At 72.2% G+C, this 461,373-nt stretch carries 385 protein-coding genes, 6 tRNA genes, 13 pseudogenes and 1 riboswitch (2 of these 405 only partly in view); of the genes and pseudogenes, 240 read left to right on the top strand and 164 right to left on the bottom strand.

Going from position 1 to position 461,373, the window contains the following annotated elements:
* Positions 1 to 122, bottom strand: the start of a protein-coding gene (gene nagB / locus KME66_RS09335) for a glucosamine-6-phosphate deaminase (RefSeq protein ID WP_216320938.1). It extends 664 nt beyond the left edge of the window; the window shows 122 of its 786 coding nt (coding positions 1-122); it begins with the start codon at positions 120 to 122; its stop codon lies off the left edge, out of view.
* A 213-nt stretch (positions 123 to 335) separates the two neighbouring features.
* Here nagB and KME66_RS09330 point away from each other — a divergent pair, with 213 nt between their 5' ends.
* The gene (locus KME66_RS09330; RefSeq protein WP_216320936.1) at positions 336 to 1,418 is read left to right on the top strand and encodes an SIS domain-containing protein; all 1,083 of its coding nucleotides are present in this window, start codon (positions 336 to 338) and stop codon (positions 1,416 to 1,418) included.
* A gap of 358 nt (positions 1,419 to 1,776) precedes the next feature.
* Positions 1,777 to 3,243 (top strand): sensor histidine kinase, encoded by a 1,467-nt coding sequence (locus KME66_RS09325; RefSeq protein WP_073215571.1) that lies wholly within the window; start codon positions 1,777 to 1,779, stop codon positions 3,241 to 3,243.
* A gap of 238 nt (positions 3,244 to 3,481) precedes the next feature.
* On the opposite strand, the gene KME66_RS09320 is transcribed toward KME66_RS09325, so the two are convergent.
* Both KME66_RS09320 and KME66_RS09315 read right to left on the bottom strand, forming a co-directional pair.
* A complete protein-coding gene (locus KME66_RS09320) occupies positions 3,482 to 3,739 on the bottom strand; it encodes a WhiB family transcriptional regulator (protein ID WP_003953983.1) in 258 nt (85 codons plus the stop codon).
* Between the two features lie 320 nt (positions 3,740 to 4,059).
* A complete protein-coding gene (locus KME66_RS09315) occupies positions 4,060 to 5,028 on the bottom strand; it encodes a diacylglycerol kinase family protein (protein WP_006127486.1) in 969 nt (322 codons plus the stop codon).
* 177 nt (positions 5,029 to 5,205) lie between these two features.
* Here KME66_RS09315 and KME66_RS09310 point away from each other — a divergent pair, with 177 nt between their 5' ends.
* Entirely contained in the window at positions 5,206 to 5,655 is a 450-nt protein-coding gene (locus KME66_RS09310; protein ID WP_216320934.1) for a hypothetical protein, read from the top strand.
* A gap of 22 nt (positions 5,656 to 5,677) precedes the next feature.
* On the opposite strand, the gene KME66_RS09305 is transcribed toward KME66_RS09310, so the two are convergent.
* From KME66_RS09305 to KME66_RS09295, 3 genes are all read right to left on the bottom strand, one after another.
* Positions 5,678 to 6,607, bottom strand: a complete 930-nt coding sequence (locus tag KME66_RS09305) for an RNA polymerase sigma factor SigF (RefSeq protein ID WP_073214709.1) — start codon at positions 6,605 to 6,607, stop codon at positions 5,678 to 5,680.
* 23 nt (positions 6,608 to 6,630) lie between these two features.
* Positions 6,631 to 7,044, bottom strand: coding sequence for an anti-sigma regulatory factor (locus tag KME66_RS09300; protein ID WP_030915678.1), 414 nt, complete (start codon positions 7,042 to 7,044; stop codon positions 6,631 to 6,633).
* A 233-nt stretch (positions 7,045 to 7,277) separates the two neighbouring features.
* Positions 7,278 to 7,538 (bottom strand): UBP-type zinc finger domain-containing protein, encoded by a 261-nt coding sequence (locus KME66_RS09295; protein WP_216320932.1) that lies wholly within the window; start codon positions 7,536 to 7,538, stop codon positions 7,278 to 7,280.
* Between the two features lie 34 nt (positions 7,539 to 7,572).
* Between KME66_RS09295 and KME66_RS09290 the strand changes: the two genes are divergently transcribed.
* Positions 7,573 to 9,174 (top strand): Na+/H+ antiporter, encoded by a 1,602-nt coding sequence (locus KME66_RS09290; protein WP_216329175.1) that lies wholly within the window; start codon positions 7,573 to 7,575, stop codon positions 9,172 to 9,174.
* Here the strand turns inward: KME66_RS09290 and KME66_RS09285 are convergent.
* From KME66_RS09285 to KME66_RS09275, 3 genes are all read right to left on the bottom strand, one after another.
* The gene (locus tag KME66_RS09285) at positions 9,150 to 10,088 is read right to left on the bottom strand and encodes a 1-aminocyclopropane-1-carboxylate deaminase/D-cysteine desulfhydrase (RefSeq protein WP_216320929.1); all 939 of its coding nucleotides are present in this window, start codon (positions 10,086 to 10,088) and stop codon (positions 9,150 to 9,152) included. The two genes, KME66_RS09290 and KME66_RS09285, sit on opposite strands and share 25 nt — an antisense overlap.
* A gap of 34 nt (positions 10,089 to 10,122) precedes the next feature.
* Entirely contained in the window at positions 10,123 to 11,319 is a 1,197-nt protein-coding gene (locus KME66_RS09280; RefSeq protein WP_216320926.1) for a globin domain-containing protein, read from the bottom strand.
* 98 nt (positions 11,320 to 11,417) lie between these two features.
* Positions 11,418 to 11,864: an Rrf2 family transcriptional regulator gene (locus tag KME66_RS09275; RefSeq protein ID WP_216320922.1), complete on the bottom strand. Its 447-nt coding sequence runs from the start codon at positions 11,862 to 11,864 to the stop codon at positions 11,418 to 11,420.
* Between the two features lie 176 nt (positions 11,865 to 12,040).
* Between KME66_RS09275 and KME66_RS09270 the strand changes: the two genes are divergently transcribed.
* From KME66_RS09270 to KME66_RS09245, 6 genes and pseudogenes are all read left to right on the top strand, one after another.
* Positions 12,041 to 13,447 carry a family 2B encapsulin nanocompartment shell protein gene (locus KME66_RS09270; protein ID WP_073214680.1) on the top strand — a complete coding sequence of 469 codons (1,407 nt, stop codon included), beginning with the start codon at positions 12,041 to 12,043 and terminating at the stop codon, positions 13,445 to 13,447.
* A gap of 88 nt (positions 13,448 to 13,535) precedes the next feature.
* Positions 13,536 to 14,579, top strand: coding sequence for a family 2 encapsulin nanocompartment cargo protein polyprenyl transferase (locus KME66_RS09265; protein ID WP_073215562.1), 1,044 nt, complete (start codon positions 13,536 to 13,538; stop codon positions 14,577 to 14,579).
* A gap of 87 nt (positions 14,580 to 14,666) precedes the next feature.
* On the top strand, positions 14,667 to 15,263 hold the full coding sequence (locus KME66_RS09260; protein ID WP_216320919.1) for a GNAT family N-acetyltransferase: 597 nt from the start codon (positions 14,667 to 14,669) through the stop codon (positions 15,261 to 15,263).
* A gap of 78 nt (positions 15,264 to 15,341) precedes the next feature.
* Positions 15,342 to 15,761, top strand: a pseudogene (locus tag KME66_RS09255) (DUF6304 family protein); the annotation flags it as partial.
* A gap of 307 nt (positions 15,762 to 16,068) precedes the next feature.
* The gene (locus KME66_RS09250) at positions 16,069 to 17,037 is read left to right on the top strand and encodes a DUF1648 domain-containing protein (protein ID WP_216320916.1); all 969 of its coding nucleotides are present in this window, start codon (positions 16,069 to 16,071) and stop codon (positions 17,035 to 17,037) included.
* A 2-nt stretch (positions 17,038 to 17,039) separates the two neighbouring features.
* Positions 17,040 to 17,396, top strand: a complete 357-nt coding sequence (locus KME66_RS09245; protein WP_216320913.1) for a GntR family transcriptional regulator — start codon at positions 17,040 to 17,042, stop codon at positions 17,394 to 17,396.
* A 178-nt stretch (positions 17,397 to 17,574) separates the two neighbouring features.
* Here the strand turns inward: KME66_RS09245 and snpA are convergent, their stop codons facing one another.
* Entirely contained in the window at positions 17,575 to 18,243 is a 669-nt protein-coding gene (gene snpA / locus KME66_RS09240) for a snapalysin (RefSeq protein WP_216320910.1), read from the bottom strand.
* A gap of 260 nt (positions 18,244 to 18,503) precedes the next feature.
* On the opposite strand from snpA, the gene KME66_RS09235 reads away from it, so the two are divergent.
* The 4 genes from KME66_RS09235 to KME66_RS09220 all read left to right on the top strand — a co-directional run bounded on the left by KME66_RS09235 (position 18,504) and on the right by KME66_RS09220 (position 22,476).
* Positions 18,504 to 19,457: a LysR family transcriptional regulator gene (locus KME66_RS09235; RefSeq protein ID WP_216320907.1), complete on the top strand. Its 954-nt coding sequence runs from the start codon at positions 18,504 to 18,506 to the stop codon at positions 19,455 to 19,457.
* 143 nt (positions 19,458 to 19,600) lie between these two features.
* Positions 19,601 to 21,187, top strand: a complete 1,587-nt coding sequence (locus KME66_RS09230; RefSeq protein ID WP_253208271.1) for a choice-of-anchor A family protein — start codon at positions 19,601 to 19,603, stop codon at positions 21,185 to 21,187.
* A 33-nt stretch (positions 21,188 to 21,220) separates the two neighbouring features.
* Complete coding sequence (locus KME66_RS09225; RefSeq protein WP_216320906.1) at positions 21,221 to 21,598, top strand: DUF952 domain-containing protein; 378 nt, start codon at positions 21,221 to 21,223, stop codon at positions 21,596 to 21,598.
* Entirely contained in the window at positions 21,595 to 22,476 is an 882-nt protein-coding gene (locus KME66_RS09220) for an SDR family oxidoreductase (RefSeq protein WP_216320903.1), read from the top strand. Before KME66_RS09225 ends, KME66_RS09220 begins: the two co-directional genes overlap by 4 nt.
* Positions 22,477 to 22,585: 109 nt before the next feature.
* On the opposite strand, the gene KME66_RS09215 is transcribed toward KME66_RS09220, so the two are convergent.
* The 8 genes and pseudogenes from KME66_RS09215 to KME66_RS09180 form a co-directional block, all read right to left on the bottom strand.
* The gene (locus KME66_RS09215; RefSeq protein ID WP_253208270.1) at positions 22,586 to 23,824 is read right to left on the bottom strand and encodes a DUF1266 domain-containing protein; all 1,239 of its coding nucleotides are present in this window, start codon (positions 23,822 to 23,824) and stop codon (positions 22,586 to 22,588) included.
* Complete coding sequence (locus tag KME66_RS09210; RefSeq protein WP_216320899.1) at positions 23,821 to 24,999, bottom strand: DUF1266 domain-containing protein; 1,179 nt, start codon at positions 24,997 to 24,999, stop codon at positions 23,821 to 23,823. The genes KME66_RS09215 and KME66_RS09210 overlap by 4 nt, the downstream gene beginning before the upstream one ends.
* A gap of 43 nt (positions 25,000 to 25,042) precedes the next feature.
* A complete protein-coding gene (locus tag KME66_RS09205; protein WP_216320896.1) occupies positions 25,043 to 25,717 on the bottom strand; it encodes a response regulator transcription factor in 675 nt (224 codons plus the stop codon).
* Entirely contained in the window at positions 25,714 to 27,084 is a 1,371-nt protein-coding gene (locus KME66_RS09200) for a sensor histidine kinase (protein WP_216329172.1), read from the bottom strand. The genes KME66_RS09205 and KME66_RS09200 overlap by 4 nt, the downstream gene beginning before the upstream one ends.
* 28 nt (positions 27,085 to 27,112) lie before the next feature.
* Positions 27,113 to 28,285 (bottom strand): acyltransferase, encoded by a 1,173-nt coding sequence (locus KME66_RS09195; protein WP_216320892.1) that lies wholly within the window; start codon positions 28,283 to 28,285, stop codon positions 27,113 to 27,115.
* On the bottom strand, positions 28,282 to 29,247 hold the full coding sequence (locus KME66_RS09190) for an alpha/beta hydrolase (protein WP_216320889.1): 966 nt from the start codon (positions 29,245 to 29,247) through the stop codon (positions 28,282 to 28,284). The genes KME66_RS09195 and KME66_RS09190 overlap by 4 nt, the downstream gene beginning before the upstream one ends.
* Before the next feature lie 259 nt (positions 29,248 to 29,506).
* Positions 29,507 to 29,958: pseudogene (locus KME66_RS09185) on the bottom strand (alpha/beta fold hydrolase); the annotation flags it as partial.
* Positions 29,959 to 30,094: 136 nt separating this feature from the next.
* Positions 30,095 to 31,030, bottom strand: coding sequence for a helix-turn-helix domain-containing protein (locus tag KME66_RS09180; protein WP_216320886.1), 936 nt, complete (start codon positions 31,028 to 31,030; stop codon positions 30,095 to 30,097).
* 136 nt (positions 31,031 to 31,166) lie between these two features.
* Here KME66_RS09180 and KME66_RS09175 point away from each other — a divergent pair, with 136 nt between their 5' ends.
* On the top strand, positions 31,167 to 32,210 hold the full coding sequence (locus KME66_RS09175) for a trans-acting enoyl reductase family protein (protein WP_216320884.1): 1,044 nt from the start codon (positions 31,167 to 31,169) through the stop codon (positions 32,208 to 32,210).
* Between the two features lie 239 nt (positions 32,211 to 32,449).
* Here the strand turns inward: KME66_RS09175 and sodN are convergent, their stop codons facing one another.
* Entirely contained in the window at positions 32,450 to 32,845 is a 396-nt protein-coding gene (gene sodN / locus KME66_RS09170) for a superoxide dismutase, Ni (RefSeq protein WP_003966342.1), read from the bottom strand.
* Positions 32,846 to 33,036: 191 nt separating this feature from the next.
* Here sodN and sodX point away from each other — a divergent pair, with 191 nt between their 5' ends.
* Positions 33,037 to 33,465 carry a nickel-type superoxide dismutase maturation protease gene (sodX, locus tag KME66_RS09165; RefSeq protein WP_073215557.1) on the top strand — a complete coding sequence of 143 codons (429 nt, stop codon included), beginning with the start codon at positions 33,037 to 33,039 and terminating at the stop codon, positions 33,463 to 33,465.
* On the opposite strand, the gene KME66_RS09160 is transcribed toward sodX, so the two are convergent.
* The gene (locus KME66_RS09160) at positions 33,378 to 33,998 is read right to left on the bottom strand and encodes an ABATE domain-containing protein (RefSeq protein WP_216320882.1); all 621 of its coding nucleotides are present in this window, start codon (positions 33,996 to 33,998) and stop codon (positions 33,378 to 33,380) included. The genes sodX and KME66_RS09160 overlap by 88 nt on opposite strands.
* 101 nt (positions 33,999 to 34,099) lie before the next feature.
* On the opposite strand from KME66_RS09160, the gene KME66_RS09155 reads away from it, so the two are divergent.
* Positions 34,100 to 34,861 (top strand): trans-aconitate 2-methyltransferase, encoded by a 762-nt coding sequence (locus tag KME66_RS09155; RefSeq protein WP_178378893.1) that lies wholly within the window; start codon positions 34,100 to 34,102, stop codon positions 34,859 to 34,861.
* A 65-nt stretch (positions 34,862 to 34,926) separates the two neighbouring features.
* Here the strand turns inward: KME66_RS09155 and KME66_RS09150 are convergent, their stop codons facing one another.
* From KME66_RS09150 to KME66_RS09140, 3 genes are read right to left on the bottom strand one after another with little or no spacing between them, the layout of a single operon-like run.
* Positions 34,927 to 35,691 (bottom strand): amino acid ABC transporter ATP-binding protein, encoded by a 765-nt coding sequence (locus KME66_RS09150; protein ID WP_073214641.1) that lies wholly within the window; start codon positions 35,689 to 35,691, stop codon positions 34,927 to 34,929.
* Complete coding sequence (locus KME66_RS09145) at positions 35,688 to 36,656, bottom strand: amino acid ABC transporter permease (RefSeq protein ID WP_216320879.1); 969 nt, start codon at positions 36,654 to 36,656, stop codon at positions 35,688 to 35,690. The genes KME66_RS09150 and KME66_RS09145 overlap by 4 nt, the downstream gene beginning before the upstream one ends.
* Positions 36,657 to 36,684: 28 nt before the next feature.
* Positions 36,685 to 37,647 (bottom strand): ABC transporter substrate-binding protein, encoded by a 963-nt coding sequence (locus KME66_RS09140; protein WP_216320876.1) that lies wholly within the window; start codon positions 37,645 to 37,647, stop codon positions 36,685 to 36,687.
* 523 nt (positions 37,648 to 38,170) lie between these two features.
* On the opposite strand from KME66_RS09140, the gene KME66_RS09135 reads away from it, so the two are divergent.
* The 4 genes from KME66_RS09135 to KME66_RS09120 all read left to right on the top strand — a co-directional run bounded on the left by KME66_RS09135 (position 38,171) and on the right by KME66_RS09120 (position 42,770).
* Positions 38,171 to 39,424 (top strand): NADP-dependent malic enzyme, encoded by a 1,254-nt coding sequence (locus KME66_RS09135; protein ID WP_216320873.1) that lies wholly within the window; start codon positions 38,171 to 38,173, stop codon positions 39,422 to 39,424.
* A 311-nt stretch (positions 39,425 to 39,735) separates the two neighbouring features.
* Positions 39,736 to 40,704 (top strand): zinc-binding dehydrogenase, encoded by a 969-nt coding sequence (locus tag KME66_RS09130; protein ID WP_216320870.1) that lies wholly within the window; start codon positions 39,736 to 39,738, stop codon positions 40,702 to 40,704.
* Positions 40,705 to 40,819: 115 nt separating this feature from the next.
* Complete coding sequence (locus tag KME66_RS09125) at positions 40,820 to 42,253, top strand: cellulase family glycosylhydrolase (protein WP_216320868.1); 1,434 nt, start codon at positions 40,820 to 40,822, stop codon at positions 42,251 to 42,253.
* Positions 42,231 to 42,770, top strand: coding sequence for a GNAT family N-acetyltransferase (locus KME66_RS09120; RefSeq protein ID WP_073214626.1), 540 nt, complete (start codon positions 42,231 to 42,233; stop codon positions 42,768 to 42,770). The genes KME66_RS09125 and KME66_RS09120 overlap by 23 nt, the downstream gene beginning before the upstream one ends.
* Before the next feature lie 194 nt (positions 42,771 to 42,964).
* Here KME66_RS09120 and KME66_RS09115 read toward each other — a convergent pair whose 3' ends face one another.
* The gene (locus KME66_RS09115; protein ID WP_216320865.1) at positions 42,965 to 44,011 is read right to left on the bottom strand and encodes a PadR family transcriptional regulator; all 1,047 of its coding nucleotides are present in this window, start codon (positions 44,009 to 44,011) and stop codon (positions 42,965 to 42,967) included.
* Position 44,012: 1 nt separating this feature from the next.
* Entirely contained in the window at positions 44,013 to 44,870 is an 858-nt protein-coding gene (locus KME66_RS09110) for a DUF4097 family beta strand repeat-containing protein (protein WP_216320862.1), read from the bottom strand.
* A gap of 163 nt (positions 44,871 to 45,033) precedes the next feature.
* Here KME66_RS09110 and KME66_RS09105 point away from each other — a divergent pair, with 163 nt between their 5' ends.
* Positions 45,034 to 45,861: a hypothetical protein gene (locus KME66_RS09105; RefSeq protein WP_216320860.1), complete on the top strand. Its 828-nt coding sequence runs from the start codon at positions 45,034 to 45,036 to the stop codon at positions 45,859 to 45,861.
* Between the two features lie 15 nt (positions 45,862 to 45,876).
* Here KME66_RS09105 and KME66_RS09100 read toward each other — a convergent pair whose 3' ends face one another.
* The 5 genes and pseudogenes from KME66_RS09100 to KME66_RS09080 all read right to left on the bottom strand — a co-directional run bounded on the left by KME66_RS09100 (position 45,877) and on the right by KME66_RS09080 (position 52,964).
* Positions 45,877 to 46,062 carry a DUF6104 family protein gene (locus tag KME66_RS09100; protein ID WP_003966321.1) on the bottom strand — a complete coding sequence of 62 codons (186 nt, stop codon included), beginning with the start codon at positions 46,060 to 46,062 and terminating at the stop codon, positions 45,877 to 45,879.
* A gap of 89 nt (positions 46,063 to 46,151) precedes the next feature.
* Positions 46,152 to 49,963 (bottom strand): annotated as a pseudogene (locus KME66_RS09095) (multifunctional oxoglutarate decarboxylase/oxoglutarate dehydrogenase thiamine pyrophosphate-binding subunit/dihydrolipoyllysine-residue succinyltransferase subunit).
* A gap of 281 nt (positions 49,964 to 50,244) precedes the next feature.
* The gene (locus KME66_RS09090) at positions 50,245 to 51,321 is read right to left on the bottom strand and encodes a HAMP domain-containing sensor histidine kinase (protein ID WP_073214611.1); all 1,077 of its coding nucleotides are present in this window, start codon (positions 51,319 to 51,321) and stop codon (positions 50,245 to 50,247) included.
* A complete protein-coding gene (locus tag KME66_RS09085) occupies positions 51,318 to 52,055 on the bottom strand; it encodes a response regulator transcription factor (RefSeq protein ID WP_030079431.1) in 738 nt (245 codons plus the stop codon). The genes KME66_RS09090 and KME66_RS09085 overlap by 4 nt, the downstream gene beginning before the upstream one ends.
* Positions 52,056 to 52,289: 234 nt before the next feature.
* Positions 52,290 to 52,964 (bottom strand): spermidine synthase, encoded by a 675-nt coding sequence (locus KME66_RS09080; RefSeq protein ID WP_253208572.1) that lies wholly within the window; start codon positions 52,962 to 52,964, stop codon positions 52,290 to 52,292.
* Positions 52,965 to 53,289: 325 nt separating this feature from the next.
* Between KME66_RS09080 and KME66_RS09075 the strand changes: the two genes are divergently transcribed.
* Complete coding sequence (locus tag KME66_RS09075) at positions 53,290 to 55,230, top strand: LamG-like jellyroll fold domain-containing protein (protein WP_216320855.1); 1,941 nt, start codon at positions 53,290 to 53,292, stop codon at positions 55,228 to 55,230.
* 75 nt (positions 55,231 to 55,305) lie between these two features.
* On the opposite strand, the gene KME66_RS09070 is transcribed toward KME66_RS09075, so the two are convergent.
* Genes KME66_RS09070 through KME66_RS09050 form a run of 5 tightly spaced genes read right to left on the bottom strand, consistent with a single transcriptional unit; the run spans position 55,306 to position 59,753 of the window.
* The gene (locus KME66_RS09070) at positions 55,306 to 55,932 is read right to left on the bottom strand and encodes a hypothetical protein (protein ID WP_253208269.1); all 627 of its coding nucleotides are present in this window, start codon (positions 55,930 to 55,932) and stop codon (positions 55,306 to 55,308) included.
* The gene (locus KME66_RS09065; protein WP_253208268.1) at positions 55,929 to 57,263 is read right to left on the bottom strand and encodes a hypothetical protein; all 1,335 of its coding nucleotides are present in this window, start codon (positions 57,261 to 57,263) and stop codon (positions 55,929 to 55,931) included. Before KME66_RS09065 ends, KME66_RS09070 begins: the two co-directional genes overlap by 4 nt.
* The gene (locus tag KME66_RS09060) at positions 57,260 to 58,027 is read right to left on the bottom strand and encodes an ABC transporter ATP-binding protein (protein WP_216320852.1); all 768 of its coding nucleotides are present in this window, start codon (positions 58,025 to 58,027) and stop codon (positions 57,260 to 57,262) included. The genes KME66_RS09065 and KME66_RS09060 overlap by 4 nt, the downstream gene beginning before the upstream one ends.
* Positions 58,024 to 59,145: a zf-HC2 domain-containing protein gene (locus KME66_RS09055; protein ID WP_367303623.1), complete on the bottom strand. Its 1,122-nt coding sequence runs from the start codon at positions 59,143 to 59,145 to the stop codon at positions 58,024 to 58,026. The genes KME66_RS09060 and KME66_RS09055 overlap by 4 nt, the downstream gene beginning before the upstream one ends.
* The gene (locus KME66_RS09050) at positions 59,142 to 59,753 is read right to left on the bottom strand and encodes an RNA polymerase sigma factor (protein ID WP_216320849.1); all 612 of its coding nucleotides are present in this window, start codon (positions 59,751 to 59,753) and stop codon (positions 59,142 to 59,144) included. Before KME66_RS09050 ends, KME66_RS09055 begins: the two co-directional genes overlap by 4 nt.
* 235 nt (positions 59,754 to 59,988) lie before the next feature.
* Between KME66_RS09050 and lon the strand changes: the two genes are divergently transcribed.
* Positions 59,989 to 62,409: an endopeptidase La gene (gene lon / locus KME66_RS09045; protein ID WP_216320846.1), complete on the top strand. Its 2,421-nt coding sequence runs from the start codon at positions 59,989 to 59,991 to the stop codon at positions 62,407 to 62,409.
* 163 nt (positions 62,410 to 62,572) lie between these two features.
* Here lon and KME66_RS09040 read toward each other — a convergent pair whose 3' ends face one another.
* On the bottom strand, positions 62,573 to 63,337 hold the full coding sequence (locus KME66_RS09040; RefSeq protein WP_073214607.1) for a polysaccharide deacetylase family protein: 765 nt from the start codon (positions 63,335 to 63,337) through the stop codon (positions 62,573 to 62,575).
* Positions 63,338 to 63,691: 354 nt separating this feature from the next.
* Here KME66_RS09040 and KME66_RS09035 point away from each other — a divergent pair, with 354 nt between their 5' ends.
* Positions 63,692 to 64,177 carry a MarR family winged helix-turn-helix transcriptional regulator gene (locus tag KME66_RS09035; RefSeq protein ID WP_073214604.1) on the top strand — a complete coding sequence of 162 codons (486 nt, stop codon included), beginning with the start codon at positions 63,692 to 63,694 and terminating at the stop codon, positions 64,175 to 64,177.
* A 202-nt stretch (positions 64,178 to 64,379) separates the two neighbouring features.
* Here the strand turns inward: KME66_RS09035 and KME66_RS09030 are convergent, their stop codons facing one another.
* Entirely contained in the window at positions 64,380 to 65,174 is a 795-nt protein-coding gene (locus KME66_RS09030) for a protein phosphatase 2C domain-containing protein (RefSeq protein WP_216320844.1), read from the bottom strand.
* A 366-nt stretch (positions 65,175 to 65,540) separates the two neighbouring features.
* Between KME66_RS09030 and KME66_RS09025 the strand changes: the two genes are divergently transcribed.
* Genes KME66_RS09025 through KME66_RS09005 form a run of 5 tightly spaced genes read left to right on the top strand, consistent with a single transcriptional unit; the run spans position 65,541 to position 71,713 of the window.
* Positions 65,541 to 68,894: a nitrate- and nitrite sensing domain-containing protein gene (locus tag KME66_RS09025; protein ID WP_216329163.1), complete on the top strand. Its 3,354-nt coding sequence runs from the start codon at positions 65,541 to 65,543 to the stop codon at positions 68,892 to 68,894.
* Positions 68,891 to 69,370, top strand: a complete 480-nt coding sequence (locus KME66_RS09020) for a roadblock/LC7 domain-containing protein (RefSeq protein ID WP_073214594.1) — start codon at positions 68,891 to 68,893, stop codon at positions 69,368 to 69,370. The genes KME66_RS09025 and KME66_RS09020 overlap by 4 nt, the downstream gene beginning before the upstream one ends.
* Complete coding sequence (locus KME66_RS09015) at positions 69,367 to 69,783, top strand: DUF742 domain-containing protein (RefSeq protein ID WP_030810873.1); 417 nt, start codon at positions 69,367 to 69,369, stop codon at positions 69,781 to 69,783. Before KME66_RS09020 ends, KME66_RS09015 begins: the two co-directional genes overlap by 4 nt.
* Entirely contained in the window at positions 69,764 to 70,438 is a 675-nt protein-coding gene (locus KME66_RS09010; protein ID WP_216320841.1) for an ATP/GTP-binding protein, read from the top strand. Before KME66_RS09015 ends, KME66_RS09010 begins: the two co-directional genes overlap by 20 nt.
* A gap of 39 nt (positions 70,439 to 70,477) precedes the next feature.
* On the top strand, positions 70,478 to 71,713 hold the full coding sequence (locus tag KME66_RS09005) for a styrene monooxygenase/indole monooxygenase family protein (RefSeq protein ID WP_216320838.1): 1,236 nt from the start codon (positions 70,478 to 70,480) through the stop codon (positions 71,711 to 71,713).
* Positions 71,714 to 71,804: 91 nt separating this feature from the next.
* Here the strand turns inward: KME66_RS09005 and KME66_RS09000 are convergent, their stop codons facing one another.
* The 6 genes from KME66_RS09000 to KME66_RS08980 all read right to left on the bottom strand — a co-directional run bounded on the left by KME66_RS09000 (position 71,805) and on the right by KME66_RS08980 (position 78,408).
* Entirely contained in the window at positions 71,805 to 73,067 is a 1,263-nt protein-coding gene (locus KME66_RS09000; protein WP_216320835.1) for a C40 family peptidase, read from the bottom strand.
* A 163-nt stretch (positions 73,068 to 73,230) separates the two neighbouring features.
* The gene (locus tag KME66_RS33865) at positions 73,231 to 74,490 is read right to left on the bottom strand and encodes a PQQ-binding-like beta-propeller repeat protein (protein WP_253208267.1); all 1,260 of its coding nucleotides are present in this window, start codon (positions 74,488 to 74,490) and stop codon (positions 73,231 to 73,233) included.
* A gap of 32 nt (positions 74,491 to 74,522) precedes the next feature.
* Positions 74,523 to 76,220 (bottom strand): protein kinase, encoded by a 1,698-nt coding sequence (locus KME66_RS33860; RefSeq protein WP_253208266.1) that lies wholly within the window; start codon positions 76,218 to 76,220, stop codon positions 74,523 to 74,525.
* Between the two features lie 104 nt (positions 76,221 to 76,324).
* Positions 76,325 to 76,600, bottom strand: coding sequence for a hypothetical protein (locus tag KME66_RS08990; RefSeq protein ID WP_216320832.1), 276 nt, complete (start codon positions 76,598 to 76,600; stop codon positions 76,325 to 76,327).
* Positions 76,601 to 76,604: 4 nt separating this feature from the next.
* Positions 76,605 to 77,381 carry a TetR/AcrR family transcriptional regulator gene (locus KME66_RS08985; protein WP_216320829.1) on the bottom strand — a complete coding sequence of 259 codons (777 nt, stop codon included), beginning with the start codon at positions 77,379 to 77,381 and terminating at the stop codon, positions 76,605 to 76,607.
* Between the two features lie 91 nt (positions 77,382 to 77,472).
* A complete protein-coding gene (locus tag KME66_RS08980) occupies positions 77,473 to 78,408 on the bottom strand; it encodes a diiron oxygenase (RefSeq protein ID WP_216320826.1) in 936 nt (311 codons plus the stop codon).
* Positions 78,409 to 78,644: 236 nt separating this feature from the next.
* Here KME66_RS08980 and KME66_RS08975 point away from each other — a divergent pair, with 236 nt between their 5' ends.
* Positions 78,645 to 79,742 carry a ferritin-like domain-containing protein gene (locus tag KME66_RS08975; RefSeq protein WP_216320823.1) on the top strand — a complete coding sequence of 366 codons (1,098 nt, stop codon included), beginning with the start codon at positions 78,645 to 78,647 and terminating at the stop codon, positions 79,740 to 79,742.
* Between the two features lie 205 nt (positions 79,743 to 79,947).
* Here KME66_RS08975 and KME66_RS08970 read toward each other — a convergent pair.
* The 10 genes and pseudogenes from KME66_RS08970 to ligD all read right to left on the bottom strand — a co-directional run bounded on the left by KME66_RS08970 (position 79,948) and on the right by ligD (position 91,185).
* Positions 79,948 to 80,436, bottom strand: a pseudogene (locus KME66_RS08970) (DUF3291 domain-containing protein).
* On the bottom strand, positions 80,379 to 81,515 hold the full coding sequence (locus KME66_RS08965) for an amidase family protein (RefSeq protein WP_216320819.1): 1,137 nt from the start codon (positions 81,513 to 81,515) through the stop codon (positions 80,379 to 80,381). Before KME66_RS08965 ends, KME66_RS08970 begins: the two are co-directional and overlap by 58 nt.
* 35 nt (positions 81,516 to 81,550) lie before the next feature.
* Complete coding sequence (locus tag KME66_RS08960; protein WP_216320816.1) at positions 81,551 to 83,014, bottom strand: penicillin-binding transpeptidase domain-containing protein; 1,464 nt, start codon at positions 83,012 to 83,014, stop codon at positions 81,551 to 81,553.
* Positions 83,011 to 84,393, bottom strand: coding sequence for an FtsW/RodA/SpoVE family cell cycle protein (locus KME66_RS08955; RefSeq protein ID WP_216320813.1), 1,383 nt, complete (start codon positions 84,391 to 84,393; stop codon positions 83,011 to 83,013). Before KME66_RS08955 ends, KME66_RS08960 begins: the two co-directional genes overlap by 4 nt.
* Positions 84,394 to 84,550: 157 nt before the next feature.
* A complete protein-coding gene (locus tag KME66_RS08950; protein WP_073214560.1) occupies positions 84,551 to 85,048 on the bottom strand; it encodes an SH3 domain-containing protein in 498 nt (165 codons plus the stop codon).
* 94 nt (positions 85,049 to 85,142) lie between these two features.
* Positions 85,143 to 86,543: a HAMP domain-containing sensor histidine kinase gene (locus KME66_RS08945; protein ID WP_216320810.1), complete on the bottom strand. Its 1,401-nt coding sequence runs from the start codon at positions 86,541 to 86,543 to the stop codon at positions 85,143 to 85,145.
* The gene (locus tag KME66_RS08940; RefSeq protein ID WP_216320807.1) at positions 86,540 to 87,361 is read right to left on the bottom strand and encodes a hypothetical protein; all 822 of its coding nucleotides are present in this window, start codon (positions 87,359 to 87,361) and stop codon (positions 86,540 to 86,542) included. The genes KME66_RS08945 and KME66_RS08940 overlap by 4 nt, the downstream gene beginning before the upstream one ends.
* A 133-nt stretch (positions 87,362 to 87,494) precedes the next feature.
* Positions 87,495 to 87,812: a zinc-ribbon domain-containing protein gene (locus KME66_RS08935; protein WP_073214552.1), complete on the bottom strand. Its 318-nt coding sequence runs from the start codon at positions 87,810 to 87,812 to the stop codon at positions 87,495 to 87,497.
* Positions 87,809 to 90,038, bottom strand: a pseudogene (locus KME66_RS08930) (PBS lyase). The gene KME66_RS08935 and the pseudogene KME66_RS08930 overlap by 4 nt, the downstream one beginning before the upstream one ends.
* Before the next feature lie 256 nt (positions 90,039 to 90,294).
* Positions 90,295 to 91,185 carry a non-homologous end-joining DNA ligase gene (ligD, locus tag KME66_RS08925; protein WP_216320804.1) on the bottom strand — a complete coding sequence of 297 codons (891 nt, stop codon included), beginning with the start codon at positions 91,183 to 91,185 and terminating at the stop codon, positions 90,295 to 90,297.
* 78 nt (positions 91,186 to 91,263) lie between these two features.
* Between ligD and KME66_RS08920 the strand changes: the two genes are divergently transcribed.
* From KME66_RS08920 to KME66_RS08895, 6 genes are all read left to right on the top strand, one after another.
* Positions 91,264 to 92,316, top strand: a complete 1,053-nt coding sequence (locus KME66_RS08920) for a Ku protein (protein ID WP_216320801.1) — start codon at positions 91,264 to 91,266, stop codon at positions 92,314 to 92,316.
* 54 nt (positions 92,317 to 92,370) lie between these two features.
* Positions 92,371 to 94,353, top strand: coding sequence for a serine/threonine-protein kinase (locus KME66_RS08915; protein WP_216320799.1), 1,983 nt, complete (start codon positions 92,371 to 92,373; stop codon positions 94,351 to 94,353).
* A gap of 316 nt (positions 94,354 to 94,669) precedes the next feature.
* Positions 94,670 to 95,974, top strand: a complete 1,305-nt coding sequence (gene glyA, locus KME66_RS08910; protein ID WP_216320797.1) for a serine hydroxymethyltransferase — start codon at positions 94,670 to 94,672, stop codon at positions 95,972 to 95,974.
* Positions 95,975 to 96,087: 113 nt separating this feature from the next.
* Positions 96,088 to 96,411, top strand: a complete 324-nt coding sequence (locus KME66_RS08905; protein ID WP_216320794.1) for a hypothetical protein — start codon at positions 96,088 to 96,090, stop codon at positions 96,409 to 96,411.
* Positions 96,412 to 96,660: 249 nt separating this feature from the next.
* A complete protein-coding gene (locus tag KME66_RS08900) occupies positions 96,661 to 97,254 on the top strand; it encodes a hypothetical protein (protein WP_216320791.1) in 594 nt (197 codons plus the stop codon).
* Positions 97,255 to 97,403: 149 nt separating this feature from the next.
* Positions 97,404 to 97,940 carry a hypothetical protein gene (locus KME66_RS08895; RefSeq protein WP_216320789.1) on the top strand — a complete coding sequence of 179 codons (537 nt, stop codon included), beginning with the start codon at positions 97,404 to 97,406 and terminating at the stop codon, positions 97,938 to 97,940.
* Positions 97,941 to 98,170: 230 nt separating this feature from the next.
* Here KME66_RS08895 and KME66_RS08890 read toward each other — a convergent pair.
* A tRNA-Arg gene (locus KME66_RS08890) sits at positions 98,171 to 98,242 on the bottom strand.
* Positions 98,243 to 98,466: 224 nt separating this feature from the next.
* Here KME66_RS08890 and KME66_RS08885 point away from each other — a divergent pair.
* The 27 genes from KME66_RS08885 to KME66_RS08755 all read left to right on the top strand — a co-directional run bounded on the left by KME66_RS08885 (position 98,467) and on the right by KME66_RS08755 (position 126,815).
* The gene (locus tag KME66_RS08885; protein ID WP_253208265.1) at positions 98,467 to 98,880 is read left to right on the top strand and encodes a response regulator; all 414 of its coding nucleotides are present in this window, start codon (positions 98,467 to 98,469) and stop codon (positions 98,878 to 98,880) included.
* Positions 98,881 to 98,990: 110 nt separating this feature from the next.
* Positions 98,991 to 100,328, top strand: a complete 1,338-nt coding sequence (gene nrtL, locus KME66_RS08880) for an ArgS-related anticodon-binding protein NrtL (RefSeq protein WP_216320783.1) — start codon at positions 98,991 to 98,993, stop codon at positions 100,326 to 100,328.
* A 30-nt stretch (positions 100,329 to 100,358) separates the two neighbouring features.
* The gene (lysA, locus tag KME66_RS08875) at positions 100,359 to 101,750 is read left to right on the top strand and encodes a diaminopimelate decarboxylase (protein WP_216320780.1); all 1,392 of its coding nucleotides are present in this window, start codon (positions 100,359 to 100,361) and stop codon (positions 101,748 to 101,750) included.
* Positions 101,751 to 101,905: 155 nt separating this feature from the next.
* On the top strand, positions 101,906 to 103,204 hold the full coding sequence (locus KME66_RS08870) for a homoserine dehydrogenase (protein WP_073215550.1): 1,299 nt from the start codon (positions 101,906 to 101,908) through the stop codon (positions 103,202 to 103,204).
* Between the two features lie 6 nt (positions 103,205 to 103,210).
* Positions 103,211 to 104,281, top strand: a complete 1,071-nt coding sequence (gene thrC, locus KME66_RS08865) for a threonine synthase (protein ID WP_073214499.1) — start codon at positions 103,211 to 103,213, stop codon at positions 104,279 to 104,281.
* A gap of 405 nt (positions 104,282 to 104,686) precedes the next feature.
* Positions 104,687 to 105,604: a homoserine kinase gene (gene thrB / locus KME66_RS08860; protein ID WP_073214496.1), complete on the top strand. Its 918-nt coding sequence runs from the start codon at positions 104,687 to 104,689 to the stop codon at positions 105,602 to 105,604.
* A 389-nt stretch (positions 105,605 to 105,993) separates the two neighbouring features.
* Complete coding sequence (rho, locus tag KME66_RS08855; protein WP_073214493.1) at positions 105,994 to 107,997, top strand: transcription termination factor Rho; 2,004 nt, start codon at positions 105,994 to 105,996, stop codon at positions 107,995 to 107,997.
* A gap of 74 nt (positions 107,998 to 108,071) precedes the next feature.
* On the top strand, positions 108,072 to 109,157 hold the full coding sequence (locus KME66_RS08850; protein WP_253208264.1) for a trypsin-like serine protease: 1,086 nt from the start codon (positions 108,072 to 108,074) through the stop codon (positions 109,155 to 109,157).
* Between the two features lie 176 nt (positions 109,158 to 109,333).
* Positions 109,334 to 110,437, top strand: a complete 1,104-nt coding sequence (locus KME66_RS08845) for an LCP family protein (protein WP_073214491.1) — start codon at positions 109,334 to 109,336, stop codon at positions 110,435 to 110,437.
* Between the two features lie 164 nt (positions 110,438 to 110,601).
* On the top strand, positions 110,602 to 110,826 hold the full coding sequence (gene rpmE, locus KME66_RS08840) for a 50S ribosomal protein L31 (protein ID WP_073214489.1): 225 nt from the start codon (positions 110,602 to 110,604) through the stop codon (positions 110,824 to 110,826).
* Between the two features lie 156 nt (positions 110,827 to 110,982).
* Positions 110,983 to 112,059 carry a peptide chain release factor 1 gene (prfA, locus tag KME66_RS08835; protein WP_073214488.1) on the top strand — a complete coding sequence of 359 codons (1,077 nt, stop codon included), beginning with the start codon at positions 110,983 to 110,985 and terminating at the stop codon, positions 112,057 to 112,059.
* A 41-nt stretch (positions 112,060 to 112,100) separates the two neighbouring features.
* Positions 112,101 to 112,946: a peptide chain release factor N(5)-glutamine methyltransferase gene (gene prmC / locus KME66_RS08830; protein ID WP_073214484.1), complete on the top strand. Its 846-nt coding sequence runs from the start codon at positions 112,101 to 112,103 to the stop codon at positions 112,944 to 112,946.
* Positions 112,947 to 112,998: 52 nt separating this feature from the next.
* Positions 112,999 to 113,646 (top strand): L-threonylcarbamoyladenylate synthase, encoded by a 648-nt coding sequence (locus KME66_RS08825; protein WP_073214481.1) that lies wholly within the window; start codon positions 112,999 to 113,001, stop codon positions 113,644 to 113,646.
* Complete coding sequence (locus tag KME66_RS08820) at positions 113,643 to 114,284, top strand: protein-tyrosine-phosphatase (protein ID WP_073214480.1); 642 nt, start codon at positions 113,643 to 113,645, stop codon at positions 114,282 to 114,284. Before KME66_RS08825 ends, KME66_RS08820 begins: the two co-directional genes overlap by 4 nt.
* A gap of 269 nt (positions 114,285 to 114,553) precedes the next feature.
* On the top strand, positions 114,554 to 115,843 hold the full coding sequence (gene glyA, locus KME66_RS08815; RefSeq protein ID WP_073214477.1) for a serine hydroxymethyltransferase: 1,290 nt from the start codon (positions 114,554 to 114,556) through the stop codon (positions 115,841 to 115,843).
* Between the two features lie 83 nt (positions 115,844 to 115,926).
* A complete protein-coding gene (locus KME66_RS08810; RefSeq protein ID WP_216320776.1) occupies positions 115,927 to 117,324 on the top strand; it encodes an MraY family glycosyltransferase in 1,398 nt (465 codons plus the stop codon).
* Between the two features lie 410 nt (positions 117,325 to 117,734).
* On the top strand, positions 117,735 to 118,109 hold the full coding sequence (locus tag KME66_RS08805) for a hypothetical protein (RefSeq protein ID WP_216320773.1): 375 nt from the start codon (positions 117,735 to 117,737) through the stop codon (positions 118,107 to 118,109).
* 392 nt (positions 118,110 to 118,501) lie between these two features.
* Complete coding sequence (locus KME66_RS08800; protein WP_032778978.1) at positions 118,502 to 118,942, top strand: hypothetical protein; 441 nt, start codon at positions 118,502 to 118,504, stop codon at positions 118,940 to 118,942.
* A gap of 200 nt (positions 118,943 to 119,142) precedes the next feature.
* Positions 119,143 to 119,970, top strand: coding sequence for a F0F1 ATP synthase subunit A (gene atpB / locus KME66_RS08795; protein WP_216320770.1), 828 nt, complete (start codon positions 119,143 to 119,145; stop codon positions 119,968 to 119,970).
* Between the two features lie 95 nt (positions 119,971 to 120,065).
* On the top strand, positions 120,066 to 120,302 hold the full coding sequence (gene atpE / locus KME66_RS08790) for an ATP synthase F0 subunit C (protein ID WP_003966254.1): 237 nt from the start codon (positions 120,066 to 120,068) through the stop codon (positions 120,300 to 120,302).
* Between the two features lie 37 nt (positions 120,303 to 120,339).
* Positions 120,340 to 120,876: a F0F1 ATP synthase subunit B gene (locus KME66_RS08785; protein ID WP_216320767.1), complete on the top strand. Its 537-nt coding sequence runs from the start codon at positions 120,340 to 120,342 to the stop codon at positions 120,874 to 120,876.
* Entirely contained in the window at positions 120,873 to 121,688 is an 816-nt protein-coding gene (locus KME66_RS08780) for a F0F1 ATP synthase subunit delta (protein ID WP_216320764.1), read from the top strand. The genes KME66_RS08785 and KME66_RS08780 overlap by 4 nt, the downstream gene beginning before the upstream one ends.
* 128 nt (positions 121,689 to 121,816) lie before the next feature.
* On the top strand, positions 121,817 to 123,388 hold the full coding sequence (gene atpA / locus KME66_RS08775; RefSeq protein WP_073214461.1) for a F0F1 ATP synthase subunit alpha: 1,572 nt from the start codon (positions 121,817 to 121,819) through the stop codon (positions 123,386 to 123,388).
* Between the two features lie 3 nt (positions 123,389 to 123,391).
* Entirely contained in the window at positions 123,392 to 124,309 is a 918-nt protein-coding gene (locus tag KME66_RS08770; protein ID WP_073214459.1) for a F0F1 ATP synthase subunit gamma, read from the top strand.
* Positions 124,309 to 125,751 carry a F0F1 ATP synthase subunit beta gene (gene atpD, locus KME66_RS08765; RefSeq protein ID WP_073214456.1) on the top strand — a complete coding sequence of 481 codons (1,443 nt, stop codon included), beginning with the start codon at positions 124,309 to 124,311 and terminating at the stop codon, positions 125,749 to 125,751. Before KME66_RS08770 ends, atpD begins: the two co-directional genes overlap by 1 nt.
* Positions 125,752 to 125,860: 109 nt before the next feature.
* Positions 125,861 to 126,235, top strand: coding sequence for a F0F1 ATP synthase subunit epsilon (locus tag KME66_RS08760; protein ID WP_065488242.1), 375 nt, complete (start codon positions 125,861 to 125,863; stop codon positions 126,233 to 126,235).
* Positions 126,236 to 126,368: 133 nt separating this feature from the next.
* A complete protein-coding gene (locus KME66_RS08755) occupies positions 126,369 to 126,815 on the top strand; it encodes a DUF2550 domain-containing protein (protein WP_006127595.1) in 447 nt (148 codons plus the stop codon).
* Between the two features lie 358 nt (positions 126,816 to 127,173).
* Here the strand turns inward: KME66_RS08755 and KME66_RS08750 are convergent, their stop codons facing one another.
* The 3 genes from KME66_RS08750 to KME66_RS08740 all read right to left on the bottom strand — a co-directional run bounded on the left by KME66_RS08750 (position 127,174) and on the right by KME66_RS08740 (position 131,088).
* A complete protein-coding gene (locus tag KME66_RS08750) occupies positions 127,174 to 129,003 on the bottom strand; it encodes a glycoside hydrolase family 18 chitinase (RefSeq protein WP_236726202.1) in 1,830 nt (609 codons plus the stop codon).
* Between the two features lie 205 nt (positions 129,004 to 129,208).
* A complete protein-coding gene (locus tag KME66_RS08745) occupies positions 129,209 to 129,892 on the bottom strand; it encodes a response regulator transcription factor (protein WP_073214450.1) in 684 nt (227 codons plus the stop codon).
* On the bottom strand, positions 129,889 to 131,088 hold the full coding sequence (locus KME66_RS08740; protein ID WP_216320760.1) for a sensor histidine kinase: 1,200 nt from the start codon (positions 131,086 to 131,088) through the stop codon (positions 129,889 to 129,891). Before KME66_RS08740 ends, KME66_RS08745 begins: the two co-directional genes overlap by 4 nt.
* A gap of 151 nt (positions 131,089 to 131,239) precedes the next feature.
* On the opposite strand from KME66_RS08740, the gene KME66_RS08735 reads away from it, so the two are divergent.
* Positions 131,240 to 131,812, top strand: coding sequence for a hypothetical protein (locus tag KME66_RS08735; RefSeq protein WP_216320757.1), 573 nt, complete (start codon positions 131,240 to 131,242; stop codon positions 131,810 to 131,812).
* Positions 131,813 to 131,820: 8 nt separating this feature from the next.
* Here KME66_RS08735 and KME66_RS08730 read toward each other — a convergent pair whose 3' ends face one another.
* The 3 genes from KME66_RS08730 to KME66_RS08720 are packed head-to-tail and all read right to left on the bottom strand — an operon-like array spanning position 131,821 to position 133,946.
* The gene (locus KME66_RS08730; protein WP_073214439.1) at positions 131,821 to 132,393 is read right to left on the bottom strand and encodes a cob(I)yrinic acid a,c-diamide adenosyltransferase; all 573 of its coding nucleotides are present in this window, start codon (positions 132,391 to 132,393) and stop codon (positions 131,821 to 131,823) included.
* A gap of 13 nt (positions 132,394 to 132,406) precedes the next feature.
* Complete coding sequence (locus KME66_RS08725; RefSeq protein WP_216320753.1) at positions 132,407 to 133,156, bottom strand: ABC transporter permease; 750 nt, start codon at positions 133,154 to 133,156, stop codon at positions 132,407 to 132,409.
* 7 nt (positions 133,157 to 133,163) lie between these two features.
* Positions 133,164 to 133,946 carry an ABC transporter ATP-binding protein gene (locus tag KME66_RS08720; RefSeq protein ID WP_216320750.1) on the bottom strand — a complete coding sequence of 261 codons (783 nt, stop codon included), beginning with the start codon at positions 133,944 to 133,946 and terminating at the stop codon, positions 133,164 to 133,166.
* A 90-nt stretch (positions 133,947 to 134,036) separates the two neighbouring features.
* Here KME66_RS08720 and KME66_RS08715 point away from each other — a divergent pair, with 90 nt between their 5' ends.
* From KME66_RS08715 to KME66_RS08700, 4 genes are all read left to right on the top strand, one after another.
* A complete protein-coding gene (locus tag KME66_RS08715; RefSeq protein WP_216320748.1) occupies positions 134,037 to 134,678 on the top strand; it encodes a TetR/AcrR family transcriptional regulator in 642 nt (213 codons plus the stop codon).
* 149 nt (positions 134,679 to 134,827) lie between these two features.
* Complete coding sequence (locus tag KME66_RS08710) at positions 134,828 to 135,676, top strand: 3-hydroxyacyl-CoA dehydrogenase family protein (protein WP_216320745.1); 849 nt, start codon at positions 134,828 to 134,830, stop codon at positions 135,674 to 135,676.
* A gap of 283 nt (positions 135,677 to 135,959) precedes the next feature.
* Complete coding sequence (locus tag KME66_RS08705) at positions 135,960 to 136,283, top strand: STAS domain-containing protein (RefSeq protein WP_028438726.1); 324 nt, start codon at positions 135,960 to 135,962, stop codon at positions 136,281 to 136,283.
* A 240-nt stretch (positions 136,284 to 136,523) separates the two neighbouring features.
* The gene (locus KME66_RS08700; RefSeq protein ID WP_216320742.1) at positions 136,524 to 139,025 is read left to right on the top strand and encodes an ATP-binding protein; all 2,502 of its coding nucleotides are present in this window, start codon (positions 136,524 to 136,526) and stop codon (positions 139,023 to 139,025) included.
* Between the two features lie 87 nt (positions 139,026 to 139,112).
* On the opposite strand, the gene nucS is transcribed toward KME66_RS08700, so the two are convergent.
* A complete protein-coding gene (nucS, locus tag KME66_RS08695) occupies positions 139,113 to 139,784 on the bottom strand; it encodes an endonuclease NucS (protein ID WP_073214426.1) in 672 nt (223 codons plus the stop codon).
* Between the two features lie 273 nt (positions 139,785 to 140,057).
* On the opposite strand from nucS, the gene KME66_RS08690 reads away from it, so the two are divergent.
* Positions 140,058 to 140,450 (top strand): SCO5389 family protein, encoded by a 393-nt coding sequence (locus tag KME66_RS08690; RefSeq protein WP_006127608.1) that lies wholly within the window; start codon positions 140,058 to 140,060, stop codon positions 140,448 to 140,450.
* A 144-nt stretch (positions 140,451 to 140,594) separates the two neighbouring features.
* On the opposite strand, the gene KME66_RS08685 is transcribed toward KME66_RS08690, so the two are convergent.
* Entirely contained in the window at positions 140,595 to 141,650 is a 1,056-nt protein-coding gene (locus tag KME66_RS08685; RefSeq protein WP_216320740.1) for an LLM class flavin-dependent oxidoreductase, read from the bottom strand.
* Between the two features lie 213 nt (positions 141,651 to 141,863).
* Here KME66_RS08685 and KME66_RS08680 point away from each other — a divergent pair, with 213 nt between their 5' ends.
* Positions 141,864 to 142,193, top strand: coding sequence for an ATP/GTP-binding protein (locus KME66_RS08680; RefSeq protein WP_073214419.1), 330 nt, complete (start codon positions 141,864 to 141,866; stop codon positions 142,191 to 142,193).
* Between the two features lie 15 nt (positions 142,194 to 142,208).
* Here the strand turns inward: KME66_RS08680 and KME66_RS08675 are convergent, their stop codons facing one another.
* The 7 genes from KME66_RS08675 to mce all read right to left on the bottom strand — a co-directional run bounded on the left by KME66_RS08675 (position 142,209) and on the right by mce (position 151,917).
* Positions 142,209 to 143,060, bottom strand: a complete 852-nt coding sequence (locus KME66_RS08675; protein WP_216320737.1) for an ABC transporter permease subunit — start codon at positions 143,058 to 143,060, stop codon at positions 142,209 to 142,211.
* A complete protein-coding gene (locus KME66_RS08670; RefSeq protein WP_216320734.1) occupies positions 143,057 to 144,229 on the bottom strand; it encodes an ABC transporter ATP-binding protein in 1,173 nt (390 codons plus the stop codon). Before KME66_RS08670 ends, KME66_RS08675 begins: the two co-directional genes overlap by 4 nt.
* 175 nt (positions 144,230 to 144,404) lie before the next feature.
* Complete coding sequence (locus KME66_RS08665; protein ID WP_216320732.1) at positions 144,405 to 145,184, bottom strand: ABC transporter permease; 780 nt, start codon at positions 145,182 to 145,184, stop codon at positions 144,405 to 144,407.
* Positions 145,185 to 145,189: 5 nt separating this feature from the next.
* Positions 145,190 to 146,185, bottom strand: a complete 996-nt coding sequence (locus KME66_RS08660; protein ID WP_216320729.1) for an ABC transporter ATP-binding protein — start codon at positions 146,183 to 146,185, stop codon at positions 145,190 to 145,192.
* A gap of 85 nt (positions 146,186 to 146,270) precedes the next feature.
* Complete coding sequence (locus KME66_RS08655) at positions 146,271 to 147,209, bottom strand: cellulose-binding protein (RefSeq protein ID WP_073214408.1); 939 nt, start codon at positions 147,207 to 147,209, stop codon at positions 146,271 to 146,273.
* A 184-nt stretch (positions 147,210 to 147,393) separates the two neighbouring features.
* Positions 147,394 to 151,287 (bottom strand): polarized growth protein Scy, encoded by a 3,894-nt coding sequence (gene scy / locus KME66_RS08650; protein ID WP_216320726.1) that lies wholly within the window; start codon positions 151,285 to 151,287, stop codon positions 147,394 to 147,396.
* Positions 151,288 to 151,488: 201 nt separating this feature from the next.
* Positions 151,489 to 151,917 (bottom strand): methylmalonyl-CoA epimerase, encoded by a 429-nt coding sequence (gene mce, locus KME66_RS08645; protein WP_216320723.1) that lies wholly within the window; start codon positions 151,915 to 151,917, stop codon positions 151,489 to 151,491.
* Positions 151,918 to 152,062: 145 nt separating this feature from the next.
* Here mce and KME66_RS08640 point away from each other — a divergent pair, with 145 nt between their 5' ends.
* Both KME66_RS08640 and meaB read left to right on the top strand, forming a co-directional pair.
* Complete coding sequence (locus tag KME66_RS08640) at positions 152,063 to 153,268, top strand: acetyl-CoA C-acetyltransferase (protein ID WP_216320720.1); 1,206 nt, start codon at positions 152,063 to 152,065, stop codon at positions 153,266 to 153,268.
* A 36-nt stretch (positions 153,269 to 153,304) separates the two neighbouring features.
* Entirely contained in the window at positions 153,305 to 154,273 is a 969-nt protein-coding gene (meaB, locus tag KME66_RS08635) for a methylmalonyl Co-A mutase-associated GTPase MeaB (RefSeq protein ID WP_178378890.1), read from the top strand.
* Positions 154,274 to 154,360: 87 nt separating this feature from the next.
* On the opposite strand, the gene KME66_RS08630 is transcribed toward meaB, so the two are convergent.
* Entirely contained in the window at positions 154,361 to 155,026 is a 666-nt protein-coding gene (locus tag KME66_RS08630; protein WP_216320717.1) for a PepSY domain-containing protein, read from the bottom strand.
* Between the two features lie 119 nt (positions 155,027 to 155,145).
* Between KME66_RS08630 and KME66_RS08625 the strand changes: the two genes are divergently transcribed.
* On the top strand, positions 155,146 to 155,808 hold the full coding sequence (locus KME66_RS08625) for a response regulator transcription factor (protein ID WP_073214396.1): 663 nt from the start codon (positions 155,146 to 155,148) through the stop codon (positions 155,806 to 155,808).
* Positions 155,805 to 157,265, top strand: coding sequence for a sensor histidine kinase (locus tag KME66_RS08620; RefSeq protein WP_216320701.1), 1,461 nt, complete (start codon positions 155,805 to 155,807; stop codon positions 157,263 to 157,265). The genes KME66_RS08625 and KME66_RS08620 overlap by 4 nt, the downstream gene beginning before the upstream one ends.
* 57 nt (positions 157,266 to 157,322) lie before the next feature.
* Here KME66_RS08620 and KME66_RS08615 read toward each other — a convergent pair whose 3' ends face one another.
* The 4 genes from KME66_RS08615 to KME66_RS08600 all read right to left on the bottom strand — a co-directional run bounded on the left by KME66_RS08615 (position 157,323) and on the right by KME66_RS08600 (position 160,033).
* Positions 157,323 to 157,799, bottom strand: coding sequence for a MarR family transcriptional regulator (locus KME66_RS08615; protein ID WP_073214391.1), 477 nt, complete (start codon positions 157,797 to 157,799; stop codon positions 157,323 to 157,325).
* Between the two features lie 114 nt (positions 157,800 to 157,913).
* Positions 157,914 to 158,678 carry an AIM24 family protein gene (locus tag KME66_RS08610; RefSeq protein WP_073214389.1) on the bottom strand — a complete coding sequence of 255 codons (765 nt, stop codon included), beginning with the start codon at positions 158,676 to 158,678 and terminating at the stop codon, positions 157,914 to 157,916.
* A 72-nt stretch (positions 158,679 to 158,750) separates the two neighbouring features.
* Entirely contained in the window at positions 158,751 to 159,401 is a 651-nt protein-coding gene (locus KME66_RS08605) for an AIM24 family protein (protein WP_073214385.1), read from the bottom strand.
* The gene (locus tag KME66_RS08600; protein ID WP_073215539.1) at positions 159,401 to 160,033 is read right to left on the bottom strand and encodes an AIM24 family protein; all 633 of its coding nucleotides are present in this window, start codon (positions 160,031 to 160,033) and stop codon (positions 159,401 to 159,403) included. The genes KME66_RS08605 and KME66_RS08600 overlap by 1 nt, the downstream gene beginning before the upstream one ends.
* 254 nt (positions 160,034 to 160,287) lie before the next feature.
* On the opposite strand from KME66_RS08600, the gene KME66_RS08595 reads away from it, so the two are divergent.
* From KME66_RS08595 to KME66_RS08580, 4 genes are all read left to right on the top strand, one after another.
* A complete protein-coding gene (locus tag KME66_RS08595) occupies positions 160,288 to 160,638 on the top strand; it encodes a DUF3817 domain-containing protein (protein WP_216320698.1) in 351 nt (116 codons plus the stop codon).
* Positions 160,635 to 160,931, top strand: a complete 297-nt coding sequence (locus KME66_RS08590) for an MTH1187 family thiamine-binding protein (RefSeq protein ID WP_216320695.1) — start codon at positions 160,635 to 160,637, stop codon at positions 160,929 to 160,931. Before KME66_RS08595 ends, KME66_RS08590 begins: the two co-directional genes overlap by 4 nt.
* A 180-nt stretch (positions 160,932 to 161,111) precedes the next feature.
* Positions 161,112 to 162,920: a glycosyltransferase family 2 protein gene (locus tag KME66_RS08585; RefSeq protein ID WP_216329161.1), complete on the top strand. Its 1,809-nt coding sequence runs from the start codon at positions 161,112 to 161,114 to the stop codon at positions 162,918 to 162,920.
* A gap of 3 nt (positions 162,921 to 162,923) precedes the next feature.
* Complete coding sequence (locus tag KME66_RS08580) at positions 162,924 to 164,879, top strand: galactose oxidase-like domain-containing protein (RefSeq protein WP_073214376.1); 1,956 nt, start codon at positions 162,924 to 162,926, stop codon at positions 164,877 to 164,879.
* A gap of 24 nt (positions 164,880 to 164,903) precedes the next feature.
* Here KME66_RS08580 and KME66_RS08575 read toward each other — a convergent pair whose 3' ends face one another.
* The gene (locus tag KME66_RS08575) at positions 164,904 to 165,953 is read right to left on the bottom strand and encodes a glycoside hydrolase family 6 protein (protein WP_073214373.1); all 1,050 of its coding nucleotides are present in this window, start codon (positions 165,951 to 165,953) and stop codon (positions 164,904 to 164,906) included.
* Between the two features lie 150 nt (positions 165,954 to 166,103).
* Complete coding sequence (locus KME66_RS08570) at positions 166,104 to 167,084, bottom strand: DUF5937 family protein (protein ID WP_216320692.1); 981 nt, start codon at positions 167,082 to 167,084, stop codon at positions 166,104 to 166,106.
* Positions 167,085 to 167,165: 81 nt separating this feature from the next.
* Here KME66_RS08570 and KME66_RS08565 point away from each other — a divergent pair, with 81 nt between their 5' ends.
* The 4 genes from KME66_RS08565 to KME66_RS08550 all read left to right on the top strand — a co-directional run bounded on the left by KME66_RS08565 (position 167,166) and on the right by KME66_RS08550 (position 171,456).
* Positions 167,166 to 168,728 (top strand): MFS transporter, encoded by a 1,563-nt coding sequence (locus KME66_RS08565; protein ID WP_216320689.1) that lies wholly within the window; start codon positions 167,166 to 167,168, stop codon positions 168,726 to 168,728.
* A gap of 10 nt (positions 168,729 to 168,738) precedes the next feature.
* Positions 168,739 to 169,248, top strand: a complete 510-nt coding sequence (locus tag KME66_RS08560) for a MarR family winged helix-turn-helix transcriptional regulator (protein ID WP_069736989.1) — start codon at positions 168,739 to 168,741, stop codon at positions 169,246 to 169,248.
* Positions 169,249 to 169,333: 85 nt separating this feature from the next.
* Positions 169,334 to 169,660, top strand: a complete 327-nt coding sequence (locus KME66_RS08555; protein WP_029182238.1) for a DUF3817 domain-containing protein — start codon at positions 169,334 to 169,336, stop codon at positions 169,658 to 169,660.
* Positions 169,661 to 169,755: 95 nt separating this feature from the next.
* Positions 169,756 to 171,456: a methylmalonyl-CoA mutase gene (locus tag KME66_RS08550; RefSeq protein ID WP_073214366.1), complete on the top strand. Its 1,701-nt coding sequence runs from the start codon at positions 169,756 to 169,758 to the stop codon at positions 171,454 to 171,456.
* 53 nt (positions 171,457 to 171,509) lie between these two features.
* On the opposite strand, the gene KME66_RS08545 is transcribed toward KME66_RS08550, so the two are convergent.
* Positions 171,510 to 173,411 carry a cellulase family glycosylhydrolase gene (locus KME66_RS08545; RefSeq protein ID WP_216320687.1) on the bottom strand — a complete coding sequence of 634 codons (1,902 nt, stop codon included), beginning with the start codon at positions 173,409 to 173,411 and terminating at the stop codon, positions 171,510 to 171,512.
* A gap of 80 nt (positions 173,412 to 173,491) precedes the next feature.
* A complete protein-coding gene (locus tag KME66_RS08540) occupies positions 173,492 to 174,118 on the bottom strand; it encodes a TetR/AcrR family transcriptional regulator (RefSeq protein WP_073214359.1) in 627 nt (208 codons plus the stop codon).
* Positions 174,119 to 174,495: 377 nt separating this feature from the next.
* Between KME66_RS08540 and KME66_RS08535 the strand changes: the two genes are divergently transcribed.
* From KME66_RS08535 to KME66_RS08520, 4 genes are all read left to right on the top strand, one after another.
* Positions 174,496 to 175,467: a tetratricopeptide repeat protein gene (locus tag KME66_RS08535; RefSeq protein ID WP_073214356.1), complete on the top strand. Its 972-nt coding sequence runs from the start codon at positions 174,496 to 174,498 to the stop codon at positions 175,465 to 175,467.
* Positions 175,468 to 176,141: 674 nt separating this feature from the next.
* Positions 176,142 to 176,795, top strand: coding sequence for a DUF6230 family protein (locus tag KME66_RS08530; protein ID WP_073214353.1), 654 nt, complete (start codon positions 176,142 to 176,144; stop codon positions 176,793 to 176,795).
* Positions 176,796 to 176,889: 94 nt separating this feature from the next.
* The gene (locus tag KME66_RS08525) at positions 176,890 to 177,456 is read left to right on the top strand and encodes a DUF6114 domain-containing protein (protein WP_216320685.1); all 567 of its coding nucleotides are present in this window, start codon (positions 176,890 to 176,892) and stop codon (positions 177,454 to 177,456) included.
* The gene (locus KME66_RS08520; RefSeq protein ID WP_216320683.1) at positions 177,446 to 178,792 is read left to right on the top strand and encodes a hypothetical protein; all 1,347 of its coding nucleotides are present in this window, start codon (positions 177,446 to 177,448) and stop codon (positions 178,790 to 178,792) included. Before KME66_RS08525 ends, KME66_RS08520 begins: the two co-directional genes overlap by 11 nt.
* Positions 178,793 to 178,914: 122 nt before the next feature.
* On the opposite strand, the gene pyk is transcribed toward KME66_RS08520, so the two are convergent.
* The 3 genes from pyk to pta form a co-directional block, all read right to left on the bottom strand.
* Positions 178,915 to 180,345, bottom strand: coding sequence for a pyruvate kinase (gene pyk / locus KME66_RS08515; protein ID WP_073214346.1), 1,431 nt, complete (start codon positions 180,343 to 180,345; stop codon positions 178,915 to 178,917).
* A gap of 74 nt (positions 180,346 to 180,419) precedes the next feature.
* A complete protein-coding gene (locus KME66_RS08510) occupies positions 180,420 to 181,664 on the bottom strand; it encodes an acetate kinase (protein WP_073214343.1) in 1,245 nt (414 codons plus the stop codon).
* Between the two features lie 59 nt (positions 181,665 to 181,723).
* Positions 181,724 to 183,805 carry a phosphate acetyltransferase gene (gene pta, locus KME66_RS08505; protein WP_073214340.1) on the bottom strand — a complete coding sequence of 694 codons (2,082 nt, stop codon included), beginning with the start codon at positions 183,803 to 183,805 and terminating at the stop codon, positions 181,724 to 181,726.
* A gap of 339 nt (positions 183,806 to 184,144) precedes the next feature.
* On the opposite strand from pta, the gene KME66_RS08500 reads away from it, so the two are divergent.
* Positions 184,145 to 185,170 (top strand): ATP-dependent 6-phosphofructokinase, encoded by a 1,026-nt coding sequence (locus KME66_RS08500; RefSeq protein WP_216320681.1) that lies wholly within the window; start codon positions 184,145 to 184,147, stop codon positions 185,168 to 185,170.
* Positions 185,171 to 185,246: 76 nt separating this feature from the next.
* Here the strand turns inward: KME66_RS08500 and KME66_RS08495 are convergent, their stop codons facing one another.
* The 3 genes from KME66_RS08495 to KME66_RS08485 form a co-directional block, all read right to left on the bottom strand.
* Complete coding sequence (locus tag KME66_RS08495) at positions 185,247 to 185,870, bottom strand: helix-turn-helix transcriptional regulator (protein ID WP_073215527.1); 624 nt, start codon at positions 185,868 to 185,870, stop codon at positions 185,247 to 185,249.
* Between the two features lie 264 nt (positions 185,871 to 186,134).
* Entirely contained in the window at positions 186,135 to 186,809 is a 675-nt protein-coding gene (locus tag KME66_RS08490) for a response regulator (RefSeq protein WP_216320679.1), read from the bottom strand.
* A complete protein-coding gene (locus KME66_RS08485; RefSeq protein WP_216320677.1) occupies positions 186,806 to 188,506 on the bottom strand; it encodes a sensor histidine kinase in 1,701 nt (566 codons plus the stop codon). Before KME66_RS08485 ends, KME66_RS08490 begins: the two co-directional genes overlap by 4 nt.
* 171 nt (positions 188,507 to 188,677) lie before the next feature.
* On the opposite strand from KME66_RS08485, the gene KME66_RS08480 reads away from it, so the two are divergent.
* Entirely contained in the window at positions 188,678 to 190,048 is a 1,371-nt protein-coding gene (locus KME66_RS08480) for a cation:dicarboxylase symporter family transporter (protein WP_073214327.1), read from the top strand.
* Positions 190,049 to 190,226: 178 nt separating this feature from the next.
* Here the strand turns inward: KME66_RS08480 and glgB are convergent, their stop codons facing one another.
* Entirely contained in the window at positions 190,227 to 192,329 is a 2,103-nt protein-coding gene (glgB, locus tag KME66_RS08475; RefSeq protein WP_253208263.1) for a 1,4-alpha-glucan branching enzyme, read from the bottom strand.
* Between glgB and KME66_RS33855 the strand changes: the two genes are divergently transcribed.
* Positions 192,315 to 192,665, top strand: coding sequence for a hypothetical protein (locus tag KME66_RS33855; RefSeq protein WP_253208262.1), 351 nt, complete (start codon positions 192,315 to 192,317; stop codon positions 192,663 to 192,665). The two genes, glgB and KME66_RS33855, sit on opposite strands and share 15 nt — an antisense overlap.
* 114 nt (positions 192,666 to 192,779) lie before the next feature.
* Here the strand turns inward: KME66_RS33855 and KME66_RS08470 are convergent, their stop codons facing one another.
* From KME66_RS08470 to KME66_RS08460, 3 genes are all read right to left on the bottom strand, one after another.
* Positions 192,780 to 194,201: a phosphotransferase gene (locus KME66_RS08470; RefSeq protein WP_216320674.1), complete on the bottom strand. Its 1,422-nt coding sequence runs from the start codon at positions 194,199 to 194,201 to the stop codon at positions 192,780 to 192,782.
* Positions 194,202 to 194,428: 227 nt separating this feature from the next.
* The gene (gene treS / locus KME66_RS08465; protein WP_065478016.1) at positions 194,429 to 196,135 is read right to left on the bottom strand and encodes a maltose alpha-D-glucosyltransferase; all 1,707 of its coding nucleotides are present in this window, start codon (positions 196,133 to 196,135) and stop codon (positions 194,429 to 194,431) included.
* Positions 196,132 to 198,150 carry an alpha-1,4-glucan--maltose-1-phosphate maltosyltransferase gene (locus KME66_RS08460; RefSeq protein WP_216320671.1) on the bottom strand — a complete coding sequence of 673 codons (2,019 nt, stop codon included), beginning with the start codon at positions 198,148 to 198,150 and terminating at the stop codon, positions 196,132 to 196,134. The genes treS and KME66_RS08460 overlap by 4 nt, the downstream gene beginning before the upstream one ends.
* A gap of 685 nt (positions 198,151 to 198,835) precedes the next feature.
* Between KME66_RS08460 and glgP the strand changes: the two genes are divergently transcribed.
* The gene (gene glgP / locus KME66_RS08455) at positions 198,836 to 201,505 is read left to right on the top strand and encodes an alpha-glucan family phosphorylase (RefSeq protein WP_216320669.1); all 2,670 of its coding nucleotides are present in this window, start codon (positions 198,836 to 198,838) and stop codon (positions 201,503 to 201,505) included.
* Positions 201,506 to 201,777: 272 nt separating this feature from the next.
* Here glgP and KME66_RS08450 read toward each other — a convergent pair whose 3' ends face one another.
* Together KME66_RS08450 and KME66_RS08445 are read right to left on the bottom strand one after the other, a co-directional pair.
* Positions 201,778 to 203,817, bottom strand: a complete 2,040-nt coding sequence (locus tag KME66_RS08450) for a M4 family metallopeptidase (RefSeq protein WP_073214309.1) — start codon at positions 203,815 to 203,817, stop codon at positions 201,778 to 201,780.
* 541 nt (positions 203,818 to 204,358) lie between these two features.
* Positions 204,359 to 204,949 (bottom strand): TetR/AcrR family transcriptional regulator, encoded by a 591-nt coding sequence (locus KME66_RS08445; protein WP_216320667.1) that lies wholly within the window; start codon positions 204,947 to 204,949, stop codon positions 204,359 to 204,361.
* Between the two features lie 107 nt (positions 204,950 to 205,056).
* Here KME66_RS08445 and KME66_RS08440 point away from each other — a divergent pair, with 107 nt between their 5' ends.
* Positions 205,057 to 206,127 carry an NAD(P)/FAD-dependent oxidoreductase gene (locus KME66_RS08440; protein ID WP_216320665.1) on the top strand — a complete coding sequence of 357 codons (1,071 nt, stop codon included), beginning with the start codon at positions 205,057 to 205,059 and terminating at the stop codon, positions 206,125 to 206,127.
* An 82-nt stretch (positions 206,128 to 206,209) separates the two neighbouring features.
* On the opposite strand, the gene KME66_RS08435 is transcribed toward KME66_RS08440, so the two are convergent.
* A complete protein-coding gene (locus tag KME66_RS08435; RefSeq protein ID WP_216320663.1) occupies positions 206,210 to 208,144 on the bottom strand; it encodes an SMI1/KNR4 family protein in 1,935 nt (644 codons plus the stop codon).
* A 179-nt stretch (positions 208,145 to 208,323) separates the two neighbouring features.
* Here KME66_RS08435 and KME66_RS08430 point away from each other — a divergent pair, with 179 nt between their 5' ends.
* On the top strand, positions 208,324 to 209,037 hold the full coding sequence (locus KME66_RS08430; protein ID WP_216320648.1) for a nucleotidyltransferase domain-containing protein: 714 nt from the start codon (positions 208,324 to 208,326) through the stop codon (positions 209,035 to 209,037).
* 149 nt (positions 209,038 to 209,186) lie between these two features.
* Here KME66_RS08430 and KME66_RS08425 read toward each other — a convergent pair whose 3' ends face one another.
* From KME66_RS08425 to glgX, 3 genes are all read right to left on the bottom strand, one after another.
* Positions 209,187 to 211,070 carry an ABC transporter ATP-binding protein gene (locus KME66_RS08425; protein WP_216320645.1) on the bottom strand — a complete coding sequence of 628 codons (1,884 nt, stop codon included), beginning with the start codon at positions 211,068 to 211,070 and terminating at the stop codon, positions 209,187 to 209,189.
* Positions 211,067 to 212,917 (bottom strand): ABC transporter ATP-binding protein, encoded by a 1,851-nt coding sequence (locus tag KME66_RS08420; RefSeq protein WP_253208261.1) that lies wholly within the window; start codon positions 212,915 to 212,917, stop codon positions 211,067 to 211,069. The genes KME66_RS08425 and KME66_RS08420 overlap by 4 nt, the downstream gene beginning before the upstream one ends.
* A gap of 151 nt (positions 212,918 to 213,068) precedes the next feature.
* Positions 213,069 to 215,384: a glycogen debranching protein GlgX gene (glgX, locus tag KME66_RS08415; protein ID WP_216320643.1), complete on the bottom strand. Its 2,316-nt coding sequence runs from the start codon at positions 215,382 to 215,384 to the stop codon at positions 213,069 to 213,071.
* 153 nt (positions 215,385 to 215,537) lie between these two features.
* On the opposite strand from glgX, the gene KME66_RS08410 reads away from it, so the two are divergent.
* The 7 genes and pseudogenes from KME66_RS08410 to KME66_RS08380 all read left to right on the top strand — a co-directional run bounded on the left by KME66_RS08410 (position 215,538) and on the right by KME66_RS08380 (position 222,957).
* A complete protein-coding gene (locus tag KME66_RS08410; protein ID WP_073214287.1) occupies positions 215,538 to 216,779 on the top strand; it encodes an Ig-like domain-containing protein in 1,242 nt (413 codons plus the stop codon).
* A 431-nt stretch (positions 216,780 to 217,210) separates the two neighbouring features.
* On the top strand, positions 217,211 to 218,461 hold the full coding sequence (locus KME66_RS08405) for an Ig-like domain-containing protein (RefSeq protein ID WP_073214284.1): 1,251 nt from the start codon (positions 217,211 to 217,213) through the stop codon (positions 218,459 to 218,461).
* A 90-nt stretch (positions 218,462 to 218,551) separates the two neighbouring features.
* On the top strand, positions 218,552 to 219,319 hold the full coding sequence (locus KME66_RS08400) for an enoyl-CoA hydratase-related protein (RefSeq protein ID WP_073214281.1): 768 nt from the start codon (positions 218,552 to 218,554) through the stop codon (positions 219,317 to 219,319).
* A gap of 365 nt (positions 219,320 to 219,684) precedes the next feature.
* Complete coding sequence (locus KME66_RS08395) at positions 219,685 to 220,200, top strand: ATP-binding protein (RefSeq protein WP_073215521.1); 516 nt, start codon at positions 219,685 to 219,687, stop codon at positions 220,198 to 220,200.
* Between the two features lie 393 nt (positions 220,201 to 220,593).
* A pseudogene (locus tag KME66_RS08390) lies at positions 220,594 to 221,489 on the top strand (polysaccharide deacetylase family protein).
* A 40-nt stretch (positions 221,490 to 221,529) separates the two neighbouring features.
* Complete coding sequence (locus tag KME66_RS08385; RefSeq protein ID WP_073214275.1) at positions 221,530 to 221,745, top strand: EF-hand domain-containing protein; 216 nt, start codon at positions 221,530 to 221,532, stop codon at positions 221,743 to 221,745.
* A gap of 159 nt (positions 221,746 to 221,904) precedes the next feature.
* Positions 221,905 to 222,957: a CopD family protein gene (locus KME66_RS08380; RefSeq protein WP_216320640.1), complete on the top strand. Its 1,053-nt coding sequence runs from the start codon at positions 221,905 to 221,907 to the stop codon at positions 222,955 to 222,957.
* Here KME66_RS08380 and KME66_RS08375 read toward each other — a convergent pair.
* From KME66_RS08375 to KME66_RS08300, 16 genes are all read right to left on the bottom strand, one after another.
* Complete coding sequence (locus KME66_RS08375) at positions 222,954 to 224,447, bottom strand: carboxylesterase family protein (RefSeq protein WP_216320637.1); 1,494 nt, start codon at positions 224,445 to 224,447, stop codon at positions 222,954 to 222,956. The two genes, KME66_RS08380 and KME66_RS08375, sit on opposite strands and share 4 nt — an antisense overlap.
* Positions 224,448 to 224,690: 243 nt before the next feature.
* Positions 224,691 to 225,668: a terpene synthase family protein gene (locus tag KME66_RS08370; protein ID WP_073214266.1), complete on the bottom strand. Its 978-nt coding sequence runs from the start codon at positions 225,666 to 225,668 to the stop codon at positions 224,691 to 224,693.
* A gap of 381 nt (positions 225,669 to 226,049) precedes the next feature.
* Positions 226,050 to 226,814 (bottom strand): zinc ribbon domain-containing protein, encoded by a 765-nt coding sequence (locus tag KME66_RS08365; RefSeq protein WP_253208260.1) that lies wholly within the window; start codon positions 226,812 to 226,814, stop codon positions 226,050 to 226,052.
* 685 nt (positions 226,815 to 227,499) lie between these two features.
* A complete protein-coding gene (locus KME66_RS08360) occupies positions 227,500 to 228,093 on the bottom strand; it encodes a phage tail protein (protein ID WP_073214260.1) in 594 nt (197 codons plus the stop codon).
* Positions 228,090 to 230,051 (bottom strand): putative baseplate assembly protein, encoded by a 1,962-nt coding sequence (locus tag KME66_RS08355; RefSeq protein WP_216320634.1) that lies wholly within the window; start codon positions 230,049 to 230,051, stop codon positions 228,090 to 228,092. Before KME66_RS08355 ends, KME66_RS08360 begins: the two co-directional genes overlap by 4 nt.
* Complete coding sequence (locus KME66_RS08350) at positions 230,051 to 230,512, bottom strand: GPW/gp25 family protein (protein ID WP_216320632.1); 462 nt, start codon at positions 230,510 to 230,512, stop codon at positions 230,051 to 230,053. Before KME66_RS08350 ends, KME66_RS08355 begins: the two co-directional genes overlap by 1 nt.
* Positions 230,509 to 230,826 carry a PAAR domain-containing protein gene (locus tag KME66_RS08345; protein ID WP_216320631.1) on the bottom strand — a complete coding sequence of 106 codons (318 nt, stop codon included), beginning with the start codon at positions 230,824 to 230,826 and terminating at the stop codon, positions 230,509 to 230,511. The genes KME66_RS08350 and KME66_RS08345 overlap by 4 nt, the downstream gene beginning before the upstream one ends.
* A 61-nt stretch (positions 230,827 to 230,887) precedes the next feature.
* On the bottom strand, positions 230,888 to 232,672 hold the full coding sequence (locus tag KME66_RS08340; RefSeq protein ID WP_216320628.1) for a VgrG-related protein: 1,785 nt from the start codon (positions 232,670 to 232,672) through the stop codon (positions 230,888 to 230,890).
* The gene (locus KME66_RS08335) at positions 232,669 to 233,391 is read right to left on the bottom strand and encodes a LysM peptidoglycan-binding domain-containing protein (RefSeq protein WP_073214245.1); all 723 of its coding nucleotides are present in this window, start codon (positions 233,389 to 233,391) and stop codon (positions 232,669 to 232,671) included. The genes KME66_RS08340 and KME66_RS08335 overlap by 4 nt, the downstream gene beginning before the upstream one ends.
* A 66-nt stretch (positions 233,392 to 233,457) precedes the next feature.
* Complete coding sequence (locus KME66_RS08330; protein WP_073214242.1) at positions 233,458 to 233,883, bottom strand: phage tail protein; 426 nt, start codon at positions 233,881 to 233,883, stop codon at positions 233,458 to 233,460.
* 49 nt (positions 233,884 to 233,932) lie between these two features.
* Positions 233,933 to 234,247, bottom strand: coding sequence for a hypothetical protein (locus KME66_RS08325; protein ID WP_216320602.1), 315 nt, complete (start codon positions 234,245 to 234,247; stop codon positions 233,933 to 233,935).
* A 3,112-nt stretch (positions 234,248 to 237,359) separates the two neighbouring features.
* Positions 237,360 to 237,518 carry a DUF6760 family protein gene (locus KME66_RS08320; RefSeq protein WP_003966147.1) on the bottom strand — a complete coding sequence of 53 codons (159 nt, stop codon included), beginning with the start codon at positions 237,516 to 237,518 and terminating at the stop codon, positions 237,360 to 237,362.
* Positions 237,515 to 238,018 carry a hypothetical protein gene (locus tag KME66_RS08315; RefSeq protein WP_073214237.1) on the bottom strand — a complete coding sequence of 168 codons (504 nt, stop codon included), beginning with the start codon at positions 238,016 to 238,018 and terminating at the stop codon, positions 237,515 to 237,517. Before KME66_RS08315 ends, KME66_RS08320 begins: the two co-directional genes overlap by 4 nt.
* Positions 238,015 to 238,455, bottom strand: a complete 441-nt coding sequence (locus KME66_RS08310) for a phage tail protein (RefSeq protein ID WP_010060032.1) — start codon at positions 238,453 to 238,455, stop codon at positions 238,015 to 238,017. The genes KME66_RS08315 and KME66_RS08310 overlap by 4 nt, the downstream gene beginning before the upstream one ends.
* Before the next feature lie 62 nt (positions 238,456 to 238,517).
* Positions 238,518 to 240,059, bottom strand: coding sequence for a phage tail sheath family protein (locus KME66_RS08305; protein WP_216320599.1), 1,542 nt, complete (start codon positions 240,057 to 240,059; stop codon positions 238,518 to 238,520).
* Between the two features lie 774 nt (positions 240,060 to 240,833).
* Positions 240,834 to 242,168: a hydrolytic protein gene (locus KME66_RS08300; protein WP_216329155.1), complete on the bottom strand. Its 1,335-nt coding sequence runs from the start codon at positions 242,166 to 242,168 to the stop codon at positions 240,834 to 240,836.
* A gap of 238 nt (positions 242,169 to 242,406) precedes the next feature.
* Between KME66_RS08300 and KME66_RS08295 the strand changes: the two genes are divergently transcribed.
* The 4 genes and pseudogenes from KME66_RS08295 to KME66_RS08280 all read left to right on the top strand — a co-directional run bounded on the left by KME66_RS08295 (position 242,407) and on the right by KME66_RS08280 (position 249,601).
* Complete coding sequence (locus tag KME66_RS08295) at positions 242,407 to 243,129, top strand: LuxR C-terminal-related transcriptional regulator (RefSeq protein WP_073214229.1); 723 nt, start codon at positions 242,407 to 242,409, stop codon at positions 243,127 to 243,129.
* Positions 243,130 to 243,553: 424 nt separating this feature from the next.
* A pseudogene (locus KME66_RS08290) lies at positions 243,554 to 246,780 on the top strand (hypothetical protein).
* Positions 246,777 to 247,481 carry a DUF4255 domain-containing protein gene (locus tag KME66_RS08285; protein ID WP_216320596.1) on the top strand — a complete coding sequence of 235 codons (705 nt, stop codon included), beginning with the start codon at positions 246,777 to 246,779 and terminating at the stop codon, positions 247,479 to 247,481. Before KME66_RS08290 ends, KME66_RS08285 begins: the two are co-directional and overlap by 4 nt.
* Complete coding sequence (locus KME66_RS08280; protein WP_216320593.1) at positions 247,478 to 249,601, top strand: ATP-binding protein; 2,124 nt, start codon at positions 247,478 to 247,480, stop codon at positions 249,599 to 249,601. The genes KME66_RS08285 and KME66_RS08280 overlap by 4 nt, the downstream gene beginning before the upstream one ends.
* A gap of 52 nt (positions 249,602 to 249,653) precedes the next feature.
* Here the strand turns inward: KME66_RS08280 and KME66_RS08275 are convergent, their stop codons facing one another.
* The 4 genes from KME66_RS08275 to KME66_RS08260 form a co-directional block, all read right to left on the bottom strand.
* Positions 249,654 to 250,910 carry an arginine deiminase gene (locus tag KME66_RS08275; RefSeq protein WP_073214219.1) on the bottom strand — a complete coding sequence of 419 codons (1,257 nt, stop codon included), beginning with the start codon at positions 250,908 to 250,910 and terminating at the stop codon, positions 249,654 to 249,656.
* A gap of 54 nt (positions 250,911 to 250,964) precedes the next feature.
* On the bottom strand, positions 250,965 to 252,404 hold the full coding sequence (locus KME66_RS08270; protein WP_178378888.1) for a basic amino acid/polyamine antiporter: 1,440 nt from the start codon (positions 252,402 to 252,404) through the stop codon (positions 250,965 to 250,967).
* Between the two features lie 176 nt (positions 252,405 to 252,580).
* Positions 252,581 to 253,780, bottom strand: coding sequence for a S1 family peptidase (locus KME66_RS08265; RefSeq protein WP_216320591.1), 1,200 nt, complete (start codon positions 253,778 to 253,780; stop codon positions 252,581 to 252,583).
* 188 nt (positions 253,781 to 253,968) lie between these two features.
* Entirely contained in the window at positions 253,969 to 255,528 is a 1,560-nt protein-coding gene (locus KME66_RS08260; protein WP_253208259.1) for an ABC transporter substrate-binding protein, read from the bottom strand.
* 396 nt (positions 255,529 to 255,924) lie between these two features.
* Here KME66_RS08260 and KME66_RS08255 point away from each other — a divergent pair, with 396 nt between their 5' ends.
* Positions 255,925 to 256,248, top strand: a complete 324-nt coding sequence (locus KME66_RS08255) for a hypothetical protein (protein ID WP_216320585.1) — start codon at positions 255,925 to 255,927, stop codon at positions 256,246 to 256,248.
* A gap of 209 nt (positions 256,249 to 256,457) precedes the next feature.
* On the opposite strand, the gene KME66_RS33850 is transcribed toward KME66_RS08255, so the two are convergent.
* The 9 genes from KME66_RS33850 to gcvT all read right to left on the bottom strand — a co-directional run bounded on the left by KME66_RS33850 (position 256,458) and on the right by gcvT (position 267,911).
* Positions 256,458 to 256,580, bottom strand: a complete 123-nt coding sequence (locus KME66_RS33850) for a helix-turn-helix transcriptional regulator (protein WP_253208570.1) — start codon at positions 256,578 to 256,580, stop codon at positions 256,458 to 256,460.
* Complete coding sequence (locus KME66_RS08245; protein ID WP_253208258.1) at positions 256,577 to 259,654, bottom strand: helix-turn-helix transcriptional regulator; 3,078 nt, start codon at positions 259,652 to 259,654, stop codon at positions 256,577 to 256,579. The genes KME66_RS33850 and KME66_RS08245 overlap by 4 nt, the downstream gene beginning before the upstream one ends.
* Positions 259,655 to 260,247: 593 nt before the next feature.
* A protein-coding gene (locus KME66_RS08240) for an IS3 family transposase (protein ID WP_216320582.1) occupies positions 260,248 to 261,491 on the bottom strand; the annotation gives its coding sequence in 2 pieces (ribosomal slippage) (positions 260,248 to 261,209 and positions 261,209 to 261,491; 1,245 coding nt in all).
* A gap of 130 nt (positions 261,492 to 261,621) precedes the next feature.
* Positions 261,622 to 262,557, bottom strand: coding sequence for a nucleotidyl transferase AbiEii/AbiGii toxin family protein (locus tag KME66_RS08235; RefSeq protein WP_216320579.1), 936 nt, complete (start codon positions 262,555 to 262,557; stop codon positions 261,622 to 261,624).
* Entirely contained in the window at positions 262,557 to 263,171 is a 615-nt protein-coding gene (locus KME66_RS08230) for a hypothetical protein (RefSeq protein ID WP_216320576.1), read from the bottom strand. The genes KME66_RS08235 and KME66_RS08230 overlap by 1 nt, the downstream gene beginning before the upstream one ends.
* Positions 263,172 to 263,424: 253 nt before the next feature.
* Complete coding sequence (locus tag KME66_RS08225) at positions 263,425 to 264,810, bottom strand: L-serine ammonia-lyase (RefSeq protein WP_073214209.1); 1,386 nt, start codon at positions 264,808 to 264,810, stop codon at positions 263,425 to 263,427.
* A gap of 173 nt (positions 264,811 to 264,983) precedes the next feature.
* Complete coding sequence (gene glyA / locus KME66_RS08220; protein ID WP_073214207.1) at positions 264,984 to 266,243, bottom strand: serine hydroxymethyltransferase; 1,260 nt, start codon at positions 266,241 to 266,243, stop codon at positions 264,984 to 264,986.
* A gap of 19 nt (positions 266,244 to 266,262) precedes the next feature.
* Complete coding sequence (gene gcvH / locus KME66_RS08215; RefSeq protein ID WP_010060008.1) at positions 266,263 to 266,640, bottom strand: glycine cleavage system protein GcvH; 378 nt, start codon at positions 266,638 to 266,640, stop codon at positions 266,263 to 266,265.
* Between the two features lie 155 nt (positions 266,641 to 266,795).
* Positions 266,796 to 267,911: a glycine cleavage system aminomethyltransferase GcvT gene (gene gcvT / locus KME66_RS08210; RefSeq protein ID WP_073214203.1), complete on the bottom strand. Its 1,116-nt coding sequence runs from the start codon at positions 267,909 to 267,911 to the stop codon at positions 266,796 to 266,798.
* Between the two features lie 178 nt (positions 267,912 to 268,089).
* Positions 268,090 to 268,187: riboswitch (glycine riboswitch) on the bottom strand.
* 202 nt (positions 268,188 to 268,389) lie between these two features.
* Here gcvT and KME66_RS08205 point away from each other — a divergent pair.
* The 10 genes from KME66_RS08205 to KME66_RS08160 all read left to right on the top strand — a co-directional run bounded on the left by KME66_RS08205 (position 268,390) and on the right by KME66_RS08160 (position 279,130).
* A complete protein-coding gene (locus tag KME66_RS08205; RefSeq protein ID WP_073214200.1) occupies positions 268,390 to 269,064 on the top strand; it encodes an AAA family ATPase in 675 nt (224 codons plus the stop codon).
* A gap of 90 nt (positions 269,065 to 269,154) precedes the next feature.
* A complete protein-coding gene (locus KME66_RS08200) occupies positions 269,155 to 269,925 on the top strand; it encodes an enhanced serine sensitivity protein SseB (RefSeq protein WP_216320573.1) in 771 nt (256 codons plus the stop codon).
* Positions 269,926 to 270,294: 369 nt separating this feature from the next.
* The gene (locus KME66_RS08195; RefSeq protein ID WP_073214193.1) at positions 270,295 to 271,083 is read left to right on the top strand and encodes an enhanced serine sensitivity protein SseB C-terminal domain-containing protein; all 789 of its coding nucleotides are present in this window, start codon (positions 270,295 to 270,297) and stop codon (positions 271,081 to 271,083) included.
* Positions 271,084 to 271,356: 273 nt separating this feature from the next.
* The gene (locus KME66_RS08190) at positions 271,357 to 273,027 is read left to right on the top strand and encodes an ABC transporter substrate-binding protein (RefSeq protein ID WP_073214190.1); all 1,671 of its coding nucleotides are present in this window, start codon (positions 271,357 to 271,359) and stop codon (positions 273,025 to 273,027) included.
* Positions 273,028 to 273,112: 85 nt separating this feature from the next.
* Positions 273,113 to 274,117 (top strand): ABC transporter permease, encoded by a 1,005-nt coding sequence (locus KME66_RS08185; RefSeq protein WP_073214186.1) that lies wholly within the window; start codon positions 273,113 to 273,115, stop codon positions 274,115 to 274,117.
* A 1-nt stretch (position 274,118) separates the two neighbouring features.
* Positions 274,119 to 275,081 (top strand): ABC transporter permease, encoded by a 963-nt coding sequence (locus KME66_RS08180; protein ID WP_073214183.1) that lies wholly within the window; start codon positions 274,119 to 274,121, stop codon positions 275,079 to 275,081.
* 6 nt (positions 275,082 to 275,087) lie between these two features.
* Positions 275,088 to 276,080 (top strand): ABC transporter ATP-binding protein, encoded by a 993-nt coding sequence (locus KME66_RS08175; protein WP_073214180.1) that lies wholly within the window; start codon positions 275,088 to 275,090, stop codon positions 276,078 to 276,080.
* Positions 276,077 to 277,420: an ABC transporter ATP-binding protein gene (locus KME66_RS08170; protein ID WP_216320570.1), complete on the top strand. Its 1,344-nt coding sequence runs from the start codon at positions 276,077 to 276,079 to the stop codon at positions 277,418 to 277,420. Before KME66_RS08175 ends, KME66_RS08170 begins: the two co-directional genes overlap by 4 nt.
* Positions 277,421 to 277,449: 29 nt before the next feature.
* Positions 277,450 to 278,121, top strand: a complete 672-nt coding sequence (locus KME66_RS08165) for a trimeric intracellular cation channel family protein (RefSeq protein WP_073214173.1) — start codon at positions 277,450 to 277,452, stop codon at positions 278,119 to 278,121.
* A gap of 127 nt (positions 278,122 to 278,248) precedes the next feature.
* Positions 278,249 to 279,130, top strand: a complete 882-nt coding sequence (locus KME66_RS08160) for a thioesterase family protein (protein ID WP_178378887.1) — start codon at positions 278,249 to 278,251, stop codon at positions 279,128 to 279,130.
* A 195-nt stretch (positions 279,131 to 279,325) separates the two neighbouring features.
* On the opposite strand, the gene KME66_RS08155 is transcribed toward KME66_RS08160, so the two are convergent.
* The gene (locus KME66_RS08155; RefSeq protein WP_216320567.1) at positions 279,326 to 279,952 is read right to left on the bottom strand and encodes a TetR family transcriptional regulator; all 627 of its coding nucleotides are present in this window, start codon (positions 279,950 to 279,952) and stop codon (positions 279,326 to 279,328) included.
* Between the two features lie 117 nt (positions 279,953 to 280,069).
* On the opposite strand from KME66_RS08155, the gene KME66_RS08150 reads away from it, so the two are divergent.
* From KME66_RS08150 to KME66_RS08140, 3 genes are all read left to right on the top strand, one after another.
* A complete protein-coding gene (locus KME66_RS08150; RefSeq protein WP_010059989.1) occupies positions 280,070 to 280,225 on the top strand; it encodes a hypothetical protein in 156 nt (51 codons plus the stop codon).
* Between the two features lie 118 nt (positions 280,226 to 280,343).
* Positions 280,344 to 280,697, top strand: a complete 354-nt coding sequence (locus KME66_RS08145; protein WP_216320564.1) for a DUF4190 domain-containing protein — start codon at positions 280,344 to 280,346, stop codon at positions 280,695 to 280,697.
* 176 nt (positions 280,698 to 280,873) lie between these two features.
* Complete coding sequence (locus KME66_RS08140) at positions 280,874 to 282,043, top strand: cysteine desulfurase family protein (RefSeq protein WP_216320562.1); 1,170 nt, start codon at positions 280,874 to 280,876, stop codon at positions 282,041 to 282,043.
* 209 nt (positions 282,044 to 282,252) lie between these two features.
* On the opposite strand, the gene KME66_RS08135 is transcribed toward KME66_RS08140, so the two are convergent.
* Positions 282,253 to 283,008 (bottom strand): N-acetylmuramoyl-L-alanine amidase, encoded by a 756-nt coding sequence (locus KME66_RS08135; RefSeq protein ID WP_216320559.1) that lies wholly within the window; start codon positions 283,006 to 283,008, stop codon positions 282,253 to 282,255.
* A 61-nt stretch (positions 283,009 to 283,069) separates the two neighbouring features.
* Between KME66_RS08135 and mnmA the strand changes: the two genes are divergently transcribed.
* Positions 283,070 to 284,206, top strand: a complete 1,137-nt coding sequence (gene mnmA / locus KME66_RS08130) for a tRNA 2-thiouridine(34) synthase MnmA (RefSeq protein WP_216320556.1) — start codon at positions 283,070 to 283,072, stop codon at positions 284,204 to 284,206.
* 258 nt (positions 284,207 to 284,464) lie between these two features.
* Here the strand turns inward: mnmA and KME66_RS08125 are convergent, their stop codons facing one another.
* Positions 284,465 to 285,268: an alpha/beta hydrolase gene (locus tag KME66_RS08125; protein WP_216320555.1), complete on the bottom strand. Its 804-nt coding sequence runs from the start codon at positions 285,266 to 285,268 to the stop codon at positions 284,465 to 284,467.
* Positions 285,269 to 285,344: 76 nt separating this feature from the next.
* The gene (locus tag KME66_RS08120; protein ID WP_216320552.1) at positions 285,345 to 285,680 is read right to left on the bottom strand and encodes a DUF427 domain-containing protein; all 336 of its coding nucleotides are present in this window, start codon (positions 285,678 to 285,680) and stop codon (positions 285,345 to 285,347) included.
* A gap of 95 nt (positions 285,681 to 285,775) precedes the next feature.
* Between KME66_RS08120 and KME66_RS08115 the strand changes: the two genes are divergently transcribed.
* From KME66_RS08115 to KME66_RS08045, 15 genes are all read left to right on the top strand, one after another.
* Positions 285,776 to 286,315, top strand: coding sequence for a TIGR00730 family Rossman fold protein (locus KME66_RS08115; protein WP_216320550.1), 540 nt, complete (start codon positions 285,776 to 285,778; stop codon positions 286,313 to 286,315).
* Between the two features lie 83 nt (positions 286,316 to 286,398).
* A complete protein-coding gene (locus KME66_RS08110) occupies positions 286,399 to 287,088 on the top strand; it encodes an SDR family oxidoreductase (RefSeq protein WP_073214147.1) in 690 nt (229 codons plus the stop codon).
* A gap of 167 nt (positions 287,089 to 287,255) precedes the next feature.
* On the top strand, positions 287,256 to 288,284 hold the full coding sequence (locus KME66_RS08105; protein ID WP_216320547.1) for a methionine synthase: 1,029 nt from the start codon (positions 287,256 to 287,258) through the stop codon (positions 288,282 to 288,284).
* 32 nt (positions 288,285 to 288,316) lie between these two features.
* Positions 288,317 to 290,548: an NAD-dependent DNA ligase LigA gene (gene ligA / locus KME66_RS08100; RefSeq protein ID WP_216320545.1), complete on the top strand. Its 2,232-nt coding sequence runs from the start codon at positions 288,317 to 288,319 to the stop codon at positions 290,546 to 290,548.
* 360 nt (positions 290,549 to 290,908) lie between these two features.
* The gene (locus KME66_RS08095) at positions 290,909 to 293,077 is read left to right on the top strand and encodes a bifunctional diguanylate cyclase/phosphodiesterase (protein WP_216320542.1); all 2,169 of its coding nucleotides are present in this window, start codon (positions 290,909 to 290,911) and stop codon (positions 293,075 to 293,077) included.
* Between the two features lie 291 nt (positions 293,078 to 293,368).
* The gene (gene gatC / locus KME66_RS08090) at positions 293,369 to 293,665 is read left to right on the top strand and encodes an Asp-tRNA(Asn)/Glu-tRNA(Gln) amidotransferase subunit GatC (protein ID WP_003966094.1); all 297 of its coding nucleotides are present in this window, start codon (positions 293,369 to 293,371) and stop codon (positions 293,663 to 293,665) included.
* A 5-nt stretch (positions 293,666 to 293,670) separates the two neighbouring features.
* Positions 293,671 to 295,164 carry an Asp-tRNA(Asn)/Glu-tRNA(Gln) amidotransferase subunit GatA gene (gatA, locus tag KME66_RS08085; RefSeq protein ID WP_073214136.1) on the top strand — a complete coding sequence of 498 codons (1,494 nt, stop codon included), beginning with the start codon at positions 293,671 to 293,673 and terminating at the stop codon, positions 295,162 to 295,164.
* Between the two features lie 5 nt (positions 295,165 to 295,169).
* The gene (locus KME66_RS08080; protein ID WP_069738393.1) at positions 295,170 to 295,403 is read left to right on the top strand and encodes a hypothetical protein; all 234 of its coding nucleotides are present in this window, start codon (positions 295,170 to 295,172) and stop codon (positions 295,401 to 295,403) included.
* A gap of 16 nt (positions 295,404 to 295,419) precedes the next feature.
* Positions 295,420 to 296,928 carry an Asp-tRNA(Asn)/Glu-tRNA(Gln) amidotransferase subunit GatB gene (gatB, locus tag KME66_RS08075; RefSeq protein WP_216320540.1) on the top strand — a complete coding sequence of 503 codons (1,509 nt, stop codon included), beginning with the start codon at positions 295,420 to 295,422 and terminating at the stop codon, positions 296,926 to 296,928.
* A 114-nt stretch (positions 296,929 to 297,042) separates the two neighbouring features.
* Positions 297,043 to 298,308, top strand: coding sequence for an SLC13 family permease (locus tag KME66_RS08070; protein ID WP_216329153.1), 1,266 nt, complete (start codon positions 297,043 to 297,045; stop codon positions 298,306 to 298,308).
* Between the two features lie 133 nt (positions 298,309 to 298,441).
* Positions 298,442 to 300,544: a phosphocholine-specific phospholipase C gene (locus KME66_RS08065; protein WP_216320538.1), complete on the top strand. Its 2,103-nt coding sequence runs from the start codon at positions 298,442 to 298,444 to the stop codon at positions 300,542 to 300,544.
* Positions 300,545 to 300,739: 195 nt separating this feature from the next.
* Positions 300,740 to 302,980 (top strand): efflux RND transporter permease subunit, encoded by a 2,241-nt coding sequence (locus KME66_RS08060; protein ID WP_216320536.1) that lies wholly within the window; start codon positions 300,740 to 300,742, stop codon positions 302,978 to 302,980.
* The gene (locus tag KME66_RS08055) at positions 302,958 to 303,515 is read left to right on the top strand and encodes a GNAT family protein (protein ID WP_073214125.1); all 558 of its coding nucleotides are present in this window, start codon (positions 302,958 to 302,960) and stop codon (positions 303,513 to 303,515) included. The genes KME66_RS08060 and KME66_RS08055 overlap by 23 nt, the downstream gene beginning before the upstream one ends.
* Positions 303,516 to 303,839: 324 nt before the next feature.
* Positions 303,840 to 304,016: a hypothetical protein gene (locus tag KME66_RS08050; protein WP_178378886.1), complete on the top strand. Its 177-nt coding sequence runs from the start codon at positions 303,840 to 303,842 to the stop codon at positions 304,014 to 304,016.
* 116 nt (positions 304,017 to 304,132) lie between these two features.
* Complete coding sequence (locus KME66_RS08045; RefSeq protein WP_253208257.1) at positions 304,133 to 307,282, top strand: helix-turn-helix transcriptional regulator; 3,150 nt, start codon at positions 304,133 to 304,135, stop codon at positions 307,280 to 307,282.
* Between the two features lie 18 nt (positions 307,283 to 307,300).
* Here KME66_RS08045 and KME66_RS08040 read toward each other — a convergent pair whose 3' ends face one another.
* The 3 genes from KME66_RS08040 to KME66_RS08030 form a co-directional block, all read right to left on the bottom strand.
* Positions 307,301 to 307,651, bottom strand: coding sequence for a DUF6191 domain-containing protein (locus KME66_RS08040; RefSeq protein ID WP_216320532.1), 351 nt, complete (start codon positions 307,649 to 307,651; stop codon positions 307,301 to 307,303).
* 38 nt (positions 307,652 to 307,689) lie between these two features.
* Positions 307,690 to 308,898 (bottom strand): sorbosone dehydrogenase family protein, encoded by a 1,209-nt coding sequence (locus KME66_RS08035; RefSeq protein ID WP_216320530.1) that lies wholly within the window; start codon positions 308,896 to 308,898, stop codon positions 307,690 to 307,692.
* Between the two features lie 121 nt (positions 308,899 to 309,019).
* Positions 309,020 to 309,976: an aldo/keto reductase gene (locus tag KME66_RS08030; protein WP_216329151.1), complete on the bottom strand. Its 957-nt coding sequence runs from the start codon at positions 309,974 to 309,976 to the stop codon at positions 309,020 to 309,022.
* A 164-nt stretch (positions 309,977 to 310,140) separates the two neighbouring features.
* On the opposite strand from KME66_RS08030, the gene KME66_RS08025 reads away from it, so the two are divergent.
* From KME66_RS08025 to KME66_RS07985, 9 genes are all read left to right on the top strand, one after another.
* Positions 310,141 to 311,088, top strand: a complete 948-nt coding sequence (locus KME66_RS08025; protein ID WP_216320528.1) for a 2-hydroxyacid dehydrogenase — start codon at positions 310,141 to 310,143, stop codon at positions 311,086 to 311,088.
* A gap of 409 nt (positions 311,089 to 311,497) precedes the next feature.
* Positions 311,498 to 314,320, top strand: a complete 2,823-nt coding sequence (locus tag KME66_RS08020) for a bifunctional diguanylate cyclase/phosphodiesterase (RefSeq protein ID WP_216329149.1) — start codon at positions 311,498 to 311,500, stop codon at positions 314,318 to 314,320.
* Positions 314,321 to 314,538: 218 nt separating this feature from the next.
* Entirely contained in the window at positions 314,539 to 316,395 is a 1,857-nt protein-coding gene (locus KME66_RS08015) for an acetolactate synthase large subunit (RefSeq protein ID WP_073214107.1), read from the top strand.
* 23 nt (positions 316,396 to 316,418) lie between these two features.
* On the top strand, positions 316,419 to 316,946 hold the full coding sequence (gene ilvN / locus KME66_RS08010; protein WP_019761169.1) for an acetolactate synthase small subunit: 528 nt from the start codon (positions 316,419 to 316,421) through the stop codon (positions 316,944 to 316,946).
* Positions 316,947 to 317,047: 101 nt separating this feature from the next.
* Positions 317,048 to 318,049: a ketol-acid reductoisomerase gene (gene ilvC / locus KME66_RS08005; RefSeq protein ID WP_073214104.1), complete on the top strand. Its 1,002-nt coding sequence runs from the start codon at positions 317,048 to 317,050 to the stop codon at positions 318,047 to 318,049.
* A gap of 265 nt (positions 318,050 to 318,314) precedes the next feature.
* Positions 318,315 to 319,907 (top strand): phosphoglycerate dehydrogenase, encoded by a 1,593-nt coding sequence (serA, locus tag KME66_RS08000; RefSeq protein WP_073214101.1) that lies wholly within the window; start codon positions 318,315 to 318,317, stop codon positions 319,905 to 319,907.
* Between the two features lie 199 nt (positions 319,908 to 320,106).
* Positions 320,107 to 322,728 (top strand): Tox-REase-5 domain-containing protein, encoded by a 2,622-nt coding sequence (locus tag KME66_RS07995; protein WP_216320527.1) that lies wholly within the window; start codon positions 320,107 to 320,109, stop codon positions 322,726 to 322,728.
* Positions 322,729 to 322,844: 116 nt separating this feature from the next.
* Entirely contained in the window at positions 322,845 to 323,543 is a 699-nt protein-coding gene (locus KME66_RS07990; protein ID WP_216320524.1) for a hypothetical protein, read from the top strand.
* Positions 323,540 to 324,070 carry a hypothetical protein gene (locus tag KME66_RS07985; RefSeq protein ID WP_073214092.1) on the top strand — a complete coding sequence of 177 codons (531 nt, stop codon included), beginning with the start codon at positions 323,540 to 323,542 and terminating at the stop codon, positions 324,068 to 324,070. Before KME66_RS07990 ends, KME66_RS07985 begins: the two co-directional genes overlap by 4 nt.
* Before the next feature lie 260 nt (positions 324,071 to 324,330).
* Here KME66_RS07985 and KME66_RS07980 read toward each other — a convergent pair.
* Positions 324,331 to 325,478, bottom strand: a pseudogene (locus KME66_RS07980) (PucR family transcriptional regulator).
* A gap of 191 nt (positions 325,479 to 325,669) precedes the next feature.
* Here KME66_RS07980 and KME66_RS07975 point away from each other — a divergent pair.
* Positions 325,670 to 326,596, top strand: a complete 927-nt coding sequence (locus KME66_RS07975; RefSeq protein WP_073214088.1) for a proline dehydrogenase family protein — start codon at positions 325,670 to 325,672, stop codon at positions 326,594 to 326,596.
* A 53-nt stretch (positions 326,597 to 326,649) separates the two neighbouring features.
* Positions 326,650 to 328,281, top strand: a complete 1,632-nt coding sequence (gene pruA, locus KME66_RS07970; protein ID WP_073214086.1) for an L-glutamate gamma-semialdehyde dehydrogenase — start codon at positions 326,650 to 326,652, stop codon at positions 328,279 to 328,281.
* Positions 328,282 to 328,420: 139 nt separating this feature from the next.
* On the opposite strand, the gene KME66_RS07965 is transcribed toward pruA, so the two are convergent.
* Positions 328,421 to 329,167, bottom strand: a complete 747-nt coding sequence (locus KME66_RS07965; RefSeq protein WP_216320522.1) for a nitroreductase family protein — start codon at positions 329,165 to 329,167, stop codon at positions 328,421 to 328,423.
* Between the two features lie 204 nt (positions 329,168 to 329,371).
* Here KME66_RS07965 and KME66_RS07960 point away from each other — a divergent pair, with 204 nt between their 5' ends.
* The 17 genes from KME66_RS07960 to KME66_RS07880 all read left to right on the top strand — a co-directional run bounded on the left by KME66_RS07960 (position 329,372) and on the right by KME66_RS07880 (position 351,437).
* Complete coding sequence (locus KME66_RS07960) at positions 329,372 to 330,439, top strand: S1 family peptidase (RefSeq protein ID WP_216320521.1); 1,068 nt, start codon at positions 329,372 to 329,374, stop codon at positions 330,437 to 330,439.
* 200 nt (positions 330,440 to 330,639) lie between these two features.
* Complete coding sequence (locus tag KME66_RS07955; protein ID WP_216320519.1) at positions 330,640 to 331,191, top strand: GNAT family N-acetyltransferase; 552 nt, start codon at positions 330,640 to 330,642, stop codon at positions 331,189 to 331,191.
* A gap of 304 nt (positions 331,192 to 331,495) precedes the next feature.
* Positions 331,496 to 331,624 (top strand): hypothetical protein, encoded by a 129-nt coding sequence (locus KME66_RS34390; RefSeq protein WP_255311746.1) that lies wholly within the window; start codon positions 331,496 to 331,498, stop codon positions 331,622 to 331,624.
* Between the two features lie 125 nt (positions 331,625 to 331,749).
* Entirely contained in the window at positions 331,750 to 332,808 is a 1,059-nt protein-coding gene (locus KME66_RS07950; protein ID WP_216320518.1) for a 3-isopropylmalate dehydrogenase, read from the top strand.
* 254 nt (positions 332,809 to 333,062) lie between these two features.
* Positions 333,063 to 334,166 (top strand): branched-chain amino acid aminotransferase, encoded by a 1,104-nt coding sequence (locus tag KME66_RS07945; protein ID WP_216320517.1) that lies wholly within the window; start codon positions 333,063 to 333,065, stop codon positions 334,164 to 334,166.
* 197 nt (positions 334,167 to 334,363) lie between these two features.
* Positions 334,364 to 335,395: an agmatine/peptidylarginine deiminase gene (locus KME66_RS07940; protein WP_216320516.1), complete on the top strand. Its 1,032-nt coding sequence runs from the start codon at positions 334,364 to 334,366 to the stop codon at positions 335,393 to 335,395.
* Positions 335,396 to 335,442: 47 nt separating this feature from the next.
* A complete protein-coding gene (locus KME66_RS07935) occupies positions 335,443 to 336,087 on the top strand; it encodes a TetR/AcrR family transcriptional regulator (protein WP_216320515.1) in 645 nt (214 codons plus the stop codon).
* Between the two features lie 330 nt (positions 336,088 to 336,417).
* Positions 336,418 to 338,025, top strand: coding sequence for a citramalate synthase (cimA, locus tag KME66_RS07930; RefSeq protein ID WP_073214067.1), 1,608 nt, complete (start codon positions 336,418 to 336,420; stop codon positions 338,023 to 338,025).
* A gap of 284 nt (positions 338,026 to 338,309) precedes the next feature.
* Positions 338,310 to 339,284, top strand: a complete 975-nt coding sequence (locus KME66_RS07925) for a LacI family DNA-binding transcriptional regulator (protein WP_073214064.1) — start codon at positions 338,310 to 338,312, stop codon at positions 339,282 to 339,284.
* A gap of 93 nt (positions 339,285 to 339,377) precedes the next feature.
* A complete protein-coding gene (locus KME66_RS07920; RefSeq protein ID WP_216320513.1) occupies positions 339,378 to 341,054 on the top strand; it encodes an ABC transporter substrate-binding protein in 1,677 nt (558 codons plus the stop codon).
* 231 nt (positions 341,055 to 341,285) lie between these two features.
* A complete protein-coding gene (locus KME66_RS07910; RefSeq protein WP_216329147.1) occupies positions 341,286 to 342,362 on the top strand; it encodes an ABC transporter ATP-binding protein in 1,077 nt (358 codons plus the stop codon).
* Complete coding sequence (locus tag KME66_RS07905; protein WP_073214059.1) at positions 342,359 to 343,339, top strand: ABC transporter permease; 981 nt, start codon at positions 342,359 to 342,361, stop codon at positions 343,337 to 343,339. The genes KME66_RS07910 and KME66_RS07905 overlap by 4 nt, the downstream gene beginning before the upstream one ends.
* 61 nt (positions 343,340 to 343,400) lie before the next feature.
* Positions 343,401 to 344,405 (top strand): ABC transporter permease, encoded by a 1,005-nt coding sequence (locus tag KME66_RS07900; RefSeq protein WP_216329145.1) that lies wholly within the window; start codon positions 343,401 to 343,403, stop codon positions 344,403 to 344,405.
* A complete protein-coding gene (locus KME66_RS07895; RefSeq protein ID WP_216320511.1) occupies positions 344,402 to 345,388 on the top strand; it encodes an ABC transporter ATP-binding protein in 987 nt (328 codons plus the stop codon). The genes KME66_RS07900 and KME66_RS07895 overlap by 4 nt, the downstream gene beginning before the upstream one ends.
* Before the next feature lie 32 nt (positions 345,389 to 345,420).
* Entirely contained in the window at positions 345,421 to 346,833 is a 1,413-nt protein-coding gene (locus tag KME66_RS07890; RefSeq protein ID WP_216320509.1) for a GH1 family beta-glucosidase, read from the top strand.
* A 67-nt stretch (positions 346,834 to 346,900) separates the two neighbouring features.
* Positions 346,901 to 350,002 carry a glycoside hydrolase family 3 N-terminal domain-containing protein gene (locus KME66_RS07885; protein WP_216320500.1) on the top strand — a complete coding sequence of 1,034 codons (3,102 nt, stop codon included), beginning with the start codon at positions 346,901 to 346,903 and terminating at the stop codon, positions 350,000 to 350,002.
* Between the two features lie 58 nt (positions 350,003 to 350,060).
* Positions 350,061 to 351,437 carry a hypothetical protein gene (locus KME66_RS07880; RefSeq protein ID WP_216320485.1) on the top strand — a complete coding sequence of 459 codons (1,377 nt, stop codon included), beginning with the start codon at positions 350,061 to 350,063 and terminating at the stop codon, positions 351,435 to 351,437.
* A 424-nt stretch (positions 351,438 to 351,861) separates the two neighbouring features.
* Here the strand turns inward: KME66_RS07880 and KME66_RS07875 are convergent, their stop codons facing one another.
* Both KME66_RS07875 and KME66_RS07870 read right to left on the bottom strand, forming a co-directional pair.
* Entirely contained in the window at positions 351,862 to 354,153 is a 2,292-nt protein-coding gene (locus KME66_RS07875) for a FlgD immunoglobulin-like domain containing protein (protein WP_216320483.1), read from the bottom strand.
* A gap of 118 nt (positions 354,154 to 354,271) precedes the next feature.
* The gene (locus KME66_RS07870; RefSeq protein ID WP_216320481.1) at positions 354,272 to 355,282 is read right to left on the bottom strand and encodes a YdcF family protein; all 1,011 of its coding nucleotides are present in this window, start codon (positions 355,280 to 355,282) and stop codon (positions 354,272 to 354,274) included.
* A gap of 96 nt (positions 355,283 to 355,378) precedes the next feature.
* Between KME66_RS07870 and KME66_RS07865 the strand changes: the two genes are divergently transcribed.
* From KME66_RS07865 to KME66_RS07855, 3 genes are all read left to right on the top strand, one after another.
* Positions 355,379 to 355,924, top strand: a complete 546-nt coding sequence (locus tag KME66_RS07865) for a hypothetical protein (RefSeq protein WP_216320479.1) — start codon at positions 355,379 to 355,381, stop codon at positions 355,922 to 355,924.
* A 108-nt stretch (positions 355,925 to 356,032) separates the two neighbouring features.
* Positions 356,033 to 356,266 carry a hypothetical protein gene (locus KME66_RS07860; protein ID WP_073214041.1) on the top strand — a complete coding sequence of 78 codons (234 nt, stop codon included), beginning with the start codon at positions 356,033 to 356,035 and terminating at the stop codon, positions 356,264 to 356,266.
* 185 nt (positions 356,267 to 356,451) lie between these two features.
* A complete protein-coding gene (locus KME66_RS07855; RefSeq protein WP_216320477.1) occupies positions 356,452 to 357,324 on the top strand; it encodes an AraC family transcriptional regulator in 873 nt (290 codons plus the stop codon).
* A gap of 64 nt (positions 357,325 to 357,388) precedes the next feature.
* On the opposite strand, the gene KME66_RS33845 is transcribed toward KME66_RS07855, so the two are convergent.
* Positions 357,389 to 357,658: a DUF397 domain-containing protein gene (locus tag KME66_RS33845; RefSeq protein ID WP_253208256.1), complete on the bottom strand. Its 270-nt coding sequence runs from the start codon at positions 357,656 to 357,658 to the stop codon at positions 357,389 to 357,391.
* Positions 357,659 to 357,699: 41 nt separating this feature from the next.
* Positions 357,700 to 358,494 (bottom strand): annotated as a pseudogene (locus KME66_RS07850) (Scr1 family TA system antitoxin-like transcriptional regulator); the annotation flags it as partial.
* Between the two features lie 113 nt (positions 358,495 to 358,607).
* Here KME66_RS07850 and KME66_RS07845 point away from each other — a divergent pair.
* The 5 genes from KME66_RS07845 to KME66_RS07825 all read left to right on the top strand — a co-directional run bounded on the left by KME66_RS07845 (position 358,608) and on the right by KME66_RS07825 (position 363,089).
* Positions 358,608 to 359,021: an ATP-binding protein gene (locus KME66_RS07845; protein ID WP_073214029.1), complete on the top strand. Its 414-nt coding sequence runs from the start codon at positions 358,608 to 358,610 to the stop codon at positions 359,019 to 359,021.
* A 95-nt stretch (positions 359,022 to 359,116) separates the two neighbouring features.
* Complete coding sequence (locus KME66_RS07840; protein WP_216320462.1) at positions 359,117 to 360,088, top strand: NAD(P)/FAD-dependent oxidoreductase; 972 nt, start codon at positions 359,117 to 359,119, stop codon at positions 360,086 to 360,088.
* 138 nt (positions 360,089 to 360,226) lie between these two features.
* Positions 360,227 to 360,832 carry a dihydrofolate reductase family protein gene (locus tag KME66_RS07835; protein WP_216320459.1) on the top strand — a complete coding sequence of 202 codons (606 nt, stop codon included), beginning with the start codon at positions 360,227 to 360,229 and terminating at the stop codon, positions 360,830 to 360,832.
* Between the two features lie 314 nt (positions 360,833 to 361,146).
* Entirely contained in the window at positions 361,147 to 361,413 is a 267-nt protein-coding gene (locus tag KME66_RS07830; protein WP_073214019.1) for a GlsB/YeaQ/YmgE family stress response membrane protein, read from the top strand.
* A 152-nt stretch (positions 361,414 to 361,565) separates the two neighbouring features.
* A complete protein-coding gene (locus KME66_RS07825) occupies positions 361,566 to 363,089 on the top strand; it encodes a catalase (RefSeq protein ID WP_216320442.1) in 1,524 nt (507 codons plus the stop codon).
* 391 nt (positions 363,090 to 363,480) lie between these two features.
* On the opposite strand, the pseudogene KME66_RS07820 reads toward KME66_RS07825, so the two are convergent.
* Positions 363,481 to 363,954 (bottom strand): annotated as a pseudogene (locus KME66_RS07820) (NUDIX hydrolase).
* Between the two features lie 148 nt (positions 363,955 to 364,102).
* Between KME66_RS07820 and KME66_RS07815 the strand changes: the two are divergent.
* From KME66_RS07815 to KME66_RS07800, 4 genes and pseudogenes are all read left to right on the top strand, one after another.
* Positions 364,103 to 364,711 carry a GNAT family N-acetyltransferase gene (locus KME66_RS07815; protein WP_216320440.1) on the top strand — a complete coding sequence of 203 codons (609 nt, stop codon included), beginning with the start codon at positions 364,103 to 364,105 and terminating at the stop codon, positions 364,709 to 364,711.
* A 91-nt stretch (positions 364,712 to 364,802) separates the two neighbouring features.
* Positions 364,803 to 365,229: pseudogene (locus KME66_RS33840) on the top strand (RHS repeat-associated core domain-containing protein); the annotation flags it as partial.
* Between the two features lie 487 nt (positions 365,230 to 365,716).
* Positions 365,717 to 366,367 carry a hypothetical protein gene (locus KME66_RS07805; RefSeq protein ID WP_216320437.1) on the top strand — a complete coding sequence of 217 codons (651 nt, stop codon included), beginning with the start codon at positions 365,717 to 365,719 and terminating at the stop codon, positions 366,365 to 366,367.
* Positions 366,368 to 366,513: 146 nt separating this feature from the next.
* Entirely contained in the window at positions 366,514 to 366,951 is a 438-nt protein-coding gene (locus tag KME66_RS07800; protein ID WP_216320434.1) for a hypothetical protein, read from the top strand.
* An 18-nt stretch (positions 366,952 to 366,969) separates the two neighbouring features.
* On the opposite strand, the gene KME66_RS07795 is transcribed toward KME66_RS07800, so the two are convergent.
* The gene (locus KME66_RS07795) at positions 366,970 to 367,545 is read right to left on the bottom strand and encodes an MSMEG_1061 family FMN-dependent PPOX-type flavoprotein (protein ID WP_216320431.1); all 576 of its coding nucleotides are present in this window, start codon (positions 367,543 to 367,545) and stop codon (positions 366,970 to 366,972) included.
* A 286-nt stretch (positions 367,546 to 367,831) separates the two neighbouring features.
* Between KME66_RS07795 and KME66_RS07790 the strand changes: the two genes are divergently transcribed.
* The 4 genes from KME66_RS07790 (at position 367,832) to KME66_RS07775 (ending at position 372,030) form a co-directional block, all read left to right on the top strand.
* Positions 367,832 to 368,899 carry an iron ABC transporter permease gene (locus KME66_RS07790; protein WP_216320428.1) on the top strand — a complete coding sequence of 356 codons (1,068 nt, stop codon included), beginning with the start codon at positions 367,832 to 367,834 and terminating at the stop codon, positions 368,897 to 368,899.
* Positions 368,896 to 369,981, top strand: a complete 1,086-nt coding sequence (locus tag KME66_RS07785; RefSeq protein ID WP_216320424.1) for an iron chelate uptake ABC transporter family permease subunit — start codon at positions 368,896 to 368,898, stop codon at positions 369,979 to 369,981. Before KME66_RS07790 ends, KME66_RS07785 begins: the two co-directional genes overlap by 4 nt.
* Before the next feature lie 91 nt (positions 369,982 to 370,072).
* Positions 370,073 to 370,882 (top strand): ABC transporter ATP-binding protein, encoded by an 810-nt coding sequence (locus KME66_RS07780; RefSeq protein WP_253208255.1) that lies wholly within the window; start codon positions 370,073 to 370,075, stop codon positions 370,880 to 370,882.
* A gap of 125 nt (positions 370,883 to 371,007) precedes the next feature.
* On the top strand, positions 371,008 to 372,030 hold the full coding sequence (locus KME66_RS07775; RefSeq protein WP_073214001.1) for an iron-siderophore ABC transporter substrate-binding protein: 1,023 nt from the start codon (positions 371,008 to 371,010) through the stop codon (positions 372,028 to 372,030).
* A gap of 85 nt (positions 372,031 to 372,115) precedes the next feature.
* Here the strand turns inward: KME66_RS07775 and KME66_RS07770 are convergent, their stop codons facing one another.
* From KME66_RS07770 to KME66_RS07760, 3 genes are all read right to left on the bottom strand, one after another.
* Positions 372,116 to 372,739 carry a YceI family protein gene (locus KME66_RS07770; RefSeq protein ID WP_073213998.1) on the bottom strand — a complete coding sequence of 208 codons (624 nt, stop codon included), beginning with the start codon at positions 372,737 to 372,739 and terminating at the stop codon, positions 372,116 to 372,118.
* Positions 372,740 to 372,924: 185 nt separating this feature from the next.
* Positions 372,925 to 373,638: a peptidoglycan-binding domain-containing protein gene (locus tag KME66_RS07765; protein ID WP_216320418.1), complete on the bottom strand. Its 714-nt coding sequence runs from the start codon at positions 373,636 to 373,638 to the stop codon at positions 372,925 to 372,927.
* A gap of 158 nt (positions 373,639 to 373,796) precedes the next feature.
* Complete coding sequence (locus KME66_RS07760) at positions 373,797 to 375,008, bottom strand: glycoside hydrolase family 64 protein (protein ID WP_216329143.1); 1,212 nt, start codon at positions 375,006 to 375,008, stop codon at positions 373,797 to 373,799.
* Between the two features lie 387 nt (positions 375,009 to 375,395).
* Here KME66_RS07760 and KME66_RS07755 point away from each other — a divergent pair, with 387 nt between their 5' ends.
* The 3 genes from KME66_RS07755 (at position 375,396) to KME66_RS07745 (ending at position 381,384) form a co-directional block, all read left to right on the top strand.
* On the top strand, positions 375,396 to 379,268 hold the full coding sequence (locus tag KME66_RS07755) for an endo-alpha-N-acetylgalactosaminidase family protein (protein WP_216320416.1): 3,873 nt from the start codon (positions 375,396 to 375,398) through the stop codon (positions 379,266 to 379,268).
* A gap of 263 nt (positions 379,269 to 379,531) precedes the next feature.
* On the top strand, positions 379,532 to 381,115 hold the full coding sequence (locus tag KME66_RS07750) for an acyl-CoA carboxylase subunit beta (protein ID WP_216320414.1): 1,584 nt from the start codon (positions 379,532 to 379,534) through the stop codon (positions 381,113 to 381,115).
* 65 nt (positions 381,116 to 381,180) lie between these two features.
* Entirely contained in the window at positions 381,181 to 381,384 is a 204-nt protein-coding gene (locus KME66_RS07745) for an acyl-CoA carboxylase subunit epsilon (protein ID WP_073213985.1), read from the top strand.
* Between the two features lie 136 nt (positions 381,385 to 381,520).
* Here the strand turns inward: KME66_RS07745 and KME66_RS07740 are convergent, their stop codons facing one another.
* The 8 genes and pseudogenes from KME66_RS07740 to KME66_RS07705 all read right to left on the bottom strand — a co-directional run bounded on the left by KME66_RS07740 (position 381,521) and on the right by KME66_RS07705 (position 392,114).
* Positions 381,521 to 382,102: an ATP/GTP-binding protein gene (locus tag KME66_RS07740; RefSeq protein WP_014048542.1), complete on the bottom strand. Its 582-nt coding sequence runs from the start codon at positions 382,100 to 382,102 to the stop codon at positions 381,521 to 381,523.
* Positions 382,083 to 382,727 carry a DUF742 domain-containing protein gene (locus tag KME66_RS07735; protein ID WP_073213982.1) on the bottom strand — a complete coding sequence of 215 codons (645 nt, stop codon included), beginning with the start codon at positions 382,725 to 382,727 and terminating at the stop codon, positions 382,083 to 382,085. The genes KME66_RS07740 and KME66_RS07735 overlap by 20 nt, the downstream gene beginning before the upstream one ends.
* Before the next feature lie 90 nt (positions 382,728 to 382,817).
* Positions 382,818 to 383,231, bottom strand: coding sequence for a roadblock/LC7 domain-containing protein (locus tag KME66_RS07730; protein WP_006127847.1), 414 nt, complete (start codon positions 383,229 to 383,231; stop codon positions 382,818 to 382,820).
* Between the two features lie 10 nt (positions 383,232 to 383,241).
* A complete protein-coding gene (locus tag KME66_RS07725) occupies positions 383,242 to 386,466 on the bottom strand; it encodes a nitrate- and nitrite sensing domain-containing protein (RefSeq protein ID WP_216320411.1) in 3,225 nt (1,074 codons plus the stop codon).
* Between the two features lie 362 nt (positions 386,467 to 386,828).
* Positions 386,829 to 387,410, bottom strand: coding sequence for an ATP/GTP-binding protein (locus KME66_RS07720; RefSeq protein ID WP_073213974.1), 582 nt, complete (start codon positions 387,408 to 387,410; stop codon positions 386,829 to 386,831).
* Positions 387,391 to 387,798: a DUF742 domain-containing protein gene (locus KME66_RS07715; protein ID WP_003966010.1), complete on the bottom strand. Its 408-nt coding sequence runs from the start codon at positions 387,796 to 387,798 to the stop codon at positions 387,391 to 387,393. The genes KME66_RS07720 and KME66_RS07715 overlap by 20 nt, the downstream gene beginning before the upstream one ends.
* A 135-nt stretch (positions 387,799 to 387,933) precedes the next feature.
* Entirely contained in the window at positions 387,934 to 388,356 is a 423-nt protein-coding gene (locus KME66_RS07710; protein WP_003966009.1) for a roadblock/LC7 domain-containing protein, read from the bottom strand.
* Positions 388,357 to 392,114 (bottom strand): annotated as a pseudogene (locus tag KME66_RS07705) (nitrate- and nitrite sensing domain-containing protein). It abuts the gene before it with no gap.
* 582 nt (positions 392,115 to 392,696) lie between these two features.
* Between KME66_RS07705 and KME66_RS07700 the strand changes: the two are divergent.
* The 9 genes from KME66_RS07700 (at position 392,697) to KME66_RS07660 (ending at position 396,817) form a co-directional block, all read left to right on the top strand.
* Positions 392,697 to 392,876, top strand: coding sequence for a hypothetical protein (locus KME66_RS07700; RefSeq protein ID WP_073213968.1), 180 nt, complete (start codon positions 392,697 to 392,699; stop codon positions 392,874 to 392,876).
* A gap of 258 nt (positions 392,877 to 393,134) precedes the next feature.
* Positions 393,135 to 393,920, top strand: coding sequence for a fumarylacetoacetate hydrolase family protein (locus tag KME66_RS07695; RefSeq protein WP_073213965.1), 786 nt, complete (start codon positions 393,135 to 393,137; stop codon positions 393,918 to 393,920).
* On the top strand, positions 393,913 to 395,427 hold the full coding sequence (gene gltX, locus KME66_RS07690; RefSeq protein ID WP_216320408.1) for a glutamate--tRNA ligase: 1,515 nt from the start codon (positions 393,913 to 393,915) through the stop codon (positions 395,425 to 395,427). Before KME66_RS07695 ends, gltX begins: the two co-directional genes overlap by 8 nt.
* A gap of 97 nt (positions 395,428 to 395,524) precedes the next feature.
* The gene (locus tag KME66_RS07685; protein ID WP_216320405.1) at positions 395,525 to 396,244 is read left to right on the top strand and encodes an HAD family hydrolase; all 720 of its coding nucleotides are present in this window, start codon (positions 395,525 to 395,527) and stop codon (positions 396,242 to 396,244) included.
* A gap of 88 nt (positions 396,245 to 396,332) precedes the next feature.
* Positions 396,333 to 396,404: transfer RNA gene (locus KME66_RS07680), tRNA-Gln, on the top strand.
* A gap of 28 nt (positions 396,405 to 396,432) precedes the next feature.
* A tRNA-Glu gene (locus tag KME66_RS07675) sits at positions 396,433 to 396,505 on the top strand.
* A gap of 62 nt (positions 396,506 to 396,567) precedes the next feature.
* A tRNA-Glu gene (locus tag KME66_RS07670) sits at positions 396,568 to 396,640 on the top strand.
* A 12-nt stretch (positions 396,641 to 396,652) separates the two neighbouring features.
* Positions 396,653 to 396,724 (top strand) — tRNA-Gln (locus tag KME66_RS07665).
* Between the two features lie 20 nt (positions 396,725 to 396,744).
* Positions 396,745 to 396,817, top strand: a tRNA-Glu gene (locus tag KME66_RS07660).
* Between the two features lie 186 nt (positions 396,818 to 397,003).
* On the opposite strand, the gene ndgR is transcribed toward KME66_RS07660, so the two are convergent.
* Complete coding sequence (ndgR, locus tag KME66_RS07655; protein WP_073213958.1) at positions 397,004 to 397,720, bottom strand: IclR family transcriptional regulator NdgR; 717 nt, start codon at positions 397,718 to 397,720, stop codon at positions 397,004 to 397,006.
* Between the two features lie 173 nt (positions 397,721 to 397,893).
* Here ndgR and leuC point away from each other — a divergent pair, with 173 nt between their 5' ends.
* The 4 genes from leuC (at position 397,894) to KME66_RS07635 (ending at position 401,054) form a co-directional block, all read left to right on the top strand.
* Positions 397,894 to 399,321, top strand: coding sequence for a 3-isopropylmalate dehydratase large subunit (leuC, locus tag KME66_RS07650; protein WP_216320402.1), 1,428 nt, complete (start codon positions 397,894 to 397,896; stop codon positions 399,319 to 399,321).
* Positions 399,322 to 399,323: 2 nt separating this feature from the next.
* Entirely contained in the window at positions 399,324 to 399,917 is a 594-nt protein-coding gene (gene leuD / locus KME66_RS07645) for a 3-isopropylmalate dehydratase small subunit (RefSeq protein WP_073213952.1), read from the top strand.
* A gap of 104 nt (positions 399,918 to 400,021) precedes the next feature.
* A complete protein-coding gene (locus KME66_RS07640; RefSeq protein ID WP_006127861.1) occupies positions 400,022 to 400,249 on the top strand; it encodes a hypothetical protein in 228 nt (75 codons plus the stop codon).
* Positions 400,250 to 400,391: 142 nt separating this feature from the next.
* Positions 400,392 to 401,054, top strand: coding sequence for an HU family DNA-binding protein (locus KME66_RS07635; protein ID WP_216320399.1), 663 nt, complete (start codon positions 400,392 to 400,394; stop codon positions 401,052 to 401,054).
* Between the two features lie 186 nt (positions 401,055 to 401,240).
* Here the strand turns inward: KME66_RS07635 and KME66_RS07630 are convergent, their stop codons facing one another.
* Together KME66_RS07630 and cofC are read right to left on the bottom strand one after the other, a co-directional pair.
* A complete protein-coding gene (locus KME66_RS07630; RefSeq protein ID WP_010062008.1) occupies positions 401,241 to 401,444 on the bottom strand; it encodes a hypothetical protein in 204 nt (67 codons plus the stop codon).
* 10 nt (positions 401,445 to 401,454) lie between these two features.
* A complete protein-coding gene (cofC, locus tag KME66_RS07625) occupies positions 401,455 to 402,141 on the bottom strand; it encodes a 2-phospho-L-lactate guanylyltransferase (RefSeq protein ID WP_216329142.1) in 687 nt (228 codons plus the stop codon).
* Positions 402,142 to 402,288: 147 nt separating this feature from the next.
* On the opposite strand from cofC, the gene KME66_RS07620 reads away from it, so the two are divergent.
* Genes KME66_RS07620 through KME66_RS07610 form a run of 3 tightly spaced genes read left to right on the top strand, consistent with a single transcriptional unit; the run spans position 402,289 to position 405,258 of the window.
* Positions 402,289 to 403,041 (top strand): 1-acyl-sn-glycerol-3-phosphate acyltransferase, encoded by a 753-nt coding sequence (locus KME66_RS07620; RefSeq protein WP_216320396.1) that lies wholly within the window; start codon positions 402,289 to 402,291, stop codon positions 403,039 to 403,041.
* A complete protein-coding gene (locus KME66_RS07615) occupies positions 403,038 to 404,048 on the top strand; it encodes an NAD(P)H-dependent glycerol-3-phosphate dehydrogenase (RefSeq protein ID WP_216320393.1) in 1,011 nt (336 codons plus the stop codon). Before KME66_RS07620 ends, KME66_RS07615 begins: the two co-directional genes overlap by 4 nt.
* 34 nt (positions 404,049 to 404,082) lie before the next feature.
* On the top strand, positions 404,083 to 405,258 hold the full coding sequence (locus tag KME66_RS07610; protein WP_216320390.1) for a D-alanine--D-alanine ligase family protein: 1,176 nt from the start codon (positions 404,083 to 404,085) through the stop codon (positions 405,256 to 405,258).
* 18 nt (positions 405,259 to 405,276) lie between these two features.
* On the opposite strand, the gene KME66_RS07605 is transcribed toward KME66_RS07610, so the two are convergent.
* Both KME66_RS07605 and KME66_RS07600 read right to left on the bottom strand, forming a co-directional pair.
* Positions 405,277 to 405,765, bottom strand: a complete 489-nt coding sequence (locus tag KME66_RS07605; protein ID WP_216320387.1) for a DUF3515 domain-containing protein — start codon at positions 405,763 to 405,765, stop codon at positions 405,277 to 405,279.
* A 20-nt stretch (positions 405,766 to 405,785) separates the two neighbouring features.
* Positions 405,786 to 406,019, bottom strand: coding sequence for an Lrp/AsnC ligand binding domain-containing protein (locus tag KME66_RS07600; RefSeq protein WP_216320384.1), 234 nt, complete (start codon positions 406,017 to 406,019; stop codon positions 405,786 to 405,788).
* Positions 406,020 to 406,238: 219 nt separating this feature from the next.
* On the opposite strand from KME66_RS07600, the gene KME66_RS07595 reads away from it, so the two are divergent.
* Together KME66_RS07595 and thiD are read left to right on the top strand one after the other, a co-directional pair.
* Complete coding sequence (locus KME66_RS07595) at positions 406,239 to 407,219, top strand: thiamine-phosphate kinase (RefSeq protein ID WP_073213931.1); 981 nt, start codon at positions 406,239 to 406,241, stop codon at positions 407,217 to 407,219.
* An 18-nt stretch (positions 407,220 to 407,237) separates the two neighbouring features.
* Positions 407,238 to 408,047 carry a bifunctional hydroxymethylpyrimidine kinase/phosphomethylpyrimidine kinase gene (gene thiD / locus KME66_RS07590; protein ID WP_073213929.1) on the top strand — a complete coding sequence of 270 codons (810 nt, stop codon included), beginning with the start codon at positions 407,238 to 407,240 and terminating at the stop codon, positions 408,045 to 408,047.
* A gap of 114 nt (positions 408,048 to 408,161) precedes the next feature.
* Here the strand turns inward: thiD and rpmB are convergent, their stop codons facing one another.
* Positions 408,162 to 408,347, bottom strand: a complete 186-nt coding sequence (rpmB, locus tag KME66_RS07585) for a 50S ribosomal protein L28 (RefSeq protein WP_073213927.1) — start codon at positions 408,345 to 408,347, stop codon at positions 408,162 to 408,164.
* A gap of 257 nt (positions 408,348 to 408,604) precedes the next feature.
* On the opposite strand from rpmB, the gene KME66_RS07580 reads away from it, so the two are divergent.
* From KME66_RS07580 to mutM, 9 genes are all read left to right on the top strand, one after another.
* The gene (locus tag KME66_RS07580; RefSeq protein WP_216320381.1) at positions 408,605 to 410,335 is read left to right on the top strand and encodes a DAK2 domain-containing protein; all 1,731 of its coding nucleotides are present in this window, start codon (positions 408,605 to 408,607) and stop codon (positions 410,333 to 410,335) included.
* Positions 410,336 to 410,384: 49 nt separating this feature from the next.
* Positions 410,385 to 412,592, top strand: coding sequence for an ATP-dependent DNA helicase RecG (gene recG / locus KME66_RS07575; RefSeq protein ID WP_178378883.1), 2,208 nt, complete (start codon positions 410,385 to 410,387; stop codon positions 412,590 to 412,592).
* Positions 412,593 to 412,737: 145 nt separating this feature from the next.
* A complete protein-coding gene (gene rsmD / locus KME66_RS07570) occupies positions 412,738 to 413,322 on the top strand; it encodes a 16S rRNA (guanine(966)-N(2))-methyltransferase RsmD (protein ID WP_073213916.1) in 585 nt (194 codons plus the stop codon).
* Between the two features lie 26 nt (positions 413,323 to 413,348).
* Entirely contained in the window at positions 413,349 to 413,828 is a 480-nt protein-coding gene (gene coaD / locus KME66_RS07565; RefSeq protein WP_007448181.1) for a pantetheine-phosphate adenylyltransferase, read from the top strand.
* A gap of 116 nt (positions 413,829 to 413,944) precedes the next feature.
* The gene (locus KME66_RS07560; protein ID WP_216320378.1) at positions 413,945 to 415,039 is read left to right on the top strand and encodes an ATP synthase F0 subunit B; all 1,095 of its coding nucleotides are present in this window, start codon (positions 413,945 to 413,947) and stop codon (positions 415,037 to 415,039) included.
* A gap of 257 nt (positions 415,040 to 415,296) precedes the next feature.
* Positions 415,297 to 415,872, top strand: a complete 576-nt coding sequence (locus tag KME66_RS07555; RefSeq protein ID WP_236726230.1) for a DUF177 domain-containing protein — start codon at positions 415,297 to 415,299, stop codon at positions 415,870 to 415,872.
* 2 nt (positions 415,873 to 415,874) lie between these two features.
* Positions 415,875 to 416,048, top strand: a complete 174-nt coding sequence (rpmF, locus tag KME66_RS07550; protein ID WP_003965982.1) for a 50S ribosomal protein L32 — start codon at positions 415,875 to 415,877, stop codon at positions 416,046 to 416,048.
* Positions 416,049 to 416,067: 19 nt separating this feature from the next.
* Complete coding sequence (gene rnc, locus KME66_RS07545; RefSeq protein WP_003965979.1) at positions 416,068 to 416,892, top strand: ribonuclease III; 825 nt, start codon at positions 416,068 to 416,070, stop codon at positions 416,890 to 416,892.
* A gap of 169 nt (positions 416,893 to 417,061) precedes the next feature.
* On the top strand, positions 417,062 to 417,922 hold the full coding sequence (gene mutM / locus KME66_RS07540; protein WP_216320376.1) for a bifunctional DNA-formamidopyrimidine glycosylase/DNA-(apurinic or apyrimidinic site) lyase: 861 nt from the start codon (positions 417,062 to 417,064) through the stop codon (positions 417,920 to 417,922).
* Here the strand turns inward: mutM and KME66_RS07535 are convergent.
* Both KME66_RS07535 and KME66_RS07530 read right to left on the bottom strand, forming a co-directional pair.
* Positions 417,895 to 418,296, bottom strand: a complete 402-nt coding sequence (locus KME66_RS07535) for a helix-turn-helix domain-containing protein (protein WP_216320373.1) — start codon at positions 418,294 to 418,296, stop codon at positions 417,895 to 417,897. The genes mutM and KME66_RS07535 overlap by 28 nt on opposite strands.
* Before the next feature lie 74 nt (positions 418,297 to 418,370).
* Positions 418,371 to 419,327, bottom strand: coding sequence for a CAP domain-containing protein (locus tag KME66_RS07530; RefSeq protein ID WP_216320371.1), 957 nt, complete (start codon positions 419,325 to 419,327; stop codon positions 418,371 to 418,373).
* A 236-nt stretch (positions 419,328 to 419,563) separates the two neighbouring features.
* Between KME66_RS07530 and KME66_RS07525 the strand changes: the two genes are divergently transcribed.
* From KME66_RS07525 to KME66_RS07510, 4 genes and pseudogenes are all read left to right on the top strand, one after another.
* Positions 419,564 to 419,845, top strand: coding sequence for an acylphosphatase (locus KME66_RS07525; RefSeq protein WP_065478485.1), 282 nt, complete (start codon positions 419,564 to 419,566; stop codon positions 419,843 to 419,845).
* Positions 419,846 to 420,281: 436 nt separating this feature from the next.
* Entirely contained in the window at positions 420,282 to 420,494 is a 213-nt protein-coding gene (locus KME66_RS07520; RefSeq protein WP_073213902.1) for a hypothetical protein, read from the top strand.
* A 339-nt stretch (positions 420,495 to 420,833) separates the two neighbouring features.
* A pseudogene (locus KME66_RS07515) lies at positions 420,834 to 424,906 on the top strand (AAA family ATPase).
* Between the two features lie 206 nt (positions 424,907 to 425,112).
* A complete protein-coding gene (locus KME66_RS07510; protein WP_216320368.1) occupies positions 425,113 to 426,534 on the top strand; it encodes a sugar porter family MFS transporter in 1,422 nt (473 codons plus the stop codon).
* Between the two features lie 41 nt (positions 426,535 to 426,575).
* On the opposite strand, the gene KME66_RS07505 is transcribed toward KME66_RS07510, so the two are convergent.
* The gene (locus KME66_RS07505; RefSeq protein ID WP_216320365.1) at positions 426,576 to 427,562 is read right to left on the bottom strand and encodes an LLM class flavin-dependent oxidoreductase; all 987 of its coding nucleotides are present in this window, start codon (positions 427,560 to 427,562) and stop codon (positions 426,576 to 426,578) included.
* A gap of 198 nt (positions 427,563 to 427,760) precedes the next feature.
* On the opposite strand from KME66_RS07505, the gene ftsY reads away from it, so the two are divergent.
* A complete protein-coding gene (gene ftsY, locus KME66_RS07500) occupies positions 427,761 to 428,978 on the top strand; it encodes a signal recognition particle-docking protein FtsY (protein WP_073213891.1) in 1,218 nt (405 codons plus the stop codon).
* Between the two features lie 87 nt (positions 428,979 to 429,065).
* On the opposite strand, the gene KME66_RS07495 is transcribed toward ftsY, so the two are convergent.
* Positions 429,066 to 429,713 carry a bifunctional DNA primase/polymerase gene (locus KME66_RS07495; RefSeq protein WP_073213878.1) on the bottom strand — a complete coding sequence of 216 codons (648 nt, stop codon included), beginning with the start codon at positions 429,711 to 429,713 and terminating at the stop codon, positions 429,066 to 429,068.
* Between the two features lie 428 nt (positions 429,714 to 430,141).
* On the opposite strand from KME66_RS07495, the gene KME66_RS07490 reads away from it, so the two are divergent.
* The 5 genes from KME66_RS07490 to ffh all read left to right on the top strand — a co-directional run bounded on the left by KME66_RS07490 (position 430,142) and on the right by ffh (position 437,828).
* Positions 430,142 to 431,617, top strand: coding sequence for a hypothetical protein (locus KME66_RS07490; protein ID WP_073213875.1), 1,476 nt, complete (start codon positions 430,142 to 430,144; stop codon positions 431,615 to 431,617).
* Between the two features lie 370 nt (positions 431,618 to 431,987).
* Complete coding sequence (locus tag KME66_RS07485) at positions 431,988 to 433,334, top strand: ammonium transporter (RefSeq protein ID WP_216320362.1); 1,347 nt, start codon at positions 431,988 to 431,990, stop codon at positions 433,332 to 433,334.
* Positions 433,331 to 433,669, top strand: coding sequence for a P-II family nitrogen regulator (locus tag KME66_RS07480; RefSeq protein WP_073213870.1), 339 nt, complete (start codon positions 433,331 to 433,333; stop codon positions 433,667 to 433,669). The genes KME66_RS07485 and KME66_RS07480 overlap by 4 nt, the downstream gene beginning before the upstream one ends.
* A 29-nt stretch (positions 433,670 to 433,698) precedes the next feature.
* Positions 433,699 to 436,149 (top strand): [protein-PII] uridylyltransferase, encoded by a 2,451-nt coding sequence (locus tag KME66_RS07475; protein ID WP_216320360.1) that lies wholly within the window; start codon positions 433,699 to 433,701, stop codon positions 436,147 to 436,149.
* A gap of 131 nt (positions 436,150 to 436,280) precedes the next feature.
* A complete protein-coding gene (gene ffh, locus KME66_RS07470) occupies positions 436,281 to 437,828 on the top strand; it encodes a signal recognition particle protein (protein ID WP_216320358.1) in 1,548 nt (515 codons plus the stop codon).
* An 84-nt stretch (positions 437,829 to 437,912) separates the two neighbouring features.
* On the opposite strand, the gene KME66_RS07465 is transcribed toward ffh, so the two are convergent.
* Positions 437,913 to 438,797 (bottom strand): methyltransferase domain-containing protein, encoded by an 885-nt coding sequence (locus KME66_RS07465; RefSeq protein WP_216320355.1) that lies wholly within the window; start codon positions 438,795 to 438,797, stop codon positions 437,913 to 437,915.
* A 453-nt stretch (positions 438,798 to 439,250) separates the two neighbouring features.
* On the opposite strand from KME66_RS07465, the gene KME66_RS07460 reads away from it, so the two are divergent.
* The 17 genes from KME66_RS07460 to KME66_RS07380 all read left to right on the top strand — a co-directional run bounded on the left by KME66_RS07460 (position 439,251) and on the right by KME66_RS07380 (position 452,551).
* Positions 439,251 to 439,844 carry a hypothetical protein gene (locus tag KME66_RS07460; protein WP_047179038.1) on the top strand — a complete coding sequence of 198 codons (594 nt, stop codon included), beginning with the start codon at positions 439,251 to 439,253 and terminating at the stop codon, positions 439,842 to 439,844.
* 157 nt (positions 439,845 to 440,001) lie between these two features.
* Positions 440,002 to 440,442, top strand: a complete 441-nt coding sequence (rpsP, locus tag KME66_RS07455; protein WP_006127898.1) for a 30S ribosomal protein S16 — start codon at positions 440,002 to 440,004, stop codon at positions 440,440 to 440,442.
* Between the two features lie 2 nt (positions 440,443 to 440,444).
* Positions 440,445 to 440,684 (top strand): RNA-binding protein, encoded by a 240-nt coding sequence (locus KME66_RS07450; protein ID WP_003965959.1) that lies wholly within the window; start codon positions 440,445 to 440,447, stop codon positions 440,682 to 440,684.
* 117 nt (positions 440,685 to 440,801) lie between these two features.
* Positions 440,802 to 441,425 carry a ribosome maturation factor RimM gene (rimM, locus tag KME66_RS07445; RefSeq protein WP_253208254.1) on the top strand — a complete coding sequence of 208 codons (624 nt, stop codon included), beginning with the start codon at positions 440,802 to 440,804 and terminating at the stop codon, positions 441,423 to 441,425.
* Positions 441,425 to 442,246 carry a tRNA (guanosine(37)-N1)-methyltransferase TrmD gene (gene trmD / locus KME66_RS07440; RefSeq protein ID WP_073213857.1) on the top strand — a complete coding sequence of 274 codons (822 nt, stop codon included), beginning with the start codon at positions 441,425 to 441,427 and terminating at the stop codon, positions 442,244 to 442,246. The genes rimM and trmD overlap by 1 nt, the downstream gene beginning before the upstream one ends.
* 131 nt (positions 442,247 to 442,377) lie before the next feature.
* Positions 442,378 to 442,728: a 50S ribosomal protein L19 gene (rplS, locus tag KME66_RS07435; protein ID WP_073213854.1), complete on the top strand. Its 351-nt coding sequence runs from the start codon at positions 442,378 to 442,380 to the stop codon at positions 442,726 to 442,728.
* A gap of 66 nt (positions 442,729 to 442,794) precedes the next feature.
* Positions 442,795 to 443,565, top strand: coding sequence for a signal peptidase I (lepB, locus tag KME66_RS07430; RefSeq protein ID WP_216320352.1), 771 nt, complete (start codon positions 442,795 to 442,797; stop codon positions 443,563 to 443,565).
* On the top strand, positions 443,558 to 444,634 hold the full coding sequence (gene lepB / locus KME66_RS07425) for a signal peptidase I (RefSeq protein ID WP_073215492.1): 1,077 nt from the start codon (positions 443,558 to 443,560) through the stop codon (positions 444,632 to 444,634). Before lepB (KME66_RS07430) ends, lepB (KME66_RS07425) begins: the two co-directional genes overlap by 8 nt.
* Positions 444,537 to 445,433 (top strand): signal peptidase I, encoded by an 897-nt coding sequence (gene lepB, locus KME66_RS07420; protein WP_073213849.1) that lies wholly within the window; start codon positions 444,537 to 444,539, stop codon positions 445,431 to 445,433. Before lepB (KME66_RS07425) ends, lepB (KME66_RS07420) begins: the two co-directional genes overlap by 98 nt.
* A 50-nt stretch (positions 445,434 to 445,483) precedes the next feature.
* Positions 445,484 to 446,239, top strand: a complete 756-nt coding sequence (lepB, locus tag KME66_RS07415; RefSeq protein WP_216320338.1) for a signal peptidase I — start codon at positions 445,484 to 445,486, stop codon at positions 446,237 to 446,239.
* Positions 446,236 to 446,724, top strand: a complete 489-nt coding sequence (locus KME66_RS07410) for an NUDIX hydrolase (protein ID WP_073213842.1) — start codon at positions 446,236 to 446,238, stop codon at positions 446,722 to 446,724. Before lepB (KME66_RS07415) ends, KME66_RS07410 begins: the two co-directional genes overlap by 4 nt.
* A 64-nt stretch (positions 446,725 to 446,788) precedes the next feature.
* The gene (locus tag KME66_RS07405) at positions 446,789 to 447,097 is read left to right on the top strand and encodes a DUF2469 domain-containing protein (protein ID WP_003965949.1); all 309 of its coding nucleotides are present in this window, start codon (positions 446,789 to 446,791) and stop codon (positions 447,095 to 447,097) included.
* Positions 447,098 to 447,260: 163 nt separating this feature from the next.
* Complete coding sequence (locus tag KME66_RS07400; protein ID WP_073213839.1) at positions 447,261 to 447,620, top strand: YraN family protein; 360 nt, start codon at positions 447,261 to 447,263, stop codon at positions 447,618 to 447,620.
* Positions 447,620 to 449,242 carry a YifB family Mg chelatase-like AAA ATPase gene (locus KME66_RS07395; protein ID WP_216320334.1) on the top strand — a complete coding sequence of 541 codons (1,623 nt, stop codon included), beginning with the start codon at positions 447,620 to 447,622 and terminating at the stop codon, positions 449,240 to 449,242. Before KME66_RS07400 ends, KME66_RS07395 begins: the two co-directional genes overlap by 1 nt.
* A gap of 305 nt (positions 449,243 to 449,547) precedes the next feature.
* Positions 449,548 to 450,684 (top strand): DNA-processing protein DprA, encoded by a 1,137-nt coding sequence (gene dprA, locus KME66_RS07390; protein ID WP_253208568.1) that lies wholly within the window; start codon positions 449,548 to 449,550, stop codon positions 450,682 to 450,684.
* Between the two features lie 254 nt (positions 450,685 to 450,938).
* Entirely contained in the window at positions 450,939 to 451,775 is an 837-nt protein-coding gene (gene whiG, locus KME66_RS07385) for an RNA polymerase sigma factor WhiG (RefSeq protein WP_006127910.1), read from the top strand.
* Between the two features lie 218 nt (positions 451,776 to 451,993).
* Positions 451,994 to 452,551, top strand: coding sequence for a TetR/AcrR family transcriptional regulator (locus tag KME66_RS07380; protein WP_073213830.1), 558 nt, complete (start codon positions 451,994 to 451,996; stop codon positions 452,549 to 452,551).
* Here KME66_RS07380 and KME66_RS07375 read toward each other — a convergent pair.
* Positions 452,502 to 453,353, bottom strand: a complete 852-nt coding sequence (locus KME66_RS07375; protein ID WP_216320331.1) for a peptidoglycan DD-metalloendopeptidase family protein — start codon at positions 453,351 to 453,353, stop codon at positions 452,502 to 452,504. The two genes, KME66_RS07380 and KME66_RS07375, sit on opposite strands and share 50 nt — an antisense overlap.
* A gap of 565 nt (positions 453,354 to 453,918) precedes the next feature.
* On the opposite strand from KME66_RS07375, the gene rpsB reads away from it, so the two are divergent.
* From rpsB to KME66_RS07350, 5 genes are all read left to right on the top strand, one after another.
* Entirely contained in the window at positions 453,919 to 454,827 is a 909-nt protein-coding gene (gene rpsB / locus KME66_RS07370; RefSeq protein WP_019766411.1) for a 30S ribosomal protein S2, read from the top strand.
* 99 nt (positions 454,828 to 454,926) lie between these two features.
* Positions 454,927 to 455,763, top strand: a complete 837-nt coding sequence (gene tsf / locus KME66_RS07365; RefSeq protein ID WP_073213821.1) for a translation elongation factor Ts — start codon at positions 454,927 to 454,929, stop codon at positions 455,761 to 455,763.
* 161 nt (positions 455,764 to 455,924) lie between these two features.
* Entirely contained in the window at positions 455,925 to 456,698 is a 774-nt protein-coding gene (pyrH, locus tag KME66_RS07360; protein ID WP_073213818.1) for a UMP kinase, read from the top strand.
* A 121-nt stretch (positions 456,699 to 456,819) separates the two neighbouring features.
* A complete protein-coding gene (gene frr, locus KME66_RS07355) occupies positions 456,820 to 457,377 on the top strand; it encodes a ribosome recycling factor (RefSeq protein WP_030715651.1) in 558 nt (185 codons plus the stop codon).
* On the top strand, positions 457,377 to 458,474 hold the full coding sequence (locus tag KME66_RS07350; protein ID WP_216320328.1) for a phosphatidate cytidylyltransferase: 1,098 nt from the start codon (positions 457,377 to 457,379) through the stop codon (positions 458,472 to 458,474). The genes frr and KME66_RS07350 overlap by 1 nt, the downstream gene beginning before the upstream one ends.
* 196 nt (positions 458,475 to 458,670) lie before the next feature.
* Here KME66_RS07350 and KME66_RS07345 read toward each other — a convergent pair whose 3' ends face one another.
* The 3 genes from KME66_RS07345 to KME66_RS07335 form a co-directional block, all read right to left on the bottom strand.
* The gene (locus KME66_RS07345) at positions 458,671 to 459,930 is read right to left on the bottom strand and encodes a site-specific integrase (protein ID WP_216320325.1); all 1,260 of its coding nucleotides are present in this window, start codon (positions 459,928 to 459,930) and stop codon (positions 458,671 to 458,673) included.
* A 76-nt stretch (positions 459,931 to 460,006) separates the two neighbouring features.
* The gene (locus tag KME66_RS07340; protein ID WP_216320323.1) at positions 460,007 to 460,240 is read right to left on the bottom strand and encodes a helix-turn-helix domain-containing protein; all 234 of its coding nucleotides are present in this window, start codon (positions 460,238 to 460,240) and stop codon (positions 460,007 to 460,009) included.
* 88 nt (positions 460,241 to 460,328) lie between these two features.
* Positions 460,329 to 461,373 carry the 3' portion of a phage/plasmid primase, P4 family gene (locus tag KME66_RS07335; RefSeq protein WP_253208253.1) on the bottom strand. Its footprint extends 359 nt past the window's final position, so the window shows 1,045 of its 1,404 coding nt (coding positions 360-1,404); its start codon lies beyond the right edge, outside the window; its stop codon occupies positions 460,329 to 460,331.

Raw genomic sequence — 461,373 nt, 5'->3', positions numbered from 1 at the left:
AGCGGGGTCGAGCCGGTGGCAACGCCGAGCAGGGCGTCGGGCTTGCGGCGGAGCAGCGCGGCGATGGCCTCCGCGATCAGTTCGCCGCCTGCCGTGGCGTCCGGGACGATGACAACTTCCACGCTGTGCCTGCCGATCTGACTAGAGGAGGTGGTATAGACCAATCAAACTCCAATTTAGCAGAATCGGGCAGCCGTACGGAGAGGAGTCCACGCACCGGCGGCCCCCTGTCCGCCCGTCTCCCCGCATGCTCCGGTCCGCTGGCGGCGCGCGGAATTGCCTGGTCGACTTGTCCGGTACGGCGACACCGCAGCCGACAGTGCAGGGAGGCCCCCATGTCCGCCACCTTTCCGGCCGACCCGGGCAACCAGGGCGACCGGCCGGGCCGCATCATGTCCGGCGAGATGGCCGAGCAGCCCGCGATGCTGCGCCGCATCCTCGACCGGGGCGCGCCCCGCATCCGCGAGGTCGCGGCCGAGATCGCCGCCCGGAAGCCCCGCTTCGTCCTGCTCACCGCCCGGGGCACGTCGGACAACGCGGCCCTGTACGCCAAGTACCTGCTGGAGGTCCGCCGCGGCCTGCCCTGCGGTCTCGCCTCGATGTCCACGACGACGGCCTACGGCGCCCGGCCGGACCTGCGGGACGTCCTGGTGATCACCGTCAGCCAGTCGGGCGGCTCACCGGACCTGGTGGCCTCCACGCGGGCCGCCCGGGAGGCCGGGGCGGTCACCCTCGCGGTCACGAACAACCCCGACTCCGCCCTCGCCGCGGTGTCCGAGTACCACATCGACATCCTGGCCGGCCCGGAGAAGGCGCTCCCGGCCACCAAGACCTACACCGCCTCCCTGCTCTGCCTGTACCTCTTCGTGGAGGGCCTGGGCGGCCGGGACGGCACCGAAGCCGCCGCGGGCCTGCCCGACCTCGCCGGCGCGATCCTGGGCCGCCGGGCCGAGGTCAAGGCGCTGGCCTCCCGCTACCGCTTCGCCGAACGCATGGTGATCACCTCGCGCGGCTACGGCTATCCGACGGCCAAGGAGGCGGCGCTGAAGCTCATGGAGACCAGCTACATCCCCGCTCTCTCCTACTCCGGGGCGGACCTGCTGCACGGTCCGCTGGCGATGGTCGACAACATCTCCCCGGTGATCGCCGTGGTCACCGACGGCCGGGGCGGCGAGGCCCTCCAGCCGGTGCTGGACCGGCTGCGCGGCCGCGGCGCGGATCTCTTCGTGGTCGGCCCCAAGGCCCAGGTGGAGGCGGCGTCGGCCGGCTTCTCGCTGCCCACGGCGGGCGTCCCGGAGGAGCTGCAGCCGATCCTGGAGATCCTGCCGCTGCAGATGCTCGCGTACGAGGTGACGATCGCCCGGGGGCAGGACCCGGACGCGCCCCGAGCCCTGGCGAAGGTGACCGAGACCCGCTGACGGCAGCCGGTCGCCCCCAGAAACACCCGCGGGCCGCGGCGCCGGGGCGGGACCCTCAGCCCGCCCGGCACCGCAGCCCGGAGCTACCTGGCCGGCGGTGTGCGGTGCCCCCGGCCACTGGAGGCACCGGCGCGGTCAGGGCAGAGAGCGCCGGGTGCCTCGGTCCACTCTCCTGTGCGGGGAGAGCGGAGGTCTTGATGAACATTGTGGACTAGACCAATACCCGTGTCCATCCGTGTGCACGACATTCTCGGGCCGCCCGCCGCGCCTGTCCATCGTCCTGCCTTCCGCACGGCTCACCGGCCCCGGTGGTTCGAACGCCTCCGGCAACCCCGGGTACGCTCCCCAGGTGCCCTCCATGAACGACCTCGTCCGCCAGCACACCGCTCTGAGCGACACCGACCTCGAGTGGCTCCATCTGCTGGTCTCGGAGTGGCAGCTGCTCTCCGACCTGTCCTTCGCCGACCTCGTGCTGTGGGTGCCCACCCGCGACGGCACGCGCTACGTCTCCGTCGCCCAGATGCGCCCCAACACCGGGCCCACCTCCTACCAGGACGACATGGTCGGCCACCTGGTGCCGCGGGGCCGCCGCCCGCTGCTCGACGCGGCCCTGGACGAGGGCCGGATCGTGCGCGAGGGCGACCCGGAGTGGCGTGAGGAGGTGCCCGTACGGGTCGAGTCCATCCCCGTACGCCGTGACGGGCGGGTGCTCGGCGTCATCGCCCGCAACACCAACCTGCTCACCGTGCGCACCCCTTCCCGGCTGGAGCTCACCTACCTCCAGTCCGCATCCGACCTGGCCCAGATGATCGCGGCCGGGTCCTTCCCCTTCCCCGGCCAGCAGGTCGAGATGGATGCATCCCCGCGCGTGGGTGACGGCCTGATCCGGCTCGACGCCGACGGGATCGTCCAGTACGCCAGCCCCAACGGCCTCTCCGCCTACCACCGTCTCGGTCTCGCCTCCGACCTGGTCGGCCACCACCTCGGCACCGTCACCGCCGAACTGGCCCCGTCGCGGGGGCCGGTGGACGAGGCGCTGGTCAAGGTGGCCAGCGGTTACGCGCCCCGCGAGTTCGAGGTGGAGGGAGCGGGCGGGGTGATCCAGCTGCGGGCCATCCCGCTCAAGCCCAAGGGCGTCCGGATCGGCTCCCTCGTCCTGCTCCGGGACGTCACCGAACTGCGCCGCCGTGAGCGCGAGTTGATCACCAAGGACGCGACCATCCGGGAGATCCACCACCGGGTGAAGAACAACCTCCAGACGGTGGCCGCCCTGTTGCGCCTCCAGTCCCGCCGGATGGACTCCGAACAGGGCCGCGAGGCCCTCAACGAGGCGGTCCGGCGCGTCGGTTCGATCGCCATCGTCCATGAGACGCTGTCCCAGAACCTGGACGAGCGGGTCGAGTTCGACGAGATCGCCGACCGGGTCATCGCGATGGTGGCGGAGATCTCCCCGGGCAAGGTGACCTGCCGGCGCACCGGACGTTTCGGCATCCTCGACGCCGAGGTCGCCACCCCGCTCTCCATGGTCCTGACCGAGGTGCTGCAGAACGCCCTGGAGCACGCCTTCGCCCTGGCCGACCACGGCACGGTCGAGGTCTCCGCGGTGCGGGGCGGATCGTCCGCCGAGGGGCGGTTGCTGATCACCGTCACCGATGACGGGCGCGGTCTGCCCGAGGGGTTCGACCCGAAGCAGGCCGGCAACCTCGGGCTCCAGATCGTACGGACGCTGGTGGAGGGGGAGTTGGGCGGCACGTTCGGCATGGTCCCGGCCCCCGGGCGCGGCACCCAGGTGGTGCTGGACCTTCCGGTGCAGGGCGTGAAGTAGCCGGGTGCCGCGACGCCGAGCGCCGTGACGCCGAGCGCACACGGCCGGGCGCCGGGCGCACGCGGCGGACTTCCGGGCGCACACGCCGGAGCGGGCCCGGACCGTGGTGACGGTCCGGGCCCGCTCGGTGATGCTCACGTTGCGATGCGCTTCGGGGTACTGCGCGCTGCGACTCGAAGGCGGGGCTGTGCGTACGCTCTGTACGCGCCGCCGGGCTGAGGCTTGGTGCGGGGGTCGCTCAGGCGCTGGCGTTACGCGCCCGGTTGCGAGCGGCGCGGCGCTTCATCGCGCGGCGCTCGTCCTCGCTGAGGCCACCCCAGACGCCGGAGTCCTGGCCGGACTCGAGCGCCCACTGCAGGCACTGCTCCATGACGGGGCAGCGGCGGCAGACAGCCTTGGCTTCCTCGATCTGCAGCAGCGCAGGACCGGTGTTGCCGATGGGGAAGAACAGCTCGGGGTCTTCCTCACGACAAACGGCGTTGTGACGCCAGTCCATGGCTGCTACCTCTCCTTGGTATTACACGCTTGTTGCTTGTGAATGTGAACGCTTTCACGAATCCCCCCGCAGATGACGGGCCGACCCCCAGGTGAACTGGGTGTGGTCTGTGATGGTGAGGAGGGGTTCTGGCTCTCAGTGGAGGCCGGTGTTGCGGGCCGTCCCGATCGCCATGAAGAGATTCCCAAACCTCAGCGACGGATACAACCCCTTCTGGAAAGTTTTTTTTGATTCCTCGGTGTCGACTAGGTCACAGGCGCACTTCTTGGGGGTGGGACCCAGTCCAAACGTTCGAGTTAAAGGACTTTCGGCCCTTCCACTCACACAATCACACGCAGTGCACGGCGTACGCCTGTGAACGTCACGCTCGTACGCAGTCCCAGGTGGTCACCGTCCATCTGGAAGGGCAGTGGGACCTTTGAATGCAAGGTGAAGTCCGTGAGGTCATGCCGTGAAACGGCGTGCTTCCCGCGCGGCCCCTTCTCGGGGCTCGAAGTGAGCAGCTGGGTGCCGTAGAGAGCCACCGCCGGGGTGGACAGACGCTTCAGTCCGAGCACGTCCAGCGCGGTGTCGAAGGAGGCCTTCGGCGAGGCGTAGACCGGGCGATTGCCCAGGTAGGTCCAGGGGGCGGTGTTGCAGATTATGGAGAGCGCGAGGTCGGTCACCGGGTCCTGGCCGGGCACGTCGAGCGTGATCGTCCCGTGCCGGCGGTGGGCCTCGTTCAGGAACTGCCGCACCACCTGGCGTACGTACAGGGCGTGCGTCGAACGCTTGCCGCCCTCGCGTTTCTGTTCGACCCGGCCCACGACTCCGGCGTCGAACCCCAGTCCGGCACAGAAAGTGAACCAGCGTTCGGGCACGGACTCGTCCTCGGTGCCCGGGGTGCCGGCGGCCAGGCCCAGCCCGACCGTGCGTTCGGTCCGGTTCTCCAGGGCGTCCAGGATCGCGCCGGTCGCCTCCACCGCGTCGTTCGGCAGCCCCAGGGCACGCGCGAAGACGTTGGTGGAGCCACCGGGGACCACGGCCAGCTTCGGGAGGTTGTCCACGTCCGGACCCCGGTGCAGCAGCCCGTTCACGACCTCGTTCACCGTGCCGTCACCGCCGAGGGCGACCACCAGGTCGATGTCGTCGCTGTCCGCGGCCCGCCGCCCCAGGTCCCGCGCGTGCCCCCGGTACTCCGTGGTCACCGCCTCCAGCTTCATCTCGCTGGCCAGTGCGTGGATGAGCACGTCACGGGTGCGGGCACTGGTGGTGGTAGCAGCTGGATTGACCACGAGGAGTGCGCGCATGACGGCCAGCCTACCCACCGGGCGGTCCGAGACCTGTAGGGCCTCCCTGGCCCCGGTTCGCTGCGCTCGGAGGTGGTCACGGAGCGTGATGTCCGGGCCCGGTGCGCCGCCGAACGGGTGCGGCTCCCGCACACCCCGGCTTCACTTCCGGGCGCCGGGGATGCCAACCTGAAAGGCGTGAGCACTCAGCAGACACCGTCCACGCCGCCGTCCGCCACCGTGGAGCGCCCGACCAGGATCACCGTCCTCGCCGGGGTCAACGCCCTCGAAGGCGTGGCTCTCGCCGTCGGCGGGGTCTGCCTGCTGGTCATGGGCCTGCTCGGGAAGCTGGAAAGCACGCAGCAGGCGGAGACGGTCGGGATCACGCTGGTCGCGCTCGGCGCCATCCCGCTGATCGCCGCCCGCGGACTGCTGCTGCTGCGCAGCTGGAGCCGGGGCCCCGCGCTCATCACCCAGATCATGGCGCTGCCGGTGGCCTGGACGCTGCTGCGCTCGCAGGGCGCGCTGATCCCCACCGGGATCGTTCTCGCGGTGGTCGCCGTCACCGGACTCGTGCTCGTCCTGAACCCGGCGACCACGAAGGACCTGGGCATCCGACGCGGGCCGGGGACGACCCCCGGCGCCTGAGCCCGGCCGCCCCGCGCCGGGCTCACTCCTCGACGAGCAACCGCTCACGGAGCTGCGCCAGGGTGCGGGCCAGCAGCCGCGAGACGTGCATCTGGGAGATGCCGACCTCCTGGGCGATCTGCGACTGGGTCATGTTCCCGAAGAAGCGCAGCAGCAGGATCCGCTTCTCGCGCGGCGGCAGGTCCTCCAGGAGCGGCTTGAGCGACTCCCGGTACTCCACCCCCTCCAGCGCCTCGTCCTCGGACCCCAGCGTGTCCGCCACGGCCGGCGACTCGTCGTCCGTGTCCGGCACGTCCAGTGAGAGCGTGCTGTACGCGTTGGCCGACTCCAGGCCCTCCAGCACCTCCTCCTCGGAGATGCCGAGCCGCTCCGCCAGTTCGTGCACGGTCGGCGAACGGCCGTGCTGCTGGGAGAGCTCCGCGGTGGCCGTGGTCAGCGACAGACGCAGCTCCTGGAGGCGGCGCGGCACCCGCACCGCCCAGCCCTTGTCCCGGAAGTGGCGCTTGATCTCGCCGACCACCGTGGGGGTGGCGTACGTGGAGAACTCCACCCCCCGGTCCGGGTCGAACCGGTCCACGGACTTGATCAGCCCGATCGTGGCGACCTGCGTGAGGTCGTCCAGGGGCTCCCCGCGATTGCGGAAGCGGCGGGCCAGATGCTCCACCAGCGGCAGATGCATGCGCACCAGCCGGTTGCGCAGCTCGGCCTTCTCCGGGGAACCGTCGGGCAGCCCCCGCAGCTCGAAGAACAGGGCCCGGGCCCCGCTGCGGTCGTGTGGATCGTGGTGCCCGTGCTCGCTCATCTGGCCCGCCCGCTCTGCCTGCGACTGCTGCTCCACCGCGACGTCGAAGCCCTCGGGCCCGTCCGCTCCGTCCTCCGGATGCGGCCGGGCCTGCTGCTCCGGGATGCCTGCTGGGCGCACCACCCCGGATCGGATCGTCTCGTCCCGCACAGGACCGTCCCCGTTTCCGTCGCTCACGCCGGCCCGGGGCCGGCGCCGCGCTGTTTGTAGAGGCTGATGCTGACCGTACGGTCGTCCGCGACCGTGGAGTCGACCTTGCCGGCCAGTGCGGAGAGCACCGTCCAGGCGAAGGTGTCGCGCTCGGGCGCCCGGCCGTCGGTGGTGGGCGCCGCCACCGTCACTTCGAGGGAGTCGTCGACGAGACGGAAGACGCAGCTGAGGACGGATCCCGGCACGGCCTGCTGGAGCAGGATCGCGCAGGCCTCGTCGACCGCGATGCGAAGGTCCTCGATCTCGTCGAGAGTGAAGTCCAAACGCGCTGCGAGACCGGCCGTGGCCGTTCGCAGCACCGACAGGTAGGCACCCGCAGCGGGCAGCCGGACTTCCACGAAGTCCTGATTCCCGGGCTCGCCTGCGATCTGGGACACCCTCACCTCCAAGGTGGCACAAACTCTTTCGAGGTTCCGGGAAGGGTGGCCCGGAGCCATGCTGGTCCGTCGACGGTTCTTCGGCTCGGCGACGCTATCGGATCCATGATGCCGTGTCGTACGGACCCCACGCCCCGTCCGTCACTCATGGTAGGCCCATGCGTACGGACAGTGGCTAGGGGTCTGCGGCGTCCAATTGCGAAGAACCGGCGCCGCATTGACGTACCCAGGCGTCAGACGATCGAACCGTCCTCGAAGCACCAGCGCCAGCCCTCACCCGGCTCGAAGCTCCGCATCACCGGGTGACCGGTCGCCCGGAAGTGTCCGGTGGCGTGCCGCAGCGGCGACGAATCGCAGCAGCCGACGTGCCCGCAGGTCAGACAGAGCCGCAGCTGTACGGGGTGGGTGCCCGCCTCCAGGCATTCGGGACACGTCGCGCCGAGCGGCACGGGCTCGGGGCGTGGCAGATCCGCTACATGCGCACACTCGCTCATGATGGGCAGGTTACGACGGATCGAGGACGGTGGGATGGACGCGCTGCCGCTGATCGCCCTGGTCGCCGGGAGTGCGGCGGTGGCCGGCGCGGCCCGCCGCACCCCGGTGCCCGCCCCGCTCGTGCTCGTCGCTGTGGGGCTGGTGGCCGGCTTCTCTCCGGGCATCCCGACGTACCACCTGGACGCCGATGTCGTCCTCCCGCTGCTGCTCCCGCCGTTGCTCCACACGGCGGCCCTGGACAGCTCGTACCTGGATCTGCGGGCCAACATCCGGCCGGTCGCCCTGCTCTCCGTCGGCTACACCCTCTTCGCCACCGTCGCGGTGGGCTGGCTGGCGCACCGGATCATCCCGGACCTGCCGCTGACCGCCGCGCTGGTCCTGGGGGCCGTCGTCGCCCCGCCGGACGCCGTGACGGCCGCCGCGATCGCCCGCCGGGTCGGGCTGCCCGCCCGGGTGACCACGATCCTCCAGGGCGAGTCCCTGGTGAACGACGCGACGGCGATCACCGCCTTCAGGGTGGCGCTGGCCGCGGCGGTGGGGGAGGGGATGAGCTGGGGCGCCGGAATCGGCGAGTTCCTGCTCGCCGCGATCGGCGGGGTCGGGGTCGGCCTGCTGCTCATGGTGCCGCTGCACTGGCTGCGCACCCACCTGAAGGAAGCGCTCCTCCAGAACACGCTGTCCCTCCTGATCCCCTTCGTCGCGTACGCGGCGGCCGAACGGGTGCACGCCTCCGGTGTCCTCGCCGTGGTCGTCGTCGCCCTCTACCTGGGCCACCGCTCCTGGCAGGTCGACTTCGCCACCCGCCTCCAGGAAGCCGCCGTCTGGAAGATGGTGGCGTTCATCCTGGAGTCCGCGGTGTTCGCGCTGATCGGCCTCCAGCTGCCGTTCGTCCTGAAGGAACTCGGCCCGTTCGGCGTCCGGGAAGCCGTCGGGTACGCCGCCGCGGTCTTCCTGGCCGTCGTCGTGGTCCGCTTCGTCTGGGTCTACCCGGCCACCTACCTGCCCCGGTGGCTCTCGCGGCGGGTGAGGGAACGCGAGCCCGGGACCGACTGGACCGCGCCGCTCATCGTCGGCTGGGCGGGGATGCGCGGGGTCGTCTCGCTCGCCGTCGCGTTCTCCATCCCCCTGGCCGCCCAGGACGGCTCCCCCTTCCCGGCCCGCAACCTGGTGCTGTTCCTGACCTTCACCACCGTCATCGGGACACTGGTGATCCAGGGCCTGACCCTGCCCCTCCTCGTCCGCGTGCTGAAGCTGCCGCACCCCGACCCGCAGACCGTCACGCTCATCGAGGCACAGGCCCAGAACGAGGCGTCCGAGGCGGCCGAGGCCCGGCTGCGGGAGCTGCTGGAGGACCCGCACAACAGCCTCCCGCCGCCGCTGGCCGACCGCCTGCGCAGCGTGCTGGAGCGCCGCCGCAACGCCGTCTGGGAGCGGCTGGGGGCCGCCGACCCGGTCACCGGGGAGTCGGCGGACGACACCTACCGGCGGCTCTCGCGGGAGATGATCGAGGCCGAACGCGCGGTCTTCGTCCGGCTCCGGGACGAGCGGCGGATCGACGACGAGATGATGCGCACGCTGCTGCGCCGGCTGGACCTGGAGGAGGCGGCCGCCTACCGGGAGACGGACGGCTCCTGAGGCGGCCCGTCCGGGGCGCCGGTGATCACGGCGGCCACGCGGGTGCCCGGCGCGAACGCCCCCTCCCCGGCCAGCGCGGTCAGCGCGAACAGCAGCTTGGCGACGTAGACCCGCTCGACGGGCAGCCCGTGCCGCTCCTCGAAGCCGTCGGCGAAGGCGTCCAGTTCCGGGGTCGTACGGGCGTAGCCGCCGAAGACGAAGCGCTCCTCCAGTGCCCAGTCACCGGCCGGGCCGCCGAACGCCTCACGCTGGAGCCGCGCCACCTCCCCGGCCAGGAAGCCGCCGCCGACCACCGGCACGCCGAGCGCCCGCTGCCCCGGACCCAGCCCGGCGGCGAGCCCGGCCAGGGTGCCGCCGGTCCCGCAGGCCACGGCCGCCACGTCCACCTCTCCGGCCAGCTCGCGCCCCAGCGCCGTACAGCCCCGTGCGGCCGGCGCGTTGCTGCCGCCCTCCGGGATGACCTCCACGTCCCCGAACCGGCTCAGCAGCCCGCCCAGGACCTCGGGCGAGGTCTTCGCCCGGTACGTCGCACGGTCCACGAAGTGCAGCCGCATCCCGTCGGCCGCGCATTGGGCCAGCGAGGGGTTGAGCGGCCGGTGCGCCAGCTCGTCGCCGCGGACGACACCGACGGTCCCGAAGCCCAGCAGCCGCCCGGCCGCCGCGGTGGCCCGGAGATGGTTGGAGTACGCACCGCCGAACGTGAGCACGGTGCGCCCGGCGGCGGCCTCCAGGTTGAGGGCGAGTTTGCGCCACTTGTTGCCCGGCAGATCGGGGTGGATCAGGTCGTCCCGCTTGAGGAGGAGCCGCACCCCGCGGCGGGCGAAGCGCTCGTCCTGGACCTCCCGCAAGGGGGAGGGGAGCCGGGGTCGCAGAAGGGCGCCGGGGCCGTGCGGGCCGGGGTGCGGGGTGGTCACCCGCTCATTGTCGCCTGCCCGTCCCGGCGGCGGTTCAGGAGGAGGCCAGCCAGAGGTCCGGGCCGAACACTTCGTAGTGGATGTCGGCCGGCCGTACCCCCGCCTCCAGCAGTCGGCCCCGGACGGACCGCATGAAGGGGAGCGGGCCGCACAGGTAGGCGTGCGTTCCCGGCCGTACGGTGATGCCGTCCAGGTCGACGAGGCCGGTGCGGTTCGCCGGGTGGCCGGGCTCCGGGGCCTCGTACCAGAAGTGCGCCTCGGCGTCCGCGAGCTTCTCCGTCAGCCGCATGTGGTCGGTGCGCAGCGCGTGGGCGGCCGGTGCGCGGTCGCCGTGCACGACGGTGACCGGGCCCCGGTGCCCCTCCTGGACGAGGTGCTCCAGCATCGACAGCACGGGCGTGCAGCCGATGCCCGCCGAGGCCAGCAGCAGGGGCGCGTCCAGGTGGTCCAGCACCAGGTCCCCGTAGGGCGCGGAGATGCGCAGCAGGTCGCCCGTGCGGACGTGCTCGTGCAGGTGCCGGGAGACCTCGCCGTCCGGCGAGCCCTGGCCGCGCAGGCGCTTCACGGTGATCGACCGCAGCCGGGAGCCGGGTGCGCGGGAGAGGCTGTACTGGCGTATCTGGCGGGCCCCGTCCGGGAGTTCGACCTGGACGGAGACGTACTGGCCGGGCCGGAAGGCAGGCGGGGGCGTGTCCTGGGCGGGGTGCAGCAGGAACGTGGTGACGTCCTCGGTCTCCTCGACCCGGGCGGCCACCTCCCAGGTGTTCCAGACATCACCGGCCAGGACGCCCTGCTGGGCGTAAAGGCGCTTCTCGACGGCGATCAGGGAGCCCGCCATCAGCCAGTAGACCTCGTCCCAGGCGGCGGCGACCTGAGGGGTGACCGCGTCGCCCAGGGCGTCGGCGATGGCCGCGAACAGATGGGTGTGCACCACCTCGTACTGCTCCGGGGCCACTCCGAGCGAGGCGTGCTTGTGGGCGATCCGCTCCAGCAGCACGTCGGGCCGGGTGCCGGGCCGCTCGACCAGTGCGGTCGCGAACGCGGCGATGGATCCGGCCAGAGCCCTGCGCTGGTCGCCCGACGCCTGGTTGCCCCGGTTGAACAGGTCCCGCAGCAGCTCGGGGTGGGCGGTGAACAGCTTCTCGTAGAAGAGGTCCGCGATGTCCCCGATGGCCGCCCCGACGACGGGGAGGGTGGCGCGGACGGTGTCGGTGGACCGGTCGGAGAGCATGCGGACTCCTTTTATTGGAATGCTGGATGCGTATTTAAGGGCGGGTGGAGGTGCGCCCGGTGCGCGGGTGTGTTCGAGGGGTGGGTCCCGGGTGAGGGTCAGTCGGGCGGCGGGCCGCTGCCGATGCCGAGCAGCAGCGGGCCGGTGGGGGAGGTGACGAGATCGGCCACGGCGATCGGGTCCAGTGCCGCGTAGAAGGCCTCCTGGGCTCCGCGCAGCGCCCCGCGCAGCCGGCAGGCGGAGCGGAGCGGGCAGGGGGTGTCGCCCTCGCACTCGACGACCTCCTCCGGCCCCTCCAGCTCCCGCACCAGCGAGCCGATCGGCGCGGAGTGGCCGGCCGGGGTCAGGGTGAGCCCGCCGCCCCGGCCGCGCCGGGCGTCGAGGAGGCCGAGGTGCTGGAGCCGGGCGACGACCTTCGCGGCGTGGGTGTACGGGACCCGCATGGCGGACGCCACCTCGCGGGTGGTCGGCGCTTCCCCGTCCTCGGTGACGGCGAGCCGCATGAGGACGCGGAGTGCCACGTCGGTGAATCTCGTCAGCCGCATGGGCTCACCGTAGATAAGTTGCACCAGGGATGCAAATTATGGGTGTGGTGAGACGAAGGGGCTCAACATGCCCCGCCTGAAGGTGGATTAGTCACACTCTTTTGTGTAATGGCGGCCGCCCCCTTCCTGCTGAAAGTCTTTCCTCGCAGGTCAGCCCATGATCGAGAGGACGTCAGATGTCCGTTGGTGAAGAGGTTCGCGACACGCAGGCGCCGCCGCAGCAGAGTCTGGGGACGGCGGCTGCGAGGAACCTCGCGACGACCACCAAGTCCGCGCCGCAGATGCAGGAGATCACCTCGCGGTGGCTGCTGAAGATGCTGCCGTGGGTGCAGGTACAGGGCGGTACGTACCGGGTGAACCGTCGGCTCAGCTATTCGGTCGGTGACGGCCGGGTGACCTTCGTCCAGACCGGGGACCGGGTGGCCGTGATCCCCGCCGAACTGGGGGAGCTCCCCGCTCTGCGCAACTTCGCCGACGAGGAGGTCCTCGCCGAGCTCGCCCGCAGGTGCGAGCAGCGGGACGTGGCCGCGGGGGAGGTGCTCGCCGCCTCGGGGGACGCGGCGGACCGGGTCTATCTGCTGGCGCACGGCAAGGTCGAGAAGATCGGATCCGGCCCCTACGGGGACGAGACGGAGCTGGGCGTCCTCGCCGACGGTGCGTACTTCGGCGACCAGAGCCTGGTCGACGGCGACGCCGTCTGGGAGTACACGGCCCGCGCGGTCACCCCGTGCACACTCCTCACCCTGAGCCGGGCCGACGTGTACAACCTCGCGGAGCGCGCCGATTCGCTGCGCGGCCACCTCGCCGGACTCCTCTCCATCCCGCATCAGCGGACCAACCCCTACGGCGAGGCGGCGATCGACCTCTCCGCCGGCCACGTGGGCGAGGCGGTCGTCCCGCACACCTTCGTCGACTACGAGGCCGCGCCGCGCGAGTACGAGCTGAGCGTCGCCCAGACCGTGCTGAAGGTCCACAGCAGGGTGGCCGACCTCTACAACCAGCCGATGAACCAGACCGAGCAGCAGTTGCGGCTCACGGTCGAGGCGCTCCGCGAGCGCCAGGAGCACGAGCTGATCAACAACAGGGAGTTCGGCCTCCTCCACAACTGCGACTACGGGCAGCGGCTCCAGCCGCACGACGGGGTGCCCAGCCCGGACGACATGGACGAACTGCTCTCGCGCCGCCGCGGCTCGAAGCTCTTCCTCGCCCACCCGAGGGCCATCGCCGCCTTCGGCCGCGAGTGCAACCGGCGCGGACTCGTCCCCGAGAGCGTCGACATCGGCGGTCACCACGTGCCCGCCTGGCGCGGGGTGCCGATCTTCCCGTCCAACAAGATCCCCGTCACCGACGCCCGCACCACGTCCATCATCTGCATGAGGACCGGCGAGTCGGAGCAGGGCGTCATCGGCCTCCAGCAGACCGGCATCCCCGACGAGATCGAGCCGAGCCTCTCGGTCCGCTTCATGGGCATCGACGAGCAGGCGATCATCTCCTACCTCGTGACGGCGTACTACTCCGCCGCCATCCTGGTACCGGACGCCCTCGGAGTGCTGGAGAACGTCGAGGTCAGCCGCTGGCGCTGACCCCGCGTCACCCCGGGGGTCCGGACGGCCGCCGCCCGGACGCCCGGGTCCGCACCCACCGCCTCGCCCCAGGGAGTTGACCGTGACCATGACCAGTACGGACGCAGCGACGGAAGGGCACGAGGCCGCGGCGCTCCTGGAGCGCACCCGCGCCGTCGTCGACCCGCACCTGCGAGCCGCCGTGGAGTCGCTGCCCGGCGGCATACGCCGGATCGCGATGTACCACTTCGGCTGGCAGAACGCCGACGGAACCCCGGCCGCCGGCCAGGCCGGAAAGGCCATCCGGCCGGCCCTCGTGCTGGCCGCCGCCCGCGCGCTGGGCGGCGATCCGGAGCGGGCTGTCCGGGCCGCCGTCGCCGTCGAACTCGCCCACAACTTCACCCTGCTCCACGACGACGTCATCGACGAGGACACCACCCGCAGGCACCGGCCCACCGCCTGGGCGGTCTTCGGCATCCCGGACGCCATCATTACCGGCGACGCCATGCTCGCCCTCGCCCAGCGGCTGCTGGCCGAGGACGCGCACCCGGCCGCCGCGTCCGCCGTCGCCCGGCTCTCCACCTGTGTCGTCGAGCTGTGCGCGGGCCAGCAGGCGGACTGCGCCTTCGAGGAGCGCGGCCCCGACGAGGTGACCCTCGACGAGTGCCTCACCATGGCGACCGCCAAGACGGGGGCCCTGCTCGGCTGCGCGTGCGCGCTCGGCGCCCTCTACGCCGGGGCGGAGGACCGGGCGGTCCGCGCGATGGACGGCTTCGGGCGGGAGGCGGGGCTCTCGTTCCAGCTCATCGACGACCTGATCGGCATCTGGGGCGACCCCGACCGCACCGGCAAGCCCGTCGGGGCCGACCTGGCCGCCCACAAGAAGTCCCTGCCCGTCGTCGCCGCCCTGACCTCGGGCACCCCGGCCGCCGGGGAGCTGGCCGCGCTCTACCAGGGGCCCATGAACACCGCCGCCGAGGTGAGCAGGGCGGCCGACGCGGTGGACCGGGCCGGGGGGCGGGACTGGGCGCAGGCCAGTGCGGCCGACCGGATGGCCCGAGCGGTCCACCACCTGTCCCGGGCGGTCCCCGATCCGAGCGCCGCCGGCGACCTGCTGGCCCTGGCCGAATTCGTCACCCGACGGACCAGCTGACCCACCTCGGGTCACCGTCAACGCCCCGTCAACTCTAGTATTCCGGAGGTCGGTTGAAGGAAGGCAGCGGAGAGGTGGCGGCCCGGCATGGGGATACGGATCCGGCAGGCGGAGCAGGATGACCGGGAGCTCGTCGTCGCGGTCATGGAGGAGGCCTTCCACGACGACCCGGTCAGCGGCTGGGTGTTCCCCGACGAGGAGCACCGGCGCGCGGTGCACGGGAGGTTCCTCGGCGTCTTCGTCGACGCCGCCCTCGCCGAGGGCCGTATCGACATCGCCGAGGACGCGGCGGCGGTCGCCCTGTGGCTGCCGGTGCCCGCCGGGGCCCCGGAGGGGGAGGACCCCATGCCCGCCCTGATGCGGCAGACCGCCGATCCGGACAACGAGCGCTGCGAACTGGTGGGCAGGCTCACCGGGGTGGTGCACCCGCACGACCGTGCGCACGCCTACCTGCTGATGATCGGCGTCCGTCCCGGCCGTCAGGGGGAGGGCATCGGGGCGGAGCTCGTGGGGGCGGAGCTGGAGCGCTGCGACCGGGAGGGGCTGCCGGCCTATCTGGAGGCGAGCAGCGCCCGGAGCCGGGCCCTGTACGAACGGCTCGGATTCCGCCTCCTCGGACGCGCGCTCGAACTGCCGGACGGGCCGCCGATGTACCCCATGTGGCGTGAGCCCCGCATGGGTTGACGCCCGGCGGAAGACGGCGCGAAGGCGAGGTGAGGGCGGTGCGGAAGCCGCCCGGAACAGGGGCTACAGTCCCTCCCCATGACACATGAGTCGTGGACCGGCTGGTACCGGGACACCAAGGGTTCCGACGCCGCCGTCCTCACCGCGGACGGACAGCGGATCCGGATCCGGATCAGAGGGGCCGACTTCGAGGGCGAGAGCTTCGACGGCCTGCGGCCCGTCGCGGGCGTACCGCCGCAGGACGGGACGTTCGGTCTCCGGGACGGCGCGCTCACCGACTGCGTGCTGGAGTGGGACCGGCCGCTGCCCGTCCTCGTCGCGGGAGCACCCCGCCACGCGACCCTCACGTGCCTGCTCTCCCTGCGCCGGGCCGACCCGGATCTCCACCTCGCTCTCCATCTGGACGGAGCGGTGTACGAATCGGCCCGCGCCGAGCGCGACTTCGCCGCGGCCCTGGCCGCCGTCCAGCGGATCCTGCCGGACGACGTCAGCCTCCAGGCCCCTGTCGCCTGGCCCGGAGCGGCCTGACCCGGAAGAGTCCCGTCGCCGGTACTCCGCCTCCGTCGCCGCTTCCGCTGCCACCGCAGCCGTCGTGTGCGCCGTTGCCGTCGCCGGTGCCCTGCCGTCGCCCGTGTCCTGCCGCTACCGGCGAACCGCCCGCCTCCGCCCCGTACCGCGTCCCGGTACGGGGCGGCCGTGCGTCCCCCCGTCGTCCCTCGCCGCCCGCTGGAGTCCGCCGCCTCTCCCGTTCTTCCGTTGTCTCCGCCCCATTGTTCTACTAGCATGCGAACAACGGAGGTTTTCCATGGCAAGCAAGAACCTTGGCCGCGTCACTCTCGCCGCCCTGCCCTTTGTCCTCGCGCTCCTCGTCGACCTCACGCTCTACGCCGCCGTCGCGGACCGGCTGCCCGACCGGCCGGCCGTCCACTTCGACGCCGGCGGGTCCCCCGACGGACACCTCGGCTCCACCGCCTACCTGCTCTGCGCGCTGTCCTCGTTGCTGGTGCTCGGCGGGCTGTGGGCCTTCATCGCGGTCAAGGGCAGGCTCCACGGCCGCGCCCACCGGTGGCTGATCGGGGGAGGCTTCGCCGTGGCCGCATTCCTCGGCTATCTGCTGATCGCCGTCCTGCTCGTCAACGTGGACGTCCCCGACGGCGGTTCGCCCGAGGGGTTCCCGCTCCGGCACATCGCGGCGGCCCTCGGCGCGGCCGCACTTGCCGGAGCCCTCGGTCTGCTGCTGTCGCGGCTGGCGCCCGTGCCCGAGGACCCGCGCGGCCCGGACCCGGCGGCCCGGAAGAGGATCGTGCTGGCCGACGGCGAGGTGGCCACCTGGGGGCGCGGCATCGGCGCCTGGTGGGCCCCCGTCGCCGCCGTGGCGCTGCTGGCGGCCGGTGCCGCCGTCGGGCGGGAGCAGAGCTGGTTGATCGGGGCGCCGCTGATGCTGCTCGCCCTGGTGACCGGAACCTTCTGCCGCCCCCACGTCACCGTCGACCGGCGCGGACTCACCGTCTCCGGCCTGCTGCCCCGGCCCCGGGTGCGGGTGCCGCTGGAGCGGATGGAGGCCGCGGACAGCCGACCGGTCAACGCCCTCGCGGAGTACGGCGGCTGGGGCTACCGCATCCGCCCCGAACGCAGTGGCGTCATCACCCGTTCGGGCGAGGCCATCGTCGTCAGCCTGACGAGCGGCCGCGAGTTCGCCGTCACCGTCGGGGACTCGGTCACCGGCGCGGCCCTGCTCAACACGCTGCTCGACCGGCAGCGGGCGGGGCGCTGACCATGCTCTTCCGGGTCGATCCCACCTCCACCGTGCCGCTCGGGGACCAGATCGCCGCCTCGGTCCGGCGTGCGGTCGCCGACGGTGCGGTGGCCCCGGGCGAACGGCTGCCCGCCGCCCGTGCGCTCGCCGAATCCCTCGGCGTGAACGTCCACACCGTGCTGCGCGGATACCAGCGGCTGCGGGAGGAAGGACTCATCGAGCTGCGCCGCGGGCGGGGCGCGGCGATCACCGCGGGCGCCTCGCCGCAGCGCGCCCGGCTCCTGGAGAGAGTGCGCGAAGCGGTCGCGGACGCCCGGGACCTGGGCATGACCGAGGACGAGCTGCTGACCCTCGTCCGTAGCGAACTCAACGCCTGAACCCGCCGCCCGAACCAGCCGCGGGACAGCGCGGAGGGCCGCTCCGCGGGACGGAGCGGCCCTCTGTGTAACGCGGCGGGGGGCGGGCCGGCCCCGGGACACGGGACCGGCCTCCTGCTCCCTCGTGGGGAGCCGCACGGTGGTGCGGAACGGGGTGCGGAGCGGTGCCGCGTACGGGTCAGGAGGTCGCGGCGGCGAACCCGTAGCGCCACAGCTGGTCGACCCGGGCGCGCTCGTTGTAGTCCGGCTGCGCGTTGGTGCAGGACGGGCCGGGGCCGCCGCCCGACATCAGCTGGCTGCACGGGCCGGAGTACGTGTCGGGGAGGCCGAGGACGTGCCCGGTCTCGTGGGTGGTGACGCGGGTCGAGTTGTACTGCTGGTTCTGCCGGTAGTCCAGGAAGATGTAGCCGCGGCCGTGCCCGTCGGTGCTCGCGTAGGAGCCTCGGGAGTCGTTGCCCTCGTAGTACCGGAAGTCCGCGTTGGAGCCCTCCTGGAGGCGGACGTTGGAGACCGAGCTGTTCCAGATCTGGGTGCTGCGGGCTATCTGCGTGCGGAAGCTCGGAGCGCTGGACGCGTTGTAGGTGACGGTGACCGCCAGCGCTTCCGGGTTGGCCGCCCGCTTCTTCGCGACCGACTTCATGACCGCGTCGTAGAACGCCTTGTTGGCCGCGGCGTTCTCGCTCGACCCGGTGTAGGCGGCGATGGTCGTGGCGGTGGACGTCGTGGCGGTGGACGTCGTGGGCGTGGCGGGGGCCGGAGCGGCGGTCACGGCGGGTGCGGCGCCCAGCGTCGCCACGAGGCCGAGACCGGCGACTGCGGAGGCGAGAACGGTCCTGAGGTGTCTCATGGGGGGTCTCCTACGGATCCGATGAACCCACGCCGTGGGGGTGCCCTGGGTGCGGGCCCGGCGTGGGGGGCGGTACGGGGAGAGTGTGGTGGAGCGGACGGCCGTCGCGGATGATGTCAAACGGGGATAGGCCCGCCCTATCCCCGGTGACCGAATCCGTGCGGGAGCCCGTCCTGTTGGCCAACACCCGGTGAAATAAGGCCGTTTGTTGGGGTTGCGGCGTCTGGCGTGCGACCGGCGGCGGTCATAGTCTCCGCTGCATGGAGCTGGAGGTGAGACACCTCAGGGCGCTGTGCGCCATCGCCGACGCGGGCAGTCTGCACCAGGCGGCCCGTCGCCTCGGGGTGAGCCAGCCCTCCCTGACCACCCAGCTGCGGCGGATCGAGAACGTGCTCGGCGCCGAACTGTTCCTCCGCGAGCGGACCGGCTGCCGGCCGACCTCCCTGGGCCGGGTCGTCCTGAGCCGGGCCCGCCCCCTCGTCGACGGCATGAACGGACTGGTCGCCGAGGCGCTGGCGGAGGCGGAGGCCGCCCGGCCGCGCGGCTCCCGGCTGCGCATCGGCTCGACCGCGAGCCGCGTCATCGGCGGCTGGCTGCGCCGGCTGCGGGGCGCCCTGCCCGGTACGGACATCTCCCTGCGGGTCGACGTCTCCGCCCACGCGCTGCTGCGCTCGGTTGCGGCGGGCCGCCTGGACGTCGCCTTCGTGCACGAGGTGGAGGGCTCTCCGCTGACGCTGCCGGAGGGCCTGGAGCAGCGCGTGCTCGTGGACCGGGAACCGCAGTTCATCTCCCTCTCCCGCGACCACCCGGCCGCCCACCGCCGGGTGGTGGAGCTCGGGGACCTCGCGGGCGACCCGTGGATGGTCGATCCCACGGTGGACGGCGAGTGGGACGGGGTGCGCCGGGTGCTCGGCGCCGCCGGACTGAACCCGCCGGTCCTGCACGGCGACTACCTCACCGCCGCGTCCCTCGTCGTGCTCGGCGAGGCCGTCGCCCCCTGCCAGCCGACGTCGGGCCCGCGCGACGACATGGTGATCCGCCCCCTGCTGGGGGACCCGCTGGCGGTACGCCTCCTGCTGGTCTCGCGGCCCGGCACGGACATCGAGGTGGTGTACGCGCAGTTGGAGGACGCCTACCGGGACGCGGCGCGACGGGCGAGCGGCTACCACGAGTGGCTGCTGCGCCACCGCTCCCCGCTGGCCCGCACCCCCTGATCCCGCACTCCCTCATCCCGCGCGGCTCCGGTGCCGCTCCGGTGTGCGTGTCGCCCGTTTAAACCGCCCATATGTGCACGGAACGGAGCAAGGGCGGCGTGTCATACAAAACGACAATGCGATGACCATGCATATTGCGCGGCATGGAACAGAAGGCGCGCAGGCGCGGCAACGCAATCCGGGCAGCAGTGACAGTGGCCACGGCCGCGGCGATGGTGGGCGTGCTGGCCCCGGCCGCGGGTGCCGATCCGCTGCCGGGCGGACTGGGACCCTGCCTCGGCAGCTCCTGCCCGCCCAGCTGGAACGACCCCAACAACGGTCCGGTCGTCGGCTTCGACAGCAACATCAACGTCTTCGTCGGCGGGGACTTCCTGGTCCGCGAGGCGGCGGCGGAGGCGGAGGGCAAGGTCGTCACCCTCGGTGAGTTCGACATGAACAAGCGGGAGGGGGTCTCGCAGATCTACAACGTCGGCATCGCGGGCGTCGGTTCGCGGGTGCCGCCGCCGGACGGCTCCGACTATCTGACGACGGGCGGGGACGTCACCATCGCCGACGGCCAGCGCCTCCTCGCCGAGGAGGCCGAGCACTCCGGCCGCGTCGCGTACGCGGGGGACCTCACGGGCACGGTGAACCCCACCACCGCCCCGCGCTTCGACGAGGACGCGGCCGCCCCGTACACCGAGCTGCGCCCGCAGCTCACCGAGGCCAGCCGGTGCTACGCCTACGACGGCGACGAGCACCGGGCGGCTACGGGTACGTGGCAGCAGGTCGGCGACGTCATGACGTTCACCGGCGACGGCACGTCCGCGATCCAGATCTTCGACGTGGACGCGGACCTGGAGTCGGAGACGGGCGGCAACACGGGGTTCGTCTTCAACGGGATCCCCGAGGGGGCGACCGTCCTGGTCAACGTGTACGGCAGCACCCGCAGCGTCGCCACGTTCATGGGCTCGTTCCCCAACGAGGGGCTCCGCGAGAACCTGCTGTGGAACTTCCCGGACGCGACCGCTCTGTCGTTGAGCGGTCCGGCCCAGTTCGAGGGCAGCATCCTGGTCGGCCAGCCGACCAGCTCCACCGTGCTGAGCATGAGCGGCACCAACGGCCGCTTCTACACGGCCGGCTCGCTCACTCACACCTCGCAGGGCCAGTCGGGCGGCCAGGAGATCCACGCGTACCCCTTCGACGGGGACCTGCCGTCGTGCACCCCCGACCCGACGCCGACCCCGACGGACCCCACGCCCACGCCGACGAACCCCACACCGACCCCGACGGATCCGACGCCTACGCCGACGGATCCGACGCCTACGCCGACGGATCCGACGCCTACGCCGACGGATCCGACGCCTACGCCGACGGATCCGACGCCTACGCCGACGGATCCGACGCCTACGCCGACGGATCCGACGCCTACGCCGACGGATCCGACGCCGACCCCGACGGACCCGACGCCGACCCCGACGGACCCCACGCCCACCCCGACCGACCCCACGCCCACCCCCACCGACCCCACCCCGTCCCCCACGGAACCGACCGCGACCCCCACCGAGCCGACGCCGACTCCCAGCCACCACTCGCCGCGCCCCACGCACTCGCCGAGCCACCCGGGTGAGCTGCCCGACACCGGCTCCCGGGGCGGCGAATGGATCATCGGGTCCATCGCGGCAGCGCTGGTGGCCGCAGGCGGTACGGTCCTGGTGGCCACGCGCAGGGCTCGTCGCCGCACCTACTGACCGGCACCGGGCGGCGCCCGATAGCGTGGTTCGATGACCGAACCGCTGCTGCACCTCGCCGAAGCACCTCTGTGGGAGGCGGCCCGGGGGACAGGGACGTACGAGATGTCCACCCGCGGCCGCACCCTTCAGGAGGAGGGCTTCATCCACCTCTCCCTGCCCCGCCAACTCCCCGGTGTGGCCCGGACGCTGTACGGGGACGGGAACGGTGACGGGGTCGCCGGCCAGGGACTCGTGGTCCTGGTCGTCGACCCCGCGCGCCTCCCCGGTCCCGTCCGGTTCGAGGCGATGAAGCCCGGCGGCGAGGAGTTCCCGCACCTGTACGGACCGCTCCCCGTGAGCGCGGTCGTCGAGGTGCGCCCCTTCGACGACTGGTACGACGACCGACGAGAGGAAGACGAACCCCAGTGATCGGCCCCCTCACCGCGGTGACCGGAGCGAGCGGAGCGGTCGGCGGCCGGGTGGCCCGACGGCTGGCCCGCACCGGCGTCCCCGTACGGCTCCTCGGCCGCGACCCCGCCCGGCTGCCCGACGTGCCCGGCGCCGACCACGCGCCCGCCGCACCCTACGGTGACGGGGAGGCGATGCGCCGGGCCCTCGACGGAGCCCACACCCTCTTCCTGGTCTCCGCGCACGAAAGCCCCCACCGGGTCCGCGAGCACACCACCGCGATCGACGCCGCCGTGGCGGTGGGGGTGGAGCGGATCGTGTACGTCTCCTTCCAGGGGGCCGCGCCCGACGCCACGTTCACCTTCGCCCGCGACCACTGGGACACCGAGGCCCACATCCGCACGGCTGGGATCCGCCACACCTTCCTGCGGGACAACTGGTACCTCGCGGGGCTGCCCGCGATGACCGGCACCGACGGCGTCCTGCGCGGCCCCGGCGGCGACGGACGGGTGGCGGCCGTCTCGCACGAGGACATCGCCGACGCGGCGGCGGCCGTACTGCTGGACGAGGGGACCGACCACGACGACCGGGTCCACGACCTCACCGGGCCCGAGGCGTTCACCCTCGCCGAGGCGGCCGACGAGCTGAGCCGGGTCACCGGGCGGCCCGTCGTCTACGTCCCCGAGACCCGGGAGGAGGCCTACGCCTCCCGGGCCGGCTACGGGGCCGAGGACTGGGAGGTGGCCGGCTGGGTCACCTCCTACGAGGCCATCGCCAACGGGGAGCTGGCAGCCGTCTCCGACGCGGTGCCCACCCTCACCGGACGTCCGGCGCAGACCTTCGCCCAGTTCCTGGTGGGGAACCCGGACAGCTACCGCCACCTGCTTCCCGGCGGCTGACCGGCGGGCCCGGCCTGCCTCACCGTCACGGCACTGCTGACCGGCGGGCTCCACCCGGGCTCATCGCCATCCCCACCGCCATCGTCCGGCCGGCGGTCCCTGCCCCGGCTCACCGCCACGGGATGTGCTTCCACGGACTTCCCTCGCTCTCCGTCAGCAGACGGTGGGCGAGGAGGTTCTGGTCGTAGAACGGCCCGTACTCCTCCTCGTCGAACCGCAGCACCCGCCCCAGCGCGTACCCCGCGGAGAACTCCTCCCAGGAGCGGTACGCCGACTTGCTCAGCGCCCCGGCGTACACGACGGCCGCCTCCGCGTCGGCCGGGCCGCAGAACCGCGCCGACAGCCCCCAGCGCGCCAGGTTCACCGCCCGCCCGTAGTCGTACGCCACCGTCGTGCGCACCCGGCCGTCCGCCGGCAGCAGCCCGTCCGCGCGGAACCGGGCCTCGTAACGCACGATCCGGCGCACCAGGTCCTCGATGCCCTTGACCCTGCCCGCGCCGGCCCCGAGGTCCTGGGCGTGCCCGGCGGCGGTCTCCCGCCACAGATCGGCGGAGGGCAGCTCGTCCATCGCCGCCGCCAACTGCTCGCGGACGCGCAGCGCGAAGTCCGGTTCCGGCGGGCTGTTGGTCGCGTCCAGGAGGAAGTCCAGCTGCCGGCGCCACTCCTCGTGGCCGGTGATGCCCCAGGAGTCGCGGAGCTGCTCGCGCTCGTCGACGTACTCGCGGCAGACGGTGCCGATCTCGTTCCACGGCAGGGCGTTCCTGATCGCCAGATGCGCCCCGCACGCCAGCCCGTACGCCAGTGGGCCGTGCAGCGCACCGTGCCGCAGCGCCACGAGGCGGTTGGCGGACCCCCGGTCGTTCTCCGCGTACGCGCGCTGCCACAGGGCCAGGTCGGGCGGGGCGGCGGGCAGCAGCAGCTGACCGGGCGTTCCCACGTTCACGCCCAGCCACACCTGCGGATCGGTCCAGCCGAACTCGGCGACCCACCGCAGCGTGACCCCGCGGAAGACCCAGTCCGGATGCCATGCGGGCAGCATGCCCCGGGTGAGGAGAGGCCGGCAGACGAAACCGGCCGGGTCGACGTGCCGCCGCCAGATCACGGTGTCCGGGTCGGCGTCCACCTCGGCGCGCGGGGCCGGGATGTACAGCTCGGTCCCGGCGAGCGCGGCCAGTTGACCCCGTACGTCGCCGCGCAGGGCGGCCTCGTGGAGGAACTGCTCGGTCTCCGACGGCGGGACCCAGGGGGCGGGGGCCCAGGGCGCGGAGGCGGGGCCGCCGGGGGCCGGGGGAGCGGCGTGCGGGTGAGGGTGCGGGGTCGGAGTCGGAGTCGGGTTCATGGGGTTCATGACCAGGGGAGGTTCGGGTAGGGGCTTGCGGGGGCCTGGGTCAGGGTGCGGTGCTCGGCGAGCGACTGCCGGTACGTGGACTCCGCGGCCTCCGGGCCGTCGTCCTCCGCGCGGTGGACCAGCCGGGCCATGAGGTAGCCGAGGGAGAAGTCCGGCCAGGATCGGTAGGCGCTCCGGGCGAGTTCGCCGAGGCGCAGGACGTCCTGCTCGGCCTCGTACGGATCGGTGTAGCGGGCGCCGAGCGCGAGCCGTACGACGTTGACCGCGCGGCCCAGGTCGAAGGCGGCCAGGGTGTCGACGCGGCCGTCCGGTGCGAGCGCGCCGTCGGCCCGGAGCCTGTCCTCGTACAGGGTGATCCAGTGCGAGGACCGTCCCGCCAGCGCCCGGTCTTCGGCGTCCCGCCCGGTGAACGCCCGGTCCACCGCCTCGGCCCACTCCTGGTGCGTCGGTGTCCGCCCTGTGCGGGCGGCCAGGGTGTGCCGGGTGCGCAGGACGGTTTCCTGGACGCGCCCGACCAGCTGGTTCCTCATCAGCGACGCGAGGCGGTCGCGGTACTCGGCGCGGTGCTGGATGCCCCAGGGGCTGCGCAGCCGGGCCCGGTCGGTCGCATAGTCCTGATAGGCGGCGCCGAGCCGGTTCCAGATGAGGCCGTTGGTGACGGCCAGGTGGGCGCCGAGCGCCAGCCCGTGGGCGAGCGGGCCGTGCAGGGGCCCGCCGCTGTCGGTGAGCAGCGTCCCCCGCTCGGGCCCGCCGGAGCGTTCGGCGGCCTTCAGCCAGGCCTTGAGGCGTCCGGGCCGGGCGTCGACCATCGCCGCGTACGGGGTGCCGTGGTTCACCGCGAGGCGGCGCACGTCGTACGGCCAGGCCCGGGCCAGCTCGCCGAGGCCCACCTCGCGGAAAACCCACTCGGGGTGCCAGTGCGGCAGCATTCCCTGGGTCAGGACCGGCACACAGGTCCGCCGGGTGGCCTCGTCGCGGACGGTGGGCAGCGGGGCCGTCCAGCCGGGGATGTCCGCGTGCAGCCGGGCGACGAGCACGTACAGCCGGGTCCGCGCGAGCAGGTCCACCACGGCCTCGGCGCTCCCGGCCCCGGCGGCGGCAGACAGCGCGTGCTCGATCTCCGTGGGCGCCACCGCGCCACCGCTCACCGTCGCCGCCCCGTTCCCCGTTGTCACGGAGCCGATCCTACGAAACGGGCCCCGCGCCCGGCCCGGGTGGTCAGAGGCCCGCCGGGCGCACCAGCCCCGACTCGTACGCGAACACCGCCGCCTGGGTCCGGTCCCGGAGGCCCAGCTTGACCAGAATGCGGCCCACATGGGTCTTCACCGTCTGCTCGGCCACGATCAGCTGCCGGGCGATCTCGGCGTTCGACAGACCGCCCGCGATCAGCGTCAGCACCTCCGTCTCACGCTCGGTCAGGTCTCCGACCCGCTCCTTGAGCGGCGCGCGCGGCGCCCCGGCCGTCCGGGAGAACTCCACGATCAGCCGCTTGGTGATGTTCGGGGAGAGCAGCGCGTCGCCCGCCGCCACCACCCGGACGGCGCGGGCGAGTTCATCGGCGGAGGCGTCCTTGAGCAGAAATCCGGAGGCGCCCGCGCGCAACGCCTCGTAGACGTACTCGTCGAGATCGAACGTGGTCAGGACGAGCACCTTCACCGTCGAGCCTCCGCGGGAGGTGATCCGCCGGGTCGCCTCGATGCCGCCCAGCTCGGGCATCCGGATGTCCATCAGGACTACGTCCGGGGCGAGTTCGGCGACCTTGTCGATCGCGTCGAGCCCGTGCACGGCCTGGCCGACGACCTCGATGTCCGGCTCGGCGTTGAGCAGCACCGTGAAGCCCTGGCGGACCATCATCTGGTCGTCGGCGATCACGGCGCGGATGGGTGGAGTCATCGGGCTTCCTCGGTCGTCCGGGTGGTCCGTGTGCTGATGGGGAGGATCGCGGTGACTTCCCAGCCGCCGCCGGGAGTCGGTCCGGTCGCCAGCTCACCACCGAGCATCGCCGCGCGCTCGCGCATCCCGAGCAGCCCGTGGCGTACGCCGGGCACGGGAGTGGGGGCGACCGGTCGGTCCGGCGGGGAGTTGACGACCTGGACGGTCAGCCCGGTGGACCGGTGGCCGATCACGACCTCGGCGCTCGCCCCGGGCGCGTGGCGCATCACGTTGCTCAGGGACTCCTGCACGATGCGGTACGCGGACAGCTCGACGCCCGGCGGGAGGGGGCGGCGTTCGCCGGTGGTCCGGAGGGCGACTGCCAGACCGGTCGAGCGCACGGTGGCCACCAGCCCGTCGAGCGCGTCGATGCCGGGCTGCGGCGCGTGCCGGGTGTCGTCGCCCCGTGCGGGGGCGTCCTCCGAACGCAGGACGCCCAGCACCCGGCGCAGCTCGGCGAGGGCTTCGAGAGCGTTCTCGCGGATGCCGGCCAGATTCTGCCGCAGCTCGTCCGTGGGGTGCTCCACCAGGTGTGGGGCGACCTGGGCCTGGATGGAGATCACCGACATGTGGTGGGCGACGACGTCGTGCAGTTCGCGCGCTATCCGGTTGCGCTCCTCCAGCAGAGTGCGCCGGGCCCGCTCCTCGGTGGTCAACTCGGCCTGGACCACAAGGTCCTTACGGGCGAGGCGGAGGCTGCGCAGGGCACTGCCGAGCACGATAGCGGTGGCGAACACGAGCACCGAAGCGGCGACGCCCACATGAGGCAGCGACGGCGTAGGCCGGTCCAGGAACAGCGTCAGCGCCATCGAGAGCACCAGCGCGGCCACCGCCCGGCGCGGCCGCACGCGCAGCGCCAGCAGGAACAGGGCACCGCCCTGCAACACCGCCCCCGCGACGGGCACCGGGTACAGGACCTGGGGGCTCAGGGGGACGATGCTGACCAGCGGGTAGGGGAGTTCCGACGGGGCGCCTGCCACGATGACCAGCATCGCCACCACCGTCAGCGCGGTCGTCGCCCACCACGCCCCCACCGGCCGGATCATCCCGGCCACCAGCGCCGCGGCCTGGGCGACGGACACCAGCACCGCCAGGCCGCTGACCGCGGCCCCGTACGGGGTGAGTTCGAGCGTACGGATCACCGCGGCGCCGATCGCGGCGAACACCAGCGCCACCAGGAACACCGGCCGCCACACCGGCGCGCCCGGCTCACCGATGCCCGGCACCCGGTCGGCGGGCGCCGCCCACAGGTCCTCGTACAGCGCACGCGGGGCACGGCGCACCGCCGCCCGCAGGCGTACCGCTCTCGATGACGTCACGGCCCCCACCGCCCCCTCGGCTCGACCAGCCCACAGCCTAGGCACGACGCGCACACCCTCTCCGCTCCGGGGCGGCCTCCCGCACGACGAGGGAGCCCCCGACCGTACGCCGTCCACCCTGCTCGTAACCCCGCACCGCCGCCCAGCACCCCAGCAGCGCCAGGGCGAACACCGGCAGCCAGAGCAGCCGGGCCACCACCCAGCTGGCGCTGTCGGGCACGGTGTGCAGCCCCGGCAGCGGGCCGTCCGTGAGCAGCAGCGCGCTCGTCGTCACCACGATCATCGCGGTCTGATGCCAGAGGAACACCGTCATCGCCGCCAGATTCACCACCGCCACCGCCGCCCACGCGGCAGCCCTGCACAGCACCCGGCGCAGCGGCCCGAGCAGCAGCAGCGCCGCCCCGCACTGCGCCAGGCCGAAGGCGACGGCTGCCAGGCCCGGCGGGTCCAGATTGGACATCCGGCCGCCCGGAACGCCCACCATCGAGGCCGGATAGCCACCCCACAGCACGAGGGCGACGGCCGCAGTCGCCCCGCCGAGCAGCAACGCCCAGCGGCTCCTCCTGCCGCGCAGCCCGCCCCGGGCCACCAGCGCCCCCAGGCAGTAGGGCACCAGCCACCCCGCGACCACGTTGACCCACCCCAGCTCGCGCGGACCGCCAAGACCCAGGCGGACGAGGTCGACGTGCAGCACCACCACGAGCGGCCACAGCGGATGCAGCCCTGCCACCAGCGGAGTCAGCGCGGTCAGGACGGCGAAGACCAGCAGGAACCACAGCGGGGACCAGACCAGCTTGCCCAGCGCCCGCACGGTCGACGCGCCCACTCCGGCCGCCAGCATCGCCGCCGCAGCGAGTGTCCACACCACCAGCACCGCCGCCACCGGCCGGAACAGCCGCGCCAGCCGGCCGCCCACCCATCGCCCGTACGGCACACCCCGCTGCCGCGCCGAGGCCCAACTTCCCTCCGCCACCAGCCCGCCCACCAGGAAGAACACCGCGAGCGTCTGGAAGACCCAGGAAACGGGGGCGAGGTGCGGCATGGCGGTCAGCGGGCTCGCCCCGCGCACGGTACCGCTGTCGGCCACGAGCGCGGTGACCAGCCAGTGTCCGCCCACCACGCCCAGGATCGCCAGGGCCCGCAGGGCGTCGACGGCCCGGTCGCGGTCAGGTGGGGTGGCGGCCTCGATCCGCGCGACGAGCCCGGTCATCGGGAGCCCCCCAGCGGTTCCGCACCGGCCACGATCCGGGCGAGGTTCGTCAGCGAACGCGAACCGGGCAGCAGATAGTCGCTGTGACCGGCGTCGCCCGCGTCGAACACCTCGGCCCCGAACTCCTCCGCCACCGGGTCGGTCCCGAACCCCACCGTGGCGACGAACGGCACCCGCACCCGGACATGGGGCACCCGGGCGACCCAGTCGTCACCGCCCCGGCCCGCCCACACCCGCGCACCGGTGCGCAGTCCGGCCACGCTCCTCGCTCCGACTCCGGGGCTGCCGTACAGGACGAGGGCGTCGGCCGCCGTGCCGGGGGCGGACCGGGCGCAGATCACGGACCCGTACGAATGGCAGAGCAGACCGATCCGGGCGGCGGGGCGCACCGCGCGCACCTCGTCCACCAGAGAGCGCAGCCCCGGAGCGGCCTCGTCGGCGCGCCCGGTCGTCAGGGCGGCCGGGCTGACGGCCGAGGGCGAGCGGTAGCCCAGCCAGACGACGACGGCACCGCCCTCGCCCAACTCCTCGCGCAGGGCGGCCGCGTCACGCCTGAGCCGCCCGTACGCGTCCAGGCCGACACCGGCTCCCGGCACCAGGACCGCGATCCGCCGGGCCGAGGACAGGTCGCCCACGACCTCCGCACTCCGGCCGCCGTCCCGCCCGTCGAAGGACAGGAACCGACGCCCCGGCCCGGCCATCGCCCGCAGCGAGTCCGCCCGCTTCAGGTCCCCGTGCGCCTCCGCCGCCCGTCCGGCCGCCCGGATGTCGCTCCGGCTGACCGCGTACCGCTCCTCCAGCGAGGCCGGGCTCGCGTCGCGCAGCGGCCCGAGCACGGCCGGCGCGGGGGCGGGCACGGTCTCGGGCCGGGCCGCTCCGGACACCGGCACGGCCACCGCGCAGGTGATCAGGGCGGCGAGCAGGGTGCGGCGCAGGCGGGGTCTGCGCGGGCGGTCCGCCATGGGGTCAGATCCTTCCGTACCAGGGGCGATGCGTGCTTCCGGTACAGAAGTTATGGGCGGTGGACGGTAGCCGGCGTCCCGCTGAGGAGTGCACCTGCGGGGTGGCTCTCAGGTATGACGAGGGCGGTGCGGCACGGCGTCTCCGCGGGGCTCCCTGGCGCGGCGGACGCGCCACGGCGTCCGCACCGAGCTCCTTGGCCCGGCGGAGCCGGCACGGCGTCAACTCCCCTTCGCAGAAACGGGGGGAGCGGTGCGCCGTCAGCTCCGGGGAGACGCCGGGCAGCTCCTGGGGTGAGAGGCGGCGGCCGTCCGGCGCGACCTACGGCGTGGAGCTGAGCGCGTTCGTCCCGATGACGGTGGCGCTGAGCAGCCGGCCGGGATGGTCGGCGATGAGCAACTGCGTGAGCATTCCGCCCATCGACATCCCCACCACATGCGTGCGCTCCACACCGAACGCGTCCAGCACGGCGACGGCGTCCTCGGCCAACGCGGCGAGCGGATAGAGATGTTCGTCGAAGGAGGCGGTGGAGCGGCCGGTGTCCTGATGGTCGTAGCGGATCACCTGGTGCCCTGCGGCCAGCAGCTCGACCAGCTCGTCGGGCCGGCCGAGCCCGGACGCGTCCATGACCAGGAGCTGGGCGGGCGCGTCCGGAGCGCCGCGCTTCTCGGCCCAGAGGCGCACGTGGGGCCGGCATCGACGAAGCGTTCCATGGTGGACCTCACCGTTCCGGTGACGATTAGGCGAGACGTATCGTCTCGCTTGCGGCGTAGTCCCTCGTCGGCCCCCGGGCCGCAGGCAGGGTGAGGGCGAGTGGAACGGGCGGACCTGGCGGATCCGGTGGGTGCCTCAGGGGCGGAAGGTGCGGCGGTAGGTGTCCGGCGGGACGCCGACGCTGCGCTGGAAGTGGCGGCGCAGGGTGGTGGCCGTGCCCATGCCGGCGGCCGCGGCGACGGTGTCCACTCCGGCGTCGGTGGTCTCCAGCAACTCCTGGGCGTGACGGATGCGTTGGGCGTGCAGCCACTGCAGGGGAGTGGTGCCGGTCAGGTGCTTGAAATGGCGGGTGAGGTGGCGCGAGCTCATCCCGGCCCGGCGGGCCAGATCCTCCACGGTGAGCGGCTGGTCCAGCCGCTCCAGCACCCACGGGCAGAGCTCGCTCAGCGGATGGCCGCCCGGCGCGGGGACGGGAGTGGTGATGAACTGGGCCTGACCGCCGTCGCGGTGCGGCGGGACGACCAACCGCCGGGCGATCCTGTTGGCGATCGCCGAGCCGTAGTCGAGTCGGACCAGGTGCAGGCAGAGATCCATGGCGGCGGCCTTGCCCGCGGACGTGAGCACGTCGCCGTTGTCCACGTACAGGACGTCCGGGTCGACGGTGGCTGCCGGGTGGCGCCGGGCCAGCTCCCGGGTGTGGCCCCAGTGGGTGGTGGCGCGCCTCCCGTCCAGCAGTCCCGCCGCCCCCAGGACGAAGGCGCCCGTACACAGGGACGCCACCCGCGCCCCCGCCGTGTGGGCCGCACGCACAGCGTCGACCAGCTCGGCGGTCGGTTCGCGGTCGGTGTCGGCCCAGCCGGGGACGATCACCGTGTCGGCGCGCGCGAGGTGGTCGAGCCCGTGGTCGGGTTCCAGGCGGAAGCGGTCGACCCGCACCGGGCCGCTCCCGCAGAGGGTGAAGTCGTACCAGGGGTCCACGATGTGGGCCAGGTCTGCCCCGAACACCTCAAGGGCCACGGACAGTTCGTAGTGCAGGACGCCGTCGGCGACGGCCAGGGCGACGGAGGGCATGTCGGAAACTGTACGGGGTCTGTCGTTTCCGACGCTCGCGTGCGAGGTGCACCGCGATCAGGATGAGTGGTGTCAGGCCGCGGCGGCCCACCACCGCGGTGGATATCGGAGCAGGTCGACAGCGAGGGGGAGTCCCATGGGGTCGGGTCAGTCGGTAGCGGTGTTCGGAGCGTACGGTCACACGGGCCGGTTCGTGGTGGCGGAGCTGGCCGCACGCGGCTACGTGCCGGTGCCGTCCGGGCGCGACGCGCAGGCCCTGGAGAAGCTGGCCCGCGAACACGGCTGGACGGCCCGGGTGGCGTCGGTCGATGATCCGGCCTCGCTGGACCGGGCCCTGGCGGGCGTGGTGGCGGTCATCAACTGCGCCGGCCCCTTCGCCTCGACCACCGGCCCCGTGATCGAGGCTGCGCTCCGGGCGAGGATCCCCTACCTGGATGTGGCCGCCGAGCTGGAGGCCAACCTCGACACCTTCGGCCAGTACCGCGAGCGGGCCCTGGAGGAGGGCGCGCTGATCGTCCCCGCCATGGCCTTCTTCGGCGGCCTCGGCGATCTGCTGGTCACGGCGGCGATGGGCGACTGGGCCGAGGCCGACGAGGCCCACATCGCCTACGCACTCAGCAGTTGGCACCCCACCGCCGGAACCCGGCTCTCGGGCGCGGTCTCCCGCGAGCGGCGCGGAGACCACCGCCTCCGTTACCGGGGCGGAAGGTGGGAGCGTCGCACCGACGCAGCCCCTTCCCTGGAATGGACGTTCCCGGAACCGTTGGGTCGTCGTCCGGTGATCGGGGAGTTCACGATGGCGGACGTCGTCACAGTCCCCCAGCACCTCGTGATCCCCGATGTGACCACGTACATGAGCGCCGAGGCCGCCCGCGACGTCGTCTCACCCGACACGCCGGCCCCCGCCGCCGCAGACGACAGCGGCCGCTCGGAGCAGACCTTCCTCGTCGACGCCGTCGTCCGTTCCGGCGGCACCGAGCGCCGGGCCACCGCGAGCGGCCAGGACATCTACGCCGTCACCGCGCCCCTGGTCGCCGAGGCCCTGGACCGCGTCCTCACCGGTCGGACCAGGGCGCTCGGCGTCGTCCCCGCCGGCGAGATCTTCGACGCTCCTGACTTCCTGCGCGCACTGGAGCCGCACATCGCTCTCGGCCTGCACCTGGGCAAGGCTGAAGTCTGACCTTCGTCCCCGGGCCGGGAGTCGCACCGGCCGTGCAAAGCCCGTGGCTGCGCACGATCATCGAGGACCTCGGCCACGACACCTCGCCCGACCCCGTGCAGGCGGTTGGCCCGTGAACAGGGCCAGGAAGCACCGCACCCGGCCCGCCATGGACGCCGTTCTCGGCGGCCTGCGGACCGGGTGCGGACCGGTAGGCGACATGACCAGCGAAACCGCAGGTCAGAAGGCCTAACCAGAGATCAAGCCTTCTTGGTCTCCCAGAAGATCCGGTCGACCTCGGCGATCAGGTCCAGCGCCTTCTGGCCCGTCTTCGGGTCGTTCGAGCCCTTGGCCGCGGAGAGCGCCTTCAGGGTGTCGTTGATCAGCTGGTGCAGCTCCGGGTACTTCTCGAAGTGCGGGGGCTTGAAGTAGTCGCTCCAGAGCACCGAGACGTGGTGCTTCGCGAGCTCGGCGCGCTGCTCCTTGATCAGGACCGCGCGGGTGCGGAAGTCCGCGTCCTCGTTGGCCTGGTACTTCTCCTGGACGGCCTTGACCGACTCGGCCTCGATGCGGGCCTGGGCCGGGTCGTACACGCCGCAGGGCAGGTCGCAGTGGGCGCTGACCTTCACCTTGGGGGCAAACAGGCGGGAAAGCATGGAGCTGTCCTCCTCGTGATCGTCTTCTCAGGTGGGACATTACTCCGTGGAGCGCCGCTTTCCGTGGCTGCCCCTGGGGCTTAGGTCAAAAGTCCGGTGTGAGAATCGGGCCGTCGGCCGAATGTACGGAGCGGGCCGCGAGGCGGTGTCCTGTGGGACGGTGTACGGAGGAGGAGCGGGCGGTGGCGCAGATGCCGGAGCGGCGACAGGTGTCCGGGGGTGGGCGGGTGACACGGCGTCCGTTGCGGGTGGTGGAGGTGACGGGCCCTTCGATGGTGCCCACGCTCTACCACGGCGATCTGCTGCTGGTGCAGTACGGCGTGCCCGTGCGCCCCGGTGACGTGGTCATTCTGCGGCACCCCTTCCAGCAGGACCTGCTGGTGGTGAAGCGGGCCGTCGAGCGGCGGCCCGGCGGCTGGTGGGTCCGGGGCGACAACACCTTCGCGGGTGGGGACAGCACGGACTACGGGGTCGTGCCCGGGGAACTCGTGCTCGCCCGGGTGCGGGCCCGTTACCGTCCCCTGGCGAAGGGTCAGCGGTCGGTGACGGCGGTGCTGGGCTGGGCGGTCTCCGCGCTGCGGCCGGTGCGTTCGGCCTCCTCGCGCTTGCGGGCCCGGTAGGCGGCCACGTTCGCGCGTGTCGCGCACCGGTCCGAGCAGTAGCGCCGGGACCGGTTGGTCGAGGTGTCCAGGTACGCGTTGCGGCAGGGGGCCGCTTCGCACAGGCCGAGGCGGTCCACGCCGTGCCCCGTGAGGTGGAAGGCCAGGCCCATCGCCGCGATGGCCGCGTAGCCCGCGGTCGCGTTCGACGGGTGGTCGGCCAGGTGCAGGTGCCAGTCGGGTCTGCTGTCCTCGTCCCGGACGTCGTGCCCCGAGATCTGCGGGCTCACCGGGAACTCCAGCAGCAGCGAGTTCAGCAGGTCGACCGCGAGCGTCTCGTCGCCGGCGTCGGCCGCTTCGAACACCGCGCGCAGCCGGGCCCGTACGGACCGGAACCGGGTCACGTCCGCCTCCGTCGCCCGTCGCGCCGCCTGCCGGCTGACGCCGAACAGCTCCCGGACCGCCTCGACGGAAGTGAGCGTGTCCGTGTTGCGGGCCGGCTCCTCGGTGTTGACCAGGCGCACGGCGTAGTCCGAGTAAGAGGCCAGTTCCACTTGTAGTCCTTACGGCGTCGGTCTAGAGTCTGTGGTGTCGACCAGTGTAATGGTCGGGTATGCATAATGAGCATTACAGCGGGCTTGATGGGGAGGTTGGCGTGACGGAGACGGCTACGGGCACCGACTGGCAGTCCTGGCAGCAGAGCTGGGACCGGCAGCAGGAGTGGTACATGCCCGACCGCGAGGAGCGGTTCCGGGTGATGCTGGACATGGTCGAGGCGGTCGTCGGGCCGGAACCGAGGGTCCTCGACCTCGCGTGCGGTACGGGAAGTATTACGGACCGGCTCCTCAAGCGGTTCCCGAACGCCACGAGTACCGGCGTCGACCTCGACCCCGCGCTCCTGACCATCGCCCGCGGCACCTTCGACGACGACGACCGGGTCACCTTCGTCACCGCCGACCTCAAGGACCCGGACTGGACCACCCGGCTGCCCCACACCTCGTACGACGCGGTCCTCACCGCCACCGCCCTGCACTGGCTGCACAGCGAACCCCTGGCCGTCCTGTACGGGCAGCTGGGCGGGCTCGTCCGGGACGGCGGGGTCTTCATGAACGCCGACCGCACCATCGACCCGGCCACCCCGCGGATCAACGCCGCCGAGCGCGCCCACCGGCACGCCGCCATGGACCGGGCGAAGGCCGCCGGGGCGCTCGACTGGGCCGAGTGGTGGGCCGTCGCGGCCAAGGATCCGGTCCTCGCCGGGCCCACCGCCGAGCGGTTCGCGATCTACGGCGAGCACGCAGACGGCGACATGCCCTCCGCCGACTGGCACGCCCGTACGCTGCTGGCCGCCGGCTTCGGTGAGGCCCGCGCGGTCTGGGCGTCGCCCTCGGACAGCCTCGTCCTCGCGGTCAAGTAGGCCCGGAAAGGGAGAGGGCGGTACGGACCCGTGTCCGTACCGCCCTCTCCCACCTCGGCGCGCCGCTACAGCACCTTCGACAGGAACGACTTCGTCCGGTCGTGCTGCGGGTTGGTCAGCACCTCGCGCGGATGGCCCGACTCGACCACGACACCGTCGTCCATGAAGACCAGCGCGTCGCCCACCTCGCGGGCGAAGCCCATCTCGTGGGTGACGACGATCATCGTCATGCCGTCCTCGGCGAGGCCCCGCATGACGTCCAGGACGTCGCCGACCAGCTCCGGGTCGAGCGCGGACGTCGGCTCGTCGAAGAGCATCAGCTTCGGCTCCATCGCCAGCGCGCGGGCGATGGCCACCCGCTGCTGCTGGCCGCCGGAGAGCTGCGAGGGGTAGTTCTTCGCCTTGTCGCCGAGGCCCACCCGGTCCAGCAGCTTCTCGGCACGGGCCCGGGCCACGGCCTTGGCCTCGCTCTTGACCTGGATCGGCGCCTCCATGACGTTCTCCAGCGCCGTCATGTGCGGGAACAGGTTGAAGCGCTGGAAGACCATGCCGATGTCCCGGCGCTGGAGGGCGACCTCGCTGTCCTTCAGCTCGTAGAGCTTGTCGCCCTTCTGCCGGTAGCCGACCAGCTCGCCGTCGACCGAGAGCCGGCCGGCGTTGATCTTCTCCAGGTGGTTGATGCACCGAAGGAAGGTCGACTTGCCGGAGCCGGACGGGCCGATCAGGCAGAACACCTCACGCGGGGCGACCTCCAGGTCGATGCCCTTGAGGATGTGGGCTGCGCCGAAGGACTTGTGGACGCCCTCGGCCTTCACCATGGGAGTGGTCATGAGGAGACGCCTCCGGAGGGCCGGTTGCTGAACGCGGCGAGGTTGACCTTGACGCGCTGCCACGGGGTGAGCGGCAGCGAGCGCAGCGAGCCGCGGGCGTAGCGGCGCTCCAGGTAGTACTGGCCGACGCTGAACACGCTGGTCATCACGATGTACCAGATGGACGCGACGAACAGCATCTCCATCACGGCGTACGACGTGGAGCCGATCTGCGAGGTGGAGCGGAGCAGTTCGTTGTACGTGACCGCGTAGACGAGCGACGAGGTCTTCAGCATGTTGATGAACTCGTTGCCGGTCGGCGGGATGATCACCCGCAGCGCCTGGGGGAGGACCACGCGGCGCATCGTCTTCGCCTGGGTCATGCCCAGCGCGTGCGACGCCTCGGTCTGGCCCTCGTCGACGGACTGGATGCCCGCGCGGCAGATCTCCGCCATGTAGGCGGCCTCGTTCAGGGCGAGCCCCAGCAGGGCGCACATGAACGGGGTCATGACGTCCGTCATCTCGTCCTTGTAGATGAACGGGATGTTCAGGACCGGGAAGATCAGCGCCAGGTTGAACCAGAGCAGCAGCTGTACGTAGACCGGGGTACCGCGGAAGAACCAGATGTACAGCCAGGCCACCCCGCTGGTGACCGGGTTCTTCGACAGCCGCATCACGGCGAGCAGCACACCGAGGGCCACGCCGAGCGCCATGGACAGGACGCTGATCAGCAGGGTGCGGCCCGCGCCGGCGACGACGTTGCTGTCGAACAGCTTGTCGCCGACGGCCTGCCACTGGATGTTGCCCTGCGAGAAGGCGTACACCAGGGCGGCCAGGAGGCCGACGACCACGACGCCGCTGATCCAGCGGCCGACATGGCGGACGGGAATGGCCTTGATGTTCTCCGGGGCCGTGGTGGCGGCGCCGGAGACGGACACCTGGCCGGCCGGTGGGGCGGCGGGTGTCTTGTCGAGCTTGTCAGTCATGGTGACTGCCCTTCAGTGGAGCGTTCCGTCACTTGCCGCTGTTGATGGCGGCCTTGTCGATCGCTCCCGTGCCGGCGCCCCACTTGTCGAGCACCTTCTGGTACGAACCGTCGGCGATGATCGCGTCGACGGCCTCCTTCAGGGCGTCGCGCAGACCGGTGTTGGTCTTCTTGACGGCGATGCCGAACGGCCCCGCGTCGACCTGCTCGCCCACGACCTCGAACGCGTTGCCGCCGTCGGCCTTGCGGGCCAGGTCGACCGCGACCGGGTAGTCGTTGACGCCCGCGACCGCACCGCCGGACTTCACCCGGGTCTGGGCCTCGGTGTCGTTCTCGAACGACTCGATCTTGACGGCCTTCTCGCCGCCGTCGGTGCAGGCCTTCGACTGCTTCTTGAGGGCTTCCTCGTACGTCGTGCCGCGCTGCACCGCCGCGGTCTTCCCGCACAGGTCCTCGATGGACTTGATGTTCTGCGGGTTGCCCTTCTTCGTGTACACGGCCGTGCCGGCGAGGAAGTAGTCGACGAAGTCGACGCCCTCGCCCAGCTTCTTGCCGGAGTCGTCCAGGCCCTCCTGGCGCTGCTTGTTGTCCGTGATCGACGACATCGCGATGTCGTGGCGGCCGGAGTTCAGGGCGGTGATGAGGCCGTCGAAGGAACCCGAGGTGAACTCGAACTTCACGCCCAGCTGCTTGCCCAGCGCGGCGGCCAGATCGGGGTCGACACCCACGATCTTCCCGTCCTCCACGGACTCCATCGGGGCGTACTCGGCATTCGTGCCGACCTTGATCACACCGGACTTCTGGTACTTCTCCGGCAGCATGGAGAAGAGCGGAGCGCCGCTCTTGGTCTCCTTGCCGCTGCCGCTCTCCTGGGACGCGCTGTCGGTCTGGTCGCCACAGGCGGTGAGCAGCAGGGAGCCGGCGACCGCGATGGCGCCGACCGCCGCGATCCGGGCCCTGGCGGTCGTACGACGCGTGGTGCTTGCGGTCATGTCGGGATCCTCCGGCAGGTGAGGGTGAGGTGCTGGTGGGGCGGCTTGGCACGCACCTTCGAGTGTCGCCACCTCGTGTGAACGGCATCCTGCCATTGGGACTGGCCCATTCAGGGGTCCCGCCATGTCAAAATCGGATAACGGGCGACCCCCGAACATCAACGGCCGGTACCTCGGGACCGGACCTTCTGTGGGGATTGATTCCCCTCGCCGGAGAATCTTCGGCACGTCTCGACTAGTGGACGGCATTTATACCGGTTTGCCGACTTGTCCAGATATTCGACTATGAGTCACGTCACCGCGTCGATATGGACTCGTCCGTAACACCGTTCGTCCGGTAAGAAAGACGTTTACACCCCTCATCCGGGGCTCAGGGCGCGTGTGCGGCGCGCCCGCGCGTACGTACCTCTCCCCGCCCGAGCGGGCCAACCGCCCGGCGCGGGGCACGTACGCGGTGCCCGCCCACCCCTCCTCAACCAGGAGTGGCCACCCTCAAACGATGAAGACTTAAGGGGTCAACACCATGGCAGCGGAGATCGTCAATCCTCGCAGCGACAGCACCATCGACAACGCCACCGACCGTGGCATCGAGCGCACGAGCGCGGCGGACACCGGGGCCGACGAGCCCTTCGATCCGGCCTTCGCCCTCCACCGGGGCGGGAAGATGGCCGTGCAGGCCACCGTCCCGATCCGGGACAAGGACGACCTTTCCCTGGCGTACACGCCGGGTGTGGCCAAAGTGTGCAGCGCCATCGCGGACCAGCCCGAGCTCGTCCACGACTACACCTGGAAGTCCCAGGTCGTGGCCGTCGTGACGGACGGCACCGCCGTGCTCGGCCTCGGCGACATCGGGCCCGAGGCGTCCCTCCCCGTGATGGAGGGCAAGGCCATCCTCTTCAAGCAGTTCGGCGGCGTCGACGCGGTGCCGATCGCGCTCGCGACCACCGACGCCGACGAGATCGTCGACACCGTCGTCAGGCTCGCCCCCTCCTTCGGCGGGGTCAATCTGGAGGACATCTCGGCACCCCGCTGCTTCGAGATCGAGCGCAAGCTCCAGGAGCGGCTGGACATCCCGATCTTCCACGACGACCAGCACGGCACCGCGGTCGTCACCCTCGCCGCCCTGCGCAACGCCGCGAAGCTCTCCGGGCGGACGCTCGGCGATCTGCGCGGCGTCATCTCCGGCGCGGGCGCGGCGGGCGTGGCCATCGCCAAGTTCCTGCTGGAGGCGGGGATCGGCGACATCGCGGTGGCCGACCGCAAGGGCATCGTCAGCCGTGACCGCGACGACCTCACCGAGGTCAAGCGCGAGTTGGCGGAGCTGACGAACCGGGCGGGCCTGTCCGGTTCGCTGGAGCAGGCGCTCGCGGGCGCGGACGTCTTCATCGGCGTCTCCGGCGGTACGGTCCCGGAGGCGGCGGTGGCCTCGATGGCGCCCGGCGCGTACGTCTTCGCGATGGCCAACCCGAACCCGGAGGTCCACCCGGAGATCGCGCACAAGTACGCGGCCGTGGTGGCGACCGGGCGGTCCGACTTCCCGAACCAGATCAACAACGTCCTCGCCTTCCCGGGCATCTTCGCGGGCGCGCTGCAGGTCCGGGCCTCCCGGATCACCGAGGGCATGAAGATCGCCGCGGCGAACGCGCTGGCCGACGTCGTGGGCGACGAGCTGGCCGCCGACTACGTGATCCCGTCCCCCTTCGACGAGCGGGTCGCCCCGGCGGTCACGGCGGCCGTGGCCGCGGCGGCGCGGGCGGAGGGTGTGGCCCGGCGCTGAAGCCGGCGCCGAGCGGTGCGTGAGGGGCGGGGTCCGTAGCGGTACGGGCCCCGCCCGTGCGTATCCGGCCCCTCCGCCTCGTACAGGGTGAGGGTGAGGTGCGTACGGGCCCCGCCCGCGCGCATCGGCCCCCGCGGCTCGGTGGTGCGGCTCCAGCGCCGCAGGGGCCGCGGTCGGCCGCCGCGGGGGCTGTATCGTGCGGGCCCCCGACGCTCGGGAGACGGAGGCGTGACGGGGCGGGCTCACCCGGTTGGCGCGCGTCACACACGGAGGCGGTTACGTGCGCGCCCCGCCCCGCCTATCGTCGACCCATGTTCGCCGCCTACGCAGCCCGCATCGACCCCGACCAGCCCCTCGACGGCCTGGAGCTGGGCGATCGCCCGGCCCCCGAGGCACGTCCCGGGTGGAGCACCGTCACCGTCCGGGCCGCCTCCCTCAACCACCACGACCTCTGGTCCCTGCGCGGCGTCGGCCTGTCGCAGGACCGGCTGCCGATGATCCTCGGCTGCGACGCGGCCGGCGTCGACCAGGACGGCAACGAGGTCGTCCTGCACTCCGTCATCGGTCAGTCCGGGCACGGCGTCGGGCCCGACGAGCCGCGCTCCATCCTCACCGAGCGCTACCAGGGCACCTTCGCCGAGCAGGTCACCGTCCCCACCTGGAACGTCCTGCCCAAGCCGAAGGAGCTCAGCTTCGCCGAGGCCGCCTGCCTGCCGACCGCCTGGCTCACCGCGTACCGGATGCTGTTCACCAACGCCGGGGTGCGGCCCGGGGATTCCGTGCTCGTGCAGGGGGCCGGCGGCGGGGTCGCCACCGCCGCGATCGTGCTGGGCAAAGCCGCCGGACTGCGGGTCTTCGCCACCAGCCGGGACAAGGCCAAGCGGGAGCGGGCCGTCGAACTCGGCGCGCTGGAGGCGTACGAGCCCGGGGCGCGGCTTCCGCAGCGCGTGGACGCCGTCATCGAGACCGTGGGGGCCGCCACCTGGTCCCACTCCGTGAAGTCCCTGCGCCCCGGCGGCACGCTCGTCATCTCCGGGGCCACCAGCGGCGACCGGCCCGCGCACGCCGAGCTGACCCGGATCTTCTTCCTGGAGCTGAAGGTCGTCGGCTCCACCATGGGGTCCAAGGACGAGCTGGAGGACCTCCTCGCCTTCTGCGCCGCCACCGGGGTGCGCCCGGTCATCGACGAGGTGCTGCCGCTCGACCGGGCCCGCGAGGGGTTCCGGCGGCTGGAGTCCGGCGACCTGTTCGGGAAGATCGTGCTCACGCCGACCTCCTAGAAGCGGCAAGAGCGTGCGACCTCCTGGAGGCGGCGGGAACTTCTCCGTTCCGGATACTTGAACAAGTCTCAGCTCTGCTGATGGGATGCCGCCCATGCGAATGGGCAGAGCACTCATGGCACTTGTCGTCGCGTCCGTGCTCGCGGCGGGGGCCCTCGCCCCCGCCGCCTCGGCGCGCCCCGCACCGGGCTCCCCGTCTTCGTCCCCGCCCCCGTCCTTGTACGAACGCGCCATCCCGCCCCTCACCGACGACCGCGGGCGCACCCTCACCCTGCGCGGCTGGAACGTCGAGGACAAGGCGAACCGCGGCGAGGACGCGCTCAGCGCCATCACCGAGCGGCACTTCCGCGACCTGCGGGCGAACGGCTTCAACTTCGCCCGGCTGCTGGTCTTCTGGGACGACCTGGAGCCCCGGCGCGGCCAGTACAGCGCGCGCTACCTCCGAAAGATCGAGCGCATCCTCGACTGGGCCCACCAGCACCGCGTCCACGTCCTCATCGACGCCCACCAGGACGTCTTCGGGCCCGCGTTCGGCCACCGGGGTATCCCGGAATGGGCCACCAGGACCGACGGGCTGCCGTTCACCCCGAACCCCGACGACTGGTTCTCCGAGTATTTCCAGCCGGCCGTGCAGCGGGCCTTCACCCACCTCTACGAGGACCCCGACCTCCGGCGCGCCCAGGCAGCCATGTGGCAGGTCCTCGCGGAGCGCTTCCGCGACCACCCGGCCGTCATCGGCTACGACCTGATCAACGAACCCATGGGGGAACTGCGTCCGGGCGAGGACCTGCCGACCGCCGCCCGCCGGATCGAGGCCGAGCACCTCACGCCGATGTACAACCGGCTCGCCCGCGCCGTGCGCGCCGAGGACCGCGACACCTGGCTCTTCGTCGAGCCGACCCCCATCGTCGGCGAGGGCGTGCCCACCGGGCTCGGCCGGATCAAGGACAGCCGTACCGTCTACGCCCCGCACTTCTACAACACCGCCATGGAGGCGGGCGCCGACTACGACCCGGACGCGGGCTGGATCGAGGCGTACGAGGCCGCCGTCACCGCCTACCCGGCCCGCCACCGGATGCCCGTGGTCGTGGGGGAGTGGGGGCCGCTGAACAACTCCCTCCCCAACATGGGCCGCTTCTACCGGGAGGCCGTCGCCTCCCTGAACCGCTACAGCTCCGGCTGGGCGGGGTACGTCTGGTGCTACGGCGGCGGCTACTGCGCCGTCGACGAACACGGCCGCTTCCGTACGAACAAGGAGCAGACCGCCACCCCGTACGCCCCGGCCGTCGCGGGAACCGTCCGCTCCGACACGTACGACGCGGGTATGCGCACCTACCGCCTCGCCTACCGGGCCGCCGACCGGCCCGGGGTGACGGAGCTGTCCCTGCCGCCCACGCCCCGAGGCTGGCGTGTCACCGTCACCGGACGTGCCCGTGTCCTCGGCGCCCCGTCGCGCGGGGGGTGGCCGGTCGTCCTGGCGTGGCCCGGGAGTGACGTGGTGGTGACCGCGCGGGAAGCTGGCCCGTATGGACGAACTGACCACTCCTGAGGGGTTTCTGCTGCGCCCCTGGCTGCCCGACGACGCCGCGGCGGTGCTCCGCGCCTTCGCCCCGGCCGAGATGGACCGCCAGACGGACCGGCCCGTGGACGACCGGTCCGGGGCGCTGGCCTGGATCGCGGAACGCGCGCGTGAACGCGGGGCGCGGACCGGTTACTCCTGGGCCGTCGTGGGGGAGGAGGGCGAGGCGCTCGGCTGTGTGGCGCTCAACGTCGTCAACCGGACGCACGACAGCGGCTGGGTCTCCTACTGGACCACCGAGTCGGCCCGCGGCCGGGGTGTCGCCCCGGCCGGGGTGCGGGCGCTCGCCCGCTGGGCCTTCGACGAGCTCGGGCTGTACCGGCTGGAGCTGGGACACCGCACCGACAACGTCGCCTCCTGCCGGGTCGCGACCCGCTCCGGATTCGCGGTGGAGGGCGTCGAGCGGGCCAAGCTGCGGTACGGCAGGGTCCGGTACGACGTCGAGCGGCACGCGCGCCTCGCCGACGACGTTGTCACCTTTGACTGACGCTCTGACGCTCTGACGCTCTGACGCTCTGACGCTCTGACGCCCTGACGCCCCGATGCGCTGACCGTCGGCCGGGGCGGTCGCCGCTGCCGGCCGGGGCGCCGCGCCGCCTCGACGGGGCGTGGGGGCGGGAGGGTTCCCCGTCTCGCCGCCCACTCCGTCCCGTTCAGGCCGCCCCGCCCACTCCGCCCCGTTCAGGCCGTCCCGTCGCTCCTGCCGTCCTCCGCCGTCAGCAGCTTCTCGATCCGCGCCGCTGCCTCGCCCAGATGGCGGCGGGCGTCCGCGAGCCCGGTCTCCGTCACCCCGCGGTCGCGGGCCGTGTCCCGGATGCCGTCGCGGAACCGGTCCAGCAGCCGGTCCAGGTCGCGCGCCGGGTCGCCGGTCGTCGGCACGTCCCGCCCCCAGTCCGCCCCGGGAGCCGGGTCCTGGACGGGCGGGGCGGTTTCCGCCCCGGGCCTGCCGAACGGAGGCCAGGCGCCGGACCGGGCGAAGCCGCCGAGCTGGCCGGTGATCTCCGCGAGGCCTTCCCGTACGCCGGTGGGCCAGTCGCCCCGGGCGAAGTGCTCCTGCACCTGGCGGGCGGCGTTCTGGATCTGCTCCCGTGCTTTGTCCTGGGCCTCCTTGGCCTGGCGGCGGGCCTGCTGGGCGTCCTCGCGGGCGCGCCGGGACTCGTCCTTCGCCCGGCGGGCCTGCTCCTTCCACTCCCGCTTCGACCGGCGCAGCTCCTCCTTCGCCGTCCGCCACGCCTCGCTGTCGCCGAGGTCGCCCAGACCGCCGAAGTCCCCGAAGTCCCCGAAGGGGGAGGCGGAGCCGCTCTTCTCCTTCGCCGGTCCGGACTCCGCACCGGCGCCCTGCCGGGACTCCGACGCCGCCGCCCGCACATCGCTGCGGAGCCGGCCCGCCGCGCCCCGTACGTCGTCGCGTATCTCGGCGGCCAGTTCGGAGAGCGAGTCGCGGATCTCCAGCTCCAGGTCGGCCAGCTCGCCGCTGCGGCCCGCCAGCTCCTCGCGTCCGCCGTCGGTGATCGAGTAGACCTTGCGGCCGCCCTCCGTGGCGTGGGTGACCAGCCCCTCCGCCTCCAGCTTGGCCAGCCGCGGGTAGACCGTGCCGGCGGACGGGGCGTACAGGCCCTGGAAGCGCTCCTCCAGCAGCCGGATGATCTCGTAGCCGTGGCGCGGGGCCTCGTCGAGGAGCTTGAGGAGATACAGGCGCAGTCGGCCGTGGGCGAATACGGGGGGCATGTCAGAGAACCTTTCCGGTCGGCTCGGCGGCGTACGCGTCGTCCTCGGCGGGCGGCCTGCGCAGGAGGGCGATCGCACCGGACACGGTCGTCGCCCGCAGGGTCCCCGTCCCGGCGCCCAGCGTGCCGGTGATCTTCTTCGTGCCCCACCGCCCGCCGACCCGCAGGTCCTCGAAGGCGTTGGAGACGGCTCCGCTCGCGGTGTTCGCCTCGACCCGGGCGTCCGCCTGGTGCGGCAGCCGGATCGCGATCTCGCCGGACACCGTGGTCAGCTGGATGTCCGCGGGCTTCCCGGACGGGTCGACGTCGAGCACCATGTCCCCGCTGACCGTCTCGGCCCGGACCGAGGCCCCCGCCCCGTCGATCACGGTCAGGTCACCGGCCACGGACTGGAAGCGCAGGCGTCCCGTGAGGCTCTGGGCCTCCAGGCTGCCCGACACCGACTCCCCGCGCACGGCGCCCGTCAGCCCGACGAGTGTGGAGTCCCCCGTGATGCCGCGGACCTCGGTGCGGCCTCTGATGCCGGAGAGGACGGCCTCCGCGCCGATCACGCCGACCTCGACCGAGGCCGCGGCGGGCACGACGAGCGAGACGACGGCGCTGCGGCGGCGGCCCTGGGGATCGAGCCAGCGCAGCAGGTCCTGCCAGGGCAGATCCTCGTACGCCACGGTGAGCCGGCCGTCCTCCTGGGTCACGATCAGCGGTGGCCCGTCGATCGCGGAGACCTCCAGCCGGGCACCGGGCTCGTCGGTCCCGACCACGTTGACCGTGCCGTCGACGACGCGCACCTGGAGCGCCGTCACCGGATCGTCGAAGGAGAGCTTCCGCGGCTCATCGATGGTCCATGTCGACACAGGCATGGATGTGACCTCCCGGGAAGCGTACCAACGCAACATATCGCGTCTCGTGCAGAACACGATATATCGCGGATGGGGGAAGTCAAGGGGCGTCGTGTCGCGGCGGCGGTCGGCGCCCGGTTCGTAACACGGTCAAACCTGCGCATTTTGCCCTAGCGTATGAGCCATGAACGCGACATCCACCGGGGCTCTCCTGCTGTGCCGGGCCGACCCCGAGACCGTACGGCCGCTCGCCCACCTGCTGCGCGAGCAGATGCTGCTGGTCCGCGCGGGTGAGGAGTGGAGTGTGCTCGTCCCGGAGGGGAAGCCCTGGCGGGCCGGGGAGGCGGAGCGCGAGACCGAGCCGGTCGACCGCGTACTCGGCGGCTGGGCCACGGCGCTCGCCGTCGGCGCCACCTGGCCGGTGCTCGCCCTGTGGTGGGACGCCGACCGGGCCGGATACACCCTCGCCGCGGGATTCCGCCGGCCCGTGGCCTACGTCTGGCTGACCGACGGCACTCCGGTGGGCGAGGACGAGGCCATGCGGACCTTCGCCGCCCGGCTCGGTCTCGACCCGGTGCTGGACGTACAGGCGCTGGAGGAGCTGACGCGCCCCGACCCCGAGACGGACGCGGAGGCCCGGCTGCGGGGACTGCTCGCGGTCCTCACCGGCACCGGACTGACCCTGCCCGCCGGACTCTCCCCGGGCGAGAGCGCCGACCGGTTGCGCAGCGTCGCGGCGGCGCAGCGCCGGGTGGACCGGGTCGAGTGGGCCGGCTGGCGCGACGCCGTACGGGTCGAACTGGACGCGGTCGAGAGCAGCCGGGTCGGCCCCTGGGTCCGGGGCCCCCGCGCCCGCGCCGTCGCCGCCGTCCAGCTCGCGGCCGGTCTGCCGCTCCTGCTCTGGGGCGCGCGACGCCGCAGCGGGGGCTGGGCGGCGGCGGGCGCGGTGCTGCTGGCGCAGGGTGCGCTGGGACTCGCGTACGAGCGGGCCAGGGCCAGCGCCGAGAACTAGGGCCTGGCCCGGACCTTACGCGTCCTCGTCGTCCTCGTCGTCCAGCCGGGCCAGCCAGGTCGCGAGGCGCTCGACGGGCACCTCGAAGTCGGGGTTGAGGTCGACGAACGTCCTCAGCTGCTCGGCGAGCCACTCGAAGGTGACCTCCTCCTCGCCGCGCCGCTTCTCCAGTTCCTCGATGCCACGGTCCGTGAAGTACATGGGAGAAGGATATCCAGCGGAGAAACGCCGGGGACCCGGCCCCGCGCCAGGCGCGGAACCGGGTCCCCGGCGTTTCGGCGTTCAGGTCCTCAGGCCTCGAAGACCTCGTTGACCAGCTGTGTCTGCTCCGCCTGGTGGCGCTTGGCCGAGCCGACCGCCGGGGACGAGCCGTGCGGCCGCGAGATGCGGCGCAGGCGCTCGCCGTGCGGCACGTCCGAGCCGACCGCGAGGTCCAGGTGGTCGATCAGGTTGAGCGCGATGAACGGCCACGCACCCTGGTTCGCCGGCTCCTCCTGCGCCCACAGGTACTTCTCGGCGTTCGGGTACTTCGCGATCTCGGCCTGGATCTCCGCACCCGGCAGCGGGTACAGCCGCTCCAGCCGGATGAGCGCGGTCTCCGTGTCGCCGCGCTTCTCCCGCTCGGCGTCGAGGTCGTAGAAGAGCTTGCCCGAGACGAAGACGACCTTGCGGACGTCCTCCGCCTTGACGGTGTCGTCGCCGATCACCGGGCGGAAGCCGCCGGAGGTGAATTCCTCGATCGACGAGGCCGCCGCCTTCAGACGCAGCATCGACTTCGGGGTGAAGACGATGAGCGGCTTGTGGTGCGGGTTGTGCACCTGCCAGCGCAGCAGGTGGAAGTAGTTCGACGGCAGGGTCGGCATCGCGACCGTCATGTTGTCCTGCGCGCACATCTGGAGGAAGCGCTCGGGGCGGGCGGAGCTGTGGTCCGGGCCCTGGCCCTCGTAGCCGTGCGGCAGGAGCAGCGTGACGCCGGAGGTCTGGCCCCACTTCTGCTCGGCCGAGGAGATGAACTCGTCCACGACGGTCTGCGCGCCGTTGACGAAGTCACCGAACTGGGCCTCCCAGATGACCAGCGACTCCGGACGGGCCAGCGAGTAGCCGTACTCGAAGCCCATCGCCGCGTACTCGCTGAGCAGCGAGTCGTAGACGTTGTACCGGGCCTGGTCGTCCGCCAGGTAGAGCAGCGGGGTGTAGTCCTCGCCGGTGACCTGGTCGACCAGGACCGCGTGGCGCTGGCCGAAGGTGCCGCGACGGCTGTCCTGGCCGGCGAGCCGGACCGGTGTGCCCTCCATCAGCAGCGAACCGATGGCCAGGGTCTCGCCCATGCCCCAGTCGATCGTGGCGTTCTCCACCGAGGCGGCGCGGCGCTGCATCTGCGGCAGCAGACGCGGGTGCACGGTGATCGACTCGGGGATGTTGACCTGGGACTCGGCGATTCGCTTGACGACCTCGGCGGAGACGGCCGTCTCGACGGCCACCGGGAACGCGGCCTGCGCCTCCGGGACGTGCGGGGAGGACGGCTGCGAGGTGGCCTCGCGGACCTCCGCGAACACCTTCTCCAGCTGGCCCTGGAAGTCCTGGAGCGCCTGCTCCGCCTCTTCCAGCGTGATGTCGCCGCGACCGATGAGGGACTCGGTGTAGAGCTTGCGCACCGAGCGCTTCTTGTCGATCAGGGTGTACATCTGCGGGTTGGTGAACTCCGGGTTGTCGCCCTCGTTGTGACCGCGGCGGCGGTAGCAGATGAGGTCGATCACGACGTCCTTGTTGAACGCCTGCCGGAACTCGAAGGCGAGCCGCGCGACGCGGACCACGGCCTCCGGGTCGTCGCCGTTGACGTGGATGATCGGCGCCTCGATCATGCGCGCCACGTCGGTGGCGTACATCGAGGAGCGCGAGGACTCCGGGGCGGCGGTGAAGCCGACCTGGTTGTTGATCACCACGTGCACGGTGCCGCCGGTGCGGTAGCCGCGCAGCTGCGACATGTTGAGCGTCTCGGCGACCACGCCCTGGCCCGCGAAGGCCGCGTCGCCGTGGAGCGCGACCGGCAGGACGGTGAAGTCCGTGCCGCCCTTGTTGATGATGTCCTGCTTGGCGCGGGCGATGCCCTCCAGGACCGGGTCGACCGCCTCCAGGTGCGAGGGGTTGGCGGCCAGCGAGACCTTGATCTGCTCGCCGTCCAGGCCGGTGAAGGTGCCCTCGGCGCCCAGGTGGTACTTGACGTCGCCGGAGCCGTGCATCGAGCGCGGGTCGAGGTTGCCCTCGAACTCGCGGAAGATCTGGGCGTACGACTTGCCGACGATGTTCGCCAGCACGTTCAGGCGGCCGCGGTGGGCCATGCCGATGACGACCTCGTCGAGGCGGGACTCGGCGGCGGAGTCGAGAACGGCGTCGAGCAGCGGGATGACGGACTCGCCGCCCTCCAGCGAGAACCGCTTCTGGCCGACGTACTTCGTCTGCAGGAACGTCTCGAACGCCTCGGCGGCGTTCAGCCGGCGCAGGATGCGCAGCTGCTCCTCGCGCTCGGGCTTCGGGCGCGGGCGCTCCACCCGGTCCTGGAGCCACTTGCGCTGCTTCGGGTCCTGGATGTGCATGAACTCGATGCCGGTGGTGCGGCAGTACGACTCACGGAGCACGCCGAGGATGTCGCGGAGCTTCATCATCGTCTTGCCGGCGAACCCGCCGACCGCGAACTCGCGCTCCAGGTCCCACAGGGTGAGGCCGTGCTCGGTGATGTCCAGGTCGGGGTGCTTGCGCTGGTGGTACTCCAGCGGGTCGGTGTCGGCCATGACGTGGCCGCGGACCCGGTAGGAGTGGATCAGCTCGAAGACCCGCGCGGCCTTGGTGACGTCGTCGTCGTGCGAGGCGTCGATGTCCTTGAGCCAGCGGACCGGCTCGTAGGGGATGCGCAGCGCCTTGAAGATCTCGTCGTAGAACTCGTTCTCGCCGAGCAGCAGCTGGGACAGGACGCGCAGGAACTCGCCGGAGGCGGCGCCCTGGATGACCCGGTGGTCGTAGGTCGACGTGAGCGTCATGACCTTCGAGATGCCGAGCTTGTTGAGGGTGTCCTGCGAGGTGCCCTGGAACTCCGCCGGGTAGTCCATCGCGCCGACGCCCATGATGAGGCCCTGACCGGGCATCAGGCGGGGCACCGAGTGGACGGTGCCGATGCCGCCGGGGTTGGTCAGCGAGGCGGTGACTCCGGTGAAGTCGTCCATGCCGAGCTTGCCGATGCGGGCGCGCCGGACGATGTCCTCGTACGCCTGCCAGAACTCGAAGAAGTTGAGCGTCTCGGCCTTCTTGATGGCCGCCACGACCAGCTGCCGGTCGCCGTTGGGCTTCACCAGGTCGATGGCGAGACCCAGGTTGACGTGCTCCGGCTTGACCAGGGTCGGCTTGCCGTCCTTCTCCGCGTAGGAGTGGTTCATCGACGGCATGGCCTTGAGGGCCTGCACCATCGCGTACCCGATGAGGTGCGTGAAGGAGATCTTCCCGCCGCGGGCGCGCTTGAGGTGGTTGTTGATGACGATGCGGTTGTCGAAGAGCAGCTTCACCGGGACCGCGCGCACGGACGTGGCCGTCGGCAGCTCCAGCGAGGCGTTCATGTTCTTCGCGACGGCGGCCGAGGGGCCGCGCAGCGTCACGTACTCCGGACCGGCCGGGGCCTCGGTGGCCTCGTCCGCCTTCGGCTTCGCCTTGGCGGGCGCGGCGGCGGGCTTGGCGGCCGCGGGCTTCGCCGGGGCGGGCGCGCTCTTCGCGGGAGCCGGGTCGGCCTTGGCCGGGGCCGGCTGCGCGGGGCGGCCGGGGCGGCGGCGGGCGCGGCCTTCGCCGGAGCCGGAGCGGCTGCCGGGGCGGGCGCGGCCTCGGTCACCGGGGCCCCCGAGGACCCGGGAGCGGGCTTGTCCGCCGTGCCGGCGGCACCCGGCTTGTAGTCGGCGAAGAAGTCCCACCAGGCGCGATCGACCGAACTGGGGTCCTGGAGGTACTGCTGGTAGATCTCGTCGACGAGCCATTCATTGGCGCCGAAAGCCGCGGCCGGGTTGGTGCCCGGGCTGGCTTGGTCGGTCGAGACGCTTGAGTTACTGGGGGACTGAGACGACACGGCGGCAACCGCCCTCTTCCGCTTCACAAGGTGATGGACAGCGGAAATCAAGGCTACGCCCCCCGAACCGTTCCTTGCAGGCCGGGCCGGTGCTTCGTCGTGCACATCACATCGAAGGCCGGGTTTCGGCGGAGGAAATGGCGGGAAACAAGCGAGGTTCCGCTGTGCTTCGGTACGCAGGACCGTGGATACGGTCCTGCGACCGTATCGCCTAGCGGCCCCCTGCTGGCATGACACGGATGAACGTGCCCTTCCGGATCGACCCTATGCCAACGAGATCGTCAACCGCGCTGCTCGGGGATCCCCGGGAGGGTGACCTGGATGCGGCAGCCCCGTTCGGATTCGGCCACACCGATCCGGCCGCCGTGCAGATCGACCGCCCACCGGGCGATGGCGAGACCGAGCCCCGTGCCGCCGTCGCTTCCCGGACCGTGCGGAGAGGGCGCCTGGCCCCGGTTGAAGCGCTCGAACACCCGGTGGCGCTCCGCCTCCGGGATGCCGGGCCCCTCGTCGACGACTTCCAGCTCCAGCGACTCGGGGTGGCCCCCGCGCCGCGCCAGCACCGTCACCCGGCCGTGCGGCGGGCTGTGCTTGACCGCGTTGTCGATGAGGTTGGCGACCACCTGGTGCAGCCGCTCGGCGTCCGCGTGTGCGGTGAGCTCCGGCGGCGAGACGTCCAGGTGCAGATGGACGTCCGTACGGGTGTGGTTGCCCGAACCCGACGACAGGCGTCGGTGGGAGGCGGCGAGATTCGCCTCCTTCAGTACGCCCGACAGATACGGCCAGACCTCGAAACGGCGTGCCTTGAGGGCGACGACCCCGTTGTCCAGCCGCGACAGGTCCAGCAGCGTCTCGACCAGCCGGCCGAGCCGCTCCGTCTGCTTCAGCGCGGTGCGCATCGTCTCCGGATCGGCGGAGGACACCCCGTCCACCACGTTCTCCAGTACGGCTCTGAGCGCGGCGATGGGTGTGCGCAGCTCATGGCTGACGTTGGCGACCAGCTCCTTGCGGTGCCGGTCCTCCGCCTCCAGATCGTCCGCCATGCGGTTGATCGTCTGCGCCAGGTCGCCCAGCTCGTCCCGCCGCCCGGCCCCGCTCACCCGGCGTGTGTAGTCGCCGTGGGAGATCGACCGGGCCACCGCCCTCATCTCGTCCAGCGGCGCGGTCAGGCCGTGGGCCACGAACTGGGTGATCAGCAGCGTGGCGATCACCGAGAAGACGGTGATGAACTGGAACTCGGTCCGGGTCCGCAGGGCGACGATCAGCAGTCCGGTCGTGATGAACACCGAGACCACGACGAGCGTGCCCAGCTTGGCCTTGATGGAGAAGGGCCGCACTCCGGGCCCTGGCCAGGTCATGGCGCCGGAGTCTCCAGGGCGTAACCCACGCCGTGCACCGTACGGATCCGCTCCGCGCCGATCTTCCGGCGCAGCGCCTTGATGTGGCTGTCGACCGTGCGGGTGCCCGAGGCGTCCGCCCAGTCCCACACCTCGGCCAGCAGCTGCTCCCGGGAGAGCACCGCGCGCGGGGTGTTGGCGAGGCAGACCAGCAGGTCGAACTCGGTCGGCGTGAGATGGACGTCCTCGGCGCGCACCCGGACCCGGCGCTGCGCGTGGTCGATCTCCAGTTCGCCCAGGCGCAGTATCCCGCTGCGCGGGGTCACGGCGGCCAGCGCCGCCCGCTCCACCCGGCGCAGCAGCACGTGCACCCGGGCGGCCAGCTCCCGCATGGAGAACGGCTTCGTCATGTAGTCGTCGGCGCCGACCCCGAGCCCGACCAGCATGTCGGTCTCGTCGTCGCGCGCGGTGAGCATCAGCACCGGCACGGGGCGCTGCGCCTGCACCCGGCGGCAGACCTCCAGGCCGTCGAAGCCCGGAAGCATGATGTCGAGCACCATCAGGTCGGGCTGCCAGGCCTCGGCCGCGTCCACGGCCGCGGGGCCGTCCAGCGCGGTCTGCACCAGGAAGCCCTCCGCCCGCAGCCGCGCGGAGATGGCGTCGACGATCGTGGCGTCGTCCTCGACCACCAGCACCCGGCGCTGAGCCCCCGGGGTGGCCGCGACGCCGTTGTGGGTGGTGTGTGTCTGTTCCATCGCCCCGCCCCTGCCCGTTCTCGCGGGGGGCATTCCCCCGGAGGCACGGTCTTCGCTCGTGGTTTTCGTGGGTGATCCCGTGTACCGGTCAGCAGCGTAAAGGCAGCGGAGGCCTCCCGGCTACGCAGGGTGTTACCCCGGGGGCGTGAGTTCGGGCCGGGCGGGCGGCCGGATCGTCTGCCTTGTGGCGGTTGGCCCGTGCCGTCGCCGGGGCGCGCGTACCGGGAAGGGGGTTCAGCCGGCCCGGAGTGCGAGATGGACCACGTCGGGCACACCTCGGGCAACGGCCACTTCTTCCGTCCGAACCCCGCTGAACCCGGCATTCCGCAAGGCCTGCTCGAAGGCGGGCGACGGCTGCGCCGACCAGACGGCGAGCACCCCGCCCGGGGTCAGCCGGTCGTGGCAGTGCGCCAGACCGGCGGGGGAGTAGAGGCTGTCGTTGCTCTCCGTGACCGTCCAGTCGGGTCCGTTGTCGATGTCCAGGCAGAGCGCGTCGTAACGCTCCGTGGTGGTACGGAGGTGGGCGACGAGGTCCGTGTGCAGGATCCCGGTCCTGGGGTCGGCCAGCGCCGCCGCGGAGATCCGGTCCAGCGGCCCCTCCCGGTGCCAGTCCACGATCGCCTGCTCCCGCTCCACGACCACGATCCGCCCCCAGCGCTCCTCCTCGGCGGCCCGCACCAGGGAGAACCCGACGCCGAGCCCGCCGATGAGCACGGAGGGGGCGGTCCGGCCGGCGGGCAGCGCGGTCAGCGCGACGTCGATCAGCAGCCGCTCGGAGCGCCCGTCGGAGGTGTCCATCAGGAAGCAGCCGTTGGCGATGATCTCGAAGTGCTCCCCGCGCTGCCGCAGGACCACCTCGCCGAAGGGTCCTTCGCGACGGTCCAGGGTGACGTGGGCGGGCGGGATCATGGCGCAGGTGAAGGTGTCGGTGGTGTCGGTAGGGGGCTCCATGGGCCCGATTCTAGGAGCGCGACAACTGCCGCCCCAGCTGCTTTGATCTTCACCACGTCATCTCATACGAGTCCGTCTCCTGTGAGAAGCCCTACGAGAAGTCCCACGAGAGGGATGCGCCTTGAGACCGTACGCACACCGACCGTACGCGCGACGACATACAAGAACGCTCGTCGTCCTCCTGGCAGCCGTCCTGCTCGGGACCGCCGTGTTCCCGGGCCGAGCCCTCGCCGTGACCGGGCCGCCGGCCACCGACGCCCACACCCGCCCCTCCGTCCGGGCCATGACCTGGAACATCTGCGGTGAGGCGGGCGGCGGGACCCCGGGTACCGGGGCGTACTGCCCGGACCGCAACGATCCCAGGGCGAAGGCGGCGGCCGTGGCGGAGGTCGTGCGGGCGCGCGACCTGAACGCGGTCATGCTCCAGGAGGTCTGCTCGGGCCCGTTCGTCCCCGGCCTGAACAGCGGCTCCGGCGCCCTCAGTCAGCTGGACGAGATCGCCGCCGAGCTGGGCCCGGAGTGGTCCTTCCGCTGGGCCGAGGTGTGGCGCCCCGCCACCACGGCGTTCCCGCAGGGCTCGTCCTACTGCCGCGGCGGCCTGACCGGCACCCTCAGCGTGGCCGTCGGCGTCAAGGGCCGGATCGACTGGCAGCGCATCCGTACGATGCCGGTCCCGGTGGACGCCGGGCAGAGCCGCACGCAGGCGCTCTGCGTGGGCGCCGCCGGCTGGGAGTCGCACCTGTGCACGGCCCATGTGGCCAACTTCGACGCGGCAGCCCGGCAGGGCCGGATGACCCAGGCCGAGGCGGACGGCCTCTACGCCGACCAGATCGGCGTCATCAGGGAGACGGCGGCGGGGCTGCCCTCGGTGGTGGTCGGCGGTGACTTCAACACGCGTCTGCGGACCAAGCTCCAGCCTCTCTACGACACCCTGTACGAGTGCGACGAGCGCTCCTACTTCCCCGGTGACGCGGCCGCCGAGCCGACGCATTTCTCCCCGGCCACCGCGAGCACGGACCCGGTGACCGGGGCGATCACCGACAGCCGGTACGGCACGGCCCGGCTCGACTACCTCTTCTCCACGGAGGCCTTCAGCGGCTGCGACTCCTGGACGGAGAAGGCCGACCAGGCCGACTACACCCCCGCCGCCCAGCCCGCCTGCGACAACGTCACCACGCCCCGCGTCTGCGTCCCGACCGGCACCTCGGACCACGCCCCGGTGTACGGCTCCACCCAGGGCGGCCCGGCCCTCGACTGGCGCATGGACGGCACCGCGTCCGGCGGCTCCCGGGGCCTGACCGGCACTCCGTCGGGCGGCTTCTCCTGGAGCACCGAACCGGGCGGGGCGCTCGAACTCGACGGCGTGTCCGGCGCGGTCACCACCCCCGGACCCGTCCTGGACACCCGCCGCAGCTTCACCGTCTCGGCCTGGGCGAAGGCCGACCCGGGAACCGGTACCGCCGCGGTCCTGGCCCAGGACGGCGAGGTCATCAGCGGCGCCATGCTCTGGTACAACGCCCCGGACCGCACCTGGCGCTTCGGGATGCCCCGCGCCGACGGCCCCGAGTGGAACGTCGACCAGGCCATCTCCCGTACGCAGGCGGCCACCGGGGTATGGACCCGTCTCACGGGGGTCCACGACGCCGAGGCCGAGACCCTCACGCTGTACGTCGACGGCGCCCCGGCGGGCACCGCCCCGCACACCACCACCTGGGCGGCGAAAGGCCCGTTCGTCGTCGGCCGGGACCTCGTCAAGGGCCGGCAGAACGCCTTCTGGGACGGCCGGGTCCGAAGCGTGGAGACGTACGACCACCCGATGACGGCCGCCCAGGCCCTCACCCACGCCCGCACCCTGACCGCCCCTACCGCCAGGGCCGCACAGCCCTCCGCGACCGGCCCCGCCGGCTGCCAGGCGCTGGGCGGCTACGGGACCGTCTCCAGCCGTACGCCCACCCTCACCGTGCACGTCGCGCACCCCGACCCGTCGAAGCAGGTCTGGGCGGAGTTCGGCCTCTGGGACAACACCGACCCCACCCGTCCCCAGCCCGTTGCCCTGGGCACGCCCGGCTCGGCGAGCGGCAAGGCCGTGGGCCGGGGAACCGTCACGCTGACCGTCCCGCCGCTCGTCGACGGGCACGCGTACGGGTGGCGGGCCAGGACCACGGACGGCACGACGGCCTCCGCGATCAGCACCAACTGCCACTTCCGGGTGGCGGCGGGGTAGAGGACGGGGAGCCGGCGGTCCGGGTCGTTCCGGGTGGGGCCGGCTCCCTGGGCGGGAGGGGCCTGCCCCGGCCCCTCAGCGCTCCGGGCGGGGCCCGCGCAGGACCAGGAGCGCCGCCCCCACCACGTACGCGGTTCCCGCCACCGCCCAGGCCGCCGCCTGCGGTCCCGGCTGCATCGGCCAGGCCCAGTACGCGGCGGCCCCGCCGGGTGTCCGGGGCGCCGCCAGGTAGACCGCGCCGCTGTAGACCGTCATCGGCAGCCAGCTCGCCCGCGCCCCCAGGACCGCGGCCGCCGCGGCCGTCACGCCGGTCGCGCCCAGCACGTTGCGGACCATCGCCGGGGCGCCGAACTGCTCCGGGTGGCCCGGGACGGCAAGGGCGAGGGCCGTGCCGGCGAGTGCGGTGAGGGCCACGAGATGGGCCAGGCGCCGGGGCCACCAGGGGCGTACGGCGGTGCGGTCCAGCTCCTCGGTGGGGGAGAAGAACCCGGTGCCGATCGCGGCGGCGGCGAGCAGCGGGGCGATCACCTGCACCGGGACGCGGGCGGTGTGGTCGAACTGCGGCCGGCCCTGCAGCCAGTCGGCGGCCCACGCGGCGAGCAGGGCGGTGCCCGCCAGGGCGGCCAGGGTCGCCGGGAGGGCGCGGGAGCGGAGATAGAGGACGGGCAGCCCGTCCGGCACCGTCCGTACGGTGGTCGTCACAGCGTCGGCACCGCCTCCGGGTCGCAGCTGGTACGGGTGGCCAGGTAGCGGCCGAGCCAGGCGCGGCGCTCGGCCCCGCCCATGGCCGTGAGCCGGGTCAGGTAGCGGCCGCCCAGGTCGGGGTCGAGCCACGCGCCGTCCAGCGGGGCCAGCCACTGCGCCACGGCACTGTCGGTCTCCCCCATGCGTACGGTCGCGGGGTCCTCCGCCAGGAGCACGGCCGGCGGACAGCCGCGGTCGGTGAGGCGCAGAGCCGTCTGGCGGGCGTAGTCGGCGGGGTCGGTGAGCCTGTCGCGTACCACCGTCCAGCCCCGGGTGTGGTGGGGGAGCGGGGAGGCTCCGGCCGGGGCCTCCCCGCCCTCCGGGGCGTAGACGTACCGCCGCGGAGCCCCCGCCACCCCGTCCAGGCGGGAGCGCAGTCCGGCCAGGGCGTCGGACGCCTGCGAGAGCAGCGGGCCGTCCAGCCCGCTCACACAGACCTGTGGCACCGCCTCCGTACAGATCAGCCGTTCCGCCACCGGGTCCTGCCGGAACAGGCCGTCGCCGCTGTTCACGATCAGGGGAGCGACGAGGGCGGCGGCCGCCAGCGGTAGGAGGGCGAGCAGCCGGCGCCGGGCCGCGTACGCAATGACCACGGCGAGCACCGGAGCGCCCGCCCAGACCACCATCACGGGCACGAACCACGCCACCGGCACCCGGCCGGCCAGGTAGTACTGCTCGGCCGGGTTCAGGAAGCGGAGGCCGGAGGAGCTGTATGTCGGGACGCCCAGGGCGAGATAGGTGACGGCCGCGAGCACCGGCGCGGCCAGCCGCCACCGCCACAGGCGCCCCACCACGAACCCGGTGAACGCGGCACACACGAGGAACCACGCGTCCACGGCGATCATCCCCACCGAGGGCCCGCCGGCCCCGGTGTACGGCCAGGTCGCCGCCAGCACCCCCACCACGGCCAGCAGATGGCCGACGACGGCCCACACCGCCACCGGGAGGGCGGCCATCACCAGCCGGGCCGGGCGGCCGCGAGGCACCGAGAGCCACAGGGCGGCGGTCCCGCGCCGGTGCTCCCTGCCCCCCTGCCAGCAACCGGCGGCCGCTACCAGCGGCCCGGCGAGCAGCGTGGCGCACGAGTGCAGCAGGTCCTGGGTGTCGCCCCAACCGCCCTGCCACTGCTGGGCCTTGCTGATCATCGGAACGGCGATGGTGAGGGCCGTGGCCGGGGCGGTCCAGGGGGCGATCCCCCGCCGCAGCTCGGCCCCGAAGGCGGCCCTGGCGGGGTGCCGGACGGGGGCAGGGGTGGCGGCCGGTGGCGCCTGGTCCGGGGTGCCCGTCATACCCCCGCCCCCGTACGGTGTGCGCGCAGGGCGGCGGTGTAGCCGCGCTCGATCGGGTTGCCGCCGAGCCCGTCCGCCGCGTCGCCCAGCTCGATCAGGTCGGCTGTCGTGCCCCGGTAGGCGATCCGGCCCGCCTCGATCAGGGTCACGTCCGCGCAGGCGGCGGCCACGTCCTCGACCAGATGAGTGGAGACGATCACGGTGGAGGTGCGGCCCAGCTCCCGCAGCAGGGCCCGGAACTCGACGCGCTGCTCCGGGTCGAGACCGGCGGTCGGCTCGTCCAGCAGCAGGAGTCCGGGCTCGTTGACGATCGCCTGGGCGATACCGACACGCCGCACCATGCCGCCGGAGAGGGTCTTCACCTTGGCGTCGATCCTGTCGCCGAGCCCGACCCGGTCGACCGCGCGTTCCACGGCGGCGGCGACCCCCCTCCCGTCCATCTCCTTGAGCCAGGCCACGTAGCCGACGAACTCGCGGACCGTGAAGCCCGGGTAGTGGCCGAACTCCTGCGGCAGATAGCCGAGAAGACGGCGTACGGCGGCCCGCTCACGGTGGTCGGCCCCCGGGCCGACGTCCCGGCCGAGCAGCTCCACGCGCCCCGAGTCCGGGGCCGAGACCGTGGCCAGCACCCGGATGAGCGAGGTCTTGCCCGCCCCGTTGGGCCCGAGCAGCCCGTGCACGCCGCGGGGGAGGTCGAGGTCCACGCCGTCCAGGGCGGTCTTCCTGCGGTGCCGGACGGTCAGCCCGGCGACCTTGGCGGTCACGGTGTCTCCAGGTGGTCGAAGGATCGGCGGCGGGCGGCGAGCAGCAGCCCGCACACCAGGGCCCCGGCGGCCCAGCCGCTCTGGACGGCGGGCCCGGAGAAGTACGGGGCGGCCCCCGCCATCAGCGCCGCCCCGGCGGGCCCGTCGGCGGCGGCGGGGGCGACGACGAACAGGGCCCAGGCCCCTCCGGCGGCAGCCGCCCCCCGGCGGCTGCCGACGAAGCTGCCCAGCACGAGCGCGGCGAGCGTCAGCGCCAGTCCCGGCAGCAGCCAGGCGGCCGCCCCCGGGCCGCCCGCCGCCGGAGGCAGCACCGCCCCGGCGAGGGTCAGAGAGGGAACGCTCACCCCGAGGACGGCTGCGGCCCGGACCAGCAGCAGCCGCAGCCCGCCGGACGGGGTCGCGGTGACCACCTCGTACAGCGGATCGGCGTGCCGCCCGTACGACAGGGCCACCCCGGCGAGCGGCAGCACCGGCGCCGTCACCAGCAACAACAGCCGTACGGAGGCCCCGAGCCCGGCCCCGTACGACAGCGCGACGGCCCCGAGGGCGACGACGGCGAGCGCCACCGCCCAGGCCCCCCGCAGGGCGGGCCCGGCCGCCCAGAGAATCCGGGCGACCGGGGACAGCCGCGGCGACACCCCCGTGGTCCCCGCTGCTGTGCTGTGGGTTGCTCCGGCGGCGACGCCCACGGCAGCTTCCGATCCGGCTCCGGAACTCGGGGAGGCGGCCGTACCTGGACTCGCGGTGGTGTTCAGGTGGGCGGTCGGGCTCACGGCGGCGCCTGCGGCGGCAGCCGCGTCGGCGTACGCGGGCCCCTCCGGCCCCCCGGCGTACGCGGGGGAGCCCCCCGCCCCCCGCCCCTCCGCCGCCGCCCGCTCCGGCAGCCCTTCCGCCGCCACCCGTTCCAGCACCGCCGCCCGGACACCCGCCAGCAGCGGGCCCGTCTCCGGGGCCGTCCGGACCGCCGAAGAGACCAGGGCCGCGCAGGTGCCGCACACCTCGACGTGCTTCTCCAGGGACCAGGCGTCGCTCTCGGCCGCCGTACCGGCCGCGAAGCGCGCCGCCAGCCCGGCGTCCACGTGCCAGCCGGAGCCCCGGCCCGCTCGCTCCCGGCTCATGCCGTACCTCCCAGGACTTCGCCCTCCGGCGCCAGCCGCTCCAGTGCGGCCCGCAGCTCACGCCGGGCCCGCATCGCGCGGGTCTTGACCGTGCCCTCGGGGACACCGAGCAGCACGGCGGCCTCCCTCGTCGACAGCCCGTCCACCACCGTGGCGCGCAGGACCTCGCGCAGCTCCGGCGAGATCCCGGCCAGCGCGGTGCCCATGTCCCCGTACTCCAGGCCTGCCAGCACCCGGTCCTCGGCGGAGGGCGCGAGGGCCTCCGGGGCCGGGCGGACGGGGCTCGGAGGCCGGTCCGCGCGGGCGTCCGCCCGCAGGGCGTCCACGAGCCGGCGCGAGGCGATCACCCACAGCCACCCGCCGACCTGCGCGCCCCGGTGCGAGGCGGCGGAGCGCCACACGGTCACGAAGGTGTCCTGGAGCACTTCGCGTACGGTCTCCGCGTCCGCGCACCGCCGCGCGAGCCGGGCGTGCAGCCACCCGGCGTGCCGGTCGTAGAGCGCGCCGAGCGCGTCCGTGTCGCCGCGTGCCACGGCACGTACGAGCGCCGCGTCATCCTTCTCCGTACCGTCATCCCGGTCCTCCCCCGCAGGGCGCAACAGCCTCACACCCTCCCTATCGCCCGGCGGACCGTATCCGGTTCACGCGGCTTTACCGGGCTTCACGGGCCAGGGAGAAGCGGGCCGGGAGGAGCCAGGGGAATAGCCGCTCCCCGGTGCGCGCTCCCGAGGACAAGGGCCCGGCGATCGGCCGATCGCTCAGAGCGAACATCGCGTGGGGAACATTCGGCGACTCACAAGCATTGAGTGCACATAGCTCAACTTGCCTGCCGAAGGGGAGATCATGACTAACGAGTCCCAGGCGTTCACACCGATCGACCTGCCCGTGCTGCCGCTCGACGACGAGGTCGTCCTGCCCGGCATGGTGGTGCCGCTGGACCTGTCCGACACCGAGGTGCGCGCCGCCGTCGAGACCGCGCAGGCTGCCGCCCGCCCCGGCGGCGCCAAGCCCCAGGTGCTGCTGGTTCCGCGCATCGACGGCACGTACACGGGGACGGGTGTCCTCGGCACCGTCGAGCAGGTCGGACGCCTGTCGGACGGCGACCCGGGCGCCCTCATCCGGGCCCGTGACCGGGTCCGGATCGGAGCCGGGACCAGCGGTCCCGGCCGGGCGCTCTGGGTCGAGGGGACCGTGCTGGAGACCCCCGCCCCCGACCCGCTGCCCGGGTCCGCCGCCGAGCTGGTCAAGGAGTACAAGGCACTCGCCACCACCTGGCTGAAGAAGCGGGGCGCCTGGCAGGTCGTGGACCGGGTACAGCAGATCGACGACGTCTCCGCGCTCGCCGACAACTCCGGATACTCGCCGTTCCTCTCCACCGCCCAGAAGGTCCAGCTCCTGGAGACCGTGGACCCCGTCGCCCGGCTGAAGCTCGCCATCCAGTGGCTGAGCGAGCACCTCGCCGAACAGGACGTGGCCGAGTCCATCGCCAAGGACGTCCAGGACGGCGTGGACAAGCAGCAGCGGGAGTTCCTGCTGCGCCGCCAGCTCGATGCCGTACGCAAGGAGCTCGCCGAGCTCAACGGCGACCCGGAGGACGAGTCCGACGACTACCGGGCCCGTGTCGAGGCCGCCGACCTGCCCGAGCACGTCCGCGCGGCCGCGCTCAAGGAGGTCGAGAAGCTGGAGCGGTCCAGCGACCAGTCGCCCGAGGGTTCCTGGATCCGCACCTGGCTGGACACCGTCCTCGAACTGCCCTGGACCGAGCGGACCGAGGACGCCTACGACATCCGCGGCGCCCAGGAGGTCCTGGACGCCGAGCACGCCGGTCTGGCCGATGTGAAGGAACGCATCACCGAGTACCTCGCGGTGCGCAAGCGCCGTGCCGACCGGGGCCTGGGCGTGGTGGGCGGCCGCCGCGGCGGTGCCGTCCTCGCCCTCGTCGGGCCGCCCGGCGTCGGCAAGACCTCGCTCGGCGAGTCCGTCGCGCACGCCATGGGCCGTAAGTTCGTCCGCGTCGCGCTCGGCGGTGTCCGGGACGAGGCGGAGATCCGGGGCCACCGGCGTACCTACGTCGGCGCGCTCCCCGGCCGGATCGTGCGGGCGATCAAGGAGGCCGGTTCGATGAACCCGGTCGTCCTGCTCGACGAGATCGACAAGGTCGGCTCCGACTTCCGGGGCGACCCGGCAGCGGCCCTCCTCGAAGTGCTCGACCCGGCCCAGAACCACACCTTCCGCGACCACTACCTGGAGGTCGAGCTCGACCTCAGCGACGTCGTCTTCCTGGCCACCGCCAACGTCCTGGAAGCCATCCCGGAGGCCCTGCTCGACCGTATGGAGCTGGTCCGCCTCGACGGCTACACCGAGGACGAGAAGGTCGTCATCGCCCGGGACCACCTGCTCCCGCGCCAGCTGGAGCGGGCCGGTCTGGAGAAGGACGAGGTCGCCCTGGAGGAGTCGGCGCTGCGCAAGCTGGCCGGCGAGTACACCCGTGAGGCGGGCGTACGGAATCTGGAGCGGGCGGTCGCCCGGCTGCTCCGCAAGGTCGCCGCGCAGCACGAGCTGGGCGACCGGGAGCTGCCGTTCACGGTGGGGGACGCGGATCTGCGCGGTCTGATCGGGCGCCCGCACCATGTGCCCGAGTCCGCGCAGGACCCGGCCGAGCGCCGCACCGCGGTGCCGGGCGTGGCCACCGGGCTCGCGGTGACCGGGGCGGGCGGTGACGTCCTCTTCGTCGAGGCGTCGCTCGCCGACCCGGAGACCGGGGCGTCCGGACTGACCCTGACCGGTCAGCTCGGGGACGTGATGAAGGAGTCGGCGCAGATCGCGCTGAGCTTCCTGCGGTCGCACGGCGCGGAGCTGGAGCTGCCGGTCGCGGACCTCAAGGACCGGGGCGTGCACGTCCACTTCCCGGCGGGCGCGGTCCCCAAGGACGGGCCGAGCGCCGGCATCACCCTGACGACCGCACTGGCCTCGCTGCTCTCCGGACGCCTCGTCCGTACGGATGTGGCGATGACCGGCGAGGTGTCGCTGACCGGGCGGGTGCTGCCGATCGGCGGCGTCAAGCAGAAGCTGCTGGCCGCGCACCGGGCGGGCATCACGACCGTGGTGATCCCGCAGCGCAACGAGGCCGACCTGGACGACGTTCCGGCGGAAGTGCTGGAGAAGCTGGAGGTCCACCCGGTCACCGACGTCCGCCAGGTGCTGGAGATCGCGCTCGCCCCGGCCACGGCCAGGACCGGGGAGAGGATTCCGGCCGCGGCCTGACCGCCGTACGCCCCCGGCCGGACGGATCGAACGGCCCGCTTCCCGCTGCGGCGGGGGCGGGCCGTTCCGCATGTCCGGGGTGTGGCTCCGCGGCGTCGCCCGGGGCGCGGCTCGGGACGTGCCGCCGGCGAGCGGCTCGGGGGCGTGGCCGCCGGTGAACGGCTCAGGGGCGGTAGATCGTGCCCGGCTGCGGCTCGGCGGGGGCCATCAGCTCGGGGACGGTCACGAAGGTGTAGCCGTCCTTCTGGAGCGCGTCGATGATGCCGGGCACGGCGGGGACGGTCCCCGGGTAGATGTCGTGCAGCAGGATGACGCCGTCCTTGCCCGCCTGGTCCAGGATCCGCTTCGTTATCAGCGCGGAGTCGTTCGTCGAGTAGTCCTTGGCGGTGGCGCTCCACAGCACCTGGGAGAGCCCGAGCTCCTTGCTGATGCCGGAGACCGTGTCGTCGGTGCGGCCCTGCGGCGGCCGCATGAGCCGGGGCTTCTTGCCGGTGATCTTCTCGATGGCCACCTGGGTCTTCTCCAGCTCGGCCCGTATCTCGTCCGGCTTCTGGTCGGTCAGCACCTGGTGCGTCCAGGTGTGGTTGGCGACCTCGTGGCCCTCGTCCTCGATGCGCTGCACCACGTCGGGGTGCTTGACGACATGGTGCTTGCCCAGCAGGAAGAAGGTGGCGTGCACCTTCTTCTCCTTCAGGATGTCCAGCAGCCTCGGCGTGTCCTCACCCGGGCCCGCGTCGAAGGTCAGGGCGATGCACTTGGCCTTGCGGCAGTCGACCGGCCCGAAAGCCCCCTTGGCGTCGGACGCCGCCTCCGCACGCGCCGAACCGGGCGCGGTCGTCTCCATCGAGCAGCCGCTCAGGGCCAGTGTGAGCGTCGTCACCAGCGCCGCGGTCAACCCCATCGTGGGCAGCGGCATCTTTCCTGGCACGGCGCATCACTCCTCTGTACGGGAAATACCGCACAGGTGTGCGGTACGGCGATAACTATACATGCCGTGTATACATCGGGTTCATAGTGGGGGTGGCGGGCGGCGGCGGGACCCGGATCGGGGCCGGGGCCGCTGTGCCGGGTCCCCTCCTGCGAAATACTGGCCGAGCTGCGGCGATCACCGGTCGCGGAGCAGCTTTCATCGGCAGGGAACCGTACGAGGGGTACTGACGTGCGCGGAGACGACAGCGTGCCGGAGCCGGACGCGTCCGGCCCACCAGGCGTGAGGGGCGTGCCCGGTGCGGGTGGCGCACCAGGCATGAGTGGCGCGCCCGACGTCGGCGGCTCACGAGGCATGAGTGGCGTGCCCGGTGCGGGCGGAGGGCCCGGCGCTTCCGGCGCTTCCGGCGTGGATCACGCGTTCCTGGCGCTGGAGCGTGAGCTGGCCGTGTTCCTGCGCCGGGCGCGGGCCAGTTCGGGCGAGATGGCCCGGGAGGTCCACCCCGAACTGGAGGCCGCCGCCTACGGCCTGCTCGTCCGTCTGGAGGCGGCGGGCCGGCAGCGGGCCACCGAACTGGCCGCCTACTTCGGCGTCGGCAAGGCCACCATGAGCCGCCAGCTCCACTCCCTGGAGAACCTCGGCCTGGTGGCCCGCGAACCCGATCCGGCCGACGGACGCGCCTGGCTCGTCCACCTCACCGACGACGGCCTGGCCCGCTTCCGCAGCGTCAGGGACGCCCGCCGCGGGCGCTACGTGCGCAAGCTGGCCGACTGGGACCGGGGTGAAGTCGCCGAGCTGGCCCGGCTCCTGCACCAGCTGAACACCCGCGCGGAAAGCTGACCCGCCGCGCGCCGGGGGCTGGGTGCGGCCGCCTCGCCTCCTGTGCTGGCTGCGTGCGCCGACCCGCACCCCCGTACCGACTGCGGGCGGCTGCCCCGTACCCCCGTACCGACTGCGGCCGATCCGCCTTCCCGCGCTGGTTGCGGACGGCCGTCGCCCCCGAACCGTCCGCGGCCGGCCGGCCTGCTTCCCGCGCCGACCGTCAGGCCGGCTCGACCAGGAGCGCGGTCGCGTCGTCGTGCGTCTTGCCGCGTCCCAGCCGTACGCGCCCGGCCGCCGCGTCGGCCTCCTCCAGCTCCCGCACCCGGTCGATCAGCCCCTGCGGCCCGGCCTTCCGCAGCAGCCCCAGCGTGTCCGTCCAGTCGCCCTCGCCGAACATCTCCGTCCAGCGGGCCGCCCCGTCCGTGAGCGCGGCCAGCGCCCGGACGTCGGCCGCCGGGGCGCTGCCCGTCACCGCGCGCGAGGCCACCGCCGGATCGGCGGCCGCCGTGAAGAAGCCGCCCTCCTTGTTGCGCACCGTGGCGTCGGCGATCTCCTCCGAGGCCAGCGAACCCGGCGGCAGCCGGGTCAGCCGGTCGTCCAGGACCGCCCGGACCGCGCCGTCGCGGGACTCCAGCAACAGGACCGAGTCGGACAGCACCAGGTACTCGACCGCGCGTTCGTTCCAGCGCGCCAGGGTCACGGTCGCCTGAGGCGTACGCACGTGAGAAAGGTCACAGGTCGCTCGATGGGCTTCCGCAGTACGGGAGATGGCCGCGGCCAGGATTCCGGCCAGAGGCAGATCAGGGCGGGAACCGGACAGTTCCACCAGCGCACCGCCCAGCCGCGCGGTGAACCACGGGACCGAGTGCACACAACCGGCGTCCCCCCGCGGCGGGGTGACGCCGTCGAGCAGCACCAGCACACCACCCTGGCCGGACGCGGGAAGAGTCCCGGAGACCCAGTCCTCGTTGGGGCGTTCGGGACTGCCGGGGGCGGTGGCGAGTTCGATGCGCATACCGCCAGTCTGCACGAACCCTTCACCATCCCCGCACGCGGGCGAAGATGGCCTGTACCAGCAGGTCAACGCGGGCCCCCACGGCGGAAGGAGGGGATCCGGGGAGCATGCGGGCGGGCATCCTGCCAAAGGCGGAGCGGAAGTTCCACCCCGTGGTCCACGCATGGTCAGGGGTCCGCCGGGGGAGACTTGTTCGCCAACTCCAGAGTGATGTTCACTCCTTCGAGTGGCGGAGCGGTTGATGCGCGCCCCCCTCTCCCATAAGCGCTGGAATGGTCGGAAGCCGTACCAGGAGCGGGGCGCCCTTCCATGTGACCGTGCGTCACCTCTGCTTCAAGGGTGGACGAGTCAAGATTGCGAGCACCGGTGCAGAAGAAGCGGCCGCGGAGCAAGGGCACGACGCGCGACGGTTCCGGGGCGACGCCTCCGGCACCCGGTGCGGGCAGGCGCACCGTGCGGGTGCGCAGCCGACTGGTCGCCGGGGTCGCGGTCGTCGGCGTCATCGTCGTGGCGGCGGGCACCCCCGCCGTGCTCGGAGCCTCCGCCGATCTCACCGAGTCCCAGCGGCTGGTCACCCTCGCCGAGCTGAACCAGCAGGCGGTCGCCCTCGGCCACTCCCTCGCCGACGAGCGCGACGCCGTCACCGCGTACATCGCCGCCGGCCGGGCCGAGGAAGGCGAGGACGGCGACGGCGCGAAGAACCGCACCGCCCGCACCACCCGCGTCGACCAGCAGATCGACGAGATCCACGAAGCGGCCTCTGCGGCCCTGCGCCGCGACCTCTCGACGGTCCCCTCCCTGCGCCGCTCCGCGCTGACCGGCAAGGGCTCGGCCCTGGAGGCGCACCAGGCGTACTCCGACCTCATCGCCAAGCTGCACGGCATCGCCGCCGAACTCGCGGAGAAGACCCCGCCGCGCGCCGCCGACGCCACCCGGGCCCCGCTCACCCTCGGCGGCGCCTCCGAACAGGCCTCCGCCACCCGCGGGCTCCTCCTCGCGGCGCTCGCCGTGCCGAGCCCCGAGCCGACGGCCCCGCAGACCGACCCCTTCACCGGGCTGCCCGTGCAGCCCCAGGACCAGGGCGCCACCCGGGCCGACCGGGCACGCGACGAGCTCAGCGCCGCCGCCCAGCAGGCCCGGGTGCGGGAGCTGGCCGCGCTCGCCGACTTCGACCAGGCGGCGGACCCGGAGGCCCGCGACAAGCTCTCCGCCACCGTCACCGGCTCCGAGGTCAACAACGCGGAGAAGTACCTCACCCGCCTCACCGACCGCCCCGAACTGTCGGAGGCGGACCGCGAGGTCAGCCCCCGGAAGCTGGAGGCGGCACTCTCCGCCCGCGTCGACCGGATGCGCAGCGTCGAGTCCGCCCTGACCACCGGCCAGGTCCAGGACCTGGGGGGTCTGCGCGACGACGACGTCACCGCCCTCGAACTGGCCGTCGCCCTGCTCGGCGGCTGTTTCCTGCTCGCCGTCGGCGTCTCCACCGCCGTCGCCCGCACGCTCACCCAGCCGCTCGCCGTCCTGCGCATCGGGGCCGCGCGCCTGGCCGAGGACCCCGAGAACGCCGAACCGGTCCGCTACACCGGCCGCAACGACGAGTTCGCCCAGGTCGTCCGGTCGATGAACACCCTCCACGGCAAGCTCACCGACCTCCACCAGGACCTCGGCGGACGCGTCGAGAGCCTCACCGCCGAACGCTCCGGCCTGATCAAGAGCCGGGAGTCCCTGGCGCAGCAGCGGACCGAACTGCAGGAGCGGGCCGCCGAGCTGACCACCCAGCTGGGACAGCTCAGGAACACGGTCCACCACACCTTCGTCAACCTCTCCCTGCGCACGCTCGGCCTCGTCGAGCGGCAGCTCGGCGTCATCGAGAGCCTGGAGGAGCGCGAGCAGGACCCGGAGCGCCTGGCGACCCTCTTCAAGCTCGACCACATGGCCACGGTCATGCGCCGCCACAGCGAGAACATGCTCGTCCTCGCGGGCGCCGAGCACGGCCACGGCCACGCCGGGCCGATCCCGCTGGTCGACGTCGCGCGCGCCGCCGTCAGCGAGATCGAGCGGTACGAGCGCGTCACCATCCAGTCCCTGCCGCCGCACGCCCAGATCGCCGGGTTCGCCGCCGACGACCTCAGTCATCTGCTGGCCGAACTCCTGGAGAACGCCACCTCCTTCTCCCCGCCGGACTCCCATGTCGAGCTGTCCGGCTGGCTGCTGGAGAGCGGCGAGGTGATGCTCTCCGTGTCGGACGAGGGCATCGGCATGTCGAGCGTCCGGATGGACGAGCTGAATGCCAGGCTGGCCGACCCGGCCTCGTTCGAGGCCGGTGAGCAGAATGCCGACGGCGCCGGACTCGGTCTCCAGGTGACGTCACTGCTGGCCGCCCGGCACGGGGTACGGGTCCAGCTGCGCGAGCAGAAGGGGAGTGGAGTGACGGCCGTCGTCGTCCTGCCGCAGGCCCTGCTGCCCAAGACCCTGCCCGCCGCCACCCCGCCCGCCGTGCAACTGCCCGGCGACGCTCCCGCGCTCAACCTCCCGGGTTCGGTGGCGGAGGCCAACTCCAACGCTCTGCCCAGCCGTTCACCGCAGTCGGGCGGACCGTCCGATCCGGCCGTCGACGGGGAGAAGGCCGCCGGGACAGCTGCCGAGCCCGAGGCGGCGACGGAGCCCGAGCCGGCCACGGAACCCGAGGCGGTCGCGGCCCCGGCGGCCGGGCCGGTCGCCGGCACCGTACCGGGCCCCGACGCCGAGAACGCCCCCGGGCCCGGCCCGGCCGACACCGACCCGATGATCGCCGCCGCCGAGCGGACACTCCGGGAGAACGCCGAGGCCTCCGGGAGCGGCGACGCCGGGACCGCCTCTGCCGACAGCGCCGACGCGAGCCCGGACGCCACCGCCGTACCGCCGCAGGACCAGGTGCTCGACGGTCAGCCGCCGGTCACGGAAGCCGGGGCCGGGGCCGAGTCCGGGGCCGACGGGGACGCCGGGCCGGAGCCCGGGCCCGAGTCCGAGGTCACGCTGCAGGTCCGGCTCCCGAGGCCGCCCGCGGACCCGGCCGGACAGACCGCCCCGCCCGCCTCCGCCGACCCGTACGCCATCGGCCCCGACCGCCACGAGCGCCCGGCCGAGACCGGTCCCGGCGACGAGGGTCCGGACGGGCCCGCGTTCCACCCCGCGCCCCGCGCAGAGGCAGCCGGAGCCCCTGAGGCTGCGGGAGCGCCCGACGCTGCGGGAGCGCCCGCAGCCCCGCACACGCCCGACGCAACCGGACTTCCTCAAGCGCCCGGAGTGCTCCACGCGCCCGACGCCACCGGAGCCCCTGACGCGCCCGGAGCGCCTCACGCGCCCGGAGCGGCCGACGCCCCCGCCGAGACCGTCCCCGGCCAACGCCGCCCCGAGGCCGGGCGCGTCACCGACAAGGGGCTGCCGAAGCGCACCCCCAAGGTGGTCCGGCCCGACGCGACCCCCGCCCCCGGCCGCACCGGCAGCCTCGACCGGGACGCGCTGCGCCGGCGGCTCGGCAGCTTCCACCAGGCGGCCAAGGAGGGCCGGCGCGACGTCGAGGCGGAGATCGCCGAGAGCGGCGGCACCGCCGTCGCCGGGCCCGGGGGCGTGGCCGCGAGGCGCACGGGGCACGAGAGCACCACCACGCACAGCACAGGCGTCGCACAGCACACACGGAACGAAGAGACGGGGGACACAGTCGAGGAGGCACGCAGTTGACTGCGCCCAGCACATTCGGGCTGAGTACCGAGGCCCGGAATCTTCACTGGTTGCTGAGCAATCTCGTGGAGGAGGTGCCAGGGGTCCACTCGGTCACCGTCGTCTCGTCCGACGGCCTGATGCTGCTCTCCTCCGACCCCGGCCATCACCGGGCGAAGGCCGCCGGGCCGCCGGACGGCCCCAAGGGGTCCAGTGCCGACCTGGCCACGATCGTCTCCGGCATCGGTTCGCTGACCGTCGGCGCCGCGAAGCTGATGGACGGCGGCGGGGTCAAACAGACCATGGTCGCCATGGACGAGGGCAGCGTCTTCGTCATGTCGATCAGCGACGGCTCCCTCCTCGGCGTCCACGCCACGCCGGACTGCGACATGAGCGTCGTCGCGTACCACATGGCCCTCTTCGTCGGCCGGGCCGGACACGTCCTCACCCCCGAACTCCGCAGTGAGCTGCGTACATCGATGGAGAGCGCCCTGTGACCACCGCCGCAGCGGAACCCGCCCCCCGGCTCCCCGTCCGCGGGGCCGACAAGCGCCCCGCCCGGGTCCGCCCGTACTCCCTCACCGGCGGCCGCACCCGGTTCGGGCACGTCCTGCTGGTCGAGACGTTCGTCGCCGCCCTCGAAGCACCCGAGGAGCGCCGCGAGCTCACCAACGGCAATCTCGCCTCGCGGATCATGCCGGAGCTCCAGGCCATCGTCGAACTCTGCCGCCGCATGCGTACGGTCGCGGAGATCTCGGCCCTGCTGAAGATGCCGCTCGGAGTCGTCCGGGTGCTGCTCAGCGACCTGGCCGACCAAGGAAAGATCCGCGTGTACGGGACCGGTCACGGCACCGGCCAGCCGGACCGCGCACTGCTCGAAAGGGTGCTCAATGGACTCCGCCGTCTCTGAGGCGCCGCTCTTCGCCCCGCGCCAGCCGGGCTCCCGGGACGACCGGCCGTCGCGGCTGCAGGAACAGGCCGAGGAGTCCCTCCAGGCCTGGCAGCTCGACCACACCCGCGCCCCCACCGCCACCAAGATCGTGGTGGCGGGCGGATTCGGCGTCGGCAAGACGACCTTCGTCGGCTCGGTCTCCGAGATCACACCGCTCCAGACCGAAGCGCTGATGACCCAGGCCAGCGAGGAGACCGACGACCTCTCCGCGACGCCCGACAAGACCACCACCACCGTGGCGATGGACTTCGGCCGCCTCACGCTGGAGGACGACCTCGTCCTGTACGTCTTCGGCACGCCGGGCCAGCAGCGCTTCTGGTTCATGTGGGACGACCTGGTGCGCGGGGCCATCGGCGCGGTCGTCCTCGCCGACACCCGGCGCCTGGAGGACTGCTTCCCTGCGCTCGACTACTTCGAGAGCTGCGGTCTGCCCTACATCGTGGCGGTCAACCACTTCGAGGGGACGCCCGGTTACGCGGCGGAGGACGTCAGGGAGGCCCTGACCGTACCGCCGCAGGTGCCGATAGTGATCATGGACGCGCGTAACAGGATCACCGTCGTCGAGTCCCTCCTGGCCCTCGTGGGCCATGCTCTCGACGTCACCCCCGCCTGACGCCCCGAATTCAGAAACGACGGAGCACGGAGAGCCGCGATGCGGAGAATACTCATAGTCGGAGCCGGCCAGTCCGGGCTCCAGCTGGCCCTGGGGCTGCAGTCCCGAGGCTACGAAGTCACCCTGATGTCCAACCGCACCGCCGACGAGATCCGCTCCGGCCGGGTCATGTCGACGCAGTGCATGTTCCACACCGCGCTCCAGCACGAGCGGGACTACCAGCTGAACTTCTGGGAGTCCCAGGCCCCGAAGATCGAGGGACTCGGCGTCTCCGTCGCCGCCCCCGACTCCTCCCGTGCCATCGACTGGGTCGGCAAGCTGGACGGGTACGCCCAGTCCGTCGACCAGCGGGTGAAGATGGCCGGCTGGATGGAGACCTTCGCCCAGCGCGGCGGACAGCTCGTCATCCACGGTGCGGCCGTCTCCGACCTGGACTACTTCTCCCGCACCTACGACCTGGTGATGGTCTCGGCCGGCAAGGGCGAGCTGGTCTCCATGTTCGGCCGGGACGCGGCCCGTTCCCCGTTCGACGCCCCGCAGCGCGCGCTGGCCGTCGCCTACGTCCACGGCATGGGCCCGCGCCCGGAGCACCCGGAGTTCGACGCGGTCCGCTGCAACCTGGTGCCGGGCGTCGGCGAGCTGTTCGTCATGCCGACGCTCACCACCTCCGGCCGCGCCGACATCCTCTTCTGGGAGGGCATCCCGGGCGGACCGCTCGACGCCTTCCAGGGCGTCAAGGACCCCTCCGAGCACCTGGCGAAGACGCTGGAGCTGATGGAGCGGTTCACGCCGTGGGAGTACGCACGCGCCACCAAGGTCGAGCTGACCGACGCCAACGGCACCCTCGCCGGCCGCTACGCCCCGACGGTCCGCAAGCCGATCGGGCGGCTGCCCGGCGGCGGCCTGGTCCTCGGTGTCGCCGACGTCGTCGTGGCCAACGACCCGATCACCGGCCAGGGCTCCAACTCGGCGTCCAAGTGCGCCAACTCCTACCTGGACTCGATCGTCGAGCACGGCGAGAAGGAGTTCGACGCGGCGTGGATGCAGTCCACGTTCGACCGCTACTGGGAGACCGCGCAGCACGTGACCAAGTGGACCAACGCGATGCTGGGCGTCCCGCCGGAGCACGTGCTGAACCTGATCGGCGCCGCCGGTCAGCTCCAGCCGGTCGCGGACCGCTTCGCCAACGGGTTCAACAACCCGGCGGACTTCGAGAACTTCTTCTACGAGCCCGAGAAGACGAACGCGTACCTGGCCTCGGTCGCCGGGTCCTAGCGACTGTCGGACCCCAGCGCCCCGACCAACCCCCGCGGCGGCCGGACCCGCACCGCCGGTCCGGCCGCCGCGGCGGTGATCGGGGCCGGTGCTACGAGGCGTCCGGCGCCGCTTCCCCGCCGTACCCCGTGTCCGCGCCGTCGCGCGCGCCCTCGGGCAGCTCCGGGCGGGTGTACGTCGACAGCGGTGCGCCGCCGGGGTCGGGGCGTACGGCCCCCAGCAGCGGGTTCGACGCCAGGGGTGACACCTTGACCCGCGCGCCGGGGCGGGGCGCCTGCACCACCAGGCCGTCGCCGATGTACAGCGCCACATGGGTCGCCTTCGGGAAGTAGACCACCAGGTCGCCGGGGCGCAGCCCGGAGACCGGCACCCTCGGGAGCTGCTTCCACTGCTCCTGCGAGGTGCGCGGGATCGTCCGCCCCGCCGCCGACCAGGCCCGGGACGTGAGCCCGGAGCAGTCGAAGGAGTCGGGGCCCTCGGCCCCCCACACGTACGGCTTGCCGATCTGCCGGACCGCGTACGCGACCGCGTCGCCGCCCTGCCGGGTGGGCGGCCGGGTGGAACTGAGCGCCCCGGACGCCACGAGCTCCCGCTGAGCCTTGTCCACGCCCTGCTGTTCGAGACCGGCGAGCTGAGCGATCTGTTCCTCGGAAAGGGTGGCCAGCAGCCCTTCGACCTCCCGGAGTCTGCCGTTCACGGCGTCGCGCTGCTTCTTCTGCCGCGCGGCGAGCTTCTTCTGCTGGTCCAGCGCCTTGCGGGAGGCGGCGGCCAGCCGGTCGGCGCGCCGGGCGGAGTCGGTGAGCCGGTCCACCGTCGCCGCGCGGTTCGCCGCCAGCCGCCCCACGACATGGCTCTGGTCCAGGGCCCGCTGGGGATCGTGCGCCAGCAGCAGCCTCAGGTACGCGGAGAACTCCGTACGCCCCTGGTACTGCTCCCGGGCCAGCCGCCCGGCGTCCCCTCGGCTCGCCTCCAGGGCGGCCCGCGCCTTCGCCAGGTCCGTGTTCACCTTCCTCAGCTGGGAGGTGCGCTGTTTCAGCTTCTCGGCGGTGGCGTTGTAGGTCTCGCTCGCCTCCTCCGCCGCCTGATATCGGGTCTGGAGCTCGCGCAGCAGGGCGACGACGCTCCTGGGCGCCTCCGGTGCGGCGAGGGCGGTCCCGGCATCGACCTCCGCTCGGTCCGCGTCCTGCGCGTCTGCTTCCGGCACGTCCGATTCTGTCGCGTCCGCTTCGCCCGCCGTGCCCGTCTCCTCGGACGGTACGGGGCCGGGCTCGGCCGCGACGACGGTCGCCGGCGAGACCGTGAGCGCCGTGGCCAGCGCGGTCGTACAGACCGCGCGCAGGAGCCTGCCTGACACGACATCACCTCCGTGACGGAGACGGGGCCCGGCAGCGGACCCGTCCATAAGTGAGCGAATCCTATTAATCGGGTCACTCGGCGTCGGGTGATGCAAGCACCGTGCGGCGCGCCGTCCGGCGTATCCCCCGGACGGCGGCGGTGATGACGGGAAGCGTTCTGTCTCAGGCCACCGGGAAGGCGTAGAAGGACCGGTCCCGCTGGACGACGACGGTCTTGCCGAAGGCCAGCACCCGGTACGACGCGGTGACCGTCCCCCCCTGCGGGTCGGCCGACCCGATGTCCTGGAACTTCCACAGCCGCTCGCCGTCGGCCGCCGAGAACGCCGTGACCTGGATGGCGTCGGCGGCGATCAGGGTCTTCTCGCTGCTGCTCAGCGTGAGCGAGGGGGCGGGGCCGGTGCCCGGGACCTCGGTGGAGCGCCGCCAGACGAGCCGACCGCTCTCCCGCTCCACCGCACCGACCAGCCGGCTGCGTTCGGTGGTGTGGATCAGCGGCCCGGCGATCAGCGGCGTGCCGAACCACGACCCCTTGCTGCCCTCGACGCGCCACAGCGGCTTCGTCGTGTCCGCCTCGAAGGCCTGGAGGTCCCGGCCGACCGGCGCGTACAGCGTCCCGTCCTCGTCGCCCGTGGTGGCGGCCTCCAGGGAGGCCGCGCCGTACTGCTTGGTCCACAGCAGCTTGCCGGTCTGCTGGTCGAACGAGCGGATCGACCCCTTCCCCTTGGCCTTCTTGACCTCGGCGGCCGTCAGCGTGGCCGCGTCCTGCCGTACGAGGACGTCGGCGGAACGCTCGGCGACCACCCGGTAGGCGGGGGTGCCGGGGGCGCGGCCGGCGGGCACGGGGGTGCGCCACAACTCCTTGCGCTGGACGATGTCGTAGGCGAAGAAGTGGGCTTCGACGACTTCCTTGTCCTTGCCCTTCTTCTCGCCCTTCTTCGGCTTCGGGGCCTTCACGGTGACCGTGTGCGACCCGGTGAACCAGATGACCGGCCCGGAACTTCCGGCCAGCCGTCCGACGGTGAGGCCCGGCAGGTCGTCGAAGGCCTCCGAGTAGCGCATGCGGTGGACGACCTTGCCGTCCTTCGGCGACAGCCACAGGAACTCCGTCGGGCTCGCCACGAAGACCAGATCGGCGCCCGCCGCCAGCGCGGCCTGTCCCTTCGCCCCGTCCGCGCGCTGCCACAGCCGCTTGCCGGTGCGCAGGTCCACGGCACTGGCCTGGCTCTCGCTGGTCAGCACGAGCAGCCGGTCCTGCCAGACGGCGGTGGTGAGCGGGGACGCCTCCGACGCCGGGTGCGTGTAGATCCAGCGCGGCTCGGGGGCCTGCCCGGGGAGCGTTCGGCGGGGCTCGGGCACGGGCTTCTCGTCCGTCGCCTCGGCGGTGCCCCCCGACCCGAGCGCGGCGACCGAACCGCCGCCCACGACCAGTCCGCCGACGGCCGCCGCCGCGATGGTCAGCAGGGTCCGGCGGCTCGCGGCGGGTCGGGCGCCGGTGCCGGCGCGGGGGCAGCGGCAGCGACACCATCGGCCCTCCGCCGGGACCGCCCGGACCCGCGGGCCCGGCCGGGAGCGCCGCCGCGGGGTACGGGGCGGGGCCGCCGTGCGGGGGCCCGGCTGCTGCGGGGCGCCGCCGGGGCGGCGGGCAGGGCGGGCGGTGCTGCGGGGCGCGACGCCGGGAGGGCACCGGGCGACTGGGGCGCGGTGCGTTCGTGGGGGAGCGCGAGCTGGGTGGTCGGACGGTCGTTCCGCGCTGGGCGCGGCCCGGTGTTGAGGAACCGGGTGGTGCCCCGGTCCTCGTCGGCGGTCCCGTCCCCCGCGGGCGCGGGGGTGTCGGCGGAATTCCGGAGCGCGGGCGCCGGGGCCGACCCCGGGGCAACCGGCCGGGCGTCATCCGGCCGGGCGTCTTCCGGGCGAGTGTCCTCCGGGCGGGCGTCCTCCGGTTCGGGGGAGGCGGGGCTCCCGACGGCCTCGGGAGCCCCGGAGGCCGTCACCGTGTGCGCGTCCGCGGGCCGGGCATCCTCCGGTTCCGGAGCGGAGCGCGTGCCCTCCGGCTCCGGGAGCGTCCGGGATGCCTGGGGCCGGGCGTCCTCAGGGGGCGCAGGGGTACCGGGAGCGGCAGGGGTACCGGGAGCCGCAGGGGTGCCCGGAGCCGCAGGGGCACCGGGAGCCGCAGGGGCACCGGCCCGGCCCGCCGCCTGCGGCTCCCCGGACTCCGCCGAGAGGTCTCCCGTCTCCGGCGTCTCCAGGGCCAGGACCGGCGCCTCCTGGTCCGCGACCGCCGCCGCGAGCGGTTCGGGCAGCCAGCCGCCCCGGGCGAGGCCCGCCGCGCCTTCCAGGGCCAGTTCGGCGGCGACCGTGCCGGCGGTGGGCCGCTGATCCGGGTCCTTCGCCAGGCAGTTCGCGATCAGTGCGCGCAACGCCTCTGGTACGGCGTCGAGTTCGGGTTCGTCCTCGGCGATCCGGCGGGTCGCCTCCTCGGCCGGGCCCTCGGCGAACGGGGTCGTGCCCGTCGCCGCGTACGCCAGGAGCAGCCCCAGGACGAACAGGTCGGAGGCGGCGGAGACCTCCCTGCCCGCGATCTGCTCGGGCGTCAGATATCCGAGCCGTACCGACAGCTGGCCGCCCGGACCGGCCTCGGCGGACGCGGCGGCCCCCAGCGGTCCGAAGGCGGTGAGGCGCGGGCCGTCGGCGGCCAGCAGCACCGTGCCGGGGGCCAGCCCCTGGAGCACGGACCCGGTGGCGTGCACGCGGGAGAGGATCTCGGCGATGCCCGCGCCCAGTATCCGCAGCGCCCGCTCGGGCAGCGGACCGGCGATCCCGATCGCCTCGGCCAGGGGCAGCGCGGGCACGTAACCCGCCGCCGTCCAGAGGGTTTCCGCCTCGTCCGCCGGTGTCTTCGCCGGGGCGCCGGCGTCCAGGGGCGGCGCCACCCAGCCGCCCGCGAGGCGTTCGGCGGTGCGGGCCTCGGCCTGGAAACGGCGGCTGAAGACGGGGACGGCGGCCAGCTCGGGGCGCGCGGCGGTGATGAGGGCGCGCTCGCCGGACGCGAGGTCCCGCGCCACGTACCGTACGGCGCTCGCGCTCTCGTCGAAGCGGGCCAGCGCGGTGAAGCGGCCGAAGCGGCGTGGATCGTCCTGACGCAGCGCCTCCATGGCGCACCCCCTTGTGACCGTCGTGCGGCGACCGGACGGCCCGTCCCCGGCGCCTGACCGTCGATCTTAGGGCCTGCGCAGGGGGCGGGGCCGCCCGCCGCCGTTCAGTCGCTGCGCGGCGGCTTGGACCAGGGCCACGTGAGCGTGCGGTGCTCACGGCCGCCCGGGGCGTACTCGTACACCCAGCCGCGCTGGAGGCCGAGCCGCTTCGTGTAGCCGGCCGGGACCCGCTGGTAGGCGTACACCGTGGCGGGGCCGCCGTCGGGGGAGGGCACGGGGACCTCGTACCACTTCGGCGGATGGCCGGTCGGGCCCAGCAGGATCGGCAGGACCCGGCCGTCCAGGGGGCCGCCGCGGAAGGGGGTGTTCTCGCTCTTCACGCGGTCAGTCTGACGCAGGGGGCGCGGGCAGCAGGTGCGCCGCCTCCGCGAGGACCGGAATCACCCGTTCTGCCAGTTGTCCGGCCGGTCCCGCGGAGGTCTCCAGGGCCAGCAGGTCCTTCACCACCTCCGCGGTCTCCGGGTCCGTGGCGGCGGTCGCGGCGAGCAGGGCGATGAGGTGGTCGACCAGCCAGCCGCGCAGCTCGGCCGCGGCCGGCTGCTTCCCGTCGTCCAGCCACATCAGCGAGGCGGCCTCGACGGCCGCGATCCAGCTGCGCACCGTCATCCGCAGCCTCGGTCCGGCGGGCCGCTCGCCGGGTCCGCCCATCCGCCCGAGGTGGCGCAGGATCTCGTCGGCCGCCGCCCGCCGGACCCCGTCCACGATCGTCGTCGTGCGGGAGGTCTCCACCACGCTGCCACCGCGCAGCAGGGCGCTGAACCCGGTGTCGTGCTCGTCGACGAAGCGGAGATAACGGTCCAGGACCCGGGCGACCCGTTCGGTCGGCGGGCCCACCGGCGGTTCGGTGAAGCACAGCGTCAGCTCCTCGGCCGCCGAGCCGAGCGCGGCCTCGTACAACTGCTGCCGGCCGCCGGGGAAGTAGCGGTAGACGAGCGGCCGGGACACCCCGGCCGCCACCGCCACCTCGTCCAGCGACACCTCGTCGGGCGCCCGGTGCGCGAAGAGGCCGAGCGCGGCGAGCAGCAGCTGGGCGCGGCGTTCCTCGACGCTGAGCCTCCGGTACGTCGCCCGGGGCGGCGGGACTGCGGCGGTGGACGTCATGCCGTCGAGCTTAGGGCCTGGCCGCCGATGTGCCGCCTGCCGGTCGGCGGCGGCGCGACGGCCCCGCCCCGGTGCTGCCCGTCGGCACATCTCAGGCCAGCAGGCCGGAGCTTCGCCACAGCCGGCGGCCCACGCCGTTGAGCAGCCCGATGTCGTCGAAGAAGTCGGTGAGCCGTTTCGCACCGGACTGCATGACCTCGGCGCGGTGCCCGCTCGCCTTCACCTGGGCGACGGCCTCGCGACGGTCCAGGCCGACGTTCTCGTACACCCGCGGGTTCACGAAGCAGACGGAGAACACCCGGGCCGCCTCGCCGCAGCTGGCCTTGGTCAGTTCCCGCTCCCAGCGCGGGGCGGTCACCATCTGGCGGCGCAGTTCCTCCCGGGCGTACCGGACGTGCCGGGCCTCCTCGATCACATGGATGCGGGTCACCCCACGCACCAGCGTCTGCACCCTCTCGTCGGGGAAGGTCAGGCGCTGCATCCAGTCGAGGATCTCCTCCCCGAGCAGGGTCGCGGCGAACGAACCGGGCGTGGTGGAGACGGTCTTCAGGACCCGGGCCAGGTTGTGGTAGACGCGCGGCACCTCGTACGTCGGCGCGCCGCCCCAGTCGATCATGCGGCCGAACATGATCGAGTGACGGCACTCGTCGGCTATCTCCGTGAGCGCGTAGCGGACGTGGTTGCTGGTGACGGGCTTGTCGTAGACGTGCCGGACCAGCAGCTGCATCAGGATGATCTCGAACCAGATGCCGAGCGAGGCCAGGGCGGCCCCCTCGTGCCGGGAGAGGTCCAGGCGCTGCTCCTCGGACATCCGCTCCCACATCGGGGTCCCGTACAGCGAGACCAGCTCCGGCGGCCAGAACCACTTGCCGTCCTCGACGGCGGCGTCCCAGTCGAGTTCGGTGTCGGGGTCGAAGGAGTGCTTGGCCGAGGACGCGAGCAGCCGCAGGGCGATCTCCTCGCGGTCGCGGAGCGGCCCGAGCGCGTCGCGGAGCACGGTCACATCACGAGCGGTGACGGTCGTCATGGCGGGAGCACCTCACACAGGGGGTACCGGCAACAGGAGTTACCGGCGGTCACTCCTTATGAGACTGCCTGTCAGCAAGGCCGTCAATCCCCTGCGCACGGTTCCGTCCGACTTGTTGACCCGCTGTCTACCAACGTGTGAACCTGCCGGGGAGACGGCCGGGATGCGCACTCAACCGCCGTCGGCGTCACGGAACTTGTCGATCACGTCCGCCGCCCGAGGCGAAGGAGCCGTCCGTGTCCACTCATGAGCTCTACACCACTCCGCCCGCGGAGCCGGTCTGGCAGGTTCCGGCCACCGGAGCCGCCCGGTTCAGCTGGGACTACGACGACGGCCGCGAACGCCTGCTCGCCCTCTACCAGAAGGGCAAGGACAAGCAGTGGGACGGCAACAAGCGCATCGACTGGTCCCAGGAGGTCGACCCCACCGACCCGCTCGGCACCCCCGACGAGGCGCTCACCCTGTACGGCACCCCGCACTGGGCGAAGATGACGGAGAAGGACCGGGGCGAGCTGCGCAAGCACTACACCTCCTGGCAGTTCAGCCAGTTCCTCCACGGCGAGCAGGGCGCGATGGTGTGCGCGGCGCGCATCGTGGAGTCCGTCCCCGACCTGGACGCCAAGTTCTACTCCGCGACCCAGACCATGGACGAGGCCCGGCACGCCGAGATCTACGGCCGCTTCCTGCACGAGAAGATCGGCATGCTCTACCCGGTCAACGACAACCTCCAGGGGCTGTTGGGTGACACCCTGCGCGACTCCCGCTGGGACATGCCCTACCTCGGGATGCAGGTCCTGATCGAGGGCCTGGCGCTGGCCGCCTTCGGGATGATCCGCGACACCACGACCAGGCCGCTGCCCAAGCAGATCCTCGCGTACGTCATGCAGGACGAGGCCCGGCACGTCGCCTTCGGGCGGATGGCGCTGCGCGACTACTACCGGCAGCTGAGCGACGCCGAACTGCGCGAGCGCGAGGAGTTCGTCATCGAGGGCTGCTACCTGATGCGGGACCGGCTCAGCGGGGTCGAGGTCCTGGAGAACTTCGGCATCGGCAAGCAGGAGGCGAAGGACCTCTCGGAGCACTCGGAGTACCTCCAGCTCTTCCGGAAGCTGCTCTTCAGCCGCATCGTCCCGTGCGTCAAGGACATCGGCCTGTGGGGCCCGCGTCTCCAGAAGGCGTACGTCGACATGGGCGTCCTCGAACTCGGCGATTCCAACCTCGACCTCCTGATGTCGCAGGACGAGGAGATAGCCGAGCAGCTGGACCGGGAGCGTTTCGCCGCCGAGGAGGAGGCCCGGGTGGCGGAGGTCGCGGAGGCGATCGAGGCCGCCTGAGCGGAGTCACGGTCCCGGGCCGGCGAGGGCTGCCGGGGGCGTGGTGGTCTCGGGGCTCGCGCCGGTGTCCGCCGCGGGGCGCGCATCCCCCGGGCTCCGGCGCCGCCGCGCCCCACGGCCCCGTCCCGGACCCCTTCGGCGGGGCGGCCCGACGGACGGGCAGCGCGTCCGGGCGAGCGCCGCCGTGCCCGTCCGCTCCCGCTGCTCAGTGCGCCTGCGCCGGTGCCGGGAAGCGGGTGCGGAGGGTGAACGCCTTCTCGGTCGGCCCCTGTTCGCGCAGGTGGAGCAGGCGTTCCTCGGCGTCCGCGACCGTCGGACGTTCCCCGGCGGGAACCCACCACAGGGCGGTCATCGCCTCGTGCGCGTGCTCGAACCACTCGCGGCGGCGCTTCAGCAACTCCCGGTGCCGCCCGGCGTACATGAAGGCGGTCAGCGCCTCGGCGTCCCGCCACACCGACATGTTGACGATCAGTCAGTCGTCGCCGAAGACCTGCACGTCGGTGGCGTTCCCGGAGTCCGAGCGCAGCCGCCAGACGAACCCCTCCGCCGCGTCGGCGACCGCGTTCACCGGGTCCAGCCCCTCCACGAAGTCCTTCAACTGAGGTGAGTCCAGAGGAAAGCGGAGGCGCGCGATGTTCACCTGCGCCAGCTCGGCCGGCGCGCCGGTGGTCGGTGTTCCGTGGGTGGTGGCCATGGCCGCACGGTAGGCAGGGCGGACTCCACCGCGCGCGCCATTCCGAGGAGCGAGACGTCCGCGCCGCGCGCCGCCACCAGCTGGATCCCCACGGGGCAGCCGTCCCCGGTGAAGCCGGCGGGCAGGCTCGCCGCCGGATGCCCGCTCAGGTTGAACGCCCAGGTGAGCGCCGTGGAGTAGACATCCCCCGGGCCTTCGTGGCCGTGCGGCCGGTTCGGGGTCGTCGGGGTCAGCAGCAGGGGTGCGGCGGCCAGGAGTGCGTGGAGGCGGTCGTCGTTGGCCCGCCGCACACGTACCGCCTCCGGGGCCCGGGGCGACCCGCCCCGTACCGCCGCCCAGGCTCCCGCCGGGTCCAGCAGCGCGGCGTCGCGCTCCAGCAGGCGTACGGTTCCCGCCGCGACGAGCCGGTCCACCGCCGCCCGGACGACGGCCGCCACCTCCGGGTCCACCTCCGCGAACCCCAGGTCCTCGCTGTACACGGCGGGCAGGGGCAGGGACGGCGCGGCGGGCGCGCCGTACCCGGGCAGCACATGGCGTGCGTAGCGCTCCAGGGCCGCCGCCGACCGGGCCAGCACCCCCGCCGAAGCGAGCCCGGTCCGGTCCGGGGACGGGAGGAGCCCGTTCGTCGTCTTCAGCCCGAACACCCCGCACCAGGCGGCCGGGACGCGGACCGACCCGGCCCCGTCGCTGCCCGTCGCCGCCTCCGCCATCCCGGCCGCCACCGCGACCGCCGCCCCGGCCGAGGAGCCGCCCGGGGTACGGTCCGCCCGCCACGGGTTGACCGTACGGCCGTGCGCCCCCTGCCCCCAGGTCTGCCAGCCGGTGCCGGGGCCGGGCACCGAGGTCGCGCCGACCGGGACCCCGCCCGCCGCGACGAGCCGGCGGGCCGCGTACGAGCGGATGCCGGAGGGGCCCTTCACCGCGAACGGCAGCCCGCCCAGGGGAAGTCGCCGGGCCACCGCCTCCCGCTCCCGGGCGAGCGCCGTCTCCGGCCAGACCTCGATGAACGCGTGCAGCGCCGGGTCGAGCCGCTCGATCCGTTCCAGGGCCCGCGCCACCGCGGACGTCGTCGGTGCCATGCGGCCAGTCTGCCGGTACGGGCCGCGGGCCGGGACTACTCCCGCTCCTCCAGCGCCGCCTCCATCACGGCCCGCGCGATCGGGGCCGCGCTGCCGCCGCCACTGATGTCGGCCCGGTCGGCGGCGGCGTCCTCCACCACCACCGCCACCGCGACGGCCGGGCGGCCGGAGTCCGCGGACTGGGCCCAGGAGATGAACCAGGCGTACGGCAGGCCGGAGTTGTCGACGCCGTGCTGGGCGGTGCCGGTCTTGCCGCCGACCCGGACCCCGTCGATCGCCGCCTTCGACCCGGTGCCGTTCTCCACCACCTCCACCATCATCCGCTGGAGCTGCACCGCCGTCGCCGGGTTCATCGGCCGCTCGTACGAAGGAGACCCCACCTGCCGGACCGTGTCCCCGGTGTTCGTGGTCACCCGGTCCACCAGATGCGGGCGCCGCAGATCCCCGCCGTTGGCCACCGCCGCGGCGACCATCGCCATCTGGAGCGGGGTCGCCGTCGTGTTGAACTGCCCGATCGAGGACAGGGCCAGCTGGTCCTCGCTCATGTCCGTGTCGAAGTTGCTCCGCGCCACCCCGGACGGAATGCGCAGCCCGGTGTCGTTGAAGCCGAACTTCTCCGCCGTCTCCACCATCTGGTCGAGGCCGGTCTCCACCCCCAGATGAGCCATCACCGTGTTGCAGGAGACCCGGATCGCGTCCGCCAGCGAGGCGTTCTCGCAGCCCCTCGCCTCGTTCGGCAGGGTCGTCCGCGTCCCCGGCAGGACATAGGGCGACGGGGTGTCGGTGGCCGCGTCGGGGTCCGTCACCGCGCGGGCGTCCAGGGCCGCCGCCGCCGTCACGATCTTGAAGGTGGAGCCCGGCGGATAGGTCTGCCGGATGGCCCGGTTGAGCATCGGCATGCTCGTGGAGGCGTTCAGCCGGGACCACGCGTCGGCCACCGCCGCACCGGTCCCGGACAGCCGCTCGGGGTCGTACGACGGGGTCGAGACCAGAGCCAGGATCGCGCCCGTCGACGGGTCCAGGGCCGCCACCGCGCCCCGCCGCCCGCGCAGCCCGTCGTACGCGGCCTGCTGCATCGAGGCCCTGATCGTGGTGACGACATCGCCGCCCGGCTGCCGCCCCCGGGTGAACTCGTTCCAGAAGGGCAGCGGCGCCAGCAGCGAGTCCGTCCCCGACAGCACGGCGTCCTCGGCGTTCTCGATCAGCGTGGTGCCGTACGTCTGCGAGGCGTATCCGGTCACCGGCGCGTACAGCGGACCGTGCAGGTAGGTGCGCTCGAAGCTGAGCTGCTCACCGGTCTCCTTGTTGCCTGTCACGGGCCGGTCGCCGACCAGGATGTTCCCGCGCGGCTGGTCGTAACGGACGATGGCGGCGCGGCGGTTGGCCGGGTTGCCGTCCAGCTCGTCGGCCTCGAAGAGCTGGACGCGGGCCGCGTTGACGAGCAGCGCCACGAGCAGCAGCAGGCAGAAGGCGGCGGCCCGCCGGATGTAGCGGATCACCGGTTCTCCCCTTCCACGGTCACCGCGACGACCCCGGTCTCCGCCTGCTCCGGGTGGGGCCTGCGGGCGACATCGCTGAGCCGGATCAGCAGCGCCACGATGATCCAGTTGGTGACGACGGACGAACCGCCCTGCGCCAGGAACGGCATCGCCATCCCGGTCAGCGGGATCAGCCCCATCACCCCGCCCGTGATCACGAACACCTGGAGCGCCAGGATCGAGGCCAGGCCGATGGCGAGCAGCCGCCCGAACGGATCGCGCAGCGCGAGCCCGGCCCGGAAGCCGCGCGCCACGAGCAGCGCGTAGAGCAGGAGGATCGCGGTCAGCCCGCACAGGCCCAGCTCCTCACCCGCGGTCGCGAGGATGAAGTCGGACTTGGCGGCGAACCCGATCAGGATGGAGTTCCCGGCGCCGAGCCCCGTCCCGAGCATCCCGCCCGCCGCGAACGCGAACAGCGACTGGGCGAGCTGCCCCGGTCCCCGCCCCGCGTCGATCGAGGCGAACGGGTCCAGCCAGTCCTGCACCCGGCTGTGGACGTGCGGTTCGAAGGAGCCGACGACGAACGCCCCCACGGACGCCAGGAGCAGCCCGACCGCGATCCAGCCGGTCCGGCCCGTCGCCACGTACAGCATGATGACGAACAGCCCGAAGAACAGCAGCGAGGTGCCGAGGTCGCGCTCCAGCACCAGAACACCGACGCTCAGCAGCCAGATCGCCACGATCGGCCCGAGCACCCGGCCCGCGGGCAGTTGCAGCTTCCACACCCTGCGGCCGGTGTACGCGAGCGCGTTGCGGTTGGCGGCCAGATAGGCGGCGAAGAACACCGCCAGCAGGATCTTCGCGAACTCCCCGGGCTGGAAGGACAGTCCGCCGACCCGGATCCAGATCTTCGCCCCGTTCACCGCCGGGAAGAAGATCGGCACGATCAGCAGCACCAGCGCCGCGGCCACCGAGAGGTACGCGTACCGCTGGAGCACCCGGTGGTCGCGCAGCAGCACCACCGCGGCGGTGAACAGCGCGACGCCGAGCGTGGACCAGACGAGCTGGGTGGGCGCGGCCTGGTCCCTCGGCGTCTCCAGATCGAGCCGGTAGATGAGCACCAGGCCGAGTCCGTTGAGCAGGACGGCGATCGGCAGCAGCAGCGGATCGGCGTACGGGGCGCGGAAGCGGACCGCGACATGGGCGAGGAGCGCGAGCGCCCCGAGCCCGGCACCGTATCCGGCGACGTCCGGGGGCACGGCGCCGTCGTGGCTGAGACCCACCACCGCGTAGCCGAAGACGGAGATCAGGACACCCCCGACGAGGAGGGAGAGCTCCACCCCGCGCCGCTTGGGCAGGCGGAGCTCGGGCGGGGGAGCGTCCGCCGTCGTTGCGGTCATGCTCCGCAACGTAGCAAGAGGTGGGCGGTATTTCCCTTATGTCACACCTTTGCCGATTTCGGAGCCCCTGCACGCCTGCGCCCGCCCGTGGAGCGCGCGGCGACAGGGGCCGGGCTCCACGGGCGGGCGCAGGTGCGGGGGTGCGGGTGACGCGAGGTCAGCACCACTTCGGCGCGGCGCCGATGTTCTCGATGTAACGGGCCGAGCCCCAGGCCCAGGTGCCGTCGGTCAGCAGGTACCAGCGGTTGTTGCCGTCGACGTTGTCGCCCTGCGTCTTGCAGAAGATGTGGACGACCGAGCCGTACTCCACCGAGCCGACGATACGGCTGCTGCGGGTCGGCTTGTCACGGAGCAGCAGGTACGGCTTGGCGATGACCCGTCCCTTGTAGGTCCGCTTGGGCGCCTGCGGCCGGGTCTGGCCCTGCTGCTGCGCCTCCTGCCGGGCCTCCTGCTGCTGCGCCTCGTGCTCGCGCTGCAGCGCCGAGGCGGAGAGCTCGTCGGACGTCGGGTCCACGGCGGCCTCCGCGCGCTGACCGACGGGCTGGGGGTCGGCCGCCAGGGCGGCGGGGGCGGCGGCCGTGAGCGCCGCGAGCGTGCCGGTGGCGACGCAGAGGCCGAGCCGGCGGAGCCGCGAGGGGCGGGACAGGGGGGACATGCTGCCTCCATGCGATGAGGAATGCGGGACGTGGGGGACACGAGCTGGGCTCGTGATCGTCACGCTAAAATCGCCACTCACGGTCTGCAACGCGTCACGATGCGTGAGGACCGTTTCCCGTTGAGCCGTCCGGGTCGTCCGGGCCCCGCCGAGCCCTGTCCCCACCGGGGTTCCCGGCGGACTCACCGTCGTCGAGCGCCACGTACTCCGGCAGGGTCAACCGGGCGAGTGCCCCGCCGCCCGGCGCCCGGCCGAAGTCCAGCCGGGCGCCGATGACCTGGGCCTGGCCGAGCGCGATGGTCAGCCCGAGGCCGTGCCCCTTGCCCGCGCCGTCCGTACGGAACCGCTGCGGCCCCCCGTCCAGCAGATAGGCCGGGAAGCCGGGCCCGTGATCCGTCACGGAGACCACCGCGCCGTCCACGCTCACCACCACCGGAGGGGCCCCGTGCCGGTGGGCGTTGGCCACCAGATTGCCGATCACCCGCTCCAGCCGCCGCCGGTCGGTCTCCACCCGGGCCGCGCCGTTCACCCATACCTCGGTGCGGGTGCCGGTGCCGGTGCCGGTGCCCGACGCCCGGACGACCCGCTCCACGATCGGCGCGAGATCGTGCACGGCGAGGTCGACCCGCTCGGTACGGGCGTCCAGGCGGGAGATCTCCAGCAGGTCCTCCGTCAGCGCCCGCATCGCCCGCACCCGGTCGCGCACCAGCTCCGCCGGACGGCCCGGCGGCAGCAGTTCGGCGGCGGCCGACAGACCGGTCAGCGGGGTGCGCAGCTCGTGCGCCACATCGGCGGTGAACCGCTGTTCGGACTGGAGCTTGCGCTGGAGCGTCGAGGCCATCGTGTCCAGCGCGCCCGCCACGATCGCCACCTCGTCCTGGGCGCGTACCGGGCGCGACGTACGCGGATCGTCCACCCGGGCGTCGAGGTCGCCCGCGCTGATCCGGCGGGCCACCCGGGCACTCTGGTGGAGCCGGCGGGTCACCCGGCCGACGGCGAACAGCCCGACGAGCAGCGTGGCCGCGATGGCCAGCAGCGAGGAGCCGATGATCGCCCGGTCGAGGCCGGCGATGGTGCGCGCGCCGTGGCTGTAGTCCGTCCAGGTCGCCAGCGCCTGTCCGTCCGCCGGTCCCGCCGCCCACATGGCGGGGCCGCGCCGGCCGTCCGGGTCGCCCGGCCGGTGCGGCCCGTCCGCGACGACCGTGCCCCGCTCGCCCCCGGCGGCGAGAGCGCGCAGCGGGGCGGGCAGGCCGGGCGGGTCGATGCCGGACCCCCGGGGCAGCGGCTCCCCGGCCTCGTACGCGTCGGTGACCACCTCCAGCCGGGCCAGCGCCTTCTCCCGGGCGTGCTCGACGGTCTGCCGGGTGACCGCGGTGTGCACCAGGATGCCGAGGAGGGCGGCCAGGGTGCAGCACATGGCGGTCAGGAAGACCGCCGACTTCCAGGTAAGGCTCGCGGTCCAGGAGGGGGAGCGGAAGCGGCGCCGACGTCTCATCGCGTTCCCGTGGCGGAGCCGGACGGCGTGCGGGAGGAGGCGGCTGCGGAGGGCGTCGGCGCGTCCGGGCCCGTGGAGGCGTCGGGCGACGGGGCCGGCGTGCCCGTCGCCGGGTCCGCCGGCCCGCGCTTCGGCCGCGGCGCCTTCCGGTGCTCGGGCGTCCGCAGGATCTCGTCCCGGGTCGGCAGCATCGCGCGCTGCCGGTCGTCCCAGGACCACGCGGTGCGGTACTCGTACCCCGGGATCACCGAGGGGGCCCGCATGATCAGGTCCCGGCCCGCCAGCTCCACGCTGATCACGGCGTCGTAGGTGGACATGATCCGGGTCAGCCCGCCCCCGTCCGGCATGTAGACGCGGAGGGCGAGCTGCCGGTCGGGCATACGGATGCCGAGCACCAGTTCGTCCCTGCCGTCGCCGGTCAGGTCGCGGTAGTACGGCGGGAGGACCGGGCAGGCGTCCGGGGCGGTCCGGCACGCCCGGATCTGCCGCACCGTGCCGTCCGGCAGCTCGTCCAGGCCGCTGTCCCGGTCCGTCTTCGCCTTCAGGTCGGCCTGGGCCACGGTCACCGGATCCAGCCGTCGTACGTCACCGCCGGTGACCCCGATCCCCGGGATCCGCGCGGTCTCGCCCTCCCCGTAGTCGTACGGGGCGGAGGAGGCGGGCGGCAGCGCCGGCCACAGCGCCTCGGGCTCGACGGCCGACGGCGCGTCCCCCGCGCTCTTCAGCTCGCCCGCCGCGCCGCAGCCGGACAGCAGGGCGAGCAGGGCGACGGCGGACACGGCGGTGCGGGCCGCCGCCGGGGCGCGGTGCGGACCCACGGCTCGCCTCCTCCTCGACGACAGAGGCTTCACACCCTAATCGGACGGGCGTGTGCAATGCCCGGTTCGTACCCCTGCGAGACGGTGCAGGACCCTGCCGTCGCCGTGGAGCCGGCACCGGGCCGGTATCGGGTCAGCGCTGGTACGGGTTCTGGCCGGGCGGAGTGACGCCCGGCTGCCGCGGGGCCTGCCCGTAGGCGTTGCCGTCCTGCCCGGCCGCGGCCTGGGCGAGCAGCCGGTCGGCCTCCTCCCCGGGTATCTGCCGCTCCCCGCCGCAGAACGTGCACTGCGTGGCGTACTTCGTCGAGAACGGGAACAGCGGCACGAAGAACAGCGTGAACTTCGTGACCCGCTTGCGCAGGGTGTGCGCCGCCGGATTGCCGCACCAGCCGCACACCATCGTCAGGACGGCCAGCTGGTGGAGATACCCCTTGGTGCCAAAAATGATCATGACGTGCTTCCTTTCCCCGTCCCCCGCAGTGCCTGCCGGCACAGTGCCAGGAGCTTCTCGTCCTCGTGGATGTCATGACTGCCGTACCCGCCGTCCATCGCGTTGTGACGGCGTACGGAGAGGAGTTCGCTCCGCAGGGCGTGCGCCGGGGCCGAGCCCTCCGGGACCGGTCCCATCCGTGCCAGGCATTCTGCCACCCTGACCCGGACATGGCGGTTCTGCTCCCAGGCGGTGAGCAGCGCCGCGACGGTCTCCCGGGTCCGGCCGGACACCTCCCACAGCGCGATCGCCGCGTCCACCCGCAGCCACGGCTCCTCGTGCGCCAGCAGCCCGCGCAGCCGGGGCGCGACCACCGCGGCGCGCGGTCCGAGGGCCCCCAGCGCCACCGCGGCCGCCCGCCGGTCGTGCACCTGGTCCGACTGGAGGCCCTCGATCAGCGCCGGGAGCACCGCGTCGGCGTCCCCGGAGACCGCCCACAGGGCCTCGGCCGCCTCCGTCGCGGCCGCCGTCCCCGGGCGGCGGATCAGCGCCCGCAGCTCGGGGACGGCCCCGCGCCGCGGGCCCGAACGCGCCGAGCGCCCGCAGCGCCGCCGTACGCAGCCACTCGCCCCGGTACTCCGGTGCCCCGCGCAGCACCCGCAGCACCTCGGGGGCCGCCTCGCCGACCCGCAGCGCGGTCAGACCGGCCAGCAGCGGGCCGGCCCGGTCGTAGGCGCCCTCGTCCAGCTCCACCTCCGCGAGCCTGCGCCGCAGCGTTCCGGCGAGCGGCCGGGCCGCCGCCCCCAGGTGCCCCACCGCGAACCCCACGTCGTGCGCCACCTGCGGCAGCTCCAGGGCCGCGGCGAGCGCGGGCAGCGCACGGGCGTCACCGAGCCGGGCCAGGGCCTTCACGGGGGAGGAGAGCCCGGGCGGACCACTGGCCCACTCCTTCACCCAGCCCCCGGGGTCGCCGGCCACCCGGGCGGCCAGGGCCTCCGCGGCCGGTGCGGCGAGCTCGAACAGCTCCTCCAGCACATGGGACGCGGCCTCGGCCAGCCGGGGCTCGGGGTCGGACAACTGCTCGCCGACGAGCGCCACCACCTCCTCGTAGGAGCCGCGCCAGGCCCGTATGAGCCCGCCCGTCATCCGTACGGCGTCGATGCGCTGACGGCGGTCGGGGCTGCGCAACTGGTCGGCGAGCAGCGCGGTGCGATCGCCCACCCGGTCGTCCAGGCCGACGTGCAGGGTGCGCAGCAGGTCCGTGGCCCACGGGGCGCCCTGCCCCGCGTTCTCCTGCGCCGACAGCGAGCGCAACCGCCCCACGAGCGTCGGTGCCGCGACCTGCTCGCCCCGCCCGTTCTCCGCCGAGGCCACCGGCTCGGGGTCCACGGGCTCCGCGTCCGGTGCCGGATCCGGGCCGGACTCCGGCTCGTCCGCCTCCCGCGCGGCGGTCCCGCCGGGAGGGCCGCCCGCCGCCGGGTCGGGGCCCGCTCCCGGAGCGGCGTGCTCCGTCGTGCTCCCCGGCTCCTGAGGCGCCGACCGCATCTCGCGCAGCAGCCCCGAGACCACCGGCACCACATCACCGGGCAGCCCGTCGGGCGAACAGCGCGCCAGCTGGGCCAGCGCCGCGAGCCGCAGCCCCGGGGAATCGGCCCGGGACGCCAGCATGCCCAGCCACTTCCCGGCGCGCTCCGCCAGCGGCCGGTGCCGCAGGGCGACCCGCCCGGCCGCCTCCACGAGGGCGAGCCGCACCTCCTCGTCGGGCTCCACGGGCAACCGCTCCCGCAGCAGCGCGAGCACCCGCACGGGTTGCCGGTGCAACGTGGCGAGCGCCAGCGGGGCCGCCAGCCGCACCCCGGGATCCTCGTCGGCGATCAGCTCGAAGAACACCCCGGCGCCCGCGGTGACGGCGGCGGCCGCCATCGCGTAGTTCGCGACGTCCTCGATCTCGTCCTCGTCGTCCTCGTCCAGGTCGAAGCCGCCGATGCTGGTGAGCAGTTCGACGACGCCGCCCCGGTCCTGCACTCCCGGGTCGGCGACCAGCTCGAACAGGAACGGGATGCACGCGAGCGTGCACGCGTACACATCGCCCTGGTGGTGCACCGCCCCGTACATGCCGTCGAGCGCGGTCTCCCGCTCCGCCGGATCGGCGGAGGCGAGCCCCCGCAGGAGCTGCGGTACGTCGTCGGCCGGCCCGTAGGCATGCTCCATCGAAGCCCAGTCGACCTCGTCGATCCCCGAGAACACGCCATCCCCTCCCCACGATCACGACAGCGCCCGGACCGGCGCACCCCTCCCGGCGCGCCCGGCCCGTCACACCCCTCCCGGCGCGCCCCGCAGGAAGCGCCTGCGCAGAGTGTGCACCACGGTTCCGACAATCCACCCGCCACTTGTGGCCTTTCCTCGCGCCCGTAACCAGGTCATGACCTGGTCAAGACGATCCCGCTGTGAGGACGCTGTGAGAAACCCCGGTGACCGGAGGGTTCCGGCGGGCCCCCGAGGGTCACCCGGGCAGCGGACGCGCCTGTTCCGGGTCGTTCAGCGGGGCGAGCAGATCGCCGTGCAGCTCCAGCCGGGCGGCCATGTCCCCGGCGCGGAACACCAGGGCCCCGGCCTCCCGGCACCCCGCGATCTCCTCCCAGGTCACAGGGGCCGAGACGGTGGGTTCGGGCCGGGCGCGCAGGGTGTAGGGCGTGGCGGTCGTCTTCGACGCGGAGTTCTGGCTGAAGTCGACGAACACCTTGCCCGGCCGCAGGGCGCGCTTCATCCGGTGCAGGGCCAGAGCCGGCAGCGCCTCCGCCGCCTCCACGGCGAGCCGTTTCGCGTACGCGGACACCTCTCCGGACGGCGTGGGCTCCAGCGGAACCAGCAGATGCAGCCCCTTGGACCCGGACGTCTTCCCGTACGCCGCGAGCCCGTCGTCCGCGAGCCGCTGCCGCAGCCAGAGAGCCACCGCGCAGCACTCCACGACGGTCGCGGGGGAGCCGGGGTCCAGGTCGAGGACCATCCGGTCGGCGACCCCCGGCGAGCCCGTCCGCCACTGCGGGGTGTGGAACTCGACCACCAGGTTCGCCGCCCACATCAACGAGGCCAGATCGCGCACGACCACCTGCCGGGCGCCCCGGTCCTCGCTCCGGGGGACGGGGGTGGTCTCCACCCAGGCGGGTGTACCGGGGGGCGGATTCCTGGTGAAGAAGAGCTGGCCGCCCGGCCCGTCCGGATACCGCAGGAAGGACACGGGACGGTCGGCCAGGTGGGGCAGCATCACGGTGCCGACGGTGGCCGCGTAGTAGTGCAGCACCTCGCCCTTGGTCGTCCCCGCGGCCGGATAGAGGACCTTGTCGAGATTGCTGAGCGAGACCCGTCGCCCCTCCACCTCGGTGATCGGCGTCATACGATAAGAATCACACGAAAAAGCGACAAAGCGTCCTGGGTCGCCAACGCGTCCCTCACGGCCGGCAAGGGGTGAACGGTGAGGTCCATCTGGAACGGCGCGATCTCCTTCGGGCTGGTCAGCATCCCGATCAAGCTGGTCAACGCCACCGAGAACCACTCGGTCCACTTCCGGCAGATCCACCTCGCCGACGGTGGCCGGATCCGGTACCGCAAAGTCTGCGAACTGGACGAGGAGGAGATCCCGGGCGGTGAGATCGGCAAGGCGTACGAGGACGCCGACGGCACGATGATCCCGATCACCGACGAGGATCTCGCCCAGCTTCCGCTGCCCACCGCGAAGACCATCGAGATCGTCGCCTTCGTGCCCGCGGACCAGATCGACCCGCTCCAGATGGACGCCGCGTACTACCTCTCCGCCAACGGTGTACCCGCCGCCAAGCCGTACACCCTGCTCCGCGAGGCCCTCAAGCGCAGCAACAAGGTCGCCGTCGCCAAGTACGCCCTGCGCGGCCGCGAACGGCTCGGCATGCTCCGCGTGGTGGATGATGTGATCGCCATGCACGGCCTGCTCTGGCCCGACGAGATCCGCGCCCCCGAGGGCGTCGCCCCGGACGGCGACATCAGGGTCCGGGACGCCGAACTCGACCTGGCGGACGCCCTGATGGACACCCTGGGCGAGGTCGACATGGACAGCCTCCACGACGACTACCGGGAGGCGGTCGAGGAACTCATCGCCGCGAAGGCCTCCGGCGAGACCGTGCGTCCGGCCGCGTCCGGGGAGGCCGGCGGCGGCAAGGTCATCGACCTGATCGCCGCCCTGGAGAACAGCGTGCAGGCGGCGAAGAAGTCACGGGGCGAGGAGGCGTCCGGCGCGCGGGACAAGGGCGGCGGCGAGATGGCCGACGTGCACCCCATCAAGAAGACGTCGGGGAAGTCTTCCCCGCGGCCCACGAAGAAGAGCACCGCGGCGGGGAAGAAGGCCACGCCCAAGTCCACCGGAGCGAAGAAGTCCACGTCGACGACGAAGAAGTCCGCCGCGAAGAAGACGGCGACGAAGAAGCAGACGTCGTCGAGCGCCGGCAGCGGGACGAAGAAGACGGCATCGTCCCGCAAACGCACCTCGGCCTGACAGGGCTGCCGCCCCCGCTACGCGCTTCCCTCCGCCCCCCGTACGCTACGGCCCATGAGCGAAGAGGTCCCCTCGGGACGGGTCGTCGACGGTCGTTTCACGCTGGTCGAGCGGCTCGGCAGCGGCGGCATGGGCATGGTCTGGCGGGCCCGCGACGAGGCGCTCCACCGCGATGTCGCGCTCAAGGAGGTGCGGCCCCCGGACCCGGCGCTCGCGGAGTACGACCCCGAGGGCGCCCGCACCCTGCGCGCCCGGGTGCTCCGTGAGGCCCGCGCCCTGGCCCGGCTCGACCACCCCAACGTGGTCACCGTCCACCACATCGTCGACCCCGGCGAGGACGGCTACCCGTGGATCGTGATGGAGCTGGTGGCCGGCTCCTCCCTGCACGACCGGCTCGCCGCCGGCCCCATGGAGCCCGCCGACGCCGCCGGACTGGGACGCGGCATCCTCTCCGCCCTCCGCGCCGCCCACGCGGCCGGCATCCAGCACCGCGACGTCAAGCCCGCCAACGTCCTGCTGCGCGCCGACGGCCGCCCCGTCCTCACGGACTTCGGCATCGCCGCCATCCGCGAGTCGACCAGCCTCACCATGACGGGCGCCCTCATCGGCTCGCCCGACTACATAGCCCCCGAGCGCATCCGGGGCACGGAGGGCGATCCGTCCTCCGACCTCTGGTCGCTCGGCATGATGCTGTACGTCGCCGTCGAGGGCAGCCACCCGCTGCGCCGGGCCACCACCCTCGCCACCCTGGCCGCCGTGCTCGACGAGGAGATCCCGCCGCCATCCCGGGCCGGGGCCCTCGCCCCGGTGCTGAGCGCACTCCTCACCCGTGACATCCCGGCCCGGCCGGACGCGGAGACCCTCGACCGGCTGCTGGCCGATGCCGAGCGGGGCGGCAGCACGCCTCCGACGCCCACGGAGCCGGTAGGGGAACGCCCCGGAGGCGCGCATGAAGGGTCCGTGGACCCCGGGGTCGCGCAGGGTGGGGCCGGACACCCCGAGGGTGCGCAGGGTGGGGCCGGGTTCTCCGGGGTCGCGCACGGTGGGGCCGGGTTCTCCGGGGGCGCGCACCCCGCGTCAGCGCATCCCGCGCCCCGGCACTCCGTGCCCCCGCACCCCGCGACCCCTTACCCCGGCCCCGTGCACGCCGCGCCCACCCAGTCGGCGGCCCCGCCGCAGCGACCGGGCCCCACGCCCGCGGCCCCGTACGCGTACGGGGCGGGGACACCGGTTTCAGGTCCACAGCCCCCGACGCCCGCCCCCTCCTCCGGGGCCGAAGCACCGGAGGACCGTGTTCCGACGGGCTACGGCAGCCCGCCCCCGGCTTCCGCGGCCGCCGCGCCGGAGCGTGGCCGCCGGGCCGGCCGCCGGGTGCGGCGGATCACCGCCGCCTCCTCCGTCGTCTCGGCCGCGGTGCTGACGGGCGCCATCCTCTGGACGGCCGGGGCCTTCTCCTCCGGGGGCGCCGACAGCGACGACCGCCCCCGCGACCGGGCGAGCGCACCGCAAGGCTCGGCCCCGGCACCGACCCCGATCGCCGACGGACCCGACGAGCAGGACGCACCCGAGGCTGAGGCGGAGACGGCGAACCTCCTGACCCCGGACGGGGCGCGGACCGCGATCGAGGCGCTGAAACCGCTCATGGGCGGAACGAAGGTCACCGACTTCACTCTCTACCGCGAACACGCCTCCGCCGAGGCGCCGCTGAAGTTCAACGCCGCGCTGTACGACCGCTTCAGCTACCGCGACGGCCGGGCGGAGAACGACGGCATGGGCGGCACCCTCATGTCCGGGTCGACGACGGTCGACCTGGACTCCGTCGACTGGGACGCGCTGCCCGCCCTGCTGAAGACGGCGGAGAGGACGCTCAACATCGACGAACCGGAGAGCAGTTACGTGATCGTGGACCCCTCGTCGCCCTTCCACGACGACCGCCCGGTGCTGCGCGTGTACGTCACCGACTCGCACGGCGGCGCTTTCCTCACCGCCGAACTGGACGGCCGCGTCATCGAGAAGAACCCGCGCCCCCAGGGCTGAGCAGCGGCCGGACCGGGTCCGGGATCAGCGGCAGGTCCCGGCCGGACGGGCTCCGCCCGACGACGTACGTGCGTCGCGGCAGCCGCTTCGCGCGCCGAACCGGCCTCTTCCCACCTTCTCCGCCACGGCCACGCCCGACCCTCTAGAATGCCCAACGCCGCGACTGGCGCGCGCTCCTGGCAGGGGTGCTCCGTGGAACCGACCACGAGGAAGCGGCACACCCCGGGCGTGCCCGGGGCGTCCTCTCCGGAGAGCCGTCCGCCTGGGCATCCGGGTCCACGCCGCGTACAGCGGCCGACCCGGAAGGACCTCTTCCATGACCACCCGCCCCACCACCGCCGCCACCACTGCCACCACCGCACCCCGCCATCCGGCCCTCGCCGCGTCCGATCCGGAAGTGGCCGCCCTGATCGGTGCCGAGGAGCAGCTCCAGGCCGACACCCTGCGCCTGATCCCCAGCGAGAACTACGTCTCCACCGCCGTGCTCGAAGCGTCCGGCACCGTGCTCCAGAACAAGTACTCCGAGGGCTACCCCGGCAAGCGGTACTACGAAGGCCAGCAGGTCATCGACCGGGTCGAGACGCTGGCGATCCGCCGCGCCCAGGCACTCTTCGGGATGGACCACGCCAACGTCCAGCCGTACTCCGGCTCCCCGGCCAACCTCGCCGCCTACCTGGCCTTCCTCCAGCCCGGCGACACCGTCCTCGGGATGTCCCTCCCGATGGGCGGCCACCTCACGCACGGCTGGGACGTCTCGGCCACCGGCCGCTGGTTCCGCGCCGTCCGGTACGGGGTCCGCCGCGACACCGGCCGGATCGACCTGGACGAGGTCCGCGACCTGGCCCTCGCCGAGCGGCCCCGGCTCATCTTCTGCGGCGGCACGGCCGTTCCCCGCACGATCGACTTCGCGGGCTTCGCGGAGATCGCCCGCGAGACGGGCGCCGTCCTGGTCGCGGACATCGCGCACATCGCCGGCCTGATCGCGGGCGGCGCGCACCCCTCACCCGCCGGGCACGCGGACGTCGTCTCCACCACCACGCACAAGACCCTGCGCGGCCCGCGCGGTGCGATGCTGCTCTCCACCGCCGAACACGCCCGTGCCATCGACCGGGCGGTCTTCCCGGGCCTCCAGGGCGGCCCGCACAACCAGACCACGGCCGCCATCGCGGTCGCCCTCGGCGAAGCCGCCACCGCGGGCTTCTGCTCCTACGCCCACCAGGTCGTGGCCAACGCCCGAGCCCTGGGGGAGGAGTTGGCGGCCCGAGGCTTCGACCTGGTCTCCGGCGGCACCGACAACCACCTGCTGCTGATCGACCTCACGAACAGGGACGTCCCCGGCAGGACCGCGGCGCGGGCCCTCGACCGCGCGGGCATCGTCGTCAACCACAACACCGTGCCCTACGACCCCCGTAAGCCCTTCGACCCCTCCGGCATCCGGATCGGCACCCCGGCACTCACCTCCCGGGGCGTCCCGGCCTCCGCGATGGGCACGGTCGCCGCCTGGATCACCACGGCGGTCGAGGCGGCCCGCACGGGCGACGAGACGGCGATCAGGACGGTACGCGCAGAGGTGAAGGACCTCATGGACGCCCATCCCGCCCCCGGGCTGCCGGTCGGCTGACGCGGCACTCCGCGCGCCTTCTTCACCTGTTCCCCGTCCGCCCAACCCCCCTCTGTGGCACCGTGGACCGACTGGTGACCCGGGCGTCCGGGCATCCGCGTAGGGGGACTTCCATGCGACTTCGTACCGTCGCGGCCTCGGCCGCCCTCGTCCTGTGTGCCACGGCGGGCCTGGCGGCCTGTTCGTCCCCGCCGGACACCGTGGACGCCGAGCGGCCCGCCGCCCCCACGGCGCCGGGTCCCGAGGCGGGACCGGCGGAGAACGCGGAGACGGGCCGGGGGCAGGCGGCTCCGCCCGAGCTGAGCGGGCTGAGCGTCGCCGAGTCCGAGAAGTGCGCCCGCGCCGCCGCCGACATCGCCGCGGAGTGCGCCCTCGACCCCTCGTTCGCCGCGGTCACCGAGGGGGAGCGGGCCGCCGAGCCGCCCCCTCTGCCGTGAGCGTTCCGCCGGTGAGCGGATGGGAGAGCCGGAACGGGAGGGCGGGCACACCTCGGTGTGCCCGCCCTCCCGTTCCGCGTACCGCACCACCTTCGGCACCCCGGCGACTCCCGGAATCATGGGTACCGTCCGCCCCTTGCGTCACAGGGGCCCCTTCCTTCCGTCACGGCGATCTCTTAGTCTCACACCCTGTTCACAATTGATAAGTGATGATCTCGCCACAGAGGTCAGGCGCGGGGGTAGTGAAGCATGCGTGAAAACTGGCGCTCGAAGTCGAGCGTTCTCGCCGGGGCGGCGGCACTCGCCCTCTCGGCCGTCACCGTGACGCCGGCGCTCGCCCATCCCGCCGTCACCGCGACGCTCGCCTTCGCCGACGACGTCCCGCAGACCTCCGTGGAAGTCCCGCTGCCCGCCGACGTGAAGATCGTCGAGGGCCTCGCCACGGAAGCCGGTACCGAGGCACCCCTCCCGGGGGACGAGGGCGGGACGACGGAACCCGTGGGCGTGATGGCCGCCAAGGCCGCCCCGCCGTCGAACGCCTGCCTGGGCGCGACCGCCGCCTACGGCGCCAGCGGGTGCTTCCAGCACAACGGCGACATCATCTGGGCCGGCGACACCGAGAAGGACGGCATGTCCGCGGCCGTCGGGATCTACACCGACTACGGGCGGGCCGAGGAGGTCTGCATCAACAAGCTCGGCGTGAACACCTGGGCCACCTGCAACAAGAACTACCGCGAGAGCGGCAACGTACGCCTGCGCGTCCTGCGCTACGACGGCGACACCGGCAAGTTCTACCAGCCCGAGGCGACCTCGGGCTGGCTCCCCGTCGACGGGAAGTTCTGACCGGACCCCGGACCCCGGAGCCCGGACCACGGACCCGAACAACGGACCCCGGACCCGCGCGTGGTGGACGGGCGTTCGTCCGGGGCATGCTCGTGGACGCGGCCGAGACGGGCTTACCCTCTGGCGAGGCCGCGCGGAGAGGGGTACGGATGGAGTGGGTCGACCGCCTGGTCTCGGCGACCGAGTGGACTGCCGAGCCCGGAGCATGCGACTGGTCCGACACCGAACGGTCTCTGGGCACCTGTCTGCCGACCGATTTCAAGCAGATGCGCCGACGCTTCGCGCCGTGGGGCGCGTTCAGCGACCACGTTCTCCTGCTGGAGGCACAGGGTGACACGGAGTCCGTGCTCGCCCGTCACGCGTCCCTGACCAGATCGATGCGCGGAAACCCGGACAACCGGCGGCTGTTCGAACCGTTCGGGATTCTCGGGATGGACGACGGGCACCGGGAGAAGGGACTCGTTCCCTGGGGCTACTCCTTCATCGAGGAGGAGTTCTTCTGGCTCGCCGACACGTCCCAGGAGCCGGGGACATGGCCCGTGCTGGCACGGGCGGATCCCCTGGAGCCCTTCCAGCGCTTCGACATGGCCGCATCGGAGTTCGTCTGCCGCGTGCTCACCGAGCGCGGCTTCTCCGACTTCGGCGTCGCGGCGACGATCGGCACGCCCTTCTACCGCGCCTTCTGAGCGGCCGGTCCCCGGCCGCCGACCGGCGCTTCGTTCGTTCACGTCGTCCAGGGGATCGCGGTCACCGAGACAGCGCACTCACCCTGTGCTGTACCCGTCTGCGCGGCTTCACCCCGAGGGTTTTCGGTCGGCCACGACCATCATCTCTCCACCCGGAGAGTTCGGCGCGCCCGGCCGAAACGAGAAGAGCCTGACCGGCATAAATGCAGGTCAGGCTCTCAATCCGGAAGTGCCCCCGGCAGGATTCGAACCTGCGCACCCGGCTCCGGAGGCCGATGCTCTATCCCCTGAGCTACGGGGGCGAATCGCGGTGTTGCTCTGCGACGGGTGAAACACTACCAGCTCTCACGGGGTGTCCGTGAACAGGTATTCCGCCGTGCCTCGGCGCCTCCTCCGCCCGGTCCGGCGGCGCGGGCGAGCGGGGGAGGAGGGCGGCGGCCACCCGTCCGGGGCGGAAGTGGACAAAACCCGGACGCCGCCTGCCGGGCCGACCTACTCTCGAAGGGTGTCAGGGGCGTACGGCCGCGTGCTTGTTGTCGACGACAACAAGGTCATCCGGCAGCTGATCAGGGTCAACCTCGAACTGGAGGGCTTCGAGGTCGTGACCGCGGCCGACGGTGCCGAGTGCCTGGAGCTGATCGACAGCGTCCGCCCCGACGCCGTCACCCTCGACGTCGTGATGCCCCGGCTGGACGGGCTGGAGACCGCCACCCGGCTGCGCTCCGATCCCCGCACCCGCCGTCTTCCCATCGCCGTCATCAGCGCCTGTACGCCCTACGAGGTCGACGCGGGCGTGGCGGCCGGGGTCGACGCGTTCCTGGCGAAGCCGTTCGAGCCGAGCGAACTGGTGCGGATCATGCGCCGGCTCGTGACCGGGGAGGAAGAACCCTCGGTGGACGGGCGACGCGGCGCCGGGCGGGCGGGAAGCACCGCCGGCTGACCGGTTCGCCGGGCCGCGACCGGCTTCCCCGCGCCGTGGAACCGACCCCGGTTGACCGGATGGCGAAACCGGTTCGCGAAGTGCCCCCCTCTCTCACCTACGCTTGACCCGTGACCCCCGCCGATCTCTCCCGGACCGTGCTGCACGCCGTGCACCGCGCGGTCGACGAGGACGTGTTGCGCGCGCCCGTGCCCGCGCGCGTGCGGGTGGAGCGGACCCGGCCCGGCGGCAGCGGCGACTACGCCTGCGCCGTCGCCCTCCAACTCGCCGGCCCCGCCGCGCTGCCCGCCCTGGAGGTCGCCCGCATCCTGCGCGAACGCGTCGCCGCCGAGCCCGGCGTCGGGCGGGTCGAGATCACCGGGCCCGGGTTCCTGAGCTTCACCCTCGACACCCGGGCCGAGAGCGACCGGGCCCTGCTCGCCGCCGTACGGGAACAGGGCCTGGCGTACGGGCACGGGGACGCGCTCCTCGGCGAGGTCCACCAGCTCCACCACGCGCGGGAGGTCCGCGCCGCCGTCACCGCCCAGGCCGTGCGCCGGCTCCTCGCCGCCCAGGGCGCCCGGGTCCGCACCACCTGCGCCGCGTCGCCCGACCCGGACTGGGCCCGCCTCGGCCTCACCGTCGACGGGTACGGGACGCCCCCCGTGCCGCTCACCGGCATCCGGCCCGTCCCCGCCGGGGCTCCCGCGGGGGAGCTGCTGGACCGGCTCGGGCCCGACGCGCTCCGCTGGGGACTGCTGCGGGCCGCCGGACACGACCGTGCCGCTCTCGGCCCGGACCTGCTCGTCCAGGGCGAGGCCAACGCGCTCTTCCTGGTCCGCTACGCCCGCGCCAGGGCCCTCGCCCTCACCCGCGGGGCCGCCCTCCTGGGCTTCACCGCTGATCCCGCCGCGTACGACGACAGCCCCGCCTGGCCAGCCACGTACGGTGGCCGCCCGGCGGATCCCGCCGCGCACGACAACAGCCCCGCTGATTCCGCCGCCTACGACGACAACCCCGCCGGGCCCGCCGCGCACGACAACAGCCCCGCCGATCTCGCCGCGCACGACAACAGCCCCGCCGGGCCCGCCGCGTACGGTGGCCGCCCGGCGGATCCCGCCGCGCGCGGCGACCGCCGCCCCTCGTCCACCGGCCCCGCCGTGGCTTCCGGGTCCACCGGCTCCGCCCCGTACGACCCGGCCGCCCGCCCCCTCCTCGACCTCATCGCCGACCACCCCGACGTCCTGCTCGCCGGGGCCCGTCACCGCGCGCCCGACCGGGTCGCCCGGCAGCTGGAAGCCGTCGCGCACGCGTTCTTCGACTTCCACGACTCCTGCCCGCCCCTGCCCACCGGTGACGAGAAACCCTCGGCCGCCCACCGCGCCCGGCTGGCCGTCGCCGAAGCCGCCGGGACGGTGCTGGCAGGCGGCCTGTCCCTGCTCGGCATCCGCGCGCCCGAACATCTCTGACGAGACCAGAAGACCCGAGAGAGCATCACGATGAGCCGCTCCGCACACCCCGCCGGCCCCCGTCACGCCGACGTCCTCCCCGAGGGCCACTACTCCGCGCCCGCCGCCGACCTCAACGTCCTCGACGAGAAGGTCTGGTCGCGCACCGTCACCCGTGACGCCGACGGGGCCCTCACCGTCGGCGGGATCGCCGTCGCCCGGCTCGCCGAGGAGTTCGGCACCCCCGCCTACTTCCTCGACGAGAGCGACTTCCGGGCCCGCTGCCGCGCCTGGGCCGACGCCTTCGGGGCCGACGCCGACGTCTTCTACGCCGGGAAGGCCTTCCTCTCGCGTGCCGTCGTGCGCTGGCTCAAGGAGGAAGGACTCAACCTCGACGTCTGCTCGGGCGGAGAGCTGACCACCGCCCTCGACGCCGGTATGCCGGCCGAGCGCATCGCCTTCCACGGCAACAACAAGACCGTCGCCGAGATCGAGCGCGCCGTCGAGGCCGGCGTCGGGCGGATCGTGCTCGACTCCTTCCAGGAGATCGTCCGCGTCGCCCACGTCGCCCGGCGCCACGGCGTCCGCCAGCGCGTGCAGATCCGCGTCACCGTCGGTGTCGAGGCCCACACCCACGAGTTCATCGCCACCGCGCACGAGGACCAGAAGTTCGGCATCGCGCTCGCCGACGGACAGGCCGCCGAGGCCGTACGCCGCGCGCTCGCGCTCGACGCCCTGGAGCTCGTCGGCGTCCACTCCCACATCGGCTCGCAGATCTTCGACATGGCCGGCTTCGAGGTCTCCGCCCGGCGCGTGGTGCAACTGCTCGCGGAGATCCGCGACGAGCACGGCGTCGAACTGCCCGAGATCGACCTCGGCGGCGGCCTCGGCATCGCCTACACCTCCGAAGACGACCCCCGCGAGCCGCACGAGATCGCCAAGGCGCTCACCGACATCGTCAGCCGCGAGTGCGAGGCCGCGAAGCTGCGCACCCCCCGGATCTCCGTCGAGCCGGGCCGCGCCATCGTCGGACCCACCGCGTTCACGCTGTACGAGGTCGGCACGATCAAGCCCCTGGAGGGGCTGCGGACCTACGTCAGCGTCGACGGCGGCATGTCGGACAACATCCGCACCGCGCTGTACGACGCCGAGTACACCGTCGCGCTCGTCTCGCGCACCTCGGACGCCGAACCGATGCTCGTCCGGGTCGTCGGCAAGCACTGCGAGAGCGGCGACATCGTGGTCAAGGACGCCTTCCTCCCCGCCGACCTGGCCCCCGGCGACCTGATCGCCGTCCCCGCCACCGGCGCCTACTGCCGTTCCATGGCGAGCAACTACAACCACGCGCTGCGTCCGCCGGTCGTCGCAGTGCGCGACGGTGAGGCACGCGTGATCGTCCGGCGCGAGACGGAGGAAGATCTCCTGCGTCTCGATGTCGGCTGATGAAATAGTCATCTCAGGATCCGGACGTGGGTCAGAAACTCCCGTCCGGTGAGTGAGACTGGTCCCTGATGAGCACGACCCTCCGGCGAGGGGAGGGTGGGCGACGCAGCCCCCCGATCTCCGGAGGGTCCAGGTATGAGAAACGAGGTCGGATGATGCGTACGCGTCCGCTGAAGGTGGCGCTGCTGGGCTGTGGTGTGGTCGGCTCAGAGGTGGCGCGCATCATGACGACGCACGCCGACGACCTCGCGGCACGCATCGGCGCGCCCGTCGAGCTCGCCGGTGTGGCCGTCCGCCGCCCCTCGAAGGTGCGTGAGGGCATCGACCCCGCACTCATCACCACCGACGCGACCGCGCTCGTGCGGCGCGGCGACATCGACGTCGTCGTCGAGGTCATCGGGGGCATCGAGCCGGCCCGTACGCTCATCACCACCGCCTTCGAGAACGGCGCGAGCGTCGTCTCCGCGAACAAGGCGCTGCTCGCCGAGGACGGCGCCGCCCTGCACGCCGCCGCCGAGAAGTACGGCCGCGACCTGTACTACGAGGCCGCCGTCGCCGGGGCCATCCCGCTGGTGCGGCCGCTGCGCGAGTCGCTCGCGGGCGACAAGGTCAACCGGGTGCTCGGCATCGTCAACGGCACCACCAACTTCATCCTCGACAAGATGGACACCAGCGGCGCCGGCTACTCCGAGGCGCTCGACGAGGCCACCGCCCTGGGGTACGCCGAGGCCGACCCGACCGCCGACGTCGAGGGCTTCGACGCCGCCGCGAAGGCCGCGATCCTCGCCGGGATCGCCTTCCACACCCGCGTGAAGATCGGCGACGTGCACCGCGAGGGCATCACCGAGGTCACCGCCGCCGACATCGCCTCCGCCCGCCGCATGGGCTGCACGGTGAAGCTGCTGGCCATCTGCGAGCGCGCCGCCGACGGGGCCTCCGTCACCGCCCGCGTCCACCCCGCGATGATCCCGCTCAGCCACCCCCTGGCCTCCGTCCGTGAGGCGTACAACGCGGTGTTCGTCGAGGCCGACGCCGCCGGGCAGCTCATGTTCTACGGGCCCGGCGCCGGTGGTTCCCCGACCGCATCGGCCGTCCTCGGCGACCTCGTCGCGGTCTGCCGCAACAAACTGGGCGAGGCCACCGGACCCGGTGAGTCCGCCTATACGCGCCTGCCGGTCAGCCCCATGGGCGAGGTCGTCACGCGCTACCACATCAGCCTCGACGTGGCCGACAAGCCGGGCGTCCTCGCCCAGGTCGCGACGGTCTTCGCCGAGCAGGGCGTATCGATCGACACGGTCCGCCAGCAGGGCAGGCCGGACTCGGACGGCGAGGCATCGCTCGTCGTCGTCACCCACCGCGCGCTCGACGCCGCCCTCTCCGGGACCGTCGAAGCGCTGCGCAAGCTCGACACCGTGCGCGGTGTCGCCAGCATCATGCGTGTTGAAGGGGAGTAAGGACCCATGACCAGCAAGGGCACCCACCAGTGGCGCGGCATCATCGAGGAGTACCGGGACCGGCTTCCGGTCACGGCGACGACGCCGGTCGTCACACTTCGTGAGGGCGGCACGCCGCTCGTACCGGCGCAGGTCCTCTCCGAGCGCACGGGCTGCGAGGTGCACCTCAAGGTCGAGGGCGCCAACCCCACCGGTTCCTTCAAGGACCGCGGCATGACCATGGCCATCACCCGGGCCAAGGAGGAGGGCGCGCAGGCCGTCATCTGCGCCTCCACCGGCAACACCTCCGCGTCCGCCGCGGCGTACGCGGTGCGCGCGGGCATGGTCTGCGCCGTCCTCGTACCGCAGGGCAAGATCGCGCTCGGCAAGATGGGCCAGGCCCTCGTCCACGGCGCGAAGATCCTCCAGGTCGACGGCAACTTCGACGACTGCCTGACCCTGGCCCGCGGGCTCTCGGACAACTACCCGGTGGCGCTGGTCAATTCGGTCAACCCGGTCCGGATCGAGGGCCAGAAGACCGCCGCGTTCGAGATCGTCGACGCGCTCGGCGACGCCCCCGACCTCCACGTCCTGCCGGTCGGCAACGCGGGCAACATCACCGCGTACTGGAAGGGGTACACCGAGTACGCCGGTGACGGCGTGTCCAGCCGCTCCCCGCGCATGTGGGGCTTCCAGGCGTCCGGTTCCGCGCCCATCGTGCGCGGCGAGGTCGTCAAGGACCCGTCCACCATCGCCACCGCGATCCGCATCGGGAACCCGGCCTCCTGGAACTACGCGCTCGCCGCGCGGGACGAGTCGGGAGGCTTCATCGACGAGGTGACGGACCGGCAGATCCTCTCCGCGTACCGGCTGTTGGCCTCCCAGGAGGGGGTCTTCGTGGAGCCCGCGTCGGCCGCGTCCGTCGCCGGTCTGCTCAAGGCCGCCGAGGAGGGCAAGGTCGACCCCGGCCAGAAGATCGTCTGCACGGTCACCGGCAACGGCCTCAAGGACCCCGACTGGGCCGTCGCGGGCGCACCGCAGCCGGTCACGGTCCCGGTCGACGCGGCCACCGCGGCCGAGCGGCTCGGACTCGTCTGAGCCGGTGCCGGACGGGCCGCGGCGGCCGTCGCGGCCCGGGTCCGCCGGCCGCAAAACGGCCGCCCGCCGCCCGGCCGACGCCGGCCGGGTCAACCAGGACAACCCAGCTCAACCGCCCTCTTTCCGGGGCTGAGAGCGCATAGGCGGCGGGCGACACGCATCGTGCGCCTCCTGTGCGCCCTATGTCGCGACAGAACCTTCCTTCGATAAGCTGTACCCCATCCGCCCGACACCCGCCCGACGGTCCGCTGCGGTACGGCAGCCGTCGTGGACGAACGCGGGACGGGCCACCGGATCCCCTGTACACCCCGGTGCGCACCGTGTAGCGCCCCCGTCCCCGCAGCCCCCGCCGCCGCAGATCCACCGCACTGCATCCCCGCCGCCTTACAAGGAGTGGTCCGACCGATGGCCGGTCCCGCGTTCCGAGCCGCCGCCGTCCGGGTGCGCGTCCCCGCCACCAGCGCCAACCTGGGGCCGGGTTTCGACGCCCTCGGCCTCTCGCTGGGGCTGTACGACGACGTCGTCGTCCGGGTCGCCGACTCCGGGCTGCACATCGACATCGCGGGCGAGGGCGGCGAAACCCTGCCCCGCGACGAGAGCCACCTGCTCGTGCGCTCGATGCGCACCGCGTTCGACCTGCTCGGCGGCCAGCCCCGCGGGCTGGAGATCGTCTGCGCCAACCGCATCCCGCACGGCCGCGGCCTCGGCTCCTCCTCCGCCGCCATCTGCGCCGGAATCGTCGCCGCCCGCGCCGTGACGACCGGCGGCGACGCCCGCCTCGACGACGCGGCCCTGCTGGAGCTGGCGACCGAGATCGAGGGGCACCCCGACAACGTCGCGGCCTGTCTGCTCGGCGGATTCACCCTCGCGTGGACGGACGCCGGCGCGGCGCGGGCGATCCGGATGGACCCCGCCGGCTCCGTCGTGCCCGTCGTCTTCGTGCCCGGGCGGCCGGTGCTCACCGAGACGGCGCGCGGCCTGCTCCCGCGCACCGTCCCGCACGTCGACGCGGCCCTCAACGCCGGCCGGGCGGCCCTGCTCGTCGAGGCCCTGACCCGCCGCCCCGAGCTGCTGCTCGCCGCCACCGAGGACCGGATCCACCAGGAGTACCGGGGCCCGGCCATGCCGGAGAGCGTCGAGCTGGTGAACCGCCTGCGCGCCGACGGAGTGCCCGCGGTCATCTCCGGCGCCGGACCCACGGTCCTGGCCCTGACGGAGGAGGGTTCGGCCGACAAGGTCGCCCGACTGGCGGGGGAGGGGTGGGCGGCGAACCGGCTGGCCCTCGACGCCGCGGGCGCGAGTGTGCTGCCGCTGGCCGCGTAACCGCATGTGATTACCGGTGAGCGAGAGGGGGAATGTTTGTTGGAGCCGGTAGTGTTAACCTCAAGTCTGCAATCGACGTCGTTGAGGCGCGTTGCTTCGTGTCCCCCTCCGGGACCACCATTCTTCCGGGAGCCTCCCCAACTGCCTGAGCAGCCTGCCTGAGCAGTTTCGAGCACGCTCCGGAACCGGCACGACACCCCTCGCTCGTCCAGGAGTGGGCCGAGCAGGGGGATCTCGCGCCGGACCCCGCACGTTCATCTCTCCGCCGTACCCGGCGGACCACCGCCCCGGCAAGGTCCGCGATCCAGCAAGATCAACAGACCGTAGTCGGACAGCACAACCGGTCGCCGAGCCAGAAGGCCGACGTCCGCTCCAGGGAAGGACCCTTCGTGAGCGACACCACCGATCTGATGGGCGTGACTGCCGACAAGAACGTCGACAGCGCCGCGCCCGCCGAAGGTGCTGCCACTGGCACCACCGCACGGCGCCGCCGCTCCGGCACCGGCCTCGAGGGCATGGTCCTGGCCGAGCTGCAGCAGGTCGCGTCGGGCCTCGGCATCAGGGGCACCGCGCGGATGCGCAAGAGCCAGCTGATCGAGGTCATCAAGGAGGCGCAGGCGGGCGGCGGATCCGCCGCCCCCAAGGCCTCCCCCAAGGCCGCAGAGGCCCCCGCCGAGGCGGAGAGCAAGCCCAAGCGCCGCGCGACCTCGAAGGCGCGCACCGGGGACGAGGGCGCCGCTGCCGCCGCCGAGAAGGACACGGCCGCCCAGCAGCAGATCGACATCCCCGGCCAGCCGGCCAGCGACGACCAGCCTGCGGGCGAGCGTCGTCGCCGCCGTGCCACCGCGCAGGCGGGCAGCCCCGACACCAAGGCCGAGGCGAAGACCGAGGCCAAGGCCAAGGCGGAGCCCCAAGGCGAGCAGAAGACCGAGGAGCGGCCCGAGCCCAAGGGCGACGCCCGCGCCGAGAACGCCGCCGACACGTCCGAGGGCCGCCGCGGCGACCGCCAGGGCCGCGGTGACCGCGAGGGCCGCCGTGAGCGCCAGCGCGACCGCCGCAACAAGGGCGACGACCAGGGCCAGCAGGGCGGCGGGCAGCGCCAGCAGCGCCAGGGCGGCCAGGGCAACGGCCCGCAGGACGACTTCGACGACGAGTCGGGCGGCCGTCGCGGCCGTCGCGGCCGCTACCGCGACCGCCGCGGCCGTCGCGGACGCGACGACTTCGCCGGGGACGTGCAGGTCGCCGAGGACGACGTCCTGATCCCCGTCGCGGGTATCCTGGACATCCTCGACAACTACGCGTTCATCCGGACCTCCGGCTACCTGCCGGGTCCGAACGACGTGTACGTGTCGCTCGCCCAGGTCCGCAAGAACGGCCTGCGCAAGGGTGACCACGTCACCGGTGCGGTGCGCCAGCCCAAGGACGGCGAGCGGCGCGAGAAGTTCAACGCGCTGGTCCGTCTGGACTCGGTCAACGGCATGGCGCCGGAGTCCGGCCGGGGCCGCCCCGAGTTCCAGAAGCTGACCCCGCTCTACCCGCAGGACCGGCTCCGCCTGGAGACCGACTCCAACATCCTGACGACGCGGATCATCGACCTGGTGGCCCCGATCGGCAAGGGCCAGCGCGGGCTGATCGTGGCCCCGCCGAAGACCGGCAAGACCATGATCCTGCAGTCGATCGCCAACGCGATCACGGTCAACAGCCCCGAGTGCCACCTGATGGTCGTCCTGGTCGACGAGCGTCCGGAAGAGGTCACCGACATGCAGCGGTCGGTGAAGGGCGAGGTCATCTCCTCGACCTTCGACCGCCCCGCCGAGGACCACACCACCGTCGCCGAGCTGGCCATCGAGCGCGCCAAGCGCCTCGTCGAGCTGGGTCACGACGTGGTCGTCCTGCTCGACTCGATCACCCGACTGGGCCGCGCGTACAACCTCGCGGCACCGGCCTCCGGCCGCATCCTCTCCGGTGGTGTCGACTCGACCGCGCTCTACCCCCCGAAGCGCTTCTTCGGCGCCGCGCGCAACATCGAGGACGGCGGCTCGCTGACCATCCTGGCCACCGCGCTCGTCGAGACCGGCTCGCGCATGGACGAGGTGATCTTCGAGGAGTTCAAGGGCACCGGCAACATGGAGCTCAAGCTCGACCGGAAGCTCTCGGACAAGCGCATCTTCCCGGCGGTGGACGTCGACGCGTCCTCCACCCGCAAGGAGGAGATCCTGCTCGGCACCGACGAGCTGGCGGTCGTCTGGAAGCTGCGCCGGGTGCTGCACGCGCTCGACCAGCAGCAGGCGATCGAACTCCTCCTGGACCGGATGAAGAAGACCCAGTCCAACGCGGAGTTCCTGCTCCAGATCCAGAAGACGACGCCGGGCTCCGGCAACGGCAACGACTGACCGGTCGCACGCCGGGCCCGCCGGCTCTCCGGGCTCCGCCCCCGCGCTTCGGCGCGGGGGCGGAGCCCTTTTCCGTGCGCGTGGTTCCCTTCTCTTCCTGCTTTTCCTCCCCGCACCTTCCCCTTCCGTTCTCCCTGACGTACTTTTTCTGCGGCGGCGTCGTCATCGCGCCCACGAAGATCGCCACCGCCGCACACTGCGTCAAGGGCTACGACTGGAACACCAACGGCGCGGTCGTCACCGGCAGCACCTCCACCGAGCCGAACAGCAGCGGTACCGTCTCCTGGCCCTACCGGCAGTGGAACAGCCCGCTCTACAAGGACGTGCAGGGCGCGGCCGACAACGACGTCGCCGGCTTCACCCTCTTCGAGCCGGTCACGGCCAAGTCCCTTCCGGTCGCGGCCAAGACGGACACCGGCCTCTACGCCGCGGGCACCCAGGCCAAGGTCTACGGCTGGGGCCGCACCAGCTCCACCGACGACGCCATCTCCATCACCCTGCGCTCCGCGACCCTCCCGATCGTCCCGGACACGGACTGCCGTAACTCGTACGGCAGTTACTTCGTCGCGGGTCACATGGTCTGCGCGGGCAGGACCGGCGCGAGCGACGCGGAGACCCTCGGGGCGTGCAACGGCGACTCGGGTGGCCCGCTGGTCATCGGTGGCAGGCTCGTCGGCATCGTCTCCTGGGGCATCGAGGACTGCGTCGGCGAGGGCGCGTACAGCGTCTTCGTGAAGGTGACCACGTACGTGCCGGACATCAACGCGCGCGCCTACGACACCAACATGACCTGGGACCACCGCGCCGACCTGATGGCCCGCAGGGCGTCCAACAACACGATGTACCAGTTCGAGTCGACCGGCACCGCCATGTCGAAGTCCACGTACAGCCCCGACTGGGGCGGCATCGACGTGCTGCTCCAGACGGACCTGAACCGCGACGACAACCAGGACCTGCTGGTGCGCGGCAAGGACGGCAACCTGTACTGGCACCGGCAGGTCCGACAGCGGCATCTTCAGCTCCCGCAAGCTGCTGGGCACCGGAGCGAACAACTACAACCTCTTCGGCTGACCCGCGCCGGGCCCGAGACCTTGGCCACACCGGTCCCGTCTCCGGCCCCGTCCGCGACCCGGCTGTACCGGGCACGAAACCCCAGGTGAACGCCGCCTCACGGCTCGTACGCCCGTCAGACCTGTGGCCCCCGTCATCCGACGGGGGCCACAGGCGCGTATGCAACTCTTTCTGGTGCTTCGGCCGTCCCAGCACATGAGGCCGACCGCGCGTGGAACACCACGGCAGGGGGCACACGGGCGCACAGGAGTGACGAGGGAGACGCGTGAGCGAGCAGAGCAGGGGCGCGGGCCGCATACGCGGCACCGGCAGCCGACGGAGGAAGCCGGATCGCCGGCACCGCGCGAAGGTCGTCGCGGCCTGGACGGTGGCGGGGGTCGTGGTCGTCGGCGGGGCCGGGCTCGGCTACGCCTACCTGGCGCTCGACGGGAACCTCTCCAGCATCGACATCGACGCCAAACTCGGCACCGACCGCCCCGACGACGTCGACGACGGCTCGCAGGACATCCTGGTGCTGGGCTCCGACTCGCGCTCCGGCGACAACGGCGCGTACGGCCGGGACGAGGGCGCGGCCCGCTCCGACACGGCGATGGTCGTCCACGTCGACAAGGGCCACCACTCGGCGAGCGTCGTCTCGATACCGCGCGACACCCTGATCGACCGCCCCGCCTGCGAGAGCGACACCACCGGCGACCGGGTCCCCGCCGAGCACCGGGCCATGTTCAACACCGCCTACGAGGTCGGCGGGCCCGCCTGCGCGGTCAAGACCGTCGAGTCGATGTCCGGCATCCGCATGGACCACTACCTGGAAGTCGACTTCACGGGCTTCAAGAAGCTCATCGACGAGCTCGGCGGCGTCGAGATCACCACGAAGACCGCGATCGACGACTCCAAGAGCCACCTCGATCTGGAGCCCGGCACCCACACCCTGAACGGCGAGGAGTCCCTGGGCCTCGTCCGCACCCGCAAGAGCGTGGGCGACGGCAGCGACCTGGGACGCATCCAGCTCCAGCAGGCGTTCATCAAGGCGCTCATCGAGCAGACCAGGAGCGTCGGGGTGTTCTCCAACCCCAAGAAGCTCTACGGTCTCGCGGACGCCGCCACCAAGGCCGTCACCACCGACTCCGGACTCGGCTCCGTCAAGAAGCTCACCGGCTTCGCCGGCGGACTCAAGGGGCTCGGCGCCGACGACGTCCACATGGTGACCCTGCCCGTGGAGTACGACCCGGCCGACCCGAACCGGGTCCTCCCGCAGGAGGAGGCGGGCCGGCAGGTCTGGGCCGCGCTCAGGAACGACCGGCCGGTCCCCGCCTCCGCCACCGAGAAGTCGGCCGGTGACAAGGGCGACGCCGGCACGCTCGTCGAGTAGCCCTCCGGTCACCCCAGGTACACGGCCGGGCCGTGGGAATACCCGCGCCCCGCCCCCGGTTTTGGGAGATACGGCCGGTCCTGGCAGACTGGTACGTCGGCCCCGGTTCACGGCCGCGCAATCCGCGCGGACGACCCGGCGCCCTCCCGAAACTAGGAGACACCTTGAAGCGCGACATCCACCCCGAGTACGTCGAGACGCAGGTCAGCTGCACCTGCGGTGCCTCGTTCACCACCCGGAGCACCATCGACGGCGGCAGCATCCGTGCCGACGTCTGCTCCGAGTGCCACCCGTTCTACACGGGCAAGCAGAAGATCCTCGACACCGGCGGCCGCGTGGCCCGCTTCGAGGCCCGCTTCGGCAAGGCTGCCGGCTCCGCCAGCAAGTAGCGAGCCACTGCGCCGGTTCCTGGCGCCCTCTTCCCGGGGGCGTCGGAACCGGCGTTTTTTCCGGTCGGGTGTCCGGGAGGAGGACCGCCGGACACCCCACCGGGCCGTACGCCCTCCAGCAGGCCCGCAGATCTCAGAGCAACCAGGAGCCCCCGCATGTTCGAGGCGGTCGAGGAACTGATCGGTGAGCACACCGATCTCGAGAAGAAGCTCGCCGACCCGTCGGTCCACGCCGACCAGGCGAACGCGCGCAAGCTGAACAAGCGCTACGCGGAGCTGACCCCGATCGTCTCCACGTACCGGACCTGGAAGCAGACCGGCGACGACATCGAGACCGCCCGCGAGTTCGCCGCGGACGACCCCGACTTCGCCGCCGAGGTCAAGGAGCTGGAGAAGCAGCGCGAGGAGATCACCGAGAGGCTCCGCCTCCTCCTCGTCCCGCGCGACCCCAGCGACGACAAGGACGTGCTCCTGGAGATCAAGGCGGGCGCCGGCGGCGACGAGTCCGCCCTGTTCGCGGGCGACCTGCTGCGCATGTACCTGCGCTACGCCGAGCGCGTCGGCTGGAAGACCGAGATCATCGACTCCACCGAGTCCGAACTCGGCGGCTACAAGGACGTCCAGGTCGCCGTCAAGACCAAGGGCGGCAACGGCGCCACCGAGCCCGGCCAGGGCGTCTGGGCCCGGATGAAGTACGAGGGCGGTGTGCACCGGGTGCAGCGCGTGCCCTCCACCGAGTCCCAGGGCCGCATCCACACCTCGGCCGCGGGCGTGCTCGTCACCCCCGAGGCCGAGGAGGTCGACGTCGAGATCCACGCCAACGACCTGCGCATCGACGTCTACCGCTCCTCCGGACCCGGCGGCCAGTCCGTCAACACGACCGACTCCGCCGTCCGCATCACGCACCTGCCGACCGGCGTCGTCGCCTCCTGCCAGAACGAGAAGAGCCAGCTCCAGAACAAGGAGCAGGCCATGCGCATCCTGCGGTCCCGGCTGCTCGCCGCCGCCCAGGAGGCCGCCGAGCAGGAAGCCTCCGACGTCCGCCGCAGCCAGGTCCGCACCGTCGACCGCTCCGAGAAGATCCGGACGTACAACTTCCCGGAAAACCGCATCTCGGACCACCGCGTCGGCTTCAAGGCGTACAACTTGGACCAGGTGCTCGACGGTGACCTGGACGCGGTGATCCAGGCGTGCGTCGACGCCGACTCCGCCGCCAAGCTCGCCAACGCGTAAAGCGATCCGCCCGCCCCGCACACCCCGTACGGAGAACCGCGATGAACCTGCTGCTCGCCGAGGTGGCCCAGGCCACCCAGCGGCTGGCCGACGCCGGTGTCCCCTCACCGCGATTCGACGCCGAGGAACTCGCGGCCTTCGTCCACGGGGTGAAGCGGGGCGCGCTCCACACCGTCCCCGACGGCGACTTCGACGCCCGCTACTGGGAGGCCGTCGCCCGCCGTGAGGCCCGCGAGCCCCTCCAGCACATCACCGGCCGCGCCTTCTTCCGCTACCTGGAGCTCCAGGTCGGGCCCGGCGTCTTCGTGCCCCGCCCGGAGACCGAGTCGGTCGTCGGCTGGGCCATAGACGCCGTCCGCGCGATGGACGTCGTCGAGCCCGTGGTCGTCGACCTGTGCACCGGGTCGGGCGCCATCGCGCTCGCCATGGCCCAGGAGGTCCCCCGCTCCCGCGTCCACGCCGTGGAGCTCTCCGAGGACGCCCTGAGGTGGACCCGGAAGAACGCCGAGGGATCCAGGGTCACCGTCCACAAGGGAGACGCCCTGAGCGCCCTTCCCGAGCTCGACGGCCAGGTCGACCTGGTGATCTCCAACCCGCCGTACATCCCGCTCACCGAATGGGAGTACGTCGCCCCCGAGGCCCGCGACCACGACCCGGAGATGGCCCTGTTCTCCGGCGAGGACGGTCTCGACACCATCCGCGGCATCGAACGCACCGCCCACCGCCTGCTGCGCCCCGGTGGCCTCGTCGTCATCGAGCACGCCGACACCCAGGGCGGCCAGGTCCCCTGGATCTTCACCGAGGAGCGGGGCTGGGCCGACGCGGCCGACCACCCCGACCTCAACAAGCGCCCCCGGTTCGCCACCGCCCGCAAGGCCATGCCGTGACCGGCCCCCGGCACCACCACCCCTACCCGCACCTGTCCGAGGAGGCCGGCTGATGGCTCGGCGATACGACTGCAACGACGCCACCGACCGGACCACGGGCCTGCGCGAGGCCGCATCGGCCGTCCGCCGGGGCGAACTGGTCGTGCTGCCCACCGACACCGTGTACGGGATCGGTGCGGACGCCTTCACCGCGGAGGCCGTCGCGGACCTGCTGGACGCCAAGGGCCGCGGCCGCAACATGCCCACCCCCGTCCTCATCGGCTCCCCGAACACCCTCCACGGCCTGGTCACCGACTTCTCCGAGGAGGCCTGGGAGCTCGTCGACGCGTTCTGGCCCGGCGCCCTCACCCTCGTCGCCCGGCACCAGCCCTCGCTCCAGTGGGACCTCGGCGACACCCGGGGCACCGTCGCCATCCGGATGCCGCTGCACCCGGTCGCCATCGAGCTGCTGACCGAGGTCGGCCCGATGGCCGTGTCCAGCGCCAACCTCACCGGACACCCCTCGCCCGAGGACTGCGACGCCGCCCAGGGCATGCTGGGCGACTCCGTCTCCGTCTACCTCGACGGCGGCCCGACGCCCGGCATCGTGCCGTCGTCCATCGTCGACGTCACCGGCCCCACCCCGGTCCTGCTGCGCGCCGGCGCCCTCTCCGCGGAGGAACTGCGCACGGTGGTCCCCGACCTCGAGGTGGCCAATTGACCGCCCCCGAGGGGCGTGGCATAGCGGGGCGGACCGACACCTTCCGCATCCTCCACGTCAGCACCGGCAACGTCTGCCGCTCGCCCATCACCGAGCGGCTGACCCGCCATGCCCTGGTGGACCGCCTCGGCGACCCGCTCAGCGGCGGCCTGATCGTGGAGAGCGCGGGCACCTGGGGCCATGAGGGCGCCCCGATGGAGGCCAACGCCGAGGTGGTCCTCGCCGACTTCGGGGCGGACGCCAGCGGCTTCGTCGGCCGCGAACTGCTCGACGAGCACGTCATCCGCGCCGACCTGGTCCTCACCGCCACCCGCGACCACCGCGCCCAGGTCATCTCCATGGGCCACTCCGCGGGCCTGCGCACCTTCACGCTCAAGGAGTTCACCCGGCTGGTCCGGGCGATAGACCCGGCCACCCTGCCCGACCCGCGCGACGAGGGCGTCGTCGAACGCGCCCGCGCCCTGGTGCGCGCCGCCGCGGCCCTGCGCGGCTGGCTGCTGGCCCCGACCGCCGATGCGGACGAGGTCCACGACCCCTACGGCGCCCCCATCACCTTCTTCCGCTCCATCGGCGACGAGATCAACCAGGCCCTCGACCCGGTCGTCACCGCGCTCACCGGCGTCCGCGCCCCGCACTGACGGACCCGGCCGCGCACCGGCGTACGCCCACGCGCCGGCCACCGTACGCACACCGCCCCGGACGACCCGCGCGTTCCGCGCCGTACGCCGGCGGGACCACGGCCGTACGCGGCCCCGTCGGACGACCGCACGGCCCGCCGTGACCGCCGGTGCGCCGACCGGCGTACGGCCCCCTCCGACAGCGGGCACGCCGCCCCGCCCCGGCGTACGTTGGAGCTGGCACCGGCACCCCTCGCCGGCGCACCCACCTCCAGGTCCGGAGCCGTCCCATGCCGGTCACCTCTGCCGCCGCACCCACGGCCGCGCCGCCCGCGCCCGAGCGCCCCGCCGCCCTGCCCCAGGACTTCGGCGCGCTGCTGAGCCAGGACCCGGAGATCGCCGGGATCCTGCTCGCGGAGCGCGACCGGCAGGCGGGCGCCCTCCAGCTGATCGCCGCCGAGAACTTCACCTCGCCCGCGGTCCTGGCCGCCCTCGGCTCCCCGCTCGCCAACAAGTACGCCGAGGGCTACCCGGGCGCCCGCCACCACGGCGGCTGCGAGCAGGCGGACGCGGCCGAACGCATCGCCGTACGCCGGGCCACCGCCCTCTTCGGCGCCGAGCACGCCAACGTCCAGCCGCACTCCGGCTCCGCCGCCGTCCTCGCCGCCTACGCCGCCCTGCTGCGCCCCGGCGACACCGTCCTCGCGATGGGACTCCCGTTCGGGGGGCACCTCACGCACGGGGCGCCGGGCAACTTCTCCGGCCGCTGGTTCGACTTCGCCGGCTACGGGGTCGACCCGGACACCGGGCTCATCGACCACACCCGCCTGCGCGCCCTGGCCCGCGCCCGCCGCCCCAAGGCCATCGTCTGCGGCTCCATCTCCTACCCCCGCCACCCCGACTACGCGGTGTTCCGGGAGATCGCCGACGAGGTCGGGGCGTACCTGATCGTGGACGCCGCCCACCCGATGGGGCTGATCGCCGGGGGAGCGGCGCCGAACCCCCTCCCGTACGCCGACGTGGTCTGCGCCACCACGCACAAGGTCCTGCGGGGGCCGCGCGGCGGCATGATCCTGTGCGGCGCCGAGCTGGCCGAGCGGATCGACCGGGCGGTGTTCCCGTTCACCCAGGGCGGGGCGCAGATGCACACGGTGGCGGCGAAGGCGGTCGCGTTCGGGGAGGCGGCCACCCCCGCGTACACCCTCTACGCCCACCAGGTCGTCGCCCACGCCCGGGTGCTCGCCGCCGGCCTGGAGGCGGAGGGCTTCGAGGTGACGACGGGCGGTACGGACACCCATATCGTCGTCGCGGACCCGGCCCCGCTCGGTGTCGACGGACGCACCGCCCGGGAGCGCCTGGCGGCGGCCGGCATGGTCCTGGACACCTGCGCCCTGCCGTACGGGGACGCCCGGGGCATCCGGCTCGGCACCGCCGCCGTCACCACGCAGGGCATGGACGACGGGGACATGGCCCGGATCGCGGCCCTGTTCGGAGCGGCCGTACGGGCGCGGGGCGAGGCCGGCCCGATCGCGGCGGAGGTCCGGGCACTGGCGGAGCGGAACCCTCCCTATCCGGGGTAGGCGAGGCGCGTGGAACCGTCACCCGTACCGTTGAGTCCTTGTACAGAGACTAGGGTGTGGGGCTGAGATGGCCGGCGAAACCTGTGGGGCAGCCCGTGCGTGATTACCTGCTGACGCTCTGTGTCACGGCAGCGGTGACCTATCTGCTGACCGGACCGGTGCGCAAGTTCGCCATCGCGATCGGGGCGATGCCCGCGATCCGTGCGCGTGACGTCCACCGCGAGCCGACACCCCGGCTCGGTGGGATCGCCATGTTCGGCGGGCTGTGTGCGGGGCTGATCGTCGCCGACCACCTGTTCAATCTCCAGGGGGTCTTCGAACTCTCCAACGAGCCACGGGCGTTGCTTTCGGGCGCCGCCCTGATCTGGCTGATCGGCGTGCTCGACGACAAGTTCGAGATCGACGCCCTGATCAAGCTCGGCGGCCAGATGATCGCCGCCGCCGTGATGGTCATCCAGGGGCTCACGATCCTGTGGCTGCCGATCCCCGGCGTCGGCACGGTCGCCCTCACCCAGTGGCAGGGCACGCTGCTCACGGTGGCGCTGGTCGTCATCACGATCAACGCGGTGAACTTCGTCGACGGTCTGGACGGCCTCGCGGCGGGCATGGTGTGCATCGCCTCGGCGGCGTTCTTCCTGTACGCCTACCGGCTCTGGATGGGCTACGGCATCGAGGCGGCGGCCCCCGCGACGCTCTTCTCGGCGATCCTGATGGGCATGTGCCTCGGCTTCCTGCCGCACAACATGCACCCGGCGCGGATCTTCATGGGCGACTCGGGCTCGATGCTGATCGGCCTGGTGCTGGCGGCGGGCGCGATCTCGATCACGGGCCAGGTCGACCCGGACAGCATGCGGATCTTCTTCGAGGGCAGCGAGCGCGGGGCCACCCACGCGATGTTCCCGGTCTTCATCCCGCTGCTGCTGCCGCTGACGATCATCGCGATCCCGGCCGCCGACCTGATCCTGGCCATCGTCCGGCGCACCTGGAACGGGCAGTCGCCGTTCGCCGCCGACCGCGGCCACCTGCACCACCGGCTGCTGGAGATCGGGCACTCGCACAGCCGGGCGGTGCTGATCATGTACTTCTGGTCCGCCCTCATCGCCTTCGGCACGGTCGGCTACTCCGTGCACTCGGCCTCCATGTGGATCGTCTTCCTCATCGTCGGCGCGAGCGCGATCGGGCTGATCCTGCTGCTGATGCCGCGCTTCACCCCGCGTGCTCCGCACTGGGCCAACCGCTTCGTCCCGCCCCGCTACCGTCACGGCGCCGCCGGGCAGGCCCCCGCTCCCTCGCCCTCCAGCGCCGAGCGGCCGGTGCCCGTGGCCTCCGGGGCCCAACAGGGCGCGGGGGGCGCTCAGATGGGCGAGGAGGCGGCCGACCGGGCCCCCGTGGCGATCGGAGTGTCCGGCGTCAACGGCGCTACCGCGATCGGCGCTCGTTCGCGTTTCTCCGATCGCCGTTCCGTCGACTCCTCGCGTTGACGATTCGGAAGTTTCGGCGCCACGGCGGTGGGTGAGCGTCAGCGCTTCCTCTTGGGCCAGAAGGTCGACAGCAGCCGCTGGACGATGTGCCACGCGGCAGCCAGAGCGACATTGGCCGGTATGTGATCCCTGTGGTATCGCGCTCGGTGATGTGTTCTGTGAGCACGTCTGCCATCAGCGCTCTTTGGTTCCGTGTTTCCTATTCCTAGAACGGACAGGCAGGGAAAAGCCAGGAATAAGACATTCCCCTTCCTGGGGTCTTGGGTATGCGCGGAGAAACTCATTGCAATGGATGTTGCATCCGCATAGCTTTTGGCGTGCCGAGCCCGTGACCGGGGTGCGGCAGTCCAAGATGATTCAGAGGGGGAACTGTGCGTAAATTCGCCTGCATAGTCGCATCGGCGGCGATCATGAGTGGCCTGCTCGGGGCTGGAGTCGCTCAGGCCTCGACGTCGTCTGCGCAGCAGCCGATCCAGGCCAAGGCGACCAAGAAGTTCCACGTGGCGCTCTACCCGAACCGAAAGTCGGAGTCTGACCAGAAGTTCAAGAAGGGGAAGACCGGCAAGGTGAAGTACACCGTGACGAAGAAGGGGTGGGACCACGCCGTCGGATTCCGGCTCGTCACGTGCAAGGGGCACAAGGGCCTGACCGAGTGGATCGACTTCAAGAAGAAGAAGGGCGACTATTACACCTTCAAGAAGTCGGTCAAGAAGGGGACCTGCTTCAAGGTGCAGGCCGGCCGCTCGTGGGCTCAGGGCGTTGACGGGAAGGTGCAGTACAGCTGACGCTGCAGCCGGGGACGGTCTAGGCGCTCATGGGCCGGTGGTCACGATCGTGACCACCGGCCCTTCTGCTTGGCAGGGGCGTTGCGCTGCATGGAACTTCGCTCGTGCGGGTGGCCGGCGACGGGGATGGGGTGAGCAAAACGCTGCATTACCAGACATCCCGCCCGGCTTCACGCTCAGGCGCGCGGGTTAGTCCTCACGTGTGACGGTTGGCACACTTTCTAGGTAAAGACCTCATCAAATAGTTTGTGATACCGTTCACGAGACCCGGTGATGGAGCCGAAGGACCCTAGTGAGACGGTCCTCGGACCCGGAAATCCGCCTAGCGGACCGGGCCTACGCTCGTCCATGACGACGCCCCATTCCTCCCCAAGACCAGTGGAGCTGCCGCCATGCAGTCCGACATGCGCGAAGTGCTGCGCATCGCCACCCCCACCGCCGCGGTGGGAGCCATCGCCACGCTCGTCGGCGGGCTGCTCGCCGGCGGCGAGGGGGCGATCGGTGCCGCAGTCGGCTGCGTGGTCGTGATCGTCTTCATGGCGCTCGGACTCCTGGCGCTCAACTGGGTCGGCAAGACCATGCCCCACCTGTTCCAGGGCATGGGGCTGATGATCTACTCGGCCCAGCTCGTGCTCCTGCTCATCTTCATCCTGAGCATCCGGAACACCTCTCTCTTCGATCTTCAGGTCTTTGCTCTCTCGCTGGTCGCAGCCGTGATCACGTGGATCACCACGCAGGCCGTGCTGCACGCGCGAAGCAAGACCCTCTACGTCGACCCCGACGCGGACACCCGGAAGCGACCGGGCGGAGCTGGGGGAGATCGTGACGAGTAGGGCCGGGATAAAGCCGCGTTCGACGTGCTGCTATCGTCCGGTCTCGGTTGCGGTAGTGCGAGCGCGGGCAACAGGGCGGTCGCTTGATTCATCGCGAGGCTTCGGGCCCGGCCGCCGCCTCCTCACCGTAAGAACCAGTCCGGTGCCGACCTGCGGCCACCCGCCGCTCCGACACAACGAGGTAGCCGCATCCATGCGCCATGCAGAAGGAGCTCTTGGTGACTGACGCCCAGACGCTCGCCTTCGAGACGAACTGCCACCTTTTCAAGGACTGCGGGTTCCACGCCCCCAGCGTGTGGTCGTTCATGTTCGAGCCGCTCTTCACCATTGGGCCTGTCGAGTTCAACAAGCCCATGCTGCTTGCGATCATCGGCACGTTCGCGATCCTGGCCTTCTTCTGGGCCGGTTTCTCGAAGCCCAAGGTCGTTCCGGGCAAGCTGCAGATGGTCGCCGAGGCGCTGTACGACTTCGTCCACCGCGGCATCGCCCGTGAGGTCATCGGCAAGAAGGGCGAGCCCTTCGTTCCTCTGCTGGTCTCGCTGTTCTTCTTCGTCTGGATGCTGAACCTCTGGGCCATCATTCCGATCGCCCAGTTCCCGGTCAGCTCCGTCATCGCCTACCCCGTCGGCCTGGCCCTGGTGGTCTGGGTGACGTACATGACGGTGACGTTCCGGTCGAACGGATTCGTCGGCGGTGTACGCAACCTCTGCGTCCCGAGCGGTCTGCCCAAGCCGATCTACGTGCTGCTGACGCCGCTGGAGTTCATCTCCAACGTGTTCGTCCGGCCGTTCACGCTGGCGGTGCGACTCTTCGCGAACATGTTCGCGGGCCACATCCTGATCCTGATCTTCACGATCGCCACCTGGTACATGCTCGGCACCGTCCTCGGCACGTTCTACGCGGGCGCGTCGTTCATCATGACGCTGATCCTCACCGTGTTCGAGTTGTTCATCCAGGCCCTTCAGGCCTACGTGTTCACGGTGCTGACCGCCACGTACCTGTCCCAGGCGCTCGAAGAAGCCCACTGAGGACCCGACAGCCCCCCGGCTTCACCCCTCAGCTCCCCAGACGCCCGGTGCGAAGACCATTTCCACCGGACCCACCAAGAGAAGGAACCACAGACATGTCTGCTGCTTTCGAGACCCTCGCGGCCGTGAACGGCAACGTCGGCACCATCGGCTACGGCCTCGCCGCGATCGGCCCCGGTATCGGCATCGGCATCATCTTCGGTAACGGTGTGCAGGCCATCGCCCGCCAGCCCGAGGCTGCCGGCCTCATCCGCCAGAACATGCTGCTCGGCTTCGCCGTCGTCGAGGCCCTGGCCCTGATCGGCTTCGTCGTTCCGTTCATCGTCAAGTGACGTTGTGCCTGTAGCTCCATTCGACGAAAGGTCCACCATGATGTACGTGGCAGCCGAGACGGCGCAGGACCCTCTGCTCCCGGTGTGGCCCGAGATCGTCATCGGCTTGATCTGCTTCGGCATCGTCTTCTTCGTCTTCGCGAAGAAGCTCCTCCCGGCCATCAACAAGGCCCTGGACGAGCGTCGTGAGGCGATCGAAGGTGGCATCGAGAAGGCCGAAGCGGCTCAGACCGAGGCGCAGAGCGTTCTTGAGCAGTACAAGGCCCAGCTCGCCGAGGCCCGCCACGAGGCCGCGCGTCTGCGCCAGGAGGCGCAGGAGCAGGGTGCCGTCATCATCCAGGAGATGAAGGCGGAGGGTCAGCGCCAGCGCGAGGAGATCATCGCCGCCGGCCACACCCAGATCGAGGCCGACCGCAAGGCCGCGGCCTCGGCGCTGCGCCAGGACGTGGGCAAGCTCGCCACCGACCTGGCCGGCAAGCTCGTCGGCGAGTCCCTCCAGGACCACGCCCGGCAGAGCGGCACCGTCGACCGGTTCCTCGACGAGCTCGAGGCGAAGGCCGAGGCGGCCCGATGAACGGCGCGAGCCGCGAAGCGCTGGCCGCCGGACGCGAGCGTCTCGACGCGCTGACCGACAACACGTCGGTCGACGCGGCGAAGCTCGCCGAGGAGCTGGCGTCGGTCACCGCGCTGCTCGACCGCGAAGTATCCCTGCGCCGGGTTCTCACCGACCCGGCCCAGAGCGGCGAGAGCAAGGCCGAGCTGGCCACGCGTCTGCTCGGCGGGCAGGTCGGCGGCGAGACCGTCGACCTGGTCTCCGGACTCGTCCGGTCCCGCTGGTCGCACTCCCGTGACCTGGTGGACTCGGTCGAGGAGCTGGCGAACACCGCCGACCTCATCGCGGCCCAGCGCGGCGGCGTCCTCGACGACGTCGAGGACGAGCTGTTCCGGTTCGCCCGGATCGTCGGCTCCGACACGGAGCTGCGTTCCGCGCTGACCAGCCGCACGGCCACGGCGTCCGCCAAGGGCGAGCTGCTGCGCAGCCTGCTCGGCGGCAAGGCGCAGCGGGTCACGGAGCGGATCATCGTCCGCCTCGTCACCCACCCGCGTGGACGTAGCCTGGAAGCAGGGCTGGACTCGCTGTCCAAGCTCGCCGCGGAGCGCCGGAACCGCATGGTCGCCGTCGTCACCTCGGCGGTGCCGCTCAGCGACCGGCAGAAGCAGCGCCTCGGCGCAGCTCTGGCGAAGCTCTACGGCCGTGAGATGCACCTGAACCTGGACGTGGACCCCTCGGTCCTCGGCGGGGTCTCGGTGCGCGTCGGTGACGAGATCATCAACGGCACCGTCGCGGAGCGCCTCGACGAGGCGACCCGCCGCATGGCCGGCTGAGACAGAGCAAGAACAAGCAAGACCAGCGGCCCGGTTGGGCCGTGCAGAAATTGCAGAAGATTCCTGGGGGTCGGCCCCCAGACCCCCTTAAGAAACTTCGGGCCCAACAAGGAGAGCAGGGAACCCAGATGGCGGAGCTCACGATCCGGCCGGAGGAGATCCGGGACGCACTGGATAACTTTGTCCAGTCGTACCAGCCGGACGCGGCCTCGCGCGAGGAGGTCGGTACGGTCAGCGTTGCCGGCGACGGCATCGCGAAGGTGGAGGGTCTGCCCTCCGCCATGGCGAACGAGCTGCTGAAGTTCGAGGACGGCACCCTCGGTCTCGCCCTCAACCTCGAGGAGCGCGAGATCGGTGCGATCGTCCTCGGCGAGTTCAGCGGAATCGAGGAGGGCCAGTCGGTGCAGCGCACCGGCGAGGTGCTCTCCGTCGGCGTCGGCGAGGGCTACCTCGGCCGCGTCGTCGACCCGCTCGGCAACCCGATCGACGGTCTCGGCGAGATCGAGACCGACAGCCGTCGCGCCCTCGAGCTGCAGGCCCCTGGCGTCATGGTCCGCAAGTCGGTGCACGAGCCGATGCAGACCGGCTACAAGGCCGTCGACGCCATGGTGCCGATCGGCCGCGGCCAGCGTCAGCTGATCATCGGCGACCGCCAGACGGGCAAGACCGCCCTGGCCGTCGACACGATCATCAACCAGCGCGACAACTGGCGCTCGGGCGACGTGAACAAGCAGGTCCGCTGCATCTACGTCGCCGTCGGTCAGAAGGGTTCCACCATCGCCTCCGTGCGTGGTGCGCTCGAAGAGGCCGGTGCGCTGGAGTACACGACCATCGTCGCCGCCCCGGCGTCCGACCCGGCCGGCTTCAAGTACCTGGCGCCGTACACCGGTTCGGCCATCGGCCAGCACTGGATGTACCAGGGCAAGCACGTCCTGATCATCTTCGACGACCTCTCGAAGCAGGCCGACGCCTACCGCGCCGTGTCCCTGCTGCTGCGCCGCCCGCCGGGCCGCGAGGCCTACCCGGGTGACGTCTTCTACCTGCACTCCCGTCTGCTGGAGCGCTGCGCCAAGCTCTCCGACGACATGGGCGCCGGTTCGATGACGGGCCTCCCGATCGTCGAGACCAAGGCCAACGACGTGTCGGCCTTCATCCCGACCAACGTCATCTCCATCACCGACGGCCAGTGCTTCCTGGAGTCCGACCTGTTCAACGCGGGTCAGCGTCCGGCGCTCAACGTCGGTATCTCGGTCTCCCGCGTCGGTGGCTCCGCCCAGCACAAGGCCATGAAGCAGGTCTCCGGCCGGCTTCGCGTGGACCTCGCCCAGTACCGCGAGCTGGAGGCGTTCGCCGCCTTCGGTTCCGACCTGGACGCGGCCTCGAAGGCCTCGCTGGAGCGCGGTAAGCGCATGGTCGAGCTGCTGAAGCAGCCGCAGTACGCCCCGTTCCCGGTGGAGGAGCAGGTCGTCTCGGTCTGGGCCGGCACCACGGGCAAGATGGACGACGTCCCGGTCGAGGACATCCGTCGCTTCGAGGCCGAGCTGCTGGAGTTCCTGCGCCGTGAGCGCAAGGATCTCCTGACCAGCATCGCCGAGGGCGGCAAGATGTCCGACGACACGCTGCAGTCGATCGCCGACGCGATCGCCGCCTTCAAGCAGCAGTTCGAGACCTCGGACGGCAAGCTCCTGGGCGAGGGCTGATCGATGGGCGCTCAGCTTCGCGTTTACAAGCGCCGCATCCAAGCCGTCACCGCGACCAAGAAGATCACCAAGGCGATGGAGATGATCGCCGCCTCGCGCATCGTCAAGGCGCAGCGCAAGGTGGCGGCATCGCAGCCGTACGCGACCGAGCTCACCCGCGCGGTGACCGCGGTGGCGACCGGCTCCGACGCCAACCACCCGCTCACCACCGAGGTCGAGGCCCCGACCCGGGCCGCGGTCCTGCTCATCACGAGCGACCGTGGTCTGGCCGGCGGTTACTCCTCCAACGCCATCAAGGCCGCGGAGCGACTGCGGGAGCGCCTTGCCTCCGAGGGCAAGGAGGTCGACACGTACATCGTCGGCCGCAAGGGTGTCGCGTACTACGGCTTCCGCGAGCGCAAGGTCGTCGACTCCTGGACCGGCTTCACCGACAACCCGGCGTACAGCGATGCCAAGCGCGTCGCCGCCCCGTTGATCGAGGCCATCCGGAACGAAACGGCCGAGGGCGGCGTCGACGAGCTGCACATCGTCTTCACGGAATTCGTGTCGATGATGACGCAGAACGCCATCGACGCACGGATGCTGCCGCTTTCGCTCGACGACGTCGCCGCGGAGAGCACCCGCAAGGGTGAGATCCTCCCGCTCTTCGAGTTCGAGCCGTCGGCCGAGGACGTCCTGGACGCCCTTCTGCCGCGCTACGTCGAGAGCCGTATCTACAACGCCCTGCTGCAGGCGGCCGCTTCCGAGCACGCCGCCCGCCGCCGTGCGATGAAGTCGGCCACCGACAACGCCGGGGACCTCATCAAGAGCCTGTCCCGGCTTGCCAACGCGGCCCGCCAGGCCGAAATCACCCAGGAAATCAGCGAGATCGTCGGCGGTGCCAGTGCCCTGGCCGACGCGACCGCGGGGAGTGACAAGTAATGACGACGACAGTTGAGACGGCCGCTGCCACGGGCCGCGTCGCCCGGGTCATCGGCCCGGTCGTCGACGTGGAGTTCCCCGTCGACGCGATGCCCGACATCTACAACGCCCTCCACGTCGAGGTGGCCGACCCGGCCGAGGACGGCGCCCGCAAGACGCTGACCCTCGAAGTCGCCCAGCACCTGGGTGACGGCGTGGTCCGCGCGATCTCGATGCAGCCCACCGACGGCCTGGTCCGCCAGGCCCCGGTGACCGACACGGGCACGGGCATCACCGTTCCCGTCGGTGACGTGACCAAGGGCAAGGTCTTCAACACCCTCGGTCAGATCCTGAACGAGCCCGAGGCCGAGTCGCAGATCACCGAGCGCTGGCCGATCCACCGCAAGGCTCCGGACTTCGACCAGCTCGAGTCGAAGACCGAGATGTTCGAGACCGGCCTGAAGGTCGTCGACCTCCTCACCCCGTACGTCAAGGGTGGGAAGATCGGTCTCTTCGGTGGTGCGGGCGTCGGCAAGACGGTCCTCATCCAGGAAATGATCATGCGTGTGGCGAAGCTGCACGACGGTGTGTCGGTGTTCGCCGGTGTCGGTGAGCGCACCCGTGAGGGCAACGACCTCATCGACGAGATGACCGAGTCGGGCGTGCTGGACAAGACCGCGCTCGTCTTCGGCCAGATGGACGAGCCGCCGGGGACGCGTCTGCGCGTGGCCCTGTCCGCCCTGACCATGGCGGAGTACTTCCGCGATGTGCAGAAGCAGGACGTGCTGCTCTTCATCGACAACATCTTCCGCTTCACGCAGGCCGGCTCCGAGGTCTCCACGCTGCTCGGCCGCATGCCGTCCGCGGTGGGTTACCAGCCGACCCTGGCCGACGAGATGGGTGTGCTCCAGGAGCGCATCACCTCGACGCGTGGTCACTCGATCACCTCGATGCAGGCGATCTACGTCCCCGCGGACGACCTGACCGACCCGGCCCCGGCCACCACGTTCGCCCACCTCGACGCGACGACGGTGCTCTCCCGTCCGATCTCGGAGAAGGGCATCTACCCGGCCGTGGACCCGCTGGACTCCACGTCCCGCATCCTGGACCCGCGCTACATCTCGCAGGACCACTACAACGCGGCCAGCCGCGTCAAGGGGATCCTGCAGAAGTACAAGGACCTCCAGGACATCATCGCGATCCTCGGTATCGACGAGCTGGGCGAGGAGGACAAGCTCGTCGTCCACCGTGCCCGTCGCGTCGAGCGCTTCCTGTCGCAGAACACCCACGCCGCCAAGCAGTTCACCGGCCTGGACGGTTCGGACGTTCCGCTCGACGAGTCGATCGCCGCGTTCAACGCGATCTGCGACGGGGACTACGACCACTTCCCCGAGCAGGCGTTCTTCATGTGCGGTGGCCTGGACGACCTCAAGGCCAAGGCCAAGGAGCTCGGCGTCTCCTGAGCCTCCGGCTCACCGAGGGGGGTGGGTGTGTCCCGCCCCCCTCACCACGCCCCGTAGAATTGACCCAACACCCGGCCGGGCGGCCGGGTGGTGACCCGAGGAGCCACCCTTGGCTGCTGAGCTGCATGTCGAGCTGGTCGCCGCGGACCGAAGTGTCTGGTCCGGCGAGGCCACCCTGGTCGTCGCGCGTACCACGTCCGGCGACATCGGCGTCATGCCCGGTCACCAGCCGCTTCTCGGTGTGCTGGAATCGGGCCCGGTGACGATCCGCACGAGCGAGGGCGGCACCGTCGTCGCCGCCGTGCACGGTGGATTCATCTCGTTCGCGGACGACAAGCTGTCGCTGCTGGCCGAGATCGCCGAGCTGGCCGACGAGATCGATGTCGAGCGCGCCGAGCGTGCGCTGGAGCTCGCGAAGTCGGATGCCGACGCTGCCGCCGAGCGGCGCGCCGAGATCCGTCTGCGCGCGGTGGCGGTGCTCTAGCACCCCCACTGACAGATGTTTTTACTCAGCCGCGGCCCGAGCTGGAGCGATCCAGCCGTGTCGCGGCTGAGGCGATGCAGGTGCAATACGGTTGCGGTGTTCGTTACTCGACGATGCGAGGAGGTCGGTGGAGATGGTCCTCGCATTGTGGGTGGGCTTGTCCGTCGTCGTCATGGTCCTGCTGGGACTGTTCGTCTTCGGCCTGCGCCGGCGGCTGATCCAGCGCTCCGGAGGGACCTTCGACTGCAGTCTGCGCTGGGACGTGTCCGAGGAACCGGACTCCCTCGGCAAAGGCTGGGTGTACGGGGTCGCCCGCTACAGCGGTGACCGCGTCGACTGGTTCCGTGTCTTCTCCTACGCTCCTCGCCCCCGCCGGGGCCTGGAGCGTTCTGCGATCGAGGTGATCGCCCGCCGGATGCCGGAGGGCGAGGAGGAGCTCGCCCTGCTGTCCGACTCCGTCGTGCTCGGCTGTCTCCACCGGGGGACGCGCCTGGAGCTGGCGATGAGCGAGGACGCCCTCACCGGCTTCCTGGCCTGGCTGGAGGCGGCACCGCCCGGCCAGCGGGTCAATGTGGCCTGATCGGTAGCCCCGCTGAAGGGGGTCCCTCCGGACGAAGCCGGGGGCAATGCGGCCTGATCGGCAGCCCCGCTGGAGGGCGGTCTCTCCGGAGGAAGCCTGGGGGAGGGTCGGCGTGGCTTGATCAGCAGCCCCGCTGGACGGGCGTTCCCCGGACGCAGTCCGGAGGAGGGGCGACGCGCCCCGGTCGGCCGCCCCGCTGGATGGGGGTTCCCGCCCGGGACGGAGTCGCGGGGCAGGACGACCGTGGCGCGGCGGAGCGCGTACCGAGCCGCACACAGCGAAAAACCGGGGAGACGGGGGGCGGACCCGTCTCCCCGGTGTCTTTCCGGGGTGGTGCTTCGCGTTACGGCGGGGGGATCTACTGCAGACCGCTGTCCATCGCGCTCACCAGTTCGCCGTTGGCGGTGTCACCGGAGAACTCCCAGAAGAACGCGCCTCCCAGGTTCTGGTTCTTGGCCCAGGCCATCTTGGTGCCGATGGTGGCCGGGGTGTCGTAGCTCCACCAGTTGGTGCCGCAGTGGGCGTACGCGGTGCCGGCGATGGTGCCGGTCGCCGGGCAGGAGCTCTTGAGGACCTTGTAGTCCTCGATGCCCGCCTCGTACGTGCCCGAGGCCGCTCCGGTCGCCGTGCCGCCGGGGGCGGACTGGGTGACGCCGGTCCAGCCGCGGCCGTAGAAGCCGATGCCGAGGAGCAGCTTCTTGGCCGGGACGCCCTTCGCCTTCAGCTTGGCGATCGCGTCGGCGGAGTTGAAGCCCGCCTGGGGGATGCCGGCGTACGAGGTCAGCGGGGAGTGCGGGGCCGTCGGGCCCTGCTTCGCCCAGGCGCCGAAGAAGTCGTACGTCATCACGTTGTACCAGTCGAAGGACTTGGCAGCTCCCGCGTAGTCGGCGGCGTCGATCTTGCCGCCGTCGGAGGCATCCGCGGTGATGGCGGCGGTGACCAGGTTGTTCGGGCCGAACTTGGCGCGCATCGCGTCGGCCATGGTCTTGATCGCGGCCGGTCCGCTGGTGTCACAGCTCAGACCACAGGCGTTGGGGTACTCCCAGTCCAGGTCGATGCCGTCGAAGACATCGGCCCAGCGGGGGTCCTCGACCAGGTCGTAGCAGGACTGGGCGAAGGCGGCGGGGTTCTGGACGGCCTGGCCGAAGCCGCCGGACCAGGTCCAGCCGCCGAACGACCAGAGGACCTTGATGTGCGGGTACTTGGCCTTCAGCTTGCGCAGCTGGTTGAAGTTGCCGCGCAGCGGCTGGTCCCAGGTGTCGGCGACGCCGTCGACGGACTGGGCGGCGGTGTAGGCCTTGTCGTAGTCGGCGTACGCGTCACCGATGGTGCACTTGCCGTTCTGCACGTTGCCGAAGGCGTAGTTGATGTGCGTGATCTTGGCGGCCGAGCCGGACGTCACCAGGTTCTTGACGTGGTAGTTGCGTCCGTAGACGCCCCAGTTGGTGAAGTAGCCCAGGTTGACCTTGTCGCCGCCGGGCTGCTGGCCGCCGCCACCGGTGGTGCGCACGGAGACGGAGCCGGAGACCGGGCCGGTCTGGTCCCCGGTGTCCCGGGCCTGCACGGCGTAGGAGTAGTCGGTGCCCGCGGTCAGACCGGTGTTGGTGTACGTGGTGCCGGTGACCGTGGCGACCTTCGCGCCGTCCCGCAGGACGTCGTAGTTCTTGACGCCCTTGTCGTCGGTGGCCGCGCTCCAGCTGAGCTTCACCGAGGTGTCGGTGACGTCGCTGGTGGTCGGGGTGCCGGGGGCGGAGGGCGGGTTGTCCCCGGGAACGGAGCCGCCGTCACAGGAGGCGCCGTTCAGCTTGCAGCCGGTGGGGGAGCCGGAGCCGCTGCCGTTGAAGCCGAAGCTGACGCTGGCGCCGGGCGCGACGGTCCCGTTCCACGAGAGGTTCTTGGCGGTCCAGTGGGTGCCGCTGCTGGTGACGGAGGCGTCCCAGGCCGAGCCGACGGAGGTGCCCGAGGGGAAGTCCCACTCGATGGTCCAGGAGGAGAGCGCGGTGGTGCCGGTGTTCTTCACCGTCCACTGGCCCTCGAAGCCGCTGCCCCAGTCCGACTTCTTGGTGTACGTGGCCGTGGCCGACGCGGCTGCCGAGGCGGGGGTGGCGAGCCCCACCATCGCGGCCAGCGGCACGACCAGCGCGGTCAGGCCCGCGACGACCTTGGATCTGCCGCTGACACCGGGCATCCATCGGAATCTGGAACGGCGTTGGGGGGATTCTGTGCTCAAGGGTGCTCCTCGGGTGAGGTCCAACAAACGGGGGTGATTCGTGGACTGCAACCCTGCGCCGCCCTGAGTACGGGTGCTCTCGTACTCACCGCAGTGTGTCCGGTGACACTAGAAAGGTCTGGACCAACCGTCAAGAGGTCTGGACCAAAGATCGGGTCCCAGATCAGATCCCCAACTCCTGTGCCAGCACCGCCGCCTGAACCCTGCTGCGCAGCTTCAGCTTGCCCAGCAGCCTGCTGACGTGCGTCTTCACCGTGGCCTCGGCCATCGACAGCCGCAGCGCGATCTCCGCGTTGGACAGCCCCTCGCCCAGACACCCCAGCACTTCACGCTCGCGCCGGGTGAGAGCCTCCAGCGCCTCCAGCACCGCCGGATCGACCGTGCTCCGCTCCCGTACGCCTCCGCCGGCCGCGCCCGTTCCCGTTCCTGCTCCGGCGAACTCGGCGATCAGCCGACGGGTCACCGCCGGGGCGATCAGTCCCTCGCCGCGCGCCACCGTCCGCACCGCCTCCAGCAGTTCGCGGGCGTCGGTGTTCTTCAGCAGGAAACCGGCGGCGCCCGCGCGCAGCGCCCCGAAGACGTACTCGTCCAGATCGAAGGTGGTCAGCACGAGGACGTCCGCCAGCTCCCGGGCCACCACCTGCCGGGTCGCCGACACGCCGTCCAGCCGGGGCATCTGCACGTCCATCAGGACGAGATCCGGCCGGAGTTCAGCGGCCAGGCGCACCGCCTCCTCGCCGTCCCCCGCCTCTCCGGCGACCTCGATGTCCGGTGCGCTGGAGAGGATCAGCACGAGCCCCGCGCGCACGGCCGCCTGGTCCTCCGCCACCAGTACCCGGATCGTCATGCCCGCACCTCCCTCTCCCGTACGGGCAGTTCGGCCCGCACCCGCCAGATCATCGTGCCGTCGCGGCCCGGTTCGGCCCCCGCCCCGAAGGTCCCGCCGAGCAGGGCCACCCGCTCCCGCATGCCGACCAGACCCGCTCCCGAGCCGGGTGCGGTGGGCCCGGCCCGGCTGCCGAACGCGCTGGTCACCTCGACGGTCAGCAGCTCTCCGGCCCGGCCGAGCCGCACCACGACCGGGCCCGGCGCCGCGTGCTTGAGGGCGTTGGTCAGGGACTCCTGCACGATCCGGTACGCGGCCAGCTCGACCGGCGTCGGCAGCGCCTCCGCCCCCGGCTCGCGGGCGTCCTCCAGGGTGCAGACGAGCCCGCCGGACGCCCCGTTGACGTTCGTCTGCCCGACCAGCGAGTCCAGGGCGGCCAGCGTCGGGGCCGCCGCCGGAGTCTCGTCCTCGCCGCCCTCCCGGAGCAGCCCGATCAGCCGGCGCATCTCCGCGAGCCCTTCGACGCTGTTCTCCCGGATCACCTTCAGCGCGCCGCGCGAGGTCTCCCGGTCGTCGATGGACAGCGCCGCCGTGGAGTGGATCGCCACGGCGGAGAGGTGGTTGGCCACCATGTCGTGCAGTTCCCGCGCCATGCGCGCCCGTTCGGCGGTCACCGCCTGCCTCCGGTCCATCTCGGCGAGCCGCGCGGTCTGGGCTGCGGCCAGCCGGGCGCTGTCGGCGGCCGTGCGATGGCTGCGGACGCTGACCCCGGTGAGTGCGGGGACGAACGAGACCAGCCCGATGACCAGGCCGATCAGCAGGGCCTCGGGCCGGCGGAACCACGCCAGGAAGCCGATCGTGGAGGCGACCGTGATCAGCAGCGTGGCCACCGGCAGGCGGCGCGCGGCGGCCGGGGTCCCGTACAGCACGGCCGCGTACATGACGTCCGTGAACATCAGGGCGGTGGCGAGACTGCCTCGGGTGAACTGGTCGGCGACCAGCGCCAGCGCGCCGACGGTCAGTGCCGTGCGCGGTGCGTTGCGGCGCAGCAGCTCCGCCGCGGCCATGACGGTCAGCGGTACGAGGGTGATCCAGGGCGCGGAGAAGGGGTGGCCGCCCTGGGTGTGGAGGCCCAGCCGCCACAGGAGCAGCCCCCCGAGCAGCCCGGAGGCGGCGAGGGCCACCGCGTCGCGGTCGGGGCGCAGGAAGGTGGACACCCCTCCATCCAACACGCACCGCGGCCCCGGTACGTCCGGTCACGGGCCGATCCGCGACTACACCGAAGGATGCAGTCCCGTTTCGTCACTGACGACGACGTGCTCCCCTCCGGCGGGCGGGAGGCTGGAGGGGAACGGGAGGAGAGACGTCGTGATCGCCCTACTGGTCGTGGCCTGCGAGGTCGCGTTCTGGGTTCTGCTGGCCGCCGGACTCGCCCTGCGGTACGTCGCGAGGAAGCCGGGGCTCGGTGCGGCCGTGCTGCTGTGCGAGCCGCTGCTGGAGGTCGTGCTGCTCGTGGTGACGGCCGTCGACCTGAAGAACGGGGCCGAGCCGGACTGGAAGCACGGCCTGGCCGCCGTCTACATCGGGTTCACCGTGGGCCTGGGCCACCACACCGTTAAGAAGGTGGACGCCTGGGTCGCCCACCGCTGGTTCGGCGGCCCGCCCCCGGTGAAGCCGCCGAAGTACGGCCGGGCCCGTGCGATCCACGAGTGGCGCACGGCCGCCCGCTGGATCCTGGCCGCGGTGGTGGCGCTGGTGCTGCTCCAGGCGGCGGCCTGGTACGTCGGCGCGGACGGACAGGTCGGCTCGCTCCGGAACTGGCAGCAGAAGATGATCCTGGTGATCGGCATCAACCTGCTCATCGCCGGCGGTTACACGGTCTTCCCGAAACGGGCCCCCGGGGGCGCGGCGCCGGACCGCGAGCCCGCCGACCGGCTCTGAACCGCGTTCTACCGCTCGCCGCCCGGCACCCACAGCACGTCCCCGACCTCCTTGTTCGCGCTCCGCGCCAGGATGAACAGGAGGTCGGAGAGGCGGTTGAGGTAGGTGGCGGTCAGGGCGTTCATCGACGCGCCGTGCACCTCCAGGGCCGCCCAGGTGGACCGCTCGGCCCGCCGGACCACCGTGCACGCCTGGTGCAGCAGTGCCGCCCCCGGTGTGCCGCCCGGCAGGATGAAGCTGCGGAGCTTCTCCAGCTCCTCCAGGAAGCGGTCGCAGTCCGCCTCCAGCTTGTCCACGTAGGACTGCTCGACCCGCAGCGGCGGATACTGCGGGTTCTCGACCACCGGGGTGGAGAGGTCCGCGCCCACGTCGAACAGGTCGTTCTGGACGCGGACGAGGACCTTCACCACGTCCTCGGGCAGCTGCCCGAGCGCGATGGCGGTCCCGATCACCGCGTTGGCCTCGTTGGCGTCCGCGTACGCCGAGATCCGCAGATCGGTCTTGGCGGTGCGGCTCATGTCGCCGAGGGCCGTCGTGCCCTGGTCGCCGGTCCGGGTGTAGATGCGCGTCAGATTGACCATGGGGTCAGCGTAGTTATGCTCCGGCCCGTCGGAAGACCCGTGTGCCCACCGTCACGGCCGCTGCGGCGAAGCCGAGGGCGACCAGGACCCCGTGGAGCATGTGAGCGGTGGCGTACGAGCCGGTGTAGGCGTCCCGCACCGCGTCCACCAGATAGCGGAACGGGGTGAGGTGCGAGACGAGGTCGAGCCAGCCGGGGCCGAGCGTGACCGGCAGCATCAGCCCGGAGAGGAGCATGGCCGGCATCGTGACCGCGTTGATCACCGGCCCGAACTCCTGCGGGGTGCTGACGCGCATCGCCAGGGCGTACGAGAGCGAGGCGAGCGAGAGGGCGAGCACACCGGTGAACGCGAAGCCGATGAGGATGCCCGCCAGCGGGGCGCGCAGCCCCATGAGCAGCGCGGCGAGCACCAGCAGGACGGCCTGGAAGGTGAAGAGCAGCGCGTCCCGCAGCACCCGGCCCAGCAGCAGGGCCGCCCGGCTGACGGGGGTCACCCGCATCCGCTCCACCACCCCCGTGGACTTCTCGACGATGATGGCGAAGCCGGTGAAGGACGCGCCGAACAGGCTGAGTTGGAGCAGCAGTCCGGGTACGAGGATCTGCCAGGAGTCGGCGGGGGAGCCGAGCGGGAGGTCCCGGAGCAGGGGGCCGAAGAAGAACAGGTAGAGCAGCGGCATCAGCAGGCCGAAGAGGACCTGGAAGCGGGAGCGCAGGGTCTGGCGGGCATAGCGCCCGAAGACGATCGCGGTGTCGTGGAAGAGCACGGGGGTCCTATACGGCTACGGGGGTGGCGTCGGCCGGGGTGCCGGTCCGTCCGGTGGCGGCCAGGAACGCGTCCTGGAGGGAGGCGGCGGGGGAGCCGGCGTAACGGGTCTTCAGCTGGGCGGGGGTCCCTTCGGCGACGACCGTGCCGCCGTCGATCAGGACCAGCCGGTCCGCCAGCGCGTCGGCCTCGTCGAGGTAGTGCGTGGTCAGTACGACGGTGGTGCCGGTCTCCTCGCGCAGGCCCCGCACCAGGTCCCACAGGTCGGCCCGGCTGCCGGGGTCCAGGCCCGTGGTGGGCTCGTCCAGGAAGAGCACGGCCGGGCGGTGGGTGAGGCCCATGGCGATGTCGAGCCGCCGCCGCTGCCCTCCGGAGAGGCTCACCGCCTTCCGGTCGAGCAGCCCGTCGAGGCCGAGCGCGGCGGCCAGTTCGCCGGCGCGCGCGGCCGCTTCCGCCCGGCCCAGCCGGTAGAGCCGCCCCTGGGTGACCAACTCCTCCCGGACGGTCAGATACGGGTCGACGCCGCCGGACTGGGCGACGTAGCCGCAGACCGCGCGGACGGCGGCGGGGTCGGCCAGCAGGTCGTGGCCGGCCACGGTGGCCGCGCCGCCGGTGGGGGTGAGCAGGGTGGTGAGCATGCGCAGGGTGGTCGTCTTGCCCGCGCCGTTGGGGCCGAGGAGCCCGACGATCTCTCCCGCGCGGATGGTCAGGTCGATGGAGCGGACGGCTTCCACCGGGCCGCTCCGGGTCGTGAAGGTCCGGGCGAGCCCGGCGGTGCTGATGACGGTCATGCGGCCAGAAAAACAGAGCGACACCAAAAGTGCAATGACTTAAAAATTGCATCGAATGCATGATCTCTGGAAGCGCCCTACGATGGCCGCATGGGCGAGGGACTCAGGGAACGCAAGAAACGCCAGGCCAGACAGCGCATCTCGGACCTGGCGACCGGGCTGTTCCTCCAGCACGGCTTCGCCGCGGTGACCGTCGCCGAGATCGCCGAACTGGCCGATGTCTCCGTGAACACCGTCTACAACTACTTCCCGGCCAAGGAGGACCTCTTCCTCGACCGGATGAAGGGCGTCACCCAGCGCGTCGCCCGCTACGTCCGCGCCCGCGACCGGGGCGAGTCGGCCGCCGAGGCCGTCCTGCGCGAGGTGCGCGCCGCCGTCGTGGCCGTCTCCCCGGAGTTCGGCCTGATGGACGGGTTCGCCGACTTCATGCGGGTCATCGAGGACGCCCCCACCCTCAAGGCCCGTCTCTGGTACCTCCAGCAGGAGGTCCTCCAGGCCGTCGTCGCCACCCTGCGCGAGGACACGGGCGCGGGTGAGGACGATCCGCTGCCGCTCCTCGTCGGGGGCCAGATCGCCTGGATCGAGCACGCTCTCGTGGGCTATGTCAGCCAGGAGATGATGAAGGGCCGCAAGGCCGTCGACGTCTCCCGGGACGCCCTCGGCGTCCTCGACGACATCGAGGGGCTGCTCGGCGACCAGGTCCTCAACTACGCACGCCGCGGAGCCGAATGACGCGTCCCGGTGTGATGTCCGTCATCTGAGACGTGACGCGCATCTCTTCACCGCCCCAGCGCGCCCGACGGGTACTAACCTCCGCCGGAGAGTATGTGAACCCCCGTGAACTCAAGCGCACGGGCGAACAGAAACCAAGGGGTGCGAACGTGGCCAGGAAGCTCGCCGTCATCGGAGCCGGACTCATGGGATCCGGGATCGCGCAGGTCTCCGCCCAGGCGGGCTGGGACGTCGTGCTGCGGGACGTCACCGACGCCGCGCTGACCCGGGGCCGGGACGGCATCAAGGCCTCGTACGACAAGTTCGTCGCCAAGGGCAAGCTGGAGGCGGCCGACGCCGAGGCCGCGCTCGCCCGCATCACCACGACCACCGACCTCGACGCCGTGGCCGACGCGGACGTCGTCGTGGAGGCCGTCTTCGAGAAGCTCGAAGTCAAGCACGAGATCTTCCGCGCCCTCGACAAGGTCGTCGGCGAGCACACCGTCCTCGCCTCCAACACCTCCGCGATCCCGATCACCAAGATCGCGGCCGTGACCGGGCGCCCGGAGCGCGTCGTCGGCGTGCACTTCTTCTCGCCGGTCCCGATGATGCAGCTCTGCGAGCTGGTGCGCGGCTACAAGACCAGCGACGAAACCCTCGCCACCGCGCGGGAGTTCGCCGAGTCGGTCGGCAAGACCTGCATCGTCGTCAACCGCGACGTGGCGGGCTTCGTCACCACCCGGCTGATCTCGGCGCTCGTCGTCGAGGCCGCCAAGCTGTACGAGTCGGGCGTGGCGACCGCCGAGGACATCGACACCGCCTGCAAGCTGGGCTTCGGCCACGCCATGGGCCCGCTCGCCACCGCGGACCTCACCGGCGTCGACATCCTGCTGCACGCCACGGGCAACATCTACACCGAATCGCAGGACGAGAAGTTCGCCGCCCCCGAGCTGATGCGCCGGATGGTCGACGCAGGTGACATCGGGCGCAAGAGCGGGCAGGGCTTCTACACGTACTGATCCACGCGTACGGGCCGGATCCGCGGAGCCTGGTCGGATCCGCCCTCCCGGGCCGGCCGGTCCACCGCCGGCCGGGCCGGAGAGCCGGGGATTTTACCCGGAGGAGACCGGAAGCCGACGAACCGGAGTCACTCCACCGAGTGAATTCGGTATCGGTTCGCATACAGACGGCAACTTCCCTGTCGCCGCGGCAGTCAGTGGTGGCAGGGGAACGGCCGGCGGTGACGGCGGATCAGACGGACAGACCGACGGACTTACTACGGAGCAGGACCGGGGAGCGCATATGCACATCAGGGGCGACCACGCCGAGCTGGTCGTCGGGGGCCGCCTCGACGTCCGAAGCGCGGCGGACGCCCGTACGGTCCTGCACTCCGCCGTCGACGACGGAGCCGGCGACCTCGTGCTGGACCTGACCGAGCTGGATTCCTGGGACGCCACCGGGCTCGGCGTCATCATGGGGGCCCACCGCCGGGCCGGACGGGCCGGCCGCCGCCTCGTGCTGCGCGGTGTGCCGCCGCAGATGCAGCGCCTCCTGGTGGCCACCCGGCTGCACCGCATCCTGGCCATCGAGGGCGGCATCGCCGCGGAGTCCCTGCCGCGCGTCTGAGGGGAGACCGGCGGACCGCCCCGGGCATCAGGCACGGAAGTCACGCAATCCTCACCGGAACGTGACGTCCTGGACGGCCCGGTACCCCGGCGCTTCATGGATACTGGGCCAAGGTCTAGGGTTCGGCCGTCCGCCCGAATGACAACGAACCCATGGCGGACACCGGACCGGAAGCGACAGCGAGGCGCGTGTGGAGGCCGGGAGGGGCGACCGCGCACGACGCGTCTGGGGGACTTTGCGATGGACCCGACACACCGGGCAGCCGATGAGTACGGGCAGGGCCACGACCGCTCCGACGGCGAGCCCGGCCACCGCCGGCCGTCCCGCGACTCCGGCGGCGCCGACTTCGGCCCGCAGACACCGCCGCAGGTCCGCGTCGTCCAGCTGACCGCCGGCGACCTCCTGCTCACGGTCAACCCCGTCGACGGCAGCGAGGTCGAGGCGATTCCGCCCGGCTCCGGCCCCGACGCCCCGGTCCGCCGCACCGCCGCCGAACGCGCCGAGCACGAACGCGCCGGCGCGCCCCCCGTGCCCGCGGGCCCGCCCACCCCGCAGCTGCCGCTCCTGGAACGGCAGGAGGAGCGCGAGCGCCTGGTCCGCCTGCTGGCGCGCGGCCGCAGCGTCCGCCTCACCGGCCAGCCCGGCTCCGGCCGCACCGCCCTGCTCGATGCCGTCGCCGCCGACTGCGCCGACCTGGCCCCCGACGGCGTCGTCCGCCTCAACGGCCGCGGCCGTACCGGGGCCGACCTGCTCCACGCCCTCTTCGACGCCGTCTACCAGGCCCCGTCCCACCGCCCCGACCGCGACGAACTCCTCACGCTCGTCCGCTCCATCGGCGCCGTCGTCACCATCGACGACCTGGAGATCGGCGGAGCGGCCCTCGACGAACTGCTCGACGCCACCCCCGAATGCGCCTTCCTGCTCGCCGCCGCCACCGACACCGCCCCCGGCGTCGACGCCCACCTGGAGGAGGTCCTCCTCGCCGGCCTCGGCCGCGGCGCCTCGCTGGACCTCCTGGAGAAGGTCGTCGAGCGCCCCCTCACCGAGGAGGAGCGGAACTGGGCGGGCGACCTCTGGTTCGAGTCCGAGGGACTGCCGCTCCGCTTCGTCCAGGCCGGCTCCCTGCTCGTCCAGCGCGACCGGCTGCGCGCCGAGCCCGAGGACGCGTTCGACGAGTACGACTACTTCGAGCCACGCGCGGACGACGCGCCGCCGCCCCCGCCGGCACCCACCGCCGAGGGCCTCGACGTTCCGCTGCCGAGCCTCGGCGAGGGCGCGGCCCCCGCCGAACTGCTCGCCTCCCGGCTCAGCGAGACCGCCCGCGCCACGCTGCGCTTCGCCGTGGCGCTCGGCGGAGAGGTGCCCCACCAGGCCCACCTGCCGGCCCTCGTGGGCGACACCCACGCCGACGCCGCGCTCGGCGAGCTCGCGGGCTGCCACCTGCTCTCCCCGGCCGGCTCGCGCTACCGCCTCGCCGCCGGAGTCCTCGCCCAGCTCGTGGCGGCCGGCTACGAGGACGACGCCGCCACCCACGCCCGTACCGCCGCCCAGCACTACGCCTGGTGGACCTCCCACCCCTCGGTCACCCCCCAGCGGGCCGTCGCCGAGGCCGACGCGATCGTCGCCGCCCTCGCCCGGCTGGTCCCGGGCGACGAGGCGGGCGCGGCCAGCGCGGCCGTCCTGCTCGCCCGCAGCGCCTCCCCGGCCTTCGCCGCGGGTCTGGGCTGGGGAGCCTGGGAGCGGGCGCTCAGGATCGGCCAGGAGGCAGCCCGGATCGCCGGTGAGGTCGCCGAAGAGGCCTACTTCCACCATGAGCTGGGCGTTCTCGCCCTCTGCACCGGCAACCCCGACCGGGCCCGGACCGAGCTGGAGACCTCGATCGGGATGCGCGGCGTGCTCGCCGACAAGTCCGGGGCCGTGGCCGGACGCCGCGCCCTCGCCCTGGTCGCGGACCGCTCCGGCGACTTCGCCCCGCTCGGCGGGGCGCTCGCGGCCGACGAGGTGACCGCCGTACGCCCGGACCTTCCGGGTACGCCGCCGGGCGGGATACCCGGGGCGCCGTTGTTCCTCCGCGACACCGCCGAGGAGGAGCCCACGGTCATCTCCTCGCTGCCGCCCGCCCCCGCGGCGCGCGGGATGTCCGGCCGTGCCGTCCTGGGCGGCGCCCGGCGCAACCTGGCCGCCGCAGGCGCGGGCGCCCTGCTGATCGCGGTGCTCGGCACCGTCGTCACCCTCGGTGTCACCGCCGACGGCGACGAGCCGGACAGCCGGAACGTCACCACCGAGCAGACCGCCACCGAGGACCCGGCCGACGACGACCTGCCCGTCGACGAGACGGACGACGTCCCGCCCCCGGCCGGGTCGGCCACCGACGAGACGTCCGCGACCCCGAGCGCCTCTGACCCGGCGAGCCCCAGCGCCTCCGGCTCGCCCTCCCCGAGCGCGTCCTCGTCGAGCGGTGCGTCACCGACGGACGAGCCGACGGACGGGGAGAGCGGCACGCCGGGCGAGCCGACGCCGACGAAGACGTCGCCGACGCCCTCGGAGAGCGAGAGCGAGACGACGAGTCCCTCGCCCTCCGAGTCGGACAGCGGGTCGCCGGACCCGACGCCCACCGACGAGACCCCGGAGCCGCCTCCGGGCGGTTCCTCCTCGGCGAGCGGCCCGGGAGAGTCCACGGGTGTCGCCGTCGAGTCCACGGGCGACCCCGAGAGCGAGCCGACGGCCGACCCGGTGGCCTGAGCACGCCCCGCACGGAACGGCGGAGAGCCGGGTGGTTCACGTGGAAGCGTGAACCACCCGGCTCTCGTGCGCGGATGTGCCGGACGGTCAGAACAGGCGCAGCTTGTCGTCCTCGATGCCGCGCATCGCGTCGTAGTCCAGGACCACGCAGCCGATGCCGCGGTCGGTCGCCAGCACCCGGGCCTGCGGCTTGATCTCCTGCGCGGCGAACACACCCCGCACCGGCGCCAGGTGCGGGTCGCGGTTCAGCAGCTCCAGATAGCGGGTCAGCTGCTCCACGCCGTCGATGTCGCCACGCCGCTTCAGCTCCACGGCCACCGTCTGCCCGCTCGCGTCCCGGCACAGGATGTCCACCGGGCCGATCGCGGTGGGGTACTCACGGCGGATCAGGGTGTGGCCCTCGCCGAGGATCTCGATGCGGTCCGCCAGCAGCTCCTGAAGGTGCGCTTCCACGCCGTCCTTGATGAGCCCCGGGTCGACACCCAGCTCGTACGACGAGTCGTGGAGGACCTCCTCCATCGTGATGATCAGTTTTTCGCCCGCCTTGTTCACCACGGTCCAGACGCCTTCCTCACCGTCGGCGCCCTCCTTCAGGGTGCACGGCGGGGACATCCAGTTGAGCGGTTTGTACGCCCGGTCGTCGGCGTGGATGGAGACGCTTCCGTCCGCCTTCACCAGGATCAGTCGGGGGGCGGAAGGCAGGTGGGCTGTGAGCCGGCCCGCGTAGTCCACGGAGCAACGGGCGATGACGAGACGCATGGTGGGCAACGCTACTCGACGACAGGGGCCCGACGCGATTTCCCCACCCGTCGCCTCCCGTCACTCGGTGCACGGTGCACCGGGGTGGCGCGGGCTTGCCCCTCTTTGCGCCCCTTCGTTATTGGCCGGTTGTGGTCCCAATCTCCTGGTGCGGCCCCGACTGCGCGCTTACCGTGGAAGCAGGAGGTCGCCGCCCGTGCACGCTGCGTCGTCGCCCCCCTTCCCTGCCCGTAAGGCCCCGGCCACTCTCCGGGGTCGCGAGAGGAGAAACCCATGTCGCTCGACGTCTCACCGGCGCTGTTGGAACAGGCCGAGCGAGGCGAGGTCGACGAAGCCGACTTCGTCGACTGCGTCCGGACCTCCCTGCCCTTCGCATGGGAGATGATCAGCTCGCTGGTGGCTCAGCTGAAGGTCGACGGTGGAGAGTTCGCCGACAACCAGACGCCGCCGCCGGACGAGCAGGCTCGTGGTCAGCTGCTGCGCGCGCTCGCGAGTGATGCGATACGCGGCGCGCTGCAGCGGCACTTCGGAGTGCGCCTCGCTTTCCAGAACTGCCACCGCGTCGCGGTGTTCCCGCTGGACGCCTCGGTCGACGACCGACTGGCCAAGTTCACCTCGGTGAGGGGCCAGTTGCTCAACCAGTCGCCCGAACTACGGGACTGCTGAACGCTTCTGCTGCCGTCCCGGGCCGCGGGAGGTGCAACTGGCTTTGGGGCGGCAGCTCCCGTACCACCGCACCACAGGTCCCACGCGAGGTCCTCGTCCATGCACAAGCACCGGCACCGGCACAGGCACCGGCACAGACCCGGGTCAGGTGAGCAGCGGCAGCACGTCGGCGCCCAGCCGCCGCACGTTCTCCTCGGTCGCCGCGAGATCGCCCGACCCCTCCACCAGCAGGGCGAACCGCGTGATCCCGGTCCGCTCGGCGGTGGCCGCGAGCCGGTCCGCGGCCAGCCGCGGCGTGCCCACCGGGTGCAGCCCGCTGAGCAGTTCCGTGTACGCGACCGGGTCCCGCATCACGCGATGTCTGCCGTCGACCGTGACATGCGCGTCGAGCCCCTCGCGCAGCCAGCCCGGCATCGTCTTCACCAGCAGCTCCGCTGCGTCCCCGGTGCTGTCGGCGATCTGGGCCACCCCGGCGGACACATGTGCGGCGCCCTCCACCACCTCGGGCGGATGCCCGGCTTCCCGCGCGGCCGTACGCCACAGGGCGACCATCTCCGCCTTCTCCTCGTCCCCGCAGTGCATGCCCAGCAGCATCGGCAGCGCCCGCGCCGCCGCGAGCCGGACGCTCGTGGGCGAGGTGCACGCCACGATCACCTCCGGGCCTCCCGAGGGGCCTTCCTGCGACGCGTCCTGCGGACCCGCCAGCAGCTCGTCCGCGCGCGGCACCACCGCCACCTCGCGGAAGCCGAACCGCTCGCCGCGCCCCGCGACGCGCGCCTCCCGCAGCCAGGCGAGCACCAGCTCCAGCGCCTCGGGGAAGCCGTTCTCGTACGCGTCGAGACCGCCGCCGAACACCTCCAGGTCCACCCACGGGCCGCCCCGGCCCACCCCGAGCGAGAAGCGCCCGCCGCTGGTCAGATGCAGCAGCGCGGCCTGCTCGGCGAGCGCGACCGGGTGGTGGTTGGGCAGCACGCTGACCGCCGTACCGACCCGGATCCTGCGGGTGCGGCCCAGCAGCAGCGCGGCCAGCGTCGTCGCCGACGGGCAGACCCCGTACGGCACGAAGTGGTGCTCGGCCAGCCAGACCGAGTCGAGCCCGCTCTCCTCCGCGGCCTCGGTCGACCGGACGGCCCGGTGCAGGGCCTCGCCCGGCCCCTGGCCCGGGAACTGGGCTGCCAGAACGAACGTTCCGATGCGCATCGTTACTTGCCTCCTTGCGGCCCGACGCGTTTCTCCCCCACCGGCAACAACGTCTGACACGTGCCAAAGGCACGGTCCGGACGGAAGTTGTTGCGATTTTCCGCTAACTCACCCCACTGCCGGACCGGACCGGCGGGCTGACCGACGGCTGCCCCGGACGACACCGCCTAGGCTTGGTCGGACCGATTCCGATCCGCTTCCGTGAGGTGTCCCGTGTCCCCGCGCCGCAACCGCCCCCGTGGCGGCGAGAGTCCTGACGAACGCCCCGGCACGGCACCCGGCAGATACGGCGGGGGAGGCGTCACCGAGAGCTGGCAGGGCGAGGAGTGGTCGGTGCGCCCGGTCAGCGGCGCGAGCGCCCAGGGCAAGCGCTACCGCTGCCCCGGCTGCGACCAGGAGATCCCCTCCGGTGTCCCGCACCTGGTGACCTGGCCGGAGTACGGCGGCATCGACGACCGCAGGCACTGGCACAAGGCCTGCTGGAACGCGAAGGACCGCCGCACCACGAGGGTGCAGCGGTCCCGGAACGCCCCGCGCTACTGAGGGCGCGGCCCTGCCTCAGACGTCGCGCCGGTTCAGCAGCGCGACCGCCCCGCCCAGCACCACGGCGACCAGGCCCAGCATCACCACGAGCGCTTCCCAGGCGGCCGGGCCGGAATCCGTCATCGTCGTGCCGTAGAGCGCGCTGAGCTGGTTGGGGATCGAGTACTCGATCAGGAAGCGCTGAGCGCCCCGAAGGGCATCGGCGAACATGAACAGCGCCAGGACCAGGGGCAGCAGCACCACACCGATCATGATGGTGATCGCACCCGCCGAGTGCCGCACGATCGCACCGACCCCGAGCGACAGCAGGCCCAGGCCCGCGGTGAAGAGCCCGACGCCCACCGTCGCGAGCGCCCACTGGCCGCCCGAAGCGGCGACCGTACCGTTCAGGATCAGGGTCTGGAGCACCGCGACCACCGCGGTGGTCGCCGTCGTGATGACGAAGGTCAGCGCGAAGAAGACGATCGCCTTCGCCGCGAGCACCCGGCCGCGGCTCGGGCACGCCGTCAGCGTCGTCCGGATCATGCCGGTGCTGTACTCGGACCCGATGGTCAGCACCCCGAGCGTGATCACGCAGATCGAGCCCAGCAGTACCCCGAAGAAGCCGAGGGCCAGGGCCGGCTCGTTCGCCAGGTCCGCGTCGTTCGCCGCGAGCAGCAGCGCGATGGCCGGCCCCAGCGTCAGCATCAGCACCACCATCACACCGAGCGTCCAGAGCGTGGCGCGCACGGAACGGAGCTTCGTCCACTCCGAGGCGATCGCGTCGGGGAGGGTGGCGGGCCGGATCGGGATCGGCGACTCGTAGAAGCTCAGCAGGCCCGCCTCCGGAGCCTGCCGGAGGTTCTGCGGGGTGGCCGGGGACGTCATCTCTGGTCCTTGCTGGTCTGCTCTCCCGCCGTGGTGGCGGAAGAGGGCTCGACGGCCGGGGGCGGCGGTGTGACGGGGGAGGGGACGGGCGCGGGCTCCGGGGCCGGGCGTGTGCCGGGCGGCGGCGGGGCGTACCAGCCGTCCTGCGGCACCTCCACCGGCGGGCCGGGAGCATCGCCGTGGGCGTGGCCGCCGACCGGGAGACCGTACGCGTCCAGGGGCGGCGGCTCCACGAGGCCCGCCTTGGCGTCGTCGGTCGAGCGGTAGTCCACCAGGCCCTGCGTGAGGCGCATGTACGCCTCCTCCAGCGACGCCTGGTGCGGGGACAGCTCCCAGAGCCGTACGTCACAGCCGTGGGCCAGGTCGCTGATCCTCGGCAGGGGCAGCCCGGTGACCCGCAGGGCCCCGCTCGGCTCCGGCATGACCCGGCCGCCCGCCTCGATGAGCGTGGCCGTGAGCTTCTGCCGGTCCTCGGGGCCGTTCTCGGGCACCCGGACCCGGGCGAAGTCGGCGGAGTTGGCGGAGATGAAGTCCGTGACGCTCATGTCGGAGAGCAGCCGGCCGCGCCCGATCACGATCAGATGGTCGGCGGTGAGGGCCATCTCGCTCATCAGGTGGGACGAGACGAAGACCGTGCGCCCCTCGGCGGCGAGCGACCTCATCAGGTTGCGGACCCAGTGGATGCCCTCCGGGTCGAGACCGTTGACCGGCTCGTCGAAGAGCAGCACCTGCGGATCACCCAGCAGCGCCGCGGCGATCCCGAGCCGCTGCCCCATCCCGAGCGAGAAGCCGCTGGAGCGCCGCTTGGCGACGTCGCTGAGGCCGACCACGCCGAGGACCTCGTCGACCCGGGCCGCCGGGATACCGGCCAGCTGGGCCAGGGACAGCAGGTGGTTGCGGGCGGAGCGGCCGCCGTGCACGCCCTTGGCGTCCAGCAGCGCGCCGACCTGGCGCGGCGCGTTCGGCAGACTGCGGTAGGGGTGGCCGCCGATGGTGACGTGGCCCGCGGTGGGGCGGTCCAGGCCGAGGATCATGCGCATCGTCGTGGACTTGCCCGAACCGTTGGGACCGAGGAAGCCGGTGACGGCCCCCGGCCGCACCTGGAAGGAAAGGTCGTCCACGGCCGTCTTCGCGCCGTAGCGCTTGGTCAGGCCGACTGCCTCGATCATGCTCCAGCCCCATCGACTCACTCTGTGTCCGGGGCACGGACCACCCGGCCGCACACCCCCGTAAGAGTTAGGAGGATAACCAGGCGCTCACGGTTCCGGCCACGTCGCGCACAGCGTGCGAGCGGGCCGTCACGCGTCCCGCTTCGCCACGCCGGCGCGTCCGGCCGCGTCGGGGCTACGCGTCCCGCTTCTTCAGGACCAGGAAGCCGCCGAGCACCGCCGCCAGCACCCAGAGCACCATGATCCCGAGCCCTCCCCAGGGGCCGTACGGGGCGGGATCGGTGTTCATCGCGTCCGGGACGACCTGCATGATCTTCGAACCGGCCTGGTCGGGGAAGTACCGGGCGACCTCCTTGGCCCCCGGCACCGCCGCGAGGATCTGGGAGACCAGGAAGAAGAACGGCATCAGGATGCCGAGCGACAGCATGGAACTGCGCAGCATCGCCGCCACGCCCATGGAGAAGATCGCGATCAGCCCCATGTAGAGCCCGCCGCCGACGACCGCGCGCAGCACGTTGTCCGCGCCGATGCCGGTGCCCCGGTCCCCGAGCATGGCCTGGCTCAGGAAGAACGAGACGAAGCTGGTGAGCAGCCCCACGGCGAGGGCCAGCACTCCGGCCACCGCGATCTTGCTGAAGAGGAACGTCGCACGCTGCGGCACCGCCGCCAGCGAGGTGCGGATCATGCCGGAGCTGTACTCCGTGCCGACCACGAGCACTCCGAACACCACCATCGCGAGCTGACCGAGTACGGTCCCGGAGAAGCTGACGAAGGTCGGGTCGAACGTGGCCTGCTCGGCCTCGGAGAGGTCGTCGAACGTGGCGTTCAGCAGCGCGCTCAGGGCCGCGCCCATCACGACCGTGACCGCGAACGCGGCGATGAGGGTCCAGGTCGTCGAGGAGACCGACCGGATCTTGGTCCATTCCGAAGTGAGAACCGCGGGTACCGATGCCATGGTCGTCACGCCCCCTTGCCGTCGGTGCCGCCGGGCTTGTTCCAGTCCTCGCCCCAGCCGGCCCCCACCACGGGGGGTTCGGCCACCGGATCCCGGTCCGCGTGGGCGTGGTATTCCACCGAGCCGGCGGTCATCTGCATGAACGCCTCCTCCAGCGAGGCCCGCTGGGAACTCAGTTCGTGCAGCACCACCTGGTGCCGGGCCGCCAGCTCGCCCAGCTCCTCCGTCGTGGCGCCGTCGACCTCCAGGACGCCGCCCGCCGTCTCGACGGCGGTGAAGCCCTCCTGGTGCAGCACGTCGCGCAGCCGTTCGTACTGCGGTGAGCGCAGCCGCGTGTAGCTGCGGGAGTTCTCCTGGATGAAGTCCGACATCGAGGTGTCGGCGAGCAGCTTGCCCTGGCCGATCACGATCAAGTGGTCAGCGGTCAGCGCCATTTCACTCATCAGGTGCGAGGAGACGAAGATCGTCCGGCCTTCCGCCGCGAGCGTCTTCATCAGATTGCGGATCCAGTGGATGCCCTCCGGGTCCAGTCCGTTGACCGGCTCGTCGAACATCAGGATCTCGGGGTCGCCCAGCAGGGCCGAAGCGATGCCGAGCCGCTGGCCCATGCCGAGGGAGAACCCCTTGGACTTCTTCTTCGCGACCGCGCTCAGACCGACCGTGTCGAGCACCTCGTCGACCCGGCTGCGCGGGATGCGGTTGCTCTGCGCCAGGCAGAGCAGGTTGTTGTACGCGCTGCGGCCGCCGTGCATCGCCTTGGCGTCGAGGAGCGCCCCGATGTACTTCAGCGGTTCCTGGAGGTCGCGGTAGTGCTTGCCGTCGATGCGCACCGAACCGCTGGTGGGATTGTCGAGATCGAGCATCATCCGCATGGTCGTCGACTTGCCCGCGCCGTTGGGGCCGAGAAAGCCCGTGACGATCCCCGGCCGGACCTGGAACGACAGATGATCGACGGCAACCTTGCTGCCGAAACGTTTGGTGAGTTGCTCGAGCTCGATCATGCGCACACGCTAGAACGTCCGAGCGCCCGGCGCCACCACAAGGGCGGAGCCGGGCGCACACGGGGGTACGGCGGTACTGCGGGGTTCAGCGGCTCTGCTGGGCCGGGACGCCGCGGGTGGCGGACTCGTCCTCCACCGGGGCGCCGGCGGCGGCCACGGCGGCGCCGGTCAGCGTCGCCAGCATCTCGCGGACGTTGGTCAGCTGCGCGTTGATGGAGTCGCGGCGGTTGGTGAGCGCCGCCAGCTCGCGCTCCGATTCGCTGCGGATCCGGTCGGCCTTGGCGTTGGCGTCGGCGACGATGTCCTCGGCCTGGCGCTGAGCGGTCTCCACCGTCTGGCGGGCCCGGCGTTCGGCGTCCGTGCGGAGCTTCTCGGCCTCCAGCCGGAGCTGCTCGGCGCGGTGCTCGATCTCCGCGAGACGCTTCTCGGCCTTGGCCTGGCGGGAGGCGAGGTCGCGCTCCGACTGCTCGCGGCGCTTGGCGAGGTTGGTCTCGAAGTCGGCTGCGGCCTGGGCGGCCTTGGCGCGGGTCTCCTCGAAGAGGGCGTCGGCCTCCTCGCGCTTCTGCTGGGCGTCCTTCTGCGCGTCGGCGCGGAGCGTGTTCGCCTCGCCCTGGGCCTTCTCGACGATGCGGACGCCCTCGTCCTCGGCCTTCGCCTTGCGCTCGGCGGCGAACGTCTCGGCGTCGTTGCGCACCTGCTGGGCCGCCGACTCGGCGAGCTCACGGTGCTGCTCGGCGGCCCGGCGGGCCTCCTCGCGCAGGTCCTTGGCCTCCTCCTCGGCGAGGCGGAGAATCTTCTCGACACGGGCGCCGAGACCGGCGTACGACGGCTCGGCGTCGTTTACCTGGGCCTGGGCATTCTGCGTTTCGAGGTGCAGCTCCTCGATGCGCTTTTCCAGAGAGGTGATTCGGGCCAGGGCACTGTCACGGTCCGCGATGAGCTTGGCGATGCGGTCGTCCACCTGACCGCGGTCGTAGCCACGGCGCACGTGCTCGAAGCCGAAGGGGGAGGAAGGGTCACTCATGGGGTTCCTGTCGAATGAGACCGGTGAGGTGATAGAGGGAATCCTAGGGGCCATTGCGGCGTGTCAGCGTGAAGATGCCGGTTTGATCTGGAGAATGACACCCCTTTTGAGTGGCTGACCTCCGGAGTGCTTGCCACTCGAAGGATTGAATGTCCATGACGAAGCGCGGCGCACCGCGGTCCGGTCACCGTTCGGACGACTTGCCCCCCGACCGTGTGCCGGCCCCTGCCGGAGCCTTGGCGCCTCCCGCGGAGCCGCCGGCCGGCTTCCCGCCTCCGCCCGGGGTCTCGAAAGACTCCAACGCTTCCAGCACGTCCTGGACACGGGAGATCTCCGCATTGATGTCCTCGCGCCTGCGCACCAGGACGTCCAGCTCGCGCTTGCCCTCGTCGACCGTCGCCTCGGCCTCGGCCTTGGCGTCGGCCCGCAGCTTCTCCGCCTCGCGGATCAGCCCGGCCTTCTTGGTCTCGGCCTCCTTCAGCAGCGACTCGGCCCGTTTCACCGCGGCGATACGGACCTTGCTCGCCTCCGCATTGGCCTCCGCCAGCAGTTCCTTGGCCTTCGCCTCGGCCTCGTCGCGCTGTTCGGTCGCCGCCTTCATCAGGTTGTCGACGCGCTCCCCCGCGGTCTTCATCTGCTCGGACGTCTCCCGGCGGGCCCGCTCGTGCAGCTCCTCGATCTCGCTCTCCAGCCGGGCCCGCAGCTCCTCGGCCCGCTCCCGGATCTGCGTCGCGTCCCGCCGGGCGCCGACCAGCAGTTCGTCCGCGTCGGTCCGGGCGCGCTCCACCAGGGTGTTGCCCTCGACGGTGGCCTCCGAGGTGATCCGCTGGGCCTCCTTGCGGGCCGCGCCCACCATCGTGTCGGACTGCGTCTCCGCCTCGGTGGCCGTACGCAGCGCCTCTTCCCGCGCCTTGTTGATGAGCTGGTCCGCCTGCTCGGCCGCGTCCGCCCGGCGCTTGGCCGCCGCCTCGCGCGCCTCGTCCAGCACCCGGTCCGCCTCCTGGCGGGCCGAGGCGCGCACCTCCTCCGCCGCCGACTCCGCCTCGTCGCGCAGCCGTTCGGCCTCCTCGTGGGTGCGGGCCGCGTGCTCCTGCGCGGAGCCGAGCCGCTCGGCCGCCTCCGTGCGCAGCCGCTCGGACTCGGCGGTCGCCTCGGCCAGCATCCGGTCCGCCTTCTCGGTGGACTCGCTGCGGCGCCGGTTGGCCTCCGTGGTGGCCTCGACGACCAGCTGCTCGGAGGACTGGGCGGCCTCCTCGCGGACGCGTTCGCTCTCGGTGGTCGCCTCGCCGATCAGCCGGTCCGCCTGGGCCGCCGCCTCGGAACGGATCCGGTTGGCGTCCTGCCGGGCCTCGGCGCGGGCGCGTGAGGCGTCCTGCTCCGCCGACGCCAGGGCGTCCGACGCCTCGGTGCGCATCCGCTGGCTGTACTCGGAGGCGTCCGTGCGCAGCCGCTCCGACTCGGTGATCGCCTCCGAGACCGTCCGCTCGGCGAGGGCCTTCGCCGCCTCGGTCTCCTCGTCCGCCTCCTGCCGGAGCCGGTCCGACTCCTCCTTCGCCTCCCGGCGCAGCCGGACCGCGTCCTCCGAGGCCCGGTCCCGCTCCGCGTGCGCGTCGGAGCGGACCCGGTCCGCCTCCTCCTGCGCCTCGGTGCGGGTGCGCTCCGCGGCGTGCTCCGCGGCGAGACGCAGGCCGGTGATCTCCTCCTCGGCCTGCTCGTGGAGACCCGAGACGGAGTCCCGTACCTGCTGGGCGGTCTGCTCGGCCGCCGAGACCAGCTCGGTCGCCCGGGCGTCCCCCTCCTCGACCAGCCGGCGCGCCTCGGCCTCCGCCTCCTCGACCCGCTTGCGGGCGGAGGCGAGCAGCTCCTCGCTCTGCTCGCGGGCCCGCTCCCGCTCCTGCTCCGCCTCGGTCCGGGCGGCGTCGAGGGTCTCCTCGGCCTCCCGGCGGCGGCGCGTCGCCTCCTCCTGCGCGGCGGCCAGCGCCTCGGCCGCCTCGGCCCCGACCCGCTCGGCGGCGGACGCGGCCTCCGCGCGCACCCGGTCGGCGCTCTCCTGCGCCTCGGACCTGAGCCGCTCGGCCTCCGCCGCCGCCTCGCTCCGCATCCGCACGGCGACGTTCTCGCCCTCGGCCCGGGACTGGGCGGCCTCCGCCGCGGCCTCGTCCCGAAGCCGCTCGGCCTCGGTCTCGGCCTGCTCGGTCAGCGTCCGCAGCCGCTCCGCCGCTTCCGCGCGCAGCCGCTCCGACTCCTCGTTCGTCTCGCGGCGGATCCGCTCGGCCTCGGCACGGGCCTCGCCCAGCGCCTCCTCGGCGGCCGCGAGCTTGGACTCGGCCTCCGCGTGCAGCCGGGCCAGCTCGTCGGCGGCCTCGGTCTGCCGGGCGGCGAGGGCCCGCTCGGTCTCCTCGCGCAGCTCGGCCGCGGCCGCCTCCGCCGCGGCCGTGACGGCCGCCGCCTGCTCCTCGGCCTCGGCCCGCAGCGCGTCGGCCTCGGTGCGGGTGCGCTCCAGCGTCTCCTCGGCCTGCTTGCGCAGGGCCGCGGCCCGCTCGGAGGCCTCGCCCCGGATGCGTTCGCTCTCGCCGTTCGCCTTGGTGCGGACCTCGTCGGCGTCGGAGCGCGCCTTGGTCAGCAGCTCCTCCGCGGTGCGGGCGCCCTCCTCCAGCTGCTGGACCGCCTCGCGGCGGGCCTCGCCCCGGATGCGCTCGCCCTCGGCGACGGCCTCGGAGCGCAGCTGCTCGGCCTCGCCGCGCAGCCGGCGGGCCTCCTCCTGGAGCTCGACCGTCCTGGCCCGGTACTCCTTGGTGTCGTCCTTCGCCGCGCCCTTCAGCTCGTCGGCCTGCTCGGCCGCCTCGCCGCGCAGCCGGTCCGCCTCGGCCTCCGCCTCACGGCGGATGCGCTCGGCCTCCTCGCGCGCCGCCTTCGTCGTCGACTGCGCGTCCTCGGAGGCCTTGGTGAGCACCTCCTCGGCGCTCCGGGCCGCCTTCGCCAGCTGGGCGGCGGCATCCTCGGCGGCTGCCGTACTGGCCTTCTCCGCCGCTTCGGCGACCAGCCGCTCCGCCTCGGCGCGGGCATCGGTGAGAGCCTGCTCGGCCTCCTCCTTGAGGGTGTCGGCGCTCTTGGTCGCCTCACCCACGAGCCGCGCGATCTCCGACTTGGCCGTACGGGTGCGCTGTTCGTTCTGTGACTCGGCGGCCGCCAGCTGCTTGGCGGCGGCCTCCTTCGCCTCGGCGAGGACCTTCTCCGCCTCCAGGCGGGACTCGCGCAGCCGGGTCTCCGCCTCCGCGAGACGCTGCTCGGCGGTGCGGTTCAGCTCGGCGGTCTGCTGACGGGCCTGTTCGGTCTCGGCGGTGGTGCTGGAGCGCAGTTGCTCCGCGTGGCTGGTCGCCTCCTGCGCCTGGGCGGAGGCGGCCCCGAGCATCCGTTCGGCGTCCTTGCGGGCGCGCAGCAGGATCGCTTCCGCTTCGGCGCGGGCGGTCTCGGCCTCCGAGCCGGTCCGCCGCCGGGTCTCCTCCGCCAGCCGGGCGGCCTCGTCACGGGCGGCGGCCAGTGCCTGCTCGGCCTCGGCGCGGGACTCCTCCAGCAGCCGGCGGGCCTGCGACTCGGTGCGGGCCCGCAGCTGTTCGGCCCAGGCGACGTTCTCGTTGACGTGCGACTCGACGGTCTGGCGGCGCTCCGCCAGCTCCTGGTCGAGCCGCTGCCTGCGCTGGACGGCCTCGGTGTGCAACTCGGCCTGGAGACGCGCCTGGTGCTCGGCGTGCTCCTGCAGGATCCGCTGCGTCTGGGCGCGGGCCTCGCGCAGCTCCCGCTCGGCGTCGCCGCGCATCTGCTCGGCCTGGGCCTGGGCGTTCCGCAGCATCTGCTCGGCCTGGTAGCCGATGTCCGCGCTGTCGTAGGCGGGACGGGTGGCGAGATTGCGCCGGGCCTCGTGCAGCTTGGCACGCAAGACCTCGACCTGGTAGCCGAGGTCCTCGGCGTGCTGGACGGCCTTCTCCCGGTCGGTCTTCAGCCGGTCCATCTCGGCTTCGAACCGCGAGAGATGGTCGTCTTCAGCTCGGTGGCTCTCCTGGCGTTCGTAGCCCCGCACTGCGCGGTCCCATCCTTCCCCGAGCTCTCAACTTCTCCGAGCAGGGGAGACCCCAACCCTGGTCGCGACTCTGCACACGGGGGGCTCGCCGACGAGCGGTCCCCCGGGGAATGGTGACAGAACAAACGACGAGGACGCGGTACGGCCCCGACCCGGCCCCGGCCCGGAACCGCCCACTCTACCGGGCCCGGTATGCGGGGGTCAGTGGTCCGCCCGGCTCGTGACCAGTTCGGTGAGGACGCCGTGGCAGTCCTTGGGGTGCAGGAACGTGATCCGGGAGCCCATCGACCCCGTCCTGGGCTCGTCGTACAGCACCCGGACGCCCTTCTCGCGGATGTCCGCGGCGTCCCCGTCCACATCCGCCGTACCGAAGGCGATGTGGTGCACGCCCTCCCCGTTCTTCGCCAGCCACTTGCCCACGGCGGAGTCCTCCCGGGTGGGCTCCAGCAGCTGGAGGTACGAGGCCCCGCCGTCCGAGGTCTCGTTGATCTTGAGCATGGCCTCGCGGACCCCCTGCTCCTCGTTGACCTCCGAGTGGAACACCTCGAAGCCGTACGTGGCACGGTAGAACTCGACCGTCCTGTCCAGGTCGAAACAGGCGATCCCGATGTGATCGATTCGCGTCAGCATGGATTCAGCATGGATCGGCCGTGGCGCTCCCGCCATGGTTACGCAACGTGCGCGCCGTCACACCGGCAGCCGGATGACGGGCGCGGGAGCGCTCAGTACATTCAGGTAAACCCTCGTTCACATTCGATCCCAAGGGGCCGTGCCCATGCCAGCAACGACCGGTACCACCACCTCAGTGATCGTCGCGGGCGCCCGGACGCCCATGGGCCGTCTCCTCGGCTCCCTGAAGAGCTTCTCCGCGGCCGACCTCGGCGGCGTCGCCATCAAGGCCGCCCTGGACCGGGCCGGCATCGGCGGCGACCAGGTCCAGTACGTGATCATGGGCCAGGTGCTCCAGGCGGGCGCGGGCCAGATCCCCGCCCGGCAGGCCGCGGTCAAGGCCGGCATCCCGATGAACGTCCCCGCGCTCACCGTCAACAAGGTGTGCCTCTCCGGGCTCGACGCCATCGCGCTGGCCGACCAGCTCATCCGCGCCGGGGAGTTCGACGTGGTCGTCGCGGGCGGCCAGGAGTCCATGACCAACGCCCCGCACCTGCTCCCGAAGTCCCGCGAGGGCTACAAGTACGGCGCGATCGAGATGCTGGACTCGATGGCGTACGACGGTCTCACCGACGCCTACGAGAACATCCCCATGGGTGAGTCCACCGAGAAGCACAACGGCCGCCTCGGCCTGGACCGCGCCGCCCAGGACGAGATCGGCGCGCTGTCCCACCAGCGGGCCGCCGCCGCCCGGAAGAACGGCCTGTTCGAGGCGGAGATCACCCCGGTCGAGATCCCGCAGCGCAAGGGCGATGCGGTCCTCTTCTCCCAGGACGAGGGCATCCGCCCGGAGACCACGGCCGAGTCCCTGGGCAAGCTGCGCCCCGCCTTCACCAAGGACGGCACGATCACCGCGGGCACCTCCTCGCAGATCTCCGACGGCGCCGCCGCGGTCGTCGTGATGAGCAAGGCCAGGGCCGAGGAGCTGGGCCTCGACTGGATTGCCGAGATCGGCGCCCACGGAAACGTCGCGGGCCCGGACAACTCCCTCCAGTCGCAGCCCTCCAACGCGATCCGGCACGCCCTGAAGAAGGACGGCCTGACCGTCGAGGACCTCGACCTGATCGAGATCAACGAGGCGTTCGCCGCGGTCGCCGTCCAGTCCATGAAGGACCTGGGCGTCACCTCGGACAAGGTCAACGTCAACGGCGGCGCGATCGCCCTCGGCCACCCCATCGGGATGTCCGGCGCCCGGCTCGTCCTGCACCTGGCCCTGGAGCTGAAGCGGCGCGGCGGCGGCACGGGCGCGGCGGCGCTGTGCGGCGGCGGCGGTCAGGGCGACGCGTTGATCATCCGCGTCCCGGGCAAGTAACACCGTAACGACACGAGGCGAGGCGAGAACGGAGCGGTGAACGTGGACGTGGACGTCCCCACACTGGTCGAGCAGGCGCGAGCAGGCAGGCCGCGTGCGGTGGCCCGGCTGATCTCGTTGGTGGAGGGGGCGTCCCCGCAGCTCCGTGAGGTGATGGCGGCGCTGGCCCCGCTGGCGGGCCGTGCGTACGTCGTCGGCCTGACGGGCTCGCCGGGCGTCGGCAAGTCCACCTCCACCTCGGCCCTGGTCTCGGCCTACCGCCGGGCGGGCAAGCGGGTCGGCGTGCTCGCCGTCGACCCGTCCTCGCCGTTCTCCGGCGGGGCGCTGCTGGGCGACCGGGTCCGGATGTCGGACCACGCCTCGGACCCGGGCGTCTACATCCGCTCCATGGCGACCCGGGGCCACCTCGGCGGCCTGGCCTGGGCCGCGCCGCAGGCCATCCGCGTCCTCGACGCGGCGGGCTGCGACGTGGTCCTCGTCGAGACGGTCGGCGTCGGCCAGTCCGAGGTGGAGATCGCCTCCCAGGCGGACACCTCCGTCGTGCTGCTCGCCCCGGGCATGGGCGACGGCATCCAGGCGGCGAAGGCCGGGATCCTGGAGATCGGCGACGTGTACGTGGTCAACAAGGCCGACCGCGACGGCGCCGACGCCACCGCCCGCGAGCTCAACCACATGCTGGGCCTGGGGGAGTCCCGGGGCCCCGGCGACTGGCGCCCCCCGATCGTGAAGACCGTCGCGGCCCGGGGCCAGGGCACGGACGAGGTCGTCGAGGCCCTGGAGAAGCACCGGGCGTGGATGGAGGAGCACGGCGTCCTGGCCGAGCGCCGGACGGCCCGCGCCGCCCACGAGGTCGAGTCGATCGCGGTCACCGCGCTCCGCGAGCGGATCGCCGACCTCCGCGGCGACCGCCGCCTGCACGCCCTGGCCGAACGCATCGTGGCGGGGAGCCTGGACCCGTACGCGGCGGCGGACGAACTGGTCGCGGGGCTGACCGAGGGCTCCTGAGCGCCTGAGCCCACGCAGGAGGCCCCCGGAGCGGCGTGTGCCGCCACGGGGGCCTTCCGCGCGTGCGGGGCCGTCCAGGGGCTCCCGTCAGCCGTCGTCGCCGTCGCGCTCGTCGTCCCGGTCGTCCGCTCCGTCGTCGTCGCGGTCCACGGTGACCTTGCCGGTCCGGGCGTCCACGTGCAGTTCGTGCTGCTTGCCGTCCTTGCCCGTGACATCGACGTCCCAGTGCGGGACCCCGCTCCGGCGGCCGTCGTCGTCATCGTCGTCGTCCAGGTCGATCGAGGTGACGGTGCCCGGCACGGTCTTCAGGGCCGCTGCCGCCGCCCGGTCCAGGGTGACGGCGAAGGAGCGGGGTGCGTGGCGGTCGCGGTCGTCGTTGTCGTCGTCGCGGGTCTTCAGGACCTTGCCGTCGGCGGCGTCCACCGTGACGTCGTGCCACTTCCCGCCGGAGGCGCGGACGTCCAGCTCCCAGACGGTCCGGCCGCCGTGATCGTCGTCGTCATCGTCCAGCTCGGCCTCGGTGACCGTGCCCGGGACGCTCTTCAGCGCTGCGGCGACGGCCTGGCCGAGGGAGATCCGGGCACGCTGCGCTGCGGCCGGGGCCCGGTCGTCGGCGAGGCTCACCGTGCTCGCCGGACCGGCGGGCCCGGCGCCGCGGTCCCCGTCGCTGTCCGCGAAGGCGACGGTGGCGGCGGTGGTGCCGGCGATCAGAACGGCCGCGGTGATCGCTGCGACGGTGGCGTTGCGCTTCATGAGGTTCCTCCCCGGGGACTGCTGTGCTGGTTGACGGGGGCCACACTGCCGACCCGATGCTGAACGCAGCCTGAAGCCACCTGAAGCCTTCTTCAGGTGGTGTTTGCGAGGCTGTGCGCATGCGCCTGTTGATCGTGGAGGACGAGAAGCGTCTCGCGGCGTCCCTGGCCGGGGGACTCACCGCCGAGGGCTTCGCCGTGGATGTCGTGCACGACGGCCCGGAGGGGCTGCACCGGGCGAGCGGGGGCGGCTACGACCTGGTGATCCTCGACATCATGCTGCCCGGCATGAACGGCTACCGCGTCTGCTCGAACCTGCGCGCCGCCGGACACGAGGTGCCCATCCTCATGCTCACCGCCAAGGACGGCGAGTACGACGAGGCCGAGGGACTGGACACCGGCGCCGACGACTACCTGACCAAGCCCTTCAGCTACGTCGTCCTCGTCGCCCGCGTCCGGGCCCTGCTGCGCCGGCGCGGCGCCGGGAGCGCCGCGCCCGTCCTGACGGTCGGCCCCCTGCGCATCGACACCGCCGCCCGCCGGGTCATCCGCGGTGAGGACGACATCGCCCTCACCGCGAAGGAGTTCGCCGTGCTGGAGCAACTCGCCCTGCGCGCCGGGCAGGTGGTCAGCAAGGCGGAGATCCTGGAGCACGTCTGGGACTTCGCCTACGACGGTGACCCGAACATCGTCGAGGTCTACATCTCCACCCTGCGCCGGAAGCTGGGCGCCGCCGCGATCCGTACCGTACGCGGCGCCGGCTACCGCCTGGAGGCGGCGTGAGGTCCGTCCGGGCCAGGGCCGCCCTCGGGGCCACCCTGGTCGTCGCCGTGGCGCTGACCGGGGCCGGGCTCGCCGTGCTCCTGGTCCTGCGGGCGAACCTGATCGACCAGGCCGACCTCCAGGCCGAGGTGGCGGCCCGCGAGGTGGCCGGAGCGCTGGCCACCGGCACCCCGTACGGGGAGGTGGAGCTGGACGACGAGGAGGACCACCCGGTCCAGGTGACCGACGAGGAGGGCCGGGTCGTCCTGGTCTCGCAGGATCTGCGCGCCGTCACCGGAACCGGCGCGACGGGCGTCACCCCGGTTCCCCCGGCCTCGGCGGGGGCCACCCCGCCTCCCGGCGACGAGGACGACGACGGGGACGACCGGGACGACGACCGGGACGAGGACAGCGGCCGGCCGGGCCGCGGCGAGGTCTCCTCCGACGACCCGGACTTCTCCGACGGCACCGCCACCGTCGACCGCACCACCGCCGACTACCGGTTCGCCGCCGTCGAGGCCACCACCCCCGGCGGCGTCACCCTCACCGTGCACGCGGGCGCCCCCCTCGCCGCCGAGCAGGAGGCCGTCGGCACGGTGCGCGGGGCCATGCTGACCGGGCTGCCGGTGCTGCTGGTGGTCGTCGCCGGGGTGACCTGGCTGGTGACCCGCCGGGCGTTGCGCCCGGTCGAGGGCATCCGCCGCGAGATGGCCGCCATCACCGCGTCCGAGGACCTGGCCCGCCGGGTGCCGGAGCCCGGTTCGCGGGACGAGATCGCGGCGCTGGCCCGGACGACGAACGAGACGCTCGCCGTCCTGGAGGCGTCCGTGGAGCGGCAGCGGCGGTTCGTCGCGGACGCCTCGCACGAGCTGCGCTCCCCGATCGCCTCGCTGCGCACCCAGCTGGAGGTGGCCGCGGCCCACCCGGATCTGCTGGACCTCCCGGGCGCGGTCGCCGACACCGTACGGCTCCAGGTGCTGGCGGCCGATCTGCTGCTGCTGGCCCGGCTGGACGCGGGGGAGAAGCCCGGCGGCGGGACGGTGGAGCTGGGCGCACTGGTCCGCGAGGAGGTGTCGCAGCGGACCGGGGACCGGATCGCGGTGGCGGTGGAGGTCCCGGAGGACGCCGCATTCGAGGTGGACGGGTCGCGCGGGCAGCTGGCCCGGGTGGTCGGCAATCTGCTGGACAACGCCCAGCGGCACGCCGCCGCGAGCGTCGCGGTGTCCGTGGTGGCCGAGGGGCGCGGGGTGCGGGTCGAGGTGCGGGACGACGGGGCGGGCGTCCCCGGGGCCGAGCGGGAGCGGATCTTCGAACGGTTCGTCCGGCTCGACGCCGCCCGCAGCCGGGACGACGGCGGCGCCGGCCTGGGCCTCGCGATCGCCCGGGACGTCGCCGCCCGCCACGGCGGAACGCTGACGGTGCACCGGGCGCACGAGGGCGGCGCGGCCTTCCGGCTGTGGCTGCCGCGCCCGGCCTGAGACGGCGACGCCCGAACGGGAGCCCGGACGGCCCCGGACCGGGGCGGCCCCGGGCCGCTACAGCTTGCCGCGCTTGCCGCGCAGATGGTCCGCGATGGGGGTCAGCGCCGCGTGCAGATCGGTCAGCGCCTCGGGGGACAGCAGGTCGATGAAGTGCTGCCGGACCGAGTCGACGTGGTGCGGGGCCACCTTCCGCATGGTCTCCGCGCCGTGCTCGGTGAGGACCGCGAACAGTCCGCGCCGGTCGGACTCGCAGTGCGTACGCTGCACGAGACCGGCGGTCTCCATACGGGTGATCTGGTGCGACAGCCGGCTCTTGGACTGCAGGGTGGCGGCGGCGAGGTCGCTCATCCGCATCCGCTGGTCGTCGGACTCGGAGAGGTTGACCAGGATCTCGTAGTCGTTCATGGTCAGGCCGAACGGCTGGAGGTCCTTCTCCAGCTGGTGCGTCAGCAGCCTGCTGACGTCCAGGTGGGTGCGCCAGGCGCACTGCTCCGCGTCGCTCAGCCAGTGGGTGGCCGTCTCGGTCTCCATATGTGGATTCTACCTAAGAAGTTGAAAGCCGGACGAAATTGGGGAGATCTGGGGTGATCTGTGGAGTGTGACGACCGGCGCAGACGTTCGACGTCACACTCCGCAGACTACCGCTCACAAGCCGAAGCGACGCTGGAGGTCCCCCAGCTGGCCGGGCATGCGCGGGGTGGATCCGTGGGGACCTCCGCCGCCCGGGACGCCCGGCTCGTTCGGCACGAACCCCGTCGCCTGCTCCGCCATCAGGGCCTCGGACGACTGGAGCAGCACCGTACCCGCCCCGACGAACTCGAACTGGTGCTCCTCGCCGGATGTTCCGCCGATCCCCGTCAATGACCGGATTCCGCCCATCACGCCCGTCATGTACCCGTGGTCGTAGTGGTGGCAGGGGGAGGGGCAGTCGGCCCACCCCACCAGTGCCTGGGGGTCCACCCGCAGCGGCGGCTCCATGAAGACCACCGGGCCGTTGGACGCGGCCACGAACTTCCCCGTGCCGATCAGCGTCACGAACCCCGGCACGATCGACTGCTTCAGGGCGAGCGACGGCTCGTACGCCAGCAGGTTCCCGGACCGGATCGTCAGGTTCCCGTCGTCCAGGTCGAAGGAGTTCACGTCGAAGGCCCGGTCGGCCAGCAGCATCTTCCCGCTGCCCTCGGCCACCACCCAGTCGCTCGCGTGCAGCGGCGAGTGGAAACTGGAGCGCACCAGGCGCTCGAACCGGCCGTGCCCGATCCCGTCGAAGCTGATCTGCCCGTAGTAGGCGATCATCTTGCCCTTCTGCAGGAACCACCGGCTCCCCTTGAGCTCCACGCAGAAGGTGTAGGAGTTGACGTTGTCGTCCGACGGCAGCGTCATCGGATCGAAGATCACAGGGGTGCTCACGACGTCTCCTCGATCACGGGCGTGCTCTCGATCACGGGCGTGCTCACGACTTCTCCTCGGCCGCGGGGGTCCTCACAGCTTCTCCTCCGACGCCTGGACGTACACCGCGCCGCTCCCGCTTAGCTCCAGCTGGAACGCCTCGCCGGAGCCCCGCCCCACCATGTCCCGCCAGCCGACCGCCGTGGACAGCTTGTTGCGGACCTCCCCGTGGTGGGCCACGTAGGCCTGCGGGTCCACATGGACCTCCCGCCCCGGGGTGATCGGCAGCTCGATCACCCCGCCGTGCGCCATCACCGCGACCGCGCCGTGCCCCTGGAGCGTCGTGGTGAACAGGCCCTGGCCGGTCACCTGGCCGCGCACCATGCCCATCACCCCGCCCTGCGAACCCATGAACATCGTGCCCTGCCGGAGCGTCCCGTCGAAGGCGAGGAGCCGGTCGGCCTCCACGTACAGGGTGTCGCCGGACAGGTTGATCACCTGGATGTGGTGGCCGCCGTGGCCGAACATCACCGTGCCCGACCCCTCGACCGTCATCAGCGGCGTCGCCTCGCCCGCCACCCGGCGGCCGATCATCGACGCGACGCCGCCCTGCCCGCCCTGGATGTTCGGCGTGAAGGACACCTCGCCCCGGTACGCCAGCATCGCGCCGCGCTGGCTGAACAGCGTCTGGCCCGGGGTGAGCGTGGCTTCGACCATCTTGGAGTTGATCTCGCGGAACGGCATCAGACATCGCCCCCGACGGTGTTGCGCTCGCTGGGCTGGACGTAGACCAGGCCGTCACCCTCGAAACGGATCTGGAACGCCTCGCCGGACCCCTCGCCCATCAGCGTCCGGAAGTTCACGCCCGACTGGAAGCTCTGCTGGAGCCGGCCCTGGTGGGCGATGTACGCGCCGGGGTCGACCGTCAGCGGATACTGCGGCGACACCCTCAGCAGCACCGCAGACCCGTCCGACATGATCGCCGCCTGCCCGGTGCCCTCCACCGTCGTGGTGAACAGGCCGTTGCCGCTCGCCCCGCCGCGCAGCCCGGTGAACGTGGTGCCCGTGCGCAGCCCGGCGTCGGTGGCCAGCAGGTTGCTCGCCTCCACGTACAGGGTGTCGCCGTGCAGCGAGACCAGGTTGATCTCGCTCGCCCGGTCGGCGAAGTAGCAGGTGCCCTGGCCGGACACCTCCATCACGGTCATCTGCTCGCCGGTCAGCCGGCGGGTCACCATGCCGCGCAGCCCCTCACCGCCGCCGGTCATCTTCTTGAAGCTCATCCGGCCGTCGTACGCGACCATCGAGCCGTTCTTCGCCTTGACGGCGTCGCCGGTCAGATCGACGGCGAGCGTCTTGCTGCCTTGGAGTCGGAACATCGCCACGCCCCGAAGGTAGCCCGCCCACCCGCGCCCGTACCAGGCCCCGGGGAACCGTTACGCCCCTGATGCTCCCCTGATGCACACCCGGACCGACCCTGATATGCGGTGATACGCGCAGGGGCGCCCGGCGGCGGCCCCCGGCTCCGGGAGCCCGCCCGCGCGATGCCACAATGGGGGCGGCTTGTGCTCGCGTTCACAAGCCCGTGCGGCCCTTCCCGCCCACACGACCCCCTCCCACCGAAGGTGCCCCTGTGGACATCAAGACCGCTTCCGCCCTGCACCGGCTGCGCCTCATCTCGATTCCCGAGGCGCTGTCCTTCCCCGCTCTGATCCTCTTCGGCTCGGTCCTCAGCCGGGTCTCGGACATCGACTTCCTGATGATGCCCCTCGGCATGATCCACGGCGCCCTCTTCGTGATCTACGCCGTGTTCCTGCTGGACGTCTGGGCGAAGGCGAAGTGGCCGCTGGGGCGCGTCGCCCTCTTCTTCCTGCTGTCCCTGATCCCCTTCGGCGGGCTCTACGGCGACAAGCGGCTCAAGAGCTACGAGGCCGACGGCGTCATCGCCGCCCGCGCCCGCCGCGAGGGCACGGTCAGCGCATGATCGTCGCGTTCTCGGTCTCACCGCTCGGAGTCGGCGAGGACGTCGGGGAGTACGTCGCCGACGCCGTACGGGTCGTGCGGGAATCCGGGCTCCCCAACCGCACCGACGCGATGTTCACCTCCGTCGAGGGGGAATGGGACGAGGTCATGGACGTCGTCAAGCGCGCCGTGGCCGCCGTCGAGGCCCGCGCCGGCCGTGTCTCCCTGGTCCTGAAGGCCGACATCCGGCCCGGCGTCACCGACGGACTGACCTCGAAGGTCGAGACCGTGGAGCGGTATCTCGAAGGTTCCTGACCCCCTGACGCACCGTCCGCGCGGCCCGTTCCGCGTTCACTCGAAAAGCCCCCGGCGCCACACTGCCGGGGGCTTCTCCGGTCCCGGACCGAAATCCGCTCACTCGGACCTGCCAAGTCGACACACCGTGAGACGTCCCCTTCTGTGGGGATATCAACCCGTTTGACAGTGGGAGGCACGGTGCGGTCGGAGGGCTACGACTACGACACCTACAGCCGGCTCGCGGGTCCGCTCACGGACCCGGAACCGACGGGGTACCGGGTGCGGTACAAGAGCCTGCTCTCCACGGAGAAGCACCGAATAAGAGCCGTCCTGCTGATGACGCTCGCCCCGCTGCTCACCGCGGTCCTCCTGCTGTACCTGGTCTGGCCCACCCACTGGACCGACCGGGAGAACGGGGAGCGCTGGCTGGTCGTCGCCGACACCGTGATGCTGGTGTCGATCGCCCTGATCGAGCTGTTCATGCTGGTCAACGTGGTCTCCATCGCGCACGCCACCCTCGTCGCGCGCGACCCCGTCCCGGTGACGCCCGAGCCCGGCACCCGGGTCGCCTTCCTGACCACGTACGTCCCCGGCAAGGAACCGCTCTCCATGGTCCGTGCCACCCTCAAGGGCGCCGTGGACATCGAGCACCCCGGTCCGCTCGACGTCTGGCTGCTCGACGAGGGCGACGACCCCGGGGCCCGGATGCTCTGCGCCGAGCTCGGCGTCCACCACTTCACCCGGAGCGGCGTCCCCGAGTGGAACCGCGACCGGGGGGCCCACAGGGCGAAGACCAAGCACGGCAACTACAACGCCTGGGTCGCCCTGCACGGGGGCGACTACGACTTCTTCGCCTCCGTCGACACCGACCACGTGCCCATGCCCAACTTCCTGGAACGGATGATGGGCTACTTCCGCGACCCGGACGTCGCCTTCGTCGTCGGACCGCAGGTCTACGGCAACTACGCGTCGGCCGTCACCAAGGCCGCCGAGTCGCAGCAGTTCCTCTTCCACGCCCTGATCCAGCGCGCGGGCAACCGCTACGGCGCCCCGATGTTCGTCGGCACCAACAACGTCGTGCGCATCGCCGCGCTGCGCCAGGTCGGCGGCCTGTACGACTCCATCACCGAGGACATGGCCACCGGCTTCGAGATCCACCGCCGCCGCAACCCGCGCACCGGCCGCTACTGGCGTTCCGTCTACACGCCCGACGTGCTCGCCGTGGGGGAGGGCCCCGCCTCCTGGACGGACTTCTTCACCCAGCAGCTGCGCTGGTCGAGGGGGACGTACGAGACGCTGTTCAAGCAGTACGGCAAGGCGCTCTTCCGGGTGCCGCCCGGCCGTCTCCTTAGCTACACGCTGATGCTCGTCTACTACCCGATGACCGCCGTGAACTGGCTGCTCGGCATCCTGAGCTGTGTGCTGTTCCTCTGGTTCGGCGCGTCCGGCACCCAGGTCGCCGCCTCGATCTGGCTGATGCTCTACAGCGACGCGGCCGCCCTCCAGATCGGGCTCTACCTCTGGAACCGCCGCCACAACGTCTCGCCCCACGAGCCCGAGGGATCCGGCGGCCTCGCGGGCATGGCCATGTCCGCGCTCTCCGCACCCGTCTACCTGAAGTCGCTGGGCTCGGCCGTGCTGCGCACCGACGGCCGGTTCGTCGTCACGCCCAAGGGCGGCCAGGCCTCCCCGGACCGGCTGCTCACCTTCCGCATCCACCTCTTCTGGGCCGCGGTCCTGCTGTCCTCGCTCGCCGCGTCCGTGTACCTCGACCACACCCACGCCGCGATGCGCACGTGGGCGGCGCTGGGCCTCGCGATCTCCCTCGCCCCGGTTCTCGTGTGGGCCTGGACCGTCCGGCAGGACAGGCGCGCCGAGGCCGCCCGCGCCGTCCCCGTCCTGGCGCCCGCGCCGCCCGAACCGGCGTACGTCACCACGACGACGGCCCCCACCCCGTCGGCGACCACCACGGCGAGCACCGCCACCACCACCGCAGGAGGGAACTGAGCCATGGCCTACCGGCCCTCGAAGAGGATGAAGAAGACGCTCCTGGGCGGCGGCGCGGTGGTGCTGCTCGCCGGGCTGAACGCTCCGGCGGCGCTGTCCTTCGCGCAGGACCGCTACCACGCGTACAAGATCGACCAGCCGGCGTACAAGGCCGAGTACGGCTCCTGGCAGCAGGTGGACATCCCGAAGGACTACCGCACCAACGCGATCCACGCGGCACTCCTGCACACCGGCAAGGTGCTGATCGTCGCGGGCTCCGGCAACGACCAGAAGCACTTCGACGAGGGCACCTTCGACACCGTGCTGTGGGACCCGGCCGAGAACACCTTCCAGAAGATCCCCACCCCGGAGGACTTCTTCTGCGGCGGACACGCCCAGCTTCCCGACGGCCGCCTCCTGGTCGCGGGCGGCACCGCCCGCTACGAGGTGCTCGACGACAAGGTGAAGCGGGCCGGCGGCGGGATGCGGGTCAAGAACGAGAACCCGGACAAGCCGCTGAAGCTCAAGAAGGGCACGGTCTTCCGCTCGCCGTCGGGCGTCGAGTACCGGGCCGCGTTCGACGTCACCGTCCCCAAGGCCAAGCGCGAGTTCGAGGTCGACTACTTCGAGAGCGGCCAGATGAAGCCCTGGAAGACCAAGGTGACCGCCACCGAGCAGCGGGTCTTCGTCGAGGCGGTGGACGAGGGGCCGGACGCGGTGACGACGGACGCCGCCCAGTACGAGATCGTCGGGCTGAAGGGCAAGGACGCCGACAACGCGTACGGCCTCGCCGAGAAGATCACCATGGACAAGCAGGACTTCCAGGGGATCAGGGCCGCCTACGAGTTCGACCCGACGGCGGAGAAGTACATCCGGGTCGACCCCATGAAGGAGGCCCGCTGGTATCCCACGCTCGTCGGCCTGGAGGACGGCAGGGTGCTCGCCGTCTCGGGTCTCGACGACGTCGGCGAGATCCTGCCGGGCGACAACGAGATCTACGACCCGAAGACCAAGAAGTGGTCCGAGGGCCCCTTCCAGTACTTCCCGACCTACCCGGCGCTCTTCCTCACCAAGGGCGGCAAGCTCTTCTACCCGGGCGCCAACGCCGGATACGGCCCGGCCGACAAGGGGCGCGAGCCCGGGATCTGGGATCTGAAGAAGAAGACCTTCACCAAGGTCCCCGGCCTCACCGACACCGACCAGCTGGAGACGGCGGCCTCGCTGCTGCTCCCGCCGGCACAGGACCAGAAGGTGATGGTGCTGGGCGGCGGCGGGGTCGGCGAGTCCGGGAAATCCACGGCCCGCACGGCGGTCATCGACCTCAAGCAGGACAACCCGGTCTTCGAGGCGGGCCCCGACCTGCCGCAGGGCACGCGCTACCTGAACAGCGTGATCATGCCCGACGACACCGTCTTCACCAGCGGCGGTTCGAAGGACTACCGGGGCCGCAGCGCCAGCAACATCCTCAAGGCGCAGTCCTACGACCCGAAGTCCAACACCTTCAAGGAGGCGGCCGCGCCCACGGTGGGGCGCAACTACCACTCCGAGGCGCTGCTGCTGCCCGACGGACGGGTCGTCACCTTCGGCTCCGACTCGCTCTACGACGACAAGGACAACACCAAGCTCGGCACGTTCGAGCAGCGCATGGAGGTCTACACCCCGCCCGCCCTGCACCGCGGCAAGGACAACCGCCCGGTGATCGGGAACGGCCCCGAGGACGCCGAGCTCGGCACGACCGTCACCTACGAGAGCGCCGACGCGGACCGCATCGCCACCGCGCGGCTGATGCGCCCGAGCGCCGTCACCCACACCACCGACGTGGAGCAGCGCTCCGTCGAGCTGGGGCTGGAGAAGGCCGACGGCAAGCTGAGCGTGACCCTGCCGGACGACCCCACCCTCGTGCCGCCCGGCTGGTACATGCTCTTCGTCACGGACACCGACGGCGTCCCCTCCGAGGCGAAATGGGTCAAGGTCGGCTGAGCTAAGGAGGGCCCGCCGGACGGCTCAGGAGGCGGCGCGCCTCGCCAGGCCGAGCGCGTACTCCGGCCACCAGTCGCCGGCCGGCGGGCCGCCCCGGCAGGTGCCGTCGGAGTCGCCGGGCCGCTTGATCCACAGGTAGGCGTCGAGCCGGTCGTCGCCGGTCTTCGTGGTGGGGGGCGTGCCGAGCCCCCGGCCCGGCGGATTGCACCAGGCCTCCTCGCGGCCCCCGGACAGGGGGCCCTTGCCGTTGCGGCTGGTGTCGATCACGAAGTGCGCGCCGCCCGTCGCGTCGGAGAGCTGTCGGGCGTACGTCCGCACGCCGGCGTTCGACTGGAAGTTGGAGACGTTCAGCGAGAACCCGGCGGCCCGGTCGACGCCCGCCTGCCGCAGCGGCTGCGCCATCCTGTCCGGTTCGTCGATCCAGTCCGGGTTGCCCGCGTCCAGGTAGACCCTGGTGTTCGGGAGGGCCGTGAGGGTGTCCACCGCCTCGGAGAGGAGCTGGTAGCGCTCGGCGTGGTGCTCGGGCGGGGTGCAGCCGTCCGTGATGTGGGGGAGGGCGTCGGGCTCCAGCACCACGGTCGCGGGGGCGTCCCCGACCGCGGCGGCGAACTCCCCGATCCAGGCACGGTAGGCGTCCGCGTCCTTCGCGCCGCCCGCGGAGTAGAGCCCGCAGTCGCGGTGCGGGATGTTGTACGCCACGAGGACGACGGTCTTCTTCGTCCGGGCGGCGGACCGCACGGCGGCGCGGATTCCCGGGGCCGGGTCGTCCCAGGCGGGCCAGTCCGCGACCGGCCGCTCCGAGATCCGCCGCAGGAGCTTCGCGTCCGCCTCGCGCCCCTCCTTCTCCCAGGCGCGCACCTGGCGGGCCGCGTCGCTGTTCGGGTCGACCCAGAACGGGGAGGCCGCGCTCGGGGCCGGTTCCCCGCGGGCGGGTTCGGCGCCCGCCTCGGCGGCCCCGGTGACCCGCGGCTGCGGCGTCGAGCACCCCGCGGTGACGGCGGCCGCCAGGGCGAGGGCGGCCAGGACGCGGACGGTACGGGGGAGAGCGCGCGGAACGATGCTGCGGCCGGACATCCAGACCCCTCGGGCGGCGGTGGCTCACGGACACGGGGAACACGGCCATCGTGACACGACCGTTACGGGGAGTGGTGGTGCGACACCGTCCGTGACGCCCGTGCGCAGGTGCCGTCAGGCGCCGTCCCGGAAGGGCCCGCGGGCCCTCGGTCACTCCGGGGCGGCCAGCGCGATCCCCAGCGGCGTGCGTTCGTACAGCACCTGGTGTCCGTACCGCCGTGAGGTCAGCAGCCCCGCCCCGCGCAGCACGGACAGATGGGCCGACACGGACGAGGCGGCCAGGCCCAGCCGGTGCGCCAGCGCGCTCGTTCCGGCCGGTTCGTCCAGCGCGCACAGCACGTCCGCCCGGACCCTGCCCAGCAGCCGGGCGAGGGACTGCGGCGTCCGTTCGGCCCCGCTCCACAGCCCGCCGATCCCGCGCGCCGGATAGATCAGTCCGGGCTGCCAGGGTTCCCGGTGACCGCCCACCACCTCGGGCCAGACGAAGACGCTCGGCATCAGCACCAGACCCTGGCCGCCCAGCACCTGTTCGTGATCGCCCCGCGTCCCCTCGACGGTGAGCGTCGAGCCGTTCCAGCTCAGCTGGCTGCTCACCTCGCTCAGCAGCCCCTCCAGGCCGCTGTCCCCCAGTCGGCGGGAGTGGTGGGCGATGTCCGCCTCCAGCAGGGCCCGCAGCCGGGGCCAGTACGGCTCGATCAGCACCTGCCAGGCCCGCTCCAGCAGATCGGCCAGCTCGCGCACGGCCCGCGCCGGATCGGCCAGCAGACGCCGACCCGTCGCGGAATCCCGGGCGCCGGGCCGCTCCGCCAGCGCCGACGCCATGTCCTCCCGCGCCACCTGGGGGTCGACCGCCCGGACCCCGGCGATCTCCTCGTCGAACGTGGCGAGCGGGCCGATCGGCGGCGGGCAGATGAAGTCCGGGTTGTGGCCGGCGTCCGGCATCAGCAGCCACAGCGGCTCCAGGTCGAGGGCCGCGGCCGCCTCCCGGATCCGGCGGAGCCACGGGAGGTGGTAGCCGTGGCGGTACGGGCGGGAGAGGGTGCGCACCGCCTCCTGCGTCTCGAACAGAGGCGACAGGGCGAACCGGCAGCGCAGCAGATCGCTCTCGCCGAAGTGCAGCTGGAACGGCACGCCTCTCCCTCCGCCGGGCTCAACATTCGTGCTGAGCCGAAAGTCTACGGTGGCGGGGCGCCCCGGCCCGAGGCTCGTCCCATGCCGACCGACAGCCCCGCCCCGGCGGATTCACCCCGTACCCCGTCCGCCCCGGCGGCGCAGGCCCCGGCTCCGTTCCCGGAGCGTGCCCCCCTCCCCGACCCGGGCCCCGGGCCCACGCTCCGGGACCCCGGCGCCCCGGCCGCCGTCGCACGGCCACCGGTGCCGCCACAGCCGCAGCCACACGCGCCGGCACTGCTACCGGCACCGGCACCGGCACCGGCACCGGCTGCGGCACCCGGCCCCGGCACCCCGGCTCCCGGCCCCGGCACCCCGGCTCCCGGCCCCGGCACCCCGGCTCCCCTCACCCGGCGCGGCTACCGCGCGGTCTTCGCCGTGGCCGAGTTCCGGGCCGTCTTCGCCGCGCATCTGCTCTCGCTGCTCGGTGTCGTCGTCAGCGAGCTCGCGCTCACCGTCCTCGTCTACGACCTCACCGGCTCCCCGCTGCTCAGCGCGCTGACGTTCGCGCTGGGGCTGCTCCCGTACATCGTCGGCGGCACCCTCCTCGCCGGGGTCGCCGACCGCTACCCGGCCCGCCGCGTCCTGGTCGTCTGCGACCTGCTCTGCGCGGTCTGCGTCGCCGTGATGCTCGTGCCCGCCACCCCGGTCGCCGGGCTCCTCGCGCTGCGCTGTCTGGTCGCCGCGATCGCGCCCGTCTTCACCGGGACCCGGATGGCGGCGCTCACCGACATCCTGGGCGAGGGCGACCTCTACGTCCTGGGCCGCTCCCTCCTGCGGATCGTCTCGCAGAGCGCGATGCTGATCGGCTTCGGCGCCGGGGGGCTGCTGCTCACCGTGCTGTCCCCGCGCGGGGCGATCACCGTCACCGTCGCCACCTTCCTCTGCTCGGCCGCGCTCCTGCGCTTCGGCACCCGCGACCGCCCCGCCCGCGCCACCCGGGGGGACGGCGGCGGGACCCTCCTCGCGGAGTCGCTCTCGGGCGCCCGCCTGATCCTGGGCGACCGCCGTGTCCGCGCCCTGATGCTGCTGTTCTGGGTGCCGCCGACGTTCGTCGTGGCCCCGGAGGCGCTCGCCGCCCCCTACGCCGACGCGATCGGGGCCCCGCCCGCCGCGCTCGGCCTGCTGCTCTGCGCCATGGCCGTCGGGCACATCGGGGCCGAACTGTTCGTGGGGTCCGCGCTCAGCCCCCGTGACCGCTCCCGGATCGTCCTGCCGGTCGCCGCAGCCGGCCTGCTGCCCCTGCTCGTGTACGCGGTCCGGCCGGGGCTGCCGCTCGCCCTGGCCGCCCTCGCGCTGGCCGGGGCGGGAGCGGCGTACGTCATCGGGCTCGACCAGTGGTTCGTCGACGCCGTGCCCCGGGAACTGCGCGGCCGGGCCATGACCCTGCTCACCGCCGGGCTGATGACCGTCCAGGGGCTCGGGATGGCGCTGGCGGGGCTCGCGGCCGAGTTCTTCCCGGTGCACCAGGTGGTCGCCGGATCCGGAATCGTCGGTACCGTCTGCACGCTGCTGCTCGTCGCCGAAGCCCGCCGGACGGACCCCCGGCGGAGGTCGTGTACCGAAGGACGAGACGGGGCTGACCGGCATGTGACCAGTCGGTAAGGTCGATGCCGTGCCGAAGCCGCTCAGCCTTCCCTTCGATCCCATCGCCCGCGCCGACGAGCTCTGGCAGCAGCGCTGGGGACCCGTGCCCTCGATGGGGGCGATCACCTCGATCATGCGGGCCCAGCAGATCCTGCTCGCCGAGGTCGACGCCGTCGTCAAGCCGTACGGGCTGACCTTCGCCCGGTACGAGGCGCTGGTGCTGCTCACCTTCTCCAAGGCCGGGGAGCTGCCGATGTCCAAGATCGGCGAGCGGCTGATGGTGCACCCCACCTCGGTCACCAACACCGTGGACCGGCTGGTGAGGTCCGGTCTGGTCGACAAGCGGCCCAACCCCAACGACGGCCGCGGCACCCTCGCCTCCATCACGGACAAGGGCCGCGACGTCGTCGAGGCGGCCACCCGGGACCTGGTCGCGGTCGACTTCGGGCTCGGGGTCTACGACTCCGAGGAGTGCGCCGAGATCTTCGCCATGCTGCGCCCGCTGCGGGTGGCCGCCAAGGACTTCGAGGAGAAGTAGCGCGGGTTTCACCGCGCGGGGGAGGCGTTTCCGGCCGGAGGGGGTGCGCGAAGATCGCCCCGGACGCCCGGTTACGCTCGATGCCATGAAACAGAACGTGCTCACCCGCTACCGGGTGATGGCCTACGTCACCGCCATCTGGCTGCTCGTCTTCACCGTGGCGATCATCGCGAAGTACGGCTTCGAGACCGGCGACACCATGCTGATCTCCCAGATCCACGGCGTGCTGTTCATCGTCTACGTCGTCTTCGCGTTCGATCTCGGATCCAAGGCGAAGTGGCCGTTCGGCAAGCTCCTGTGGGTGCTGGCCGCCGGCTGCATCCCCTTCGCCTCCTTCTTCGTCGAACCGAAGGTCAGCCGCGAGGCCCGCGCCCTGGTCACCGACCCGGCCCCGGCCCCCGCGAAGGTCTGACCCGGCGCCTGCGGCGTCACCCGGACCGCCCCGCGCGCAAAGCGCCGGGCGGTTTGCCATCGACATTTACTAGGACGTCCTAGTAAATTCGAGGTATGGACGCTGACGCGATCGAGGAAGGCCGCCTCCGCTGGCAGGCCCGTTACGACAAGGCCCGCAAGCGTGACGCGGACTTCACCACGCTCTCCGGGGACCCGGTCGAGCCCGCGTACGGGCCCCGCCCCGGTGACACGTACGAGGGATTCGAGCGGATCGGCTGGCCCGGGGAGTACCCCTTCACCCGCGGACTCCACCCCACCGGCTACCGGGGCCGTACGTGGACGATCCGCCAGTTCGCCGGCTTCGGCAACGCCCGGCAGACCAACGAGCGCTACAAGATGATCCTCGCGGCGGGCGGCGGCGGCCTCAGCGTCGCCTTCGACATGCCGACGCTGATGGGCCGCGACTCCGACGACCCGCGCTCGCTCGGCGAGGTCGGCCACTGCGGGGTCGCCATCGACTCCGCCGCCGACATGGAGATCCTCTTCGGTGACATCCCCCTCGGCGACGTCACCACCTCCATGACGATCAGCGGCCCGGCCGTCCCCGTCTTCTGCATGTACCTGGTCGCCGCCGAGCGCCAGGGCGTCGATCCGGCCGTGCTCAACGGCACGCTCCAGACCGACATCTTCAAGGAGTACATCGCGCAGAAGGAGTGGCTCTTCCAGCCCGAGCCCCACCTGCGCCTCATCGGCGACCTGATGGAGCACTGCGCCTCCTCCATCCCCGCCTACAAGCCGCTCTCCGTCTCCGGCTACCACATCCGCGAGGCCGGGGCCACGGCCGCGCAGGAGCTGGCGTACACCCTGGCCGACGGCTTCGGCTACGTGGAGCTGGGCCTCTCGCGCGGCCTCGACGTCGACACCTTCGCCCCCGGCCTCTCCTTCTTCTTCGACGCCCACCTCGACTTCTTCGAGGAGATCGCCAAGTTCCGCGCCGCCCGCCGCATCTGGGCCCGCTGGATGAAGGAGACCTACGGCGCGAAGACCGACAAGGCCCAGTGGCTGCGCTTCCACACCCAGACCGCCGGGGTCTCCCTCACCGCGCAGCAGCCGTACAACAACGTCGTCCGCACCGCCGTGGAGGCGCTCTCCGCCGTCCTCGGCGGCACGAACTCGCTCCACACCAACGCCCTGGACGAGACCCTGGCGCTCCCCTCCGAGCAGGCCGCCGAGATCGCCCTGCGCACCCAGCAGGTCCTGATGGAGGAGACCGGCGTCGCCAACGTGGCCGACCCGCTGGGCGGCTCCTGGTACGTCGAGCAGCTCACCGACCGGATCGAGGCCGACGCCGAGAAGATCTTCGACCAGATCAAGGAGCGCGGCACCCGGGCCCACCCCGACGGGCAGCACCCCATCGGGCCGATGACCTCCGGCATCCTGCGCGGCATCGAGGACGGCTGGTTCACCGGCGAGATCGCCGAGTCCGCGTTCCAGTACCAGCGGGCCCTGGAGAAGGGCGACAAGCGCGTCGTCGGGGTCAACGTCCACCACGGCTCGGTCACCGGCGACCTGGAGATCCTCCGCGTCAGCCACGAGGTCGAGCGCGACCAGGTCAGCCAGCTCGGCGACCGCAAGGCCGCCCGCGACGACGCCAGGGTCACCGCCGCCCTGGACGCGATGCTCACCGCCGCCCGTGACGGCTCCAACATGATCGCGCCCATGCTCGACGCCGTACGGGCCGAGGCCACGCTCGGCGAGATCTGCGGGGCGCTGCGCGAGGAGTGGGGCGTCTACACCGAGCCGCCGGGCTTCTGACGCACCGCCGTGGCCGGGGCGGACGCGCCCGCCCCGGCCACGGCGCCGCCCGCTCAGCCGGGCAGACGGCGGCAGTACAGCGCGTCCGGGGTGCCGGCGCGGCCGATCGCCGTGGAGAAGGCGATGCCCGCCGCGTACTCGTCGGCGCGGCATTGCGCCTTGTAGTGCCCCTTCGCGTAGTCCCCGCCCTCCCCGGAGGCGGGGCGGCTGTCGCCCCGGTCGTCCCACAGGGTGCGGCCCTCGCCCGCGAGCGCCACCCGGGCCGGGGAGCACAGCACCGCCGACACCCGGTCGCCGCGCACGCTGTAGCCGGTCATGAACCGCCCCGTCGCGCACTGGTACTTGGTGAAGCCGCGGGCCCAGTCCGTGGTGACGCCGGCCTCCGAGGTCACCGTGCTCAGCGCTCCCGGAGCGCCCAGACCGGGGGCCTCGGCGTCGGTGCACAGCCCGCCCTGGCCGCGCCGGCTGATGCCGATGAGGCGCTGATCGTCCGGGCAGCTCAGCTTCCGGGCCCCGCTGTCCCAGTCGGCCGCCGCCCGCAGCGAGCGGTTGGCGTCCGCGTGGGTGGCCTTCAGCATCGACCAGGTCCGCACCGGCTCCACCACGCCCTGCCGCCCCGGCGCCGAGACCAGCGCCCGCCACGCGGTGGAACGCCAGTCGTCGGGGTCCAGGACGCTGCGCCGCCCGCCGTTCCCGTCGTAGCGGATCAGACCCCACCGGTTGCCCCGGTCGGCGTCGTGGAAGCCGACGGCGGGCCAGTAGGCGAAATCGAGATCGTGCTCGACGAAGAAGTCCACGGTGTTGGCGAACCACGCGCGGTCCCCGGCGTCCGCGTCCTTCGCCACGCCGAACTCACTGATCCACACGGGCGCGGTGAAGTGCCGGTCGGGGGTGTCGGCCACATAGGCGGAACCGCGGTGCATCTCGGCGAACAGCTCCGCGCGGCTCAGATCGCGGTAGCGCGGATCACTGGTCTCCCCGATGCCGGTCGCGCCGCTGTGCCGGGGGCCGGTGTAGCCGTAGTAGTGGGCGGCGTAGACGAGTTTGTGCGAGCGCACCAGCGTGTGCGACAGCTCCGCCACCGGCTTGAGGTGCGGGCGGTCGCGCCAGAAGCCGTCCACCGGGATGCCCGCCCAGTTGATGCCCTCGATCATGATGAGCAGGTCCGGGTTGGCGTCCTTGAGGATGCGGTCGCCCGCGCGCTGGGCGGCGGCGGCCCAGTCGTGCGCGTCGCCGCGCCCCCAGTTGGGGTCGTCCCACACGTCGCGGCGGACCTCGTTGCGCAGGTCGGCCCCGACGACACGGGGGTTGGAGCGGTAGCGCTCCGCCAGCAGCACCCAGTCCCCGATCCACTCCTCGGTGCTCTGGCCGCTGTTCCAGCGCTCGCTGCCGTCCACTCCGCAGCACCAGCGCGTCCGCGTGCTGTGGTTGTTGAGGATCACCGCGAACCCGGCGTCGGTCAGCGCGCGGACCGCCCGGTCGAAGACCTCCAGCGGGAGCAGGCCGTTCAGCTCCGGGTTGGCGGTCAGCCCGGAGACCGGCCGGGTGTCGTCGATCATCTGGTTGGAGAAAGGCAGCCGGACGCTGTTGAGCCCCAACTCCCGGAAGTCGGCGATGATCTCGCCCATCGGCATCCGGTCGAGCCCGAGCGGGGCCCGGTGGCCGACCTCACCCGCGTGGTTCTCGGCCGGGTCCTCCTCCTCCCCCCGGCCCGTCCAGGTGCCGCTGGAGCCGTGCCAGTTGCCGGACCTGAGCTTGAAGCGGCGGCCCTCGGCGTCCACGACGTACCGGCCGCGGGTGCTCAGGGGCGGCGTCCAGTCGGGCGGCGCGGCCGGTACCGGGGCGGCGACGGGGGCCGTCGGGCCGGGCCGCCCGGTGCGGGCGGAGGCGGGAGCGGGGGAGAGCAGCGCTCCGGTCAACAGGAGGACGAGCGGGGCCAGTAAGCGCGTACGCACGAGACGACTCCTCTGGTCGGAAGGATCGCCCCGAGACTAGGCGGCGCCCCTCCACACCTGAAGTGCCCCTGACATCCTTGTCACCCCGCCTGGGCCCCCGCCAGACCCAGCAGCAGCAGCGCGGTGAAGCCGCTCGCCCACTCGGCGTCGACCGGCTCCGCGCTCACCAGGGTCCGGTGCACGACCGCTCCGGCGATCACGTCGAAGATCAGGTCCGCGTTGCGGGCCGCGGCCGACGCGTCGTCCTCGTACCGCAGCTCGCCGCGGGCCTGGGCGCGCTCCCGGCCCAGCAGCACCAGCCGCTTCTGCCGGTCCACGATCGCCGAGCGGATCCGCCGGCGCAGCGAGTCGTCACGGGTGGACTCGGCGACCACCGCCATCAGCGCCGTGCGGGCCTCCGGCCGCTCCAGCAGCGCGGCGAACTGGAGCACGACGCCCTGCACATCGGCGGCGAGGCTGCCCCGGTCGGGCATCTCCAGCTCGTCGAAGAGGACCGCGACCGCGTCCACGACCAGCTCGTTCTTGCCCGCCCAGCGCCGGTAGAGAGTCGTCTTGGCCACCCCGGCCCGGGTCGCCACATCGCCCATCGTCAGCTTCGACCAGCCGAGGTCGACCAGGGAAGCCCGCGTCGCCTCAAGGATCGCGGCATCGGCCGCGGTGCTGCGCGGACGTCCCGTTCGGGTGGCTTTGGGGTCGGTGTCGCTCATGATGCGGCGACCATACCCGTCGGTAGTGAGAACGGTTGCGCTTCGGTCACCGTGAGACAGATCACCGGGATGGCCTTTTCCGGCAGGCCGATCGGCAGTTACGCTACGGGTCGTAGCGAAAGGAAGGCGGCTCGGGCCGCCCCGGACGCCACGCACGAGCGACAGCCACCGGGGCCTTCAGTGGGCCCCAGGCGCCGGGTGGGGACCCGGAGCCGCACGGACCGGCCCGGATGGGGATCCGGCAGGTCCACCAGGGTCTTTCAGGGGCCCACGGCCGCTCCGGTCCGTCCGTCCTCGCACGCCGGCGAGGACCTCGGGCCGGGCCGGTTCTCGCGCTCGCTTTTCGCGGCGGCGCGCTCTCGGGGGAGGATGTACGTATGCAGCCTAGGAACATGTCCATGAGCGGCGTTGTCGACCTCGCCGCGGTCAAGGCGGCCGGAGAGGCCAAGGCCAAGGCGGAGCAGGCCCGCGCGGAGGCCGCCCGCACCGGGGGCGGCGGCGCCGTGTCGCCCGCCGCCCTGGTGATCGACGTCGATGAAGCCGGTTTCGAGCGCGATGTCCTCCAGCGCTCCGCCGAGGTCCCCGTCGTCATCGACTTCTGGGCCGAGTGGTGCGAGCCGTGCAAGCAGCTGGGGCCCCTGCTGGAGCGCCTGGCCGCCGAGTACAACGGCCGCTTCCTGCTGGCCAAGGTCGATGTCGACGCCAACCAGATGCTGATGCAGCAGTTCGGCATCCAGGGCATTCCGGCCGTTTTCGCCGTCGTCGCCGGTCAGGCCCTCCCGCTCTTCCAGGGCGCCGCCCCCGAGGCCCAGATCCGCGAGACCCTGGACCAGCTGATCCAGGTCGGCGAGGAGCGCTTCGGCCTCACCGGGATCGCCGTGGACCCGGACGCCGGGGCGCCGGGCGCGGCTCCGGCCGAGGTGCCGGCGGGTCCGTACGACGCGCTGCTGGAGGCCGCCGCGTCCGCGCTCGACGCCAATGACTTCGGCGGCGCGGTCCAGGCGTACAAGAACGTGCTCGCCGACGACCCGGGCAACCCGGAGGCCAAGCTCGGCCTCGCCCAGGCGGAACTGCTCGGCCGCGTCCAGAGCATGGACCCGCAGGCGGTCCGCAAGGAGGCGGCGGACAACCCGGGCGATGTCGACGCCCAGATCGCCGCCGCCGATCTCGACCTCGTCGGAGGCCATGTCGAGGACGCCTTCGGCCGGCTGGTCGAGGCGGTCCGCCGCACGGCCGGCGACGACCGGAACGCCGCCCGGCTGCGCCTGCTGGAGCTGTTCGAGGTGATCGGTCCCGAGGACCCGAGGGTCACCGCCGCACGCACCGCGCTGGCGCGCGTGCTGTTCTGACCCGCTCGCGTTCCCGGACCCGGCGTGGCCCGCCGTCCGCCGGGGGCGCGCCCGATTGTGCCGATGTGACAAAGCGGCCGCACTGCCCACCGGGCGGCGCGGCCGTTTTGTCGTTCCGGCGCCGCAGATGGGCGCGACAAGCCTTCGCTTTACCAAATCTTGACAAAGGCGCAAGCTGTTACTCGTAGTAAGTCGGCCGGGCTGTTCTGTCCCGTTTCCGGGAAGTTTCCCGCCATTCCGATGTCCCTTTCGTGCCACCCTGCGTCGCCGTTCGGTGCCGCCCTGTCGTCCTGTGGTTATCGGGCCGTTACTAGCGAGTAACGATCCCCCTTGTGCGAGGGCCGTGAATGGACCACGATCGGCCACGCTCGGTCCCATACCTTCCGCCCGGTCTCCAGCCGGTGTCCGAGGGGCTGTTGGGTCCCCACCGAGTGGGTCGGCGGCAGAGGCGCCGACCGCGGACAGGGGGGTTCCCGCTCACCAGTGGGGCCTGTCCGACCGGCCGTGCGGAACGTACGGCCAGTGGTTGTCGCTCGGGGGTGAACGCCGGTGGATCGGATGCGGGACACGTCTCCGATACGGGCGCTCTCCTTCCCGAGGACGTAGCACTTCTCCCATCCCAGGACGGGCACGACGCCCGGCCGGAGATGTACGTCCGAGAAGAAGGAGCAAGTATGAGTTCCCAGGTTCGCGGTGGGACGAGATGGAAGCGGTTCGCTCTGGTCATGGTGCCGAGCGTCGCCGCGACGGCCGCGGTGGGCATAGGCCTGGCCCAGGGTGCGCTGGCGGCGTCGTTCAGCGTTTCCGGCCAGAGCTTCAAGGTCAGCACCGACCGTCTTGAGGGCGAGAACTTCGTCCAGTACGGCAGCGTCGCGGTCGGCAAGGACATCGAGGGCGAGAAGGACCAGGCGCACGCCGTCGCGGTGTCGGGCTTCAGCGACGCCACGATCACCAACATGTGCCAGTCGGTCGTCACGCCGAAGGTGCCCTTCCTCGGCAACGTCAGCCTCATGCTGAACGCCGGCACGAACCCGAAGAAGCCGGTCGTCGCGACCAACCTCTACCTGGACGTCGCGGAGCTCGACGCCGACGCCGAGTTCGAGAACATCGACATCGGTGTCGCGGCCGGAGCGCTGAAGAAGAAGGACAAGCCGGGCAGCATCGGCATCCAGCCGGGCACCCAGGCGAAGCAGGGTGGTTTCGCGCAGCGCGCCGACAAGGCCGTGCTGACCGACGTGAAGCAGACGGCGTGGGCGACCACGGCCGGCACCTTCAAGCTCAGCGACCTGAAGCTGAGACTGCACACGGGCGTCAAGGAGTGCTTCTAGGCACTCGCCCGGGTGGCCGGAAAACCCCGGCGGGTCTTCCGGCCACCCACCCCTTCTCCTTCACGGCAGTACCGGTTCCAGGGAGCTGTTTTCCATGAGCCCCGAATCCACAGGGCAGAACGAGCACTACCTCCGCGTCGCCCGGCGACGCTTCCGCGCCTGGCGGGGCGACCGGCCGTTCTGGGCGGGTCTGTTCACCATCCTCGGCGGTGCGCCCATCGCCTACTTCCCCTACGCCGACCTGCACCTCGGCAACATGACGCTGACGATGTCCACCACCGCCGGCGCCGGTTCCCTGATCATCGGGGTTCTGCTGATCACGCTGGGTCTGACGATGTGGTTCCACCACATCGTCCGGGTCTTCGCCGGTATCGCGACGATCCTGCTCGCGCTGATCTCCATACCCGTGGCCAACATCGGCGGCTTCCTCATCGGGTTCCTCTTCGCGCTCATCGGCGGAGCCCTGTCCATTTCCTGGGCGCCGGGCCGCCCGGAGGACCAGGAGGCGTCGGCCGAGGAGCGGACCGTACCCTCGCCCGAGCAGCCGTACGAGGAGCGCCCCGGGGCCGAGCTCCAGGGGGCGGCTGCCGTGCCGCAGCAGCAGAACGCCGAGTTCGACCCGGCGTCCGATGCCGACGGCGGGAGGCATCGTGCGGGGTGACGACGGGCAGCAGACGAACACCTACGCGGACGACGGCTTCCGCGAGCGCAAGGGTCCTCGCCACGCGGCGCCCCGCAAGTCGCTGCTGACCAAGCTCCACCTGCCCAGCGGCAAGAAGGCGCTGGCGCTCGCGGCGATGCCGACGGCGGTCTTCGTGGGGATGGGCCTGACGCCCAAGCTCGCCCTGGCCGACGAGAGCGGCGACATCCCCTTCGCGCCGGGACCGTGCGTCACCCGGTCCGACGAGCCGAGCGAGAGCGCGTCGCCGACGCCGGCCCCGTCCGCCACCGGGAAGGGCGGCGCGTCCGGCGAGGACGGCACCGCGACCCCGAAACCCTCGGCCAGCGGTTCCGCGGCCGACCCGGCGAAGGACGCGGCGGGCGACACGACGCCGGACGCGGACCGCTCGGCGCGTTCCGCCGAGGACGAGCCCGTCCAGGAGAAGTCCGTCGAGGAGAAGTCCGCCGAGGAACCCTCCGCGACCCCGACGCCCACCAGGTCGAAGAACCCCCTCGACCCGCTCGGCCTCGGTGACGCCCTCAAGGACCTCTTCGACGGCCCGGACGACGACGAAGCCGAGCCCGAGGAGCCGGCCGCCCCGTCCCCGAGCCCCACCACCGAGGCCCCCGAGCCGTCCGTGAAGCCGCAGGACACGGCGAAGGAGCAGCCGAAGGACCCGGCCGAGGGCGCGGCCGACAAGGCGCAGGAGACGTCCGACAGGACGGCCGACGCCATCCGCGAGGCGGCCGAGAAGGCCGGCCAGGACGTCGAGGAGCTCGACGAGGACGCCAAGGGACTCGACCCCAAGAAGGACGAGGACATCCCCGACGGCGCCAAGCCCCGCTTCCCGTGCCCCGAGGCCGACCCGGAGGCCCTCGCCGCGGCCGAACTGGAGCAGGGCATCCCGCTGCTGCCCAACGAACCGTGGATCCTGGAGTCGACGCTGCTCACCCTCGTCGGCCTCGACTACCACGGCATCGTCGAGGTGAAGAAGGCGGACGGCAGCATCAAGAAGGTGCTGAAGTTCACGGCCGACTCCATCGACATCAAGGACCTGCACCAGCTGACCGTCGGCCCCGCGGGCACGACCGGCCACGTGAAGTCGCGCCCCGGCTCCACGTCGACGATCCGCGACGGCCAGGTGACGATGTACACGGAGGAGCTGAAGGGCAACCTCTTCGGCCTCATCCCGATCACGTTCAGCCCGCAGAGCCCGCCGCCGCTGAACGTCCCCTTCGCCTTCTTCTCCAAGGTGAGGGTGGTTCAGGCAGGCCAGTTCGGCGGCACGCTCACCGTGCCCGGACTGAAGAACTACCTGGAGGCCGGCCAGGGCTAGAGGGTGTCCTCACCGCCCAGCCCCGCCTCCCCCCTGAGCCCGTCCGGGAGCCGCACGACGCCGTGGGCCGCACTCCTGACCAGGAGTGCGGCCCACGGCGTCGTGCGCGGGGCGGATGCGGGTCAGTCCCGCTCGCCGCCGCCCAGGTGGTGCACCCGGACCATGTTGGTGGTGCCGGGGATGCCGGGGGGCGAGCCGGCGGTGATGATCATCGTGTCGCCGTCGCTGTAGCGGTTCAGCTTGAGCAGCTCCGCGTCGACCAGGTCGACCATCGCGTCGGTGTTGTCCACGTGCGGGACGATGTACGACTCGACGCCCCAGCTCAGCGCGAGCTGGTTGCGGGTGTTCTCGTCCGTGGTGAAGGCCAGGATCGGCTGGGCCGTGCGGTAGCGGGAGAGGCGGCGGGCGGTGTCGCCGGACTGGGTGAAGGCGACCAGTGCCTTGCCGTTGAGGAAGTCCGCGATCTCGCAGGCCGCACGGGCCACCGAACCGCCCTGCGTACGGGGCTTCTTGCCCTGGACCAGCGGCTGGAGGCCCTTGGAGAGCAGCTCCTCCTCGGCGGCGCAGACGATCTTCGACATCGTCTTGACCGTCTCGATCGGGTACGCGCCGACCGAGGACTCGGCGGACAGCATGACCGCGTCCGCGCCGTCCAGGATCGCGTTGGCGACGTCGGACGCCTCGGCGCGGGTCGGCCGCGAGTTGGTGATCATCGACTCCATCATCTGGGTCGCCACGATCACCGGCTTGGCGTTGCGGCGGCACAGCTCGATGAGGCGCTTCTGCACCATCGGGACCTTCTCCAGCGGGTACTCCACCGCCAGGTCGCCCCGGGCCACCATCACACCGTCGAACGCCATGACGACGCCCTCCATGTGCTCGACCGCCTGCGGCTTCTCCACCTTGGCGATGACGGGGACCCGGCGGCCCTCCTCGTCCATCACCTTGTGCACGTCCTTGACGTCGTTCGCGTCCCGGACGAAGGAGAGGGCGACCAGGTCGCAGCCCATCCGCAGGGCGAAGCGCAGGTCCTCGACGTCCTTCTCGGACAGGGCCGGGACGTTGACCGCCGCACCGGGCAGGTTGATGCCCTTGTGGTCGGAGATGACACCGCCCTCGATGACGATGGTCTTCACCCGGGGGCCCTCGACCGCGACGACCTTCAGCTCGACGTTGCCGTCGTTGATCAGGATCGGGTCGCCCTTGACGACATCGCCGGGCAGCCCCTTGTAGGTGGTGCCGCAGATCGACTTGTCGCCGGGGACGTCCTCGGAGGTGATGGTGAACTCGTCCCCGCGGACCAGTTCGACCGGACCCTCGGCGAACTTCGCCAGCCGGATCTTCGGGCCCTGGAGGTCGGCGAGCACGCCCACCGCGCGGCCGGTCTCGGCGGCCGCCTGGCGGACGCGGTCGTAACGGCCCTGGTGTTCCTCGTGGGAGCCGTGGCTGAAGTTGAAACGGGCCACGCTCATGCCGGCCTCGATCAGAGCGACGAGCTGCTCGTGCGAGTCGACGGCGGGACCGAGGGTGCAGACGATTTTGGAACGGCGCATGAGGCGGATCCTATCGGTTTGTTTCGCTGCGGAATATTCCGTCTGGTGGAAGATACAAAGGGGCGCGGGGGTGCTCAGTTGTCGACCTGTCCGGCGTCCTGCCCGGCCTCCCCCGGGGCGACGAGCGCGAAGGTCTGTCCGGCGATCTCCAGCTCCTCGTCCGTCGGCACCACGGCGACCGCCACCCGGGCGTACTCCGGCGAGATCAACCGCGGCTCACCGGACCGCACGGAGTTGAGCGAGGCGTCCACCGCCATGCCCAGCTCCTCCAGGCCCGTGATGGCAGCTTCCCGCACCGGCGCCGCGTTCTCCCCGACCCCCGCCGTGAACGCCACCGCGTCCACCCGCCCGAGCACCGCCGTGTAGGCGCCGATGTACTTCTTCAGCCGGTGGATGTAGACGTCGAAGGCCAGCGCCGCCCGCTCGTCGCCCTCGTCGATCCGGCGGCGGATCACCCGCATGTCGTTGTCGCCGCACAGGCCGACGAGCCCGCTCCGCTTGTTCAGCAGGACGTCGATCTCGTCGGCCGACATGCCCGCCACCCGCTTCAGGTGGAAGGTGACCGCCGGATCGATGTCCCCGGAGCGCGTACCCATCACGAGCCCCTCCAAGGGTGTCAGCCCCATCGAGGTCTCCACGCACCGCCCGCCCGCGACCGCCGAGGCCGACGCCCCGTTGCCCAGGTGCAGCACGATGACGTTCACCTCCTCGGGGGTCTTCCCCAGCAGCTCGGCCGTCTTCCGCGAGACGTACGCGTGCGATGTGCCGTGGAAGCCGTAGCGGCGGATCCGGTGCGCGTCGGCGGTCTCCACGTCGATCGCGTAGCGTGCGGCCGCCTCCGGCATCGTCGTGTGGAACGCGGTGTCGAACACCGCGACCTGCGGGAGGTCCGGCCGCAGCGCCCGCGCCGTCCGGATGCCGGTGATGTTCGCCGGGTTATGCAGCGGGGCGACCGGGACGAGCCGCTCGATCTCCTCCAGCACCTCGTCCGTGATCACCGTCGGCGCGCTGAAGCGCAGCCCGCCGTGCACCACCCGGTGGCCGACCGCGGCGAGTTCGGGGGAGTCCAGGCCGAGCCCGTCCGCCGCCAGCTCCTCGGCCGCCGCCTTCAGCGCCGCGTCGTGGTCCGCGATCCGGCCGGTACGCTCCCGGGGCTCGGCGCCGCCGCCGGTCAGCGGCGTGTGCACCAGACGCGAGGACTCCTCCCCGATCCGCTCGACCAGACCCGAGGCGAGCCGCGAGCGGTCGCGCATGTCGAGCAGCTGGTACTTCACCGATGAGGAGCCGGAGTTGAGGACGAGGACGCGATGCGGTTCCACAGGGGCTGCCGTGCTTTCGTGATCGGGGGAGGGGCCGGACGCGGGGGCGGGCGGCGGGGTCATGCGGGGCGCTCCTGGCTCTGCGCCTGGATCGCCGTGATCGCCACCGTGTTGACGATGTCCTGGACGAGCGCGCCGCGCGAGAGGTCGTTGACGGGTTTGCGCAGGCCCTGGAGGACCGGCCCGACCGCCACCGCACCCGCCGAGCGCTGCACGGCCTTGTAGGTGTTGTTGCCGGTGTTGAGGTCCGGGAAGATCAGCACGGTCGCCTGCCCGGCCACCTCCGAATCCGGCAGCTTCGTCGCCGCGACGGACGGCTCGACCGCCGCGTCGTACTGGATCGGCCCCTCCACCCGCAGCTCCGGCCGTGAGGCCCGCACCCGCTCGGTCGCCTCGCGCACCTTGTCCACGTCCGCGCCGGAGCCCGAGGTCCCGGTGGAGTACGACAGCATCGCCACGCGCGGCTCCACGCCGAAGCGGGCCGCCGTGACCGCCGACTGCACCGCGATGTCCGCGAGCTGCTCGGCGTCCGGGTCCGGGTTGACCGCGCAGTCGCCGTACACGAGGACCTTGTCGGCCAGGCACATGAAGAAGACCGAGGAGACGATCGACGCGTCCGGCTTCGTCTTGATGATCTCGAACGCCGGGCGGATCGTGGCGGCCGTGGAGTGCACCGACCCCGACACCATCCCGTCGGCCAGCCCCTCCTGGACCATCAGCGTGCCGAAGTAGTTCACGTCCGCCACCACGTCGTACGCCAGCTCCACCGTCACCCCCCGGTGCGCGCGCAGCTGCGCGTACCGTTCGGCGAAGGTCTGCCGCAGCTCCGAGGTGTGCGGGTCGATCAGCTGGGTCTCGGTCAGGTCGATGCCGAGGTCGGCCGCCTTCTTGCGGATCACGTCCACGTCGCCGAGGAGTGTGAGGTCGCAGACGTCCCGGCGCAGCAGCACGTCGGCGGCGCGCAGCACCCGCTCCTCGGTGCCCTCCGGCAGTACCACCCGCTTGCGGTCGGAGCGGGCCTGCTCCAGCAGCTCGTGCTCGAACATCATCGGCGTGACCCGGCCGCTGCGGGCGACCGAGAGCCGCTCCAGCAGGGCGCCGGTGTCCACGTGCCGCTCGAAGAGGCCGAGCGCGGTCTCCGCCTTGCGGGGCGTGGCCGCGTTCAACTTCCCTTCCAGGGTGAAGAGTTCCGCGGCCGTGGGGAACGATCCGCCGGCCACCGACACGACCGGGGTCCCCGGTGCGAGCCGGGCGGCCAGCGTGAGTATCTCCTCGCCGGGACGCTCGTCCAGGGTCAGCACGATGCCCGCGATGGGCGGGGTCCCCGCGCTGTGCGCGGCCAGCGCCCCCACCACCAGGTCCGAGCGGTCCCCGGGTGTCACCAGCATGCAGCCGGGCGTCAGCGCGCTCAGCAGGTTCGGCAGCATCGCCCCGCCGAAGACGAAGTCCAGGGCGTCGCGCGCCAGCCCCGAGTCGTCGCCGAGCAGCACCGTGCCGTTCAGCGCGGCGGTGACCTGGGCGACCGTCGGGGCGGAGAGCGCGGGGTCGTCCGGCAGCACGGAGACGGGTACCGGCAGCCGGGCCGCCAGCCGCTCGGCTATCACCGCCCGGTCCTTCGGGGCGACCCGGTTCACCACCATCGCCAGCACGTCGCAGCCCAGGCCCGCGTAGGCGCGGTAGGCGTTGCGGGTCTCGGCGCGCACGGACTCCGCCGGCTGCCCCCGGCCCGCGACGACCGGGATCACCGACGCGCCGAACTCGTTGGCCAGACGCGCGTTGAGCGCGAGCTCGTCCGGGAGCTGGGTGCCGACGAAGTCGCTGCCGAGGACGAGGACCACCTCGTACTCCCGGGCCACCCGGTGGAACCGGTCGACGAGGAGCGAGACCAGCTCGTCCGTGCCCTTCTCGGCCTGCACGGCGGACGCCTCGTGGTAGTCGAGGCCGTAGACCGACGCGGGACTCTGGGAGAGCCGGTAGCGGGCCCGCAGCAGCTCGTAGAGCCGGTCGGGGCCGTCGTGGACCAGCGGGCGGAAGACCCCGACCCGGTCCACCTGACGCGTCAGAAGCTCCATGACTCCCAGCTCGACGACCTGGCGGCCGTCCCCCCGCTCGATCCCGGTCACATACACGCTCCGCGCCACGCGTGCTCTCCCGTCCCTGTTCGACGCCGCGACCCGCGGGGCGTGGGGACCTGCGGTGCTGCCCCCGTGCCCGCCCGTCCTTCCGACGGGTCCGGCATTGGCCTGCATTGCCTCTTGACGATACCTGCGAGGGCCGCTAGGCCGCCCGCCGGAGGTTCCGGCGCCCAGCGGCCGAAGGCCCCGTCCTCAGGGTTCCCCGTACCCGCGAAAGGCCCGCCCGGCCCGGCCGAAAGCGCGGGGCCCGTGCCCGGCATGGGACAATCGTCGCGGTTCAGGGCAGGGGGGTCGTCACCGTCGGCCTCCCGGAAAGCGCGACTAGCGAGCAGGAGACACACCTCGATGCGCATCGGAATTCTCACCGCGGGCGGCGACTGCCCCGGCCTGAACGCAGTGATCCGGTCGGTCGTCCACCGGGCCGTCGTCGGCCACGGCGACGAGGTCATCGGCTTCGAGGACGGCTTCAAGGGGCTGCTCGACGGCCACTTCCGCCCCCTCGACCTCAACGCGGTCAGCGGCATCCTGGCCCGCGGCGGCACGATCCTCGGCTCGGCCCGCCTGGAGCGCGACCGGCTGCGCGAGGCCGCCGAGAACTGCGAGGAGCTGACCCGCCGTTACGGCATCGACGCGCTCATCCCGATCGGCGGCGAGGGCACGCTCACGGCGGCCCGGATGCTCTCCGACGCGGGGATGCCGGTCGTCGGCGTCCCGAAGACCATCGACAACGACATCTCCTCCACCGACCGCACGTTCGGGTTCGACACGGCGGTGGGTGTCGCGACCGAGGCCATAGACCGTCTGAAGACCACCGCCGAGTCCCACCAGCGCGTGATGGTCGTCGAGGTCATGGGCCGGCACGCCGGCTGGATCGCGCTGGAGTCCGGGATGGCCGGCGGCGCCCACGGCATCTGCCTGCCCGAGCGGCCCTTCGAGGTCGACGACCTGGTCAAGATGGTCGAGGAGCGGTTCTCGCGCGGCAAGAAGTTCGCCGTGATCTGCGTCGCCGAGGGCGCGCACCCGGCCGAGGGCTCCATGCCGTACGCCAAGGGCGAGATCGACCAGTACGGACACGAGCGCTTCCAGGGCATCGGCAACCGCCTCGCGATCGAGCTGGAGACCCGGCTCGGCAAGGAGGCCCGGCCGGTCATTCTCGGCCATGTCCAGCGCGGCGGCACGCCGACCGCGTACGACCGGGTGCTCGCCACCCGCTTCGGCTGGCACGCCGTCGAGGCCGTGCACCGCGGCGAGTTCGGCCGGATGACCGCCCTGCGCGGCACCGACATCGCGATGGTCCCGCTCGCCGAGGCCGTCACCCAGCTGAAGCGGGTCCCCACCGAGCGGATGTACGAGGCCGAGTCGGTCTTCTAGGGCCTGTCGGGACCCGGCCGCGCGGGCCCTTCGCCGCGCCGGAACCGTACGGGCCGCACGGGCGGCCCGTACGGAGTCAGGCTCCGGCGGTCCGCCAGAAGTGCTCCACCACCCGGGCCAGGAACGCCCGGCCCGCGTCGCCCGTGGCGGCGGAGCGCTCCTGGCCGGTGCTGCTCCAGCTGAGCGTCGAGACCATCAGGGCCTGGTAGTCGGCGTGCAGGTGCTCCAGCGTGTCCTGGATCAGCGCCCGGTCCAGCGGGACGACCTTCGACACCGGCCGGACGTACGCCTGCCAGCGCGTGGTGACCGCGCTGCTCAGCAACTCCGCCAGCTCCTGGTCGCGGCCCGTCGCGGTCAGGAACTGCGCCGCCGTCAGCCCCAGCGCCCGGCACAGCGCCGCCGACTGCCGCTCGTTGCCACGCCAGCGCCCCGACTCCTCCATCCGCAGGTACGAGGCGCCGGTCATGCCCAGCTGCCGGGCCAGCTCGTCCACGGTCAGGTCCCGGGTCATCCGGTGCTCGCGCAGGGTGGCCGCGGCGGCCAGCAGCTCTCCGGGCGCGCACCACAGGACGCCGGCGAGGGCGGTCAGCTCGCGTTCCCCGGGGGTCGCGATGCCGCGTTCCCAGGCGACGACGGTCTCTGCGCTGATCCGGAGTCCGTACTGGGCGGCGAGCCCGTAGGCGACATGGCCGGGAGCCATCCCCAGAGCCTCACGGAGACGGCGCGCGGCGGGGGCGTTGAAGGGCGGGGTGGGGTGCACGCGGCCCACCGTAGGAGCCCGTGTCCGCCCTGGCTACGGTACGTTCCCCACAGAACACGCTTCGTAGGAACCTCCAGCCGCGAACCGCGCGGGCGGTACGGGAAACCGGCCCCACCAGCGCTTTCTTCCTCACGCCGGAGAAGGCCCCTTCAGGGGCGCGGGGTCGGATGGAAAGCCCTTGCGGTACCGGCGTCCGCCGGCCGGTCAGCGCCCCGAGGCGAGCCAGGTGTAGTGCAGCTCCGGTCGGCCGACCTGTCCGTAATGTGGACGCCGCGCGGCGCTGCCGACGGTCACCAGGTGCTCCAGATACCGCCGGGCCGTGATCCGGGAGATCCCGAGACGCTCCCCGGCGGCGGCCGCCGTCACCCCGTCCGGGGACTCCTTCAGCACCCGGGTGACCGCCTCCAGCGTCGGCCCGCTGAGCCCCTTGGGCAGTGCGGCCGGATGCGCGACCCGCAGCGCGCCCAGCGCCCGGTCCACCTCCTCCTGGCCGCTCGCCTCCCCGGCCGCGCCCCGGAACTCCGCGTACCGCACCAGCCGGTCGCGCAGCGTCGGGTACGTGAACGGCTTCAGCACGTACTGCACGACACCGAGCGACACCCCCTCCCGCACCACCGTGAGATCCCGCGCCGAGGTCACCGCGATCACATCGGCCCCGTGGCCGGAGGCGCGCAGCGAACGCAGCAGCCCGAGCCCGTGCCCGTCCGGGAGGTAGAGGTCGAGCAGCAGCAGGTCCACCGGGGTTCGCTCCAGCGCGCGCACCGCCGCCGCCCGGGAGTGCGCCACCGCGGTCACGGTGAAGCCCTCCACCCGCTCCACGTACATCTGATGGGCGTCGGCGGCCACCGGATCGTCCTCCACCACCAGCACTCTGATCACGCCGTGACCTCCTTCCCCCGGGGACCCGCCGCCGATGCCGCCCTGCTGTCCCCGAGCGGCAGCCGAACGGTGAACCGCGCGCCGCCGTCCGGACCCGCGTCCAGCTCCACCGTGCCCCCGTTGCGGTGCGCCGCCTGCCGCACCAGCGCCAGGCCGAGCCCGCGCCCCGCCCCGTGCGTCGACCAGCCCCGCCGGAACACCGCGTCCGCCGCCTCGGGGCCGATGCCCGCCCCCGTGTCCGCGACCCGCAGCAGCAGCTCCCGCCCGTCCGCGAGCGCGGTCACCGTCACCCGGGCCCGCCCCGCGGGACCCCCGGCCGCCCGGGGCGCGGGCACCCCGGCCCCGGACTCCTCCGCGCCGCCGGGGCCCTCCGACGCGGCGTCCACGGCGTTGTCGATCAGATTGCCCAGGATCGTCACCACGTCCCGCCGGCCCAGGGACGGCGGCAGCGCCCCGTCGTCGATCAGGCTGTCCTCCGCGAGCACCAGCTCCACACCCCGCTCGTTCGCCTGGGCCGCCTTGCCGAGCAGCAACGCGGCCAGTACCGGTTCCTCCACCGCCCCCACCACCCGGTCCGTCAGCACCTGGGCCAGCTCCAGCTCCGCCGTCGCGAAGTCCACGGCCTCCTCCACCCGGCCCAGCTCGATCAGCGACACCACGGTGTGCAGGCGGTTCGCCGCCTCGTGGGCCTGGGAACGCAGCGCCTGCGTGAAACCGCGCTCGGAGTCCAGCTCCCCGGCCAGCGCCTGGAGCTCGGTGTGGTCCCGCAGGGTCACCACCGTGCCCCGCTGCTCGCCGCCCACCACCGGGCGGGTGTTGACCACGATCACCCGGTCCGCCGTCAGGTGCACCTCGTCCACCCGTGGCTCCGACGCCAGCAGCGCCCCGGTCAGCGGTGCGGGCAGGGCCAGCTCGTCGACCGTGCGGCCGACCGCCGCCGCATCCGGCTCCAGGCCCAGCAGCTCCCGCCCGGCGTCGTTGACCAGGGCGATCCGCCGCCGCCCGTCCAGCATCAGCAGTCCCTCGCGCACCGCGTGCAGGGTGGCCTGGTGGTAGTCGTGCAGCCGGCTCAGCTCGGCCGCGTTCATGCCGTGGGTGTGGCGCCGCAGCCGGGCGTTGATCACGTACGTGCCGATACCGCCGAGCGCCAGCGCCCCGCCCGCCGCCAGCGCGAGGGCGCCGAGCTGCTCCCGTACCTGCGAGGAGACCCGGTCCACGGTGATGCCCGCGCTCACCAGGCCGACGATGCTCCCGCCGTCGCGGATCGGGGTCACCACGCGTATCGAGGGGCCCAGCGTGCCGGTGTAGGTCTCGGTGAAGGTCTGCCCGCGCAGGGCCTTGGCGGTGTTCCCGAGGAAGGTGTCCCCGATCCGGCTGGTGTCCGGATGCGTCCAGCGCACCCGCTCGGTGTCCATGATCGTGACGAAGGTGATCCCGGTGTCCTCGCGCACCCGTTCCGCGTACGGCTGGAGTACGGCGGACGGGTCCGGGGTGCGGATGGCCTCCCGTACGGAGGGGGAATCGGCCACGGCCAGAGCCGCCACCCGCACCTGCCGGGCGGCCGTCTCCTCGGCCTGCGCGCTGCCGGAGACGTACGCGAACACGGCGCACCCGGCCACCACGGCGGCGATGAGCACGACCTGCATGGCGAAGAGCTGGCCCGCCAGGCTGCGGGGGCGGGCACGGGGGAGGCGCATGCCTCACAGTCTGCCTGGCCCGGCCGGGCGCTCCCAGAGGCATCCCGGCTGGCCGGAAAGCGCCTGTGAACGATATGAACGCAAGGGTGACCGGGGTCACAGGCCGGTGGATAGTCACCGAAGCCCCCAGGGACGGGGGCGCACGTTCTGACCGAGCCGAGGAGCCCCACCATGGCTGTGGCAGCCAAACAACGGGACCGCACCCACTACCTGTACATCGCCGTGATCGCCGCCGTGGCGCTCGGCATCCTGGTGGGCTTCGCGGCCCCCGGGGTGGCCGTCGAACTGAAGCCCATCGGCGCCGGCTTCGTGAACCTGATCAAGATGATGATCTCGCCGATCATCTTCTGCACGATCGTCCTGGGCGTCGGCTCGGTCCGCAAGGCCGCCAAGGTCGGCGCGGTCGGCGGTCTGGCGCTCGGCTACTTCCTGGTCATGTCGACCGTGGCCCTCGCCATCGGCCTGCTCGTCGGCAACATCCTGGAGCCCGGCTCCACCCTCCACATCACCGAAGCCGCCCGCGAGGCGGGCGCGGAACAGGCCGGGGGCGCCGGCGAGTCCACCGCGGACTTCCTGCTCGGCATCATCCCGACCACCATCGTCTCCGCCTTCACCGAGGGCGAGGTCCTCCAGACCCTCCTCGTCGCGCTCCTCGCGGGCTTCGCGCTCCAGGCGATGGGCAAGGCCGGTGAGCCGGTCATCCGCGGCATCACCCACATCCAGCGCCTCGTCTTCCGTATCCTCGCCATGATCATGTGGGCCGCCCCGGTCGGCGCGTTCGGCGCGATCGCCGCGGTGGTCGGCGAGACCGGCCTCGACGCCCTGAAGTCCCTGGCGATCATCATGATCGGCTTCTATGTCACCTGCGCGCTGTTCGTCTTCGTGGTGCTCGGCGCGCTGCTGCGCCTGATCGCCGGGGTGAACCTGTTCTCGCTGCTGAAGTACCTGGGCCGCGAGTTCCTGCTGATCCTCTCCACCTCCTCCTCCGAGTCGGCGCTGCCGCGGCTGATCGCGAAGATGGAGCACCTGGGCGTCAGCAAGCCCGTCGTCGGCATCACCGTGCCGACCGGCTACTCCTTCAACCTCGACGGAACCGCGATCTACCTCACGATGTCCTCGCTCTTCATCGCCAACGCGATGGGCGACCCGCTGAGCGCCGGCGAGCAGATCTCGCTGCTGGTCTTCATGGTCATCGCCTCGAAGGGCGCGGCCGGTGTGACCGGCGCGGGCCTGGCGACCCTGGCCGGCGGCCTCCAGTCGCACCGCCCCGAACTCGTCGACGGCGTCGGCCTGATCGTCGGCATCGACCGCTTCATGAGCGAGGCCCGCGCCCTGACCAACTTCGCGGGCAACGCGGTCGCCACGGTGCTGGTCGGCCACTGGACCAAGGAGATCGACCGGGGCCGGGTGGGCGAGGTGCTGGCCGGACGGCTCCCGTTCGACGAGAGGACCCTCGTCGACGACGGCCACGGCCCTGCCCCCGCCGACGAGGTCCCCGAGCAGCGGGACAGCGCGCCCGCCGAGCAGCCCGCCAAGGTCTGACCCGCGCCACCCGCCAGGGCCGCGGCGGTACCCCCCGCCGCTGCGGTCCCCCCCCTCCCGAGGGGCACCCGTACCCCCGGTACGGGTGCCCCTCGGGGCGTCCTGGGCGGCCGCCCGTCCGGAACCGGGCCCGGAGCGTGTTCCGGTACCGGCTCCGGACGGTCACGGCCCCCACGGGCTACGCCGGACGGAACCAGACCGTCGCCAGCGGCGGCAGCGTCAGCGAGATGCTGCACGGCCGGCCGTGCGCGGGCACCGCCTCCGCCTTCAGCGGCTCCTCGTTGCGCACATCGCCCCCGCCGTACCGGGCCGCGTCGGTGTTCAGGACCTCCACCCAGCCCTCGGCGCCGGTCTCCGGCACCCCCAGGCGGTAGTCGGTGCGGACCGCCGGGGAGAAGTGCGAGACCGCCAGCAGCGGCGAGCCGTCGGCGTCGTACCGCAGGAACGCGAGCACGTTGTCCTCGGCCGCCCCGCCGTCCACCCAGCTGAACCCCTCCGGAGAGGTGTCCCGCTGCCACAGCGCGGGCACCGCCCCGTACACCGCGTTCAGGTCGCCCACCAGGGTCCGCACCCCCTGGTGGTCGCCGGCCGCCCCGTAGGACGGGTCCAGCAGCCACCAGTCCGGGCCGTGACCTTCCGACCACTCCGCACCCTGGGCGAACTCCTGTCCCATGAAGAGGAGTTGCTTACCGGGGTGGGCCCACATGAAGCCCAGGTAGGCGCGGTGGTCGGCCCGCTGCTGCCACCAGTCGCCGGGCATCTTCGACACCAGCGCCCGCTTGCCGTGCACCACCTCGTCGTGCGAGATCGGCAGCACGTAGTTCTCGCTGTAGGCGTACACCATCGAGAACGTCATCTCGTTGTGGTGGTACTTGCGGTGGACCGGCTCCTTCGCCATGTACTGGAGCGAGTCGTGCATCCAGCCCATGTTCCACTTCAGCCCGAAGCCCAGGCCCCCGCTGTCGGTGGGGCGGGTGACACCGTCCCAGGCGGTGGACTCCTCGGCGATGGTGACGACGCCCGGGTTGCGCCGGTAGACGGTCGCGTTCATCTCCTGGAGGAAGGCGACCGCGTCCAGGTTCTCCCGGCCGCCGAACTCGTTGGGCGACCACTGGCCGTCCTCGCGGGAGTAGTCCAGGTAGAGCATCGAGGCCACCGCGTCGACCCGCAGCCCGTCGATGTGGAACTCCTCGCACCAGTACGTGGCGTTGGCGACCAGGAAGTTGCGGACCTCGGTGCGGCCGTAGTCGAACTCCAGCGTCCCCCAGTCCGGGTGGGCCGCGCGCTGCGGGTCGGCGTGCTCGTACAGCGGACGCCCGTCGAACTCGGCCAACGCCCAGTCGTCGCGCGGGAAATGGGCCGGAACCCAGTCCATGATGACGCCGATGCCCGCCCGGTGCAGGGCGTCGACGAGGAAGCGGAAGTCGTCCGGGGTGCCCAGCCGCGAGGTCGGCGCGTAGAACCCGGTGACCTGGTAGCCCCAGGACCCGCCGAAGGGGTGCTCGGAGACCGGCATCAGCTCCACGTGCGTGAACCCGAGGTCCTTGACGTACGCGGGCAGCTGCTCCGCGAGCTGCCGGTACGTCAGTCCCGGCCGCCAGGACGCGAGATGCACCTCGTACACCGAGAACGGCGCCTCGTGGACCGGGCGGTCGCCCCGGTGCGCCATCCAGTCCGCGTCCTGCCACGTGTGGTGCCGGGCGGTGACGATCGACGCCGTCGCGGGCGGGACCTCGGTACGCCGGGCCATCGGGTCGGCGCGCACCGTGTGCGAACCGTCCGGGCGGCAGATGTCGAACTTGTACAGCGCGCCCTCGCCGACCCCCGGCAGGAACAGCTCCCACACCCCGGTCGAGCCGAGCGACCGCATCGGGAAGCCCGTGCCGTCCCAGTAGGTGAAGTCACCGGTGATCCGCACACCGCGCGCGTTCGGCGCCCACAGGGTGAACCGGGTGCCGGCCACCCCCTGGTGCTCCATCGGCTCGGCGCCGAGCGCCCGCCACAGCTCCTCGTGGCGGCCCTCGCCGATCAGGTGCAGATCGAGCTCGCCGATCGCGGGCCAGAAGCGGTACGGGTCCTCCACCTCGATGGTGTTGTCGTCGTAGACCACTTCCAGCCGGTACGCGGGCACCTGCGGTACCGGCAGCACACCGGAGAAGAAGCCGTCCCCGTCGTCGTGCAGCTCGGCCCGCAGCCCCGTCGCCAGCACGGTGACGGTCCGGGCGAACGGCCGCAGCGCCCGGACGAGCACCCCGCCGGGGATCGGGTGGGCGCCGAGCACGTCGTGCGGCGCGTGGTGGTCGCCGGCCAGCAGCCGGCCGCGGTCGGCGCCGTCCAGGGCCGGTGCGGGACGGGCGCCCTGGCCGTCACCGGCCTGCCGGGGCGCGGCGGGGCCGCGTCGGCCCGCTTCGGCCGGGCGCGCCTGGCGGGCGCGGGCTTGGTCGCGGTGGCGGCGGGCGCCGGCGCGGGTGCGGCCGCCGCGTCGGCGGAGGCCTCGGTGGCGGCGGTCTCGGCGGTGGGTTCCGCGACGGTCTCGACGACGACCTCGGCGGACTTGCGGGATGCCTTGCGGGACGGCTTGCGGGCGGTCACGGGGACTGCCTCCTCGGGGGAGTGAAGGGGGAGAAGCGCGGGCGGAGGGGAGCACGTGGAGCGAGGCGGGTCACGCGGGGTGGGGCGGGAGAGGCGCAGGAGGGGCGAAGAGTCCGGGAGGCGGAGGCGCGGACCGGGCTCAGGCCGCCGCGGACCGGGCCAGCCGCTGGATGGCCGCCATCGGGACCGGCAGCCAGTCGGGGCGGTGCCGGGCCTCGTACACCACCTCGTACACCGCCTTGTCGGTCTCATGGGCGCGCAGCAGCTCCGGCTCGCCGCGCGGATCGCTGCCCGAGGCCTGTGCGTACCCCTCGCAGTAGGCGGCACGGCAGCGGGCCGCCCACTCCGGGTTCCACGGGCGGTGCGAGCGGGCCGCGTAGTCGAAGGACCGCAGCATGCCCGCGACATCGCGCACCGGGGGAGCGGGCATCCGGCGTTCGGGCAGCGGGCGGGCCGGTTCGCCCTCGAAGTCGATCAGCGACCAGAAGCCGTCGGCGGAGCGCAGCGTCTGGCCGAGATGGAGGTCGCCGTGCACCCGCTGCTGGGCCCAGCCGCTGCCCCGGACCCCGAGGTCCGTCACCGCGTCGAACGCGGCGCGCAGCCCGGGTACGTACGGCACGAGCGCCGGAACCGCCTGGGCGGCGGCCTCCAGCCGCTGGGTCATCCGGGCGACGAGCTGCCGCGTCTGGGTGCCGCGCAGCGCCGGGGTCGGCAGTGCGGCGGCGAGCGCGGTGTGCACCTCCGCGGTGGCCCGGCCCAGCGCCCGCGCCTCGGGCAGGAAGTCGCGGCCGGCGGCGAGCGCGCCCAGCGCGAGCTGCCAGCCGTCCCGCGCCCCCTGGAGGAAGGGCTGGAGGATGCCGAGGGTCAGCGGCTCGGGGCCGGGGGCCTCGAACCAGGCCACCGGGGCGGGCACCCGTTCGCACCCCTCGCCGGTCAGGGCGAGAGGCAGCTCCAGGTCCGGGTTGGTGCCGGGGAAGACCCGTCGGAAGATCTTGAGGATGAACGCGTCCCCGTAGACCAGCGAGGAGTTGGACTGCTCGGCGTCCAGCACCCGGGGCGCCAGGGAGGCCGGGATGTCGGCGGTCCGCTCGAAGCGCAGCGAGCCGAGGCTTCCGGGGCGGCGGAACCGTTCCAGCAGCACATCCGCCAGCCGGGGATCGTGCAGCGCGTCGTACACGGTCCGTCCGGCGAGCGGCCCCCGCTCCACCCGGCCGACCAGCGCCCCCGAGAGCAGGGGCGGCAGTGACGTCCGTACACCCAGGAGCAGTTGGTAGCAGTCGTCGGCCGCCCGGTCCGACCGGGAGGGCTGCTCGACCCGCAGCAGCAGGTGCAGGAGCCCGGGGCCCGCCGTGCCGTCCAGCGGCACCATCTCGGTGGCGGAGACCAGCCGGAAGCCGGTGACCGGCCGGCCCTTGCCGGCGAACCACCGCTGCCGGGGCAGCCATGCGTGGAGCAGCGGAGCCAGGGACGGGAGCAGGGTCCCGTCCGTCGTACTTCCGGTGGTGGCGCTGTTCCTCGTGCTCTTCGCCAGGGCGACGTGAGTGGATGCAGCCTCCGACATGGCATCGCGTCCTTTCCCCGGGCACACAGGATGCGAAGAGTGTCCCGGATTGCGGCAATGGCTGTCCGGCTGTGCGGGACGTGTCGGGAGAGGAAGGTGCTGACGGACTCGAACGGCGGAACCGTGAAGGCCCGGGACAGGAGACCGAAGAGGCCCAGGGCCTTCGTTTCGCTCAGAGTGCCCCGTGCGGGGCGGTGGAAACCGCCCCGCACGCAACAGTCGCCCTCTCAGGCCGGCGGCGCGTCCTTGCGCAGCCGGAACCAGTAGAAGCCGTGTCCCGCGAGGGTCAGCAGATAGGGCCACTGACCGATGGCCGGGAAGCGTACCCCGCCGATCAGTTCCACCGGATGACGTCCGTTGAACGACCGGAGGTCCAGTTCCGTCGGCTGCGCGAACCGCGAGAAGTTGTGCACGCACAGGACGAGGTCGTCCCCGTACTCGCGGGTGAACGCCAGCACCGCCGGGTTGGAGGAGGGGAGTTCGGTGTACTCGCCGAGACCGAAGGCCGGATTCTGCTTCCGGATCTCGATCATCCGGCGGGTCCAGTGCAGCAGCGAGGACGGCGAGGCCATCGACGCCTCGACGTTGGTGACCTGGTAACCGTAGACCGGGTCCATGATCGTGGGGAGGTAGAGCCGCCCCGGATCGCTGGAGGAGAATCCGGCGTTGCGGTCGGGCGTCCACTGCATCGGGGTGCGCACCGCGTCCCGGTCGCCCAGCCAGATGTTGTCGCCCATCCCGATCTCGTCCCCGTAGTAGAGGATCGGGGAGCCGGGCAGCGACAGCAGCAGCGCGGTGAACAGCTCGATCTGGTTGCGGTCGTTGTCCAGCAGCGGGGCGAGCCGCCGGCGGATGCCGATGTTGGCGCGCATCCGCGGGTCCTTGGCGTACTCCGCGTACATGTAGTCGCGCTCTTCGTCCGTGACCATCTCGAGCGTGAGCTCGTCGTGGTTGCGCAGGAAGATGCCCCACTGGCAGTTCTTCGGGATCTCCGGGGTCTTCGCCAGGATCTCGGAGACCGGGTAGCGGCTCTCGCGGCGTACCGCCATGAAGATCCGCGGCATCACCGGGAAGTGGAACGCCATGTGGCACTCGTCGCCGCCCGCCTCGTAGTCGCCGAAGTAGTCGACGACGTCCTCCGGCCACTGGTTGGCCTCGGCGAGGAGCACGGTGTCCGGGTAGTTGGCGTCGATCTCCTTGCGGACCCGCTTGAGGAAGTGGTGGGTCTCGGGGAGGTTCTCGCAGTTGGTGCCCTCGCGCTGGTAGAGGTAGGGCACCGCGTCGACCCGGAAGCCGTCGATGCCCAGGTCCAGCCAGAAGCGGAGCGCCGCCAGGATCTCCTCCTGGACCGCCGGGTTCTCGTAGTTGAGGTCCGGCTGGTGCGAGAAGAAGCGGTGCCAGTAGTACTGCTTGCGCACCGGGTCGAAGGTCCAGTTGGACGTCTCGGTGTCGACGAAGATGATCCGGGCGTCCTGGAACTGCTTGTCGTCGTCGGCCCAGACGTAGTAGTCGCCGTACGGCCCGTCGGGGTCGGTGCGGGACTGCTGGAACCACTCGTGCTGATCGCTCGTGTGGTTCATGACGAAGTCGATGATGACGCGCATGCCGCGCTGGTGCGCGGCGTCCACGAACTCCACGAAGTCGGCGAGATCGCCGAACTCCGGCAGCACGGCGGTGTAGTCGGAGACGTCGTAGCCCCCGTCGCGCAGCGGCGACTTGAAGAACGGCGGCAGCCAGAGGCAGTCGACACCGAGCCACTGGAGATAGTCCAGCTTGGCGGTGATGCCCTTGAGGTCGCCGATTCCGTCGCCGTTGGAGTCCTGGAAGGACCGGACGAGCACCTCGTAGAAGACGGCTCGCTTGAACCAGTCGGGATCGCGGTCCTTGGCGGGGGTGTCCTCGAACGTGTCGGGGACAGGCTCATTGACGATCATGGTGTGGGTGACCCTCCGGTCGGCGGGGACGGTCGCAGGACCGCGATGTGCGCGGGCGTGACGCCCGGCTCTAGGCGCACATAGAAGGCCCTGCCCCAGTGGTAGGTATCGCCGGTGAGCTCGTCGCGCACCGGTACGCGCTCGTGCCAGGAAAGGCCGAGCCGCTCCATGTCCAACGAGACCGTGGCCTCCTGGGTGTGGTGCGGGTCGAGGTTCACGACCACCAGAACGGTGTTCGGTCCGGAGCGCTTGCTGTAGGCGATCAGCGCTTCGTTGTCGGTGTGGTGGAATTGGACGTCGCGCAGCTGCCGCAGAGCGGGGTTACGCCGGCGGATCCGGTTCAGCGAGGTGATCAGGGGGGTGAGCGTGCGGCCCTCGCGTTCCGCCGACTCCCAGTCCCTCGGGCGCAGTTCGTACTTCTCCGAGTGCAGGTACTCCTCGCTCCCCGGCTTGACCGGGGTGTTCTCGCACAGCTCGAATCCCGCGTACACGCCCCAGGAAGGGGCCAGCGTCGCGGCCAGCACCGCCCGCGCCTCGAAGGCCGGGCGGCCGCCTTCCTGGAGGTAGCCGGGAAGGATGTCGGGGGTGTTCACGAAGAAGTTGGGCCGCATGTACGAGGCGGCGTCCCCGGCCAGCTCCGTGACGTACTCCGTCAGTTCGTGCTTGGTGTTGCGCCAGGTGAAGTACGTGTACGACTGCTGGAAGCCGATCGCACCCAGCGTGTGCATCATCGCCGGGCGGGTGAACGCCTCCGCCAGGAAGATGACATCGGGGTCGGTTCCGTTGATCTCCTCGATGACCTTCTCCCAGAACACCACCGGCTTGGTGTGCGGGTTGTCGACCCGGAAGATACGCACCCCGTGGTCCATCCAGAAGCGCAGGATCCTCGACGTCTCCGCCACCAGACCGCGCATGTCCTTGTCGAAGGCGATCGGATAGATGTCCTGGTACTTCTTCGGCGGGTTCTCGGCGTACGCGATCGACCCGTCGGCCCGGTGGTGGAACCAGTCCGGGTGCTCCTTGACCCACGGGTGGTCCGGCGAGCACTGGAGCGCGAAGTCCAGCGCGATCTCCATCCGCAGGTTGCGGGCCGTCGCCACGAAGTGGTCGAAGTCCTCCAGCGTGCCCAGCTCCGGGTGGACCGCGTCGTGCCCGCCGTCCGGCGAACCGATCGCCCACGGCACGCCCGGGTCGTGCTCCCCGGGCGTCAGCGTGTTGTCCGGGCCCTTGCGGTGGGTCGTCCCGATCGGGTGGACCGGCGGCAGGTACACCACGTCGAACCCCATCGCCGCGACCGCGGGCAGCCGCTCGGCGGCCGTCCGGAAGGTGCCGCTGACCAGCCGGGTCGGCGCGTCCGGCGAGGTGTCCGCCGGGTCCACCGGCACCCGCTTCGCCCCCTCGGAGCGCGGGAACAGCTCGTACCAGGACCCGAACAGCGCCCGCTCGCGCTCCACCCGGACCGCCAGCGGCTTGGCGCGGGTGACCAGTTCGCGCAGCGGATAGCGGGCCAGCACCGCCTCGGCGGCCGGGGTCAGCGCGGCGGCCAGCCGGGCCTCGGCCGGGTGGGCGGTGTCGCGCAGCGCGTCCACCGCGGCCAGCACCGCCTCCCGGCCGTGCTTCTTCGGCACCCCCGAGGCGGCCCGCTCCAGCAGCGCCGCGCCCTCGGCCAGAACGAGGTCCGTGTCGATGCCCGCCGGGATCTTGATCGCGGCGTGGTGCCGCCAGGTGGTGACCGGATCGCTCCAGGCCTCCACCGTGTACGTCCAGCGGCCCTCGGAGTCCGGGGTGATGTCCGCACCCCACCGGTCCGTGCCCTGCGCCAGCTCGCGCATCGGGGTCCACGGCCCGACCCGTCCGCTCGGATCGCGCAGCACGACGTTGGCGGCCACCGCGTCATGGCCTTCGCGGAAGACGGTGGCGGTGACCTGGAAGGTCTCACCGACGACGGCCTTCGCCGCCCGTCTGCCGCAGTCGACGAGAGGACGGACGTCCAGGACGGGAATTCGACCGATCATGGAATCACCTGGGGGGCTGGAGGAGCTCGGCGTGCACGGAGGACGGCACGGCGCGGAGGACCGACCGCGTGTGCCGCGAAGACGGGGATCTGTCCTTTGTAACTGCTCAGCTGTCTGCTGACGGGCTGTGGGCATGGCCGCTCCTGTCCGCGTTCACTCGAATGGCACTCGAATGGGTGGGTCGCGGGGGTTTCGTGCATGTTTCGGGATGCACGGGAGAACGTGTGCGGGCCGGATCGTGCCGTGTACCGGGGAAGCTTTCCCCGCGTCGGACGGTGGGAAATCCGGCGCCGTGTTAACTACTCGGTCGTAACGGGCCGCCCGGGCTCCGCCGCACGCGGCGCGCACGCCCCGCCGGCGCGGGAGACCCGAAGCGCCCCCACGAGTTCCGGATACCCGCTCTGCGGCGCCACACGGCAGCCTTCCCTGTGGCAGTGAGGTCCACAAGGCTGCGTGCGGGAGGGAAATCGGCCAAACCCCCAGGTGGGAGAAGTGACGAGGGAGGGAGGAGGGGGTGTGTGGGGCGTCTGGTGGGAGGCGCGCGGCGTGCGGTGCCCGGACCGGGCGCGCCGTCCGCGCGCCGTGGCAGCCCGCCACGGCCGGCCGCTACCGTCAGGGGTGACGGAAGGGACGCACACCGTGGTGCGTCCGCTCGGATGCGCAAGTCCCCTGTAAAGGTGGAGCAGTGAAGGCCATTCGTCGATTCACCGTGCGTCCTGTCCTCCCCGAACCCCTTCGACCCCTCCACGACCTCGCGCGCAACCTGCGCTGGTCGTGGCACACCGAGACCCGCGAGCTCTTCCGGGCCGCCGACCCCGAGGGCTGGCGGCCCGCGGACGCCGACCCCGTACGCCTGCTCGGCGCGCTGTCCGCCGGGCGGCTGACCGAACTGGCCGGGGACGCGGAGTACCTCGGCCGCCTCACCGCGGCCTCCGCCGACCTGGCGGAGTATCTGGACGGCCCGCGCTGGTACCAGGAGCAGCGGTCCGCCGGAGCCGAACTCCCCTCCGCCATCGCCTACTTCTCGCCCGAATTCGGGGTCACCGCCGCCCTGCCGCAGTACAGCGGCGGCCTCGGCATCCTGGCCGGCGACCACCTCAAGGCCGCCAGCGACCTTGGCGTCCCGCTCATCGGCGTCGGGCTGCTCTACCGGCACGGCTACTTCCGCCAGACCCTCTCGCGCGAGGGCTGGCAGCAGGAGCACTATCCCGTCCTCGACCCCAACGAACTCCCGCTCGACCTGGTCCGCGAGGCCGACGGAACCCCCGCCCGGGTCGTCCTCGCGCTGCCCGGCGGCCGGTCGCTGCACGCGTGCATCTGGCTGGCCCGGGTCGGCCGCGTACCGCTGCTCCTCCTCGACTCCGACGTCGAGGAGAACGCCCCCGGCGAACGCGACGTCACCGACCGGCTCTACGGTGGCGGCAGCGACCACCGCCTGCTCCAGGAGATGCTGCTCGGCATCGGCGGCGTGCGCGCCGTGCGCACCTGGTGCCGGCTGACCGGCACCCCGGAGCCGGAGGTGTTCCACACCAACGAGGGCCACGCCGGCTTCCTCGGCCTGGAGCGCATCCGCGAACTGGGCACCGCCGGAATGGACTTCGAGGCGGCCCTCGAAGTGGTCCGGGCCGGGACCGTCTTCACCACCCACACCCCGGTGCCCGCCGGCATAGACCGTTTCGACCGGGGGCTCGTCGCCCGCCACTTCGGCGACGAGGGCGAACTGTCCGGCGTACCCGTCGAGAAGATCCTGGCGCTGGGCACCGAGACCTACCCCGGCGGCGCACCCGAGCTGTTCAACATGGCGGTGATGGGCCTGCGGCTCGCCCAGCGCGCCAACGGCGTCTCCACGCTGCACGGGGCGGTCAGCCGGGAGATGTTCTCCGGACTCTGGCCGGGCTTCGACCCCGCCGAGGTGCCCATCACCTCCGTCACCAACGGGGTCCACGCGCCGACCTGGGTCGCCCCCGAGGTGTTCCGGCTCGGCGCGGGCCGGGTCGGCGAGGACCGCGCCCACCAGGTGCTGGCCGGCGGCCCGGTGGCCGACGAGGTCTCCGCGCAGACCGGCACGCCCCGCCGCTGGGACGCGGTGACCGGCATCGGCGACCAGGAGATCTGGGACCTGCGCCGGGACCTGCGCGGCCGGCTCGTCACCGAGGTCCGCCGCCGCCTCTACGCCTCCTGGCGCAGGCGTGGCGCGGGCACCGCCGAACTGGGCTGGATCGACGACGTCCTCGACCCGGACATCCTGACCATCGGCTTCGCCCGCCGCGTCCCGTCGTACAAGCGGCTCACGCTGATGCTCCGCGACCGCGACCGGCTGCGGGGGCTGCTGCTGCACCCGACGCACCCGATCCAGATCGTCGTCGCGGGCAAGGCCCACCCCGCCGACGACGGCGGCAAGCGGCTGGTGCAGGAGCTGGTGCGGTTCGCGGACGACCCGCGCGTGCGCCACCGCATCGTGTTCCTCCCGGACTACGGCATGGGCATGGCGCAGCAGCTCTACCCGGGCTGCGACGTCTGGCTGAACAACCCGCTGCGGCCGCTGGAGGCCTGCGGCACCAGCGGGATGAAGGCGGCGCTGAACGGCTGCCTCAACCTGTCGGTGCGCGACGGCTGGTGGGACGAGTGGTTCGACCCGGACTTCGGCTGGGAGATCCCCACCGCGGACGGCTCCGCGGTCGACGAGGACCGCCGGGACGAACTGGAGTCGAACGCGCTGTACGCCCTGATCGAGGACCGGGTCGCCCCGCGCTTCTACGACCGGGGCGCCGGGGGCCTGCCCGACCGCTGGATCGAGATGGTCCGCTCCACCCTCGTCAGCCTCGGCCCGAAGGTGCTCGCGGGACGGATGGTGCGCGAGTACGTGGAGCGCCTGTACGCCCCCGCCGCCCAGGCCCGCCGGGCGCTGGAGCCCGCGGCGGCGCGGGATCTCGCCGCGTGGAAGGCCAGGGTCCGGGCGGCCTGGCGCGGGGTCTCCGTCGACCACGTGGAGACGGTCACCGGGGACGCCGAGGGCGGCTCGGCGGAGCTGGGGGCCACCCTGGCGCTGCGGGTGCGGATCGCGCTCGGCGGCCTGGAGCCGGACGACGTGGAGGTCCAGGTGGTCGCGGGCCGGGTCGACGCCGGCGACGCCATCGCGGACGCGCAGACCTTCCCGCTGAAGCCGGCGGGCGGTCAGGACCTGGAGGACCGCTGGCTGTACGAGGGCCCGCTCACCCCGGACCGGACGGGACCGTACGGCTACACCGTGCGCGTCCTGCCCGCTCACCGGCTGCTGGCCACCAGCGCCGAACTGGGCCTGGTCGCCCTCCCGACCGAGGCGACGGGGGAGGGCGCCGGCGTCCTGATGCGCTGAGCGCACGCTCCGGTCGGACGTGCGGCGCCGCGCCGCCCGGAGCGCCCCGGCCCGCACGGGAGTCCTGGCCCGCACGGGTGGGCGGGCCGGGTCCCGCCGGACGGCCCACGGCGAACGGCACGGGTCCGCCGGATGTGCCGTGGCGGGCGTCCCGGGCCCCGGTTCCGCCGGACGTCGTCACGGCGAACGGCCCGGTTCTGCCAGGTGCGCCACGGCGAACGGCCCGGGAGGGGGCGAACCCCTCCCGGGCCGTTCGACTGCCGTGAGCCGGATCAGAAGGTGAGCTTGAAGCTGTTGATCCGCCCGGTGTCGTACCGTGCGACGTCCTGGACCCGCAGCTTCCAGACCCCGTTGGCCACCTCGGACGAGGCGTTGACCGTGTAGGTCGCCACCACGTTGTCCGCGGAGTCGCCGGAGGAGGAGTTCTTCAGCCGGTAGGCCGACCCGTCCGGGGCCACCAGGTCGATGACCAGGTCGCCGCGCCAGGTGTGCGTGATGTCCACGCCCACCTTGAGGGTGCTCGGCGCGTTGCCCGCGACACCGGAGACGGTGACCGAGCTGGTGACGGCCGCACCGGCGTCCGGGATGTTCACCGGGGTGGTGTTCTCGAACACCTTGCCGCCCGGGTCGGGGTCGCCGCCGCCGGGGCGGGAGCCGACGTTGACGCCGGCCCAGGCGTGGGCCACGGCCGCGTACTCGGGGCTGGTGGCCCCGTACAGCTCACTGGCGACCGCGAGCGTGCCCGTGCGGGCGGCGGCGTAGTTGGTCGTCGAGGTGAACTTGGTGGTCAGCGCCTTGAACCAGATCTGCAGCGCCTTGTCCCGGCCGATACCGGTCACCGGCAGGCCGTCGGAGGTCGGCGAGTCGTAGTTGACGCCGTTGACGGTCTTGGCACCGCTGCCCTCGGAGAGCAGGTAGAACCAGTGGTTCGCGACGCCCGAGGAGTAGTGGACGTCGACGTTGCCGATGCCCGAGTACCAGTAGTCCTTGGAGGAGCCGTCCTTGGAGGGCTTGTCCATGTAGCGCAGCGGGGTGCCGTTGCCGCGGATGTCGATCTTCTCGCCGACGAGGTAGTCGCCCGGGTCCTCGGCGGTGTCGGAGTAGAACTCCACACCCGCGGCGAAGATGTCGGAGGTGGCCTCGTTGAGGCCGCCGGACTCGCCGCTGTAGACCAGCCGGGCCGTGACCGAGGTCAGGCCGTGCGTCATCTCGTGGGCGGCCACGTCCAGGGAGGTCAGCGGCTTGACGTTGCCGCTGCCGTCGCCGTACGTCATGCAGAAGCAGCTGTCCTGCCAGAACGCGTTGACGTAGTTGTTGCCGTAGTGGACGCGGGAGTACGCGCCGACGCCGTCACCGCGGATGCCGGAGCGGCCGTGCACGTTCTTGTAGTAGTCCCACGTCTCGGCCGCGCCGTAGTGGGCGTCCGCGCCGGCGGTCTCGGCGTTCTGCGGCGTACCGTCGCCCCAGATGTCGTCCGGGCCGGAGAACAGCGTGCCGGTGCCGGAGGTGCCGCGGTTGAGGTTGTACGTCTTGTGGTTGCCGCGCGTGGTGTCGGTCAGGGTGTACGAGGGCGCGGTGCCCAGGGTCACCTGGCCGTTGTACTGCGTGTTGCCCGTGCCGTTGTGGACGGCCTGCCACTCGTAGAGCTTCTCGCCCGAGCCGGCGTCGGTGAGCACGTGCAGCTCGTTCGGGGTGCCGTCGTGCTGGAGGCCGCCGACGACGGTCTCGTAGGCGAGCTGCGGCGAGCCGCCGCCCAGCCAGACCACCTTGCGCGGGGCCTTGTCGGCCTTCTTCGCGTTCGACCCCTCGGCCTTCGCCGCGCCGAGCGCCTGCTTCTCGGCCGCGGCCGGAGCCACGTCGGCGGTCAGGCCGACCGCCTTCAGCTGCGCGGTGGTCGCCCTCGACGCCTTGCTGACGCCCTGGGTCCGGCCGGTGGCGGACTCCTTGACCACGAGGTCGCCGCCGAGGACGGGGAGCCCGTCGAGGGTGCGCTCGTAGCGGGTGTGCGTGGTGCCGTCGCGGTCCTGGACCACGTCACGGACCACGAGCTTCTCGGTGGAACCGAGACCGAGCTCCTTGGCGGTGGCCGCCTTCGTGGCGTTGGCCTCGCTCAGCAGCTCCGCGCGCTGGGCGGGGGAGAGCTTGGCGGGCAGGGCGCCGGGGTCGGCCTTCGTGCCGGCGGTGATGCCGCCGAGCGGGGCCGCGGCGGGGGTGGCGGTCGCGGCGCCGGACGGGACGGCGACGGCGATGAGGGCCGCTGCGGCTATGAGAGCGCCGGTCGCGGTGGCGCGACGGCTGGGCGTGGATCTCACGCGGACTCCTTCTGCGAGGGGGGTACCGGGCGGCCTGGACGGGCCGACCGGACGGTGCAGGCGGTGCGCAGAACGGGGTGAAGAGTGTCAGCCGACGGCCCCTCCTGTCAGGGTCGCGTCAACAACTTGGCCGGAATTCGTTCGTTGCCGGAAAGGTCATGTTCGTTAAGCGGACGTTTCGCCGATCATTGCCGCAGTGTTACCGGGCGTTCTGGAGCCCGGCATTCACAGGGTGGTCACAGGTTTCGTGCCCGGCGGCCACCGGGTCCGCGCGGGCGGGAAACGGTGTGATGACCGCCAGGTGAGACGGTGTCGGATTCTGGCCAGATCCGCGCGCCGGAATGCGCCGGTCCGTCACAGCGCGGTCCCGGCGGGTGCGGAGTGCTCGGGCGCGCGCCGCCCTGCGGGGCGCGGCTCCCGCGCGGTCGCGCCGGCGGGGTGCGGGGTCGCCGGGGCGGGGCCGCCTCCGGGGCGGGTTCGGGGCGCCGGGGCGGGTGTGGTTCGCGGGTGGGTGTGGGGGGCGTCGGGTCGGGCTCGACGCTCAGGTCGTGGCGTCCGGCGGGTACACCGTGTCGAGCAGATCGCGCACGAAGCGGTCCGGGTCGTCGAGCCCCGCTGCCGCGAGGGTGTCCGGCCCGTCCGTCAGGAGATGCGGGACCGCCGCGTGCAGGGCGAGCGTGACGACGGCGGCCCGCGGCGGGGTCACGGGCAGTCCGGCGGTGCGCTGGGCCAGCTCGAACCCCGCGAAGTCGCCGCTCGCCATCGGGTCGAGGATGCCGGAGAGCCAGGGGCGCCGGGTCGCCTCCGCCTGGAGCTCCAGAACCGCGAGGAGGCGGGCGCGCCCCGGCCCCGCGACGTTCTCCAGGAGTGAGCGGAAGAGGGCGACCAACCCCTCGCGGTCCGAGGGGCCCGCGCAGGCGGCCAGGTGTGCGGTGAGCGCGAGGTACTGCTCCAGACAGCGTTCGGCCACCGCGCGCAGGACGGCGTCCCGGGTCGGGAAGTAGTTCTTGGTGGTCCCGGGTGGCACCTCGGCCGTCCGGTCCACGGCCCGGTGCGTCAGCCCGCGCCCGCCGTCCCGGGCCAATACCTCGATCGCCGCGTCCCGCAGCCGGTCCCGCCGGTCCGGATTCACCCGCGCTCCCTCGTCTCCGCCGCTCGTCCTTGCCGATATTACCCCACCCGTGGTACCACAGGTGGGGTGGTTCTTCGGATGAGTCGTACGAGCTTCGGGAGCGCGACATGGCAGGTACGGCGACCGTGGTCGGTGCGGGCATCGGCGGACTGGCGACCGCGAACGGGCTCCGCCGCGCGGGCTGGAGCGTGACGGTGCTGGAGCGCCGCACGGCGCTGGAGCGGTACGGAGCGGCCTTCGGTATCCATCCCACCGCCCAGTCCGCGCTCGAACGCCTCGGCATCGGCGACGCCCTGCGCGAGCACGCCGTGCCGTACCGCGACGCAGGCATCCGCACCCCCGACGGGAAGCCGATCGCCCGGCTCCCGCTGGAACGCATCGAACGCACGGCGGGCCGCCCCGAACTCCTCATCTCCCGGCCGTACTTGCTCGATGCACTGCTGGCCGGCCTGGACACCTTCGGTGACGTACCGGTGAGACTCGGCGAGCGGGTCACCGACGTGGCCGCCCTCGCCGCCGGGCAGGACCTGGTGATCGGTGCCGACGGTATCCGCAGCACGGTCCGCTCCGCGCGCTTCGGCGACCGCAGTGGCCCGCGCCCGGTCGGCACCGTCGCCTGGATCGGCATCGCGGACATGGAGAGCCCCGTGCACGGCGAGACCTGGGGGAGTGGTCGCTTCTTCGGGCTGACCCCGGTCGAGCCGGGCCGCACCAACTGGTACGCCGCCGTCCCCGAGGCCACCACGGCCGACGAGCTGCGCGGCCTCTTCGCCGACTGGCACGACCCGATTCCGCGCGTCCTGGACGCGACCGACCCGGGGACCTGGATCCGCTACGAGATGCGCCACCTGCACCCGGCGCTGCCGTCCTTCGTCTCCACCGGCCCCGGGCCCGTCGCCACGGCTCCCGTCGCCCTGGTCGGGGACGCGGCCCACGCCATGACGCCCAACCTGGGCCAGGGCGCCTGCACGGCGATCCTGGACGCGGACGCGCTGACCCGCGCGCTCGCCGCCGCGCCGCCGGGTCCGGCGGGCGTCGCCGGCGCTCTGCGCGCCTACGATCGCGAACGCCGCCGCAGAGCCCAGCGGACCGCCTTCGCCTCGCGGGCCCTGCACCGCTTCATGAGCACGGAGCACACCCGCCTGCGGGACGCGGCCCTACGGCTGCTGCCGGGGTGACCGGGACCGGGACGGCCCGCCGCCCGGGTGGGGGGTGAGGGGGTGGGGCGCGGCCGCCGAGGGGCCGCGCGCCCCGTGTCCGTCAGTTCGGGCGCCACTCCAACCTGGCCGCGGTGCGCGCTTCCCCGTCCCCCGGCGGCCGGCTCCAGGGGCGGGTGGTGAATGTGTGCAGACGCCCCCGGGTGATCGCGTGTCGCGGAAGCCGGACGCCGAACTCGTCCGCTATCGCCTCCAGCAGCGCCCGTTCCGTCCTGATGGCCGCCTCCGCCCCCTCCCGCTTCTTTCCGGCACCGAAGAAGCGGTCCGGGGCCAGGCCCGGTGGGATCGGGCCGGCCCGCCGCACCTCCCCGTCCGCGCACGTGAAGGTGTACAGCTCCGCACCGCCCCGCGCCACGGAGAGGTGGAAGAACGGGGCCCCGTTCCGGTCCCGCGGTCCGGCCCACACGACCACCGTCCGGGCGTCCGCGCAGGCGGCGACCGGGGACCCGAACTGCTGCGGCGCGAAAAGCGGACCGTCGCAGTCGAAGGCGAAGCTCCAGCGAGCGGCTGCCCGGCCGACCGCGACGAGGGCCCTGTCGTCGAAGACCGAGACCTCCCGCCGCTCCTGGCGCCACCGGCTGCGTGCCTCGAAGGAGGTCATCGGCTCGTCCAGTCCGGTCCCCTTCCCGTCTGCGAGGAGTCCGGGCAGCTCCTGTGGCTCCACTCCTTCGACCAGGACGAACCGGTAGGACGTGTGGGCGCCGGGGGTGGCCTGATCCGCGAGCCAGGCCAGCCCCTCCGGATCGGAGCGGGCCGCATCGCTTTCTCGCCGTGGCTCACCCGGCTGTCCGCCCCTGGGCGCGGACAGCAGCTCGCGGCCCCGCTCCGGGGTCAGCAGAGGTCCGAGCAGAGGATCGGCGAGCCAGCCCAGCGGCGCCAGGTGGTCGGGCCCCAGCGGCTGCCACAGCGGCAGGGCTTCCCGTATCGTCCGCCATGCCTCGTCGGTGTCGCCCCACCGGGCCGACTCCCGGGCCCGGTCGACGGCTTCTCCGAACGGCCCGGCCGCCGTGTACCGGTACGTGCCCGAGCGCACCTGCTCCAGCAGTGTGTGCGCCAGCGCCACCACGTCGTCGCCGGCGCCCCGCAGTCTGTACGTCAGCACGGTGTCGTCCCGGTGCCGGTGCGCCGCGTGCTCGGCGACCAACGGCGGGAGCAGTTCGGGTGCATACCGGGGGTCGGTCACCAACTCCTCGGCGTGCGACAGGTTCGTCCGTCCGAGCAGGCGGTCCATCTGGTCGCGCAGCCCGGCGGCCGCCGGCCGGCCGTACTCCGCCGCCTCCTCCAGCGCCCGCCCGGCCCGTTCCCACTCGCCGCCCAGCGCCTGGATCCGGGCCTGCTCCACCTGGGCGTCGAGCCGCCGCGTCGTGGTGCATGCGAGCTCCGGCTCCCCGTCCGCCGCACGGGCCCGCAAGCGGTGGAACTCCCCGTGCATGGCCCGCATGAACGCGGCGAAGTCAGGGAAGCGCCGGGGTGGTGCGGCCAGCCAGCTCGCCCAGGTGTACACAGCCCACTCGCCGTCCTCGTCCACGTCCCCGGGATCCAGCACCACGCGGGTCGCGTCGGACTGGACGTCGAGCTGGAGCCCGCGGCGCCAGACCGCCACGTCCCGCAGTTCCTCGGGGGAGGGGTCGTCGTCCAGGAACCCCTCGAACATCTCCGCCAGCCCGGACGCGTCACGATGCCAGCAGGCATCCGCGGTTCCCGCGAGCAGGGTGATGAACCCGCCCGCGTGCCGCCACCCGTCGCTGACGGCGAGGAACTCCCGGTACGACGGCGGCAGCCGCCGGCCGAGGCGCTCCTCCAGTGCCGCGATCCGCTCCTCGGACGCCGCCGGAAACCCCAGCCAACGCTCCCGCCGGGCAACCTCGTCCGCCTCGACGGGCGTCACCGTCGCGTCGTCGGCCGGGGTATCCGCCCATTCCCCGCTCCAGTCGCGCAGGAAGGAACTCCAGGAGAACCACGTCGGATGCGTCGTCATGGGCCCGATGCTGCCACCCGCCACTGACAGCGCCCCGCGCCAGCGACAGCGCCACCCGCCACCGACGCCGCCCCGCGTGACTGGCAACGCCCCACGGATGCCCGCGGCCCAGGGCGGCCCGTGGTCCGCGCACGGGGCCGCGCCGCACCATCCGCAGGGCATACGGGCAGAGTGGGCGCATGGATGTACGCGAAGTCGCCCGTGCCCTGGTCCTGGAACGCCACCCCGATGCCCGCGCCGCTTTCCTCGGCGGCAGTGTCCTGACGAGCCGGCGCACCGCCCGGTCCGACCTGGACATCGTCGTCCTGCTCGGCGGCCCGCCCGCCCCGTACCGCGAGAGTCTGCGGTACCGGGACTGGCCGGTGGAGCTGTTCGTGCACACCGAGGATTCCTGGCACGGCTTCGTGACCCCGGAGATCGCCCGGCGGAACTCGGCCCTGCTGTGGATGTGCGCCGACGGGGTGCTGCTGCTCGACACCGACGGGACCGGGGCGCGGCTCGCGGAGACGGCCGGGCGCCTGGCGGCCGCCGGTCCGCCGCCGGTCACCGACACGGAACGCGAGGACGCCCGGTACGCCCTGACGGACCTGCTCGACGACTTCGCCGTCGTCACGGACGCGGGCGAGCGGCTGTTCGTCGTGACCGAACTCGTCCGGCGGACCGGCGAACTGGCCCTGCTGACCCACGGAACGTGGCTCGGCGGCGGCAAGTGGCTGGCCCGCCGCCTCGAAGACGTCGCCCCGGGGCTGCCCGCGCGCCTGGGCGAGGCGGCGCAGGCCGCGCTGGGCGAGGCACCGGAGGGTCTGACCTCGCTGGTCACGGAGGTCCTCGACGCCGCGGGCGGCCCCGTCTGGGAGGGGTACCGCCGCAGCGGACCGCGCCGGACGGCCTGAGCCCTGTGCGGCCGCCGGGCTGTCCGTCCCCTTCGCGGGCCGCCCGGCTGTCTGGCCCCTTCGCGGTCCGCCGGTCCGCCGGTCCGCCGGTCCGCCGGTCCGCCGGTCCGCCGACTCGTCGGCCCCTCGGACCCCCGGCCCGTCTGCCCTCAGCTCAGGCTGTCCCGCCACGTCCGGTGCAGCCCCGCGAACCGCCCTGTCCCACCGATCAGTTCGGCCGGTGCGCCGTCCTCCACGATCCGGCCGTGCTCCATCACCAGCACCCGGTCCGCGATCTCCACGGTCGAGAGCCGGTGGGCGATCACCACCGCCGTGCGGCCGTGCAGCACCGTGTCCATGGCCCGTTGGACCGCGCGCTCGCCGGGGATGTCGAGGGAGCTGGTCGCCTCGTCCAGGATCAGCACCGACGGGTTCGCCAGCAGGGCGCGGGCGAAGGCCACCAACTGCCGCTGGCCCGCCGAGATCCGGCCGCCCCGTTTGCGTACGTCGGTGTCGTAGCCGTCCGGCAGGGCCGCGATGAAGTCGTGCGCGCCGATCGCCTTCGCGGCGTCCTCGATCTCCTCGCGGGTGGCGTCCGGGCGGCCGATCGCGATGTTCTCCGCGACCGTCCCGGAGAACAGGAACGCCTCCTGCGTCACCATCACCACGCCCCGCCGCAGCTCGGCGGTCGACAGGTCGCGCAGATCCGTGCCGTCCAGCAGGACGCGGCCGTCGGTCGGGTCGTAGAAGCGGGCCAGCAGCTTGGCCAGCGTCGACTTGCCCGCCCCCGTGGAGCCGACGACCGCCACCGTCCGGCCCGCCGGGATGCGCAGGTCGAACGCGGGCAGCACCTCGCCGCCCGTACGGTAGGCGAACCGCACCCCGTCGAACACGACCTCCCGGCCCGGGAGATCGCCCGAACGCGGCGGCAGCCCGGCGGGGTGGTCGGTCTCGGGGACGTTCGGCGTCTGGGCCAGCAGGCCGGCGATCTTCGTCAGGGAGGCCGCAGCGGACTCGTAGGAGTTGAGGAACATCCCCAGCCGGTCGATCGGGTCGTACAGCCGGCGCAGATACAGCACCGCCGCCGCCAGCACCCCGAGCGCCAGCGTCCCGTCCGCCACCCGGTAGGCGCCCCACAGCACCATCCCGGCCACCGCCGTGTTGGCGATCAGCCGGGAGCCGACGACGTAGCGGGCCATCTCCAGGATCGCGTCGCCGTTCGACCGCTCGTGGCGGGTGTTCAGCTCCGTGAAGGCGGCGTCGTTGCTCCGCTCCCGGCGGAACGCCTGGACGGGGCGGATGCCGTTCATCGTCTCCGCGAACTTCACGATCACCGCCGCGATCGCCGTCGACCGGGCCGTGAACGCCACGGACGCCCGCCGCCGGTACATCCGCACCATCAGATACAGCGGTACGAAGGAGAGCGTGGCGATCGCGCCGATCCCCAGGTCCAGCCAGAGCAGCACCGCGGCGATCGTCACGAACGAGAGGACCACGCCGATCAGTTCCTGGAGCCCCTCGCTCAGCAGCTCCCGCAGGGACTCGACATCCGTCGTCGAGCGCGAGATCAGCCGGCCCGAGGTGTAGCGCTCGTGGAAGTCGATGCTGAGCGCCTGAGCGTGCCGGAAGATCCGGCCGCGCAGCTCCAGCAGCACGTCCTGGTTGATCCGCGCGGTTGCCCTGATGAAGCCGTACTGGAGCACGCCCGCGCCGGCCGAGCAGAGCGCGTAGCCGAGGGCCACCGCGACCAGCGGCCCGTAGTCGTGATCCCGGAACGCCGGTACACCGGTGTCGATCGCGTACGCCACGAGCAGCGGCCCCGCCTGCATCGCCACCTGCTGCACCACCAGCAGCAGGGCCGCCACCGCGACCCGGCCGCGCATCGGGGCCAGCAGCGAGAACAGCAGCGCCAGGGTCGCCCCGGGCGGCGCGGGCAGGTCGTCCCGGTCGAACGGGTCGCCGGAAGAGGGTGGTTCGGGAGTGGCCGGGTCCTTCTTCCGCAGGCTGTCGTCCCCGGCCGCGGGCAGCGAGGCGTCGTCGGTGGTCGCGGTCATCGGGCACTGCCCTCCTCGGCGGGAACCTGCTCGGCGGGGGCGCCCGTCGGCACCCCGGGGGACGTCCGTCCCGGTACGGGACCGGACTCCGCGCCCGACATCAGCCACGCGTACTCCGCGTTGTCGCGCAGCAGCTCCTGATGCGTGCCGACCGCGGCGATCCGGCCCCCGGACAGCAGCGCCACCCGGTCGGCCAGCATCACGGTCGACGGGCGGTGCGCCACGACCACCGCCGTCGTCCGCGCCAGGACCTCCCGCAGCGCGGCCTCCACCAGCGTCTCCGTGTGTACGTCCAGCGCGGAGAGCGGGTCGTCCAGCACCAGGAAGCGGGGCTCGCCGACCACCGCGCGGGCCAGGGCCAGGCGCTGGCGCTGGCCGCCGGAGAGGCTCAGGCCTTGCTCGCCGACCTCGGTGTCCAACCCCTGCGGCAGGTCGTGCACGAAGTCCGCCTGGGCCACCGACAGCGCCCGGCGCACCTGCGCCTCGTCCGCGTCCGCCGCGCCCATCGTCACGTTCTCGCCGACCGTCGCGGAGAACAGTGTCGGCTCCTCGAACGCCACCGACACCAGCTCCCGCAGCCGCGAGCGCTCCATCGTGGCGATGTCCTCGCCGTCCAGCGTGATCCGCCCGCCGGTCACCTCGTGCAGCCGGGGCACCAGCGCCGTCAGCGTCGTCTTGCCCGACCCCGTGCCCCCGACGAGGGCCAGCGTCTCGCCCGGCCGGATGTGCAGATCGATCCCGGACAGGACGGGCGGGGAGTCCGGGTCCGCGTCCGGGTAGCGGAACGCGACACCCTCGAACACCATCCCCGGCGCGGTGGCCGGCGCGCCCTCGCGTACGGCGACGGCGCCCCGCTCCTCCGCCACGTCCATCACCTCGAAGTACCGGTCGGTGGCCGTCGCCGCCTCCTGGCTCATCGCCAGCAGGAAGCCGATCGACTCCACCGGCCAGCGCAGCGTGAGCGCCGTGGACAGGAACGCCACCAGCGTGCCCGCCGACAGCGTCCCGTCCGCCACCTGGATCGTGCCGAGCACCAGGGCCGCGCCGATCGCCAGCTCGGGGATGGTGGTGATCAGCGCCCAGATCCCGGCGAGCAGCCGGGCCTTGCCCAGTTCCGTGGAACGCAACCGGTGCGACAGCGCCTGGAACGCCCGTGCCTGGCTGCGGTGCCGGCCGAAGCCCTTGACGATGCGGATGCCCAGGACGCTCTCCTCGACGACCGTGGTGAGGTCGCCGACCTGGTCCTGGGCCCGGCGCGCGACCACCGAGTACTTCGTCTCGAACAGCGAGCACAGGACGATCAGCGGCACCGCTGGCGCCAGCAGCACGAGCCCGAGCGTCCAGTCCTGGGCGAACAGAAGGACGAACCCGACGAGGATCGTCGCCGTGTTGACGACCAGGAAGGTCAGGGGGAACGCCAGGAACATCCGCAGCAGCATCAGGTCCGTCGTCCCGCGCGACAGCAGCTGCCCCGAGGCCCAGCGGTCGTGGAACGCGACCGGCAGCCGTTGCAGATGGCGGAAGAGATCCGCCCGCATCGACGCCTCGACCCCGGCCAGCGGCCGCGCCACCAGCCACCGCCGGAACCCGAACAGCAGCGCCTCCGTGATGCCGAGCAGCAGCAGGTACAGCGCCCCCAGCCACACCCCGCCCGGATCGCGGTCGGCGACCGGGCCGTCCACCATCCACTTCAGGACCAGCGGGATCACCAGGCCCAGACAGGACGCCAGGATCGCCACGAAGGCGGCCGTGAACAGGCGCACCCGCACGGGTCGGACATACGGCCACAGGCGCAGGAGGGAGCGCACGGCGGACCGGTCCGTGCGTTCTGCGGGGGTTTCGGGCATCAGGGCCGACCTTACGGTTCACCACTGACAAGCGGCCTCCCTATTTCCGGCCGCCCGCCTGCCCGCCCATGTCTTCGCCGAACCGGGTGCCAAGGACCGTGCCGCGGCCGTCGCCGCCGCCCACGACCGGGGCATCCTCGGCTGAGGACCCCTACTCCACCACCCGCAGCAGCAGCACCGAACGGGCCGGCACCGTCATCTCCGTACCGCCGTCCAGCAGCGTGCCCGGGGCCTCGGCCTGCTCCTCCCGCGAGGTGTCCAGGACCAGTTCGTACGCGGCTCCCCACGGCGCTCCGGGCAGGGCGAAGGACGTCGGCTCCGCGCCCGCGTGCAGGACGGCCAGGAAGCTGTCGTCGCTCACCGGCTCGCCCCGGGCGTCCCGCCCCGGGATGTCCCGGCCCGAAAGGTAGAGGCCGAGCGTGGCGGCGGGGGCGTACCAGTCGCCCTCCGTCATCTCCCGGCCGTCCCGGGCGAACCACGCCAGGTCCCGCAGCCCGTCCGGGGCCTGTGCCCGGCCGGAGAAGAACGCGCGGCGCCGCAGCACCGGATGGGTCCGGCGCAGCGTCAGCACCCGGGCCGTCAGCGCGGTCAGCTCGCGCCACCGCGGCTGGTCGAGCAGCGACCAGTCGACCCAGCCGGTCTCGTTGTCCTGGCAGTAGGCGTTGTTGTTGCCGCCCTGCGTCCGGCCCATCTCGTCGCCCGCCACCAGCATCGGCACGCCGGTGGACAGCAGCAGCGTGGTGAGCAGATTGCGGAGCTGGCGACGGCGCAGCGCGTTGATCCGGGGGTCGTCGGTCTCGCCCTCCGTACCGCAGTTCCACGCCCGGTTGTCGTTCGTCCCGTCCCGGTTGCCCTCCCCGTTCGCCTCGTTGTGCTTGTGCTCGTAACTCACCAGGTCGCGCAGGGTGAAGCCGTCGTGCGCGGTGACGAAGTTGACCGAGGCGTACGGGCGGCGCCCGCCCCAGGCGTACAGGTCGCTGGAGCCGGTCAGCCGGTAGCCGAGATCCCGTACGTCCGGGAGCGCGCCGCGCCAGAAGTCCCGTACGGCGTCGCGGTAGCGGTCGTTCCACTCGGTCCACAGGGGCGGGAAGGCCCCCACCTGGTAGCCGCCGTTGCCGACGTCCCAGGGCTCGGCGATCAGCTTGACCCGGCGCAGCACCGGGTCCTGGGCGATCACCGCGAGGAACGGGGAGAGCATGTCGACGTCGTGCATCGAGCGGGCCAGCGCCGCCGCCAGGTCGAAGCGGAAGCCGTCGACCCCCATCTCGGTGACCCAGTAGCGCAGCGAGTCGGTGATGAGCCGCAGCACCTGCGGCTGCACCACGTGCAGGGTGTTGCCGCAGCCGGTGTAGTCGGCGTAGCGGCGCGGGTCGCCCTCCAGGCGGTAGTAGCCCCGGTTGTCGATGCCGCGCAGCGACAGCATCGGCCCCAGCTCGCCCGCTTCCGCGGTGTGGTTGTAGACGACGTCGAGGATCACCTCGATCCCGGCGTCGTGCAGCGCGCGCACCATCCGCTTGAACTCGCCGACCTGCTGGCCGGCCGTGCCGGAGGCGGAGTAGCCGGCGTGCGGGGCGAAGTAGCCGATGGAGTTGTAGCCCCAGTGGTTGTGCAGCCCGCGCCGCAGCAGATGGTCCTCATGGGCGAACTGGTGCACCGGCAGCAGTTCGACGGCGGTCACCCCGAGCCGGGTGAGGTGTTCGATCGCCGCCGGGTGCGCGAGACCGGCGTACGTGCCGCGCAGCTCGGGCGGGACGTCCGGGTGCAGCTTGGTGAAGCCGCGCACGTGCAGCTCGTAGATGACGGAGTCGGCCCACGGGGTCTTCGGGCGGCGGTCCTCCACCCAGTCGTCGTCATCGTGGACGACCACGCCCTTGGGAACGTACGGAGCCGAGTCGCGGTCGTCGCGCACGGTGTCGGCCACATGCTGGTCCGGCCAGTCCCGTACGTGCCCGTACACCTCCGGCGGCAGGGTGAAGGTCCCGTCGACGGCACGCGCGTACGGGTCGAGGAGCAGCTTCGCCGCGTTCCACCGGGCCCCCGTCCACGGGTCCCAGCGGCCGTGCACCCGGTAGCCGTAGCGCTGCCCCGGCCGTACGCCGGGGAGGAAGCCGTGCCAGATCTCGTGCGTCAGCTCGGACAGCGGACAGCGTGTCTCGACGCCCCGCTCGTCGAACAGGCACAGCTCGACCGCCTCGGCCCCGCCCGCCCACAGTGCGAAGTTCGTCCCCGCCACCCCGTCCGGGCCGACCCGGAAGCGGGCCCCCAGCGGCATCGGGGCCCCGGGCCACACGACCGGCGCCGGGGCCGCGGCCCGTACGGCATCGGCGTGCTCGGTGCGCTGCACCTCCACGATCTCCGCGCGGACGACGGCCACCGTCCCCGGATCGTGCGCCGCCTCCCGCCCGGGATCCTGCGCCGCCTCCCGGTCGGGGTCCTGTACTGCCTCCTGCTCGGCTGCGCTCGACACCGTGTAGCCTCCCGCGGCTCGTAGGACGGGCACCCGCGAGGGGGCGCGCGGCGTCCCGGCCGCGGCCCCCTTCAGGTAGTCCTCCCCCCTGTTCTGCCCACCGGGCGGCCCGCACTCACGTTTCCCCCGACCGGCCCTGGTCGTTGGGGGAGCGTGAACCACACAGCGAAGAGCGCACGCGCCTCCTCGGCCGCCGTGCTGACCTGGGCGGGACTGCTGACCGTGCTGGCCCTGCTGACCGGCTGCACCGACACCCGGGAGGCCCTGCTCAACGGCAAGGCGCGGTCCCCGGGCGAGGTGATCAGCGTCTTCCCCGAGAACGGGGCCAAGGACGTCGACGAGGAGACCCGGATCGCGGTGAAGGTCCCCGACGGGCGGCTGGAGAGCGTGAAGGTCATGCGGATCGAGGACGCGCAACAGCAGACGGTGGCGGGGCGCATCGCGCGGGACGGGCGCTCCTGGACCCCGGAGCCCCGGGTGGCCCGGCTCGCCCTCGCCGCCAAGTACAGCATCGACGCGGTGGCCGTGGACGCCCGGGGCCGCCGCTCCGCCCGGCACGCCACGTTCACCACGCTCGTGCCCGAGCACCGCTTCATCGGCTACTTCAAACCGGAGAACCGGTCCACCGTGGGCACCGGCATGATCGTCTCCTTCGCCTTCAACCGGCCGGTCGCCGACCGGGCCGCGGTGGAGAAGGCCATCCGGGTGACGTCCGATCCGGTGGTGGAGGTCGTCGGCCACTGGTTCGGCAAGGACCGACTCGACTTCCGCCCGAAGACGTACTGGAAACCCGGCACCGAGGTCACCGTCGACATCGGGCTGCGGGACGTCGAGGGCGCGCCGGGCGTCTACGGCAGCCAGGACAAGACCGTCGTCTTCACCATCGGCCGCCACCAGATCTCCCGGGTCGACGCGGAGGCCAAGACCATGGAGGTACGCCGGGACGGCGAGCTCGTCAGTACCGTCCCGATCACCGCGGGGGCCCCGAAGACGACCACGTACAACGGGAAGATGGTGGTCACCGAGATGCACGAGGTGACCCGGATGAACGGGGCGACCGTCGGCTTCACGGACGAGGAGGGCAAGGGCGAGTACGACATCGAGGACGTCCCGCACGCGATCCGGCTCACCACCTCCGGCACCTTCCTGCACGGCAACTACTGGGCCGACGAGTCCGTCTTCGGCGAGGAGAACGTCAGCCACGGCTGCATCGGACTGCGCGACGCCAAGGGGGGCGGCGGTGCCACGCCCGGCGGCTGGTTCTTCGACCGGACCCTCATCGGGGACGTGGTCGAGGTGGTCAACTCCAAGGACAAGAAGGTCGCCCCGGACAACGGGCTCAGCGGCTGGAACATGAGCTGGAAGAAGTGGACGGCGGGCTCGGCCCTGCGCTGAGCCCCGGTGCGCAGCCGTCCTCCTGCGCCACCGCGAGCGGGCCCCGGCCGCTGCGCCGCTCCCCGGCCGCCCCCAGTCGCCCCCGCCGGCCACCGCGCCCTTGTCCCGTCGCCCCGTCCAGCCCGTCCCGCCCGGTCCGCCCCGGCCGCCGCGCTCTTGCCCGGTCGCACGGTCCCGGCCGGTTGGCTCTCGCACGGTCGCTCCCGGCTCCCGCCACCGCGCCCTGGCCCGGTCCGGCCGGTCCGCCCGGCACCCCGCGCCACCTGCACAGCTCTCCCCGAGCTCTTCCGGCCAGTTGGGACGGAACGGTGACATTCCGGGGGGAGTCCACCGCGCCTGCGATGTGATTATCTGGCGGCGGGCGTGCAGGTGTAGCGCGCGGGGGTGCAGGCCATGGCGGGAGCCGGGCCGTGCGAGGGGAGACGGTCACAGTGAACGGGCAGCCGATATCGGGGGCATCGGCCGGGGCGAGCGGGAAGCGGCACGGCGGGACGGGGCTCCGGGCCCTGGCGCTGGGGGCACTGCTGGTGCTGGTGACGGCGTGCGGAGGCGGCGGCGGCGCCGACGCGGGGGACGGGAAGGGACCGGCGGGCAGCACGAAGAAGGAGGACACCACCGCCTCGAAGGCGGTCGTGACCATCGCACCCGAGGACGGGGCGGATTCCGTGGCGACCAGCGGCGCGCTGAAGATCGGCGCCGAGCAGGGCAAGCTGACGACGGTGAAGGTCGCCGACCCCAAGGGCAACGAGGTCGAGGGCGAGATCTCCGCCGACGGGGCGAGCTGGACGCCGGAACGCCACCTCGCCGCTTCCACCAAGTACACGGTGCACGCGGTCGCCAAGGACTCCGAGGGCCGTGAGTCGGCGAAGGACATCGCCTTCACCACGCTCGTCCCGGCGAACACCTTCATCGGTCACTACACGCCCGAGGACGGCTCCACCGTCGGCGTCGGCATGCCGGTCTCCATCAACTTCACCCGGGGCATCACCGCCCCGGACGCGGTGGAGAAGGGCATCAAGGTGACGGCCGAGCCGGCCGTCGAGATCGAGGGCCACTGGTTCGGCAACGACCGCCTCGACTTCCGCCCCGAGACGTACTGGAAGCCGGGCACCAAGGTGACCGTCGAGCTCAACCTCGACGGTGTGGAGGGCCGGCCGGGCGTCTACGGCAAGCAGGCCAAGACGGTGTCGTTCACCATCGGCCGCAGCCAGGTCTCCACCGTCGACGCGAGCAGCAAGCGGATGAAGGTGGTCCGCGACGGAAAGCAGATCAAGGACATCCCGATCTCCGCGGGCGCCCCGGCGACGACCACGTACAACGGTCAGATGGTCATCAGCGAGAAGCTCAAGGTGACCCGGATGAACGGTGACACCGTCGGCTTCGGCGGCGAGTACGACATCAAGGACGTCCCGCACGCCATGCGGCTGTCGACCTCGGGCACGTTCCTGCACGGCAACTACTGGGGCGCGTCCTCGATCTTCGGCAACACCAACACCAGCCACGGCTGTGTCGGTCTGCGGGACGTGCGAGGCGGCTACGACAACCAGACGCCGGCGGCGTGGTTCTACAACAAGTCGATGATCGGCGACGTGGTCATCGTGAAGAACTCCAAGGACAAGCAGATCCAGCCGGACAACGGCCTCAACGGCTGGAACATGGACTGGGAGGAGTGGAAGAAGTAACCCTCTCCCGCTCTCGTACGATCCGGTGGGCCCGGTGCTGTGACCAACGGCACCGGGCCCACCGTCGTTAGCGGTGGTTAACCTCTAGCCATGACTGTGACTCTCGAAGTACGCGACGGCGTCGGCACCATCCAGCTCGACCGGCCGCCCATGAACGCCCTGGACGTGGCGATCCAGGACCGGCTGCGGGAGCTGGCCGAGGAGGCGACCCGGCGCGAGGACGTGCGCGCCGTGATCCTCTACGGCGGGGAGAAGGTGTTCGCGGCGGGCGCGGACATCAAGGAGATGCAGGCGATGGACCACACCGCGATGGTCCTCCGTTCCCGGGGGCTCCAGGACGCCTTCACGGCCGTCGCCCGCATCCCGAAGCCGGTCGTCGCCGCCGTCACCGGCTACGCCCTCGGCGGCGGCTGCGAACTGGCGCTCTGCGCCGACATCCGGATCGCCGCCGACAACGCCAAGCTCGGCCAGCCGGAGATCCTCCTCGGCCTGATCCCCGGCGCGGGCGGCACCCAGCGCCTCGCCCGCCTGATCGGCCCCTCCCGCGCCAAGGACCTCATCTTCACCGGCCGTATGGTCAAGGCGGAGGAGGCCCTGACCCTGGGCCTGGTCGACCGCGTGGTCCCCGCCGCCGAGGTCTACGAGCAGGCCCACGCCTGGGCCGCCCGGCTCGCCAAGGGCCCCGCGCTGGCACTGCGCGCGGCCAAGGAGTCGATCGACGCCGGGCTGGAGACGGACATCGACACGGGGCTCACCATCGAGCGGAACTGGTTCTCCGGCCTGTTCGCCACGGAGGACCGCGAGCGGGGGATGCGCAGCTTCGTCGAGGAGGGGCCGGGGAAGGCCACGTTCCTCTGAGCCCGGGGCGGACGGCCGTCGGCCCGTGGCCGTACGACCCTCGCCATACCGTGATCGGACGACCGTCGGTCCGTAGCCGGACGGTTGCTGATCCGTAGTCAGGTCGGGCCCGCCGATAGTCGGTTCGGGTGGGCCCCGTGCCGTGGTTCATCCGTCAGGGCGGATTATCCGGGCCTTAAGACAACCTTAAGGCCCGGTGCCGTCGTCATCGTGGGCGTGCGCGTCGGGTGGAGCGTCGTCGCAGCTCAGGCGGGCCGTTTCCGGGGCTGGATTGCCGCAGGCATATGCCGCAAGCCTTCCGCGCACCCCGGACGACCGGGGTGCGGATTCCTGCGGAACGGCCCCGGACGGTGATGCGTGCGGCCATGATGGTGGGCATGGCGGGCCTGGAGGGTGTGGATCGGCCGCGACCGCGCAGTGGTGCGGCGGCGGCGCGCAGTACGTCGATCGTGGATGACGAACAGGCGTTCAAGGCGCTGGAGTTGTTCGGGAATCCGACCGAGGGGGAAGTCCGGCTGCCGTCCCGTCCGGAGTCGGCGGCGACGGCCCGTCGGCTCACCTCCTGTGTCGTGCTCCGCCAGTGGGCCCTCTCGCCGCAGACCGCCGAGTACGCGGTGCTCCTGGTCTCCGAGCTCGTCGGCAACGCGGTGCGCCACACCGGGGCCCGGGTCTTCGGGTTACGCATGGTGCGTCGCCGGGGGTGGATCCGCGTCGAGGTGCGTGACCCCTCGCGCGGGCTGCCGTGTCTGATGCCGGTGCGGGAGATGGACGTCAGCGGCCGCGGGCTCTTCCTCGTCGACAAGCTCTCCGACCGCTGGGGCGTGGACCTGCTGCCGCGCGGCAAGACCACCTGGTTCGAGATGCGGATCTCCGACCGCTGAGGCGGGGTCCCTCGGGCCGGAACGCAGAAGCCCCCGGTCGGCCGTGGTGCGGCGCTGCGGGGGCTGCTGGCGGAGGCCGTGACGTGGGGGTGTGTTCACGGCCGCTCAGGACGACCTGGGCCCGGGTCGATGGGGGTCGTGGGTCCGACTATGGCAGACGGGTGACCCCGGTGCCAAAGCGACTTGTCCGAATATTTAAGGAACAAACGGGCAACGCCCGGTGGAATCGTAGGTGTGCTCGGTCACTCGCCTGGCTTTCTGTGCATCGTTATGGTGGCTGCTGAATGATTCATTGATCATCTGCTGAACTGTGTAATCATCCCTTTTCGGTCATTCCGCCCCTACTGTTTCCCCGGGAATCGGTCGTACCCGTGGAACGTGAGGTGGTCGGGCATGGGCGGGCACACGGTGTCGGGCACGGACGGGCACCGGATTCCGGTGGGCCGCCGCGACCTGCTCGGCGCGGGGGCCGGGGCGCTGGCCGCCGCCCTCGCCGCGGGCTGCGCACGGGGCGAGGGACCGCCACCACCCGGCCCCGCCCCAGCGCCCGGGAGCCACCGGCCCCAGCGCCCGGGAGCCACCGGCCCCAGCGCCCCGGGAGCCACCGGCTCCGCCGCCCCGGCCGCCGCCCCGCCGCGCCGCGCGGCTTCCCCGGGCTGCCCTTCCGGATCGCCCACGGCCCCCGCGACCGGCCCCGCGTCGCCCTCACCTTCGACGGGCGGGGTGACCCGGACCTCGCCCGCACCGCACTCGCCCGCTGCGAACGGGCCGGGGCCCGCGTCACGGTCCTGGCGGTCGGCACCTGGCTCGCCGAACACCCCGGCCTGGCCCGCCGCATCCTCGACGGGGGCCACGAGATCGGCAACCACACCGAGCACCACCTCGACCTCGCGGCCCTGGACGAGCGCGCCGCGTACGAGGAGATCGCCGCCTGCGCCCGGCGGCTGCGCCGGCTCACCGGGTCCATCGGCGCCTGGTTCCGGCCCTCGCCGACCCCGTACGCCTCCCCGCGCGTCCAGCGCCTCGCACGGCGGGCCGGCTACCCCCATGCCCTCGGCTGCGACGTGGAGTCGCGCGACCACGCGGCCACCCGCGTCGCCACCGTCACCCGGAAGGTCGCCGGGGAACTGCGCAACGGATCGGTGGTGGAGTTGAGCCTCGGCCGCCCCGTCACCGTCGAGGCGCTGCCGCTGCTCCTCGCCGAGATCGGGCGCCGCGGGCTGCACGCGGTGACGGCCACCGAGCTGCTGGACCGACCGGCCGCCGACGCCACCCGGACGGCCCGATAATCTGACCCCTGACATATCGGCAGCACGAAGGGGCGGAACAGTGGCGGACATCGAGTCGGCGCGCACGGTATTCGAGAAGTTCGACGCGAACGGCGACGGCCTCATCACGGCCAACGAGTACAAGAGCGCGATGGCCCAGCTCGGCGATCCCTTCGTCACCGAGACGGTGGCGCAGGCGGTCATCAACGCACACGACGCCAACGGCGACGGCATGCTCACCTTCGAGGAGTTCTGGGCCGCGCAGAACAAGGCCTGAACCGGCAGCGGCCCGGTCCGCCGCGGCGGCCGGCCCCGTGCCGTCGGGGCCGGCCGCCGCCGGGGACGCCCTCAGGGCCGCTCCCGGACACCGTGCGCCTCTTCTGCCCGCTGTGCGCGGCTTGCTGCGGTTCTGTCCACCGACGAGGATCGAGCCGTGATGTTCCCCGGACCCCCGGCCGACCCGGCCACGCCGACGGCGGGCAGCATGCCGAGCGCCGCCCCGCCGGCCGCCGAGGCGGCACGGACACCCGGGGGAGCGACCGGGGCGGCGTCGGCCCGCCGCGCCTGGACGGCCCCTCTCCTGCTCGGCTGCGCGGGCGTCCTCGCCCTCTGCATCGCACTGTTCGGCCCCGGCCTCATGGCCCGCGGCACCGGTGAACTCCGGATACCCGGCGCGGGGCTCACCACCGTGCTCCGCACCGTCCTGTTCGCCGCGCTCGCCCTCCACCTGGGCGAACTCCTCGCCCCGCAGCTCATCCGGCCCGTCCGCGGCCGCCCCCGTACCGCCGTACGGAGCTGGGCGGTGTTCGCCTCGCTCGCCGGGGCCGCCGCCGCGGCCGGGCAGATCGTGCGGCTCGCCGCCGTCAGCGATCTCGGGATCACCGAGACCTACGGCACCCGCGAGGGCGGCCTGCTCCTCCTCATGGCCAACGGCCTGGTCGTCGCCGCCCTCTGCGCCGCGAGCAGACGCCCCGCCCTCGCCCTCGCCCCGCTCGCCGTCGTGATCGGCGCGGAGGCCCTGCGCGCCCACCCGGAGGCGTACAGCCCGGAGTTCGGCGCCGCCCTGACCGTCGTCCATCTGACGGCCGCGTCACTGTGGACCGGCGGCCTGCTGTACGTCCTGCGCACCCTGTGGCTCTGGCGCGGCTCACCCGCCTCGGCCCGCGCCCTGCTCGGCCGGTACGCACGCCTGGCGATCTGGCTGTACGCCGCCCTCGCCGCCACCGGGACCGCCTCGGCCCTGCGCCGGCTGCCGCTGGACGTGGTGCCGACCTCCGCCTACGGGCGGACCCTGCTGCTCAAGCTGGCGCTGATGGCCGTCGTCAGCGTGCTGGCCGTGGCGGCGCGGCGGCGGATGCTCCGGGACACCGACCCGTCGGCGGCGTGCCGACTGGCCCGCCGCGAACAGGTCGTGCTGGGTCTGGTCGTGGTGGTCTCGGCCGTTCTCACCGTCGTTCCCGACCCCCACTGGATCTCGCTCAGGCCCTAAGAGGCGTTCCGGTACGGCTGCCAGCTCCGCAACTCGTCGTCGCGCGGGGCCAGGACCACGGCCGGGCCGTCCCGGTCGTCCCGGGCGAAGAACCGCACCGGTCGTCGCGCGTCCCAGGCCGGCCACCCGGGGTCCCCGCCCGTCGCGAAGTCCACCCACGCCCGGTGCATCGCGTCCGCCAGTTCCTGCGGGGCGTGAGGACCGGTCAGGGCCTGGGTGTCGGGGTGGGCGAGCGTGTCGAAGACGAAGCCCAGCTCCAGCGCGTGGCAGGCGCCGAGCCGCTGTACGGGGGTGGGCCAGCCGAACTCGTACACGTACGTGGCACCGGGCGCGTGGGTCCGGGCGTCGGCCAGCCGGTTGAGCGGGACCCGCAGCAGCAGGTCCGTGGCGAGCGTGCCGAGGATCTCCCCCGGGGTGGCGTCCGGGCGGTTGGCGCGGTAGGTGCGGGCGGTGGAGTTCGGCACCCGGAACTTCAGCAGGGCCAGCCGCAGCTTCAGCCGGCCGATCCTCTCGGTCAGGCCGCCGGGCACGAACCAGAGCCGGTACTCATCGGTGTTCGTCCCCAGCAGCAGGTCCACCCCGGCGGACGCACCGGCCTCCAGAGCCGCCGCCGGGTCCTGGGGCAGCAGGTCCCCGTCGACGACCAGCTGGAAGGAGTGGCGGCCGGTCAGCGGGTTGCCGCCGCTGGTGACCTCGGTCTGCGCGGTCAGCAGCGCCTGGGGGTCCACGGCGGCCAGTGCGGCGGCCGTCGCGGGCACCCCGAGCCGCTTCGCGATGAGCTCGGTCGTCCCGCGTGCCGCGTCCGGGGGCAGCGCGGCGGGCGCCCCGCTCTGGAGCACCGCCCGTCCGAAGAGCCCCGCCGACCGGGGTGCGGCCAGCAGTCCGGCGATGGAGATCGCCCCCGCCGACTCCCCGGCCACCGTCACCCGGTCCGGGGCGCCGCCGAACGCCGCGATGTTGTCGCGCACCCACTCCAGGGCTGCCAGCTGGTCCAGCAGGCCCCGGTTGGCGGGCGCGTCCGGGAAGACGCCGAAGCCCTCGACGCCCAGCCGGTAGTTCACGGAGACGAGGACCACCCCGTCCCGGGCGAACGCCGACCCGTCGTACACCGGCACGGCCGAGGAACCGTGCACCAGCGACCCGCCGTGGATCCACACGAGGACGGGGAGCCCGGCGGCCCGGTCCGGAACCGGCGAAGGCGTCCACACATTGAGGTTCAGCCACGCCTCGCCCGGCACCGCCGGGTCCGGCAGCAGCCTGTCCAGCGGCGGCGCGTAGGGCCGCTTCGGGGCGGTCGGACCGTACGCCACGGCCTCGCGCACCCCCGCCCACGGCTCCGGCGGGCCGGGCGCGCGGAACCTCCGGGCGCCGACCGGCGCGGCCGCGTACGGGATGCCGCGGAAGACCGCGACACCCCGCTCCACCGCACCGCGCACGGTCCCGTACTCGGTCGTCACCTGCGGGGGAGTCCCCGCCACGCTGTCGGTCACGGTGCCTGCCGACTCCTCTCGCGGTGCGGTGCTGCGGGCCGCCCGCTGTGGACGCGGGCGGCTGCTTCGGATGGACCAGGGGGACTTCGGGGCCACGGTGGCGGCCCTGTTCCCGTCGGCACACACGCATGCCTGCCCCGAGAGGGCGGCCCGCGACACCACCCAGGCGGCTGACCGGCCGGTGAACGTCCAGGTCGGGCCGGGCGGCAGGGGTCGTCCGGCCGCCCGGACCGCCCGGACCGCTCAGGCCGCGAAGTGCTCGGACAGCTGGTCGCGTTCGTCCAGTTCCACCAGGTCCGGGCGCGTGTAGCGCTCGGCGCGCGCGTGGTAGTCGAAGTCGCCCCGGACGAGCCCCCGGTAGTCCTGGACGCAGCGTTCCAGGGCCGCCCGTGTCGGGCCGGTGATGCCCGCCGCCTCGATTTCCTGGATCAGTTCCCTTTCCGCCCGCTGAACCCGTTCGGCGATCCGGGCCAGTTGGATCCCGGCCTCGTCCACGGCTTGCTGGAGGGTGCATCCCCGGTCGCGCTGGATCAGCCGTACGGCATTGTGCTCGTAGCCGAGAGCGGCTTCCTTCTCGAAGGAGCAGATGTCATTGCAGAGCCCGGAATGATCGGTGACCGCGTTCCGCAGAGCGATATACGCGGGCATGCTCCGGGCGGATTCCGGGAGATCGATGTCCGCGGTGATCTCGTGCAGGCAGAGAAAGGGCTGCATGGCGACCGAATCCCGCCGGTGCTTGGCGAACTCGGAGCGGCTCGGCACCTGTCCGGCGGCCCGCTCGACGGCCTCGGCGTAGTACGTCCACAGCCAGGCGGCGGTGTCCCGCCGGAACTGCCGGTTCCACTGCGCCGACCGCCCGGGGCAGGTCCGCTCCTGCAGTCCGGCGAGCGCCCGCTCCATGGGGCCGTTCGGTACGGCCCCGTCGAGGACGCCCACCAGGCGGGTGATCGCCTTCTCGCACATCAGCGGATTGCGCCCGGCCGGTCCGTCGTCGAACTCGTCGTCCACCAGGAAGGCCCAGAAGAGCCATTGGCAGAACAGGTCGAGGTGGTCCTGCGAGGCCTTCGGGAAGATGAGGGATATCCACAGTTCCGGGCGGGTGCGGATCATCTTCTTGCGGGCCGGTACGGACAGGTCGAGTCCCTCGGATTCGGCCCATTCCCAGGCGGCCTCACGGGTTTTCGCCAAGCCTGGGTGGCATCCGGAACTCTGGAAAGGCATATGAAACGCCGGTAACGTGATCTGGCTCATTGCTGCCCCTCGTCTGATGGATACGGGCGGACGATGCGAACGGCATATTCCGGGTGATCGAGCAGGGGACGGGCCGGTCGGGAAGCGGCCGCCGGGAGCCTCGGGGGCCGGCCGTCGGAGCGGCGTCGCCAGGCAGGAGGGCCGGCCAATCGCTGTGCTCCTTCCTCCGCCGGGGTGCGGCGCCGGGGCGGGGCCGGTGAGCCGGCGGGCGGGCGCGTCACCATGGGTCATGCCCAGTCAACCCTGTGTGGGGGTTCCGAGGGAAGGCATGCGTGACCGAAATTGTTTGTTCGTCAATAACTCTCTGATCGTTACTGAGGTGTTGGTGAACTTCTGGGGCGACGGCCCGGTTCAGCTGCGCCGGAAGAACTCGACCTCGCCGACCGCGACCGGCCGCCCCTCACCCTCTCCGGTCGCCTCCCGCAGCACCAGCTCGACGGAGACGACATCGCTGATGCCCATCCGTACCGTCTGCTCGCCGGGCTTGTCGTTGAAGGTCACCGCCTTCGTGTGGACCGTGCCGTCCTCCGTGGTGACGAGCAGGTCGGCCCGGGTCGGCCGCGCGCCCCGCCGGAACTCCTGCGGCTCCTTCGACACCCCGGTGTGCACCACGACGCCGACCAGCCGGAACGGCGTCCCGAACGAACAGGTCAGCGACGCGCCGAGCGCGGGTGCGCCCCAGTACTCGTCCGTCAGGCCGTCGATCGCCGCACTCGCCGGGTGCCCGGGAACCGCCGCGCTCGCACTCACCCCGGTCGGGCTGATCTCCGCCGTGCCGCCCAGCTTGTCCCGGACGTCCTCGAACACGTACCGCCCCAGCGGGAAGAACAGGAAGCCCGCGAGCACCAGCGCGGCCACGGCCGGCACCAGCAGGGTCCGCCGCAGCGCCCGGCCCGAACCGCCGCGCACCCGCCGGCGGAACGGCCACACCGTGCGCCACCACGGCAGGGCGGCGGGCCGCTCCGGAGCCAGCAGCACAGCGGCGCACCGCCGGCAGAACTTCCGCCCGGCCAGGTTCGGCGTACCGCAGGCCGGGCAGGGCGGCCCGTCCGGCGCCTCGTCCGCGGCCACCGGCCGCACGACGGGCCGCCGGGCCGCGGGGCGGGCGGGCAGCACGGCCCCTATCGGATCGTCGTCCGCGTCGGTCCCGCTCCCGGAACCCGTCGTCGGCGCGGAGGGCGGTACCGGCGCCGACGCGCCGGCCGGGGCTCCCGGGCGTACGGGGGCGGGGGCGGGCCGTACGGGAGGAACCGGGAGTGCGGGCCGCGCCGGTCCGGACGGCGACGGGGGCGTGGAGGGGCGCGCCGGGAGCGGGGGAGGCGCTGCCGGTACGGGGGCGGGTGCGGGTTCCGCCGGGAGCATGGGAGGAGCGGGCCGGGGCGACTTCGGCGGCTCCGGCGGCTCCGGCGGCTCCGGCGGTTGTCCGGGGCGTGCGGGGGGTTCCGGGGGCGCGGTGGCGGGCGGTGCGGCGGGCGGTGCAGGCTCGGCTTTTGCCACCCCGGTGCCGGTGCGGGTCTCCTGTTCCGCCGCCGGTCCGGGAGCGGGCTCCGGACTGTTCGTCCCTCCCGGCCCGGCGTCGGGGGCGGCCTGCGGCTCCGGCACCGGAGTCCCTGCTGCGGCCTCCGGCTCCGGCCCCGGCCCATGGCCGGGTGCAGGTGCAGGTGCGGGCGTCGGCTCCGTCTCCGGAGCCCGCCGCGGCCGTACGGGCTCCGCGGACCAGCCCAGATAGCCGCCGCAGTTGCCGCAGAAGTCGTCGCTCTCGCCGTTGGCCGTACCGCACGCCGGGCACGAACGCATCACGTCAGCCTCCAGTCTGTTCGGGCGCGGCGGGTGCTTCGGGGGGACCGGGCGGGCCCGGCAGGACCTCCACCCGGCAGGTCAGGTGCACCGGGCACGAGGCGGTGGCGACCTCCAGCACGCGCCGGGCGTCCACCGCGTCGCCCGCGCGCACCGGCCGGACCCGGATGAGCACCTCCCCGGTCGGCGGTGGCGGGAGGGCCGCCCCGGGCTCGGCCGACCAGGTGGCGCCCCCGCCGTCCCGGACCTCCGCGTGCACCCCGCAGCACAGGCGCAGCCGCTCCACGAGACCCCGCCGGGTGCCGCGCCACCGGTGCAGCTCGACGGCGCGCGCCACGACCGCCCGGCGCAGCTCCACCGGCCACGCCGGATCGGCCTCCACGCCCACCCAGGACGCCAGCCACGGCAGGAAGTCGGCCGGGGCGAGGGCCGGGTCGACGTACGCGGGCAGGTTGTCCAGGGTCGAGAGGACCGGGGCCAGCACCGTGTCCAGGCCCGCCGTGAACCGCTGGGCCAGGTCGTCGTCCGCGTACAGGGCGGGCAGCAACTCGCCGATCGGGTAGCGGCTCGGCAGCCCGGGGACCGCCGCCCGCGTCATGCGGCACCTCCGGCCCCGCCCGCGGTGACCACGACCTGGTGCTGGTGCGAGAAGACCAGGGCCCCCGGCGCGACGTCGACCCGGTCCGCCGCCGCCCCGCGCCGCCCCGTGATCGGGTCCGCCGGGAACAGCCGGACGTCCTCCACGAGCCCCGCTCCCTCCACGTTCTGGAGCACGGCGAAGACCTCCCCGTACTGCACGGGCCTGCCGAACGGCCACCCCCGCCCGTCCGCCCCGCCCCGCAACGGGTCGATGTGGCGGAACAGCGCCTCCAGGGCCTCGGCCCGCACCCGGTCGACGTCACCGGGCGCGGCCACCAGCCGGGCGACGACCGTGACGCCCTGGTAGGCGGGCGGTTCGACGATCAGCCGGGTTCCGACCAGGCGCCGTTCGTCGAGCCGCTCGGTGACCGCGGCGAGCACCGCCTCCGACGGGATCAGCTGCTCGAACCGCACCTGCCCGTCCTCGTCGGCCACCGCGTCCGGCACCACCAGCACCCGTACCGCACCCGCCTCGCCCGGCACGGCCGGCAGGCACCGCACCCGGCGCAGGGACGGCGCGGCCTCCCGGGCGATCAGCTCGTAGTCCTCGGCGGTGACCGCCCGCTCCTGCACCCGCAGGATGGCGGGCGCGCGCACCTTCGCGTTCTCCACGGTCTCCCCGTCGACCCCGCCGTTCGCCGCCTCGCGGTTGTTCACGCTCGCGACGTACGGCACCGAACTGCGCAGCACGGAGATCGCCCCCCGGGCGACGTTCCCGGCCGACCCGCCTCCGGTGCGGCAGCGCGCCACGCGGAGCCGGGCGCCCTTCTCGGGGACCGCCCCGTACGCGCGCATCGTGCCGTCCGCCTCCCGCACCTCCGGCGGGAACGCGAACTCCCCGGCCACCGCGTCGACCCGGACGTGCCGGTCACCGGGGCCGGACGCGCCGAAGTGCTCGACCGGGGTCCAGTCCTGCCAGCCCTCGTCGGCCGACACCTGGACGATGGGCGGGTCCCCGTCCAGCAGCAGCGGCGCCCGGCCCACCGTGAACCGCTGCCCCGCCACGCCCTCCGACACCCCGAGGGGCACGTCGAGGACGGTCTCCGCGTGCTCGGCCGCCGTCGTGCCGCCGACCGTGAACACCTCGGCCTCCCGGATCGTCGGCGACTCCGAGTAGAACGGCTGGCCCGGCTCCGGGGCGGTCACCCGGCAGCGCAGCCACCCCGCCCGGGTCCCCGCCACCACGGACGCCGTGTGCCCGGCCGGGACGAACACCACCACCTCGCCGGGCCGGTTGAGGCCGCCGGTGGAGTCGGTGCCGGTCGCGCAGGCCACCCAGCGGGCTCCGTCCCACGCCTCCCACACCAGGGGCGGCTGCCGCGGGTCGACGCCCACGCCCTCCACGCGGCTGTCGAGCCGCACGGCGACGATGCACCGGGGCACGGCCGTCGGCAGCCCGAACAGCAGGGCGTCACCGGGCTCCGGCCGCGCCTGGAAGCACGGGATGTCCTTGCCCGCACCGAGCGGCGCCGTGCGGTCCGTCTGCTCCCCCGCGACCGGCGCGGTCACCAGCCGGACCAGCGAACTCGGCACGACCGGCAGGTCGTCGGAGGTGGAGAACACCACCGGCTCCCCGGTCTCACCGCGCACGGTGGCCACCTCCGTACCGGCGGGCAGGTGCACGGTCTCCGGCTGCGGCGCGGAGAGCCAGAAGTCGATCTCGGCCCGTGCCGCGGTCGGCGGGAACAGCGTCACGCCCAGCAGATCGAGGAACGCCGCGTAGTTCTTGTCGGGCACCCGGTTCAGCCGGTACAGCAACTGGTCGACCAGGTACGCGAACGTCTCGATCAGCGTGACCCCGGGGTCGGACACATTGTGGTCGGTCCACTCGGGGGAGCGCTGCTGGACGAACCGCTTGGCCTCGTCGACGAGTTGCTGGAAACGCCGGTCGTCCAGGTTCGGGGAGGGCAGGGCCATCAGAGCCTCCCCGCTTCCCGGGCGGTCCGCGCCGCCGGGCTCTCGGGCGACGGGATCGAGTAGAAGGGGAAGACCAGGTTGCGCAGGTCGTTGGTGGCCCGCACGGTGTAGTGCACGTCGATGTAGAGCGTGCCCTCCTCGACCGCGTCGAACGCGACCACCACGTCCGTCACCTCGATCCGCGGCTCCCACCGCTCCAGCGAAGTGCGGACCTCCTGCGCGATCCGCCCGGCGGTCGCCCCGTCGCCGGGCGCGAAGACGTACTCGTGGATGCCGCAGCCGAACTCGGGGCGCATCGGCCGCTCGCCCGGCGCGGTGCCGAGGATCAACCCGATGGCCTCCTCGATCTCCTTGTCCCGCTCGACCAGGGCGATACCGCCCGTCGGCCCGGTCCGCAGCGGGAAGCCCCAGCCGCGCCCGATGAATCCGCCGCCGCGTCCGGCGTATCCGTCGCCGCTCACACCGGGCCCCCGATCAGGACGTCGAACGCACCGCTGACGACGGGCGCTCCGCAGGTGGTCCTGTCGCCCATCCGGGCGGCGGGCAGCCCGCCGATCAGCACCACGCCGCCGATCGCGGCGGCGGGGTTGGGCATGATCACGTTGCCGGGGCCGAGCGCCGCGTGCGGGGGGACGACGCACCCGTGCAGGCTCCCGGTGACGGCCGCGGGCCGGCCGCCGATGAGCACGGTGGCCACGGCGACCGCGCCCGGGGGCGGGGTGCCGATGAGTCCGCCGTGGGCGGTGCTGTCGCCCGTGCGGGCTGCGGGGGGCATGGCCGGGGTTCTCCTTGCTGTGGAAGGGGGACGGGAGAGGTCAGGAGGCTTATCTGGAGGATCAGTTGATTCTGATGAGCTTGGCCTTGAGGACGGCGAGCAGTCCGCCGTCGACCGTGACTCCCGTCGTGCCGTTGACGGTCACCGAGCGGCCCTTGATGTTCACGTCACCGGTGGTGCCCGCGTCGAGCGTGATGCCCGAGGCGGACAACGTCACGGAGCTCAACTTCCGCGCCCCACCGGGTGACTTGACGGTCAGCGTGATCTCGCCCTTCTTCTCGTCGAGGACCACGTCGAGCCGCCGGTCGCCGGTGGCGATCCGCACCCCCGCCGGACCGCGCGGCGCGTCCAGCAGCTCCAGCCGGTTCCCCGAACGCGACACCAGAGAACGCCGGTTGACCTTCCCGCTGGTCGGGTCGACGAGAGGGACGTCGTGCGGGGAGGGCTTGTCGACGCCGTTGTAGAGCCCGCCGAGCACGTACGGGCTGTCCAGCAGCCCCTGCTCGAACCCGACGAGCACTTCGTCGTTGACCTCGGGGCTGAACACCCCGCCACCGCCCTGGCCGCCCCACTGCACGGTACGCACCCAGTCGGTGACGTAACTGTCGTCGAGCCAGGGGAACTTCAGCCGCACCCAGCCGCGTTGCCCCTGGCCCTCCTCCCGGATGTCGGTGACCACCCCGATCGCCAGGCCCGGCATGCGCGGGCCGCGCGCGGGGGCGTTCGCGCCGGCGGTCAGCCCCGCGAGGGACCGGTCCGGCGAGGCGCTGACGATCACCGTCGTGCGGTAGCCGGTGTCCGGTTCGAGGACGTGGTGCGCGGCGGTCGCGGTGTAGCGGCCGGAGAACGCGGGCCCCACGTTGCCCAGCGCCACCGGCGCGCCCGCCCGCAGCTGCGGATTCCCGTACGCCACCGCCTCGACCTCCCCGAACCCGGCGCTGACGGAGGCGGCGAGCGCCCCGGCCACGGCCCGGGTCTCCGCCTGGGTGCGGTACGGGGTGTCCGCGACCGTCGTCCGGGAACCGCCGGAGCCGAAGACGCCCGCCGCCTCCGACGGGCTCATCCCCGGGGCGACGGTGTCGCTGCGCACGGACTGCTGCCGCGCCAACAGCCGGGTCTTGGTGTCGACGTTCCAGCCGCGCACCTCCACGCTGTCGGACCCGTCGGCCCCGGTCAGCACCGCGCGCAGGGCCAGCAGATTGTTCCCGTACTCCAGGACCATCGGGTCGCGCGTGGCGGACGTCGAGGGCGAGGGGGCCGAGGAGGCCGGGTCCGGTCGGGTGAACTGCAACCGGCCCCGGTCGTCGACCCGGACGGTGGCGCCGCTCCCGGCCGCGAGGTGCTGGAGGAACTCCCAGTCCGACACGTTCGGCTGGGTCAGCTGCTTGTACGTGACCGGCGCGGCCTCGACCCGCCCGACCGCCAGGCCCGCCCCGGCGGCGACCTTGCGGACGATGTCCGCCGTCTTCATGTTGCGGTACGCCACCACCTTCCGGCCGCGCTGGAGCCGGTGCGCCCGGGAGAACGCCCGGACGACGGTGAACGACCCGGTGGTGTCGGTGTCCAGCTCGATCGCGGTGACCTCTCCGGTGAACAGCCGCTCGCGCCCCCGGTCCTGCACGGTCACCACCGAGATGGTGAGCGGGGTGCCCATGGTGATGCCGGTTGTGGTGAGGAAGGTGTGGTCGGGGTCCCGGTACATCAGGACGGCCGTGTCCGGCAGGCCCACGTTCTCGTCGACGACACAGCTCACCAGCTGGGCGGCCCAGGCGGCCGGCAACTCGGCCGGGGCCTCGATGATCGGGTCGGCGGCGAACGAGCGGCCGGGGGCTTCCTTCCCGGTCATCGGCCGCCCTCCGCCGGGCGGTCCTCGCGACCGGGCACCAGGAGTTCCTGGCCGGGCGTCAACCGCATCGGGTCGTCGATGTCGTTGGCGTACGCGATGGTGCGCCACGCGGTGGCGTCGCCGTACTCCCGCCAGGCCAGCAGCGGCAGGCTGTCCCCGGCCACCACCCGGTGCGTGCGCCGCGCCTCCTTCGAACCCGAGGTGGGGTTCTGCCCCGCCGGGTCGACGCTCGCCTCCTCGATGGAGAGGGAGCACGTGGCGCGCAGCGGCTTCCCGTCGACGTCGAACAGGGTGTAGGAGACGGAGAGGTTGGAGAGCACGCCGTCGAAGGAGGTCGTCTTCGACGTCCCCCAGTCGAAGCGAACCCAGGGGCTGGCGGGTGTCTTGCGGGCCAGACTGCTGGGGGTGGGGACACAGGCGGTCATCAGCTGTTCCACCGCCTTCTCCACGGAGTTGTCGTGGGTGGCGGTCGCGTCGAGGAACACCTCCAGCGACAGGGAGCGGGGCCCGCTGCCGACGAACTCGGGCAGCGCGGACTGCCCGGCCATCCGGGACGGGGTGCGCCGCCACTCGGTGCTCTTGCTCAGCGAGAGCCTGGCGGGGTTGAACTGCAACGTGAGGCGGGCGAGCGTGCCGCCGGGTCTGGCGCCGACGGCGGACGGCGGTTCCATGACGGTGAGCTGGGCGCGAGCGCGGCTCGCGCGGAATGCGGGTGACATCGCGTTCCTCCTTCCTGTGGTCCGGTGCCGTTGCCGGCCGATGCGCTGGTGCCTGTCAGGCAGGTGTCAGGAAGGCTCCAGACCCTCGTGGGCGATCTCCAGCGTCTCGACCGCCGCCTGGGAGTTGGCCGGATCGAAGGACGGTCCCTGCCAGCGCACCGGCACGATCCCGTGGACCTGCCAGCTGATGATCCGGCTGAGGTCGGGGCGCAACGCCACGATCTCGCCGTCCTTGGGCTCGACCCGCTGGATCGTGTCGTTCAGCCAGCGCGCGATCTTGAGGGTGTCGGTGGTCACCGGCCGGGTCAGCGTGATGTTCGTCCAGGTGATCCGCCCCGGCAGCTGCCAGGTGAACCCGTTGTTGCCGCCCTCGGCGTACGTCTCCATCTCCACCTCGGCGCCCAGCCCCGAGCAGGTGTGGAACGCGCCCAGGTCGCTGCCGCCGATCGCGAGCGTGAAGAACACGCTCGTCGCGAAGATGTTGTCGGTCATGCGTCTCTCGTCTTCTCTGCGGTCGGTCGTACGGGTGGGGCGGGAGCCGTCAGCGGCGGCCGTCGTGCAGCCGCCCGCTGCGTTCCCGGCCCCGCCGCAGATCGGCGCGGATGAGGCGGCTCACCGGGTCGAGGAGCCGCCGGGCCAGCTCCTCGATCTCCGTTCCGCTCAGCCGGTTCGCCGGGGGAGCGCCAGGAGGCCCGGCCGGGCCGGTGGCCGTCTCCGCCCCGGCTGCGGGCTTCGCCGGGGAGGCCCGCACGGGCACGCCGGTGATCCCGGCGTCCGCCGCCGCCCGCTGCACCGCCCGGACCCGGGTCTCCGGGGTGCCCGGTCCGGCACCGTGCGCCGAGGCGCGGGGCGGCACCCGTACGGACGGGGCGGCGGACCGCCGGGAGCGGTGCCGTCCAGGGGCCCGGCCCGGAGGCCGTCGGCCCGGCGGTCTCGGGAACGACGGGCATCGCCTGCCGCTGCACGGGTACGGGGACGGCGTCCGCCGGTCCGGGTGCGGCGGGCGGATGGGGCCGGACGACGGCGGGCCGTGCCCGGCCCGGCTGCGGGGCCCGCCGGGGCGCCGGTCCGGGCGCCGGGTACGGCTGGGCGACGGGAGGCGCGGGCGGAGCGGCGGGCCCGGCGGGCTGGACGAGCCGCTGGAGCACGCCACCGGCGGCCGGCCCGTGCCCCGGGCCGGCCGTGGGGTGCCGGACCGTGCCGCCCGAGCCCGAGCCCGAGCCCGAGCCCGAGCCCGAGGCCGAGGGCGACGGCTGACGGGCAGCGGTGCCGGGTCCGACGCCCGACCGGGCGTCGACCGGTCCCGGCTGCTCCGCGTCGCGTCGCCAGGTGGCCGCCACGACCGGGCGGGACGAGCCCCCGCCCTGCGTCGCCGGAGGTCCCGAGAACCCGTCGGCGGACCCGGTGCTGGTGCTCAGCGGGCGGTCCGGGAGCAGGGTGCGTGCCCGCTGGATCCTGGGGGAGGGCGGGTCGGCGGGGGCCGTGCTGCCGGTTCCGTGTGCCGTCGCCGTGCGGTCCCGGGTGAGCGGCCGGATGCGTACGGGGGACGGGGGAGCGGCGGCGGCCGCGCGCTGGACGGGCGCGGCTGCGGGCCTGGTCGGCTCGCTGGGCCCGGCTGCGGTGCCGGGGGCCAGGGACGAGTGCCCCGGGGGTACGGAGGAGGGTCCGGTGGGTGGGGCGGGGGCGCTGGGCATGGCGGGGCGGGCCTCACCGGCATCGGGGCGGGTGCGGTCGGCGGTGCCGGGGCAGGGCGCGGAGCCGTGTCGGTGGCCGCCGGGCCGGGGCCCGGAGCCCGGTCCGCGTCCGGGCGCGTCACGGTGGACCGATCGCCGAGCAGCGGAGCGCCGCCGAGCCGGGCGGTCGGCGGCAGCGCGGGGAGCGGCGCGCCGATCCCGCCGCGTCCCCGGGCCCGCGTGGCACCGGAGGTGCTCGGTCCCGGGGCCGGTGCGCGCTGCACCGAGGGTGAGGGCTCCGACGGCTTCGAGGACGGCTGACGCCGTGCCGGGGCCTCGGCCGCCCCGGACGACGCGGGCGTGGCCGTCGCGGGGGCCGTGGGCGCCGCCACCGAAGGGCTCAGCGGGTGCGGCGGGTTCGCCGGGTCCGACGGCTCCGGCAGCGGGCGGTGCGGCACCGGCATGGCCGCCGAGGCCGGAGGCACGCCCCCGGAATCGGACGGGGTGACCCCGGAGCCGGACGGGACGACCCCCGCCGGTCCGTCGGGAACCCATCGCCGCGCCCCGGCGGGCAGTTCGCGCAGCGGCTTGCCCAGGGCCGGGCGTATCACCTCGGGGGTGGGCAGGCCCGTGGCGGACGGCGGGGGCGCAGGACGGTCCGGGGTGCCCGGCCCTCTCCGGTCCGGGGCGCCCGGCTGCCCGGACGCGGCGCGCCGGACGTCGGGCCCCGTCCGGGCCGAACCGCCGGGCTGCCCGGACATGGCGCGCTGGACGTCGGCGGGCGCGGTCGTCGTGGTTGTCGCGGTCGTCACGGGCGTTGCCGGGAAGGGTGCGGGGGCGGGTGGAGCGTCGGGTGCGGCGGACACGAGCCCGGCGATCTGCCGCAGCGGCATGGCCGGACGTCGGGCCACGGTGAGCGGCGGTGCGAGCCGTTGCGGGCGCACGGCAGCGGGCCTCGACGGCGGGCGGACGGCAGCCGCCGCGCTGTTGCCGGGCCCGAGCGTGGGCCGCCCGGAGGAGGGCAGGGCCCCCGCATACCCGGCCGGGCCGGACGAGTCGGCCGACCCTGTGGAGCCCGAGGAGTGCGAGGCGTCGGAGGAGACCGGTGAGGCCGGCGAGCGGGATGAGCCGGCCGGGCCGGACGAACCGGACGAGCGAGGGCCGCCGTACGCGTCCGACGAGCCCGAGGAGGCCGACGCGCCGGACCGGGGCGCGGAGCCGGACGGGGCGGAGGGGTGGGAGGGGGACGCCGTTCCGGCCGTGGACCGGGGCGCCGAACCGGTCCGGGCCGTGTCCGAGGGCCCGGAATCCGATCCGGACCCGGCTGCGTTCCAGGGTCCGGATACCGGCCCCGACCGGGCCGGGTCGGCGGGCCCCGCCGACCTCGCCGTACTGCCGGGCCTGCCCTCACGTCCCGCCGCGGCTGCCGAGCGCGACACGTTCACCGTCCCCGGGGTGCCCGCTGACGACGGCCGGGCCGCAGATCCGGAGGCGCCCCGGGCCGGCGGGCTCCCCGGTCCCGAAGCCTCCGACGACGAAGGGGTCCCGGGCTTCGGGGCACGCGATCCGGACCCCGAAGCCCCCGACGACCGGCCCGCCGCCCCTGACGCCGACCGGCTCGCAGGCCCCGCAGCCCCCGACGACGACCGGCTCGCGCCGGGAGCCGCCGACCGCTGGACCGGCGGCGAACCCGGACCCGGCCTCCCCGGTCCCTTCTCCGCGTCCGCCCCCGCCCTCGTACCCGTACCGCGTGCGGATGCCCTTCCCGCCGAAGCGGGCGGCAGGTCCCCGGAGACCGCCGGGGACTCGGCGGCAGCCTCGGCTTCGGCGGGCCGGACCGCGCGGAGCAGCAGCGGGCCGCCGGGGGACGTCGAGGGGCGGGCGGAACCCGGGCGCGCGACCCCGTGGATGAGGCCGGCCGGGGCCGACGGCAGGACAGCGTGGCCGAGTTCGCCGCCGAGGGACGGGTTCTGCCAGGAGGCCAGGTGCGAGCGGAACCGCAGCCCGTCGCTCACACCGATCGAGGACCGGGCGACGGTCACCGACGGCGGAGCCACCCGCCGCCAACCACCGTCCCAGCCAGCGCTGTCCCGGCCACCGCCGCTGCGGCCACCGCCGTCGGCGCCACCGTCCCCGGCTTCAGCGGACACAGCGGACACAGCGTGCCCGGCAGCCGCAGCGGGCCCGCCGGACCTGTCGTCACGCCCGGTCCCGCCCCCGCCTCCGCTCTCCGGCGACGGAGCCACGGACCGCCGACGGTCCGTCCGGCGCAGCCAGTCCCCGAACCCCACACGATCACCCGCCTTCGTTGACGCGGGTGTTGATCCGCGCTATCTCCCGCACCCACTGCTGACGCTCGCCGTGGGTGAGGTCGAGAATGTCCTCACGCTGCCAATGGAAGTGGTAGGCGACGTACGCGATCTCCTCCCGCAGCCGGGGAAGCGCGTACGTCACGATTCCCCCAGGCGCCCACCCGAGAGGTCCACCTCGAACGACCCCTGGCACAGCGGGCAGGTCACCGCGGCGTGCGTGTGGCCCTCGCTGTTGATCCGGCGGTAGAAGTCCTGGAGGAACGCCACGTCGGTCGCGTACATCCGCTCGACGATCCCGGTGTGGACGTCGGTGATCGGGCCGAGCCGCGTGATCACCTGGGCCAGCAGCACCACGGACAGGTACGCCGGGTTCTCCTTCACCCGCAGATCGATCTGGGGCTTCAGCTCGTCCCGGGCCGTCGCGAGCCGCATGGTGCCGTTCCGGTGCACCCGGCCCTCGTCGTCGACGTACCCGCGCGGCAGCTCGAAGGTGAACTCCGTCTGGAGCGATTCCCGTTCGCGCCGGGGCGCGCGGGCGGGCGCCTCGGCGGCCGGGGCCTCCTGGCGGGTGGCGGTCGCGGCGGCCAGGTTGTCCAGGGTCTCTTCGAGCCCGGCCCCCGGCGTAACGGTCCGGCGCCTCATTCGACCACGATCTCCTCGAAGGTGATGGTCACCGTCTCCGTCGCCGCGCTGGACTCGCCGGCCTTCAGGGAGGGGCCCTCCCATTTGGAGGCCCAGCCCTGCATCAGCTGGATGCGGCGCACGGTCTCACCGGTCGAGTCCTTGATCTCGATGGTGAGGTTCTGGCGGGCGGTGTCGACGGCCCCGTTGTTGAGGGTCTCCTTGATCCAGGTGGTGAACTCGCTGCTCTTGTCGAGCCCGCGGGTGATCGTCACCTCGCCCGCCTGCCGGGCGCCCGGCTGCTTGCGGATGATCTGCTTGCCGTCGGCGGTCACCTGACGGACCTCGACGACTTCCTCCTCGACGGTCATGCCGCTGATCTCCTGGATGGACTCCACGAGATAGCCGCCGAGCTGGACGCCGAAGATGTGCGTGGAAAGAGCGTCGCCCTCTGCCATGACTGTGTGTCACCTGTTCCGGTTGCGGTCGTGCTGCGGGTTGGGGGAAGGGGCCGAGAGGGTCACTCGTCGACGAGGCTGGTGCTGTCCGAGAACTGCGAGAGCCGGAAGATCACGAACTCCGCGGGCTTCACCGGCGCCACGCCGATCTCGCAGACGACCTGACCGAGGTCGATCGAATCCTGCGGGTTGTTGCTCCGGTCGCACCGCACGTAGAACGCCTCTTCGGCGGTGCGGCCGAACAGCGCGCCGCGCCGCCACTCCTCGGTGAGGAACGCGGTGACGTTGCGCCGGATGCTCGACCAGAGGCGGTCGTCGTTCGGCTCGAACACCACCCACTGGGTGCCCAGGAGGATGGACTCCTCCAGGTAGTTGAAGAGGCGGCGGACGTTGAGGTAGCGCCAGGCCGGGTCGGAGGAGAGGGTACGGGCGCCCCAGATCCGGATGCCGCGGCCGGGGAAGGCGCGCACGCAGTTGACGCCGATCGGGTTGAGGAGGTCCTGCTCGCCCTTGGAGAGCCGGATCTCCAGGTCGACGGCTCCTCGGATCACCTCGTTGGCGGGGGCCTTGTGCACGCCGCGCTCGTTGTCGCTGCGGGCCCACACGCCGGCCACGTGACCGCTCGGCGGGACCAGGGAGTTGCGGCCGCTCGCCGGGTCGAAGACCTTGACCCACGGGTAGTAGAGGGCGGCGTAGCGGGAGTCGTAGCCGGCGTCCTCGTTGCGCCAGGCGCGGACGCGCTGGGCGTTCATGCCGGGCGGGGTGTCGAGAACGGCGACACGGTCGCCCATCTGCTCGCAGTGCGCGATGACCGCGAGCTGCACGGTCTTGACGCCCTCGGCGTCGATGTCGCCGCGCTGGAAGGCGCTCATCAGGTCCGGGACGGCGACCATCGTGATCTCGTCGATCGCCTCCAGACCGGCGAACCCGGTGCGCTCGGCGGCGTCGCCCACGTACTCGGAGGCGTCGAGCCGGGCCACGCCGTTGCCGGGCGCGGCCGCCGTCGCGGGGGCCAGGGCCACGGTCTGCTTCTCCGGGCGGCTCTGCGCGGTGCCGGGCTGCTCGGTGACCTGGATCAGCTTGGAGTCGCGGGCCTGGGTGACCAGATAGCCCTTGACGTTCTTGCGGGTGGAGACGTCGTACGTCTCCACGGCCTTGCCGCCCTGGCGCACCAGCAGCCGGAAGCGGTCCTCCGGAGGGTTCTCGCCCTCGGCGTCGGCGATCTCCACGGAGAGGCCGTCGCCCGTGCCGGGCTTGGCGGCGACCAGGAAGCCGCCGAGGGCGACGGGTGCGGGCGCCGGGGCGACGGACCCCTGGCCGGCGGGGTCGGCGCCCTGGGCGGGGCCGCCGATGCGCACGACGTAGGCCGCGCCCCCGCCGTTGGCGAAGAAGCCGTGGACGGCGTGCGCCAGGTAGGTGTCGGCCGTGAAGGCGCCGAACGTCTGCACGTACTGGTCCCAGTTGGTCACCAGCGTCGGCCGGTGGAAGGGCCCCGTCCCCGCGAAGCCGACGAAGGCTGCGACCGCGGTGCCGACTCCCTCGATGGGCCGTGCTCCGGACTGCACCTCCTCCACGTAAACACCGGGGGTGAGGTACGACGGCATGCTCGCTCCTTCTGGACGGTCACTCGATCACCGCCCAGTCTTGACCGGCCGCGCGGGCCGGGAGTAGGCCCCGGAGTCCTGGACGCGGGGCAAGGAGGCTGCCCTTTCCGGACTCTCGGACACCGGGTGGTCCTGCCCTCGCGGGTCGGGCCGATCCGCTGTCCTCCATTCCCGTTCGCCCCCGCGTATTCGACCGCCCGCATGACGGGAACGAGAACGCCGTGTTACGCACAGCCGGAAACGGGCCTTCCCGGCCGGGGGATGGAAGGAAAGGCCACACGGCACGCCGGGGAGCCCCTGTGTCGGGAATCTCTTTTTCCCGATAAACCATCGGCGGCCGAGGGCCGTCCGGGGTGCCGGGGGAAACGCTCCGAGGTGATGCGATTCGGCCAGAATGCACCCGGAAGGCGCGTGGATTCGGTCGGGTGTGACGGCGGGAAACGGGCACGGAGGCGCTCCGAACGGGCACCCGCCATCGGTCACCGCATCGTCAGAACCTAGTCTGAGCAGGCTTGTTCGTTCCTCCGGTCGCGGGAAGCGGATATTCTCCCTGTGTTGTCGACGCCGCGGGCGACCGAACCGGCAGGGGTCGCCGGCCTATCCGGGAGGGCGAATCCGCCACTGCCCGGCACGCCGGGTTTCCTCTCGGTCGGGATTCTGCTGTTGTCTCGTCGGAGAGCGGAGCGGAAGGCTCGGCGTCGCCGGTTTTCGCCGTCCCTCCTTCGCCCTTGCCCCGTCCTTCTATCGTCTTTCTGTCGTTCTTCAGTCGTTCTTCTACCGTGCGAGATCGCTCAGTACGCCGCTGACATTCAGAACCTGATGGCACCCGGAAGCCTGTTGTCCGGTGGCCGGAGTGCCGGGTTTGGCACAGGTGACGGAAGCGGTGACGGTGGCGTTCTCCGGAACCTGAATGGGGGTGACCCAGTGATAGTCCTGGTTGCGGAAGGTCTCCAGAGCGATCGTCGTGATCTTGTTCTCTCCGAAGGAGATCGTCACGAGGCCCTCGTCGCCCTGGAAGTTCGCCACCACGACGTCCGTGACGCGGAACACCTTCCCGGCCGGGACCCGGTAGGCGCCTTCTGCCGTGGCTCCCGCCCGGGTCTGCACGTCGATGGTCCTGGAGGCCTGCTCGCCCCCGCCGCCCCCGCCGCCACCAGTCCCGCCGGTGCCGCCGCCCCCGCCCGGTCCGGAACCGGCCCCACCGGGGCCCGTGCCGTCCGGACCGGTGCCCTCGCCCTGGCCGCCTGCCGGGTTCTCCGCACCGCCGGGCGGCGTCGACCCCTGCTCCTGGCCCCGCTCGGTCTCCTCCTGCGCGGCCTTCGCCCCGGCCTGCTCGGCCGTGCTCCGTACCGCGGGCCGCACCAGGGCGAACCATGCGAGCAGCAGCGCCAGCAGCGCCGCCAGCACGATCAGCAGCCACTTCGGCAGGACGGGTATCTGCGCGAACTCCCCGGGCAGCGGCTCGGCCCCGGCCGGCTGCCCGTCCTCGGCAGCGGTCACGGGCACGGCCCGGGGCTCGGCGTCCCCTGCGGCGCTTCCGACGGCCTCGGTCGCCAGTACCTCGAACGGCCAGGTGGCGGGCTCGCCGAACCAGATCAGCTTCCGGGCCCGGACCTTCAGGACGGTCTCCGCCGACTCGCCCGGCTCCAGCCGCTTGCTGTCCGGCGTGAAGGCGAGGCGCAGATCCTCCCCGTCCTGCTTCCCCGCGAGGGCCACGTCGACCGGGGTGTTCCCCTTGTTCTGCACGGCGGTACGGAACCGGGCGCCCAGCCAGCCCCGGCGGCGGCGCGGCTCCAGTTCCGTGCGCAGCTCGTGGAACGGCTCCACGGTCACCGAGGACTCGGGGACCGCCACCGATTCGGGGCGCTCGGCGGGCAGCACCCGTACGGCCAGGGGGGTTTCGCCCGCCCTGACCTCGTGGGAGCGGGGCGGGGCGAAGGTCAGGACCACCGTCTCGGAGGTGCCCGGGTACAGCGACACACGCGCCGGCTCGACGGTGGTCCAGGCGGCGCAGTCGCCGACCACTTCGAGGGTGTAGGCCTCGACGATGTCGCCGTCGTTGCGCACGGTCAGGGTGGTCGTCGCGGTACCGCCCGGCGACACCGTCACCGTGGGGCTTGCGAGTTCGGCAGATGTGGTCACTCTGCGACGGTAGGCCGCCCGCCCCGCGCGGCAGCAGAGACGCAAGGGCAAGAGGCGGGCAGCGGTGGTGCCCCGCGGGCCCACCGGCACGGGGTCCCCGCACCCACCCGCCGGGCCCGCTCGCCCTGTGCCCGGCCGGCGCGGACGATCACCAGCACAGCAGGCATATCGGGCTGAAGTACCTGAGGAAGACGGGCACGGAACGATGACGATCACGGAAACGACGAACAGCACGGCGGCGCGCGGGCAGTACCGCAGGCCCGACGCCGCCGACCGCCGCACGCCCGGCGCCGGGGGAGCGCCCGGGGGCAGGGTCTCCGTAGCGGTGTACGCGGAGGACCTGATCCTCCAGACCGGCATGGTCCACCAACTGCGGGTGCGCCCCGAGATAGAACTGCTGCCGGAGGACGAGGCGGACCGGGCGCAGGTCTCGCTGGTCGTGGTGGACACGGTGGGCGAGTCCACCGTCCAGCTTCTGCACCGCCTCCAGCGCAACACCTCCACCCGTACCGGGCTGGTCGTCGGGTACTTCGAGTCGAGCGCTCTCCAGACGATGATCGAGTGCGGGGTCGCCGCCGTCCTCAGGCGCGCCGAGGCCGACCAGGACCGGCTCGTCCACCTGGTGCGTGCGATGGCCAACGGCGAGGGTGTCCTGCCGGGCGATCTGCTCGGCAAGCTCCTGGACCACGTCAGCTCCCTCCAGCGCACGGTTCTGGACCCCCGCGGGCTCACCCTGTCCACCCTCACCGCCCGTGAGGCCGAGATGATCCGGCTGGTCTCGGAGGGCTGCGACACCGCGGAGATCGCGCGGAAGACGTCGTACTCGGAACGCACCGTCAAGAACGTGCTGCACGAGGTCGCGACCCGCCTCGAACTGCGCAACCGGGCCCACGCGGTGGGCTACGCGATGCGGCACGGCCTGATCTGAGGGTGCCGCCCCGGGCGCGGGGGGCGGGCGGGGGAGGCCGCCCCGGGCGCGGGCCGCGGGGCCGACTCCGGCCGGGCCGCCGCCCGGGCCGCCCCGCGCCCGGCGGACCGGGCCGCTTCACGGGCGGTCCGGCGGACCGGTCAGCCTTGCCGGTGACGGTCCGGCGGACCGGTCAGCCCCACCGGAGACGGCCCGGCGGACCGGACCGCCTCACCGGAGACGGCCCGGTCACCGCCCCGGCCGCCGACCACCGCCGCAAAGGGCAGCGGTCCCTTCCCCCGGTCCGGGTACTCGCGGCCTGTTCTCCGCCGCCGCCCGAGCGCGAAGCTGGCCGGTGGAGAGTCATCGACAGACTGTGAGGTGGGCCGTGACCGGCACTGCTGGCCCGGCGAAGCGTTCCCGGCTGGGCCGACTGACCGGCGCCGTGGTGCTGTTGGCGCCGCTGCTGCTGGTCGGCTCGGCCGCCGCACCGGACGGGGCGGGCCAGGCCGTCGCCGCTGAGGCCGACGCCGATCCGGCCCAGGTGGGACGTATCGCCTTCGCCGGCACCGGCCACCGCAGCCTCGGGCGGGCCAACGACCAGGACACCACCGAGCCGCTGTTCGGCGACGGGCCCGCCCACTACGACCAGGACCCCTCGGCCCGCGGTGACGTCCTGGTCTTCACCAGTCTGCGCGACAGCGCCGCGCCCCAGGTGTACGTGCGCGAGGCGGACGGGTCGGTGCGCCGGCTCACCGCCGGCCGGGACGCGGCCCGCCCCGAACTCTCCCCGGACGGCCGGACCGTCGTCTTCGACTCGGCGGAGCCCGGCCCCGGCGGAACCATCCAGCGCGACCTGTGGTCGGTCGGCGTCGACGGCTCGGATCTGCGGCGGCTCACCGACACCGCCGACAACGAGGAGTCCCCGACCTGGTCCCCGGACGGCACGAGGATCGCGTACGCCTGCGACGGCGACGCCGCCCTCGGGTGGCAGATCTACGTGCGGGACGTCGCCGGCGGCCCGCAGACCCGGATCAGCGACGCGGGCGCCGGGGCCGGTGACGCCACCGAGCCGTCCTGGAACCCGGGCACCGACCCCGCCGACCGGAACACCGTCGCGTACACCCTCACCACCGACCCGGACCCGGACGTCGACGACGGTACCGAACTGCGTGCCACCGAGGGCCTCGGCACCGACCGGCCGCTGCTGGCCGGCGGGCACGCCGCCTGGGGCACCCGGTCGGCCTCCTGGCTGCCCGACGGCAAGGACATCGTCTTCCTCAGCCCCTACCACACCTGCGGCTGCGACGACTTCGACCACGTCTACCGGGTCACCGCCTTCGACGAGAACCCGCCGGTCCAACTGGTCGACGAGAACCGCGAGGTGGGGCCGCCCACCTGGTTCCCGCCGGCCGGAACCGTCGTCGTCCCCCGGATCACCCCGGACCCCGAGACCGTCAGGCAGCCGGACGAACTGCTGGCCGCCGCGCAGATCGTCACGCTCCAGGACGTCCGCCAGGACGGCTCCGACCCCCGCGACCTCGGCCTCACGATCCTCAAGGAGGACCCGGCGGCCCGCACCAACCAGGACCCCGCCCGGGACCCCCTCTTCGACCCGGCCGCGGGCTACGACCCGTGGACGGAGCGGCAGAGCTACACGCCCGACGGCCGCCGCATCGTCGTCACCCGCTTCGAGGACACCGACGCCGGGCGGACCGAGCGGATCTGGATGGCCGACGCCGACGGGAGGAACGCGGCGGCGCTGCCGCTCGCCGGGCGCGGCCCGAACGACTGGGACACCGACCCCGCCTTCTCGCCCGACGGCACCAAGCTCGCCTTCACCCGCACCTCCCCCGGCGGGACGGGGGACGCGGCGGGCCCCAGCCGCATCCTCGTCGCGGACGTCGCCACGGGGGCGATCCTCGACGAGATCCGGCCGCCCGAGGGGCAGCGGACGGGCGGCGACGCCCAGCCGACCTGGTCCTCCGACGGCGTCACCCTCGCCTTCACCCGTAACCACGTCATCAACGGCAACGGCGGCAACAAGCACATCTGGGTGGTCCCGGTGGCCGACCTCGGCCGGCAGCGGGATCTGAGCGCCACCATCTGCCCCGGCGCCTGCGACGTCATCGACGACAGTCCCGCGTTCTCGCCGGACGGACTGAAGGTGGCGTTCAACCGCAAGGACGGTGGCGGCCGGGTCAACCAGCAGGCGGGTGTCGTCATCAAGCCCCTGCGCGGCGGGGGCTGCCGGGTCGTGCTGCCCTCCGTCCAGAAGGACAACCCGGCCGGCTGCGACCTGCCGATCCCCGACACCACCGCCACCGGCCCCCACCAGCCCCGCGACGTGGCCTGGACCCCCGGCGGCGACCGGCTCGTGTTCAGCGCGCGCCGGGAGTCCGCCCCGAACTCCATGGAGCAGCTCTCCGTCCTCGACATCGCCTCCGGCGAGCTGACCCCCGTCGACAACGCGCACGCCGGACGGCAGAAGGAGCCCGCCCTCCAGCAGTCCGTCGACCTGTCGCTGACCGCGCCGCCCACCCTCCCCGCCGTGGAGGTCGGATCCGGCACCGAGGTGACCGTCACCGTCACCGACCGGGGCCCCGCCCCCTCGCCCGGCACGATCCTCACCGTCGCCGTTCCGCCCGGCGTACGGCTGGAGGAACTGACCACCGACGCCGGGACCTGCGCCCCCGGCACCCCCCAGTGCGACCTCGGCACCGTCCCGCCCGGCACCGACGTGAGGATCACCGCCCGGCTGACCGGCGTCACCACCGGCGTCCAGCGCGTCGACTGGTCCGTGACCGGGGCGGTCATCGACCCGAACCCCACGGACAACGCCACCGGCACGATCGTCCCCGTCGAGGACGCCCCGCCGCCCACCCCGCCCCCGACCACCCCGCCGCCGCCGACGACACCGCCCCCGCCGCCCCCGACCCCCACGCCGACGCCCCCCGAGCCCACCCCGCCGCCGACGACACCGCCCCCGCCCCGCCGCCGGCCCCCGCGTCCCCGCCGCCCGCGCCCGAGGCGGGCCCCGCCGTCACCGTGCGGGCCCAGCCCAGCCCCGGCTACGTCGGCGGCACGGTGGTCGTCACGTACACCGTGCGCAACGGCAGGAACGCCCTGGCCACCGGGCTCCGGCTGGACCTCGGACTGCCCCGGGGCATCCCCGCCGGAGCGCTCCCGGCGGGCTGCGCCCGCGGCGCGTGCACGCTCCCCGACCTGGCGCCCCGCGCCTCCACGGTCATCAGCGTCGTCCTCTCGCCCGACAAGGCGCTGCGGACGACGATCACCGCGTCGCTCACCACCACCGGCACCGACGCGAACCTCCGCGACAACGTCTCCCGGATTCCGCTGCGCATCCTGCAACCCCGGATCATCGCGGTGCCCGAGATCGGAAAGCCCGGCTTCGTCACCTCCGTACGCGGCAAGGACTTCCCGCCCGGCGCGCCCGTCACCCTCAGCTGGAAGCCCGGCATCACCGCCGCCGCGTCCCCGACCCGACCGCTCGGGGACGGCACGTTCATCGCCCAGCTGCTCATCCTGGCCAAGGACCGGACCGGGCCGCGCGAGATCATCGCGAAGGGCCCCGGATTCAGCCCGGTGAAGACGGACTTCCTCGTGGTGCTCGGCACCATCACGCCGCCCGACGAGGTGATCCGCCGATGATCCACGAAGTCGACGAGGGGCTGCGGCTGTTGCTCGCCGAGTCCGGGCTGGAGGACAGCGGCGTCGACCTGGTCTTCGACGCCCCGACGAAGGACTGGTCCGCCCGCCGCACCGCCCCGACCATCAGCGTCTTCCTGCACGGCATCCGCGAGGACGCGGGCCGCCGGCGTACCGGCACGGCGCAGACGCACGACGCGGAGGGCGTCGTCACCGGGTGGCGGACCCCGCCACGCTGGTTCGAGCTGACCTACCTGGTCACCGCCTGGACCAACCGCCCGCAGGACGAACACCGCCTGCTCTCCGAGGTGCTGCGCACCCTCGTCCGCGCGGACACGCTGCCCGCCCGGCTGCACACCGGCAGCCTCGCCGAACTCGGCCTGACCGTCGAGCTGGAAGCGGCGGGCCCCGGAGCCGGCGGGCCGTCCGCCTCCGACGTCTGGTCCGCGCTCGGCGGCGAGCTCAAGGCCGCCATCGACCTCCGGGTCCTCGCCCCACTGGCCGGTGAACGCACCACCGCAGGACCGCCCGTCACCGAGGGCCTCGTCATGAAGACCGCACCGCACCGGGACGGCGACCCCGCCGGCCCCGGACGCCGCCTGCGCTACGACGGGGCGACCGACCCGGGCGGGCAGGGCTTCGCCGCACCCCGGGAACGGCGCCTGCCGCCCGGCCGACGCACGCGGGGGAACGCCGCACGATGACCCAGGCCGTGCAACAGGCGGACCGAGCAGCTGAGCCGGCCGACTCCCAGGCGCTCTGGGAACGGCTCGTGCGCGTCGAGCGGCGGGTCCGGGAAGCCGTCGCCGCCCGCCGGGCCGCCGACCCGGACCCCGACGACCCCTACCGGGGGCAGTACCTCACCCCCGAGGCCGCCGGCCGCATCCTGGACAGCCGCGACGCGTTCGCCCCCGTACCGCCGTACGGGCAGGAGGGGCCGCCCGGTGCGGACGGCGGCGGCCGGCTCGGCGAGCTGGCCGAACGCTGCGGCCTGACCCCGCCGGACGTCGACCTCCTGCTCGTCGTCCTGGCCCCGGACATCGACCCCCGGTTCGAGCGGCTGTACGGCTACCTCAACGACGACCTCACCCGCCGCCGCCCCACCATCGGCCTGGCCCTGGAGCTCTGCGGGCTGCCCGCCGCCGGCCCCGGCCGCTTCCGGTTCTCGCCCGCCGCCCCGCTCGTCGCGCGCGGGCTGGTCGAGGTCGCCGACACCGAACGGCCCATGCTCTCACGTCTGTTGTGCGTGCCCGACCGGGTCACCGCGCATTTCCTCGGCCACGACGAGATCGACGGCCGGCTGCGCGGGATCGTCCGCGAGGAGACCCGCCCGTGCGAGCCGGACGGGCGGCCCGAGGTCCCCCGGATCGCGGCCGCCCTCGGTACGGGCAGCGGTCTGATGCACCTGCTCGACCGGGGCGGCGACCCGCACGGCCTCGCGGTCGAAGCCCTGAGCGCCGCCGGCCGGCGCCCCCTCGTCGTCGACGTGGCGGCACTCGCCACCGCACCCGATCCGGCCACGCTGTTGAGGGCACTGGCGACGGAAGCCCGCCTCGGCCGGGCCGGGGTGGTCCTCGGCCCGCTCGAAACGCTCGCCCCGGAACGGCCCGAGGGGGCCCGGCTGCTCGGGTCCCTGTGCGCGGCGCTCGACTCCGCGCCCCTGATCGCGTACGGCAAGAAGAACTGGGACCCGCTGTGGACGCCGGAGAGCCCGGTGCCCGTCACCGTCCCGCCCCCCGGCCCCGACGGCATGGCGCGGCAGTGGCGGCGGGCCCTCGCCGAAGCGGGCCGGGCGGTCGGCCTGTCCGCCGGCCACGCCACCGCCGACGACGCGCTCGTCGAGGCGGCCGCCGCCTACCGGCTCGACTCCGGCCAGCTGCGCCGGGCCGCGACGGTCGCCTCCCGCCTGGCCGTCCTGGAGCCCCGGCCGGTCAGTCCGGAGGACCTGCGGGCGGCGGTCCGCGCCCAGAACGGCGCGGGCCTGGAGCGGCTCGCCCGCCGCATCGAGCCCGGCGTCGGCTGGGACGACCTGGTGCTGCCCCCGGTCACCCGTACCCGGCTCTCGGAACTCGCCCTGCGCGCTCGCCACCGCGAGACGGTCCTGGGCCGGTGGCGGATGCGGCCGGGCGGCGGCCGGGGGAGGGGTGTCATCGCCCTGTTCGCCGGGGAGTCCGGCACCGGAAAGACCATGTCCGCCGAGGTGGTCGCCGCCGAGCTGGGCATGGAACTGTACGTCGTGGACCTGTCCACGGTGGTCGACAAGTACATCGGGGAGACCGAGAAGAACCTGGAGCGGATCTTCGCCGAGGCGTCCGACGTCAACGGCATCCTGCTGTTCGACGAGGCCGACGCGATCTTCGGCAAGCGCTCCCAGGTGAACGACTCCCGCGACAAGCACGCCAACATGGAGTCGGCCTACCTCCTCCAGCGCATGGAGTCCTTCGACGGCATCGCCGTGCTCACCACCAACCTCCGGGCCAACCTCGACGAGGCGTTCACCCGCCGCCTCGACGTGATCGCCGAGTTCCCGATGCCCGACGCCCACCAGCGCCTCGCGCTGTGGGACCGCTGTCTGGGACCGGCGGTCCCGCGCGACGCCTCGCTCGACCTGGAGTTCTGCGCGGACCGCTTCGAGCTGGCGGGCGGCTCGATCCGGGCCTGCGCCGTGACCGCCGCCTACCTCGCGGCGGAGTCGGCGGCCCCGCTGACCATGGACCAGCTCGTCACGGCGGTGCTCCAGGAGTACCGCAAGCTGGGGCGGCTGGTGCTGGAGAGCGAGTTCGGCCCCTGGCTGGCGAAGGAGCGGGCGCGCGCCGTGCGGTAGCCCGTACCGTACGGGGAAGGGCCCCGCCCGTCCCGCACGGGCCCGAACGCCGTCAGAACGCGACCGCGTCGCGGATCAGCGGGCAGGTCATGCAGTGCCCGCCGCCCCGGCCCCGCCCCAGCTCCGCGCCGACGATCGTGATGACCTCCACCCCGGCCCGCCGCAGCAGGGCGTTGGTCTGGGTGTTGCGGTCGTACGTGAAGACCACTCCGGGCTCCAGGGCCACCGCGTTGTTGCCGCTGTCCCACTGCTGGCGTTCCGAGGCGTAGACGTCCCCGCCCGTCTCGATCACCCGCAGCTGGGGCAGGCCCAGGGCGCGGGCCACGACCTCCGTGAACGGCGTGCCGCCCTCGTCGGTGATCTCGATCCCGGGCGCCCGGTCCGACGGGCGCAGCGAGAAGGTGTGGACGTCGTCCATGATCCGCGGGTACAGCGTGACGATGTCCCGGTCCGCGAAGGTGAACACCGTGTCGAGGTGCATCGCCGATCGCAGCTTCGGCAGGCCGGCGACGACGACGTGCTCGGCCGCTCCCTGCGCGAACAGCGCGGCGGCGACCTGGGTGATCGCCTGCCGGGAGGTCCGCTCGCTCATCCCCATGAGGACGACACCGTTGCCGACCGGCATGATGTCCCCGCCCTCGAACGTGGCCCGGCCCCAGTCCTGCTCCGGGTCGCCCCACCAGATCGTGGAGCCCCGGAAGTCGGGGTGGAAGGTGTAGACCGCCTTCATCAGCAGGGTCTCGTCGTGCCGGGCGGGCCAGTACAGCGGGTTCAGGGTCACCCCGCCGTAGAGCCAGCAGGTGGTGTCCCGGGTGTAGAGGGTGTTGGGCAGTGGCGGCATCAGGTACTCCCGCGCCCCCGTGCCCTCCCGGGCCAGGCCCACGTACGCCGAACGGAACTCCTCCGGGAGGTCCGCGATGGCCAGACCGCCGATGAGGTGGTCGGACAGCCTGCGTGCCGTCAGGGAGTCGAGGAAGGCGCGGGTGTCGTCGACCAGGCCCAGGCCCACCTCGTTGGCGTCGATCTTCCGGTCGAGCAGCCAGGACCTGGCCTCCGGGATCTCCATGGTGGCGGCGAGCAGCGCGTGCAGTTCGACGACCTCCACCCCCCGTTCGGTGAGCTGGGCGACGAAGTCGGCGTGGTCCCGCTGGGCGTTCTCCACCCACATCACGTCGTCGAACAGCAGATCGTCGGAGTTGGTCGGCGTCAGCCGGCGGTGCGCCATGCCGGGGGCGCAGACCAGGACCTTGCGCAGCCTGCCCACTTCGGAGTGGACGCCGAGGACGGAGGCGGGACCGGTGCTGCTCACGAGGGGCCTTTCACTGGAGGGAAGGGGGACGTTCTGTCCGTACGGGGCCGGAGCTCACAGCTCGATCCAGCCGAGGGCCAGCGCCGCGATGCCGACGGCCGCCCCGGCCACCGACACCGCGCAGAGCACCGCCTCGCCGGGGGAGAAGAGCCTGCGCCCCTGCTCCCTGCGCGACTTGACGAAGAGGAAGGTCGCCGGGGCGTAGAGGATGAAGGAGACGAGGACGAACTTCGGCCCGGCCGCGTACAGCAGGAACGCGGTGTAGAGCGTCGCCACGGCGGCGACGACCAGCTCACGCCGGGGGGAGCGGCCCACCGCGCCCCAGCGCTCCGGCCGGGCCGCGACCTTCACCGCGAAGCCGGCCGCCAGCAGGAACGGGATCAGGCTGAGCGCGCTGGTCAGATCGAGGGCGAAGGTGAACGCGTCCTCGGAGAAGAGCGTCACGACGAGCACGATCTGGCTCAGGCACGTGGTCAGGAACAGCGCGTTCTCCGGTACGTCGGCCGCGGTCGACTGCCCGAGGAAGCGCGGCATGTCCTTGTCCTTGGCGGCGACGAAGAGGACCTCGGCGGCCATCAGGGTCCAGGCCAGATAGGCGCCGAGCACGGAGACGACGAGGCCGACGCTGATGAAGACGTTCCCCCACGTCCCGACCGCCGACTCCAGCACCTCGGCCATCGACGGCTGCCGCAGCTCCGCGATCTCGGCCATCGGCAGCAGCCCGTAACTCACGATCGTGACGGAGGCGAAGACCGCGAACACGCTGAGGAAGCCCAGGACGGTGGCCCGGCCGACGTCCTCGCGGCGTTTGGCGTGCCGCGAATAGACGCTGGCGCCCTCGACACCGAGGAAGACGAACACGGTGGCGAGCATCGTCCCGCGGACCTGGTCGAACAGGGTGCCGGCCTCGTCGGTCCCGCTGAAGTTGTCGGCGAAGACGGACGGTTCGAAGTAGAAGAGCGCCAGGACGACGAAGAAGAGGATCGGCACGATCTTCGCGACGGTGACGATCCGGTTGATCGCCGCCGCCTCCTTCACGCCCCGCCGGATCAGCAGGAAGAACCCCCACAGCCCCACCGAGGAGACGATCACGGCCGTCAGCGTGTCACCGTCGCCCAGCACGGGCGCCACCGCGCCGACCGTCGACATGATGAGCACCCAGTAGGTGACGTTGCCGACGCAGGCGCTGGCCCAGTAGCCGAAGGCGGAGAAGAAGCCGAGGTACTCCCCGAACCCGGCCTTCGCGTACGCGTAGACCCCGGCGTCCAGGTCCGGACGCCGCACGGCGAGAGCCTGGAAGACGAAGGCGAGCATCAGCATGCCCGTCCCGGCGACCGACCAGGCGATCAGGGCCCCCGCGACCCCGGTCTCCTGCGCGAACCGGCTCGGCAGCGAGAAGACGCCGGCCCCGACCATCGAGCCGACCACCATCGCGGTCAGGGTCGGGAGTGTCAGTTTGGCGGCCGGTCGGGGCGGGGCCTCGGGATGGCTCATGGTTTCCCTCGTCGATGCGGTCATCGGCCAACCAGGGAAAGCTAGCAACAGGTCGGGTGTTTTGTCCCAGAATGAACTGTTGGCAGGTGCTCTGTGGCGTACGACCGGGGGCCGCTCGCCGGTCTCGCGAGCGGCCCCCGGCCGGTCCTGTGAGGGTCGTGCCCCCTCGCTGACGCCTAGTTGGTGTTGAGCGTCAGCCCGTAGTAGCGGAGGGCGTCGTCGAGCGGCTGGAAGTAGGAGGAGCCGCGCGAGTTGACCCCGCCGGTGCACTGCTGGTTGGTCGGCCCGCCGGAGGTCATGCCCTGGGCCTGGTTGCCGGAGATGTACGCACCGCCGCTGTCGCCGCCCTCGACGCAGACACTGGAGGTCGCCAGACCGCTGACGACCGTGTCGGGCCCGCCGTTGCGGTCGATGTAGGTGACGGTGTTGTTGTACGAGCCGATCGTGCCGCAGGTCCAGCCGGTGGTGGCACCGGACTTGCAGACCGCGGCGCCGGACGAGGCGCGGGTGCCGCCGCGGACGGCGATCGGGCTGCTGTTCCCCCAGGTGCCCACGCTGGTGGTGATCGAGTGGCCGGAGTTGATGGTCAGGATGCCCATGTCGACACTGCGGGTCCCGAGCGCGTACCGGGTCTTGTAGCCCTGGGCGAACGCCGCGCCGTCGTAGCGCAGGGTGTTCGTGACGCAGTGGCCGGCGGTCACCAGGTACTGCCTGCCGGAGCTGTCACGGGCGCCGTAGCCCACGGAGCACCACTGGCTCGTGTCGTTGAACGTCATCTTGCTGCCGGGGTAGATCGCGGCCTTGGCCTCCAGCTTCTCCTGGCCGCGCACGATCCGGACGGCGGAGCCGTGCTCGGCGGCCTTGGCGAGGAACGCCTTGGCCGCGGCTCCCCGCTCGTTGTTGACCTTGACGGTCACCTGGTCGGCGGGCAGGTCCACGGACCAGGCGACCACACCGGAGGGGGTCTTCCCGGCGGCGAGGCGGTCCAGCTGGGCCTTGATCCGGTCGAGTGCGGCCTGACCCCGGGCGGGGACGCGGGCGTCGAGGCCGGCCTGCTCGATCCGGGCTGCCTCGGCCTGGTCGTCCGCGTTGACGGTCAGCCGGCCCGAGGCGTCGAAGAACGCCCCGTCACCGGATATGCCGCGCTTCTGCAGAGCGGCGAGCTTGGCCTGCTGGGCGTCCTGCCGGTCCAGCCGGTCGACCGCGGCCTTCTCGCTCACACCGAGCGAATCGGCCAACGCCCGGACCATCTCGGGCTGGTAGCGGGGGGTGGTTGCCGCGTCCTGCGCCTGGGCCGTGCTCTGGGTTCCCAGGACCGCGGCGGCCGAGAGCAGGGCGCCCGCGGCGGCAAGGCTGTACTGACGAGTGTTGCGCACGCTGATTCCTTCCGGATGACAGCCGAAGACCCGTATGGGGGGTGAAGCGCCGGGCCCCGGCCGACGGAGAGTTCACCACTCGCCGCGCCCCGAACTATTGATGCCTGGGGGGTGCCGGGATACCCGGAGCGGCGCATTCACGGATACGCAGATAATTCGATGGGGGAGATGCGAGGGCTCAAAGCGCTTCAGAGCCGGTGCAGTTCCCACAGTCGCCAGACGGCGTCCTCGGCGAGGAGGTGTCCGCCCAGGACGGTGGAGCGCGTCACGACGTGGCGCTGTCTGTGCCAGACGGGAATCAGCGGGGCGTCCTTCGCGATCGTGTCCTGGACCGCCCGGAACCGCCGGATGGCCTTGCTGCGATCGGTGAACCGCTGGGTGTCCCGGATGGCGTGGTCGACCTCGGCCGATGTGTAGCCGTTGCCGAGGACGTTGCCGGTCCCCACCAACGGCTGGACGAACGTGTCGGCGTCGGGGAAGTCCGGTATCCACTGGTAGAGGTGGACGTCGAACTCCCCCTCCAGGCTGCGCCTCTGGTACGTGGTGAAGTCGCGCTCCTCGGCCAGCTGGACCCGGAACAGACCGTCCCTCTCCCACTGTTCCTTCAGCGCGCGCGCCTCGACGGCGGCGATACCGTTCTGGTGGCCGAGCCTGATGCGTACCGGAGTGGGGATTCCGGCCGACCGCAGAAGCCGGGCCGCGTACGCGGCGTCCACCTCCGGGTAGCGGTCGAAGAAGGCCGTGCTGTGCCCGACGACGCCTTGCGGGACGAGCGAGTACAGCGGCGTCACGGTGTGGTCGAACACCTCGCCCGCCAGGTGCCCGCGGTCGACGAGCGAGGCCAGGGCCCTGCGGGCCTCGGCGTGCCGCAGCGGTCTGCGCGGGGAGCGCATGTTCAGTACGAGGTAGTGGGCCTCGGCGCTGTCCCCGGCGAAGAGGCGTACGTCCGTGTCGCTGGGGTCGATCCCGGCGAGTGTGGCGGCCGGGAGTCCCGCGTAGGCGATGTCGACCTCCCGGGCGTTCCACGCCTTCTCGACGTCCTGCGACGTCTCGAAGTAGCGGAGCTCGATCGCGACCCCCTGTTGGGTCACGGCGCCCTTGTACGCGGCGTTGGGTCGCAGGGTGATGGACTTCTCGGCCGTGTAGGAGGCGATGACGTAGGGCCCCGACCCCGAGGCGCTCTTCTCCTTGCGCAGCCGGTCCGCCGGGAACTCCGCCGGGTCCACGACGGACCCTGCCCCCGTCGCGATTTTCGACGGCCAGGTGGCGTCCGCCGTCGCGAGATGGAACGTCACGAGAGAGCCCCGGGCTTCCACGGAAACGAGGTTCGCGAACAACGGCCCCGGCCCGAGCGGATCGCGAATCCGCAGAATGCGTTCGAACGAATGCTTCACCGCGGCCGCCGTGAGGGCGTTCCCGTTGGAGAACGTGAGGCCGTCACGGAGTTCGCACCGGTACGTGGTGAGTGCGGGGGAGGTGAATTCACAGGACTCGGCGGCGTCGGGTTTCGGGGTGGGGGACCCCGGCTCGAAGGTGAGCAGGTTCTGGTAGATGTTGGTGAAGACCGCCCAGGAACCGGCGTCGTACACCCCGGCGGGGTCCAGTCCCGCCAGAACACTCGACGTGCCGATGGTGATGGGCTTTTCGTCCGCGGAATCGGTGGGGGGTAACTGGCAGCCACCGGTGAGCAGAAGGGCGAGAAATCCCGCCACGATTCCGGGGCGGATGAAGGTCATGGAGGTGCTCATGCTTCCCTTGTTCATGGGCATGGCGACAGTGCGTCGGTGGGGGAACCTAGTGACGCAGCGTGCGCGTTTTTATCCGTGGGCGTGAATCACGGATACGCGCTGTGCGCCGGGACCTGTCCGGACCTGTCCGCCGCGGGACGGGTGCCGTCGGGGCGGAGGCGGCCGACACACCGCCCGCGCGCCGCCGGGCTCCGGCCGGCCGGGGTACGGGGTGAGCGCGGCCGGGTCCGCCCGTGGAGCGCGGGGTTCGTCCGTCGTGCGCGGGTTCGTCTTCGGTGCGCCGGGACACGTACGGACGGCGCACGGGATACGTATAGGTGATCAGGTCATTCCGGATATTGCGGGCCGGGCGCGCATCGTACGTTGGGGAGACCGCGACACCGAGGAGATGGCGTCATGGCCGAGCTCTACTTCCAGGTCAATGTCCCCACCCGGAACGCCGTGCAGCCCGAGCGGTGCGGCCTGCACGTCTTCACCGGGTGCGCGGAGACCGAGTCGGACGCCCTGCGCATCGCACGCGAGGCCTGCGACGCGGCGGTCGCCGCACAGAAGGCCGGCTTCGCCATCCCGCGCAGGCGCCCGGACGGCTGGGGAGCGCGCGGGGTGCGTTCCGGCTGGGTGTTCGACTGGGCGGCGGCGACGGTGGCCGTCTGGGAGCACGACCGGAGCTTCCGGACCGCCAGGTCCTTTCTGCCCCTGGACGAACCTCGGAGCCGGTGAGCCCGGAACGGCGGGGCCCGGGGCCGGTGACGTCAGGGCCGGGATGTGGGGCCCGTGGCCTCGGGGCCGGTGACGTCAGGGCCGAGACGTGATGGCCCGTGGCCTCGGAGCCGGTGACGTCAGGTCCGGTGACGTCAGGTCCGGTGACCTCAGGTCTGGTGATCTCGGAGCCGGTGGCCTCGAACCCGGTGGCCCCGAACCCGGTGGTCTCAGAGCTGGTGCGGGAGGTCGCGCCGGGAGAGCGCGCCGGTCTTTCGCATGGCACCGGCGATGTGCTGCTCCACGGTCCGCGGAGAGAGATGCAGGGTCGCGGCGATCTCCCGGTTGGTCAGACCGGAGGACGCGAGCTGGGCGACTTCCGCCTCCCGCGGGGACAGCTGGTCGGAGTGCGACGGGCGTCCGGGAGGGCGGCCCTTCCTGGCCGGCTGCCGGGTGCGCAGCAGGGCCCGGGCCCGCGTCGCGTCCCAGACGGCGCCGAGTTCGGTGAAGCGCTGGGCGCAGGACTCCAGTGCGGCGATGGCCGAGGCGGTGGCGGCGCGGTCGGACGCGGGGGCCGCGGGGGCTGCGGGGCCATCCGGGTCCCTGGGAGGTGCCGGGGCCGAGGTGCGCGCCGGGTGTGTGGGGTGGGCTGAGGCTGCCGGGTCCCCAGGGGCTGCCGGGTTCCCGGGATGCGCCAGGTCTGCCGGGTGCGCTGAGGCTGCCGGGTCTCCCGGCGGCTCCGGGATGGTCGGGTCGCCCGGGTGCGCCGAGCCCCCAGGGTGCTCCGGGCGCCCAGCGTGCGCCGGGTCCGCCGGGTGTGCCGAGGCCGCCGGGTGCGCCGCGTCCGCTTGGTCCGCCGGGTGCACCGGGTCTTCCGGTCCCGTCGAGTCTTGCGGGCCCGCCGGGTCCGCCGGTCCGGTCCGGCCGGGGCGTTCCTCGCCCGCACGGCCCCGGCGTCCGGGCCCCGGCGTCCGGGCCCCGGCGGCCGGGCCGCCCGCCCCGTTCGGCCCGCCCCGTCCTCCGCGTAGTCCGGGCAGCCCACCCCCGCCGCACGCGCCCCGCCCGCCGCGTCCGCCGCCAGGACGCATCGCCCCGCGCCCTCGGTGGTCAGCGCCTGGCTGTAGGGGCGCGGAAGCTCCCCGTAGGCCGCCGCCGCCTTCCGGTACGCCTCCGCGGCTGCCAGCAGACCGTCCGGCCGCCCCTCGGCCAGCGCCTCGCTCTCGGCGAGTACGGCCCGGCTCCAGGTCAGCGCCGCCCTCGCGGCGGGCGCGTCCGCCGCGCCGAGGCCCTGGGCGAAGTCGCGGACCATGGCGTGCGCCGTGGCCCTGTCGCCCGCCCGCGCCAGAGCCTCCACGGCCCACGGCGCGAGCTCCGCCGCCCAGGGCCACACCCCCTTCTCGGCCACCACCGTCCACGCCGCCCGCGCCTGATCCGCCGCGTCAGCCACCTCCTGGCGGGCCAGTGTCAGGCGGATCACGGCGCCGGCCGCCGTCGCGCCCAGCGGCACCGGGAGGTTCTCCGTACCGAACGTTCCACGCTGGGACAGCCAGTCCCGGGCCTCGCCCCAGTCCCCCTGGGCGACGGCGAGCAGGCCCCGTACGACGCAGGCGTCGGAGGCGAGGAACGGCATGTCCGCGGTGTCGGCGACGAAGTCCTCGCACCGCTTGGCCAGGCCCAGCCACTGGCCGGTCCACCACTCCTGGAGCAGCCGCGTCCCCGAGGCGCTGTGCTCCGTGTACGGGGCGCCGCTGCGCGTGGCCAGCTCGCGCCCCTCGGCGAGCAGGCCGTCCACGCGCCGGTAGAAGCCGAGCCAGACGGCGGAGTCCGCGGCGTTGCACAGGCCGCGGGCCGCCTGCCGGGCGCAGGCGGGGTCCGTGCTCCGCACGGGCAGCCGCTCCACCAGGTCCCAGGCCTCGGGGTCGGCCCAACTCATGGCGAGACCCACATGGTTGGCCAGGACCGCCGTCCGCATGGCGTCGTCCCCGCTGTCGTCCGCGGCGGCCGTCGCCTTGATCAGCCAGCCCCGGTGGACGTCGAGGGAAGCGCCCGGCCAGTAGGGGGTGACCAGGGCCGCCATGGCACGGGCGGCCAGCACGGACCGCACCGCCCGCAGCTCGGCGGCGGCGACCTCCAGGACCCGCCAGCCCTCGGCGAACCGGCCCATCTGGTTGCAGAGCATCAGCCCCAGGTCGAGCCGCAGTTCCCCCCGTACCGCCGGGGGGAGATCCGCGTCCCGCACGATCTGCGCGAGCACCTCCACGGTCTGGTCCGAGCGCAGCCCGGTCACCGCGTTGCGGGCGAGCAGCGGCGCCAGCCGGGCGCGGGCCTGCGGAGGGATGCCCGGGGTGGCGAGTGTCCGCTCCAGCAGAGCGATCGCCTCCTGGTGCCGGCCGGAAACCGCCGCCGACTCCGCCGCCTTCTCCACCGCCCGGAGCCAGCCGCGGTACTCGCCGGCCGCCCGGTGGTGCGCGCCCACGGCGGCCCACGGCACGGGCTGCCTGCGACTGAGCACCCCGGCCGCCCGCCGGTGCAGGTCCTGCCGTACGGGGCCGGGGACCGTCGGGTGCACGGCGGCGGCGGACAGCGGGACGGCGAAGCCGTAACGCCCCTCGCCCAGCTCCGCCAGGGCCGCGCTCTCCAGGGCCCGCAGCAGCGCGTGGCTCCCCGGTCCGGTCCCGAGCCCCGAGACCGCGATCAGTTCGTCCCGGGCGGCGGGCCCGTCCAGGACGGCGGCCGCCCAGACCAGCGGGCGGTGCGCCGAGGACAACGCGTAGGTACGGCTGAGCACCAGCTCCGCCAGGCGGGCCGGGACGCCGGCCGCGGCCACCTCGGCGGCGGTGCCGGTGAACGCCGGCCGCTGGTCCCGCAGCACGGCCAGCAGATCGACGACCGCCCGGGGAACTCCGCCGGTGCGCCCGTGCAGCGCGCTCACGGCCCCGGCCGTGCAGCTCTCGCCCAGCACCTCCGCCGCGGCCCGGCGGACACGCTCCTCGCTCCAGGGCGCCAGACGGTCCCCGAGGACCGTCAGCCGGAAGGGATACGCCATGGCGGAGCCGCCCAACGGCATGCCGGGGACGGGGAGTTCCTCGGGGCGATAGGTCACCGCGGCCGCCGACCCCGGCTCCAGCCCCGCCAGCACCCGGCGCAACCGCCGCAGCTCGTCCTCGTCCGCCCGGTGGACGTCGTCCACCAGCAACAGGACCGGCTCCCGCCGGTCCTCAGCCTCCTGCGGCGGCCCGTCGTCGGCCCCGCACCGCCACCACACGCGGGCCGCGTCCGGCGCCTCGGGCAGGCCGGCCAGCTCGCGCAGCAGATGTGTCTTGCCCAGCCCCGCGGCGCCCTCGACGAACAGCAGCACCGGCGCGGCGCCCGGGGCGGCGAAAGCGCGGGCGAGGGACCGCCGGGCAGAACCACACGTCGCGCTCACGTCGCCACCCTCGCTCTCCGTCGTCGCGTGCCCGGGCCCAGCACACTGATGCCCAGGCCCATTCTCGGCGAACGACAACGGACGCACCTCTTCACGGGCGGTCGCCCGCGCTCACGCTCCGCGCACACGGGGGGATGCGGATGCCCGGGCGTACGGAAGGCCCTCCGGCGGAACGGCGCGCAGCGGAGCACGCCCGTGCCGGCTGCTGACCCGCAGGGCGCAGGGCCCTTCCGGCTGGGACCCCGAAGGACGACGCGCGCAGGTGCCGCCCGCAAGCCCGGTCACCGCGGCCCGAAGCTATGCCACGGCCGTGCCTGCGGATATCCGAGGAGGCGCATCCACGGATACGTAATCAATACGACCCGAGGCATCCATGCGACCCGAGGCGCGGCCGTGTCGCCCGGTACACGGCCGTACCGCAGGGGGCCGCCGGCTCAGCACTCGATGATGTTCACCGCGAGCCCGCCCCGGGCCGTCTCCTTGTACTTCACGTATATGTGGACGACTGTTGATCATGGGGATGACCTGTAGTTTTGGCATGCCCAGGCTTGCCTTGAGTCACGGCAGTGAACCGCTCCGGGATCGGTGGAGGCTCATGCGTTGACTCCAGCCGCCGGTTGGGGCTGGTGTTGAGCGTAGTGGTTGGTCTCGTGCTCGTGGGGCGGGATGTCGCCGATCGCTGTGTGGAGGCGCTGGTTGTTGAACCAGTCGACCCGTTCCGTGGTGGCGAGTTCAACGTCGGCCAGGCCGTGCCAGGGCCTGCGCGGCTTGATCAACTCCGTCTTGTAGAGGCCGATCTGGGATTCCATGAGCGCGTTGTCCAAGGCGTCGCCGACGGTGCCGATCGAGGCGTCGATGCCGGCCTCGATCAGGTGCGCGGTGAACGCGAAAGACGTGTACTGACTGCCCGCGTCCGAATGATGAACCAGCCCCGGGCCAGCGGGAGTTCCGGCGCGATCGCGACGCCACGAGGCCATGTCGAGTGCGTCGAGGACGAGCTTGGCCCGCTTGCTGGTGGCGGCGGACCAGCCCACGATCGCCCGGGAGAGGACGTCCACGACGAACGCGATGTAGACGATTCCCGACCAGGTGGCGACATAGGTGAAGTCAGCCACCCACCGCTCGTTCGGCCTGGACGCGGTGGCGTCGCGTTGCAGCAGGTCAGTGGACCGCTCATGGCCATCGTCCCGGACGGTGGTGCGGATCTCCTTCGCGCGCCGGGCGCCTTCTAGGCCGAGGTCGCGCATCAGTCGGGCGACGGTGCAGCGGGCCACCGGTATGCCCTCGCGGTGCAGCTGACGCCAGACCTTCCGGACCCCGTAGACGCCGAAATGGTCGGTGTGGACGCGGCTGATCTGCGTCTTCAGCTCCCTGTCGCGGACCGACCGGTCGTGGGGGGTGCGGTTCCTGGCGGCGTAGTAGGTGCTCGTCGCGATCTTCAGTCCGTGGCTGGTCAGGACTCGGCAGACCGGCTCGACCCCGAACACCTGGCGGTGTGCGTCGATGAACGCTACGAGCGCTTCGACGGCCGGTCGAGCTCGGCCGCGAAGAAAGCCGAGGCCGCCTTCAGGATCTCGTTCGCTCGTCGCAGTTCGGCGTTCTCGGCCCGCAGCCGCTTGATCTCCGCGGCCTCTTCCGACGTGATTCCGGGCCGCTGGCCTGCGTCGACCTCGGTCTTGCGGACCCAGGTCCTCATCGTCTCGGTGGCACCGATCCCCAGCCTGGCCGCGACCGCCTTCATCGCGGCCCACTCGGTGGGGTAGTTCGGGCGGATCTCCGCAACCATGCGCACCGCGCGCCCGCGAAGCTCGGGAGGGTAAGGGGACGGACGTGCCATGACTCGATCCTCTCAGGGAATCGAGCCTCCATCAGACCCGGAGCGGTTCAGGACCGCGCCGGCTGGTCAGCGTGGCAGGGTGAGTTGGTCCCAGGGATCGCTCGTACTCGTAATGCGGTAGGTCTCGGGTTCACCCCGAGGGCCTGGTCGGTCGGCCAGGTCTGGTTTGTGACCACGTGAGGGTCGCCGCACTCCAAGTGAGGTTGACGGCGTCGCCGTTGAGGAGTGTGTCTGCGAAGGCGATGACCTGCCGGACGACGTCCGTGAAGCGTTCGGGGTAGCTGGTTGCGGCGGGGCCTTGCCGGCGGCGCCAGGCGGTGTAGGAGGTCTGGCGGCGCTCGCCGAGGTCGGTGATGGTGGAGCTGAGGGGTTTCAGGGGAATGCCGCGGTGTGTGGCGGTGGCGGTCAGTGCTGTGGTGAGTTCTTGGCCGTCCAGGTCGTTGAGGGTGAGCAAGCGGTAGAGGTCACCGTAATCGCGGTCGCGGGTGTTGAGGTCGCCGAGTGAGACAGCGGTGGAGAGTTTCTCGGCGATGACGGTAGCCAGTGGGTAACCGAAGATCTGGAAGCTTTCCTCCGTGAGTTGTTGTGAGTAGTCGATGAGCTGCGGGCCGGGCGTGACGGGGTCGCCGAAGCTGACGTCCAGTTGAAGTTTGAGTCGTGCTCGGGCGATGGAGGCGGCCATGGACAGGCGTAGGCCGTGGTATTCGTCCTCCTCGCGGATGGGAACCGTCTTGAGCGCTGTGGGATCGAACACGACTCCGTCGTCGCTCTCGGTGGCGGCGATGGCCGCGATTCTGTGGATGATCTCGGTTTCTGTGCCTGGGAACGAGCGGCCGAGGATGTCGATGTCGCGGGTCATTCGGCGTGCGCCGAACTGGGCGAGCAGCAGGCCGCCCTTGAGAACGAAGTGCTCCCGGCCCAGGGGTGATTGGGCCAGCCGGTAGAGGAACCGTTCGAGGAGGTATTCGACCATGACCTCGTCCGTTGACCGGCTGGTGCGGCGGGCCAGGTTGCGCAGGTCGTTGTAGACGCGGCCGGCGGTGGTGTCGCGAGTGGGGTTGGCCATCAGGCGAGCACCGCCTCTACGGCGGGGCGGACGACGGAGAGAGCGTCCAACTCGCGTGCGATATGCTGGAGTTCACCGATCCCGCCGCGTCCGCTCAGGCGCAGGTAGCGGCCGAGCGCGGACAGGGCGAGGGTCTCGCCGAGGCGATTGCGGTGGCGCATCGCGTCGACGACGCTGCGGGCTGCGTTGTACATGGGGATGGTCTCTCCCGGGGCTGCTTCGAACCGTTCGATGCCGAGGTCGAAGGTCTTAGCGGCGTACTGCGCCACCACGGTCGGCGGGTAGGAAATCGTTGGGCGGCGTGTACCGCGCGGCACGGCGATGTGTACTGCTGCGGGGATGTCATCGATCAGCTCATGCAGGGCCAGGGCGGATTCACCGCACACGACGGCGCGAGGCGCCCGTGCGCACACGGCCAGCAGATCCGCGTGCGCGGTCTCCGGGGCGTCTGTCCGCCTGTACACCCCTCGGGACAGCTCGTCTATCTCCTCACTCGTGACCAAGTGCGCCAGATCGCGAGACGAGAGCAGGGACTGACGTGCCTGCGCCGTCGTGAATGTGGGGGACAGGCCGGCCAGCCGCTGTTCCAGGCGCGAGTTTTCCGCAGCATCCATGTATCGAATGGTACCCCCCATGTTGACCCGGGGGATCGATTTGATACATCCCGTGGTGGGTGAGCGACGCATCCGGTGTTGATCGCATACCGCAAACCTGCAGGTCAAGAGCCCTTTCCGCAGAGATTTCCCAGGGACTTTTCAGGGACTTTCACGTCTGTCCCAGGGAGGTTTCAGGGACTTTCCGCCGAGTGAGCAGGGAAGGCCCTGACAGCGCTGAAAGGTACGAACGCGCTGGTCAGGGCCTGGTTCCCTAGCACTCGATGATGTTCACCGCGAGCCCGCCCCGCGCCGTCTCCTTGTACTTGACGCTCATGTCGGCCCCGGTGTCCTTCATGGTCTTGATGACCTTGTCGAGGGAGACCTTGTGGCTGCCGTCGCCCCGCAGTGCCATCCGCGCCGCCGTGACCGCCTTCACCGCCGCCATGCCGTTGCGCTCGATGCAGGGGATCTGGACCAGGCCGCCCACCGGGTCGCAGGTCAGGCCCAGGTTGTGTTCCATGCCGATCTCGGCGGCGTTCTCCACCTGCTCCGGGGAGCCGCCGAGGACCTCGGCCAGGGCGCCGGCCGCCATCGAGCAGGCCGAGCCGACCTCGCCCTGGCAGCCGACCTCGGCGCCGGAGATCGAGGCGTTCTCCTTGAAGAGCAGGCCGATCGCGCCCGCCGCGAGGAGGAAGCGGACGACGCTGTCCTCCTTCTCCGCCTCGGTGCAGCCCTGGGACGCGAAGTTCATGTAGTAGTGCAGAACGGCCGGGATGATGCCCGCCGCGCCGTTCGTGGGGGCGGTGACGACGCGGCCGCCCGCCGCGTTCTCCTCGTTGACCGCCATCGCGTAGAGGGTGATCCACTCCATCGCGTGGGCCTGCGGGTCGCCCTCGGCGCGCAGCTGGCGGGCCGAGTTCGCGGCGCGGCGGCGGACCTTGAGACCGCCGGGGAGGATGCCCTCGCGTGACATACCGCGCGAGACGCAGGCCTGCATGACGCGCCAGATGTCCAGCAGCCCGGCGCGGATCTCCGCCTCGGTGCGCCAGGCCAGCTCGTTCTCCAGCATCATCGACGAGATCGACAGGCCGGTCTCACGGGAGAGCCGCAGCAGTTCGTCGCCGGTGCGGAAGGGGTGTTTGAGGGCCGTGTCGTCCGGGACGATCGGGTTCTCGCCGGCCACCGCGTCCTCGTCGACGACGAAGCCGCCGCCCACCGAGTAGTACGTCTTCTCCAGGACCGGGGCGCCCTCCGCGTCGTACGCGAGGACCGTCATGCCGTTGGCGTGGTACGGGAGCGCCTTGCGGCGGTGCAGGACCAGGTCGTCGTCGAAGGCGAACGGGATCTCGTGCATCCCCAGCAGGTTGATCCGGCCGGTGGAGCGGATCTCCTCCACGCGGGTGTCGGCGCTCTCCACGTCGACCGTTTGCGGCGACTCGCCCTCCAGGCCGAGCAGGACCGCCTTGGGCGTGCCGTGCCCGTGGCCGGTCGCGCCGAGGGAGCCGTACAGCTCGGCCCGTATCGAGGCGGTGTGCGCGAGCAGGCCCTCGTTCTTCAGGCGGCGCGCGAACATCCGGGCGGCCCGCATCGGGCCCACCGTGTGGGAGCTGGAGGGGCCGATACCGACCGAGAAGAGGTCGAAGACCGAGATGGCCACGGGAGGACTCCTTGGGGGGTGGGAAGACGCCGTTGTCTGCCGGGGTGGTGCGGGGACAAGCGGGGCAAGCGGGACGAGAGGGATGGGCGGGGGGCAAGGAACGGGGCACCGCGCTCACTTTTCTCCAGTGTGCGCGGTGCCCCGTCCGGATGCGCGGAACCGCAGGCCAGGTGCTACTTCAGGCCGGGGTACAGCGGGAACTTCTCGGCCAGCGCGGCGACGCGGGCCTTGAGGTCGTCCGCGTCGTACGACGGCTTGAGGGCGGAGGCGATGATCTCCGCGACCTCCGCGAAGTCCTCGGCGCCGAAGCCGCGCGTGGCGAGCGCCGGGGTGCCGATCCGCAGGCCCGAGGTGACCATCGGGGGGCGCGGGTCGTTCGGGATGGCGTTCCGGTTGACCGTGATGCCCAGCTCGTGGAGCCGGTCCTCGGCCTGCTGGCCGTCCAGCTCGGAGTTGCGCAGGTCGACCAGGACCAGGTGCACGTCGGTGCCGCCGGAGAGGACGGAGACGCCCACCTCGGTGACGTCCGGCTGGACCAGGCGCTCGGCCAGGATCCGGGCGCCGTCCAGGGTGCGCTGCTGGCGCTCCTTGAACTCCTCGCCCGCCGCGACCTTGAACGAGACCGCCTTCGCCGCGATCACGTGCTCCAGCGGGCCGCCCTGCTGACCCGGGAAGACCGCCGAGTTGATCTTCTTGGCCAGCTCCTGGGTGGAGAGGATCACGCCGCCGCGCGGACCGCCGAGGGTCTTGTGCGTGGTGGTGGTGACCACGTGGGCGTGCGGCACCGGGTTGGGGTGCAGACCCGCCGCCACCAGGCCCGCGAAGTGCGCCATGTCGACCATGAGGTAGGCGCCGACCTCGTCCGCGATCCGGCGGAAGGCGGCGAAGTCCAGCTGGCGCGGGTAGGCGGACCAGCCGGCCACGATCAGCTTCGGCCGGGACTCCTTGGCGAGGCGCTCGACCTCCTCCATGTCCACGACGCCGGTCTCGTCGACGTGGTACGGGACCACGTCGTAGAGCTTGCCGGAGAAGTTGATCTTCATGCCGTGGGTCAGGTGACCGCCGTGGGCCAGGTTCAGGCCCATGATCGTGTCGCCCGGCTTCAGCAGCGCGAACATCGCGGCGGCGTTCGCCTGCGCACCGGAGTGCGGCTGGACGTTCGCGGCCTCGGCGCCGAACAGGGCCTTGATCCGGTCGATCGCGATCTGCTCGACGACGTCGACGTGCTCACAGCCGCCGTAGTAGCGGCGGCCCGGGTAGCCCTCGGCGTACTTGTTGGTGAGGACGGAGCCCTGCGCCTCCATGACGGCGACCGGAGCGAAGTTCTCCGAGGCGATCATTTCGAGGGTGGACTGCTGACGGTGGAGCTCGGCGTCGACGGCGGCGGCGACGTCCGGGTCCAGCTCGTGGAGGGAGGAGTTCAGAAGCGACATCAGGGGGTCCCTTAAGGTCTCAGTTGCCGGAGAACGCGGTGTACTCGTCGGCGGAGAGCAGATCGGCCGGCTCCTCCGCGACGCGCACCTTGAACAGCCAGCCGCCCTCGAAGGGAGCGGAGTTCACCAGCGAGGGGTCGTCCACGACGTCCTGGTTGGCCGCCGTCACCTCACCGGTCACCGGCGAGTACAGATCGCTGACGGACTTGGTCGACTCCAGTTCGCCGCAGGTCTCGCCCGCGGTCACCGTGTCACCGACCTCCGGGAGCTGGGCGTAGACGACGTCACCGAGCGCGTTGGCCGCGTACTCCGTGATGCCGATGGTGGCCACGCCGTCCTCGAGGGCCGACAGCCACTCGTGCTCCTTGCTGTACCGCAGCTGCTGGGGGTTGCTCATGACCTGAATTCTCCTGTACGCGGGGGAGTGCTGATGAACGGTGGTCTTGCGGTGTGAGACGGAGGTACGTCACTTCTGCGACGCCTGCGTGCGGTGCGAAGGGCCGGAAGCCGCGGATGACCGCCGGCCGCCCGGTCACCGGTTCTTCCGGGATATCACTTCTGGCGCTTGTAGAACGGCAGCGCGACGACCTCGTACGGCTCGTGCGTGCCCCGGATGTCCACGCCCACGCCCTCGGTGCCCGGCGCGGCGAAGGCCGCGTCCACGTACGCCATGGCGATCGGCTTGCCCAGGGTGGGGGAGGGGGCGCCGGAGGTGACCTCACCGATCACCTTGCCGTCCGCGACGACCGGGAAACCGGCGCGCGGGACGCGGCGGCCCTCGGCGATCAGGCCGACCAGCTTGCGCGGCGGGGCGGTCTCGGCGCGCTCGGCGGCGGCCTTCAGTGCCTCGCGGCCGATGAAGTCGCCCTCCTTCTCGAACTTCACGACCCGGCCCAGCCCCGCGTCGAACGGGGTCAGCGCGGTCGTCAGCTCGTGCCCGTACAGCGGCATGCCCGCCTCCAGGCGCAGCGTGTCCCGGCAGGAGAGCCCGCACGGGATCAGGCCGTGCGGCGCGCCGGCCTCGGTGAGCGCCTGCCACAGCCGCTCGGCGTGCTCGGGCGCGACGAACAGCTCGAAGCCGTCCTCGCCGGTGTACCCGGTGCGGGCGATGAGCGCGGGGACCCCGGCGACCGTGCCCGGCAGGCCCGCGTAGTACTTCAGCCCATCCAGGTCGGCCTCGGTGACGGCCTTCATGATCGCGGGCGACTCGGGGCCCTGGACCGCGAGCAGCGCGTACGCGTCCCGGTCGTCACGCACCTCGGCGTCGAAGCCGCCGACGCGCTCGGTCAGCGCGTCGAGCACGATCTGGGCGTTGCCCGCGTTGGCGACCACCATGTACTCGGTCTCGCCCAGGCGGTAGACGATCAGGTCGTCGACGATCCCGCCGTCCTCCTGGACGATCATCGTGTAGCGGGCCCGGCCGTTGCCGACGGTGGCGATGTTGCCCACCAGCGCGTAGCTCAGGAAGGCGGCGGCCCCGGGTCCGGTGACGGTGATCTCGCCCATGTGGGAGAGGTCGAAGAGGCCGGCCCGGGTGCGCACGGCGTGGTGCTCGTCGCGCTCGCTGGCGTACCGCAGGGGCATGTCCCAGCCCGCGAAGTCGGTCATGGTGGCGCCGAGCGAGCGATGCAGCGCGTCGAGGGCGGTCAGACGGGGGGGAGTGCTCATGGGCGTGGCTCCAGGGCATGACGACGTCGGGACGGAAAATCCTCCCCATCTGTCATCGGAACCTGAGAGGTTCGCCGATAGCCCCTGACGGGGTATGCCCCTTCAGGGCGCCTCTGTTCCAGAGGGCTCGGCTTGCACCTTGGGTGGAGCCGCAGGGCGACTCGCTTTTCAGATCTGCCTCATCCACGCGGTACGGGGCCTGAGAGATTCAAGGGAGGATCTTGCTCCTTCGGCGCCCGGCTCACACTGTGGCCGGAACTCTCCCGCGCGGATTCGAACGGCCGGTATGCAGTTGGCGGGGTCATCATCGCATGCATCGGGCGGAAGTGGGGGGCCGGTCTCCCCTCGGATTTCCGGAGACGTGAAGGGCGCGGTCGCGGCATGATCCGGACGACGGCTCCGGGGCCGGTTGTGCCGCATTGCCTTTTCTTTACACTTCGGAGCAGACGTGCGAAAGCCGACGGCAGGGGGATGGGCGATGACGTTGCAGCGGTCGGTACCGGCCGCGGGGGCCGCGCGCGGCGCGATCCCCGCACGGCGGGGCGCTCCCGTGCGGGAACTGCTGGAGACCCGTGCGCCGGAGGTGCGCGACCTGCGCGGGCGCCCCGGCCACGCCCCGTTCGGTCTCGATCTCACCGCCGGTGACGTCGTCGTGGTCTCCGGCCTCCCCGGCAGCGGCAAGTCCACCCTGATCCGGCGCGCCGCGCCGGGGCGGGCCATCGACTCGCAGAACACCCGTGACGCCTGGGCCGCCGCCGTCCCCGCGTTACTGCCCTACGCCCTCTACCGCCCCCTCGTCCGGGCCGCGCACTACCTCGGCCTCCGCAAGGCCCTGCGCTCCGGTCGGTCCGTCGTCGTCCACGACTGCGGCACCCAGACGTGGGTACGCCGCTGGCTCGCCCGGCACGCGGTGGCCCGGGGCCGCACCCTCCATCTGATCCTGCTCGACGTGACGCCCGAGGTGGCCCGGCAGGGGCAGCGCGAGCGCGGGCGCGGGGTCTCCGGCTACGCCTTCGCCCGCCACCGGCACGCTGTGGCCCGGCTGCTCCGCGACACCGAACAGGGCCTGCTGCCCCCCGGCTGCACCTCCGCGGTGCTGCTCGACCGCGAGGCCGCGGGGGCGCTCGTCCGGATCTCCTTCACGGACGCCTGAGCTTCCCCCCGTGCGCTGAGGTTAGGGTGCTGGCCGGAGCAGAGGGCCGCCGCGGCGCGGCCCGGGCGGTTGAGAGAGGGCACAGAGCCAGTGGACATTCCGGCACCCGCACCGGCCCACCCCCAGCAGGGGTGGCCCGCCAACGAGCTCGAAGAGGTGCTGGCGGCCTCGCTCGGCGTCCCGGACGCGGGCGGCCGCCTCGTCGAGGTGCTCGGCCGCAGCTCCGTCTGGGTACCCCTGCCGAACGGCGGCACGCCCGCCAGCGCGGACCTCGACCTGCCGATGATGGAGATCGACGGCGCGGCCTTCGTCCCCGTCTTCAGCTCGGAGGCCCAGTTCCTCAGCTGCGTCGGCAGCCACATGTCCTTCACCGTCGCGCCCGCCCGCGACTTCGCCCGCGGCCTGCCCCCGCAGGTCGGCATCGCGGTGAACCCGGGCGGCGCGGTCGGCATACCGCTGCCGCCCCCCGCCGTCGCCGAGCTCTGCCGGGCGGGCCGCACCGCCCTGGACGGGCCCGCCACCGGCGGCCGGGTCCGGCTGTTCGAGCCGGACTGGCAGCACGACCCGGTCGAATTCCTCACCGCCGTGTCCGAGGAGTTCGAGGCCACCGGAGTGGTGAGCTGCGCCCGCCGGACGCTGGCCAGCATCGAGGGCGATGACCCGGTCCTCTTCGTCGGCGTCGAGTTCGCCACCGGGGACCCGGCGGGGCAGAGCGCCTCCATGGACGCCATCGGCCGGGCGCTCGGCCGGGTCCAGGTGCCCTGGCCGGTGAATCTGGTCCTGCTCGACGTGGCCCAGGACCTCGTCGGCGACTGGATGCGGGAGAAGGTGCGCCCGTTCTACCGCCGCGAAGGCCACTGAGGGCCGCGGTGCGGCGGCGTGGCGGTCTGCGAGGGCCGTGGTGCGGCGGCGTGGCGGTCTCTGACGGCTGTGGTGCGGCGGCGTCGCTGTCTCTGCGGGCCGTGGTGCACCGCAGTGGCAGCCCTGAAGGGCGGTGAGGGCAGCGGCGCCGAGCCGGCCCAGGGGGCGTGGCATCGCCGCGAGGGCCGCCGAGGACGGTGACACGGCGGCGCGAGGGGCCCGTGAGGGCCCCGGGGTCGGGCGCCGCCGGACCGTGGCGTCAAGTCGGTGTCTGAAGTGGCGCATAAGCTGGTTTGATGGCGTGGTCGCTCCCGTGTGCCCGGGAGCGATGGCGTGAATGCGACGGATCGACGAGGGGCGGAACCCAGGGTGAGTGCGTCAGGCACCGCGGCGGCCGGAAAGGTGGAGCAGCTGCTCCACCAGGTGACCCCCGGGCGTTACGACGCCTACGAGGAACTGCTCTCCGCCGTCGCCGAGGGCCGGATCTGGATGCTGCTCTGGCACGGCACGGCCGGCTCGCCGGACGCCCAGTACGGAAACATGGAGGTCGACGGCCTGGGGTACGCCCCCTGCGTCACCTCCGCCCAGGAGCTCTCCGCCAGTGGTTGGAACCGGGCCCACGAGCTGGTCACCGGACGCGACATCGCCCGCGCCCTGTTCCCCGACCGCTGGGGCATCTGGCTCAATCCGCACGCCCCCGGCGGCGGCGTCGGCATCCCCTGGCTCGATCTGCGCCGTATCGCGACCGGCCTGGACCGGCTGCCCGCCGGACCGCTCCGGCTGAGCGAACCCGCCATCGAACTCCCGCAGTTCTACGCCCTGCTCACCCAGAACGCCCACCGCACCCCCGCCATCCGCTCCCTGCGCCGCGCCTGGGTGCACCCCGCGGTCGGCGTCCCGTACCTCGCGATCGGCCTCGACCTCTACGACACCGGCCGCGTCGCCGTCGAATCGGTGCGCGAGATGATGCGGCAGTCGGTCGGCGCGGTCCCCGACGGGCTGCCGGTCTCCACCGTCGCGCTGTCCGACGAGTACGACCCGGTCGGCATGTGGCTGCGCGCCAACACCCGCCCGTTCTACGACCGCGAGGCCCATGCCGCCGCGGGCCCCCCGCCCGCCGCCGCCCCCGGCTACGGCTACCCGCCGCTTCCCCGCTGACCCGAAGGTCCCTCCACGGGCGCCGGTCCCTCGGTGCCGCATGCCGGGTGACCGCCCGCGCGGGAGGCCACCGCCCCGGTCACCCTCCGTCGAACACCCCTTGATGTCCGGCTTGTTAACTTCCCGCGGGAGGATGTCCCGGAACTGGGCGGTTTGTTAACTGTCCGGGTCTCGACTAGGTCTCACCGCTATCCGGACTGTTCTCTTGCGGTGGGCACCGTCTGTAGTGTGCGGCCATCAAACCTCACCACATGGCGAACCAGGGGTGGACCCATGCGAATATTCAAGTCCCGGGCTGTCCGGGCGATCACGACAGCGGTCGCTGTCGGTCTGATCGCCACGGGCTGTTCCAGCGATCGGGACGGGGGAGACGCCAAGGGTGGCGACAAGGACACCTTCGTCTTCGCCGGAGCCGGTGACCCCGGTTCCCTCGACCCGGCCCTCGCGAGCGACGGCGAGACGTTCCGCGTCACCCGTCAGGCCTTCGAGGCGCTGCTGGAGCACGAGCCCGGCGGCAGCAAGCTCGTCGGCGGTCTCGCCGAGACGTGGTCGAGCGACGAGGCCGGCAAGGTCTGGACGTTCAACCTCCGCCAGAACGTCACGTTCCACGACGGCGAGGCGTTCAACGCCGCCGCGGTCTGCGCGAACTACGACCACTGGTTCAACTGGAAGGGCACGTACCAGTCCAGCGCGGTCTCCTACTACTGGCAGACCATCATGGGCGGGTTCGCGAAGAACGAGGACGCCGAGGCGCCCAAGCCCAACTACAAGTCCTGCACCGCCAAGGACGAGAACACGGCCGTCATCGAGGTGAACGAGCCCTCGGCGAACCTGCCGGGCGGATTCTCCCTCCAGGCCCTCGCGATCCACTCGCCGAAGGCCATCAAGGAGTACGAGAAGCAGGACGCGTCCGCCAAGGGCGACGCGATCACGTACCCCAAGTACAGCCAGGAGGCCGGCACGGTCGCCGGTACCGGCCCGTACAAGATCGTCAAGTGGAACAAGGGGAACAAGGAAGTCTCCCTGGAGCGCTTCGACGACTACTGGGGTGAGAAGGCCAAGGTGAAGAACCTGGTCTTCCGCACCATCTCCACCGAGGAGACCCGCCGCCAGGCGCTCCAGGCGGGTGACATCGACGGCTACGACCTGGTCGCGCCGGCCGACGTGACGACGCTGGAGAAGGAGGGTTACGAGGTCCCGACCCGTGACGTCTTCAACATCTTCTACGTCGGCATGAGCCAGTCGGCGAACCCGGCGCTGAAGAAGCCCGAGGTCCGGCAGGCGATCACGCACGCCATCGACCGCGAGAACATCGTCAACACCCAGCTGCCCGAGGGCGGCAAGGTCGCGACCCAGTTCATGCCCGACACGGTCGCCGGCTTCTCGGACCAGGTGAAGACCTACCCGTTCGACACCGCCAAGGCGAAGGACCTCCTCAAGCAGGCCGGGGAGGAGAAGCTCAGCGTCGAGTTCTGCTACCCGACCGAGGTCACCCGCCCGTACATGCCCGCCCCGCAGGACATGTTCGAGCTGATGAAGGCCGACCTGGAGAAGGCCGGTATCACCGTCAAGCCGAAGGCCATGAAGTGGGCCCCGGACTACCTGGACGCCACCGAGGCGGGCTCCTGCGCCCTGCACATGCTCGGCTGGACCGGTGACTTCAACGACGGCTACAACTTCATCGGCACCTGGTTCGCCGGACCGGACAAGCAGTGGGGCTTCAAGGACCAGAAGGTCTTCGACGCGGTGAACGCCGCCTCCGAGGTCACGGACCCGGCCGGCCGCACGGACGCGTACAAGAAGGCCAACGAGGTCATCATGGAGTACGTCCCGGGCGTGCCGATCTCCTCGTCGCCCCCGGCCATCGCGTTCGCCAAGAACGTCAACCCGCCGAAGGTCTCCCCGCTGACGCAGGAGAACTTCGCCGAGGTCTCCTTCAAGTAATCGCACACCAGCGGGTCCGCCCGGCCACAGCAACCAGGTGGCCGGGCGGACCCGCATCGACGCACGTGAGAAAGGGGCATGCGGGGTGCTGCGACTCGTCGTAAGAAGACTTCTCCAGCTCATTCCCACCCTGCTCGGCCTGTCGGTCCTGCTGTTCCTCTGGCTGAACCGACTGCCCGGCGGACCCGCCTCAGCGATCCTGGGCGAGCGGGCCACCGAAGCCGAAGTGGCGAGAATCAACCGCGCACTCGGGCTCGACGAGCCGGTGCACGTCCAGTACTGGCGCTTCCTCAAGCGCATCTTCGAACTCGACCTCGGGACCTCCACCCAGACCGGCCAGCCGGTGTGGGACGAGTTCGCCCTGCGCTTCCCGGCCACCGTGGAGCTCAGCGTCACCGCGATCCTGATCGCCGTGGCCGTCGGCATCCCGATGGGCTACCTGGCGGCCAAGCGCCGCGGCGGCTGGCTGGACGTCGCCTCGGTCTCCGGGTCGCTGCTCGGCATCTGCATCCCCGTCTTCTTCCTGGCCATGCTGCTGCGCGGGATCTTCTCCGTGGAGCTGGGCTGGTTCCCGAGCCAGGGCCGCCTCACCACCGGGATCAACGCGACCGACGTCACCGGATTCGCGGTGCTGGACGGGGTGCTGACCGGCGAGTTCGACGCCAGCTGGGACGCGATCAGGCACTTGATCCTGCCCGCGGTCGCCCTCTCCTCGATCCCGCTCGCCGTGATCGTCCGGATGACCCGGGCCAGCGTGCTGGAGGTGCTCGGCGAGGACTACATCCGTACCGCCGAGTCCAAGGGCCTCGACAAGGGCACCGTGCGCGGCCGGCACGTGCTGCGCAACGCGCTGCTGCCCGTGATCACCGCGGTCGGCCTGCTCACCGGCAGCCTGCTCTCCGGCGCGGTTCTCACGGAGTCCGTCTTCGACTTCGGCGGCATCGGCTCCTTCATCCGCACCGCGATCGACGGCCGCGACTACCCGGTGCTCGTCGGGTTCATTCTCTTCATCGCGATGGTGTACGTGCTGATCAACCTGCTGGTCGACCTCGCGTACAGCATCATCGACCCGAGAGTGCGGGTGCACTGACGTGACGATCCTGACCAACAAAGCAGACAAGATCGACCGTCTTGCCGAGCTGACCCAGAGCACCGAGAGCGTCACCGGCAGCAGCCTGTGGCGCGAGGCGTTCCGGCGTATGCGCTCCAGCAAGATGGCGCTCATCGGCGCGGCCATCATCGCCGTGTTCGTCGTCGTCGCGGTCGTCGGGCCGATGCTGGCCCCGCACGGAGCGACCGCGCAGATCTGGCGCAGCGAAGTCTTCCCCAACCAGGGCAAGTTCGTCGGCATGCGCGGCGAGAACTGGTTCGGCCTGGACCACCTGGGCCGGGACATGTTCTCCCGCTGGCTCGTCGGCGCCCGGCAGACGCTGCTCGTCGGTGTGGTCTCCATGCTCATCGGCCTGATCATCGGCGCGCTCGTGGGTGTGCTCTCCGGAGCCGCCGCCACCCTCGGCGGCAAGGCAGGGCAGCGCGTCGACACCGTGGTCATGCGCTTCACCGACATCATGCTGTCGCTGCCCTCGCTGCTGCTCGCGGTCTCCATCGCCGCCGTGCTCGGCCAGTCGCTGACCACCGTGATGATCGCCGTGGGTGTCGTCCAGATCCCCATCTTCGCCCGCCTGCTGCGGGGTTCGATGCTGGTGCAGGGCGGTGCGGACTACGTGCTCGCCGCGAAGGCGGTCGGCATCCGGCGCAAGCGGATCGTGCTCACGCAGATCCTGCCGAACTCGCTGAGCCCGGTGATCGTCCAGGCCACCCTGAGCCTGGCCACCGCGATCATCGAGGCCGCGGCCCTGTCCTACCTGGGGCTCGGCAACCCCGACCCGGCCGTTCCCGAGTGGGGCGTGATGCTCTCCCAGGCGCAGCGCTTCTTCGACAACGAGCCGATGATGGCCGCCTACCCGGCCATCGGGATCATCATCACCGCCCTCGGCTTCACCCTGCTCGGCGAGGCCATGCGCGAAGCCCTCGACCCGAAGTTGCGAGGCTGAAGTCCCATGTCACTGCTCTCCGTTGAGGAACTCAGCGTCACCTTCACCGCCCGTGGCCGCAAGGACGCCACGGCCGTCGACGGCGTCTCCTTCGCCGTCGACCAGGGCCAGGTCGTGGGCTTGGTCGGCGAGTCGGGCTGCGGCAAGTCCGTCACCTCGCTCGCCCTGATGGGGCTGCTGCCCCGCAAGGGCGTGCGGATCGGCGGCCGCGCCGACTTCGACGGCCAGAACCTGCTGACCATGAACGAGCGCACCCTCCGCGACATGCGCGGCAGCCAGCTCGCGATGATCTTCCAGGACCCGCTGTCCTCGCTGAACCCGGTCGTCCCGATCGGCATCCAGGTCACCGAGATCCTCCAGCGCCACCGCGGCCTGAAGGGCGAGAAGGCCCGCAAGGAAGCGGCATCCCTGCTCGACCGGGTGGGCATCCCCGACCCGACCCGGCGGCTCAAGGAGTACCCGCACCAGCTCTCCGGCGGTATGCGCCAGCGGGCGCTGATCGCCATGGCGGTCGCCTGCGCCCCCCGGCTGCTGATCGCCGACGAGCCGACGACGGCACTCGATGTGACCATCCAGGCGCAGATCCTGGAGCTCCTGAAGGAACTGGTCGACCAGGAGGGCACCGCCCTCCTGATGATCACGCACGACCTCGGCGTCGTCGCCGGCCTCTGCGACGAGGTCAACGTGCTGTACGCCGGACGGGCGGTGGAATCGGCGGACCGCCGCGAGCTGTTCGCCCACCCCACCCACCCGTACGCGCACGGGCTGCTCGGCTCCATCCCGCGTCTGGACGCACCGCGCGGCGAGCCGCTCAACCCGATCCGCGGCTCCATCAACGACAAGATCGCCTGGGCCGACGGCTGCGCGTTCGCACCGCGGTGCGACCACTACACGATGGAGTGCCTCACCGGCACCCCCGAACTGACCGAACCACGCGCGGCCGGACACCAGGTGCGCTGCGTCAACCCGGTCCTGCCCACGGCGGAGGTCCCGGCATGAGCCTTCTCGAACTGGACGACGTCAAAGTCCACTTCCCGGTCAAGAAGGGGCTCTTCTTCGACCGTACGGTGGGTCACGTCTACGCGGTCGACGGCGTCTCGCTGTCCATCGAGGCCGGTCAGACGTACGGCCTGGTCGGCGAGTCGGGCTGCGGCAAGACGACGCTCGGCCGGGCGGTCCTGCGGCTGAACGACATCACCGACGGCGGGGTCGTCTTCGACGGCACCGACCTGGCGAAGCTGCCGGGCGAGGAGATGCGGGCCTTCCGCCGCCGTCTCCAGATGGTCTTCCAGGACCCGCTGGGCAGCCTCAACCCCCGGCAGAACATCGAGTCGATCCTGTCCGAGGGCATGGCCGCCCACGGCATCGGCAAGGACCAGGCGGAGCGCCGGGAGAAGATCAAGGACATCCTGGCCAAGGTCGGCCTGCCGTCCAACGCGCTCTCCCGCTACCCGCACGAGTTCTCCGGCGGCCAGCGCCAGCGCATCGGCATCGCCCGTGCCCTGGTCCTGGAGCCGGACGTGATCATCTGCGACGAGCCGGTCTCCGCGCTCGACGTCTCGGTCCAGGCGCAGGTCATCAACCTGCTGGAGGAGCTCCAGGAGTCCCTCGGCCTGACCTACCTGGTGATCGCCCACGACCTCGCGGTCGTCCGGCACATCTCGGACGTCATCGGGGTGATGTACCTCGGCGGCCTCGTGGAGGAGGCCCCGAGCGACGCGCTGTACGCGGGGCCCCGGCACCCGTACACCAAGGCGCTGATGTCGGCCGTCCCGGTGCCCGACCCCGAGGTCGAGGACCGCCGTGAGCGGATCCTCCTCCACGGTGACCTGCCCTCCCCGGCGAACCCGCCGGCCGGCTGCCGCTTCCACACCCGCTGCCCGTGGGTGCAGGAGACCAAGTGCGCCACGGAGCGCCCGCCGCTCCTGGACACCGGCGACGGGCACAAGGTGGCCTGCCACTTCACCGCCGAGATCGAGGCCGGCACGGTGAAGCAGACCCTGGCCACCGGGGTCGACGCGGTCATGGGGACCGAGACGGTGGCGGCCGACGCGGTGGAGGTCTCGGAGGGCGAGCCCGAGACCGGGGTCCCGGCGGTGGACGCCCCCGGCGAGGAGCCCGCGACCGTACCGGCCCAGGCCGGCGCGGACGCCCGGAAGGCAGCGACGGCCTCCGGCCAGGAGCCCGCGGAGAAGAACGCGACCGGGGCGGACGACACGACCGCTGAGGGCGACACGGCCGCGGAGAACGACGCGGAGGCTGCCACCGAAGAGGCTGCGGACGCCGGGGAGAAGGCCGCGGACGCCACGCGGAAGGCGGGGGAGAGCCCCAAGGCCTAGGGAGCGTCCGGGACCGGCACAATTGCCCGGTGCTCACCGAACTGTTCACGCCCTCCGTCCAGCACGCGCTCGACCTCGTCGGGATCTTCGTCTTCGCGATCTCGGGCGCCCTGCTCGCCGTCCGCAAGAACTTCGATGTCTTCGGCATCGCGGTTCTCGCGGAGGTGACAGCGCTGGGCGGAGGGCTGTTCCGTGACGTCATGATCGGCGCGATCCCGCCCGCCGCCTTCACCGACCTCGGCTACTTCATCACCCCGCTGTTCGCCGCCTGCCTGGTCTTCTTCCTCCACCCGCACGTGGAGCGCATCCAGGTCGGCGTCAACGTCTTCGACGCGGCGGGGCTCGGTCTGTTCTGCGTGACCGGCACCGTCAAGGCGTACGAGTACGGCCTCGGGCTCACCGCGTCCGCCGCGCTCGGCCTGGCCACGGCGGTCGGTGGCGGTGTGCTCCGCGACGTCCTCGCCAACGAGGTCCCCTCGCTGCTGCGCTGGGACCGCGACCTGTACGCGGTGCCCGCGATCGTCGGCGCGACCATGGTGGTCCTGTGCATCCGCTTCGACACCCTGAACGCGCTGACCAGCGGGTTGGCGGTGATCGCCGCGTTCGTCCTGCGGCTGCTGGCACTGCGTTTCCACTGGCGGGCGCCCCGCGCCTACAACCGGTCGTCGGCCCGGGCGGAGGAAGGGCCCGCGGCGACGTAGCCGGTGTTCCGGGCGGGTGACGACGCAGGGCGGGTTCAGCCGGGTATCCGCGCGAGTGTGTTCGGGCAGGTAACGGGGCTCACAAAAAGCTACCGCTCGGTAGGGTGGTGGATGTACCGTGCATGCCATGGCACAGGCAGCGACTGAGGCAGTGAGCGGAGCGGCGCGGACCGCACCGGCGACCATCGGTGACAGCGAGTTCGACCGGGACACGGCGGTCACCCTGCGCGAGGAGGGCGTCTACGACGCCGAGCTCTCCGCGGGCTGGACGATCATCCACGCCGTCAACGGCGGCTATCTGCTGGCCCTGCTCGGCCGGGCGCTGGGCGAAGCCCTGCCGCACCCCGACCCGTTCTCCGTCTCGGCGCACTACCTCACCGCCTCCGTGCCCGGCCCCGCGGTGATCCGCACCCAGACCGTCCGGACCGGCCGCACCCTCTCCACGGGGCAGGCCTCCCTCTTCCAGTACGCGGAGGACGGCAGCGAGATCGAGCGCATCCGGGTTCTGGCCACCTACGGCGACCTGGACACGCTGCCCGACGACGTCCGCACCACGGCCCTGCCGCCCGCCATGCCCGACCGGGACCACTGCCTCGGCCCGAGCGACGGCGCACCCCGGATCCCCGGCAGCTCCGCCATCACCGAGCGCCTCGACATCAAGCTCGACCCGGCCACCGTCGGCTGGGCGGTCGGCGCCCCGTCCGGCAAGGGTGAGATGCGCGGCTGGTTCGGCCTGGCCGACGGCCGCGCCCCGGACGCGCTGTCGCTGCTGCTCACCGTGGACGCCCTGCCGCCGACCTCGTTCGAGCTGGGCCTCACCGGCTGGACCCCCACCGTCGAGCTGACCACCCACATCCGCTGCCGCCCCGCCCCGGGCCCGCTGCGCGTCGCCATCACCACCCGCAACCTCGCGGGCGGCTTCCTGGAGGAGGACGCCGAGGTCTGGGACAGCGCCGACCGTCTCGTCGCCCAGTCCCGCCAGCTCGCCAAGGCCCCGCGCACCACGTAGCCGCACCCGGGGCGGCGGCGCCTCCGTGTTCCCGGGCCGACGGCGACCCGGCGCACCCGGGGCGGTGGTTCCTCGGCGTGCTGCGCCCCATCAGACCGCGTACGCGTACCGCTCCGCTTCAGACCGCGTACGCGTACTGCTCCGCTTCAGGCCGCGTACGCGTACTGCTCCGCACCGCCGAACCCGTGCGTGCCGTCACCCCTCGTCCAGCCAGTGCGCCCGGCCGATGGTGACCAGCCGCAGGCGTCGCCGGGCCACCCGGACGACCTCCGCCTCGCCCTCCGGGCCGGCCTCCAGCAGGGTCGACGTGGTGATCACCATGTGGTCCACGTAGAGGCCGCCGAGCATCAGCAGGTCCTCCTCGCTCCAGCCGGTGGACCCCGGCTCCTGGCCGAGCGCGCACGCCACCTCCTCGGCGAACTGCCGCAGCTGGGCCGCGATCGCCGCGCGCACCGGCCCGACCCCGCCGTGCTGCTCACGCGCGATGAAGCGGAAGTGGGCGGGCTGCGCGCCGACATGACGCGCTATCACCGCCACGCTGCGGTCCAGCCGCTCCTCGCTGTCGCCCGTCTCCGCCAGCACCGCCGCGATCAGCCCGTGGAGGCTGCCCAGCGTCTCCTCGACCAGGGCGACGCCCAGCGCGGCCGTGTCCTCGAAGTGCCGGTAGAAGGCCGTCGGGGTCACTCCGGCGGCCCGGGTGACCTCCCGCAGTCCCAGGCTGCTCAGACTCTGGTGCTCCAGGAGGGCGAGCGCTGCGTCCAGGAGGGCCTGGCGGGTCCTGAGCTTCTGGGTCTGGCGAACGCCGACGGACGTGTGACTCATGCCATTCAGTAAACAACCGTTCTCCGACTCGGGGGAAGGGGTGCGAGGTTTAGACTTTCAAGTCAGTGAACACTCGTACTCCGAACGGCTTTCGTCGTCGCACAGAGAGGTTCCGCCGTGCTCGTCCTCGTCGCCGCGCTGCTCCTGCTGGGGATTCTCCTCGGGGCGGTCGCCCACATCCCGCTGCCGCTGACCCTGGCCGCCGCTGCCGTGATCGGCTGCTGGCTGCTGATCTTCGCCGTACGCGAGCGCACGTCGCGCCGAACCCACTGACCCGCCGAGCCTGCCGACTCGACGCGCCCGCACCCGTCGAGCCTTGCCGGCCCACCACACCCGCACCCGCACCCGTCGAGCCTGCCGTTTCCCGTACCGATCCGAAGGAGCTCGCACCATGACCCTCGCTCTCCTCGACCGCACCCGCTGCCCGGACGCCGCCCCCGACGAGGAGGCCGTCGACCGGCACGCAGCACCGGAGAAGGCCCCCGACGCCGCTCCGCGCCGGGCTCTCGGCCGCGAGGCGGACGGTCTCGCCGTCGCCTCGTTCGTCCTCGGCCTCGTCGGGCTGCTGGTCTTCAACATCGTGCTCGGGCCCACGGCGATCGTGATGGCGCTGCTCGCTCTCGTCCGTCACACCCGCCGCCGGGGACGCGCCTTCCTCGGCCTCGCCCTGGGCGTCGCCGACCTCGTCGTGCTCGGCGTCCTCGTCACCGCCAACGGCAACGTCGCCTGGAGCCTGGGCGGCTGACGCGCGCCCCGCAGCGGCCCCGCGGGCCGCTCTCCCCGTTCCGGATCGGGCTCCGGACCGGGGCCTCGGACCGGTCGGTGAGCCGGTCCGCCGCACCTCGCACGGGTGTGCTCGGGGTCCCCGCCGCGACGGGCCCCGCGTGAGCCCCGCCCCGGGCTCGTAGAATCGGCCCCACCATGGCTTACCTCGACCACGCCGCGACCACCCCGATGCTTCCCGAAGCGATCGGGGCGATGACCGCCCAGCTCTCCGTCACCGGCAACGCGTCCTCGCTGCACGCCGCCGGACGCCGGGCCCGCCGCACCGTCGAGGAGTCCAGAGAAGCCCTCGCCGACGCCCTCGGCGCCCGCCCCAGCGAGGTGGTGTTCACCTCCGGCGGCACGGAGGCCGACAACCTCGCCGTCAAGGGCCTCTACTGGTCCCGCCGCGACGCCGACCCCCGCCGCACCCGGGTCCTCGCCGGCCCCGTCGAGCACCACGCCGTCCTCGACGCCGTCGACTGGCTCGCCGAACACGAGGGCGCGGACGTCGACTACCTCCCCGTCGACCGCCAGGGCCGGGTCCACCCCGAAGACCTGCGCGAGGCGATCCTCCGGAACCCCGACGACATCGCGATGATCACCGTGATGTGGGCCAACAACGAGATCGGCACGATCATGCCGGTACGTGAACTGGCTTCGGTGGCGGCGGAGTTCGGGATCCCCATGCATGCCGACGCGGTCCAGGCCTTCGGTCAGCTGGAAGTCGACTTCGCCCGTTCCGGGCTGGCCGCGATGACGGTCAGCGGACACAAGATCGGCGGCCCGTTCGGCATCGGCGCGCTGCTGCTGGGGCGCGACCACACCCCCGTACCCGTCCTGCACGGCGGCGGCCAGGAGCGGCACGTCCGCTCCGGCACCCTGGACGTGCCCGCCGTCGCCTCGTTCGCGGTCGCCGGAGCCCTGGCGGCGGAGCGGCGCGAGGAGTTCGCCCGGCGCGTGGGCTCCCTGCGCGACGAGCTGGTGACCGCGGTGCGCCTGGCGGTGCCGGACGCCGTGCTCGGCGGCGACCCGGACCCGGCCGGACGCCTGCCCGCCAACGCCCACTTCAGCTTCCCCGGCTGCGAGGGCGACTCCCTCCTCCTGCTGCTGGACGCGCAGGGCATCGCCTGCTCCACCGGCTCCGCCTGCACCGCCGGGATCGCCCAGCCCAGCCACGTCCTGCTCGCCACCGGCACCGACCCGGACCTGGCCCGGGGCACCCTGCGCTTCTCGCTCGGCCACACCTCGACCGAGGACGATGTGAAGGCGCTCGCCGAGGCGATCGGCCCGGCGGTCGAGCGGGCGAGGACGGCCGGGCTCAGCTGACGGGGACCCCAGCCCGGCGGGGACCGTCACCCCGTGGGGACCCTCACCCGGCGGGCGCTACGCCTTCGCCGACGCGGGACCGGGCTGCCCGGTCCGCATGGCACGGCCCCGGCCCGCACGGAAGCGCCGCCCGTCCCGCACGGCCCGGCCCGCCCGGCGGTGGCCTCCGCCGGGCGGGCGGCGCTGCGCCTTCGCCGATGGGGGCCGCGCTACGCCTTCGCCGACGACGAAGCCGTAGCCGTAGCCGTGGGCGTGGGGCTCGGCGGAGCCGCCGCGGCCCGCCGCACCAGCTCCAGATACCGGTCCCAGTCCCAGTGCGGCCCCGGATCGGTGTGGTCGGTGCCCGGCACCTCCACATGCCCGATGATGTGCTCCCGGTCGACGGGTATGCCGTGGCGTGCACAGATCGACGCCGTGAGCCGCGCCGACGACGTGTACATCTCCTTCGTCAGGTCCTGCGGCCGGTCCACGAACCCCTCGTGCTCGATGCCGACCGCCCGCTCGTTGAACGACCGGTTGCCCGCCTGGTACGCCACGTCCAGCTCGCGGATCATCTGCACCACCCGCCCGTCCTGCCCCACGATGTAGTGCGTCGCGGCCCGGTGGGCGGGGTCCTGGAACACCTTCACCGCGCTCGCGAAACTGCCCTGGGTGACGTGGATGATCACCCGGTCGATGGGGAAGTCGTCGGGCCGGTCCGCGCGCCGCCAGTTCGCCTCCGACGCGGCCACCCAGGTCGCGCCCGCGTAGTCCAGCTCGCCCGGCTTGCGGGGCTTCTCGATGCCGGGGACCTGCCACCACAGGCGCTTCACCTCGTCGCGCGCGAGCACGGCGGCGGTGCCGGCCGCCGCCACCACGCCCCCGCCGATCAGCAGGGCGCGGCGGCTGACCCCGTCCGCCGGCTTCTTCCGCGAAGGCTCTCCCGAAGGCTTTCGCGCAGCCCCGGCGCTCCCGTTCTTCCCCATGTGACCGTCAACGCTTATCCGCGAGCGTTCGGTTCCCGGCGACCCGTACCCTGGAGGGGCTATGACTCAGACTTCCCAGCGCCCCCTGCGCGTCCTCGCCGCGATGTCGGGCGGAGTGGACTCCGCCGTCGCCGCCGCCCGCGCCGTCGAGGCGGGCCACGACGTGACCGGTGTCCACCTCGCCCTGTCCGCGAACCCCCAGTCCTTCCGGACCGGGGCACGCGGCTGTTGCACCATCGAGGACTCACGGGACGCCCGCCGCGCGGCCGACGTCATCGGTATCCCGTTCTACGTCTGGGACCTGGCGGAACGCTTCCGCGAGGACGTGGTGGAGGACTTCGTCGCAGAGTACGAGGCCGGGCGCACCCCCAACCCCTGCCTGCGCTGCAACGAGAAGATCAAGTTCGCCGCGCTGCTCGACAAGGCCCTCGCCCTCGGCTTCGACGCCGTCTGCACCGGCCACTACGCCACGGTCGTGCTGACCGAGGACGGCAGCCGTGAGCTGCACCGCGCCTCCGACATGGCGAAGGACCAGAGCTATGTGCTCGGCGTCCTGGACGAGAAGCAGCTCGCCCACGCGATGTTCCCGCTCGGCGACACCCTCACCACCAAGGACGAGATCCGCGCCGAGGCCGAGCGCCGGGGCCTGGCCGTCGCCAAGAAGCCCGACAGCCACGACATCTGCTTCATCGCCGACGGCGACACCCAGGGCTTCCTGGCCGACCGCCTCGGCGGACCGGCCGAGGGCGACATCCTCGACGAGTCCGGTACGAAGCTGGGCACCCACGAGGGCGCGTTCGGCTTCACCATCGGCCAGCGCAAGGGCCTGAAGATCGGCCACCCCGCCCCCGACGGCAAGCCGCGCTACGTCCTCGACATCTCCCCGGTGAACAACACCGTCACCGTCGGCCCCGTCGAGGCCCTGGACGTCACCTCCCTCACCGCGATCAAGCCCCGCTGGTGCGGAACGCCCCCGTCCGGCCCGGGTGCGTACACCGCTCAGCTCCGCGCCCACGGCGGCGAGAGCGAGGTCACCGCCGAACTCGTCGACGGCTCCGAGCTGCACGTCACCTTCACCGAGCCGGTCCGGGGCGTGGCCCCCGGCCAGGCGGTCGTCCTCTACGACGGCACCCGCGTGGTCGGCTCGGCCACCATCGCGACCACGGTCCGCCGCGAACGGGTGGCGGCGGGCGGCTGAGACCGCGCGGCCTGCCCCGGAACGCCTCCCGGCACGTGCATCCGCGCCGACCTGCCCCACGACGCCTGCCGACAGGCGCACGCGCCCTGCTGGTACGTACGCGCGCATGGTCCGGGCTCCGGGCGTCCGTCCCGGAAGCCTGCCGGTACGCGCACGTGTTCCGGGCGGCTGTCCCGGAAGCCTGCCGGTACGCGTACGTGTTCCAGGGGGCTGCTCCGGGAAGCCTGCCGGCAGGCCCGCATGTCCCGGGCGGCTGCTCTAGGACGCCTGCCCGTACACGTACATCTCCCGGGCGAAGAACTCCGTCAGCACCGGCGCGAGCACCTGGGGCGCCACTTCGCGCATCTGGCCCGTCAGGGTGCGGTGCCGGCCGCGCGGCAGGGCCTCCGCCAGGCTCCGGGTCGCCGCCCGTACCGGCGCGCTGCTGAAGCCGCCGCAGATCACCAGCGTCCGGGCGGCGACGCCCGAGAACCGCTCGGCGGGGATCGCCCCGTCGCCCAGCAGCGCGTCGTCGTACGCCAGCGTGTGCGCAATCGCCTCCAGTTCCGCCCACACCGGGGCCCGCCGCATCCGGGCGGCCGTCTCCTCGGCGACCCCCGTCATGGACAGGAACAGCGCCACCGCCCCGCCCCGGTCCCCGGCCGCCAGCAGCCGCCGCAGCCGGGCCGTGCAGCGGGCCTTGAACCGCAGACCGGACGTTCCCGGCGTGTAGGGCGGCTCGTACGCGGCGAGCAGCTCCACCGGCAGACCGGCGGCGGCCGCCTCCAGGGCCAGCGCCCCGCCGGAGGACATCCCGAAGACCGACGTGCCCGCCCCGGCCGCGCCGACGACGGCGGCCAGGTCCTCGGCCTCCCGCGCCACGGCACAGCGCCCGGTGTCACCGCTGGCGCCCCGGCCCCGCCGGTCGTAGGTGACCACCGTGAAGCGCGGCGCGAGCAGAGCGGCCAGCGCGGCGTCGGTCGCCGCCACGCTCAGCGCCCCGCCGACCAGCACCAGCGGCGGCCCCTCGCCCTGGCGGCGGTAGGCGATCGGCGTGCCGTCGGCGGAGAGAATCCTGTCCATGGGAGAGGAGACCCGGGCGGTCCGGAAAACTCATCGCTCCGCCCGGAAGAATCTTCCGGGCGGAGCGCATCGTGGGTCAGCCGGCCACCGTCTCCGTGGCGTAGAAGCAGAAGTGGTCCTTGATCGCGGCGACTTCGGGCTTCGGGTCCGGGTAGGCCCAGACGAGGTCGGCGGCTCCGGGCCGCGACCAGTAGGAGGCGTCGCCCTTGAACGGGCAGTGGGTGGAGGTGTCCGACGGGGCGAGCAGGTCGGTGCGGACGTCCTCGGGCGGCAGGTAGTAGCGGACCGGACAGCCGGTCTCGCGCAGCACGAGCGGGCGGCGGCTCTCGGCCAGCACCTCTCCGTCGTGCACGGCCCGCACGTGCTCGGTGCCCTGCTCGACGGTGATGCGGTGTCCTCGGGTGGCAGTCATGTCTGGTTCAGCGGTGTACGGGGCCGTCTTCTTCCCCGTACGCCGCATCTTCCCCGGAACGGGGGAGTGTCCGAGGCGGGTCGTACGGTGGGCCCATGAACATCTGCGTCTTCCTCTCCGCCGCCGACCTCGACGACCGCTACACCGTGCCCGCCCACGAGTTCGCCGAGCTGCTCGGGCGAGGCGGGCACACCCTCGTCTGGGGCGGATCGGACAAGGGGCTGATGAAGGTCGTGGCGGACGGCGTGCAGGCGGCGGGAGGCCGGCTCGTCGGGGTGTCGGTCGCCTTCCTCGCCGCGAGCGCCCGGCCGAACGCCGACGAGATGGTCATCGCCCGCGATCTCGCCGAACGCAAGGCGCTGCTTCTGGAGAAGGCCGACGCCGTGGTGATCATGGTCGGTGGCACGGGGACGCTCGACGAGGCCACCGAGATCCTGGAGCTGAAGAAGCACGGCCGGCACGCCAAGCCCGTCGTCCTGCTCAACACGGCCGGCTTCTACGACGGGCTGCGCGAGCAGTTCCAGCGCATGGAGGACGAGGGATTCCTGCCGCTGCCCCTGACCGACCTCGTCTTCTTCGCCAAGGACGGCGTCGGCGCGCTCGCCTACCTGGAGGAGACCGCCGGACTTCAGTGAGCGGCCCGGATCCGGGGCCCGCGCTCGCCCACCCACAGGAGACCGCCGGACTCCGGTGAACGAGGCGGATCTAGGATCGGCCCATGGCTACCCACCTCATCACCGGCGCCGGTTCCGGCATCGGCGCCGCCGTCGCCCGCCGCCTCCAGGAGCGCGGCGACGACCTCGTCCTGCTCGCCCGTGACGCCGGCCGCGCCAAGGAGCTCGCCGAGCGCCACCCGGGCGCGCGCACGCTCGTCGGCGACCTCGGCAACCCCGACCGGCTGTCCTGGGCGTTCGGCCAGCAGGCCGTGCCCGAGCGGATCGACACCCTGCTGCACATCGCGGGCGTCGTCGAGCTCGGCGAGGTCGGGGAGCTCACCCCCAAGGCCTGGCACTTCCAGATCGACGCCAACCTGATCGCCCCCGCCGAGATCACCCGCCTCCTCCTCCCGCAGCTCCGCGTCGCCCAGGGCCACGTCCTCTTCGTGAACTCCGGCGCCGGACTCAACGCCCACGCCGGGTGGAGCGCGTACGCCGCGAGCAAGCACGGCCTCAAGGCGCTCGCCGACTCGCTGCGCCACGAGGAGCACGGCAACGGGGTGCGCGTCACCTCCGTCTACCCGGGCCGCACCGCCAGCCCCATGCAGGCCAAGGTGCACCAGCAGGAGGGCAAGGAGTACGACGCGGAGCGCTGGATCGACCCCGAGTCGGTGGCCACCACGATCCTGATGGCGATCGACCTGCCGCGCGACGCCGAGGTCAACGACCTCACGGTCCGCCCCGGGCGCTGACCCACCGCACACACGGGGGGAGGCCGCCGTCGGCGGGCCCGCGCCGCCCGCCCTGCCCGACGCCCCGCGTGCCCGCGGGGCGGACGGAGCCGCTGTCCGGGATCCTGCTGAACGGGGCCGACGCCCCGCGTACGCGCGGAGCGGGCCGGGGACCGTAGGCTTCCCGGGTGAGCGAGAAGAGCAAGTTCAGCGGGTGTCCGGCGACCGGCATCGGGTCGATGCCCGGGGGAGACGCGAGGGAGGCGGCGAAGACCGTCACCGGTTCCTTCGCCGACGGCCAGGGCATGCCGCACCTGGCCGAACTGCCCGCGCGCGGGCCGGGTGCCGACATGATCGGACGGAGCGTCGGCCTGCTCGTCGAGATGTACGGGCACGTGGAGCCGAGCGGCTGGCGGATCAGCGACCGGCCCGGCCGCGACACCCGCAGGGCCCGTTCCTGGCTGGGCGAGGACCTGGACGCCCTGGAGGAGTTCACCCAGGGGTACGAGGGGCTGCTCAAGGTGCAGGCCGTCGGGCCCTGGACGCTCGCCGCCGCCCTCGAACTGCGCGGCGGCGAAGCCATGCTGGCCGACCCGGGCGCCTGCCGCGACCTGGCCGGGTCCCTGGCCGAGGGGCTCCGCGCCCACCTCGCCGAGGTCCGCCGCCGGATGCCCGGGGCGAACGTCGTCCTCCAGCTCGACGAACCCTCCCTGACCGCCGTCCTCCAGGGCCGGGTCCGCTCCGCCAGCGGCTACCGCACCTACCGCGCCGTCGACCGCCAGGTCGTCGAGTCCGCTCTGCGCGACGTCCTCGCGGCGGCGGGCGAAGACGGGACGACACTCGTCCACTCCTGCGCCCCCGGGGTGCCCGTCGCCCTGCTGCGCCGGGCCGGGGCCGACGGCATCTCGTTCGACCTCTCGTTGCTCACGGAGCGTGAGGAGGAGGCGATCGGGGAAGCCGTCGAGGGCGGCACCCAGCTGTTCCTGGGCGTGGTGCCCTCCACCGACGCGGCAACCGGGGCATTGTCGGACCCGGGCGGTAGCGTCATGGGAGTCAGGACGCTGTGGCGCAGGCTGGGGCTGAATCCGGGGACTCTCGCCGAGTCCGTCACGATCACCCCGTCGTGCGGCCTCGCGGGTGCGTCACCCGCGTACGCCCGCACCGCGCTCGCCCACAGCGCCCGGGCGGCGAGGTCGCTCGCGGACAACCCTGAGTGACGGGGACGACGGGTACACAGGAGGACGGGACGATGGCGGGCGAAGAGCGGGTGGAGCAGGCGAGTTCGGTCCCGGCGGACGTGCGGGAGGAGCACGCGCTGGTGGCCGAGCGGATCGAGGAGCACCGCTTCCGGTATTACGTGAAGGACCAGCCGGTCGTCAGCGACGCCGAGTTCGACCGGCTGATGCGCTCGCTGGAGGTCCTGGAGGAGCAGCACCCGGCGCTGCGCACCCCGGACTCCCCGACCCAGAAGGTCGCCGGGCCGTACGTCACGGAGTTCACCTCCGTCGAGCACCGCGAGCGGATGCTCTCCCTGGACAACGCCTTCGACGACGAGGAGCTGGCCGCCTGGGCCGACCGCGTCGCCAAGGAGACCGGCACCCCCGACCACCACTTCCTGTGCGAGCTGAAGGTCGACGGCCTCGCCGTCAACCTCACCTACGAGCACGGCCGCCTCACCCGCGCGGCCACCCGCGGCGACGGCCGTACCGGCGAGGACATCACCCCCAACGTCCGGACGATCGCGGAGATCCCGCACCGCCTGAAGGGCGAGGACATCCCGGCGCTCGTGGAGATCCGCGGCGAGGTCTTCTTCCCCATGGAAGGCTTCGAGGAGCTGAACGCCCGGCTGGTCGCCGCCGACGACAAGCCCTTCGCCAACCCGCGCAACGCGGCGGCCGGATCGCTCCGCCAGAAGGACCCCCGGGTCACCGCCACCCGCCCGCTGCACATGGTCGTCCACGGCATCGGCGCCCACGAGGGCCTGAGCATCGACCGCCTCTCCCAGGCCTACGACCTCCTCCACTCCTGGGGCCTGCCCACCGCCAAGCACAACAAGGTCGTCGACTCCCTCGCCGGCGTACGGGAGTTCATCGCGTATTTCGGTGAGCACCGGCACTCCGTGGAGCACGAGATCGACGGTGTCGTCGTCAAGCTCGACGAGATCCCGCTCCAGGGCCGCCTGGGCTCCACCTCGCGCGCCCCGCGCTGGGCCATCGCCTGGAAGTACGCTCCCGAAGAGGTCAACACCAAGCTGGTCAACATCCGCGTCGGCGTCGGCCGCACCGGCCGCGTCACCCCGTACGCCCAGGTCGAGCCGGTCGAAGTGGCCGGTTCCGAGGTCGAGTTCGCCACCCTCCACAACCAGAACGTGGTCAAGGCCAAGGGCGTCCTCATCGGGGACACCGTCGTTCTGCGCAAGGCGGGCGACGTCATCCCGGAGATCCTCGGCCCGGTCGTCGATCTGCGCGACGGCACCGAGAAGGCCTTCGAGATGCCGTCGCACTGCCCCGAGTGCGGGACGGAGCTGCGCCCGATGAAGGAGGGCGACATCGACCTCCGCTGCCCCAACGCCCGCACCTGCCCCGCCCAGTTGCGTGAGCGCGTCTTCTACCTCGCCGGGCGCAAGAGCCTGGACATTGACCACTTCGGCTATGTGGCAGCCGCCGCCCTGACCCGGCCGCTGGAGCCCGCCGAGCCCGTCCTCAGGGACGAGAGCGATCTGTTCTCGCTCACCATCGAGCAGCTGCTGCCGATCCGGGCGTACGTCCTGGACCAGGACAGCGGGCTGCCCAAGCGCGACCCGAAGACCGGCGAGGAGAAGATCGCGACCGTCTTCGCCAACCAGCAGGGCGAGCCCAAGAAGAACGCGGTGGCCATGCTGGAGGGCATCGCCGCCGCCAAGGAGGCACCCCTCGCCCGGGTCCTCACCGGGCTCTCGATCCGTCATGTCGGCCCGGTCGCCGCCCAGGAGCTGGCCCGGCAGTTCCGCTCCGTCGACAGGATCGACGAGGCGACCGAGGAGGAGCTGGCGGCCGCCGACGGCGTCGGGCCGACCATCGCCGCCTCGGTCAAGCAGTGGTTCGCCGAGGACTGGCACCGCGAGATCCTGCGCAAGTGGCGCGAGGCCGGGGTCCGGATGGCCGACGAGGGCTCCGGCGAGGACGAGGGCCCCCGCCCCCTCGAAGGACTCACCGTCGTCGTCACCGGCACCCTCGCGGGCCACACCCGCGACGGCGCCAAGGAAGCGCTCCAGGCGCTCGGCGCCAAGGTCACGGGATCGGTGTCCAAGAAGACCGCGTTCGTGGTCGTCGGTGACAACCCCGGCTCCAAGTACGACAAGGCGATGCAGCTGAAGGTGCCCGTGCTGGACGAGGACGGATTCGCGATCCTGCTCGACGACGGACCCGAACGCGCCCGGGAAGCCGCCCTGTCCGTTCCGGAAGCGGAGCCCGGGGCGGCCCCGGACGACAGCGCGGCGTAGACGGGGAGTAACCGCCTCCGGGGGCGCCGTTCGCCTCCCGTTCCCCGGATCGAGACGCCTTCGAGACGCAGTCCCGGCGTGGCGCGGCCCGTGCGGGGAAAGAAATGGGGCAGAGGGGTGAAGAAGGGGTGCTCGTTCCCCGAATGGCCCTGCCGGACCACTCGTTCGGGCCAATAGCAGATGGTGACGGGTCGTCGGTTCGCATTCGGGCAAGAGCTGTAGAGCGCTGCCCCTGGAAGCCTTTCGCGGCCTACTGTTGAGAGGTGCGCCCGCCGTGCACGGCCCCTGGACCGGGCCGTGGCGACACGGAAGCGGGCGCCACCGAGGGCCATCGGCACCGCCGGCTGTGAGAGGGACGGAATGAAACCGACCGAGAGTGCCGCCCCGGTGTCGCGGCTGCAAGGCTTCGTCGGCCTCACGCCCCCGGTGGGCGCCGTGGTCGTGGGGATCGCCGCGTTACTGCTGGCGGTCGGGTCCTACCGGACCGTCCAGCAGGGCCAAGCGCTCTTCCCGGACGGGGTGGCCGGCTGGTCCTTCGCCGTGCTCACCGGAATCATCGTCGGCCATCTGGTGGCCCTCGGCCGCGACCGGTGGTGGGGCGGCACCGGCTCCGGCGCCGCCCTCACCCTCGCCGTGCTCCTGCTCTACGGCTGGCTGCCGGCCGTCCTGGTCAGCCTCGCCGTCGTGGTGCTCGTCGGGACCGCCCGCCGGCACCGCTGGTGGCAGGGGCTGCTGCACGGCGGGGTCGACATGCTCGGCATCGGCGCCGCGGCGCTCGTGCTGGCCGCGTTCGGCGTGGCCCCCACCGTCGAGGAGCCCTGGCGGCCGCTCGACTGGGGCATCGCGGCCGTCCCGGAGCTGCTCCTGACCGCGTCGACGTATCTGCTCGTCACCCGGGTCCTCCTCTGGTACGCCCAGGCCCCGCACAACGGCGGGCTGCCCACCATCGCCCGGACCGCGATGCTGCGGCAGGGGCTCGTCGCCGTCGCACTCCTCGGGCTCGCCCCGCTGATCTGCGCCGTGGCGATGTCCATGCCCATCCTGCTGCCGCTCTTCGCGGTGCCGCTCATCGCCCTGGACTCCACCCTGTGGATCGCCCGCGCCCGTGCCGAGGAGCAGCTGCGCGACCCGCTGACCGGGCTGCCCAACCGCCAGTGGCTGCTGGAGCGGACCTGGTCGGCGCTGGAGGACGCGGAGTCCATCGGCACCCGCTCCGCGCTGGTCCTCATCGACCTGGACCGCTTCCGCGCGGTCAACGACACCCTCGGCCACCTGGCCGGGGACCGGCTGCTGCTCCAGATAGCGGAGCGCCTGCGGCTCGCCCTGCCGCGCGGCGCGGAGGCGGCCCGGCTCGGCGGCGACGAGTTCGCCGTCCTGCTCCCGCACACCGACTCCACCACCAGTGCCCAGCAGGTCGCCCGCCACCTCGTCGCCGAGCTGTCCTCGCCGCTCGACCTCGACGGGCTCACCCTCGTGCTGGAGGCCAGCGCCGGGGTGGCCGTCTACCCCGACCACGCCCTGGACGCCGAGGGCCTGCTGCGCCGGGCGGACGTCGCGATGTACCAGGCCAAGCGGGACCGCACGGGCGTGGAGGTCTACGAGTCCAAGCGGGACAGCAACACCCCCGACCGGCTCGGGCTCCTCGGCGATCTGCGCCGGGCGCTGGACGCGGGCGAGGTCGAGCTGCACTACCAGCCCAAGGTCCGCTTCGACGGGCAGGTCGCCGGCCTGGAGGCGCTGGTGCGCTGGGTGCACCCGGAGCGCGGCCGGGTCCCCCCGGACGAGTTCATCGCCATCGCCGAGTCCTCCGGCCTGATGCCGCACCTCACGGAGTACGTCCTGGAAACGGCGCTCGCCCAGGTCGCCCGCTGGCGGGCGCAGGGCCTGTGCGTGCCCGTCGCGGTCAACGTCTCCCCGCGCGACGTCCACACCCCCGGCTTCGCGGGGGGCGTCGCCGCCCGCCTCGCCCGCCACGGCGTGCCCGCGGGAGCGCTCCAACTGGAGATCACCGAGCATGTGCTGCTGGAGGATCCGCAGCGCGCCGCCGACACCCTGGCCGGGCTCACCGCGCACGGCGTCAAGATGTCGCTCGACGACTTCGGCACCGGCTACTCGTCGCTGGTCCACCTGCGCCGGCTCCCCGTCAGCGAGCTGAAGATCGACCGCTCCTTCGTGGCCCGGCTCGCCGTCGACCACGAGGACGCGGAGATCGTCCGCTGCACCATCGACCTGGCCCACTCGCTCGGTCTGGTCGTCGTCGCGGAGGGCGTCGAGGACGACACGACCTGGGAGCGGCTGCGGAATCTGCGGTGCGACGCGGTGCAGGGCTGGCTGGTGGCGGCCGCGATGCCGCCGCAGGAGACCACGGCCTGGCTGCGGGCGCGCGGCGAGCACGGCTGGCGCCGGCCCGCGGAGCTGAGGGCCCAGGCCGCGGCCGCCGCGGGCTCGGCCACCGCGTCGGCGACCGGCTCCATGAACGGCTCGCTCAACGGTGCGGTGAACGGCGCGGCGGAGACCGACACCCCCTGAGGACGCCGGGGAGTCGAGCCCGCGGATGCGTAGCCCGATCGGGCCGGGGCACCCGTCCCCCGGAGACCCCATAGGATTAGGGGGCCGGTGGCACATCTCCACCTGCCGCGCGACGCCTGGCACGCACGCTCGCCGCGTTGCCGAAACGCCCACGTGGCTCCACCACGAGGGCGCTCCGGCGCCTTGCGATCGCACGTACCGGACGCCGCGCGGCCCGTCCCGCGGACGGACGGTGGAAAGGTGCCGTCGGCCCCCGGCCACAACCACACACCAACCCCTGAGGATCGCTGCATGCCTGGCATCACGCGCGAGGAGGTCGCCCACCTCGCCCGGCTGGCGCGTCTGGAGCTGAAGGGCGAAGAGCTCGATCACTTCGCCGGTCAGCTCGACGACATCATCGGCGCGGTCGCCCGCGTCTCCGAGGTCGCCGACCAAGACGTACCGCCGACCTCCCACCCGCTGCCGCTGACCAACGTCATGCGCGCGGACGAGGTCCGTCCGTCGCTCACCCCCGCGCAGGCGCTCTCCGGAGCCCCGGCCCAGGAGCAGCAGCGTTTCAAGGTGCCGCAGATCCTGGGGGAGGACTGACCGCCATGACGGACATCATCAAGCTCACCGCGGCCGAGATCGCCGCGAAGATCGCCTCCGGCGAACTGACCGCCGTCGAGGTCACCGAGGCGCACCTCGCCCGGATCGACGCCGTCGACGAGAAGGTCCACGCCTTCCTGCACATCGACCGCGAGGGCGCGCTCGCCCAGGCCCGTGCCGTGGACGCCAAGCGCGCGGCGGGCGAGAAGCTCGGCCCGCTGGCCGGCGTCCCGCTCGCGCTGAAGGACATCTTCACCACCAAGGACATGCCGACCACCGTCGGCTCCAAGATCCTTGAGGGCTGGGTCCCGCCGTACGACGCCACGCTGACGCAGAAGCTGCGCGACGCCGACGTCGTCATCCTCGGCAAGACCAACATGGACGAGTTCGCCATGGGGTCCTCCACCGAGAACAGCGCGTACGGCCCCACCGGCAACCCCTGGGACCTCACCCGCATCCCCGGCGGCTCCGGCGGCGGCTCCTCCGCCGCCCTCGCCTCCTACGAGGCCCCGCTCGCCATCGGCACGGACACCGGCGGCTCGATCCGCCAGCCCGCCGCCGTGACCGGCACCGTCGGCGTCAAGCCCACCTACGGCGGCGTCTCCCGCTACGGCATGGTCGCCTTCTCGTCCTCCCTCGACCAGGGCGGGCCCTGCGCCCGTACGGTCCTGGACGCGGCGCTGCTGCACGAGGCCATCGCCGGGCACGACCCGCTGGACTCCACGTCCATCGACGCCCCCGTCCCGCCGGTCGTCGAGGCCGCGCGCAACGGATCCGTCCAGGGCATGCGCGTCGGCGTGGTCAAGCAGTTCCGCGGCGAGGGCTACCAGGCCGGTGTCCTCCAGCGCTTCGACGAGTCGGTCGAGCTGTTGAAGTCGCTGGGCGCCACGGTCGTCGAGCTGGACTGCCCGTCCTTCGACCTGGCGCTCTCCGCGTACTACCTGATCGCCCCGTCGGAGTGCTCCTCCAACCTGGCCCGCTTCGACGCCATGCGCTACGGCCTGCGGGTCGGCGACGACGGTACGAAGTCGGCCGAGGAGGTCACCGCGCTGACCCGCGAGGCGGGCTTCGGCGACGAGGTCAAGCGCCGCATCATCCTGGGCACGTACGCGCTCAGCTCCGGCTACTACGACGCGTACTACGGCTCGGCCCAGAAGGTCCGCACCCTCATCACCCAGGACTTCGAGAAGGCTTTCGAGCAGGTCGACGTGATCGTCTCCCCGACGACCCCGACCACCGCCTTCCCGATCGGCGAGCGCGCCGACGACCCGATGGCGATGTACCTCGCGGACCTGTGCACCATCCCCACCAACCTGGCCGGCAACTCCGCCATGTCGCTGCCCTGCGGCCTGGCCCCGGAGGACGGTCTGCCGGTCGGACTGCAGATCATCGCCCCCGCCATGAAGGACGACCGGCTCTACCAGGTCGGATCGGCCGTCGAGGCCGCCTTCGTGGAAAAGTGGGGGCACCCGCTGCTTGAGGAGGCTCCGTCGCTGTGAGTGCCATGGCAAAGAAGGCCAGTAACTTCAAGAAGTCCAAGACCGGGCTGTACGTCTCGCTCGGCAGCACCGCGTTCGGCGCGATCAGCGTCGCCAAGCAGGCGAAGCTCGCCCGCAACGACAACGACGTGCTGCGGCTCGTCGACGCGGCGGTCTCCGCGGCCGCCATCGTCACCGGACTCGCGATCCTCTATCGCGAACTGAAGCGTCTCGGCGACGACGACGTCCTGCTGGGCTGAGAGGGAAAGTTTCACCGTGACTGTCACTGACCTGGTGTCGTACGAGGACGCCCTCGCGTCCTACGACCCCGTCATGGGCCTGGAGGTCCATGTCGAGCTCGGCACCAAGACCAAGATGTTCTGCGGCTGCTCCACGGAGCTGAAGCAGGACGCCAACTCCCAGACCTGCCCGGTCTGCCTCGGACTGCCCGGCGCGCTGCCGGTCGTCAACGAGATCGGCGTCGAGTCCGCGGTCAAGATCGGCCTCGCGCTCCACTGCGAGATCGCCGAGTGGTGCCGCTTCGCCCGGAAGAACTACTTCTATCCGGACATGCCGAAGAACTTCCAGACCTCGCAGTACGACGAGCCGATCGCCTTCAACGGCTATCTGGACGTCCAGCTGGAGGACGGCGAGGTCTTCCGCGTGGAGATCGAGCGCGCCCACATGGAGGAGGACACCGGCAAGTCGACCCACGTCGGCGGCGCCACCGGCCGTATCCACGGCGCGTCCCACTCCCTGCTCGACTACAACCGGGCCGGCATCCCGCTCATCGAGATCGTCACCAAGCCGATCGAGGGAGCCGGCGCCCGCGCCCCCGAGGTCGCCAAGGCGTACGTCGCCGAGCTGCGCGAGCTGATCAAGGCCCTCGGGGTCTCCGAGGCCCGCATGGAGATGGGCCAGATGCGCTGCGACGTCAACCTGTCGCTGCGCCCCAACGGCACCGAGAAGTTCGGCACGCGCTCCGAGACGAAGAACGTCAACTCGCTGCGTTCCGTGGAGCGTGCCGCCCGCTTCGAGATCCAGCGGCACGCCGCCGTGCTGTCCTCGGGCGGCACGATCGTGCAGGAGACCCGGCACTTCCACGAGGAGGACGGCTCCACCACGGCCGGCCGCATCAAGGACAACGCCGAGGACTACCGCTACTTCCCCGAGCCGGACCTGGTCCCCGTCGCGCCCTCGCGCGACTGGGTCGAGGAACTGCGCAAGGGCCTCCCCGAGCTGCCCCGGCTGCGCCGGGCGCGGCTCAAGGAGGAGTGGGGCGTCTCCGAGCACGACATGCAGTCCATCCTCAACGCGGGCGCGGTCGACCTGATCGTCGCCACGATCGAGGCGGGCGCCCCCGCGGACCAGGCCCGCAAGTGGTGGATGGGCGAGCTGGCCCGCAACGCCAACGAGACCGGCCGCGGCCTGGACGAGCTGCCGATCACCCCGGCGCAGGTCGCCCGGGTGGCCGCGCTCGTCGCCAAGGGCGACCTCAATGACAAGCTGGCCCGCCAGGTCATCGAGGGCGTCCTCGCGGGCGAGGGCGACCCGGACACCGTCGTCGAGAAGCGCGGCCTGAAGGTCGTCTCGGACGAGGGCGCGCTGTCCACGGCCGTGGACGAGGCCATCGCGGGCAACGCGGCCATCGCGGACAAGATCCGCGGCGGCAAGGTCGCGGCGGCGGGCGCGCTCGTCGGCGCGGTCATGAAGGCCACCCGCGGCCAGGCGGACGCGGCGCGCGTGCGCGAGCTGATCCTGGAGAAGCTCGGCGTCGAAGGCTGATCACCCGATCGTCCCCGGAGGGGCGGTGCGCCATCCGTACGCGAGTACGCGGGGCGCACCGCCCCTCCGGCCGGTCCGCCCCCCGCCGAGACCCCAGAGACCCCGCGAGTCCCCCTGAACACCGTCATCGCCGAGCTCGTCTCCTTCGCCCTGCTGCTGGGCGTCCTCGCCTTCGCCGTCCTGCGCCCCCGGGGCCTGCCGGAGGCGACCGCCGCCGTGCCCGCCGCCGTGCTCGTGGTGGCCCTGGGCGCGGTGTCCTGGCCCGAGGCGCGGGAACAGGCCGGCGAGCTGCTGCCCGTCGTCGGCTTCCTCGCGGCGATCCTCGTGCTGGCCCGGCTCTGCGCGGACGAGGGACTGTTCCGGGCCGCCGGGGATCTGCTGGGTGCCTTTCGGGCCGGGGGCGCGCAGACCGGGACCCTCCTGGGCGGGGTCTTCGTCGTCGCCTCGGTCGTCACCGCCGTCCTCAGCCTGGACGCCACCGTCGTCCTGCTCACCCCCGTCGTCCTCGCCACCGCCGCCCGGGTCGGCGCGCGGCCCCGCCCGTACGTCTACGCCTGCGCGCATCTGGCCAACTCCGCCTCCCTCCTGCTCCCCGTCTCCAACCTCACCAACCTCCTGGCGTTCACCGCGAGCGGCCTCTCCTTCACCCGGTTCGCCGCGCTGATGGCGCTGCCCTGGCTCGCCGCCGTCGCCGTCGAGTACGCGGTCTTCCGCCGGGCCTTCCGCGACGACCTGGCCGCCGGGGCGCACGCGCCGGATCCCGGGGCCGAGCGCACACCGGTGCCCGTCTTCCCGCTCGTGGTGCTGGCCCTGACGCTGGCCGGGTTCGTCGTGACCTCGTTCGAGGGGGCCGAGCCGCTGTGGGCGGCGCTGGCGGGGGCCCTCGTGCTCGCCGTACGGGCCCTCGCCAGGCGGGAGACCACACCGCTCGCCGTCGTCCGCGCGGCCAATCCGCTGTTCTGCCTCTTCGTTCTCGCCCTCGGCGTCGTCGTCAAGGCCGTCGTCGACAACGGCCTCGGCGACGCCATCGCCGCGCTGCTGCCCGACGGCGACACGCTCCCCGCCCTCCTCGGCGTCGCCGTGGTCGCGGCCCTCCTCGCCAACCTGATCAACAACCTGCCCGCGATCCTCGCCCTGCTGCCGATCGTCGCGGCGGCCGGGCCCGGACCGCTGCTCGCCGCCCTGATCGGGGTCAACCTCGGACCGAACCTCACCTACGTCGGCTCGCTGGCCACGCTCCTGTGGCGGCGCATCCTGCACGTGCACGGGGAGGCCCCCGAGCTGGGACGCTTCACCCGGCTGGGGATCGCTGCCGTACCGGCGACGCTGCTGGCCTCCACTCTCGCGCTCTGGGCATCGCTGCACCTCATCGGGGTGTGAGCGGCCCGTCACCGGCGGTTGGACTTTCGAAGCGGCCTGTTGGACGTTCACCACCGGGCCGTACGCAGTCCTTCCCGACGCCACCCGGTCTGACTAGCTTCCCGGCTGTACCCACCGGAACCAGGAGGCTCCTTTGACCACGGACATGTCACGGCGACGGCTCTTCGCGCTGGGCGGCGGCGCACTCGGCGCCGCTGCGGCCGGATCGTTCCTGCCGCCGTCGCTCCAGGCCGCCATCGCCGCGCAGCCCGCCCACGCGGGGTCCGGCGGGCTGAGGTCGATCAAGCATGTGGTGATCCTGATGCAGGAGAACCGTTCCTTCGACCACTACTTCGGCACCCTGCGCGGCGTGCGCGGCTTCGGCGACCGCAACGCCATCGAGCTGCCCACCGGCGGGACCGTGTTCGAGCAGCCCGGGGCGGCCGGCTCCACCGTGCTGCCCTTCCCGGTGCGCGGCGCGGCCGAGGAGCAGAAGAAGGACCTCCAGTACATCGGCGCCCTCGACCACTCGTGGAGCGGCGGAGCCAAGGCCTGGGGCGGCGGCTGGATGAACGGCTGGATCAGCGCGAAGACCGCGGCCACGATGGCGTACTACGACCGCCGCGACATCCCGCTCCACTACGAGCTGGCCGACACCTTCACCGTCTGCGACGCCTACCACTCCTCCATCCACACCTCCACCAGCCCCAACCGCAACCACCTCTGGAGCGGGAAGACCGGCTTCGAGGCGAACGGCAAGCGGGCCGTCGGCAACGACGCGTACAACGAGGGCAGCCACCCCGGCTACGACTGGTCCACCTACGCCGAGCGCCTGGAGCGGGCCGGGCGCAGCTGGCGGACGTACACCGAGTGGGAGAACTTCACCGACAACCAGATCGAGTTCTACGCCACCTTCAAGGCGATCGCCCGCAAGGCGCTGGCCAGGACCGGCGGCCACACGTACATGGAAGCCTTCTACGCCCGCGTCCGAGGCGCGTCCGAGGCCGAGCGCACCCGGCTGCTCGGACTGCTGGAGGAGGGCGTCGCCACGCTCACGCCCCACGAGCGCAGCCTGTTCGAGCGCGGGCTGCGCCGGGTGGAGACCGGGACCCTGGCGGAGGAGTTCGCCAAGGACGTGGCGGCCGGGACGCTGCCGGAGGTCTCCTACCTGGTCCCCTCGGCGATCGACTCCGAGCACCCGAGCGTCTCCTCACCGGTGCACAGCGCCACGATCGTCTACAAGGTCCTCGACGCGCTCGGCCGGCACCCCGACGTCTGGCGGCACACCGCCGTGCTGATCAACTACGACGAGAACGACGGCTTCTTCGACCACGTCCCGCCGCCCGTCGCACCCCCGGAGGTGACCGAGGAGCACTGGGAGGGCCGCCCGACCGGCCTCGGCATCCGGGTGCCGCTGCTGGTCGTCTCGCCGTGGACCGTGGGCGGATACGTCTGCTCCGAGGTCTTCGACCACACGTCCGTCATCCGCTTCCTGGAGCGCTGGACCGGGGTGGAGGAGCCCAACATCGGCGACTGGCGGCGCCGCGTCACCGGCGACCTCACCTCCGCCTTCGACTTCACCCGGGCCCGCCGGCAGCCCGCCGTCCGGACGCCCGGGGCGATCCCGCCGTTCGAGGGCCGCTGGCAGCCCAGGCCGCCCGCCGTCCAGCACCTCCCCGAGCAGGAGTCCGGCGTACGCCCGGCGCGCCCGCTGCCCTACCGGCCGGACGCCCAGGCGCGGTGGGCCGACGGCGGACTGCGGGTGGAGCTGGACAACCGCGGCCGGTCCTCGGCGCACTTCGCGCTCTACCCGTACGCGGGCGAGTTCCCGGCCCCGCAGCACCGGGACGTCCGGCGCCGCGGGCACTGGACGGTCCCGGTGGCCGGGGAGGCGTACCGCTTCACGGTCACCGGGCCGAACGGCTTCCGGCGCGAGTTCGCCGGACCGGCCGACGGGGGAGCGGAGGTCGCCAGCCGCATCGACCACCGCGACCGCGACATCCACCTCACCCTGCGCAACACCGGCCGCCGCCCCCTGACCTTCCTGGTGCGGCCGCTCGGCTACGTCGACGAGGACGACGTGGCGGACTGGACCCGCCGCGTCACGGTCAAGCCGGGCCGCAGCCGGTCGCTGGTGCACTCGGCGGCCGACGCCCACGGCTGGTACGACCTCGACGTCACCGTGGACGGGGAGGACGGCTTCCGGCGGCGGCTCATGGGGCACATCGAGAACGGCCGGGCGAGCGTCTCGGGCTGACCGGCCCGACGCGGCGGGCCGCAGGCCCTGGTCCGTCCTGGGTAAAGGGCAGATCAGGGCCTGTGACCATGACCACGAAACGGACAAAGGATCACGATCTGCTGTCAGAGTGGGCGGTCTCAGGTCATGAGACGTTTACGGGCAGATCACATTATCTGCGGGTAAAGGTCCACGAACCCGCAGGGAGCTCGTCCGTTGGCTGCCATCGCCCGCTGGTGCATCAGGCACCGCCTCGTCGCCGTCCTCATCTGGCTCGCCGCCCTCGGCGGCACCGCCGCCGCCGCGGGGATCGCCGGGTCGGCGTACTCCAACGACTACGAGGTCCCCGGCACCGAGTCCGGCCGGGCCACCGAACTCCTCTCGCGCGGCTTCACCGACCTCGGCGGCGACACCGACACCGTCGTCTGGCACACCTCGGACTCCACGGTCGAGGCGGCCGGCGTCGAGCAGACCATGACCCGCACGCTCCACGCGATCGAGGATCTGCCCGGCGTCGGCGCGGTCACCGGCCCCTACGGTGCGGCGGGCCCCGGCCAGATCAGCCAGGACGGCCGCACCGCGTACGCCACGGTCACCTTCGACCGCCCCGCCGACGAGATCCCCGCCGCCCAGGCACAGGCCCTCGTCGACACCGCGAAGGCCGCCGAGACCGACGGGCTCCAGGTCGAGCTGGGCGGCACCGCCGTCGCCCTCACCGAAGCGCCCTCCGTCCACTTCGCCGAGGGCGTCGGCGTGATCGTCGCGGCCGTCGTGCTCTTCCTCGCCTTCGGTTCCCTCGCCGCCAGCCTGCTCCCCATCGCCACCGCCCTGGTCTCCGTGGGCACCGCCTACGCGGGCACGGTGCTGCTCGGCCACCTGATGACCGTGGCCGACTTCGCCCCCATGCTCGGCATGCTCATCGGGCTCGGCGTGGGCATCGACTACGCCCTGTTCATCGTCACCCGGCACCGCAGAGGACTCCGGCAGGGCATGTCCGTGCCCGAAGCGGCCCGCAACGCCGTCGCGACCACCGGCCGCGCCGTCGTCTTCGCCGGGGTCACCGTCTGCATCGCCCTGCTCGGCATGCTGATCCTGCGGCTCGACTTCCTCAACGGCGTCGCCATCGCCGCCTCGCTCACGGTCGTCCTCACCGTGCTGGCCTCGGTCACCCTGCTGCCCGCCCTGCTCTCCCTCATCGGGATGCGGGCGCTCAGCCGCCGCGAACGACGCCGGCTCGCCGAGCACGGGCCGCGCCCCGAACTGCCCACCGGCTTCGCCGCCCGCTGGTCCGCCTTCGTCGAACGCCACCCCAAGCTGCTCGGCGGGATCGCGGCCGTCGTCATGCTGGTGCTCGCCCTGCCCGCCCTCGGCCTCCACCTCGGCACGTCGGACCAGGGCAACAACCCGGCCACCGCCACCACCCGGCAGGCCTACGACCTCCTCGCCGACGGCTTCGGGCCCGGTGTCAACGGCCCCCTCACCATCGCCGCCCAGCTCGACGGCGCGGACGACCGGCTCGCCCTGGACTCGCTGCCCGAGAAGCTCCGCACCACCGAGGGCGTCGCGTCCGTCAGCCCCGTCACCTACAACGGCGGCGGCGACACCGCCTTCCTCACCGTCGTCCCCGACTCCTCGCCGCAGTCGCAGGAGACCAGCGAGCTCGTCGACCGGATCCGGGGCGACGTGCTGCCGCCGGTCCAGGAGGCCACCTCGCTGGAGGCCCATGTCGGCGGGGTGACGGCGAGCTACGACGACTTCGCCGAGATCATCGTCGGGAAGCTGCCCCTGTTCGTCGGGGTCGTCATCGGGCTCGGCTGCCTGCTGCTGCTCCTGGCCTTCCGGTCCATCGGCATTCCGGTGAAGGCCGCCGTGATGAACGTGGCCGCCGTCGCCTCCTCGTTCGGCGTCGTCGTGGCCGTCTTCCAGTGGGGCTGGGGCAGCGAGCTGCTCGGCCTCGGCAGCGCCGGGCCCATCGAACCCTTCCTCCCCGTGATCATGGTCTCGGTCCTCTTCGGGCTCTCCATGGACTACCAGGTCTTCCTGGTCGGCCGGATGTACGAGGAGTGGCTGGAGACGGGCGACAACCGGCGCTCCGTACGGGTCGGCCTCGCCGAGACCGGCCGCGTCATCAACTCCGCCGCCGTGATCATGATCTCCGTCTTCCTCGCCTTCGTGCTCAGCGGGGACCGGGTCATCGCCATGTTCGGCATCGCCCTCGCCACCGCCGTCGCCCTGGACGCCTTCGTCCTGCGCACCCTGCTGGTGCCCGCCCTGATGCACATGCTCGGCGGGGCGAACTGGTGGCTGCCGGGCTGGCTGGAGAAGCGGCTGCCCCGGATCTCCATCGAGCCGCCCGACTGCGTACCGCTCCATGCGAAGATCCCCGGGGCGCGCGCCGCCGAGGAGGGCGTGGCGCAGACGGAGGAGGAGCACCATGTTCGCCATATCCCTGGGTGACGACCGAGCGGAGCTGCGGCCCCTGGAGCCCTGGCAGGCCGAGGAGTTCCTGGCCCACATGGACCGGGCCCGGTCACTGGTCGACCCGTGGATCCCGTTCGCCTCGTACGCCACCGACCCGGACTCGGCGCGCGCCCTGCTCCGGAAGTACGCGGAGAAGCAGGCCGCGGACACCGGACGGCTGTACGGGATCTGGCGGGAGGGCACCCTCGTCGGCGGCGTCCTCTTCCCGTCCTTCGACGCCGAACAGGGCGCCTGCGAGATCGGCGTCTGGCTGGAGCCCGCCGCGCAGGGCCACGGCCTGATCACCCGGGCCGCCGAGCGGCTGATCGACTGGGCGGTGTACGAACGCGGCATCCACCGCGTGGAGTGGCACGCCTCGCCCGGGAACACCCGGTCGATCGCGGTCGCCGAGCGGCTCGGCATGACCCGGGACGGTGTCCTCCGGCAGAGCTACTTCTACCGGGGCGAGCGGCACGACTCCGAGATCTGGTCCGTCCTCGCCCCGGAATGGCGCGCCCGCGCCGGGCGCTGAACGCATCCGCCCGGCCGGGCGGATGCGTTCAGCGCCCGGCCTCGGCGCGGTCGGCCGGCCGGAGTCGCCCCGTACGGCGGCTGATCCGGCTGAGTGCCCGCGTGAGTAAGGCGGCCGGGCGCATCTCCTAAGGCCCCCGCTCACCCCTCCGGCACGGGTCGGGGCCACGCCTAAGGCCCCCGTCGCCGCGAAGATGCGGCACTCGCCCGATGCCCCGCCCCCACCTGGCCGACGACAGTGGACACACAGCGAACACAGGGCCCCGGCCGACCGGCCGGGCCACCCCTCCGGTCCGCTGCCACGACCAGGAACCAGGGGAACACCATGTACGAGTACGAGCTCTACCGCTCCACCTCCGCCGAGCTGATCCGCCGGGCCGACGCCGAGCGCGAGATCGGCCGGGCGCGCCGGGCCCGCCGGGCCGCCCGCCGTACCGGACGCCGAGATCCGGAGGGGCAGGTGAGGCAGGGCGACCGCAGCCGCTTCGCCCCGGCCGCCTGACGATGCACCGGCCCGGGACGACCCCCGTGCCGGCCCCCGGTCCCGCCGCCGCTCCCTGCGTACCGGGCGCGGCGGGCCCGGCCCCGTCGGCAGCCGCCGGGGACCGCGCGGGAAGAATGATCACCCTGCGAGAAATGACTCCCGCCGCCTCGCACGCGTATGCGATGCTCGGCGGCGTGGAGACCAGGTCAGTCAGCCCCGTGTTCGTCGGGCGCGCCGAGGAGCTCGCCTCGCTCACCGGGGCGCTCGCGCGGGCCGCTTCCGGCGATCCGCAGGCGCTGCTGATCGGCGGTGAGGCGGGTGTCGGCAAGACCCGCCTCGTCGAGCAGTTCGTCTCGGCGGCCGAGCGGCGCGACGCCGTGGTCGCCGTCGGCTCCTGCGTCGAGATCGGGGCCGACGGGCTGCCGTTCGCGCCGTTCCCGACCGCCCTGCGCGCCCTGCGCCGGGCCCTGCCCGAGGAGATGGCCGCCGCCTGCGCCGGCAAGGAGGGCGAGCTGGCCCGCCTCCTGCCCGAGCTGGGCGAGGTCCACCGGGACGCCACCGACGAGCACAGCACCGCCCGCCTCTTCGAACTCGCCGGACGCCTGCTGGAGCAGATCTCCGCCGACCGCCCGGTCGTGCTCGTCCTGGAGGACCTGCACTGGGCGGACGCCTCCACCCGACACCTGCTCGCCTATCTCTTCCGCACCCTGAGCACCGGCCGCCTCATGGTCGTCGGCACCTACCGCGCCGACGACATCCACCGCCGCCACCCCCTGCGACCCCTCCTCGCCGAGCTGGACCGGCTGCGCACCGTCACCCGCGTCGAACTCGACCGGTTCAGCCACGACGAGGTCGGCCGCCAGCTCGCCGGCATCCTCGCCGAGGTCCCCGAGGCCGCACTCGTCGACGAGATCTTCGAACGCTCCGACGGCAACGCCTTCTTCGTCGAGGAGCTGGCCGGCTCCCTGGCCTGCTGCGGCGACAGCTCCGGGCTCTCCGAATCGCTCCGCGACCTCCTGCTCGTCCGCGTGGAGGCGCTCCCCGAACACGCCCAGCGGATCGCCAGGATCGTTGCCGAGGGCGGCTCCTTCGTCGAACACGAACTGCTGGCCGCCGTCGCCGGGCTCGGCGAGGACGACCTCGACGCGGCCCTGCGCGCCGCCGTCGGCGCCAACCTGCTGCAACCCGCCCCCGACAACGACGGCTACCGCTTCCGGCACTCCCTGGTCCGGGAGGCCGTCAGCGACGACCTGCTGCCCGGCGAACGCACCCGCGTCAACCGCCGGTACGCCGAGGTCCTGGAGGCGGACCCCTCGCTCGTCCGCGACGACGAACGCGCCACCCGCCTCGCCAGCTACTGGTACGCCGCGCACGACGCCGCCAAGGCCCTGCCCGCCGTGCTGCGGGCCGCCGTCGAGGCCCGCCGCCGCTACGCCTACTCCGAGCAGCTGCGGCTGCTCGAGCGGGCGATGGAGCTCTGGGACGACGTCCCCGGCGAGGTCCTCGCCACCCTGCGCCCCTTCGACTACGCCGAGGTCTACCCGGCCTCCGGCTGCGACCCGGAGAACGCCCCGCTGCGCTACCTCGACGTGATGGCGGAGGCCACCGTCGCCGCCCACTTCGGCGGCGACCGCAAACGCGCCCTGGCGATCTCCAAGAAGGCCATGCGAGTCCTGGCCGCCGAGGCCGACCCGCTGCGCGAGGCCTGGTTCCTCGTGCAGCGCAGCCGCCTGATGCAGGGCCTCGACAAGGGCGACGGCTGGGAGGAGCTGGCCGCCGCCCAGGAGCTGGTGCGCGGGCTGCCGCCGTCGTCGGTGCAGGCCGACGTCCTGACGAACGTGGCCAGTTGGAGGGCGCTCCACCAGCCGGGACCGCAGGCGCTGGAGGACAGCGACCGCGCCGTGGAGTACGCCCGGCTCGTCGGCGACGAGTACATCGAGCTGCACGCCCGTCTCACCCGCGGCTGGCTCGTCGCGGACGCGGGCGGCGTGGAGGAGGGCCTCGCCGAGATGTACGCGGTCCGGGACCGCGCCGAACAGCTCCACCTGATGAACCTCCTCGGCCGGGTCAGCATCAATCTGCCCTCCTCGCTGGAGGCGATGGGCCGCTCGCTGGAGGCCGTCGCCGCCGCCGACCACGGCATCGGGATCTGCCACAGCCACGGCCTGGCCGACTCCGGGGCCTGGGTGCACGCCAACCAGTCCCAGTCCCTGTTCTCCCTCGGGCACTGGGAGCGGAGCGCGACTGCCGCCGCGTCCGCCGCCCGCCTGGCGCTGGGCCCCCGGGCCAAGGGCCTCGCCGCGCTCCGCCGCACCGAACTGGCCGTCGCCCGCGGGGACACGACCGAGGCCGAGGAGCAGCTCGCCCTGGTCCGCAGGCACTTCGGGCACCGCGACCCGCAGCACCAGCACACGATCGACCCCACCCGGCACGGCATGGTGCTGGCCGCCTCCCAGGGCCGGCTCGCCGACGCACGGACCGCGTTCCAGGTGCTGGCCCGGGCCGGCTTCCCGCCCGGCACCCAGCGCTACGCCCTGCCGCTGCTCCAGACCGCCGCCATGATCGAGGCGGACGCCCGCGGGCTGCCCGCCGCCGAACCGGACCGTCCGGAGCTGCTCGCCCTGATCCGCCGGTGCCTGAAGACCCTGCCGATGCTCGTCCCCGTATGGCAGGCCTACGGCGTCTTCATCGAGGCGGAGCTGGCCCGTGCGGAGGGCACGGACACACCCGGCCACTGGGCCCGTGCCGCCGAGGCCTTCGATCCGCTGTGCCGCCCGTACCAACTGGCCCAGATCCACCGCCGCTGGGCGGAGTCCCTGCTCATCGCGCCCGGCTGCCGGTCCACCGCCACGGCCCTGCTGCACCGCGCCCAGGAGGCCGCCCGGCGGCTCGGCGCACGCCCGCTCGCCGAGGCGGTCGACCAGCTGGCCGCCCGCGCCCGCATCGCTCTCGACGACTCCGGTACGGCGCTGGGGCCCGACGCCGGGATTCCCCCGGCCGTCCTGGTCCCCGCATCCGCCGCCGACGGCTCCGGCGGGCCGCCGGCCGAGGAGGAGGACCCCGCCGTCGCCGCTGTGGCGTCCTTCGGGCTGACCCCGCGCGAGCAGGACGTGCACCGGCTGGTCGCGGCCGGTCACACCAACCGGCGGATCGCCGAGGAGCTCTTCATCTCCCCGAAGACGGCGAGCGTCCACGTCTCCAACATCCTGGCCAAGCTGGGCGTCTCCAGCCGCGGCGAGGCCGCCGCCCTCGCCCACCGGCTGAGGCTCTACCCGGCGGCGTAGGGCCCCGCGGGGCGCGCTTCAGGCGTTCCCGCCGTCCCCCTCGGCTTCTCCGTCCTCCGCACAAGTGCCCATGCCCCGGTCCGCGTCCGCGCCCCGGTCCGCTTCCGCGCCCGAGCCCATGCTCCCGTCCGTGTCCCTGCCCGAGCCCCGGTCCGTGCCCGCGCCCATGCCCCGATCCGTGCGCGGGTCCGTGCCCCGGTCCGTGTCCCTGCCCGGGGGACGCACGGTGACCTTTCCCGAGGCCAGATCTATCGGTCCCCGGTGCGGATCGCCGACGCCCTGATCGATCCGGCTCAGCTCCAGCCGCTTGCGCTCGTCGGAGGTGTGCTTGCGCCCCGGCGCGAAGAGCTCCTCGAAGAAACTGAACACCTGCCGTGCTCCCTCCGACCTGCCGTGCGGGCGGACCGCTACTCCACCTCGACCTGGAGGACCCTGTCGTCCCCGGGCTTCGTCGTGCCCCGGCCGTCCGTGTTGCTGGTGACCAGCCACAGGCGGTCGCTCCCCGCGCTCACCACCGTGCGCAGACGGCCGTGCTCCCCCTCCAGGAACGCCTGGGGGTCCGCGAGAGGTTCCCCGGCCTTCTCGCCGGACAGCGGAATCCGCCACAGCCGCTCACCGCGCAGCCCGGCCATCCAGATCGAGCCCTCCGCGTACGCGATCCCGCTGGGGGAGGCCTCCGAGGTCTTCCACTGCGCCACCGGGTCGATGAACCCCTCCTCGCCCCCCTCGCCCTCGACCTCGGGCCAGCCGTAGTTGCCGCCGGGCTCGATCAGATTCAGCTCGTCCCAGGTGTTCTGCCCGAACTCGGCGGCCCACAGCCGCTTCTCGGCGTCCCAGGCGAGCCCCTGCACATTGCGGTGACCGTACGAATACACCACCGAGTCCGCCTCCGGATTGCCGTGTACCGGCTCGCCGTCCGGGGTCATCCGCAGGATCTTGCCCGCCAGCGACTCCTTGTCCTGCGACAGCTCCGTGTCCCCGGCCTCGCCCGTGCCCGCGTACAGCATCTTGTCCGGGCCGAAGGCGATCCGGCCGCCGTTGTGGATGCGGCCCTTGGGGATACCGCGCAGCACGGTGTCCGGGGCGCCGAGCTGCCGGCCCGCGGGGCGCTTCTCGTCGTAACTCATCCGGACGATCCGGTTGTCGGACGCGGTGGTGACGTACGCGTACACCAGCTGGTCCGCGCCGAACGTGGACGGGACGGCCAGTCCGAGCAGCCCGCCCTCGCCGGCCGGGGCGGCCCCGGGCACCGAGCCCAGCAGCGTCTGCTTCCCGCTCTCGCCGTCGATCCGGTGGATCGTGCCCTCGTCCCGCGAGGACACCAGCAGGTCACCGCCCGGCAGCGCGGCCAGACCCCACGGCGACCGGAGGTCCTCCGTCAGCGTCGAGACGACCTTCGCCGAGCCCTTCTCGGGCGGCAGGTCCGCCGGGCGGCTCGGCGCGGCCGCGGAGGCGGAGCCCGAGGCGGTCGGGGATCCGGCGGGCCCACCGGACGCACCACCGTCCCCGTCGCCGGAACACGCGGCGGACAGCAGCAGGGCGGCCGACGCCAGCGCGGCCACCGCCCCCCTGCGCACGGCCGGGGACTGCGCACGTCCGAACAGAGCACCTCGCACGGAACCGATCCTTTCGACGGTTGTCCGACCTTCCGCTCCTGCACCCTCACCGGTTCCTACTGCGCCGACCGGTCCAGGAGTTCCCGATCCGCCCATTCTCCCGCCGTACGAGCGGTGGCGCTCAGTCCCAGGACTCGCGGGCGGCGGGCAGCGCGTCGATCTCGGCCAGGTCGCGGTCGTCCAGGACCACCCGTGCCGCCCCGGCGTTCTCCACCGCCCACTGCTCCCGCTTCGCCCCCGGCACCGGCACCACGTGCGGCCCCCGGCGCAGCACCCACGCCAGCGCCACCTGGGCCACGGTCGCCCCCCGGCGCTCCGCGACCCGCCGCAGACCGGCCACCACGGGCTGGTTCGCCGCCATCACCTCGGCCGTGAACCGCGGGTGCCGGGCCCGCAGATCCTCCGGTTCGAACCCCTGTCCGGGCTTGAGCGTCCCGGTCAGATAGCCGCTCCCCAGCGGCATCGCGGCCAGCAGTCCGACCCCGCGCGCCCCGCACCACGGGAGCAACTCCGTGAGCGCCTCCCGCGACCACACCGACAGCTCCGCCTCGACGGCGCTGACCGGGAACACCTGCTGAATCCGTTCCAACTGCCGGATCGTTCCCTCGAACGGCCCCTCGCCCGACCTGCGCGGGGCGCGCGCCCCCACGGCGCACAGCCCCAGCGAGCGCACCTTGCCCGCGGTGACCAGCTCCGCCATCGCGCCCCAGGTCTCCTCCACCGGCACCTCGGGGTCGGCCCGGTGCAGCTGGTACAGGTCGATCACGTCGGTCTGGAGCCGCCGCAGCGAGGCGTCGCAGGCGCGCCGGACGTACCCGGGCCGGCCGTTCGCGACGATGTGCTGATCACCCACCAGCAAGCCGCACTTGGTGGAGACGAACGCCTCCTCGCGGCGGCCCTTCAAGGCCCGCCCCACCAGCAGCTCATTGGTGAACGGGCCGTACATGTCCGCGGTGTCAAGCAGCCGGACGCCCGCGTCCAGTGCCGCGTGCACCGTCCGTACCGAACGGTCCCCGATCCGCTGCGACGCGCTGTAGCCCCAGCTCATCGGCATGCAGCCCAGCCCGACCGCGCCCACGGCAAGCCCCGCCGCCCCGATAGTCCTGCACTCCAACTCCCCGAACCCTCCCTCGTCACCGCGGTCACGGGGCCGTACCGCACCCAAAAGTAACCTCTGGCCTCCCCAGACCCTCGCGCAGCCGCCCTGGAGCGCTCGCACACCCGTCGCATAGCCTCCCCACCATGACTGCGACGACTGCCGACGTGTGGCTGCCCTTCCCGGCCGAGGAGATCGAGGGACTCCCGGAGACGCTCAACTACCTCTTCTGGGACGGTGGAACGGACTACCCCGGAAACCCGGCCGACTGCGCCTACTACGTCGTTCCCTACATGAAGGGCCCCGAGATCGCGCAGCGCCCGCTCGCCGCCATGAGCGGCGTCCAGGTGGTGCAGACGCTCTCCGCCGGCATCGACCACGTGGAGCCCGGCCTCCCCCTGCTGCCCTCCGGAGTGCGGCTCTGCAACGCCAAGGGTGTGCACGAGGCGTCCACCGCCGAGCTGACCCTCGCGCTGATCCTGGCCTCCCTGCGCGGCTTCCCCGGGTTCGTCCACGGTCAGGACAAGGAGGAGTGGCGGTCCGGCTTCTACCCGGCGCTCGCCGACAAGTCCGTCCTCATCGTGGGGTACGGCTCCATCGGCTCGGCCATCGAGGACCGGCTCGCCCCCTTCGAGTGCGCGCGGGTGGCGCGCGTCGCGCGCTCCGCGCGGACCACCGCACGCGGCGTCGTACACGCGCTCGACGATCTGCCCGCCCTGCTGCCCGAGGCCGACGTGGTGATCCTCTCCACCCCGCTGAACGCGTCCACGCAGGGGCTGGTGGGCGCGGACTTCCTCGCCGCGATGCGCGACGGCGCCCTCCTCGTCAACGTCGCCCGCGGCGGAGTCGTCGACACCAAGGCCCTGTTGTCCGAACTGGAATCCGGACGGCTGCGGGCCGCCCTGGACGTGACCGACCCCGAACCCCTGCCCCAGGGGCATCCCCTCTGGCATGCTCCGAATGTCTTGATCACGCCTCATGTCGGCGGCAGCACCTCGGCGTTCGAACCCCGCGCCAAGCGGCTGCTGGCCGCACAGCTCACCCGGTTCGCCGCGGGGGAACCGCTCCGGAACGTCGTCGCCACCACCGGCTGACCCCTCCGCGGCGGCCACGCTACGGGGTGGTCAGGATGCACGCAGTGCCGCTCACCTCGCCTTTCGTCACGGAGCGTAGAGATGCTATGGCCCTGTGTGACGGATCTGGTGTATTGTCCGACCCGGGAGGCTGCGCCGTGAAAGGGACGGCGCGGGGGGAGCGTCGGAAGGCGAGGGGGCGACGGGCGATGTGCTGGCCATGGAGAGACGAGCCGACACGGGCGGGCGGACGATCGCGGCCATCCGCGCCGATGCGGCGCAGCAGCCGCCGATGGCCGGATCCGTGCCCCGGAGCGGTGCCCCGTGGGCGGCCCGGGCCCCCGCGGAGCGAGCGGCGCCGGAGGAGTTCCGCGCGGAGCCAGGCACCGGGCAGCGCCTGCCCGGCGGGCCCGGGGCGGGGAGCCCTCCGGTGAGCGCGCTGGGTGCCCTGCTGGCCACACGGTCCGAGTCCGGCTCCACCGGTATGCGCTCCCGGATCCTGCTCGGCCTCGTCTGCGGGGGCTATTCGGTGGGCGCCGCCTTCGGCTGGGGCTCGCCGCAAGTCGCCGTCTTCATGGGGGACTTCGGTCTCGCCGCCGCGGCGCTGGTCGCCGCCGTCTCCTGCTTCCTCTACGCGCGGACGGGCGCGGGCCGGCTGCGGCCCGCCTGGCTGCTGTTCTCGCTCTCCTCCGCCATGGCGGCCTGCGGCAACGCCGTCTGGGGGTGGTACGAGGTGATCCTCGGCGTCCCCGTGCCCACGCCCTCCCTCGCCGACGTCTTCTTCCTCTGCTTCGCGCCGCCCGCCATCGTCGGGCTGCTCGTCCTCGCCAAGCGGCCCGTCACCCGGGCCGGATGGGTCTGTCTCGCCCTGGACGCCTGGCTGATCGGCGGCTCCCTGCTGACGCTCGCCTGGAGCCTCGCCCTCGCCCACACCGCGCACATGGCGGGCGTCCAGGAGGCCAGCGTCGCGCCCGCGGCCCTCTCGCTCGCCTATCCGCTGCTCGACATCGTCCTCGTCTCGATGGTGCTCGCCCTGCACTTCCGCCGGGCCGGGGTGAACCGCTCCGCGGTGAACACCGCCATCGCCGCCCTGGCCCTGACGGTGCTGAGCGACGCGGTGTTCACCTCGCCGCTGCTGCGCTCCACCTACCACTCGGGCCAGCTCCTCGACGCCGGCTGGTTCGCCGGCTCGCTGCTCCTCGCCTACGCCCCCTGGGGCGCCCGGCGCGGAGCCCGCCGGCCCGTCCGCCCCGGCCCGCCGCGCGCCATCGCCAGCCGCCCCATCGCCGGCTCCCTCGCGGCCCTCACCCCGTATCTCGCCGCCGCCGTCTGCACCCTGGGCATCCTGTACAACGTGGTCGACGGGCGCCGGGTGGACCGGGTCGTCATCTTCACCGGCTGCACCGTCGTCCTGGCGCTGGTCGTCCGGCAGGGCATCATGCTCCTCGACAACATCTCCCTCACCCAGGAGCTGGCCCAGAAGGAGAACCACTTCCGCTCCCTGGTGCAGGGGTCCAGCGACGTCATCATGATCGCCGCACCCAACGGCACCCTGCGCTACGTCAGCCCCGCCGCCGCCGGGGTCTACGGACGCGAGGCGGAGGACCTGGTCGGCGCCGAGCTGTCCTCGATCATCCACCCCGACGACCTCGGCCGGGTCGTCCACGAGGTGCGGCGCTTTCTCGCGGCCCCGCCCCACGAAGAGCCCACCACCCGCATCGAGTGCCGCTTCCGCTCCGGCACCGGCGACTGGCTCAACGTCGAGTCCACCGTCAACCGCCACCAGGGCGGCCTCCTCCTCAACAGCCGCGACGTCACCGAACGAGTCCGGCTGCAGGCCCAGTTGCAGCACAACGCCGAGCACGACCCGCTCACCGACCTGCCCAACCGGGCCCTGTTCACCGCCCGGGTCCGCCAGGCCCTCAGCGGCCGCCGTTCCGGAGACCCGGGCACCGCCGTCCTCTTCATCGACCTCGACGGCTTCAAACAGGTCAACGACACCATCGGCCACCAGGCGGGCGACGAACTGCTCATCCAGGCCGGCCGCCGTCTCCAGGAGTCCGTCCGGGCCGGCGACACCGCCGCCCGGCTCGGCGGCGACGAGTTCGCCGCGCTCATCATGGGCGACGGCACCCGCGACCAGGGCGCCCGGGAGTACCAGGTCCACGAGATCGCCGACCGGCTGCGCCTCACCCTCTCCCAGCCCTACCGGATCGGCGCCAGCGAGGTGCGGGTGGCCGCGTCCATCGGAGTGGCCTTCGCCGAGCCCGCCATCAGCCCCACCGACCTCATGCGCAACGCCGACCTCGCGATGTACCGGGCCAAGGCCGGAGGCAAGGACCGGGTCGAGCTGTACGCCCCGCAGATGCAGGCCGACGTCGTCCGCCGCTCCGAGCTGGCCACCCGGCTGCGCACCGCCCTGCGCGACGGCGAGTTCGCCCTGCTCCACCAGCCCGTCGTGCACCTCGCCAGCGGCTCCGTCGCCGCCGTCGCGGCCCAGGCCCGCTGGCGCTCCGCCCAGGGCATCCTGTTCACCCCCGCCGAGTTCCTGCGGGTCTCCGGCGACGACGACCGCACCGCCCAGCTCGGCCGCTGGCTCCTGGAGGAGGCCGTGGCCCAGGCCGCCGAGCGGGCCAGGGCCGGGCATCCCGTCGCCGTCTCCGTCCGGCTCTCCGCCGCCAGGCTGCTGGACTCGGCCCCGCCGCCGGGCTCCGTCGAGGCGCTGCTCACGCGCCACGGGCTGCCCTCCGGCGCCCTGATGATCGAGGTGGCCGACAGCGACCCGCGTGTCTCCTTCGACGCCCTGGAGCAGCGTCTCGTGGCCCTGCGGCGGCTCGGCGTACGGATCGCCCTCGACGGCTTCGGCAGCGGGTTCGCGGCGATCAACGCGCTGCGCCGGCTCCCGATCGACGTGCTGAAGCTCGACCGGAACCTGGTGGAGGGGGTGGTCGAATCGGCCCGGCTGCACAAGATCACCAGCGGCCTGCTGCGGATCGCCTGCGACCTCGGTCTCCAGTCCGTCGCCGACGGCGTCGACGTCCCCGAGCAGGTCCTCGCCCTGCGCGCCATGGGGTGCACCCACGGCCAGGGCATGGCCTTCTCCGGCCCGCTCGACGAGTACCGGCTGCGACGCGCCCTGGTCCGCGGGGAGTTCCCCGTACCGGGCATTCCCGCCCCCCGGCCGGTGATGGCGGGCGGCTCGATCCCGTTGCTCACCGGATCACATACTGAGACGCCCGTCCCACCCACTTGACACGTCATGCGTGCCGGAGAGAGGGTCAATGCCATGCGCACCCGAATTCTCGTACTTGGAAAGCGCGTCGGCTGAAGCAGAGTCACTCCACGACACTCTGCGGACCGCACCCGGCGCGCTCCCCTCGCTTGCCTCACGGCACGAGGGGTTTTTTGTTGCACCGACACCTCTCAAAACGCTGCAAAACACCCGCGAAAACCCTCAGCTTCGAGAAGAGAATGCCGATGACCGAGCAGGCCACCGGGGCCCACCACCCGCAGCCGCGCGCCCGTACCGGCGGACAGCCGTCCGTCACCGCCACGCACGTCACGGGCGCGCAGTCCCTCATCCGTTCTCTCGAGGAAGTCGGCGCCGACACGGTATTCGGGATTCCCGGCGGTGCGATCCTCCCCGCCTACGACCCGATGATGGACTCCACCCGGGTCCGTCACGTCCTGGTCCGCCACGAGCAGGGCGCCGGCCACGCCGCCACCGGATACGCGCAGGCCACCGGCAAGGTCGGCGTCTGCATGGCCACCTCGGGCCCCGGCGCCACCAACCTGGTCACCCCGATCGCCGACGCGCACATGGACTCCGTGCCGCTCGTCGCGATCACCGGGCAGGTCGCCTCCAAGGCCATCGGCACCGACGCCTTCCAGGAAGCCGACATCTGCGGCATCACGATGCCGATCACCAAGCACAACTTCCTGGTCACCAAGGCCGAGGACATCCCGCGCACCATCGCCGAGGCCTTCCACATCGCCTCCACCGGCCGGCCCGGCCCTGTCCTCGTCGACATCGCCAAGGACGCCCTCCAGGCGCAGACCACCTTCAGCTGGCCGCCCACCCAGGACCTGCCCGGCTACCGCCCGGTGACCAAGCCGCACGCCAAGCAGATCCGCGAGGCCGCCAAGCTGATCACCCAGTCCAAGCGCCCCGTGCTGTACGTCGGCGGCGGCGTCCTGAAGGCCGGGGCCACCGCCGAGCTGAAGGTTCTCGCGGAGCTGACCGGAGCGCCCGTCACCACCACCCTGATGGCGCTCGGCGCCTTCCCCGACAGCCACCCGCTGCACGTGGGAATGCCGGGCATGCACGGTGCGGTCACCGCCGTCACCGCGCTGCAGAAGGCCGACCTGATCGTCGCCCTCGGAGCCCGCTTCGACGACCGCGTCACCGGCAAGCTGGACAGCTTCGCCCCGTACGCCAAGATCGTCCACGCCGACATCGACCCGGCCGAGATCGGCAAGAACCGCACCGCCGACGTGCCGATCGTGGGTGACGCCCGCGAGGTCCTGGCCGATCTGGTCCAGGCCGTCCAGGCGGAGCACACCGAGGGCAACACCGGCGACTACGCCGCCTGGTGGAAGGACCTCAACCGCTGGCGCGACACCTATCCGCTGGGTTACGACCTGCCCGAGGACGGCAGCCTCTCCCCGCAGCAGGTCATCCAGCGCATCGGCCGGCTCGCCCCCGAGGGCACGATCTTCGCGGCCGGTGTCGGACAGCACCAGATGTGGGCCTCCCACTTCATCGACTACGAGCAGCCCGCCACCTGGCTCAACAGCGGCGGCGCCGGGACGATGGGGTACGCGGTCCCCGCCGCGATGGGCGCCAAGGCCGGCATGCCCGACCGCACGGTCTGGGCCATCGACGGCGACGGCTGCTTCCAGATGACCAACCAGGAACTGACCACCTGCGCGCTCAACAACATCCCGATCAAGGTCGCCGTGATCAACAACGGCGCCCTCGGGATGGTCCGCCAGTGGCAGACCCTCTTCTACAACCAGCGCTACTCCAACACCGTGCTGCACGCCGGACCCGGCTCCGACGGCGTCCCCAACAAGGGCACCCGCGTTCCGGACTTCGTCAAGCTGTCGGAGGCCATGGGCTGCCACGCCATCCGCTGCGAGGACCCGGCCGACCTGGACAAGGTCATCGAAGAGGCCAACTCCATCAACGACCGCCCCGTCGTGGTCGACTTCATCGTCCACGAGGACGCCATGGTCTGGCCGATGGTCGCCGCCGGCACCTCCAACGACGAGGTCCAGGCCGCGCGCGGCGTCCGCCCCGACTTCGGCGACAACGAAGACGACTGAGAGACAGAGAGAGAACGACTCCCATGTCCGAAAAGCACACGCTCTCCGTCCTGGTCGAGAACAAGCCCGGTGTCCTCGCCCGGATCACCGCGCTGTTCTCCCGCCGCGGCTTCAACATCGACTCGCTCGCGGTCGGTACGACCGAGCACCCCGACATCTCCCGCATCACCATCGTCGTGAATGTCGAGGACCTGCCCCTGGAGCAGGTGACCAAGCAGCTCAACAAGCTGGTCAACGTCCTGAAGATCGTCGAACTCGAGCCGTCCGCCGCGATCCAGCGGGAGCTCGTCCTGGTGAAGGTGCGCGCCGACAGCGAGACCCGCTCCCAGATCGTCGAGATCGTCCAGCTGTTCCGCGCCAAGACCGTCGACGTCTCCCCGGACGCCGTCACGATCGAGGCGACCGGAGGGGCCGACAAGCTGGAGGCGATGCTCAAGATGCTGGAGCAGTACGGCATCAAGGAGCTCGTCCAGTCCGGCACCATCGCCATAGGGCGCGGCGCGCGCTCGATCACCGACCGGTCCCTGCGCGCCCTCGACCGCTCGGCCTGAGCGGACAGCACGCCCCGCTCGCATCGCGAGACCCGACAACGCATACGACGCACCCCGCCGTACGGTGGGACGCAACACCTGCACACCAAGGAGAAGACCCAGTGGCCGAGCTGTTCTACGACGACGATGCCGACCTGTCCATCATCCAGGGCCGCAAGGTCGCGGTTCTCGGTTACGGCAGCCAGGGCCACGCCCACGCGCTGTCGCTCCGTGACTCCGGCGTCGACGTCCGCGTCGGTCTGCACGAGGGCTCGAAGTCCAAGGCCAAGGCCGAGGAGCAGGGCCTGCGCGTGGTGACTCCCTCCGAGGCGGCCGCCGAGGCCGACGTCATCATGATCCTCGTTCCGGACCCGATCCAGGCCCAGGTCTACGAGGAGTCCGTCAAGGACAACCTCAAGGCGGGCGACGCGCTGTTCTTCGGCCACGGCCTGAACATCCGCTTCGGCTTCATCAAGCCCCCGGCCGACGTCGACGTCTGCATGGTCGCCCCCAAGGGCCCCGGCCACCTGGTCCGCCGCCAGTACGAGGAGGGCCGCGGCGTCCCCTGCATCGTGGCCGTCGAGCAGGACGCCACGGGCAAGGGCCTGGAGCTCGCCCTGTCGTACGCCAAGGGCATCGGCGGCACCCGCGCCGGCGTCATCAAGACCACCTTCACCGAGGAGACCGAGACCGACCTGTTCGGTGAGCAGGCCGTCCTCTGCGGTGGCACCGCCGCCCTGGTCAAGGCCGGTTTCGAGACGCTGACCGAGGCCGGCTACCAGCCCGAGATCGCGTACTTCGAGTGCCTGCACGAGCTGAAGCTCATCGTCGACCTCATGTACGAGGGCGGCCTGGAGAAGATGCGCTGGTCCATCTCGGAGACCGCCGAGTGGGGCGACTACGTCACCGGCCCCCGGATCATCACCGACGCCACCAAGGCCGAGATGAAGAAGGTCCTCGCCGAGATCCAGGACGGCACCTTCGCCAAGAACTGGATGGCCGAGTACCACAACGGTCTGCCCCAGTACAACGAGTACAAGAAGGCCGACAGCGACCACCTGCTGGAGACCACCGGCCGCGAGCTGCGCAAGCTCATGAGCTGGGTGAACGACGAGGAGGCCTAGGCCTCGGGGGAGCGGGGCGGGCCCGTCACGGGCCCGCCCCGCTCCGCGGCATCCCCAGGGGCTTTTCCGCACGGGTGTACACCACGTCCATCCTCATGTGGGTGATCCTTCCACGAGGGCGCGATACGCGGCCCCTTGCATGACTACACTTCTGAACACCAACACGCGTCAGGGCCCACAGTGTCGTGCGTCTACCACGCGGCTAGCCCCTCCACCGCCTGCGGCCGTCGGGACGGCCGTCCGCACTGGACTTGTGAGGACTCACGTGAGCTCGAAACCTGTCGTACTCATCGCTGAAGAGCTGTCGCCCGCCACGGTCGACGCCCTGGGTCCGGATTTCGAGATCCGGCACTGCAACGGCGCGGACCGCGCCGAACTGCTCCCCGCGATCGCCGACGTCGACGCGATCCTCGTGCGCTCCGCGACCAAGGTCGACGCCGAGGCCCTCGCCGCCGCCAGGAAGCTCCGGGTCGTCGCCCGCGCGGGCGTCGGTCTGGACAACGTGGACGTCTCCGCGGCCACCAAGGCCGGCGTGATGGTCGTCAACGCCCCGACCTCCAACATCGTCACCGCCGCCGAGCTGGCCTGCGGTCTGCTCGTGGCCACCGCGCGCAACATCCCGCAGGCCAACACCGCGCTCAAGAACGGCGAGTGGAAGCGCTCCAAGTACACCGGGGTCGAGCTCAGCGAGAAGATCCTCGGCGTCGTCGGCCTCGGCCGCATCGGTGTCCTGGTGGCCCAGCGCATGTCGGCCTTCGGCATGAAGGTCGTCGCCTACGACCCCTACGTGCAGCCGGCCCGCGCCGCGCAGATGGGCGTCAAGCTCCTCAGCCTGGACGAGCTGCTGGAGGTCGCCGACTTCATCACCGTGCACCTGCCGAAGACCCCGGAGACCCTCGGTCTCATCGGTGACGAGGCGCTGCACAAGGTGAAGCCCTCGGTCCGAATCGTCAACGCCGCGCGCGGCGGGATCGTCGACGAGGACGCGCTCCACTCCGCCCTCAAGGAGGGCCGCGTCGCCGGCGCCGGCCTCGACGTGTACGCCAAGGAGCCCTGCACGGACTCCCCGCTGTTCGAGTTCGACCAGGTCGTCTGCACCCCGCACCTGGGCGCCTCCACCGACGAGGCGCAGGAGAAGGCGGGCATCGCGGTCGCCAAGTCCGTGCGCCTCGCGCTCGCCGGCGAGCTGGTCCCGGACGCCGTCAACGTCCAGGGCGGCGTCATCGCCGAGGACGTACGCCCCGGGCTGCCGCTCGCCGAGAAGCTCGGCCGGATCTTCACCGCGCTCGCGGGCGAGGTCGCGGCCCGGCTCGACGTCGAGGTGTACGGCGAGATCACCCAGCACGACGTCAAGGTGCTGGAGCTCTCCGCGCTCAAGGGCGTCTTCGAGGACGTCGTCGACGAGACCGTCTCCTACGTCAACGCCCCGCTGTTCGCGCAGGAGCGCGGCGTCGAGGTGCGCCTCACCACCAGCTCCGAGTCGCCCGACCACCGCAACGTCGTCACCGTGCGCGGCACGCTCGGCAGCGGCGAGGAGGTCGCGGTCTCCGGCACCCTGGCCGGCCCGAAGCACCTCCAGAAGATCGTCGCCATCGGCGAGCACGACGTGGACCTGGCGCTCGCCGACCACATGGTCGTCCTGCGCTACCAGGACCGGCCCGGAGTGGTCGGCACGGTCGGCAAGATCCTCGGCGAGGCCGGGCTGAACATCGCGGGCATGCAGGTCTCGCGGGCCACGGAGGGCGGCGAGGCGCTGGTCGTCCTCACCGTCGACGAGACGGTCCCGCAGCCGGTGCTGACCGAGATCGCCGAGGAGATCGGCGCCTCCTCGGCCCGCTCGGTGAACCTCACCGACTGACCGACTGACCGACTGACCGCCTGTACGACCCCGGCTGCCGGGCGCCCCCTCCGCGGGAGCGCCCGGCAGCCGTCTTTTCCGGGGCGGACCCGCCCCGATGGGCCCGGAGTTGGGCCCTGGGGCCCACGACGCGCGAGATCCCCGACCCTAGGGTGACCGGTTGTCATGTCACTCATGGGCACCGGGGGTCGGATCACGTATGTCTGCTGTCGGTGGCATACCCGTAGCGGGAGGCCCGGCTCCGGCCGCCGCACCCCGGCGTGACCTCCCGGGCCCGATCGCCCTGGTCCGGGTGCTGCTCCTGGTCCTGCTCGGTGCGACGGTTCTCGGCGCGGTCGGCCTCTCCGGCTCCGCGCTCGCCGCCGACGCCATGGGCGCCCAGGTGCTCGGCATCCTCCTGTACGCCTCCGCTCCCGGGGTGCTCGGCGCCCTGCTGGCCCGGCACCTGCGCACGGGCGGCAGGCGCGTGCTGTGGGGCGTCGTCGCCGTCCAGATCTGGCTGATCGTCGGCGGGCTCGGCAACCTGGCGGACGGGTCTCCGGACGGGTTCACGCAGCTGGTGCTGCCCGTCCTCATCCTGGTGCTGCTGCGCCGTCCGCAGAGCCGCGCGTGGTTCCTGCTGCCGCCCCGGGAGCGCGGGGAGCCGCCGACGTTCTCGCTCCCGCACATGATCACCTGGCGCCGGGACCGAGGGCAGTCCGCGCTGGAGTACCTGGGCCTGGTCCTGATCGTCGTCGCGCTGATCGGCGCGCTGACAGTGGGCGGCCTGGGCGGCCGGATCACGGAGGGGCTCCAGTCGGCGATCTGCTCGCTGACGGGCAGCTCGTGCCCGGTCTCGCCCGGCGGCAGCGACACGGTGGCGGGCGACGACCCGGGCGGCGGCGTGGACGGAGGGACGTCGGGGAGCCCGGACGGCGGCGCGGACGGCGGAGCCGAGGGCAGTGCCGCCGACGGTGGTTCGACCACCACCGGAGGCTCCACCACGGGCGGCACGGCCGGCGGCGACGCGACGGGCGGTACGGGTGGCACCGGCGGTACGGGCGGCACCGAGAGCACGGGCGGAACCGGTGGCAGCGAGGGCGCCGGCGGCTCCGAGGGCACGGGTGGTCCGGGCGGCAGCGGCGGCTCCGAGGGCACGGGTGGTCCGGGCGGCAGCGGCGGCTCCGAGGGCACGGGTGGTCCGGGCGGCAGCGGCGGCTCCGAGGGCACGGGTGGTCCTGGCGGCACCGGCGGCTCCGAGGGCACCCAGGGCGCCGCAGGCGCCGACTCCTCCGGTGGCACCGGAGGCCCCGACGACGGGCGCCCCGGCACGGGGGAGGACACCTACCCCGAGGACAACGAGGAGCCCGAGGCCGCCTACGACGTACAGGCGTCGGACGACGGCGGCGGGGACGAGGGCGGCGAGCAGGCGGAGGAGCAGGAGGACTGCGGCGGCTGGGGCTTCTTCGGCTGCGCCTGGGACCGGACGACCCAGGTCGTCAAGGGCATCGTGGTCGACGGGATCTGGGGCGACATCACCGGAATCGTCGACCTGTTCAAGCCGGAGACCTGGTCGGGCCTGGTCAACTACGGCCGGCAGCTCGGCGACCAGTGGGCCCAGGACTCCTCGGGCGCGGGCGACAAGTGGGCCGACGGCGACTACCTGGGCGCCCTGTGGGACTGGGGCGGGGCCTCCGTCAACACCGTGATCACCGTCGGCGACGACATCTTCGTCGGCGACGAGGTCCGTGAGCGCTGGAACAACGGTGAGAAGACCCGGGCCGTCACCGATGTGATCTGGAACGTCGGCTCGCTGTTCATCCCCGGCTACAACGTCGCGAAGGTCGTCGGCAAGACCGGAAAGCTCGGCAAGGTCGGCAAGGTGGCGTCCGAGCTGGCGGACGCGGCGGGCGACGCGAGCGCCGCCGCCCGCCGAGCCCGGCAGGCCGCGGAAGCGGGCGATCTCGACGGTGTGCGCCGGGCGGCGAGGGAGGCCGACGAGGCGGCGGACAGCGCCGAGGACGCGGCGCGCCGGACCGGCTGCGCGATCGCGGGCGGCCCGCCGAGGGTGCCGTACGGCGGAGGAGGCTTCGGCGGTGTGCCGGGCACGGGCACCGGAGTGCTGGCGGGCGGCCCGCCGGGCCGGGTCGTCCTCGCCGAGGGCGGCTGCGACGAGGCGGCCAAGCAGGCGGCCGAGGAGGCGCGGGCGGCGGAACGCCGGGCGCACCTGGAGCAGAAGCGCCTGGAGGAACCGGAGCGGGCGCGCAAGGCGGAGGCGGACAAGAAGACGTACCCCGAGCCGCAGCGCAACGACACCTCCGACCCGCGCAACTACAACCCGCCGTCGTGGGCCGACGACCTCAGGGACCGTACGCTCGGCGACGCCGACGGGGGCGACGGCTACTGGGCGAGCCGGGACCGCAACCCCGCGCCGAACTGGAAGAACGAGTCCTGGCTGCGCTACCAGGAGCAGATCACCGGCACGAACAGGGGCCAGGAGTACGTCGTCCCGCATCCGCGTGAGGGCAAGCCGGCGGTGGAGTACGACGGTTGGGACGCGTCCCGGCAGACGTTCCTGGAGGCCAAGAACGGTTACGGCAGCTATCTGTCCAAGACCGACAGCGGCACCCTCACCCCGTCCGGCAAGGACAGGTTCGTCACCGAGGCCCGCGCGCAGGTCGAGGCGTCCGGCGGCCGGAGTGTGGAGTGGCACTTCTCCGACCCGGACGTGGCCAAGGCGGCCCGCAAGGCGTTCCGTGAGGAGGGGCTGCCGGTCAGGGTGGTGCACACCAAGCCCCACCAGGGCGACAGCACCAGGAATCCGGAAGCCTTCGACGAGTAGCGGTTGCCCGGCCCGGGGGCTCCGGGCCGAGTAGCCTGCAACGCGTGGTGATCCCCGGCCGCCGGACGGCCGGGGGAGCCGCGTGCAGCGGGCAGGCCGACGGAGGAGAGACGAGCATGCGACGTGTGGTGCGGGGCTTCTGGGGTCCCCGGCCGGAGCCGGTCGAGGCGGTCGCCGACAGGTGGCTGCGGACCCTCGACGGGATCGCCGAACTGGTCCCGCAGGCGGCCGACGTGTGGAGCCAGGTCCACGGGAATGGGCCCGCCACCGCCTTCACCGCCGACCGGGACGCCCTGCTCGGCGCGCTCCGCACCGCCCAGAGCGCGACCGACTGGTCGGACCTCACCGGGACCGGGCTGCGGCTCGTCGGCACCGGCGCGCCCGGCTGGCAGGCCGAGGTCAGCGGACTGGCCGGGGGTGCGCCGGAGTTCCTGCTCCAGTCGCTCGCGATCATCCTGCACGCCCCGGACGAGGCCGTGGTGCCCGAGGAGGCCCTGCTCGCCCTCGTCGCCCGGGTGTGGGAGCCGGACTTCGGCGATGTGAGCGACGACGACGTGCTGGACGCGCTGGAGGACGACGCCGGCTACTCCGTCGGCGACCCCGTCGTCGGCCGCACCGGCTATCTCTCCCCGGCCCGCGCCGCCCTCGTCCCCGACGGCCTGGAGACCGTCCGCGAACCGCTGCCCGGCGGTGGGGAACTCCTGAGCATCGCCGCCCCGGGCGACAGCGCGACCGTGGTGCGGGTGTACGAACGGCTCCGCGAGGCGGGCGCCCTGGCGCCGCTGCCCCGTCCGATGGACCGGGCGGTGCTGTGACCTCCCGGGCGGGTGAGCCCTTCGACACGGACCGTGCGGCGGCCGAGGCGGCGGAACTGCTCGTCGCTCCCCTGCCGGCCGACGGCCCCTTCGCCGCCGAGGGCGACCCGGTCACCGGCGAGTGGACGGCCACCGCCGGGGCGGGCTTCCGGATCGTGCCGCTCTGGGAGGGCGACCCGCTCACCGGTGTCTACGCCCCGGAGTGGAACGACGCGGAGGAGGCAGCGGCCTCCCATCTCGCCGGGCTGGCACGGGCGTTGGACGCGCGCTGGGGACCGCACCGCAGGCTGCGGCTGGACGGGCCGCTGCTGCGCCGGCAGGCCGGTCTGCCGGTCGAGCCGCTGTTCGAGGCGCTGTTCGCGCAGGACCTGTACGGAGACCTGGAGGTCTGGGGCCCTCTCGACCCCGGCGGCCGGTGGGTCGCACTGATCGCCGGCCACGGCGACGGGGACGCGCCGTTCGTGCTCGCCGCCGTGGCCGGCGACCGTCCCTTCCCCGAACCGGCGGACGGCGACGGGCCGTTGTGAGACCCGTCGAGGCGGGCGTGCGGGCCCTGTGCGCGGGCCGCCGCGGCGGCCCGCGCTGGATGCGGACCCGTCATCCGGGAGAGGCGTGCACCCGACTCCACGAAGGGGCCTCGGCCCGCCACCCTGAGAAGACGAGAACCCGTCCACCGGGAGCGGCCTCAACCTGCCCCGACGCATCGTGAATCCGTCGTCCCGGAGAGACGTGGACCCGTGCCCCGGGAAGAGGCGCGTCACCCCCTGGTCCCGACGGCCTGCCCGTGTCACAGCCGGGCCCGTTTCACCGCCATGTGGAGCAGCAGCCGGTCCTCCCCGTCGTTCAGGTCGAGGCCGGTGATCTGCTGGATGCGGGAGAGCCGGTAGTAGAGCGTCTGGCGGTGGATGCCCAGGGCGGCGGCCGTCCGGCTCGCCTGGCCCGCGCAGTCCAGGAAGACCTCGGCGGTGTGCGCCAGCTCCCGGTGCACCGGGACCAGCAGGGCGGCGACCGCCGGGTCCCCGGGATCGGCCCCGGTGCCCGGGAGGGCGGTGAGCAGCCGGTACGGGCCGATCGCGGACCAGCGGGCGACCGGGCCGAGACGGGGTTCGGCGCGGGCCGCGCGGGCCGCCGCCGTGGCCTCGCGCCAGGAGACCGTCAGCCGGTCCAGGCCCCGGCGCGGCGTGGAGATCCCTCCGGTGGCGGCCGGGTCCGAGCCCGCCCGCAGCCGGTCCGCGGCGCTCAGCGCCGGGTCCAGGCGGTCCGGCGAGCGCAGCCGCACGAGCGCCGCCAGCGACAGGGGCGCGGCCGCCCCGGCGCGGGCACCGCCGCCAGCGCAGCCGCCGACGCCACGCCCCGTACCGACGGCGTGTCGTCGGACCACGGCGTCACGCACACCACCGCGTGCAGTCCCTCCGCGTCCCGGCCCAGAGCCTCGCCCAGCGCGGCGACCGCGGTGTCGTGCTGCCGGCCGGGGCCCGCCGTGAGCACCGCGCCGAATTCCCGTGAGAGGTCCGCGCCCGCCCGCGCCTCGTCGAAGAGCAGCGCCCCGATACGGGCGGCCACCTCCATCGCGGCGGTCAGCTGCTCCGGTGCCGGGCCCGGATCCGCGTCGAGCAGCCAGACGTAACCGAGGACGACACCCCGATGGCGTACCGGAAGGCAGATGCGGTCCCGGAACACCCCGGCCTCGGGCGCGGCGGGGATCCGGACGGGTCCGGTGGCCCGGGTGATGCCGAACCCCTCGAACCAGGCGCGGACGGCGGGGGTGGAGCGGCGGGTCAGGATCGAGCGGGTGCGGACCGGGTCCATGGCGCTGTCGTCGTCGCTGTCGTGGGCCCCGAAGGCGACGAGGCCGAAGTCCCGGTTCTCCAGGGTGGCCGGGGCGTCGAGGAGGGACGAGATCTCGTCGACCAGTTCCTGGTAATCGCCTGTCACCCCGCCATTCTGCACCCCCGCGCGGCCTTCCTCATACAGATGTCTGAGATGGCGGCCACGGATGCGTGACAGGTGTCGATGGCACAGCGTGCACGGGGTACCTAGATTTCAGAGTGGTTATCCGTGCCGTACCGGTTCGTTCATGTTCGTACCGTTACGACGCCTCGTCCGTACATTCGTGGAGGTACCCCGTGCTGGGTCCCGTGATTCTCGCCGCATCGCGCAGCGACAAGATGCGCCGGTTCATCTCGGCCGCGCCCGGCACCAAGCAGGTCGTCGACCGCTTCATCGCCGGCGAGACCGTCGACCAGGTCGTCCCGATCGTCGAGGACGCCGCGGACAAGGGCCTGGAGGTCACGCTCGACGTCGTCGGCGAGGACATCACCACCCCCGCGCAGGCCGAGGCCGCCCGCGACGCCTATCTGGAGCTCATCGAGCGCCTGAAGGCCCTGGACCTGGGCCCGCGCGCCGAGATGTCCGTCAAGCTGTCGATGTTCGGCCAGGCGCTGGAGAACGGGCACGAGCTGGCCCTCGCCAACGTCCGCCCGGTCGTCGAGGCGGCCGCCGCCATCGGCACCACGGTCACGCTGGACGCCGAGGACCACACCACCCTCGACTCGATGTTCGCCATCCACGAGGAGCTGCGGAAGGACTTCCCGCAGACCGGCTGCGTCATCCAGTCCTATCTCTTCCGCACCGAGGACGACGCCCGCCGCCTGGCCGAGGCCGGCAGCCGCGTCCGCATCGTGAAGGGCGCCTACAAGGAGCCCGCCTCCGTCGCGTACCAGGACAAGGCCGAGATCGACAAGGCGTACGTCCGTATCACCCGCATCCTGATGGAGGGAGAGGGCTACCCGATGATCGGGTCGCACGATCCCCGTCTCATCGCCATCGCCCAGGAGCTGGGCCGCCGGGCCGGGCGCAAACTGGACGAGTACGAGTTCCAGATGCTGTACGGCATCCGCAGCGACGAGCACGTCCGGCTCGCGGCCGAGGGCCACCGGATGCGCGTCTACACGGCGTACGGCACCGACTGGTACGGATACTTCATGCGCCGCCTCGCGGAGAAGCCGGCCAACCTGCTGTTCTTCGGCCGCTCGATCCTCACCAAGGGCTGAGCGGCCCCCGGGCCGACCCACATCCCCGCCGACATCAAGGAGACAAGGCACTCATGGACGCCGTCACCCAGGTCCCCGCGCCGGTCAACGAGCCGGTCCACTCCTACGCGCCGGGCTCCCCGGAGCGCGCCCGCCTGGAGGTGAAGCTCAAGGAACTCGCCGACAACCCGATCGACCTGCCGATGACCATCGGCGGCGAGAAGCGGATGGGCGGCGGCGAGCGGGTCAACGTCGTACAGCCGCACAACCACAAGGCCGTCATCGGCACCTTCGCCGGGGCCACCGAGCAGGACGCCCAAGACGCCATCGACGCGGCCCTGGCCGCCGCCCCGGCCTGGCGCGCGATGTCCTTCGACGACCGCGCCGCGATCATCCTGCGCGCCGCCGAGCTGCTGTCGGGCCCCTGGCGCGAGACGCTGGCCGCCTCCACCATGCTCGGCCAGTCCAAGACCGCGCAGCAGGCCGAGATCGACACCCCCTGCGAGCTGATCGACTTCTGGCGCTTCAACGTGCACTACGCGCGCCAGATCCTCGCCGAGCAGCCCCCGGCCAATTCCCCGGGCGTGTGGAACCGCATGGACCACCGCCCGCTGGAGGGCTTCGTCTACGCGATCACGCCGTTCAACTTCACGGCCATCGCGGGCAACCTCCCGACCGCGCCCGCCCTCATGGGCAACGTCGTGGTGTGGAAGCCGTCCCCGACCCAGACCCACGCCGCCGTGCTGCTGATGCAGCTCCTGGAGGAGGCCGGTCTGCCCAAGGGCGTCATCAACCTGGTCACCGGTGACGGCAAGGCCGTCTCCGAGGTGGCGCTGAACCACCGCGACCTGGCCGGCATCCACTTCACCGGCTCGACGCCCACCTTCCAGCACCTGTGGAAGACGGTCGGCAACAACATCGCCAACTACCGCACCTACCCGCGGCTCGTCGGCGAGACCGGCGGCAAGGACTTCGTCGTCGCGCACCCCAGCGCCGACCGCGCCGTCCTGAAGACCGCGCTGACCCGCGGCTCCTTCGAGTTCCAGGGCCAGAAGTGCTCCGCGTCCTCGCGGGCGTACGTCCCCGCCTCCATCTGGAACTCCGGTTTCCAGGAGGAGTTCGCGGCCGAGGTCGACTCCATCAAGATGGGTGACGTCACCGACCTGAGCAACTTCATCGGGGCCGTCATCGACGACCGCTCGTTCGCCAAGAACAAGGCCGCGATCGACCGCGCCAAGTCCGACCCGACCTGCACGGTCATCGCGGGCGGCAGCTACGACGACTCGGTGGGCTACTTCGTCCGTCCGACCGTCATCGTGTGCACCGACCCGGAGAACGAGGTCTTCACGACCGAGTACTTCGGCCCGATCCTCGCGATCCACGTCTACGAGGACGAGCAGTACGACGCCATGCTGGAGCAGATGGAGTCGGTCTCCGACTACGCGCTGACCGGCTCGGTCATCGCGGGCGACCGTGCGGCGGCCGCCGCCACGATGGAGAAGCTCCGCTACGCCGCGGGCAACTTCTACATCAACGACAAGTCGACCGGCGCCGTCGTCGGCCAGCAGCCCTTCGGCGGCGGCCGTGCCTCCGGCACCAACGACAAGGCGGGCGCCCCGCAGAACCTCCAGCGCTGGACTCTGACCCGGGCCATCAAGGAGACGCTGGTCCCGCCGACCGACTACACCTACCCGCACCAGGGCTGACGCCCTCCCGGGGCGCCGCAGCACGACGCCCCGGACCCGGGGCTCTCCTGCGGAGCCCCTCGTGAGCACCGCCCCCCGACCGGTCCCCCTACCGGCCGGGGGGCGGTTTCACTGTGTGTACGGGACTGTCGGCGGGGCCTCAGATCTCGACGAGCACCTGGTCCAGCGACTTGCGAACGAGGTCGGGGACCTCGCAGTCGTCGGACGGGTAGCCGACGGGGATGACCGCGAACGCCTTCTCGTTCTCCGGCCGGTTCAGCACCTCACCGAGGAAGCGCATCGGGCTCGGGGTGTGGATCAGCGCGGCGAGCCCGGACAGGTGCAGGGCGCTCAGGAGCATCCCCACCGCGATGCCCACGGACTCGTCGACGTAGTAGTGCTTGCGCTTGGCGCCGTCCTCGCCCAGCCAGTAGCGCTGCTGGAACACCACGATCAGGCCGGGCGCGTCCGTCATGTGGGCCTTGACCGCGTCGGTGCCCAGCGGGCGCAGCGCCGCGAGCCACTCCTCGCCGAGCCGTCCGTCGTAACTCAGCTTCTCCTCGTGCTCGGCGGCCTCCCGGATGCGGCGGCGCACCTCCGGATCCTTGACCAGGACGAACGTCCACGGCTGCTGGTGGGCGCCGGAGGGGGCGGTGGCCGCGCAGGCGACGGCGTCACGCAGCACCTGTTCGGGGACCGGGTCGGGGGAGAAGGCCCGGACGGTCCTGCGCTCGTCCAGCCGCAGCCGCAGCCGCGCGGCGCGGGCGAGCGACTCCTCGGCGGCGATCCGCTCGGGTCGGTAGGGCGTGGGGCGGTACGGGGCGCCGTGAGTGGGGGACCAGGGGCGGGACGCGGAGGCGGTCGCGGGTGCGGTGGCCGCCGCGGGTTCGGGTGTCGTGTCGGGCATGGGCGCAGTGTGCGCCCCGGGGGAGCCCGGAGGGAACCGGGGGTTCGGTCAGGTCCGGGGCGGGTCCCGGACAGTGTCCGGTGACCGGCGGCACCAGCCGGACGTCAACGGCCCACGGCGCACGCGGTCTTGTGGTGTAGGTAATGGGCATGTCAAATTCCTTCTCGGTACGTCCCCACACGTCACCTCAGAAGGAGTCCCCCCATGAGACGCAACTCCCGCGCGCGCCTCGGCGTTTCCCTGCTGCTCGTCGCCGGAGCCCTCGGCCTCGGAGCCGCCCCCTCCACCGCCGCCGACGCCCCCGCCGCCACCCCCTCGGCGATCCCCGCCCCGGCCGCGTACGCCCTCGACGCCAAGGTCGAACGGCAGCTCGGGGCCGCCACCGCCGGTACCTACCTCGACGCCGCGACCGGGAAGCTGGTCGTCACCGTCACCACCGACCGGGCCGAGGAGCAGGCCCGCTCCGCCGGGGCCACCGTCCGCCGGGTGACCCGCAGCGCCGCCCAGCTCGATGCCGCCATGGAGACCCTGGAGGCCGAGGCGAAGATCACCGGCACCTCCTGGGGTGTCGACCCGCGCACCAACCGGGTCGTCGTCGAGGCCGACTCCTCCGTCTCCGCCCGGGAGATGGCCCGCCTCGAAGCCGTCGCCGAGCGGCTCGACGGCGCGGTCGCCGTCCAGCGCGTCCCCGGTGAGTTCCGCCGCGAGGTGCTGGGCGGCGGCGCGATCTACGGAGGCGGCAGCCGCTGCTCGGCCGCCTTCAACGTCACCAAGGGCGGGGCCCGTTACTTCGTGACCGCCGGGCACTGCACCAACATCTCCGCCAACTGGTCGGCCCGCTCGGGCGGTCCGGTCGTCGGCGTGCGGGAGGGCAGCAGCTTCCCGACCAACGACTACGGCATCGTCCGCTACACCGACGGGTCCTCGCCCGCCGGAGCCGTCGACCTCTACAACGGCTCCACCCGCGACATCACCTCCGCCGCCAACGCCGTCGTCGGCCAGGCGATCCAGAAGAGCGGCTCCACCACCAAGGTGACCTCCGGAACGGTCACCGCCGTCAACGTCACCGTCAACTACAGTGACGGGCCCGTCTACAACATGGTCCGCACCACGGCCTGCTCCGCCGGCGGCGACAGCGGCGGCGCGCACTTCGCCGGATCCGTCGCCCTCGGCATCCACTCCGGCAGCTCCGGCTGCTCGGGCACCGCGGGCTCGGCCATCCACCAGCCGGTCACCGAGGCGCTGTCCGCGTACGGCGTCTCGGTGTACTGAGTCCCGTGAGCCGGTAGGGCGCGGACGCGGCGGCTCGGGCTTCCGCCCTCGCGGAGCCCCGCCGTCCCCGATCCGCCGTCGGATCCGGCCGTACGAGCCCGACGCCCGCCCGGACCACCGTGCACCCCGGTCAGGGCGGGTCCGCGCGTGCGGTGGCATCATGCGCCGTCGGGCGGGGCGCGGGCTGGAAGATGGACGCCATGGTCCCGTCTCCCGCAGTGCGCATCGCCCACACCGCCGATCTCACCCCCGCCGAGCGGGCCCGGATCCGCGACCTGCTCGACGCCGCCTTCGAGGGCGACTTCGCCGACGAGGACTGGGAGCACGCACTCGGCGGCGTCCACGCCCTGATCCGCGACGCGGACGGCCTCCTGATCGCCCATGGCTCCGTCGTCCAGCGCCAGGTCCGGCACGCGGACCGCTCCTACCGCGCCGGCTACGTCGAGGGCGTCGCCGTCCGCGCCGACCGTCGCCGCGAAGGCCTCGGACACCGGGTGATGGCCGCGCTGGAACGCGTGATCGACGCGGCCTACGACTTCGGCGCGCTCTCCGCCTCCGACGCGGGCGCGGCGCTCTACGCGGCACGCGGCTGGCGTGTCTGGCCGGGCCGGCTCGGGGCCCTGGGGCCCGACGGACCCGTGGCGCTGCCCGAGGAGGAGGGCAGCACCTATGTGCGGCCGACGGCCGGACACTCCCTGCCCGACCCCGCCCACCCGTTGTCCTTCGACTGGCGGAACGGCGACCTCCTCTGACCGCTGAACCGGATCCACGGCTGTGACCTGCACCGATTCAAAAGGCCGTCTCAGATAGTAGGAAGTCCGACTAACTGTGGAGACAGCGCGGCCCGACTGTCCTAGCTTGGTAGGAGCCGAACGCATCGCTCGATCGAGCGACCGGCGGATGGTCGCGCGCGCCTGAAGCAGGTAACCCCTGCCGCGTGTGCTCCCCGCCCCTTCCGGCGCCTCGACATCCGATCACGTTCCCCCTCACCGCGCGGCGCTGTGCCGCCCGCGCCGGTGTCACGCGATCTCAGGAATCTCAAGGAGTCGATCCACCATGGCCGAGACCACTGTCCGCCGCGTCCGTCACACCTCCCGCCAGGCCGACGCCGAGCGCCGCAACGCGGCCGCCGCCCTCCAGCGCGCCCTGGACCGCCGCGACAACGGCGGCGAGACCGGCCACTGAGCCGCCTCCGCAGCCGTACTCCGCCCTTCCCGCCGCACCACCCACCCCACCCCGAACACCCGTACGTCCGTCCATATGGTGGACGTCGGATGTCATGGGGTGGGACGCACCGTTAGGCTCCCGGCATGTCTCGCAGCATCGATCTCGCAGTGATCCCCGGTGACGGAATCGGCCAGGAAGTCGTGGCCCAGGGCCTCAAGGTCCTCAACGCTGTCCTCCCGCAGGATGTGAAGCTGGAGACCAAGGAGTACGACCTCGGCGCCCAGCGCTGGCACCGCACCGGCGACACCCTCCCGGACGCGGAGCTGGAAGCCCTCAAGAACCACGACGCCATCCTCCTCGGCGCGATCGGCGACCCGTCCGTGCCGTCCGGCGTCCTGGAGCGCGGGCTGCTGCTGAAGCTGCGATTCGCCTTCGACCACTTCATCAACCTGCGCCCCTCCAAGCTCTTCCCGAACACGGCGACCCCGCTCGCCGGCCGCCCGGACATCGACTTCGTCGTCGTCCGCGAGGGCACCGAGGGCCCGTACACCGGCAACGGCGGCTCGCTGCGCACCGGCACCCCCGCCGAGGTCGCCACCGAGGTCAGCGTCAACACGGCGTACGGCGTCGAGCGCGTGGTCCGGGACGCCTTCGAGCGCGCGGCCGCCCGGCCCCGCAAGAAGCTGACCCTGGTCCACAAGAACAACGTCCTCGTCTACGCCGGCCACCTGTGGAAGAGCACGTTCGACCGGGTCGCCGCCGAATACCCGCAGGTCAGCACCGACTACCTGCACGTCGACGCCGCGACGATCTTCTTCGTCACCCAGCCGGAGCGCTTCGACGTCATCGTCACCGACAACCTCTTCGGTGACATCCTCACCGACCTGGCCGCCGCCGTCACCGGCGGAATCGGCCTGGCCGCCTCCGGCAACATCAACCCGACGGGCGCGTTCCCGTCGATGTTCGAGCCGGTCCACGGCTCCGCCCCTGACATCGCCGGGCAGGGCAAGGCCGACCCGACCGCCACGATCCTCTCCGTCGCCCTCCTGCTGCGCCACCTCGGCCACGACACCGAGGCCGTGCGCATCGAGGACGCCGTCTCCGCCGATCTCGCGGAGCGCCTGCCGGGCGATGCGGGAGGGGCCGCCACGCGGACGACCGACGAGATCGGCGACGCCCTCGCGGTACGCGTAGCGAGCTGACCCGACGACTCCACTCCGAAGCCGCCGGGTCGCATCAGCGCCCGGCGGCTTCACCTGTGCGGCCTCCGGGTGCCACCATCGATCCCGGACCGCATTCACACCATTTCGTGCACGGCCCCCCGCAGGCGATAATCGAACGCGGGGCCGTGGCTCGCGGTGAAGCTCGGACGTCCCAGGACCTGACCGGAAAACGTCGGGCCGAGGTGGCGTGAGCGCGGTCCATCACACACAAGACCGGTGAAGGACACGCACTCATGACGACGCCCACGATCGAGCTCAAGCCCTCCTCGAACCCGCTGTCCGACGCGGAGCGCGCGGCGATCCTGGCCAGCCCCGGATTCGGCCGGCACTTCACCGACCACATGGTGACCATCCGCTGGACCGAGGGCCGCGGCTGGCACGACGCGGAGCTGGTCCCCTACGGCCCGCTGTCGCTGGACCCGGCCAACATGACCCTGCACTACGCGCAGGAGATCTTCGAGGGGCTCAAGGCCTACCGCCAGCCCGACGGCACGGTCGCCTCCTTCCGCCCCGACGCCAACGCCCGCCGCTTCCAGCGCTCGGCCGCCCGGCTCGCCATGCCCGAGCTGCCCGTCGAGACGTTCATCGCGGCGTGCGACGCGCTGGTCCAGCAGGACAAGGCGTGGGTCCCGGACCACGGCGGCGAGGAGTCCCTGTACCTGCGCCCGTTCATGATCGCCACCGAGGTCGGCCTCGGGGTGAGGCCCGCCAACGAGTACCTCTTCATCGTCATCGCCTCGCCCGCCGGCGCCTACTTCCCCGGCGGCGTGAAGCCGGTCTCCATCTGGCTCTCCGAGAACCGCGTCCGGGCCGTCCCCGGCGGCATGGGCGACGCCAAGACCGGCGGCAACTACGCCGCCTCCCTCCTCGCCCAGGCCGAGGCCGCCGAGCACGGCTGCGCCCAGGTCGCCTACCTCGACGCGGTCGAGCACAAGTGGGTCGAGGAGCTCGGCGGCATGAACCTCTACTTCGTGTACGCCCAGGAGGACGGCTCGAAGAAGATCATCACCCCGTCCCTCACCGGCTCCCTGCTCGCCGGCGTCACCCGCGACTCCCTCCTCACGGTCGCCCGGGACCTGGGTTACGGCTCCGAGGAGGGCCGCGTCTCCATCGACCAGTGGCGCGACGACACCGCCAACGGCACCCTCCTGGAGGTCTTCGCCTGCGGCACCGCCGCCGTCATCACCCCCGTCGGCCTGGTGAAGTCGCAGGGCGGCGAGTGGACCCAGAGCGGCGGCGAGCCGGGCGAGGTCACCATGAGGCTGCGGGAGCGCCTGCTCGACATCCAGCGCGGTGTCGTCGAGGACACCCACGGCTGGATGCACCCGCTCGGCTAGGAGGCTCCCCGGCCCGAAGGCCGCACGGGTTCCGCGGGGCGCAAGGGTTCCGCACGGCCGCACCGGCTCCGCCGCCGGTGCGGCCTTTTCCGTACCCGGAGCATGGAGCGCCGCTCGAAGTGAAGGGAGCCGACCTTCCCTGCCGCTGGCCCAGCCCTTTAGAGTGTCGCTCTAAACCCTTCGTCCCAGGAGCGCCCGTGCCCACCACCCCCGCCCCCTTCCGCATGCCTCCCGAGTGGGCCCCGCACGAGCGCACCTGGATGGCCTGGCCGGGCCCCAACCCCACCTTCGCCTCCGACGCCGAGCTGGCCGAGGCCCGCCGTGCCTGGGCCGCCGTCGCCCGGGCCGTACGCCGCTTCGAGCCGGTCACGATGGTGGTCGGTCCGGGGCAGGAGGAGGGGGCGGCGGCGCTGCTCGGCCCGGACGTCGAGCTGGCCGTCCGCCCGCTCGACGACGCCTGGATGCGCGACATCGGCCCCACCTTCGTCACCGACGGCCGCACCCTCGCCGCCGTCGACTGGACGTTCAACGGCTGGGGCGCCCAGGGCTGGGCCCGCTGGGAGAGCGACCAGCACATCGCGCGGGCCGTCGCCGAGCTGGCCCAGGCCCCCGCCCACAGCTCCCCGCTCGTCAACGAGGGCGGCGCGATCCACGTGGACGGCGAGGGCACCGTCCTGCTCACCGAGACCGTCCAGCTCGGCCGGGAGCGCAACCCCGGCTGGAGCCGCGAGCAGGTCGAGGCGGAGATCCACGCCCGCCTCGGCACCGAGAAGGCGATCTGGCTGCCCCGCGGGCTGACCGGCGACTACGGGACCTACGGCACCCTCGGCCATGTCGACATCGTGGCCGCCTTCGCCCGCCCCGGCACTGTCCTCGTCCACGTCCAGCCCGACCCGGCCCACCCCGACCACGAGGTCACCCGGGAGCTGCTGGCGGTTCTGCGCGCCGCCACGGACGCCAGGGGCCGCACCCTGGAGGTCGTCGAGGTGCCCGCGCCCACCGTGCTGCGCGACGAGGACGGCGAGTGGGTCGACTACTCCTACATCAACCACTACCTCTGCAACGACGGCGTGGTCCTCTGCGCCTTCGACGACCCGCGTGACGAGGAGGCCGCCGCGATCTTCCGGCGCCTCTTCCCGGACCGTACGGTGACCCTCGTCGACGCCCGTACGATCTTCGCCGGCGGTGGAGGCATCCACTGCATCACCCAGCAGCAGCCGAAGGTCTGAGACAGCCCGAAGACCCGACGCGCCCCGAACGCCGAAAGCCCGCGCCCATGACCCCCGCCCCCCGCCGCACCCGCCACGCCGCCCCGCCCCGGGAGGACGTCCTCGCCGCCGCCATGGCCACCATCGCCGCGCGCGGGCTCGACGGGCTGACCATGGCCGGCCTCGGGCGGGACGTGGGGATGAGCAGCGGGCACCTGCTCTACTACTTCCGCACCAAGGACGAGCTGCTGCTGCGGACCCTGGAGTGGAGCGAGGGCCGTCTCGGGGCCGAGCGCCGCGCCCTGCTCGCCCGGCCGGGGAGCGCCCGCGAACGGCTGGAGGCGTACATCGGCCTCTACCTCCCCGCCGGGCACCGCGACCCCCACTGGACGCTCTGGCTGGAGGTCTGGGGCCGCTCGCAGAACGCCGACGACGACGCCCGCGCCCGGCAGGCCGCCATCGAGGGGGCCTGGCACCGCGACCTGGTGGCGCTGCTCGCCGAGGGGATCTCGCGCGGTGAGTTCCGCCCGGTGGACCCCGACCGCTCCGCCACCCGGCTGCGGGCGCTCCTGGACGGGTTCAGCGTCCACGTCACGGTCGGGATCCCGGGGACGGGCCGCGCGCAGGTGCTCGCCCGGACGACGGAGTTCCTGGACGAGACGCTGGCGCCGGGGGAGCGGGGCGGCGAGCGCGGCGGCCCCGTCCCGCGCTGATACCGGGCGAGTGCCACCGGGGCCGGAGTGCGACCAGCGTCACGACCGCATCCTGAGACACCGCCGTCGGGCGGCCCGTGCTGTGCCAGACTGCTGCCGTGTCCTCGTTCGTCATGATTATTGGCAGCAGGCGCGCCGGTCCGCAGTGACCGCCCCGTACCACCCCGTACGGCGCGGCCACCGTGCCTCGGACCCGCGCGCAGACCTCTCGCACCCGCGAGGGGTTTTTTGTTTTCCGGCCCGCACCCGGGCCGGGGCGGCGCGCGCGGGATGATGAGGCAAGTGGAACCAGATCGTCCGGTCCACTCATCCGACAGGAGCCAGATCAGCATGACCACCAAGGCCAACGCCACCGACGACAGTTTCCATGTCTTCGACACCACACTGCGCGACGGTGCTCAGCGTGAGGGCATCAACCTGACGGTCGCCGACAAGCTGACCATCGCCCGTCATCTGGACACCTTCGGTGTGGGGTACATCGAGGGCGGCTGGCCGGGGGCCAACCCCCGCGACACGGAGTTCTTCGCCCGTGCCCAGAAGGAGATCGCCTTCGAGAACGCCCAGCTGGTGGCGTTCGGCGCGACCCGCAGGGCCGGTGGCAGCGCGGCCGACGACCCGCAGGTCAAGGCGCTCCTGAACTCCGGCGCCCCGGTGATCACCCTGGTGGCCAAGTCCCACGACCGCCATGTGGAGCTGGCCCTGCGCACCACCCTGGAGGAGAACCTGGAGATGGTCCGGGACACCGTCTCCCACCTGCGCGACCAGGGCCGCCGGGTCTTCGTGGACTGCGAGCACTTCTTCGACGGGTACCGGGCCGACGCCGAGTACGCCAAGTCCGTGGTCCGCACCGCCCACGAGGCCGGCGCCGAGGTCGTCATCCTCTGCGACACCAACGGCGGCATGCTCCCCGCGCAGGTCCAGGCCGTCGTCGCCACCGTCATCGCCGACACCGGCGCCCGGCTCGGCATCCACGCCCAGGACGACACCGGCTGTGCCGTGGCCAACACCCTGGCCGCCGTCGACGCGGGCGCCACCCACGTCCAGTGCACGGCCAACGGCTACGGCGAACGGGTCGGCAACGCCAACCTCTTCCCCGTCGTCGCCGCCCTGGAACTCAAGTACGGCATGAAGGTGCTGCCCGAGGGCGCGCTCGCCGAGATGACCCGGATCTCGCACGCCATCGCCGAGGTCGTCAACCTCACCCCCTCCACCCACCAGCCGTACGTGGGAGTCTCGGCCTTCGCCCACAAGGCCGGGCTGCACGCCTCCGCGATCAAGGTCGACCCGGACCTGTACCAGCACATCGACCCCGAAAAGGTCGGCAACACCATGCGGATGCTGGTCTCCGACATGGCGGGCCGCGCCTCGATCGAGCTGAAGGGCAAGGAGCTCGGCGTCGACCTCGGCGACGACCGCGCCCTGGTCGGCCGGGTCGTGGAGCGGGTGAAGGAGCGCGAGCTCCAGGGCTACACCTACGAGGCCGCCGACGCCTCCTTCGAACTCCTGCTGCGCGGCGAGGTCGAGGGCCGGGCCCGCCGCTACTTCCGCACCGAGTCCTGGCGGGCGATCGTCGAGGACCGCCCGGACGGCACCCACGCCAACGAGGCGACCGTGAAGCTCTGGGCCAAGGGGGAGCGGATCGTCGCGACCGCCGAGGGGAACGGCCCGGTCAACGCCCTGGACCGGGCGCTGCGCGTCGCCCTGGAACGGATCTACCCGCAGCTCGCCAAGCTGGAGCTGATCGACTACAAGGTCCGCATCCTGGAGGGCCGTACCGGCACCGAGTCCACCACCCGCGTCCTCATCACCACAGGCGACGGGGCCGGCGACTGGGCGACCGTGGGGGTCGCCGAGAACGTCATCGCCGCCTCCTGGCAGGCCCTGGAGGACGCGTACACCTACGGACTGCTGCGCGCGGGCGTCGAGCCCGCCGAGTAGCCCGCCGCGATCCCGTCGTCACCGAGCCGCCGCCCCCTCGCCGGGCGGCGGCTCCTTCGCGTTCCGGATCGTTCAAGAGGTGAACGCACAACCCGGCCTGCTCGCCCGACAGATGGGACGTGCCCAATCTCGACGTGAAGTATTGACGGTCCTGTGTCGGCGCGGTTAACTCACGCCGCAACGCCGGTACCGGTTCCGGAACCGGTACCGAAGCACCTCCCCCGGCCTGTCCGCGCCCTACCCCCGCCTGCCCTCTTCCGCCCCGCCCGCCCCTGGAGGACCGGATGCGCGTCACCATCGCCGATGTCGCCCGCGAGGCCGGCGTGAGCAAGACGACCGTGTCCCGCGTCATCAACACCAAGGGCGAGGTGGACCGCACCACGGCCGCCCGTGTTCGTGAAGTGATCGCACAGCTCGGCTACGTACCCAGCTCCGGCGCCGTCGGTCTCGCCCGCGGCTCCAGCCGTACGGTCGGCATGCTGGTGCCCTCGCTCACCTGGCCGTGGATGGGCGAGCTGCTGCAAGGCGTCGTCGACACCGTCGAGGCCGCCGACTACGGGCTGCTGCTCTTCACCTGCAACCGCGGGGCCGAGTCCGTCCAGCGCTTCACCAGCCAGGTGTCCGCGCGCGCCTTCGACGGGCTCGTCGTCGTGGAACCCGAGAACACCCTCGGCCACCTCACCGAACTGCACCGCGACGGCCTGCCGATCGTGCTCATCGACGACCGCGGCCACCACCCCGAGTTCCCCTCCGTCGTGACCACCAACCACGAGGGAGGCGCGTCTGCGGCCCGCCACCTGCGCGCCGCCGGCCGCACCCGGCCCCTGATCCTGACCGGCCCCCGGCACTTCGGCTGCGTACGGGAGCGGACCGCGGGATTCTGTTCGGTCCTGCCCACCGGCCTGGTCGTCGAGGGGGACTTCACCGAACGCGGCGGCCGGCTCGCCGTCGAGGAACTCCTCGCCCGGGACGTCACGTTCGACTCCGTCTTCGCGCACAACGACATCAGCGCGGCGGGCGTGCTCCGCGCCCTGCGCGCCGCCGGACGCCGGGTCCCGGACGACATCGCCGTCGTCGGCTTCGACGACATCCCGATGGCCGAACACACCGAACCACCGCTGACCACCGTGCGCCAGCCCACCCGCCGCATGGGCGAGGCGGCGGCCCGCATGCTGCTCTCCCACCTCGCCGGCACGCCCGCACCCGACGGGCCGGCCGTGCTGCCCACCGAACTGGTCGTGCGCCACTCGGCGCCGTGACGGACCCGGCCACCCGGCCGCGCCCCCGCCCGCCCTCGCACCTTCCGCCCGCCGGGATCCCCTGGACCCGGCAGCCCCCTTCCTGGAGTCGCCATGTCCGTACGCCGTCGCACCACCCTCAGGGCGGTCGCCGCAGCCACCGTCGTGGTCGCGCTCGCCGCCGGTTGCTCGAACGCCAACTCCGGTGCTGACAAGGGCGGCAGGGCCGCCGGTGTGCTGACGCTCGGCAAGCCGGACGGGCCGCAGACGAACAACAGCAACCCGTTCCTGACGACCTCGGCCGGAGCGGTCCTCGGCTACCGCCACATGATCTACGAGCCGCTGGCGATGACGAACATGATCAGACCCACCGAGAAGGCGGACCCCTGGCTCGCCACCGAGTGGGCCTGGGAGGACAACTTCACCAAGGTCACCTTCACCCTGGACGAGCGGGCCACGTGGGCCGACGGCAAGCCCCTGACCGCCGCCGACGTGGCGTTCACCTTCAACCTGCTGAAGAAGCACCCGGCCCTCAACGGCGACGGGGTGCCCTTCGACGGGGTCGCCGTCCAGGGCAAGCAGGTCGTGCTGACCTTCGAGGAGAGCCAGTTCGTCAACCAGAACAAGATCATCCAGACCTTCGTCGTGCCCAAGCACATCTGGGAGAAGGTCGACGACCCGGAGACCTGGCCCAACCGCAACCCGGTCGGCTCCGGACCGTACAAGCTCAAGACGTTCACCCCGCAGACCACCACCCTGACCGCCACGCCCACCTACTGGAACGGCGAGACCAAGGTCAAGGAGCTGCGCTACACCGCCTACAACGACAACAGCGCCGCCACCACCGCGCTGGCCACTGGCAAGATGGAGTGGTCCTTCGTCTTCATGCCGAACCACAAGCAGCTGTTCATCGACAAGGACCCCAAGAACCACCAGCTCTGGTTCCCCTCCGGCCTCGGCGTCCACGGACTGTGGTTCAACACCACCCGCAAGCCCTTCGACAACCCGGGCCTGCGCCGGGCCATGGCGATGGTCGTCGACCGCAAGGCCATCCACGTCCAGGCGCAGGCCACGCTCTACCCGGAGATCACCAACCCCACCGGCATCCCGCTCCCCGCCGGTGAGCCCTTCCTCGCCCCCGAGTACGAGAACGCCACCACCAAGCCCGATGTCGCCGGCGCCAAGAAGGTGCTCGCCGACGCCGGGTTCGAGCTCAGCGGCGGCGTGCTCAAGGACCCCGGCGGCAAGCCGGTGACGCTCACCCTCACCGACCCGGCCGGATGGAACGACTACATCACCGGGCTCGCGATCATCAAGGACAACATCAAGGAGATCGGCATCGAGGCCAAGGTCAAGACCCAGACCGCCGAGGCATGGGGCACCGACGTGGCCAACGGCAACTTCGACGCCACCCTGCACTGGACCAACAGCGGCGCCACCCCCTACGACATGTACCAGAACATCATGGACGGGGCGATCGCCCAGCCCATCGGCACGAGCTCCCAGGCGGGCAACTTCGGCCGCTTCAAGAACGCCGAGGCGACCGCCGCGCTCAAGGAGTACGCGGGCGCCACCACCGACGCCGCCCGCACCGAGGCCCTCAACACCCTCCAGAAGATCTTCGTCGAGCAGGCCCCCATGATCCCGACGGCCGCCGCGCCCATCGGGGCCGAGTTCTCCACGAAGAACTGGATCGGCTGGCCCTCCGAGGCCAACCCCTACGCCCCGCCGCAGCACACCCAGCGGACCGCCCTGGAGATCGTGCTCAACCTCAAGCCCGCCACCAAGTAGGCACGGGGAAGGACCGGACGGGAAGAAGACGGGAAACCGGCCATGACCAGCGACCAGAGCGAGCCCGCGCCCACCGGCACGGCACCCCAGCGGACCGACACCGAGCCCCCGGGGACCGACACCGAGCCCGCGCCCACCGGCACGGCACCGCAGCGGACCGGCACCGAGCCCGCGCCCACCGGCACGGCACCCCAGCGGACCGGCGCCGAGCCCGCGCCCACCGGCGCCGACGTGGTGCTGGAAGCGCGCGGAGTCACCAAACACTTTCCCCTGCGCCGCACCGCCCGCGACCTGTTCGCCCGCGAGCGCCGCAGCGTCCACGCCGTCGACGACGTCTCGCTCCGGCTGAGACGCGGCACCGTCACGGCGCTGGTGGGGGAGTCCGGCTCGGGCAAGTCCACCGTCGCCCGCCTGCTGGCCCAGCTCCATCCGCTCACCTCGGGGGAGATACGGCTGGGCGGCGAACCCGTGGTGGCCGGGCGCGGCCGGTCCTTCCGCCGTTACGTGCGCCGGGTCCAGCTGATCTTCCAGGACCCGTTCGCCTCGCTGAACCCGGTGCACACCGTGCGCTACCACCTCACCCGCGCCCTGAAGATCCACGGCCGGGCGGGCAGCGGGGAGCGGGAACTGGAGGAGCGCCTCGCCGCCCTGCTGGAGCGGGTCCAGCTGACCCCGCCGCAGCAGTTCCTGGACACGTTCCCGCATGAGCTGTCGGGCGGGCAGCGCCAGCGCGTCGCCATCGCCCGGGCACTCGGCGCCGACCCGCAGGTCCTCCTCGCCGACGAACCCGTCTCGATGCTCGACGTGTCGATCCGGCTCGGCGTCCTCAACCTCCTGCGCGACCTCAAGGAACGCCTCCACCTGGCCGTCCTCTACATCACCCACGACATCGCCTCCGCCCGCTACTTCGCCGACACCACCCTCGTCATGTACGCGGGCCGGATCGTCGAGGGCGGTGGCAGCGAGCGCGTCACCCAGCACCCCGCCCACCCCTATACCCAGCTCCTGATCGCCTCCGCGCCCGACCCGGACCGGACCGCCGCCGACGAGGAACAGGAGGAGACCGGCACCGGCGAACCGCCCTCCCTGATCACCCCGCCCGCCGGCTGCCGGTTCCACCCCCGCTGCCACCGGGCCATGGAGCGCTGCCGCACCCAACCGCCGCCCCGCTTCGACCTGCCCGAGGGCCAGTGGGCGGCCTGCTGGCTGTACGAGGACGGGGGAGCGGGCGCCCCGGGAGCCACCGCCGCGACGGCCGCGGGCCCTCCGACCGGGAGCCACCCGGCCGCGAAGGAGGCCACCCGGTGACCTACCTGCTCCAGCGCCTCGCCTTCTACGCCGTCACCGCGTGGGCCGCGATCACCATCAACTTCCTCATCCCCCGGCTCATGCCCGGCGACCCCGTCCAGGCCCTGCTCGCCCGCTACCAGGGGCAGCTCGACACCCAGGCCATCGACTCGCTCAAGGCCCTCTTCGGTCTCGACGAGCAGCAGTCGATGTGGCAGCAGTACACCGACTACTGGGCCCACCTCCTCGACGGCGACCTCGGCCTCTCCTTCACCTTCTTCCCCACCCCGGTCAGCGAGGTCATCGGCCAGTCCCTGCCCTGGACCCTGGCCCTCGTCGGCACGACCACCCTCATCAGCTTCGTCCTCGGTACCGGCATCGGCGTCTACAGCGGCTGGAAGCGCGGCTCCTGGCTGGACGGGCTGCTGCCGGTCACCACCTTCATCTCCTCCATCCCGTACTTCTGGCTTGGCCTCGTCGCCATCGCCGTGTTCGCCGAGAAGTGGCCGCTGTTCCCCAACTCCGGCGGGTACGACAACGCGCTCGTCCCGGCCTTCGACTGGCCGTTCATCTCCAGCGCGCTCTACCACGCGGTCCTGCCCGGCGTGACGATCGTCCTCAGCGCGGTCGCCGGCTGGATCCTCGGCATGCGGAACATGATGGTCACCGTCTCCTCCGAGGACTACGTGACGGTCGCCCAGGCCAAGGGCCTGTCCGAGCGGCGCGTGATGTTCGGCTACGCCGCCCGCAACGCGGTCCTCCCCAACATCTCCGGCTTCGCCCTCTCCCTCGGCTTCATCGTCGGCGGCACCCTGCTCGTCGAGATGGTCTTCACCTACCCGGGCATCGGCTTCCAGCTGCTCCAGGCGGTCGGCGCCAAGGACTACCCCCTGATGCAGGGCGTCTTCCTCATCATCACGCTCTCCGTCCTCGCCGCGAACCTCCTCGCCGACCTCGTCTACGCGGCCCTCGACCCCCGTACCCGGAAGGAGGCGTGACCCCGTGTCCGGCACCCGCGTCCGCGCCGCCCGCCCCCGTACCCGGAAGGAGGCGCCGGGCATGTCCGCAGCCCCCGACGCCTCCGTGCCCGACGGTGCGCCCCCGCCCACGGCCCCCACCCGCCGGGCCCGGCTCCGCTTCCTGCGCGGCGGCAAGACCCGCACCGGCCTGATCATCCTGGCGTTCTTCGTCGTGCTGGCCGTGGCGGGCCCCTGGCTCGCCCCCTACGACCCCGACGCGATGAGCGACCAGCTGCTCCAACCGCCCTCCGGGGAGCACTGGTTCGGCACCACGCACACCGGGCAGGACGTCTTCTCGCAGATCCTGGTCGGCACCCGCGGGGTCCTCGTCGTCGGACTGTTGGCCGCCGCCATCGCCACCGCCCTGTCCGTCCTGATCGGGGTCAGCGCCGGGTTCCTCGGCGGGGCCGTCGACGAGATCCTCTCCGCCCTCTCCAACATCTTCCTGGTGCTGCCCGGTCTCCCGCTGATCATCATCGTCGCCAGCTTCGTCCCCGACACCGGCGACCTCGTCATCGCCGTCGCCATCGCCCTGACCTCCTGGGCCTGGGGATCGCGGATCCTGCGCGCCCAGACCCTGTCGCTGCGCCGCCGCGACTACGTGGAGGCCGCCCGAGCCACCGGCGAGTCGACCCCGCGCATCATCCTCTTCGAGATCCTGCCGAACCTCACCGCCGTCATCGCCTCCGGCTTCGTCGGCACGGTCATCTTCGCCGTCCTCACCGAGATCACCCTCGCCTTCATCGGCGTCGCCGACATCTCCCACTGGAACTGGGGCACCGTCCTCTTCTGGGCCCAGTCCAACCAGGCCCTGGCCCAGGGCGCCTGGTGGTGGTTCGTCCCGGCCGGCCTGTGCATCGCCCTGCTGGGCACCGCGCTCGCCCTCATCAACTTCGGCATCGACGAGTTCGTCAACCCCCGCCTGCGCACCGCCACCGGCTCCTCCCGGAAGGTGAGGATGCGCGTCGGCTTCACCCCCGTGGCACGCAAGGCGCCCGGCACGGGCCACCCCGGGCAGTACAGCAGCAAGGAGCCGCGCACATGAGCGCCGAGCCGGTCCTGACCATCAGCGGACTCAACGTCGACTACGGCACCGACGCGGGCGCCGTCCACGCCCTGCGCGACATCGACCTCACCCTGAACCGGGGCGAAGTCCTCGGCCTGGCCGGGGAGTCGGGCTCGGGCAAGTCGACACTCGCCTACGCCGTGACCCGGCTGCTGTCCCCGCCCGGCGTCATCACCGGGGGAGAGGTCCACTACCACCGCCCCGGCGGCGACCGCGTCGACCTCCTCTCCCTCACCCCGCGGCAACTGCGCGCCTTCCGCTGGCAGGAGCTGTCCATCGTCTTCCAGGGGGCGATGAACTCCCTCAACCCCGTGCACACCGTCCACAGCCAGCTCACCGACGTCCTCGCCGCCCACCGCCCCGAGCTCAGAAGACGCCAACGCACTCAGCGGGCAGAGGAGTTGCTGGGACTCGTCGGTATCTCCACCGACCGGCTCGCCGCCTACCCGCACCAGCTCTCCGGCGGGATGCGCCAACGCGTGATGATCGCCATGGCGCTCGCCCTGGAGCCCGAGATCGTCGTCATGGACGAGCCGACCACCGCGCTCGACGTGGTGATGCAGCGCCAGATCCTGCGACGACTGGTCCAGTTGAGGGAAGAGCTGCACTTCTCGGTCGTGTTCATCACCCACGACATCTCCCTCCTGATCGAATTCTCGGACCGGATCGCGATCATGTACGGGGGCCGCATCGTGGAGCAGGCGGGCGCGGCGGAGATCTACCGCGACCCCCGCCACCCGTACAGCGACGGGCTCCTCCACTCCTTCCCCGCGCTCCACGGTCCCCGCCGCGAACTGACCGGCATCCCCGGCTCCCCGCCGCACCTCTCCGCGATGCCGCCCGGCTGCGCGTTCCACCCGCGCTGCGGCAAGGCCTTCGCGCCGTGCGCCGGGCAGATCCCCCCGCTCGCCCCGCCCGCCGACGGGCCCGGCCGCGCGGTCGCCTGCCACCTGCACGCCTGACCAGGCCCCTCCCCTCCCACGGACGGAGACCGATGAACCTCGCCACCACCCCGCAGCGCCCTCTTCGTCCGGCCCCGGTACACGGACTCCCGGCCGGCTTCCGCTGGGGCGTCGCCACCTCCTCGTACCAGATCGAGGGGGCCGCCGCCGAGGACGGCCGCACCCCGTCCATCTGGGACACCTTCTGCCGGGTGCCCGGGGCGGTGGAGGGCGGCGAGCACGGCGACGTGGCCTGCGACCACTACCACCGGATGCCCGAGGACGTGGAGCTGATCGCGGGCCTCGGCGTCGACACCTACCGCTTCTCGCTCGCCTGGCCGCGCATCCAGCCGGGCGGCCGGGGCCCCGCCAACGACAAGGGCCTCGACTTCTACAAGCGGCTGATCGACGAGCTCCGGGGGCGCGGCGTCACCCCGTGGATCACCCTCTACCACTGGGACCTGCCGCAGGAGCTGGAGGACGCGGGCGGCTGGCCCGCACGCGACACCGCCCTGCGCTTCGCGGAGTACGCCGCCCTCACCTACGAGGCACTCGGCGACCGGGTCGAGCACTGGACCACGCTGAACGAGCCCTGGTGCTCGGCGATGCTCGGCTACGCCCACGGGCTGCACGCCCCCGGCCGCCGCGACCCGGGCGACGCCATGGCCGCCGTCCACCACCTGCTCCTGGGCCACGGCCTCGCCGCCCGCGCGCTCCGCGAGGCGGCCGGGGACAACCCGCTGGAGCTCGGCATCACCCTCAACCTCGGCACCGCCACCCCCGAGACCGGCAGCGCGGCCGACCGCGAGGCGTGCCGCCGCGCCGACGGACTGGGCGCCCGGCTCTACCTCGACCCCCTCGTGCACGGCCGCTACCCCGAGGACGTCGTCGCGGACCTGGCCGCCCAGCACATCGAACTCCCGGTCAGGGACGGCGACCTGGCCGCCATCGCCACCCCGCTCGACGTGCTCGGCGTCAACTTCTACCGGGGCATGCAGTTCTCCGGCGTCACCGAGGACGGCTCCCCGGTCGACGCCGAGGGCCTGCCGGTCGTCCGGGCCGTGGAACGCGATCTGCCGCGCACCGCGATGGACTGGGAGATCACCCCCGCCGAACTCACCGACCTGCTGGTGCGGCTGGAGCGCGACTACGGGCTGCCGACCGTCGTCACGGAGAACGGCGCGGCCTTCGACGACACGGTCGCCCCCGACGGCTCCGTCCCCGACGCCGACCGCACGGCCTACCTCGCCGACCACATCGACGCCGTCGCCGCCGCCCGTGCCCGCGGGGCCGACGTCCGGGGCTACTTCGCCTGGTCGCTGCTGGACAACTTCGAGTGGGCGTACGGCTACGGCAAGCGGTTCGGCATCGTCCGCGTCGACTACGCCACCCAGACCCGCACGCTCAAGGACAGCGCCAAGTGGTACCGCGACACGATCCGCCTCACCCGCGACGCCACCGCGTAGCGCACCAAGCCCCCCGATCCGTAACGGCGTCACGCCCCCTCGACCCCGAAAGAGAGCGCTCCCAGACATGTCCCGCATTCCGTACACCCGCCCCCGCAAGGGCAGAAGCAGACCCGCGACGGCCGCCTTCGCCGCCGCTGCCGTCCTGGCCACCCTGCTCGCCGGGTCGGCCACCGGCCCCGCGGCCGCCGCCGACGAACCCGCCCCCGTCCTCATCGACCGCTTCGAGGGCGAGGTGCCGCTCGGCAACACCCCGCCGGCCGACGCCATCTTCACCTGGGGCGGCGACGCGGACGACCATCCGCAGCTGAAGCTGGCGAGACGCGCGGACGCCCCCGAGGGCGAGCAGGTCCTCGAAGGCTCCTACGACATCAGCGCCTACGGCGGGTTCAGCCACGAGTTCGCCGTGGACACCCCGCCGCAGGACTGGACCGCCCACCGAGGCATCCGCTTCTGGTGGTACGGCCAGAACACCGCACCCCTGCCGCCCGGTTCGGGCAAGCGCGTCAACTTCGAGATCAAGGACGGCGGCGCCAACGGCGGTGCGTCCGAGCTCTGGACCACGTCCTTCACCGACGACTGGGAGGGCTGGCACCTCGTCGAGATCCCCTTCGCGGACTTCGTCTACCGGGCCGACTACCAGCCCGTCGGCGGCATCGACCAGGTCCTCGGCCTCAATGAGATGTGGGGCTACGCCCTCACCCTGCCCGGCGGCGCACCCGGCGCGTTCGCCCTGGACGCCGTCGAGCTGTACGGCAAGGCGGACCCGGCGCTCACCGCGAGCGTGGTCACCGACACGGCCGTACGCCCGGTGCAGAACGGGGCGAGCGCGGAGCTGACGCTCTCCGTCGCCACCACCGGCTCCGTCCCCACCGAGGAGCCCGTCACCATCACGTACGCCACCGAGGGCGGCACGGCCGAGCCGGGCGAGGACTACACCCCGGTCACCGGCAGCCACACCTTCCCGGCCGGCACCGCGTCCGGGACGAGCCACAAGGTCACCGTCCGCACGGCGAAGGCGACGGAGCCCGCCGAGGCGAAGACGATCCCCCTGGAGCTGACCGTCACCGGCGCGAAGGCCCCCCGGGAGAACCCGCAGGTCGTCATCGACGCCCACGGACTGCCGTACCAGAACGCCGGGCTGCCGGTGAAGCAGCGGGTCGCGGACCTGCTGGGACGTCTCTCGCTCGCCGAGAAGGCCGGCCAGATGACCCAGGCCGAGCGCAACGCGCTCCGCACCCCCGGTGACATCGCCGCCTACGACCTCGGCTCGCTGCTCTCCGGCGGCGGCTCGGTCCCCACCCCGAACACGGCCGCCGCCTGGGCCAGGATGGTCGACGCCTACCAGTTGCGCGCCCAGGCCACCCGCTTCCAGATCCCGCTGATCTACGGCGTGGACGCGGTGCACGGCCACAACAACGTCGTCGGCGCGACGATCATGCCGCACAACATCGGCATCGGCGCCGGCCGCGACCCGAAGAGCGCCGAGAGGACCGGTGCGATCACCGCCAAGGAGGTCCGCGCCACCGGCGTCCCGTGGGACTTCGCCCCCTGCGTCTGCGTCACCCGCGACGAACGCTGGGGCCGTTCGTACGAGGCGTTCGGCGAGGACCCGGCCCTCGTCGAGGCCATGGAGACGGTCATCAAGGGCATGCAGGGCAGCCCGTCCGGCAAGGACCTGCACCGCAACGACAAGGTCCTCGGCAGCGCCAAGCACTTCGTCGGCGACGGCGGCACCGGGTACGGCTCCTCCACCACCGGCTCGTACACGACCGACCAGGGCATCACCAAGGTCACCCGCGAGGAGCTGGAGGCGGTGCACCTGTCGCCGTTCGCGGAGTCGGTGAAGCGGGGTGTCGGCACGATCATGCCCTCGTACTCCTCCCTGGACATCCTGGGCGACGGCCGGGGCCCGGTGAAGATGCACGCCAACGCCGAGATGATCAACGGCGTCCTCAAGGACCGGATGGGCTTCGAGGGCTTCGTCATCAGCGACTGGCAGGCCATCGACCAGATCCCCGGCGACTACCCGAGCGACGTCCGCACGTCCGTCAACGCCGGACTCGACATGATCATGGTCCCGACCGCGTACCAGGACTTCACCAGGACGCTCAAGGACGAGGTGACGGCGGGCCGGATCAGCGAGGCCCGTATCGACGACGCGGTCGCCCGCATCCTCACCCAGAAGTTCCGCCTGGGCCTCTTCGAGAAGCCGTACGCGGACACCACCCACCTCGGTGAGGTCGGCTCGGCCGGACACCGCGCGGTGGCCCGTGAGGCGGTCGCGAAGTCCCAGGTCCTGCTGAAGAATGACGGGGCGGTCCTGCCCCTCAAGCCGGACCAGAAGGTGTACGTCGCCGGGTCCAACGCCGACGACATCGGCAACCAGGCCGGCGGCTGGACGATCAGCTGGCAGGGCTCCTCCGGCGGCATCACCCCGGGCACGACGATCCTGGAGGGAATGAGGAAGGCGGCGAAGAACCCGGACTCCGTGACGTACTCGAAGGACGCCTCGGCCGCCACGGACGGCTACGACGTCGGTGTGGTGGTCGTCGGCGAGACCCCGTACGCCGAGGGCATCGGGGACGTCGGCAACGGCCACGACCTGGAGCTGACGGCGGCCGACAAGGCGGCCGTGGACACGGTCTGCGCGGCCATGAAGTGCGCCGTCCTCATCGTCTCCGGCCGCCCGCAGCTCATCGGCGACCGGCTCGGGGACATGGACGCCCTGGTGGCCTCCTGGCTGCCGGGCTCCGAGGGCGACGGCGTGGCCGACGTGCTCTACGGCAAGCGCGCCTTCACCGGACAGCTCCCGGTCACCTGGCCGAAGTCCGAGGACCAGCTGCCGATCAACGTCGGGGACGCGGCCTACGACCCGCAGTTCCCCTACGGCTGGGGCCTGACCACCCTGAAGAAGCCCCCGGCCGGCGGCGAGCTGACCCTCACGGCCCTCGCCGTCGCCGCCCGGGTCGCCGAGAAGGCGAAGCTGGGGAAGACCCCGGCGGGCAGGGCGATCGTGGACCGGGCCCGGCTGCTCGTCCAGCAGAAGATCGGCGGAACGTTCGGCCAGGCGGTCGCCAAGCCCTTCGCGGAGGCGGACCACCTGCTGCTCACGGGGGACCTGACGGGCGCGGTCGCCAAGCTCCGCACGGCGTACCGAGCCGCGTAGGCTCCCCGCTCTCCGGACGGGCGACGGCGTTCGTCGCCCGTCTGGAGTAGCGTTAAGTATGAGGAAAAGGCTCTTCCCCTCGCTGTTGGCGGGCCTGCTGCTCATCCTCGCAGCGGCGGCTCTCACCCTGACCTCTCCCGCGTCGGCGGCTCCGGCCGCCACCCTCCAGGACGCGGCCCAGGCCCTGCGCGACGACCCGGTGTACGTGGACCCGGGCGCCCGCGACCAGCTCTCCGTCGCGGACGAGAAGGCCCTGGAGAACAAGATCACGGACGCCGACAAGCCGGTCTTCGTCGCCGTCCTGCCCGACACCTCCGCCTTCCCGGAGGAAGGCCTCCTCCCGACCCTGCGCAGCGACACCGGCATCACCGGCGTCTACGCGGTCCGGCTCGGCGACGGCTTCGACGCAGGCGCGGACCCGCAGGTCATGCCGGTCCGGGCGGTCGCGAACCTCACCGCCGCCGTGGAGAACCCCACCACCGCCGGCAACGCCGACGCCCAGCTCAACGCCTTCGTCGACCGCGCCGTCGAACAGGCCCGCGGCACCGCCCCCGCCTCCTGGTCCGGCGGCGGAGGTGCGGCGGACGGCCCCGGGACCCCGGTCGGCGGCCTGATCACGCTCGGCGCACTCGTCGCGGCGGGCGGCGCCGGCGCGTACGCGATCTCCCGCCGCAACAAGCGCCGCACGGAGGAAGAGGAGCGCGTCGCCCTCGAAAAGCTCCGGGTCGTCGTCGACGAGGACATCACCGCGTACGGCGAGACCCTGGAACGCCTGGACTTCCACCCCGCCGAGAAGGGCGCGGACGACGCCATGCGCGCCGACTACGAACGGGCCCTGGACTCCTACGAGAGCGCCAAGAACGGAATGGACCGTGCCACGCACCCCTCGGACGTGCGCGGGGTCACCCAGTCCCTGGAGGACGGCCGCTACTCCCTGGCGGTCCTGGAGGCCCGCCGCACCGGCGGGGCGATCCCGGCCCGCCGCCCGCCGTGCTTCTTCGACCCGCGCCACGGCCCCTCGGTCGCCGACGTGCTCTGGACCCCGTCCGGCGGCGCGGCCCGCGAGGTCCCGGTCTGCGGCGCGGACGAGATCCGGCTCGGCCAGGGGGAGGACCCCATGAGCCGTACGGTCGACGTCGGCGACGGCAACCGCCGCCCGTACTGGGAAGCGGGCCCGGCCTACGGCCCCTGGGCCGGCGGCTACTTCGGCGGCGGTCTGCTCCCCGGCCTCCTCGTCGGCACCATGCTCGGCTCGATGCTCGCCACCCCGGCGTACGCCTCCGAGTACGGCGGCGGTGACTTCGGCGGCGGCGCGGGCGGCGACTGGAGCGGCGGCGACTTCTCCGGCTCCGACTTCGACTCCTCCGGTTTCGGCGGAGGCGGCTTCGGCGACGGCGGAGGCTTCGGTGGCGGGTTCGACGGAGGCGGCTTCTGAGCGCCGGGGCGGCTTCCGGCCTCCCGACGCCACGGCTTCTCGCGTCAGCCCCGGCGCCACGGTCTTCCTCAGCGCCCCGGGTTCCGGTGGATCCCCTCAGCCGGGACCCGGGGTCCGGGGCTCGCACGTGGCCGGGCCGTACGGCCCGTGACCGTACGGCCCGAGAGTGGACGGCCCGTGTCCGTACGGACTGAGGGTGGACGGCCCGTGTCCGTACGGACTGAGGGTGGACGGCCCGTGACCGTACGGTCCGAGGCGGGACGGTCCGGCCACGCACACCCGGTGCGCGCGGCCGGACCGCATGAGTTCGGCCCCCATCACGGCCGGGGCGCCGACGCTCTGCCCGTGGTGACCGGAGGCGTACGCGCTCGGCCCGCCGTCACCGGCGGTACGTGCCGCACCCCTGGCCGCCGGGCGTACGTGCTCAGCCCGCCGTGACCCGCAGGGTGCCCGACGCCGTGGCGTCCGCGCCCGAACCGTCCGCCGGCGCCGCCGTCAGCCGCCAGGTGTAGCCACCCGTCGGGACCGCGCCTCCGGAGTCGGACGTGCCGTTCCAGTCGACCCGGACCGTGCCGCGCGTGTCCTCGCCCGTCCAGGTGCGGACGGTCTCACCGGTCGAGCGGCGCACCAGCGTCACCTTCCAGGAAGCGGCGGGCTTGGACAGCCACCAGGCGGCCTGCCATGCGCCGTCCGCGCTGTCGGGGACGGCGGAGTGGGCGACGCGCAGCGGGGAGACCTCCTGCTGCGGGGCGGTGACGTGAACGGTGTCGTCCGTCCCCACCCAGGCGAGCTTGCCCGCCGCCGGGTCCAGCGTCCAGGTGGTGCCGCGGCCGTCGCCCTGCGCGGGGGACTTCAGGCCGGTCACGGTCCCGAGGTCGCCGGTGGAGCCGTCGGACCGCAGAGCGGTGAGGCGCAGCGCACCGGACTCCTCGCGCGCGGCCAGGAAGCGGTCGCCCAGCAGGACCCCGGAGACGGGGGCGGGGTAGTCGCGGTGGGTCGCCGTGTCGTACACGCCCGCCGCGTCCTGCGAAGCGCAGCTCCAGTACACCAGGGTGCCGCTGTGCTGGAGTTCGCTCGGCACGCAGTCGACGCCGAGGTCGTGGCTCCCGGTCGCCCGCCCGGAGCGCGGGTCGACCACGTTCACCCTGCCGGGCTTGTTCGGGGCCGACTTGATCAGCCGGTCCCCGTCGAGCACCGCGCCCTGTACCGGCTGGTCGCGGACGACGAGGTCGCGGGTGGTGTCGATGACGTACTGCCGGTTGCCCGCCTGGTACAGCACGAACTCCGGTGAGGCGTCGAGGATACGGCCGTCCGTGCCCGGCAGGGCCATGCCCTCGGACGGCCGGTCCGGGTCGTCGCCCGTCACCAGGGTGTCCTTGCCGGTGCCGGGGTCGGTGAGCAGCCGGGCCAGCCCCTCGTCCGTACCGTCGGCGAAGCGACCGGCCGCGAGGCCGGGGAAGTCGGCGAGGCGTGCGCCCTCCGCCGGGTCGAGGCCGGTTCCGACACCCTGGCCGTGCAGCGTGTCCGTGCCGGTCAGCGAGTTGACGTACCGCAGCCGCCCCCGGTCGAGGCTCAGCGCGCCGATCTCGCCGTCCGCCGTCTTGACCTTCGGCACCTCCCGCATCACCAGGTCGAAGACCGTACCGCTGCCGTCCTGGCTGAACATGTGGATGGCTCGCTTGCCGTCGGCGTCCTTGCCCAGCGTCATGACGTCCCCGTCGCCCTCCGCGCGGAGCTGGGCGAACTCCACCGTGTCCAGGAGCGTGCGCTCGGTGTCCACGCCGGTGATGGGGGTGAGCCGCAGCGGGCCGCCGAGGCCCTCGTGCCAGACGATGTTGTCCCGCACCACGAACGAGCTGACCTCGCTGTCCGGGGACCCGGTGTCCAGCGGGACGACCTGGGGCGTGCCCGTGGCGCTGCGCGGCAGGACGCGGACGCCCTGACCGCCGCTGCCGTCGCGCGAGAACCAGCTCACGGTCGTCTGGGTGAGACGGAAACTGCTCGCGTTCCCGGTCACCGGCAGCGGCTTCAGCCGGCCGTCGTAGGCGGTCACCAGGCCGTAGCCCCGCGAGCCGTCCGCGAGACGGTAGCCGACGAGGATCTCGCTGCCCTGGCCGCCGAGCACCTCCGGCTCGGCGCCCGTGGTGGCCCCCGCGGGCAGTTTCACCACGGGGTCCTGCGAGGCGGCCCCGCCCCGGGCCACCCGCATCTCGTACGTCCCGTCGCCCTTGTCGACCGTGGCCACCACCCACCCGGCCGCGAAGCGGAGGTTGAGATATCCGGCGGGCACCGTGAGGGTGCCGCTGAAGCGCGGGTCCTCGATGCCGACCCGCACGACGTCGGTTCCGCCGTCCGCGCGCTGCTGGGTGTAGGTCGCCCGGTTGTGCTCGTCGTGGCCCGCCACGATCAGCTTCTCCGGTACGGAGGCGAGCTCGGTGACGACCTTGGTCTGCCGGTTGTACGAGTTCGTCCAGAGGTAGTCGCCGCCCTCGCGGTGCAGGACGCCGTACCTGCCGGTCGAGAGGATCTTCTCCGGTCCTTCGCCGTAGGCGTCGGGCGCGGGTATCAGGACCTCCGCGGCCTCCGCGGCGTGCGCCGTGGCCGGCAGTGCGGTGAAGAGCCCCGCGGCCAGGGCCACCGTGATCGCGGCCGCCCCTGCGGCACGCCCGGTGCGGCGCGTGCGGTCGTTGCTGATGCTGTACAGGTGTCGGGACACCTGACCCCCCTTGTCAGTTGACCGATCGTGCGCATCTGAGAGGCGCACGTGACGGATCTTATTCATATGTGGGGGAGTTGTGCATGAAACTTGCGCAACGGGTGGTGCCGGGGAGGAGCTATGCCCGACTCGCCCACCAGGCGGCCACCCCGCCGAGAACGATCAGCAGGCACATCACCGCGTTGCTCCGCCGGTAGTCGACGAGGATCGCGGTGAACTCACGGAGCATCGCGTTGGGCCAGAAGTACGCCGCGGTCGGCGCACCCACCACCTGTCCCCGGATCCGGACCCGCCGGGCGGTGAGCGCGGCCCGGAAGGCGTGGTAGTTGTTCGTGACGACGACGCACCGGTAGCCGGGCTTGGCGGCCTCCATGATCTCCTTGCTGAAGCGCAGGTTCTCCTCGGTGTTCCGCGAGCGGTCCTCCCGTTCGACGAGATCGGCCGGGAACCCCTCGGCCACCAGGCGGTCGGCCATGGCGTGGGACTCCGGCAGGTCCTCGTCGGGCCCCTGCCCGCCCGAGGTGATCAGCACGGGCGAACCACCGCGGCGGGAGATCCGCTCGTGCACCTCGCGCCCCCGCTTCAGGCGGCTCGCGAGCAGCGGCGGCACGGTGGTCCCCCCGGCCAGCCCCGAGCCCAGCACCACCACGAAGTCGGCCTTCCGGCGCACCTGGAGCCGCCCGTACAGGAACGCGTAGCACACGAAGCACAGGAACAGGAACGAGAAGTAGACCGCCAGCCCGCCCGCGGCCGTCGCCGCTCCGATCAGCACCGGAGTCTGCAGCACGGCGGCCGCCACCAGCAGGGCGACCACGCCGAGGACGGCGAACGCGGCCAGCAGCGACAGGAGATGGGCCGGGCTCCGGCCCTCCTTGCGCAGCATGCGTACGCCGTTGAGGAAGAGGAAGCACACCAGCACGAGCAGGGCCACCGTCCCCAGGGCCACCAACGCCCCGACGACGTAGGGGACTGAGGGCGACTTGGAGCTGACCAGCCGGTACAGCGCGGCGGCCAGCGCGCAGAGCACGGCGAGCCCCAGGACGACGGCGTTGCTGAACTTGCGTCGGTCGTGCAGCACGCTCACGCAGAAGACGAGGAAGAGGAGCGCCGCGGGGGCGAAGGCGAGCATGCGCACAGACTAGGCAGCGTCAAGGCGGCCGTCGACGGCGAGGTGGGGGTGGGGGCGGGGGCGACCGCCGGCGGGTGCTGTGCCAGGCTCCGGGCCATGAGATGGAGCTTCACGCTGCACGGCGGGGCGGCTGCCGTGCTGAGCGCCGCCGCCCTGGCTCTGGCCGGGCTCACCTGGCTGCCGGGCCGGGGTGTGCTGCCGCTGTTCGAGCCGGCCTGGCCGATGGTGGTCGTCATCATCCCGGCCTTCCTGTTGTTTCTGGCGGCCCTGGTGCGCCAGTTCGCGACCGGCGCGGACCGGAGCGCGCAGTGGCAGGCGTTCCGCTGCCTGCCGGGCCGGGTGCAGGCGGGCCTCGGGCTCCTGGCGGTGACGAGCGTGGCTGTCATGGTGATGGGGGCCGTTGCGGGGGCGGGGGAGCGGCTGCAGGATGCGGAGGTGCGCGAGGGCCGGTACGTCGCCTACGACACGTCGGTGACCGCGGACCGGGCGGTCGAGCTGACGAGGGACGAGTACCTCGCCCTGCTGCCGAGCAGCCGCCGGATGATGTTCGCGGTGCCGGGCCTCCTGGGCGCGGCCACTGCCGCGATCGTACTGGCGGCCGGAGAGCTGCGCCGCGCGGACGACGTGTCCGCCGTGCGGTGACGGTGACCGTGCCCGCGTACCGGGTGTGACGGCGTCCGTGTGCGTGTCCGTGACAGTGATCGCCGATCGGGGCGTGCCCTTTGCGGGGTTCCGGCCGTTGAACCTGGCATGAAGAAGCGAAGCGTACTCGCCGCCGTCACCCTCGCCACCGGAGCGGTCATCGCCGCCATCAGCCCGCACCCGGGCGGCGGGGACACCGCACACGCCGCCGAACCGGCCCTTTCGCTGGGCGCGCTGGACGAGGTCGGCGACCTCGGCAAGCTGGTCGAGGGCGCGGCCGGGGCGACCACCTCCACCGCGGGCACCGTCACCAGCACCGTGGAGGACGCCAAGCTCAGCTGAGCCCGCGGAAAGAAGCGCAGGGGTGGCCGAACGGCCGCCCCTGTTGGCGTTTCCGGGCGCCTTCCCCTCCCGGGCGGAGCCATTGCCCGAGCCCGGGGACCGACCGACCGATCCGGGCGCGGATCGGTCGGGTCCGGCAGAGTGGTTCCTTTCTACGGTGAACGGGCAAGGGAAGGAATCAGCGTGTGCTGGAACGGCTGAACGACGCCATGGAGCACATCGAGGGCCGTCTCGGTGAGCGCATCGAAGCTGCGGACCTCGCCCGGATCGCGATGACGTCGGAGTACCACTTCCGCCGGATGTTCTCCGCGCTGGCGGGGCTCCCGCTGTCGGAGTACATCCGCCGCCGCCGGATGACCGTCGCGGGAGCGGAGGTGCTCGGTGACCGCGATCGTCCGCTGCTGGACGTCGCGGTGCGGTACGGCTACGCAACGGGGGAGGGCTTCGCCCGCGCGTTCCGGGCCGTCCACGGCGTCGGCCCCGGCGAGGCGCGGCGCACGGGCGCGCCTCTGCGGTCCCAGCAGCGGCTGACCTTCCGACTCGTCGTCGAAGGGAGTAGCGCCATGCGCTACAGCTTGGTGGAGAAGGACGCGTTCCGGGTGGTCGGGAGGAAGGCCCGCGTCCCGCTCGTCCACGAGGGACCGAATCCGGCCATCGCGGAGTTCATCCGGGGCCTCGGCCGTGAGGAGCTGGACCGCATCGCGGCCCTCTCGGACCAGGAGCCGGCGGGCATCGTCGGGGTGAGCGACCAGCTCGACCCGAGCCGCGCGGAGGGCACCGAACTCGACTACTACCACGCGGTGGTGACCGGCGCTGAGGCTCCGGAAGGCATGGACGCCCTGGACGTACCGGCCGGCACATGGGCGGTCTTCGAGAGCGAAGGCGCGTTCCCGCAGGCCCTCCAGTACCTCTGGCGGGATGTGTTCACGCAGTGGTTCCCCTCGAACCCGTACGTGTCGCGGCCCGGCCCGGAGATCCTCCGGGTGCGGCTGACGGAGAACGGGAAGCGGGCGGAAGCGGAGCTGTGGATCCCGGTGGAGCGGTCGGCCGCCGGCTGACACGGGAACCGCCCCGCTTCCGGCTGGAGGGCGGGGCGGCTGTCCCCTTGTGGAGGGGGAGACTTCAGACGGCTGAGCTGCCGTGGACGAAGGCGCTCCAGGCGGCGGGCTCGACGGTGAGGACGGGGCCGTCGGTCACTTTGGAGTCGCGGATGTGGACGGCGGCGGGGTGGGCGGCGATTTCGACGCAGGCTCCGCCGTCACCGTTGCTGTAGCTGGACTTGCGCCAGTGGTAGGCGACTTCGATGCAGTTGCCGCCGTCACCGTTGCTGTAGCTCGACTTGAACCAGTGGAGGGCGGTAGGACCGGGGGCGGGGTGTGCGGCGCGGGACATGTCTCTCCAAGCAGTGCGTCAAGCAGTGCGTCCAGTAGCCGGGTGCTCTCCGCGACGGTGAGAGCCTGGGAACGCAGCATCCCATACCTCTGCATAAGCGCGCTGACGTCGGCGGGTTCGTCGTACAGCTCTCCGCGCAGCTGGCCGTCGACGTAGGCGAGTCCGTCGTGGTCGGGCGTCTCCAGCAGGATGAGAGGCCCCGAGAGCCCGGCGTGCCGAGGGGTGCTGCGGGGCATGATCTGAATGGTGACGAACGGCAGATCCATGCAGCGCCGCAGATGGAGAAGCTGCTCCCGCATCACGTCGGGATCGCCCAACTCGGTGTGCAGGATGCTCTCCTCCAGAATGAAGTGGAGGATCGGCCGGGGCTTGCGCTCCAGGAGCTTCTGGCGGCCGAGACGGTCCGCCACCCGTTTCTCGATCTCGTCCTCTTCGAGCGGCGGGTAGTTGCAGCCGAAGATGAAGCGCGCGTACGCCTCGGTCTGGAGCAGTCCTGGTACGAGTTGTGACTCGTACCAGAGCAGGCTTGCCGCGCTCTGCTCGTACTGCACGAAGTCCTTGACCAGCGCCTGATAGCGCTCCTTCCTCGGGATCCTCTCCACCGCGACCCGCAAGACGCCCTTGGTGTCCAGCAGTTCATCAAGCTGGATGGCCAGGTCCAACTGAAGTGCCCTTCGTCCCTGCTCGATCGAGGCGATCGTGTCCTCACCCACTCCCACCTGCTCGGCGAGGACGGCCTGTGTCAGCCCGGCGTTTCTGCGGAGATGGCGCAATTGCGCCCCGACCAACTGCCACGAAGTGACCCGCCTGATGCCGCTCTGCTTTCCCGGTTGCATGACCTGGCTCTCCCCGTTCCGGCCCCGCTGTCAACCCGTCAGAACCCGTACAAAAGCTTTTGTACGTCTCTCCGCTCTGCTCCAGCGTAGTAACTCCGTGTGAGCGTGGAAGCATGAACGAGGCAACCCAACTCCCGTACTTCCGCGCCGCCTTCTACTGCCGTGACCGCAGGTCGATCCCCGTCGTACGCAAGTTCGCCCACAGGGCGCTGGTCGAGTGGGAGTGCGAGCAGCGGGCCGACGATGTGCTGCTCTGCGTGACCGAGCTGGCGACCAACGCGCTCCGCCACGGAGTGCCGCCGGGGCGTGGCTTCAAGCTCCACATCTACCTGGAGCGGGTCGAGGGCGTCATCCGTGCCGAGCTGCACGACAGCGGAGGCGGTGTCGTGCGCGCGGCGGACGGGCCGCCGGAAGCCGACGACGAGGGCGGGCGCGGGCTGCTGCTCGTCGCGGCGCTGGCCGACAAGTGGGGCGTGGCGGAGCGGAACCCCGGCAAGATCGTGTGGTGCGAGTTCAGCATCGTATGAGTTGCTGTTCCGGCAAGGTTGTTTGTCGTTTCGGCCGTGCGGGCGCACTCTCGTCAACGAGCGGTGGCGATGCCGCGTGACGAAGGAGGAGCGACATGAGGCAGCAGCGGTACGACGTGGTGATCGTGGGCGGCGGGGCGGCCGGCCTGAGCGGGGCGCTGACCCTGGCGCGGGCCCGGCGCTCGGTGCTGGTGATCGACGCGGGCGAGCCCCGCAACGCCCCCGCCTCCCACATCCACAACTACCTGGGCCGCGAGTCGACCCCGCCCGCTGAGCTGCTGGCGATCGGCCGGGGTGAGGCTGCGGGGTACGGGGCGGAGATCGTCGAGGGCCGGGTTGCCTCGGCCGAGCGGCTGCCCGGGGACGGGGACGGGGGCCAGGGCTTCCGGGTGGTGACCGAGGACGGCCGGAGCGTCGAGGCGCGGCGGCTGCTGGTGACGACGGGGCTCGTCGACGAGCTGCCGTCCGTGCCGGGCCTTGCGGAGCGGTGGGGGCGGGAGGTGCTGCACTGCCCGTACTGCCACGGCCGTGAGGTCGCCGACCGCCCGATCGGGGTGCTCGCCACCGGCCCGCTCGCCGTGCACCAGGCGCTGATGTGGCGGCAGTGGAGCGACGACGTGACCCTCTTCCTGCACACGGGTCCCGAGCCCACGGAGGAGGAGTACGAGCAGCTGGCGGCCCGGGGTGTCGCGGTCGTGGACGGCGAGGTGGCGGGACTGGAGATCGCGGACGACCGGTTCACCGGCGTCCGGCTGGCGTCCGGCCGGGTGGTCCCGCGCGAGGCCCTGGTGGTCCAGGCCCGGTTCGTCGCCCGCTCGGCGGTCCTGGAGTCCCTGGGGCTGAAGCCCGTACCGCAGGAGATGGGCGGGGTGGTGATCGGCTCGTACATCCCGGCCGACCCGACCGGTGCGACGGAGGTCCCCGGGGTCTGGGCGGCGGGCAACGTCACCCGCCTCACCGAGCAGGTGATCGGCGCCGCCGCCGCGGGCCTCATGGCTGGGGGCGCGGTCAACGGCGACCTGATCGCCGAGGACACGCGGCTGGCGGTGGCGGCCCGGCGGGCGTAGGGGTGCTGGATGCCCGGCCCGGTCGTTCGCAGGGGAACCGGGCGGGCCCGATGAGTCCGGGGCCCGCCGCCGGTCCCAATAGATGACACCCGGGGCATGACACCTGGGGTCCATGACGCTCAGGGAAAGGACACCGCCATGTCGGAGCTTCTCGTCGATTTCATCACCTCGCTCGACGGATGTGCGTCAGGAGAGGGCTGGCCCGGGTGGTGGGGCCTGGAGGGCCCGGAGTACCTGGCATGGCTCGGGGAACAGCCCGAGGTCACGTACCTCATGGGAGCGAAGACCTACCGCCTGATGTCCGGCTTCGCCGCCGGGGAGGTCCCGAGCGGCCAGGACGATTTCAGGTCCGAGGAGGAGGACTCCGTCGACCAGCTCACGCGAGCCCCCAAGGTGGTGTTCTCCTCCTCGCTGGAGGCGCCGCTGCCGTGGGCGAACGCCACGCTCGTCCGTGACGATGCCGTCGAGGCGGTCCGCGCGATGAAGGAGGACGGCTTGGGGATCCTCAGCACGATCGGGAGCCTCAGCCTGGCCCGGTCCCTGCTGCGGGCCGGGCTCGTCGACCGCTTCCGGGTCGTGATGTTCCCGGTCATCACCGGCGCCACCGGCGCGGAACGCATCTACGACGGCTATCCGGACGTCGCCCTCGACATGATCGGGCACCGCACCTTCGACGGCCGCACGCAGCTGGTCGAGTACCGGCCCCGCGTACTGGATCACCCGCCGCTCGCTGCCCCGGCGTGACCTCGCCCCGTGCCGCGGGCGGCGCAGGCCACCGGCCGCCGCCCGCGCCCGCCCGTGGCCGGAGCCCGTTCTCCTCCCGCGCCCGTCCGCCTCCCGCGCCGGACCGTCGCCCGCGCCGGACCGTCGCCCGTGCCGGCCGGGCGCCTGCGTCAGTCCGCCTCCCGCGCCCGTCCGGCGTAACAGAGACCGGCGAATGACGGACCTCGGGGTGATGGCCGGGCCCCGGCGGATGTGTGAGCCCCGGTTACGGGGATACGCGGAGGGTCCCGGTGTCACGAGGGCGCCGGGCCTCGGCAACGCAAAGGGAGATTTCTGTGAGCATCATCGCCTGGATCCTCATCGGCCTGCTCGCGGGTGCCATCGCCAAGGCGCTGATGCCGGGCAAGGACCCGGGAGGCTGTCTGATCACGATGGTGATCGGGATCGTCGGCGGGCTACTCGGCGGCTGGCTCGGCAAGGTGATCTTCGGGGTCGACTCGATCGACGGCTTCTTCAGCCTGTCGACGTGGATCGCCGCCGTCGTCGGTTCGGTGATCGTGCTCGCTGTCTACCGCCTGCTCACGGGGAACCGGGCCCGCTGACCCGTACGGCCGCGACGGCTCGACGGGACGATTCGTCCGCATATGCCTACATTGGCAGAGGCGCGACAGGGCAGCCGTGGACCAGAGAGCCGAGGCCTCTGCGCCCGCGCACGACCGACACGAGGACACGACCGACACGAGGACACGAGGACATGACGGACACGACCCGTAAGCCGACCACCTCCGACTCCGGTGCCCCGGTGGAGAGCGACGAGCATTCGCTCACCGTCGGCCCGGGCGGGCCGATCCTGCTCCAGGACTCCTACCTGATCGAGCAGATGGCCCAGTTCAACCGCGAACGCATCCCCGAACGCCAGCCGCACGCCAAGGGCAGCGGCGCCTTCGGGAAGTTCGAGGTGACCCAGGACGTCTCCGCGTACACGAAGGCCGCGCTCTTCCAGCCCGGCACCACGACCGACCTGGTCATCCGGTTCTCCACCGTCGCGGGCGAGCGCGGCAGCCCGGACACCTGGCGGGACCCGCGCGGCTTCGCGGTGAAGTTCTACACCAGCGAAGGCAACTACGACATGGTGGGCAACAACACCCCCGTGTTCTTCGTGAAGGACCCGATGAAGTTCCAGCACTTCATCCGGTCCCAGAAACGCCGGGCGGACAACAACCTCCGTGACCACGACATGCAGTGGGACTTCTGGACCCTCTCGCCGGAATCGGCCCACCAGGTCACCTGGCTGATGGGCGACCGGGGCATCCCGCGCACCTGGCGTCACATGAACGGCTACACCTCGCACACGTACATGTGGATCAATGCCGAGGGCCGGCGGTTCTGGGTGAAGTACCACTTCAAGACCGACCAGGGCATCGAGACGTTCACCCAGCACGAGGCCGACCAGATGGCGGCGGCCGACACGGACTACCACACGCGTGATCTCTTCGAGCACATCCGGGACGGCGACTTCCCGAGCTGGACGCTGAAGGTCCAGATCATGCCGTTCGAGGACGCCAAGGACTACCGCTTCAACCCGTTCGACCTGACCAAGGTGTGGCCGCACGGCGACTACCCGCTGATGGAGGTCGGCCGGATGACGCTGGACCGCAACCCCACGGACAACCACGCCGAGATCGAGCAGGCGGCCTTCCAGCCGAACAACTTCGTGCCCGGCATCGGCCCGAGCCCGGACCGGATGCTCCTGGCGCGGCTGTTCTCCTACGCGGACGCGCACCGCCACCGCATCGGCGGCAACTACCAGCAGCTTCCGGTCAACGCCCCCGTCGCCCCGGTGCACACGTACTCCAAGGACGGGGCGATGGCGTACCGGAAGACCACCGACCCGGTCTACGCCCCGAACTCCAAGGGCGGCCCGGAGGCCGACACGGCACGCTACGGTGCGCCGCCGAGCTGGTACGCCGACGGGGACATCACCCGGGCCGCCTACGTCGACCACGCGGAGGACGACGACTGGGGGCAGGCGGGCACGATGGTCCGCGAGGTCCTGGACGACGCGGCCCGGGACCGGCTGGTGGACAACGTGGTCGGCCACCTGCTGAACGGGGTGACCGAGCCGGTCCTCCAGCGGGCGTTCCAGTACTGGTCGAACATCGACAGCAAGATCGGCAAGCGCATCGAGGAGGGCGTCCGCGCGAAGGCGGGCGAGAAGGACCCGAAGGCGGGCGAGCAGGGCAACCCGGCCCGGTCGTCGATGCAGCACAAGGCCTGAGCAGGACCGATGGACCGAGGGGTTCCTCCGCATGCCGTCGCGGCGCGCGGAGGAACCCCTCGGCTTGAACGGGAGCGGCCCGCCGCCCACGGACGGAGGTGGCCGGCCGGGCCGGGCGCCGCCCGTACGCAGAACCGATCGAGGCGGGGGCGAAGATGCGGCGGTACGACTGGTACGGCGGCGAGGGGTTCGAGGGTAGCGCCGACCGGGATCCCGAGGTGCGCCAGGCCAAGACGTTCGCGGGCCTCTCGGTGGGCTCGTCCGGTCCTGGTCGTGGTGATCGCGGCGCTGGCGACGTCGGCAGCGCCGCTGGTAGGGGCCGTCGGGACGAAACTGCCCCTGCGGGGCTGACGAAGCCGGTCGGACGGGTCAGTGCCGGACGGGCTGGGGGTCAGTGCCGGACGAGCCCGCCGACCGGGACGGGGTCCACGTGGCCGGTGGGCGGGAGGCTCTGTGCCAGCGTGATCCCGATGTCCACCAGGGACGACCGGCGCAGGCGCGAGACCTCGGACAGCGGGGTCCACACGGCCTCCGCGGTGTCGCCGTTCGGTTCGGGCCGGAGTGTGCCGCCGGTGACGCGGACACCGTAGGAGACACCGACGTTCTGCAACGCGGGCGAGCCGGGCCGTCGGCGCTCGCCCGCCGGGACCACCCGTGAGTCCACGCCGAGCAGGCGCTCGACCACGGCCCGCAGCCCGGTCTCCTCGGCGACCTCCCTGATCACGGCGTCGAACGGGTCCTCCGCATGCTCGACCCCGCCGCCCGGGAGGGTTCAGGTGCGGTCGCCGTCCGGGCTCACGGCCAGGGCGAGCAGTACACGGCGGTCCTTGATGCACACCGCGTACGCGGCCAGTCGTCGGTCCATCGCGCGAGGCTATCCCCGCGGCATGCGCGGGCCGGAGCCGGAGAGGGACGGTGCACCGATTTCCGGACACCGATATCCGGACACTGGTATCCAGGCATCGGCGTTCAGGCTGAGGCCGCCTCCCCGCTCAAGATCATCAACGTGCAGAATGACCCGTATGTCGATAACGAACACTCCGCGGCCGGCCACGCTCGACGACGCCCCGGAGATCAGCCTCACCCTGGCCCGCGCCTTCGCCGACGACCCGATGATGGAGTGGTTCCTCCCCGGCGGGGCCGCGCGCGAGCCGGACCTGGTCCGCTACTTCACGACGATCTTCACCCGCCAGTACGGCCGCCACGGAGTGTGCGAGCGCACCGCGTCGGCGGCCGCGTTCTGGGTCACGCCGGAGGGGCAGGAGAAGACCGTGCCCGACGCCGAGACGGTCGCGGAGCTGGAGGACATCCTCGGTGACCGGGCGCCGCTCTTCCGGGACGCGGTCGCGGCGGCCGCCGAGCAGGGCCCCAAGGAGCCGCACTGGTATCTCGCGGTCGTCGGCGCGGACCCGGCCGCCCGGGGCCAGGGCCATGGAGCGGCGCTGCTGCGTTCCGGACTGGCCAAGGCGGACGCGGCGGGCCTGCCGGTCTACCTGGAGTCCTCCAAGCCGGACAACCTGCCGTTCTACGAGCACTTCGGCTTCACGGTGCTGGGCGAGGCGGCGCTGCCGGGCGGCGGCCCGACGCTGTGGGTGATGCGGCGCGCGCCGCAGGCCGCCTGACGTCCGAGCGGGCGGAGGGGCGTTCCCGCCGGAGCGTGAACGTCCCTCCGGAAACCTGCTGCGGAGCGGCGCGGTCGGCGGGGGAGCGGCCGAAGTGCGTCTCACCGTCAAGGGCACAACGAAGAAGGTCACCGGCACCCGCTACTACAGCGCCGCCGGTCAGACGCTCGCCGTCCGCACGGCCACCTCGGGCACGGCCGGCACCAAGCTCAGCTTCCTGGCCGCCGACCACCACGGCACCAGCAGCATCGCCACCGACGCCACCACCCAGGCCGTCACCAAGCGCTACAGCACACCGTTCGGTGCTCCGCGCGGCACCAAGCCGGCTTCCTGGCCGGACGACAAGGTGTTCCTGGGTAAGCCGGCGGACTCGGCAACGGGCCTGACCCACATCGGCGCCCGCGAGTACGATCCAGGAACTGGTCAGTTCATCAGCGTCGACCCGCTGCTCGAAATCGACAAGCACCAGACGCTCAACGGCTACAGCTACGCCGGCCAGGAACTCCGACCCGACCGGCACCTGCCTGGACCCGGGGAACGGCAGGTGCCGACCGGGGGACAACAGCGGCGAGCCCGACTCGTCGTTCCCGATCAACAGCAGTTCACCGCTACCTGGAATGACCTGCTCAACGAATGGCTCAACGGGAAGGGCGGAAACCGGACTTTCGGTGCGGGGAGCCTGCTCACTCAGCAGTTGGCGGGGAACAAGCACAGCCTTGAACTGCTTCAGGGGATTCGGCGCAAAATATCTTCCAGCAATAACAAAAAGGAAAAAACTTTCACGGTTGCCTTCGCTGCCTATCGTGAGACCGGCGTCGAGTTCCTGACCCATGTGTTTCCGGACATCGGGCAAGGCAAGGGCATGGGCACGCTGCATCAGAGTTACTACTGGACTGTGACGGTGGGTCAGTGGCAGGGAGTGCAGGGCAGGGGCTCCACGGCCCACGGTCCGTTCGCCTGCCCGTGCTGGGCTCGGTGTGGAGCCGTGTCCTGCGCCTGTCCGCGATGCTGCTCGTGCTGGCGGGGGTGCTGAGCGGGGCGTCCAACGTCTTTCCCGCAGATTCCGGTCCAGCAGAGCTCCAGCATGACGTCCGGGAGAAACGCGTCTCGTCGGTTCATGTCATCTACCTGTCCCCGAGCGAGGTTCAGGTTCGGTGGACGACCGGCTACTTGGGGGAGAAGGCGTACCTTCACCGCTTTTCCTCTCTTCCCGAGGCGCGGAGCAGCTCCGACGCGTACGTGGAAGTGCTCCGGCAGCGCCTCGGCGCCTACGCCGGGGAGGTGAATTTCGATATGCGGGACCCGCTGGCGAGGCTGGGCGGAGTCTCGCTTGTCGTGCCGGTTCTGTACTGGCGGTTCATCGCGGTGGCATGGCTCAAGTGGGCGACCCTGGCGGTTCTCGCGGTCTGTGTGGTCGCCATGGTCGGACGCGAGAGAACGCGTGCGCCCAGCCCGGGGCACTGGCTGTCGGCGTCGCTTCTGCTCGGCTCGGGATTCTTGGCCTATCTCTGGTCAGAGCCGTTCTCCCTGCATCGGGCCCCCGAGGGGAACGGAGCCCGTCCGACGCGTATCGCCGGGTGGGGCGTACCGCTCCGTTCCGTCATCTGGCTCGTTATCATCGGCCTGGCCGCCGTAGTTGTCCTCACTCTCCGCTGATGCGGTCTTCTGCCCGGCCCAGGTCTGAGGCGCCCGCACTCCCGACCGCTTCAGGGGCGCTGGGCGCTGCCGGAAGGGGATCGTGAGTGGTCTCGCTGCCGTGTGAGGCCGCGCGCTGCCGGGAGGGCAAGATAAAGGTGGAATCCGTGCGCAAAAGATTCGCTATATCCTCGATGTCGCTCATGTCGTCGGTGCTGCTTTTCTGTGCCGGCTGCGGATCGGAGACCCTGCATCCGATCGACCGAAGTGAGCTGGTGGGTTCGTGGAAAACCTCGGAAGGTGATTCGATCCGTTTTCTCGCCGACCGTGAAGTCAGGACCAGCGGCTTCTCCGACTCCGACGACGAGAGTTGCGGCGGCGGAGGTGCGGGGCGTTGGTCGTTCTACGTCGTCTTGGACGACCGGGGTGAATCCATGGAAACCTCACCGGAAGCCTCCGAAGGGAGCCTTATTTCGGTGAGGCTTCCAGGAGGCACCGAGGGCGAGTGCCAAGTCGACCTCAGCGTCATCGACGAGGGGCGCTCCCTCTGTGTCGCCGATCTCGACAACGTCTGTGCCACCAGGGAGCGCTTCACACGCCAGTGACAGCGGACCGCCGACCGGTCACCCCGTGGCTTCCGCCCCCGCACCCTCCCACGTCTGAGGCGCCCACACCCCCGACCGCTTCAGCGACGCCGGGCAGTGGCGGAAGATCTCGTCGATCTCGACGACCAGGGCGAGCTTCGGGCGCTGGCCCTTCAGGGTCAGAGCGTCGAAGAACGGGGCGTCCGTGAGGATGCGGGCGCGGCCGTTGACGCGCAGGACGTCCATCGCGCCCGGTATCAGGTAGAGCAGGCCCACGCGCGGGTTCGACAGGATGTTGTGGAAGCTGTCCGCGCGGCGGTTGCCCGGGCGGTCGGGCAGCGCGATCGTGCCCCGGTCCAGGACATGGGTGAAGCCGGGGGTGTCGCCGCGCGGGGTCGCGTCGCAGTTGCCGTCCGCGTCCGATGTGGCCAGGGTGCAGAACGGTGAGCGGGCCAGCAGGTCCAGGTCGTCGTCGGTGAGCCGGTCGTGGACCTTGTCGATGACGATCGGGTGCGGGGTGCCCAGAAGCTCGCGCAGTTCGTCCGCCGAGCCCAGGGGCACGGCCCCGGCCGGCAGATCGGTGGCGGGGGTGACGGGGGCGGCGGCGTACGGCAAGGCGGTGCTCCGGGGCTCGTGGGATGCGGCAGCGCGCCGTGCCGGCAGGCGCTGTTAGGGTGACCTTACTTTGGGCCCCCTCGGGTGTCCCGTCCGGGGATGGGCCGGCCATGTTCCCTGTCCGGGCGGGTGGACCGGCCCCCCTCAGTGCTCGGGCGGGCCGGTGACGAGGGGCTCCCTTACCCAGGGGGCTCCCGTACCCAGGGGTGTCCCCGGCGCCGACGTACCAGCGTGAGGAACGAGGAACAGTGCACCACCGCATTCCGGCTGCCCCGGCGTCCGGGTCGTGAGCGGCTCGGTCCTCCAGGAGACGGAGAAACGGCCCGGCGGCGGCAAGGAAGCGCGGCGCAAGCGCAGCCGGCCCGTGCTCGCCCTCGGGCTGCTCGCCGCCCTCGCCGTGCTGTTCCTCACCGCCGTCGCCAGCCTCGCCATCGGCTCGGGCGATGTGCCCTTCCGCGATGTCGTCGACGGCGTCCTCGACCCGGACACGGCCGTCAAGGGCCAGCTCATCGTCCAGGAGGTCCGCATCCCGCGCACCGTCGCCGGGCTGCTGGCCGGTTCGGCACTCGGCCTGGCGGGCGCGGTGATGCAGGGCGTCGCCCGCAACCCCCTCGCCGACCCCCAGCTCCTCGGCATCAACGCCGGCGCGTCCGTGGCTGTCGTCTGCTCGATCACCCTGCTCGGGTTCACCGCCGCCCCTCAGTTCATCTGGTTCGGCTTCCTCGGGGCGCTGCTCGCCGCCCTCCTCGTGTACGGGGTCGGCTCGCTCGGGCGGGAAGGCGCGACGCCGGTGAAGCTGGCGCTCGCCGGGGCCGCGACCGCTGCCGTCCTCACCTCGGTCACCAGCGCGATCCTGCTCCAGGACCGCGGCAGCTACGACCAGTTCCGGTTCTGGCAGCTCGGTGCGCTGACCGCCCGCAGCTCCGAGGTGCTGTGGCAGGTCTCGCCGTTCATCCTCCTCGGCACCGTCCTCGCCCTGGCCCTCGGCCCGCAGCTCAACGCCCTCTCCCTCGGCGACGACCTCGCCCGCGGCCTCGGCCAGCGCGTCGGGGCGATCCGCATGGTGTCCGCCCTCGCCGTGGTGATCCTCTGCGGCGCGGCCACCGTCGTCGCCGGGCCCATCGGCTTCGTCGGGCTCGCCGTACCGCACGCCGCCCGCCTCATCACCGGACCCGACTACCGCTGGGTGCTCCCGTACAGCATGGTGCTCGCCCCGGTCATGCTCCTCGTCGCCGACATCGTCGGCCGGGTGATCGCCCGCCCCGGCGAGGTGCAGGTCGGCGTCATCACAGCCGCGATCGGCTGCATCCCCTTCATCTGGCTGGTCCGGCGCAGGAAGCTGGTGGAACTGTGAGCCGGGCACCCGCCGTCGCCGAGAACGCCCCGGGCGGGGACGACGCGCGCCTCGCCGACGCCGTTCGCCGGATCTCCGCCGTACGCGGCCGGGGCCTGCGCCGCTCCGTCCTCGTCGGGGCCGGACTGCTGGCCGCCACCCTCGTCGCGTTCGGGCTCTCGCTCGGCTTCGGCGACATGGCGATACCCATCGGGAAGGTCGTCGCCACCCTGTTCGGCGGCGGAGACGGCGGATCGCGGTTCGTCGTGCTGGAACTGCGGCTGCCCCGCGCCCTCCTCGCGATCCTCGTCGGCGTCGCGTTCGGACTCTCCGGAGGCGTCTTCCAGACCGTGCTGCGCAACCCCCTCGCCAGCCCCGACCTCATCGGCATCAGCGCCGGCGCCGGCGCGGTCGCCGTCACCGCCGCCCTGCTCTTCCAGGTCAGCGGACTCGCCCTCTCCGCGAGCGCCCTCACCGGATCCCTGGTCGCCGGAGCCGCCATCTATCTGCTCGCCTGGCGTCAGGGCATCGCCGGACAGCGCCTCGTCCTCGTCGGTATCGGCGTCGGCATGGGGCTCTCCAGCATCGTCTGGTACGCGATGGCCCGCTCCGAGGTCACCGACGCGCAGGAAGCCTTCCGCTGGCTCGCGGGCAGCCTCAACGGCCGCTCCTGGAACCAGGTGTGGCCGCTCCTCGTCGCCCTCGGCCCGCTCGTACCGCTGACCGTTCTCGCCGCCCACGCGCTGCGCCCCCTCCAGCTCGGGGACGACGCCGCCGCCGGGCTCGGCGCGAAGGTCGAGAGCGGCCGGCTCGCGCTGCTGGCCTGCGCGACCGCGCTCGCCGGGGTCGCCACGGCCGCCGCCGGGCCCGTCGGGTTCGTGGCGTTCGTCGCCGCACCGATCGCCCGTCGGCTGGTCCCGGGCCGGGGTGCGGCGCTGCCGCAGGCCGCCCTGGCCGGGGCGCTGATCGTCCTGGTCGCGGACTTCGCGGCGCAGCACCTGTTCCCGGTGCAGCTGCCCGTGGGCGTGGTCACCAGCATCATCGGGGCCCCGTACCTGCTCCTGCTCCTGGCCCGCGCCAACCGCGTCGGCAGCGGGGGCTGACGTGGAGAAGTTCCAAGACGAGAAGCCTCGGGACGAGAAGCCGCGGGACGTGGCGACGTATCGAGAAGACGACGAAGAAGGGCGCCCTGTCGTGGCCGAACACACTCTGGAAGCCCGGGACGTCCGGCTCGGCTACGGCGAACGCGAGATCGTCCCCGGTCTGAGCGTGGCCGTGCCGCCCGGGAAGATCACGGTCATCGTCGGCCCCAACGCCTGCGGGAAGTCGACCCTGCTGCGGGCGATGGCCCGGCTGCTGGTCCCCTCCGCCGGGGCGGTGCTCCTGGACGGCCGGTCCATCCAGGAGATGCCGACCAAGGAGGTCGCCTCCGTGCTCGGCATCCTGCCGCAGGGCCCCACCGCCCCGGAGGGCATCACCGTCTCCGACCTGGTCGGGCGCGGCCGCTACCCGCACCAGGGCTGGTTCCGCCGCTGGAGCGCGGAGGACGACCGGGCGGTCGCGCAGGCGCTGCTGTCGACCGACGTCCTCGAACTCGCCGACCGGTCGGTGGACGAGCTGTCCGGCGGCCAGCGCCAGCGGGTGTGGATCGCGATGGCGCTCGCCCAGCGCACCGACATCCTGCTGCTCGACGAACCGACGACCTTCCTCGACGCCAGCCACCAGCTCGACGTCCTCGACCTGCTCACCGACCTCAACCGTGAGCGCGGCGTCACCATGGTGGCGGTGCTGCACGACCTGAACCTGGCCTGCCGGTACGCCGACCACATGATCGCGATGAGGGCGGGGCGGATCGTCGCCGAGGGCCGGCCGGTCGACATCGTGACGGCGGAGCTGGTCGGCGAGGTCTTCGGGATGCGCTGCTCGGTGATCGAGGACCCGGCGTCGGCCACCCCGATGGTCGTGCCGCTGGGCCGCCATCACGTGAAGGATCCGGCTGACTGAGCCTCGTACGTACGGGGAAGCAGGCCCTGGGCGCACGGGAGCGGACACCCGGGCGTCCTGCTGTCCCGGCCGCCGGGGTCGCCCCGATGGCAGCGTTGTCGTTAGGTGAGGCTAACCTAATAGACATGAACGCTTCCGCTTTCCGCGCCCGCCGCGCCCCCGTCCTCCTGGCCGGTGCCGTCGCCGCCCTTCTCGTCGGCCTCTCGGCCTGCGGCTCGTCGGACGACTCCGACAGCTCCGCGTCCTCCTCCGCCTCCGGAGGCGCGTCCGAAGGGGCGTTCCCCGCTCAGGTGGCGACCAAGTTCGGTGAGGTCACCGTCGACCAGCGGCCCCAGCGCATCGTCGCGCTCGGCTGGGGTGACGCCGAGACCGTGCTGGCGCTCGGCGGCCAGCCGGTCGGGGCCAGCGACTGGCTGCCGTTCGGCGGCGAGGGCGTCGGCCCGTGGGCCAAGGGCATGTACGACAAGAAGCCCGAACTCATCGGCACACTGGAGCCGGAGTTCGAGAAGATCGCCTCCCTCCAGCCCGACCTGATCCTGGACACCAAGTCCAGCGGCGACCGGACCCGCTACGACACCCTGAAGAAGATCGCCCCGACCGTGGGCGTGCCGAAGGGCGGCGACCAGTACAAGATCTCGTGGGAGCAGCAGACCACGATGATCGCGGCCGCCATGGGCGTACCGGAGAAGGGCGAGGAGCTGATCGCGGAGACGGAGAAGAAGTTCGAGGCCGCCGCGAAGGCCCACCCGGAGTTCAAGGACAAGACCATCACGGTCGGCTCGCGCACCTCCGAGGGCTTCGGTGTCTACGTCGGTGGCACCGGGCGCATCGACTTCGTCGAGCGTCTCGGCTTCACGAACAACCCGAAGGCGGAGGCCCAGGCCGGCGAGGGCTTCTCCGTGTCCGTGTCCAAGGAGAACCTGGACCTGCTCGACGCCGATCTGACGGTCATGACCCCGATCGGCATCCCGGCCACGGACATCAGCGACGACCCGCTGTATCAGGCCGTCCCGTCGGTGAAGGCGGGCAACGCCATCGTCTTCGACGACCAGGGCATCTCGCAGGCGTTCGCCACGGACTCGATCCTGTCCGTCTCGTACGCGCTGGAGAAGGTCGTCCCGCTGTTCGCGGAGAACGTCGCGAAGTAGTCGGCCGGCGTCCGTACGCACACGCGCGGCGCCCCGCTCCCGGATCTTCCGGGACGGGGCGCTGCGCGTGTGCGTACGGAGGGGGTCAGGCTGCCGGGGTGGCCTTGATCGCGGAGATGTCGAAGGTCAGCTTCACCTTGTCGCTGACCATCACGCCGCCGGTCTCCAGTGCCGCGTTCCAGGTCAGGCCCCAGTCGGAGCGCAGGATGTCGGCGCTGCCCTCGAAGCCGACGCGCTCGTTGCCGTAGACGTCGGTGGCGGAGCCGTTGAACTCCAGGTCGATGGAGAGGGGGCGCGTGACGTCCTTGATGGTGAGGTCCCCGGTGATCCGGTACGCCTCGCCGCCCAGCTGCTCGGCCTGCGTCGAGCGGAACGTCATGAGCGGGAACGTCTCGGCGTCGAAGAAGTCGCCGCTGACCAGGTGCCCGTCGCGGTCGGCGATGCCGGTGTCCACGCTGGCGATCTTCACGTCGATGGAGGCGGAGGAGTTCGACGGGTCCGTGCCGTCCAGCACCAGGGTGCCCTCGTGCTCACCGAAGGAGCCGCGCACGTTGGTGACCATCGCGTGGCGCACCGTGAAGCCGATGCTGCTGTGTGCCGGGTCCACGGTGTACGCGCCGGTCAGGGCGGCGAGTGCCGGGTCCACCGCGGGGGCCTCGGCGACGGCGGTCCGGGCGGTGGCGGTCGACTTGCGGTTGAACAGAGCCATGGCTCCTCCTCGGGGACGTGTGCGTGGAGGTTGTTTAACCTTCAACGAGATTGACTGTAACTCCGTCTTGTTCAAAGTTCAACCTTCCTCTGTCCGGGGGTGTGCGCGGCGCGCTCGTCGCGCCCGGGGCCCGGTCCGCGCCGGGACCGCCTCGTCGGCCTGCTCGCGGGATCGCGCGGACGCGCTCACCGGACCGGATCGGCGTCCGGGCCCTCCTGTGCCAGCAGGTCCCGGGCGAAGTCCTCCCACTGCGCGTACCGGTCCGGATGCGCGGACCGCTGGACCGCCTGGCACGCTTCGCCCGGCTCCATCGACTCCCAGCCGTCGATCTGGAGCAGTCCCGGGTTGGCGCTGGGTGAGGGCAGCCCGTAGAAGGACGCGGACGCGGTCGGTACGTGCGTGATCTGCGCCGCAGTGCCCCAGCCCATGCTGGGGCGCTGCTGGAAGACGCCGAGCGAGTCGTGGTCGACCGGCGATGTGTAATTGACGAACTTCGACTCCTGCATCGCGGTCATCAGCGCGATGACCTGCGCCTCCTCCGTGAGCTCCGCCCCCTTGCCGACGCCGATGACGGTTCTGGCGTGGGCGAGCTGTTCCGGGCCGAGGTCGGACGGGGCGGCGAAGAACCTCCGCAGCTCGCTGTCCGGGGCGGATCTGAGCAACTGGGCGGTGGTGATGTCCACCCGGCCGGTCGGGGGCAGGCCGTAGCTCTGCTGGAACGCCCGCAGGCCCTGCGCGCCCGAGGCCTGCGGGGCGGGTGACGGTGGCGGGGCGGGGTCGGCGTGCGCCGGGGGTGCGGCGGTCAGCAGGAGTCCGGCGGCGGCCGCGGTGAGCAGCCGGCGGGGGAGTCGGCGGAGGGGTCCGCCGAAGGGGCGGCCGAAGGGGCGGTTCGTTCGCATACGGCACCGTCCCGGGGCGGTGCGGTGAAGTCAAGAACGCCATGCATCGTGTCAATTGATGAGTTATCGGCTCCCTGTGGCGGTGAAGGGCTCCGGAGCCGGCGTGCGCGTGCCCCCGCCGGACGGGCGGGGGCACGCGCGGACCTGGCGGACGGGTCTCAGGAGCCCACGCTCACCGTGAAGCGGCGCGGGTTCCCGTCGTGCGCCGCGCCCGAGACGTCCGGCTCACCGTCCGGGAGCACGTCGTCGTACGGGAACGCGTAGCCGATCGGGCTGTTCGCGTGGACCACCCGGGACCAGTGGTTGGTGACCGCGGTCCGGTAGTAGTCCGCCGCCGTCGTGCCGTTCGGCTGGCTCGGGTGGCTCAGCATGATCGAACGGTTGAAGCCCGCCGCCAGCCGGGCCAGGATCGCCTTCTTGTCGTCGGAGTCGCCCGGGTCGTTGGTGAACGGCCCGTGGTTGCAGGTGAAGACGTCCTTCGTCTCCGGCCTGGTGAAGGTGTGGCCCCCCTCGAAGGTCAGGACGTCCCCGCTGACCCGGCCCGCCCGTGTGCCCCGGCCGCCCTGGAGGTCGATACGCAGGTCCTCGGAGCGGTACTTCTCCCACACCTCGTCGATCTGCGCCTCGAACAGGCCCCGGAACGGCATCTCGTCCGGCCGGTCGAAGAAGGGGGCCATGATGTTCTGCGGCGAGACGACCCGCAGCACCCTGCCGTCGTCGCCGCGCGTGATCAGCTGGTCCCAGGGCTGTCCGTCGGCCGCCGCCTGGGCGGTGAGGTCCTCCGCGATCCGCTCCACCGCGCCCTCCGGGTGCGGGGCCACGGTGTGGGTGCCGTCCCCCTCCAGCGTGATGCCGATCGGCAGTGCGGTGATCAGGTCCACGTAGCTGATGTTGGAGTACAGCTGCTCGGTGTTGAAGGTGAACTCGGCGAACGCCCAGGTCCGCCCGTAGTTCGGGTCCGTCGGCGTCGCGAAGGCCGGCTCCACCAGGGACGGGCCCGGGTTGAGGAAGAAGTCCAGCTTGTCGTCACGGACGAAGTAGACCCGCGCCCCGTACATCTGCGGCAGGGTCAGGACGACCGGGCCGGCTCCCGCGCCCTTGAGCGGGATGGCGCAGTCGACGGGCAGCGGGGTCTGCGGGGCGCCGGGGGAGTCGGGGCGGTACAGGCCGCCGTCCGGCTTCAGCAGCGCCCAGCGGTCGGTCCCCAGCTCGCGGCCGGTGACGTACGCGTGCACGGTGCCCGGCAACGACGTGTTCTCCAGGGCCAGTTCACAGGTCGCCGGAGCCGCCGACGCGCGGGGGCTCAGTGCGGTGCCCCAGGCGGGGTACGTCAGCGCCGCGGCCGATGCGGCGGCGCCGGTCAGGAACATTCGGCGTGAAATCACGAGGGAACTCCCGAGATGGTGGGGGGCGCAGGCGGGGGGTGGGGGGTGCTGCGGGGAGGATCGGGAACCGTGGGGGCGCCTGCGGTGCGCACCACTCTCGCGAGGCCGGGCACGGCCGTCAACACATGTGACTGAGAGCGCTCTCATAATGTCGGAGTCTTCACAACTCGACGCATCGAAAGGGTACTTGGCGGAACCGAGCGGGCGCGTACGGTGACCGGAGAGGGCCACTCCCGGCCAAGAGGTGAACGGGGCCGTGAGCCCGACCGCCCGCCTTCGACTTGGACTAACGCACCGGGGTTGTTGGACGGAGTCGGCCCCCGGGCCCGAAGTTCGTTGACGGTGTCCGGACACGAGGACTACTCAAGGGCCATGTCGCCAAGATTCCCTCGCCCCGGCCTGGTCGCCGCGGCCTCCGCAGCCGTTTTGGCGCTCGTGGGGGCAGCCCTCCCCGCCGCGGCCGCCGCTCCCTCACCCTCCGACCCGGCCGCAGCGGCGGAGGCGGACGGAACCGCCGTGATCCGGTCCGCCCGGCTCGCCGTCGCCGTCGCCGACGACTTCCCGCGCGTCCTGTCGTACACCGACCGGGCGAGCGGCAAGCGCCTGCTCGGCTCCACCCGGCCGGTCACCGCCGTCACCCTCAACGGGACCGCCCACCCGGTGAAGCTCAAGCGCGCACCGAAGGTCACCGGCTCCGCAGCCCGCTACACCCTCGTCTTCGCCTCCCTGCCGGGCGTCGAGATCGACGCCTCGCTCACCGTCTCCGGGCGGGCGACCACCTTCAAGGTGACCGCCGTCCGCGACACGCCCGCCTTCCGGGTCGGGACCATCGACATCCCCGGGCACGACCTGATCTCCGTCGGGTCCACCGAGCCCGGTGCCGCCACCGCGTTCACGACGCTCGACCCGGACTCCACCCGCACCGCCGACGTCTTCGCCGAGGTCACCGGGGAGACCAAGCCCGACTCCGCTCCCGTCGGGGCCAGTTACGCGATCCTCAACACCGGCTCGCTCGCCGCGGCCATCGAGTCCAACTCCTCGTACGACAAGCCCTCCGGGACCACCGGCGGCGACGACGCCCGCTTCTGGCACCAGGCGCGCGCCGAGGAGGGCGGCGGCGTCCGCGTCGCCGCCTGGTCCGGCCAGTGGACCTACCGGGGCGAGGGCGCGCCCCAGCCCGAGAGCGGCGACCACCTGCCCTGGGCCAAGGTCGTCGTCACCCCGGACGCCAACGGGGACCAGGCCGTCGACTGGCAGGACGGGGCGATCGCCTTCCGCTCCATCGGCGTCACCGCGCCCGGCAGCGAGGACACCGCGAAGCGGGTCGTCACCCACATCCCGTTCAACTTCGCCAGCCAGGCCACCCACCCCTTCCTGCGCACCCTGGACGACGTCAAGCGGATCTCGAAGGCCACCGACGGCCTCGGCCAGCTCGCCGTCCTCAAGGGGTACGGCTCCGAGGGCCACGACTCGGCCCACCCGGACTACGGCGGCAACTACAACAAGCGCGCGGGCGGGCTCAAGGACCTGAACACCCTGCTCAAGGAAGGCGGGAAGTGGGGCGCGGACTTCGGCGTCCACGTCAACGCCACCGAGTCCTACCCGGAGGCCAAGGCCTTCTCCGAGCAGCTCGTCGACAAGGCCAGGCCCGGCTGGAACTGGCTCAACCAGAGCTACTACATCGACCAGCGCCGCGACATCAACAGCGGCGATCTGGCCGAGCGTTTCCAGCAGCTGCGCGACGAGACCGACGAGAACCTCGACTTCCTCTACATCGACGTCTACTACAGCCACGGCTGGATCGCCGACAAGACGATCCAGGCCGTGCAGAAGCAGGGCTGGACCGTCGGCACCGAGTGGGCCGACAAGTTCGAACGCGCCTCGCTCTGGTCGCACTGGGCCAACGACCTCAACTACGGAGGCGCCACCAACAAGGGCCTCAACTCGCAGATCATCCGGTTCATCCGCAACGGCGAGAAGGACGTCTGGAACGACCATCCCGTCCTCGGCCAGAGCGCCCTGGAGGAGTTCGAGGGCTGGACCGGCGAGACCGACTGGAACGCCTTCACCGCCAACATCTGGCAGAAGAACCTCCCCGCCAAGTACCTCCAGCAGCAGCGGATCACCCGCTGGGACGGCAACGACATCACCTTCACCGGCGGGGTGCGCGGCACGGTCGAGGACGGTGAGCGGACCTTCTACGAGCGGGGCCGCAAGGTGCTCAGCGGCACCGACTACCTGCTCCCCTGGGACGGCGGCAGGAAGCTCTACCACTACAGCCAGAACGGCGGGACCAGCACCTGGGAGGTGCCCGGCAGGGGCGCGTACACGCTCTACAAGCTGACCGACAACGGCCGCGAGAAGGTCTCCACCGTCCGCCCCTCCGGCGGCAGGATCACGCTCACCGCCACCGCCGGACAGGCGTACGTCCTCTACCCCGGCCGGGCCCCGAAGGACACCTCGGCCCACTGGGGCAAGGGGACCGGGCTCGCCGACCCGGGCTTCAACGACCAGCACCTGAAGGGCTGGACGACGACCGGCACCGCCGTCCGCGACACCGACGGCCGGGGTCGCAACAGCGCCGAACTCTCCGGCACGTCCACCGCCGCGCTCTCCCAGACCGTCACCGGCCTCCGGCCCGGCGAGCGCTACACCGCATCCGCCCTGATCGAGGTCGAGCCCGGCAGGAGCCGCCGCACCACCCTGAGCGCCGGCGGGAAGTCGGTCGCCGTCGAGCGCTCCACCGCCAAGGACCAGGTCGCCGCGTCCGACTGGCACGGCACCTTCTTCCAGCGCGCCAAGGTCAACTTCACCGCCCCCGCGAACGGCCGCACCACCCTGCGCATCGAGGCGGCGGCGGGCAGCACGGCGAAGGTCCGCGCCGATGACGTACGGATCGTCGCGAACGCCCCCGCCACCCGGCCCGGCACCGTGGCCCACGAGGACTTCGAGGCCGTCGACCAGGGCTGGGGCCCCTTCCTCAAGGGCGACGCGGGCGGCTCGACCGACCCCCGCACCCACATCTCCCAGCTGAACGACCCGTACACCCAGTCCGGCTGGAACGGGAAGCTCATCGACGACGTGCTCGGCGGGAAGGAGTCCCTGAAGTCCCACGAGGAGAACACCGGGCTCGTCTACCGCACCGCGCCCTGGACCGTCCCGATGCGGGACGGCCACCGGTACCGCGTCGAGTTCGCCTACCAGTCCAGCCACGCCGGGGCCTACAGCTGGGTCGAGGGCTACGACCGGCTCGCCGGCGGCAAGGCCGCCTCGACCGAGACCCGGGCCACCCCGATCGGGCAGCAGCGCACCACCGGACGGTTCAGCCGGACCCTGACCGCGGGCTGCGGCGACACCTGGACCGGGCTGCGCAAGCTCCCGGGAGCACCCGAGGGCGCGGACTTCGTGCTCGACAACTTCACCGTCACGGACCTCGGCCCCGCCCCGGCGGGCGAGGAGGCCGTCTGCGGCACCCTCGGGGTGGCCGCCGACGCGGAGACCCTGGAGCCGGGAGCTCCGAACACCGTGAAGGCGACCTTCGGCAACGACGAGACGAGCGCCGCCACGGGGGTGAAGCTCGCACTGGCCGTGCCCGAGGGGTGGCAGGCCGAGCCGGCGGGCCCGGTCGCCTTCGACTCGGTCGCCCCGGGCGCGAAGGTCACCGGCAGCTGGCGGGTCACCCCTCCGGTGGACGCCCCCTACACCGCGTACACGCTGGAGGCGGAGGCCACGTACACCGTCGGGGGCGCCGGCCGTACGCTCGGCGCGAAGACCTCCGTCCGCACGCTTCCGCCGCCGCCCACGAAGGACAGCTGGGCGAGCGACCTCGACTGGACCGCCTCCCAGAACGGCTGGGGGCCGGTCGAGCGCGACCGGTCCAACGGGGAGACCGGGACCGGGGACGGCGGGCCCCTGACGATCGGCGGCGTCGTCCACGACAAGGGCCTGGGTACGCACGCCCCGGCGAAGATCCGCTACTACCTGGGCGGGAAGTGCACCTCCTTCACCGCCGACGTGGGGGTGGACGACGTCCAGACGACCCGGGGCAGCGTGCGGTTCTCGGTCACCGCCGACGGTACGCAGAAGGCGGCGTCGCCCGTACTGGGGGCGGCCGACCCCGCCTGGAAGCTCACCGCCGACGTCACCGGCGCGGCGTACGTCGAGCTGGTCGTCCAGGACGGCGGCGACGGCAACGGCAACGACCACGCGGACTGGGGCAGCGCCCGCTTCCACTGCGGAGGCTGACCTCCGCTCGGAGCACTTCCCGGGGCGCGGCGAACGACGGGGGACCGTACTGCGCCATACTGAGGGGGCCTTCGGGCCCCCTCACGGGCGTGTGGCCCACCCCACACCCTTCACTTGTGGAGTCTCCACAACCGGAGTCGGCGTTTCGCTGGTGGATCGCGCGCACGGCCGTATGGTTCTGTTCACTCCCACCACGAAACCGGGCAGGAGACTGTACGGAGTCGACGGCGAGTTTTCTGGGTCGGGGTTCGTAGGGTCGATGCATGACCGTTGTGGACGAAACCCAGGGTGAGCCGACCGACGCCCGTGGCCGGGTGGCCGAACTGCTGGCCCTGCGCGAGCAGGCGCGGCGCGGACCGAGCGAGAAGGCGACCGAGGCGCAGCATGCCAAGGGGAAGCTGACCGCGCGGGAGCGGATCGGGCTGCTGCTGGACGAGGGTTCGTTCAAGGAGGTCGAGCAGTTGCGCCGGCACCGGGCCACCGGGTTCGGTCTGGAGGCGAAGAAGCCCTACACCGATGGTGTGATCACGGGCTGGGGCACGGTCGAGGGCCGGACGGTCTTCGTGTACGCGCACGACTTCCGGATCTTCGGCGGGGCGCTGGGCGAGGCCCACGCGACGAAGATCCACAAGATCATGGACATGGCCATCTCGGCGGGCGCTCCGCTGGTGTCGCTGAACGACGGCGCCGGCGCCCGTATCCAGGAGGGCGTTTCCGCTCTGGCCGGGTACGGGGGCATCTTCCAGCGCAACACGCGTGCTTCGGGTGTGATCCCGCAGATCAGCGTGATGCTCGGCCCGTGCGCCGGCGGCGCCGCGTACAGTCCGGCGCTGACGGACTTCGTGTTCATGGTCCGTGATACCTCGCAGATGTTCATCACCGGCCCGGACGTCGTCAAGGCGGTCACCGGTGAGGAGATCACCCAGAACGGCCTGGGCGGCGCGGACGTGCACGCGGAGACCTCGGGCGTGGCGCACTTCGCGTATGACGACGAGGAGACCTGCATCGCCGAGGTCCGCTACCTCATCGGGATGCTCCCCTCCAACAACCGCGAGAACCCCCCGGCCGCTCCCAGCGACGACCCCGCCGACCGGCGCGGCGACGTCCTGCTGGACCTGGTCCCGGCCGACGGGAACCGCCCCTACGACATGCACAAGGTGATCGAGGAACTCGTCGACGACGGCGACTACCTGGAGATCCACGAGCGCTGGGCCCGCAACATCGTCTGCGCCCTGGCCCGGATGGACGGGCAGGTCGTGGGGATCGTGGCGAACCAGCCGCAGTCGCTGGCCGGTGTCCTGGACATCGAGGCGTCGGAGAAGGCCGCCCGCTTCGTGCAGATGTGCGACGCGTTCAACATCCCGATCATCACCCTGCTGGACGTTCCCGGCTTCCTGCCGGGCGTCGACCAGGAGCACGGTGGGATCATCCGCCACGGCGCCAAGCTCCTGTACGCCTACTGCAACGCCACCGTGCCGCGGATCAGCCTGATCCTGCGCAAGGCCTACGGAGGTGCGTACATCGTCATGGACTCCCAGTCCATCGGGGCCGACCTGACCTACGCCTGGCCCACCAACGAGATCGCGGTGATGGGCGCCGAGGGCGCCGCCAACGTCATCTTCCGCAGGCAGATCGCGGAGGCCGAGGACCCCGAGGCCATGCGGACCCGCATGGTCAAGGAGTACAAGGCGGAGCTGATGCATCCCTATTACGCGGCCGAGCGCGGCCTCGTCGACGACGTCATCGACCCCGCCGAGACCCGCGAGGTGCTCATCGCCTCGCTCGCCATGCTCCGCACCAAGCACGCCGACCTGCCGTCCCGCAAGCACGGCAACCCGCCGCAGTAGTCGCGCGGCGGCGCGATCCGCCGCCCGGTCCACGACAGCCTGCCGAGAAGACGGAGACACCCACCATGAGCCTCACCCCCGCCGAGTCCGTCCTGCGCGTCGAGAAGGGCCACGCGGCCCCCGAGGAGCTGGCGGCCATCACCGCCGTCCTGATGGCCCGTGCCGCCGCCCAGCCGGCCGCCCCCGCCCGCCGTGGCCGTGACACCGCCGGCTGGCGCCGCCTGGAGCGCACGCCGGGCTTCCGCGCCCCGCACAGCTGGCAGGGCTGACCGGCCCGGCCGGACGGTACGCGAAGGGCCCCGCACTCCCGAGGAGTGCGGGGCCCTTCGCGTACCGTCCGGCCGGCGGTGTGCCGGGGGTGCGCGCCGGTCGGGGCCGGACAGGCCCCGTCCGACGCGACACCTTCTAGCGCAGGCGTGCCATCAGGGCGTGCTCGACCAGCGTGATGAGCGCGCTCTTGGCGTCGGCGCGGTGGCGGGCGTCCGTCGTCAGGATCGGGGTGTCCGGTCCGATCTGGAGTGCTTCGCGGACCTCGTCGGGGGTGTAGGGCTGGTGTCCGTCGAAGCCGTTGAGGGCGATGACGAAGGGGAGGCCGCTGTTCTCGAAGTAGTCGACCGCGGGGAAGCAGTCGGCGAGTCGGCGGGTGTCGACGAGGACGACGGCGCCGATGGCTCCGCGGACCAGGTCGTCCCACATGAACCAGAAGCGGTCCTGTCCGGGCGTGCCGAAGAGGTACAGGATCAGGTCCTGGTCGAGCGTGATACGTCCGAAGTCCATGGCCACCGTGGTGGTGGTCTTGTCCCCGGTGTGGGTCAGATCGTCGATGCCCGCCGAGGCGGACGTCATCACGGCTTCGGTGCGCAGCGGGTTGATCTCCGAGACGGCACCGACAAACGTGGTCTTACCCACGCCGAAGCCCCCTGCCACCACGATCTTCGCCGAGGTAGTGGAGCGGGCCGCTCCGCCGCTAGAGCTTGCGAAGTCCACTGAGCACCCTTTCGAGCAGTGTCACATCTGGCTGGCCGCCGGCGGCCTCGTCGCCGCCGGGCTGATGGATAGCGACGAGTCCGGCCTCGGCCAGGTCGGCGACGAGGATCCGGGCAACGCCGAGGGGGATCGAGAGAAGGGCCGAGATCTCGGCCACCGACTTGATCTCGATGCAGAGCCGGCAGATCCGCTGATGCTCGGGCAACTGCCCTTGCAGCCGGGCCGGATCGGCCGTCGTGCTGACCAGCGCCTCGATGGCGAGCTGGTAACGCGGTCGGGTCCGGCCGCCGGTCATGGCGTACGGACGGACCAGCGGGTTGTGCGCGGCAGGCTTCGCGGGCTCGGGGGCCCGCCGCTGCTGCACCGGCTGAACGCGCGGCTGCTGGGAGGTGTCGTACCGCTGCTGCGGTTGCTGCGGCCACCCCGAACCCGGCTGCTGCTGGGGCCACTCGGGCCCCGGGCCGCCGGAAGCGCCCTGCTGCCGGTGCTCCTGCTGCTGATATGGCTGATACTGCCCGGGTCCCTGGCCACCGGGGGCGGCGGGGAAACCGAAACGGTTGTCACCGTGCTCACCCGGAACCCTCTGGTCACCGTTGTATGAGTGCCCGCCTGTGGGTGCTGCCACGTTTCCTCCTCCGACTACCGGTCGCCGATCCCAGTGGGGCCGCGCCACCGCACTTTATGGTGCGGTGGCGAGAAACGCACTGTCTGTCTACTAGTTAAGAAGACTTCCCTGGAGTTCGGCGCGAAGGTCCGGAGTCAGGACACTGCCCGCACGGTCCACCAGAAGGGCCATTTCGTACCCAACCAGACCGATATCGGCGTCCGGGTGGGCCAGAACGGCGAGCGAGGATCCGTCGGAGATGGACATGATGAAGAGGAATCCCCTCTCCATCTCCACAACAGTCTGATTCACGGCGCCGCCCTCGAAGATCCGCGAGGCGCCCGCGGTCAGCGACGTCAGACCGGAGGCGACGGCCGCCAGCTGGTCGGCGCGGTCGCGCGGGAAACCTTCGGACATCGCCAGCAGGAGTCCGTCGGCGGAGACCACCACCGTGTGCGACACCCCGGGGGTGTTGTCCACGAAATTGGTGATCAACCAGTTGAGATTCTGCGCCGCCTGGCTCATCGGGCTCACACTAACGCTCCTGGTTGTAGGTAGTACTGGTGTCCGAACCCGCGCTGCGTCCCCGCTGGATCCCCCGCCGCAGGTTGCTCAACCTGCCGCGGACGTCCTCGGGGGCGCGGGAGACCTGTGGGCCGCCCTGCTGGGTCTGCTCCGCCGTGCCCTCGACCAGGTTGGCCTTGGGTACGCGCCGGGGGAGACCGGAGGGGGTGATTCCGCCCGCCTTCGGCTCACGGAGCTTCTCGGCCCGCTCCCAGCGCTCGTCGTTCGTCGAGCGCCAGTCGTCGGAGCCGTCCCCGTCCGTCTGCGGGTCCTGCCGCTGTTCCTGCTGCGGGCGGGACCGCTGCGCCGGAGCGGGCTGGTCGTTACCGCGGCCGCCGGGGCCGGGCTGCCAGTGCTGCTGACCGCCGCGGCGCGGCAGACCGGCTTCGGTCAGCGCGTGGCCGACGTTCGGGGTGGGCCCCGGACGGTCGAAGCCTACGCGCTCCGAGGGCTCTGCGGGCGTGCTCGGAACAGATTCCGCTTCGGCCTGAGCGATCGGCTCATAACCATTCTGGAAACCGCTCTGAACAGGCCAGTCATCCTGGTGGGACGGGTCCGTCGAGGCCGTGTACGCGTCGGCGTACTGATCCTGCCGGGTGTCCGGAACGGCATATGCCGATTCCGGGTAGCCCTCCTGCGGCCGCTGCGCCTGCTGGTCCTGCTGCGGGTAGCCGTCCCCGGTGCCGTACTGCTGCTGCTCGTACGACCCCTGGTACGGCTGCTGTCCGTACGGGTCCTGGCCGTACTGCTCTTCGGCGTAGCCCTGCTGCGCGTGCTGCCGGTCGTCGTACGAGGGGCTCGCGTACGACTCCGGTGCGTAGCCCTGCTGGTCCCGGTTGCCGTCCGCGAAGGGGGCGCCGGCGCCCGTCTGGGCCTCCAGGGCCGCCTTGCGCTCCTCGCGCATCAGCGAACGGTTGACCGGGTCCAGCTGACTCGGATCCGCCGGGGTCTCGTAACGCGAGTCGTCGAAGCCGAGCTCCGCCGCCGTGCGCATCGGGGCCTGCTGCGGAGCCGCGTCGAAGGCCGACTGCTGCTCGGGGATGATCGAGGAGACGGTGAAGTCGTCCTGGCCGCCCTGCTGTTCGCCACCGCCACCGTGGGTGATGACGTCCGGCAGCATGATCAGCGAGGTGGTCCCCGCCTGCTCGCCCGACGGGCGCAGCTGCACCCGGATCCCGTGCCGGTCGGCCAGCCGGCCGACCACGAACAGGCCCATGCGCTGGGACACCGCGGCGTCCACGGTCGGCGGGTTGGCCAGCTTGTGGTTGATGTCGGCGAAGTCCTCGGCGGTGAGGCCGATGCCCTTGTCGTGGATCTCGATCATGACCCGGCCGTCGGGCAGGCGGGTCGCGGTGACCTTCACCTTGGTCTGCGGCGAGGAGAACGTGGTGGCGTTCTCCAGCAGCTCGGCGAGCAGGTGCACGAGGTCGGTGACGGCCCGGCCGTGGATCTCGGCCTCGGGGACGCCGGAGAGCTCGATGCGCTCGTAGGACTCCACCTCGGAGGAGGCGGCCCGCAGGACGTCCACCAGCGGCACCGGCTGGTCCCAGCGCCGTCCGGGCTCCTCGCCCGCGAGGACGAGGAGGTTCTCGCCGTTGCGGCGCATACGGGTCGCCAGGTGGTCCAGCTTGAAGAGGCTCTCCAGCTGGTCCGGGTCGGCCTCGTTGTTCTCCAGGTCGGTGATGAGGGTCAGCTGGCCCTCGATGAGCGACTGGTTGCGGCGCGAGAGGTTCGTGAAGATCGCGTTGACGTTGCCCCGGAGCATGGCCTGCTCAGCGGCGAGCCGGACGGCCTCGCGGTGCACCTGGTCGAAGGCGCGGGCGACCTCGCCGATCTCGTCCTGCGTGGTGATCGGGATCGGCTGCACCCGGGTGTCGACCCGGCCCGGGTCGGTGCGCGAGAGCTGGTCGACGAGGGAGGGCAGACGCTGCTCGGCGATGCCGAAGGCGGCGGTACGCAGCTGGCGCATCGAGCGGCTCATCTGGCGGGCCATGATCCCGGCCAGGAGGAACGCGGCCAGCAGGGCGATGACGACGATGAGGCCGTTGACGATGGCGTCGGTCTTGGCTTCGGAGGAGATCTTCGCCGCCTCGTCCACGGCCTTGCTGACCAGCTCGTCCTCGACGGTGGCGTACCCCTCGAACTTCGCGGTCGCCGCGGCCATCCAGGTCGCGGGCGTGATGCCCTTCTCCGCCAGCTCCGAGGGGTCCTGCCCCTTGCCGATCTCCCGGGCCATGCCGTCGAAGACCGAGCCGTCGATGCTCGGCGGCGCCACGAAGGGCTCGCCCGCGGCCTCGGCCTGCTCCTTGGCCGCCTTCAGCTGCTTGGCGCCCTCGGCGGCCTTGCCGGCCATGACCTGCTTGAGGCGGTCGACGTCGGCCTCGGTACCACCGGAGTTGAACTCGCCCAGCGCGATCTGCTCCAGGTAGTTGTACGAACCGAAGGCCTTGACCTGGTCGTTGTAGGTGGCGGGCTTCTTGCTCGGGCGCACCAGAAGGTGCATGCCGATCGAGCGCTGAAGCGATTCTGCAGCCTTGGAGAGCTCGATCGCGTAGACGGTGCGGCCGTAGCTGGTGATGTTGCCGGTACCGAGGCCGAGCTCGTTGGAGAACTCCATCAGCGAGTGCTGGACCTGGACGTAGCCTTCTTCGGTCTTCACCGGGTCCAGGGCCTGCGAGTAGGCGGCCTTGCGCAGCTCCGGAAGCTTGGGTTCCTCGCCCTTGAAGAGCTTCAGACGGCGTTCCAGGCCGGGCTTGGACGGCATGTCCTTCACCGCGGCGTCGAACTTCTGCGCGGCCTCGTCCGTGGTGGCCCGGGTCTGCTCGACCACATCGGCGTCACGGTCGCCCGAGAGCAGCGGCTCGGCGGTGAGGTCCCGCTCGTTCAGCAGCGCCTGGCCGTAGTCGGACGCGGCGCGCACGACGACGGCGATCTTCTCGGCCTCCTGGGCCTCGCCCCAGGTGTCGATGGAGCCCTTCACCTGGAAGCCGCCCATGACCAGGCCGACGAGCACCGGGATCAGGAGGATCGCGTTCAGCCGGGTGGCCACCCGCCAGTTGCGCGGGGCCAGCCGGCTGGTACTGCCGCCCGGGGACTCCGCGTCGGACACATCCGCAGGGGACGCCGCAGCGCGCGGCGGCGGGGTGAAGTTGCCCCGCTCGGGCTGCGCCGCGGAGCCCTCGTTGCTTCGCCTCACTCGACCAACAACCTCTCGGCGTCGGCACCTACGTTGTGCCGGATTATTTCGTTCAGGGCCGTACTACTGGGGAGTTCGTCGAATTGCAGCACGGCGACCGGTCCCGTTCCAAACACTCGGAATCATCGATTCCGAGTGGCCCAGACCTCAGATAAATCGGGCATAAAGAGCGAGCCCCGTCAAAAGGCGGGGCTCATGTGAGCGCAGTGGCACCGACTGGATGCATCGGGTGGCGGTGCGGAGTCAATTCTCTGTCGAAACGTTATGAACGCGGGGGCGGATCGTGTCAAACGACACAGGCCGCCCCCGCGTGACTACGGCAACTTCCGTATGCCGATATCGACTTGTGCCTGGTGGGAGGACTACTTCAGGCGTGCCATCAGGGCGTGCTCGACCAGTGTGATCAAGCCGCTCTTGGCGTCGGCGCGGTGGCGCGCGTCCGTCGTGATGATGGGTGCGTCGGGTCCGATCTGGAGTGCTTCGCGGACCTCGTCGGGGGTGTAGGGCTGGTGTCCGTCGAAGCCGTTGAGGGCGATGACGAAGGGGAGGCCGCTGTTCTCGAAGTAGTCGACCGCGGGGAAGCAGTCGGCGAGTCGGCGGGTGTCGACGAGGACGACGGCGCCGATGGCTCCGCGGACCAGGTCGTCCCACATGAACCAGAAGCGGTCCTGTCCGGGCGTGCCGAAGAGGTACAGGATCAGGTCCTGGTCGAGCGTGATACGTCCGAAGTCCATGGCCACCGTGGTGGTGGTCTTGTCCCCGGTGTGGGTCAGATCGTCGATGCCCGCCGAGGCGGACGTCATCACGGCTTCGGTGCGCAGCGGGTTGATCTCCGACACGGCCCCGACGAACGTGGTCTTGCCCACGCCGAAGCCGCCCGCCACCACGATCTTCGCCGAGGTGGTGGCGCGGCCCGTACCGCCGTTAGAGCTTGCGAAGTCCACTGAGCACCCTTTCGAGCAGTGTCACATCCGGCGCGCCGCCGGCCTCTCCGTTGCCCGGCTGGTGGATGGCCACCATGCCGGCTTCCGCCAGGTCCGCCACCAGGATCCGGGCGACGCCGAGCGGCATCGACAGCAGCGCCGACACCTCCGCCACCGACTTGACCTCACGGCAGAGGTGGCAGATCCGCTGGTGCTCGGGGAGCAGGGTCCCCAGATGAGCGGGGTCTGCCGTCGTGCTGACCAGAGCCTCTATCGCGAGCTGGTAGCGCGGCCGGGTCCGGCCGCCGGTCATGGCGTAGGGGCGAACCAGCGGCTGGTCGCCTTCCCCGTCGTACGACGCGTGGTGCAGTGCGCCGTACGGATCGGGTGAGGCGGGTGGCGGGGTCATGAATCCTCCGGGCGTGACAGCAGGTTCTCGGCTTGCCGTCTGCAAGGGGCCGGTGAGGGGACTAAAGCGGCCTGTCGGGTGAGGGTTGTGGGCATTACCTGGGGGGATCGTGTCGTGATTCCGCTGGACGGCCGCCTAGTGGAGCAGACTGCCTTGGAGCTCGGCGCGGAGATCGGGCGTGAGGACGGTGCCGGCACGGTCGACCAGGAGGGCCATTTCATACCCGACCAGACCGATGTCGGCGTCCGGGTGGGCCAGAACGGCCAGGGACGATCCGTCGGAGATGGACATGAGGAAGAGGAATCCCCGCTCCATCTCCACAACCGTCTGGCTGACGGCGCCGCCCTCGAAGATCCGGGACGCACCCGCGGTCAGCGAGGTGAGGCCCGAGGCGACGGCGGCGAGCTGGTCGGCGCGGTCGCGCGGAAATCCTTCGGACATCGCCAGCAGCAGGCCATCCGCGGAGACCACCACCGTGTGGGACACCCCTGGGGTGTTGTCCACGAAGTTCGTGATCAGCCAGTTCAGATTCTGCGCGGCCTGACTCATGGGGCTCAACTAACGCTCCTGCTGGTGAGTGGGGCCGAGATGGAAACTGCCGGTCTGCGAGCCGTTGTTGTTGGCCTGCCGACCCTGCTGGATGCCCCGGCGGAGATTGGTCAGACGACCGCGCACGTCATCGGGCGCGCGCGAAACCTGCGGTCCGGACTGGTGATTCTGCTGCTGTGCGGTCCCCGGAACCAAATTGGCGCGGGGAACACGGCGAGGCAGCCCGGAAGTGGTGACCCCGCCGGCGGCGGGCTTCTTGACCCGCTCGGCCTGGCGTACGAGTTCGTCGTTGGGCGAGGCCCGCCACGAGCTGGTGACCGAGGTGTCGGCGGAACCGCGCTGAGGCAGCGGCGGAACCGGCGCACCACCGGGCTCCGGAGCGGCCGGCGCCTGCGGTTCGGCGGGCGGCTGCTGGCCGCCCTGCCCCGGACCGTGGAACCAGTTCGTCTCCAGCGTGTCGTACAGCGGCGTGCGCCCGTCCCCGGGACCGGCCGGCGGCAGGGCCTCCGGCTGCTGGGGCTGCTGCGGGATCGCCGGACGGTACGGAGCCTCGCCCGCCGGGGAGGCGGACGGACGCGGCGCACCGAAGTCGTCGCCCCGCGGCGTGGGCAGCTGGTGCCCCTGGCCCTGCTCGGGCTGGTGCGGGACACCGAAGTCCGGGCGGGCGAACTGCGCGGTGCTCGCCGGGTCCTGGCCCTGCGGAGCCTGCTGCGGGTACAGGGGGTCCTGCGGAGCCATCTGGCCCGAGAAGTCCGGCCGGGCGAACTCGGAGGTCGCGCCGGGACCCTGGCGGTCACCCGACGGCCGCTGGTTCGACGGCGCGTCGAACGACAGGTCGTGGCCGGGGCCCGCCGGACGGGCGAACTGCCCCGTCGCGTCGTGCTCCTCGTGACCGCGCGGAGTGTCGGCGCCCCAGCTGGTGGTGCCGGGACGCTGCGACTGCGGGTTGCCCCCGGGCAGCTCGGCACGCGGCCCACCGGGCGGCGTCAGCTGGCGGCCGGGGCCGCCGGACTGCGGGAAACCGCCCTGCTCCTGGCGGCCCTCGGGCTGCTGCGCCCCGGGACCCTGCTGGTTCGCGTTCGGCCGGCCGTTCGGGCCCTGCTGGTCCTGCCAGCCGGACGGGCCCTGCTGGTTCTGCGGGGCGAACTGCCCCGGACGGCCGTTCTGCCCGGGGGCCGCCGGGGCGCCGTGCCCGAACAGGTTGGGCTGCGCGCCGTCGCCGCGGCCGGGCGCATCGCCCTGCGGGCCGCGGGCGCCGAGCCGGGCGCTGTTGCCGAAGGCCCCGGAGAGGCCGCCGCCCTGGCGCTGCGGCGCCGGGCCCTGGCCCGGAAGTCCTGGCCGGGGCCGCCGTCGTCCGGTCGGCCGCCGCCCTGCGGGCCTGCGGACGGCCGGCCGCGCCGTCCCGGCCGGCAGCGCCGCCGGGGACCCGCGCCGGCGCCGACCTGGCCGCGCTGCGCGCCGCCGAGGCTCTTGGCGCCCTGACCGCCCTGACCGCCCTGACCGCTGCCCAGCCCGGTGCGCTGGGCGTTGCCCGCACCGTTGCCGTTGCCGTTGCCTGTGAGGAGGCCGCCCGGCGCGCCGGACTGCTGGCCGGAGCCCTGCTTGGACGGGGGCTGCTTGCCGCCGTGCGCGACGTCGACGGGCAGCATGACCAGCGCGGTCGTACCGCCGGAGTCGGAGGGGCGCAGCTGGATCCGGATGCCGTGACGCAGCGACAGCCGGCCGACCACGAACAGACCCATGCGCCGGGAGACGGAGACGTCCACCGTGGGCGGCTGCGCGAGCCGCTCGTTGATCGCGGCGAGGTCCTCGGGGGAGAGGCCGATGCCGGTGTCGTGGATCTCGACCAGGACGCGGCCGTCGGGCAGCGCGTGGCCGGTGACCTTGACCTTGGTCTGCGGCGAGGAGAACGACGTGGCGTTCTCCAGCAGCTCGGCGAGCAGGTGCACGAGGTCGTTGACCACGCGTCCGGCGACCTCGGTGGCGGGCACCGCGGACAGTTCGATGCGCTCGTACTGCTCCACCTCGGACGCGGCGGCGCGGAGCACGTCGACCAGCGGGACGGGCCGGGTCCACCGGCGGCCCGGCTCCTCGCCCGCGAGGACGAGGAGGTTCTCGCCGTTCCGGCGCATACGGGTCGCGAGGTGGTCGAGCTTGAAGAGCGAGGACAGCTGGTCCGGGTCGGCCTCGCGGGACTCCAGCTCGGAGATGAGCGAGAGCTGGCGCTGGATGAGGCCCTGGGAGCGGCGCGAGAGGTTGGTGAACATCGCGTTGACGTTGCCCCGGAGGAGGGCCTGCTCGGCGGCGAGGCGGACTGCCTCGCGGTGCACGTCGTCGAAGGCCGCGGCCACCTGGCCGATCTCGTCCCGGGAGTGCACGCCGACCGACTCGACGGAGGTGTCGACGTCCTGCGGGTCGGTCTCGGAGAGCTGCTTGACGAGCTCGGGCAGCCGGTCCTGGGCGACGCGGGTGGCGGTGTCCTGGAGGCGGCGCAGGGACCGGATCATGGAGCGGGCCACCACGAAGGCGCCGACGAGCGAGACGCCGAGCACGATGAGGATGACCGCACCGTTGATGATCGCGTCGCGCTGGGAGGCCTGCCGCAGCTCACGGGCCTTGGCCTCCATGTCGCTGAGGAGGGTGGCCTCGATGGTCTCCATGGCCTTGATCTTGATGGTGCTCTGGTCGTACCAGTCCAGGTACGACCGGACCTGCTTGCCCTCGATCCCGTTCGTGGTGTCCAGGATCCGCTTGGCGTACATGTTCCCGGCGTTGATCTCCGGGTTGCCGTTGTCCAGGGGCGCCATGAGCTCTTCGGCGCTCTGCCCGGTCGTCGCGTAGATCTGCTTGAACGACGTGAGGGCCCGGGACTCCTTGGCGAGCGCGTTGGAGCCGAACTGCCGGTCGTTCGGGTTGAGGTGCGGCTCCTTGACCGAACCGCCGGGCAGCGCCGCGGCGATGATCGCGCGCTGGACCGAGGCGTACTCCTTGGCGGAGGAGAACGCCGCCAGGGCCCGGGTCCGCTTGATCATGTCCGGGTTGTTGGTCGCCTGCGCCATGTCCTGCGAGAGGCTCAGCAGCGAGGTGATCAGCTGGCTGTACTGGTCGATCGTGTTGAGACTCGGCGTGCCCTCTTCGTACGCCGTCTTGCGGATCGTACGGATGGTGCCGAGCTGCGAGGCGATCGACGAGATGCTCGCGTGGATGCTCTCCAGCGACTCGTCGCCCTGGGTGTCGCCGATCGAGTCGGTCTCGTCCAGGAAGGCGTTCTTGGCCCGGTCGGTCTTGTCCCGGGGGCCGGTGACCTTGTAGTCGGTGGGCTTGGACTTGTTCGACAGCGGACCGGCCGACTGGTCGCGCTCCACCTGGAGTTCCCGCGCGAGCGTGGTCGCCTGCTTGGTCATCTTCGTCAGCAGCTGCATGTGCTCCAGCTGCTGCATGTCGGTCATCGACTCCTGGATCCGCAGACCGCCGAGGCTGGTCGCGGCGACCACCGGGAGGGCGAGGAGCGAGACCAGTCGCGTGCTGATGCGCCAGTTACGGAGCGCTATTCGCGAGCCCGTGTCGACCGGGCCGCGCGGCTGTGCGGCCGTGTCCGGCTCCGCACCGCTCGTCGTGGAGCCCGGGCGCTGCGCACGGTCGCTGTTGTCGCCGGCGGCGGCCGGCCCGGGGTTCTGGGCGTGCTGGGGCGAGGAACCGCGGTCGGTCCCGCCGCGCGGCTCCTGTTCCGCCGGAGCGCTGCCATCCCTCTTGAAACGTCCCTGCACTAGCGTCGCAACCTCTGGACCAGGCGTTCCGTCCGCGCGTGCGAACAGAACGGTGTCGGCGTCGTGGGGCGCTGGACGCGCCCCATGGTGGTCGTGTGAGTGACCGGCGTACTTCCCCCTCCCGCCGCCACTCGGCGCTGCGTTGCGCCCCTGCGCGCCGGCCTGAAACCCGCGGCGGTGCGTGGAATTCCAGCACAGTGCAGGATCTCCAACAAGGCCCATGTACCGGGCTGTGACCTGCGTGACACGTTGTGATGAACGAGTAACAAGCAGTGGAGAGTGATCGTGGGTAAAGCGGACTATTGCGGATCTCTTGCCTAGGGGTGGGGGGTGTCCCAGTCGCCATGATCAGGAGCGGAATGGTGGATTCAGTGCCGCAATGTCCGTTTCCTGGATCGCGATCCACGGCCCGAAATGGGTCAATTGTCGATTAGTTCGTGAGCAAACTCACATGATGATCGTCGCCTCATCCCGGCTCCGGCAGGGAATCGGATGTTTAGCCTGACGCTTTACAGGGATGGCGAATCCGACAAGCCGGCGCCGCCACGAGCGGTGCCCTCACCGACAGGGTCCTGACGGCAGATGAAGACGACGATGTTCCGCAACATTGCCAACCCCCGGCGCACCACGCTGGCGCACCTCGAGAACGCCGAAGCGCTGCAGACGCCCCTGGCGCCGGAGCACGCCGCCGACCTGCCCAACGTCACGGCCAACCCGCGCCGCACCATCCTCATGGAAGCCCCGGCCGCGGTCGCCCAGTAGCCCACCGGGGAACGCGCGAGGCTGGGCCCCCTCACGGAGCCGGCGCCTCGCCCGGCCCGGACCGCCCGTCGCGCCGCCCGGTACGCACGCTCGCGGCGTTGGCCGAAGGCCCTGGTGGCGGAGCTACCAGGGCCTTCGGCCGCCCTGCGATCGCGCGCCCGGGACGACGCTCCTCATCGGGGCGATCCGGGCCGGGCGAGGCGCTAGCCTGGAGCGTCAGTCTTCAGCCAGCCAGCAAGTGAGGGGCGACAGCATCCCGTGCGCATCGCCAGGTTCTCCATCGACGGCAATGTCGCCTTCGGCGCCGTCGAGGGGCAGGGCACCGTGGAATCCGGTGACCTCGTCCTCGACATCATCAAGGGCATTCCGTACGCCGACTTCGAGCTCTCGGGCACCAAGGTCCCGCTGAACAAGGTCCGGCTGCTGCCCCCCGTGCTCCCCAACAAGGTCGTGGCCGTCGGCCGCAACTACGCGGAGCACGCCGCCGAACTCGGCCACGGGGTCCCCGAAGCGCCGATCACCTTCTTCAAGCCCACCACCTCGGTGATCGGCTCCGGCGACGCGATCGAGTACCCCTCCTTCTCCGAGGAGCTCCACCACGAGGCCGAGCTGGCCGTGGTCATCGGCCGCATGTGCCGCGAGGTGCCCCGCGAGCGCGTGCGTGACGTCGTCTTCGGCTACACCTGCGCCAACGACGTCACCGCCCGCGATGTGCAGAAGCGCGAGCAGCAGTGGGCCCGCGCCAAGGGCTTCGACACCTCCTGCCCGCTGGGCCCCTGGGTGGAGACCGGCGTGGACCCCCACGACCTCACCATCCAGGCGACGGTCAACGGCGAGCAGCGACAGCTCGGCCGCACCAGCGACATGGTCCGCTCCATCGAGGACCTGGTCGTCCACATCACGGAGGCGATGACCCTCCTCCCGGGCGACGTCATCCTCACCGGCACCCCCGCAGGGGTCGGACCCCTGCACGTCGGCGACGAGGTCGCCGTCACCATCGAAGGCATCGGCACTCTCACCAACAAGGTGATCAAGCGTGGCTAACGCATCTGTCTCCCCGCTCCCGGCTCCGCTCGGCGAGGGGAGGACCCCCCGGGTCCGTTTCTGTCCCTCCCCGACCGGCAACCCCCACGTGGGCCTGGTCCGGACGGCCCTGTTCAACTGGGCCTTCGCCCGGCACCACCAGGGCACCATGGTCTTCCGGATCGAGGACACCGACGCCGCGCGCGACTCCGAGGAGTCCTACGAGCAGCTGCTCGACTCCATGCGCTGGCTCGGCCTGGACTGGGACGAGGGCCCCGAGACCGGCGGCCCGCACGCTCCCTACCGCCAGTCGCAGCGGATGGACCTGTACAAGGACGTCGCCGAGAAGCTCCTCGCCGCCGGGTACGCCTACCCCTGCTACTGCACCACCGAGGAGCTGGACACCCGCCGCGACGCCGCCCGCGCCGCCGGGAAGCCGTCCGGTTACGACGGCCACTGCCGTGACCTGAGCGCCGAGCGGAAGGCCGCGTACGAGGCCGAGGGCCGCACCTCGATCGTCCGCTTCCGGATGCCCGACGAGGCCATCACCTTCACCGACCTGGTCCGCGGTGAGATCACCGTCCAGCCGGAGAACGTCCCCGACTACGGCATCGTCCGCGCCAACGGGGCCCCGCTCTACACCCTGGTCAACCCGGTCGACGACGCGCTGATGGAGATCACCCACGTCCTGCGCGGCGAGGACCTGCTCTCCTCCACCCCCCGCCAGATCGCCCTCTACCGGGCGCTCGTCGAGCTGGGCACCGCCAAGGACACCCCCGCCTTCGGCCACCTGCCGTACGTCATGGGCGAGGGCAACAAGAAGCTCTCCAAGCGCGACCCGCAGGCCTCCCTCAACCTCTACCGGGAGCGCGGCTTCCTCCCCGAGGGCCTGCTGAACTACCTCTCGCTGCTCGGCTGGTCGATCGCCGAGGACCGCGACATCTTCTCGATGGACGAGCTGGTCGCCGCGTTCGACATCGCGGACGTCAACGCCAACCCGGCCCGCTTCGACCTCAAGAAGGCCGAGCACGTCAACGCGGAGCACATCCGCATGCTGGACGTGAAGACGTTCACCGAGGCCTGCGGCCCCTGGCTGAAGGCCCCCTTCGCGCCCTGGGCCCCCGAGGCGTTCGACGCGGAGAAGTGGACGCGGATCGCCCCCTACGCGCAGACCCGCGTCACGGTGCTCTCCGACATCACCGACAACGTCGACTTCCTCTTCCTCGACGAGCCGGTGGACGACGAGGCGTCCTGGACCAAGGCGATGAAGGGCGACCCGGTCGCCCTGCTCACCACGGCCCGCGCCCACCTGGAGGCGGCCGACTGGAGCGACCCGGAGTCGCTGAAGAACGCCGTCCTGACCGCCGGTGAGGCCCACGGCCTCAAGCTCGGCAAGGCCCAGGCCCCGGTCCGCGTCGCCGTCACCGGCCGCACGGTGGGCCTGCCGCTCTTCGAGTCCCTGGAGATCCTGGGCCGTGAGAAGAGCCTGGCCCGCGTGGACGCCGCGCTGGCGAAGCTGGCCGGATAAGCGGACCGGACACCTCCGAGGAGGGCCGCGGCCGACCGGCCGCGGCCCTCCTCGTTTTCCCCTCCGCGGCGGCCCGTCGGCGGCTACCGTGAGATCCATGCCGATCCGCGCCGTGCTCTGGGACATCGACGACACGATCTTCGACTACGCGGGTGCCGACCGCACCGGCATGCGGCAGCATCTGGAGCTCGCGGGCCTTCCCGAGACGTACGCATCGGTCGACGCGGCCCTCGACGCCTGGAAGGCGATCACCGTCCGCCACTGGGCGCGCGTCGCCGCCGGTGAGACGGACTTCCTCGGGCAGCGCCGGGACCGGGTGCGGGAGTTCCTCTCGCGCGTCATGACGGACGCCGAGGCCGACGACTGGTCCGCCGGCCATGTGACCCACTACGAGGCCGCCTGGGCGCTCTTCCCGGACGTGCTGCCGACCCTGGACCGCCTGGTGCCGCACTACCGCCACGCGATCCTGTCCAACTCCAGCACCGGTCACCAGCACCGCAAGCTCACCACGCTCGGCGTCCGGGACCGGTTCGAGGCGATGGTCTGCGCCGTGGAGCTCGGCATCTCCAAGCCGGAGGCCGGCGCCTTCCACGCGGCCTGCGAGGCGCTCGCGCTGGAGCCGCACGAGGTCGCGTACGTGGGCGACGAGCCGGACATCGACGCGAGCGGAGCCGTCGCCGCCGGGCTCACCGGCATCTGGCTCGACCGGCAGGGCAGGGGTGGACGCTCCGATCTGGTGCGGATCACCGGCCTCGACCAGCTGCCGGGCCTGCTGGCAGGCGATACCCGTTTTGGAGCGCCGGACACCTTCGGGTAATGTTCTTTCTGCGCCGCCCGAGCGGGCCGAAAGATCCGGCCGGGAAGCGCAGACAGAAGTGAAGCCCCCACCAGGGGTTGCATTTCAGTGGGCTATGGTGTAATTGGCAACACTACGGTTTCTGGTACCGTCATTCTAGGTTCGAGTCCTGGTAGCCCAGCGCAGTACAAGCAAGACCAGCAGGACAAGCCCCCGTTGTGTAGCGGCCTAGCACGCTGCCCTCTCACGGCAGTAGCGCCGGTTCGAATCCGGTCGGGGGTACAGATCCTTCCCGCGAGAGCACCATGGGTCGCACCCATCGCTCTCGATGCAGGATCGCCAGGGCCCCCGTTGTGTAGCGGCCTAGCACGCTGCCCTCTCACGGCAGTAGCGCCGGTTCGAATCCGGTCGGGGGTACGAGTATCACCATGGGCTATGGTGTAATTGGCAACACTACGGTTTCTGGTACCGTCATTCTAGGTTCGAGTCCTGGTAGCCCAGCGCAAGTCAGCAGTAACCACGCCCCCGTTGTGTAGCGGCCTAGCACGCTGCCCTCTCACGGCAGTAGCGCCGGTTCGAATCCGGTCGGGGGTACAACACAGCAGTAGGCAAAGGCCCTTCACTTCGGTGAGGGGCCTTTGTGTTGTGCGGTGACCCAGGTGCCCCTTGCCAAGTCCCGCGCGCGGCAGCGAAGTTGCGGGCGCGGCGAGTGGAGGGGGCCGCCACGACGCTGGGGCGGCCTGCTGGAGAGGGGGAGGAGAGGGGGAAGCGCGGGCGCGGTCAGCCGCTGCGGCGCAGGGCCTCGGTCAGCCGTGCCGCCGAGTCGATGACCGCCTGGGCGTGCAGCCGGCCCGGGTGACGGGTCAGCCGCTCGATCGGCCCGGAGATCGAGACCGCGGCGACCACCCGGTTCGACGGGCCGCGCACCGGGGCGGAGACCGAGGCGACGCCCGGCTCCCGCTCGCCGATCGACTGGGCCCAGCCCCGCCGCCGTACGCCGGAGAGCGCCGTCGCCGTGAACCGGGCGCCCTGGAGGCCGCGGTGCAGGCGCTCCGGCTCCTCCCAGGCCATCAGGATCTGCGCGGAGGAGCCCGCCTTCATCGTGAGCGTGGAGCCGACCGGCACCGTGTCCCGGAGTCCGGACAGCCGTTCCGCCGCCGCCACGCAGATGCGCATGTCGCCCTGCCGGCGGTAGAGCTGTGCGCTCTCGCCGGTGATGTCGCGCAGGTGGGTGAGCACCGGTCCGGCCGTGGCCAGCAGGCGGTCCTCGCCCGCCGCGGCTGCCAGTTCCGACAGCCGGGGGCCGAGAATGAACCGGCCCTGCATGTCCCTCGCCACCATCCGGTGGTGTTCCAGTGCCACGGCCAGACGGTGGGCCGTGGGCCGTGCGAGCCCGGTCGCCGCGACCAGCCCGGCGAGGGTGGCCGGACCGGACTCCAGGGCGCTCAATACCAGAGCTGCCTTGTCGAGAACGCCGACGCCGCTAGAGTTGTCCATACGACGATACTCCCGTCTCACTCTGTGAAACGCAAGTTCAATTTTCGGCGGAAGTTGCGAACCTGGGGACGCGGCCGCACAACGGCTCGTAGCCACCGCCCCGCACGGGGGTCCGGACGGAGGCGCACCGATCTCTAGTTGGGCCGGCGAAGACGCCGGCCGGAGGGAAAGCGATGGGTAGGACACTCGCGGAGAAGGTCTGGGACGACCATGTTGTCCGGCGCGCCGAGGGCGAGCCCGATCTTCTCTTCATCGATCTGCACCTGCTGCACGAGGTGACCAGCCCGCAGGCCTTCGACGGACTGCGGCAGGCCGGACGCCCGGTGCGGCGCCTCGACCTCACCATCGCCACCGAGGACCACAACACCCCGACCCTCGACATCGACAAGCCGATCGCCGACCCCGTCTCGCGCGCCCAGCTGGAGACGCTGCGCAAGAACTGCGCGGACTTCGGCGTCCGGCTGCACCCGCTGGGCGACGTCGAGCAGGGCGTCGTGCACGTGGTCGGCCCCCAGCTGGGGCTGACCCAGCCCGGCACCACCGTGGTCTGCGGCGACTCCCACACCTCCACGCACGGCGCGTTCGGGGCGCTGGCCTTCGGCATCGGCACCAGCCAGGTGGAGCACGTCCTGGCCACCCAGACGCTGCCCCTGGCCCGCCCGCGGACCATGGCCATCACGGTCGAGGGCGAACTGCCCGACGAGGTCACCGCGAAGGACCTGATCCTGGCGATCATCGCCCGGATCGGCACCGGCGGCGGCCAGGGCTACATCCTCGAATACCGCGGCTCCGCCATCGAGAAGCTCTCGATGGAGGCCCGGATGACCATCTGCAACATGTCGATCGAGGCGGGCGCCCGCGCCGGCATGATCGCCCCCGACGCCACGACCTTCGACTACCTCAAGGGCCGCGACCACGCCCCGCAGGGCGAGGACTGGGACGCCGCCGTCGCGTACTGGAAGACTCTGCGCTCCGACGACGACGCCGTGTTCGACGCCGAGGTCGTCATCGACGCCGCCCAACTGGCGCCGTTCGTCACCTGGGGCACCAACCCCGGTCAGGGCGCGCCGCTGTCGGCCAGCGTCCCCGACCCGGCTTCGTACGAGGACGCCTCGGAGCGCCACGCGGCCGAAAAGGCCCTGGAGTACATGGGGTTGACCGCGGGACAGCCGCTGCGCGAGATCAGCGTCGACACCGTCTTCGTAGGTTCGTGCACCAACGGCCGTATCGAGGACCTGCGCAACGCGGCCTCGGTCCTGGACGGCCGCAAAGTCGCCGACGGGGTACGGATGCTGGTCGTCCCCGGCTCGGTGCGGGTCGCGCTCCAGGCCGTTTCCGAGGGTCTGGACAAGGTCTTCACCGAGGCCGGCGCCGAATGGCGGCACGCGGGCTGCTCGATGTGCCTCGGCATGAACCCCGACCAGCTGGCCCCCGGCGAGCGCTCCGCCTCCACCTCGAACCGCAACTTCGAGGGCAGGCAGGGCAAGGGCGGCCGCACCCACCTGGTCTCGCCCCAGGTCGCCGCCGCCACCGCGGTGCTGGGCCGTCTGGCCTCGCCCGCCGATCTGTCCGACGCCCGTACCCCCGCCGGAGTCCGATAGCCATGGAAGCCTTCACCACGCACACCGGCCGGGTCGTCCCGCTGCGCCGCAGCAACGTCGACACCGACCAGATCATCCCCGCCCACTGGCTGAAGAAGGTCACCCGCGACGGGTTCGAGGACGGCCTCTTCGAAGCCTGGCGCAACGACGAGAGCTTCGTCCTCAACCGCCCCGAACGCGCAGGCGCCTCGGTCCTGGTCGCCGGCCCCGACTTCGGTACGGGCTCCTCCCGCGAACACGCGGTCTGGGCCCTGCAGAACTACGGTTTCAAGACGGTCATCTCCTCCCGCTTCGCCGACATCTTCCGGGGCAACTCGCTGAAGAACGGCCTGCTCACCGTGGTGCTGGAGCAGAAGGTCGTCGACGCCCTCTGGGAGCTGACGGAGGCCGACCCGACCGCCGAGGTGACCGTCGACCTGGAGGCCCGCCAGGTCCGCGCCGACGGGATCACCGCCGCCTTCGAGCTGGACGAGAACGCCCGCTGGCGCCTGCTGAACGGCCTCGACGACATCAGCCTCACCCTTCAGAACGAAGCGGACATCGCCGCGTACGAGGCGGCTCGGCCCGCCTTCAAGCCGCGTACCATTGCCGCCTGAGCAGCGCTTTTCCAGGACTGCGCCCCCTGCCTCCCGGCAGGGGGCGCAGTCGCTTGTTGAGACCCCGTCGGGCGACAACTCGCCCCAGATGGCACAATCGGTGCATGGAACGCGACAGCCAACTCAAGCTCTACGGCCAAGTCGCCGACCAACTGAAGGAAGCGCACGCGAAGGTGCGTGCACTGCAAGTCCCGGAGGGCGTACGGATGGCGCTGACCCGGAAGCTGCTGGTCGTCACGGCCGCGGCGAAGCACGATCTCCCGGACGCGGCAAGGCGTCTGGACCGTTTGATGAAGGACCTCGACGAGGGCCGATTCCCCGAAGGTGACTGACACGTGGAACTGCGCATCGGTCGACTTCGTTGCGGCACTAGGGTGATTAGCCCGTTTCGTGTTTGATTTGCGGTATATATCTGCCTAACGTGCGAAAAAGCTTGAACACTTTCGTTCTGGCAATGTCTCCGAAGGGGAAGACGTGAACAAGGCGCAGCTCGTAGAAGCGATTGCCGACAAGGTCGGAGGCCGTCAGCAGGCCGCGGACGCCGTCGACGCGGTGCTCGACGCGATCGTCCGTGCCGTGGTCGCCGGGGACCGTGTCTCGGTCACCGGCTTCGGCTCGTTCGAGAAGGTCGACCGCCCCGCGCGGTACGCCCGCAACCCGCAGACGGGTGAGCGGGTCCGGGTCAAGAAGACCTCGGTCCCCCGCTTCCGCGCGGGCCAGGGCTTCAAGGACCTGGTGAGCGGCTCGAAGAAGCTCCCCAAGAACGACGTGGCCGTCAAGAAGGCCCCCAAGGGCAGCCTCTCGGGCGGATCTTCCGCCGCCCGTACGACGGTGAAGGCCGCCGCCGCCAAGAAGTCGGCCGCCAAGAAGGCCACGGCGAAGAAGGCCACCGCCAAGAAGACCACCGCGACGGCGAAGAAGACGACCGCGGCAGCCAAGAAGACCACGGCCAAGAAGACGACCGCGACGGCGAAGAAGACGTCCGCGGCCGCGAAGAAGGCGACCCCGGCCAAGAAGGCCACGGCCACCGCCAAGAAGACCGCGCCCGCCAAGAAGGCCACGGCGAAGAAGGCGCCCGCCAAGAAGACCACGGCGCGCAAGACCACGGCCAAGAAGGCCACCGCACGGAAGAAGTGAGCCCCGGGCACCCGCTCGCTCCTCACGACGCGCCGGGCCGGGCTCCCCTCCGGGGGAGCCCGGCCCGCGGGCTGTCCGGGCCCGGTGCGGCCCGGCGCCTGCCGCCGGACGGCCGCCTGCCGCGCGAGGACGCCTGTTCGAGGGCCGGGGCCCCGGGGGAGTCCGGCCGGAACACCGGGGGCCGGCTCAGAACGTCTGCAGCGTCACCAGCGTGATCCGCAGGGCCGCCCCCTCGCCCTCGCCCTCGATGCGCACCCGCTGCCCCGGGCGCAGCAGCAGCAGACCGCCCGCGTCGAAGGCCGCGGCGTCGAACTCCACCGGGGTGCCGTCGTCCAGCAGCACACTGCCGCCACGGGTCTCGGGGTCGTACGTGTACGAGGTCGCCTGCATGGGCGGCAGCCTATCGGTCACGGGCAAAGGCGGGCACGGCCGCGAGCCGCGCCGTGTGCGGTCCCACCCCCAGGGCCAGGGCCACCCGCAGGTCCTCACCCGTATCCACGTCCCGGCGCACCGAGTCGACACCGGACAGCGGTATTTCCACCGCCCCCGACGCCCGGTGCCGGGACCCGGACGGACCACCGAAAGCCGGACGGAATTCCGCGCCGCTGGTGGCGGCCAGAAATGTCGTACCGATTCCCGCCGCGTCCCGGAGAAAAGCGCTGGGAAAAGCGGAGGCAAAATCGAGCACCCGCGCCAATTCGCCGGCCCGCAGCGCAGGCAGATCCGCGTTGAGCGCGGCCACCGCGGCGGCGGGCCGCACGGCGCGCGCCGAGCGCGCACCGTGCGCGAGCGCGGCGTTGAGCCCGGCCCCCGGAGCGTCCGGCACGATCCGCGCCCCGAGCGCCGAGAGCGCCGCCGCGGCCACGGCGTCGTCCGTGACGACCACCACATCCCGCACCCGCGGACAGGCCAGCGCCGCCGCCACCGTGTCCTGGGCGAAGGCCAGGGCCAGCAGGGGGCGCGCATCCTCGCCCGCCGCCCGCCCCAGGCGGCTCTTGGCCCGGGCGAGCGGCTTCAGCGGAACGACCAGGGACCAGGTCCCGGCCGGATCGGTGTTCGTGGCGATCTCCCCCTCCGTACGCGTCAGGACTTATTCTCGCCTGCCGGTACGACAACCCGGAGGCCCGCCGCCGGGGGTGAGGCGTACGGTGTTCTCGACAGAGCAGGGCCCTGGGGCCAGACTTGACCGTCAGTAGCCAGGCAGCAGATTGAAATCCGTAAGGAAGGTATCCACGTGTCCCGCCGCAGAATCGGCTTCTGGTACCGCCTGGCGGCGGTCATCGCCAAGCCGCCACTGGTGGTTCTGTTCAAGCGCGACTGGCGGGGGATGGAGAACGTTCCGGCCGACGGCGGATTCATCAGCGCCATCAACCACAACTCCTATCTGGACCCGCTCTCCTACGGTCATTTCCAGTACAACACCGGGCGGGTGCCCAGGTTCCTGGCGAAGGCCGGCCTCTTCCGCACCCCGTTCGTCGGGATGATGCTGCGCGGCACCGGCCAGATCCCCGTCTACCGCGAGACCACCAACGCCCTGGACGCCTTCCGCGCCGCCGTGGAGGCCATCGAGCGGGGCGAGTGCGTCGCCTTCTACCCCGAGGGCACCCTGACCCGCGACCCCGGCATGTGGCCGATGGCCGGGAAGACCGGGGCCGCCCGGGTCGCCCTGATGACCAAGGCGCCCGTCATCCCGGTCGCCCAGTGGGGCGCGAACGAGGTGATGCCGCCCTACGCCAAGGAGAACAAGCTCCGCCTGTTCCCCCGCAAGACGCTGCGGGTGCAGGCCGGACCGCCCGTCGACCTCAGCCGCTTCCACGGCCTGGAGCCGACGCCCGAGGTGCTCCGCGAGGCGACCGAGGTCATCATGGCCGCGATCACGCGCCAGCTGGAGGACCTGCGCGGCGAGCAGGCGCCCGCCGAGCCCTACGATCACCGCAAAGCCCGTGCTGAACAACGGCGCAAGGCCCAGGGAAAGGGATCCACGTGACGCACCCCGTAAAAGCGGCCGTCTTCGGAACCGGCTCATGGGGTACGGCCTTCGCCGTGATCCTCGCCGACGCGGGCTGCGACGTCACCCTCTGGGGCCGTCGCGCCGAGGTCGCCGAGGCCATCAACACCACGCACACCAATCGGGACTACCTCCCGGGCATCGCGCTCCCCGACTCCGTCCGCGCCACCACCGACGCCGCCGAGGCCCTGCGCGGCGCGGAGTTCGCCTTCCTCGTCGTGCCCTCCCAGACGCTGCGCGCCAACCTCGCCGACTGGGCCCCGCACCTGGGGCCGGACACCGTCCTGGTCTCCCTGATGAAGGGCGTCGAGCTGGGCACCGCCGAGCTGATGAGCGAGGTGATCGCGGACGTCACCAAGGTCTCCGCCGACCGCATCGCCGTCGTCTCGGGCCCCAACCTGGCCAAGGAGATCGCGGAGCGCCGCCCCGCCGCGGCCGTCGTCGCCTGCTCCGACGAGTCCGTCGCCCAGCGCCTCCAGGCCGCCTGCCACACCGCGTACTTCCGCCCGTACACCAACACCGACGTGGTCGGCTGCGAGCTCGGCGGCGCCGTGAAGAACGTCATCGGCCTCGCCGTCGGCATCGCGGACGGCATGGGTCTCGGCGACAACACCAAGGGTTCCCTGATCACCCGGGGCCTCGCCGAGACCACCCGACTGGGTCTGGCCATGGGCGCGGACCCGCTGACGTTCTCCGGGCTCGCCGGTCTGGGCGACCTGGTGGCCACCTGCTCCTCGCCGCTCTCGCGGAACCACACCTTCGGCACCAACCTCGGCCGCGGCATGACGCTCCAGGAGACGATCGCCGTCACCAAGCAGACCGCCGAAGGCGTCAAGTCCTGCGAATCGGTCCTCGACCTGGCCCGCAGGCACGGCGTCGACATGCCCATCACCGAGACGGTCGTCTCGATCGTCCACGAGGGCAAGTCGCCGGTCGTCGCGGTCAAGGAGCTGATGTCGCGGAGCGCCAAGGCCGAGCGACGCTGACGCCGCTCTTACCAGCAGGTACGCTCATCGCGATATGAGCAGCGAGAACCTCCCCCAGAGCCCTGAGCACGCCGAGAGCCCTGAGCCGCACCGCCGCAAACCCCGGGTGGCTGTCGTGTTCGGCGGGCGCAGCTCCGAACACGGCATCTCGGTCGTCACGGCCGGCGCCGTCATGAAGGCCATCGACCGGACGAAGTACGACGTCCTGCCGATCGGCATCACGACGGACGGCCGCTGGGCGCTCACCGCCGACGAGCCCGAACGCATGGCCATCATCGACCGCAAGGTCCCCGACGTGGACCGGCTCACCGAGTCCGCCGAGGGCAGCGTCGTGCTCTCCGTCGACCCGGGCAGCCGCGAGGTCGTCTACACCGAGCCCGGCGCGGTGCCCAAGGCGCTGGGCGAGGTCGACGTCGTCTTCCCCGTGCTGCACGGCCCGTACGGCGAGGACGGCACCCTCCAGGGACTCCTCGAACTCTCCGGTGTGCCCTACGTCGGCGCGGGTGTCCTCGCCTCCGCCGTCGGCCAGGACAAGGAGTACATGAAGCGCGTCTTCATCTCCTACGGGCTGCCCGTCGGCCCCTACGAGGTCGTCCGGCCCCGCGAGTGGGACAACGACCCCGCCGCCGCCCGCAAGCGGATCGTGGACTTCGCCGGCGAGCACGGCTGGCCGCTGTTCATCAAGCCCGCCCGCGGCGGCTCCTCGATGGGAATCACCAAGGTCGACGACCTCTCCGGCCTCGACGCGGCGATCGAGGAGGCCCGCCGCCACGACCCGAAGTTCCTCGTCGAGTCGCTCCTGCGCGGCCGGGAGATCGAGTGCGGCGTGCTGGAGTTCGAGGACGGCCCGCGCGCCAGCGTGCCCGCCGAGATCCCGCCGGTCACCGCGCACGACTTCTACGACTTCGAGGCCAAGTACATCGACTCGGCCACGGGTCTGGTGCCGGCGCCGCTCACCGAGGAGCAGACCGCCGAGGTGCGGCGGCTCGCCGTCGCCGCCTTCGACGCGGTCTCCTGCGAGGGCCTCGTGCGCGCCGACTTCTTCCTCACGGAGGACGGCACCTTCGTGATCAACGAGATCAACACCCTGCCGGGCTTCACCCCGATCTCCATGTACCCGCGCATGTGGCAGGAGAGCGGTGTGAGCTACCCGGAACTGGTCGACCGGCTGATCCAGGCCGCGTTGACCCGCTCCACCGGACTGCGCTGACCGGGCCGGGGGCGGGACTCAGAACTTCCCGGGCACCGTCTTCGCGACGGGGCCGGCGAACGAGGCCAGCGGCGTGATGTCGTGGGCGTACGTCGAATCCAGCGTGACCTCGACGTACGCCTTGCGGTACGTGGTGGTGAACCGCGGACCGGAGCCTTCGGGCTGCTCCAGCATCCACTGCACCCCGTCCGCCTCGACCCCCTCGGACTGCGGGTCGTCCATCTTCGCGGGCCGGGGGACCCCGCAGCGCAGTACGATCGCCCCGTCCCCCCAGCCGGCGGTCAGCTCCGAATCGGGGGAGGGGTCACTGCGTTCCAGTTCGAGGATCGTCTCCGGCAGTTCCTCGTGCAGGGCTTCGCAGTACGCGGCGGCCTCCTCGGACGGTGTGGGAACCGGTACCGAGGGCCGGGCGTCGCTGAGGGAACAGCCCGCCGCGGCCAGCACGAGCACGGCAGCGGACGGACCGAGGAATATCGAGCGGGGGGAACGGCGGGCGGATGACGTCACCGGCCCAGCCTAGACGGGGGTCAGAGGTGGACGACCGGGCAGGTCAGGGTCCGTGTGATGCCTTCCACCTGCTGCACCTTGGCGACCACCATGCGGCCGAGCTCGTCGACCGTGTCCGCCTGGGCCCGCACGATCACGTCGTACGGACCGGTGACGTCCTCTGCCTGGATGACTCCCGGAATCCTGGAGATGGTCTCGGCGACGATCGACGCCTTGCCCACCTCGGTCTGAATGAGGATGTACGCCTGTACCACGGAACCTCCAGGGCGGCCACGAGGATCATGTGGGGGAAAGGGACGCCACGTTATCGCGTCGCCGCGGGCCGCGGGGAGACCTACGGGCCGGATGACGCCCACAGCGTGGCGTACAGGGCGCAGAAGTTGACGTATCTCTTGACGGTACCGACAGCACAGACGGCTCGCGACCGGGGGCCCGGACGGGTGTCCGGGGCGATAAAGGAGAGGTGAGACTCGGTGAAGGGAACCGTGGGCGAGTTGGGGGAGTTCGGGCTCATCAGGGAGCTCACGTCCCGGCTCACCACCACTCCGGCGGTACGGCTGGGGCCCGGCGACGACGCCGCGGTCGTGGCCGCCCCCGACCGCAGGGTCGTGGCCAGTACGGACATCCTGCTGGAAGGGCGGCACTTCCGCCGCGACTGGTCGACGGCGTACGACGTCGGCCGCAAGGCCGCCGCCCAGAACCTCGCCGACATCGCGGCGATGGGCGCCGTGCCCACCGCGCTGCTGCTCGGCCTCGTCGTCCCCGCCGAGCTTCCCGTCACCTGGGCCGCCGAGCTGATGGACGGACTCCGCGACGAATGCCAGGTGGCGGGCGCGGCCGTGGTCGGCGGCGATGTGGTGGGCGGCGACACGATCACCGTCTCCATCACCGCACTCGGCGACCTGCGCAACCACGAACCGGTCACCCGGGGCGGCGCCCGCCCCGGTGACGTCGTCGCGGTCACCGGCTGGCTCGGCTGGTCCGCGGCCGGCTACGCGGTGCTCTCCCGCGGTTTCCGCTCGCCCCGCGCCTTCGTCGAGGCCCACCGCCGCCCCGAACCGCCGTACCACGCGGGACCGGCGGCCGCCGGGCTCGGCGCCACCGCGATGACCGACGTCAGCGACGGGCTCGTCGCCGACCTCGGACACATCGCGGAGGCCAGCAAGTGCCGCATCGACCTGCGCTCCGGGCTCATCGACATCCCCTCGCAGATGTCCGACATCGGCCAGGCCGTCGGCGTCGACCCGCTCCAGTGGGTGCTGACCGGGGGCGAGGACCACGCGATCGTGGCGACCTTCCCGCCCGACGCCAAGCTCCCCGCCCGCTGGAAGGTCATCGGCGAGGTCCTCAATCCCTCCGCCCTGCCCCAGGTCACCGTCGACGGCGCCCCCTGGACCAGCAAGGGCGGCTGGGACCACTTCGGCTCGATCGAGGACGTCCACCCGCCCCGGTGACCGTTTAGATTGCTGCGTATGCCCCTACGTACCGCGATACCGCCCCGTGTGCTCACCGTCGCCGGATCCGACTCCGGCGGCGGTGCGGGGATCCAGGCCGACCTGAAGACGATGCTCGCCCTCGGCGTGCACGGCATGAGCGTGCTCACCGCCGTCACCGCACAGAACTCCCTCGGCGTCCAGGGCGCGTGGGAGCTTCCGGTGGACGCCGTACGCGCCCAGTACCGCAGCGTCGTCGACGACATCGGCGTCCAGGCCGTGAAGACCGGCATGCTCGCCTCCGCCGCGCTCGTGGAGACCGTCGCCGAACTCCTCGCCGGAACCGACGCCCCCGTCGTCGTCGACCCGGTCGGCGTCTCCAAGCACGGGGACGCACTGCTCGCCGCCGAGGCCCTCGACTCCGTACGGTCCGCACTGCTCCCCGTTGCCACCGTCGCCACCCCGAACCTCGACGAAGTGACCCAGCTCACCGGCGTCCGGGTCACCGACGAGAGCGGGATGCGCCGGGCCGCCGGACAGATCCTCGGCTTCGGACCGCGCTGGGTCGTCATCAAGGGCGGCCATCTGCCCGGGGAGGCGGTGGACCTGCTCACCGACGGGAGCGCGGAGCACTGGCTGCGCGCCCCCCGGCACGACAACCGCCACACCCACGGCACCGGCTGCACGCTGGCCTCCGCCATCGCCTCCGGGCTCGCGCTCGGGATGGACGTCCCCACGGCGGTCCAGGGTGCGAAGACCTACGTCACCGGCGCGATCGAGGCCGGCTTCCCGCTCGGCGGCGGCATCGGCCCCGTCGACCACGGCTGGCTGACCCGCCCGGCCGGCTGACGACCCGCTTGCGGGCACGGAGCCCGGGCACCGCGATCCGGGCACAGCAAAAAGCCGGTCCACCGAGGTGGACCGGCTTTTTGGGCAACCGGAGGCTGCGCTACGACGGGGACGTCAGCGCGCGACCTTGCCGGCCTTGATGCACGAGGTGCAGACGTTGAGCCGCTTCGGCGTCCGACCGACCACGGCACGCACGCGCTGGATGTTGGGATTCCAGCGACGAGACGTACGGCGGTGCGAGAACGAAACGCTCTTGCCGAAGCTCGGCCCCTTGCCGCAAACGTCGCAGTTGGCAGCCACGGGTCACTCCAAAGACTTCAGATGCACTTACAGTGAATTCCGGCGCGCCGGAATCAGTTGGACTGAAGTGGCGGTACCGGGGGAATGTCCCGACTCTCATCGGGCAACCGGAGCAGCATACAACGCCTGCTTCGGAGATACGAAATTACCACGGTTCGGCCGCCCGCCCTCCCGCCCCCTCTCCCTGCCGGGCCCCCGGCAGGCGGGCTAACCTGCGGTGCAGCCCGTCTCCACGGCCGCTTCAAGGAGGACCATCGGTGCCGCAGCTCCCCGACGACCTGGACGCCGTCGCGGTACGCACGTGGTGCTCACTGGCCCTGGAGGCACTGGGCCGGGAGCGCGCGGAGATCGACGCGATCAACGTCTATCCCGTGGCCGACGGGGACACCGGCACCAACCTCTACCTGACCGTCGAGTCCGCGGCCGCGGCCGTCGAAGCGGTCTTCGCGGCCCATGAGACCGGCACCACCGCACCCGCCACCGCCGACGCCGTACGCGCCATGGCGCACGGCGCCCTGATCGGCGCCCGCGGCAACTCCGGCACGATCCTGGCCCAGCTGCTGCGCGGTATGGCCGGGGTACTGGCCGACGGAGGCGACGCCGCTCATCTGCGCCTCGCCCTCACGAGCGCCGCCGACGCGGCCCGGCAGGCCGTGGCCCACCCCGTCGAGGGCACCGTGCTCACCGTCGCCGCCGGGGCCGCCGAGGCCGCCCGGGGTGAGGACCCCGGTCTGAGCACCGTCGTCACCGCCGCCTACGAAGGTGCGCGCGCCGCCCTGGCCCGCACCCCCGACCAGCTGGCCGTCCTCGGCCGGGCGGGCGTGGTCGACGCCGGGGGCCGGGGGCTGGTGGCGGTGCTGGGCGCGCTGGTGGAGACGGTGACCGGGCAGGCTCCCGTACGGACGCCCCGCACCGCCTCCGGTCACGCCGCGAAGGCCCCCGTGACCGTGGACGGGGGCTCCGTCGTGGGGCTGCCGGTGGGCGGCACCCCGGTGGAGGGAGTCACGGAAGGCGGCCTTCCCGCGGACGCTCCGGGGGACGGGCCGCCCGGCTGCCCCGAGGACGGGGGCGCCGGGCCCGCCTTCGAGGTGATCTACCTCCTGGAGGCCCACGACGAGCAGGTGGCCCGGCTGCGCACCCGGCTCGACGCGCTGGGCGACTCCCTGGTCGTGGTCGGCGGCGACGGCCTCTGGCACGTCCACGTCCACGTCGACGACGCCGGGGCGGCCGTCGAGGCGGGCGTCGAGGCCGGGCGGCCGTACCGCATCCGGATCACCCACTTCGCCACCGAGAGCGGCCACGACGTCCGCGTCCAGGCCGAACCCGCCCAGCGCGCCGTCGTCGTCGTGGTGCCCGGCGACGGCCTGGCCGGGCTCTGCACCGAGGCCGGCGCCACCACCGTGATCGCCCGCCCCGGCGAACCGCCCGCCAGCGGCGAACTCGTCGACGCCATCCGCCGCGCCCACGCCCGCGAGGTGGTCCTGCTGCCCAACGACGCGGCCCTGCGCCACACCGCGGCGGCCGCCGCCGAACAGGCCAGGACCGAGGGGGTGCGGGTCGCCCTCGTCCCCACCCGCGCCGCCGTCCAGGGCATCGCCGCGCTCGCCGTCCACGAGCCCGGCCGGGGCTTCGACGAGGACGTGGTCGCCATGACCGCCGCCGCCGGGGCCACCCGCTACGCGGAACTGGCCGTCGCCGAGCGCCAGTCGTGGACCATGGCCGGCATCTGCCAGGCCGGGGACGTCCTCGGCCTGATCGACGGCGACGTGGCCGTGATCGGCGCCGACGTCCCGGGCACCGCCCGCACCGTGCTCGACCGGATGCTGGCGGCGGGCGGCGAACTGGTCACCCTCGTCCTCGGCGAGGACGTCCCCGACGCGCTGGCCGACGCGCTGGAGGCGCACGTACGGGAGGGCCATCTCGCCGTGGACACAATGGTCTACCGGGGCGGCCACCAGCGGGCGCCGCTGCTGATCGGCGTCGAGTAGCGGGTTCGCCGCCGCGCCCGGCGGACAGCTGTCAGTGCCGTGGTGTGCAATGGATCGCGTGTCCTCGTTCGATGAACCCCTCAAGAAGCTGCTCGGCGGAGCCACCGCGAAGGTGATGGCCGAACACCTCGGCCTGCACACGGTCGGGGACCTGCTGCACCACTACCCGCGGCGGTACGAGGAGCGCGGCAAGCTGACCGCGCTCGCCGACCTCCCGCTGGACGAGCACGTCACGGTCGTCGCCCAGGTCGCCGACGCCCGCATCCTGATGTTCAACAACGGCCGGGGCAAACGCCTGGAGGTCACCCTCACCGACGGCAGCGGCCGCCTCCAGCTCGTCTTCTTCGGCCACGGCGTCCACAAGCCGCACAAGGAGCTGCTCCCCGGCCGCCAGGCGATGTTCGCGGGCAAGGTCTCCGTCTTCAACCGCAAGATGCAGCTGGCCCACCCCACCTACCAGCTGCTCGACGCCTCCGACGCCGACGAGGCCACCGAGGCCGTGGACGCCTTCGCCGGGCGGCTGCTGCCGATCTACCCCGCGTGCAAGCAGCTCGACTCCTGGCGGATCGCCAAGGCCGTGGACGCCGTCCTGCCCAGCGCCCGGGACGCGGTGGACCCGCTGCCCGCCGCCCTGCGCGAGGGACGCGGCTTCACCCCGCTGCCCGAAGCCCTGCTCAAGGTGCACCGGCCGCAGACCAAGGCGGACATCGAGGACGCCAAGGCCCGGCTCAAATGGGACGAGGCGTTCGTCCTCCAGGTCGCCCTGGCCCGCCGCCGGTACGCCGAGACCCAGCTGCCCGCCGCCGCCCGCCGGCCCGTCGCGGACGGCCTGCTGGACGCGTTCGACGCCAAGCTGCCCTTCACCCTCACCGAGGGCCAGGAGAAGGTCAGCAAGGAGATCTTCGACGACCTGGCCACCGAGCACCCGATGCACCGCCTCCTCCAGGGCGAGGTCGGATCGGGCAAGACCATGGTGGCCCTGCGCGCCATGCTCGCGGTGGTCGACGCGGGCGGCCAGGCCGCGATGCTCGCCCCCACCGAGGTCCTCGCCCAGCAGCACCACCGCTCGATCACCGAGATGATGGGGGAGCTGGCCGAGGGCGGCATGCTGGGCGGCTCGGACCGGGGCACCAAGGTCGTCCTGCTCACCGGCTCCATGGGCACGGCCGCCCGCCGTCAGGCCCTCCTCGACCTGGTCACCGGCGAGGCCGGGATCGTCATCGGCACCCACGCCCTCATCGAGGACAAGGTCCAGTTCCACGACCTGGGCCTGGTCGTCGTGGACGAACAGCACCGCTTCGGCGTGGAACAGCGCGACGCCCTGCGCTCGAAGGGCAAGCAGCCGCCCCACCTCCTCGTCATGACCGCCACCCCCATCCCCCGTACGGTCGCGATGACGGTCTTCGGCGACCTGGAGACCTCCGTCCTGGACCAGCTCCCGGCCGGCCGCTCCCCGATCGCCAGCCATGTCGTCCCCGCCAAGGACAAGCCCCACTTCCTCGCCCGCGCCTGGGAACGCGTCCGCGAGGAGGTCGAGAACGGCCACCAGGCGTATGTGGTCTGCCCCCGCATCGGGGACGACGCGGACGAGGCCGGGGGGAAGGCCGCCAAGAAGAAGGCCGCCGAGCAGGATCCGGACAAGCGCCCGCCGCTCGCCGTCCTGGAGATCGCCGACGAGCTGCGCGGGGGCGCGCTGGCCGGGCTGAGCGTCGAGGTGCTGCACGGCCGTATGCACCCCGACGAGAAGGACGACGTCATGCGCCGGTTCGCCGCCGGGGACGTCGACGTCCTGGTCGCCACCACCGTCATCGAGGTCGGCGTCAACGTCCCCAACGCCACCGCCATGGTGATCATGGACGCCGACCGCTTCGGCGTCTCCCAGCTCCACCAGCTGCGCGGGCGGGTCGGCCGGGGCTCCGCCCCGGGCCTCTGCCTGCTGGTCAGCGAGGCCCACGAGGCGAGCCCCGCTCGCGCCCGCCTCTCCGCCGTCGCCGCCACCCTCGACGGCTTCGAGCTCTCCCGGATCGACCTGGAGCAGCGCCGCGAGGGCGATGTGCTGGGCCAGGCCCAGTCCGGGGTGCGCTCCTCGCTGCGGATGCTCGCCGTCATCGATGACGAGGAGGTGATCGCGGCGGCCCGCGAGGAGGCCGTGGCGATCGTCGCCGCCGACCCGGAGCTGGAGCACCTGCCGGAGCTGCGCACGGTGCTGACCGCCCTGCTGGACAAGGAGCGCGAGGAGTATCTGGACAAGGGGTGAGCCCCGGGGCCGCCCTGCCGGTGCGGGGCGTACGCCATATCGTGGACGCACGGCCCGCGCCCGTACGCGCGCCTCCGGCGTTGTTCATCGGGGGTGCCCGTCGGTGCGGCCCCCGCACGCCCCCGACCCCGAGGACCCCACACCCATGACCCGCGTGATCGCCGGCTCGGCCGGCGGACGCCGCCTGGCCGTCCCGCCCGGCACCGGTACCCGCCCCACGTCCGACCGCGCGCGCGAGGGCCTCTTCTCCACCTGGCAGGCGCTTCTGGGCACCCTGGAGGGGGCCCGGGTCGCCGATCTGTACGCCGGATCCGGCGCCGTCGGCCTCGAAGCGCTCTCCCGCGGCGCGGTCCACGCCCTGCTCGTGGAGGCCGACCCGAAGGCCGTCCGCACCGTCCGCGACAACGTCCGCACCCTCGGCCTCCCGGGCGCCGAGGTCCGTACCGGCAAAGCCGAGCAGATCGTGACAGGCCCGGCGCCCGCCGACCCGTACGACATCGTCTTCCTCGATCCGCCGTACGCCGTCACCGACGACGATCTTCGCGAGATCCTGCTCACACTCCGCGCTCAGGGGTGGCTGGCGGACGATGTGCTCGTCACCGTGGAACGCAGCACCCGGGGCGGAGAATTCGGCTGGCCCGCCGGATTCGAGCCACTGCGGTCCCGTCGGTACGGCGAGGGGACGCTTTGGTACGGTCGCGCCGCCGCTACGTGCGAAGACGCACGATGACCGGACCGGAGAGCGAGGGAATCACAGTGCGCCGCGCCGTCTGTCCGGGGTCGTTCGACCCCATCACCAACGGACATCTCGACATCATCGGACGAGCCTCGAAGCTGTACGACGTGGTGCACGTGGCGGTGATGATCAACCAGTCCAAGAAGGGGCTGTTCACCGTGGACGAGCGGATCGAGCTGATCCGTGAGGTCACCGCCGACTTCGGCAACGTCGAGGTGGAGTCCTTCCACGGGCTGCTGGTCGACTTCTGCAAGCAGCGGGAGATCCCGGCGATCGTGAAGGGCCTGCGCGCCGTCAGCGACTTCGACTACGAGCTGCAGATGGCCCAGATGAACAACGGCCTCTCCGGCGTCGAGACGCTCTTCGTGCCGACCAACCCGACGTACAGCTTCCTGTCGTCCTCGCTGGTCAAGGAGGTGGCGACCTGGGGCGGCGACGTCTCCCACCTGCTGCCGCCGACCGTCCACGAGGCGCTCGTGAAGCGGCTCGGCGAACGCTGAGGCGCTGACGGGCCGTCACCAGGTGTCGGGCGGCGGCCGACTGGCCTTACAGTCGTCCCGTCCGTCTCCAACCAAGCAGCAGCTTCAACAGAGCAGCAGAGAGTGGCGAGCACACGGTGGACGTGCAGAAGAAGCTCGACGAGATCGTCGACGCGGTCGGGAGCGCCCGATCCATGCCCATGTCGGCTTCGTGCGTGGTCAACCGCGCCGAGCTGCTCGCCCTGCTCGAAGAGGTGCGCCAGGCCCTGCCCGGCTCCCTCGCCCAGGCCCAGGAGCTGCTCGGCGGCCAGGAGCAGTTCGCCGAGCAGGCCCGCCAGGAGGCCGACCGGATCATCGAATCCGCTCACGCCCAGCGCGCCTCGCTGATCTCCGAGACCGAGATCGCCCGGCAGTCGCAGAGCGAGGCCGACCGGATCCTGTCCGAGGCCCGCCGCGAGGCCGAGGAGGTCCGGGCCGAGGCCGACGACTACGTCGACAGCAAGCTCGCCAACTTCGAGGTCGTCCTCACCAAGACCATCGGCTCCGTGGACCGGGGCCGCGAGAAGCTCCTCGGCCGCGGCCAGGGCCTGGACGAGCAGGGCTACGAGGACCCCGACTTCACCGAGGCCCCCGAGCGCAGCGCCGACCCCGAGACGCTGAAGCGGCGGGCCGACGACTACGTCGACGCCAAGTTCGGCGCCTTCGAGGCCGTCCTGGCCAAGACCCTGGAGGCGGTCGGCCGCGGCCGGCAGAAGCTGCACGGCCGGGTCGCCACGGACGACCTCGGCGCGCACATCGCCGCCCAGGACGCCGCGGCGGGCCAGGGCCACACCAGCGACGCCGACTATCTGGCCGGCCTCGCCGAGCTGGCCACCCCCGAACCCCGGCAGGCGGCCCGGCAGCCCGCCTACCCGGCGCAGCCGACGGCCGAGCCGGACTACGCGCAGACGGCCTACGGCTACCAGGAGCAGCCGCTCCAGCAGGGCGTCCAGGACGCCTACGGCTACCAGCAGCCCGACCCGTACGCCGCCTACCAGCAGCAGGGGGGCTACGACCCCGGCGGCTACCCGCCCCGGCCCACCGGCGAGCCCGACTACGGCTGGCAGCAGCAGACCCAGCAGCACGGCCCGTCGTCCGACCAGCAGGGCGGCGGCGCGCTGGACGAGACCAGCCTCTTCGACACGAGCATGATCGACCTGGAGCAGCTGCGCCGGTACGAACAGGGGCGCTGACCCCGGCGGGGTTGCCCCGATTGGGTGCTGAGCGGTCCGTCCAGTATCCTGAATCCTCGGTCGCACCTAGGTCCGCGATCACTGCTGCCCGTTTTCGTCCGCGAAACCGGGCGGTTCGTCCCGGGCCGGGGAGACGGCCCCCTCCTTCGCAGTACGACACCCATGATTCGAAAGCAGGAGAAGCCCTGAACGGCCACCTCGACCACCGCAACCCCCTCGTGTTCGATACGCACGAGCTGGGCCGGCGTCCCGGTGCCATGAAGCGGCTGTCCCGCTCGGTGGAAGCACCCGGTTCACCGGTCCTGGGCATCGACGGCGTCATCGGTGTGCCGGAAGGCGCACCCGTGGAGCTGGACCTCCGCCTCGAATCGGTCATGGAAGGGGTGCTTGTCACAGGCACCGCCCGTGCCACCGCCGAGGGGGAGTGCGTAAGGTGTCTGGAGCCGCTGACCGTAGAGGTCGACGCGGACTTCCAGGAAATGTTCTCGTACCCTGACGCCGATGACCGGGGCCGCAGCACTGCGGCGGAACCGGCCGACGACGCCGAGGACGACGAGGACAGGTTCTTTCTCGAGGACGGCTTGTTCGACCTCGAACCCATGCTGCGTGACGCGGTAGTGCTCGCACTGCCCATGCAGCCGGTGTGCTCGGAGGACTGCGCCGGTCTGTGTTCCGAATGCGGAATCAGGCTGGACGAGAATCCGGGCCACCACCACGACGCCGTCGACATCCGTTGGGCGGCACTGCAAGGACTCGCCGAGACCGTTCAGGACGGCGAGAAGGACAACATGGGCGGCGCCGAACCGGGCGTCGACGAGAAGCAGGAGAAGTAGCCGTGGCTGTTCCGAAGCGGAAGATGTCGCGCAGCAACACGCGCCACCGCCGGTCGCAGTGGAAGGCTGCGGTCCCCACCCTGGTTTCGTGCGAGCGTTGCCAGGAGCCCAAGCTCCAGCACATTGCGTGCCCGAGCTGCGGCACCTACAACAAGCGCCAGGTCCTCGAGGTCTGAGCGGCTGGTGAGAGGCCCGATGTCTGAGTTGTCCAGCGCCAAGAAGCAGGCAGACAACGTCAACACAGCCTCGTCCCACACGCTTCTGGAAGGGCGGCTCGGGTATCACCTCGAGTCCGCCCTTCTGGTGCGTGCGCTGACCCATCGTTCGTACGCGTACGAGAACGGCGGTCTGCCCACCAACGAGCGGCTCGAATTCCTCGGGGATTCGGTGCTCGGCCTGGTGGTCACGGACACGCTGTACCGCACCCATCCCGACCTGCCCGAAGGCCAGCTGGCCAAGCTGCGGGCCGCGGTGGTCAACTCGCGTGCGCTGGCGGAAGTGGGCCGCGGCCTCGAACTCGGCTCCTTCATCCGGCTCGGCCGGGGTGAAGAGGGCACGGGCGGCCGGGACAAGGCTTCCATCCTCGCCGACACACTGGAAGCAGTGATCGGCGCGGTCTATCTCGACCAGGGCCTCAGCGCGGCCTCGGAGCTGGTCCACCGGCTCTTCGACCCGCTGATCGACAGGTCCTCGAACCTCGGTGCCGGCCTGGACTGGAAGACCAGCCTCCAGGAGCTCACCGCGAGCGAGAGCCTCGGAGTCCCCGAGTACCTCGTCACGGAGACCGGCCCGGATCACGAGAAGACCTTCACTGCTGCCGCTCGCGTCGGTGGTGTCTCGTACGGCACCGGCACCGGCCGTAGCAAGAAGGAAGCGGAGCAGCAGGCGGCCGAGTCCGCCTGGCGCGAGATCAGCGCCGCCGCAGAGGCACGGCAGGCCGCGGAGAAGTCCGCGGCCGACGGAGGGGCCGCCGACACCCCTGCCGACCCGTCGCCGAACACGGACGCCGCTCCGGCCTGAAGCGAAACGGGAACCCCTCGGTGCCAGGTGCACCGAGGGGTTTTCCCTGTCCAGGGGCGCGGTTCCGGTGGTCCTCGCGGCCACCGTCGTCACCTCGACCGCCGTGGCCACCGCGTTTTCGCCCGCCCCGTCCCCCGTACTACCGTCGATGTGTCTGGAGTGGTGCACCGTGCCCGAGCTGCCCGAGGTCGAAGTCGTCCGCAGGGGACTTGAGCGCTGGGTCAGCGGGCGCACCGTCACCGAGGTCGAGGTCCTCCACCCGCGCTCGGTCCGCCGGCACCTCGCGGGCGGCGTCGACTTCGCCGCCCGGCTCCGTGGGGCCCGCCTGGGTGCGGCGATGCGGCGCGGCAAGTACCTCTGGGTGCCGATCGAGGAGGCCTCCGCCTCGCTGCTGGGCCACCTCGGGATGAGCGGGCAGCTGCTGGTGCAGCCCGCCGACGCACCTGACGAGAAGCACCTGCGGATCCGGATGCGGTTCGACGACGCCCTCGGCACCGAGCTGCGCTTCGTCGACCAGCGCACCTTCGGCGGGCTCTCGCTGCACGGCAACACCCCCGACGGGCTGCCCGACACCATCGCGCACATCGCCCGGGACCCGCTCGACCCGCTCTTCGACGAAGCTGCGTTCCACACCGCGCTGCGCCTGCGCCGCACCACCGTCAAACGTGCCCTGCTCGACCAGTCGCTGATCAGCGGCGTCGGCAACATCTACGCCGACGAGGCACTCTGGCGGGCCAGGCTGCACTACGACCGGCCGACCGCGACCCTCACCCGCCCCAAGTCCGCCGAGCTGCTCGGCCACGCCCGGGACGTCATGAACGCGGCGCTCGCCCAGGGCGGCACCAGCTTCGACAGCCTGTACGTCAACGTGAACGGCGAGTCCGGCTACTTCGACCGGTCGCTCGACGCGTACGGCAGGGAGGGCGAGCCCTGCAACCGGTGCTCCACCCCGATGCGCCGCCGCGCCTGGATGAACCGCTCCAGCTACTACTGCCCGCGCTGTCAGCGGCCGCCGCGCGTCTCGTCGTAGCGCGCCCGGGAGGCCAGGACCTCGTCCATCCGCCCCTCGACGCAGTGGATGAGCCCCAGGAGCTTCCCGGCGACCTCCCGGCCGAACGGGGTGAGCTCGTAGTCCACCCGGGGCGGGTTCACCGGCTGGGCCTCCCGCAGGACGAGCCCGTCCCGCTCCAGGGCGTGCAGGGTCTGCGAGAGCATCTTCTCGCTGACTCCGTCGACCCGGCGGCGCAGCTCGTTGAACCGGAGACTCTCCTCGTACAGCGCGCCGAGGGTCAGACCGCCCCAGCGCCCGGTGACGTGCTCCAGCGTCGAGCGGGAGGGGCACGCACGCGAGAAGACGTCGAACGCGAGGCTGTCGAAGCTGTCCGTACCCGTATCGCTGGCCATGCCACAAGCTTACTCCCGCACAGCGCCCACTCGGAGGGAGCGCTGCACGGGAGCAAGGGGGCCTGACGGGCGGGTCAGAAGCCGAAGTTCTGGACCCACCACGGGCCGCCGGAGCCCTCGTGGACGCCGATGCCGATGGTCTGGTAATCGCAGTTGAGAATGTTCGCCCGGTGGCCTTCGCTGTTCATCCAGCCCTCCATCACGGCCTGGGCGTCCGCCTGGCCGCGGGCGATGTTCTCCGCCGCGAGCCCCTGGACGCCCGCCTGCGCGGCCCGGTCCCAGGGGGTGTCGCCGTCCGGGTCCGTGTGGTCGAAGAAGCCGCGGGCCGCCATGTCCTCGCTGAAGTTCTGGGCCAGCGAGGTCAGCGGGGCGCTGGTGGTCAGCGGGGAGCAGCCGACCTTCGCGCGCTCCTGGTTCACCAGGGCCAGAACCTCGCTGCGCGCGGAGGCGTCGGTCGGGGACGGGCTCGGCTTCTTGCTGGGCGGCGGAGCGGCGGAGGTCTTCGGCGGCGCCGGGGCCTTGCTCGCCGGGGCGGAGCTCTTCTCCGGGGCCGAGGGGGCCTTCGACGTCTTCGACGGGGTGGCGGCCGGCTTCTCCGACGTGGACGGCGCAGCCGACTTCGACGGCGTCTTCGAGGGCGAGGCGGACGCCTTCGTGGACGGGGTCCCGGAGGGCTTCTTCGACGGCGAAGCGTCCGGCGCCTCGGGGCGCTCGCTGCCCCGGCTCGTGGGGGAGGAGGACCGGTCGGCCGGCGCGGTGGAGCTGCCGCCCTGCGTCAGCAGGTCCGGGGCGCCGTCCGTGCGCACCTGGTCCGCGGCGGTGGGGGCGCCGGTCGTGTAGGTGTCGTCGCCGGGAATCAGACCCGAGGCGACGGCCACCGCTCCGACGGCAACAGCCGCCGAGACACCGAGGAGCCCGGTCCGGATCGGCACGGCGGACTTCTTCCGGCGCGTTCCCCGGTGCCGGGAAGCGGCCCCGGCCGCGGGTTCTTCAGCGGCGGGGCCTGCGGCGGATCGTCGGTGGCGTCCCATGCGCTGTGCCTTCCTGATACTCCGGACGTCATGGCGACGTCACACGACTGCCCCGTTGCGGAAAACTCCGAAGATCGCATGCGATCGAACGCGGAGGGAGAAGTCGCTTGATCGACTTTCCGTCGATACTCGTCCGATACTCACCCGATCGAGTGAGGCTGTTGCGACGGGACTGTAGCCCATGGGTGAAAGGGGGCGGCGTGCTTCTTGAGCAATTGGCCGGTTAGCGTTCGGGCATGAACGAAGAAGCACGCCTCGTCGTCTGGGTACGCGGCCGAGTACAGCAAGTAGGCTTCCGCTGGTTCACCAGGGCAAACGCTTTGGAGATCGGAGGGCTCATCGGGTTCGCCCTCAACCTCGACGACGGCAGGGTGCAGATCGTCGCCGAGGGCCGGCGTGAGAATTGCCACCGTCTGCTGGACTGGTTGCGGTCCGACGACACACCCGGGCGCGTGGACGGAGTCACTGAGATCTGGGACACCCCGCGCGGTGGCTACGACGGATTCGCCATCCGCTGAACCCGCCCGGACCGAGCGCTTCCGATCCGCTCCGTTCCTACCCCACGCCGAACGGTCACCTGGACGCCCGACCGCCCCCGCACCCGAAATGACCTGCGACGGGACCCGGTGGCGACCGATGGTTGCCAGAAGCGGAATGTCGTGCAAGGCTGCGGCATTGACGAAGATCTCCACACCCTCGGGGTCCCGCAGGAGAGTCGCGCCGCATGATCGTCCAGCCGCGCGCCCCCGGGACACCCGGGTACACAGGGTGTGATCGTGTTGACCGTCAAACTTTTTGGTGAGACGCTGAAAACCCCGCGCACCTTAGCTGTTCGGTAGAGCTGGTCAGCAGCAGAACCGCAGTGGTGACAGAGCCCTGCCGAGCACCGCGGGTGCGATTCCCTGACGACCCACACCGCATCGGTCGGTCACTCATTGTGGAGGACCATCCATCATGGCAAAGGCGCTTCTCGGTTACGTCGGCGGTTCCGACCCGCGACTCCTCGCCGAGATGCGACGGCTCCAGCAGCGCGTCCAGGACCTGGAATCCGAGCTCACCCGGATCCAGGGCGAGAACGACGCGCTCAACGCCGCCGCCCAGCACCAGGAGTCGCTGCTCGACAGCATCGACATCGACGTACCCCAGGGCGAGCCTGCACTGACCTGACCGTGTCGGCCCCTTCGGGCCGGTCGGGCCGGGCACGCTCCATAGCCTCGGAACATCTCTGATCCGTCCCGCGTCACGGATCGCCGTCCCCCGAACATTGGGGTCCCCGCACCGCCGGGGATGCCGATGTCCGGTCGTACGACGATGCACGCGCGGGCCATAGCTGGATGAACGGCGACGCCCGCTGCACAGCGACGCCGAGAAGATTCACAGGGACGCTTCGGCGTCCCTTTTTCTTTGCCCGGCTCCCACCCCCGGAGCCACCCCCCTTCGCTTACCGTCTGATGTGCCCTGCACCTTCATCAGCGAAACCGAGAGCGAAAGGTAGAGTCCGGCGGCGTGCACCTCAAGGCCCTGACCCTGCGTGGTTTCAAATCGTTCGCGTCCGCCACCACCCTGCGGTTCGAACCGGGGATCACCTGCGTCGTCGGACCCAATGGATCCGGCAAATCCAATGTGGTGGACGCGCTCTCCTGGGTCATGGGGGAACAAGGGGCCAAATCCCTGCGCGGTGGCAAGATGGAAGACGTGATCTTCGCCGGGACGACCGGGCGGCCGCCGCTCGGCCGGGCCGAAGTGTCGCTGACCATCGACAATTCCGACGGCGCATTGCCCATCGAGTACGCCGAGGTGACGATCACTCGGATCATGTTCCGCAATGGCGGCAGCGAATACCAGATCAACGGTGACACCTGCCGGCTCCTCGACATCCAGGAACTCCTCTCCGACTCCGGTATCGGGCGCGAGATGCACGTCATCGTCGGGCAGGGCCAGTTGGACTCCGTTCTGCACGCCGACCCGATGGGGCGCCGGGCCTTCATCGAGGAGGCCGCGGGCGTGCTCAAGCACCGCAAGCGGAAAGAGAAGGCGGTCCGGAAGCTGGACGCGATGGGCGCCAACCTGGCCCGGGTCCAGGACCTCACCGACGAACTGCGCAGACAGCTCAAGCCGCTCGGCCGGCAGGCCGCCGTCGCCCGCCGGGCCGCCGTGATCCAGGCCGACCTGCGTGATGCCCGGCTTCGGCTCCTCGCCGACGACCTGGTGACCCTGCGGGACGCGCTGCGCGGCGAGATCGCCGACGAGGCGGAGCTGAAGAAGCGCAAGGACGCGGCCGAGGCCGAGCTGAAGACGGCTCTCGTTCGCGAGGCGGAGCTGGAGGGCGAGGTGCGCCGGCTCGCGCCCCGACTGCAGCGCGCCCAGCAGACCTGGTACGAGCTCTCGCAGCTCGCCGAGCGGGTCCGCGGCACGGTCTCGCTGGCCGACGCCCGGGTCCGCAGCGCCTCCGAGGCGCCCGCCGAGGAACGTCGTGGCCGCGACCCCGAGGACCTGGAGCGCGAGGCGGCCCGGATCCGCGAGCAGGAGGCGGAGCTGACGGCGGCCCTGGAGGCGGCCGAGCACGCGCTGGAGGACACCGTCGCCCACCGAGCCGAACTGGAACGCGAGCTGGCCGCCGAGGAGCGCCGGCTCAAGGACGTCGCCCGCGCCATCGCCGACCGGCGCGAAGGGCTCGCCCGGCTGAACGGCCAGGTCAACGCGGCCCGCAGCCGGGCCGGTTCGGCCCAGGCCGAGATCGACCGGCTGGCGGCCTCCCGCGACGAGGCGCAGGAGCGCGCGGTCACCGCCCAGGAGGAGTACGAGCAGCTCAGGGCCGAGGTCGCAGGACTGGAAGGGGTCGACGAGGAGCTGACCGCCCGCCACGAGGAGGCCAAGCAGGCCCTGGCCGGAGCGCAGGCCGCCCACAGCACGGCCCGCGACGACGCCACCGCGGCCGAGCGCAGGCGGGCGGCGGTGGCGGCCCGGCACGAGGCCCTGGCCCTGGGGCTCCGCCGCAAGGACGGTACGGGGGCACTGCTCGGGGCCCGGGAGCGGCCGGCCGGACTCCTCGGCCCCGCGGCCGAACTGCTGACCGTCGAGCCCGGGTACGAGATCCCGGTCGCGGCCGCCCTCGGCGCGGCGGCGGACGCCCTGGCCGTCACGGACCCGGCCACCGCCGCCGCCGCGATCCGGTTGCTGCGCGAAAGGGACGCGGCCGCGCGGCGATGCTGCTGGGCGGGGCTGCGGCGGCGGAGCCGGCCGCGGCGGAGGTCCCGGCCCACCAGGTGCCGGGGCAGGCGGGCGAGCAGGTGCCCGCGCGGGACGCGTCGGCGGAGCAGGCGCCGGTGCCGGGGCAGCCCGGTGAGTCGGCTGCCGCACGGGACGATGCCTCCCACGCCGCGTCCGCCGCGCTGCCCGGTCAGGGCGGCGCTCCCGGCGAACCCGTCCTCGCCCCCGCCGGCTCCGACGCGGGCGGCCTCGGCAATGTCGGCTCCGAGGTAGCGGGTGCCCAAGGCGCCGGCCCCGAGGTGGCCGGTCCGGGCAGCGTCAGAGCCGAGGCGGCCGGTGCCCACGGCGTCGGCTCCGAGGTGGCGGGTGTCCAGGGCATCGGCTCCGGGGTGGCCGGTCCGGGCCCCGCCGGCTCCGACGCGGGCGGCCTCGGCAATGTCGGCTCCGAGGTAGCGGCTGTCCAGGGCGTCGGCTCCGAGGCGGCCGGCCCCGACGCCCTGCACTCCAGCGCCACCCACCCCCACACCCCCGGCCTCCACCACGCCCGCCCCCGGGCGGCCACGACCACCGCGCCCGCCGTCGCCGATCTCGTGCGCGGGCCCGCCGCGCTCGTCGGGGCCGTCCGCCGTCTCGTCGCGGGCATGGTGGTCGTCGCGACGCTGGAGGACGCCGAGGAACTGGTCGCCACGCACCCGGGGCTGACCGCGGTGACCGGGGAGGGGGACGTGCTCTCCACCCACTTCGCGCACGGCGGGTCCGCCGGGGCGCCCAGCCTGCTGGAGGTCCAGGCGTCCGTCGACGAGGCCGCCGCCGAGCTGGCCGACCTGGCCGTGCGGTGCGAGGAGCTGGCCGATGCCCAGCGTCTGGCGGGGGAGCGGCGCACGGAGCAGGCCGCGCTCGTCGAGGAGTTGGGGGAGCGCCGCCGGGCGGCCGAGCGGGAGAGGTCCGGCTTCGCCCAGCAGCTCGGGCGGCTAGCCGGGACGGCCCGCAGCGCGGCGGGCGAGGCCGAGCGCATGACCGCCTCCGCCACCCGCGCACAGGAGGCCCTGGAACGCGCGACCGAGGAGGCCGAGGAACTGGCCGAGCGGCTGCTGGTCGCCGAGGAGACGCCGGCCGAGGAGGAGCCCGACACCTCCGTGCGGGACCGGCTCGCCGCCGACGGGGCCAACGCCCGCCAGACCGAGATGGAGGCCCGGCTCCAGGCCCGTACGCACGAGGAACGGGTCAAGGCGCTGGCCGGGCGGGCCGATTCGCTGGACCGGGCCGCCCGCGCCGAACGGGAGGCGCGCGCCCGCGCCGAGCAGCGCCGGGCCCGGCTGCGCTACGAGGCCGAGGTCGCCTCCGCCGTGGCCTCGGGCGCCCGTCAGCTGCTGGCGCACGTCGAGGTGTCCCTCGTACGGGCCGACCAGGAGCGGACGTCGGCCGAGGCGGCGAAGGGCGAACGGGAGCGCGAACTGGCCGTCGAGCGCGACCGGGGCCGGGGGCTGAAGGGCGAGCTGGACAAGCTCACGGATTCGGTCCACCGGGGCGAGGTGCTGGGCGCGGAGAAGCGGCTGCGGATCGAGCAGCTGGAGACGAAGGCCCTGGAGGAGCTGGGCGTGGAGCCCGCGGGGCTGATCTCCGAGTACGGGCCCGGCCGGCCCGTACCGCCGTCGCCGGCCGCCGAGGGTGAGGAGCTGCCGGAGGATCCTGAGCACCCGCGCAACCAGCCGAAGCCCTACCGGCGGCCCGAGCAGGAGAAGCGGCTGCGGTCGGCCGAACGGGCGTACCAGCAACTCGGGAAGGTGAATCCGCTCGCGCTGGAGGAGTTCTCCGCGCTGGAGGAACGGCACCAGTTCCTGTCCGAGCAGCTTGAAGACCTGAAGAAGACCCGGGCCGATCTGCTCCAGGTGATCAAGGAGGTCGACGAGCGGGTCGAGCAGGTCTTCACGGAGGCCTACCTCGACACCGCCCGGCAGTTCGAGGGCGTCTTCTCGCGGCTCTTCCCCGGCGGCGAGGGCCGGCTCATCCTCACCGACCCGGGCAACATGCTCACCACCGGTGTGGACGTCGAGGCGCGTCCGCCGGGTAAGAAGGTGAAGCGGCTCTCGCTGCTGTCGGGCGGCGAGCGGTCCCTGACGGCCGTGGCGCTGCTGGTCTCGATCTTCAAGGCCCGGCCCAGTCCGTTCTACGTGATGGACGAGGTGGAGGCCGCGCTCGACGACACCAACCTGCAGCGACTGATCCGGATCATGGAGGAGCTCCAGGAGAGCTCGCAGCTGATCGTGATCACCCACCAGAAGCGGACGATGGAGGTCGCCGACGCGCTGTACGGCGTGTCCATGCAGGGCGACGGGGTCTCGAAGGTCATCAGCCAGCGGCTGCGCTGATCTTTTTACCGAATCATCAGAGGTTCAACGCACCATGTGCGCACCCCGGGGTACACGACAGCAGACCCGCTGTTTGACTTCGATTCTTGAACGCATACCCTCTGCGAAGTTGATTTGGTCTTCAAGTGGTGGCGGTGCCGTTGGTGTGCGCCACTGGGAAGGCTCACACCCCACGTCTGACCCCCGGCCAGGCATCAGGAGTTCACGTGACCAGCAGCACAGCGAACGGACCCGAGTCCGGGGCGAAGGCGGTTCCCCCGGACCACCTCGGCCATGTCATCTTCATCACCGCGGCCGCGGCGATGGGCGGCTTTCTCTTCGGCTACGACAGCTCCGTCATCAACGGCGCCGTCGAGGCGATCCGCGACCGGTACGACATCGGTTCCGGAACGCTCGCCCAGGTCATCGCCATCGCGCTGATCGGCTGTGCGATCGGCGCCGCCACCGCGGGCCGGATCGCGGACCGGATCGGCCGCATCCGCTGCATGCAGATCGCCTCGGTGCTCTTCACCGCGAGCGCGATCGGCTCCGCGCTGCCGTTCGCGCTCTGGGACCTGGCGATGTGGCGCATCATCGGCGGCTTCGCCATCGGCATGGCCTCCGTGATCGGCCCGGCCTACATCGCCGAGGTCTCCCCGCCCGCCTACCGCGGCCGGCTCGGTTCCTTCCAGCAGGCCGCGATCGTCATCGGTATCGCCGTCTCCCAGCTGGTCAACTACGCCGTCCTGCAGATCGCCGACGGCGACCAGCGCGGCGAGATCCTGGGCCTGGAGGCATGGCAGTGGATGCTCGGCGTGATGGTCGTCCCGGCCGTCCTGTACGGGCTCCTCTCCTTCGCCATCCCCGAGTCCCCGCGCTTCCTCATCTCGGTGGGCAAGAAGGCCGAGGCGCGCAAGATCCTCGAAGAGGTCGAGGGTGACAAGATCGATCTCGACGCGCGCGTCACCGAGATCGAGACCGCCATGCACCGCGAGCACAAGTCTTCCTTCAAGGACCTGCTCGGCAACCGCTTCTTCTTCCTGCCGATCGTCTGGGTCGGCATCGGCCTGTCGATGTTCCAGCAGCTCGTCGGCATCAACGTGGCCTTCTACTACTCGGCGACGCTGTGGCAGTCCGTCGGCATCGACCCGACCGACTCGTTCTTCTACTCGTTCACCACCTCGATCATCAACATCATCGGCACGGTGATCGCGATGGTGCTGGTGGACCGGGTGGGCCGCAGGCCGCTCGCCCTCGTCGGCTCCGTCGGCATGGCGGTCGCGCTCGCCGTCGAGGCCTGGGCCTTCTCCGCCGACCTGGTCGACGGCAAGCTCCCCACCGCACAGGGCGCCACGGCGCTGGTCGCCGCCCACGTCTTCGTGCTCTTCTTCGCCCTGTCCTGGGGTGTCGTCGTCTGGGTCTTCCTGGGCGAGATGTTCCCGAACCGCCTGCGCGCCGCCGCCCTCGGCGTCGCGGTCTTCGCGCAGTGGATGGCCAACTGGGCGATCACCGCCAGCTTCCCGAGCCTGGCCGACTGGAACCTGTCGGGTACGTACATCATCTACGCCGGCTTCGCCGTGCTCTCGATCCCCTTCGTGCTCAAGTTCGTGAAGGAGACCAAGGGCAAAACGCTGGAGGAGATGGGCTAACCCCCCCCGCTGCCCCTCTCCTCCCCACCGGCGGCCCCGGCTCACCCCTGAGCCGGGGCCGCCGGCCTCTCCCGGGCCCGCGCCTCGCAGAACAGCCGCAGGCTCCGCCATCCCTCCTCCACCGGCATTCCGCCGCACAGCGGATGCAGGACCAGGCTCTCCGCCTTCATCCCCGCCAGCTCGTCCGGCGTGACGATCCGGTACACCCCCTCCTCGCGCAGCTCCGACACCGTCGTCGCCGCCGAGCGCACCGCCGAGCGGATGTCCCCCGACTGCCAGGAGGCGTACGTCCGTGCCTCGTGCAGCAGGTGCTCCCCGTGCAGCGCCCACGTCCGCTCCGGGTCCTCGGAGACGTGCAGCAGGGGGGTGCGCTCCGCGGGCATCATGCAGAAGCCCTCCGTCCCGTGGGCCGCGCACTGTTCGCGGTAGTACGCCTCCAGCTCCGGCAGATGCGCGCTCGGGAACAGCGGCAGCCCCAGCCGGGCCGCCCGCCGCGCCGCCGCCCGCGAGCTGCCGCCGACCAGCAGCGCGGGGTGCGGCCGCGTGTACGGGCACGGGGTGACGCGCACCGTACGGCCGCGGTACGGAAACGGCTCGCCGGTCCAGGCCGCGAGCAACGTCTCCAGCAGCTCGTCCTGGAGCCTCCCGCGCCGGTCCCACGCGACTCCGGCCCGTTCGTACTCCTCGGGGCGGTAGCCGATCCCCGCCACCGTCACCAGGCGGCCCGCGCTCAGCAGGTCCAGCACGGCGATGTCCTCCGCGAGCCGCAGCGGATCGTGCAGCGGCCCGATGACCGCCGAGACGGTGACCGCGATCCTGCGGGTGGCGCCGAAGACCGCTCCGGCGAAGGTGAACGGGGAGGGCAGCCAGGAGTTCGCCACCCCGTGGTGCTCCTCGGTCTGCACGGTGTCGAGGCCGTGCTCGTCCGCGTACGCCGCCATCTCCAGAGCGGCGCGGTAGCGGGCCGAGAGCGATACGGGGGTCGCCCCGGGCTCGACGAGATTGAACCGGACCACTGTGAAGGCCATCGGGGCGTCCCTTCGCCGGAGCGGGCGGCTTGGCTGCTGCACGGGCGGACGAGCGGGCGCACCGTACCTGACGCAGCATCAGAAGTGTAGGGGTGTCCGCCCGCATTGCGGCCAAAAGGTGCATAGGGGGCCCAGCGGATCGCCGGGGGCCGCCGGGGCAGCGCCTGTGCGACGGCCGTGGCCGATACTGGACGGGTTATGGAACTCGTCGAAATCGTCATCCTCGCTGTAGTCATCGCCCTGGTCGCTGTCGGCCTGGTCGGCGGGCTCGTGGTCGGCAGCCGCAAGAAGAAGCAGCTGCCGCCCCCGCCGCCGAGCACGCCGACCATCACCCCTCCCGCCGAACCGCAGGTCGGCGAGGAGGCCGAGACGCCGCGCGACGAAGCGCGGCGCACCATCGACGAAGTCGGCCTCCCGGACGCCACCGCGCCCGCGGAGGAGGCCCCGGTCGCCGAAGCCCCGGCTCCCGAGGCCCCCGCGCTGGAGGTGCCCGAGCCCACCGCCGGCCGGCTCGTCCGCCTGCGGGCCCGCCTCGCCCGCTCGCAGAACTCGCTCGGCAAGGGGCTCCTCACCCTGCTCTCCCGGGACAACCTCGACGAGGACACCTGGGAGGAGATCGAGGACACCCTCCTCACCGCCGACGTCGGCGTCGCCCCCACCCAGGAACTGGTCGAGCGGCTCCGCGAGCGTGTCCGCGTGCTCGGCACCCGTACGCCGCAGGAACTGCGCACCCTGCTCCGCGAGGAGCTGATCACCCTGCTCGGCCCGGACTTCGACCGCGAGGTCAAGACCGAGGGCGGCGCGGAGACCCCCGGGGTCGTCATGGTCGTCGGCGTCAACGGCACCGGCAAGACCACCACCACCGGCAAGCTGGCCCGGGTGCTCGTCGCCGACGGCCGCAGCGTGGTGCTCGGTGCCGCCGACACCTTCCGTGCCGCCGCCGCCGACCAGCTCCAGACCTGGGGCGAGCGGGTCGGAGCCCGTACGGTCCGGGGCCCCGAGGGGGGCGACCCGGCGTCGATCGCCTACGACGCGGTCAAGGAGGGCATCGCCGAGGGCGCCGACGTCGTCCTCGTCGACACCGCGGGCCGGCTGCACACCAAGACCGGCCTCATGGACGAGCTGGGCAAGGTCAAGCGCGTCGTCGAGAAGCACGGCCCGCTGGACGAGGTGCTGCTCGTCCTCGACGCCACCACCGGTCAGAACGGTCTCGTCCAGGCCCGGGTGTTCGCGGAGGTCGTGGACATCACCGGCATCGTCCTCACCAAGCTCGACGGCACCGCCAAGGGCGGCATCGTCATCGCGGTCCAGCGCGAACTGGGCGTACCGGTGAAGCTGATCGGCCTCGGCGAGGGTCCGGACGACCTCGCCCCGTTCGAGCCGGGCGCCTTCGTGGACGCCCTGATCGGCGACTGAAGCGCCCCGCGATCCGGCACGGCGGACGGGCGGCGGCTCCTGCGGGAGCCTGCCGCCCGTCCGCCGTTCGCGTGCCCGCTCCCGGCCCTACGAGCGGTGGCAGACGTACGCCAGGGTCCCCAGCAGCAGCCGCGCCTGCGGGGGCGCGGCCGCCGTGTCGAGCACCGGGGGCCGCAGCCAGCGGACCGGGCCGAGGCCGCCGAGGTCGGACGGCGGGGCGGTGATGTGCGTCCCCGGGCCGAGGGCCCGCAGATCCAGGCCCGCGTCGTCCCAGCCCATCCGGTAGAGCAGCTCGGGCAGTTCGGCGGCGGCCCCGGGGGCGACGAAGAACTGGGCCCGCCCGGCCGGCGTCACCGTGACCGGGCCCAGCGGCAGCCCCATGCGCTCCATCCGCACCAGCGCCCGCCGCCCGGCCTGCTCCGCGACCTCCAGGACGTCGAAGGAGCGGCCCACCGGCAGCAGCATCGCGGCGCCGGGGGTCCGGGCCCAGGCGTCCGCCGCGCGGTCCAGCCCGGTGCCCGCCGGGACCTCCCCGGCGAAGTCCAGGGGGTGGGCGCCGGGGGAGGGGCACACCGGATCGCCGCACGAGCAGGAGCCGGCCGCGGCCCGCGCCCCGGGCGCCACCGCCCAGCCCCACAGTCCTGTGTACTCGGCCACCGCCGTGCCCTCGGTGCCGCGGTGGCGTCGCCGCGCACCGGATCGCATCTCCCGGATGCCGCCGATCGTGAAGCCCATGCCCCCTCCAACGGGTACGGCTCGCCGGTGGTTACGGAACGCTTGGCTCGGGTAACCCTCCGTCGCTGCAACTCGATCGAGTGGCGTGCTCGGTGGTACGGCAGGGAGTGCGACACGGTGTGCGCGCTCCCGAGTGCCCCCGTGCGCTCGCCCTCGGTTCGGATTCCTCAAGTCAAGCGCGCGCGGCGGCAGTCGGGTTCATTCGAAGGGGTGGCGAATGGTGGCGTTTCCTCAATCCCCCTCGCGGGAGGGGTGATCGTAGGATTACCGTCGGTACACGAACTCTGGGAGTATGTGCACCCGCGGGTATGCCGCAGGCAACCCGGTTTCCTGTTCGAGGGCATCCAACTCCCGTACGGACAGCACCGATGCACGGCATTCTGATAATGGTTCGCGCGATGAGGTTTCAGCGGGATGGGGGCGTTCCAGTGAGTGGCAGCGGCGCAGGCGACACGGATGCCGGAAAGCGTCCCAACGAGCAGTTGGGCTCGTGGTTCGTGCGCAGTGGCTGGTCCAAGGGCGAGCTGGCCCGCCAGGTCAACCGGCGGGCCCGGCAGATGGGCGCCTCCCACATCAGCACCGACACCTCCCGGGTGCGCCGCTGGCTCGACGGCGAGCAGCCGCGCGAGCCGATCCCGCGCATCCTCTCCGAGCTCTTCTCGGAGCGCTTCGGCTCCGTCGTCGCCGTCGAGCAGCTCGGACTGCGCACGGCCCACCAGTCACCCTCGGTGGCCGGGGTCGACCTGCCCTGGGCCGGCCCGCAGACCGTCGCCCTGCTCAGCGAGTTCTCCCGCAGCGACCTGATGCTCGCCCGGCGCGGCTTCCTCGGCAGCTCGCTGGCGCTGGCCGCCGGGCCCGCGCTCATCGAGCCGATGCAGCGCTGGCTGGTGCCCGTTCCCGTGCAGGGGACCGGTGAGCCGGAGGCCCCGGCCGCCGACCACCGCCCCTCCCGGCTGTCCCGGCCCGAGCTGGACCTGCTGGAGTCGACCACCGCGATGTTCCGGCAGTGGGACGCCCAGTGCGGCGGCGGACTGCGCCGCAAGGCCGTCGTCGGACAGCTGCACGAGGTCACCGACCTGCTCCAGGAGCCCCAGCCGGGTCCCACCGCCCAGCGGCTCTTCCGCTGCGCCGCCGAGCTGGCCGAACTGGCGGGCTGGATGAGCTACGACGTCGGCCTCCAGCCCACCGCCCAGAAGTACTTCGTGCTCGCCCTGCACGCCGCCAAGGAGGCCGGTGACAAGCCGCTCGGCAGCTACATCCTCTCCAGCATGAGCCGCCAGATGATCCACCTGGGCCGCCCCGACGACGCCCTGGAGCTGATCCATCTCGCGCAGTACGGCAGCCGCGACTGCGCCACCTCCCGTACGCAGGCCATGCTGTATGCGATGGAGGCCCGCGCCTACGCCAACATGGGGCAGCCCAGCAAGTGCAAGCGGGCCGTCCGGATGGCCGAGGACACCTTCCTGGACGCCGGCCTCGACGGCGAGCCCGAGCCCGACTGGATCCGCTTCTTCTCCGAGGCCGAGCTGAACGGCGAGAACGCCCACTCCTACCGCGACCTGGCCTATGTCGCCGGCCGCAGCCCCACCTACGCCTCGCTCGCCGAGCCCGTCATGGAGAAGGCCGTCGAACTGTTCGGCGAGGACGACGAGCACCAGCGCTCCTACGCGCTCAACCTCATCGGCATGGCCACCGTCCACCTCCTCCAGCGGGAGCCGGAGGAGTCCACCGTGCTCGCCGGGCAGGCACTGAAGATCGCCAAGAAGGTCCGCTCCGAGCGGGTCAACACCCGCCTGCGCAAGACCGTCGACACCGCTGCCAGGGACTTCGGCGATGTCGCCGACGTCGCCCGGCTCACCGAGCTGCTCCACGAGCAGCTGCCGGAGACCGCCGAAGCGGTCTGACCGGCACCCGAGGCCCCGGCCGCGGCGCCCCTTCCGTACACCCCGACTCGGCTCCCCCATCGCCTGGTCACACGGAGGGTCGCCGTGGCCGGTTTCCTGCTTTCCGGCCCCAGGAACGGGCCCTCGGGCGTTTCAACCGCACCGTATGCGGCGTGCGCTGCATGGTAGGCAGGGCACCGGACGCGCCACCCCCGATTCATTCGGCCGTAACACGCGATCCCTCTTCGTCACGTTCGCGAAACATCGTGCGGCATCCCATGAAACGGCCCTCCGTCAACCTCGTGGCTCATAACCGGCCCGCACCTGTTCCCCAGTGGTCCCGCAGCATTCCCCCGCACGCCGCGGCCGCTCCGACGACGAGGAGACGCCGATGCCCCCAGGCATCACGACGCTTGCCGCAGACGCCCCCGAGCTGTCTGCCGCCAACACCGGGTTCATGCTCATCTGCTCGGCCCTGGTGATGCTCATGACCCCCGGCCTGGCCTTCTTCTACGGAGGCATGGTCCGGGTCAAGAGCACCCTCAACATGCTGATGATGAGCTTCATCAGCCTCGGGATCGTCACGATCCTCTGGGTGCTCTACGGGTTCAGCATGGCCTTCGGCTCCGACATCGGCTCGGTGGTCGGCTGGAGCGGCGACTACGTCGGACTCAGCGGAATCGGCCTCAACGAACTCTGGGACGGCACCACCATCCCGGTCTACGTCTTCGCCGTCTTCCAGCTGATGTTCGCCATCATCACCCCGGCCCTGATCAGCGGCGCGCTCGCCGACCGCGTGAAGTTCACCGCATGGGCGCTGTTCATCGTCCTGTGGGTCACCGTCGTCTACTTCCCCGTCGCCCACTGGGTCTGGGGCTCCGGCGGCTGGCTCTTCGAGATGGGCGTCATCGACTTCGCCGGCGGTACGGCCGTCCACATCAACGCCGGTGCCGCCGCCCTCGGCGTCATCCTGGTCATCGGCAAGCGCATCGGCTTCAAGAAGGACCCGATGCGGCCGCACAGCCTGCCGCTCGTCATGCTCGGCGCGGCCCTCCTCTGGTTCGGCTGGTTCGGCTTCAACGCCGGATCGTGGCTCGGCAACGACGACGGCGTCGGCGCGGTCATGTTCCTGAACACCCAGGTCGCCACCGCCGCGGCCGTCCTCGGCTGGCTCGCCTACGAGAAGCTGCGCCACGGCTCCTTCACCACCCTGGGCGCCGCCTCCGGCGCGGTCGCCGGCCTGGTCGCCATCACCCCCGCGGGTGGTTCCGTCTCCCCGCTGGGCGCCATCGCGGTCGGCGCCATCGCCGGTGTCGTGTGCGCCATGGCGGTCGGACTCAAGTACAAGTTCGGCTACGACGACTCCCTGGACGTCGTCGGCGTCCACCTCGTCGGCGGCATCATCGGCTCCATCCTGGTCGGCTTCTTCGCCACCGGCGGCGTCCAGTCCGACGCCGCGGGCCTCTTCTACGGCGGCGGTGTGGACCAGCTGGGCAAGCAGGTCGTCGGTGTCGTCGCGGTCCTCGCGTACTCTCTCGTCGTCTCCGCCGTCATCGCCCTGGCGATCCACAAGACGATCGGGATGCGGGTCTCCGAGGACGAGGAGATCTCCGGCGTCGACCAGGCCGAGCACGCCGAGACGGCGTACGACTTCAGCGGCACCGGCGGCGGCACGGTCTCCCGTACCACCGCCCCCGACACGACGGCAGCACCGAAGGCAAAGAAGGTGGACGCATGAAGCTCATCACCGCGGTCGTGAAGCCCCACCGGCTGGACGAGATCAAGGAGGCCCTCCAGGCCTTCGGAGTCCAGGGGCTCACCGTCACCGAGGCCAGCGGTTACGGGCGGCAGCGCGGCCACACCGAGGTCTACCGGGGCGCCGAGTACACCGTCGACCTGGTCCCCAAGATCCGCATCGAGGTCCTCGTCGAGGACGAGGACGCCGAACAGCTCATCGAGGTCGTCGTCAAGGCCGCCCGGACCGGCAAGATCGGTGACGGCAAGGTCTGGAGCGTTCCGGTCGACAGCGCCGTCCGGGTACGGACCGGCGAACGCGGCCCGGACGCCCTCTGACCGACGGCCCACGAACGGAAGGCAGCTGGGTGACGCGTACCGAAGTGACCACCGAAACCGAAGGCACGGGACCCAGCGGCTACGCGGCGGCCCGGCTGCGCCTCCTCCAGCAGGAGGCGCGGTCCGGGCCGCCGCGCCGTGCGGCCCTCGCCCGCCTCACCGACGCATGGCTCACCGGCCTGTTCACCGCCGCCGCGACCCGGGCCGGGGTGCGGGGCGCCGCCCTCGTCGCCGTCGGCGGCTACGGCCGCGGCGAGCTCTCCCCGCGCAGCGACCTCGACCTGCTCCTCCTGCACGACGGCAGCGCCGCCCCGGCCGCCGTCGCCGCCCTCGCCGACGCCCTCTGGTACCCGGTCTGGGACCTGGGCCTGGCCCTCGACCACTCCGTACGCACCCCCGGCGAAGCCCGGAAGACGGCGGGCGAGGACCTCAAGGTCCAGCTCGGGCTGCTCGACGCCCGGCCGGTCGCCGGAGACCTCGGCCTCGCCGCCGGCCTGCGCACCGCGATCCTCGCCGACTGGCGCAACCAGGCCCCCAAGCGGCTCCCCGCCCTCCACGAGCTCTGCCGGGAACGCGCGGAACGGACGGGCGAGCTCCAGTTCCTCCTGGAACCCGACCTCAAGGAGGCCCGCGGCGGTCTCCGCGACGCCACCGCCCTGCGCGCGGTCGCCGCCTCCTGGGTCGCCGACGCCCCGCGCGAAGGGCTCGACCGGGCCCGCCGCACCCTCCTCGACGCCCGCGACGCCCTCCACCTCACCACCGGGCGCGCCACCGACCGGCTCGCCCTCCAGGAACAGGACCAGGTCGCCGCCTCCCTCGGTCTCCTCGACGCCGACACCCTGCTGCGCCAGGTCTACGAGGCCGCGCGGACGGTCTCGTACGCCACCGACGTCACCTGGCGTGAGGTCAACCGGGTGCTGCGCGCCCGCTCCGCCCGCCCCCGGCTCCGCTCGCTGCTCGGCGGCGCCAGGCCCGCCCCCGAGCGCACCCCGCTCGCCGACGGCGTGGTGGAGGCGGACGGCGAAGTGGTCCTGGCCCGCGCGGCCCGCCCCGAACGCGACCCGGTCCTCACCCTGCGGGCCGCCGCGGCCGCCGCCGAGGCAGGACTCCCGCTCTCCCGCCACCTCGTACGCCACCTGGCGGCCACCGCCCGGCCGCTGCCGGTCCCGTGGCCCCCCGAGGCCCGCGAGGAACTGGTCACCCTGCTGGGCGCGGGGGAGGCGACCGTCGGCGTCTGGGAGGCGCTCGAAGCGGAGGGGATCATCACCCGCCTGCTGCCCGACTGGGAACGCGTTCACTGCCGCCCCCAGCGCAACCCCGTCCACACCTGGACCGTCGACCGGCACCTCGTGGAGACCGCCGTCCGCGCCGCCTCCCTCACCCGCCGCGTCCACCGCCCCGACCTCCTCCTGGTCGCCGCCCTCCTGCACGACATCGGCAAGGGCTGGCCCGGCGACCACTCGGTCGCGGGCGAGGTCATCGCCCGGGACATGGCGACCCGGATCGGCTTCGACCAGCACGACGTGGGCGTCATCGCCACCCTCGTACGCCACCATCTGCTGCTCGTCGACACCGCCACCCGGCGCGACCTCGACGACCCCGCCACCGTGCAGGCCGTCGCCGGGGCCGTCTCCACCGCCTCCACCCTGGAACTGCTGCACGCCCTCACCGAGGCCGACGCGCTCGCCACCGGCCCCGCGGCCTGGTCCGCCTGGCGCGCCTCCCTCGTCGCCGACCTGGTCAAACGGGTCGGAGCCGTGCTCGCCGGGGAGTTCCCCGACGAGCCCGACGAACAGGCCCCCAGCGCCGAGCACGAACGCCTCGCCGTCGAGGCCCTGCGCACCGGCGAACCCGTCCTCGCCCTGCACACCGAGCCCGGGGAGCCCGCCGGGGACGGCGCGGTGGAACCCGTCGGCGTCGAACTCCTCATCGCCCTGCCCGACCGCCCCGGCGTCCTGCCCGCCGCCGCCGGTGTCCTCGCCCTGCACCGCCTCACCGTGCGCGCCGCCGATCTGCGCGCGGTGGAGCTGCCCAACGAGGTGGGGGAGCGGGCGGACCTGCTGCTGCTCAGCTGGCGGGTCGCGGCCGAGTACGGGTCCCTCCCGCAGGCATCGCGCCTCCGCGCCGACCTCGTACGCGCCCTCGACGGCTCCCTGGACATCCGGGCCCGCCTCGCGGAACGGGAAGCCGCCTATCCGCGCAGGCGGGGCGTCAAGGCCCCGCCGCCCCGGGTCACCGTCGCCGCCGCGGGCTCCCGGCGCGCCACGGTCATCGAGGTCCGCGCCCAGGACGCCCCGGGCCTGCTGCACCGCATCGGCACCGCCCTGGAAGGCAGCGCCGTACGCGTGCGGAGCGCCCACGTCTCGACCCTCGGCGCCAACGCGGTGGACGCCTTCTACGTCACCGGGACCGACGGTGAACCGCTCTCCCCGGGCCGGGCCTCCGAGGTCGCCCAGGAGGTCGAGAAGGCCCTCGGCTGACGCGGAGGACGCTGCTGTGCGGCCCTCGCCCGGCACCGGATCCGGGCGAGGGCTTGGTGTTCTCCGGGGGACGGATACCCTGGAGGGCGACTGACCTGCCCCGCCCCCGACCCTGAGGACCGACGAGCGCCGTGTTCGATACTCTCTCCGACCGCCTTAGCGCGACTTTCAAGAACCTCAGGGGCAAGGGCCGCTTGTCCGAGGCCGACATCGACGCCACGGCACGCGAGATCCGTATCGCCCTGCTGGAAGCCGACGTCGCCCTGCCCGTGGTCCGGGCCTTCATCGCCAACGTCAAGGAGCGGGCGCGCGGCGCCGAGGTCTCCCAGGCGCTGAACCCGGCCCAGCAGGTCGTCAAGATCGTCAACGAGGAGCTCGTCGCCATCCTCGGCGGCGAGACCCGGCGGCTGCGGTTCGCCAAGACCGCGCCCACCGTGATCATGCTCGCCGGTCTCCAGGGCGCCGGTAAGACGACGCTGGCCGGAAAGCTCGGCCTCTGGCTCAAGGGCCAGGGCCACTCCCCGCTGCTCGTCGCCTGCGACCTCCAGCGCCCCAACGCCGTCAACCAGCTGAGCGTCGTCGCCGAGCGCGCCGGCGTCGCGGTGTACGCCCCCGAGCCGGGCAACGGCGTCGGCGACCCGGTCCAGGTCGCCAAGGACTCCATCGAGTTCGCCCGGGCCAAGGTCCACGACATCGTCATCGTCGACACCGCGGGCCGCCTCGGTATCGACCAGGAGCTGATGCAGCAGGCCGCGGACATCCGCGACGCCGTCAGCCCCGACGAGATCCTCTTCGTCGTCGACGCGATGATCGGTCAGGACGCGGTCAACACCGCCGAGGCCTTCCGCGACGGCGTCGGCTTCGACGGTGTGGTCCTCTCCAAGCTCGACGGCGACGCCCGCGGTGGTGCGGCCCTGTCGATCGCCCATGTCACGGGCAAGCAGATCATGTTCGCGTCGAACGGCGAGAAGCTGGAGGACTTCGACGCGTTCCACCCGGACCGGATGGCCTCCCGCATCCTCGACATGGGTGACCTCCTCACCCTGATCGAGCAGGCGGAGAAGACGTTCAGTCAGGAAGAGGCCGCCAAGATGGCCTCGAAGCTCCAGTCGAGCAAGGGCGGGAAGGACTTCACCCTCGACGACTTCCTGGCCCAGATGGAGCAGGTCCGCAAGATGGGCTCCATCTCCAAGCTCCTCGGGATGCTGCCCGGCATGGGGCAGATCAAGGACCAGATCAACAACATCGACGAGCGCGACATCGACCGCACCGCCGCGATCATCAAGTCGATGACGCCCAAGGAGCGCGCCGAGCCGACGATCATCAACGGCTCGCGCCGGGCCCGTATCGCCAAGGGTTCGGGCGTCGAGGTCTCCGCGGTCAAGAGCCTGGTGGAGCGCTTCTTCGAGGCCCGCAAGATGATGTCGAAGATGGCCCAGGGCGGCGGCATGCCCGGGATGCCGGGGATGCCCGGCATGGGCGGCGGCCCCGGTCGGCAGAAGAAGCAGGCCAAGCAGGCCAAGGGCAAGCGCAAGAGCGGCAACCCGATGAAGCGCAAGGCCGAGGAGCAGGCCGCGGCCGCCCGGCGTGAGCAGGCGGCCCAGGGCGGCGCCTTCGGCCTTCCCGCCCAGGACGGCAAGGACTTCGAGCTCCCGGACGAGTTCAAGAAGTTCATGTAGCGCGCATGCGCCGTCGATGCGGCGCACGCGGATGAGGGGCGCCCTCGCGCGAGGGCGCCCCTCATCCGTACGGCACGCGTGCCCTCAGGTCACGCAGACCAGATAGCGGAAGACGTTCGGCATCCACACCGTGCCGTCCTCCCGCCGGTACGGATGCAGGGCTTCCGCGATCTCCTTCTCCACCTGGGAGCGGTCCGTGGCCCGCACGGCGGCGTCGAAGAGCCCCGTGGACAGCAGTCCGCGCACCGCACTGTCCACGTCCGCGTAACCGAACGGGCAGGACACCCGCCCCGAACCGTCCGGCTTCAGCCCGGCCCGCGCCGCCACGTCCTCCAGATCGTCCCGCAGGGTGGGCCGCCATCTCCCGGGCTCCGCACGCGGCGGACGCGCGGTGTCCGCCAGCCGGGCGGCCACCTGGAGCACCGCGGCCGTGGCGCAGCGCTCCGGCGGGCCCCAGCCGGTCAGCACCACCGCCGCGCCCCGGACGGCCAGCGGCACCGTCGCGCGGAGCGCCGGCACCAGCCCCTCGGAGTCCCCGGCCACACAGCCGATCGGCTCGAAGACCGTGATCAGGTTGTACGGAGCGCCGTCCGCACCGACGGGCGCGGGACCCCCCTCCTCCAGCAGCCGGGCCCGACGCCGGGCCGGATGCGGGGAGTGCGCGGGCGCGTCGTCCCAGCCCGCGTCGGGCAGCAGCCGTGCGCGGGCCAGCGCCAGGCGCTCCCGGTCGGAGTCCACACCCGTGACGTGCGCCCCCCGGGCCGCCGCGACGAGCATCGCGAGGCCCGAACCGCAGCCGAGGGACAGCATCCGGGTGGCGGCCCCGACTTCCATCCGGTCGTACACCGCCTCGTGCAGCGGCGCGAGCATGCGTTCCTGGATCTCGGCCCAGTCGCGTGCGCGGGTACCGGCGTCCGCCGGGGCGGAGGCGTCCGCGCCCAGCTGAGTCCGGACGAGCGTTGGTGTCATGGAAAGTGCCCCAATCCGCCAAGAGGTCGGTCGTGCCCGAGTGGACGTCCCCCGTGTGCGAGTGTTCCGCACCCCCGTAGCCAGAGAACTGCGCATCCGCCGTTCCGTCCAGGGGGTGTGGAGCAGTGCTTGCGTGCCCCGGCCGTGCGCCCCGTCCCACGTCTGCTCTGGGACCAGTTTGACCCGACACCCCGCGCCGGGCACGTCGAGCGGAGGGGAGGGTAGTCTTCCGGGCGGATTCGTCAGGGCCGCGAGCCGGGCGCACTCCTCACATCCGAAGCCGCCGGGCGCTCCGCACGCTGTGCACCACCTTGGTGCGAGCTGTGCCCCTTCTCCGCAGTTCTGCGTACCCGCCCTCGTCCGGACGCATCAAGGACAACTGACTGGTACGTGCAAATTATTTGGGATGCCCCGGAATAGGAACACCGGAGCACTCGGGCTCGTTGTCACGACGTGAGCACGACACCACCTGTACTCGCCGCAGAGCTGGCACAGGCGTGGGCCGACATTCAGCGGTACCACCCCGAGCTGCCCGATCTTGCCGCGCCAGAGTCCCTGATCGGAGAGTCCTCGTCCGCCTGTGGCGCCGAGCTCTCCTTCGAGCGACTGCTCCACGAGGCAGTCCACGGCATCGCCGCCGCGAGAGGAGTCCGAGACACGTCCCGCGCCGGCCGCTACCACAACCGACGCTTCCTCGCGATCGCCGAGGAGCTGGGCCTCGATCATGCCGAGGAACCCCACCCCAGCAGCGGATTCTCCCTGGTCACGCTGAATCCGGAAGCCAAGCGCCGGTACCGTCCGACCACCGAACGGCTGCAGCGCGCCCTCAAGGCGCACACCGTCGCCACCGCCGCCGACACCAAGCGCTCCTTCCGCGGACCTGCCGCCCGGCACGGTTCCTCCGGGGGCGGCGTGCGGGTCAAGGCCGTCTGCGACTGCGGACGCAACGTCCGCGTCGTCCCGTCGGTCCTGGCGCAGGCGCCGATCGTCTGCGGCGGCTGCGGCAAGCCGTTCCGGATCCCGGACGCGGCGGTCGCGGTGGGGTGAGCCGACGGGGTGTGGCACAATGGCTAGCTGTACTCGACAGCCGCACAGGACCCCTCTCTCCTCCGGCTGACGCGTCCATCGGGCACACGAGTACCGCAACCCCACGTGGCATCTTCGTTGTGCCCAACCACGTCAGAGACCAGGAGACACCACTTCCGTGGCAGTCAAGATCAAGCTGAAGCGTCTGGGCAAGATCCGTTCGCCTCACTACCGCATCGTCGTCGCCGACTCCCGTACCCGCCGTGACGGCCGGGCCATCGAGGAGATCGGCCTGTACCACCCGGTGCAGAACCCCTCGCGCATCGAGGTCAACTCGGAGCGTGCGCAGTACTGGCTGTCCGTCGGCGCCCAGCCGACCGAGCCGGTTCTCGCGATCCTGAAGCTCACCGGTGACTGGCAGGCCCACAAGGGTCTCCCGGCCCCCGCGCCGCTGCTGCAGCCGGAGCCCAAGGCTGACAAGCGCGCGCTGTTCGAGGCGCTGTCCGCGGACGGCGACGAGGCCAAGGGTGAGGCCATCACCCCCAAGGCCAAGAAGTCCGACAAGAAGGCGGACGAGGCGGCTGACGCTGCCGAGTCCACCGAGTCGACCGAGGCCTGAGCATGCTCGAGGAGGCTCTCGAGCACCTCGTGAAGGGCATCGTCGACAACCCCGACGACGTGCAGGTTGCCGAGCGCACCCTGCGTCGCGGGCGCGTGCTGGAGGTCCGGGTCCACCCCGACGACCTCGGCAAGGTGATCGGCCGCAACGGCCGCACCGCTCGCGCCCTGCGTACGGTCGTGGGTGCCATCGGCGGCCGCGGTATCCGTGTCGACCTCGTCGATGTGGACCAGGTTCGCTGATCAGCGAGTTGAACACCGGCCAGGGCCGGGGAGGGCCTTCGGGCCGTCCCCGGCCTTTGTCGTCGGCCATCCGGACGTTTCCCCTCCCCGTCCGCACCCCATCAATCGGAGAACAGCGTGCAGTTGGTAGTCGCGCGGATCGGCCGCGCCCACGGCATCAAGGGCGAGGTCACCGTCGAGGTACGAACGGACGAGCCGGAGCTCCGGCTCGGCCCCGGTGCCGTCCTGGCCACCGAACCGGCGGCGACGGGGCCGCTGACGGTCGAGGCGGGCCGGGTCCACAGCGGCCGGCTCCTGCTGCGCTTCGAGGGCGTACGCGACCGCACCGCCGCCGAGGCGCTCCGTAACACCCTGCTGATCGCCGAGGTGGACCCGGACGAACTGCCCGAGGAGGAGGACGAGTTCTACGACCACCAGCTGATCGACCTCGACGTGGTGCTCGCCGACGGTACCGGGATCGGCCGGATCACCGAGATCTCCCACCTGCCCTCGCAGGACCTGTTCATCGTGGAACGCCCCGACGGCAGCGAGGTGATGATCCCCTTCGTCGAGGAGATCGTCACCGAGATCGACCTGGAGGAGCAGCGCGCGGTCATCACCCCGCCGCCCGGTCTGATCGACGAGAGCGAGGCCGTGATCGCCTCCTCCCGCGACGAGGAGAGCGGTGAGCCGTGCGGGGGCGCCACCTCCGGCGAGGCACCCTCCGGGGACACGCACGAGACGCTTAAGGGCGATGCCTGATGCGGCTCGACGTCGTCACGATCTTCCCGGAGTACCTGGAACCGCTGAACGTCTCCCTCGTCGGCAAGGCCCGTGCCCGCGGCGTGCTGGACGTCCACGTCCACGACCTGCGGCAGTGGACGTACGACCGGCACAACACCGTCGACGACACTCCCTACGGCGGCGGACCCGGCATGGTCATGAAGACCGAGCCCTGGGGCGACGCCCTGGACGCGTCCCTGGCCGACGGCTACGAGGCCGGGGCCCACTCCCCGGTCCTCGTCGTGCCCACGCCCAGCGGCCGGCCGTTCACCCAGGAACTGGCCGTCGAACTCTCCGCCGAACCCTGGCTGCTCTTCACCCCGGCCCGCTACGAGGGCATCGACCGCCGGGTGATCGACGAGTACGCCACCCGGCTGCGGGTCGTCGAGGTCTCCATCGGGGACTACGTGCTGGCCGGCGGGGAGGCGGCCGTCCTGGTGATCACCGAAGCCGTGGCCCGGCTGCTGCCCGGTGTCCTCGGCAACGCCGAATCCCACCGGGACGACTCCTTCGCCCCGGGCGCGATGGCCAACCTCCTGGAGGGACCCGTCTACACCAAGCCGCCCGAGTGGCGCGGCCGGTCCATCCCGGACGTCCTGCTCAGCGGCCACCACGGCAAGATCGCGCGCTGGCGGCGGGACCAGGCCTTCGCCCGCACCGCCCTCAACCGCCCCGATCTGATCGAGCGGTGCGAGGCGAGCGCCTTCGACAAGAAGGACCGCGAGATCCTCTCCATCCTCGGCTTCGCACCGGAGCCCGGCGGCCGATTTTGGCGCAGGCCCACCGCCGTGGAAGAATAGGCCGCTGCTGTTCGCCCGGCGTGCGCCCCTGCCACAGGGGGAAAGACGCCCGCCCGACGCGACCGGCGCTCCGAACTCTTCCACGACATTCCCGTCGATGACCTGTGGCATCGGCGAAGAAAGCAGAAATCATGGCTTCCCTGCTCGACGAGGTCAACGCCGCGACCCTGCGGTCGGACGTCCCGGCGTTCCGTCCCGGTGACACCGTCAACGTCCACGTGCGCGTGATCGAGGGCTCCCGCTCCCGTATCCAGCAGTTCAAGGGCGTCGTCATCCGCCGCCAGGGCGCGGGCGTCAGCGAGACCTTCACGGTCCGCAAGGTCTCCTTCTCCGTCGGCGTCGAGCGCACCTTCCCGGTGCACAGCCCGATCTTCGAGAAGATCGAGCTCGTCACCCGCGGTGACGTCCGCCGCGCCAAGCTGTACTTCCTCCGTGAGCTGCGCGGCAAGGCCGCGAAGATCAAGGAGAAGCGCGACAACTGAGCTGTCGCCCGGTCATCCCCCTGCGGGTGACCCGTCCACAGCCTGGCCGGATAAGCTTCGGCCGCGATGGACACGCAAGCAGAGCAATCGGAGCGCGACCGCTCCCCGGAACCCGACGCGGGCGCCGGGGGGAGGTCGCGCTTCTCGCGTACGCGGGCCCGCATCGCCTCCGTGCTGTCCTGGCGGCGGGTGCTCACCGGGGCCGTCCTGGCCACCGTCGCCCTGCTGCTGTTCAGCTCCTACGTGGTCCAGCCCTTCCTGATTCCCAGCCGCTCCATGGAGCCCACGCTGCGGGTCGGGGACCGGGTCCTGGTGAACAAGCTGGCGTACCGTTTCGGCGCCGAGCCCGAGCGCGGTGACGTGGTGGTCTTCGACGGCACGGGCTCGTTCGTACGGGAGGATCCCGACGCGGACCCCCTGACCGGGCTGGTGCACGGGGCGGCGGCCTCCCTCGGGCTCGCGGACCCGGCCGACACCGATTTCGTCAAGCGGGTGGTGGGTGTGGGCGGTGACCGCGTCGTGTGCTGCGACACGCGGGGGAGGCTCGCGGTCAACGGCACGGTGGTGGACGAGCCGTACCTGTACCCCGGTGACACCGCCTCCCGGGTGCCCTTCGACATCGTGGTCTCCTCCGGCACCCTGTGGGTGATGGGGGACCACCGCAGCCGCTCCAGCGACTCCCGGGACCACCTCGGGTCGCCCGGCGGCGGGATGGTCCCCGTCGAGCGGGTCACCGGCCGGGTGGACTGGCTGGGCTGGCCGCCCGCCCGGGTCGGCTCGCTGACCGGGACCGGCGCCTTCGGTGACGTACGGACGCCTGGCGCGGCTCATGGGTAACCGCGGACGCCCGCGCGGCGCATCCGACCCCCGCGCGTCCCTGCCGACCGGGACCAGGCCGACCGGGCCTCGTCCGCTGCCCACCCGGGCGGAGCGCCGCAGGCTCGCGAAGAAGGTCCGGCGCAAGCGCCGCAGGTCCGCGGTGAAGGAGATACCCGTCCTCGTCGTCGCGGCGCTGCTGATCGCGCTCGTCCTGAAGACGTTCCTGGTCCAGGCGTTCGTCATCCCGTCCGGATCGATGGAACAGACCATCCGGATCGGCGACCGGGTGCTGGTCGACAAACTGACCCCGTGGTTCGGTTCCCGGCCGCAGCGCGGCGACGTCGTGGTCTTCAAGGACCCCGGCGGCTGGCTCCAGCACGAGAACCCCGGCGAGAAGGAGGACCCGCCGATCGGTGTCAAGCAGGCCACCGAGCTGCTGACCTTCATCGGGCTGCTGCCGTCCGACGACGAGCAGGACCTGATCAAGCGGGTCATCGCGGTCGGCGGCGACACCGTGAAGTGCTGCGGCGAGGACGGCCGGGTCACCGTCAACGGCGTACCGCTCGCCGAGACGTACCTCCACCCCGGCGACCGGCCCTCGGCCATCTCGTTCGAGGTGAAGGTCCCCGAGGGGCGGATCTTCGTCATGGGGGACCACCGGTCCGACTCCGCGGACTCCCGTTTCCACCTCGACGAACCCGACCGGGGCACGGTCGCCGAGGACGAGGTCGTGGGGCGGGCCGTCGTGATCGCCTGGCCGTTCGGTCACTGGAGCACCCTGGAGGAGCGCGACACCTTCCGCGCGGTCCCGGACTCGCGCGCATCGAAGGCCGAGGCCGGGGCACCGTCGAATAGTGTGGCACCTCCGGATCGCGACGGAATGGTCCGGCTCCCGACCCCTGCGGAACTCCCGCTCGTTATGGGAGTGGTGGGCCTGCGTCCGATGGGGCGCGGGCAGTGGTACGTACTGAGGAGTGGATGTGGGGGATTTGGCGGTCGGCGCACGATCCGGACACGACGAACCCGAGGACCGGCCGGAGCACGACGAGTCTCCCGCGGGCGGGGCGGCGGTCCCGCCGGAGGGTGAGGGCGACGCCGCGGGCGGCGGTCCGCCCCCGAAGGGCAGGAAGCAGCGCTCCTTCTGGGTGGAGCTGCCGTTGCTCGTCGGTATCGCCCTGATCCTGGCGCTGCTGATCAAGACGTTCCTGGTGCAGGCGTTCTCGATCCCCTCGGACTCCATGCAGAACACGCTGCAGCGGGGCGACCGGGTGCTGGTCGACAAGCTGACCCCGTGGTTCGGCGCGGAGCCGGAGCGCGGCGAGGTCGTGGTGTTCCACGACCCGGGCGGCTGGCTGGAGGACACCGTGACTCCGGAGCCCAACGCGGTCCAGAAGTTCCTGAGCTTCATCGGCCTGATGCCGTCCTCCGAGGAGAAGGACCTGATCAAGCGGGTCATCGCGGTCGGCGGCGACACCGTGGAGTGCAAGGAGAACGGCCCGGTCACGGTCAACGGCAAGAGCCTGGACGACAAGTCGTTCATCTTCCCGGGGAACACCCCGTGCAACGACAAGCCCTTCGGGCCGATCGAGGTGCCCGAGGGACGGATCTTCGTCATGGGCGACCACCGGCAGAACTCCCTGGACTCGCGCTACCACCAGGAGCTCCCGGGCCAGGGCACGGTCTCCAACGACGAGGTCGTCGGCCGCGCCGTCGGCATCGCCTGGCCGCTGAACCGCTGGGCGACCCTGCCGGTCCCCGACACCTTCGACCAGCCGGCTCTGAACGCGGCCGCCGCGATGGCGCCGACGGCACTGGGCGTAGCCGGAGCGGTGCCCCTCGTGTTGTGGCGCCGCCGGAGGCTGACCGCGCGGCGTACCGCCGGGTAGGGTGCCGACTCGGATCAGCGATTGTCGATCTCCGACGGGGGAGCGCTGGGATGAGCGGTACGCAGAACGGGAAAGACGGCCGCGGCCGGCTCGGCGCCATGGTGTCGGGCCTCGCCGTGGCCGTCGGCTGTGTGCTCTTCCTCGGCGGTTTCGCCTGGGCGGCCGTGGTCTACCAGCCCTACACGGTCCCGACGGACTCCATGGCCCCGACGGTGAACCCCGGCGACCGGGTGCTCGCCGAGCGGATCGACGGGTCCGACGTCCGGCGCGGTGACGTGGTGGTCTTCACCGACGAGGTCTGGGGCGCCACACCGATGGTGAAGCGCGTCGTCGGGGTCGGCGGGGACGAGGTGGCCTGCTGCGGCGAGGACGGCCGCCTCACGGTCAACGGCACCCCCGTCGACGAGCCGTACCTCGACCGCGGCACGACGGGCGCCGACGGCAGGGCCCTCGCCTCGCCCCAGGAGTTCTCCGCCACCGTGCCGCCGGGCAAGATCTTCCTCCTCGGCGACGAACGGGCCACCTCACTGGACTCCCGGGTACACCTCCAGGACGCCGGCCAGGGATCCGTACCGCTGAGCGCCGTGCGGGCCCGTGTGGACGCGGTGGCCTGGCCCATGGACGGCATGATCGACCGGCCCTCCTCGTTCGCCGCGCTGCCCGGCGGGGTGTCCACCGCCGGGCCCCTGCCGCTCCAGCTCGGCGCGATCCTGGCCGGGGCCGCCCTGATCCTCGCCGGGGCGGTGTACGGGCCCGTGGCGGCGCGCCTGGGCCGCCGGAGGGCGCCCGGGGGAGGGGCCCGGTGACCTCCGCGGCCCGCAAGGTCGCCCGGGTGGTCCTCCTGGACCCCGACGACCGAGTCCTGCTGCTGCACGGCCACGAGCCGGACGACGTGGCCGACACCTGGTGGTTCACCCCGGGCGGAGGCCTGGAGGGCGACGAGACCCGGGAGCAGGCGGCCCGCCGGGAGCTCGCCGAGGAGACCGGGATCACGGGCGTCGAGCTGGGCCCGCTGCTGTGGACCCGGATCTGCTCCTTCCCGTTCGACGGACGCCGCTGGCACCAGGACGAGTGGTACTACCTGGCCCGTACGACCCGGACCGCCACCGCCCCGCAGGGCCTCACCGACCTGGAACTGCGCAGCGTCGACGGTCTGAGGTGGTGGACTTCCGCCGAACTGCTCGCGACGCGTGAGACGGTGTATCCGACCAGACTCGCCGAGCTGCTGCGCACGCTCCTCGACGAGGGTCCCCCGCGCGATCCGCTGGTTCTGGCCCCCGAAATCGTCTAATAGTCCAGGGGCGCCGACGGCTGACGCACAATGGGGGCACGCACGGCTGAAGGGGAAACATGCCATGAGCGCCGAGGACCTCGAGAAGTACGAGACCGAGATGGAGCTGAAGCTCTACCGGGAGTACCGCGATGTCGTCGGTCTGTTCAAATATGTGATCGAGACCGAACGGCGCTTCTACCTCACCAACGACTACGAGATGCAGGTGCACTCCGTCCAGGGTGAGGTTTTCTTCGAGGTGTCCATGGCGGACGCCTGGGTCTGGGACATGTACCGGCCCGCCAGGTTCGTCAAGCAGGTCCGCGTGCTGACCTTCAAGGACGTCAACATCGAAGAGCTCAACAAGAGCGATCTGGAACTTCCGGGAGGCTGACCCCGCGCGGCCCCCCGGAGCCGGGGCCACCGACACGCGCGCTGCAACCAGAAGCCCGGTCACCCGCGAGGGTGACCGGGTTTTCCACATCCGCGAAGTTTTCCACCAAGATCCACATCTTGTGGCGGGACGGGTCACAGTCGGTGCCGGAGGTGGTGCCGAGATGAACGCACGGGGGGCACTCGGGCGGTACGGCGAGGATCTGGCGGCGCGGCTGCTGACCGAAGCCGGGATGACGGTGATCGGCCGGAACTGGCGCTGTCGCGCCGGGGAGATCGACATCGTGGCCCGGGACGGGGACGCGCTGGTCCTCTGCGAGGTGAAGACGCGCAGGCCGGGCGGGTTCGAACATCCCATGGCCGCGGTCGGCCGGGTCAAGGCGGAGCGGCTGAGACGGCTCGCCGAGATCTGGCTGGAGCGGCACGGCGGGCCACCGCCCGGCGGGGTCCGCATCGATCTGGTCGGGGTGATCGTGCCCCGGCGCGGAGCCCCGGTCACCGAGCACGCCCGGGGGGTGTCCTGATGGGCTTCGCACGCGCGTGTTCCGTGGCGCTGGTCGGCGTCGAGGGGGTGGTGGTGGAGGTCCAGGCGGACCTGGAGCCCGGAGTGGCGGCCTTCACCCTGGTCGGACTGCCGGACAAGAGCCTGGTGGAGAGCCGGGACCGGGTGCGGGCCGCCGTCGTCAATTCCGGGGCCGAGTGGCCGCAGAAGAAGCTCACGGTCGGGCTCTCCCCGGCCTCCGTCCCGAAGAGCGGTTCGGGTTTCGACCTCGCCGTGGCGTGTGCGGTGCTCGGCGCGGCAGAGCGGATCGACCCCGCGACGATCGCCGACGTGGTGATGATCGGCGAGCTGGGTCTGGACGGCCGGGTGCGTCCGGTGCGGGGTGTGCTGCCCGCGGTCCTCGCGGCGGCCGAAGCGGGGTACGAGCACGTCGTCGTCCCCGAGCAGACGGCCGGGGAAGCGGCCCTGGTGCCGGGGGTCTCGATCCTCGGCGTCCGCAGCCTGCGCCAGCTCGTCGCCGTCCTGTGCGACGAGCCGGTGCCCGATGAGCCCGTCGGCGGTCAGGGGCGCCCCGACGCCATGCGGGCCGGGCTGACGATCCCCGGGACCGGCCTCGGTACGGGGCTCGCACCGGCCGCCGCGCGGGGCGACGGGCACCGGCCGGACCTCGCGGACGTCGCGGGTCAGCTGCGGCCGCGCCTGGCCCTGGAGGTGGCCGCGGCCGGCGGACACCATCTGCTGTTCTCGGGTCCGCCGGGCGCGGGCAAGACCATGCTGGCCGAGCGGCTGCCGGCGGTCCTGCCGCCGTTGACCCGGCAGGAATCCCTCGAAGTGACGGCGGTGCACTCCGTGGCGGGAGTCCTCCCCCCGGGTGAACCGCTCGTCTCCCGGGCCCCCTACTGCGCCCCGCACCACTCGGCGACCATGCAGTCCCTGGTGGGCGGCGGCAACGGAATCCCCAGGCCAGGCGCGGTCTCGCTGGCCCATCGGGGTGTGCTCTTCCTGGACGAGGCCCCCGAATTCTCGGGCAAGGCCCTGGACGCGCTGCGCCAGCCGCTGGAGTCCGGTCATGTGGTCGTCGCGCGGGCCGCGGGGGTGGTGCGGCTGCCCGCCCGGTTCCTGATGGTGCTGGCGGCCAATCCGTGTCCCTGCGGGCGCCACACGCTCGTCGGCGCGGGCTGCGAGTGCCCGCCCTCCGTGGTCCGCCGTTACCAGGCCCGGCTGTCCGGGCCCCTGCTCGACCGCGTGGACCTGCGGGTCGAGGTGGAGCCGGTCGACCGGGCGGACCTGCTGGGGCAGGGCGGCCGGGGCGAGTCGACGGCGGTCGTCGGCGCCCGGGTGCGGGACGCCAGAGCGCGGGCCGCCGAGCGGCTGACCGGCACCCCGTGGACCACGAACAGCGAGGTCTCGGGCCACGAGCTGCGGACCCGCCTGCTCGTGGCCCCGGGGGCACTCGCGGCGGCGGAACGGGATCTGGAACGCGGGATCCTCACGGCTCGCGGCCTGGACCGGGTGCTGAGGGTGGCCTGGACGGTGGCGGACCTCCGTGGCGCGGACCGCCCGGACGCCTCGGACGTGGCGGTCGCCCTGGAGCTGCGGACGGGAATCCAGCGCGGGGTGCCGATGGCGGCGGGGGAGCGGTGACCGGGATGACGGGGAAGCGACGGCGGGAGGCGGGCACCGGGCTCGGTCCCCGCCCCGGGCACGGACCGGAAGCGGAGCGCTCCCCGGACGCCGCGCACGGATGTGGCCGGGAGGGCGGTACGGGGCGGGAACGCGGCCCGGACCCGGAGTACGGGCCGCACAGGGGCGGGGAGCCCGGCCCGGCCCCGGAGCGCGGCCGGGATCCCGTGCGAGGGCTCGATCGCGGGCACGGCCCCGACCGGGAGTGCGACCCGGTCCCGGATCGCGAAGGTGAGCGGGAGGACCCGGACCGCACGGTTCAGCGGCTGGCCAGGGCCGCTCTGACCCGGGTGCTGGAGCCGGGGGACGAGCGTGCCGGGCGGTGGCTGCGGCTCACCGGCCCGGTCGAGCTGATGCGGAGGCTCACCACCGAGGACGGCTCCGCCGAGGAGCTCCCGGGGATGACCGCAGCGCGGCTCGGTGGCTACCGGCTGCGGGCGGCCGCCGCGGAGCCGGGGCGGGACCTGGCAGCGGTCGCCGCGGTGGGCGGGCGCTTCGTCTGCCCGGGCGACCGGGAGTGGCCGAGCCAGCTGGACGACCTCGGCGACGCGCGGCCCGTCGGGCTCTGGGTGCGTGGGCGGCCCGACCTGCGCCTGTGGTCCCTGCGCTCGGTCGCGGTGGTCGGCGCGAGGGCCTGCACCGCGTACGGGGCGCACATGGCGGCCACCCTCGGCTCCGGGCTCGCGGAGCGCGGCTGGGTGGTGGTGTCGGGGGCGGCGTTCGGCGTCGACGGGGCCGCTCACCGGGGGGCGCTGGCCGCGGGTGGGGCGACGACGGCGGTGCTCGCCTGCGGGGTCGACGTCCCCTACCCGCGCGGGCACGCCGAGTTGCTCGGGCGTATCGCTGAACAGGGTCTCGTCGTCGCCGAGTTGCCGCCGTCCGCCCACCCCACCCGCAGCCGGTTCATCACCCGCAACCGCGTCATCGCCGCGCTGACCCGGGGCACGGTCGTGGTCGAAGCCCCCTACCGTAGCGGTTCGCTGGTCACCGCCCGCCGGGCACAACGCCTCGGCCGCTTCTCGATGGGGGTGCCGGGTCCGGCCACCAGTGGCCTGTCGGCGGGGGTTCACGAGCTGTTGCGCGGTGAAGGCGTCCTCGTCACCGACGCGGACGAAGTCGTCGAGCTGGTCGGGGCCATCGGCGACCTCCCGCCGGCCCGCCGCGGCCCGGTGCTGCCCAGAGACCACCTGGACGCGGTCGCCGCACGGGTCCTCGACGCGCTTCCCCGCCACGGGGTCACCCATCCCCGTGACCTCGCACGCACCGCGGGGACCTCGGTCGACGAAACGCTCGCTCGACTGTACGAACTCCACTCACTGGGGTTCGTCGAACGCGAGGGCGACGGCTGGCGGTTGACGCTTCCTCCGGCACGCAACGGCGACGCGCGGCGAGGCGATACTTGACCTGGAGCATTCGGGTGAAAAGGTAAGGCCGATGACCTCGCACGATCGATCGGTGACCTGTCCGGGACCCCCGCCAAAGGCGACGGCCCTGGTCCCGGACGGGCGCGAACGGCGCCAGGGGCGGCAGGCAATCACACGGCGGGGAACTCCCGTCCTGCGCGGACTGCGACGCCACAGTCACGCTACGCTCACAAGGATTCCGCTTCAGACACACGTCCTCCAGCACTTCACGGCAGAACGGCTCAAGGCACCACATGCCCCAGCACACCTCCGGGTCTGACCGCGCGGCGAAACCACCGGTTGCGCGTGGCACTGTGCGCCCTCCCGCTCCCTCCTCCCTCGACGAGTTGTGGCGTTCCTACAAGACCACGGGCGACGAGCGGCTGCGGGAGCAGCTGATCCTGCACTACTCGCCGCTCGTGAAGTACGTCGCGGGCCGGGTCAGCGTGGGGCTGCCCTCCAACGTCGAGCAGGCCGACTTCGTCTCCTCCGGGGTGTTCGGACTGATCGACGCCATCGAGAAGTTCGACATCGAGCGGGCCATCAAGTTCGAGACGTACGCGATCACCAGGATCCGCGGCGCCATGATCGACGAACTCCGTGCCCTCGACTGGATCCCGCGGTCCGTCCGGCAGAAGGCGCGGAACGTGGAGCGTGCGTACGCCACGCTGGAGGCGCAGTTCCGGCGTACGCCATCGGAGGCCGAGGTCGCCTCGGAGATGGGCATCGCGCTGGAGGAACTGCATGCTGTTTTCAGCCAGTTGTCGCTGGCGAACGTGGTCGCTCTGGAAGAGCTCCTGCACGTCGGCGGTGAGGGCGGCGACCGGCTGAGCCTGATGGACACCCTGGAGGACACCGCCGCCGATAATCCGGTGGAGGTCGCCGAGGACCGCGAGCTGCGAAGACTGCTCGCGCGGGCCATCAACACCCTCCCCGACCGCGAGAAGACCGTGGTGACCCTGTACTACTACGAGGGCCTCACCCTCGCGGAGATCGGCAACGTCCTCGGCGTGACCGAGAGCCGGGTCAGCCAGATCCACACGAAGTCCGTGCTCCAGCTCCGGGCGAAGCTGGCCGACGCGGGCCGCTGACGTCCCGCTCGCGTCTCACTTCCCGGGCCATCTCGGCTCCCGACTCGCGCCGTCTCGGGCCTGTCTGCGAGCGTCCGCGGCCCTCCCCGGCTCCCGCCGTCTCGGGCCCGTCTGCGACCCTCCGCGGCCCTCCCCGGCCATTCGATCGGTGGCTGTGCCCTTCCTCCGCGCGCCTGCCGCCGTAGAGTGGATCCGTGCCCAGGATTCGAGCGGCCTCCGTGGCCGAGCACCGGACCATGCAGCGCGGCGCCCTCCTGGACGCCGCGCGCTCCCTGCTGTCCGAGGGCGGTACGGAAGCGCTGACCTTCCCCGCACTCGCCGAGCGCACGGGCCTCGCGCGGTCCTCCGTGTACGAGTACTTCCGCTCCCGTGCCGCCGTCGTGGAGGAGCTGTGCGCCGTCGACTTCCCCGTCTGGGCGGCCGAGGTCGAGAACGCCATGCAGCGCGCCGAGACCCCCGAGGCGAAGATCGAGGCGTATGTGCGCCGCCAGCTCGACCTCGTGGGGGACCGCCGCCACCGCGCCGTCGTCGCGATCTCCGCGAGTGAGCTGGACGCCGGCGCGCGGGAGAAGATCCGGGCCGCGCACGGCGGGTTGATCGCCATGATCGTCGAAGCGCTCGGCGACCTGGGCCACACCCAGCCGAGGCTGGCCGCCATGCTCCTGCAAGGGTCGGTCGACGCCGCCGTACGCCGGATCGAACTGGGCGTCGCCGAAGAGCCGGACGTCATCGCGGACACCGCCGTCGCGATGGTCCTGCGCGGAGTGAGCGGCTGACCCGCCCACGTCCCCCGCGGAACGCCCACGCCTGAGCGTGAGGTCCCGGCTCCGGCACGCCGAACACCGGCAGCAACCGCGAAGGCCCTCTCCGCAGCAGCGTGGGCGGCAGCAGGGAGAGCGGGTCCAGGTAGGCCTCCCCGCGCCGCAGCCCCCAGTGCAGGCACCGCACCGCACAGTGGAACGGCCCGTCCTCCAGCACCCCGACCGGCTGTCCCGCGCGCACGCTCACGCTCTCCTCGACCAGCGACCGCACCGGCTCGTAGGTGGTGCGCAACGGCGGCGAACCGCTGTCGGCCACCTCGATGGCGAGGACCCCGCGTCCCGCCACCCGCCCCGCGAACGACACCCGGCCGTCGGCGGCCGCCAGCACCCGGGCGCCCGGCCACGAGGCGAGGTCCACGCCGCGGTGGCCGGGCCCGTACGGAGTGGCGGGCGGCTCAAAGCCCCGTAACAGCGCAGGCCTTCCCACCAGCGGCCAGCTCCGGGCCCCGCCGTCCGTGACGGGGTCGGTGTCCGTGAGAGGGCCGCCGTCTGCGGCCGGGTCGGCGTCCATGACCGGGCCGCCGTCTGCGGCCGGGTCGACGTCCATGACCGGGCCGCCGTCCGTACGTGCGTCGTCGTCCGTACGCGGGACGAAGGCCGACGCCCCCGTCGCCGCCAGGGGAGTGGACAGCCCGGACCGCGGGGCCGGCCCGGTGGGGCCGGCCGGAAGCAGCACGTACAGCAGGAGCCCCACGAGCACGAGGGGCAGCAGGGTGCGACGGGCGGGGGAGCGGCGTGGGCCGGGGAGGTGGCGCATGTCCGTCAGGATGTCCCGGAGGCCGGAGTTCCGGTGATCATGGACCTGTTCCTGTGGGCTACTCGCCGGTTGTGGACATCCCCGTCACCCGACCGTGGACGCAGCCGTTGCCGGGCCGCGGACACAGCGGACACAACAGCCACCGGGGGCCGTGGACACAGCCGTTCCCGGGCTGCCGCGGGTCCGGCCGTCACCGGGCCGTGGACGGGGGGCACCGAGGCCCGGGGCGTCGCCGTCCGAGGGTGGCGGACATGGCCGTCACCGGCCGCGGACCGCGCCCTCCCCCGGCCCGCGGATGGCACCGCCACCGGCTCGCGGATGACACCGCCCCGGCCCGTCGTGCCGCCGTCACCAGGGCATCGGTATCGCCGTCACCCGGCACTCAGCCGGTCCCGTACACTTCTTACGGCGATCCGGGTCACCGGGTCGACTTCGCACGCCCCGCCATCCTCCTCTTCTCGGAGGTGGCCGCGCTCCTCGGTCCCTTGTGGCACGGCGCGTAGGGGCGTCAGGCGCGAGCGCAAACCTGCGATCGCGATAACCGAGTACCTCAAGGAGTACGGCCATGGCCGTCGTCACGATGCGGGAGCTGCTGGAAAGCGGCGTCCACTTCGGTCACCAGACCCGTCGCTGGAACCCGAAGATGAAGCGCTTCATCTTCACCGAGCGCAACGGCATCTACATCATCGACCTGCTCCAGTCGCTGTCGTACATCGACCGCGCCTACGAGTTCGTCAAGGAGACCGTCGCCCACGGCGGCTCCATCATGTTCGTGGGTACGAAGAAGCAGGCCCAGGAGGCCATCGCCGAGCAGGCGACGCGCGTCGGCATGCCGTACGTCAACCAGCGTTGGCTCGGTGGCATGCTCACCAACTTCTCCACCGTCTACAAGCGCCTTCAGCGTCTGAAGGAGCTGGAGCTCATCGACTTCGAGGACGTGGCCGCCTCCGGCCTCACCAAGAAGGAGCTCCTGGTCCTCTCGCGTGAGAAGGCCAAGCTGGAGAAGACCCTCGGTGGTATCCGCGAGATGCAGAAGGTGCCCAGCGCCGTCTGGATCGTCGACACCAAGAAGGAGCACATCGCCGTCGGTGAGGCGCGCAAGCTCCACATCCCGGTCGTCGCGATCCTCGACACCAACTGCGACCCCGACGAGGTCGACTACAAGATTCCGGGCAACGACGACGCGATCCGCTCCGTCACCCTGCTCACCCGCGTGATCGCCGACGCCGTCGCCGAGGGCCTCATCGCCCGCTCCGGTGCCGCCACCGGTGACTCGAAGCCGGGCGAGAAGGCCGCCGGCGAGCCCCTCGCCGAGTGGGAGCGCGACCTGCTCGAGGGCGACAAGAAGGACGAGACCGCGGCCGCCGCCGAGGTCCAGTCCTCCGCCGAGACCGAGAAGGTCGCCGACGCCGAGAAGCCGGCCGAGGCCGTCGCCGAGGCCGAGGCTCCGGCCGCGGACGCCGAGCAGGCCTGACACCCGTCACGGCTGCTGACGGCGGGGGCCGGCGCCACGAGCGTCGCCCCCGCCGTTCACCCGTAGATCTTTCAGACTTCGAGAGAGACATACAGACTCATGGCGAACTACACCGCCGCTGACGTCAAGAAGCTCCGCGAGCTCACCGGCGCCGGCATGATGGACTGCAAGAAGGCGCTCGACGAGGCCGACGGCAACGTCGACAAGGCCGTCGAGGCGCTCCGTATCAAGGGCCAGAAGGGCGTCGCCAAGCGCGAGGGCCGTTCCGCCGAGAACGGCGCCGTCGTCTCCCTCATCTCCGAGGACCAGACGTCCGGCGTTCTGCTGGAGCTGAAGTGCGAGACGGACTTCGTCGCCAAGGGTGACAAGTTCCAGGCCGTCGCCAACACGCTCGCCGCGCACGTCGCCGCGACCTCCCCGGCCGACATCGACGCGCTGCTCGCCTCCGAGATCGAGGCCGGCAAGACCGTCCAGGCGTACGTCGACGAGGCCAACGCCAACCTCGGCGAGAAGATCGTCCTGGACCGCTTCGCGCAGTTCACCGGCGACTACGTCTCCGTGTACATGCACCGCACCATGCCCGACCTGCCCCCGCAGATCGGTGTTCTGGTCGAGCTGGACAAGGCCGACGCCGAGCTGGCCAAGGGCATCGCGCAGCACATCGCCGCCTTCGCCCCGAAGTACCTGTCCCGCGAGGACGTGCCGGCCGAGGTCGTCGAGGCCGAGCGCCGCGTCGCCGAGGAGACCACCCGCGCCGAGGGCAAGCCCGAGGCCGCCCTCCCGAAGATCGTCGAGGGTCGGGTCAACGGCTTCTTCAAGGAGGCCACCCTCCTGGGCCAGCCGTACGCGCTGGACGCCAAGAAGTCCGTCCAGAAGGTCCTGGACGAGGCCGGTGTCACCCTGAAGCGCTTCTCGCGCATCAAGGTCGGCATCTGAGTCCGTCCGGGCGAACAGCGCCGGACCCGATAGGGTCTGGTGCAGTCGACGGCCGCACCCACGCCGGACGACCGCAGATCTGACGAGGAGGCCATTGCCGCTGTAGGGACACCAGACCCACCGGCAATGGCCTTCTTCGTATGTGCACGAGGAGAATTTCCATGGACAACGGCGCGGACGCCATGCAGGCCGACGACAAACGCGACGACAAGGGTTCCGGGCGCTTCATGCTGAAGCTCTCCGGTGAGGCATTCGCCGGCGGCGGCGGTCTCGGCGTCGACCCCGACGTCGTGCACACCATCGCCCGCGAGATCGCCGCCGTCGTCCGCGACGGCGCCCAGATCGCGGTGGTCATCGGTGGAGGCAACTTCTTCCGTGGGGCCGAGCTCCAGCAGCGCGGCATGGACCGGGCCCGCTCCGACTACATGGGCATGCTCGGCACCGTCATGAACTGCCTGGCGCTCCAGGACTTCCTGGAGAAGGAGGGCATCGACTCGCGCGTCCAGACCGCCATCACCATGGGCCAGGTCGCCGAGCCGTACATCCCGCTCCGCGCCGTACGGCACCTGGAGAAGGGCCGCGTGGTGATCTTCGGCGCGGGTATGGGCATGCCCTACTTCTCCACCGACACCACCGCCGCGCAGCGCGCCCTGGAGATCGACGCCGAGGCGCTGCTCATGGGGAAGAACGGGGTGGACGGGGTCTACGACTCCGACCCGAAGACCAACCCCGGCGCGGTGAAGTTCGACGCACTGGAGTACGGCGAGGTGATCGCCCGCGATCTGAAGGTCGCCGACGCCACCGCCATCACGCTCTGCCGCGACAACAAGCTGCCGATCCTCGTCTTCGAGCTGACCGCCCTGGGCAATATCGCTCGCGCGGTCAAGGGTGAGAAGATCGGCACGCTCGTGAGCGACGAGAGCACCCGGGCCTGACGGCCCCCAGGATGGACAACGGCCTGCCGGTCGGACACCGTGCAGGTGAGGACGCGACGCAGGACCCGCAGGGCGCGGCGATGACGACGCCGGGCCCACCCAAGACACGCAGGAGCACGTGGTGATCGAAGAAATCCTCCTCGAGGCCGAGGAGAAGATGGAGAAGGCCGTTGTCGTCGCGAAAGAGGACTTCGCCGCGATCCGTACCGGCCGCGCGCACCCGGCGATGTTCAACAAGATCGTCGCCGACTACTACGGCGCGCTGACCCCGATCAACCAGCTGGCCTCGTTCTCGGTTCCCGAGCCGCGGATGGCCGTCGTGACGCCGTTCGACAAGACCGCGCTGCGCAACATCGAGCAGGCGATCCGCGACTCCGACCTCGGCGTCAACCCGAGCAACGACGGCAACATCATCCGGGTGACCTTCCCCGAGCTCACCCAGGACCGTCGCAAGGAGTACATCAAGGTCGCCAAGACCAAGGCCGAGGACTCCAAGATCTCGATCCGCTCCATCCGCCGCAAGGCCAAGGAGAACCTCGACAAGCTCGTCAAGGACAAGGAGTCCGGCGAGGACGAGGTGCGCCGCGCGGAGAAGGAGCTCGACGACACCACCGCGAAGTACGTCACGCAGGTGGACGAGCTGCTGAAGCACAAGGAAGCCGAGCTGCTCGAAGTCTGATGAACGACTCTTTCTGGGGCGCCCCGCAAGGAGCCGGTTACTGGGGCACGCCCGAGATGAGGGCTGCCCCGGCGGGTCCTGCCCACGATGTGCACGGCGCCCAGCAGACTCGGCCCATGCCCATCGTGCCGGACGTTCCCGACGCAGGTAGAGACGCAGACGCAGAGCCGCAGAGCCGCGACGACCGGAACGGGGACGCCGCGCTCATCAGCGGCCCTCTGTTCCGTGACGAGATGCCGCAGGAGCCCATGTCCACCCCGCTGCCGTCCCCGCCGCAGAAGAAGCGCGCGGGGCGTGATCTGCGCGCCGCCATAGGGGTCGGCGTGGGTCTCGGCGCCGTCATCGGCGTCTCGCTGTTCATCGTGAAGGCCGTCTTCATCGGCGTCATAGTGATCGCCGTCGTCGTCGGCCTCTGGGAGCTCACCTCCCGACTCCAGGAACGCAAGGGCATCAAGGCGCCCCTGATCCCCCTGGCCGTCGGCGGAGCCGCGATGGTCGTCGCCGGCTACGCCCGGGGCCCGGAGGGCGCGTGGGTCGCCATGGCCCTGACCGCTCTCGCGGTGCTGGTCTGGCGGATGACCGAGCCGCCGGAGGGGTATCTCAAAGATGTCACCGCCGGGGTCTTCGCGGCGTTCTACGTCCCCTTCCTGGCCACCTTCGTCGCCCTGCTCCTGACGGCGGACGACGGGTCGTGGCGGGTGCTGACCTTCCTCGTCCTCACGGTGGTCAGCGACACCGGGGCGTACGCCGTCGGCTGGCGCTTCGGCAAGCACAAGCTCGCCCCACGCATCAGCCCCGGCAAGACCCGTGAGGGCCTGCTCGGCGCGGTCGCCTTCGCCATGGTCGCCGGCGCGCTCTGCATGGAGTTCCTGATCGACGGCGGCGCCTGGTGGCAGGGTCTGCTGCTCGGGCTGGCGGTCGCGGCCAGCGCCACCCTGGGCGACCTGGGCGAGTCCATGATCAAGCGGGACCTCGGGATCAAGGACATGGGCACCCTGCTGCCTGGCCACGGCGGCATCATGGACCGGCTGGACTCCCTCCTGCCGACCGCGCCGGTGGTGTGGCTGCTGCTGGTGCTGTTCGTGGGCTCCGGCTGACCGCCCCAGCGCTCCGGGACCCCGTCCCAGCTGCACGTTTCACGAGCGAGGGTCCGTCGTCCACAGGGCGGCGGACCCTCCCCCGTATGTCTGCCACACTGGATGAACCATGCCTAAGCCCGGAGAACTGGCGACGATCCGGCATTGAATGGCCCCTGACCAGCAAGTTCGGCGCTCGACAGGGGCCGTTCGCGTGTTACTGGGCCGTCTCTGGGCCGTCAGTGCCGTCAGGGGAGGGCGAGAACAGCCCGTCAATGGTGTTCCGGGTGCGCTCCTGACTCGACGGCATGAGGTGCGCGTACACCCGCAACGTAAGTGATGGGTCGGTGTGGCCAAGGTACTGGCTGACCGCCTTGATGCTCTCGCCAGCGTCCAACAGTACCGACGCGTAGAAGTGCCTGAGAGCATGCATGCCGTGCTCGCGGGCGGATACGTACTTGCCGTCCTGCGCACTGGGGATGAGACCGGCGAGCGCGAGAGCGGGCTTCCACTCTTGGATGTTGAAGTTACTTCTCCACACGACTCCCTTCGCCGTGTTCGTGAAGATGAGTCGGGCCGTCACCTTGGGGCCGTCAGGCTTTCGCCACGGCAGAGTGACTTCAACCGGCTTGTAGTTGTCCATGTGCACTCGCAGGGCCTGGGCCACCGAGGACGGGAGCGGGACGTCGCGCTCCTTGTTGCATTTCGGCGGAGCGAATACGGCCTTGCCCTGAATCAGTTTCACCTGCCGGACGACCCGCAGAATGCCGGCATCGAAGTCGATCGCGTCCTCAGCGAGACCCACGATTTCCCCCTGGCGGAGTCCGCAGCCAGCGCCTGTGTCCACCATGGTTCGGTAGCGCTCCGGAAGGGCTTGGCGGACAGCCTGCACCTGCGTGTGCAGCCAAGGGGTGACCCGTCGCCGCTCGACGGATGGCGGGCGCACGGACCTCGCAGAGCAGGGGTTGCGGGGGAGGAGAGCATCGTCCACGGCCGCACTCAGAACGGCACGGACGTCACCGAAGATGTTGCGCGCGTACGCACCACTCACGCGCGGATTGGCCTCCAGAGCGCTCACGAGCTCGCGGAGGTGCTCCGGCCTGAAGGAATCCAGGGGGCGCGATCCGAGGATAGGGAAGGCATGCAGGCGCAGACGCTGTTCGGTGACAATCTGACTCGACAGGTCTGCACTGTGAGCCTTGAGCCACTTTTCGGCGTATCCCTTGAACGTGACTCGGGCCGCGCGAGGGTCGATGTACTGGCCCCGCGACATGTCGGAGGCGACGTTGGTGAGCCACTGCTCAGCGAGGCGCTTCTGTCGGTCGGGGAAGCTCTTGGACTTCTCGGTGCCATCGGGGCCGACGTAGCGGGCCCGGTAGCGGAGTCCGGAGCCGTACCGGTCGCTTTTGACCCGGCGCTGCTTTCCGTCAGGTCCGGGTTCGGTCTTGTACCAGCGGTCTTGGATGTGGCCGGCCAACGTGGTGCTCCTGTCGGGGATGCGTCAGGGGCGCGACCGGTGGTGGCCGCGCCCCTGTGGGTGGTTGTGGTCTGAGTCAGGCGGCAGCGTGCTCAGCCTCGGTGAGCGCGTTGATCCAGGCGTGGACGGCGGTGGGGTCGTAGCGGAGATGCTTGCCGATGCGGAAGCCGGGTGGCCCGGTGCGCTTCTTCCGCCAGGCGTAGACGGTTTCCAGCGGGACGGAGAGCAGCGCGGCGATGTCCTCGGGGGTGAGGTAGCGGTCGGGGAGGCCGCCCCGGAGAGTGGCCCGGGGATCGGATGCGGGTTTCACGGTGCCTCCGGAAGTTCGGAACACATTGCTCTGAGTCGTGACTCATCGCGACTCAGAGCGGGATTCGGCGGGTCTGAGTCGCGATGAGTCACGACTCAGGCAGATGTGGTTCGGCCGTGTTGAGTGCGATGCCGGTGTAGGTGGCTACCTGGCGGCCGTAGGCGTCGCGGGGGCGGGTGCGGTTGAGCTGGGGGACGACGGAGAGGAGGTTGCGGCCGAAAAGCTGCTTCGTGCCGATGGCTCGTACGCCGTTGTCCTCGGCCCATTCGCGCCAGGCGTTCCACAGGACGTCGACGGGGACGTCACGGGTGGGGCCGGTGGTGCAGCGTTCCCGAACGAATGCGCTGGTGGGTGAGGCGGTGTCCTGCATCATCGTGATGGCGTCCTGGGAGGACGCGGGTTCGGTGATGCGGCCGTTGCGCTCCAGGCGGGCGAGGCCGTCCAGGGCCCAGTTGATGATGCCGGGCATCTCGGCGGCGAGCTTGTCTGTGAGTCCGGTGTCCTCGCGGCCGAGCCAGGAGACGGTCATGTTGAGGACGACGAACCGCCGGGCGATGACCCCGCTGCTGTCTCCGAAGTTCGGCAGCTCGTTGGTCAGGACCATGAGCCGGGTGGGGAGCTTGCCGGTCCAGACGTCGCGGTACTTGCGGTCGATGTCGATGGTGTCCTCGCCGGAGATGGTGAGGAGCCGTTCGACGACTTGCCCGCCGTCGCCGGAGAGGCGGGCGTCGGAGATGACCGCGAGGGGTTTGCCGACCAGGGTGGAGAGCCCGAAGTTCGTGCCGAGTCCGGCGAGGGTGGGCCCGGCCAGGTTCTCCTTGCCGACCAGCTCTTTCAGGATGCGGGCGATGGTGCCCTTCCCGGACCGGGAGGGCCCTTTCATGAGCAGGATCTTCTGTTGGTCGGTGCGCCCGGACAGGACGTAGCCGAACCACTCCTGCAACGCGGCGATGGAGGCGGGGTCATCGGGCCAGATTCCGTGCAGGAATCCTTTCCAGGTGGGGGCGGTGGCGTTGGGGTCGAAGTCGTAGGGGACGGAGACGATGTTGAAGAACCCGGGCCCGTGGGGCAGTAGTGCCCGGTCCCGGATGCGCAGGAGCCCGTTGCGGCACGCGACGATCGGGCTGTCGTCG

The sequence above is a fragment of the Streptomyces sp. YPW6 genome (assembly GCF_018866325.1).
GTDB lineage: Bacteria > Actinomycetota > Actinomycetes > Streptomycetales > Streptomycetaceae > Streptomyces.
The sequence above is the reverse complement of the archived record's forward strand: the minus strand, read 5'-3'. Positions and strand labels throughout refer to the sequence as shown.

Bases quoted from the DNA above. Each gene is read 5' to 3' on its own strand.
- KME66_RS07920 (WP_216320513.1), top strand. From the start codon at position 339,378: ATGTCCGTACGCCGTCGCACCACCCTCAGGGCGGTCGCCGCAGCCACC.
- KME66_RS07815 (WP_216320440.1), top strand. From the start codon at position 364,103: ATGACCCGTATGTCGATAACGAACACTCCGCGGCCGGCCACGCTCGAC.
- KME66_RS08280 (WP_216320593.1), top strand. From the start codon at position 247,478: ATGACCCAGGCCGTGCAACAGGCGGACCGAGCAGCTGAGCCGGCCGAC.
- snpA (WP_216320910.1), bottom strand. From the start codon at position 18,243: ATGAGACACCTCAGGACCGTTCTCGCCTCCGCAGTCGCCGGTCTCGGC.
- ndgR (WP_073213958.1), bottom strand. From the start codon at position 397,720: ATGGACAACTCTAGCGGCGTCGGCGTTCTCGACAAGGCAGCTCTGGTA.
- KME66_RS07755 (WP_216320416.1), top strand. From the start codon at position 375,396: ATGTCGCCAAGATTCCCTCGCCCCGGCCTGGTCGCCGCGGCCTCCGCA.
- KME66_RS08205 (WP_073214200.1), top strand. From the start codon at position 268,390: ATGACGTTGCAGCGGTCGGTACCGGCCGCGGGGGCCGCGCGCGGCGCG.
- KME66_RS09280 (WP_216320926.1), bottom strand. From the start codon at position 11,319: ATGCTCTCCGACCGGTCCACCGACACCGTCCGCGCCACCCTCCCCGTC.
- KME66_RS08825 (WP_073214481.1), top strand. From the start codon at position 112,999: ATGGCTCGGCGATACGACTGCAACGACGCCACCGACCGGACCACGGGC.
- KME66_RS07960 (WP_216320521.1), top strand. From the start codon at position 329,372: ATGAGACGCAACTCCCGCGCGCGCCTCGGCGTTTCCCTGCTGCTCGTC.
- KME66_RS07805 (WP_216320437.1), top strand. From the start codon at position 365,717: ATGCTGCTCGTGCTGGCGGGGGTGCTGAGCGGGGCGTCCAACGTCTTT.
- KME66_RS09295 (WP_216320932.1), bottom strand. From the start codon at position 7,538: ATGAGCGAGTGTGCGCATGTAGCGGATCTGCCACGCCCCGAGCCCGTG.
- KME66_RS09320 (WP_003953983.1), bottom strand. From the start codon at position 3,739: ATGGACTGGCGTCACAACGCCGTTTGTCGTGAGGAAGACCCCGAGCTG.
- KME66_RS08160 (WP_178378887.1), top strand. From the start codon at position 278,249: ATGGCACAGGCAGCGACTGAGGCAGTGAGCGGAGCGGCGCGGACCGCA.
- KME66_RS09315 (WP_006127486.1), bottom strand. From the start codon at position 5,028: ATGCGCGCACTCCTCGTGGTCAATCCAGCTGCTACCACCACCAGTGCC.
- glyA (WP_073214207.1), bottom strand. From the start codon at position 266,243: ATGTCGCTTCTGAACTCCTCCCTCCACGAGCTGGACCCGGACGTCGCC.
- KME66_RS08530 (WP_073214353.1), top strand. From the start codon at position 176,142: ATGAGTTCCCAGGTTCGCGGTGGGACGAGATGGAAGCGGTTCGCTCTG.
- KME66_RS08050 (WP_178378886.1), top strand. From the start codon at position 303,840: ATGTACGAGTACGAGCTCTACCGCTCCACCTCCGCCGAGCTGATCCGC.
- KME66_RS07950 (WP_216320518.1), top strand. From the start codon at position 331,750: ATGTCTCGCAGCATCGATCTCGCAGTGATCCCCGGTGACGGAATCGGC.
- KME66_RS09125 (WP_216320868.1), top strand. From the start codon at position 40,820: ATGGCACTTGTCGTCGCGTCCGTGCTCGCGGCGGGGGCCCTCGCCCCC.
- KME66_RS07395 (WP_216320334.1), top strand. From the start codon at position 447,620: ATGGGCTTCGCACGCGCGTGTTCCGTGGCGCTGGTCGGCGTCGAGGGG.
- KME66_RS08870 (WP_073215550.1), top strand. From the start codon at position 101,906: ATGCGTACGCGTCCGCTGAAGGTGGCGCTGCTGGGCTGTGGTGTGGTC.
- lysA (WP_216320780.1), top strand. From the start codon at position 100,359: ATGAGCCGCTCCGCACACCCCGCCGGCCCCCGTCACGCCGACGTCCTC.
- KME66_RS08155 (WP_216320567.1), bottom strand. From the start codon at position 279,952: ATGAGTCACACGTCCGTCGGCGTTCGCCAGACCCAGAAGCTCAGGACC.
- KME66_RS09085 (WP_030079431.1), bottom strand. From the start codon at position 52,055: ATGGAACAGACACACACCACCCACAACGGCGTCGCGGCCACCCCGGGG.
- KME66_RS07610 (WP_216320390.1), top strand. From the start codon at position 404,083: ATGAGCAGCGAGAACCTCCCCCAGAGCCCTGAGCACGCCGAGAGCCCT.
- gatC (WP_003966094.1), top strand. From the start codon at position 293,369: ATGCCTGGCATCACGCGCGAGGAGGTCGCCCACCTCGCCCGGCTGGCG.
- pyk (WP_073214346.1), bottom strand. From the start codon at position 180,345: ATGCGCCGTTCCAAAATCGTCTGCACCCTCGGTCCCGCCGTCGACTCG.
- sodX (WP_073215557.1), top strand. From the start codon at position 33,037: ATGCCGGAGCGGCGACAGGTGTCCGGGGGTGGGCGGGTGACACGGCGT.
- KME66_RS07835 (WP_216320459.1), top strand. From the start codon at position 360,227: ATGTCGGAGCTTCTCGTCGATTTCATCACCTCGCTCGACGGATGTGCG.
- prfA (WP_073214488.1), top strand. From the start codon at position 110,983: ATGTTCGAGGCGGTCGAGGAACTGATCGGTGAGCACACCGATCTCGAG.
- KME66_RS08755 (WP_006127595.1), top strand. From the start codon at position 126,369: ATGGTCCTCGCATTGTGGGTGGGCTTGTCCGTCGTCGTCATGGTCCTG.
- KME66_RS08580 (WP_073214376.1), top strand. From the start codon at position 162,924: ATGGCCTACCGGCCCTCGAAGAGGATGAAGAAGACGCTCCTGGGCGGC.
- KME66_RS07465 (WP_216320355.1), bottom strand. From the start codon at position 438,797: ATGACACCAACGCTCGTCCGGACTCAGCTGGGCGCGGACGCCTCCGCC.
- rplS (WP_073213854.1), top strand. From the start codon at position 442,378: ATGGCTTCCCTGCTCGACGAGGTCAACGCCGCGACCCTGCGGTCGGAC.
- pruA (WP_073214086.1), top strand. From the start codon at position 326,650: ATGGACGCCGTCACCCAGGTCCCCGCGCCGGTCAACGAGCCGGTCCAC.
- KME66_RS08395 (WP_073215521.1), top strand. From the start codon at position 219,685: ATGATGGTGGGCATGGCGGGCCTGGAGGGTGTGGATCGGCCGCGACCG.
- KME66_RS08170 (WP_216320570.1), top strand. From the start codon at position 276,077: ATGAGCCTTCTCGAACTGGACGACGTCAAAGTCCACTTCCCGGTCAAG.
- KME66_RS08480 (WP_073214327.1), top strand. From the start codon at position 188,678: ATGGCTGTGGCAGCCAAACAACGGGACCGCACCCACTACCTGTACATC.
- KME66_RS08985 (WP_216320829.1), bottom strand. From the start codon at position 77,381: ATGACGTCCACCGCCGCAGTCCCGCCGCCCCGGGCGACGTACCGGAGG.
- KME66_RS09275 (WP_216320922.1), bottom strand. From the start codon at position 11,864: ATGCGGCTGACGAGATTCACCGACGTGGCACTCCGCGTCCTCATGCGG.
- whiG (WP_006127910.1), top strand. From the start codon at position 450,939: ATGCCCCAGCACACCTCCGGGTCTGACCGCGCGGCGAAACCACCGGTT.
- KME66_RS08460 (WP_216320671.1), bottom strand. From the start codon at position 198,150: ATGATCGGTCGAATTCCCGTCCTGGACGTCCGTCCTCTCGTCGACTGC.
- KME66_RS08485 (WP_216320677.1), bottom strand. From the start codon at position 188,506: ATGCGCCTCCCCCGTGCCCGCCCCCGCAGCCTGGCGGGCCAGCTCTTC.
- KME66_RS07555 (WP_236726230.1), top strand. From the start codon at position 415,297: ATGAAGCGGCTGTCCCGCTCGGTGGAAGCACCCGGTTCACCGGTCCTG.
- KME66_RS08690 (WP_006127608.1), top strand. From the start codon at position 140,058: ATGTCGCTCGACGTCTCACCGGCGCTGTTGGAACAGGCCGAGCGAGGC.
- KME66_RS08120 (WP_216320552.1), bottom strand. From the start codon at position 285,680: ATGACTGCCACCCGAGGACACCGCATCACCGTCGAGCAGGGCACCGAG.
- KME66_RS07990 (WP_216320524.1), top strand. From the start codon at position 322,845: ATGCGACGTGTGGTGCGGGGCTTCTGGGGTCCCCGGCCGGAGCCGGTC.
- KME66_RS07350 (WP_216320328.1), top strand. From the start codon at position 457,377: ATGAACGACTCTTTCTGGGGCGCCCCGCAAGGAGCCGGTTACTGGGGC.
- KME66_RS07505 (WP_216320365.1), bottom strand. From the start codon at position 427,562: ATGGCCTTCACAGTGGTCCGGTTCAATCTCGTCGAGCCCGGGGCGACC.
- KME66_RS08370 (WP_073214266.1), bottom strand. From the start codon at position 225,668: ATGCCTTTCCAGAGTTCCGGATGCCACCCAGGCTTGGCGAAAACCCGT.
- KME66_RS09080 (WP_253208572.1), bottom strand. From the start codon at position 52,964: ATGATCCCGCCCGCCCACGTCACCCTGGACCGTCGCGAAGGACCCTTC.
- KME66_RS07880 (WP_216320485.1), top strand. From the start codon at position 350,061: ATGAGGAAAAGGCTCTTCCCCTCGCTGTTGGCGGGCCTGCTGCTCATC.
- rnc (WP_003965979.1), top strand. From the start codon at position 416,068: ATGTCTGAGTTGTCCAGCGCCAAGAAGCAGGCAGACAACGTCAACACA.
- KME66_RS09005 (WP_216320838.1), top strand. From the start codon at position 70,478: ATGCGGAGAATACTCATAGTCGGAGCCGGCCAGTCCGGGCTCCAGCTG.
- atpA (WP_073214461.1), top strand. From the start codon at position 121,817: ATGGCGGAGCTCACGATCCGGCCGGAGGAGATCCGGGACGCACTGGAT.
- KME66_RS08700 (WP_216320742.1), top strand. From the start codon at position 136,524: ATGGACCCGACACACCGGGCAGCCGATGAGTACGGGCAGGGCCACGAC.
- KME66_RS09010 (WP_216320841.1), top strand. From the start codon at position 69,764: ATGGACTCCGCCGTCTCTGAGGCGCCGCTCTTCGCCCCGCGCCAGCCG.
- KME66_RS07640 (WP_006127861.1), top strand. From the start codon at position 400,022: ATGGAACGCGACAGCCAACTCAAGCTCTACGGCCAAGTCGCCGACCAA.
- KME66_RS07535 (WP_216320373.1), bottom strand. From the start codon at position 418,296: ATGGCCAGCGATACGGGTACGGACAGCTTCGACAGCCTCGCGTTCGAC.
- KME66_RS08015 (WP_073214107.1), top strand. From the start codon at position 314,539: ATGCCGATGACCGAGCAGGCCACCGGGGCCCACCACCCGCAGCCGCGC.
- KME66_RS08330 (WP_073214242.1), bottom strand. From the start codon at position 233,883: ATGACCGACAACATCTTCGCGACGAGCGTGTTCTTCACGCTCGCGATC.
- KME66_RS08285 (WP_216320596.1), top strand. From the start codon at position 246,777: ATGATCCACGAAGTCGACGAGGGGCTGCGGCTGTTGCTCGCCGAGTCC.
- KME66_RS09215 (WP_253208270.1), bottom strand. From the start codon at position 23,824: ATGAACCCCATGAACCCGACTCCGACTCCGACCCCGCACCCTCACCCG.
- KME66_RS08565 (WP_216320689.1), top strand. From the start codon at position 167,166: ATGCCGACCGACAGCCCCGCCCCGGCGGATTCACCCCGTACCCCGTCC.
- KME66_RS08360 (WP_073214260.1), bottom strand. From the start codon at position 228,093: ATGACGCGGGCGGCGGTCCCCGGGCTGCCGAGCCGCTACCCGATCGGC.
- KME66_RS08745 (WP_073214450.1), bottom strand. From the start codon at position 129,892: ATGACGATCCGGGTACTGGTGGCGGAGGACCAGGCGGCCGTGCGCGCG.
- KME66_RS08025 (WP_216320528.1), top strand. From the start codon at position 310,141: ATGACTGCGACGACTGCCGACGTGTGGCTGCCCTTCCCGGCCGAGGAG.
- KME66_RS09065 (WP_253208268.1), bottom strand. From the start codon at position 57,263: ATGACGGGCACCCCGGACCAGGCGCCACCGGCCGCCACCCCTGCCCCC.
- tsf (WP_073213821.1), top strand. From the start codon at position 454,927: ATGGCGAACTACACCGCCGCTGACGTCAAGAAGCTCCGCGAGCTCACC.
- KME66_RS07375 (WP_216320331.1), bottom strand. From the start codon at position 453,353: ATGCGCCACCTCCCCGGCCCACGCCGCTCCCCCGCCCGTCGCACCCTG.
- KME66_RS07925 (WP_073214064.1), top strand. From the start codon at position 338,310: ATGCGCGTCACCATCGCCGATGTCGCCCGCGAGGCCGGCGTGAGCAAG.
- lepB (WP_216320352.1), top strand. From the start codon at position 442,795: ATGGACACGCAAGCAGAGCAATCGGAGCGCGACCGCTCCCCGGAACCC.
- KME66_RS08720 (WP_216320750.1), bottom strand. From the start codon at position 133,946: ATGACCGTCATCAGCACCGCCGGGCTCGCCCGGACCTTCACGACCCGG.
- KME66_RS08355 (WP_216320634.1), bottom strand. From the start codon at position 230,051: ATGGCCCTGCCCTCCCCGAACCTGGACGACCGGCGTTTCCAGCAACTC.
- KME66_RS07400 (WP_073213839.1), top strand. From the start codon at position 447,261: ATGAACGCACGGGGGGCACTCGGGCGGTACGGCGAGGATCTGGCGGCG.
- KME66_RS07900 (WP_216329145.1), top strand. From the start codon at position 343,401: ATGTCCGCAGCCCCCGACGCCTCCGTGCCCGACGGTGCGCCCCCGCCC.
- atpD (WP_073214456.1), top strand. From the start codon at position 124,309: ATGACGACGACAGTTGAGACGGCCGCTGCCACGGGCCGCGTCGCCCGG.
- KME66_RS09225 (WP_216320906.1), top strand. From the start codon at position 21,221: ATGACCGAACCGCTGCTGCACCTCGCCGAAGCACCTCTGTGGGAGGCG.
- KME66_RS08655 (WP_073214408.1), bottom strand. From the start codon at position 147,209: ATGAGTGACCCTTCCTCCCCCTTCGGCTTCGAGCACGTGCGCCGTGGC.
- KME66_RS08045 (WP_253208257.1), top strand. From the start codon at position 304,133: ATGATCACCCTGCGAGAAATGACTCCCGCCGCCTCGCACGCGTATGCG.
- KME66_RS07895 (WP_216320511.1), top strand. From the start codon at position 344,402: ATGAGCGCCGAGCCGGTCCTGACCATCAGCGGACTCAACGTCGACTAC.
- KME66_RS07700 (WP_073213968.1), top strand. From the start codon at position 392,697: ATGAAGACGACGATGTTCCGCAACATTGCCAACCCCCGGCGCACCACG.
- KME66_RS07750 (WP_216320414.1), top strand. From the start codon at position 379,532: ATGACCGTTGTGGACGAAACCCAGGGTGAGCCGACCGACGCCCGTGGC.
- KME66_RS08705 (WP_028438726.1), top strand. From the start codon at position 135,960: ATGCACATCAGGGGCGACCACGCCGAGCTGGTCGTCGGGGGCCGCCTC.
- KME66_RS08900 (WP_216320791.1), top strand. From the start codon at position 96,661: ATGCGTGAAAACTGGCGCTCGAAGTCGAGCGTTCTCGCCGGGGCGGCG.
- prmC (WP_073214484.1), top strand. From the start codon at position 112,101: ATGAACCTGCTGCTCGCCGAGGTGGCCCAGGCCACCCAGCGGCTGGCC.
- gatA (WP_073214136.1), top strand. From the start codon at position 293,671: ATGACGGACATCATCAAGCTCACCGCGGCCGAGATCGCCGCGAAGATC.
- KME66_RS08715 (WP_216320748.1), top strand. From the start codon at position 134,037: ATGGGCGAGGGACTCAGGGAACGCAAGAAACGCCAGGCCAGACAGCGC.
- mce (WP_216320723.1), bottom strand. From the start codon at position 151,917: ATGCTGACGCGAATCGATCACATCGGGATCGCCTGTTTCGACCTGGAC.
- KME66_RS08895 (WP_216320789.1), top strand. From the start codon at position 97,404: ATGGAGTGGGTCGACCGCCTGGTCTCGGCGACCGAGTGGACTGCCGAG.
- KME66_RS08915 (WP_216320799.1), top strand. From the start codon at position 92,371: ATGAGCGAAGAGGTCCCCTCGGGACGGGTCGTCGACGGTCGTTTCACG.
- KME66_RS08615 (WP_073214391.1), bottom strand. From the start codon at position 157,799: ATGGAGACCGAGACGGCCACCCACTGGCTGAGCGACGCGGAGCAGTGC.
- KME66_RS09135 (WP_216320873.1), top strand. From the start codon at position 38,171: ATGGCAGCGGAGATCGTCAATCCTCGCAGCGACAGCACCATCGACAAC.
- KME66_RS08950 (WP_073214560.1), bottom strand. From the start codon at position 85,048: ATGTCCCCCCTGTCCCGCCCCTCGCGGCTCCGCCGGCTCGGCCTCTGC.
- KME66_RS08310 (WP_010060032.1), bottom strand. From the start codon at position 238,455: ATGGCAGAGGGCGACGCTCTTTCCACGCACATCTTCGGCGTCCAGCTC.
- thrC (WP_073214499.1), top strand. From the start codon at position 103,211: ATGACCAGCAAGGGCACCCACCAGTGGCGCGGCATCATCGAGGAGTAC.
- KME66_RS08230 (WP_216320576.1), bottom strand. From the start codon at position 263,171: ATGGATGCTGCGGAAAACTCGCGCCTGGAACAGCGGCTGGCCGGCCTG.
- KME66_RS09195 (WP_216320892.1), bottom strand. From the start codon at position 28,285: ATGACCGGGCTCGTCGCGCGGATCGAGGCCGCCACCCCACCTGACCGC.
- KME66_RS09260 (WP_216320919.1), top strand. From the start codon at position 14,667: ATGGGGATACGGATCCGGCAGGCGGAGCAGGATGACCGGGAGCTCGTC.
- KME66_RS07770 (WP_073213998.1), bottom strand. From the start codon at position 372,739: ATGGCTCTGTTCAACCGCAAGTCGACCGCCACCGCCCGGACCGCCGTC.
- KME66_RS08495 (WP_073215527.1), bottom strand. From the start codon at position 185,870: ATGGCTCCCGGCCATGTCGCCTACGGGCTCGCCGCCCAGTACGGACTC.
- KME66_RS08470 (WP_216320674.1), bottom strand. From the start codon at position 194,201: ATGTCGGAGGCTGCATCCACTCACGTCGCCCTGGCGAAGAGCACGAGG.
- KME66_RS08575 (WP_073214373.1), bottom strand. From the start codon at position 165,953: ATGTCCGGCCGCAGCATCGTTCCGCGCGCTCTCCCCCGTACCGTCCGC.
- KME66_RS07495 (WP_073213878.1), bottom strand. From the start codon at position 429,713: ATGGGCTTCACGATCGGCGGCATCCGGGAGATGCGATCCGGTGCGCGG.
- recG (WP_178378883.1), top strand. From the start codon at position 410,385: ATGGATCGCGTGTCCTCGTTCGATGAACCCCTCAAGAAGCTGCTCGGC.
- rpsB (WP_019766411.1), top strand. From the start codon at position 453,919: ATGGCCGTCGTCACGATGCGGGAGCTGCTGGAAAGCGGCGTCCACTTC.
- KME66_RS07760 (WP_216329143.1), bottom strand. From the start codon at position 375,008: ATGTTCCTGACCGGCGCCGCCGCATCGGCCGCGGCGCTGACGTACCCC.
- nucS (WP_073214426.1), bottom strand. From the start codon at position 139,784: ATGCGTCTCGTCATCGCCCGTTGCTCCGTGGACTACGCGGGCCGGCTC.
- KME66_RS08110 (WP_073214147.1), top strand. From the start codon at position 286,399: ATGGCTACCCACCTCATCACCGGCGCCGGTTCCGGCATCGGCGCCGCC.
- KME66_RS08525 (WP_216320685.1), top strand. From the start codon at position 176,890: ATGAGCCCCGAATCCACAGGGCAGAACGAGCACTACCTCCGCGTCGCC.
- KME66_RS08235 (WP_216320579.1), bottom strand. From the start codon at position 262,557: ATGGCCAACCCCACTCGCGACACCACCGCCGGCCGCGTCTACAACGAC.
- KME66_RS09230 (WP_253208271.1), top strand. From the start codon at position 19,601: ATGGAACAGAAGGCGCGCAGGCGCGGCAACGCAATCCGGGCAGCAGTG.
- KME66_RS08630 (WP_216320717.1), bottom strand. From the start codon at position 155,026: ATGAAGCGCAACGCCACCGTCGCAGCGATCACCGCGGCCGTTCTGATC.
- KME66_RS08685 (WP_216320740.1), bottom strand. From the start codon at position 141,650: ATGCGCATCGGAACGTTCGTTCTGGCAGCCCAGTTCCCGGGCCAGGGG.
- KME66_RS09190 (WP_216320889.1), bottom strand. From the start codon at position 29,247: ATGGCGGACCGCCCGCGCAGACCCCGCCTGCGCCGCACCCTGCTCGCC.
- KME66_RS08605 (WP_073214385.1), bottom strand. From the start codon at position 159,401: ATGCCGTTCCGCGAGATCAACTCCAAGATGGTCGAAGCCACGCTCACC.
- KME66_RS09030 (WP_216320844.1), bottom strand. From the start codon at position 65,174: ATGCGCATCGAACTCGCCACCGCCCCCGGCAGTCCCGAACGCCCCAAC.
- leuC (WP_216320402.1), top strand. From the start codon at position 397,894: ATGGGTAGGACACTCGCGGAGAAGGTCTGGGACGACCATGTTGTCCGG.
- KME66_RS07860 (WP_073214041.1), top strand. From the start codon at position 356,033: ATGAAGAAGCGAAGCGTACTCGCCGCCGTCACCCTCGCCACCGGAGCG.
- KME66_RS08540 (WP_073214359.1), bottom strand. From the start codon at position 174,118: ATGAGCGACACCGACCCCAAAGCCACCCGAACGGGACGTCCGCGCAGC.
- KME66_RS08555 (WP_029182238.1), top strand. From the start codon at position 169,334: ATGAAACAGAACGTGCTCACCCGCTACCGGGTGATGGCCTACGTCACC.
- KME66_RS09055 (WP_367303623.1), bottom strand. From the start codon at position 59,145: ATGAGCCGGGAGCGAGCGGGCCGGGGCTCCGGCTGGCACGTGGACGCC.
- KME66_RS07715 (WP_003966010.1), bottom strand. From the start codon at position 387,798: ATGACCCCGCCACCCGCCTCACCCGATCCGTACGGCGCACTGCACCAC.
- KME66_RS08125 (WP_216320555.1), bottom strand. From the start codon at position 285,268: ATGGACAGGATTCTCTCCGCCGACGGCACGCCGATCGCCTACCGCCGC.
- KME66_RS09290 (WP_216329175.1), top strand. From the start codon at position 7,573: ATGGACGCGCTGCCGCTGATCGCCCTGGTCGCCGGGAGTGCGGCGGTG.
- ftsY (WP_073213891.1), top strand. From the start codon at position 427,761: ATGGAACTCGTCGAAATCGTCATCCTCGCTGTAGTCATCGCCCTGGTC.
- KME66_RS09235 (WP_216320907.1), top strand. From the start codon at position 18,504: ATGGAGCTGGAGGTGAGACACCTCAGGGCGCTGTGCGCCATCGCCGAC.
- KME66_RS08640 (WP_216320720.1), top strand. From the start codon at position 152,063: ATGCCAGCAACGACCGGTACCACCACCTCAGTGATCGTCGCGGGCGCC.
- KME66_RS08140 (WP_216320562.1), top strand. From the start codon at position 280,874: ATGGCTTACCTCGACCACGCCGCGACCACCCCGATGCTTCCCGAAGCG.
- pyrH (WP_073213818.1), top strand. From the start codon at position 455,925: ATGGACAACGGCGCGGACGCCATGCAGGCCGACGACAAACGCGACGAC.
- KME66_RS08190 (WP_073214190.1), top strand. From the start codon at position 271,357: ATGCGAATATTCAAGTCCCGGGCTGTCCGGGCGATCACGACAGCGGTC.
- KME66_RS07530 (WP_216320371.1), bottom strand. From the start codon at position 419,327: ATGGGACGCCACCGACGATCCGCCGCAGGCCCCGCCGCTGAAGAACCC.
- KME66_RS07520 (WP_073213902.1), top strand. From the start codon at position 420,282: ATGGCAAAGGCGCTTCTCGGTTACGTCGGCGGTTCCGACCCGCGACTC.
- KME66_RS09180 (WP_216320886.1), bottom strand. From the start codon at position 31,030: ATGCCCTCCGTCGCCCTGGCCGTCGCCGACGGCGTCCTGCACTACGAA.
- KME66_RS09265 (WP_073215562.1), top strand. From the start codon at position 13,536: ATGACCAGTACGGACGCAGCGACGGAAGGGCACGAGGCCGCGGCGCTC.
- KME66_RS08270 (WP_178378888.1), bottom strand. From the start codon at position 252,404: ATGAGCCATCCCGAGGCCCCGCCCCGACCGGCCGCCAAACTGACACTC.
- KME66_RS08080 (WP_069738393.1), top strand. From the start codon at position 295,170: ATGGCAAAGAAGGCCAGTAACTTCAAGAAGTCCAAGACCGGGCTGTAC.
- KME66_RS08675 (WP_216320737.1), bottom strand. From the start codon at position 143,060: ATGACGTCCCCGGCCACCCCGCAGAACCTCCGGCAGGCTCCGGAGGCG.
- KME66_RS07840 (WP_216320462.1), top strand. From the start codon at position 359,117: ATGAGGCAGCAGCGGTACGACGTGGTGATCGTGGGCGGCGGGGCGGCC.
- KME66_RS08670 (WP_216320734.1), bottom strand. From the start codon at position 144,229: ATGATCGAGGCAGTCGGCCTGACCAAGCGCTACGGCGCGAAGACGGCC.
- KME66_RS07765 (WP_216320418.1), bottom strand. From the start codon at position 373,638: ATGCGAACGAACCGCCCCTTCGGCCGCCCCTTCGGCGGACCCCTCCGC.
- KME66_RS09130 (WP_216320870.1), top strand. From the start codon at position 39,736: ATGTTCGCCGCCTACGCAGCCCGCATCGACCCCGACCAGCCCCTCGAC.
- KME66_RS08095 (WP_216320542.1), top strand. From the start codon at position 290,909: ATGAAACCGACCGAGAGTGCCGCCCCGGTGTCGCGGCTGCAAGGCTTC.
- KME66_RS09245 (WP_216320913.1), top strand. From the start codon at position 17,040: ATGCTCTTCCGGGTCGATCCCACCTCCACCGTGCCGCTCGGGGACCAG.
- KME66_RS07775 (WP_073214001.1), top strand. From the start codon at position 371,008: ATGAACGCTTCCGCTTTCCGCGCCCGCCGCGCCCCCGTCCTCCTGGCC.
- KME66_RS08935 (WP_073214552.1), bottom strand. From the start codon at position 87,812: ATGATCATTTTTGGCACCAAGGGGTATCTCCACCAGCTGGCCGTCCTG.
- KME66_RS33860 (WP_253208266.1), bottom strand. From the start codon at position 76,220: ATGGAGGCGCTGCGTCAGGACGATCCACGCCGCTTCGGCCGCTTCACC.
- glyA (WP_216320797.1), top strand. From the start codon at position 94,670: ATGACCACCCGCCCCACCACCGCCGCCACCACTGCCACCACCGCACCC.
- KME66_RS07485 (WP_216320362.1), top strand. From the start codon at position 431,988: ATGCCCCCAGGCATCACGACGCTTGCCGCAGACGCCCCCGAGCTGTCT.
- KME66_RS09250 (WP_216320916.1), top strand. From the start codon at position 16,069: ATGGCAAGCAAGAACCTTGGCCGCGTCACTCTCGCCGCCCTGCCCTTT.
- KME66_RS08945 (WP_216320810.1), bottom strand. From the start codon at position 86,543: ATGAGACGTCGGCGCCGCTTCCGCTCCCCCTCCTGGACCGCGAGCCTT.
- KME66_RS08335 (WP_073214245.1), bottom strand. From the start codon at position 233,391: ATGTCACCCGCATTCCGCGCGAGCCGCGCTCGCGCCCAGCTCACCGTC.
- KME66_RS09105 (WP_216320860.1), top strand. From the start codon at position 45,034: ATGAACGCGACATCCACCGGGGCTCTCCTGCTGTGCCGGGCCGACCCC.
- treS (WP_065478016.1), bottom strand. From the start codon at position 196,135: ATGATCGTCAATGAGCCTGTCCCCGACACGTTCGAGGACACCCCCGCC.
- KME66_RS09325 (WP_073215571.1), top strand. From the start codon at position 1,777: ATGAACGACCTCGTCCGCCAGCACACCGCTCTGAGCGACACCGACCTC.
- KME66_RS09035 (WP_073214604.1), top strand. From the start codon at position 63,692: ATGAGTGGCGTGCCCGGTGCGGGCGGAGGGCCCGGCGCTTCCGGCGCT.
- KME66_RS09100 (WP_003966321.1), bottom strand. From the start codon at position 46,062: ATGTACTTCACGGACCGTGGCATCGAGGAACTGGAGAAGCGGCGCGGC.
- KME66_RS08175 (WP_073214180.1), top strand. From the start codon at position 275,088: ATGTCACTGCTCTCCGTTGAGGAACTCAGCGTCACCTTCACCGCCCGT.
- KME66_RS08730 (WP_073214439.1), bottom strand. From the start codon at position 132,393: ATGGTCAATCTGACGCGCATCTACACCCGGACCGGCGACCAGGGCACG.
- KME66_RS08380 (WP_216320640.1), top strand. From the start codon at position 221,905: ATGTTCCCCGGACCCCCGGCCGACCCGGCCACGCCGACGGCGGGCAGC.
- KME66_RS08420 (WP_253208261.1), bottom strand. From the start codon at position 212,917: ATGCCCGAAACCCCCGCAGAACGCACGGACCGGTCCGCCGTGCGCTCC.
- KME66_RS07450 (WP_003965959.1), top strand. From the start codon at position 440,445: ATGCTCGAGGAGGCTCTCGAGCACCTCGTGAAGGGCATCGTCGACAAC.
- KME66_RS08260 (WP_253208259.1), bottom strand. From the start codon at position 255,528: ATGAGCACCTCCATGACCTTCATCCGCCCCGGAATCGTGGCGGGATTT.
- atpB (WP_216320770.1), top strand. From the start codon at position 119,143: ATGCAGAAGGAGCTCTTGGTGACTGACGCCCAGACGCTCGCCTTCGAG.
- KME66_RS08785 (WP_216320767.1), top strand. From the start codon at position 120,340: ATGATGTACGTGGCAGCCGAGACGGCGCAGGACCCTCTGCTCCCGGTG.
- KME66_RS07730 (WP_006127847.1), bottom strand. From the start codon at position 383,231: ATGAGCCAGGCGGCGCAGAATCTCAACTGGTTGATCACCAATTTCGTG.
- KME66_RS07825 (WP_216320442.1), top strand. From the start codon at position 361,566: ATGACGGACACGACCCGTAAGCCGACCACCTCCGACTCCGGTGCCCCG.
- atpE (WP_003966254.1), top strand. From the start codon at position 120,066: ATGTCTGCTGCTTTCGAGACCCTCGCGGCCGTGAACGGCAACGTCGGC.
- lon (WP_216320846.1), top strand. From the start codon at position 59,989: ATGACTAACGAGTCCCAGGCGTTCACACCGATCGACCTGCCCGTGCTG.
- KME66_RS08425 (WP_216320645.1), bottom strand. From the start codon at position 211,070: ATGACCGCGACCACCGACGACGCCTCGCTGCCCGCGGCCGGGGACGAC.
- KME66_RS08315 (WP_073214237.1), bottom strand. From the start codon at position 238,018: ATGAGGCGCCGGACCGTTACGCCGGGGGCCGGGCTCGAAGAGACCCTG.
- KME66_RS08955 (WP_216320813.1), bottom strand. From the start codon at position 84,393: ATGACCGCAACGACGGCGGACGCTCCCCCGCCCGAGCTCCGCCTGCCC.
- KME66_RS08055 (WP_073214125.1), top strand. From the start codon at position 302,958: ATGTTCGCCATATCCCTGGGTGACGACCGAGCGGAGCTGCGGCCCCTG.
- KME66_RS09150 (WP_073214641.1), bottom strand. From the start codon at position 35,691: ATGACCACTCCCATGGTGAAGGCCGAGGGCGTCCACAAGTCCTTCGGC.
- thrB (WP_073214496.1), top strand. From the start codon at position 104,687: ATGGCCGGTCCCGCGTTCCGAGCCGCCGCCGTCCGGGTGCGCGTCCCC.
- KME66_RS08660 (WP_216320729.1), bottom strand. From the start codon at position 146,185: ATGATCGAGCTCGAGCAACTCACCAAACGTTTCGGCAGCAAGGTTGCC.
- KME66_RS08145 (WP_216320564.1), top strand. From the start codon at position 280,344: ATGACCCTCGCTCTCCTCGACCGCACCCGCTGCCCGGACGCCGCCCCC.
- KME66_RS08780 (WP_216320764.1), top strand. From the start codon at position 120,873: ATGAACGGCGCGAGCCGCGAAGCGCTGGCCGCCGGACGCGAGCGTCTC.
- ligA (WP_216320545.1), top strand. From the start codon at position 288,317: ATGGCGGGCGAAGAGCGGGTGGAGCAGGCGAGTTCGGTCCCGGCGGAC.
- KME66_RS07685 (WP_216320405.1), top strand. From the start codon at position 395,525: ATGCCGATCCGCGCCGTGCTCTGGGACATCGACGACACGATCTTCGAC.
- KME66_RS08770 (WP_073214459.1), top strand. From the start codon at position 123,392: ATGGGCGCTCAGCTTCGCGTTTACAAGCGCCGCATCCAAGCCGTCACC.
- KME66_RS08805 (WP_216320773.1), top strand. From the start codon at position 117,735: ATGAGTGGCCTGCTCGGGGCTGGAGTCGCTCAGGCCTCGACGTCGTCT.
- KME66_RS09075 (WP_216320855.1), top strand. From the start codon at position 53,290: ATGACCTGGAACATCTGCGGTGAGGCGGGCGGCGGGACCCCGGGTACC.
- KME66_RS07935 (WP_216320515.1), top strand. From the start codon at position 335,443: ATGACCCCCGCCCCCCGCCGCACCCGCCACGCCGCCCCGCCCCGGGAG.
- lepB (WP_216320338.1), top strand. From the start codon at position 445,484: ATGAGCGGTACGCAGAACGGGAAAGACGGCCGCGGCCGGCTCGGCGCC.
- KME66_RS08400 (WP_073214281.1), top strand. From the start codon at position 218,552: ATGACTGTGACTCTCGAAGTACGCGACGGCGTCGGCACCATCCAGCTC.
- lepB (WP_073215492.1), top strand. From the start codon at position 443,558: ATGGGTAACCGCGGACGCCCGCGCGGCGCATCCGACCCCCGCGCGTCC.
- KME66_RS08965 (WP_216320819.1), bottom strand. From the start codon at position 81,515: ATGGCACCGACGACGTCCGCGGTGGCGCGGGCCCTGGAACGGATCGAG.
- KME66_RS08665 (WP_216320732.1), bottom strand. From the start codon at position 145,184: ATGGCATCGGTACCCGCGGTTCTCACTTCGGAATGGACCAAGATCCGG.
- KME66_RS08550 (WP_073214366.1), top strand. From the start codon at position 169,756: ATGGACGCTGACGCGATCGAGGAAGGCCGCCTCCGCTGGCAGGCCCGT.
- KME66_RS07865 (WP_216320479.1), top strand. From the start codon at position 355,379: ATGAGATGGAGCTTCACGCTGCACGGCGGGGCGGCTGCCGTGCTGAGC.
- KME66_RS09140 (WP_216320876.1), bottom strand. From the start codon at position 37,647: ATGACCGCAAGCACCACGCGTCGTACGACCGCCAGGGCCCGGATCGCG.
- KME66_RS08800 (WP_032778978.1), top strand. From the start codon at position 118,502: ATGCAGTCCGACATGCGCGAAGTGCTGCGCATCGCCACCCCCACCGCC.
- KME66_RS07630 (WP_010062008.1), bottom strand. From the start codon at position 401,444: ATGCAGGCGACCTCGTACACGTACGACCCCGAGACCCGTGGCGGCAGT.
- KME66_RS09270 (WP_073214680.1), top strand. From the start codon at position 12,041: ATGTCCGTTGGTGAAGAGGTTCGCGACACGCAGGCGCCGCCGCAGCAG.
- KME66_RS08440 (WP_216320665.1), top strand. From the start codon at position 205,057: ATGGCAGGTACGGCGACCGTGGTCGGTGCGGGCATCGGCGGACTGGCG.
- mnmA (WP_216320556.1), top strand. From the start codon at position 283,070: ATGACTCAGACTTCCCAGCGCCCCCTGCGCGTCCTCGCCGCGATGTCG.
- KME66_RS33845 (WP_253208256.1), bottom strand. From the start codon at position 357,658: ATGTCCCGCGCCGCACACCCCGCCCCCGGTCCTACCGCCCTCCACTGG.
- KME66_RS08600 (WP_073215539.1), bottom strand. From the start codon at position 160,033: ATGTTCCGACTCCAAGGCAGCAAGACGCTCGCCGTCGATCTGACCGGC.
- KME66_RS08905 (WP_216320794.1), top strand. From the start codon at position 96,088: ATGCGACTTCGTACCGTCGCGGCCTCGGCCGCCCTCGTCCTGTGTGCC.
- KME66_RS08305 (WP_216320599.1), bottom strand. From the start codon at position 240,059: ATGCCGTCGTACCTCACCCCCGGTGTTTACGTGGAGGAGGTGCAGTCC.
- KME66_RS07945 (WP_216320517.1), top strand. From the start codon at position 333,063: ATGACGACGCCCACGATCGAGCTCAAGCCCTCCTCGAACCCGCTGTCC.
- KME66_RS08345 (WP_216320631.1), bottom strand. From the start codon at position 230,826: ATGCCCCCCGCAGCCCGCACGGGCGACAGCACCGCCCACGGCGGACTC.
- KME66_RS07955 (WP_216320519.1), top strand. From the start codon at position 330,640: ATGGTCCCGTCTCCCGCAGTGCGCATCGCCCACACCGCCGATCTCACC.
- KME66_RS07745 (WP_073213985.1), top strand. From the start codon at position 381,181: ATGAGCCTCACCCCCGCCGAGTCCGTCCTGCGCGTCGAGAAGGGCCAC.
- KME66_RS08295 (WP_073214229.1), top strand. From the start codon at position 242,407: ATGACGATCACGGAAACGACGAACAGCACGGCGGCGCGCGGGCAGTAC.
- sodN (WP_003966342.1), bottom strand. From the start codon at position 32,845: ATGCTTTCCCGCCTGTTTGCCCCCAAGGTGAAGGTCAGCGCCCACTGC.
- leuD (WP_073213952.1), top strand. From the start codon at position 399,324: ATGGAAGCCTTCACCACGCACACCGGCCGGGTCGTCCCGCTGCGCCGC.
- cimA (WP_073214067.1), top strand. From the start codon at position 336,418: ATGACCACCAAGGCCAACGCCACCGACGACAGTTTCCATGTCTTCGAC.
- ligD (WP_216320804.1), bottom strand. From the start codon at position 91,185: ATGACGCCGATCACCGAGGTGGAGGGGCGACGGGTCTCGCTCAGCAAT.
- KME66_RS07525 (WP_065478485.1), top strand. From the start codon at position 419,564: ATGAACGAAGAAGCACGCCTCGTCGTCTGGGTACGCGGCCGAGTACAG.
- thiD (WP_073213929.1), top strand. From the start codon at position 407,238: ATGCCCCTACGTACCGCGATACCGCCCCGTGTGCTCACCGTCGCCGGA.
- KME66_RS07995 (WP_216320527.1), top strand. From the start codon at position 320,107: ATGTCTGCTGTCGGTGGCATACCCGTAGCGGGAGGCCCGGCTCCGGCC.
- KME66_RS08500 (WP_216320681.1), top strand. From the start codon at position 184,145: ATGCGCATCGGAATTCTCACCGCGGGCGGCGACTGCCCCGGCCTGAAC.
- KME66_RS09330 (WP_216320936.1), top strand. From the start codon at position 336: ATGTCCGCCACCTTTCCGGCCGACCCGGGCAACCAGGGCGACCGGCCG.
- KME66_RS08340 (WP_216320628.1), bottom strand. From the start codon at position 232,672: ATGACCGGGAAGGAAGCCCCCGGCCGCTCGTTCGCCGCCGACCCGATC.
- KME66_RS07890 (WP_216320509.1), top strand. From the start codon at position 345,421: ATGAACCTCGCCACCACCCCGCAGCGCCCTCTTCGTCCGGCCCCGGTA.
- KME66_RS08980 (WP_216320826.1), bottom strand. From the start codon at position 78,408: ATGACGACCGTCACCGCTCGTGATGTGACCGTGCTCCGCGACGCGCTC.
- KME66_RS08135 (WP_216320559.1), bottom strand. From the start codon at position 283,008: ATGGGGAAGAACGGGAGCGCCGGGGCTGCGCGAAAGCCTTCGGGAGAG.
- KME66_RS08625 (WP_073214396.1), top strand. From the start codon at position 155,146: ATGCGCCTGTTGATCGTGGAGGACGAGAAGCGTCTCGCGGCGTCCCTG.
- KME66_RS09145 (WP_216320879.1), bottom strand. From the start codon at position 36,656: ATGACTGACAAGCTCGACAAGACACCCGCCGCCCCACCGGCCGGCCAG.
- KME66_RS07870 (WP_216320481.1), bottom strand. From the start codon at position 355,282: ATGCTCGCCTTCGCCCCCGCGGCGCTCCTCTTCCTCGTCTTCTGCGTG.
- KME66_RS08435 (WP_216320663.1), bottom strand. From the start codon at position 208,144: ATGACGACGCATCCGACGTGGTTCTCCTGGAGTTCCTTCCTGCGCGAC.
- KME66_RS09115 (WP_216320865.1), bottom strand. From the start codon at position 44,011: ATGCCCCCCGTATTCGCCCACGGCCGACTGCGCCTGTATCTCCTCAAG.
- rsmD (WP_073213916.1), top strand. From the start codon at position 412,738: ATGACCCGCGTGATCGCCGGCTCGGCCGGCGGACGCCGCCTGGCCGTC.
- KME66_RS08535 (WP_073214356.1), top strand. From the start codon at position 174,496: ATGCAGCCTAGGAACATGTCCATGAGCGGCGTTGTCGACCTCGCCGCG.
- KME66_RS09175 (WP_216320884.1), top strand. From the start codon at position 31,167: ATGGGGTCGGGTCAGTCGGTAGCGGTGTTCGGAGCGTACGGTCACACG.
- KME66_RS07405 (WP_003965949.1), top strand. From the start codon at position 446,789: ATGAGCGCCGAGGACCTCGAGAAGTACGAGACCGAGATGGAGCTGAAG.
- KME66_RS09120 (WP_073214626.1), top strand. From the start codon at position 42,231: ATGGACGAACTGACCACTCCTGAGGGGTTTCTGCTGCGCCCCTGGCTG.
- KME66_RS08430 (WP_216320648.1), top strand. From the start codon at position 208,324: ATGGATGTACGCGAAGTCGCCCGTGCCCTGGTCCTGGAACGCCACCCC.
- KME66_RS07965 (WP_216320522.1), bottom strand. From the start codon at position 329,167: ATGCCCGACACGACACCCGAACCCGCGGCGGCCACCGCACCCGCGACC.
- KME66_RS08750 (WP_236726202.1), bottom strand. From the start codon at position 129,003: ATGCCCGGTGTCAGCGGCAGATCCAAGGTCGTCGCGGGCCTGACCGCG.
- KME66_RS07885 (WP_216320500.1), top strand. From the start codon at position 346,901: ATGTCCCGCATTCCGTACACCCGCCCCCGCAAGGGCAGAAGCAGACCC.
- KME66_RS08115 (WP_216320550.1), top strand. From the start codon at position 285,776: ATGAACATCTGCGTCTTCCTCTCCGCCGCCGACCTCGACGACCGCTAC.
- trmD (WP_073213857.1), top strand. From the start codon at position 441,425: ATGCGGCTCGACGTCGTCACGATCTTCCCGGAGTACCTGGAACCGCTG.
- KME66_RS07480 (WP_073213870.1), top strand. From the start codon at position 433,331: ATGAAGCTCATCACCGCGGTCGTGAAGCCCCACCGGCTGGACGAGATC.
- KME66_RS08255 (WP_216320585.1), top strand. From the start codon at position 255,925: ATGGCCGAGCTCTACTTCCAGGTCAATGTCCCCACCCGGAACGCCGTG.
- KME66_RS07845 (WP_073214029.1), top strand. From the start codon at position 358,608: ATGAACGAGGCAACCCAACTCCCGTACTTCCGCGCCGCCTTCTACTGC.
- glyA (WP_073214477.1), top strand. From the start codon at position 114,554: ATGCCGGTCACCTCTGCCGCCGCACCCACGGCCGCGCCGCCCGCGCCC.
- gcvH (WP_010060008.1), bottom strand. From the start codon at position 266,640: ATGAGCAACCCCCAGCAGCTGCGGTACAGCAAGGAGCACGAGTGGCTG.
- KME66_RS09110 (WP_216320862.1), bottom strand. From the start codon at position 44,870: ATGCCTGTGTCGACATGGACCATCGATGAGCCGCGGAAGCTCTCCTTC.
- KME66_RS09205 (WP_216320896.1), bottom strand. From the start codon at position 25,717: ATGACTCCACCCATCCGCGCCGTGATCGCCGACGACCAGATGATGGTC.
- KME66_RS08590 (WP_216320695.1), top strand. From the start codon at position 160,635: ATGATCGTCGCGTTCTCGGTCTCACCGCTCGGAGTCGGCGAGGACGTC.
- ilvN (WP_019761169.1), top strand. From the start codon at position 316,419: ATGTCCGAAAAGCACACGCTCTCCGTCCTGGTCGAGAACAAGCCCGGT.
- gcvT (WP_073214203.1), bottom strand. From the start codon at position 267,911: ATGAGCACTCCCCCCCGTCTGACCGCCCTCGACGCGCTGCATCGCTCG.
- KME66_RS34390 (WP_255311746.1), top strand. From the start codon at position 331,496: ATGGCCGAGACCACTGTCCGCCGCGTCCGTCACACCTCCCGCCAGGCC.
- KME66_RS09090 (WP_073214611.1), bottom strand. From the start codon at position 51,321: ATGACCTGGCCAGGGCCCGGAGTGCGGCCCTTCTCCATCAAGGCCAAG.